Source organism: Sphingomonas phyllosphaerae (assembly GCA_036946405.1).
Taxonomy (GTDB): domain Bacteria; phylum Pseudomonadota; class Alphaproteobacteria; order Sphingomonadales; family Sphingomonadaceae; genus Sphingomonas; species Sphingomonas phyllosphaerae_D.
In genome coordinates this window covers 1,013,428-1,468,966 of record JAQIJC010000001.1, presented here as the reverse complement: position 1 = coordinate 1,468,966, position 455,539 = coordinate 1,013,428, and the positions used below count along the sequence as shown (strand labels likewise).

General features: G+C 67.5%; 447 protein-coding genes, 7 tRNA genes, 2 pseudogenes and 1 riboswitch (2 of these 457 running past the window's edge). Of the genes and pseudogenes, 240 read left to right on the top strand and 216 right to left on the bottom strand.

What is annotated here, in order from left to right; all coding sequences use genetic code 11:
• From PGN12_07055 to PGN12_07025, 7 genes are all read right to left on the bottom strand, one after another.
• A protein-coding gene (locus tag PGN12_07055; GenBank protein ID MEH3103649.1) for a methyl-accepting chemotaxis protein crosses the window boundary here: on the bottom strand, positions 1–1,738 show its 5' portion. It extends 59 nt beyond the left edge of the window; 1,738 of the gene's 1,797 nt are visible here — the first part of the coding sequence; it begins with the start codon at positions 1,736–1,738; its stop codon lies beyond the left edge, outside the window.
• Positions 1,739–1,907: 169 nt separating this feature from the next.
• The gene (locus PGN12_07050; protein ID MEH3103648.1) at positions 1,908–3,821 is read right to left on the bottom strand and encodes a methyl-accepting chemotaxis protein; all 1,914 of its coding nucleotides are present in this window, start codon (positions 3,819–3,821) and stop codon (positions 1,908–1,910) included.
• Positions 3,822–3,857: 36 nt separating this feature from the next.
• On the bottom strand, positions 3,858–4,340 hold the full coding sequence (locus PGN12_07045) for a chemotaxis protein CheW (protein MEH3103647.1): 483 nt from the start codon (positions 4,338–4,340) through the stop codon (positions 3,858–3,860).
• A gap of 19 nt (positions 4,341–4,359) precedes the next feature.
• Complete coding sequence (locus PGN12_07040; GenBank protein ID MEH3103646.1) at positions 4,360–6,321, bottom strand: chemotaxis protein CheA; 1,962 nt, start codon at positions 6,319–6,321, stop codon at positions 4,360–4,362.
• A complete protein-coding gene (locus PGN12_07035) occupies positions 6,318–6,686 on the bottom strand; it encodes a response regulator (GenBank protein MEH3103645.1) in 369 nt (122 codons plus the stop codon). Before PGN12_07035 ends, PGN12_07040 begins: the two co-directional genes overlap by 4 nt.
• On the bottom strand, positions 6,683–6,994 hold the full coding sequence (locus tag PGN12_07030) for an STAS domain-containing protein (protein ID MEH3103644.1): 312 nt from the start codon (positions 6,992–6,994) through the stop codon (positions 6,683–6,685). Before PGN12_07030 ends, PGN12_07035 begins: the two co-directional genes overlap by 4 nt.
• Before the next feature lie 240 nt (positions 6,995–7,234).
• On the bottom strand, positions 7,235–7,888 hold the full coding sequence (locus PGN12_07025) for a hypothetical protein (GenBank protein MEH3103643.1): 654 nt from the start codon (positions 7,886–7,888) through the stop codon (positions 7,235–7,237).
• 31 nt (positions 7,889–7,919) lie between these two features.
• On the opposite strand from PGN12_07025, the gene PGN12_07020 reads away from it, so the two are divergent.
• On the top strand, positions 7,920–8,114 hold the full coding sequence (locus PGN12_07020; protein ID MEH3103642.1) for a hypothetical protein: 195 nt from the start codon (positions 7,920–7,922) through the stop codon (positions 8,112–8,114).
• A gap of 49 nt (positions 8,115–8,163) precedes the next feature.
• Here the strand turns inward: PGN12_07020 and PGN12_07015 are convergent, their stop codons facing one another.
• Entirely contained in the window at positions 8,164–9,012 is an 849-nt protein-coding gene (locus tag PGN12_07015; protein ID MEH3103641.1) for an endonuclease/exonuclease/phosphatase family protein, read from the bottom strand.
• 243 nt (positions 9,013–9,255) lie between these two features.
• Here PGN12_07015 and cysD point away from each other — a divergent pair, with 243 nt between their 5' ends.
• Genes cysD through PGN12_07000 form a run of 3 tightly spaced genes read left to right on the top strand, consistent with a single transcriptional unit; the run spans position 9,256 to position 12,823 of the window.
• A complete protein-coding gene (gene cysD / locus PGN12_07010) occupies positions 9,256–10,176 on the top strand; it encodes a sulfate adenylyltransferase subunit CysD (GenBank protein MEH3103640.1) in 921 nt (306 codons plus the stop codon).
• Complete coding sequence (gene cysN / locus PGN12_07005; protein MEH3103639.1) at positions 10,176–12,086, top strand: sulfate adenylyltransferase subunit CysN; 1,911 nt, start codon at positions 10,176–10,178, stop codon at positions 12,084–12,086. The genes cysD and cysN overlap by 1 nt, the downstream gene beginning before the upstream one ends.
• Positions 12,083–12,823, top strand: a complete 741-nt coding sequence (locus PGN12_07000; protein ID MEH3103638.1) for a 3'(2'),5'-bisphosphate nucleotidase CysQ — start codon at positions 12,083–12,085, stop codon at positions 12,821–12,823. The genes cysN and PGN12_07000 overlap by 4 nt, the downstream gene beginning before the upstream one ends.
• A gap of 70 nt (positions 12,824–12,893) precedes the next feature.
• Here PGN12_07000 and PGN12_06995 read toward each other — a convergent pair whose 3' ends face one another.
• The 4 genes from PGN12_06995 to PGN12_06980 all read right to left on the bottom strand — a co-directional run bounded on the left by PGN12_06995 (position 12,894) and on the right by PGN12_06980 (position 16,310).
• The gene (locus PGN12_06995; protein MEH3103637.1) at positions 12,894–13,631 is read right to left on the bottom strand and encodes a CPBP family intramembrane metalloprotease; all 738 of its coding nucleotides are present in this window, start codon (positions 13,629–13,631) and stop codon (positions 12,894–12,896) included.
• Positions 13,631–14,596: a class II fructose-bisphosphatase gene (gene glpX / locus PGN12_06990; GenBank protein MEH3103636.1), complete on the bottom strand. Its 966-nt coding sequence runs from the start codon at positions 14,594–14,596 to the stop codon at positions 13,631–13,633. The genes PGN12_06995 and glpX overlap by 1 nt, the downstream gene beginning before the upstream one ends.
• Positions 14,597–14,805: 209 nt before the next feature.
• On the bottom strand, positions 14,806–15,648 hold the full coding sequence (dapD, locus tag PGN12_06985; GenBank protein MEH3103635.1) for a 2,3,4,5-tetrahydropyridine-2,6-dicarboxylate N-succinyltransferase: 843 nt from the start codon (positions 15,646–15,648) through the stop codon (positions 14,806–14,808).
• Positions 15,645–16,310 carry a pyrimidine 5'-nucleotidase gene (locus PGN12_06980; protein MEH3103634.1) on the bottom strand — a complete coding sequence of 222 codons (666 nt, stop codon included), beginning with the start codon at positions 16,308–16,310 and terminating at the stop codon, positions 15,645–15,647. The genes dapD and PGN12_06980 overlap by 4 nt, the downstream gene beginning before the upstream one ends.
• Positions 16,311–16,647: 337 nt before the next feature.
• Between PGN12_06980 and PGN12_06975 the strand changes: the two genes are divergently transcribed.
• The 3 genes from PGN12_06975 (at position 16,648) to PGN12_06965 (ending at position 19,421) form a co-directional block, all read left to right on the top strand.
• Positions 16,648–17,646 carry an LLM class flavin-dependent oxidoreductase gene (locus tag PGN12_06975; protein ID MEH3103633.1) on the top strand — a complete coding sequence of 333 codons (999 nt, stop codon included), beginning with the start codon at positions 16,648–16,650 and terminating at the stop codon, positions 17,644–17,646.
• 234 nt (positions 17,647–17,880) lie between these two features.
• On the top strand, positions 17,881–18,357 hold the full coding sequence (purE, locus tag PGN12_06970) for a 5-(carboxyamino)imidazole ribonucleotide mutase (GenBank protein MEH3103632.1): 477 nt from the start codon (positions 17,881–17,883) through the stop codon (positions 18,355–18,357).
• Positions 18,354–19,421 carry a 5-(carboxyamino)imidazole ribonucleotide synthase gene (locus tag PGN12_06965; protein MEH3103631.1) on the top strand — a complete coding sequence of 356 codons (1,068 nt, stop codon included), beginning with the start codon at positions 18,354–18,356 and terminating at the stop codon, positions 19,419–19,421. Before purE ends, PGN12_06965 begins: the two co-directional genes overlap by 4 nt.
• 12 nt (positions 19,422–19,433) lie before the next feature.
• On the opposite strand, the gene PGN12_06960 is transcribed toward PGN12_06965, so the two are convergent.
• Positions 19,434–19,652 carry a hypothetical protein gene (locus PGN12_06960; protein ID MEH3103630.1) on the bottom strand — a complete coding sequence of 73 codons (219 nt, stop codon included), beginning with the start codon at positions 19,650–19,652 and terminating at the stop codon, positions 19,434–19,436.
• A gap of 57 nt (positions 19,653–19,709) precedes the next feature.
• Positions 19,710–20,171, bottom strand: a complete 462-nt coding sequence (locus PGN12_06955; protein ID MEH3103629.1) for a DUF3833 family protein — start codon at positions 20,169–20,171, stop codon at positions 19,710–19,712.
• Positions 20,172–20,285: 114 nt separating this feature from the next.
• Between PGN12_06955 and PGN12_06950 the strand changes: the two genes are divergently transcribed.
• Complete coding sequence (locus PGN12_06950; GenBank protein ID MEH3103628.1) at positions 20,286–22,547, top strand: TonB-dependent siderophore receptor; 2,262 nt, start codon at positions 20,286–20,288, stop codon at positions 22,545–22,547.
• Between the two features lie 158 nt (positions 22,548–22,705).
• Here PGN12_06950 and PGN12_06945 read toward each other — a convergent pair whose 3' ends face one another.
• Positions 22,706–24,121, bottom strand: a complete 1,416-nt coding sequence (locus PGN12_06945) for a carboxylesterase family protein (GenBank protein ID MEH3103627.1) — start codon at positions 24,119–24,121, stop codon at positions 22,706–22,708.
• 259 nt (positions 24,122–24,380) lie between these two features.
• On the opposite strand from PGN12_06945, the gene PGN12_06940 reads away from it, so the two are divergent.
• Complete coding sequence (locus PGN12_06940) at positions 24,381–25,496, top strand: alpha/beta fold hydrolase (GenBank protein ID MEH3103626.1); 1,116 nt, start codon at positions 24,381–24,383, stop codon at positions 25,494–25,496.
• Here the strand turns inward: PGN12_06940 and PGN12_06935 are convergent.
• The 5 genes from PGN12_06935 to PGN12_06915 form a co-directional block, all read right to left on the bottom strand.
• Positions 25,441–25,923 (bottom strand): nuclear transport factor 2 family protein, encoded by a 483-nt coding sequence (locus PGN12_06935; GenBank protein ID MEH3103625.1) that lies wholly within the window; start codon positions 25,921–25,923, stop codon positions 25,441–25,443. The two genes, PGN12_06940 and PGN12_06935, sit on opposite strands and share 56 nt — an antisense overlap.
• Positions 25,924–26,028: 105 nt before the next feature.
• The gene (locus PGN12_06930) at positions 26,029–27,567 is read right to left on the bottom strand and encodes a sulfatase (GenBank protein MEH3103624.1); all 1,539 of its coding nucleotides are present in this window, start codon (positions 27,565–27,567) and stop codon (positions 26,029–26,031) included.
• A gap of 2 nt (positions 27,568–27,569) precedes the next feature.
• A complete protein-coding gene (locus PGN12_06925) occupies positions 27,570–29,891 on the bottom strand; it encodes a TonB-dependent receptor (protein ID MEH3103623.1) in 2,322 nt (773 codons plus the stop codon).
• Positions 29,892–30,397: 506 nt separating this feature from the next.
• A complete protein-coding gene (locus tag PGN12_06920; protein MEH3103622.1) occupies positions 30,398–31,591 on the bottom strand; it encodes an MFS transporter in 1,194 nt (397 codons plus the stop codon).
• Between the two features lie 105 nt (positions 31,592–31,696).
• Entirely contained in the window at positions 31,697–32,767 is a 1,071-nt protein-coding gene (locus tag PGN12_06915) for an LLM class flavin-dependent oxidoreductase (protein MEH3103621.1), read from the bottom strand.
• A gap of 153 nt (positions 32,768–32,920) precedes the next feature.
• Between PGN12_06915 and PGN12_06910 the strand changes: the two genes are divergently transcribed.
• Positions 32,921–34,015 carry a Gfo/Idh/MocA family oxidoreductase gene (locus tag PGN12_06910; protein MEH3103620.1) on the top strand — a complete coding sequence of 365 codons (1,095 nt, stop codon included), beginning with the start codon at positions 32,921–32,923 and terminating at the stop codon, positions 34,013–34,015.
• Between the two features lie 33 nt (positions 34,016–34,048).
• Here PGN12_06910 and PGN12_06905 read toward each other — a convergent pair whose 3' ends face one another.
• Together PGN12_06905 and PGN12_06900 are read right to left on the bottom strand one after the other, a co-directional pair.
• Positions 34,049–34,384 carry a hypothetical protein gene (locus PGN12_06905; protein MEH3103619.1) on the bottom strand — a complete coding sequence of 112 codons (336 nt, stop codon included), beginning with the start codon at positions 34,382–34,384 and terminating at the stop codon, positions 34,049–34,051.
• Between the two features lie 162 nt (positions 34,385–34,546).
• Positions 34,547–35,230, bottom strand: a complete 684-nt coding sequence (locus PGN12_06900; protein ID MEH3103618.1) for a cupin domain-containing protein — start codon at positions 35,228–35,230, stop codon at positions 34,547–34,549.
• On the opposite strand from PGN12_06900, the gene PGN12_06895 reads away from it, so the two are divergent.
• The gene (locus PGN12_06895) at positions 35,223–36,134 is read left to right on the top strand and encodes an alpha/beta hydrolase-fold protein (protein ID MEH3103617.1); all 912 of its coding nucleotides are present in this window, start codon (positions 35,223–35,225) and stop codon (positions 36,132–36,134) included. The two genes, PGN12_06900 and PGN12_06895, sit on opposite strands and share 8 nt — an antisense overlap.
• Here PGN12_06895 and PGN12_06890 read toward each other — a convergent pair.
• Both PGN12_06890 and PGN12_06885 read right to left on the bottom strand, forming a co-directional pair.
• Positions 36,119–37,549, bottom strand: a complete 1,431-nt coding sequence (locus PGN12_06890; GenBank protein MEH3103616.1) for a sensor histidine kinase N-terminal domain-containing protein — start codon at positions 37,547–37,549, stop codon at positions 36,119–36,121. The genes PGN12_06895 and PGN12_06890 overlap by 16 nt on opposite strands.
• Positions 37,539–38,204: a response regulator transcription factor gene (locus tag PGN12_06885; GenBank protein ID MEH3103615.1), complete on the bottom strand. Its 666-nt coding sequence runs from the start codon at positions 38,202–38,204 to the stop codon at positions 37,539–37,541. Before PGN12_06885 ends, PGN12_06890 begins: the two co-directional genes overlap by 11 nt.
• Before the next feature lie 100 nt (positions 38,205–38,304).
• Between PGN12_06885 and PGN12_06880 the strand changes: the two genes are divergently transcribed.
• The 6 genes from PGN12_06880 (at position 38,305) to PGN12_06855 (ending at position 44,604) form a co-directional block, all read left to right on the top strand.
• Positions 38,305–39,384: an ABC transporter substrate-binding protein gene (locus PGN12_06880; GenBank protein ID MEH3103614.1), complete on the top strand. Its 1,080-nt coding sequence runs from the start codon at positions 38,305–38,307 to the stop codon at positions 39,382–39,384.
• Positions 39,381–40,883 (top strand): porin, encoded by a 1,503-nt coding sequence (locus PGN12_06875; protein ID MEH3103613.1) that lies wholly within the window; start codon positions 39,381–39,383, stop codon positions 40,881–40,883. Before PGN12_06880 ends, PGN12_06875 begins: the two co-directional genes overlap by 4 nt.
• Before the next feature lie 33 nt (positions 40,884–40,916).
• A complete protein-coding gene (locus PGN12_06870) occupies positions 40,917–42,218 on the top strand; it encodes a CitMHS family transporter (GenBank protein MEH3103612.1) in 1,302 nt (433 codons plus the stop codon).
• A 39-nt stretch (positions 42,219–42,257) separates the two neighbouring features.
• Positions 42,258–42,914 carry an alpha/beta fold hydrolase gene (locus tag PGN12_06865; GenBank protein ID MEH3103611.1) on the top strand — a complete coding sequence of 219 codons (657 nt, stop codon included), beginning with the start codon at positions 42,258–42,260 and terminating at the stop codon, positions 42,912–42,914.
• A 266-nt stretch (positions 42,915–43,180) separates the two neighbouring features.
• The gene (locus tag PGN12_06860; protein MEH3103610.1) at positions 43,181–43,762 is read left to right on the top strand and encodes an alpha-ketoglutarate-dependent dioxygenase AlkB; all 582 of its coding nucleotides are present in this window, start codon (positions 43,181–43,183) and stop codon (positions 43,760–43,762) included.
• A complete protein-coding gene (locus tag PGN12_06855) occupies positions 43,759–44,604 on the top strand; it encodes an exonuclease domain-containing protein (protein MEH3103609.1) in 846 nt (281 codons plus the stop codon). Before PGN12_06860 ends, PGN12_06855 begins: the two co-directional genes overlap by 4 nt.
• Positions 44,605–44,620: 16 nt before the next feature.
• On the opposite strand, the gene PGN12_06850 is transcribed toward PGN12_06855, so the two are convergent.
• From PGN12_06850 to PGN12_06840, 3 genes are all read right to left on the bottom strand, one after another.
• Positions 44,621–46,960 (bottom strand): GH92 family glycosyl hydrolase, encoded by a 2,340-nt coding sequence (locus PGN12_06850; protein ID MEH3103608.1) that lies wholly within the window; start codon positions 46,958–46,960, stop codon positions 44,621–44,623.
• 11 nt (positions 46,961–46,971) lie between these two features.
• Positions 46,972–48,021 (bottom strand): glycoside hydrolase family 43 protein, encoded by a 1,050-nt coding sequence (locus PGN12_06845; protein ID MEH3103607.1) that lies wholly within the window; start codon positions 48,019–48,021, stop codon positions 46,972–46,974.
• Positions 48,022–48,105: 84 nt separating this feature from the next.
• Entirely contained in the window at positions 48,106–48,267 is a 162-nt protein-coding gene (locus tag PGN12_06840; GenBank protein MEH3103606.1) for a hypothetical protein, read from the bottom strand.
• A 471-nt stretch (positions 48,268–48,738) separates the two neighbouring features.
• On the opposite strand from PGN12_06840, the gene PGN12_06835 reads away from it, so the two are divergent.
• Positions 48,739–49,134, top strand: coding sequence for a DUF4174 domain-containing protein (locus tag PGN12_06835; protein MEH3103605.1), 396 nt, complete (start codon positions 48,739–48,741; stop codon positions 49,132–49,134).
• 136 nt (positions 49,135–49,270) lie between these two features.
• A complete protein-coding gene (locus tag PGN12_06830) occupies positions 49,271–49,867 on the top strand; it encodes a hypothetical protein (GenBank protein MEH3103604.1) in 597 nt (198 codons plus the stop codon).
• A gap of 121 nt (positions 49,868–49,988) precedes the next feature.
• Here PGN12_06830 and PGN12_06825 read toward each other — a convergent pair whose 3' ends face one another.
• Together PGN12_06825 and PGN12_06820 are read right to left on the bottom strand one after the other, a co-directional pair.
• A complete protein-coding gene (locus tag PGN12_06825) occupies positions 49,989–52,874 on the bottom strand; it encodes a TonB-dependent receptor (protein ID MEH3103603.1) in 2,886 nt (961 codons plus the stop codon).
• 250 nt (positions 52,875–53,124) lie between these two features.
• A tRNA-Ser gene (locus PGN12_06820) sits at positions 53,125–53,214 on the bottom strand.
• A 128-nt stretch (positions 53,215–53,342) separates the two neighbouring features.
• Between PGN12_06820 and hspQ the strand changes: the two genes are divergently transcribed.
• The 5 genes from hspQ to PGN12_06795 all read left to right on the top strand — a co-directional run bounded on the left by hspQ (position 53,343) and on the right by PGN12_06795 (position 55,675).
• Complete coding sequence (hspQ, locus tag PGN12_06815) at positions 53,343–53,723, top strand: heat shock protein HspQ (protein ID MEH3103602.1); 381 nt, start codon at positions 53,343–53,345, stop codon at positions 53,721–53,723.
• 160 nt (positions 53,724–53,883) lie between these two features.
• Positions 53,884–54,180 carry a 50S ribosomal protein L21 gene (gene rplU, locus PGN12_06810; protein MEH3103601.1) on the top strand — a complete coding sequence of 99 codons (297 nt, stop codon included), beginning with the start codon at positions 53,884–53,886 and terminating at the stop codon, positions 54,178–54,180.
• Between the two features lie 28 nt (positions 54,181–54,208).
• Positions 54,209–54,478 carry a 50S ribosomal protein L27 gene (gene rpmA, locus PGN12_06805; GenBank protein ID MEH3103600.1) on the top strand — a complete coding sequence of 90 codons (270 nt, stop codon included), beginning with the start codon at positions 54,209–54,211 and terminating at the stop codon, positions 54,476–54,478.
• 183 nt (positions 54,479–54,661) lie between these two features.
• Positions 54,662–55,213: a GNAT family N-acetyltransferase gene (locus PGN12_06800; GenBank protein ID MEH3103599.1), complete on the top strand. Its 552-nt coding sequence runs from the start codon at positions 54,662–54,664 to the stop codon at positions 55,211–55,213.
• Positions 55,214–55,273: 60 nt separating this feature from the next.
• Positions 55,274–55,675, top strand: coding sequence for an OsmC family protein (locus tag PGN12_06795; protein MEH3103598.1), 402 nt, complete (start codon positions 55,274–55,276; stop codon positions 55,673–55,675).
• A gap of 169 nt (positions 55,676–55,844) precedes the next feature.
• Here the strand turns inward: PGN12_06795 and PGN12_06790 are convergent, their stop codons facing one another.
• Positions 55,845–56,420: a hypothetical protein gene (locus PGN12_06790; GenBank protein MEH3103597.1), complete on the bottom strand. Its 576-nt coding sequence runs from the start codon at positions 56,418–56,420 to the stop codon at positions 55,845–55,847.
• A gap of 103 nt (positions 56,421–56,523) precedes the next feature.
• Positions 56,524–57,378 carry a metal-dependent hydrolase gene (locus PGN12_06785; GenBank protein ID MEH3103596.1) on the bottom strand — a complete coding sequence of 285 codons (855 nt, stop codon included), beginning with the start codon at positions 57,376–57,378 and terminating at the stop codon, positions 56,524–56,526.
• A gap of 55 nt (positions 57,379–57,433) precedes the next feature.
• On the opposite strand from PGN12_06785, the gene PGN12_06780 reads away from it, so the two are divergent.
• Both PGN12_06780 and obgE read left to right on the top strand, forming a co-directional pair.
• Positions 57,434–58,033 (top strand): helix-turn-helix domain containing protein, encoded by a 600-nt coding sequence (locus tag PGN12_06780; protein ID MEH3103595.1) that lies wholly within the window; start codon positions 57,434–57,436, stop codon positions 58,031–58,033.
• Between the two features lie 206 nt (positions 58,034–58,239).
• Positions 58,240–59,286, top strand: a complete 1,047-nt coding sequence (obgE, locus tag PGN12_06775; GenBank protein ID MEH3103594.1) for a GTPase ObgE — start codon at positions 58,240–58,242, stop codon at positions 59,284–59,286.
• Positions 59,287–59,293: 7 nt separating this feature from the next.
• Here obgE and PGN12_06770 read toward each other — a convergent pair whose 3' ends face one another.
• Positions 59,294–60,415: a hypothetical protein gene (locus PGN12_06770; protein MEH3103593.1), complete on the bottom strand. Its 1,122-nt coding sequence runs from the start codon at positions 60,413–60,415 to the stop codon at positions 59,294–59,296.
• A 114-nt stretch (positions 60,416–60,529) separates the two neighbouring features.
• On the opposite strand from PGN12_06770, the gene proB reads away from it, so the two are divergent.
• The 7 genes from proB to lptG all read left to right on the top strand — a co-directional run bounded on the left by proB (position 60,530) and on the right by lptG (position 68,466).
• Entirely contained in the window at positions 60,530–61,633 is a 1,104-nt protein-coding gene (proB, locus tag PGN12_06765; protein ID MEH3103592.1) for a glutamate 5-kinase, read from the top strand.
• The gene (locus tag PGN12_06760; protein ID MEH3103591.1) at positions 61,630–62,529 is read left to right on the top strand and encodes an NAD(P)-dependent oxidoreductase; all 900 of its coding nucleotides are present in this window, start codon (positions 61,630–61,632) and stop codon (positions 62,527–62,529) included. Before proB ends, PGN12_06760 begins: the two co-directional genes overlap by 4 nt.
• Before the next feature lie 42 nt (positions 62,530–62,571).
• Positions 62,572–62,814, top strand: a complete 243-nt coding sequence (locus tag PGN12_06755) for an acyl carrier protein (protein ID MEH3103590.1) — start codon at positions 62,572–62,574, stop codon at positions 62,812–62,814.
• 5 nt (positions 62,815–62,819) lie between these two features.
• Positions 62,820–64,088 (top strand): aminotransferase class I/II-fold pyridoxal phosphate-dependent enzyme, encoded by a 1,269-nt coding sequence (locus PGN12_06750; GenBank protein ID MEH3103589.1) that lies wholly within the window; start codon positions 62,820–62,822, stop codon positions 64,086–64,088.
• A gap of 113 nt (positions 64,089–64,201) precedes the next feature.
• Positions 64,202–66,088: an ATP-binding protein gene (locus PGN12_06745; GenBank protein ID MEH3103588.1), complete on the top strand. Its 1,887-nt coding sequence runs from the start codon at positions 64,202–64,204 to the stop codon at positions 66,086–66,088.
• An 87-nt stretch (positions 66,089–66,175) separates the two neighbouring features.
• A complete protein-coding gene (gene lptF / locus PGN12_06740; protein MEH3103587.1) occupies positions 66,176–67,375 on the top strand; it encodes an LPS export ABC transporter permease LptF in 1,200 nt (399 codons plus the stop codon).
• Complete coding sequence (lptG, locus tag PGN12_06735) at positions 67,372–68,466, top strand: LPS export ABC transporter permease LptG (protein ID MEH3103586.1); 1,095 nt, start codon at positions 67,372–67,374, stop codon at positions 68,464–68,466. The genes lptF and lptG overlap by 4 nt, the downstream gene beginning before the upstream one ends.
• Before the next feature lie 546 nt (positions 68,467–69,012).
• On the opposite strand, the gene PGN12_06730 is transcribed toward lptG, so the two are convergent.
• Positions 69,013–70,092 (bottom strand): fatty acid desaturase, encoded by a 1,080-nt coding sequence (locus tag PGN12_06730; protein ID MEH3103585.1) that lies wholly within the window; start codon positions 70,090–70,092, stop codon positions 69,013–69,015.
• Between the two features lie 119 nt (positions 70,093–70,211).
• On the opposite strand from PGN12_06730, the gene PGN12_06725 reads away from it, so the two are divergent.
• A complete protein-coding gene (locus PGN12_06725; GenBank protein MEH3103584.1) occupies positions 70,212–71,363 on the top strand; it encodes an N-acetyltransferase in 1,152 nt (383 codons plus the stop codon).
• A gap of 52 nt (positions 71,364–71,415) precedes the next feature.
• Here PGN12_06725 and PGN12_06720 read toward each other — a convergent pair whose 3' ends face one another.
• The 7 genes from PGN12_06720 to PGN12_06690 all read right to left on the bottom strand — a co-directional run bounded on the left by PGN12_06720 (position 71,416) and on the right by PGN12_06690 (position 78,340).
• Positions 71,416–71,661, bottom strand: coding sequence for a hypothetical protein (locus tag PGN12_06720; GenBank protein ID MEH3103583.1), 246 nt, complete (start codon positions 71,659–71,661; stop codon positions 71,416–71,418).
• 155 nt (positions 71,662–71,816) lie between these two features.
• Positions 71,817–72,545 (bottom strand): transporter, encoded by a 729-nt coding sequence (locus PGN12_06715; protein MEH3103582.1) that lies wholly within the window; start codon positions 72,543–72,545, stop codon positions 71,817–71,819.
• 71 nt (positions 72,546–72,616) lie between these two features.
• The gene (gene xth, locus PGN12_06710; protein MEH3103581.1) at positions 72,617–73,387 is read right to left on the bottom strand and encodes an exodeoxyribonuclease III; all 771 of its coding nucleotides are present in this window, start codon (positions 73,385–73,387) and stop codon (positions 72,617–72,619) included.
• Between the two features lie 37 nt (positions 73,388–73,424).
• Positions 73,425–73,763: an iron-sulfur cluster insertion protein ErpA gene (erpA, locus tag PGN12_06705; GenBank protein ID MEH3103580.1), complete on the bottom strand. Its 339-nt coding sequence runs from the start codon at positions 73,761–73,763 to the stop codon at positions 73,425–73,427.
• Between the two features lie 166 nt (positions 73,764–73,929).
• Entirely contained in the window at positions 73,930–75,066 is a 1,137-nt protein-coding gene (locus PGN12_06700) for a M23 family metallopeptidase (protein ID MEH3103579.1), read from the bottom strand.
• Between the two features lie 203 nt (positions 75,067–75,269).
• A complete protein-coding gene (locus tag PGN12_06695) occupies positions 75,270–75,716 on the bottom strand; it encodes a peroxiredoxin (GenBank protein MEH3103578.1) in 447 nt (148 codons plus the stop codon).
• A complete protein-coding gene (locus PGN12_06690) occupies positions 75,695–78,340 on the bottom strand; it encodes a bifunctional [glutamine synthetase] adenylyltransferase/[glutamine synthetase]-adenylyl-L-tyrosine phosphorylase (GenBank protein ID MEH3103577.1) in 2,646 nt (881 codons plus the stop codon). The genes PGN12_06695 and PGN12_06690 overlap by 22 nt, the downstream gene beginning before the upstream one ends.
• Before the next feature lie 39 nt (positions 78,341–78,379).
• Between PGN12_06690 and PGN12_06685 the strand changes: the two genes are divergently transcribed.
• Positions 78,380–78,559, top strand: a complete 180-nt coding sequence (locus PGN12_06685) for a hypothetical protein (protein MEH3103576.1) — start codon at positions 78,380–78,382, stop codon at positions 78,557–78,559.
• A 39-nt stretch (positions 78,560–78,598) separates the two neighbouring features.
• Here the strand turns inward: PGN12_06685 and PGN12_06680 are convergent, their stop codons facing one another.
• The 3 genes from PGN12_06680 to PGN12_06670 all read right to left on the bottom strand — a co-directional run bounded on the left by PGN12_06680 (position 78,599) and on the right by PGN12_06670 (position 80,369).
• Entirely contained in the window at positions 78,599–79,246 is a 648-nt protein-coding gene (locus tag PGN12_06680; GenBank protein MEH3103575.1) for a sigma-70 family RNA polymerase sigma factor, read from the bottom strand.
• A 103-nt stretch (positions 79,247–79,349) separates the two neighbouring features.
• Positions 79,350–79,487, bottom strand: a complete 138-nt coding sequence (locus tag PGN12_06675; GenBank protein MEH3103574.1) for a hypothetical protein — start codon at positions 79,485–79,487, stop codon at positions 79,350–79,352.
• An 87-nt stretch (positions 79,488–79,574) separates the two neighbouring features.
• Positions 79,575–80,369: a response regulator gene (locus PGN12_06670; protein ID MEH3103573.1), complete on the bottom strand. Its 795-nt coding sequence runs from the start codon at positions 80,367–80,369 to the stop codon at positions 79,575–79,577.
• A 266-nt stretch (positions 80,370–80,635) separates the two neighbouring features.
• Between PGN12_06670 and PGN12_06665 the strand changes: the two genes are divergently transcribed.
• From PGN12_06665 to PGN12_06655, 3 genes are all read left to right on the top strand, one after another.
• Positions 80,636–80,794 carry a NepR family anti-sigma factor gene (locus PGN12_06665; GenBank protein ID MEH3103572.1) on the top strand — a complete coding sequence of 53 codons (159 nt, stop codon included), beginning with the start codon at positions 80,636–80,638 and terminating at the stop codon, positions 80,792–80,794.
• Positions 80,795–80,854: 60 nt separating this feature from the next.
• Positions 80,855–82,393 (top strand): sensor histidine kinase, encoded by a 1,539-nt coding sequence (locus tag PGN12_06660; protein MEH3103571.1) that lies wholly within the window; start codon positions 80,855–80,857, stop codon positions 82,391–82,393.
• Positions 82,394–82,647: 254 nt separating this feature from the next.
• Positions 82,648–82,782, top strand: coding sequence for an entericidin A/B family lipoprotein (locus PGN12_06655; GenBank protein ID MEH3103570.1), 135 nt, complete (start codon positions 82,648–82,650; stop codon positions 82,780–82,782).
• 130 nt (positions 82,783–82,912) lie between these two features.
• On the opposite strand, the gene tatC is transcribed toward PGN12_06655, so the two are convergent.
• The 10 genes from tatC to petA all read right to left on the bottom strand — a co-directional run bounded on the left by tatC (position 82,913) and on the right by petA (position 89,906).
• Positions 82,913–83,692 (bottom strand): twin-arginine translocase subunit TatC, encoded by a 780-nt coding sequence (gene tatC, locus PGN12_06650; GenBank protein MEH3103569.1) that lies wholly within the window; start codon positions 83,690–83,692, stop codon positions 82,913–82,915.
• A complete protein-coding gene (gene tatB / locus PGN12_06645; GenBank protein MEH3103568.1) occupies positions 83,689–84,156 on the bottom strand; it encodes a Sec-independent protein translocase protein TatB in 468 nt (155 codons plus the stop codon). The genes tatC and tatB overlap by 4 nt, the downstream gene beginning before the upstream one ends.
• Before the next feature lie 30 nt (positions 84,157–84,186).
• Complete coding sequence (locus tag PGN12_06640; protein MEH3103567.1) at positions 84,187–84,426, bottom strand: twin-arginine translocase TatA/TatE family subunit; 240 nt, start codon at positions 84,424–84,426, stop codon at positions 84,187–84,189.
• A gap of 28 nt (positions 84,427–84,454) precedes the next feature.
• Positions 84,455–85,024: an SMC-Scp complex subunit ScpB gene (scpB, locus tag PGN12_06635; protein ID MEH3103566.1), complete on the bottom strand. Its 570-nt coding sequence runs from the start codon at positions 85,022–85,024 to the stop codon at positions 84,455–84,457.
• Positions 85,021–85,758, bottom strand: coding sequence for a ScpA family protein (locus PGN12_06630; GenBank protein MEH3103565.1), 738 nt, complete (start codon positions 85,756–85,758; stop codon positions 85,021–85,023). Before PGN12_06630 ends, scpB begins: the two co-directional genes overlap by 4 nt.
• A 75-nt stretch (positions 85,759–85,833) precedes the next feature.
• Entirely contained in the window at positions 85,834–86,382 is a 549-nt protein-coding gene (locus tag PGN12_06625) for a hypothetical protein (protein ID MEH3103564.1), read from the bottom strand.
• An 88-nt stretch (positions 86,383–86,470) separates the two neighbouring features.
• Positions 86,471–87,001: an adenine phosphoribosyltransferase gene (locus tag PGN12_06620; GenBank protein ID MEH3103563.1), complete on the bottom strand. Its 531-nt coding sequence runs from the start codon at positions 86,999–87,001 to the stop codon at positions 86,471–86,473.
• Positions 87,002–87,147: 146 nt separating this feature from the next.
• Entirely contained in the window at positions 87,148–87,990 is an 843-nt protein-coding gene (locus PGN12_06615) for a cytochrome c1 (GenBank protein MEH3103562.1), read from the bottom strand.
• A gap of 30 nt (positions 87,991–88,020) precedes the next feature.
• Positions 88,021–89,307: a cytochrome b N-terminal domain-containing protein gene (locus tag PGN12_06610; GenBank protein MEH3103561.1), complete on the bottom strand. Its 1,287-nt coding sequence runs from the start codon at positions 89,305–89,307 to the stop codon at positions 88,021–88,023.
• A 14-nt stretch (positions 89,308–89,321) separates the two neighbouring features.
• Complete coding sequence (petA, locus tag PGN12_06605) at positions 89,322–89,906, bottom strand: ubiquinol-cytochrome c reductase iron-sulfur subunit (GenBank protein MEH3103560.1); 585 nt, start codon at positions 89,904–89,906, stop codon at positions 89,322–89,324.
• 168 nt (positions 89,907–90,074) lie between these two features.
• On the opposite strand from petA, the gene PGN12_06600 reads away from it, so the two are divergent.
• Positions 90,075–90,527 (top strand): tRNA (cytidine(34)-2'-O)-methyltransferase, encoded by a 453-nt coding sequence (locus PGN12_06600; protein ID MEH3103559.1) that lies wholly within the window; start codon positions 90,075–90,077, stop codon positions 90,525–90,527.
• Here PGN12_06600 and PGN12_06595 read toward each other — a convergent pair.
• On the bottom strand, positions 90,454–91,230 hold the full coding sequence (locus tag PGN12_06595; protein MEH3103558.1) for a hypothetical protein: 777 nt from the start codon (positions 91,228–91,230) through the stop codon (positions 90,454–90,456). The two genes, PGN12_06600 and PGN12_06595, sit on opposite strands and share 74 nt — an antisense overlap.
• 63 nt (positions 91,231–91,293) lie before the next feature.
• On the opposite strand from PGN12_06595, the gene hemF reads away from it, so the two are divergent.
• Positions 91,294–92,136 (top strand): oxygen-dependent coproporphyrinogen oxidase, encoded by an 843-nt coding sequence (hemF, locus tag PGN12_06590; protein MEH3103557.1) that lies wholly within the window; start codon positions 91,294–91,296, stop codon positions 92,134–92,136.
• A gap of 62 nt (positions 92,137–92,198) precedes the next feature.
• Positions 92,199–92,735: a GNAT family N-acetyltransferase gene (locus PGN12_06585; protein ID MEH3103556.1), complete on the top strand. Its 537-nt coding sequence runs from the start codon at positions 92,199–92,201 to the stop codon at positions 92,733–92,735.
• Here the strand turns inward: PGN12_06585 and PGN12_06580 are convergent.
• Complete coding sequence (locus PGN12_06580) at positions 92,705–93,448, bottom strand: hypothetical protein (protein ID MEH3103555.1); 744 nt, start codon at positions 93,446–93,448, stop codon at positions 92,705–92,707. The two genes, PGN12_06585 and PGN12_06580, sit on opposite strands and share 31 nt — an antisense overlap.
• Positions 93,445–94,266, bottom strand: a complete 822-nt coding sequence (locus PGN12_06575; GenBank protein ID MEH3103554.1) for a hypothetical protein — start codon at positions 94,264–94,266, stop codon at positions 93,445–93,447. Before PGN12_06575 ends, PGN12_06580 begins: the two co-directional genes overlap by 4 nt.
• A gap of 123 nt (positions 94,267–94,389) precedes the next feature.
• On the opposite strand from PGN12_06575, the gene lipB reads away from it, so the two are divergent.
• From lipB to PGN12_06560, 3 genes are all read left to right on the top strand, one after another.
• Positions 94,390–95,079: a lipoyl(octanoyl) transferase LipB gene (lipB, locus tag PGN12_06570; protein MEH3103553.1), complete on the top strand. Its 690-nt coding sequence runs from the start codon at positions 94,390–94,392 to the stop codon at positions 95,077–95,079.
• Positions 95,080–95,171: 92 nt separating this feature from the next.
• Entirely contained in the window at positions 95,172–95,432 is a 261-nt protein-coding gene (locus PGN12_06565) for a hypothetical protein (GenBank protein ID MEH3103552.1), read from the top strand.
• Positions 95,433–95,651: 219 nt separating this feature from the next.
• Positions 95,652–96,341 carry a hypothetical protein gene (locus tag PGN12_06560; protein MEH3103551.1) on the top strand — a complete coding sequence of 230 codons (690 nt, stop codon included), beginning with the start codon at positions 95,652–95,654 and terminating at the stop codon, positions 96,339–96,341.
• Between the two features lie 43 nt (positions 96,342–96,384).
• On the opposite strand, the gene queE is transcribed toward PGN12_06560, so the two are convergent.
• From queE to parE, 7 genes are all read right to left on the bottom strand, one after another.
• Positions 96,385–97,017 carry a 7-carboxy-7-deazaguanine synthase gene (queE, locus tag PGN12_06555; protein MEH3103550.1) on the bottom strand — a complete coding sequence of 211 codons (633 nt, stop codon included), beginning with the start codon at positions 97,015–97,017 and terminating at the stop codon, positions 96,385–96,387.
• A 10-nt stretch (positions 97,018–97,027) separates the two neighbouring features.
• Entirely contained in the window at positions 97,028–97,726 is a 699-nt protein-coding gene (gene queC / locus PGN12_06550; protein MEH3103549.1) for a 7-cyano-7-deazaguanine synthase QueC, read from the bottom strand.
• A gap of 297 nt (positions 97,727–98,023) precedes the next feature.
• Complete coding sequence (locus PGN12_06545; protein MEH3103548.1) at positions 98,024–98,938, bottom strand: Hsp33 family molecular chaperone HslO; 915 nt, start codon at positions 98,936–98,938, stop codon at positions 98,024–98,026.
• A 147-nt stretch (positions 98,939–99,085) separates the two neighbouring features.
• Positions 99,086–100,003 (bottom strand): ornithine carbamoyltransferase, encoded by a 918-nt coding sequence (gene argF / locus PGN12_06540; GenBank protein ID MEH3103547.1) that lies wholly within the window; start codon positions 100,001–100,003, stop codon positions 99,086–99,088.
• Positions 100,004–100,054: 51 nt separating this feature from the next.
• On the bottom strand, positions 100,055–101,257 hold the full coding sequence (locus PGN12_06535; GenBank protein MEH3103546.1) for an aspartate aminotransferase family protein: 1,203 nt from the start codon (positions 101,255–101,257) through the stop codon (positions 100,055–100,057).
• Positions 101,258–101,348: 91 nt separating this feature from the next.
• Positions 101,349–101,996: a YoaK family protein gene (locus PGN12_06530; protein ID MEH3103545.1), complete on the bottom strand. Its 648-nt coding sequence runs from the start codon at positions 101,994–101,996 to the stop codon at positions 101,349–101,351.
• A 318-nt stretch (positions 101,997–102,314) separates the two neighbouring features.
• Complete coding sequence (gene parE, locus PGN12_06525; protein MEH3103544.1) at positions 102,315–104,291, bottom strand: DNA topoisomerase IV subunit B; 1,977 nt, start codon at positions 104,289–104,291, stop codon at positions 102,315–102,317.
• A gap of 119 nt (positions 104,292–104,410) precedes the next feature.
• Between parE and PGN12_06520 the strand changes: the two genes are divergently transcribed.
• Positions 104,411–105,271: an outer membrane beta-barrel protein gene (locus tag PGN12_06520; GenBank protein ID MEH3103543.1), complete on the top strand. Its 861-nt coding sequence runs from the start codon at positions 104,411–104,413 to the stop codon at positions 105,269–105,271.
• Between the two features lie 460 nt (positions 105,272–105,731).
• On the opposite strand, the gene PGN12_06515 is transcribed toward PGN12_06520, so the two are convergent.
• Positions 105,732–106,475: a GcrA cell cycle regulator gene (locus PGN12_06515; GenBank protein MEH3103542.1), complete on the bottom strand. Its 744-nt coding sequence runs from the start codon at positions 106,473–106,475 to the stop codon at positions 105,732–105,734.
• A gap of 63 nt (positions 106,476–106,538) precedes the next feature.
• Between PGN12_06515 and PGN12_06510 the strand changes: the two genes are divergently transcribed.
• Together PGN12_06510 and PGN12_06505 are read left to right on the top strand one after the other, a co-directional pair.
• Positions 106,539–107,390, top strand: a complete 852-nt coding sequence (locus tag PGN12_06510; protein ID MEH3103541.1) for an ABC transporter permease — start codon at positions 106,539–106,541, stop codon at positions 107,388–107,390.
• 110 nt (positions 107,391–107,500) lie between these two features.
• Positions 107,501–108,115, top strand: coding sequence for a phosphatase PAP2 family protein (locus PGN12_06505; protein ID MEH3103540.1), 615 nt, complete (start codon positions 107,501–107,503; stop codon positions 108,113–108,115).
• 61 nt (positions 108,116–108,176) lie between these two features.
• Here PGN12_06505 and galE read toward each other — a convergent pair whose 3' ends face one another.
• Complete coding sequence (gene galE / locus PGN12_06500) at positions 108,177–109,178, bottom strand: UDP-glucose 4-epimerase GalE (protein ID MEH3103539.1); 1,002 nt, start codon at positions 109,176–109,178, stop codon at positions 108,177–108,179.
• A gap of 67 nt (positions 109,179–109,245) precedes the next feature.
• On the opposite strand from galE, the gene msrA reads away from it, so the two are divergent.
• The 5 genes from msrA (at position 109,246) to PGN12_06475 (ending at position 115,029) form a co-directional block, all read left to right on the top strand.
• Positions 109,246–109,785: a peptide-methionine (S)-S-oxide reductase MsrA gene (gene msrA, locus PGN12_06495; protein ID MEH3103538.1), complete on the top strand. Its 540-nt coding sequence runs from the start codon at positions 109,246–109,248 to the stop codon at positions 109,783–109,785.
• A gap of 82 nt (positions 109,786–109,867) precedes the next feature.
• Positions 109,868–110,611 carry a trehalose-phosphatase gene (otsB, locus tag PGN12_06490; protein ID MEH3103537.1) on the top strand — a complete coding sequence of 248 codons (744 nt, stop codon included), beginning with the start codon at positions 109,868–109,870 and terminating at the stop codon, positions 110,609–110,611.
• Positions 110,608–112,389 carry a glycoside hydrolase family 15 protein gene (locus PGN12_06485; GenBank protein ID MEH3103536.1) on the top strand — a complete coding sequence of 594 codons (1,782 nt, stop codon included), beginning with the start codon at positions 110,608–110,610 and terminating at the stop codon, positions 112,387–112,389. Before otsB ends, PGN12_06485 begins: the two co-directional genes overlap by 4 nt.
• Complete coding sequence (locus PGN12_06480) at positions 112,386–113,780, top strand: trehalose-6-phosphate synthase (protein MEH3103535.1); 1,395 nt, start codon at positions 112,386–112,388, stop codon at positions 113,778–113,780. The genes PGN12_06485 and PGN12_06480 overlap by 4 nt, the downstream gene beginning before the upstream one ends.
• A gap of 94 nt (positions 113,781–113,874) precedes the next feature.
• Entirely contained in the window at positions 113,875–115,029 is a 1,155-nt protein-coding gene (locus tag PGN12_06475; GenBank protein MEH3103534.1) for a GGDEF domain-containing protein, read from the top strand.
• On the opposite strand, the gene PGN12_06470 is transcribed toward PGN12_06475, so the two are convergent.
• From PGN12_06470 to PGN12_06460, 3 genes are all read right to left on the bottom strand, one after another.
• Positions 115,002–116,087: a mechanosensitive ion channel gene (locus PGN12_06470; GenBank protein MEH3103533.1), complete on the bottom strand. Its 1,086-nt coding sequence runs from the start codon at positions 116,085–116,087 to the stop codon at positions 115,002–115,004. The genes PGN12_06475 and PGN12_06470 overlap by 28 nt on opposite strands.
• A gap of 186 nt (positions 116,088–116,273) precedes the next feature.
• The gene (locus tag PGN12_06465) at positions 116,274–117,902 is read right to left on the bottom strand and encodes a long-chain-fatty-acid--CoA ligase (protein MEH3103532.1); all 1,629 of its coding nucleotides are present in this window, start codon (positions 117,900–117,902) and stop codon (positions 116,274–116,276) included.
• A 108-nt stretch (positions 117,903–118,010) separates the two neighbouring features.
• Positions 118,011–119,810: an oligopeptide:H+ symporter gene (locus PGN12_06460; protein ID MEH3103531.1), complete on the bottom strand. Its 1,800-nt coding sequence runs from the start codon at positions 119,808–119,810 to the stop codon at positions 118,011–118,013.
• Between the two features lie 129 nt (positions 119,811–119,939).
• On the opposite strand from PGN12_06460, the gene PGN12_06455 reads away from it, so the two are divergent.
• From PGN12_06455 to PGN12_06440, 4 genes are all read left to right on the top strand, one after another.
• On the top strand, positions 119,940–120,518 hold the full coding sequence (locus PGN12_06455; GenBank protein ID MEH3103530.1) for a nitroreductase: 579 nt from the start codon (positions 119,940–119,942) through the stop codon (positions 120,516–120,518).
• Between the two features lie 44 nt (positions 120,519–120,562).
• Positions 120,563–120,919 carry a GntR family transcriptional regulator gene (locus PGN12_06450; GenBank protein ID MEH3103529.1) on the top strand — a complete coding sequence of 119 codons (357 nt, stop codon included), beginning with the start codon at positions 120,563–120,565 and terminating at the stop codon, positions 120,917–120,919.
• A 16-nt stretch (positions 120,920–120,935) separates the two neighbouring features.
• Complete coding sequence (locus PGN12_06445) at positions 120,936–121,424, top strand: hypothetical protein (protein MEH3103528.1); 489 nt, start codon at positions 120,936–120,938, stop codon at positions 121,422–121,424.
• A 634-nt stretch (positions 121,425–122,058) separates the two neighbouring features.
• Positions 122,059–122,562 carry a hypothetical protein gene (locus PGN12_06440; protein MEH3103527.1) on the top strand — a complete coding sequence of 168 codons (504 nt, stop codon included), beginning with the start codon at positions 122,059–122,061 and terminating at the stop codon, positions 122,560–122,562.
• Here PGN12_06440 and PGN12_06435 read toward each other — a convergent pair.
• Positions 122,559–123,584 carry an IS1595 family transposase gene (locus tag PGN12_06435; protein ID MEH3103526.1) on the bottom strand — a complete coding sequence of 342 codons (1,026 nt, stop codon included), beginning with the start codon at positions 123,582–123,584 and terminating at the stop codon, positions 122,559–122,561. The genes PGN12_06440 and PGN12_06435 overlap by 4 nt on opposite strands.
• Before the next feature lie 140 nt (positions 123,585–123,724).
• Between PGN12_06435 and PGN12_06430 the strand changes: the two genes are divergently transcribed.
• Positions 123,725–124,054: a DUF6471 domain-containing protein gene (locus tag PGN12_06430; protein MEH3103525.1), complete on the top strand. Its 330-nt coding sequence runs from the start codon at positions 123,725–123,727 to the stop codon at positions 124,052–124,054.
• A 134-nt stretch (positions 124,055–124,188) separates the two neighbouring features.
• On the opposite strand, the gene PGN12_06425 is transcribed toward PGN12_06430, so the two are convergent.
• Positions 124,189–125,859, bottom strand: a complete 1,671-nt coding sequence (locus PGN12_06425; GenBank protein ID MEH3103524.1) for an acyl-CoA dehydrogenase — start codon at positions 125,857–125,859, stop codon at positions 124,189–124,191.
• A 73-nt stretch (positions 125,860–125,932) separates the two neighbouring features.
• Between PGN12_06425 and PGN12_06420 the strand changes: the two genes are divergently transcribed.
• Complete coding sequence (locus PGN12_06420) at positions 125,933–126,823, top strand: L-threonylcarbamoyladenylate synthase (protein MEH3103523.1); 891 nt, start codon at positions 125,933–125,935, stop codon at positions 126,821–126,823.
• 90 nt (positions 126,824–126,913) lie between these two features.
• Here PGN12_06420 and PGN12_06415 read toward each other — a convergent pair whose 3' ends face one another.
• Complete coding sequence (locus PGN12_06415) at positions 126,914–127,975, bottom strand: nitronate monooxygenase (protein ID MEH3103522.1); 1,062 nt, start codon at positions 127,973–127,975, stop codon at positions 126,914–126,916.
• A gap of 159 nt (positions 127,976–128,134) precedes the next feature.
• Here PGN12_06415 and PGN12_06410 point away from each other — a divergent pair, with 159 nt between their 5' ends.
• The 4 genes from PGN12_06410 (at position 128,135) to PGN12_06395 (ending at position 131,057) form a co-directional block, all read left to right on the top strand.
• Positions 128,135–128,269 carry a hypothetical protein gene (locus PGN12_06410; protein MEH3103521.1) on the top strand — a complete coding sequence of 45 codons (135 nt, stop codon included), beginning with the start codon at positions 128,135–128,137 and terminating at the stop codon, positions 128,267–128,269.
• Positions 128,270–128,364: 95 nt separating this feature from the next.
• A complete protein-coding gene (locus PGN12_06405) occupies positions 128,365–129,255 on the top strand; it encodes a UDP-2,3-diacylglucosamine diphosphatase (GenBank protein MEH3103520.1) in 891 nt (296 codons plus the stop codon).
• A 4-nt stretch (positions 129,256–129,259) separates the two neighbouring features.
• On the top strand, positions 129,260–130,282 hold the full coding sequence (locus tag PGN12_06400) for a glycosyltransferase family 1 protein (GenBank protein MEH3103519.1): 1,023 nt from the start codon (positions 129,260–129,262) through the stop codon (positions 130,280–130,282).
• Positions 130,283–130,379: 97 nt separating this feature from the next.
• Positions 130,380–131,057, top strand: coding sequence for a DUF1013 domain-containing protein (locus PGN12_06395; protein MEH3103518.1), 678 nt, complete (start codon positions 130,380–130,382; stop codon positions 131,055–131,057).
• Positions 131,058–131,233: 176 nt separating this feature from the next.
• Here the strand turns inward: PGN12_06395 and PGN12_06390 are convergent, their stop codons facing one another.
• The gene (locus PGN12_06390; GenBank protein MEH3103517.1) at positions 131,234–132,136 is read right to left on the bottom strand and encodes a neutral zinc metallopeptidase; all 903 of its coding nucleotides are present in this window, start codon (positions 132,134–132,136) and stop codon (positions 131,234–131,236) included.
• Positions 132,137–132,262: 126 nt separating this feature from the next.
• On the opposite strand from PGN12_06390, the gene PGN12_06385 reads away from it, so the two are divergent.
• Both PGN12_06385 and PGN12_06380 read left to right on the top strand, forming a co-directional pair.
• Positions 132,263–133,048 (top strand): 3-hydroxybutyrate dehydrogenase, encoded by a 786-nt coding sequence (locus PGN12_06385; GenBank protein MEH3103516.1) that lies wholly within the window; start codon positions 132,263–132,265, stop codon positions 133,046–133,048.
• Positions 133,045–133,680, top strand: a complete 636-nt coding sequence (locus PGN12_06380; protein ID MEH3103515.1) for a DUF4893 domain-containing protein — start codon at positions 133,045–133,047, stop codon at positions 133,678–133,680. The genes PGN12_06385 and PGN12_06380 overlap by 4 nt, the downstream gene beginning before the upstream one ends.
• 3 nt (positions 133,681–133,683) lie before the next feature.
• On the opposite strand, the gene PGN12_06375 is transcribed toward PGN12_06380, so the two are convergent.
• Genes PGN12_06375 through PGN12_06365 form a run of 3 tightly spaced genes read right to left on the bottom strand, consistent with a single transcriptional unit; the run spans position 133,684 to position 135,620 of the window.
• Positions 133,684–134,322: a hypothetical protein gene (locus PGN12_06375; protein MEH3103514.1), complete on the bottom strand. Its 639-nt coding sequence runs from the start codon at positions 134,320–134,322 to the stop codon at positions 133,684–133,686.
• Positions 134,315–135,265 carry an aldo/keto reductase gene (locus PGN12_06370; protein ID MEH3103513.1) on the bottom strand — a complete coding sequence of 317 codons (951 nt, stop codon included), beginning with the start codon at positions 135,263–135,265 and terminating at the stop codon, positions 134,315–134,317. The genes PGN12_06375 and PGN12_06370 overlap by 8 nt, the downstream gene beginning before the upstream one ends.
• 58 nt (positions 135,266–135,323) lie before the next feature.
• A complete protein-coding gene (locus PGN12_06365) occupies positions 135,324–135,620 on the bottom strand; it encodes a hypothetical protein (GenBank protein ID MEH3103512.1) in 297 nt (98 codons plus the stop codon).
• A gap of 127 nt (positions 135,621–135,747) precedes the next feature.
• Between PGN12_06365 and PGN12_06360 the strand changes: the two genes are divergently transcribed.
• The 4 genes from PGN12_06360 (at position 135,748) to metH (ending at position 141,470) form a co-directional block, all read left to right on the top strand.
• Positions 135,748–136,686: a metalloregulator ArsR/SmtB family transcription factor gene (locus tag PGN12_06360; protein ID MEH3103511.1), complete on the top strand. Its 939-nt coding sequence runs from the start codon at positions 135,748–135,750 to the stop codon at positions 136,684–136,686.
• The gene (gene metF / locus PGN12_06355) at positions 136,683–137,624 is read left to right on the top strand and encodes a methylenetetrahydrofolate reductase [NAD(P)H] (protein MEH3103510.1); all 942 of its coding nucleotides are present in this window, start codon (positions 136,683–136,685) and stop codon (positions 137,622–137,624) included. Before PGN12_06360 ends, metF begins: the two co-directional genes overlap by 4 nt.
• A complete protein-coding gene (locus PGN12_06350; protein MEH3103509.1) occupies positions 137,621–138,667 on the top strand; it encodes a homocysteine S-methyltransferase family protein in 1,047 nt (348 codons plus the stop codon). Before metF ends, PGN12_06350 begins: the two co-directional genes overlap by 4 nt.
• A gap of 130 nt (positions 138,668–138,797) precedes the next feature.
• Complete coding sequence (gene metH / locus PGN12_06345; protein MEH3103508.1) at positions 138,798–141,470, top strand: methionine synthase; 2,673 nt, start codon at positions 138,798–138,800, stop codon at positions 141,468–141,470.
• A gap of 153 nt (positions 141,471–141,623) precedes the next feature.
• On the opposite strand, the gene PGN12_06340 is transcribed toward metH, so the two are convergent.
• The 5 genes from PGN12_06340 to PGN12_06320 all read right to left on the bottom strand — a co-directional run bounded on the left by PGN12_06340 (position 141,624) and on the right by PGN12_06320 (position 146,872).
• Positions 141,624–142,655 carry a response regulator gene (locus PGN12_06340; GenBank protein MEH3103507.1) on the bottom strand — a complete coding sequence of 344 codons (1,032 nt, stop codon included), beginning with the start codon at positions 142,653–142,655 and terminating at the stop codon, positions 141,624–141,626.
• The gene (locus PGN12_06335) at positions 142,652–143,104 is read right to left on the bottom strand and encodes a response regulator (protein MEH3103506.1); all 453 of its coding nucleotides are present in this window, start codon (positions 143,102–143,104) and stop codon (positions 142,652–142,654) included. The genes PGN12_06340 and PGN12_06335 overlap by 4 nt, the downstream gene beginning before the upstream one ends.
• Positions 143,101–144,609: an ATP-binding protein gene (locus PGN12_06330; GenBank protein ID MEH3103505.1), complete on the bottom strand. Its 1,509-nt coding sequence runs from the start codon at positions 144,607–144,609 to the stop codon at positions 143,101–143,103. The genes PGN12_06335 and PGN12_06330 overlap by 4 nt, the downstream gene beginning before the upstream one ends.
• A 68-nt stretch (positions 144,610–144,677) precedes the next feature.
• Positions 144,678–145,448: a 3'-5' exonuclease gene (locus tag PGN12_06325; GenBank protein MEH3103504.1), complete on the bottom strand. Its 771-nt coding sequence runs from the start codon at positions 145,446–145,448 to the stop codon at positions 144,678–144,680.
• A 131-nt stretch (positions 145,449–145,579) separates the two neighbouring features.
• Positions 145,580–146,872: a DUF2171 domain-containing protein gene (locus tag PGN12_06320; protein MEH3103503.1), complete on the bottom strand. Its 1,293-nt coding sequence runs from the start codon at positions 146,870–146,872 to the stop codon at positions 145,580–145,582.
• A 242-nt stretch (positions 146,873–147,114) separates the two neighbouring features.
• Here PGN12_06320 and PGN12_06315 point away from each other — a divergent pair.
• From PGN12_06315 to PGN12_06300, 4 genes are all read left to right on the top strand, one after another.
• Positions 147,115–147,190, top strand: a tRNA-Ala gene (locus tag PGN12_06315).
• 10 nt (positions 147,191–147,200) lie between these two features.
• The gene (locus PGN12_06310; GenBank protein MEH3103502.1) at positions 147,201–147,974 is read left to right on the top strand and encodes an NUDIX domain-containing protein; all 774 of its coding nucleotides are present in this window, start codon (positions 147,201–147,203) and stop codon (positions 147,972–147,974) included.
• An 8-nt stretch (positions 147,975–147,982) separates the two neighbouring features.
• Positions 147,983–148,702, top strand: coding sequence for an extensin family protein (locus PGN12_06305; protein MEH3103501.1), 720 nt, complete (start codon positions 147,983–147,985; stop codon positions 148,700–148,702).
• Positions 148,693–148,977, top strand: coding sequence for a barstar family protein (locus PGN12_06300; protein MEH3103500.1), 285 nt, complete (start codon positions 148,693–148,695; stop codon positions 148,975–148,977). Before PGN12_06305 ends, PGN12_06300 begins: the two co-directional genes overlap by 10 nt.
• A gap of 3 nt (positions 148,978–148,980) precedes the next feature.
• On the opposite strand, the gene PGN12_06295 is transcribed toward PGN12_06300, so the two are convergent.
• The 4 genes from PGN12_06295 to PGN12_06280 all read right to left on the bottom strand — a co-directional run bounded on the left by PGN12_06295 (position 148,981) and on the right by PGN12_06280 (position 151,789).
• Positions 148,981–149,529 (bottom strand): hypothetical protein, encoded by a 549-nt coding sequence (locus tag PGN12_06295; GenBank protein MEH3103499.1) that lies wholly within the window; start codon positions 149,527–149,529, stop codon positions 148,981–148,983.
• A gap of 307 nt (positions 149,530–149,836) precedes the next feature.
• Positions 149,837–150,130, bottom strand: coding sequence for a hypothetical protein (locus PGN12_06290; GenBank protein MEH3103498.1), 294 nt, complete (start codon positions 150,128–150,130; stop codon positions 149,837–149,839).
• A 61-nt stretch (positions 150,131–150,191) separates the two neighbouring features.
• Entirely contained in the window at positions 150,192–150,965 is a 774-nt protein-coding gene (locus tag PGN12_06285) for a transglutaminase family protein (protein ID MEH3103497.1), read from the bottom strand.
• Positions 150,966–151,048: 83 nt separating this feature from the next.
• Positions 151,049–151,789, bottom strand: coding sequence for a Bax inhibitor-1/YccA family protein (locus PGN12_06280; protein MEH3103496.1), 741 nt, complete (start codon positions 151,787–151,789; stop codon positions 151,049–151,051).
• A 121-nt stretch (positions 151,790–151,910) separates the two neighbouring features.
• Here PGN12_06280 and thpR point away from each other — a divergent pair, with 121 nt between their 5' ends.
• Both thpR and PGN12_06270 read left to right on the top strand, forming a co-directional pair.
• Positions 151,911–152,453, top strand: a complete 543-nt coding sequence (thpR, locus tag PGN12_06275) for an RNA 2',3'-cyclic phosphodiesterase (protein ID MEH3103495.1) — start codon at positions 151,911–151,913, stop codon at positions 152,451–152,453.
• A 107-nt stretch (positions 152,454–152,560) separates the two neighbouring features.
• Positions 152,561–154,111 (top strand): MFS transporter, encoded by a 1,551-nt coding sequence (locus PGN12_06270; protein MEH3103494.1) that lies wholly within the window; start codon positions 152,561–152,563, stop codon positions 154,109–154,111.
• A 109-nt stretch (positions 154,112–154,220) separates the two neighbouring features.
• Here PGN12_06270 and PGN12_06265 read toward each other — a convergent pair whose 3' ends face one another.
• Both PGN12_06265 and PGN12_06260 read right to left on the bottom strand, forming a co-directional pair.
• Positions 154,221–154,763: a superoxide dismutase family protein gene (locus PGN12_06265; protein MEH3103493.1), complete on the bottom strand. Its 543-nt coding sequence runs from the start codon at positions 154,761–154,763 to the stop codon at positions 154,221–154,223.
• Between the two features lie 64 nt (positions 154,764–154,827).
• Positions 154,828–155,697, bottom strand: a complete 870-nt coding sequence (locus PGN12_06260; GenBank protein ID MEH3103492.1) for a CDP-alcohol phosphatidyltransferase family protein — start codon at positions 155,695–155,697, stop codon at positions 154,828–154,830.
• 132 nt (positions 155,698–155,829) lie between these two features.
• On the opposite strand from PGN12_06260, the gene PGN12_06255 reads away from it, so the two are divergent.
• The 5 genes from PGN12_06255 to PGN12_06235 all read left to right on the top strand — a co-directional run bounded on the left by PGN12_06255 (position 155,830) and on the right by PGN12_06235 (position 159,656).
• Entirely contained in the window at positions 155,830–156,936 is a 1,107-nt protein-coding gene (locus PGN12_06255; protein MEH3103491.1) for an inositol-3-phosphate synthase, read from the top strand.
• A 12-nt stretch (positions 156,937–156,948) separates the two neighbouring features.
• Entirely contained in the window at positions 156,949–157,680 is a 732-nt protein-coding gene (locus tag PGN12_06250) for an NTP transferase domain-containing protein (protein ID MEH3103490.1), read from the top strand.
• 89 nt (positions 157,681–157,769) lie between these two features.
• On the top strand, positions 157,770–157,961 hold the full coding sequence (locus PGN12_06245) for a hypothetical protein (GenBank protein ID MEH3103489.1): 192 nt from the start codon (positions 157,770–157,772) through the stop codon (positions 157,959–157,961).
• Between the two features lie 225 nt (positions 157,962–158,186).
• Entirely contained in the window at positions 158,187–158,501 is a 315-nt protein-coding gene (locus PGN12_06240) for a hypothetical protein (protein MEH3103488.1), read from the top strand.
• A gap of 3 nt (positions 158,502–158,504) precedes the next feature.
• Positions 158,505–159,656 carry a saccharopine dehydrogenase NADP-binding domain-containing protein gene (locus tag PGN12_06235; GenBank protein MEH3103487.1) on the top strand — a complete coding sequence of 384 codons (1,152 nt, stop codon included), beginning with the start codon at positions 158,505–158,507 and terminating at the stop codon, positions 159,654–159,656.
• 311 nt (positions 159,657–159,967) lie between these two features.
• On the opposite strand, the gene PGN12_06230 is transcribed toward PGN12_06235, so the two are convergent.
• Positions 159,968–163,036, bottom strand: a complete 3,069-nt coding sequence (locus tag PGN12_06230) for a PAS domain-containing protein (GenBank protein MEH3103486.1) — start codon at positions 163,034–163,036, stop codon at positions 159,968–159,970.
• 100 nt (positions 163,037–163,136) lie between these two features.
• Positions 163,137–165,014 (bottom strand): PDZ domain-containing protein, encoded by a 1,878-nt coding sequence (locus tag PGN12_06225; GenBank protein MEH3103485.1) that lies wholly within the window; start codon positions 165,012–165,014, stop codon positions 163,137–163,139.
• Positions 165,015–165,184: 170 nt separating this feature from the next.
• Here PGN12_06225 and PGN12_06220 point away from each other — a divergent pair, with 170 nt between their 5' ends.
• From PGN12_06220 to PGN12_06185, 8 genes are all read left to right on the top strand, one after another.
• Positions 165,185–166,192, top strand: a complete 1,008-nt coding sequence (locus PGN12_06220) for an SDR family oxidoreductase (protein MEH3103484.1) — start codon at positions 165,185–165,187, stop codon at positions 166,190–166,192.
• 13 nt (positions 166,193–166,205) lie between these two features.
• Positions 166,206–166,598, top strand: coding sequence for a response regulator (locus tag PGN12_06215; GenBank protein ID MEH3103483.1), 393 nt, complete (start codon positions 166,206–166,208; stop codon positions 166,596–166,598).
• A 166-nt stretch (positions 166,599–166,764) separates the two neighbouring features.
• Positions 166,765–167,010, top strand: a complete 246-nt coding sequence (gene infA, locus PGN12_06210; protein MEH3103482.1) for a translation initiation factor IF-1 — start codon at positions 166,765–166,767, stop codon at positions 167,008–167,010.
• 34 nt (positions 167,011–167,044) lie between these two features.
• The gene (locus tag PGN12_06205) at positions 167,045–167,617 is read left to right on the top strand and encodes a Maf family protein (protein MEH3103481.1); all 573 of its coding nucleotides are present in this window, start codon (positions 167,045–167,047) and stop codon (positions 167,615–167,617) included.
• Positions 167,610–168,533 carry a ribonuclease gene (locus PGN12_06200; GenBank protein MEH3103480.1) on the top strand — a complete coding sequence of 308 codons (924 nt, stop codon included), beginning with the start codon at positions 167,610–167,612 and terminating at the stop codon, positions 168,531–168,533. The genes PGN12_06205 and PGN12_06200 overlap by 8 nt, the downstream gene beginning before the upstream one ends.
• Before the next feature lie 5 nt (positions 168,534–168,538).
• Positions 168,539–168,706 (top strand): DNA gyrase inhibitor YacG, encoded by a 168-nt coding sequence (gene yacG, locus PGN12_06195; protein ID MEH3103479.1) that lies wholly within the window; start codon positions 168,539–168,541, stop codon positions 168,704–168,706.
• Between the two features lie 30 nt (positions 168,707–168,736).
• A tRNA-Phe gene (locus PGN12_06190) sits at positions 168,737–168,812 on the top strand.
• A 362-nt stretch (positions 168,813–169,174) separates the two neighbouring features.
• On the top strand, positions 169,175–169,417 hold the full coding sequence (locus PGN12_06185) for an SWIB/MDM2 domain-containing protein (protein MEH3103478.1): 243 nt from the start codon (positions 169,175–169,177) through the stop codon (positions 169,415–169,417).
• A gap of 45 nt (positions 169,418–169,462) precedes the next feature.
• Here the strand turns inward: PGN12_06185 and PGN12_06180 are convergent.
• The 3 genes from PGN12_06180 to PGN12_06170 all read right to left on the bottom strand — a co-directional run bounded on the left by PGN12_06180 (position 169,463) and on the right by PGN12_06170 (position 172,082).
• Positions 169,463–170,220, bottom strand: a protein-coding gene (locus PGN12_06180; GenBank protein ID MEH3103477.1) for an IS5 family transposase whose coding sequence is annotated in 2 segments (ribosomal slippage) — positions 169,463–169,887 and positions 169,887–170,220 — 759 coding nt in all. Because the reading frame shifts where the segments join, the coding sequence is not laid out codon by codon here.
• Positions 170,221–170,415: 195 nt separating this feature from the next.
• Entirely contained in the window at positions 170,416–171,069 is a 654-nt protein-coding gene (locus tag PGN12_06175; protein MEH3103476.1) for a patatin-like phospholipase family protein, read from the bottom strand.
• A complete protein-coding gene (locus PGN12_06170) occupies positions 171,066–172,082 on the bottom strand; it encodes a S1/P1 nuclease (GenBank protein MEH3103475.1) in 1,017 nt (338 codons plus the stop codon). The genes PGN12_06175 and PGN12_06170 overlap by 4 nt, the downstream gene beginning before the upstream one ends.
• Positions 172,083–172,286: 204 nt before the next feature.
• On the opposite strand from PGN12_06170, the gene PGN12_06165 reads away from it, so the two are divergent.
• Positions 172,287–173,078, top strand: a complete 792-nt coding sequence (locus PGN12_06165) for a hypothetical protein (protein MEH3103474.1) — start codon at positions 172,287–172,289, stop codon at positions 173,076–173,078.
• Positions 173,079–173,523: 445 nt separating this feature from the next.
• Here the strand turns inward: PGN12_06165 and PGN12_06160 are convergent, their stop codons facing one another.
• Positions 173,524–174,087 carry a carboxymuconolactone decarboxylase family protein gene (locus tag PGN12_06160; protein MEH3103473.1) on the bottom strand — a complete coding sequence of 188 codons (564 nt, stop codon included), beginning with the start codon at positions 174,085–174,087 and terminating at the stop codon, positions 173,524–173,526.
• Positions 174,088–174,217: 130 nt separating this feature from the next.
• Here PGN12_06160 and PGN12_06155 point away from each other — a divergent pair, with 130 nt between their 5' ends.
• Entirely contained in the window at positions 174,218–174,523 is a 306-nt protein-coding gene (locus PGN12_06155; GenBank protein MEH3103472.1) for a winged helix-turn-helix transcriptional regulator, read from the top strand.
• Between the two features lie 75 nt (positions 174,524–174,598).
• Here PGN12_06155 and PGN12_06150 read toward each other — a convergent pair whose 3' ends face one another.
• The 11 genes from PGN12_06150 to PGN12_06100 form a co-directional block, all read right to left on the bottom strand.
• Positions 174,599–175,705: a GGDEF domain-containing protein gene (locus PGN12_06150; protein ID MEH3103471.1), complete on the bottom strand. Its 1,107-nt coding sequence runs from the start codon at positions 175,703–175,705 to the stop codon at positions 174,599–174,601.
• Entirely contained in the window at positions 175,702–176,988 is a 1,287-nt protein-coding gene (locus PGN12_06145; protein ID MEH3103470.1) for an HD-GYP domain-containing protein, read from the bottom strand. The genes PGN12_06150 and PGN12_06145 overlap by 4 nt, the downstream gene beginning before the upstream one ends.
• Before the next feature lie 229 nt (positions 176,989–177,217).
• Positions 177,218–177,421 (bottom strand): hypothetical protein, encoded by a 204-nt coding sequence (locus tag PGN12_06140; GenBank protein ID MEH3103469.1) that lies wholly within the window; start codon positions 177,419–177,421, stop codon positions 177,218–177,220.
• Positions 177,422–177,631: 210 nt separating this feature from the next.
• Positions 177,632–177,940 (bottom strand): hypothetical protein, encoded by a 309-nt coding sequence (locus PGN12_06135; protein ID MEH3103468.1) that lies wholly within the window; start codon positions 177,938–177,940, stop codon positions 177,632–177,634.
• Positions 177,941–178,263: 323 nt separating this feature from the next.
• On the bottom strand, positions 178,264–178,485 hold the full coding sequence (locus tag PGN12_06130; protein ID MEH3103467.1) for a hypothetical protein: 222 nt from the start codon (positions 178,483–178,485) through the stop codon (positions 178,264–178,266).
• Positions 178,486–178,624: 139 nt separating this feature from the next.
• Positions 178,625–178,861, bottom strand: a complete 237-nt coding sequence (locus tag PGN12_06125) for an AlpA family transcriptional regulator (GenBank protein ID MEH3103466.1) — start codon at positions 178,859–178,861, stop codon at positions 178,625–178,627.
• Positions 178,858–179,079: a hypothetical protein gene (locus tag PGN12_06120; GenBank protein MEH3103465.1), complete on the bottom strand. Its 222-nt coding sequence runs from the start codon at positions 179,077–179,079 to the stop codon at positions 178,858–178,860. Before PGN12_06120 ends, PGN12_06125 begins: the two co-directional genes overlap by 4 nt.
• Positions 179,079–179,258: a hypothetical protein gene (locus PGN12_06115; protein MEH3103464.1), complete on the bottom strand. Its 180-nt coding sequence runs from the start codon at positions 179,256–179,258 to the stop codon at positions 179,079–179,081. Before PGN12_06115 ends, PGN12_06120 begins: the two co-directional genes overlap by 1 nt.
• Positions 179,255–179,605 carry a hypothetical protein gene (locus PGN12_06110; protein MEH3103463.1) on the bottom strand — a complete coding sequence of 117 codons (351 nt, stop codon included), beginning with the start codon at positions 179,603–179,605 and terminating at the stop codon, positions 179,255–179,257. The genes PGN12_06115 and PGN12_06110 overlap by 4 nt, the downstream gene beginning before the upstream one ends.
• 132 nt (positions 179,606–179,737) lie before the next feature.
• The gene (locus PGN12_06105) at positions 179,738–179,980 is read right to left on the bottom strand and encodes a hypothetical protein (protein ID MEH3103462.1); all 243 of its coding nucleotides are present in this window, start codon (positions 179,978–179,980) and stop codon (positions 179,738–179,740) included.
• A gap of 406 nt (positions 179,981–180,386) precedes the next feature.
• Positions 180,387–180,644: a YdaS family helix-turn-helix protein gene (locus PGN12_06100; protein ID MEH3103461.1), complete on the bottom strand. Its 258-nt coding sequence runs from the start codon at positions 180,642–180,644 to the stop codon at positions 180,387–180,389.
• Positions 180,645–181,142: 498 nt separating this feature from the next.
• Between PGN12_06100 and PGN12_06095 the strand changes: the two genes are divergently transcribed.
• The 4 genes from PGN12_06095 to PGN12_06080 all read left to right on the top strand — a co-directional run bounded on the left by PGN12_06095 (position 181,143) and on the right by PGN12_06080 (position 186,608).
• Positions 181,143–181,550: a DUF6232 family protein gene (locus PGN12_06095; GenBank protein ID MEH3103460.1), complete on the top strand. Its 408-nt coding sequence runs from the start codon at positions 181,143–181,145 to the stop codon at positions 181,548–181,550.
• Positions 181,547–181,855, top strand: a complete 309-nt coding sequence (locus PGN12_06090) for a hypothetical protein (GenBank protein ID MEH3103459.1) — start codon at positions 181,547–181,549, stop codon at positions 181,853–181,855. Before PGN12_06095 ends, PGN12_06090 begins: the two co-directional genes overlap by 4 nt.
• 991 nt (positions 181,856–182,846) lie before the next feature.
• Positions 182,847–184,082: a DNA methyltransferase gene (locus tag PGN12_06085; GenBank protein ID MEH3103458.1), complete on the top strand. Its 1,236-nt coding sequence runs from the start codon at positions 182,847–182,849 to the stop codon at positions 184,080–184,082.
• Positions 184,083–184,094: 12 nt separating this feature from the next.
• Positions 184,095–186,608, top strand: coding sequence for an ATP-binding protein (locus tag PGN12_06080; protein MEH3103457.1), 2,514 nt, complete (start codon positions 184,095–184,097; stop codon positions 186,606–186,608).
• A 46-nt stretch (positions 186,609–186,654) separates the two neighbouring features.
• On the opposite strand, the gene PGN12_06075 is transcribed toward PGN12_06080, so the two are convergent.
• From PGN12_06075 to PGN12_06065, 3 genes are all read right to left on the bottom strand, one after another.
• A protein-coding gene (locus PGN12_06075; protein ID MEH3103456.1) for an IS5 family transposase occupies positions 186,655–187,412 on the bottom strand; the annotation gives its coding sequence in 2 pieces (ribosomal slippage) (positions 186,655–187,079 and positions 187,079–187,412; 759 coding nt in all).
• 202 nt (positions 187,413–187,614) lie between these two features.
• On the bottom strand, positions 187,615–188,289 hold the full coding sequence (locus PGN12_06070) for a methyl-accepting chemotaxis protein (protein ID MEH3103455.1): 675 nt from the start codon (positions 188,287–188,289) through the stop codon (positions 187,615–187,617).
• Positions 188,290–188,465: 176 nt separating this feature from the next.
• Positions 188,466–188,669 (bottom strand): hypothetical protein, encoded by a 204-nt coding sequence (locus PGN12_06065; protein MEH3103454.1) that lies wholly within the window; start codon positions 188,667–188,669, stop codon positions 188,466–188,468.
• A 648-nt stretch (positions 188,670–189,317) separates the two neighbouring features.
• Between PGN12_06065 and PGN12_06060 the strand changes: the two genes are divergently transcribed.
• From PGN12_06060 to PGN12_05905, 32 genes are all read left to right on the top strand, one after another.
• Positions 189,318–189,629, top strand: a complete 312-nt coding sequence (locus PGN12_06060) for a hypothetical protein (GenBank protein MEH3103453.1) — start codon at positions 189,318–189,320, stop codon at positions 189,627–189,629.
• Positions 189,592–190,206 (top strand): hypothetical protein, encoded by a 615-nt coding sequence (locus PGN12_06055; GenBank protein ID MEH3103452.1) that lies wholly within the window; start codon positions 189,592–189,594, stop codon positions 190,204–190,206. Before PGN12_06060 ends, PGN12_06055 begins: the two co-directional genes overlap by 38 nt.
• 141 nt (positions 190,207–190,347) lie before the next feature.
• A complete protein-coding gene (locus tag PGN12_06050) occupies positions 190,348–190,638 on the top strand; it encodes a hypothetical protein (protein MEH3103451.1) in 291 nt (96 codons plus the stop codon).
• Positions 190,638–190,808: a hypothetical protein gene (locus tag PGN12_06045; GenBank protein ID MEH3103450.1), complete on the top strand. Its 171-nt coding sequence runs from the start codon at positions 190,638–190,640 to the stop codon at positions 190,806–190,808. The genes PGN12_06050 and PGN12_06045 overlap by 1 nt, the downstream gene beginning before the upstream one ends.
• Positions 190,805–191,356 carry a host-nuclease inhibitor Gam family protein gene (locus tag PGN12_06040; protein MEH3103449.1) on the top strand — a complete coding sequence of 184 codons (552 nt, stop codon included), beginning with the start codon at positions 190,805–190,807 and terminating at the stop codon, positions 191,354–191,356. Before PGN12_06045 ends, PGN12_06040 begins: the two co-directional genes overlap by 4 nt.
• A 4-nt stretch (positions 191,357–191,360) precedes the next feature.
• The gene (locus PGN12_06035; protein MEH3103448.1) at positions 191,361–191,717 is read left to right on the top strand and encodes an HNH endonuclease signature motif containing protein; all 357 of its coding nucleotides are present in this window, start codon (positions 191,361–191,363) and stop codon (positions 191,715–191,717) included.
• 2 nt (positions 191,718–191,719) lie between these two features.
• Positions 191,720–192,001 (top strand): hypothetical protein, encoded by a 282-nt coding sequence (locus PGN12_06030; protein ID MEH3103447.1) that lies wholly within the window; start codon positions 191,720–191,722, stop codon positions 191,999–192,001.
• A 2-nt stretch (positions 192,002–192,003) separates the two neighbouring features.
• The gene (locus tag PGN12_06025) at positions 192,004–192,192 is read left to right on the top strand and encodes a hypothetical protein (GenBank protein MEH3103446.1); all 189 of its coding nucleotides are present in this window, start codon (positions 192,004–192,006) and stop codon (positions 192,190–192,192) included.
• Positions 192,193–192,490: 298 nt separating this feature from the next.
• On the top strand, positions 192,491–192,892 hold the full coding sequence (locus PGN12_06020) for a hypothetical protein (protein ID MEH3103445.1): 402 nt from the start codon (positions 192,491–192,493) through the stop codon (positions 192,890–192,892).
• Between the two features lies 1 nt (position 192,893).
• A complete protein-coding gene (locus PGN12_06015; protein MEH3103444.1) occupies positions 192,894–194,594 on the top strand; it encodes a terminase large subunit in 1,701 nt (566 codons plus the stop codon).
• 11 nt (positions 194,595–194,605) lie between these two features.
• Complete coding sequence (locus PGN12_06010; protein MEH3103443.1) at positions 194,606–195,889, top strand: phage portal protein; 1,284 nt, start codon at positions 194,606–194,608, stop codon at positions 195,887–195,889.
• Entirely contained in the window at positions 195,886–196,815 is a 930-nt protein-coding gene (locus PGN12_06005; protein MEH3103442.1) for a S49 family peptidase, read from the top strand. The genes PGN12_06010 and PGN12_06005 overlap by 4 nt, the downstream gene beginning before the upstream one ends.
• A gap of 22 nt (positions 196,816–196,837) precedes the next feature.
• Entirely contained in the window at positions 196,838–198,154 is a 1,317-nt protein-coding gene (locus PGN12_06000) for a phage major capsid protein (protein MEH3103441.1), read from the top strand.
• An 84-nt stretch (positions 198,155–198,238) separates the two neighbouring features.
• Positions 198,239–198,394 (top strand): hypothetical protein, encoded by a 156-nt coding sequence (locus tag PGN12_05995; protein ID MEH3103440.1) that lies wholly within the window; start codon positions 198,239–198,241, stop codon positions 198,392–198,394.
• A gap of 1 nt (position 198,395) precedes the next feature.
• Positions 198,396–198,704, top strand: a complete 309-nt coding sequence (locus PGN12_05990; protein ID MEH3103439.1) for a phage gp6-like head-tail connector protein — start codon at positions 198,396–198,398, stop codon at positions 198,702–198,704.
• Entirely contained in the window at positions 198,701–199,051 is a 351-nt protein-coding gene (locus PGN12_05985) for a head-tail adaptor protein (GenBank protein ID MEH3103438.1), read from the top strand. The genes PGN12_05990 and PGN12_05985 overlap by 4 nt, the downstream gene beginning before the upstream one ends.
• Positions 199,051–199,572 (top strand): HK97 gp10 family phage protein, encoded by a 522-nt coding sequence (locus tag PGN12_05980; GenBank protein ID MEH3103437.1) that lies wholly within the window; start codon positions 199,051–199,053, stop codon positions 199,570–199,572. Before PGN12_05985 ends, PGN12_05980 begins: the two co-directional genes overlap by 1 nt.
• Complete coding sequence (locus PGN12_05975) at positions 199,572–199,973, top strand: hypothetical protein (protein MEH3103436.1); 402 nt, start codon at positions 199,572–199,574, stop codon at positions 199,971–199,973. The genes PGN12_05980 and PGN12_05975 overlap by 1 nt, the downstream gene beginning before the upstream one ends.
• A 50-nt stretch (positions 199,974–200,023) precedes the next feature.
• Positions 200,024–200,260 carry a hypothetical protein gene (locus PGN12_05970; GenBank protein MEH3103435.1) on the top strand — a complete coding sequence of 79 codons (237 nt, stop codon included), beginning with the start codon at positions 200,024–200,026 and terminating at the stop codon, positions 200,258–200,260.
• 68 nt (positions 200,261–200,328) lie between these two features.
• Positions 200,329–200,769 (top strand): hypothetical protein, encoded by a 441-nt coding sequence (locus tag PGN12_05965; protein ID MEH3103434.1) that lies wholly within the window; start codon positions 200,329–200,331, stop codon positions 200,767–200,769.
• A 114-nt stretch (positions 200,770–200,883) separates the two neighbouring features.
• Positions 200,884–201,306: a hypothetical protein gene (locus tag PGN12_05960; protein ID MEH3103433.1), complete on the top strand. Its 423-nt coding sequence runs from the start codon at positions 200,884–200,886 to the stop codon at positions 201,304–201,306.
• Positions 201,307–201,323: 17 nt separating this feature from the next.
• Positions 201,324–201,737 (top strand): hypothetical protein, encoded by a 414-nt coding sequence (locus tag PGN12_05955; protein MEH3103432.1) that lies wholly within the window; start codon positions 201,324–201,326, stop codon positions 201,735–201,737.
• A 10-nt stretch (positions 201,738–201,747) separates the two neighbouring features.
• Positions 201,748–206,727, top strand: a complete 4,980-nt coding sequence (locus PGN12_05950) for a phage tail length tape measure family protein (protein MEH3103431.1) — start codon at positions 201,748–201,750, stop codon at positions 206,725–206,727.
• The gene (locus PGN12_05945) at positions 206,724–209,864 is read left to right on the top strand and encodes a hypothetical protein (protein MEH3103430.1); all 3,141 of its coding nucleotides are present in this window, start codon (positions 206,724–206,726) and stop codon (positions 209,862–209,864) included. The genes PGN12_05950 and PGN12_05945 overlap by 4 nt, the downstream gene beginning before the upstream one ends.
• Before the next feature lie 9 nt (positions 209,865–209,873).
• Positions 209,874–210,398 carry a hypothetical protein gene (locus tag PGN12_05940; GenBank protein MEH3103429.1) on the top strand — a complete coding sequence of 175 codons (525 nt, stop codon included), beginning with the start codon at positions 209,874–209,876 and terminating at the stop codon, positions 210,396–210,398.
• Positions 210,379–210,666: a hypothetical protein gene (locus PGN12_05935; protein MEH3103428.1), complete on the top strand. Its 288-nt coding sequence runs from the start codon at positions 210,379–210,381 to the stop codon at positions 210,664–210,666. Before PGN12_05940 ends, PGN12_05935 begins: the two co-directional genes overlap by 20 nt.
• Positions 210,667–210,688: 22 nt before the next feature.
• Entirely contained in the window at positions 210,689–210,970 is a 282-nt protein-coding gene (locus PGN12_05930) for a hypothetical protein (GenBank protein ID MEH3103427.1), read from the top strand.
• A 23-nt stretch (positions 210,971–210,993) separates the two neighbouring features.
• A complete protein-coding gene (locus tag PGN12_05925) occupies positions 210,994–211,764 on the top strand; it encodes a lysozyme (protein ID MEH3103426.1) in 771 nt (256 codons plus the stop codon).
• Positions 211,761–212,207: a hypothetical protein gene (locus PGN12_05920; protein MEH3103425.1), complete on the top strand. Its 447-nt coding sequence runs from the start codon at positions 211,761–211,763 to the stop codon at positions 212,205–212,207. Before PGN12_05925 ends, PGN12_05920 begins: the two co-directional genes overlap by 4 nt.
• Positions 212,185–212,352, top strand: a complete 168-nt coding sequence (locus tag PGN12_05915; GenBank protein MEH3103424.1) for a hypothetical protein — start codon at positions 212,185–212,187, stop codon at positions 212,350–212,352. Before PGN12_05920 ends, PGN12_05915 begins: the two co-directional genes overlap by 23 nt.
• 64 nt (positions 212,353–212,416) lie before the next feature.
• Positions 212,417–215,917: an FAD-dependent oxidoreductase gene (locus PGN12_05910; protein ID MEH3103423.1), complete on the top strand. Its 3,501-nt coding sequence runs from the start codon at positions 212,417–212,419 to the stop codon at positions 215,915–215,917.
• Between the two features lie 628 nt (positions 215,918–216,545).
• Positions 216,546–217,343 (top strand): DNA adenine methylase, encoded by a 798-nt coding sequence (locus PGN12_05905; GenBank protein MEH3103422.1) that lies wholly within the window; start codon positions 216,546–216,548, stop codon positions 217,341–217,343.
• Positions 217,344–218,037: 694 nt separating this feature from the next.
• Here the strand turns inward: PGN12_05905 and PGN12_05900 are convergent.
• Positions 218,038–218,484 carry a hypothetical protein gene (locus tag PGN12_05900; protein ID MEH3103421.1) on the bottom strand — a complete coding sequence of 149 codons (447 nt, stop codon included), beginning with the start codon at positions 218,482–218,484 and terminating at the stop codon, positions 218,038–218,040.
• 33 nt (positions 218,485–218,517) lie between these two features.
• On the opposite strand from PGN12_05900, the gene PGN12_05895 reads away from it, so the two are divergent.
• On the top strand, positions 218,518–219,753 hold the full coding sequence (locus PGN12_05895) for an integrase arm-type DNA-binding domain-containing protein (protein ID MEH3103420.1): 1,236 nt from the start codon (positions 218,518–218,520) through the stop codon (positions 219,751–219,753).
• Between the two features lie 190 nt (positions 219,754–219,943).
• On the opposite strand, the gene PGN12_05890 is transcribed toward PGN12_05895, so the two are convergent.
• From PGN12_05890 to PGN12_05880, 3 genes are all read right to left on the bottom strand, one after another.
• On the bottom strand, positions 219,944–220,696 hold the full coding sequence (locus tag PGN12_05890; protein MEH3103419.1) for a hypothetical protein: 753 nt from the start codon (positions 220,694–220,696) through the stop codon (positions 219,944–219,946).
• A 16-nt stretch (positions 220,697–220,712) separates the two neighbouring features.
• Positions 220,713–221,981 (bottom strand): integrase arm-type DNA-binding domain-containing protein, encoded by a 1,269-nt coding sequence (locus tag PGN12_05885; protein MEH3103418.1) that lies wholly within the window; start codon positions 221,979–221,981, stop codon positions 220,713–220,715.
• A gap of 160 nt (positions 221,982–222,141) precedes the next feature.
• Positions 222,142–222,227 (bottom strand) — tRNA-Tyr (locus PGN12_05880).
• 218 nt (positions 222,228–222,445) lie between these two features.
• Between PGN12_05880 and rlmB the strand changes: the two genes are divergently transcribed.
• Positions 222,446–223,213: a 23S rRNA (guanosine(2251)-2'-O)-methyltransferase RlmB gene (gene rlmB, locus PGN12_05875; GenBank protein ID MEH3103417.1), complete on the top strand. Its 768-nt coding sequence runs from the start codon at positions 222,446–222,448 to the stop codon at positions 223,211–223,213.
• Positions 223,214–223,327: 114 nt separating this feature from the next.
• On the opposite strand, the gene PGN12_05870 is transcribed toward rlmB, so the two are convergent.
• On the bottom strand, positions 223,328–223,645 hold the full coding sequence (locus PGN12_05870) for a 2Fe-2S iron-sulfur cluster-binding protein (GenBank protein MEH3103416.1): 318 nt from the start codon (positions 223,643–223,645) through the stop codon (positions 223,328–223,330).
• Between the two features lie 53 nt (positions 223,646–223,698).
• On the opposite strand from PGN12_05870, the gene PGN12_05865 reads away from it, so the two are divergent.
• Together PGN12_05865 and PGN12_05860 are read left to right on the top strand one after the other, a co-directional pair.
• A complete protein-coding gene (locus PGN12_05865; GenBank protein MEH3103415.1) occupies positions 223,699–224,325 on the top strand; it encodes a DNA-3-methyladenine glycosylase 2 family protein in 627 nt (208 codons plus the stop codon).
• Between the two features lie 75 nt (positions 224,326–224,400).
• Entirely contained in the window at positions 224,401–225,363 is a 963-nt protein-coding gene (locus tag PGN12_05860; GenBank protein MEH3103414.1) for a diguanylate cyclase, read from the top strand.
• A gap of 206 nt (positions 225,364–225,569) precedes the next feature.
• On the opposite strand, the gene PGN12_05855 is transcribed toward PGN12_05860, so the two are convergent.
• Positions 225,570–225,980: a DUF2147 domain-containing protein gene (locus PGN12_05855; GenBank protein ID MEH3103413.1), complete on the bottom strand. Its 411-nt coding sequence runs from the start codon at positions 225,978–225,980 to the stop codon at positions 225,570–225,572.
• A 33-nt stretch (positions 225,981–226,013) separates the two neighbouring features.
• Between PGN12_05855 and PGN12_05850 the strand changes: the two genes are divergently transcribed.
• The 3 genes from PGN12_05850 (at position 226,014) to ychF (ending at position 229,812) form a co-directional block, all read left to right on the top strand.
• On the top strand, positions 226,014–226,895 hold the full coding sequence (locus tag PGN12_05850) for an S-methyl-5'-thioadenosine phosphorylase (GenBank protein MEH3103412.1): 882 nt from the start codon (positions 226,014–226,016) through the stop codon (positions 226,893–226,895).
• A 316-nt stretch (positions 226,896–227,211) separates the two neighbouring features.
• Positions 227,212–228,513 (top strand): Nramp family divalent metal transporter, encoded by a 1,302-nt coding sequence (locus tag PGN12_05845; protein ID MEH3103411.1) that lies wholly within the window; start codon positions 227,212–227,214, stop codon positions 228,511–228,513.
• Between the two features lie 198 nt (positions 228,514–228,711).
• Positions 228,712–229,812, top strand: a complete 1,101-nt coding sequence (gene ychF, locus PGN12_05840; GenBank protein MEH3103410.1) for a redox-regulated ATPase YchF — start codon at positions 228,712–228,714, stop codon at positions 229,810–229,812.
• Between the two features lie 283 nt (positions 229,813–230,095).
• Here the strand turns inward: ychF and PGN12_05835 are convergent, their stop codons facing one another.
• Complete coding sequence (locus PGN12_05835; protein ID MEH3103409.1) at positions 230,096–230,338, bottom strand: hypothetical protein; 243 nt, start codon at positions 230,336–230,338, stop codon at positions 230,096–230,098.
• 96 nt (positions 230,339–230,434) lie between these two features.
• Here PGN12_05835 and PGN12_05830 point away from each other — a divergent pair, with 96 nt between their 5' ends.
• The 7 genes from PGN12_05830 to bfr all read left to right on the top strand — a co-directional run bounded on the left by PGN12_05830 (position 230,435) and on the right by bfr (position 238,325).
• Positions 230,435–231,796 carry an ectonucleotide pyrophosphatase/phosphodiesterase gene (locus PGN12_05830; protein ID MEH3103408.1) on the top strand — a complete coding sequence of 454 codons (1,362 nt, stop codon included), beginning with the start codon at positions 230,435–230,437 and terminating at the stop codon, positions 231,794–231,796.
• Positions 231,796–232,116 (top strand): arsenate reductase (glutaredoxin), encoded by a 321-nt coding sequence (locus PGN12_05825; protein ID MEH3103407.1) that lies wholly within the window; start codon positions 231,796–231,798, stop codon positions 232,114–232,116. The genes PGN12_05830 and PGN12_05825 overlap by 1 nt, the downstream gene beginning before the upstream one ends.
• Complete coding sequence (locus PGN12_05820) at positions 232,113–233,540, top strand: phospholipase D-like domain-containing protein (protein ID MEH3103406.1); 1,428 nt, start codon at positions 232,113–232,115, stop codon at positions 233,538–233,540. The genes PGN12_05825 and PGN12_05820 overlap by 4 nt, the downstream gene beginning before the upstream one ends.
• Before the next feature lie 438 nt (positions 233,541–233,978).
• A complete protein-coding gene (purL, locus tag PGN12_05815) occupies positions 233,979–236,195 on the top strand; it encodes a phosphoribosylformylglycinamidine synthase subunit PurL (GenBank protein MEH3103405.1) in 2,217 nt (738 codons plus the stop codon).
• A 118-nt stretch (positions 236,196–236,313) separates the two neighbouring features.
• On the top strand, positions 236,314–237,495 hold the full coding sequence (locus PGN12_05810; protein MEH3103404.1) for a DUF418 domain-containing protein: 1,182 nt from the start codon (positions 236,314–236,316) through the stop codon (positions 237,493–237,495).
• A gap of 54 nt (positions 237,496–237,549) precedes the next feature.
• Positions 237,550–237,720: a (2Fe-2S)-binding protein gene (locus tag PGN12_05805; GenBank protein MEH3103403.1), complete on the top strand. Its 171-nt coding sequence runs from the start codon at positions 237,550–237,552 to the stop codon at positions 237,718–237,720.
• An 89-nt stretch (positions 237,721–237,809) separates the two neighbouring features.
• Positions 237,810–238,325, top strand: a complete 516-nt coding sequence (gene bfr, locus PGN12_05800; protein MEH3103402.1) for a bacterioferritin — start codon at positions 237,810–237,812, stop codon at positions 238,323–238,325.
• 119 nt (positions 238,326–238,444) lie between these two features.
• Here the strand turns inward: bfr and PGN12_05795 are convergent, their stop codons facing one another.
• The 8 genes from PGN12_05795 to PGN12_05760 all read right to left on the bottom strand — a co-directional run bounded on the left by PGN12_05795 (position 238,445) and on the right by PGN12_05760 (position 245,026).
• The gene (locus tag PGN12_05795) at positions 238,445–238,927 is read right to left on the bottom strand and encodes an Hpt domain-containing protein (GenBank protein ID MEH3103401.1); all 483 of its coding nucleotides are present in this window, start codon (positions 238,925–238,927) and stop codon (positions 238,445–238,447) included.
• Positions 238,928–239,001: 74 nt separating this feature from the next.
• Complete coding sequence (der, locus tag PGN12_05790) at positions 239,002–240,366, bottom strand: ribosome biogenesis GTPase Der (GenBank protein ID MEH3103400.1); 1,365 nt, start codon at positions 240,364–240,366, stop codon at positions 239,002–239,004.
• 180 nt (positions 240,367–240,546) lie between these two features.
• Positions 240,547–241,872, bottom strand: a complete 1,326-nt coding sequence (locus PGN12_05785; GenBank protein ID MEH3103399.1) for a PQQ-binding-like beta-propeller repeat protein — start codon at positions 241,870–241,872, stop codon at positions 240,547–240,549.
• A complete protein-coding gene (locus tag PGN12_05780) occupies positions 241,869–242,606 on the bottom strand; it encodes a tetratricopeptide repeat protein (protein MEH3103398.1) in 738 nt (245 codons plus the stop codon). The genes PGN12_05785 and PGN12_05780 overlap by 4 nt, the downstream gene beginning before the upstream one ends.
• A gap of 69 nt (positions 242,607–242,675) precedes the next feature.
• Positions 242,676–243,554, bottom strand: a complete 879-nt coding sequence (gene panB, locus PGN12_05775) for a 3-methyl-2-oxobutanoate hydroxymethyltransferase (GenBank protein MEH3103397.1) — start codon at positions 243,552–243,554, stop codon at positions 242,676–242,678.
• A gap of 23 nt (positions 243,555–243,577) precedes the next feature.
• Positions 243,578–244,015 carry a hypothetical protein gene (locus PGN12_05770; GenBank protein ID MEH3103396.1) on the bottom strand — a complete coding sequence of 146 codons (438 nt, stop codon included), beginning with the start codon at positions 244,013–244,015 and terminating at the stop codon, positions 243,578–243,580.
• On the bottom strand, positions 244,012–244,764 hold the full coding sequence (locus tag PGN12_05765) for a Crp/Fnr family transcriptional regulator (protein MEH3103395.1): 753 nt from the start codon (positions 244,762–244,764) through the stop codon (positions 244,012–244,014). Before PGN12_05765 ends, PGN12_05770 begins: the two co-directional genes overlap by 4 nt.
• Positions 244,765–244,949: 185 nt before the next feature.
• A tRNA-Pro gene (locus tag PGN12_05760) sits at positions 244,950–245,026 on the bottom strand.
• Between the two features lie 140 nt (positions 245,027–245,166).
• Between PGN12_05760 and yajC the strand changes: the two genes are divergently transcribed.
• The 4 genes from yajC to PGN12_05740 all read left to right on the top strand — a co-directional run bounded on the left by yajC (position 245,167) and on the right by PGN12_05740 (position 248,568).
• Positions 245,167–245,505: a preprotein translocase subunit YajC gene (yajC, locus tag PGN12_05755; protein MEH3103394.1), complete on the top strand. Its 339-nt coding sequence runs from the start codon at positions 245,167–245,169 to the stop codon at positions 245,503–245,505.
• 1 nt (position 245,506) lies between these two features.
• Complete coding sequence (gene secD / locus PGN12_05750; GenBank protein MEH3103393.1) at positions 245,507–247,108, top strand: protein translocase subunit SecD; 1,602 nt, start codon at positions 245,507–245,509, stop codon at positions 247,106–247,108.
• 76 nt (positions 247,109–247,184) lie between these two features.
• Positions 247,185–248,159, top strand: a complete 975-nt coding sequence (gene secF, locus PGN12_05745; GenBank protein ID MEH3103392.1) for a protein translocase subunit SecF — start codon at positions 247,185–247,187, stop codon at positions 248,157–248,159.
• A gap of 22 nt (positions 248,160–248,181) precedes the next feature.
• Positions 248,182–248,568 carry an Mth938-like domain-containing protein gene (locus PGN12_05740; protein ID MEH3103391.1) on the top strand — a complete coding sequence of 129 codons (387 nt, stop codon included), beginning with the start codon at positions 248,182–248,184 and terminating at the stop codon, positions 248,566–248,568.
• A gap of 44 nt (positions 248,569–248,612) precedes the next feature.
• On the opposite strand, the gene PGN12_05735 is transcribed toward PGN12_05740, so the two are convergent.
• The 20 genes from PGN12_05735 to PGN12_05640 all read right to left on the bottom strand — a co-directional run bounded on the left by PGN12_05735 (position 248,613) and on the right by PGN12_05640 (position 267,974).
• On the bottom strand, positions 248,613–249,026 hold the full coding sequence (locus PGN12_05735; GenBank protein ID MEH3103390.1) for a DUF983 domain-containing protein: 414 nt from the start codon (positions 249,024–249,026) through the stop codon (positions 248,613–248,615).
• 44 nt (positions 249,027–249,070) lie between these two features.
• Positions 249,071–249,349, bottom strand: coding sequence for a DUF1467 family protein (locus tag PGN12_05730; protein ID MEH3103389.1), 279 nt, complete (start codon positions 249,347–249,349; stop codon positions 249,071–249,073).
• 28 nt (positions 249,350–249,377) lie between these two features.
• Positions 249,378–251,018: a ribonuclease J gene (locus PGN12_05725; GenBank protein ID MEH3103388.1), complete on the bottom strand. Its 1,641-nt coding sequence runs from the start codon at positions 251,016–251,018 to the stop codon at positions 249,378–249,380.
• A gap of 84 nt (positions 251,019–251,102) precedes the next feature.
• Positions 251,103–251,891 (bottom strand): type III pantothenate kinase, encoded by a 789-nt coding sequence (locus PGN12_05720; GenBank protein MEH3103387.1) that lies wholly within the window; start codon positions 251,889–251,891, stop codon positions 251,103–251,105.
• A gap of 13 nt (positions 251,892–251,904) precedes the next feature.
• The gene (locus PGN12_05715) at positions 251,905–252,609 is read right to left on the bottom strand and encodes a biotin--[acetyl-CoA-carboxylase] ligase (protein ID MEH3103386.1); all 705 of its coding nucleotides are present in this window, start codon (positions 252,607–252,609) and stop codon (positions 251,905–251,907) included.
• Positions 252,610–252,628: 19 nt separating this feature from the next.
• The gene (gene nuoN, locus PGN12_05710) at positions 252,629–254,089 is read right to left on the bottom strand and encodes an NADH-quinone oxidoreductase subunit NuoN (GenBank protein ID MEH3103385.1); all 1,461 of its coding nucleotides are present in this window, start codon (positions 254,087–254,089) and stop codon (positions 252,629–252,631) included.
• Positions 254,089–255,627: an NADH-quinone oxidoreductase subunit M gene (locus PGN12_05705; protein MEH3103384.1), complete on the bottom strand. Its 1,539-nt coding sequence runs from the start codon at positions 255,625–255,627 to the stop codon at positions 254,089–254,091. Before PGN12_05705 ends, nuoN begins: the two co-directional genes overlap by 1 nt.
• Positions 255,628–255,643: 16 nt before the next feature.
• Positions 255,644–257,761 (bottom strand): NADH-quinone oxidoreductase subunit L, encoded by a 2,118-nt coding sequence (gene nuoL / locus PGN12_05700; GenBank protein ID MEH3103383.1) that lies wholly within the window; start codon positions 257,759–257,761, stop codon positions 255,644–255,646.
• A gap of 6 nt (positions 257,762–257,767) precedes the next feature.
• Positions 257,768–258,082 carry an NADH-quinone oxidoreductase subunit NuoK gene (nuoK, locus tag PGN12_05695; GenBank protein MEH3103382.1) on the bottom strand — a complete coding sequence of 105 codons (315 nt, stop codon included), beginning with the start codon at positions 258,080–258,082 and terminating at the stop codon, positions 257,768–257,770.
• Between the two features lie 8 nt (positions 258,083–258,090).
• Positions 258,091–258,702, bottom strand: a complete 612-nt coding sequence (locus tag PGN12_05690) for an NADH-quinone oxidoreductase subunit J (protein ID MEH3103381.1) — start codon at positions 258,700–258,702, stop codon at positions 258,091–258,093.
• 85 nt (positions 258,703–258,787) lie between these two features.
• On the bottom strand, positions 258,788–259,273 hold the full coding sequence (gene nuoI / locus PGN12_05685) for an NADH-quinone oxidoreductase subunit NuoI (protein MEH3103380.1): 486 nt from the start codon (positions 259,271–259,273) through the stop codon (positions 258,788–258,790).
• Position 259,274: 1 nt separating this feature from the next.
• Positions 259,275–260,321 (bottom strand): NADH-quinone oxidoreductase subunit NuoH, encoded by a 1,047-nt coding sequence (nuoH, locus tag PGN12_05680; protein ID MEH3103379.1) that lies wholly within the window; start codon positions 260,319–260,321, stop codon positions 259,275–259,277.
• Positions 260,318–262,336 carry an NADH-quinone oxidoreductase subunit NuoG gene (nuoG, locus tag PGN12_05675; GenBank protein MEH3103378.1) on the bottom strand — a complete coding sequence of 673 codons (2,019 nt, stop codon included), beginning with the start codon at positions 262,334–262,336 and terminating at the stop codon, positions 260,318–260,320. The genes nuoH and nuoG overlap by 4 nt, the downstream gene beginning before the upstream one ends.
• Positions 262,336–263,655 carry an NADH-quinone oxidoreductase subunit NuoF gene (nuoF, locus tag PGN12_05670; GenBank protein MEH3103377.1) on the bottom strand — a complete coding sequence of 440 codons (1,320 nt, stop codon included), beginning with the start codon at positions 263,653–263,655 and terminating at the stop codon, positions 262,336–262,338. Before nuoF ends, nuoG begins: the two co-directional genes overlap by 1 nt.
• Positions 263,652–264,347: an NAD(P)H-dependent oxidoreductase subunit E gene (locus tag PGN12_05665; protein ID MEH3103376.1), complete on the bottom strand. Its 696-nt coding sequence runs from the start codon at positions 264,345–264,347 to the stop codon at positions 263,652–263,654. Before PGN12_05665 ends, nuoF begins: the two co-directional genes overlap by 4 nt.
• Positions 264,347–265,627 (bottom strand): NADH-quinone oxidoreductase subunit D, encoded by a 1,281-nt coding sequence (locus tag PGN12_05660; protein ID MEH3103375.1) that lies wholly within the window; start codon positions 265,625–265,627, stop codon positions 264,347–264,349. The genes PGN12_05665 and PGN12_05660 overlap by 1 nt, the downstream gene beginning before the upstream one ends.
• A complete protein-coding gene (locus tag PGN12_05655) occupies positions 265,624–266,472 on the bottom strand; it encodes an NADH-quinone oxidoreductase subunit C (GenBank protein ID MEH3103374.1) in 849 nt (282 codons plus the stop codon). Before PGN12_05655 ends, PGN12_05660 begins: the two co-directional genes overlap by 4 nt.
• A complete protein-coding gene (locus PGN12_05650; GenBank protein MEH3103373.1) occupies positions 266,469–267,011 on the bottom strand; it encodes an NADH-quinone oxidoreductase subunit B in 543 nt (180 codons plus the stop codon). Before PGN12_05650 ends, PGN12_05655 begins: the two co-directional genes overlap by 4 nt.
• A gap of 17 nt (positions 267,012–267,028) precedes the next feature.
• Complete coding sequence (gene ndhC, locus PGN12_05645; protein ID MEH3103372.1) at positions 267,029–267,403, bottom strand: NADH-quinone oxidoreductase subunit A; 375 nt, start codon at positions 267,401–267,403, stop codon at positions 267,029–267,031.
• 106 nt (positions 267,404–267,509) lie between these two features.
• A complete protein-coding gene (locus PGN12_05640) occupies positions 267,510–267,974 on the bottom strand; it encodes an NUDIX domain-containing protein (GenBank protein ID MEH3103371.1) in 465 nt (154 codons plus the stop codon).
• A gap of 111 nt (positions 267,975–268,085) precedes the next feature.
• Here PGN12_05640 and dcd point away from each other — a divergent pair, with 111 nt between their 5' ends.
• Positions 268,086–268,640 (top strand): dCTP deaminase, encoded by a 555-nt coding sequence (gene dcd, locus PGN12_05635; GenBank protein MEH3103370.1) that lies wholly within the window; start codon positions 268,086–268,088, stop codon positions 268,638–268,640.
• Positions 268,641–269,292: 652 nt separating this feature from the next.
• Here the strand turns inward: dcd and PGN12_05630 are convergent.
• The 5 genes from PGN12_05630 to PGN12_05610 form a co-directional block, all read right to left on the bottom strand.
• A complete protein-coding gene (locus PGN12_05630; protein MEH3103369.1) occupies positions 269,293–269,643 on the bottom strand; it encodes a tetratricopeptide repeat protein in 351 nt (116 codons plus the stop codon).
• A 182-nt stretch (positions 269,644–269,825) separates the two neighbouring features.
• The gene (locus tag PGN12_05625) at positions 269,826–270,254 is read right to left on the bottom strand and encodes a biopolymer transporter ExbD (protein MEH3103368.1); all 429 of its coding nucleotides are present in this window, start codon (positions 270,252–270,254) and stop codon (positions 269,826–269,828) included.
• A 16-nt stretch (positions 270,255–270,270) separates the two neighbouring features.
• Positions 270,271–270,741 carry a biopolymer transporter ExbD gene (locus PGN12_05620; protein ID MEH3103367.1) on the bottom strand — a complete coding sequence of 157 codons (471 nt, stop codon included), beginning with the start codon at positions 270,739–270,741 and terminating at the stop codon, positions 270,271–270,273.
• A 111-nt stretch (positions 270,742–270,852) separates the two neighbouring features.
• A complete protein-coding gene (locus PGN12_05615; protein ID MEH3103366.1) occupies positions 270,853–271,650 on the bottom strand; it encodes a MotA/TolQ/ExbB proton channel family protein in 798 nt (265 codons plus the stop codon).
• A gap of 70 nt (positions 271,651–271,720) precedes the next feature.
• On the bottom strand, positions 271,721–272,395 hold the full coding sequence (locus tag PGN12_05610) for an energy transducer TonB (protein MEH3103365.1): 675 nt from the start codon (positions 272,393–272,395) through the stop codon (positions 271,721–271,723).
• 225 nt (positions 272,396–272,620) lie between these two features.
• Here PGN12_05610 and PGN12_05605 point away from each other — a divergent pair, with 225 nt between their 5' ends.
• Complete coding sequence (locus PGN12_05605) at positions 272,621–273,505, top strand: hypothetical protein (GenBank protein MEH3103364.1); 885 nt, start codon at positions 272,621–272,623, stop codon at positions 273,503–273,505.
• Here PGN12_05605 and PGN12_05600 read toward each other — a convergent pair.
• Together PGN12_05600 and PGN12_05595 are read right to left on the bottom strand one after the other, a co-directional pair.
• Positions 273,480–273,860: a dihydroneopterin aldolase gene (locus tag PGN12_05600; protein ID MEH3103363.1), complete on the bottom strand. Its 381-nt coding sequence runs from the start codon at positions 273,858–273,860 to the stop codon at positions 273,480–273,482. The genes PGN12_05605 and PGN12_05600 overlap by 26 nt on opposite strands.
• A complete protein-coding gene (locus PGN12_05595) occupies positions 273,857–274,489 on the bottom strand; it encodes a glutathione S-transferase family protein (GenBank protein MEH3103362.1) in 633 nt (210 codons plus the stop codon). Before PGN12_05595 ends, PGN12_05600 begins: the two co-directional genes overlap by 4 nt.
• Before the next feature lie 120 nt (positions 274,490–274,609).
• Here PGN12_05595 and PGN12_05590 point away from each other — a divergent pair, with 120 nt between their 5' ends.
• The 4 genes from PGN12_05590 to PGN12_05575 are packed head-to-tail and all read left to right on the top strand — an operon-like array spanning position 274,610 to position 277,482.
• Positions 274,610–275,119 (top strand): N-acetyltransferase, encoded by a 510-nt coding sequence (locus PGN12_05590; GenBank protein ID MEH3103361.1) that lies wholly within the window; start codon positions 274,610–274,612, stop codon positions 275,117–275,119.
• 37 nt (positions 275,120–275,156) lie between these two features.
• Entirely contained in the window at positions 275,157–275,717 is a 561-nt protein-coding gene (locus tag PGN12_05585; GenBank protein ID MEH3103360.1) for a DUF1285 domain-containing protein, read from the top strand.
• Positions 275,714–276,298, top strand: a complete 585-nt coding sequence (locus PGN12_05580) for a CoA pyrophosphatase (GenBank protein MEH3103359.1) — start codon at positions 275,714–275,716, stop codon at positions 276,296–276,298. The genes PGN12_05585 and PGN12_05580 overlap by 4 nt, the downstream gene beginning before the upstream one ends.
• On the top strand, positions 276,286–277,482 hold the full coding sequence (locus tag PGN12_05575) for a CCA tRNA nucleotidyltransferase (protein MEH3103358.1): 1,197 nt from the start codon (positions 276,286–276,288) through the stop codon (positions 277,480–277,482). Before PGN12_05580 ends, PGN12_05575 begins: the two co-directional genes overlap by 13 nt.
• Here the strand turns inward: PGN12_05575 and PGN12_05570 are convergent.
• The 3 genes from PGN12_05570 to gcvA all read right to left on the bottom strand — a co-directional run bounded on the left by PGN12_05570 (position 277,452) and on the right by gcvA (position 282,440).
• Positions 277,452–279,119, bottom strand: coding sequence for an EAL domain-containing protein (locus PGN12_05570; protein ID MEH3103357.1), 1,668 nt, complete (start codon positions 279,117–279,119; stop codon positions 277,452–277,454). The two genes, PGN12_05575 and PGN12_05570, sit on opposite strands and share 31 nt — an antisense overlap.
• 131 nt (positions 279,120–279,250) lie before the next feature.
• A complete protein-coding gene (parC, locus tag PGN12_05565) occupies positions 279,251–281,500 on the bottom strand; it encodes a DNA topoisomerase IV subunit A (protein MEH3103356.1) in 2,250 nt (749 codons plus the stop codon).
• Positions 281,501–281,552: 52 nt separating this feature from the next.
• Positions 281,553–282,440, bottom strand: coding sequence for a transcriptional regulator GcvA (gene gcvA / locus PGN12_05560; GenBank protein MEH3103355.1), 888 nt, complete (start codon positions 282,438–282,440; stop codon positions 281,553–281,555).
• A gap of 102 nt (positions 282,441–282,542) precedes the next feature.
• Between gcvA and PGN12_05555 the strand changes: the two genes are divergently transcribed.
• From PGN12_05555 to purQ, 7 genes are all read left to right on the top strand, one after another.
• Positions 282,543–282,704, top strand: coding sequence for a hypothetical protein (locus PGN12_05555; GenBank protein MEH3103354.1), 162 nt, complete (start codon positions 282,543–282,545; stop codon positions 282,702–282,704).
• 247 nt (positions 282,705–282,951) lie between these two features.
• Positions 282,952–284,109: an OpgC domain-containing protein gene (opgC, locus tag PGN12_05550; GenBank protein ID MEH3103353.1), complete on the top strand. Its 1,158-nt coding sequence runs from the start codon at positions 282,952–282,954 to the stop codon at positions 284,107–284,109.
• 44 nt (positions 284,110–284,153) lie between these two features.
• Entirely contained in the window at positions 284,154–284,996 is an 843-nt protein-coding gene (locus PGN12_05545) for an alpha/beta hydrolase (GenBank protein MEH3103352.1), read from the top strand.
• Positions 284,996–285,820, top strand: coding sequence for a DUF4349 domain-containing protein (locus PGN12_05540; GenBank protein MEH3103351.1), 825 nt, complete (start codon positions 284,996–284,998; stop codon positions 285,818–285,820). Before PGN12_05545 ends, PGN12_05540 begins: the two co-directional genes overlap by 1 nt.
• A gap of 99 nt (positions 285,821–285,919) precedes the next feature.
• Complete coding sequence (locus tag PGN12_05535; protein MEH3103350.1) at positions 285,920–286,699, top strand: phosphoribosylaminoimidazolesuccinocarboxamide synthase; 780 nt, start codon at positions 285,920–285,922, stop codon at positions 286,697–286,699.
• A 46-nt stretch (positions 286,700–286,745) separates the two neighbouring features.
• Positions 286,746–286,976 carry a phosphoribosylformylglycinamidine synthase subunit PurS gene (gene purS, locus PGN12_05530; protein MEH3103349.1) on the top strand — a complete coding sequence of 77 codons (231 nt, stop codon included), beginning with the start codon at positions 286,746–286,748 and terminating at the stop codon, positions 286,974–286,976.
• Positions 286,973–287,641 (top strand): phosphoribosylformylglycinamidine synthase subunit PurQ, encoded by a 669-nt coding sequence (purQ, locus tag PGN12_05525; protein MEH3103348.1) that lies wholly within the window; start codon positions 286,973–286,975, stop codon positions 287,639–287,641. Before purS ends, purQ begins: the two co-directional genes overlap by 4 nt.
• Positions 287,642–287,689: 48 nt before the next feature.
• Here the strand turns inward: purQ and PGN12_05520 are convergent, their stop codons facing one another.
• Positions 287,690–288,433 (bottom strand): queuosine precursor transporter, encoded by a 744-nt coding sequence (locus PGN12_05520; GenBank protein ID MEH3103347.1) that lies wholly within the window; start codon positions 288,431–288,433, stop codon positions 287,690–287,692.
• Between the two features lie 57 nt (positions 288,434–288,490).
• Between PGN12_05520 and PGN12_05515 the strand changes: the two genes are divergently transcribed.
• From PGN12_05515 to PGN12_05465, 11 genes are all read left to right on the top strand, one after another.
• A tRNA-Arg gene (locus tag PGN12_05515) sits at positions 288,491–288,567 on the top strand.
• Between the two features lie 120 nt (positions 288,568–288,687).
• Positions 288,688–289,137 carry a peptide-methionine (R)-S-oxide reductase MsrB gene (gene msrB, locus PGN12_05510; protein MEH3103346.1) on the top strand — a complete coding sequence of 150 codons (450 nt, stop codon included), beginning with the start codon at positions 288,688–288,690 and terminating at the stop codon, positions 289,135–289,137.
• Between the two features lie 54 nt (positions 289,138–289,191).
• On the top strand, positions 289,192–289,596 hold the full coding sequence (locus tag PGN12_05505) for a hypothetical protein (GenBank protein MEH3103345.1): 405 nt from the start codon (positions 289,192–289,194) through the stop codon (positions 289,594–289,596).
• 22 nt (positions 289,597–289,618) lie between these two features.
• Complete coding sequence (gene cobO / locus PGN12_05500) at positions 289,619–290,224, top strand: cob(I)yrinic acid a,c-diamide adenosyltransferase (protein MEH3103344.1); 606 nt, start codon at positions 289,619–289,621, stop codon at positions 290,222–290,224.
• Between the two features lie 168 nt (positions 290,225–290,392).
• A riboswitch (cobalamin riboswitch) is annotated at positions 290,393–290,582 on the top strand.
• Between the two features lie 164 nt (positions 290,583–290,746).
• The gene (locus PGN12_05495; protein ID MEH3103343.1) at positions 290,747–292,690 is read left to right on the top strand and encodes a TonB-dependent receptor; all 1,944 of its coding nucleotides are present in this window, start codon (positions 290,747–290,749) and stop codon (positions 292,688–292,690) included.
• A 239-nt stretch (positions 292,691–292,929) separates the two neighbouring features.
• Positions 292,930–293,340: a DUF1636 domain-containing protein gene (locus PGN12_05490; GenBank protein ID MEH3103342.1), complete on the top strand. Its 411-nt coding sequence runs from the start codon at positions 292,930–292,932 to the stop codon at positions 293,338–293,340.
• On the top strand, positions 293,337–294,347 hold the full coding sequence (cobT, locus tag PGN12_05485; GenBank protein ID MEH3103341.1) for a nicotinate-nucleotide--dimethylbenzimidazole phosphoribosyltransferase: 1,011 nt from the start codon (positions 293,337–293,339) through the stop codon (positions 294,345–294,347). The genes PGN12_05490 and cobT overlap by 4 nt, the downstream gene beginning before the upstream one ends.
• Positions 294,344–294,892, top strand: a complete 549-nt coding sequence (locus PGN12_05480; GenBank protein ID MEH3103340.1) for a histidine phosphatase family protein — start codon at positions 294,344–294,346, stop codon at positions 294,890–294,892. Before cobT ends, PGN12_05480 begins: the two co-directional genes overlap by 4 nt.
• Before the next feature lie 156 nt (positions 294,893–295,048).
• The gene (locus PGN12_05475) at positions 295,049–295,465 is read left to right on the top strand and encodes an NUDIX domain-containing protein (protein MEH3103339.1); all 417 of its coding nucleotides are present in this window, start codon (positions 295,049–295,051) and stop codon (positions 295,463–295,465) included.
• On the top strand, positions 295,462–295,953 hold the full coding sequence (locus tag PGN12_05470) for a DUF523 domain-containing protein (protein MEH3103338.1): 492 nt from the start codon (positions 295,462–295,464) through the stop codon (positions 295,951–295,953). The genes PGN12_05475 and PGN12_05470 overlap by 4 nt, the downstream gene beginning before the upstream one ends.
• A gap of 155 nt (positions 295,954–296,108) precedes the next feature.
• A complete protein-coding gene (locus PGN12_05465; GenBank protein MEH3103337.1) occupies positions 296,109–296,807 on the top strand; it encodes an adenosylcobinamide-GDP ribazoletransferase in 699 nt (232 codons plus the stop codon).
• Here PGN12_05465 and PGN12_05460 read toward each other — a convergent pair.
• The 3 genes from PGN12_05460 to PGN12_05450 are packed head-to-tail and all read right to left on the bottom strand — an operon-like array spanning position 296,793 to position 300,140.
• Positions 296,793–298,247 (bottom strand): cobyric acid synthase, encoded by a 1,455-nt coding sequence (locus PGN12_05460; GenBank protein MEH3103336.1) that lies wholly within the window; start codon positions 298,245–298,247, stop codon positions 296,793–296,795. The genes PGN12_05465 and PGN12_05460 overlap by 15 nt on opposite strands.
• On the bottom strand, positions 298,235–299,158 hold the full coding sequence (gene cbiB / locus PGN12_05455) for an adenosylcobinamide-phosphate synthase CbiB (protein ID MEH3103335.1): 924 nt from the start codon (positions 299,156–299,158) through the stop codon (positions 298,235–298,237). Before cbiB ends, PGN12_05460 begins: the two co-directional genes overlap by 13 nt.
• The gene (locus PGN12_05450) at positions 299,151–300,140 is read right to left on the bottom strand and encodes an aminotransferase class I/II-fold pyridoxal phosphate-dependent enzyme (protein ID MEH3103334.1); all 990 of its coding nucleotides are present in this window, start codon (positions 300,138–300,140) and stop codon (positions 299,151–299,153) included. The genes cbiB and PGN12_05450 overlap by 8 nt, the downstream gene beginning before the upstream one ends.
• 63 nt (positions 300,141–300,203) lie before the next feature.
• Here PGN12_05450 and cobU point away from each other — a divergent pair, with 63 nt between their 5' ends.
• The 5 genes from cobU (at position 300,204) to PGN12_05425 (ending at position 304,288) form a co-directional block, all read left to right on the top strand.
• Positions 300,204–300,719: a bifunctional adenosylcobinamide kinase/adenosylcobinamide-phosphate guanylyltransferase gene (gene cobU, locus PGN12_05445; protein MEH3103333.1), complete on the top strand. Its 516-nt coding sequence runs from the start codon at positions 300,204–300,206 to the stop codon at positions 300,717–300,719.
• Between the two features lie 61 nt (positions 300,720–300,780).
• Positions 300,781–301,872, top strand: coding sequence for a Gfo/Idh/MocA family oxidoreductase (locus tag PGN12_05440; GenBank protein MEH3103332.1), 1,092 nt, complete (start codon positions 300,781–300,783; stop codon positions 301,870–301,872).
• A 169-nt stretch (positions 301,873–302,041) separates the two neighbouring features.
• Complete coding sequence (gene purB / locus PGN12_05435; GenBank protein MEH3103331.1) at positions 302,042–303,355, top strand: adenylosuccinate lyase; 1,314 nt, start codon at positions 302,042–302,044, stop codon at positions 303,353–303,355.
• Positions 303,356–303,522: 167 nt separating this feature from the next.
• Positions 303,523–303,708 carry a hypothetical protein gene (locus PGN12_05430; protein MEH3103330.1) on the top strand — a complete coding sequence of 62 codons (186 nt, stop codon included), beginning with the start codon at positions 303,523–303,525 and terminating at the stop codon, positions 303,706–303,708.
• Between the two features lie 55 nt (positions 303,709–303,763).
• Positions 303,764–304,288: a molybdenum cofactor guanylyltransferase gene (locus tag PGN12_05425; protein MEH3103329.1), complete on the top strand. Its 525-nt coding sequence runs from the start codon at positions 303,764–303,766 to the stop codon at positions 304,286–304,288.
• Positions 304,289–304,566: 278 nt separating this feature from the next.
• On the opposite strand, the gene PGN12_05420 is transcribed toward PGN12_05425, so the two are convergent.
• Positions 304,567–305,163, bottom strand: a complete 597-nt coding sequence (locus PGN12_05420; protein ID MEH3103328.1) for an arylesterase — start codon at positions 305,161–305,163, stop codon at positions 304,567–304,569.
• Between the two features lie 44 nt (positions 305,164–305,207).
• Here PGN12_05420 and PGN12_05415 point away from each other — a divergent pair, with 44 nt between their 5' ends.
• Both PGN12_05415 and PGN12_05410 read left to right on the top strand, forming a co-directional pair.
• Positions 305,208–305,915: an ATP-binding cassette domain-containing protein gene (locus PGN12_05415; protein MEH3103327.1), complete on the top strand. Its 708-nt coding sequence runs from the start codon at positions 305,208–305,210 to the stop codon at positions 305,913–305,915.
• A complete protein-coding gene (locus tag PGN12_05410) occupies positions 305,912–308,401 on the top strand; it encodes an ABC transporter permease (protein ID MEH3103326.1) in 2,490 nt (829 codons plus the stop codon). The genes PGN12_05415 and PGN12_05410 overlap by 4 nt, the downstream gene beginning before the upstream one ends.
• A gap of 20 nt (positions 308,402–308,421) precedes the next feature.
• On the opposite strand, the gene PGN12_05405 is transcribed toward PGN12_05410, so the two are convergent.
• Entirely contained in the window at positions 308,422–309,129 is a 708-nt protein-coding gene (locus tag PGN12_05405) for an FCD domain-containing protein (GenBank protein ID MEH3103325.1), read from the bottom strand.
• Positions 309,130–309,336: 207 nt separating this feature from the next.
• On the opposite strand from PGN12_05405, the gene PGN12_05400 reads away from it, so the two are divergent.
• The 3 genes from PGN12_05400 to PGN12_05390 are packed head-to-tail and all read left to right on the top strand — an operon-like array spanning position 309,337 to position 313,531.
• The gene (locus PGN12_05400; protein ID MEH3103324.1) at positions 309,337–310,500 is read left to right on the top strand and encodes an HlyD family secretion protein; all 1,164 of its coding nucleotides are present in this window, start codon (positions 309,337–309,339) and stop codon (positions 310,498–310,500) included.
• A 2-nt stretch (positions 310,501–310,502) separates the two neighbouring features.
• Complete coding sequence (locus PGN12_05395) at positions 310,503–312,086, top strand: MDR family MFS transporter (protein MEH3103323.1); 1,584 nt, start codon at positions 310,503–310,505, stop codon at positions 312,084–312,086.
• Positions 312,086–313,531, top strand: coding sequence for an efflux transporter outer membrane subunit (locus PGN12_05390; GenBank protein ID MEH3103322.1), 1,446 nt, complete (start codon positions 312,086–312,088; stop codon positions 313,529–313,531). Before PGN12_05395 ends, PGN12_05390 begins: the two co-directional genes overlap by 1 nt.
• Here PGN12_05390 and PGN12_05385 read toward each other — a convergent pair.
• The 11 genes from PGN12_05385 to rph form a co-directional block, all read right to left on the bottom strand.
• Positions 313,517–314,092 (bottom strand): helix-turn-helix domain containing protein, encoded by a 576-nt coding sequence (locus tag PGN12_05385; GenBank protein MEH3103321.1) that lies wholly within the window; start codon positions 314,090–314,092, stop codon positions 313,517–313,519. The genes PGN12_05390 and PGN12_05385 overlap by 15 nt on opposite strands.
• Positions 314,093–314,128: 36 nt before the next feature.
• Complete coding sequence (locus PGN12_05380) at positions 314,129–314,845, bottom strand: Crp/Fnr family transcriptional regulator (GenBank protein MEH3103320.1); 717 nt, start codon at positions 314,843–314,845, stop codon at positions 314,129–314,131.
• Positions 314,842–315,267: a response regulator gene (locus PGN12_05375; protein MEH3103319.1), complete on the bottom strand. Its 426-nt coding sequence runs from the start codon at positions 315,265–315,267 to the stop codon at positions 314,842–314,844. Before PGN12_05375 ends, PGN12_05380 begins: the two co-directional genes overlap by 4 nt.
• Positions 315,222–316,778, bottom strand: a complete 1,557-nt coding sequence (locus tag PGN12_05370; protein MEH3103318.1) for a GAF domain-containing protein — start codon at positions 316,776–316,778, stop codon at positions 315,222–315,224. Before PGN12_05370 ends, PGN12_05375 begins: the two co-directional genes overlap by 46 nt.
• Before the next feature lie 72 nt (positions 316,779–316,850).
• A complete protein-coding gene (locus tag PGN12_05365; protein MEH3103317.1) occupies positions 316,851–317,918 on the bottom strand; it encodes a c-type cytochrome in 1,068 nt (355 codons plus the stop codon).
• Positions 317,915–318,556 (bottom strand): cytochrome c oxidase assembly protein, encoded by a 642-nt coding sequence (locus PGN12_05360; GenBank protein MEH3103316.1) that lies wholly within the window; start codon positions 318,554–318,556, stop codon positions 317,915–317,917. Before PGN12_05360 ends, PGN12_05365 begins: the two co-directional genes overlap by 4 nt.
• Positions 318,553–318,960, bottom strand: coding sequence for a hypothetical protein (locus PGN12_05355; protein ID MEH3103315.1), 408 nt, complete (start codon positions 318,958–318,960; stop codon positions 318,553–318,555). Before PGN12_05355 ends, PGN12_05360 begins: the two co-directional genes overlap by 4 nt.
• Entirely contained in the window at positions 318,957–321,482 is a 2,526-nt protein-coding gene (gene ctaD, locus PGN12_05350; protein ID MEH3103314.1) for a cytochrome c oxidase subunit I, read from the bottom strand. Before ctaD ends, PGN12_05355 begins: the two co-directional genes overlap by 4 nt.
• Positions 321,479–322,393 carry a cytochrome c oxidase subunit II gene (gene coxB / locus PGN12_05345; protein MEH3103313.1) on the bottom strand — a complete coding sequence of 305 codons (915 nt, stop codon included), beginning with the start codon at positions 322,391–322,393 and terminating at the stop codon, positions 321,479–321,481. The genes ctaD and coxB overlap by 4 nt, the downstream gene beginning before the upstream one ends.
• 112 nt (positions 322,394–322,505) lie before the next feature.
• The gene (rdgB, locus tag PGN12_05340; protein ID MEH3103312.1) at positions 322,506–323,132 is read right to left on the bottom strand and encodes an RdgB/HAM1 family non-canonical purine NTP pyrophosphatase; all 627 of its coding nucleotides are present in this window, start codon (positions 323,130–323,132) and stop codon (positions 322,506–322,508) included.
• Positions 323,129–323,842 carry a ribonuclease PH gene (gene rph / locus PGN12_05335; protein MEH3103311.1) on the bottom strand — a complete coding sequence of 238 codons (714 nt, stop codon included), beginning with the start codon at positions 323,840–323,842 and terminating at the stop codon, positions 323,129–323,131. Before rph ends, rdgB begins: the two co-directional genes overlap by 4 nt.
• A gap of 78 nt (positions 323,843–323,920) precedes the next feature.
• Here rph and PGN12_05330 point away from each other — a divergent pair, with 78 nt between their 5' ends.
• The gene (locus PGN12_05330) at positions 323,921–324,418 is read left to right on the top strand and encodes a DUF6438 domain-containing protein (GenBank protein MEH3103310.1); all 498 of its coding nucleotides are present in this window, start codon (positions 323,921–323,923) and stop codon (positions 324,416–324,418) included.
• Between the two features lie 157 nt (positions 324,419–324,575).
• On the opposite strand, the gene PGN12_05325 is transcribed toward PGN12_05330, so the two are convergent.
• The gene (locus PGN12_05325; GenBank protein ID MEH3103309.1) at positions 324,576–324,926 is read right to left on the bottom strand and encodes an STAS/SEC14 domain-containing protein; all 351 of its coding nucleotides are present in this window, start codon (positions 324,924–324,926) and stop codon (positions 324,576–324,578) included.
• Between the two features lie 48 nt (positions 324,927–324,974).
• On the opposite strand from PGN12_05325, the gene hrcA reads away from it, so the two are divergent.
• Together hrcA and grpE are read left to right on the top strand one after the other, a co-directional pair.
• Complete coding sequence (hrcA, locus tag PGN12_05320; GenBank protein MEH3103308.1) at positions 324,975–326,069, top strand: heat-inducible transcriptional repressor HrcA; 1,095 nt, start codon at positions 324,975–324,977, stop codon at positions 326,067–326,069.
• A gap of 35 nt (positions 326,070–326,104) precedes the next feature.
• Positions 326,105–326,656 carry a nucleotide exchange factor GrpE gene (gene grpE, locus PGN12_05315; protein MEH3103307.1) on the top strand — a complete coding sequence of 184 codons (552 nt, stop codon included), beginning with the start codon at positions 326,105–326,107 and terminating at the stop codon, positions 326,654–326,656.
• Positions 326,657–326,932: 276 nt separating this feature from the next.
• On the opposite strand, the gene PGN12_05310 is transcribed toward grpE, so the two are convergent.
• Positions 326,933–328,261 (bottom strand): MFS transporter, encoded by a 1,329-nt coding sequence (locus tag PGN12_05310; protein MEH3103306.1) that lies wholly within the window; start codon positions 328,259–328,261, stop codon positions 326,933–326,935.
• A gap of 115 nt (positions 328,262–328,376) precedes the next feature.
• Between PGN12_05310 and cyoA the strand changes: the two genes are divergently transcribed.
• The 7 genes from cyoA to PGN12_05275 all read left to right on the top strand — a co-directional run bounded on the left by cyoA (position 328,377) and on the right by PGN12_05275 (position 335,455).
• Positions 328,377–329,507, top strand: a complete 1,131-nt coding sequence (cyoA, locus tag PGN12_05305; GenBank protein ID MEH3103305.1) for a ubiquinol oxidase subunit II — start codon at positions 328,377–328,379, stop codon at positions 329,505–329,507.
• A gap of 7 nt (positions 329,508–329,514) precedes the next feature.
• The gene (gene cyoB / locus PGN12_05300; GenBank protein MEH3103304.1) at positions 329,515–331,515 is read left to right on the top strand and encodes a cytochrome o ubiquinol oxidase subunit I; all 2,001 of its coding nucleotides are present in this window, start codon (positions 329,515–329,517) and stop codon (positions 331,513–331,515) included.
• A gap of 5 nt (positions 331,516–331,520) precedes the next feature.
• Positions 331,521–332,153 carry a cytochrome o ubiquinol oxidase subunit III gene (gene cyoC, locus PGN12_05295; GenBank protein MEH3103303.1) on the top strand — a complete coding sequence of 211 codons (633 nt, stop codon included), beginning with the start codon at positions 331,521–331,523 and terminating at the stop codon, positions 332,151–332,153.
• On the top strand, positions 332,153–332,563 hold the full coding sequence (gene cyoD, locus PGN12_05290; GenBank protein ID MEH3103302.1) for a cytochrome o ubiquinol oxidase subunit IV: 411 nt from the start codon (positions 332,153–332,155) through the stop codon (positions 332,561–332,563). Before cyoC ends, cyoD begins: the two co-directional genes overlap by 1 nt.
• A complete protein-coding gene (locus tag PGN12_05285; GenBank protein MEH3103301.1) occupies positions 332,563–333,252 on the top strand; it encodes an SURF1 family protein in 690 nt (229 codons plus the stop codon). Before cyoD ends, PGN12_05285 begins: the two co-directional genes overlap by 1 nt.
• Before the next feature lie 377 nt (positions 333,253–333,629).
• Positions 333,630–334,928, top strand: a complete 1,299-nt coding sequence (locus PGN12_05280) for an ATP-binding protein (GenBank protein ID MEH3103300.1) — start codon at positions 333,630–333,632, stop codon at positions 334,926–334,928.
• Positions 334,925–335,455, top strand: a complete 531-nt coding sequence (locus PGN12_05275; GenBank protein MEH3103299.1) for a response regulator transcription factor — start codon at positions 334,925–334,927, stop codon at positions 335,453–335,455. The genes PGN12_05280 and PGN12_05275 overlap by 4 nt, the downstream gene beginning before the upstream one ends.
• Positions 335,456–335,458: 3 nt before the next feature.
• On the opposite strand, the gene PGN12_05270 is transcribed toward PGN12_05275, so the two are convergent.
• The 4 genes from PGN12_05270 to PGN12_05255 form a co-directional block, all read right to left on the bottom strand.
• Positions 335,459–336,202: a glutaredoxin gene (locus PGN12_05270; protein MEH3103298.1), complete on the bottom strand. Its 744-nt coding sequence runs from the start codon at positions 336,200–336,202 to the stop codon at positions 335,459–335,461.
• 19 nt (positions 336,203–336,221) lie between these two features.
• Positions 336,222–337,226 carry a glycosyltransferase family 4 protein gene (locus tag PGN12_05265; GenBank protein ID MEH3103297.1) on the bottom strand — a complete coding sequence of 335 codons (1,005 nt, stop codon included), beginning with the start codon at positions 337,224–337,226 and terminating at the stop codon, positions 336,222–336,224.
• 59 nt (positions 337,227–337,285) lie between these two features.
• Positions 337,286–338,869: an alpha-amylase family glycosyl hydrolase gene (locus PGN12_05260; GenBank protein ID MEH3103296.1), complete on the bottom strand. Its 1,584-nt coding sequence runs from the start codon at positions 338,867–338,869 to the stop codon at positions 337,286–337,288.
• Positions 338,870–339,423: 554 nt separating this feature from the next.
• Positions 339,424–339,975, bottom strand: coding sequence for a CAP domain-containing protein (locus PGN12_05255; protein MEH3103295.1), 552 nt, complete (start codon positions 339,973–339,975; stop codon positions 339,424–339,426).
• Positions 339,976–340,084: 109 nt separating this feature from the next.
• Here PGN12_05255 and hemW point away from each other — a divergent pair, with 109 nt between their 5' ends.
• Positions 340,085–341,269, top strand: coding sequence for a radical SAM family heme chaperone HemW (hemW, locus tag PGN12_05250; protein ID MEH3103294.1), 1,185 nt, complete (start codon positions 340,085–340,087; stop codon positions 341,267–341,269).
• 83 nt (positions 341,270–341,352) lie between these two features.
• Here hemW and PGN12_05245 read toward each other — a convergent pair whose 3' ends face one another.
• The gene (locus PGN12_05245; protein ID MEH3103293.1) at positions 341,353–342,513 is read right to left on the bottom strand and encodes a Gfo/Idh/MocA family oxidoreductase; all 1,161 of its coding nucleotides are present in this window, start codon (positions 342,511–342,513) and stop codon (positions 341,353–341,355) included.
• 115 nt (positions 342,514–342,628) lie between these two features.
• Here PGN12_05245 and PGN12_05240 point away from each other — a divergent pair, with 115 nt between their 5' ends.
• The 8 genes from PGN12_05240 to PGN12_05205 all read left to right on the top strand — a co-directional run bounded on the left by PGN12_05240 (position 342,629) and on the right by PGN12_05205 (position 350,603).
• Positions 342,629–343,009, top strand: a complete 381-nt coding sequence (locus PGN12_05240; GenBank protein MEH3103292.1) for a c-type cytochrome — start codon at positions 342,629–342,631, stop codon at positions 343,007–343,009.
• Positions 343,010–343,023: 14 nt separating this feature from the next.
• Positions 343,024–344,067: a sugar phosphate isomerase/epimerase gene (locus tag PGN12_05235; GenBank protein ID MEH3103291.1), complete on the top strand. Its 1,044-nt coding sequence runs from the start codon at positions 343,024–343,026 to the stop codon at positions 344,065–344,067.
• A 101-nt stretch (positions 344,068–344,168) separates the two neighbouring features.
• Entirely contained in the window at positions 344,169–345,434 is a 1,266-nt protein-coding gene (locus PGN12_05230) for an MFS transporter (protein ID MEH3103290.1), read from the top strand.
• Positions 345,431–346,339, top strand: a complete 909-nt coding sequence (locus PGN12_05225) for a TIM barrel protein (protein MEH3103289.1) — start codon at positions 345,431–345,433, stop codon at positions 346,337–346,339. Before PGN12_05230 ends, PGN12_05225 begins: the two co-directional genes overlap by 4 nt.
• A gap of 34 nt (positions 346,340–346,373) precedes the next feature.
• A complete protein-coding gene (locus PGN12_05220; protein ID MEH3103288.1) occupies positions 346,374–346,949 on the top strand; it encodes a gluconate 2-dehydrogenase subunit 3 family protein in 576 nt (191 codons plus the stop codon).
• Positions 346,946–347,782: a sugar phosphate isomerase/epimerase gene (locus tag PGN12_05215; GenBank protein MEH3103287.1), complete on the top strand. Its 837-nt coding sequence runs from the start codon at positions 346,946–346,948 to the stop codon at positions 347,780–347,782. Before PGN12_05220 ends, PGN12_05215 begins: the two co-directional genes overlap by 4 nt.
• A 26-nt stretch (positions 347,783–347,808) precedes the next feature.
• Positions 347,809–349,488: a GMC family oxidoreductase gene (locus tag PGN12_05210; protein ID MEH3103286.1), complete on the top strand. Its 1,680-nt coding sequence runs from the start codon at positions 347,809–347,811 to the stop codon at positions 349,486–349,488.
• A gap of 92 nt (positions 349,489–349,580) precedes the next feature.
• A complete protein-coding gene (locus tag PGN12_05205) occupies positions 349,581–350,603 on the top strand; it encodes a LacI family DNA-binding transcriptional regulator (protein ID MEH3103285.1) in 1,023 nt (340 codons plus the stop codon).
• Between the two features lie 37 nt (positions 350,604–350,640).
• Here PGN12_05205 and PGN12_05200 read toward each other — a convergent pair whose 3' ends face one another.
• Positions 350,641–351,138: a hypothetical protein gene (locus PGN12_05200; protein ID MEH3103284.1), complete on the bottom strand. Its 498-nt coding sequence runs from the start codon at positions 351,136–351,138 to the stop codon at positions 350,641–350,643.
• Between the two features lie 56 nt (positions 351,139–351,194).
• Positions 351,195–351,533, bottom strand: coding sequence for a DNA primase (locus PGN12_05195; protein MEH3103283.1), 339 nt, complete (start codon positions 351,531–351,533; stop codon positions 351,195–351,197).
• Positions 351,534–351,653: 120 nt separating this feature from the next.
• Here PGN12_05195 and PGN12_05190 point away from each other — a divergent pair, with 120 nt between their 5' ends.
• Together PGN12_05190 and PGN12_05185 are read left to right on the top strand one after the other, a co-directional pair.
• Entirely contained in the window at positions 351,654–352,622 is a 969-nt protein-coding gene (locus tag PGN12_05190; GenBank protein ID MEH3103282.1) for an isopenicillin N synthase family oxygenase, read from the top strand.
• The gene (locus PGN12_05185; protein MEH3103281.1) at positions 352,619–352,861 is read left to right on the top strand and encodes a polymer-forming cytoskeletal protein; all 243 of its coding nucleotides are present in this window, start codon (positions 352,619–352,621) and stop codon (positions 352,859–352,861) included. Before PGN12_05190 ends, PGN12_05185 begins: the two co-directional genes overlap by 4 nt.
• 249 nt (positions 352,862–353,110) lie before the next feature.
• On the opposite strand, the gene PGN12_05180 is transcribed toward PGN12_05185, so the two are convergent.
• Complete coding sequence (locus PGN12_05180) at positions 353,111–353,629, bottom strand: phosphoribosyltransferase domain-containing protein (protein MEH3103280.1); 519 nt, start codon at positions 353,627–353,629, stop codon at positions 353,111–353,113.
• 47 nt (positions 353,630–353,676) lie between these two features.
• Complete coding sequence (locus PGN12_05175) at positions 353,677–354,879, bottom strand: penicillin-binding protein activator (protein MEH3103279.1); 1,203 nt, start codon at positions 354,877–354,879, stop codon at positions 353,677–353,679.
• Here PGN12_05175 and rsmI point away from each other — a divergent pair.
• The 6 genes from rsmI (at position 354,878) to PGN12_05145 (ending at position 360,780) form a co-directional block, all read left to right on the top strand.
• Positions 354,878–355,732: a 16S rRNA (cytidine(1402)-2'-O)-methyltransferase gene (gene rsmI / locus PGN12_05170; protein MEH3103278.1), complete on the top strand. Its 855-nt coding sequence runs from the start codon at positions 354,878–354,880 to the stop codon at positions 355,730–355,732. The two genes, PGN12_05175 and rsmI, sit on opposite strands and share 2 nt — an antisense overlap.
• Before the next feature lie 176 nt (positions 355,733–355,908).
• Positions 355,909–357,834, top strand: a complete 1,926-nt coding sequence (locus PGN12_05165) for a beta-N-acetylglucosaminidase domain-containing protein (protein ID MEH3103277.1) — start codon at positions 355,909–355,911, stop codon at positions 357,832–357,834.
• Between the two features lie 180 nt (positions 357,835–358,014).
• The gene (locus tag PGN12_05160; protein ID MEH3103276.1) at positions 358,015–358,740 is read left to right on the top strand and encodes a hypothetical protein; all 726 of its coding nucleotides are present in this window, start codon (positions 358,015–358,017) and stop codon (positions 358,738–358,740) included.
• A gap of 42 nt (positions 358,741–358,782) precedes the next feature.
• A complete protein-coding gene (locus PGN12_05155) occupies positions 358,783–359,163 on the top strand; it encodes a YraN family protein (GenBank protein ID MEH3103275.1) in 381 nt (126 codons plus the stop codon).
• A gap of 32 nt (positions 359,164–359,195) precedes the next feature.
• Positions 359,196–360,161, top strand: a complete 966-nt coding sequence (gene gshB, locus PGN12_05150) for a glutathione synthase (GenBank protein MEH3103274.1) — start codon at positions 359,196–359,198, stop codon at positions 360,159–360,161.
• Between the two features lie 19 nt (positions 360,162–360,180).
• Complete coding sequence (locus PGN12_05145; protein MEH3103273.1) at positions 360,181–360,780, top strand: DedA family protein; 600 nt, start codon at positions 360,181–360,183, stop codon at positions 360,778–360,780.
• Between the two features lie 107 nt (positions 360,781–360,887).
• Here PGN12_05145 and PGN12_05140 read toward each other — a convergent pair whose 3' ends face one another.
• Complete coding sequence (locus tag PGN12_05140; protein ID MEH3103272.1) at positions 360,888–361,811, bottom strand: tyrosine recombinase XerC; 924 nt, start codon at positions 361,809–361,811, stop codon at positions 360,888–360,890.
• 50 nt (positions 361,812–361,861) lie between these two features.
• On the opposite strand from PGN12_05140, the gene PGN12_05135 reads away from it, so the two are divergent.
• Positions 361,862–363,286 (top strand): diguanylate cyclase, encoded by a 1,425-nt coding sequence (locus PGN12_05135; GenBank protein ID MEH3103271.1) that lies wholly within the window; start codon positions 361,862–361,864, stop codon positions 363,284–363,286.
• 72 nt (positions 363,287–363,358) lie between these two features.
• Complete coding sequence (locus PGN12_05130; protein MEH3103270.1) at positions 363,359–365,530, top strand: primosomal protein N'; 2,172 nt, start codon at positions 363,359–363,361, stop codon at positions 365,528–365,530.
• A 160-nt stretch (positions 365,531–365,690) separates the two neighbouring features.
• On the opposite strand, the gene PGN12_05125 is transcribed toward PGN12_05130, so the two are convergent.
• The 4 genes from PGN12_05125 to PGN12_05110 form a co-directional block, all read right to left on the bottom strand.
• Positions 365,691–366,515, bottom strand: coding sequence for a protein phosphatase 2C domain-containing protein (locus tag PGN12_05125; protein MEH3103269.1), 825 nt, complete (start codon positions 366,513–366,515; stop codon positions 365,691–365,693).
• Between the two features lie 107 nt (positions 366,516–366,622).
• The gene (locus PGN12_05120; protein ID MEH3103268.1) at positions 366,623–367,957 is read right to left on the bottom strand and encodes a dihydrolipoamide acetyltransferase family protein; all 1,335 of its coding nucleotides are present in this window, start codon (positions 367,955–367,957) and stop codon (positions 366,623–366,625) included.
• Between the two features lie 5 nt (positions 367,958–367,962).
• Positions 367,963–368,967 (bottom strand): alpha-ketoacid dehydrogenase subunit beta, encoded by a 1,005-nt coding sequence (locus PGN12_05115; GenBank protein MEH3103267.1) that lies wholly within the window; start codon positions 368,965–368,967, stop codon positions 367,963–367,965.
• Positions 368,968–369,142: 175 nt separating this feature from the next.
• Complete coding sequence (locus tag PGN12_05110; GenBank protein ID MEH3103266.1) at positions 369,143–370,441, bottom strand: 3-methyl-2-oxobutanoate dehydrogenase (2-methylpropanoyl-transferring) subunit alpha; 1,299 nt, start codon at positions 370,439–370,441, stop codon at positions 369,143–369,145.
• Positions 370,442–370,638: 197 nt separating this feature from the next.
• Here PGN12_05110 and PGN12_05105 point away from each other — a divergent pair, with 197 nt between their 5' ends.
• From PGN12_05105 to PGN12_05085, 5 genes are all read left to right on the top strand, one after another.
• Positions 370,639–371,397, top strand: coding sequence for a protein ImuA (locus tag PGN12_05105; GenBank protein MEH3103265.1), 759 nt, complete (start codon positions 370,639–370,641; stop codon positions 371,395–371,397).
• A gap of 245 nt (positions 371,398–371,642) precedes the next feature.
• On the top strand, positions 371,643–372,341 hold the full coding sequence (locus PGN12_05100) for a protein ImuA (GenBank protein MEH3103264.1): 699 nt from the start codon (positions 371,643–371,645) through the stop codon (positions 372,339–372,341).
• Positions 372,256–374,625: a DNA polymerase Y family protein gene (locus PGN12_05095; GenBank protein ID MEH3103263.1), complete on the top strand. Its 2,370-nt coding sequence runs from the start codon at positions 372,256–372,258 to the stop codon at positions 374,623–374,625. The genes PGN12_05100 and PGN12_05095 overlap by 86 nt, the downstream gene beginning before the upstream one ends.
• 235 nt (positions 374,626–374,860) lie before the next feature.
• Positions 374,861–378,166 carry an error-prone DNA polymerase gene (locus PGN12_05090; GenBank protein ID MEH3103262.1) on the top strand — a complete coding sequence of 1,102 codons (3,306 nt, stop codon included), beginning with the start codon at positions 374,861–374,863 and terminating at the stop codon, positions 378,164–378,166.
• A 64-nt stretch (positions 378,167–378,230) separates the two neighbouring features.
• Entirely contained in the window at positions 378,231–378,680 is a 450-nt protein-coding gene (locus PGN12_05085) for a BLUF domain-containing protein (GenBank protein MEH3103261.1), read from the top strand.
• Positions 378,681–378,684: 4 nt separating this feature from the next.
• Here the strand turns inward: PGN12_05085 and PGN12_05080 are convergent, their stop codons facing one another.
• Positions 378,685–379,686 carry a fumarylacetoacetate hydrolase family protein gene (locus tag PGN12_05080; protein ID MEH3103260.1) on the bottom strand — a complete coding sequence of 334 codons (1,002 nt, stop codon included), beginning with the start codon at positions 379,684–379,686 and terminating at the stop codon, positions 378,685–378,687.
• A 52-nt stretch (positions 379,687–379,738) separates the two neighbouring features.
• Positions 379,739–380,356 (bottom strand): S24 family peptidase, encoded by a 618-nt coding sequence (locus PGN12_05075; protein MEH3103259.1) that lies wholly within the window; start codon positions 380,354–380,356, stop codon positions 379,739–379,741.
• Between the two features lie 84 nt (positions 380,357–380,440).
• On the opposite strand from PGN12_05075, the gene PGN12_05070 reads away from it, so the two are divergent.
• The gene (locus PGN12_05070) at positions 380,441–380,617 is read left to right on the top strand and encodes a hypothetical protein (GenBank protein MEH3103258.1); all 177 of its coding nucleotides are present in this window, start codon (positions 380,441–380,443) and stop codon (positions 380,615–380,617) included.
• 294 nt (positions 380,618–380,911) lie between these two features.
• On the opposite strand, the gene PGN12_05065 is transcribed toward PGN12_05070, so the two are convergent.
• Positions 380,912–381,211, bottom strand: coding sequence for a hypothetical protein (locus tag PGN12_05065; GenBank protein ID MEH3103257.1), 300 nt, complete (start codon positions 381,209–381,211; stop codon positions 380,912–380,914).
• Positions 381,212–381,321: 110 nt separating this feature from the next.
• A complete protein-coding gene (locus PGN12_05060; GenBank protein MEH3103256.1) occupies positions 381,322–381,873 on the bottom strand; it encodes a type 1 glutamine amidotransferase in 552 nt (183 codons plus the stop codon).
• Between the two features lie 126 nt (positions 381,874–381,999).
• Between PGN12_05060 and PGN12_05055 the strand changes: the two genes are divergently transcribed.
• The 7 genes from PGN12_05055 (at position 382,000) to PGN12_05025 (ending at position 388,973) form a co-directional block, all read left to right on the top strand.
• Positions 382,000–383,013 carry a DNA topoisomerase IB gene (locus tag PGN12_05055; protein ID MEH3103255.1) on the top strand — a complete coding sequence of 338 codons (1,014 nt, stop codon included), beginning with the start codon at positions 382,000–382,002 and terminating at the stop codon, positions 383,011–383,013.
• A gap of 1 nt (position 383,014) precedes the next feature.
• The gene (locus tag PGN12_05050; GenBank protein MEH3103254.1) at positions 383,015–384,181 is read left to right on the top strand and encodes a mechanosensitive ion channel family protein; all 1,167 of its coding nucleotides are present in this window, start codon (positions 383,015–383,017) and stop codon (positions 384,179–384,181) included.
• Positions 384,182–384,547: 366 nt separating this feature from the next.
• Positions 384,548–385,819: a dicarboxylate/amino acid:cation symporter gene (locus PGN12_05045; GenBank protein MEH3103253.1), complete on the top strand. Its 1,272-nt coding sequence runs from the start codon at positions 384,548–384,550 to the stop codon at positions 385,817–385,819.
• A 52-nt stretch (positions 385,820–385,871) separates the two neighbouring features.
• A complete protein-coding gene (locus tag PGN12_05040) occupies positions 385,872–386,252 on the top strand; it encodes a glycine zipper 2TM domain-containing protein (protein ID MEH3103252.1) in 381 nt (126 codons plus the stop codon).
• A gap of 174 nt (positions 386,253–386,426) precedes the next feature.
• A complete protein-coding gene (locus PGN12_05035; GenBank protein MEH3103251.1) occupies positions 386,427–386,876 on the top strand; it encodes a MaoC family dehydratase in 450 nt (149 codons plus the stop codon).
• A gap of 23 nt (positions 386,877–386,899) precedes the next feature.
• Complete coding sequence (locus PGN12_05030; protein ID MEH3103250.1) at positions 386,900–388,078, top strand: acetyl-CoA C-acyltransferase; 1,179 nt, start codon at positions 386,900–386,902, stop codon at positions 388,076–388,078.
• 391 nt (positions 388,079–388,469) lie between these two features.
• Positions 388,470–388,973 (top strand): pyridoxamine 5'-phosphate oxidase family protein, encoded by a 504-nt coding sequence (locus tag PGN12_05025; protein MEH3103249.1) that lies wholly within the window; start codon positions 388,470–388,472, stop codon positions 388,971–388,973.
• A gap of 175 nt (positions 388,974–389,148) precedes the next feature.
• On the opposite strand, the gene phaZ is transcribed toward PGN12_05025, so the two are convergent.
• Positions 389,149–390,396 carry a polyhydroxyalkanoate depolymerase gene (gene phaZ / locus PGN12_05020; GenBank protein MEH3103248.1) on the bottom strand — a complete coding sequence of 416 codons (1,248 nt, stop codon included), beginning with the start codon at positions 390,394–390,396 and terminating at the stop codon, positions 389,149–389,151.
• A 154-nt stretch (positions 390,397–390,550) separates the two neighbouring features.
• On the opposite strand from phaZ, the gene PGN12_05015 reads away from it, so the two are divergent.
• Together PGN12_05015 and PGN12_05010 are read left to right on the top strand one after the other, a co-directional pair.
• Positions 390,551–392,326, top strand: a complete 1,776-nt coding sequence (locus PGN12_05015) for an ABC transporter transmembrane domain-containing protein (GenBank protein ID MEH3103247.1) — start codon at positions 390,551–390,553, stop codon at positions 392,324–392,326.
• A 68-nt stretch (positions 392,327–392,394) separates the two neighbouring features.
• Complete coding sequence (locus tag PGN12_05010; GenBank protein ID MEH3103246.1) at positions 392,395–393,930, top strand: hypothetical protein; 1,536 nt, start codon at positions 392,395–392,397, stop codon at positions 393,928–393,930.
• A 224-nt stretch (positions 393,931–394,154) separates the two neighbouring features.
• On the opposite strand, the gene PGN12_05005 is transcribed toward PGN12_05010, so the two are convergent.
• The 5 genes from PGN12_05005 to PGN12_04985 all read right to left on the bottom strand — a co-directional run bounded on the left by PGN12_05005 (position 394,155) and on the right by PGN12_04985 (position 399,250).
• Positions 394,155–394,406: an ATP synthase F1 subunit epsilon gene (locus PGN12_05005; protein ID MEH3103245.1), complete on the bottom strand. Its 252-nt coding sequence runs from the start codon at positions 394,404–394,406 to the stop codon at positions 394,155–394,157.
• Positions 394,407–394,548: 142 nt separating this feature from the next.
• Entirely contained in the window at positions 394,549–396,027 is a 1,479-nt protein-coding gene (gene atpD, locus PGN12_05000; GenBank protein ID MEH3103244.1) for a F0F1 ATP synthase subunit beta, read from the bottom strand.
• Positions 396,028–396,117: 90 nt separating this feature from the next.
• Positions 396,118–396,987: a F0F1 ATP synthase subunit gamma gene (locus tag PGN12_04995; protein ID MEH3103243.1), complete on the bottom strand. Its 870-nt coding sequence runs from the start codon at positions 396,985–396,987 to the stop codon at positions 396,118–396,120.
• A gap of 138 nt (positions 396,988–397,125) precedes the next feature.
• Complete coding sequence (gene atpA / locus PGN12_04990) at positions 397,126–398,655, bottom strand: F0F1 ATP synthase subunit alpha (protein MEH3103242.1); 1,530 nt, start codon at positions 398,653–398,655, stop codon at positions 397,126–397,128.
• A 4-nt stretch (positions 398,656–398,659) separates the two neighbouring features.
• Positions 398,660–399,250: a F0F1 ATP synthase subunit delta gene (locus PGN12_04985; GenBank protein MEH3103241.1), complete on the bottom strand. Its 591-nt coding sequence runs from the start codon at positions 399,248–399,250 to the stop codon at positions 398,660–398,662.
• 184 nt (positions 399,251–399,434) lie between these two features.
• Here PGN12_04985 and PGN12_04980 point away from each other — a divergent pair.
• The 4 genes and pseudogenes from PGN12_04980 to PGN12_04965 all read left to right on the top strand — a co-directional run bounded on the left by PGN12_04980 (position 399,435) and on the right by PGN12_04965 (position 403,505).
• Positions 399,435–400,112, top strand: a pseudogene (locus PGN12_04980) (helix-turn-helix domain-containing protein).
• 207 nt (positions 400,113–400,319) lie between these two features.
• Positions 400,320–401,846, top strand: coding sequence for a CpaF family protein (locus PGN12_04975; protein ID MEH3103240.1), 1,527 nt, complete (start codon positions 400,320–400,322; stop codon positions 401,844–401,846).
• A 163-nt stretch (positions 401,847–402,009) separates the two neighbouring features.
• The gene (locus tag PGN12_04970; GenBank protein ID MEH3103239.1) at positions 402,010–403,191 is read left to right on the top strand and encodes an aspartyl protease family protein; all 1,182 of its coding nucleotides are present in this window, start codon (positions 402,010–402,012) and stop codon (positions 403,189–403,191) included.
• Between the two features lie 74 nt (positions 403,192–403,265).
• Positions 403,266–403,505, top strand: coding sequence for a hypothetical protein (locus PGN12_04965; GenBank protein ID MEH3103238.1), 240 nt, complete (start codon positions 403,266–403,268; stop codon positions 403,503–403,505).
• A 24-nt stretch (positions 403,506–403,529) separates the two neighbouring features.
• Here the strand turns inward: PGN12_04965 and PGN12_04960 are convergent, their stop codons facing one another.
• Both PGN12_04960 and PGN12_04955 read right to left on the bottom strand, forming a co-directional pair.
• Complete coding sequence (locus PGN12_04960; GenBank protein ID MEH3103237.1) at positions 403,530–403,715, bottom strand: hypothetical protein; 186 nt, start codon at positions 403,713–403,715, stop codon at positions 403,530–403,532.
• Positions 403,716–403,878: 163 nt separating this feature from the next.
• Positions 403,879–404,073, bottom strand: coding sequence for a hypothetical protein (locus PGN12_04955; GenBank protein ID MEH3103236.1), 195 nt, complete (start codon positions 404,071–404,073; stop codon positions 403,879–403,881).
• A gap of 47 nt (positions 404,074–404,120) precedes the next feature.
• Between PGN12_04955 and PGN12_04950 the strand changes: the two genes are divergently transcribed.
• Positions 404,121–404,909: a methyltransferase domain-containing protein gene (locus tag PGN12_04950; protein ID MEH3103235.1), complete on the top strand. Its 789-nt coding sequence runs from the start codon at positions 404,121–404,123 to the stop codon at positions 404,907–404,909.
• A gap of 332 nt (positions 404,910–405,241) precedes the next feature.
• Positions 405,242–406,213, top strand: a complete 972-nt coding sequence (locus PGN12_04945; GenBank protein MEH3103234.1) for an IS110 family transposase — start codon at positions 405,242–405,244, stop codon at positions 406,211–406,213.
• A 140-nt stretch (positions 406,214–406,353) separates the two neighbouring features.
• On the opposite strand, the gene phaR is transcribed toward PGN12_04945, so the two are convergent.
• Positions 406,354–406,902, bottom strand: coding sequence for a polyhydroxyalkanoate synthesis repressor PhaR (gene phaR / locus PGN12_04940; GenBank protein MEH3103233.1), 549 nt, complete (start codon positions 406,900–406,902; stop codon positions 406,354–406,356).
• A gap of 14 nt (positions 406,903–406,916) precedes the next feature.
• On the opposite strand from phaR, the gene PGN12_04935 reads away from it, so the two are divergent.
• Positions 406,917–407,996, top strand: coding sequence for an alpha/beta hydrolase (locus tag PGN12_04935; GenBank protein MEH3103232.1), 1,080 nt, complete (start codon positions 406,917–406,919; stop codon positions 407,994–407,996).
• A gap of 166 nt (positions 407,997–408,162) precedes the next feature.
• Here the strand turns inward: PGN12_04935 and alr are convergent, their stop codons facing one another.
• From alr to PGN12_04900, 7 genes are all read right to left on the bottom strand, one after another.
• Entirely contained in the window at positions 408,163–409,209 is a 1,047-nt protein-coding gene (gene alr / locus PGN12_04930; GenBank protein ID MEH3103231.1) for an alanine racemase, read from the bottom strand.
• 351 nt (positions 409,210–409,560) lie between these two features.
• The gene (locus PGN12_04925) at positions 409,561–409,866 is read right to left on the bottom strand and encodes a hypothetical protein (protein ID MEH3103230.1); all 306 of its coding nucleotides are present in this window, start codon (positions 409,864–409,866) and stop codon (positions 409,561–409,563) included.
• A gap of 12 nt (positions 409,867–409,878) precedes the next feature.
• A complete protein-coding gene (locus tag PGN12_04920) occupies positions 409,879–412,233 on the bottom strand; it encodes an RNB domain-containing ribonuclease (GenBank protein ID MEH3103229.1) in 2,355 nt (784 codons plus the stop codon).
• A 133-nt stretch (positions 412,234–412,366) separates the two neighbouring features.
• On the bottom strand, positions 412,367–413,143 hold the full coding sequence (locus tag PGN12_04915) for a metallophosphoesterase (protein MEH3103228.1): 777 nt from the start codon (positions 413,141–413,143) through the stop codon (positions 412,367–412,369).
• Positions 413,144–413,200: 57 nt separating this feature from the next.
• Entirely contained in the window at positions 413,201–413,830 is a 630-nt protein-coding gene (locus PGN12_04910; GenBank protein MEH3103227.1) for a DUF1190 domain-containing protein, read from the bottom strand.
• A 10-nt stretch (positions 413,831–413,840) separates the two neighbouring features.
• Complete coding sequence (locus tag PGN12_04905; GenBank protein MEH3103226.1) at positions 413,841–414,254, bottom strand: DUF350 domain-containing protein; 414 nt, start codon at positions 414,252–414,254, stop codon at positions 413,841–413,843.
• 302 nt (positions 414,255–414,556) lie between these two features.
• Complete coding sequence (locus PGN12_04900) at positions 414,557–415,198, bottom strand: DUF2491 family protein (protein ID MEH3103225.1); 642 nt, start codon at positions 415,196–415,198, stop codon at positions 414,557–414,559.
• An 88-nt stretch (positions 415,199–415,286) separates the two neighbouring features.
• Between PGN12_04900 and PGN12_04895 the strand changes: the two genes are divergently transcribed.
• From PGN12_04895 to PGN12_04885, 3 genes are read left to right on the top strand one after another with little or no spacing between them, the layout of a single operon-like run.
• Complete coding sequence (locus PGN12_04895; GenBank protein ID MEH3103224.1) at positions 415,287–415,712, top strand: YjfI family protein; 426 nt, start codon at positions 415,287–415,289, stop codon at positions 415,710–415,712.
• Positions 415,713–415,726: 14 nt separating this feature from the next.
• Positions 415,727–416,455 (top strand): PspA/IM30 family protein, encoded by a 729-nt coding sequence (locus tag PGN12_04890; protein ID MEH3103223.1) that lies wholly within the window; start codon positions 415,727–415,729, stop codon positions 416,453–416,455.
• A 6-nt stretch (positions 416,456–416,461) separates the two neighbouring features.
• A complete protein-coding gene (locus tag PGN12_04885) occupies positions 416,462–417,628 on the top strand; it encodes a glutathionylspermidine synthase family protein (protein MEH3103222.1) in 1,167 nt (388 codons plus the stop codon).
• Positions 417,629–417,775: 147 nt separating this feature from the next.
• On the opposite strand, the gene PGN12_04880 is transcribed toward PGN12_04885, so the two are convergent.
• The 3 genes from PGN12_04880 to PGN12_04870 form a co-directional block, all read right to left on the bottom strand.
• Positions 417,776–418,198: a VOC family protein gene (locus PGN12_04880; GenBank protein ID MEH3103221.1), complete on the bottom strand. Its 423-nt coding sequence runs from the start codon at positions 418,196–418,198 to the stop codon at positions 417,776–417,778.
• 181 nt (positions 418,199–418,379) lie between these two features.
• A complete protein-coding gene (locus PGN12_04875) occupies positions 418,380–421,700 on the bottom strand; it encodes a glycosyltransferase (GenBank protein ID MEH3103220.1) in 3,321 nt (1,106 codons plus the stop codon).
• 68 nt (positions 421,701–421,768) lie between these two features.
• Positions 421,769–422,449: a Crp/Fnr family transcriptional regulator gene (locus PGN12_04870; protein ID MEH3103219.1), complete on the bottom strand. Its 681-nt coding sequence runs from the start codon at positions 422,447–422,449 to the stop codon at positions 421,769–421,771.
• Positions 422,450–422,708: 259 nt separating this feature from the next.
• Between PGN12_04870 and PGN12_04865 the strand changes: the two genes are divergently transcribed.
• The 3 genes from PGN12_04865 to PGN12_04855 all read left to right on the top strand — a co-directional run bounded on the left by PGN12_04865 (position 422,709) and on the right by PGN12_04855 (position 437,716).
• Positions 422,709–426,083 (top strand): amidohydrolase family protein, encoded by a 3,375-nt coding sequence (locus PGN12_04865; GenBank protein MEH3103218.1) that lies wholly within the window; start codon positions 422,709–422,711, stop codon positions 426,081–426,083.
• A complete protein-coding gene (locus PGN12_04860; GenBank protein ID MEH3103217.1) occupies positions 426,061–426,225 on the top strand; it encodes a hypothetical protein in 165 nt (54 codons plus the stop codon). The genes PGN12_04865 and PGN12_04860 overlap by 23 nt, the downstream gene beginning before the upstream one ends.
• Positions 426,226–426,793: 568 nt before the next feature.
• Positions 426,794–437,716, top strand: coding sequence for an autotransporter-associated beta strand repeat-containing protein (locus PGN12_04855; GenBank protein MEH3103216.1), 10,923 nt, complete (start codon positions 426,794–426,796; stop codon positions 437,714–437,716).
• Positions 437,717–437,731: 15 nt separating this feature from the next.
• Here the strand turns inward: PGN12_04855 and PGN12_04850 are convergent.
• Positions 437,732–437,926: pseudogene (locus tag PGN12_04850) on the bottom strand (DUF4158 domain-containing protein).
• 191 nt (positions 437,927–438,117) lie between these two features.
• Between PGN12_04850 and PGN12_04845 the strand changes: the two are divergent.
• Together PGN12_04845 and PGN12_04840 are read left to right on the top strand one after the other, a co-directional pair.
• Entirely contained in the window at positions 438,118–438,711 is a 594-nt protein-coding gene (locus PGN12_04845) for a recombinase family protein (protein ID MEH3103215.1), read from the top strand.
• Positions 438,708–440,069, top strand: a complete 1,362-nt coding sequence (locus PGN12_04840) for a hypothetical protein (protein MEH3103214.1) — start codon at positions 438,708–438,710, stop codon at positions 440,067–440,069. The genes PGN12_04845 and PGN12_04840 overlap by 4 nt, the downstream gene beginning before the upstream one ends.
• 636 nt (positions 440,070–440,705) lie before the next feature.
• On the opposite strand, the gene PGN12_04835 is transcribed toward PGN12_04840, so the two are convergent.
• The 3 genes from PGN12_04835 to PGN12_04825 form a co-directional block, all read right to left on the bottom strand.
• Complete coding sequence (locus PGN12_04835; GenBank protein ID MEH3103213.1) at positions 440,706–440,834, bottom strand: hypothetical protein; 129 nt, start codon at positions 440,832–440,834, stop codon at positions 440,706–440,708.
• 84 nt (positions 440,835–440,918) lie between these two features.
• The gene (locus PGN12_04830; GenBank protein ID MEH3103212.1) at positions 440,919–441,242 is read right to left on the bottom strand and encodes a nucleotidyltransferase domain-containing protein; all 324 of its coding nucleotides are present in this window, start codon (positions 441,240–441,242) and stop codon (positions 440,919–440,921) included.
• Positions 441,239–441,643 carry a nucleotidyltransferase substrate binding protein gene (locus PGN12_04825; protein ID MEH3103211.1) on the bottom strand — a complete coding sequence of 135 codons (405 nt, stop codon included), beginning with the start codon at positions 441,641–441,643 and terminating at the stop codon, positions 441,239–441,241. The genes PGN12_04830 and PGN12_04825 overlap by 4 nt, the downstream gene beginning before the upstream one ends.
• Positions 441,644–441,710: 67 nt before the next feature.
• Here PGN12_04825 and PGN12_04820 point away from each other — a divergent pair, with 67 nt between their 5' ends.
• Together PGN12_04820 and PGN12_04815 are read left to right on the top strand one after the other, a co-directional pair.
• The gene (locus PGN12_04820; protein ID MEH3103210.1) at positions 441,711–442,286 is read left to right on the top strand and encodes a hypothetical protein; all 576 of its coding nucleotides are present in this window, start codon (positions 441,711–441,713) and stop codon (positions 442,284–442,286) included.
• Positions 442,287–442,418: 132 nt separating this feature from the next.
• Positions 442,419–442,492 (top strand) — tRNA-Gly (locus PGN12_04815).
• A 31-nt stretch (positions 442,493–442,523) separates the two neighbouring features.
• Here PGN12_04815 and PGN12_04810 read toward each other — a convergent pair.
• Together PGN12_04810 and PGN12_04805 are read right to left on the bottom strand one after the other, a co-directional pair.
• Positions 442,524–444,884: a TonB-dependent receptor gene (locus PGN12_04810; protein MEH3103209.1), complete on the bottom strand. Its 2,361-nt coding sequence runs from the start codon at positions 444,882–444,884 to the stop codon at positions 442,524–442,526.
• A gap of 99 nt (positions 444,885–444,983) precedes the next feature.
• Positions 444,984–445,385, bottom strand: a complete 402-nt coding sequence (locus PGN12_04805; GenBank protein ID MEH3103208.1) for a DUF2946 domain-containing protein — start codon at positions 445,383–445,385, stop codon at positions 444,984–444,986.
• A 342-nt stretch (positions 445,386–445,727) separates the two neighbouring features.
• On the opposite strand from PGN12_04805, the gene PGN12_04800 reads away from it, so the two are divergent.
• Together PGN12_04800 and PGN12_04795 are read left to right on the top strand one after the other, a co-directional pair.
• Entirely contained in the window at positions 445,728–447,989 is a 2,262-nt protein-coding gene (locus PGN12_04800) for an alpha-N-acetylglucosaminidase (protein MEH3103207.1), read from the top strand.
• Entirely contained in the window at positions 447,986–449,110 is a 1,125-nt protein-coding gene (locus tag PGN12_04795; protein ID MEH3103206.1) for a heparan-alpha-glucosaminide N-acetyltransferase domain-containing protein, read from the top strand. Before PGN12_04800 ends, PGN12_04795 begins: the two co-directional genes overlap by 4 nt.
• A 69-nt stretch (positions 449,111–449,179) precedes the next feature.
• Here PGN12_04795 and PGN12_04790 read toward each other — a convergent pair whose 3' ends face one another.
• From PGN12_04790 to PGN12_04780, 3 genes are all read right to left on the bottom strand, one after another.
• Positions 449,180–451,582: a TonB-dependent receptor gene (locus PGN12_04790; protein ID MEH3103205.1), complete on the bottom strand. Its 2,403-nt coding sequence runs from the start codon at positions 451,580–451,582 to the stop codon at positions 449,180–449,182.
• Positions 451,583–451,798: 216 nt separating this feature from the next.
• Entirely contained in the window at positions 451,799–453,229 is a 1,431-nt protein-coding gene (locus tag PGN12_04785) for an efflux transporter outer membrane subunit (protein MEH3103204.1), read from the bottom strand.
• On the bottom strand, positions 453,226–455,539 hold the 3' portion of the coding sequence (locus PGN12_04780) for a CusA/CzcA family heavy metal efflux RND transporter (protein MEH3103203.1). It continues 869 nt past the right edge of the window; 2,314 of the gene's 3,183 nt are visible here — the last part of the coding sequence; the start codon falls outside the window, past its right edge — the gene reads right to left on this strand; its stop codon occupies positions 453,226–453,228. Before PGN12_04780 ends, PGN12_04785 begins: the two co-directional genes overlap by 4 nt.

Sequence of the window (455,539 nt, the reverse complement as noted above, 5' to 3'; positions counted from 1 at the left end):
GCGCGAAGCCGCGGGCACGCGCCTGCTGCTCGGCCACCGACACGCCACGCGCGACCGGCTTGCCCTTCTTCGCCGCGACCGCGGTGCTGCGCACGGCGGGACGTGGCGCGTTGCGGGCGGGCTTGCTGCCGTCATCGACGCGGAAGAAGGCGATGCTCTCCTGAAGCTCCTCGGCCTGGCTGGCCAGTTCCTCGGAGGTCGAGGAGATCTGCTCGGAAGCCGAGGCGTTCTGCTGCGTAACCTTGTCGAGCTGCTGGATCGCTTCGTTGATCTGGCTGGCACCGATGTCCTGTTCGCGGCACGCGGCGCTGATCTCGGCGACCAGTTCGGCGGTACGGCGGATGTCGGGCACCAGCCGCGTCAGCATATCGCCCGCCTGCGCCGCCGCCGTCACCGTCTCCGCCGACATGCCGCTGATCTCGCCCGCGGCGGTCTGGCTGCGCTCGGCCAGCTTGCGGACTTCGGCCGCGACCACCGCGAAGCCGCGGCCATGTTCGCCCGCCCGCGCCGCCTCGACCGCGGCGTTGAGCGCCAGCAGATCGGTCTGGCGCGCGATCTCCTGCACGATGCCGATCTTCTCGGCGATCGTGCGCATCGCGCCGACCGCCTTCTCGACCGCCTGACCGCTCAGTTCCGCATCCTGCGACGACTGGCGCGCGATCTTCTCGGTCTGGGTCGCGTTGTCGGCGTTCTGCTTGATGTTGGCGGCCATCTGCTCCATCGACGCCGACGCTTCCTCGGCCGCCGCGGCCTGCTCGGTCGCGCCCTGGCTCACCTGCTCGGACGACGACGACAGCTGCTGGCTCCCCGCCGCGACATTCTGCGCGGCGATCGTCGAGTCACCGACGACGATGCGCAGGCGGTTGACCATCATCACCAACGCCCGGCCCAGCTTGTCCTTCTCCGACAGCGGCTGGTGTTCGACGGTCAGGTCGCCGCCGGCGATCGCATCGGCCAGCGCCGCGCTCTTGCGCAGGTTCGCGGTCATACGATTGACGGTATCGACTAGATCCTTGATCTCGTCGTTGGTGGTCACGACGACCTCCTGATCGAGATCGCCGATCGACACCGCCTCCACCGCCACGCCGATGCGCTTCAGCCCGCGCGATACGACCAGCGAGATCCAGATCGCACCCACCACCGCGATCAGGAAGGCGATGATGCCCGCGGTGATCATGATGTTGCGGCTTTCGGCGTACAGCTGATTGGTCGCCTCGTCAGCTTCCTTCATCGCCGCGCGCTGGAAGTCGCTCAGCTTGCCGATATCGGCATTGAAGCGGACGTTGAGCGGCGCCTGCTGATCGTTCGAGATCTTGGCGGCCTCTTCGTTCCTGTTGGCCAGGCCGAGGTCGCGCACCCGATCGAACACCGGCTTCAGCTCGGTCCAGTCGTGGCCGACCGCTTCCCAGAACGGCTTGCTTTCGGAGCTGGCCGCAGCGGTCCCCTGCCGGATCGTGCGATCGAGCTCGTTCTCACCGGCAACGACCTTGTCGAAATAGGTCTTCATCGTCGCAGCGTCGGTGTTCAGCGCGAGCGACTGCTGGTCGGCGAGCGACTGGCTTTGCAGCGTGTCGACCGACTGCGCGAGCGACAGGCTGCGCGCCGGCCCCGCGATGACGTCGCTGATCGCGCTGTTGAGGATACTCATCTTCGAGACACCAACGCCGATGACGACGGCCAGCAACAATATCAGGACCGCGAAGGTCGCCCCCAGTTTCATCTTGATCGTGGCGCGCATGTTTCTTCTCCAAGCCGTGGTGATGCACGCATCGTCCCCGAACCCCAGGAACATCCGCGCGGTGGGATGCCGATCCGTGCTCGCGCAGGCGAACGGATCGGCGGTCAGCTACTCGACCGCATGACACCGCGGTCGTGGATGGCGGAGCCGCGAAGGCTCCCCCCTCGGATCAGGCCGCCCGTCCGAAATCCTCATCCTCGCCGTCGGGACCGCCGGTGCTCAGGTCGAGTGCGAAGCCCCGCGCCCGCGCCTGCTGGTCGGCGACGCTCGCACCGCTGCGCACCGGCGATCTGACCTTGCGAACGGGCTTGGCCGGGGTGCGAACGGGCTTGCGGACCGTGGCCACCGCGCGCGGCTCGGCGGTGCGGAAGAAGGCGATATTCGCCTCCAGTTCCTCGGCCTGCCCGGCCAGTTCCTCGGACGTCGAGGAAATCTGCGACGATGCCGAGGCGTTGGTCTGCGTCACCTTGTCGAGCTGCTGGATCGCCTCGTTGATCTGGCTGGCACCGATGTCCTGTTCGCGGCACGCCGCGCTGATCTCGGCGACCAGTTCGGCGGTCCGACGAATGTCCGGGACCAGCTTGGTCAGCATCTCGCCCGCCTGCGCCGCCGCCGTCACCGTCTCCGACGACATGCCGCTGATCTCGCCCGCCGCGGTCTGGCTGCGTTCGGCCAGCTTGCGCACCTCGGCGGCGACCACCGCGAAGCCGCGGCCATGCTCGCCCGCGCGCGCCGCCTCGACCGCGGCGTTGAGCGCCAGAAGATCGGTCTGGCGCGCGATCTCCTGCACGATGCCGATCCGTTCCGCGATGGTGCGCATCGCGCTGACCGCCTTCTGCACCGCCTGACCGCTCTGCTCGGCGTCCTGCGACGACTGGCGCGCGATCTTCTCGGTCTGCGCGGCGTTATCGGCGTTCTGCTTAATGTTGGCCGCCATCTGCTCCATCGACGCCGAGGCTTCTTCGGCCGCCGCAGCCTGCTCGGTCGCGCCTTCGCTGACCTGCTCGGCGGTGCTCGACAATTGCTGGCTGCCCGCGGCGACCTGCGCAGAGGCGGCGGCGACGTCGCCCGCGAACTTGGACAGATTGTCGACCAGCGTGTTGATCGCGGCCTTCATCCGGTCGTGATCGCCATCGCAGGCGATCTCGACGCGCTGCGTCAGGTCGCCGCCGCTGACCAGCGCCAGCACGCGATTGCCTTCGGCGATCGGCACCAGGATGGCGTCGAGCATCCCGTTGATCCCGCCGACCACCTTGCCGAAGTCGCCCGGGAAGCGTGCCGTATCGCCGCGTTCGCTGAGCCGTCCGGCGGTCGAGGCGTCGATCAGGCGGCGGATCTCGCCGATGATCTCGCGGAAATTGCCGCGCAATTCCTCGATCGTGTCGTTGATGAACACCTTCTTGCCGGGGAAACGCTCCAGCGGCGCATCGAAATTGCCTTCGCCGAACTGCTTGATGCACGCCATCGCGAGCTTCTTGACTGCGATATGGCCGCTGACCATGTCGTTGATGCCCTGCGCCATCACCGCGAAATCGCCGTGGAACTTGGCGACCGGCACGAAGACGTCGATGTCGCCGCGGTCATGCTCGGCGGACATGTGGTTCATCTCCGCGATCAGTCCCTTCAGGCTGGCGCGCAAACCTTCGACCGTGTCGTTGATGAAGGCCTTCTTGCCGGGGAAGGTTTCCAGCGGCGCGTCGAACCGGCCCTCGCCCAGCGCCTTGACGCAGGCGAGCGCCTTCTTCTTGACGGTGATGTGCGCCCCGACCAGCGCGTTGATGCCGGCCGCCGTCTGCGCCATGTCGCCGCGGAACGCCGCCACCGGCACGACGGTGTCGATATCGCCTGCCTCGTGTTCGGCCGTCATGCGCTCGACCGCGTCGCGCAGCCGCACCGAAGGCGTCAGCGCCTCGTCGAGCAGGTGGTTGACCGCCTCCAGGATCGCGCGGGCCTCGCCACTCGCCTCGTGCAGCTCGGCGCGGCGCGACAGGTCGCCTTCGCCAAGCGCACGGGCAAGCTGCCTGACCTCGGCCACGGCATAATCGGAACGGGCGGTTTTCTTGAACGCAGGAAGCAACGACATGGCAGAACCTCTAGAAAGGCCGGGGCGACATCAGGGTCAGGAGCGCGGCGACAGGACCGACGCGAAGATGGCGGTGAGATCGGGGAGGATGATGAGATCGTCGCGCCAGCGAACGAGCCGGCGGACGTAATCGCGCGGCCAGCGCATCCCGACCGCGGGCGCCTCCTCGCTGGCGCCGGCGGTCAGCGTCGCGACCTCGCGGACGTGGTCGGTGCGCAAACCTACCAGCGTCGGCTCGCCGTCGATCGGCAGTTCGATGACGACGATCCGGCTGTCGGCGGTCGTCTCCGCCGCCTCCATCGCGAAGGCGAGCCGCAGGTCGGCGACCGGCACGATCCGTCCGCGGAAGTTGACGACGTGTCGCACCAGCGCCGGCGCGCCCGGCACCAACGTCTCCGGCAGCAGGTCGAGGATCTCGCGGACCATCGTCGCTTCCAGCGCGAGCGTCTCGCCGCCGACGTCGAAGGTCAGGACTTCCAGCTCGCCGCGCTCGTTCCAGGCGGTGTCCGCCGCGGCCATGGCGGCGTCGGCGCGTTGCTTAGCTTGCGGCACGGAGCATCTCCTCCCGGGGTTGCGCCATCGCGACCAGTTGCGCGACGTCGAGGATCAGCGCGACATTGCCGTCGCCGAGGATCGTCGCGCCGGAGAAGCTGCCGACGCCGCGATGGAAGGCCGACAGCGACTTGATGACGGTCTGGTGGTTGCCGATGATCTGGTCGACGACCAGCCCGACGCGCTCGCGCCCGGTGGCGACCACGACGATCTTCTGGTGCGGATCGGGGCGCGTGCCCGTCTCGAACAGGTCGCGCAGCCGCACGAACGGGACCAGCCGGTCGCGCAGCGTGATGAGGCTGCGCCCGCGCGAGCGCAGATCGTCCTCCAGCGACAGTTCGAGGCATTCCTCGACCGCCGACAGCGGCAGGACGTAGCGGCTCTCGCCGACGCGCACCAACAGCCCCTCGATGATCGCCAGCGTCAGCGGAATGCGCAGCGTGATCGTCGAGCCCTTGCCGGTTTCGCTCGCGACGCTGATCGAGCCGCGCAGGCTCTCGATCGTGCGCTTGACCACGTCCATCCCGACGCCGCGCCCGGACAGGTTGGTGACCTGCGCCGCGGTCGAGAAGCCGGGGTGGAAGATCAGCCCGAGCAGTTCCTCGTCGGCGAGTTGCTGGCCCGGTTCGATCAGCCCGTTCGCCTCGCCCTTGGCGCGGACCCGCTCGCGGTCGATCCCGCGGCCGTCGTCGACGATCGTGATGAGCACCTCGCCGCCCGCCTGATGCGCGCTGAGCTTGACCAGCCCGGTTTCGGACTTGCCCGCCGCGATGCGGTCGGCCGGCGCTTCGAGGCCGTGGTCGCACGAATTGCGGATGATGTGGACCAACGGATCGAACAGCCGCTCGATCACGGTCTTGTCGACCTCGGTGGTTTCGCCCGACGTCTGCAGCTCGATCGCCTTGCCGGTTTCGCGCGCCAGATCGTGGATCAGGCGGCGGAAGCGCCCGAACAGCGATGACACCGGCACCATGCGCAGCACCATCATCGTGTCGCGCAACTCGCCGGACAGCCGCTCGATATCCTCGGTCACCGACCGCAGCAGCAGGTCGTGGCGATTGTTCGCCAGCTGCGACAGCCGGCTCTGCGCGATCACCAGCTCGCCGACGCGGTCCATCAGCGCGTCGAGCCGGTCGGCGGGGACGCGGACGTTCTCGACCGCGGGCTGCGCCGCGGCGGGCGGGCCACCGGCGGCGGCGGCGACCGGGGCGGCCGCCTCGACCGGGGCAGCGGCGGGCGCTTCCTCCACGACGACCGGCTCGGCCGGTGCGACATCGCCCAGCGGCGCGATCTCCAGCGTCATGTCGTCCATGACGAAGATGAACACGTCCTCGATCGCCTCGCGGGTGATGTCACCGCGCAACGTTACGTCCCAGCCGAGATGGCATTCGTTCGGCACCAGCGTGCCGAGCGGCGGCAGCGCGTCGGTGCGCACCCGCACCTCCGCCTCGCCGAGATCGCGAAGTTCGTCGAGCAGCATCAGCGGATTGGTGCCGTTCGCCATCGCATCGGCCGGCAGGCGGAAGAACAGCTTCCAGCCCTGCGTCGCGGCCGGCGCGTCCGCCGTCACGCCGGCGCCGCGCGCCGCCTCGACCGCGGCGGCGAGCCGCGCGAGGATCGCATCGCCCTCGGCCTGCGGCGCGTCGCCGTCGACCAGCGCGGCCATATGGTCGCGCGCGGACAGGATCACCGACACCAGCTCGGCGGTCGCGGGGACCTCGCCCTTGCGGACGCGGTCGAACGCGCTCTCGCAATGGTGGGTGAACGCCGCCAACGCATCGAAGCCGAACATCGCGCCCGAGCCCTTGAGCGTGTGCAGCCCGCGGAACACCGCATTGACCAGCGCCATGTCGCCGAGCCGGTGCCCGAGATCGAGCAGCCCCTGCTCGACCTGCTCGAGCAACTCGCCCGCCTCCACCCGGAAGGTGGCTGTCGGGTCCTCGGTCACTTGCCGAGGACCTTCTGTGCGACGCGGATCAGCTGGTCGGGCTGGAACGGCTTGACCAGCCAGCCGGTCGCCCCCGCCGCCTTGGCCTGCGCCTTCATGTCGGCGTCGGATTCTGTCGACAGGAAGATGATCGGCACGCCCGCCTGCGCCGGCTGCTGACGCAGTGCGCGGATCATCTCCAGACCGTCCATGTTCGGCATGTTGAGATCGGTGACGATCATGTCGAAGCGCGTGCCGGTGGCCTTGGCCAGCCCGTCGGCCCCGTCGACCGCCTCGGTCACGGCATAACCGGCGCCGGTCAGCGCGATGCGGATCGCCATCCGCAGGCTGGCGCTGTCGTCAACGGTAAGGATCGAAGCGGTCATTGCGCGGAGTCTCCGTGGAACCAGAAGGTGGCGTCCTCCTCGGACGCGGGGGTGAAGCCGGCACGCGCCAGCAGCGCGCGGAACGGTGCGCCGACCGGTGCGGTCAGCGCGAAATCGCGACCGTCGTCGCGCGCGGTGCGCCGCGCCGATTCGACCAGTTGCACCACGCTCAGGTCCGGTGCGGCCACTGCCGACAGGTCGAGCCGGACGACATCGCCCGCGGCGAATGCCTGCAGCAGATCGTCGGCCAGCAATCCGATCGACGGCAGGCATAGATCGCCGGCCGCGATCACGGGGGTGATCGACATGAACTTGATGCTCCTTGATCCGGTTCCGCGCCCGCCGAGGCAGATCGCGGCGCCGGACGCCTGTTACGCTGCGGATCGCGCCGACCTGCGCGCCGACTCCCCGTCGACGTCGTGGCCGGGGTCCTCCCCTACAACCGCCGTGCTACCGTGCAGGAGTAAAATGACCATTAACCGGCCCAACAATGACGCCGATGAATGAGACACGTTGATCGATGTAAAGTCAGCTACTTGGCTAATATCTTACGGTCGCGCCGGAGGTGCTCGATGAGAATTTTCCATCTGAACTGCGGAACAGACTGTCCGCTCGACGGTGCATTGTTCGACGGGCGCAGTCTTGGCCCCTTGGGGCGGATCGTCTGTCATTGTCTGTTGATCGAAACCGACGCGCACGGGCTGGTGCTGGTCGACACCGGTTACGGCCTGCGCGACGTCGCGCATCCGCACCACCGCCCCGATCCCCGGATCACCCTGCCATGGCGGATGATGCTCAACATCCGGCTCCACGAACGCGACACGGCGATCCGACAGATCGAGGCGCGCGGCCATCGTGCCGGCGACGTGCGGCACATCATCGCGACGCATCTCGACTTCGATCATGCCGGCGGGCTGGAGGACTTCCCGAACGCCACCGTCCACGTCATGCAGCGCGAATATGACGACGCCACCGGTCCGCGTGCCGGCGTCGTCGCGCGCAACCGTTGGCGGCCGAGGCAGCTCGACGATGTGCAGCGCTGGCAACGCTACGGCGCGCGCGGCGAGCGCTGGTTCGGCTTCGACGCGGTGCGCGATCTGGACGGATTGCCGCCCGAGATCCTGATGGTGCCGCTGCCCGGCCACACCTGGGGACATGCGGGTGTGGCGCTGCGGCAGGACGACGGACGCTGGCTGCTCCACGCCGGCGACGCCTATTTTCTATCGCGGCGAGATGCGGCAGGCGCGGCGGCGCTGCACGCCGGGGCTGCGCGCCTATCAGCGGCTGATGGAGGTCGACGCCACCGCGCGGCTCGACAACCAGCAACGGCTGCGCCGGCTGTCGATCGAGCGCCGCGAGACGGTGACCGTCACCTGCACGCACGATCCGGTCGAGCTGGAGCGGTTGCAGGCGGGAATGTCGTTGTAGGCTTTCGTCGCCCCGGACTTGATCCGGGATGACGGAAATTGGGCGGACGTCATTCCCCCTTCAGATCGGCGACGATCGGGAAATGATCGGACGGATAGCGCGCGCCATCGTGCGTGGTCAGCACCTTGGCCGCGACCGGACGAAAGCCCTTGACGAGGATATAGTCGATCCACTTGCCCGCCTCGGGCGTGCCGGTGAAGTCGTGGAAGGTGCCGCTCGGCGCGTCGGCGGTGCGCGCGAGCCGCGAGGCGTCGGTCAGGAACGCGGTCAGCCGGCGGACCGCCGCGCTGTCCGGCGTGGTGTTCAGATCGCCGGTCAGCACGATCGGCAACCCCGGCGCGATTGCGGGCAGCCGCGCCGCGATCAGCGCGGCGGAGCGGTTACGCGCTTCCTCATCCTCGGCACCGCGATGCGCGAAATGCGTATCGGCCATCAGGAAGCGGCGCTTCGACCTGCCGGTCGTCTCGAACACGCCCCACGTCACCATCCGCGGCAGGTTCGCGCCCCAGCTGATCTTGCCCGGCACCTCGGGCGTCTCGGACAGCCAGAAGTCGCCGCTGCGAATCAGCTTCAGCCGGTCGGTGCGGTAGAAGACGCCCATATGCTCGCCCCTGTGCCCGTCCCCCTGCCCGCCGTCGCGGTCGCGCCCGAACCAGCGATAGCGCGGCAGCGCGCGGACGATGTCGTCGCCCTGCGTCTTGAGCAGTTCCTGCGTGCCGATCACATCGGGGTTCGCCTCGCGCACCGTCCGCATGAACAGGTCGCGGCGCGCCGGCCAGACGTTGGGGCCGTCGCAATCGCAGGCGAAGCGGACGTTGAAGGTCATGACGCGCACGTCCTGCGCGGCGGCGCCGCTCGCGGTCACCAATGCCGCCGCTGCGATCATCAAACGTTTCATCTGCAACCCTTTCTGTCCTGACTTGCTAGCTCAGCGCTGCCGTCATTGCGAGCGGAGCGAAGCAATCCAGGGCGTCCTGGTCCGGCTCTGGATTGCTTCGCTACGCTCGCAATGACCGGTTACGCCAAGAAGCTGCAATTTTGAGACCGCAACCAATTCCACGCCCCGCTGTCGCGCATTTCCGCGCAAGGGATGACAGATGCATGACGACCGGACACGCGCGTCCGGCGTAGAGGGAAGCGAATGTCACGGTTGCTCGATCACCACCGGCTCACCCATCTGCAACGGCTCGAGGCCGAGGCGGTCCACATCATGCGCGAGGTGGTGGCCGAGGCGGACAATCCCGTGATGCTCTATTCGGTCGGCAAGGACAGCGCGGTGATGCTGCATCTCGCGCGCAAGGCGTTCTTCCCCAGCCCCCCGCCCTTCCCGCTGCTGCATGTCGACACCACGTGGAAGTTCCGCGAGATGTACGCGCTACGCGACCGGATGGCGGCGGAGAGCGGGATGACGCTGCTCGTCCACCAGAACCCCGAGGCGATCGAGCGCGGGATCAACCCGTTCGACCACGGCGCGCTGCATACCGACCTGTGGAAGACCGAGGGGCTGAAGCAGGCGCTCGACCAATACGGCTTCGACGCCGCGTTCGGCGGCGCTCGCCGCGACGAGGAGAAGAGCCGCGCCAAGGAGCGGATCTTCAGCTTCCGCACCGCGACGCACGGCTGGGACCCGAAGAACCAGCGCCCGGAGCTGTGGAACCTCTACAACGCCCGCAAGAACAAGGGCGAGAGCATCCGCGTCTTCCCGATCTCGAACTGGACCGAGCTGGACATCTGGCAATATATCCATCTCAACGACGTGCCGATCGTCCCGCTCTATTTCGCCGCCGAGCGCCCGACCGTCGAGCGTGACGGGATGCTGCTGATGGTCGATGACGCTCGCTTCCGGCTGTTGCCCGGCGAAGAGCCGGTGCTGCGCTCGATCCGCTTCCGCACGCTCGGCTGCTATCCGCTGACCGGCGCGGTCGAGAGCCGCGCGACGACGCTGCCACAGGTAATCCAGGAGACGTTGCTCACCACCACCAGCGAGCGGCAGGGGCGCGCGATCGACAAGGATGCCGGCGGCGCAGGCATGGAAGTGAAGAAGCAGCAGGGGTATTTCTGATGAGCACTGCACCTGCTTATGTCGTCGACGATCTGGTCGCGCGCGACATCGATGCGTATCTCGACAGCCATCAGCACAAGACGATGTTGCGCTTCATCACCTGCGGCTCGGTCGATGACGGCAAGTCGACGCTGATCGGAAGACTGCTCTACGATTCGAAGATGATCTTCGAGGATCAGCTCGCCGCGCTGGAAAGCGATTCGCGCAAACAGGGCACGCAAGGTGGCGAGATCGACTTCGCGCTGCTGGTCGACGGGCTCGCCGCCGAGCGCGAGCAGGGGATCACGATCGACGTCGCCTATCGCTTCTTCAATACCGAGAAGCGCAAGTTCATCGTCGCCGACTGCCCCGGCCACGAGCAATATACACGCAACATGGTGACCGGCGCGTCGACCGCCGACCTTGCGGTGATCCTGATCGACGCGCGCAAGGGCGTGCTGACGCAGACGCGGCGGCACAGCTACCTCTGCCACCTGATCGGCATCCGCAACATCGTGCTGGCGGTCAACAAGATGGATCTGGTCGGCTACGATCAGGCGACGTTCGACACGATCGTCGCGGACTATGCCGCCTTTGCGGAGTCGATCGGGATCGCCGGCTTCACCGCGCTGCCGATCTCGGGGTTCAAGGGCGACAATATCACCGCGCGCTCCGCGAACACGCCCTGGTATCACGGGCCGACTTTGGCCGAGCATCTCGAAACCGTCGAGGTGCTCGCCTCGGTCGACGCCGACAAGCCGTTCCGGATGCCGGTGCAATGGGTCAACCGCCCGCACCTCGACTTCCGCGGCTTCTCGGGGCTGATCGCGACCGGGCGCGTCGCGGTCGGCGACAGGGTGCGCGTGCTGCCGTCGGGCAAGACCTCGGCGGTGACGCGGATCGTCACGCTCGACGGTGACCTGCAACAGGCGGTCGCCGGCCAGTCAGTGACCTTGTGCTTCGCCGACGAGATCGACTGTTCGCGCGGCGACGTGATCGCTGCCGCCGAACAGCCGCCCGAAGCCGCCGACCAGTTCGAGGCGACGCTGGTGTGGCTCGACGATGCGAGCTTGCGCGTCGGGCGCGGCTATTGGCTGAAGCTGGGGACGCAGACCGTCTCAGCGACCGTCCAGCAGCCCAAGTACGTCGTCAACGTCAACACGCTCGAACAGCTCGCCGCCAAGACGCTCGACCTCAATGCGATCGGCGTCGCCGAGCTGACCACCGACCGTCCCATCGTGTTCGAGCCTTATGCCGACAATCGCACGCTCGGCGGGTTCATCCTGATCGACAAACTGACCAATGCGACGGTCGCGGCCGGGATGCTGCATTTCAGCCTGCGCCGCGCGCAGAACGTCCATTGGCAGGCGATCGACGTCGGACGCGACGCCCATGCCGCGCTCAAGGAGCAAAAGCCGGCGGTGCTGTGGTTCACCGGCCTGTCCGGCTCGGGCAAGTCGACGATCGCCAATCTGGTCGAGAAACGGCTCCACGCGCTCGGTCGCCACACCTTCCTGCTCGACGGCGACAATGTCCGCCACGGGCTCAACAAGGATCTCGGCTTCACCGAGGCCGACCGGATCGAGAACATCCGCCGCGTCGGCGAGGTCGCGAAGCTGATGACCGACGCCGGGCTGATCGTGCTCACCGCGTTCATCAGCCCGTTCCGTGCCGAGCGCGAGATGGTGCGCGCGATGCTGCCCGCGGGCGAGTTCGTCGAGGTGTTCGTCGACACGCCGTTCGCGGAAGCCGAGCGTCGCGACGTGAAGGGACTTTACAAGAAGGCGCGCGCCGGCTTGCTCAAGAACTTCACCGGCATCGACAGCCCGTACGAGCGGCCGGAGGCCCCCGAGGTGCGGATCGACACCACCGTCACCACCCCCGAACAGGCCGCCGAGCAGATCGTCGACCTGCTGCTGCGCCGCGCATGACCGCGGACGTGAGCGATGCCGCGCTGGCCGCGCATCTCGCCGGGGTGGCGGGCGCGCTGCTGCTGACGGTGCGCGACAGCGCTGCGCTGACCGAGCGGGCGCTGGCCAAGGCCGGGGACGCGATCGCCAACCGCTTCCTCGTCGAGGCGTTGCGCGCGCAGCGTGGCGCGGATGGGTTGCTGTCGGAGGAAGAGAAGGACTGCCCGATCCGCCTCGACCGTTCGCGGGTGTGGATCGTCGACCCGGTCGACGGCACGCGCGAATATGCCGAGCGCCGCGCCGACTGGGCGGTGCATGTCGGGCTCGCTATCGACGGTGTGCCGGCGACCGGCGCGGTCGCCTTGCCTGCGGCGGGCGTCGTGCTGCGCAGCGATGCGCCGGTCGTCGTTCCGCCAGCGCCCGAACGGCTGCGGATGGTGGTCAGCCGCTCGCGCCCGGCGCGCGAGGCGGTGGCGGTCGCCGAGGCGCTGGGCGCGGAGCTGGTGCCGATGGGCAGCGCCGGCGCCAAGGCAATGAGCATCATCCTCGGCCAGTCGGACATCTATCTCCATTCGGGCGGGCAATATGAATGGGACAGCTGCGCCCCCGCCGCGGTGGCGCGCGCGCACGGGCTGCACGTCAGCCGCATCGACGGGTCACCGCTGGTCTACAATTGCGCGGACACGTACATGCCGGACCTGCTGATCTGCCGGCACGAGCATGTCGCGCCGGTGCTGGCGGCGTTGGATTCTGCCTGATCGTCATCCCGGACTTGATCCGGGATCCCGCTTCTTACTCCCAGACGCGGCGAAAAAGCGGGACCCCGGATCAAGTCCGGGGCGACGGGTCTGGATGTGCCAACCGCAACTTCCCCGCCAGCACCGGCCGCAGCACCAGTCCGTTGAGGTCGATCGCAGCATGGACCAGCATCGCCGGCCACAAGCGCCCCGACACCAGATAGACCAGCGCCAGCACCACCCCCGCGATCACCGTCGCGACGACGCCACGCCAGCCCTGATAGCGGTGCGCATAACCGAACGCCGCGGTCGCGCCCGCAAACCCGAGCAACGCCGACCCGCTCACGATCGCGAGCAGCAGCGGCAGCAGCAGCCGGAAGAACAGCTCCTCGGTCACCCCAGCGACGATCGCGAGCAGGACGCCCCAGCCGAGTTCGGCGTGGCGCGTCGGCATGACCGCGCGCAGGTCGCCGATCGTCACCCGGCGTCCGCGGCGTTCGAGCAATGCGGCAATCACCACGCCGCCGAGCGCTCCCGCGGCCAGCGGCGGCCAGCCCGGCTGGCCGATCCACGCCACCGCCACCGCGCTTGCCGGCAGCAACTCGGGCGGAAATTTCGCGATCGCGTCGAGCCGCCCCAGCACTGCCAGCAGCAGCACCGCGACCGCACCGAAATGCACGACCGCGCGCAGCGCCAGCCGCGCGAACCAGCGATGCCGCACCGTCCCCGGCGCGACGCTGGGCGGGCGCGGCCAATAGCCGAAGCGCGCGCCATGCAGCAGCAGCGCGAGGCTGGCCAACGCGAGCGCCAGCGCCGCCCCCGCGGCCATCACAGGTCGAGGCGGTGCTCGCCCTTCACCCAGCGCACCGTGCCCGACGAGGCGCGCATCACGACGCTCTCGGTGGTCATCTTGCCGCCGACGCGCCGCACGCCCTCCAGCAGCGAGCCATCGGTGACCCCGGTCGCCGCGAAGATGCAATCGCCCTTCGCCAGATCCTTGAGATCATATTGGCGGTCGAGATCCTCGATCCCCCATTTGCGCGCCCGCGCCCGCTCGTCGTCGTTGCGGAACAACAGCCGGCCCTTGAACTGCCCTCCGACGCAGCGCAGCGCCGCGCAGGCCAGCACGCCCTCCGGCGCGCCGCCCGAGCCCATATAGACGTCGATCGTCGTGTCGGGGTCGCTGGTCGCGATCACCCCCGCGACGTCGCCGTCGCCGATCAGCACCACGCCGCACCCGATCCCGCGCAATTCGGCGATCAGCGCCTCGTGACGCGGACGGTCGAGCACGCAGGCGATGATATCCCTTGGCTGGACGCCCTTGGCCGCCGCGATCGCCGCGACATTCTCGGTCGGGGTGCGATCGAGGTCGATGACCCCAGCGGGCAGCCCCGGCCCGACCGCCAGCTTGTCCATATAGACGTCGGGCGCGTTGAGCAGCCCGCCCTTTTCCGCGATCGCCAACACCGCGAGGCTGTTCGGCCCCGACTTGGCGCAGATCGTCGTGCCCTCCAGCGGATCGAGCGCGATGTCGATCGCCGGCCCCTGCCCGCTGCCGACCTTTTCGCCGATGAACAGCATCGGCGCCTCGTCGCGCTCGCCCTCACCGATCACCACCGTTCCGTCGATGTCGAGTTCGTTGAGCGCCGCGCGCATCGCCTCGACCGCGGCGGCATCGGCGGCCTTTTCGTCACCGCGCCCGGTCAGCGTCGAGGCAGCGATCGCCGCCGCCTCGGTGACGCGCACCATCTCCAGCACGAGCACGCGGTCGAGAACCTTGCTGGCAGTCGGCATCGGGGTGTCCTTTTCCTCTGATTACCCCCGGATAGGCGCGCCACATGACGGAGTCGAGGCATTTTGTTTTACATGTTATACGCGGCACGTTCATCCGGGGACGGGCTCTCCACCTTCGTTATCCCGGACTTGATCCGGGATCTCGCTTCTTCCCTCCGTGGCAGAAAAGCGGGACCCCGGCTCAAGGCCGGGGCGACAGATGGTCGCACTCAGTCGCGCAGCAGGTCGTTGATGCTGGTCTTGCTGCGGGTCTGCGCGTCGACGCGCTTGACGATCACCGCGCAATAGAGCGCCGGCTTACCATCCCCGCCGCCGATCGAACCGGGGACGACCACCGCATAGGGGGGCACTTCGCCGCGGAACGTCTCGCCGGTTTCACGGTCGATGATCTTGGTCGACGCGCCCAGATAGACGCCCATCGACAGCACCGCGCCCTCACCCACGCGCACACCCTCCGCGACCTCGGCACGCGCGCCGATGAACGCGCCGTCGCCGATGATGACCGGATCGGCCTGCAACGGCTCGAGCACGCCGCCGATCCCGGCGCCGCCCGAGAGGTGGACGTTCTTCCCGATCTGCGCGCAGCTGCCGACGGTCGCCCAGGTGTCGACCATCGTGCCTTCACCGACATAGGCGCCGATGTTGACGAAGCTCGGCATCAGGATCGCGCCCTTGCCGACGAATGCGCCGCGCCGCACCACGCTGCCCGGCACCGCGCGGAAGCCGGCGCTGCGGAACTCCGCCTCGCTCCAGCCCGAAAACTTGCTCGGCACCTTGTCGAACCAGTGCCCCGCGCCCGGACCATTGTCGATCAGCGCATTGTCGTTGAGGCGGAAGCTGAGCAGCACCGCTTTCTTCAGCCACTGGTTGACGCGCCAGCCGCCCCCCTCTTTACCTTGGCTGCCGTCCGGCTCGGCGACGCGCGCCTGCCCGGCGTCGAGCAGCGCCAGCGCCCGGTCGACCGCGACGCGCACCTCGCCCCCGGTGGTCAGCCCCAGCTCGGCGCGGTTCTCCCACGCGGCGTCGATCGTGGCGGAAAGCTCGGCGGTCATTGGTCCTCCAAAACAGACTGGACCCACGCGGTGACGTCGGTCACGCGGTGGTCGACATAGGATCGGTCGGCGTCGTGGTCCTGCTCGGACCCGTTGTCCACCCAGACGGTGGTCATCCCGATCGCCTTGGCGGGTTTCAGGTTGCGCGCCATATCCTCGACGAACAAGGCGCGGGCCGGGTCGATGTCGAACGCGGCGCATAGCCCAGCATAGGCGCTGGCGGCGGGCTTGGGCGTCAGGTCCATCGCGACGATGTCGTGGACCGCCTCGAAACTCTGCCCGAGCCCGAGCCGCTCCAGCACCTTGAGCGCATAGGGCCGGTCGCCGTTGGTGAAGACCAATTTGCGTCCCGGCAGCTTCGCCAGTGCGGCGGCGAGCGGGGCGTTTTCCTCCAGCGCATCCATCTCGATATCGTGGACGTAGGCGAGGAAGGCGTGCGGATCGACGTCATGATACGCCATCAGCCCGGCGAGCGTGGTGCCGTGGCCGAGAAAATATTCCTTCTGGATGCGACGTGCCTCGATGGGGTCGACGTTCAGGAAGTCGGCGATGAACGCGGTCATCCGGCGATCGATATGCGCGAACAGATCGGCGCGCGCCGGGTATAGCGTGTTGTCGAGGTCGAAGATCCACGTATCGACGTGCGCGAAGGCCGGGTGCATGGCGCGGCGTGTAGGGGGTTTGAGGGCGCGCGTCATCCCCGCGCGCCCGTCATCCCGGCGCCCCCCCCCTCCTCGTCATCCTCGCGACTCCCTTCTCGTCATTCCCGCGAAGGCGGGAATCCAGAACCTCTGACGTTTCGCCTCTTGCGAAGACCTGCGCGTCTGGATTCCCGCCTTCGCGGGAATGACTGAAGGGAACGGGAATGACCGAAGGGAACGGAAATAACTGACGGGAGCGGGAATGTCGGGGGGGGATCGAGAGAGGCAAACCCCTGCTATCCTGCCGCCAACCGTAACTCCGCTGGCAGTCTCGCACCATCCTCCCCACCTACCGCCTATGACCCGTTATTCTCTTCTCGACCTCGTCCCCGTCACCGAAGGCGGCTCGGTCGCGCAGTCGCTCGCCAATGCCGCGGACCTCGCGCACCATGCCGAGCAACTCGGCTTCAACCGTTACTGGGTGGCCGAGCATCACGGCATGACCGGGATCGCCTCGGCGGCGACCGCGGTGGTGATCGCGCATGTAGGGCAGGCAACCAGCCGCATCCGCATCGGCGCGGGCGGGATCATGCTCCCCAATTCGGCCCCGCTGCAGATCGCCGAGCAGTTCGGCACGCTCGACGCGCTGTTCCCCGACCGGATCGATCTCGGGCTCGGCCGCGCGCCCGGCTCCGACCAGCGCGTCGCACACGCCTTGCGCCGCAATCTTTCCAGCGACGCCAACGAGTTCCCGCGCGACGTCGTCGAGCTGCAAAGCTATTTCGCCGACGATGGGCGCACCGGCATCACCGCGACGCCGGGCGCGGGCGCGAAGCCGGAGATGTGGATCCTCGGCTCCAGCCTGTTCGGCGCGCAGCTCGCCGCGATGCTCGGGCTGCCCTATGCGTTCGCCTCGCATTTCGCGCCCGACGCGCTCGATCAGGCGCTCGACATCTACCGGCGCGATTTCCGGCCGTCGGCAACGCTCGCCAAGCCCTATGCGATGGCGGGGTTCAACGTCTTCGCCGCCGACACGCATGAGGAAGCCGAGTTGCTCGCCAGTTCGCAGCAGCAGCAGTTCGTTGCGCTGCGCACCGGCAATCCGGGGCGGATGAAGCCGCCGGTGCCGGGCTATCGCGCCTCGCTGCCACCGCAGCATGCCGCGATCCTCGATCATGCGCTGTCGGCGAGCGCGATCGGCACCCGCGACGAGGTCGCGCGCGGGATCGCGGCATTCGTCGCGCGCACCGGGGTCGACGAGCTGATGCTGACCAGTGCGGTCTACGACCATCAAGCGCGCCGCCACTCGATCGCGCTGGCGGCGGCGGCGATGCAGGAACTGCCGCTCGCGGCGTAGCATGCCCGTCGCCCCTGCGCAGGCAGGGGCCCATGTCTGTGAAGTCCGGGTGATCGCCTGACACAAGGCGGTGGTTCGTGTGTCAGACCTGCGCGACGGACTTTACAGACATAGGCCCCTGCCTTCGCAGGTGCGACGGCATCTGAGCAGCGCCATGTTCCTTTATTGCGCAGGGGCGACGGCATGTGAACTTTGCCGATTGCCCTCTCCGCCCTGCCCCGCTAACCGCACGCGATGGCGCAAATTGGCATCATCATGGGTTCCACCTCGGACTGGGAAACGATGCGTCATGCGAGCGAGACGCTCGACGCGCTCGGTATCGCGTATGAGGCGAAGGTCGTCTCCGCGCATCGTACCCCGCAGCGGCTGTACGATTATGCGACCGGCGCGGCAGACCGCGGACTGAAGGTCATCGTCGCCGGCGCGGGCGGCGCGGCGCATCTGCCCGGCATGGCGGCGTCGATGACGCATCTGCCGGTGCTGGGCGTGCCGGTCGAGTCCAAGGCGTTGAAGGGCATGGATAGCCTGCTCTCGATCGTCCAGATGCCCGGCGGCATTCCGGTCGGCACGCTGGCGATCGGCAAGGCCGGCGCGATCAACGCCGCTTTGCTCGCCGCCTCCATCCTCGCGCTGTCCGACGAGGCGCTGTCGCAGCGCGTGCAGGCGTGGCGCGCGAAGCAGACCGACGGCGTGGCGGTCGATCCGGCATGACGGTGATCGCCCCCGGCAGCACGATCGGCATCCTCGGCGGCGGGCAGCTCGGCCGCATGATCGCCAGCGCGGCGGCCGATCTCGGCTATCGCACGCATGTCCTCGCCCCCGATCGCGAGAGCGTCGCGGCGCAGACCGCCTCGTCGCTGACCCGCGCCGATTACCACAACAAGGTCGTGCTCGCCGACTTCGCCGCGCAATGCGACGTCGTCACCTATGAGTTCGAGAATATCGCGGTCGGCCCGGTCGAGTGGCTCGCGGAGCGGGTGCCGGTCTATCCGGGTCCGCGCAGCCTCGCGGTCGCGCAGGACCGCGTCCGCGAGAAGCAGTTCGTCGAGCAGGTCGGCGGCCGCCCCGCCCGCTGGCAGGCGGTCGCATCGCGCGAGGAGCTGGACGCGGCGATCGCGACGATCGGCTGCCCGGCGGTGCTGAAGACGACGCGTTTCGGGTACGACGGCAAGGGGCAGACGCGCCTCCACTCACCCGCCGACGCCGATGCCGCGTGGGAAGCGATCGGCGGGCCGGCGATCCTCGAGGCGTTCGTCGCGTTCAGCCACGAATTCTCGATCGTGCTGGTGCGCGGGCGCGACGGCACGATCACCAGCTATCCGCCGCCGTGGAACGAGCATCGCGACGGCATCCTGCATCGCTCGACGCTCCCCGCGCCCGCCGAGATCGCCGCGCAATGGACCGAGGCGGCGGCGCTGACCGGCCGCATCGCCGATGCACTCGACCATGTCGGCGTGCTGACCTGCGAATTTTTCGCGAGCGCCGAAGGGCCGGTGTTCAACGAAATGGCGCCGCGCGTCCACAATTCGGGGCATTGGACGATCGAGGGCGCGGCGACCTCGCAATTCGCCAACCATGTCCGCGCGATCTGCGGGCTGCCGCTCGGCGATACGGCGCTGGTCGCGCAGGCCGCGGAGATGGAGAATCTGATCGGCGCGGATTGGGAGCGCTGGCCGGAGTACGTCGCCGCACGCGACACGTACCTGCACCTCTACGGCAAGCGCGAGACGCGCGACGGCCGCAAGATGGGGCACGTCACGCGGCTGACCCGCTGATCGTCGCTCCGGCTATCCCCGCCGCGCGCCGGTAATCATCCGCCGTGCGATCTTGCGCACGCCCTCGTCATCCTTGGTCGCATCGGTGGCCGGATCGCCGAGATGGTCGAGGCTGCCCTCCAGAAAGTCGAGCAGCCCCGGATGCCGGCCCTCGACATATTCGATCAGCTTGAACAGCAGATGCTCGGTCGCGATTTCGCGCTGGCGGGTCTGCACATGAAGGTCGGTCATCGCTCGCTCCGGAAGTGATCGTCACGCCAACCGACACGCCGCGGCTGGCGTTCCGCGTCAATCGACCTTGACGATCCGCTCGGTCAGCACCGCCACCCTGATCCCGAAACGCCGTGCCTCCAGCCGGTTGGCGAGCGTGCGTCCATCGGGCTGGAGGGTCAGGGTCTGGCGGATGCGAAACCCACCGTTGCTGGTGAAAGACAGACGCAGCGTCGCGCCCGTTACGGCGCCGACGACCGGGCCGTGCGCATCGCTCAGCGTGCCCACATAATGCCCCGGCGTGGTGCCGCGGAGCACCCAGCGCCGTGGACGCGGCGGCTTGTCCGCCTCCGTGACGATCTGATCGAGCACGAGCGTGCCGTCCGCACGCATCCGACCCGTGCCGCGGACCGTCACCCCCCTCGCGCTGCGCAGGATCACCTTCAGCTGCGCCGTGCCGCTCGTCTGCCCGGTGAAGAAGCGCAAAGGATCGAAAGCGGGGCCGACCGGTGCGGCAGCGAGCGCGATGGCGAGCAACATCGCGCCTCAACGCACGACGACCCCGAACCGCCGCCTTTGTAACAATTTATGCAATTGATAGTGACTATCATAAGCGACCCGGTTAGAGCGCCCCCCATAAATCGGGGAAACGCAATGAAATCTTGGATCTTCCTGCTGTCGGCCGGCGTGCTCGGAATCAGTGCCACCGCCGCTCACGCCCGCGACGCCGACGTCGCGGCACCGAACGCTGCCGAGCAGCAGGAGGGCGAGGTCGTGGTGGTCGGCAAGAGCTACGGGCGCGAGGTCGGCAAGACGGTCACCCCGCTGAAGGACACGCCGAACACGATCACCGTCATCGATCGCGATCAGATCGAGGCGCAGAACCTGTTCACACTGGAGGATGCGCTCACCGCCACCAACGGCATCACGGTCAGCGGGATCGGCAGCGAGGATCCGTCGTTCAATTCGCGCGGCTTTCCGATCAACAATTATCTGGTCGATGGCGTCCCGACGCAGTCGTTCGGCTTTCCCGGCGTCGTGCCCGACCTGTTCTTCTACGACCGGCTGGAAGTGCTGCGCGGCCCAGCCGGCCTCTTCACGGGGGCCGGCAATCCGGCGGGCAGCATCAATCTGATCCGCAAGCGCCCGGTGGAATCGACACGCATCCAGGCGTCGGCCGGCTTTGGCAGCTACGACAATGTCCGTCTCGAGCTGGACGCCTCGACGCGGCTGACCGATGCGATCGGCGTGCGGGCGGGCGCGATGGCGCAGGATCAGGACCAGTTCTTCGATACGGCGCATCGTCGCCGCTGGGGCGCGTTCGCGGTCGGCGAGGTCGCGGTCGGCGAGCGCACGACGCTGACCGGCGGCATTTATTACGACCGCTTCCAGCCGGCGGTGCAGACCGGACTGCCCGGCTATGTCGGCGGCGCGGATGGCAGCGAGGGACGGCTGCTCGACGTACGCCGCTCGACCTATCTCGGCGCCGACTGGAACCGGTTCAACTCGGAGACATGGACCGGCTTCGTCGAGCTGGCGCACCGCGTCAGCGATCGCTGGACGCTGCGCGCGACCGGGATGATCGCCAACGTCGATCGCATCGACAAGTACAGCTATATCGGCAACGCCGCGGTGACGCCCGAGAACAACGGGCTGACCAACCATATCGCCTTCCTCGGCGACAATCGTCAGCGCACGCGCTCGTTCGACATCAACGGCGTCGGCAGCTTCCCCGCGTTCGGGCGCGACCAGACGCTGATCCTCGGCATGGATTATCAGGCGCAGGATTATACGTCCTATTACTCGCGCCTCAGCAATTATGCGCGGATCAACGTCTTCGACCCGGTCTATCCCGCCGAGCCGTTCCTCGATCCCCGCGCCTCGCTGCCGCTCTATCCGGTACAGGGCACGAGCGGCGGGCCGTGCACCGTCGCCTCGACGCGCTGCGTGGAGCACGCCTCCGGGGCGACGCGCACCTATGTCGAGCAATATGGCCTGTACGGGCAGATGCGGCTGTCGCCGGTCGAGCATCTGACGCTGGTCGGCGGCGGGCGCGCCACCTGGTGGTCGAACCATCTCGACACGCTCGCCCGGCTGACCGGGGCGGTCAGCGGGCGCTCGCAATATGGCTATGACGGCCGCTTCACGCCTTATGGCGCGGTGTTGTTCGACGCGACGTCCAACCTGAATCTCTACGCCAGCTATGCCGACAGCTTCACTCCGCAGGCGCCGCCCGCCGGGCGCGCCCGCCCCGACGGGCAGACCATCGAGCCGCTGATCGGCAATCAATATGAGGTGGGCAGCAAGCTGTCGCTGATGAACCAGCGGCTGCTGCTGTCGGTCGCGGCGTACCAGATCACGCAGGACAACCGGCTGGTCAATCCGCCCGAGCTGCCCGACGTGGTGCTGCAGGCCGGCCGGGTTCGCGCGCGCGGCGTCGAGGCGGAGGCGACCGGGCAGATCGTGCCGGGCTGGCGGATCAACGGCGGCTACACCTACACCCATACCGAGTATCTGGCCGATACCGAGCCGCAGTTCGAGGGCATCGCGCTGATGCCGATCATCCCGAAGCACATGGTCAAGTTCTTCAGCAACTACGCCCCGACCGGCGGCGCGCTGGCCGGCGCGAGCATCGGCGGGGGCTTGACGTGGTTTTCCTCCACCTATGGCGGCAACCCGGCGCTCTATGCGGCGAACGGGACGCTGCGGACGCGATCGACGATCGTCCGTCAGGACAGCTATGCGGTGGTCGACCTGCGCGCGGGCTACAAGCTCAGCGAGCAATGGTCATTGTCGCTCAACGTCAACAACTTGCTCGACAAGAGCTATTACGCACGCATCTCGAGCACCGGGCGCGGCAATTTCTATGGCGTGCCGCGCACGGTGTTCGGGACGATCCGCTACACGTTCCAGTAACCGGCGGCGAGGTACGGTGCGGTCTTTGTGGACGCACACGTCAAACCGGACCCGTCATGTCGAGCGCAGCGAAGCAATCCAGCGCGTCCTGATCCGGCTCTGGATTGCGTCGCTGCGCTCGCAATGACGAACGTGGATCGACTCTGTCGTTTCCTGATCTAGCGAGCAGCCGTGGGTGCGGCGTCGATCGCGGTGCCGAGCGGGTCCTTGCCTGCCACCGCCTCGCCCGTCGCGGTGAAATCGAGCAGTTCGTCGGCCCGGCGATCGTAGCGCGGCCAGCGCGGCAGGCCGGCCCCGTTCGGATCGCCGGTCTTCGCGAAATTGACGACATAGCGGCTGATCGTACGCGCCATCCGCCGGTCGCGCGCGGTGGTCGCGTCCCCGTATTTGATCGCCGCGGTGTCGAAGAAGAACGGGATGTCGGTGGCATGGCCGGCGCCTGGTTTGCCCAGGCTCTCCGCGACATAGGAGAAGCGATAGTGATAAGCGGGTGCACCGGCCGCCGCGATCGCTCCGGCGAGTTGCCGCGCCCCCCCGACCATATAGCCGGTCGGGCCGCCGATGTCGTTGTCGGTGGCGCCGATCATGATCGGCACCTTCGGAAACGCGCCATCGCGATAGGCGGCGGCGGCATCGACTGCCACGACCCCATCGGCATAAGGGCTGGCAAAGGTCTTCACACCCGAGGCCGGGGTGAACATCGCGGCAAGGTTGAGCCCGTCGGTCACCGCATCGGCCGACAGCGCGCGCAGCTTGGCGAGCGCAGCGGGGTCGTCGCGCGCGATCCCCTTGCCCGCCGCGAAATCGAGCCCGATCTTCTCGGTGCCCGCGAGTCCGTCGGTGCCGCGGCTGCGTCCATCGCCACCCGACATCACGATCGCGCGCGCGAACAGCCCGCGCGCCAGCGGCGAGGTGACCATCGTGTTCACCGACATGCCGCCCGCGCTCTCGCCGACGATCGTCACGTTCGCCGGGTCTCCCCCGAAAGTGGCGATGTTGCGCTGGATCCACTGGAGCGCGGCGAGCTGATCCATATAGCCGTAATTGCCGAGCCGCCCCTTGTCCGGGTCCTGCGCGGTCAGTTGCGGGTGCGCGAAGGTGCCGAAACGTCCCAGCCGGTAGTTGAAGCTGACGAACATCACGCCCTGCTTCGCGAGATTGGCGCCGGCGTAGGTCGGCGGCGACGCGCCGCCGTTCACGAAGCCGCCACCATAGATCCATACGATCACCGGCAACGCCGCCTTGACGCCCGCCGGCTTCCAGACGTTGACGGTCAGGCAATCCTCGGCCGGGGTTGTGCCGAGCGGGGCGGCATCGCTGGGGAACGGCAATTGCATACAGTCATGGCCATAGTCGGTTGCGGTCCGCACCCCGGTCCAGCGCGCGGCGGGCTGCGGCGCACGCCAGCGCAACGGTCCGACCGGCGGCGCCGCGAACGGAATGCCTTTCCAGCTCGTCACGCCATCGGCGGTGCTGCCCGCGACCTTGCCGGTTTCGGTGGTGACGGTCTGCGCCTGTGCGACTCCCGCCAACAAGGCGGCACCCAGCGCCAGCGCGATCGTTCCTGCCTTCATCGTCACCTCTCCTGCGTACGAAATGCGGCCATCGCGACCACGATCGCATTCGCGATATCCTGCACAAATCCCTGAATGTAAAAGCCTTTGCCTGAGAGGTCACAAGCAGGAGCGCTGCGCCGCACGGTCGCCGCGGGAAAGCGGAGCACAGCCGGACCATGATCGCTCGCCACGCATCTCGTCGATCCTCGCCGTCACCGTCGCTGACGCCGTGCAAGCTTTGCTTGGCATCCACAAAGGGGCCGGGCAAACCGGCGCCATGTTGTCATCGCTCCTTTTCTTCGCGCTTCAGGCGGCGACGCCCGCCGGCCCCGCGGTTCCGCCACTTGCCGCCGCGACGTCACCGGCGGCGCCTGCCCCGCGCTGGCCGGTGCGCGAGGCCGATTTCGTCATCAGGGATTTCCGCTTCGCTTACGGCGAAGCGCTGCCGGCGTTGCGCATCCACTACAGCACGCTCGGTCAGCCGCATCGCAACGCGCGCGGCGAGATCGACAATGCCGTGATGGTGCTGCACGGCACGGGAGGATCGGGCAAGCAGTTCCTCGTTCCCCAATTCGCCGACGAGCTGTACGGCCCCGGGCAGCCGCTCGATATCCGCCGCTACTGGATCATCCTGCCCGATGGTATCGGCCACGGCGGCTCCTCCAAGCCGTCGGACGGATTGCGGATGCGGTTCCCGCGCTACGACTATGCCGACATGGTGGAGGCGCAATATCGTCTGTTGCGCGACGGGCTCGGCATCCGCCGGATGCGACTGATCATGGGCACGTCGATGGGGTGTATGCACAGCCTGATGTGGGGCGAGACGCATCCCGATTTTGCGCGCGCGCTGATGCCACTGGCGTGCGAACCGGTGCCGATCGCCGGGCTCAATCGCATGTGGCGGCAATTGCTGATCGACGGCATCAAGGCGGACCCCGCCTGGGGCGGCGGCGATTATCGCCAACAACCGCTGCAAGGCTTGCGGACCGCGCAGACCGCGCTGTTCATGGCGGGCGCCGCCCCGCTCAACTTGCAGAAACTATACCCCGATCGTGACGCCGCGGCAGCCTTCGCGCAGGAGCGCGTCGCCGCGGCCATCGCACGGCTCGACGCCAACGACCTGATCTATCAGGTTGACGCGTCGCGGACCTATGATCCGTCCACCAGGCTCGCGGCGATCACCGCGCCGCTCGTCTGGATCAACTCGGCGGACGACTTCATCAATCCGCGCAACCTCGACTATCCCGCGCAGGCGGTTCGCCGGATGAAAGATGCCCGCTTTCGGCTGATCCCCGAAACGGCCGATACGCATGGCCACGGCACGCATACATGGGCCGTCAATTGGAAGGCCGATCTGGCCGGTCTGCTGGCGCGGACGGAAGCGGAGCACTGACCGGCTGCGGCGGCCCGCTGGGCACGTCATGCGCGGAGACGTGATTGAGCGTGATGACCCAACGGCCGGCGATCTTGCGGAACAGCCGCGTGTTCACGCCCTCGGCCGCGCGCACCGGGCGTTCGAGATGGTAACGACCAACCAGCATCGCCGCGTCGTCGGCGAGCAGCTCGACCTTCATGTCGTAGAAGTGCAGCGTGCCGCGTGTCTGCGGCGAGGCGCCATAGTCGCGGACATAATGATCCAGCGTTCCCTGCCAGCCGTCCTGAAACCTGCCGCCGGACACGAAGACGACATCGGGATTGCTGAAGCCCGCCATATAGCCACGGAAATCGCCGCGGTTCCACGCTTGCTCCATCGCCGCGACCACCTTCAGGATCGCGGCGCGGTCCTGCGTAGGACCGGCGGCGGCCGGTGTCGCCAGCAGGAGCGCCGCCGCGAGCGGCCAAAGTCGTTTCCGCACCATCGGCGCGAGAGAGCCTGATTACCTCCCCGAGATCAAGCCCGTATGCGCGGTGGGATGGCGCCCCGTCTACCGGGGCCGCTGCAACATCGCCGGGAACGGCGCCTGCGCCGGCCCGGCCGGATCGCGGAGCGCGTTGCGCACCCCCGCGTCGGCACTGAGCGGGATCGCCATCCCGTCGGTCTTCTCCAGCAACGCGAACAATCTGCCGCTCATCCGTTCGGCCAGCTCCTCGTGCCCCGGCCGCGCGATCAGATTGTTCGTCTCGTGCGGGTCGTCGGCAAGGTCGTACAGCTCGTCGATGTCCCAGATGCCGTGGAAGTGCATGTATTTGTAGCGATCCTCCCGCAAGGCATGGACGGTCGGCGTCTGCGGGAAATTGCGCTCCCAGTAATATTCGTAGAGCAACTCTTTCCGCCATGGCGCGTGCGCGTCGCGCGCCAGCGGCAGCGCGTTGCTTCCCGCCATGCCATCCGGCGCGCGCAGCCCCGCCGCCGCCAGCAAGGTCGGCGCGATGTCGATGTTCGCCACCACCTGCTCGACGACGCTACCCGCCGGGAACAGCGCAGGGCAGCGCGCCAGCATCGGGATGCGCATCGACTCCTCATAGGCGGTGCGCTTGTCGATCAGGCCATGCTCGCCGAACATGAAGCCGTTGTCGCCGAGGTACAGGATCAGCGTGTCGTCCAGTTCGCCGCGCTGCTCCAGCAGGTCCATGATCCGCGCCAGCCCTTCGTCGACCGCCAGCAATGTCTCCATGTAGCGCTTGTAGTAATCGCCGATGTCGAGCGTGCCGTGATACGGAAACCCGACCCCGTGCCAGCTGTTGCGCTGGTTCTCGACCCACATCGGCCGCCCCGGCGCGCCGGGCGGCATCGACGCCGGATAGCGGAACGTCTCCTTGTCATACCGGCCCTTGTGGCGCTCGGCCGGAATGAATTCGGAATGCACCGCCTTGTGCGCCAGATGCATCATCCACGGCCGCCCCGCCGGTCGCTTGCCGATCCAGTCGAGCGCGTAATCGGTCAATTCGTCGGTGATATAGCCCTTCTGCGGCACGCGCCGCCCGTCGACGTTCAGCCCGTCGGCGCTGGGCAGATAGCTCCCCTGCCCCCTGAAGCTGACCCAATGGTCGAACCCGGGCTGCGGCGCATCGCCCTCGTCGCCCATATGCCATTTGCCGATGAACGCGGTGTCATAGCCCGCGGCCTGCAGATACTCGGGATAGAAGACCAGCCCCGGCGGAATCGGATGGTTGTTGTCGACCACCTTGTGCTGGTGCGCGTACAGCCCGGTGAAGATCGACGCGCGGCTCGGCGAGCACAAAGCCGTGGTAACGAAGGCGTTGCGGAAATGCGTCCCCTCGCGCGCCAGCCGGTCGAGCGTCGGGGTGTCGCCGAAGTCCTGCGCCTTCATGAACCCCATCGCGTCATAGCGATGGTCGTCGGTCAGCACGACGAGGATGTTGCGCGGCTTCACCCCCGGCAGCTTCGGCAATCGTCGCGAGCGGCGCGGCGCACTCGCCGCCCCCGCCGCCATCGAATAGAGCCCGAACGCCCCGCCGGTCCCGGCCAGCAGCACGCCGCGGCGAGTCGTCTCTTCGCTCATCGTCAGAAATCCTTGCGCAGCAACAGCCCGGCATAGCGCTTGTCGTCGCGCGGCACGAACCGCACCGTGCCTGCGAACGTCCCGTTGGTCAGGAAGCTGGCATAGGGCGTATCGGTGATGTTCTTGACATAGGCGCGCAACTGCCAGCCATCGCCGGGATGGAGCAGCGCGACGCTGGCGTTCCAGATCGCATAGGCCGGCTGGACCGTGTTCGGGGTCTGCGCCAGCGAATATTGCACCTTGCTGCTGAACGTCACGTCGCTTTGCAACTCCAGCGACAGGCTGTCGGTCAGCCCGAAGCGATAGGTCGCGTTCTCGAACAAACGCACCTTCGGCGCATAGGGGAGCGGCTGGCCGTTGATGTTGCAGCTCACCGGCGCACCGACCGGGCAATTGAAGTCGCGCACCGTCGCATCGGTATAGGCCCCCGACAGATCGAAGGTCAGGCCCCTGGTCGGGCGCAACGTCACGTCCGCCTCGACTCCGCGCGACCGCACCGACCCGGCATTGATGAGCCGCGTCACCGGCGCGCCGCCGACCGAGTCGGTGAAGTTTGCCTGATAGCCATCGAAGTCGGTGGTATAGACCGCCACCGCATAGCTGAGCGCGCGGTCGGCGGTGCTGCCCTTGATCCCGCCCTCATAGGAGTTCGACGTCTCCGGGCTCAGCGGCACCTCGTCGAGCAGCGTCGTGGCGTTGAGTGAGCGCATGTTAAAATAGACGTTGTACGCCGGCCCCTTATAGCCGCGCGAATAGGTGAAATACGTCTGCGCATGGTCGCCGAGGTCGAGCTGCAACCCGAGGCGATAGCTGTCGCCGCGCGCATCGGTGCTCCCTTTGGCATTGTGGTAGGCGCGGATACCCGGGCGATCGAGCGACGCCGCCCCGCTGTTGGTCGGGTCGTTGCTCGACGTACGGACATGGGTAAAGTCGAGCGAGTCCCACGTCGATCGATACCCCGCGATCGCGCGGAAATGCTCGGTGAAGTTGACGTTCGCCTCGCCGAACAACGCGTAATTGTGGTTGGTGATGCCGTAATTGGCGACACCGGTGGTCGAGGTCGGCGTCGTCCCCGCCAGCGTCGTCAACGCACGCTGATAGCGCTCGTCGGTCTGCGCGCGCAGATAATAGGCGCCGAGCACATAATCGATCAGCCCGCCGCGCGGCGAGGTCAGCCGCAGCTCCTGCGAGAATTGCCGGCTGTCGACGCTGCCGTTGTCGACGCCCGACGGGAAGGTCGTGGTCAGCTGCGCCAGCCCGTCGTAATCCTGCCGCTGGTGGTTCAGCCATTGCCGCCACGCGCTGATCGAGGTCAGCTGATAATCGCCCAGCGTCAGATCGGCGGTCAGCGAGCCGCCGTAATTCTCGTCGCGGACGTTGGTGTCGACGTCGGTGGCCAGCCGGCGATTGCCCGGCCCGGCGACGATCCCGCGCGCCGTCAGCGCGGCGGCGAGCGGCGCGGAATCGGTGATCGCGCGCGTCGGATAGGCGATCTGCTGCGTCGATTGATAGACGCCCGCCACCGTCTCGCGCGTGTTGAGATAGTCGCCGATCGCGGTCAGCTTCAACGCGTCGAACGGCGTCACCACCAGCTTGCCGCGCGCGCCGTAGCGCCGCGAGCCATTGGCGTCGTGCCCGGTCACGACGTTGCGCAGATTGCCGTCGAAGTCGCTGTAGAGCCCGCCGATCAGCGCCTGCACCTTCCCCGGCACGATCGCGCCCGACACGCCGGCCTTGATGCGATATTCCTGATCGGTGGTCGCGCCCGCCTCGCCGAACGCGTGGAACTCGTCGGTCGGATTGCGCGTGACGATGTTGACCACGCCGGCCGAGGCATTCTTCCCGAACAGTGTCCCCTGTGGTCCGCGCAGCACCTCGATCCGCTCGACCTCGCCCAGATCGAGCGTCGACTGGCCGGGGCGCGTCAGCACCACGCCGTCCAGCACCGTCGACACCGACGGTTCGACACCCGGTGAGGTGGTGATCGTACCGATGCCGCGGATGAACACGGTACGGTCCTTGTTCGACGCCCCGCTGCGGAACCCGACCGACGGGATCGACGCCGCGATCCGCTCGAGATTGTTCAACTGCCGCTCGGCCAGCGACTTGCCGTCGACCGCGGTGATCGCGATCGGCACCTGCTGAAGCGATTCGTTGCGGAAGCGCGCGGTGACGACGACCTCGCCCTCTCCGGCCGGCGGCGTGGCGGGCGTCGCGGTGGATGGCGCGCCCTGCGGCGCGGGCGCGTCCTGTGCGATGGCGGGGGTGGCGAACAGCGAGAGGGCAGTGGTAGCAAGCAGCACAGGCAGGCGTCGATCGATCATCGGGTCCCCTTTCAGATCGCGGCGGACGCTAAAGCCTAGTTCATAGATCGGATATAAAGAAGCACATCGCGCGGACACAGGCCGGCTTTAGGGTGTGATCCCTACCGGCTGAACCATCTCCCGCCGTCACCCCGGACTGGTTCCGGGGTCCACCGTCCCGCAAGAGCAACCGCCCGTGTGCTGGCGGAACGGTGGATGCCGGAACGAGTCCGGTATGGGATGGATCAAACCCTGGCGTCGATTGAGGTCCTGCGGCCCTCGCCCTTGGACAGGGGAGAGGGATAGCGGAGCTTGCCAGCTTGCCAGCTTGCTGGCTAGCGCAGCTTGGGTGAGGGGTCGAGCGAGCCGAAGGCTCGCGCGCTCGCCTGTGCGAGCGCCACCCCTCACCCAGCTCCGACTAAGTCTTTGCTGCGCAAAGACCAAGTCTGCGCAACCCTCTCCCCTCTGCGAGGGGCGAGGGCGGGGAAGGCAACCATAAAGGTCGATCGAAGCGACCGCTGGCCGGTCTACCTATCCGTCTCGACCGGCGTCAGCCGCGGCAACAGCAGCTGGATCCACGCCCACGCCGCCAGATACGCCACGCTGGCGAACAGCAGCAGCGGCAAATACCCAAGCCCCGCCGCCAGCGTCAGCCCCGCGATCTTGGCGATCGCGACCCCACCCATATTGCCGCAGAACGCCCCGAACGCGGTCACGCGCCCGACGCGTTGCTGCGGCACGATGTCGGCGATCATCGCAAAGACGTTGGTCGAGAACGCCTGATGCCCGGCGAGCGCCAGCGCCATCAGCAGCACCGCGACCGGATAGCTGTCCGTTAGCAGCGCGAGCGGGATCGGCGTCACCACCAGCGCCCCGCCCAGCAGCACGCCCTTGCGCACGCGGTTCAGCGATCCGCCACGCCCGAGCAACCGCGTCGGGATCGCGCCGCCCAGCAACGACCCGATCGCCGCGCCGCCATAGGCCAGCGCCAGCGGCACGCCGAGCGCGACCCCCGACAGCCCGAACTGGCGGTGGAAGAAATCGGGCAGCCAGAACAGCAACAGCCACCATGTCGCGTCCGACAGCAATTTGGCGCCCGCGACCGCCCAGGTCCGCCGGTCGCGCAGCATCGGTGCGGAGGGGACCAGCGACGCGGCGTCGGCGACCTTCGGCGCGGCGAAGGCGATCCCGCGCGCCGCGACCAGCCATGCCAGCGCCCACAACAGCCCGGCGACGCCGACCGCGACGAACGTCCCGCGCCATCCCAGCCATAGGCCGAGCAACGGGATCGCAAGCGGGGCGAGGATCGCGCCGAGACTGTTGGCGGCATTGCCGGCGCCGAACCCCGTCGAGCGCCAGCGCGGCGGCAGCACCGCAGTGATCGTCTTGATTCCCGTGGGCGTCCCCATTGACTCGGTCGCGCCCAAGGCGACGCGCACCGTGATGAACTCGGTCATCGAGCGTGCCCAACCGTGCAGCAGCGCCGCGACGCTCCACGCCGCCACGCCGACCGGATTGGCCCAGCGCACGCCGAGCCGGTCCGCGATCCAGCCGCTGAACAGGAAGCCGACCGCCGCCCCGCCCTGGAACCACGCCGCGAGCGTGCCGTAATCGTCGTCGCTCCAGCCGAGATCGATGGCGATCACCGGCTTCAGCACCGCGATCACCTGCCGGTCGACGAGGTTGAGCACGCCCGCGGTAATGACGAGGGCGAACAACAAGCCACGGTGCCGAACGCTCAATTCCGAAACCGTTCTCATGCGATCAGCATGGCCGCGCGGGAAGGACGATCGCGAACAACATTCGCTATCGCGCCGCCAAGCGGCTCACGGCACCAACGGCGCATGATCGATCCGCGGCAAAACGTGACGCGCGAACAGGTCGGCCTCGGCGGCATGCGGATAGCCCGACAGGATGAAGGCATCGATCCCGACGGCGCGATACGCCTGCAACTTGGCGAGCACCTGATCGGGGTCACCGACGATCGCCGCGCCGCAGCCCGAGCGCGCGCGCCCGATCCCGGTCCACAAATTCGCCTCGGCATAGCCGTCGTCCGCACCCTCGCGCAGCTCGGCCTGCCGCCGCACCCCGGCCGATTGCGAATCGAGCGAGCGCGCCCGGATCGCCGCACCGGTCGCGTCGTCCAGTTTGGCCAGCAACCGATCCGCCGCCGCGCGTGCCTCCGCCTCGGTTTCGCGGACGACGACATGCACGCGATAGCCGAAGCGCAGGCTGCGGCCATGCCGCGCGGCGCGCGCGCGCAGATCGGTGACGATCGCCCGCACGCCGTCCATCGTGTCGGGCCACATCAGATAGACGTCCGCGCCCTGCGCCGCCGCCTCGCGCGCCGCCTCGGACAGCCCGCCGAAATAGAAGGACGGACAATGACCCGACACCGTCGTCACGCGCGGTGGATCGAGCTTCAGTTTCCAGAAGTCGCCGTCATGATCGAGCGGCTTGCCGTCCAGCAGCGTGCGCAGGATGTGCATCGCCTCGACGGTGCGCGCATAGCGCGGCGCGCTGTCGAGCGTCTCGCCGGGCAGGTCGCTGGAGATGATGTTGACCGTCAGCCGCCCGCCCAGCATCCGGTCGATCGTCGCGATCTGCCGCGCCAATTGCGGCGGCCAGCTCTCGCCGATCCGCACCGCCATCAACAGCCGCATCCGCCGCAGCAGCGGTGCGATCCCGGCGGCGAAGGCGGTCGTGTCGATCCCCAGCGCATAGCCCGACGGCAACAGGCAATTGTCGTAACCCGCGGTTTCCGCCTGCACCACGATGTCGCGGCAATGCTCCCATGTCGAGCGCAGCGCCGGATCGGGAACGCCCAGAAACTCGTAATCGTCGTCGCACAAGGCGGAGAACCAGCTGATCTCGCACGGTCCCGGGGTCGTCGTCACGGTTTGGCGCTCCATCGCTGTCTGGCGCTGCTCATGACAGCCCGTCGCGGCTGTCGCCAGATGCCCCCGCTTTGGCCCCGTAAAGCTTTGCCCTGTTGTCGAACGCCTGCAATCGGCGGGAAAGCGGCCACCGGCGAAGGACAAGGACCGACGATGACGGCAAAAATCCGGTACGGCGTGGTGGGCACGGGCATGATGGGGGTCGAGCACCTCCGCAACATCGCGCTGCTTCCCGATGCCGAGGTCGTCGCGATCGTCGACCCGGTCGCCACCTCGCTGGGCTGGGCGCGGGACGCGCTGGGCGACCGCGCCGGTGCGGTGGAGAGCTTCGCCGACGTCGCCGCCTTCGCACGCACCGCGCAGGTCGACGCGATCGTCGTCGCCTCTCCCAACCACACGCACCGCGCCGTGCTGGAGCCATTGTTCGGGATGGACGCCGCGATCCTCTGCGAAAAGCCGCTCGCCACCACGCTGGCCGACGCGCGCTGGATCGTCGCGCGCGCCGCCGCGCATCCGCACCCGTTCTGGACCGGGATGGAATATCGCTTCATGCCCCCCGCCGCCGCGTTCATCGAACAGGTCCATGCCGGGCGGGTCGGCACGCTCAGGATGCTTTCGATCCGCGAGCATCGCTTTCCGTTTTTGTCGAAAGTCGGTGACTGGAACCGCTTCTCGCGCAACACCGGGGGGACGATGGTCGAGAAATGCTGCCACTTCTTCGATCTGATGCGCCTTATCATCGGGTCGGAAGCGGTACGCGTCTATTGTTCGGGTGCGACCGACGTGAACCATCGCGACGAACTGTACGATGGGCAGCGCCCCGACATCATCGACAACAGCTTCACCACCGTCGATTTCGCGAACGGCGTCCGCGCGATGCTCGACCTGTCGATGTTCGCGGACGGCGCCGAACACCAGGAAGAAATGTCCGCCACCGGCGATCTGGCGCGGCTCGACGTACTTATTCCGCCCGGAGATCTAATATTTAGCCCCCGTGTCGGGTTCGGTAGCACGAAGCGGGTCGAACGCACCCGGGTCGCCGTCGACCCCGTCGCGCGCGCCGCCGGCAGCCACGAAGGCGCCTCCTTCTACCAGCACCACGCCTTCGCCGCCGCGATCCGCGGCGACGGTGCCGTACAGGTGACCGCCCTCGACGGCCTGCGCGCGGTCGAGATTGGCGTCGCCGCCGAAATCAGCGCGCGCGACCATCGCGTCGTCGAGATCGCGGAGTTGCGCGACCTGCGCTGATCACGAGCGTCGATCGGGAAAAAGTCAGAAATATCAGCGCTGCTTCTTCGCGATCGTGGCGGTAAAGTCCGGGTCCTTCTTCGCCACCCACTCGACGAACTTGCGCACGTTGGGATTGTCCAGCAGCCCGGCGACATCCATGCCATGCCGCTGCAATTCGGAATTGGTGAAATTGGCCGTCAGGGTCTGTTGGCAGATCGCGTGCATCGGCACGACATCGCGCCCGCCACGGCTCTTCGGGACGGGATGATGCCAGACGATCGTCTTGCCGGTCGGTCGGCCACAAAGCCAGCACGGCACCGGCGCGGTCGGAACATCCTCTTCCTGCGGAAGATGATCGTAGGGATCGTATTTCGAACGTCTGGCCATGGCTCGATCCGGATCGGTTGATTGGCCCGGCTGTAGCGAGGCGATGCGCCGCGTCATACGGGAAAGCGGCGCGCTCGCGAAGAAAGCCCGCTCGCGGACGCGCGGAATGACGTCGCTATCTTCCGCTATCCGCTTGCGTCGAAAGCGGAATGCATGATCGCCCTATCGGGAGCCTGGCAGCTTCATACCGAGCAGGACGAGGCGATCGCCGCTGACTCCGAACCAATGCGGTACGGCCGCCGGTATCAGAAGCACGTCACCCGCCCGAAGCGCCCGGGACGTACCGCCCTCGATCCGGTCGCCATCGACCAGCCCTTCCCTGCGGGTGACCGGCGCGATCAGCGTACCGCCCGACAGGAGCGTCCCCGCGCCTTCCAGAACGATGGCGTATTCGGCTTCTGCAGGATGGACCGCCGGTCGCCCCGGCTTTTTCCACACCTCGATCGCCGCGACGCGCGAACCATCGCGGACCAGCGGACGCCATGCAAAGCCTTGATCCGGTTTCATCTCCGCGAGCATCGCGGCGATCTGCGCACGAATGGCAGCGTCGCTCGCAACATCCGTGGATGAACCAGCAGGATGTTCGGCGTCCGCCTGCGCCGTGGCCATTGCGGGAGTTACAAGCTCCGTCCCAAGCGCCAGGAGCAGCGCCATCACGATCCTGCCGCCCGTCATCCGCATCTGCGCCTCGCCCTCCAAAGCCGCACGTTTGCACCAGCGGCTGCTCACGGCAATAGAAGCGCTTGCATTTGCTGGTTTTTCTACGACCATTTTTCTCGGATAGTCGCGGCCGGATCGTGGAGAGAGACATATGCGGGCAGCCCTGATCGCGGCCGCCATGGCCATCGCCGCTTCGCCAGTCGCCGCCGCTGCGCCACCCCGTGCGCAACCAATCGCGTCGCGCGCGTCCACGCGGCTTCACGGCCCGTTCAAATTGCACTCGCGAGTCTATCCCGGCACGGTGCGACGCTATTGGGTGTACGTCCCCGCGGACTACGATCCTGCCCGACCACCGAACCTGCTGGTCTTTCAGGACGGGCAGCGCGCGGTCAATCCGGACGGCACGCTTCGCCTTCCGGCACGGCTGGACGCTCTAATCCGCGAACGCGCCATTCCCTCCACGCTGGGCATCTTCGTAACGCCCGGTCATCGCGCAGCTTCCTACCCACGTGAGCTCGGAATGAGCAATCCCGACCACCGTGTCGAAGAATATGACGCGCTTTCCGACGACTATGCGCGATTGACCCTGGACGAACTGCTGCCGGCCGTCGCGAAGCGCTGGCATTTTACGAGCGACCCGCAACGGCGCGCGATCGGCGGCACCTCCAGCGGCGCGATCGCCGCTTGGACGGTCGCGTGGCGGCATCCCGAGGCGTTCGCAAACGTCCTGAGCTTCATCGGTAGCTACACGTCCATCGGATTAAGGCTCGCCCCGAACGGCAATCCGATCGCTTATGGTGGAGACACTTATCCGGGTCTGATCCGCAAATCGCCGATCAGGCCGCTGCGCATCTATCTCCAGGACGGCCGCAACGACCTCGACAATGAGCACGGCAACTGGTTCCTCGCGAACCAGCAGATGCTGGCGGCGCTCGAATGGGCGAACGCCCATGCTGCGGCGGAAGGAAGCGCCGGGGGTCGGTACGACATCAAGCACGTATGGACCGACGGCACGCATTCCGATGCGGACGCGGGATTGCTGTTACCGGATGCGCTACGCTGGATCTGGCGCGATCAACCTCCGCGGTAGACGGGGGCAGACGCCACGGTGTCTCGTTGACCTTGCGCCGCCCCGAACCGCAAGGTGATGCGCAAACCGGGGCGTGTGTTGACGATCGCCACCGTCGCATCGAGCCGCGACGCGGCCGAGCGGACGATGGCGAGCCCCAGACCGCTTCCCTCGCTGTCGCGCGCGGTTGAAAGGCGGGTGAAACGCTCACCGAGCCGGGCGAGATCGTCCTCGGGCAGACCGGGGCCGTCATCGGCCACCACGATCGTCGCTCCCGTTTCCTCCTCATCGGAAACAGTCAGCATGACATGTCCGCCCGCACGATTATAGCGGATCGCATTGTCGATCAGGTTGGACAGGATCTCGAACAGCAAGGTGCGGTGGCTGGCGATCACGATGTCTTCGGCCCCGTCGAGGTGGATCTCGACGCCCGCCTCGATCGCCTGCGCGATCCGGCGATTGATGACGGCGATCGCCACCTCGCGCAGGTCGACCTGCTCGCGCGGCGGCGCGGAGCCCGCTTCCTCGGCACGCGCCAGCGCCAGCAACTGCTTGACAAGATGCTCGAGCCGATCGGCGGCGTCGGCGATCTCGGCCAGCGCGTCCGGGCTGCCGCGCCGCGCCAGCGCGACCTGAACCTTCAACACCGCCAGTGGCGTCCGCATCTGGTGCGAGGCATCGGCGGTGAAGCGCCGCATCCCCGCCGTTGCGCTGTCCAGCCGCGCGAGAAGATGGTCGAAGGCGTCGGCGAGCGGGCGAAGCTCGACCGGCAGTGGCCCGGTATCGAGTGGCGACAGGTCCGGCGTTGCACGCGTGTCGCGGCGCGCCACCGCGCCACGCAGCCCCGCGAGCGGGCGCAGGCTCCAGGCCAACGCCGGGCGGATCAACAGCATCGCGACGCCAACCAGCAGGATTTCGCCCAGCACCAGCGCGGTCACCAGCCGGCGTTGCAGGGCGTGCCGACCATCGAGCGTTTCGGCCACCTGCACGATCACGGGCGCGTCGATGCGCGGCAGCGATCGCCGGACCTCGGCGACCCGGATCGCTTGATCGCGGTAGCGCGCGAAGCGGAAGCGCGGCTGGTCGAGCGCCAGCTCGCCGATGATCGGCGCGGGCAGGTCGACATAACCCGTCAGCAGCCGCCCGCCAACGGCGATGCGGTAATAGACGTTGTCGCGCTCACTGTTCTCCAGCATCCCGAACGCCGCCGCGGGCAGATCGAGCGTCACCTCGCCGCGTTCGACCTGCACCGTCTCGGCGACCGCCCCCAGCGCACCGCCGAGCACGCGATCGTTGGTCCGCCGGACCACGTCGGCGATCAAGGTGGCACCCGCCAGCCCCAGCAGCACCGCGATCGCGAGCAGCGGCGCCAGCATCGCGACGAAAAGGCGGGTGCGAAGCGCCAGCGCACCGCCGCGCGCGCCCTCAACGGGCATCGAGCATATAGCCGACCCCGCGCACCGTGCGGATCGCCGGGCCGTCGGGGGCCAGCTTTCCGCGCAGCCGCGTGATGTTCACCTCGATCGCATTGGGACCGACCGGCTCGTCATAGCCGAACACCTCGGATTGCAGCGTCTCGCGTGGAACGATCTGACCGGCGCGCGTCGCCAGCGCATCGAGCACCGCCCACTCGCGACGTCGCAGATCGAGCGTCCGCTCCCCGACCCGCGCCACGCCGCCCGAACGATCGAGCACCAGCGCGCCGACGACCAGCTCGGGCGTGGGATCGCCACCGCGCCGTCGCCCTAGCGCGCGGATACGCGCCTCGAGCTCTTCCGGGGCGAACGGCTTGCGCAGATAATCGTCCGCGCCAAGGTCGAGGCCGCGTACCCGGTCGTCCAGCGCATCGCGCGCGGTCAGCATCATCACCGGAACGCGATTGCCGCGCCGCCGGAGCGTCTGGAGGACCGAAAAGCCGTCGACATCGGGCAAGCCGACATCGAGCACCACCAGCGCATAGGCCTCTGCCGCGGCGACCAGCAGCGCATCCTCGCCGGTGGCGACATGATCGACGGCGTGCCCGGCGGCGCGCAACAGCGCGACGATCCCGCGCGCCAGCGCCGCATCGTCCTCGACGATCAGAATTCGCATGGCACGGCGCATCCGTGAAAGGCGGATGACAGCTTGCGGGCATAATCCATGTGATTGAGCTTACCCGAACTCAGAGGCGGGAAGCGAGAGGACCTGAACGATGCGGACGTTAATTCTGTCGATGCTGATGTTGAGCGCCGCTGCGACCGCGCGCGCCGATGCACAGCGTCCGGCAGCCTATCCCCGCTCCTACGACACGCTGGTCGCGGACGCCCGCGCCGAGCGCGGGGTGCGTGTGTACGGTAACGCCGACACCGCCGCGATGCGCCCGCTGATCGCCGCCTTTCACCGTGCCTATCCCGGCGTCGCGGTGCGGTACGAGGATCTGGAGTCGCGCACGATCTACGACCGCGTCGTCGCCGAGACCCGCGCCCACGCCGCTGGCGCCGACCTGATCTGGTCCTCGGCCATGGACCTGCAGGCCAAGCTCATCAACGACGGCTACGCACAAAGCTATCTCAGCCCCGAAAAGCCCGCGCTGCCGGCGGCGGCGGTGTGGAAGAACATGGGCTATGGCGTCACCGCCGAGCCGGTCGGCTTCGTCGTCAACCGTCGCCTCATCCCAGACGCGCAGGTGCCGCGCACGCATGAGGCGTTCGAACGCCTGCTGCGCACCCGTCGCGCGCAGTTGACGGGCAAGGTCGCGACCTATGACCCTGCGCGGTCCAACGTCGGCTACCTCTATCTGACCGAGGATCATGCGATCACCCGCGATACCCGCTCGCTGGTGCAGGCGATCGCCGCGACCCGGCCGCTGCTGTCGCGCACGACCGAGCCGATGCTCGACGCGGTTTCGACGGGGCGCATCGCGATCGCCTACAATGTCGTCGGCCCCTATGCGCTGACCCGGGCGCGGCGCGATCCGAACATCCGGGTGGTGTTCCCGCGCGACTATACGATCGTCGCCTCGCGCGTCGCCTTCATCGCCCGCGATGCGCGCCACCCGGCGGCGGCGCGGCTGTTCCTCGATTTCCTGCTGTCGCGCACCGGACAGACGTTGCTCGCACGGCAATGGCTGTTGCCGGTGCGCAGCGACGTCCGCGCGCCGCGGCTGTCCCCCGAACAACAGCGCCCGATCCGCGTCGGGCCGCAGCTTCTCGTCAATCTCGACACGATCAAGCGCCGCCGCTTCCTGGCCGAATGGCGCGCCACTCTTGCTCAGGAGGCTCCCGACCGATGATCCCGATCCGAACCGCCACCGCGCTCGTCGCGCTGCTCGCCGCCACGCCCGCGCTCGCCCAGACGCCGACCAGCGAGGAACTTGCCGCGCTCGTCCGCCAGCAGGCCGCCGAGATCGCGGCGTTACGGGCACGGCTCGACCGGCTGGAGGGCGCCACGGCCACCGCGAGCCCGACGGCGACCGTCAGCACCGCGCCCGTCCCGACAGCCGCTCCCGCTCCTGCTCCGCAGCTGGCGCAATCCGGGTCGACCGCGCGCGACGTCGTCACCCGCCCCTTCGCGCCGCAGCTCGTCCCGCCCGGGCCGGCCGACCGCGACGTGGTGCAGGCGCAACAGGCCAACGCGGCCGGCGTGACGACCGAATGGGGCGCGGGTCTGCCGGTCTTCCATTCGGCCGACGGCATCTACACCTTCAAGCCGCGCGGGCGCATCCTGACCGACGTCAGCTCCACGTTCGGATCGAAGTATAACGGCCGCAACATCACCACCACCGGCATGCGCGCCTTGCGCCTCGGCCTCGAAGGTGGCGTGGGGACGCACTTCTTCTACCAGTTCGAATCCGACTTCTCGGAGAACGAGGTCGACATCGTCACCGCGTTCATCGGCTGGCGCAACCGCATCCGGCCCGGCCTCGATTACGACGTGCGCGCCGGGCATCTGTTCAACGATCGCGGCTTCGAAGGGTCGACCGGGTCGGATTCGACGCCGTTCATGGAACGTACCGTCGTCTCCACCGCGATCATCCCGCAGCGTGGCTTCTACGGTGTCGGTATCATGCCGCGCGTGTTCTGGAAGTCGGGCCATGCCTCGCTGACGCTGACCGGGGACCGGATCGACGGCAATCAGGCGACCAACGACAGCCGCACGATGCTCGCGCGGGCGCACTGGAACCCCATCAAGTCGGAGCGCTCGGTGCTGCACGTCGGGCTCTGGGGCTTCGACGAAGCGCTGTCTTCGGCGGCGACGACGCTGACCCGCAACACGGTGATCGGCGGCCGCTTCAACGGCGCGCTGCGCGTCTCGACCGGCGCGCTGCTCGGCGGACGCAGCACCACCGGTTACGGTGCCGAACTGGGCGGCTATATCGGCCCGGTCTGGCTGATGGGTGAAGCCGGCGAACGCCGCGCGCGGCTCGATGCCGGACGGCCGGACTTCGTCAGCAAGGCGTGGAGCGTGTCGGGTGGCTGGTTCCTCACCGGCGATCTGCCGCCGTACAATCCGCGCCTCGGCAGCTTCGGCCAGCCGCGCGTCCTGAAGCCGATCTTCGAAGGCGGACCGGGCGCGATCGAGCTGACCGCGCGCTACGAAAACCTCGATTACACCAGCCTGCTTACCGGCGGGCGTGGCTGGGCCGCGACGGTCGGCGCCAACTGGTATCTCAACAGCTTCACCCGTCTCCAGTTCAACTGGGTCCATTGGGACACCGACAATCGCGCCGGCGCCTTCGTCGGCGACGACAGTGGTGAGACGATCGGCACCCGCATCGCCGTCACCTTTTGAACACCCCCTTTCTCCCTCACGGAGCATCCCTCGATGGATCTTGCCCTGCTCGGCTTCCTGATGGTCGCCACCTTCATGACGCTCATCATGACCAAGCGGATGACTCCGTTGGTCGCGCTGATCGTCGTACCGACCGCGTTCGCGCTGCTCGCCGGCTTCGCCTCCGGGCTCGGCGACATGATGATCGACGGCATCAAGAATCTCGCGCCGACCGGCGTGATGCTGTTGTTCGCGATCCTGTTCTTCTCGATCATGACCGATACGGGGCTGTTCGATCCACTGGTCAACCGGTTGCTGCGCATCGTCCATGGCGATCCGCTGGCGATCCTGATCGGCACGGTGGTGCTGTGCGCGATCGTCAGCCTCGATGGTGACGGGTCGACGACCTACATCATCACCATCGCCGCGCTGCTGCCGCTCTACAAGCGGTATGACATGAACCGGCTCTATCTGTGCTGCCTGCTGATGAGCACCAGCGGGATCATGAACCTGACCCCCTGGGGCGGACCGACCGCGCGCGCCGCCAGTGCGCTGAAGCTCGATCCCGCCACGCTGTTCCTGCCGCTGATCCCCGGCATGATCGCCGGGCTGGCCTTCCTCATCGGCCTGGCGATCTGGTTCGGGCGGAAGGAGCGCCGCCGCATCGGTCATGTGAAGGCCAATGAGCCGACCGCCTTCACCGGCATGGCCGTGTCGCAGTTCCCCGAGGCACGCCGTCCGCACCTGCGCTGGTTCAACGGCGCGCTGACGCTCGCGCTGATCGCGGGGCTGGTGTCGGGCATCCTGCCGCTGTCGGTGCTGATGATGCTGGCCTTCGCGGTCGCGATGATCGTCAACTATCCGCAGGTGGCGGAACAGAAGGAGCGGATCGCCGCCCATGCCGGCAATGTCCTGTCGGTCGTCTCGCTGATCTTCGCGGCGGGTATCTTCACCGGCATCCTGTCGGGCACCGGCATGGTCGAGGCGATGAGCAAGGAAGTCGTCGGCTTCATCCCGCCGGTGCTCGGGCCGTACATGGCGCCGATCACCGCGCTGCTCAGCCTGCCGTTCACCTTCTTCATCTCCAATGACGCCTTCTACTTCGGGATGCTGCCGATCCTCGCCGAGGCGGGTGCGCACTATGGCGTCTCGCCGATGGCGATCGCGCGCGCCTCGCTGATGGGGCAACCGGTGCACCTGCTCAGCCCGCTGGTGCCGTCGACCTATCTGCTGGTCAGCCTCGCAGGCATCGACCTCGCCGATCACCAGCGCTTCACGCTGGTGCCCGCCGCGGTCGTGTGCGCCGTGATGACGCTGGTCGGCATGGCCGTGCTCGCCTTTCCGCTGATCGCCTGAGACGGCCGCCGCTCACCCCCTCTCACGGGAGACATCGCCATGACCCGCAACGCACCGCCCCTGATCCTGCTTCCGGCCATGGGGTGTGACGGCCAGCTCTGGGCGCGACAGATCGTCGACCTCAGCGACATTACGCACCCGATGCTGGGCGACCTGAGCGTCGACGATACGCTTGAGGCGATGGCGGCGCGGGTGCTGGCGCATGCGCCGCCGCGTTTCGCGGTCGCGGGGGTCAGCCTCGGCGGCTATGTGGCGCTCGAAATCATCCGTCAGGCGCCTGACCGGGTGCAACAGGTGGCGCTGTTCGGCACCCGCGCCTCGATGCAGATGCGTCCGCGTGCGGTCGCGGATCAGGGATTGCTGGCGACCGCCCCGCACGCCGACCCGACGCTGACCCCGATCGTCAGCGGCCCCGTTCAGGCCATGGCCGAGCGCGTCGGCGCGGCGGTGTTCGAACGGCAGCAGCGTGCCATCCTCGCCCGGCCCGACATCGATCCCGCGATCGCCGCGGTGCGCGTGCCGACGCTGGTGGCGGTGGGCGATCGCGATCGCATCTGCCTCCCCTCCGACGCCCGTGCGCTCTGCGATCGTATTCCCGGCGCCCGCTTTCACGAGATCCGCAGTTGCGGCCATCTGGCCCCGATCGAACGTCCCGGCGAGGTCACGATGCTCCTGCAGGAACTGTTGCAAAGCTGAGGGCGTCGGCATGGCGGCCGTGCTCCCCGCGCATGGCGAAGAGGCTTCAAGGCCTTGAAAAGACGATGCCCGGAACCATCTTACCGTCAACGTCAACAACGGGAAGGAGGTGGTCGAATGTCTCATTGTCACACGCCGGCATCGGCGAAGGGTGAGCGGATGATCGCTTCTGAGGGTCGTGTCCTCGCCTGAACAATCGCCGGCTCCGGCCGACAATGGAAGGGCCGCTCCTGACGGGGCGGCCCTTCGCTTTATGGGCGCGCCGGATGCGTGATCTCTTCGATGCCCCGCTTCTTGCCGGCCTCGCAGCGGCAGACGACGTCGTCACGGCGGCCGAGGAACGCGACCTCGCTGCGGCGATCGATGCGCTGAACCTGTTGCCGTTCCGGTTCCAGGGCTGGGAAGGCAAACGGCTGACCCACAGCTTCGGCATCCACTATGATTTCGACAAGGGCGCGCTCGCCGCGACCGATCCGCTACCCGAATGGCTGGCACAAATCCGTGATCGTGCCGAGCGCTTCGCCGGTCTCGAACCCGGCACCCTGCAACAGGCGCTGCTCATCCGCTACGATCCGGGTGCCGGGATCGGCTGGCATCGCGATCGGCCACACTTCGAGCATGTGGTCGGGATCTCCCTGGGTGCGGCGGCGGCGATGCGGTTTCGTCGCCGTTCGGACACCGGTTTCGCACGCCGCACCTTGCCGCTGCCCGCGCGCGGCATCTATCACCTTCATGGCGAAGCGCGGTACGCGTGGGAGCACAGCATCGCGCCAATGGAGGCGACACGCTGGTCGATCACGCTGCGCAGTCTGTCCGAACGCGGCCGAAAGGCTATGGGACGGCCATGAGCCACATGCCGCACCGGGCGATCGATACGCCGGACTTCGTCGTCATCGACGTCGAGACCGCCTGCTCGCGCGTCAGCAGCATTTGTCAGGTCGGCATCGTCGGCTTCCGCGATGGGCGCGAGCTGTTCGCGTGGGAGACGCTGCTCGATCCCTGTGACGAATTCCATCCGATGAACAGCCGCATTCATGGCATCGCCGCGCATCACGTCATCGGTCAGCCGACCTTCGCGCATGTCCATGCCGTGATCGACCGGCATCTGTCCGGCGCGGTCACGGTGGCGCACTCGATGTTCGACAAGGGCGCGCTGGCGGCGGCGTGCCAAATGCACGGCTGTGCCGAGATCGAGACCATATGGCTGGACAGCGTTCGCGTTGCGAAACGCGCATGGCCCGATCTGCCCAACCACAAGCTCGGCGGCCTCGCCCGCTTCCTGGGCGTCGAACACCGCCATCATGACGCGCTGAGCGATGCGCGTGCCGCGGGATGGGTGATCGTGCGGGCCATCGAACATACGGGCATGTCGCTCGGCGACTGGATGGCACCTCCCCTGCCCGCCGGTCCGGCCCCGCTGGCTGCGTCCTCCGGGCCGTTGATCGGGGAGCGCGTGGTCATCGTCGGCGAACCACGCGACGGCCCGACGGCGCATGCCATCGCCGCCGCGGGCGGGGTCGTCCGAAGCTCGATCGGCCGCACGACCACGTTGGTGGTGATCGGCGGCGATCCGCGCTACGAAGCCTGGCTGCGCACCGATCCGAAAGTGCGGAAGGCCGAACAGGCGATCGCCGCAGGTCAGCCTCTCGCCATCGTCACCGCCCGCTCGCTGTCTGCGCTGCTCGCCTGACCTCCTCCGGATGTCGCTATCGCGTCCGTTTCGCCGTGCTCAGCGAGAACGGCGCCTGCTCTGGCCGGGCACCCCATGCCTTGTTCGGCGTGGCGCCCATCGTGAAGCGCAGCGTGCCGCCGGCCTGCAGCTCCTCGCGCGCCAGCCACGGGCGATCGTGCGAGATGCCGTTCAGCGTCGCCGATTGGATGTAGACGTTGTCGCGACCATTGCCCGGAGCCTCGATCGTCAGGACCTTGCCGCCGAGCATCGTGACGCGCGCGCGTCGGAATAGCGGGCTCCCGATCGCATATTGCCCGACCGTCGGCGTGACCGGATAGAAGCCCAGCGCCGAGAAGACGTACCACGCGGAGGTCTGGCCGTTGTCCTCGTCGCCCGGGTAGCCATCGGGCGCCGACGAGTAGAGCTTGCGCATCACCTCGCGCGCATGGAATTGCGCCTTCCACGGCGCGCCGGCCCAGTCGTACAGATAGATCATGTGCTGGATCGGCTGGTTGCCGTGCGCATATTGGCCCATGTCGACGATCTGCATCTCGCGGATTTCGTGAATGACCTGCCCGTAATAGCTGTCGTCGAAGATCGGCGGCGTCGAAAACACCGCGTCGAGCCGTGCGACGAACTTCTCGCGGCCGCCCATCAGGTCGATCAGTCCCTGTACGTCCTGCATCACCGACCAGCTGTAATGGACCGAATTGCCCTCGGTGAACGCGTCGCCCCATTTGTACGGATTGAACGGCGTCGCCCATGATCCGTCGCGGTTGCGCCCGCGCATCCAGCCGCTCCGGCTATCGAAGAGCTTGCGGTAATTCTGCGCCTGCGCCGCATATTTGCGCGCATCGTCGGTCTTGCCGAGCGCGGCGGCCAGCCGCGAGAGCGAGAAGTCGGCGGTGGCATATTCCAGCGTTCGCGCCGCATTCTCGTTGATACCGACATCGTACGGAACGTAGCCGAGCTGGTTGTACAGTTCGACGCCTTCCCGCCCGACCGCGCTCAGCACCTTGCCCTTGGCGTCGCGCGGGCGACCTTGCGACGTCGTCGCGTTCTTGACCATCGCTTCGTAAAGCGTGTTGACGTCGAAGCCTCGGACGCCGTTCAGCCACGCATCGGCGATCAGGTTGGCCGAGTTCGATCCGATCATCACGCTGCGATGCCCGGGGCTCGCCCATTCCGGCAGCCAGCCCGATTCCTTGTAGGTGTTGACCAGCCCCTGCATGATCTCGCCGTCACGCTCGGGATACATCAGTGCGAAGAAGGGGAACACCGCGCGCCACGTGTCCCAGAAGCCGTTGTCGGTATAAAGCGGCCCGGCGTGCACCTGTCCGTCATAGGGACTGTAATGGACCTGCTGCCCGCGTGCGTCGATCTCATGGAACTGTCGCGGAAACTGCAACATGCGCCAGAACGCCGAGTAGAAGGTCCGGCGATTGTCGATGTCCGGATCGTCGATTTGGATCCGGTCCAGCTCGCGCGTCCAGGCCGCTTTCGCCCTGGCCTGTGTCGCCTCGAACGTCTCGCGCCCGATCTCGCGATCGAGATTGCGCTGCGCCTGTTCCGCGCTGATGAACGACGAGGCGACGCGCACCGCCACCTGCTCGCCCGCCCGCGTCGCGAAGCTGACCACCGCGCCGACGTGATCGCCCTCCGCGCTGCGCGCATTCGTCACCTTGCCCGCACCGTCGAAGGTACGCGTGACCGTGAAGTCGCGGTCGAACTCGGCGACGAACCAGTTGCGGAAATTGGCGGGCACGCCGCCATGATTGTTGCGGACATAGCCGGTGATCCGCCGCCGAGACGGGTCGATCGCCACCATCGACCCGCCCGCATAGCCGTCCAGCAGCACATGCGCCTGCGCGGTCTTCGGAAAGGTAAAGTGGAACTGCGCGGCGCGTTCGGTCGGTGCGACTTCGGCGGTCACGTCATAGTCCGCGAGATACACCTTGTAGCCGTAGGCGGTGCTGACCTCCGCCTTGTGGCTGAACCACGATGCGCGATCGGCTTCCTTCACCTTCAGCGCGCCGGTCATCGGCAGCAGCGCGAAGGCGGCGTAATCGTTCATCCACGGGCTTGGCTGGTGGGTCTGCTTGATGCCGTTGATGCGATGCGCGCTATAGGTATAACCCCAACCATCGCCCATCTTGCCGGTCACCGGCGTCCACGCGTTCATTCCGAACGGCAGCGCGATCGCAGGATAGGTGTTGCCGTACGACAGCTCGTAGCTGGAATCGGTGCCCATCAACGGATTGACCAGATCGATCGCCGCCGCCGGCGCGTCCTGCGCACCGCTCGTCGCCGGGGTCGCGATCATCGCCCCCGCGCACAACGCCGCGATCCCCTTGCGCGTCAGCTTCCTGCTCAAGACTGTTCCTCTCAACGTAGCGGTCGCGGCACGGTGACGCCGGTGGCGGTCAGCTTGACGGGCACGATCGAGCCATCTGCGGCGAAGCGCATCGGCTCGATCGCGATCTGGCGATGCTCACCCTTGTCGTCGTTCAACGGGCGGCGATGGTAGACGATGTACCAGTCGTCGCTGCCCGGCACGTTGACCACCGAATGGTGCCCGGCCCCGCGCGCGACCTGCATGTCCTGCGCGAGGATCGTGCCGCGCTTCGTGAACGGTCCGGTCGGTGAGGCACCGGTCGCATAAGCGACGCGGTAATCCGGACCGGTCCACCCGCCCTCCGACCACATCAGATAATAGACGCCCTTGCGCTTGATGACGAACGATCCCTCGACATAGCCGGGTGGCGTGATTTCCTTGAAGGTCGTGCCATCGGGATGCTTTTCGACCATCGACAGATCGGCGGACAGCCGCACGACGTTGCAGTGTTTCCAGCCGCCGTAATAGAGATAGACCTGCCCGTCGTCGTCGCGGAACACGAAGGGATCGATCGGCTGCGCATCATTGTGGAACGCGCCGATCAGTGGCTTGCCGAGGACATCGCGGAACGGGCCGCCGGGCCGGTCGCTGACGGCGACGCCGATGCCGCCGACTTCGCGATCGCTCTGGATGTCGTTGGCGCTGAAGAACAGATAATAGCGCCCGTTCACCTCGATCGCCGACGGGGCCCAGACCGCATAGGACGCCCAGGCGATATTCTCGACGTCGAGCACACGCCGGTGCTTCGTCCAATGGATCAGATCGGGGGACGAAAACGCGTCGAGGAACGTCTGCTTGGCATAGGACGGCCGCACCATCCGCCGCTTGCGGTCCTCGCGTTGCTGCGCGGAGAAGCGCGAGGGCGTGGCGGGTACGGCGGGATCGTCCGAATAGGTCGGATAGATCCAGTATTTGCCGCCGAACATGCGGATTTCCGGATCGGCATACCAGCCGGGGACGATCGGATTGCTGGCCCAAAGCGCGCTCGCCGAAAGCAGCGCAGCGCCCATCGCCAGCGACGCCTTAACGCAGCGATTCATCGAAGACCTTGCCATCAACGACCCCGTTTCGAAAAAAGTGGGTGGCCACACCGCGGCACCCAGGTGGGGGAAGGATATCGTAAGTCAGAACTTGTACGACACGCCGACATAGGGCCGACGACCGGAATAGACGTTCGAGATGAACCGCGCGTCGGTGTTGTTGCCGAGATGCTGGCGCTGTTCCGACTTGGTGAGGTTGATGACCGAGGCGCGATAGGTCCACGTCTGGTCGGAGTGGGTATTCACAATCGCCTCGCGCGGCGCCAGCGTCGGCGTGATGCTACCTGCGCGGTCGCGACGATGTTGATGCCGGCGGTGGCGAGCAGGAACGTCACCAGGCCGCGCCCGGACCCTCCCGGTCGATAACGAAGATCGGACAGTCGACCTCTCCCTGATGCCGGCCGCGCTTCAGCTTGCAACCGGTTCTCTGCAACGTCGCGGTCGACGTCGCGCTCGTGATCCGGCGCCAGTGTTCGCCCAATGGGGCGCACTCGTCTTGTCGCTGCGACGCGCCTCCTGTGGCAATAACGAAAATAACTTGTCAATTACAAAATCGAAATAAAGACATTTAAACAATCATTTGATGCATGTCAGGATAGCGGTAACGGCCGGTTTGCTGTGGCTGCGTGCACCGGGGCGGCCGATTGGTTGCGAAGTGGATGCGCGTCGCGCCAATTACTGGTGAACCGACACCCACGGTGGTGCGTTGCGCCGTACATGATGATGCCACCCCTGCTGACCACGCTGACCTTGGCAGCGGTGGCATCGACGAGCATCTCGGCATTGCAGTGGGAGCGGCGAGTCCTGATCGTTTCGGCACCGTCCGAACAGGACGCCTCGCTCCGGCAACAGCGTCTCATCATGGCGCGCTGGAGGGCGGCAGCCAAGGATCGCGACCTGCACCTCGTCGAGATCATCGGCAACACGGTGGTCGGCGTCAGCGACACGTCCGCAACGTTGCGGACGCGCTATGATGTGCCGCGTGACCGCTTTGCGGTCGTTTTGATCGGCAAGGATGGCGGGACGAAGCTCCGCCAGACACGGCCCATCGCCGCGGCGACCCTCGAGGAAACGATCGACGCCATGCCGATGCGTCGGCGCGAGGTGCGTTAGATAACGGCTTCCGAAAAACCCTCTCACGCGGCGCAAACGCCAGGCAGCAAAGCACTTTACGGCCAGACTGATCTATGATGCTATCGATGCAGCGGCCGTGAGAGCCGCTGACGGTTGGCAGGCAGGGAGGGGCGACATGAAGTGGCTTTTGGCGGGATCGTTCGCGGCGCTGTCGGCGAGCCTCTCCGTAGCACAGACGACCACCGCTCCGCCGACCGCACCCACGCCAGGCGGGCTGGGCGACAAGATCGTCAACAATCCGCTGGCGCCATGGTCAGCCTATGGACCGAACCAGAAGAGCGTGTTGCTCGATACGGAGGGACCGAAGGGTTATCCGGCCACCCGGGTGACGATCACCAAGAAGGGCGCGAATGCATGGGATGCCGGTGTCGGCATGCCGCTGCCGAAGGCAGTTTCCGCCGGGGACGTCCTCTATGTCGCGATCTACCTGCGCGCGCCCGATCTCAAGGACGGCGAGACCGTGACCCTGCCCTTCTACGGCATCGGCGGACCCGCGCCCGCCTATGCGACGATCGTTACCGACCACGCGGCGATCACCAATCAATGGGCGCAATATTATGCGGTGGGAACCGCCAACGAAGCCTATGCGGCGGGCACCACCCAGGCAACCGTGCACCTCGCCGGCGACAAGCAGGTGATCGATGTCGGCCCGATCCGCGTGTTCAATTTCGGCAAGGGTTTCGATCCATCGCACTTGCCGAGAAACAAATAGGTCATCGAACAGTCGGAAAGCGGCCCGGCTTCCACCAAGAAGCCGGGCCGCCAACAAGTACAAGCAAATCGGACTCGGGTGGGACCTGCCACTTCGCGGCATTCCCAGCCAAATACCGAAACTAGAATTTGGCGCGTACACCGAAGTTATAGCGCGCACCCGTTTCCTGCTGCAGCAGATAGCGCTCCTTGATGACCGACCATTCGTCGATGAACTGGTTGGTCACGTTCACCCCTTGCACATAGACCTGGAAGTTGGGCGTGAGATCGTAGGAGACGTTGAAGTCGAGCTGGCCGTAGGACGAGCGATTGCGCGGGCGCGATTGGCTATCGCGACAATTGCGAAGGTAATCCGAGCGCCAGTTGTACGACACACGCGCCGAAATCCCGTACTTCTCGTAGAAGACACTTCCGTTCGCCGAATGCGGAGACAGGCCATTATAGCCGCACTGGAAATCGGCGAGCGTCTGGTCACGCTCGGCGGTGCTGGCGACGTAGGTATAGTTGCCGGTCAGGCCGAAGCCGCCGACGAACCCGCCGAGCGCATCGAACGAATATTGACCGCCGACCTCGACGCCCTTGATCGTGCCGCTCTGGCCGTTGCGCGTGCGCGTGTCCTGATAGATCCGGCCGAAGCGCTCGACCGGCAGCGTCTGGAGCTCGAGGAAGTCCGACAGATCCTTGTAGAACCCGCCGACGCTGATGTAGCTGACGCGCGACAGATACCATTCCAGCGACAGGTCGTAATTGGTCGACCGGAACGGCAGCAGACTGGGATTGCCGCCCGACGACAGCGGCACCGCGATACGGCCGCCGTAATCGTTGTTGACGCCCAGATCGGTCAGCGTCGGTCGCGTGATCGTCTGCGAAAAGGCGCCGCGCGCGATCAGTTTCTCAGTCAGATTATACTTGATATTGGCCGAAGGCAGCGCGTTGACGTAGCTGCTGCGCACCGCGATCGCGGTCGCCGGGCCATAACTGTATTGCAGCGTGTCGTCGCCCGGCGTGTTGGCGATGCCGGTGACCGGCGTGTCGAAGCCGGAGGACAGCACCTGCGTACGGATCACCCGCACGCCGGCGTTGCCGGTCCAGCGTTCGCCGCCGAACTGCATGCTGATATAGCCTGCGGTCAGCCGCTCCTGCACGTTGACGGTGCCACGCAATTGCTCGCGCACACCGAACGGGCCGCCGGGCAACGCCTGCACCTGCGCCGCGAACGCTGCCTGTTCTGCGGGCGTCCGGCCGTTCGACGGAATGCTCAGCGTCGCCGGGTCGTTCAGATAGGCGAGGAACGCCTCCGGATCGACCTGGAACAACGACGGCGGGATGTTCTGCCCGCCGCCCAGCAGATCGCCCCATTCATACGGCTGGAGCAAACCCGACGCGATCGGCACCTGATAACCGCAATAGGTGCAACTGGTGTCGCTGTTGTTGAACTGGCGATTGATCTTGCGCCGCTCGGTATAGGAACCGCCCAGCGTGACGTTGCGCAGGATCGAGCCGTCTACGGTCCACTTGCTGTCGAAATGATATTCGGACCCACGGTCGCGCGTGCGATTGGCGTCGATCCCCATATAGTGGAGCCGCATCAGGTCCGGGTTGTTGATGATGCTGTTGTCGTAGGAGATCGACGGAATGCCCTTCCCGCCGTCCAGCGAGAATTGATAGCTGTAGGGCAGTAGCGCGCCATAGACGAGATAGGCGTTGGGCGAGGTACGATTGGCTCCGGTCGTCGACGCATCGAAACGCAATTCGACGTTGTCGGTCGGGTTCCATTTGATGTTTCCGCCGATCTGGTAACTGTCCGACCTGCGATTCATCGTGTTGTAGACGTGGTCGACCTTGGCGTTGACGCCGTTGTTGGTCAATCCGGGGTTGTCCGCCAGGAATTGCGGGTTCGCGGCGATGAAATCGCGTCCCAGCATCGTCAGGCCGGTGGCGGTATTGCTGCTGTCGAACGTCGGCTCGAAATAAGGCGCGGCCATGAAGTTATCGAGCCGCCGCGTCACGCCCGAGATGTTGAAGCGTGAGTAGATGCCGTCGACCGTGATTTCCAGCGTGTCGGTGGGCCTGAACTGCACCGCGCCGGAAAGGTTGATGCGCTCGCGTTCTTCTTGCGCACGCTGGTAATAGACGCTCTGCGGCAGGTTGGCGTTGCCGGTCACCGGATAGCGCGGGTCGCTGCCGGTAATCAGCGTCGGCACGCCGCCGATCGTCTGGACGATATCGGGACGTCCGTTGATCCAGCCATCGACCGCGATCTGATCGGTCTGGCTCTGACGCTTGGTATAGGAGCCGGCGAGCAGCACGCCGAACGTCTTGTCCGGGTTGGCGTACGATACGGTCGCTGCAAGATCCGGCGTGATCCGATCGCGCGAGCGGTCGTAGATGCCGCCGATCTGCGCCGCCGCGTGGAACCCGCCGCGCCCTTCCAGCGGGCGTGCGGTGACGATGTTGACCGTCGCCCCGATCCCGCCTTCCTGCAACTCCGGCACCGGCGATTTGAAGACGTCGGTCCGCTGGATCATGTTCGACGACAGCACGTCGAATGAGAATTCACGCCCCGAATTGTCGGTGGCCATCACGCGGCCATTGACCAGCACGGTGTTGAACTCCGGCCCGAGCCCGCGAACGGTGATGAACTGCCCCTCACCGCCCGAGCGGTCGATCGCGACACCGGTGATCCGCTGCAGCGACTCGGCGATGTTGGCGTCGGGGAACTTGCCGACGTCGACGGCGGTGATCGAGTCGACGATCTGGTTGGCGTCGCGCTTGACCTGCGCAGAGGAACTGAGGCTGGCGCGGATCCCGGTGACGACGATGTCCTCGCCGGCGGCCGGAGCCGCGGGGGCTACGGTCGCATTCTCCTCGCCGACCGCGGCGGCCATCGGCGTCTGGTCCTGCGGGACCGTCGCCGGCACCTCTGGCGCGGAGCCTGTCTGCGCCAGTGCAGGCGCGCCTGCCAGAATGCTTCCGAGCAGCAGACATAATTTGAGTGAGGTGCGCATGACCCGTTTCCTCTCCGATGAAACGATGCCGCACGTTGGCGGCGTTCTTTATTATTTCATCGCTATTGAGAAAACGGACCGCTGGATCAAGGCGATGCTGTTACATTCGATATGATGCACATTGCTAATCACTGTACATCGCACCGCGTCCGGTCTGTCTACACGGCTTCTGTTAGCGCTCGCCGGGATGGTCTACGTCGGAAGCAACCGACCCGGAACACGGGCCTGGTATATATCGGCGTCGGGCAAATGGCGGAGAGGGTGGGATTCGAACCCACGGTACCCGTGAGGGCACGCCGCATTTCGAGTGCGGTGCATTCGACCACTCTGCCACCTCTCCGCGAGGTCGCCGGCGGCTTCGAAAAAGCGCCCGGCGGTGGGTCGAGGCGCGGCCCCTAACGGCTTGCGGCACACGACGCAAGCGCATCTCGTGTTGTGCTGCACGATTTCTGCACTAGATACGCTGGTATGACCCGCGACGCGCTGGCTGATACCCGCCTCCCTGACGATCCGATCGCGCCGCCGATCGCCCATGCCCGCTTTTCGATCGGCGAGGTGGTGCGCCACCGGATGCTCGATTTTCGCGGCGTGATCTTCGACGTCGATCCGGTCTTCGCGAACAGCGAGGAATGGTATCAGTCGATCCCGGAGACGCTGCGCCCCGCCAAGGACCAGCCCTTCTATCATCTGCTCGCCGAGAATCTCGAATCGAGCTATGTCGCCTATGTCAGCCAGCAGAACCTCGAGCATGACGACAGCGACGAGCCGATCGAGCATCCCGCGATCGCCGGGCTGTTCGACCGGCTGGACGACGGGCGCTACGGATTGAAGCGGCTGCACCGTCACTAACTCCCCGCCCCGGCGGGGACATTAACCCTGCCACCCGGGCGGGGAATCGGTTGACATCGCGGAAGCGCTATCCTAACCGCCACGCTTCAACCGTGCGGCATGCCCGTCGCGGTCCATGACATTTTGGGAAGCAATTCCCGTTGAAGGAAACATCGTAGCCATGTTCGCAGTCGTGCGCACGGGCGGCAAGCAGTACCGCGTCGCCGCCGGAGACAAGATCGTCGTCGAGAAGATCGAGGGCGAGGCCGGCGCGTCGGTGACGCTGGGTGACGTGCTGCTCGCTGGCGAGGGCGCGGAGCTGAAGGACGTCGCGGGCCTGACCGTCGCCGCCGAGATCATCGCCCAGGCGAAGGGCGAGAAGGTGATCGTTTTCAAGAAGCGTCGCCGTCACAACTATCGTCGCCGCAATGGCCATCGCCAGAACCACACGATCCTGAAGATCGTCTCGGTCGGCTGAGCCCCAAAGCGCGGAAGGAACAGACACAATGGCACATAAGAAAGCAGGCGGTTCGTCGCGTAACGGTCGTGATTCGGCCGGCCGTCGCCTCGGCGTGAAGAAGTTCGGCGGTCAGGAGGCGATCGCGGGCAACATCCTCGTGCGTCAGCGCGGGACCAAGTTCTATCCGGGCCGCAACGTCGGCATCGGCAAGGACCATACCCTGTTTGCGCTCGTCGACGGCCGCGTGGTGTTCCACGACGGCAAGCTCGGCCGCAAATTCTGTTCGGTCGACATGATTGCGGCCGCGGCCGAATAACATCGGGTGACCACACGGGTTGCCCACCAGGGCGACCCGGGGTTCCGCGACGGAACCCAGCCAGACAAGGGAGACGGGTCCGCCCCGGCTCCCTTTTTTCTTGCTGCTCCCTCCCTTTACCGTTCCCGTGTCGCGCGCGCGTCATCGTCGCGTGCCACGGGACCGTCGCAGGAGATGGAGCACATGTTCGCGTTGACGCCCCGTTTGACGTTACGGCCCGGCTGGTTCGAGGATGCGCCCGCGCTGGCGCAGGCGATCGGCCACGAAGCGGTCGTGACGCACCTCGCGCGTGTTCCGTGGCCCTACACGCTGGAAGACGCCGAGACGTTCCTGTCGCTCCCGCGCGGTGCGACGGAGCCCCGCTTCGCGATCATCGAGCGCAGCGGCGCGCACCGGCTGATCGGCACCATCGGGTTGCACCGTGCCGACAACGGCGATCACGAACTCGGCTATTGGCTGACCCCCGACGCATGGGGCCGCGGCTATGCGACAGAAGCCGGCCGCGCGGTGGTCGACATCGCGCGCCACGCACTTCCGCTCACGCGGCTGACCGCCTATCACCATGTCGACAACGCGGCGTCGGGGGGCGTGCTGCGCAAGCTCGGCTTCGTCGAGACCGGGCGGTCGCAGCGCTGGTCGCTCGGCCGTGGCGGAATGGTCGAGTCCGTCGACTTCGCGCTCGAGCTCGACGCGGAAGCAGGGCGCACCGACGCGGCGATGCCGATCGCCGCGTAACGGGCGGACGAGGACGCAGACCTGCCGCCCTCCGTCCCGAAAAGAGGGGAATGAAGACCGATGAGCGATTTCACCGTCGCCTATGAAGCACCGCTCCGATTTCGGGCGACCCACGCCGATTCCGGTGCGGCGCTGGTCATGCACGGTCCGCAGGAACTCGGCGGGACGGGCGAGGGCTTTTCGCCCAGCGACCTGCTCTCCTTGTCGCTCGGCGGCTGCATCCTCGGCATCATGGAGATCGCCGCGCGCGCGATGGACATCGGGGTCGACGGTGCCACGGCAACCGTGTCGAAGGACATGGGCGGCAACCCCCGGCGGATCACGCATCTATCGGTGATCGTGCGCATTCCGGGGACATTCGACGACCGCCAGCGCCGCAAACTCGAGGCGGCAGCCCACGCCTGCCCGGTGCACAACGCGCTCGGCATCGATGCGCCGATCGTCTTCGACTGGGTCGGCTAAGGTGTGATCCATCCCGCTTGAACCATCTCCCGCCGTCACCCCGGACTGGTTCCGGGGTCTACCGTCCCGCAAGAGCAACCACCGGGGTGCTGGCGGAACGGTGGATGCCGGAACGAGTCCGGCATGACGGGGGCGGTTCCACTTCAGCTGTGGTGGATCATGCTCTGGGCTAACGCGCGCGAGCGGGGTCAGCTTGCAGGCAAGTACCTCCATAAGCTGCCTGATATGGCACGCCGAAGCATTGGATAAGCCGATCGATGACAGTCAGGTTGGGAGGCCACTTTTCCGTCGCGGGAAGATCACTCGGTTTTGTGACAGCGGTCAACCGGCGTCGCGCTGCGAGCAGCGCCACACGATCGTTGCGCAGGAAAGCGATTGTGGCATCCACATACGGATTCCAACCGAAATCGTCTTGCGTCGGGGGCTGTCGTGACTTTTCCATCAAGGGAATAGCGGCAGCATAATCGCCGTTTGACGCTCTCAACTGCGCTTCATGCCAGTAGAGCAGATGGATCCGTTCCTGATAATTCAGGCGATAAGCGCGGATCATGTCAGCTGCTGCCTTGCCACAACCGGGCTTGTCCGCCAGCGCGCGCCAACCGCCCTTCATATCCTGATCGAAAGCATCGAAGCCTAGCGCCAGCTTCTCACGATCGTAGCTGCATGTCTCCGCGGCAGGAGTAGCGCGCTGCGAGGACGTCGAGGCGTCGATCGGCAAAGAAAGAAGAAGCGCTAACCAGAACATCGGCAGTCTCCGTTCGGGAGCCCGGCTCGCCGGCGCGGACGGACGCCACGATACGATCGTAACCTGCGGCTGGTCGACTTACCGGCGACCCGCATCGTGCGGCTCACGCCGCGACCGGCGGCAGCACCGCCGCTTCGTAATCGCTCTCGGCCAGCCCGATCAGCGCACGGTCGTCATGCTTCCACGGATGGAAACCGGGCAGGAAATACGCCAGCCACACCCCCGCCACCTTCCGCGCCATCCCCGGATAGCCAAGCGCGTACCACGCCATCCGCGCCCACACCTTCGGCCCGGTCAGTCCGTCCTGCCGCAGCAGCTCGGTCATGCCCCGCGCGCGGCCGTGGACGAACCGCCACGTCGTGATAAGCATGACCAGCGCCTTGACCCGCCAGCGCGTGAAGCGCGGCCAGTCGCGCGTCGCGTGCCGCCACGTGTCATAGGCGACGCCCTTGTGCTCGATTTCTTCGGCGGCGTGCCACAGCCACAAGGCGCGCGCCTGTTCGTCGCCGCCCGCCAGATGCCGCGGGTTGGCGATCAGTTCGTGCGCCAGCATCGCGGTGAAATGTTCGAGCCCGGTGGTCGCGGCAAGGCTGCCGATCGGCGGCCGCCCCTTCGTCAGCGCCAGCGCGGCGTCGACATCGCGATCCAGCAGCGTGGTGTCATAACCCTGATCGGCGACGTGACGGTTGAACGCGACATGCTCGCGGGTATGCAACACCTCCTGCTTGATGAAGGCGTTGATCTCGCGCGCCAGCCGCGGCGGCGTGCCCTCGCGAAACTTCCGCACGCTGTCGACGAAGAACCCCTCGCCCTTCGGAAACGTCACCGACAGCGCGTTGTAGAAGGCGGTGGCATAAGGATCGTCGTTCAGCCACCAGCGACGGATCGCCGCGCCGCGCCCGAAGCGTCGATCGCGCGGGGTGATGGTCAGGTCGGCGGGCGTGGTTGCTTTCGCCACAGAAACCTCCACTAAGGACAGACACGATCTGTTAACTTACACTGGTGTCAGTTAATTGCCTCCTGCCTCGAATGCAACCCCACGCCGGCGGCTGAGCCCCGAGGCGTCGCGCGATGCGGCGCTGGAGGCGGCGCGTGTGCTGCTGGTCGAAAAGGGGCCGCAGGCCGTGACGCTGAAGGCGGTGGCGGGGCGGATCGGGCGGACGCACGCCAATCTTCTCCACCATTTCGGCTCGGCGGACGGGCTGCAATCGGCGTTGATCCAGCGGATGACGGCCCTGGTCGTCGCGCCGATCCGCGACGCCGCGCGCCGCTCGCGCGAACGCAAGGACCCGGCCGAGCTGGTCGACGTGGTGTTCGACGCGTTCGGCGCCAATGGCGCGGGCGCGCTGGCGACGTGGATGATTCTCAACGGCAATCAGGACGCGCTCGACCCGATCCTCACCGCGGTCCACGATCTCGTCGAGGACCTGTCGCACGACGAGAATCGCCCCGACGCTCCGATCAAGGACGAGACGTTGCAACTGGTGCTGGCGGCGCTGGGCGACGCGCTGCTGGGCGCACCGATGGCGCGCGCGCTGGGCCTGCCGAGGGACCGCGCGCGCGCGATCGCGCGGACGATGTTGCTCAGGGATCGTGGCGTGGTGGAGGCGTAACGTCGTCATCCCCGCGCAGGCGGGGATCCAGACGCGCAGGTCGTCGCAAGGGCCGTGACGTCGGAGGTTCTGGGTTCCCGCCTGCGCGGGAATGACGGGAATGTCCCTCCGCGGCGTAGCCGCGTCGTCGGCCGCGGGCGATGCGCGCGCCGGCCGGGCGCGCTCCGATATCGCTTTAGCCGCGCTAAAGCGGTACGGAGCACGCCATGCACTTTCTCGATCAAGCGAAAATCTTCGTCCGCTCCGGCGCGGGCGGTCCAGGCGCCGTCAGCTTCCGGCGTGAAAAATACATCGAATATGGCGGCCCTGACGGCGGCAACGGCGGCAAGGGCGGCGACATCGTCTTCGAGGCGGTCGCCGGGCTGAACACGCTCATCGACTTCCGCTACACCCAGCATTTTCGCGCACCGCGCGGCATGGGCGGCTCGGGCAGCAACCGCACCGGCGGGGGCGGCGACGATCTGGTCATCAAGGTGCCGGTCGGCACGCAGATCCTCGCCGACGACGAGGAGCGTACCCTGCTCGCCGACATGACGCGCGTCGGAGAACGGATTACCTTCCTGCGCGGCGGCGACGGCGGGCGCGGCAACGCCAGCTACAAGACCTCCACCAACCGCGCGCCGCGCCAGCACGGCACCGGCTGGCCGTATGAGGAGGCGTGGGTGTGGCTGCGGCTCAAGCTGCTCGCCGACGCCGGGCTGGTCGGCCTCCCCAACGCCGGCAAGTCGACCTTCATCAACCAGGTGACCAACGCGCAGGCCAAGGTCGGCGCCTATGCCTTCACCACCACCCGCCCGCAGCTCGGCGTCGTGCGCCACAAGCAGCGCGAGTTCGTCGTCGCCGACATCCCCGGGCTGATCGAGGGCGCGGCGGACGGCGCGGGGATCGGCGACCGCTTCCTCGGCCATATCGAGCGCTGCCGCGTGCTGCTCCACCTGATCGACGCCAACGACAAGGACGTGGCGGAAAGCTACCGCATCGTCCGCGACGAGCTGACCGCTTACGGCGGCGGGCTCGACGAGAAACCGGTGGTGGTCGCGCTCAACAAGATCGACACGCTCGACGACGAACTGATCGCCGCGCTCTCGGCCGAGCTGGAGGAAGCGAGCGGCGCGGAGGTGATCCCGATCTCCGGCGCGAGCGGCGTCGGTGTCGATTGGGCGCTCGACCGGCTGCTGGAAGCAATTCCGACCCCCGACCGCCCCGTCGACGACGATGGCGAGGAACAGGAAGTCGAATGGTCGCCGGTGTGACCGCGGCTCACCGCCAGCTGCGCAACGCCGGCACGTAGCGCGCTGGCAGCACGCGCAGCGGCGGCGGCGCACCGAAGGCGGTGCGCGCCCGTTCGAGCGTCGCCGCGTCGTACGGCTGTTGACGATAACCTGGCTGCGCACTGACGAGCATCAGCGAGCCGGGCGGCAGATGGTCGAGATCGCGCCGCCAGACTGCTGCCAACGCATCGTGATCCTTCATGCAAAGCGCCGCGCGTTCGACAAGGTCGCGATTGGGAGGTGGTGCGTACCGCCTACTTTGCGGCTCGGCCGCCTGATCGATCCGCGCCAGCGCCGCAGTTGCCTCGGCGGTCCGGCCCAGCCCGTGCAGCACGCAGGCGCGGACCGAATCGAACTGCGCCGTGGCGCCGGGAACAACCGACATGCGTGCCGCCATCGCCGCGAAGCCGCGCTCGGCACGATCGACCCGTGGCAACGCCTCCGCATATCGCCCGGCGAAGGCCAGCATCGACGCCGCCTGCAGGTCGACGTTGATCGCATAAGGTGATGCACCGAGCCGCGCGACCGTCTGATCGAGCAGCACGACGGCTTCGTCGATCCGGCCGTCTTCCGCCAGCGCGCTGGCCATGGCGTTAGACACGCTCGACCATTCGGCGCGGTCCCAGTCGCTCGTCAACGGATTGGCGTCACGCTCCTGTTGCAAGGCGGTGATCGCCTCCACCCACCGCCCCGCCTCGCGCAACGCGACGGCATATTGGAGCAGCGCGCGCACCCGCGTCCGCACCGCGCCCTGCGAGGGTTGACCCGCCCGCGTTCCGGCGCGTCCTTGCTCCCACGCCGCCCGCGTGCGCGTGACCATCGCCTCGCGCAATGGCACCAGATCGTCGCCCGCCCAACGGCTGATCGGATCGTGCAGGAACGTCAACCGATCGTCCGCCAGCACTGCCAGCACCGGCCCGAGCGTATCGAGCGGCACTTCCACCCACGGCGTCGATCCCGTCAGCGAACGATATCGCAGATTCCCGGCTCCTTCCCCGGTCTTCAGCTCGACCATGCTGTCGACCCCGCCGATCCGCGCGGTGCCACGCACCGTCTCCGCCGCTACCGCCGGCGCGACGATCGCCGCTGCGATCGCAACCGCCGCCCACATGCTTCGCTGCATTTCCACCCTTCCCCGTCTTCGCCGGGATCATGCACGCGGCGCGTGGGCAGGTCGAGAAGATCGTCATGGCACGGCGCCGCGCGTCGCGCTAACGCCGCAGGCATGTCGCTCTTCCCGCCTACCGCCTGCCGGCGATTGATCGTCAAGATCGGCTCGGCGCTGCTCGTCGATCCAGAAGGCGGAGTCCGGCGTGCGTGGCTGGAGGGGATCGCCCGCGACATCGCCGAACGCACCGCCGCCGGGCAGCAGGTCGCGGTCGTCTCGTCGGGCGCGATCGCGCTCGGCGCCCGGCGGCTCGGGCTCGCCAAAGGCGGGCGCGCCAGCCTCGAGGATGCGCAGGCCGCCGCCGCGACCGGGCAGATCGCGCTGGCGGGCGTATGGGCGGACGTGCTCGCCGCACAGGGGCTGACCGCCGCGCAGATGCTGGTGACGCTCGGCGATCTGGAAGAGCGCCGCCGCTACCTCAATGCCGCCGCGACGCTCGGCCGGCTGCTTCAGCTCGGCACCGTCCCGGTCATCAACGAGAACGATTCGGTCGCCACCGAGGAAATCCGCTTCGGCGACAACGACCGGCTCGCGGCGCGGATCGCGCAGGCGGCGGGTGCGCAGGGCGTCGTACTGCTCTCCGACATCGACGGACTGTACGACCGCAATCCCGCGCAGCCCGGCGCGCAGCATATTCCGCGCGTCGAGCGGATCGATGCCGCGATCGAGGCGATGGCCGATCGCGGCTCCGCCTCGGGAATGGGGTCGGGCGGCATGGTCTCGAAGATCGCCGCCGCACGGATCGCCAATGCCGCCGGGGCCGCGCTCGCGATCGCCTCCGGCCGCGTCGAGCGCCCGCTTTCCGCCGCCGCGCGCCACACGCTGTTCGTCGCCGAGCGCGCCGCCCCCGCACGCAAGGCGTGGCTGGCCGGCGGGCTGACCGCGGCGGGAACGATCCATGTCGATGCCGGCGCTGCCCGCGCGCTCACCGAGGGCCGCAGCCTGCTCGCCGCCGGAGTAACGCACGTCGAGGGCAGCTTCGCGCGTGGCGATCTGGTCGCGATCGCCGGCCCCGCAGGACCGGTCGCGCGCGGCCTGTCCGAATATGACGCCGCCGAAGCGACACGGCTGCTCGGCCGGCGCAGCGATGAACATGCCGCGCTGCTCGGCTATGCGCCGCGCGCGGCGCTCGTCCACCGCAACCATATGGCGTTGCTGTGATCCTCGCGCTGACCGGCGGCACCGGCTTCGTCGGCGGCGCACTGATCCAGCAGGCGCTCGCCGCCGGGCATCAGGTGCGCGCGCTCGCCCGCCGCCCGCAGCCGCCGCGTGACGGCGTGACGTGGATCGCGGGCGCACTCGACGACGCGCCGGCGATCTCGACACTCGTCTCGACCGCCGATGCGGTCATCCACGTCGCGGGTGCGGTCAACGCCCCCGATCGCGCCGCTTTCGCCACCGCCAATATCGACGGCACCCGCAACGTAGTCGAGGCCGCGCGGACATGGGACGTGCGCCGTTTCGTCCACGTCTCCTCGCTCGCCGCGCGCGAGCCCGCGCTGTCGAACTACGGCTGGTCGAAGGCCGGGGCCGAAGACGTGGTGACCGACAGCGCGCTCGACTGGACGATCGTCCGCCCGCCCGGCGTCTACGGTCCCGGCGACATGGAGCAGCGCGACCTGTTCCGTGCCGCGCGCCGCACCGGCGTCGTGCCGATCCCGCCGCGCGGGCGATTATCGATCATCCATGTCGCCGATCTCGCCCGCCTGCTGCTCGCGCTCGCCGAAGCGCCCGCCGACCACGCCGTCTACGAACCCAGCGACGCCCACCCGCTCAGCTACGCCGATTTCGCACGCGCGATCGGCGTGGCGGTCGGGCGGCGCGCCCTCCCACTCCCCCTCCCCGCCGCGCTGCTCCGCACCGCCGCACGCGCGGACAAGCTACTGCGCGGCACGAAGGCGAAGCTGACCGCAGACCGCGTCGCCTATATGGTCCATCCCGACTGGACCGCCGAGCCGGCCAAGGCCCCGCCGCCCGCGCTCTGGCACCCGCAAATCGCCGCCGTCGATGGCCTGACCGACACGGCACGATGGTATCGCGCCCACGGCTTGCTATAGCGCGGCCAGACAACCGCCGCATTTCAGGGCCAGAGCATCCGCATGACCGACCGCACCGCCATCCTCGACACGCTGCGCACGCAGATCGAACCCTTCAACAAGAAGGGCGTCGCGATCACCGAAGCGACCAGCTTCCAGGGCGATCTGGAGTGGGACTCGCTGACCGTGATGGACTTCGTCGCCGCGATCGAGGACGAGTTCGACATCATCATCACGATAAACATGCAGGCCGAGATCGAGAATGTCGGCCAGCTCGCCGACGCGGTCGAAAAGCTGAAGGGCTGAGTCGCATGACCGAGACCGGCCTGCAGAGCGAGAAGCTGCCCGCCGAACCCGTCGCCGCGCCGCCGGCGCGCGACCTGTTCGCGAAGTTCGATCCGCTGCTCGCCGAACGCGCGGCGCTGATGGGCTCGGGCGTGCGCGATCCGTTCGGGATCGTCATGGAGCAGGTCACCTCGCCGACCACCGCGGTGATCCGCGGCAAGGAGACGATCCTGCTCGGCACCTACAATTACATGGGCATGACGTTCGACCCCGACGTGATCGCCGCGGGCACCCGCGCGCTCGAACAGTTCGGCAGCGGCACCAACGGCAGCCGGATGCTCAACGGCACCTTCCGCGACCACGTCGAGGCGGAGGACGCGCTCAAGGAATTTTACGGCGCGAGCGGCGCGATCGTCTTCTCGACCGGCTATCAGGCCAATCTCGGCACGATCTCGACGATGGCGGGCCGCGGGGAATACGTCATCCTCGACGCCGACAGCCACGCCTCGATCTACGACGGCTGCAAGATGGGCGATGCCGAGATCGTCCGCTTCCGCCACAATTCGGTCGAGGACCTCGACAAGCGGCTCGGCCGCCTGCCCAGGGAGCCGGGCAAGCTGGTGGTGCTGGAGGGCGTCTATTCGATGCTCGGCGACATCGCCCCGCTGCGCGAGATGGTGCAGGTGTCGAAGAAGCACGGCTGCATGGTGCTGGTCGACGAGGCGCATTCGATGGGCTTCTTCGGCGAGCATGGCCGCGGCGTCTACGAGGCGCAGGGGCTGGTGCTCGGGGAGGACGTCGATCTGGTGATCGGCACCTTCTCCAAGTCGGTCGGCACCGTCGGCGGCTTCTGCATTTCGAACCATCCGAAGTTCGAGGGGCTGCGCTTCTCGTGCCGCCCGTACATCTTCACCGCCTCGCTGCCGCCATCGGTGGTCGCGACCGCCGCCACCTCCGTGCGCAAGCTGATGACCGCGCACGACAAACGCGCGCGGCTGTGGGATAACGCCCGCCGGCTCCACGCCGGGTTGAAGGGGCTGGGCTTCGCGCTCGGCACCGAGACGTGCGATTCGGCGATCGTCGCGGTGATCCTGCAGGATCAGGCGCAGGCGGTGGTGATGTGGCAGGCGCTGCTGGAGGCGGGGCTCTACGTCAACGTCGCGCGTCCGCCCGCCACGCCGTCGGGCACCTTCCTGCTGCGCTGCTCGATCTGCGCCGAACATACGTCGGAACAGATCGACCAGGTCATCACCATGTTCGCTTCGGCGGGGCGCCTTGCGGGCGCGACCGAGTGATGACGCATTTGCTCGTTCTTAACGTTTGTTAACCTAACGTCGCGGACGTGACTGATCGCGACGACATCACCGGACGACTGACCGGCGCCTGGCGCGCCATTACGCTGAGCGTGATGGCGATCGCCGGCGCGGTCGTGCTCGCGCTGCTCGTCATCACATTGGCCGAGGTGAATGGCGAGCGCGATCGTGCGCTCGCCTCGCAACGGCACAGCTATGACGTGATGATCCTCGCCCGCACCGTGCAGGGCACGATCGCCCATGCCGAGGCGTCGCTCGGCCGCTACGTCATCTCGGGCGATCAGCAACTTGGCCAGATCTACTATGAAGACTGGCGGCGCGCGAAGCAGGCGATCGGGCGGTTGGCCAAGCTGGTGCACGACAATGACGTGCAATTGACGCACGTCGCGATCCTGCAGGAGGCGTTCCGCACCCGCGGTGACGAGCTGGCCCTGACCGCGCTCAGCACCAATTACGGCAAGAACAATCAGGCGCTCTCGCGCCTGTATCGGGCGCGGCAGAGCGATGCGCTCACCCGCATCAACGACTCGCTCGACGGGATCATCACCGACGAACGCCTGCTGCTGGAGATGCGCACCGCGCAGGCGCGCGCCTCGGTGCACCGCTCGACGACGATCGCCAAGGTGCTGGCGGTGTTCGGCGTGTTGCTGGTCGGCGGCGGGATCACGATGGGCTGGATAATGGTCGAGGCGCTCGCCGACCGCGCGATCGCGCGTGACGAGGCCGAAAGCGAGCGTCTGCGTGCGGACGAGCTCGCCGAGGCGGTTTCGCGCGCCACCGAGGAATTGCGCGCGCAGGAAGCGCGGCTGCGGCAGGTGCAGAAGATGGAGGCGGTCGGGCAATTGACCGGCGGCATCGCGCACGACTTCAACAACATGCTCGCGGTGGTATTGAGCGGGGTCGAGCTCGCCGCGCGCCATCTGCCGCCGAACGCCGATGAGGCGGCGCGGCATCTGGAGGGCGCGCGCGAGGGTGCGGACCGCGCGGCGGCGCTGACGGCGCGCCTGCTCGCCTTCGCACGCGAAACCGCGATCAACCCCGAACCGATCACCGCCGCGGCGCTGTTCGACGGACTGGGCGACATGCTGACCCGCTCGCTCGGCGACGGCATGACACTGGTGCTGGAGGACGACAGCGCCGGCTGGTGCGCGCGCGCCGATCGCGTCCAGCTCGAGAACACGCTTGTCAACCTCGCGGTCAATGCGCGCGACGCGATGGACGGTCGCGGCACGCTGACGATCCGCGCCACACGCGCGACGCTGCCGGGCGGCGATGGCGCGCGACCGGGCGGCGACTTCCTCGCGCTGGCCGTCACCGACACCGGTTGCGGGATCGCGCCCGAGGTGCTCGATCGCGTCTTCGAGCCGTTCTTCACCACCAAGCCGCTCGGCAAGGGCACCGGCCTCGGGCTCAGCCAGACCTTCTCCTTCGCGCGTCAGATCGGCGGCGAGGTGACGATCGTATCGCAGGTCGGCGCGGGCACCACCGTCACCCTGCTGCTCCCGCGCGACCTGCGTGGCGAGCAAGCCACCCGCCCCGTCGCCGCCCCCGCACCGCTCGTCGCGCCGCACCCTGCCGCGCCGGCCGACGGCAACGGCCATGCGATCCTTGTGGTCGAGGACGACCCGCGCGTCCTCTCCGCGACGATGGAGGCGCTGGCGGACCTCGGCCACCACCCCGTCGCCTGCGACGATGCGACGCAGGTCGGTGCGGTGCTTGACGAGATGACCCACGTCGACCTGATCCTGTCCGACGTGCTGATGCCGTCGCTCACCGGCCCGGAGATGATCGCGACGCTGCCGCTCGCCTTCGCGCACGTTCCCGTGCTGTTCGTCACCGGCTTCGCGGGCGGGGCGAGCGGCGGCGTCGCGCTCGGCGATCGTCCGGTGCTCCGCAAGCCGTTCACGCTCGCCGCGCTCGACCGCGCGGTCACCGCCGCCGTGGCGCGCGGCGGCGATCCGGCACCGCTCGCCGCCGAATGACCCAAATCGACTGCTGACGCGCCCGCCGACCCATCCTATAGCCGGTCGTCCCGTCGTCCTCGCAACAAAGGCAGCGCCGTCCCGCCCATGACCTCGATCGACCGCTACATGGCCCGGCTGATCGCGCTGCCGTTGTTCTCGACGTTGCTGATCTCGGCGATGCTGCTGATCCTCGACCGGATTCGCCGCCTGTTCGACTTCGTCGCGACGCAGGGCGGACCGGTCAGCGTCGTGTGGAAGATGCTCGCCAATTTGCTGCCGGAGTATCTCGGCCTCGGCATTCCGATCGGGCTGATGCTCGGCGTGTTGCTCGCCTTCCGCCGCATCGCCACCTCGAGCGAGCTGGACGTGATGCGCGCCGTCGGGATGAGCTACGGCCGGCTGCTGCGCGTCCCTTATTATTACGCGATCGTGCTGGCGGCGCTCAACATCGCGATCGTCGGCTATATCCAGCCACAGGCGCGCTACGCTTACGAACAGCTGCGCTTCGAACTGCGCACCGGCGCGCTCGGCGCGTCGATCAAGGTCGGCGAGTTCACGCACCTTGGCGACCGCATGACGCTCCGCATCGAGCGAAGCCAGGATCGCGGCCGCAAGCTCTCGGGCATCTTCGTCCACGCCGAATCGCCCAAGGGCGACTGGGTCGGCGTCACCGCCGCGACCGGCCAGTTTCTCGCGACCGACGACCCCAACGTCATCATCTTCCGCCTGACCAACGGCACGCTGATCCACAATCGCCCCGATTTCACCACCCCGCGGACCTTGACCTTCACCGCGCACGATCTGCCGATCAACCTGCCGCGCTTCGAAAGCTTCCGCACGCGCGGCGGCAAGAACCTCGAATATACGCTGCCCGAACTCGCCAGGCTCGGCCACGCCTCGACGCGCAGCGAGGAGCAACGCGATGGCAGCCGCGCCGAATTCCACTTCCGGCTGGTAGAGGTCGCGTCGATGTTCCTGTTGCCGCTGCTCGCGGTCGCGCTGGGCGTGCCGCCGAAACGCTCGACGTCGGCGCTCGGCGTGTTCCTCTCGATCGTGATGGTCGTCACCTATCACAAGATCAACCAATATGCCGCGTCGCTGGGCGAACGCGGCTCGGTCGACCCGGCGATCGCCTTGTGGGTCCCGTTCGTGATCTTCGCCGCCCTGATCCTTTGGATGTATCATACGATCGCCAACGTTCCCGGCGGACAGCCGATCGGCGCGCTGGAGCGCTTCTTCGGCAAGGCATGGGCGATGGTGGCGCGCTACCTGCCCGGTCGCCGCCGCAAGGAGGCCCGCGCATGAGCGCGCTGTTTCCGTCGCGCACCGTCGCGATCTATATGGCGCGGCTGTTCCTGACGCGCACCTTCGGCATCCTGTTCGGGCTGGTGCTGGTGCTCCAGACGCTCGACCTGCTCAGCGAGAGCGGGCGGATCCTCGCCACCACCGGCAACGGCGACGCGGAGGTCTGGCGCTACGTGTCGCTGCGCGCGCCGCAGCTGATCTCGACCTTCCTGCCCTTCTCGGTGCTGCTCGGCACGATCCTGACGCTCATCACCATGAACGCCAACAGCGAGGTGGTCGCGCTCAAGGCCGCCGGTCTGTCGGCGCATCAGGTGCTCGCGCCGCTGGTGATCGCCAGCGTCGGCATCGCGCTCGTCACCTTCGCGTTCAACGACCGTATCGTCAGCCGCGCGACTGCCGAGCTGAGCGCATGGCAAAAGGTCAATTACGGCACGATGCCGATCGATCGCGGCAATCGCAGCAACGTCTGGGTGCGCGCGGGCGACGATCTGATCCAGGCCGACGCGATCGGCGGTCGCGGTGCCGGCGCGCAGCTCGGCGGCGTGACGGTTTACGAGCGCAACCCTGACGGGGGCTTGCGCGGGCTCATCAACGCGCCGCGCGGCGTGCGCGACGGCGATGGCTGGCGGATCTGGCCGACGCGCCGCTTCGATGTCGCCTCGGGCAAGGTGACGCGGCTCGGCGCGACGGTTGTCGGACGCGGTGTCACCCCGGATCAGTTCACGCTCGCCAATGTCGACGGCGACGCCTTGTCGTTCGCCGGCCTGCGCGAGGCGATCGGTGATCTGGAGGAAGCCGGCCGTCCGACCAAGGCGCTGGAGGGCGTGTTGTGGCACAAATTGTCGGGGCCGTTGTCGTCGGTGCTGATGCCGCTGCTCGGCGCGGTCGCGGCGTTCGGGATCGCGCGCTCGGGCGCGCTCTTCGTCCGCGCGGTGATCGGGATGGCGCTGGGCTTCGCCTATTTCGTCGCCGACAGCTTCGCGCTGGCGATGGGCAACCTTGGCGCCTACCCGCCATTCCTCGCCGCCTGGGCGCCGTTCCTGCTGTTCCTGCTGATCGGAGAAGCTGTGCTGCTGCGCACGGAGGAATAAGGACGACCTCCGTTCCTTCCGTCATCTCCGCGATAATCCTTCCGTCATCCCCGCGCAGGCGGGGATCCAGACGCGCAGGTCTTCGCGAGGGTCGAGACGTCAGAGGTTCTGGATCCCCGCCTGCGCGGGAATGACGAACAAGACTTTACGGCGGCCTCACTTCGGCTCGCGCTTCGTCCTGACGGAATTAGGGTGAGCCATCCCACCTGAACCATCTCCTGCCGTCACCCCGGACTGGTTCCGGGGTCTACCGTTCCGCAAGAGCAACCGGCCGTGTGCTGGCGGGAAGGTGGATGCCGGAATGAGTCCGGCATGACGGGTGGTGGCTCGCTTCAGCTTTGATGGATTATGCTCTGGAGTTCGATCCATCCAAGCTGAAGCGTTACCCCGGCGAAAGCCGGGCCAGTTGAGGACGCTGGTGATGGAGGTCGCGCCTCGTTTCGTTGGCCTTCCCAACGGGGCCCCGGCGTTCGCCGGGGTGACGATGGCAGACAAGTCAAGCCGGATGGATCAAACTCTAATCGGCTCAAGCCCGGGACAGGCCCCTCACCGCCCCCGGATCGTCGCCATCGTCAGCTTGCCGACCAGCCCCGGCAGCCCGCGATAATTCGCCTTGTAATAAGGCGAGTCTGGCTCGAGCACACCCGCCAGCCGCTGATGCGCTTCGCCCAGAGCATGATACGGCACGCCCGGCAGCAGGTGGTGCAGCGCATGATAGCGTAGCCCGATCGGCGCCCACAGCACCGGCAGCAGAGCCGGTGGCGGCACGTTGACCGAGTCGAGATATTGCGCGGTGACGGTCATCACCTCGCCTTCGTTCTCCCACAGATGTGCGACGAGCGTCCGCACCTGGTTGATGAGCGCCACGCCCGACCCGACCGCGAGGAAGATCAGAAACGCCTCCAACGGCAGCACGCCGGTGGCAGCCGTCACGATCAGCGCGAGCGCCCAGATCGCCGTCGCGGCCTCCAGCCGGTCCCACCGCGCCTTCTCCTCGCCCTGCGGCATCCGGCGACGGAATTGCGGGTTGATCGACAGCGCCGAATAGCGCGACACCACCGCCGTCCGCAGCTTGGGCGACAGCGCCGACAGCGGTGCCAGCACGCCGAAGCGGATCAGCAATCCGACCGGCGCCAGCGCCGAGACGAGGATGAACACCGGCAAGGTCCACGGCTTCATCAGCGCGAGCGGCAAGTACTCGGGATCCTCCGACGTGCCATAGCGCGTCTTGGCATGGTGCAGATTGTGCACGCCCTCGTACATGAACGACGGGATCATCATCGGCACGCCGATCAGCGCGTTCCACCCGGCACGAAAGCCCGGCAACGCGGCATGCTTCACATGCGTCAGCTCGTGGATCATGCTCATCCCGCGATACAGCGCGAGCACCGCCACCACGCCGGCGACGATCGCCAGCACAGTCGAGGTCGAGATGATCGCCACCGCCAGCGCGCCATAGCCGACCACCGACGAGGCGATCAGATCGGTCCAGTAAATGCCCGGCCGTGGCTTCAGCAGGTCGCGCGTCAGTTCCGCTGCGGCCTTAAGCATCGCCTTGTCGTCGGCGATCGTCGGGCGCGGCGCGCGCGCCGCCGCAGTCGCGCGATCGAGAGTGATGGTATTCATGGGCATATCCATTGTCCGAACATAGTGGCGACAGCATGACCGGAACAGGACGTGGCCCTCGCCATTCTGGATAATTGTTCACTCGCTATGATCGAGTGACCCGTTTACACGCCAGCAACATGGCTGAGCTTTCGATCACCCCCGTCCTGACCAAGAGCGACCGCAAGGCGTTCGTCGACCTGCCGTTCCGCCTCTACAAGGACGATCCTTACTGGGTGCCGCCGCTCAAGGGCGAGGCACTGGGGCTCATCACGCCGGAGAAGAACGGCTGGTTCAGCCACGCGAAGGCGCAGCTCTTCCTCGCCCGCCGCGACGGTCGCGTGGTCGGACGCATTTCCGCGCATATCGACACGCTCGGACTCGAGATGCCGGCCGAGCGCGGCTTCGGGCCGGGCTGCGGGCAATGGGGGCTGATGGATGCCGAGGATGAAGGCATCTTCACGGCATTGCTCGCTACCGCCGAGGGATGGCTCCGCGAACAGGGCATGACCCGTGCGCTCGGCCCGATCAGCATGTCGATCTGGGAAGAGCCTGGCTTGCTGATCCAGGGCTATCATCAGTCGCCGACCGTGATGATGGGTCACCACAAGCCCGAATATCGCGAATGGATCGAACGCGCCGGCTATCGACCGGTCAAGCAGCTCATCACCTACGAGCTGGACATCACGCAGGAATTCCCGCCGCTGGTGAAGCGGATCATCCGATCGGGCGATGCGAACAAGAGCATCGTCGTGCGCGAGGTCGACAAGCGCAAGTTCGAGGAGGAGGCGGCGATCATCCTCGATATCCTCAACGACGCATGGTCGGACAATTGGGGCTTCATTCCGCTCACCCCGCCCGAGATCAAGGATGTGGGGGTCAAGCTGAAGCCGATCGTCTTCAACGATCTGATCCGCATCGCCGAGCTCGATGGCAAGCCGGTCGCGTTCATGATCACGCTTCCCGACCTCAATGAGGCAATCAAGCCCTTGAACGGGAACCTGCTCCCGTTCGGCTGGGCGAAGCTGCTGTGGTGGCTGCGCAAGCCGCGCGTGCGGACGATGCGTGTGCCGTTGATGGGCGTCCGCAAGGAACTGCAAAGCTCGCGGCTTGCCGGGCAATTGGCGTTCATGATGATCGAGGCGATCCGCAAGGCGTCGGTGGCGCGTTACGGCGCGACGCGCGGCGAGATCGGCTGGGTGCTCGACGACAATCAGGGCATGAACTCGATCGCGACCGCGATCGATAGCCGCGTCAACAAGGTCTATCAGGTCTACGAACGGACGTTCTGATCCGCTGCGGCGGGTCGCCGGCCGCTGCCGGTAACCCGCCGCTGACCGGCGATCACAGCTTCTCGGGAACGATGACGCCCACCTGCTTCCACTCGTCGCGGGTCTTGCACACGCGCGAGGTCAGCCGCGAGCCGGTCTGTTCGGTCTTGTAGCAATAACGGGTGCTGGCGTTGCGAACCGGCACAGACTGATCGTTCGCAGCAGTCGCGGGCTCGGTCGTCGGCACCGGCTTGGGCGCGGCATGGGCCGGAGCGACGGCGAAGAGGCTGGCGATGACGGCGGTGGCGATGGTCTTCATGGCGGGTCTCCCTGCCCCGTTGATCGGGGACGCAGGACACTTTGCACCCATCGTGCCAACTCGAAATTTGGCTGTTTTCCGCCGTTTCTTGATCGTGACACGTGTATTACACGAGCAAACCACGCCAATATCCGGCGTGGTTCGCCGAAAACCGGTCAGAAGAGCAAGGCGCCGCCCAGCGCGATCCGTGCGTCGGGTGCATCATGATTGAGGCCGGCGACCGCCAGGATGTCCAGCTGCGTGCGTTTGGTCAGCTTCCACCCCACCGACGCGGCCGCGAGCGTCCGCACGACGTGCTGCGCCGGGTCCTGATCGCGCTCGACCGACAATTCGGCATTGGCGGTGACGCTGTCGGTCAGCGCGTAACCGACCCCGAAGACGCCGGTCGCATCGAAATGCCGCCCGCGCCCGTCCTCATCCACCGCCGCGGCCAATTGGCCGGTGAAGTCGATGCTCCACTTCTTGTTGATACGCCAGAAGACCGGCAACACCGTGCCCGCGGACCAGTCGCCCTCGCCGATCCCGCTTCGCCCGACCGGCAGCGTGACATAAGGCTGCACCGCCGCCGACAGCTTCTTGCCATCCGGATGGCTCAACGCACGACGCCACCCCAGCGTCACGTCGCCCGCCCCGGTCTGCCGCATGACCTCTCCGGTGGCCTTGTCGCGTGACCGGAGCGTGCCGAGCGGCGTCCATGCGACCTGCGCCTCGCTGTTGCGCGTCAGCCCGATCCGCGCCGTCACCTCGCTGCGGATCAGGTCCTCGCGCGTCTCGCCATCGTCATCGCGCTGCCAGTCGACGCCCGACAGTTCGACCTGAACCTGTCCGGGCAAGGTCGTGCACCCGCTCGCCCCGAGTGAGGGTCGATTGGGGCAAAATCGCACATTCGGCGCGTCCTGCGCCGCAGCAGGGGCATAAATCGTGGCCAACAGCGCCACCGCGCCCCATTTTAGCGTCACCGCAGCCGCACCCAGGTCGGCGCATGATCGCTGGCCTTCTCACGCCCGCGATACGCCTTGTCGACGCCGGCCTCCACCAGCCGGTCGGCGACTGACGGGCTCAACAGCAGATGATCGATGCGGAAGCCCGCGTCGCGCTGCCACGCACCTTTTTGATAATCCCAGAAAGTCCAGACACCGCCCTTGGGATGGCGGGTCCGCAGCGCGTCGGTCCAGCCCTTCGCCAGCAACGCGCGATAGCCATGCCGGCTCTCGGGCTGCATCAACGCGTCCGACGCCATCGCCTTGACCGAAAACGTATCGTCGTCGTTGGGGATGACGTTGTAATCGCCCGCCAAAATGACCGGTACTTCCTCGGCGAGCAACGCGCGCGCGCGTTCCTGCAACCGCCCGATCCACCGCACCTTATAGTCGAACTTCGGCCCCGGCACCGGATTTCCATTGGGCAAATAGATAGATGCGACCACCAAGCCGAACACGGAACATTCCAGATAGCGGCTATGCTCGTCCTCCGGCTCGCCCGCCAGCCCGCGTTGCCGCTCGACCGGATCCAGCCCGCGCGCGAGCACCGCGACGCCGTTGAACCCCTTTTGTCCATGCCAGACAGCACCATAGCCCGCCGCACGGATATCGGCTTCGGGAAAGGTATCGTCGCTCGACTTCAGCTCCTGGAGGCAGACCACATCGGGCTGCTCCTCGGCGAGATATTCGAGCAGACGCGGAAGCCGCGCCTTGATGCCGTTGACGTTGTAGGTGACGATCTTCACGCGCGCCGGTCTAACCCTCGTCCGCGCGCTTGTCTAACTACACGGAAAAGCTGGTTCCGCATCCGCAGCCGCTGGCGGCATTGGGGTTCTCGACCTTGAACGACGCCCCGCCCAGCGATTCGACGTAATCGACGCTCGCCCCGCGCACGAGGTCGAGGCTCATGTCATCGACGACCAGCCGTACGCCGTCCGTTTCGGTGACGAGGTCGGCGGGCTCGGGCGCATCAGCGAAGCCGAAGCGATACTGGAACCCCGAACACCCTCCGCCTTCGACCGAAAGCCGCAGGATCGCGGGCTTGTTCTGCCGAGCGGCGATCGCGGCAACGCGCGCCGCAGCGGCAGGGGTCAGGACGATATCGGGTGCGAGCGTGGCCATGTCGCCAAGATAGGCGCGATCGCCTCAATCGGAAAGAGCATCCCTTCTTTGTCATCCCGGACTTGATCCGGGGGTCCCGCTTCTTCGCTCGGTCAGCGGAGCAAAGAGGGGCCCCGCATCAGGTCCGAGGCGACGGTATGAGGGAGTGTGAGGGAGTCGCCCCGCCTCAGTCCTGCGGCGCCGGCCCGGTGGTCGATACCGGGATCTGCCCGACGGCGCGATCCTGCGCGGCCATCAGGTAATCGGCGGTGGTCAGGAACGGCACCGGGTTCACCGCGTGACCGTCGATCCGCACCTCATAATGAAGGTGCGGCCCGGTCGAGCGACCGGTCGAGCCCATCAGCGCGATCAGCTGCCCACGCTTCACGCGCGTGTTGTCGGCAACGATGATTTTGGAAAGATGGCCGTATCGCGTCGCGATGCCCTTGCCATGGTTAATCTCGACCATGTTGCCATAGCCGCCCTGCCGGCCGGCGTGGCTGATGATACCGTCGGCGGTCGCATAGATCGGCGTGCCGGTCGGGCCGGGAATGTCGACCCCGGCGTGCATCGCGGCGGTGCCGCGGAACGGGTCGGACCGGATGCCGAAATTGCTGGTGAACTGCAGCTTCTGCACCGGCTGCACCGACGGGATCGCGATCACGCCCTGCTCGAGCCGGTCCAGCTTCTTCCAGGTCATGAACAGCGAACGGAACTGCTGGTCGGCGGCGAGATCGGCGCGTGCCTCGGTGCTGGTCGCCTCGACCAGCGGCCCCCCCATCGCCGAACCGGCCTTGGCGACGCGGCTCGGCGCGATGCCGCGCTGGCGAAGCTGCTGCGCGGTGGCGGCATAGCGATCGAGCAGCTGCTGCTCGGCGACCTGCGCCAGCGCCACCTGCCGGCGCTCGACCTTCAGGAACGGGCGGATCGTGTCGGCGGCGACGCGCGTTGCCTGCGGATCGACCGCGAGCGTCGCCAGCGCCATCCGCCGCGCATCGCCCTGTCCGGTCAGCGCCGCGGTCAGCAGTTCCTGCCGCTGCTCGATCCGCGCGGCATGTTGCTGGGCGGCGGTGCGGATCGTCGCGACACGCGCCTGCATCCGCTCGACCTTATGCTCCATCGCCTGCATCCGCTGCGCCTGCGCTGCGGCAGCGGGCGTTAGCCCCGCGGCTTCGGCGACCTGCGTCGATGCCTGAAGTGCGCCATAACCGGCGAACCCAAGGAGAAGTGCAGCGCCCCCGCGCAGCAGCGCCGGTCGTCCGGCGATCACGGCGTTCAGGCGAGCAAGCGGCCGCCCGGCCGGCAGAGAAGCGGTGTCGGTCATCGAACCCCAGATCAAGACTGCGACCGGTGCGACACGCCCCGGTCTTCCCCTTTTTCCGTGTCCGCCCGCGATAGAACCGCCGCAACGAACGCAAAGGTTTGTGCCCGGCGAAAGGTTAAACACGCAAGAGCGTCGGCCGCCCTGCGCGCTCAAGTGCCGGAGTCATGCGCCGAGCCGTTGTAAGAAGCGGCAGTTTGCCTGACTTACCGACTCTTTGCCGCGTCCAGTACCGCGGCCGCATGACCCGGCACTTTCACTTTACGCCACGCCTGCACCAGTTGCGCATCGCGATCGAACAGGAACGTCGCGCGCTCGATCCCCATATAGGTCTTGCCGTAAAGCTGCTTCTCGCCCCACACGCCGAACGCCTCGGTCACGCTCCCGTCGAGATCGCTGGCGAGCGGGACGGTCAACGCATGTTTGTCGCGGAACTTCACGTGCTTCGCGACGGTATCGCACGACATGCCGAGCACCGTCACGCCCGCAGCGGCGAAGTCGTCGGCAAGGGAAGAGAAATCCTGCGCCTCGCGCGTGCAGCCCGGCGTATCGTCCTTGGGATAGAAATAGACGACCAACGGACGCGGCAGATCGTGCAGCCGCAACGGCGCGCCATCCGCGCCGGTCGCGGTCACGTCCGGGAGGGTGTCCATGCGATGCTCTCCTGCCAGCTTGCCGCGACGCTCTCGCGCACCGTCGCCAACGTGGCAAGCACCGTCTCCCAATCGGGCAGCATCACCGCCCGCGCGATCAGCGCGCGCGTTGCCGCGGCGGCGGGTTCCTGTGCATCGGGGGCGATCAGCCGGACCGTGACGAGCAAGCGCCCGAGCAGATCATAAGCGGCGCGCAGCTCGGGCGCGAACGCCCCGGTGGCGATCAGCGCGTCGATCGCCGTGCCGAGTTCGGGCGTAAAGGCAACGCGGCGCGTCAGTTGCGCGACATGCACCGCGAATTCCAGGTCGACCAGCCCACCGGGCAACAGCTTGGCGTCGAGCGGCCCTCGCGGCGGCTTGTGCTGCGCCATCTCCGCTCGCATCGTCGCGGCGTCGGCGGCGATATCGTGTGCCGCGCGATCGCCCCCCAGTACCTGCGCGACGATCCCCTCGACCTCGGCCCGCGCCGCCGCGCTGCCATAGATCGCACGGGCGCGGGTCAGCGCCATATGCTCCCACGTCCACGCTTCCTCACGCTGGTATCGGGCAAAGGAGTCGACGCTCACCACCAGCGGCCCCTGCGCGCCCGACGGACGCAACCGCGTATCGACTTGGTAGAGCGGCCCCGCGGCGGTCGGCACCGACAGCGCCGCGGTGACGCGCTGCGCCAGCCGGGTGAAGTACAACGTCGCGCCGAGCGGCTTTGGCCCGTTCGAGTCAGCCGTGAAGTCGCCGGTGAACAGATAGATCAGGTCGAGGTCCGAGGCGTGGGTCAGCGCCGCGCCCCCCAGCCGCCCGAGCGCGAGGATCACCAGTTCGCCGCCCGGTACCCGACCATGCGCCTCCTCGAACGCCGCGACCGTCGCGTCGGTAAGCACCGCGACCGCCGCCTCGGCGACGCGCGCATAGCCCGCCGCGACCTCCAGCGGGTCGGCGCGTCCCGCGACGATCTGCGCCCCTAACGCGAATTGCCGGTCACCGACGGCGCGCCGCACATGATCGAGCACCGCCTGATAATCAGCTCCCTGCTCCGTCGCCTGCATCTGCGCGATCAGCGCGGACACGTCGCCGACCGGATCGAAGGCGCTCGCGTCGATCAACCCGTCAAACAGATCGGGCCGCCGCGCCAGCGCCTCGGCGAGCGTCGGGGCATGGCTGAGGATTTCGCCGAGCAGCGTCGCCAGCGCCGGCCGGGCTTCGAGCAAACGAAAGATGTTGATTGCGCTCGGCAATCGCTCCAGCAACCGGTCGAGGCGGTTAAGCGCGGTCAAGGGCACCGGCGATTGCGCCAGCGCTTCGACCAGACCGGGCAACACCGCCTCCAGCGCGCTTTGTGCCGCGCCGCTGCGCAGCGCCGGGTAGCGCGCCTCGCGCCATGCGACGATCCGCCGCGCCGCATCGTCGGTTTCGGCGAAGCCGGCCTCGGCAAGATAGTCGGTCAGCCGCGCCGTATCGTGCGGGACCGCCGCGACCGGCGTGGGCGCAAGCCGATCGAAGGTCGCCGCGACGCGTTCGACATGCGGTCGCAGCAGATCGAGCAACGCCGCGCCGTCCGCCAGCCCGTGCAGCCGCGCGACCCGATCCAGCCCCTCACCGGTCGGCAGAGCATGAGTCTGTCGATCGTCGATCATCTGCACGCGATGCTCGATCGTGCGCAGCAACGTATAGGCCTCCGACAGGGCATGCGCGTCCGCCGCATCGATCCGCGCGGCTGCCGCGAGCGCGGCCAGCGCATCGCGCGTCGCCGGCGCACGCAGCGCCGGGTCGCGGCCGCCGTGGATCAACTGGTGGATCTGCGCAAAGAACTCGATCTCGCGGATCCCGCCGCGCCCGCGCTTCAGGTCATAGCCCGGGCCGAACGCCTGTCCCTGCGCATGATGGTCGCGGATGCGCCGCGTGATGTCGAGGATCTCGCCGACCGCGCCGAAGTCGAGGCTGCGACGCCAAATGAACGGGCGGATCGTGTCGAGGAACCGCCGCCCCAGCTCGCGGTCGCCCGCTGCCACCCGCGCCCGGATGAACGCGGCACGCTCCCATGGCAACGCCTGCGATTCGTAATAGGCGATCGCCGCGTCGATCGGGATGACGATCGGGGTCGCCTCGGGCGATGGCCGCAGCCGCAAATCGACCCGCAGGACATAGCCGTCCGCGTCGCGCGCCTGCAAAAGCTCCAGCACGCGCCGCCCGATCCGCACCGCGGCATCGGCGACATCCTCGCGCGCGCGATGCGGCAAAGTGCGAGGATCGTAGATCAGGATCGGATCGATATCTGACGAATAATTGAGTTCGCGGCTTCCCTGCTTGCCAAGCGCGATCGCGACGAAGCCGCGCGGCGTTGCATCGGGCGTCCGCTCGCCGATCGCAGCGGCAATCGCCTGATCGAGCGCCGCATCCGCAAAGTCGGTCAGCGCCGCGGTGACCCCGGTCAGGTCGAGCGTCCCCGCCAGATCGCCTTCGGCAACCCGCAACGCCACCTGCCGCCGCTCCAGACGCAGCCGCTTGCCCACCGGCAAATCGCCCGCCGCAAGCGCTGCGGCGGTCACCGCTTCGCGCGCGATCAACCCGTCCAGAAATGGCGCAAAGCGCGCGGCTCGCGTCCGTGCCTCGGCGACAGCATCTGTCATATGCCCGCAACCTTACCGCAAAACCGACGTTGCGACACCATGGTTCACGAAGCCTCTTCGACCGGCATCCCGCCGCACGGCGCCTATGTGGTGCGCGAACCGCACGCCGCGGACGCGCTCGCGACGCCCCTGCGCGCGGCATTCCGCCGGGAGACGAAGCTCCCCGGCGAGATCGAAGCGTGCCTCGATCAACTGCGGCGCGTCCGCTTCCGCGGCTGATCCGCTCTCCTTCGCTGCGCTCGCAATGACGAAGGCGGCCTAAGCGTCGCGATCGCGGCTCAGTTCATCGACCTCGCTCATGATCGAATCGAGCGTCGACCGCTCGCTGTCGACCTCGTGATCGCGCCGCGACGACAGCGTGCTGCCCGCCATCAGCGCCTCGAGCGCAACGCGACCGCGCGCGACGCGGCTCTTGATCGTCCCGACCGCAACACCGCAGATCTCCGCGGCTTCTTCATAAGCGAACCCGCCCGCGCCGACCAGGATCAGCGCCTCGCGCTGCGGTTGCGGCAAATGCAGCAACGCGCGCTGCATATCCGCCAGCTCGACGTGTTTGTCCTGACTGGCCGGCGCGGCAAGGACCCGATCGGCCACCAGATCGTCCCATTCGCCCTTGAAGCGCGCGCGACGCATCTGGCTCAGGAACAGATTGCGCAGGATGATGAAGGTCCACGCACGCATGTTCGTTCCGGCCTGGAAGCGCTTGCGTGCCGCCCAAGCCTTCAGCAACGTCTCCTGGACGAGATCGTCGGCGAGATCGCGATTGCCCGACAGCGACCGCCCGAAGGCGCGCAGGTGCGGGATGACCAGCGCCAGCTGCTTCTTGAACTCCGGATCGGAGAGCGCGACGTGCTCGACCGGTGCCGTCTCCGGCGCGTCGTTTGCGAGCGAATTGGATTGGGTCATGCCGCTCCGTTGTGCTGGATCGGCGCCGATCTGGCGTCCGTCCGAGCCGTCAAGATAGGTAGCGTCTGGCTGGTTGGCCAGTGCGCGGATCAACATCTGCGCGTCAGGACAGAAGGATAGCGGCGAAGATCGCGATGACCAGCAGCAGCGACGCCGCAAGGATGTACCGCGTCATGCCGGGGGTGCTTCCCGCGCGTGCCTCGTCGGTGTCGAGGTGAATGCGTTCGTTTTCGTCTGCCATAGGCGATGTAACCCCCTTAAACCGTTTTGGGTCCGTATCGAGCACGGACCCGCCACTTGGTGCGCGATCGTCAGGCAGCGCCGACGTTTACGCCGGAACCGTGCTCTCGTCGAAGAACAGCGCCTGGCTGATCGCGGCCTTCACCGTCGAGCGTTGGAACGGCTTGGTGATGAGGAAAGTCGGCTCGGGCCGCTCGCCGGTCAGCAACCGCTCCGGGAAGGCGGTAATGAAGATCACCGGCACGTTGAATTCGGCGAGGATGTCCTTGACCGCATCGATCCCCGAACTGTCGTCGGCGAGCTGGATGTCGGCAAGCACCAGGCCCGGGCGATCCTCCATCGCCAGCGCCACCGCCTCGTCACGCGTCACCGCCACGCCGGTCACTTCATGACCGAGATCGCGAACGATCGATTCGATGTCCATCGCGATGATCGGCTCGTCCTCGATGATGAGCACGCGCGCGCGGGTCTGCTTCTCGATTTCGGCCAGCGCTTCGGCGACCAGCGCGTCGACCTCGGCAGGCTCGACCTCGATCAGATAGGCGGCGTCTTCCGGCGTGAACCCCTCCATCGCGGTCAGCAGCAACGCCTGCCGCGACAGCGGCGTCATCCGCGACAGGCGCGCACGGGCCACGGCCTCCTGATCTTCGGCCGGCGTTTCGTCGGCGGTCTCGTCGAAGTTCGCCGAATTCCAGATCGCCTGGAACGTCCGGTACAGCCCCAGCCGCGGATCGACGTCGCGCGGAAATTCTTCGGGCGCGGCCACGATCGCTTCCAGCGTGGCGCGCACGTACCGGTCACCCTGCGCCTGGCTGCCCGTCAGCGCACGGCCATAGCGGCGCAGGAACGGAAGATGCGGCGCGAGTTGTTGTCCGAGCGACATGTGTAGTAAACCCTCCCTGCGGCGCGGCCCAGGCCGCCGCCGCCGATACCCAACTTTACGTGGACGCCACAACAGGTCGCAGATGATACCCCCCGACCGGCGAATTTCGTCGCACCCCCGTGGAACCAACGACGCCGCTTTTGGTTTCATCGGCCATACGTGCATTACGCGCTTGTCCGGTTGGGGCGTTCGTCCGACGAGCGTCCTGCGGTGCTGTGTTGGCCCGTCTGGGGTACCGATGGTCGGACTGTCTTAGGGGGTTTACGTTGACGTCGGATAGGGAAGCGCGGGAAACGCCGAAAAAAGGCACTGCGGCACAATCGAAGAACCGCGACATGGGCTCGGCATTGCGCTCCGTCTATCAAAAGACCGTGGAGGAAGCGGTGCCCGACGATCTGCTCTCGCTGCTCGGCAAGCTAGACTGAGGCGACGTGGCGACCACTCCCGCGGCTGACGCCCCCCGGCCCGCCGCGGGGCGTCTCGATATGATTTCGCGCTGGCCGACCGGGGCCAAACTGTTCCTGATTCTCAGCGTCGCGCTGCTGCCGCTGGCGTTGATCGCGATCTTCGCGACGCTGCGCGTGACCCAGATCGCCGATACCGAATTGCGCTCGCACCTGCGGGTGGCGGCATCGGAGGCGAGCCGGGCGATCGCGATCGAGCTGGTTGGCGACATGACCGCATTGCGCGTCGCGGTCGACGCATTGACCGCCGATCGCGGCGATGCGCCCAGCTGCGCACGCGCGCAGGGCGTGTTCGCGCAACAATCCGCGGCCGGTACCAGCTTCGTCATTCTCGATCGCCGTGGGCGCGCGATCTGCGGCGAGCCGTTTCCCGGCGCGGCCGCTTTCGCCCGTCAGTCCCCGACCGACGCGGTCAGCGCGCGGATCGTCGAGAAGCGTGGCGTGATGCTCCGCTTTGCCGGACGCAGCGACGGGCTTACCGCTGCCGCCTATTTCCCCGCACCCTTCCTTGCGCAGATCAGCCGGCCCAGTGGGTTCGCCCCCGATTATGGCCTGTCGCTGGCGCTCGGCGACGAACGGCTCGAACTCGACCCGCTCACCCGCGAGAGCGCGCTGGAGCGACGCGAGACGATCCGCAGCGATCTCGGTGTCGCCGGGCTGGCGCTGGAAATGCAGGTCCGGAGCGCGCCGATCGGATCACCCTTGCTGATCGCGCTGACCCTGCCGCTGCTGATGTGGGCGGCGGCGGCGGCGATCAGCTGGTTCGTGGTCGATCGCCTCTTGATCGCGCCATTACGCGCCTTGCGCGGCAGCATCGCCGCCTATGCGCCGGGCGACCACCCCGATCCGGCAATGCTGCGCGCGCTGCCGGCGCAGGAAATCCGCGACCTGGGCGACACGTTCCGCGCGCTCAGCCGGACGGTCGCGATTCACGAGGCTGGGTTGGCCGACGGGTTGATGCGGCAAACCAAGCTGACCCGCGAGGTGCATCACCGGGTCAAGAACAACCTGCAGGTGATCTCCAGCCTCATCAACTTTCACGCCCGCGGCGCGCGCAGCGTCGAGGCGACGCAGGCCTATGCCTCGATCCAGCGGCGGGTCGATGCGCTCGCGGTTGTCCATCGCTATCATTACGCCGAAATGGAAGAGAATCGCGGCGTTGGCTTGCGGGCGGTGCTCGGCGAGCTGGCCTCCAGCATCCGCGCGACCGCACCCGAGGGCACCCGCGTCGGAATCGTGCTCGACATCGATCCGTATTTCGTGACGCAGGACGTCGCAGTCGCGGTCGCGTTTCTGGTGACCGAACTGGTCGAGTTGGCGATGACCTGCGTCAGCGAGACGCAGGTGCGGATCACGCTCAAGCCGCTCGACGATCCACAACGCGCGCTGCTGCGGCTCTCGTCGCGCGCACTGGTCGATACCGATCACCTGCGCGAGGGGCTGCAGCATCGCTACGGCCGCGTGATCGAGGGGCTGACGCGGCAGCTGCGCTCGACGCTACAGCACGACCCGCTCACCGGCGCCTACGACATCGCGATCGCGGTCGTCGGTCGGGAATGACGTTGTAAAATAATTCTGCGATTGCAGCGACGGCGCGGAACCCGGCTCGCCCGGCGTCGTTCTCACCTTCGGATAGCGACTATACGCCCCCCCGCTTTCGCTATCCAAGACATGGGCCCGAAAGCATCCACCCTCCCCCCCCCCGGTGATGCTTTCGGGCCTTAATCGTTTCCGCCCCTACATCCGATCGTCACCCTTGTGGAACGAAGCTTCCTGACGCGCATTGTCGGCTGTGAATTTAGGGAGACCGTTCAATGCGTAAGGTTCTGACTGTCGCGGTACTCGCGGGCGCGGTGCTGGTGTCGGCATGCAACACCGTAAGCGGCGTCGGCAAGGACGTCTCATCGGCAGGTGATGCCGTGGCTGGCGCGGCGGACAAGCATAAGTAACCTCCCGCACACCAACAAAATTGGGGCGGTCCGTCAGTGACGGACCGCCCCTTCTGTTTGACCGCTTCCGATAGCAGGTCGAATCGACCTGCCCCACGATGCAGCGTCGCACCTTGGCGGTGCCGCAGCACTATTCAGCGCTGGCAGTAGCAACCTCGTCGCGTGCACGCTTTCGCTCGGTGAACCAGATTCCGATGATCGCGGCTTCGTAGAGGATCACCAGCGGAATGGCGAGCAGTAGCTGCGATCCGACATCTGGCGGCGTCAGCACCGCGGCGATCGCAAACGCCCCGACGATCGCATAGCGCCGCGCGCCGATCAGTTGCTTGCGCGTCACGATGCCCGCGCGCTCAAGGAGCATCAGCAGCACCGGCAGCAGGAACGCCGCACCAAATCCGAACAGGAACTGCATGATGAAGCTCAGATAATAGCCCATCGCCGGCAACGCCTGCTGATGCACCCCGCCCACGGTTCCGGAGAAACCGAGCAAGAAGTGCAGCGCCATCGGAATGGCAACATAATAGGCCATTGATGCGCCGAGCAGGAACAGCAGCGGCGTGGCGAGCAGGAAAGGCAACAGCGCGCGTCGCTCTTTGCGATAGAGCCCCGGCGCGACGAATTGCCACAATTGCATCGCGATGATCGGGAAGGAGATCATCATCGCGGCGAAGAACGCGACCTTCACCTGAACGAAGAATGCCTCGAAGAGCTGCGTGTAGATGAGCGTCTTCTGACCGGCGCTGAGCAGCGGCTGGACGAGGAACGCGAAGATGTCCTCCGCGAAATACCAGCAGACGAAGAACGACAGCAGGACCGCGACGATGCAATACAGCAACCGCCGGCGCAGTTCGAGCAGATGATCGAGCAGCGGCGCGCGCGAGTCTTCCAGTTCGTCGACGATCTCGGTCACGATGCAGCCTTGTCCTGGATCACACGACCATCGGTGCCCTGATGATCGTCCGCGCGATGCTCCGCCTCGAACTGACCTGCGGCGGGCGGTGCCGCCGGTGGGACAGGCTCGGGCACGACGTGCGGTTTTTCGACCATCACCGGCTGTTGAGCATCACCGCCGTCCGGCAATGCGTCGACACTCGATGCGTGGTCGGGCAACGCCGGCGAAGCGGGAGGCGTCGGGACGAACGGATGCTCACGCATGATCCGCTCGTTCTCCGCCTTCCACTTCTTTTCCATCTCTTCCAGCTCGGCCTCGCGCACCATCTCGTCGAAGCCGGCGCGAAACTGGCGCCCGACGGCGCGGGCGCGACCGACCCAATAGCCGAGCACGCGCATCGCCTTGGGCAGGTCCTTGGGGCCGATCACCACCAGCGCCACGAGCGCCACCAGCAGGAATTCAGACGAATCGATGCCGAACATCAGGCGCGCCGGTTTCTTGAGTGCAACGGATCAGCGACGTTCCTCACGCACGGGTTCGGCATCGCGCTCGAAGGCGGGCTCGGCATGGCTCTTCGCCTCGATACGCGGCTTGGGACGCGCATCGTCCTCGTCCTCCTCGGCCATGCCCTTCTTGAAGTTCTTCACGCCCTTGGCGACGTCGCCCATCAAGTTCGAAAACCGCCCGCCGCCCAGCAGCAGGATCGCGACAACCGCGAGGATGAGGATATGCGGAAGGCTGAAACTGCCCATGACGAAATCTCCTAACGTAAAACGGTATCTAGTCTTCCTCGGCGGCGTTTTCCACCGCGAGTTGATCGAACGCCAGATCGACCGGGTCAAGCAGCCCCGCCGCGCGCAGATCGTCGACGCCGGGGAGATCGCGACGGCTCTTGAGCCCGAAATGTGACAGGAATTCGGGGGTCGTCACGAACATCAGCGGACGGCCCGGCACGTCGCGTCGTCCCGCGGGGCGGATCCATCCCGCCTCCATGAGCACGTCGAGCGTCCCGCGCGCGGTCTGGACGCCGCGGATCGCTTCGATCTCGGCGCGCGTGACCGGCTCGTGATAGGCGATGATCGCCAGTGTCTCGATCCCGGCGCGGCTCAGTCGCCGGATCTCGTCGCGCCCACGGCGCAGCAGATGCGCCAGATCGGCGGCGGTTTGAAAATGCCAGCGCCCGCCGCGCTCGACCAGTTCAAAGCCACGCCCACGATACTGCACCGTCAAACGGTCGAGCGCCCCGGCGACATCGCCGTCCCCGGCATGTGCGCGGATGGCGTCGCGGGTCAGCGGCTCGGTCGCCGCAAACAATATCGCCTCGACGGCGCGATCATAGGCGTCACTCACAACGCCGGACGCCGCAGATACAATGGAGCAAATGGGGCTTCCTGACGAAGTTCCGCCCTTCCCTGCCGTGCGAGTTCGAGCGCCGCAAGAAAACTCGACGCCAGCGCCGACCGGCGCATTCGCGCATTGCTCGGCTCGGGCATGAAGCGCTCGATCTCGCACCAGTCGATCGCCGTGCCGAGCAGCCCCGCCAGCCGCGCCAGCGCCGCCTCCAGCGTCACCACTTCGCGATCGCGGACGACGTGCAACGCCGGGCGCGTCCGCGCCCGCACCCTTCCATAAGCGGCCAGCAGGTCGTAATATTCGACCGACCAAAAGGCTTTGCGGACGACGTGCAAGCCCTCGGGCGCACCGCGCCGGAAGACGTCTCGATCGAGGCGGTCACGCGCCATCAGCCGTGCGCCGGCGTCGCGCATGGCGTCGAGCCGTTCCAGCCGCAATTGCAGCCGCAGCGCGAGTTCCTCCACGTCGGGCTCGACTTCCGGGTCGCGCGGCAGGAGCAACGTCGACTTGAGATACGCCAGCCATGCCGCCATCACGAGGTAATCGGCGGCGAGTTCGAGCTGAAGGACGCGCGCCCGCTCGACATAGCCGAGATATTGCTCGACCAGCCGCAGGATCGAAATGTCCCGCAAATCAACCTTTTGCGCCCGCGCGAGCGAGAGCAGCAGGTCGAGTGGCCCTTCGAACCCGTCGAGATCGAGCATCAATTGTTCGGGGGCCGCGTCGCTCATGCCGCCCGGAGATCAGTCACTTCGGCCACGCGTGCCAGACTGGCATAAGCCGGCGCGCGCGGCCAGAGGGGGCGTTCAGCGGCGGTCGCGCGGGCGGAATGCCCCGTCGGGGCGCGGCGTCCGATAGCCTTCGGCACGGTTCTGGCGTCGCAAGTCCCGGTAATCGCGGCGAACATCATTGCGATATTCCCGGCGCGCCTCACGTCGCTCCTGCCGGAACTGGTCGCGGGTTATGCGGCCATCGCGATAGGCTTGCCGGTCGGCACGGATGTCGCCGCGATAATCGCGTCGTTCACGGCGCACGTCGCGGCCAAAATCACGCCAGTTGGCGCGCACGTCGCGGTCGCCATAGCCGGAGCGGCGTTGCGCCCAGTAGCGTTGCTGGCGCTCGTTCCACGGGTAAGCGCGCCGATAGCGATCGTAGACGTAGCCGCCGGTGCCCGGATAATAATAATTGTCGTACCAGCCGTAATAGCCGGTGCCATAACCGCCGGCATAATAAGCGTCATCATAATAACCGGAGCCGAGCCCGACACCGGAATAGCCGTATCCGTCGGTGCAGGCGGCAGTCGATAGCGACAGACCGCCCAGCAATCCGATCAGCAGCACACGGGGCGCAAACATCGCGGAGTCTCCTCACATGGAGCAAGCGGCAGAACGCGCCGCCAATACGGACCAGCGACCCTCCAGCCTGCGTGGTTCCGGACCGGACTCAGTGACCCGGAAACGACACTAGCGCCGACGCGGCGACACCGTCCGCGCGGAGCAGGTCAGCGCCACCGAGATCGGGCAGGTCGACCACGAATTGCGCCTGCGCCACCGACGCGCCGGCCTTACGCAACAGCCGCACCGCGGCTCGCGCCGTCCCGCCGGTCGCGATCAGATCGTCGACGAGCAGGACCCGGGCGCCCGGCGCACAAGCGTCGGCGTGGATCGCGATCCGATCGGTGCCATATTCGAGCGCATAATCCTCGGCGATCGTGGCACCGGGCAGCTTGCCGTCCTTGCGGATCAGCAGCACGCCGGCCCGCAACGGGATCGCCAGCGCGGCGGCGAAGAGGAAGCCGCGCGCCTCGACGCCCGCGACGAGGTCGATCGGTCCATCGACGGCCGCCGCCATCCGCTCGACGCAAGTCGCAAGCCCGTGGGAGGACAGCAACAGCGTGGTGATGTCGCGGAACTGGATGCCCGGCCTGGGAAAGTCGGGGATGGTGCGGATCAGCGCCTTGAGGTCGTCGTTCATGCGCCCCCGCCTACACGAAAACGGCGACCGGGGGAGAGCCCCGGCCGCCGTCGTTCTGGAGTTGTAGCCTCATGCCCTTCGAGACGCCGCCTCGAGTGCGCTCGACGACTCCTCAGGGCGAACGGAGGAACGATCGGGCCGTCCGCTCAATGCTTCACGTTGCGCCACACGTTCTGATAGGCACCCCAGGTCAGATAGACGAAGATCAGCAGGAAGATCACCACCGCGACACCCGCCGCATGGCGCGCCTCGAGATTGGGCTCGGCGGTCCAGGTCAGGAACGCCGCGACGTCGCGCGCCATCTGGTCCTTGGTCGCCTTGGTGCCGTCCGAATAGGTCACCTGCCCGTCGGAGGTGATCGGCGGCGGCATCGCGATGTTGAGGTTCGCGAAATACGGGTTGTAGTGCAGCCCTTCCGGCGTCTTGGCGTCGGGGAACTCGCGCAGCAGCTCGGCCGGCTGGTCGCGATAGCCGGTCAGCAGCGCATGGACGTAGTTCGAGCCGTCCTCGCGCGCCTTGGTCATCAGCGACAGGTCGGGCGGCAGCGCATTGTTGTTCGCCGCGCGGGCCGCGACCTCGTTGGCGAACGGCGACGGGAAGTGATCCGACGGCAGGTTCTTGCGCGTCGCCGCCTCACCGGTCTCCGGATTGACGCTCGGCTGCTCGATCACCCACTGGTTGGCGATCGCCTTCACCTCGGCCTCCGAATAGCCGATCTTCTGCAGGTCGCGGAACGACACATACTTCAGCGAGTGGCAGGCGGCGCAGACTTCCTTGTAGACCTGGAAGCCGCGCTGGACCTGCGCCCGGTCGAACTTCCCGAACAGCCCTGCCGAGGACAAATGGATGTTTTCGGGATGTTCGTGGAACGCATGTTCCGCGGTGTGCGGTGCCGGGTTCTGGATCGCGTCCTTCGCGGTGAAGAAGAGCGCCAGCGCCAGCACGAAGACGAACCCCGCGCCGACCAGCAGTGAAATGAGACGAACCATCTTCTGTCGAATCCCCTCTTCGTCTCTGTCTCAGCTCGCCATCGCGGTTTGCGCGGGGCTGGTGCCGCCGTGCTTCGCCAACACCGCCTCGGTGATCGAGTTGGGCAGCGGGCGCGGACGCTCGGCCGCCGACACCAGCGGCAGGATGATGAGGAAGTGCGCGAAATAATAACCCGCCGCGATCTGGCCCATCATCACGTTGCGCGCAGTCGCCTCCGCGCCGCCGACATAGCCGAGCACCAGCACGTCGAACAGCAGCACCAGCAGGAACCAGCGGTAGGTCGGCCGGTAATTCGCCGAGCGCACCGGCGAGGCATCCAGCCACGGCAGGAAGAACAGCAACAGGATCGAGCCGAACATCGCCAGCACGCCCCACAGCTTCGCCGGCAGGATGAAATCCGCGGTGAAGCTCTTCAGGATCGCGTAGAACGGCAGGAAGTACCATTCCGGCACGATGTGCGCCGGGGTCGAGAGCGGGTTCGCCTCGATGTAATTGTCCGGGTGACCCAGCAGGTTCGGCGAGAAGAACACGAACAGCGCGAAGATCAGGAAGAACACGCCAACGCCGACGCCGTCCTTCGCGGTGTAATAGGGGTGGAACGGCACCGTGTCCTGCTCACCCTTCACGTCGACGCCGGTCGGGTTGTTCGACCCCGGGATGTGCAGCGCCCAGATGTGCAGGATGATGACGCCCGCAATCACGAACGGCAGCAGATAGTGGAGCGAGAAGAAGCGGTTGAGCGCGGCGTTATCGGGCGCGAACCCGCCGAGCAGCCACACGCGGATCGTCTCGCCGACCAGCGGGATCGCCGAGAAGAAGCCGGTAATGACCTGCGCGCCCCAGAAGCTCATCTGCCCCCACGGGAGCACATAGCCCATGAACGCGGTCGCCATCATCAGCAGGAAGATCACCACGCCGAGCAGCCACACCATCTCGCGCGGCGCCTTGTACGACCCGTAATAGAGCCCGCGGCCGATATGGATATAGACCACGGCGAGGAACATCGATGCCCCGTTGGCGTGCGCATAGCGCAGGAACCAGCCGGCGTTGACGTCGCGCATGATGCTCTCGACCGAGCCGAACGCCACGCCGCCATTGGCGGCATAATGCATCGCCAGCACGACGCCGGTGACGATCTGGATGACCAAAGCCGCGCCCGCGAGCACGCCGAAGTTCCAGAAATAGTTCAGGTTGCGCGGCACCGGATAGCCCGCGCCGATCGCGTTATAGACGAGGCGCGGCAGCGGCAGCTTCTCGTCCATCCAGCGCATCAGCGGCGCCTTCGGCTCGTAATGCTTGGCCCAGGGAAAGCTCATATCGGTATCTCCCCTCAGCCGACCGTGACGACGGTGTCGGAATTGAACGTATAGTCGGGCACGTGCAGGTTCTGCGGTGCCGGCCCCTGCCGGATGCGCCCGGCGGTGTCATAGGCCGAGCCGTGGCACGGGCAGAAATAGCCGCCGAACGGCCCCTTGTTCTCGCCCTCGCCAGCGCCCAGCGGCACGCAGCCGAGGTGCGTGCAGACGCCGAGCGTGATCAGCCAGTTCTTCTTGCCCGCCTTGGTCCGCTCTTCCAGCGTCTGCGGATCGCGCAGCGAGGAGACGTCGACCGCATCGGCCTCGCCGATTTCCTTCGGCGTCAGGTTGCGGACGAACAGCGGCTGCTTGCGGAAGCTCGCCTTGATCGCCTGTCCCGGCGCGATCTTGGAAATGTCGATCTCGGTGGTCGACAGCGCCAGCACGTCGGCCGACGGGTTCATCTGGTTGATCAGCGGCAGGACGATCGCGACCGCACCGACACCCGCGAACGACACCGCGGCGATGTTGATGAAATCGCGACGGCGCGGATCGTGCGTCCCTTCATGATAGGGCGCGGGATCTTCGCCGAGGGGGATTTCCTGCTCTGCCATCGCCATTCGCGTCACACCTCTGCCCGTTCCTCTGTCCGGCTGGAGGCTGATGCCGCGTGCGACACTGTTGCTCCCCGCCGGTGGCCTGCCCGTCCCCACGGCGACCTTTGCGGCCTGATAGCCGTGCCCCCGCCGCTTTGCCAACAGCATTTTGCGCGGCTACGAGATGCAGTCATGCGGATCGCGCTCTTCCAGCCGGACATTGCGGGCAACGTCGGCACCCTGTTGCGGCTGGGGGCCTGCCTTGGCGTCGGGGTCGATCTGATCGAGCCGATGGGTTTCCCGTGGAGCGGCCGTGCCTTGGCGCGGGCGGGCATGGACTATGCGGGGATGGTTGAGGTCCGGCGCCACGTCGATTGGCAAGCCTTCCTCGCCACCAGCCGCGGGCGAATCGTGCTGGCGACCACCGCCGGTGCGTTGCCGCTGCCCGACGCACGGTTCGAACCTGACGACATCCTGTTGCTGGGAAGCGAGAGCGCCGGCGTCCCCCCGGCGGTCCACGACCAGGCCGACCTGCGCGTGCGCGTGCCCATGCGCGCCGGGCTGCGCTCGCTCAACGTCGCGGTGACGGGGGCGATCCTGCTGGGCGAGGCGCTGCGTCAGACGGCGGGTTGGCCGAAGACGTAGCGCGCGCCACCGCGCCGAGCACATGCGCGAGCAGGCCCGCGCTGTCGTGGTGCAGATTGTGTCCACCCGGCATCGCGATGATCCTGGCACCCGGCACGCGCAGCTTCGGACAGAGGCTGTCGTCCTCTTCGTCGCCATAGATGCAGGTCAGCGGCGCCCAGGTCAGCGTGTTGCCCGTCTCCACCCCGAAACTGTCGGGCCTGCCGCGGTAGACCCAGCCGGTCGGATCGGCGCGGAAGAACACCGTCTCGCCCGGCAGGATCAGCACGATGCCCGCGACGTGGCGGCGCAGGTCGGCGGGGAGGTGCGCCAGCCCGGTCTGGACGATGTCCGCGCCATAGGATTGGCCCATCACCACCACCCGCTGCTGCCCGGTGCGCGCCAGCGCGGTGCGCACCGCGTCGGCGACGAAGGCGTCCACCTCGGCGGGGGTACGGCGGAAGCGGAACACGACCGGGGACGAAACCCCGAGCGTCGTCACGCGATGTTCGGTCAGCCCGCGCGAGGTCGAGGCACCGAGCAGGAAGCGCAGTCCCATATCGCCGGACACGTTGACGACCGCGATCGGCCGCGCGGGCGGCTGCGCCGGATAGAGGTGATAGGGATCGCGATCGAAATAGCCGCCTGCCGCCACCAGCGCGCAGACGAAGGCGGAGCTGACCGCGGTCACCCGCACCCCGCGCCAGAAGGATTTGGCGTTCATGCACGCCATCTGCCACCGCCGTCGCGCCTTGGCCAGCACGCGACGACACGCTACGGCACGGCCATGATGACGCTGGATACCGAACAGGCCGCGGCGCGCGCCTGGTTCGAGGAGTTGCGCGACCGCATCTGCGCGGAGTTCGAGACGATCGAGCGCGAGGCCGGATCGGATGCCGGGTTCGACTATACACCTTGGGACCGCCACGATCCTGGCGGCCTGCCCGGCGGCGGCGGGGTGCGCGGGGTGATGAAGGGTCGCGTGTTCGAGAAGGTCGGGGTCAACGTGTCGACGGTCGGCGGCACGTTCGAGGGCGAGTTCGGCAAGACCATCCATGGCGCCGGCGACGATCCGCGCTTCTTCGCGACCGGGATCAGCCTCGTCGCGCATATGGCCAACCCGCACGTGCCCGCGGTGCATATGAACACGCGGTTTCTCGTGACCACCAGGCGATGGTTCGGGGGCGGCGCGGACCTCAACCCGCCGCTGCCGATCGCCGAGGATACCGAGGATTTCCACGCCACGCTGGCGCGCGCCTGCGACGCGCACGATCCCGAGCATTATCCGCGGTTCAAGAAGTGGGCCGACGACTATTTCTACATCCCGCATCGTCAGGTGCATCGCGGCGTCGGCGGTATCTTCTACGATCATCTCGAGGGCGATTTCGCGCGCAATTTCGCGTTCACGCAGGATGTCGGGCGCGCGTTCCTAGATGCCTATCCCCGGATCGTGCGGCGGCGGATGGATATGCCGTTCAGCGAAGCGGATATCGCCGAGCAACGCGCATGGCGCGGGCGCTATGCCGAATTCAACCTCGTCTACGATCGCGGCACGCTGTTCGGATTGAAGACCGGCGGCAACATCGACGCGATCCTGATGAGCCTGCCGCCGCTCGCGACCTGGGCGTGACGGTGGCGGGCCTGACCACGCTCCGCGACGATCAGGTCGCCGCGATCGTGACCACATTGGAGATGCGCGAACGGCCGCGTCCGAAACCGCTGCCCGACGCCACGTTGCGGCTGGTCCGCTGGGAGCGGCCGTCGCCCGACAAGTACCGGGCGCTATTCCGCCGGGTCGGCGCGCACTGGTTGTGGTTCTCCCGGCTGGTCATGGACGACGCCGCACTCACCGCGATCGTCCATGATCCGGCGGTCGAGGTCTATGCCGCGATCGACCGCGCCGGAATCGAGGTCGGGATGCTTGAGCTGGATTTCCGCCACGATGCGGCGTGCGAGATCGGCTATTTCGCGCTCGTCCCCGAACTGGCGGGGCGTGGGCTGGGGCGCTGGCTGATGGCGCAGGCGCTCGCACTGGGGTGGCGCGTCGGGATCGAGCGGGTATGGCTGCACACCTGCACGCTCGACCATCCGCGCGCGCTGGGCTTCTACCGCGCGCAGGGGTTCGTCGCGACGAAGCGGACGGTGGAGACGTTCACCGATCCGCGCGTGCTCGGCGTGCTCCCCGCCGACGTCGCGCCTCAGGTGCCCTTGCTGGCGCGGATCCGATAGGCGACGACGCCGAGCAACAGCGTCGCGGTGGCATAGGCCGCGCCGACACCTGCGATCAGCGCATCGACCAGCGCGAGCGCCAGCGGATTGCCCGCGCTGCCGCGCAACGATTCATCGGCGAGCAGCAACGGCGATACCGTCAGCCAGTGCGCGAGGAACAGCGCGACCAGCGCGCCGGTCAGCGCGCGATCGAGCCCCTTGGTCATCTTCCAGCTGAGCCGCAGCGACGCGAGCGGCCTGAGCGCCGGATGTCGCGCCATTGCGGGGATCGCGACGATCAGGCGGGCTTGCAGGTACAATCCCGGCAGCACCAGCATCCACAGCCCCAGCGCGATCGGCACCGCCATCGCGACGGTGGCGATCGTGAACGCCACCAGCCGGACGATCGCCTGCCCCAGCGACTGTCCGATCGTCAGCCGATCCGGCTCGAGCAGGAACAGCGCGATCGCGGCCAGGCCGAACGTACCGACCAGCTCAGCCAGCAGGACCCAGATGGCGTTCCCTTGCCCCCACAAGGCGACGTTGTTGATCCATGCCTGCATCGCCGCCTCGTCGCGGGCGCCCGCGGGCAGTGGCGGGGCCGGGTCGCAGAGCAGCAGCGCCGCGAAGGCGGGCAGGAAGACGAACGCGCCGATGATCGGCAGCATCAACGTCGCGTCGCGCCGGAACAGCCGCCACACGACCGACAGCAATCCTGCGAAACCGATCGTCATGCGAGCGGCGCCATCCGCTGCTCGCGCTCGACCGCGGCGACATAGAAGCGCGCGTAGAACACGCTCTGCACCATCGTCGCCCCTGCCGAGATCAACGCGCGCACCACGGCGACCACGAACGCCACGCTGCCGGGCGCATCGCTTCCCAGCACCAGCCGCGCGATCACGCCGACCACCGACGTGGCGGCGAGCATCGCGACCGTGGTGAGGATGAAATACAGGATGAGCACGCCGATCAGCTTGAGCGTCGACCCCTTGGTCAGGTCGAGGCTGCGGCGCAGCGCGCTGAAGCCGAGGCGTTCGTTGACCACGATTCCAAAAAGCGGCACGATCCGCGCGCTGAGCCACAGCCCCAAAACGATCGCCAGCAGCACCGACAGCCCCGCCCCGATCACATAGCCCGGCGCGGCGTGCGACATATCGGGTGCTCCGCCCATCCCCATCGTAGCACCCGAGATCGCCACCAGCGCGCCGGCGGGGACGAACAACGCGACGGCCGCGAGCACCAACGCGACCAGCACGCCCAGTGCGGGTAGCAGGCGTTGTCCGCCGATTTGCAAGGCCCGTGCGCGATCCACCGCCGGGTCGCTCGCCACGGCGGTCATCGCCAGCACGCCGAGGATCAGCAGCACCAGCACCGCCAGCCGGATCAGCGGCACGACGATCGCCGAGGGCCCGGCCAGAGGGACGATCGTCCCCAGCGCGCCGGAGACGATGCCCGGAAAAAGCAGCGTCATCGCCGCGATGCTCGTCAGGATCGCCGTCCGCCCCCGAAGGACGTCGACCGTCCGGTCCCACACGTCGCCGATCCTGACCATCGTCACCCCATGCCGCCCGTGATTGCCTCTTCCCGGGGCCTAGGGACAGTTATGTCGCGCGGCAATGGGCGTCGTCGGTCGCGCCGCCTTGCCAAGCGTGCGACGGGTCCGCATCTGTGCCGCGTGGATAAGTACACAGAGACGAGCACGACCGGCCCCGACGGGGTCGAATGGCGGCAGACGCCGGGCCTCACCGATTATGCCGCGGCGCTGGCCGAGATGGAAGCGCGCGCAGCGGCAGTCGCGGCGGGCGAGGCACGCGAGCTGGTATGGCTGCTCGAACACCCGCCGGTCTATACCGCGGGCACCAGTGCCGATCCGGCCGAGCTGGTCGATCCACGCTTTCCGGTCGTCCCGGCCGGGCGCGGCGGTCGCTATACCTATCACGGCCCGGGACAGCGCGTCGGCTACCTGGTGCTCGATCTCAACAAGCGCGGACGCGATGTGCGATGCTTCGTCCATGCGGTCGAAGGCTGGGTGATCGCCACTCTGGGGCAGATCGGGATCACCGCATTTCGTGCGCCGGGCCGGATCGGCATCTGGACGCATGATCGCGGCGGACAGGAGGCGAAGATCGGCGCGATCGGTATCCGCGTTCGCCGCTGGGTGACGCTGCATGGCTTCTCGGTCAATCTATCACCCGATCTGCAACACTTTACCGGGATCATCCCGTGCGGCCTGGCCGAATATCCCGTGACCAGTGCGGCAGCGTTGGGGATGTCGTCGGACGCTGCAACCTTCGACGCCGCTCTGGCGTTCACCGCCGAGGCCTTTCTCGATAGCCTGATTTGTGCGGGTGAAAACGAGACTTGAGGGGCCGGTCATCTGTGATTAATGTCCAAGTCGATTTGGAAACAACAAAACGGCCGCAGGGTCGCCAAATCCACAGTCTAGGGAGCAATTTCATGCGTGCAGTCATCACCAAGTTCGTGGCCGGCTCGGCACTCGCGGCGGCCGCTCTCGCGGTTTCGGCGTGCGGTTCGAAGACCGAAGGCACCGAGAACACCATGGTCACCGACATGAATGCCACCGAGGGCATGGACACCATGACCGACAACATGACCGCCGTCGACGGCGCCATGAACGGCGGCATGATGGCCAATGACTCCATGATGAGCAACGACATGATGATGTCGAACATGGGCGGCATGTCGAACGCGATGTAATCTGCCGCATTGGCGATTGTATCCGAAAGGCCGTCCGGGCGACCGGGCGGCCTTGTCTTTTGCTGCAACGAACCGTTACGCGACGCCAACAAGTTCCCGTTTAACAAGCAGTTTGCGATGAACCGAATCCGGGTCGCGATAGTTTACGCTTGGGTCGCCCCCCATAATTATCGTAAAAGGCTCCCAACGGCATGGCCGTGTGCGAGGAGTGTTGGGGTAATGCAAAAGGTGGGGATCGCCGGTGCGGTCGCGGCACTGGCGGCGGGCTTGCTGGTCACGACGCCGGCATCGGCGCAATTCTATATGAAGAGCAAGGATCTGCGTGGCGAACGCGTGCGCGGTGACGAACCGGGCATCGGTCAGTTGCTGCCGGGCGCGACCGCGGACGAGCTGCGCGCGGCGATGGTGTGGAACATGCGCGCGGCGCTGAACGTCGCGGCGCTGCAATGCCAGTTCGAACCCTCGCTGCTGACCGTGCAGAACTACAATGCCATCCTCGCCGATCACAAGCAGGAACTGGCACAGTCCTACACGATGCTCACCAAATATTTCGAGCGAACCGCCAAGACGAAGAAGGAAGGCCAGAACGCGCTCGACCAGTTCGGCACGCGCACCTATTCGGGCTTTGCGACGGTCGCGGCACAATATGGCTTCTGCACCACCACGTCGAGCATCGGGCGCGAGGCGCTTTACGCATCGCGCGGGAGCTTCGGCGACATCGCGCTCGGCCGGATGCGCGAAGTCCGCAACAGCCTGACGCCGTGGGGCGAGCAGCAGTTTCCGCAGATGCTGGTATCGTTGACGCCCGCCTTCCTGCCGCGCTTCGACAAGGCTTGCTGGAAGAAGGACGAATTCGTCACCAAGAAGTGCGGACAGCCGTTCGGCGCCGTCACCTACGCCGCACGGTGACCTGACACCCGGTGCGGCGACGCCGCACCGGGTTGTGGGTGACCTAGCGCAAACCGAGCAGCTTGTGGGTCTGGAGCGACAGCCGCCAGCGCGGCCGCTCCATCACCACCGCCATCGCCGCGGCGACATTCGCTTCCCCCGCCGCGTCGTCGAGGGGTTGCAACAGGAAGTGCTTGAAGTCCCAGCCTTCGATCATGTCGATCGCGGTGCCCGGCTGCGGCCACACCAGCTTCAGTTCGTCGCCATGTCGCTGCACGGTCTCGCTGCCGGCCTTGGGGCTGATGCACACCCAGTCGATACCCGGATGCACCGCCAGCGTGCCATTGCTCTCGATGGCGATCTCGAAGCCGGCGACGTGCAGCGCGTCGACCAGCGCATCATCGACCTGCAGCATCGGCTCGCCGCCGGTCAGCACGACGAAGCGACGCTCCTCCCCCGCCCCCCAAAATCCCGCGACCGCCGCCACCAGCGCCTCCGCGTCGGCGAACTTGCCGCCGCCCAGCCCGTCGGTGCCGACGAAGTCGGTGTCGCAGAAGCGGCAGATCGCGGTCGCACGATCCTGCTCGCGCCCGCTCCACAGGTTGCACCCCGCGAAGCGCACGAACACCGCACGTCGCCCGGCCTGTACGCCCTCGCCCTGAAGCGTCAGGAACATCTCCTTGACGGCGTAGCTCATGCGGTGCGGCTCATGGCGCGGGCGGCGTGACCGCATAGACGGTCGGATCGGCGATACCGGCTTCCTCGAACCCCTTGTGGCGCAGCCGGCAGCTGTCGCACAGCCCGCAATGCCGCGCGCCCGGCGCGGGATCGTAGCACGACCAGCTCATTCCCATGTCGAGCCCGAGCCGCGCGCCCTCGCGGACGATATCGGCCTTGGTCATATGCTGGAGCGGGGCGCGAAAGCGGAACGGCGTTCCCTCGACCCCGCTCTTGGTCGCCAGCTCGGCAAGATGCTCGAAGGCGGCGATGAACTCCGGCCGGCAATCGGGATAGCCCGAGTAGTCGAGCGCGTTGACGCCGAGATAGATGTCACGCGCGCCCGCCGCTTCGGCCCAGCCGAGTGCGAGGCTGAGGAAGATCGTATTGCGTGCCGGAACATAGGTCACCGGGATCGCGTCGCCGACGCCGTCCTTGGGGACGTCGATCGCGCTGTCAGTCAGCGCCGAGCCGCCGAACGCGGACAGGTCGATCGGGAGCACGACATGCCGCACCGCGCCCAGCGCCAGCGCGATGCGGCGCGCGGCAGCGAGTTCGACCTGATGCCGCTGGTTGTAGTCGATCGACAGCGCGAACAACGGGTGCCCGGCCTCGCGCGCGAGCGCCGCGGACACCAGGGAGTCGAGCCCGCCCGAAACGAGCACGACCGCAGGAGTGGAATGGGTCATGATCCGCGCGAGCTAGGCGCACTCCCGCTCCAGTGCAACCACCGGCGCCGCAGGCACAGCTGCAAAAAAGAACGGGTCGCCCGTAGGGCGACCCGAAGGGTGCCCGTGCGACCGGGCGGGGGAGAGAGCATGCCGCCGAAACAGCATGGCATCCTTATGATCGATAAGGGTTAATGAAGAGTTAGGCGGGAGTACTTTTCGTGGCCTCCGGCCATCGCCCCGGACTTGATCCGGAGACCCCGCTTCTTCTTCGACCCGGCGCAAGAAGCGGGGTCCCGGATCAGGTCCGGGATGACGTCATGCCGCCAGATCCTCCGCGCGCAGCGGGAACACGGTCGAGCAGAAGGCGCAGTCGACCGCGATCAGCCCGCGCTCATCCGCCATCTCCAGCCTTTGTTCGAGCGGAAAGCGCTCCAGCACCGAGCGGATGTGCTCGATCGTGCAGCGACAACCGCGCGACACCGGCTGCGCTTCGAGGACGCGCACCTCGCTTTCCTCGTTGAACAGCCGCCACAACAGCGTCTCGAGCGGCAAGTGCGCGTCGACAAGCTCGTCGACCGCGATCGTTTGCCCGAGTGCTTCGACATGCTCCCATTCGGGATGGTCGAGCTTGGTGTGCAGCCGCTCGCGCCCCTCCTCGCCTTCGGGAAGGTGCTGGAGCAGCAACCCGCCGGCAACGCACTTGCCGTCAGCGTCCTTTTGCATCCCCACGCGCACCAGCGTCGGGATCTGCTCCGACTGATAGAAATAACTCTGCGCCGCCGCCGCCAGCGTGTCGCCATCGAGCGGCACGATCCCCTGATAGCGCTCGCCGGTGCTCGCCAGATCGAAGGTGATCGCGAGATAGCCGGGGCCGAACAGCGCGAACAAGGTCGGATCGGCCGGCGCGGCGGCGAGCTTGTCGGCATCATACTGGATGTAGCCGCGCACCTCTCCGCCACGCCAGTCGCAGACCAGCAGCGTGACGATGCCGTTCTCGGTCTGCGTCTGCATCGTCAGTTGACCCGCGGGGTCCTTGAGCGTCGCGCCGATCAACGCGGTCAGCGTCAGCGCCTCGGCGAGCAGCTTCTCGATCGCGGGCGGATAGGCGTGCGCGGACAGGATCGCATCCAGCGTCGGCCCAAGCCGCACCGCACGACCACGCGCATGGCGGTCGGGAATGGTGAAGCCCAGCGCGCGGTCGAGATCGGGTGTCGTGGTCTGATCGGTCATCGTCTCTTTCGCCACCGAACCGTCACCCCGGGCTTGCCCCGGGGTCCCGCTACCTCGTGGCGCAGGAAAAGCGGGACCCCGGGTCAAGCCCGGGGCAACGAATTATGTTCCGGTGAGCCACCTAGATGGTGGCACTCCCGCCCGCGATCAACCGATCTGCCCGAGGCACCAGCGCAGCACCGATTTCTGCGCGTGGAGCCGGTTCTCGGCCTCCTCCCAGATCAGCGATTGCGGGCCGTCGATCACCTCCGGCGTCACTTCCTCGCCGCGATGCGCGGGCAGGCAGTGAAGGAACTTCGCATCGGGCTTTGCCGTCGCCATCAGCGCAGCGTCGACCTGATAGGGCATCATCGCAGCCAGCTTGGTCTCGGCATGCGCCTGCCCCATCGAGATCCACGTATCGGTGACGACCACATCCGCGCCCGCTACCGCCTCGCGCGGGTCGGCGACGACGCGCGCCCGGCCGCCCGCGCGCGCGATCGACGCTTCCTCGGGCTGGAAGCCCTGCGGGCACGCCGCGACGACGTCGAAGTGCATCAGTCCTGCCGCCTCGACGATCGACGCCAAAACATTGTTGCCGTCGCCCAGCCACGCCACCTTCAGCCCGGGCAGCGACTTGCCGCTTTCGATGATCGTCAGCAGGTCGGCCATGATCTGGCACGGATGCGATTCGTCGGTCAGCCCGTTGATCACCGGGACGGAGGCGTGATGCGCCATCTCCTCGATCTTGGCGTGATCGTCGGTACGGATCATGATCGCATCGACGTAGTTCGACAGCACGCGCGCGGTGTCGGCGACCGTCTCGCCGCGGCCGAGCTGCATCTGCCCGGCCTCCATGACGATCGACTGACCGCCGAGCTGGCGCACCGCCATGTCGAACGACACGCGCGTGCGCGTCGAATTCTTCTCGAAGATCATCGCCAGCACATGGCCCGCGAGCGGCGCGTCGGCATCGACGCGCCCCTTGGTCCAGCCGGCGCGCGCCTGCTTGCGCGTCAGGGCATCGTCGAGCATCGCGGCGATCGCGTCCGGCCCGGCATCGGTCAGGTTCAGGAAATGGCGCATCGTCTCTCCCCCGCTCCGCCCCCCGCGTCGAAGGGGGCGGAGATCAGGCTATCAATCGTCGGCGACCGGCACGTAGACCCGTGCCGCTTCGCTCAGCTTCTCCACGCACTCGGCGATGTGACGTTCGTCGATCACCAGCGGCGGCAGGATGCGGACGACATTCTCGCCCGCCGCGACCAGCAACAGGCCGTGGTGGTCGCGGCAATGCGCGACGAAGCGGCGGCTGTCGCTCTTGAGCTTCAAGCCCTGCATCAGCCCGTGGCCGCGCACGGAGTCGAACAGCCCGTCGTGGTTGGGGATCAACTGCTCCAGCGACGAGCGCAACCGCTCGCCCATCTGCGCGACCTGGTCGAGGAAGCCGTCGGCGAGGATCACGTCGAGCACCGCCTCGCCCGCCGCCATCGCCAGCGGGTTGCCGCCATAGGTGGAGCCATGCGTACCGAACACCATCCCCTTCGCCGCCTCGGCGGTGGCGAGGCACGCGCCGAGCGGGAAGCCGCCGCCAATCCCCTTGGCTGCCGCCATGATGTCGGGGGTGATCCCGTACAGCTCGTGCGCGAAGAACTTGCCGGTGCGGCCGTAGCCCGCCTGCACTTCGTCGAGCACCAGCAACAGGCCGTGCTCGTCGCACGCCTTGCGCAGCCCCTGCAGGAACTCCTGCGATGCCGGGCGAATACCACCCTCGCCCTGGATCGGCTCCACCAGGAACCCGGCGGTGTTGCCGTCGATCAGCGCGAGCGCGCCCTCGAGATCGTTGAACTGCGCATATTTGAAGCCCGGCAACAGCGGCTCGAACCCGTCGCGCATCTTCGCCTGATTGGTCGCCGAGATCGTGCCCAGCGTCCGCCCGTGGAAGGCGGTGTCGAAGGTGATGAGATCGTGCCGCTCGGGGTTGCCGTTGGCGAAATGATAGCGGCGCGCGGTCTTGATCGCGCACTCGACCGCCTCGGCGCCCGAATTGGTGAAGAACACGGTGTCGGCGAAGGTATGGTCGACCAGCCGCTGCGCGAAATGCTCGCCCTGCGGGCTGCCGTACAGGTTACTGACGTGCATCAACGTCGCGGCCTGTTCCGCAATCGCCTTGGTCAGCGCCGGATGGCCATGGCCGAGCGCGTTGACCGCGATCCCGCTCGCAAAGTCGAGATACTGGCTGCCGTCCTCGCCGTAGAGGTACACGCCCTCTCCGCGCACCGGTCGCACGCCGCACCGCGGGTAGACGGGCATCAGCGGCGGGATGGATGCGTCAGGCGACACGGGGCCTTCTCCTCGAACGAAAGCGGGCGGCCCGACATGGACCGCCCTCGTCGCGCTTGTAGAGGCAAATATTCGCGCAAACAACACCGCGTCAGCGTTGCGACAGCCCCCTGCCCGCCGCCGCGACCGCCAGCGCGAACGCGAACGACGCCGCGCCCCACAAGGCATCGGTGCCGAGGGCATCATAAGCATAGGTGCCGCCCAGCGCACCGAGCACCAGCCCGCTCCACAGCAGCAGGTAGGGCACCCATCCCGCCGCCGGGGCGATGCCCAGCAGCGCGCCCGCCAGCGCCTGCCCGAGCCGCACCAGCGTGCCCGTGACATAGGTGATCGGGATGCTCATGCTGACCCCGCCGCCGCGCTGGAACACGACGTTCAACGCGCCCATCGCCGCCGCAAGCAGCACAGCACCCGGCCCCTCGACCATCAACAGCGCCGACCAGGCGAGCAGCGCGGTGCAGAACAGGATCATCCCCATCGGCGACCATTTGCCGAGCCGCTCGCCGAGGATCGCGGCGACCATCACCCCGGACAGGAAACCGAGGATCAGCGCCACGATCATCAGCGCCTGCGCGTTGCGATTGACCAGATCGATCCCGAGCAGCGTCGAATTGCCGCTCATGAACGACACGAACAGGCCGCCGATGCGCAGGAACCCCACCGCATCGACAAACCCCGCCAGCACCGCCAGCGCGATCGCGAGCGGCCAGTCGGCGCGCGGCCGCTCCGTTATCGGCATGACGGTTGATCCTTAGGCGTAACGCACCCGTCATTGCGAGCGTAGCGAAGCAATCCAGTGCCGGACCAGGACGCCCTGGATTGCTTCGCTACGCTCGCAATGACGAAGGTGCGTCCGGCAACGACTTCAGAAACAAGCGACGTCGCGAAGGTCATCGCATTCAGTCCCTCAAACTTGCGGTCACCCACCTCCTTCGTCGCCCCGGACTTGATCCGGGGCCCCGCTTCTTCTTGCCGCACGAGGGAAAAAGCGGGATCCCGGATCAAGTCCGGGATGATGAAAGAGCGGAGTTCGATCAGCCCCCGCAACGCAGCCCCCTCACGCGTCGATCGCCTCTTCATCGAGCCGCGCGGCATTTTCCTGAATGAACGCGAAGCGGTGCGCCGGATTGGTGCCCATCAGCCGGTCGACCAGATCCTTGACCCCTGCGCGTTCCTCATATTCGTGCGGCAGCGTGATGCGGATCATGCTGCGCTTCGCCGGGTCCATCGTCGTCTCGCGCAGCTGCTGCGGGTTCATCTCGCCCAGCCCCTTGAAGCGCGCGACCTCGACCTTCTTGCCCTTGAACGCGGTCCGCTCCAGCTCGGCACGGTGCGCGTCGTCGCGCGCATACAGGCTCTTTGTCCCCGCGGTCAGGCGATACAGCGGCGGCTGCGCCAGATAGAGATGCCCCTGCCGCACCAGATCGGGCATTTCCTGAAAGAAGAACGTCATCAGCAAGGTCGCGATATGCGCGCCGTCGACATCGGCGTCGGTCATGATGACGACGCGTTCGTAGCGGAGTTGCTCGGGTCGGCAATCCTTACGCGTGCCGCAGCCGAGTGCCTGGATAAGATCGGCGATCTCCTGATTGGCGAGGATCTTGGCGCTGGTCGCGGAGGCGACGTTGAGGATCTTGCCGCGGATCGGCAGGATCGCCTGCGTCTTGCGGTCGCGCGCCTGCTTCGCCGAGCCGCCCGCCGAATCGCCCTCGACGATGAACAGCTCCGTGCCGTCCGAGGCATCGGCGGCGCAATCGGTCAGCTTGCCGGGCAGCCGCAGCTTGCGCGCCGAGGTCGCGGTCTTGCGCTTGACGTCGCGCTCGGCCTTGCGCCGCAGCCGCTCGTCCATCCGCTCCAGCACATAGCCGAGCAGCGCTTTGCCGCGGTCCATATTGTGCCCGAGCCAATGGTCGAAATGGTCGCGCATCGCTTTCTCGACCAGCCCCGCCGCTTCCGGCGAGGTCAGCCGGTCCTTGGTCTGCGACTGGAATTGCGGGTCGCGGACGAACACCGACAGCATCAGCTCGCTGCCGACCATCACGTCGTCGGCGGTCAGCTCCTTGGCGCGCTTGTTGCCGACCAGATCGCCGAACTGGCGCAGCCCGCGCACCAGCGCCTGCCGAAGCCCTTGTTCGTGCGTCCCGCCATCGGGGGTCGGGATCGTGTTGCAATACCAACTATAGCTGCCCTCGCTCCACAATGGCCACGCCACCGCCCATTCGACCTTGCCCTGGCTGTCGGCGAAATTTTGCTGTCCCGCGAAAAAGTCGGCGGTCGCGCATTCGCGGCCCGCGATCTGTTCCTTCAGGTGATCGGACAGCCCACCGGGAAACTGGAATACCGCCTCGGCCGGCGTTTCATCGGTGATCAGCGACGCGGCGCATTTCCAGCGGATCTCGACCCCGGCGAACAGATACGCCTTCGACCGTGCCAGCTTGTAGAGCCGTGCCGGCTTGAAGTGCAGCTCCGGCCCGAAGATCTCAGTGTCGGGAACGAAGCTGACCGTCGTCCCGCGCCGGTTGGGCGCCGCGCCGACCGTCTCCAGCGGCCCCAGCGTCTGCCCGCGCGAGAAGCGCTGGCGATACAGCTGCCGGTCGCGCGCGACCTCGACCACCGTCTCGCTCGACAGCGCGTTGACCACCGACACGCCGACGCCGTGCAACCCGCCCGAGGTCGCATAGGCTTTCCCCGCGAACTTGCCGCCCGAGTGGAGCGTCGACAGGATCACCTCCAGCGCCGACTTGTCCGGAAACTTCGGGTGCGGGTCGACCGGGATGCCGCGGCCGTTATCGTGAATCGTCAGGCGGTTGCCCGGCTCCAGCGTGATCTCGATCCGCGTCGCATGGCCCGCGACCGCCTCGTCCATCGCATTGTCGAGCACCTCGGCGGCGAGATGGTGGAGCGCTCGCTCATCGGTGCCGCCGACATACATGCCCGGCCGGCGGCGGACCGGTTCCAGCCCCTCCAGCACCTCGATCGACGACGCGTCGTAACTGGCGGGAGCAGCGGTGGCGGACGCGAAGAGATCGGACATAGGGGGTATATACGGAACAGACGCCGTCTGCGCCACCGCGCGGCGACCAGCAACCGTTCGTCACGCAACCTATCTTTACACCCTGCCGTTGCCCGGACGTGTTTTCAGGGAGTTGATGGATGAAGGCGTATCTTCTCGCGGCGGTCGCCGCGCTGGTTTCGGTGCCCGCAGTCGCGCAGGACGGCACTAGCGGCGACCCGGCAGTGACCAGCGGATTCTCGGGCATCTATGTCGGCGCGTCGGGTGGCTATGACGTCCAGCCCAACGACGGTGGCTCAACGATCCTCTTCGACCGCAACCTCGACGGCCGGTTCGGGGACACCGTGCTCACCGGCACCGGCGCCAACGCCTTCGGCCCCGGTTTCTGCGGCGGCCGCGCTGGGGCGGCGACCGGCCCGCAGAACGGCGGCCCGGGCTGCCGCAACGACAAGGACGGCTGGTCGTACAACGCCCGCGTCGGCTTCGATCACCAGTCGGGCCCGATCGTCTACGGGGTGGTCGGCGAGTTCGGGAAGACGCACATCAACGATAGCGTCACCGGCTTCTCCTCGACGCCGGCCAATTACGTGATGACGCGCGAGATCGGCTGGGAAGCCGCGATACGCGCCCGCGCCGGCTTCACGCCGAACGACTCGACGCTGTTCTACGGGACGTTCGGCCCGTCATACGCGCGGATCGACCGCGATTTCTCGTCGAGCCAGAGCACCAACAGCTTCGAGCAGCGCGGCAAGCGCAACCAGTTCGGCTTCCAGGGCGGCGGCGGCATCGAGCAGCGCATCGGCGACCATTTCTCGGTCGGCATGGAATATGTCTACCACCAGTATCAGGACAACGACTTCCGCGTCCGCGCCGCCGGGCCGGCCGGCACGCCGTTCACCAACGCCACCAACGGCGGCACGGTGAGCGGGACCGACTTCCGACGCTCGGACGACAAGTTCAACTGGCACAGCCTGCGCGCGACCGCGGCGTTCCGGTTTTAAGGCGCCGGGTGGCCTGCGCCATACTGGCGCAGGACTCACCCAAGCCCGGCCAGCGTAGCGCCAGCTACGTCTGACGACGCGGCTTTGCCGCGGCGCGGCGCCGGGTGGCCCCGGCCAGCATAGCTGGTCCGGGGACTCACCCAAGCCCGGCCAGCGGGGCAACGCCCCGACTGACGACGCGGCTTTGCCGCGGCGGCCAATTAGAAAGACCTACCCTACACACGTACCCCGGCGAAGGCCGGGGCCCAGTCGGTGGACGCTCGTAACTGGCGCTGCGCGTCGTTACCGCGGCCTTCCCAACTGGGCCCCGGCCTCCGCCGGGGTACGCACATAAGAGAGCGACTGATAGAAGCCCCCGCCGCGGGCAAAGCCCGCGTCGTCGGACGCGGCTGTAGCCGCGCCGGCCGCGCCGATCGCCGGTTGCGCGCTCCAGCCTTGCTGGAGCTTGCGCGATCGGCGATCAGCGCATCCGCGGCCCGCCGAACGGCAACGGCGGCGCACGCCGGTCACGCCGCGGCAGCTGCGCCTGATACGCATGGCCGCAATGCGTCACGCAATACGGGAAGCCCGGATTCACCTTCTCACCGCAAAAGTGGAAGTCCGGCTCGCCGGGGTGCCCCAGCGGCCACTTGCAGATCTTGTCGTTGAGATCGAGCAGCGACGTCTTGTCGGCATATTCCGGCGCGGTGCGCGCGGGCACCAGTCGGCGCGGCGGCGCGGGGGCGATCGGCGGCTGCTGCTCGCCGGGCGCCTGACGGACGAACCCACCCGGTCCGACCGAGCGCAGCACCGGCTGCGGCGCACGCTCCGGCGCGGGCGCGGCCTGCGTCGCCTCCCCGGCGGCGAAGGGCGCGTCGTCCTCATCCTCATCATCTGCCTCGACCACCGGCGCGGGCGGCGGCGGCGCGACCGGCGCGGCGGCGGCCGGCTTGGGACGCGGTTCCGGCTTCGGCTCGGGAGGCGGCGGCGGTGCGGCGGCGACGACCGGTGCCGGCGCGGCGGCAGCGCTGGCCTTTTCGGCGGCGGCGCGCGCCTCTTCCTTGCTCACCACCGGCGACGGGCGCGATTGCAAACCGAGGCGATGTGCCTTGCCGATCACCGCGTTGCGGCTGACGCCGCCCAGCGCTTCGGCGATCTGGCTGGCGGTCTGGCCGCCTTCCCACATCGTCTTGAGCGTATCGATGCGCTCCTCGGTCCAGGACATGATCGTCTTCCTCGTTCGCGTTCCGGTTGCGGGCAGCGGCGGCAGCGGGTACCCGCGTTCGCGATGAGCAGCCAGCCCCCTCTCGGACAAATTCCATCAGGCGTCAGAAACGCCCCCGGCGTCCCGGTCATCCGGAACGTCAACTGGGGCGGCCTGAAGACCCTCTATGTGAAGGAGGTGCGCCGTTTCTTCAAGGTGCAGCTCCAGACGATCTGGGCACCCGCGATCACGACGTTGATGTTCCTCGTGATCTTCACCGTCGCCAACGGCGCGCGCAGCCCGGTGCGCGTCGGCGGCACCGACGTGGCGTTCGCGGACTTCATTGCCCCCGGCCTGATCGTGATGGGGATGCTCAACAACGCCTTCGCCAACGCCAGCTTCTCGCTGCTGGTCGGCAAGATCCAGGGCACGATCGTCGACTATCTCCAGCCGCCGCTGTCGACTGCGGAGCTGCTCGCCGCGCTGACCGGCGGCGCGGTGACGCGCGCCTTCTGCGTCGGCGCGACCGTGTGGCTGGCGATGGCGCTATGGCCCGGCGTCCACGTCACGCCGCAGCATCCGTGGGCGGTGCTGTGGTTCGGGCTGCTCGGCGCGGTGTTCCTGAGCCTCGCCGGGGTGCTGACCTCGATCTGGGCGGAGAAGTTCGACCATGCCGCCGCGGTCACCAATTTCGTGATCGCGCCGCTGACCCTGCTCAGCGGCACCTTCTATTCGGTCGACCACCTCGCGCCCGCCTTCCGCGCCTTCAGCCATGTGAACCCGTTTTTCTACGTGATCTCCGGCTTTCGCTATGGCTTCCTCGGCACCGCCGATTCGCCGGTCGCGACCGGCAGCGTCGTCATTCTCGCGATCGACGTGGCGCTGGGGCTGCTCTGCTACACGCTGCTGCGCCGCGGCTGGAAGCTCAAGAGCTGAGCACGCCCCTCCCCGCCGCACAGCTGCCCGCCGCCGAGCCGCGCAGCACGCCGACCGTCCCGCGGCTGGCGTGGATCGCGCTGGCGATCGCCGGACTGATCGCCGCCGCCTTGCTCGCCTATGAGATCGGCGATGGCGCGCCGCTGGCGTGGGACCGCGCGATCATCCTCGCGCTGCGCACCCCCGGAGACACCGCGCAACCGCTCGGGCCCGCGTGGCTCCACGCCGCGATGGTCGACATCACCGCGCTGGGCAGCGGGACGATCCTCACCTGCGTGGTGGTCGCGGTCACGGGCCTGTTGCTGGTTCAGCGACTGTGGCTGACCGCCGCGCTGGTGCTGGCCGCGACGCTGGGCGGGTCGATCATCGCCGGACAGGCCAAATACTGGGTCGGCCGCCCGCGCCCCGAGCTGGTCGACCATCTGGTGCAGGTGACCGGGCTCAGCTTTCCGAGCGGCCATGCCACCAACAGCGCGATCATCTATCTGACGCTCGCCGGACTGGTCGCGCAGATCACGCCGCATCGTGTGGTGCGGCGCTACGTGTTGCTGTTGGCGGTGGTGCTGGTCGGCGCGATCGGGGTGAGCCGGGTGTACCTCGGTGTCCACTGGCCGTCCGACGTGCTGGCGGGCTGGAGCGCGGGCACCGGCTGGGCGGCGCTCTGGTGGTGGATCGCCGCCACGATGCGCGGGCGGATGGCGTCCGGTCCGTCATTGCGAGCGTAGCGAAGCAATCCAGGGCCGGATCGGGACGCCCTGGATTGCCGCGCTTCGCTCGCAATGACGATCAGCCTTGCCGCTCGGCGAGCTTGCGCTCCCACGCCAGCGCATCGCGGACGATCCCGTCGAGATCGTCGCGTTTCGGCGTCCAGTCGATCGTCTTGAGGATCGCGCTGTTGTCCGCGACCAGCTCGCCCGGGTCGCCCGGCCGCCGTCCCTGCAGCTTGCGCTCGATCGTCAGGTTGGTGACCCGGTCCACGGCATCCAGCACCTCGAGCACCGAGAAACCGCGCCCGTAACCGCAATTGAGCACATGGCTGTCGCCCGGCTGGTCGATCAGCAGCTTGAGCGCCGCGACATGCGCCTCGGCCAGATCGCTGACGTGGATGTAATCGCGCACGCCGGTGCCGTCGCGCGTCTCGAAATCGGTGCCGAACACGCCGACGCTGTCGCGCTTGCCGGTCGCGGCCTCGACCGCGATCTTGATGAGGTGCGTCGCGCCGACCGTCGACTGGCCGCTGCGCCCCTCGGGGTCGGCACCCGCGACGTTGAAATAGCGCAGGCAGCAATGGTTGATCGGATGCGCCGCCGACACGTCGCGCAGCATGAACTCGGTCATCAGCTTCGACATGCCGTACGGGTTGATCGGCGCCTTCGGATCGTTCTCCGAAATCGGCACCCGCTCGGGGGTGCCATAGGTCGCGGCGGTCGAGGAGAAGATGAAGTGCGGCACACCCTCAGCCACCGCGCTCTCGATCAGCGTGCGCGTCGCGGCGGTGTTGTTGCGGTAATATTTGAGCGGGTCGCTGACCGATTCGGGCACCACCACCGAACCGGCAAAGTGCATGATCGCCTTGACGTCATGTTCGCGGATCACGTCGCGCACGCCGGGATCCTCGACCGCGATCTGCACGAAGGCCGCGCGTCCGTCGACCGCCCAGTCGAACCCGGTGACGAGATTGTCGATCACCACGACCTCATAGCCGGCATCGAGCAGCGCCAGCACCGCGTGGCTGCCGATATAGCCCGCGCCACCCGTCACCATCACCTTGCCGTTCAACGCCGTCATGTCAGTCTCCCGATAAGTTGCCGCCGCGTAGCGACTTCCTACATGGGACGCAAAGGAGACGAGTTTCATGACGGAATATGCGACGCTGGCCGGCGGCTGCTTCTGGTGCACCGAGGCCGTGTTCAAGGACGTGATCGGGGTCGAAAGCGTCGAGAGCGGCTATATCGGCGGCCACGTCCCCGATCCGACCTACAAGCAGGTCTGCGGCGGCGACACCGGCCATGCCGAGGCGATCCGCGTCGGGTTTGATCCGGAACAGGTCAGTTATGCCGATCTGCTCGACATCTTCTTCGCGACGCACGATCCCACGCAGCTCAATCGGCAGGGCAACGACGTCGGCACGCAATATCGCTCGGCGATCTTCCCAGAGACGGTGATGCAGGAAGAGCAGGCCAATCAGGCGATCGCGCGCGCGCAGGAAACTGCGTCGGGCAAGATCGTCACCACGATCGAGCCGTTCTCGGATTGGTACACCGCCGAAGGCTATCATCAGGACTATTGGGACGGCGAGGGCCAGCGCAATCCTTATTGCCTCGCGGTGATCCCGCCCAAGTTGCAGAAGCTGCGGAAGAGTTTCGCGGCGCGCAGCAAGGCGGTGACCGCCTGATCCGATCGCCCCTGCCCGCTGGGGCGTCCGGGCGATCGTTGCGCGCTTGCATCGAAATCGCGGCTGCCGGGTTTGAGCGTGCATGACCGATCTCGTGCCGCCACCGCCTTCGCTGTTGACCGACGCAAGCCTGTTCCTCGATTTCGACGGGACGCTGGTCGAGATCGCCGAGACCCCGGACGGCGTAACGGTCGCCGACCAGCTGGCGACGTTGCTCGAACGGCTGGGGACCTGCCTGCCCGGCGGGGTCGCGATCGTCAGCGGGCGGCCGGTGCAGGAGATCAGCGCGCTGATCGCGCCCGCCGCGCTGCCGATCGCGGGCAGCCACGGGCTGGAGGTCGCCGCGCCGGACGGCAGCATCACCGCACCCGACCGCTCCGCCGCGCTCGACGCCGCGCTGGCCGAGGCGCAGGCGTTTGCGGCCGATCATCCGGGCACGCTGATCGAGGACAAGCCATTCGGCGTCGGCCTGCACTTCCGTGGCGCGCCCGCGGCGGGCGCGGCGATGACCGCGCTCGCCGAGCAGCTCGCCACCGTCCACGACCTGCACCTTCAACACGGCAAGATGGTCGTCGAGCTGCGGATGGCCGGGCGCGACAAGGGCGCGGCGGTGGAGCTGTTGATGCGGGAACCGTTACGGCAGCGCACGGTTCCTGTGTTCGTGGGGGATGACGTGACCGACGAGGCCGGCTTCGCCGCGGCCGCCGCACTGGGCGGCGCGGGCGTGCTGGTCGGCCCGGCGCGCGACACCGCCGCCACCTATAGGGTCGAGGGCGTCGCCGACGTGCTCGCTTGGCTCGACGCCGCGTGCAGGGAGAAGACATGACGACGCTGGATCTGTGGCCGATCGGCAATTGCCAGGTAAGTGCGCTGGTCGATCGCGAGGGACGGTTCGTCTGGGGCTGCGTGCCGCGCGTCGACGGCGATCCGCTCTTCTCCGCGCTGCTAGGCGGCGAACAGCCGCAGAGCGGCTATTGGGGGATCTGCCTCGAAGACAGCGTGTCGATCGAGCAGGAATATATCCGCAACACCCCGATCCTCGTCACCACCCACCGCGATTCGCATGGCGGCGCGATCGAGGTGATCGATTTCTGCCCACGCTTCGCGCGTGAAGGGCGCACCTATCGCCCGGTGGCGTTCGCGCGGATCGTGCGACCGGTCGCAGGCAGCCCGCGCGTCCGCGTCGCGCTGCGCCCGACCTGCGGCTGGGGCGGCGGCTGTCGCGAGCAGATCGGCGGATCGAATCACCTGCGGCTGTTGATGGACACGATCGCGCTGCGGCTGACCACCACCGCGCCGATCGCGATGGTCCAGGGCGAGCACGCGTTCCGCGTCGAGCGGCCGTTGCACTTCTTCCTCGGGCCGGACGAAAGCTTCCAGGGCGATCTCGCCAGCACCGTCGACCTGATGCTGTACCGTACGACGCAGGAATGGCAGGGCTGGGTGCGCGGGCTGGCAGTGCCGCTGGAATGGCAGGAAGTGGTGATCCGCTGCGCGATCACGCTGAAGCTGTGCCAGCATGAGGAAACCGGCGCGATCGTCGCCGCGCTGACCACCTCGGTCCCCGAACATGCCGGGTCGCAGCGCAACTGGGACTATCGCTACTGCTGGATCCGCGACGCTTATTACACGGTGCAGGCGCTCAACCGGCTCGGCGCGCTCGACGTGCTGGAGGGCTATCTCGGCTATCTCCGCAACATCGTCGACGGCGCGCGCGGCGGGCATATCCAGCCGCTGTACGGCGTGCTCGGCGAGGCGCAGCTGCCCGAGCGGATCGAGGAGTCGCTGAGCGGCTATCGCGGGATGGGCCCGGTGCGCGTCGGCAATCAGGCCGCCGAGCAGATCCAGCACGATGCTTATGGCCAGATCGTGCTATGCTCGGTCCACGCCTTCTTCGACCACCGGCTGTTCCGCCAGAGCGGGGTCGAGGATTTCGAGGCGCTAGAGCGGGTCGGCGAGCGCGCCTGGGCCTATTACGACCAGCCCGACGCCGGGCTATGGGAGCTGCGCACGCGGCAGAGCGTCCATACCTATTCCAGCGCGATGTGCTGGGCGGCGTGCGACCGCCTCGCCAACGCCGCCGAGCGGCTCAAGCTGCCCGAGCGCGAGGCCTTGTGGTCGGAGCGCGCGCAGGTGATTCGCGAGCGGATCGAGAGCGCGGCGTGGCGCGAGGATACGCGGCGGATGTCGGCGACCTTCGCGGGCGACGATCTCGACGCCAGCGTGTTGCAATTGCTCGACCTGCGCTTCCTCGAGGCGGACGATTCGCGCTTCCTCGACACGCTGGTGGCGATCGAAAAGGGGCTGCGGCGCGGCTCGACGATGCTGCGCTACGACACCGAGGACGATTTCGGACTGCCCGAAACCGCGTTCAACGTCTGCACCTTCTGGCTGATCGAGGCGTTGTTCCTGACCGGACGCAGCGACGAAGCGCGCGTGCTGTTCGAGGAAATGCTGTCGCGCTGCACCGCCGCCGGGCTGCTGTCGGAGGACATCGACCCGCAAAGCGGTGAATTGTGGGGAAATTATCCGCAGACCTATTCGTTGGTCGGGATGATCAATTGCGCCGCCATGCTCAGTAAACCATGGAGTAGTATTCGTTGAATCGCCTGATCGTCATCTCCAACCGCGTCACCGCGCCCAAGGGCTCGACCGCCGGCGCACAGGGAGGACTGGCGGTTGCGCTCGCCGCCGCGCTGCGCGATCGCGGCGGCATGTGGTTCGGCTGGTCGGGGGAGCAGACCGACCAGTTCAACGGCCATATCAATTTCCAGCGCAACCACGGCGTCACCACCGCGACGGTCGATCTCGAAGAGCAGGACGTCCAGGAATATTACGACGGCTACGCCAACCGGACCTTGTGGCCGCTTTTCCATTATCGCATCGATCTGGCCGAATATGAGCGCGATTTCGCGGGCGGCTACAAGCGTACCAACCAGCGCTTCGCCGACACCGTGCGTCCGCTGATCGAGCCGGACGACGTGATCTGGATCCAGGACTATCACATGTTCCCGCTCGGCGCGGAGTTGCGCGCGCGCGGTTGCGGCAACCGGATCGGCTTCTTCCTCCACATCCCGTGGCCGCCGCGCCGGCTGCTGGGCACGCTGCCCAATGCGCGCGAGCTGGTCGAATCGCTGTTCGCGTATGACCTGATCGGTTTCCACACCGAGGAATGGCTCGAATCGTTCTGCGACTTCGCGCGGCACGACATGGGCGCGACGATCGAGAACAATATCGCGACGCTCGGCGACCGGCAGGTCGAGCTGATCGCCTGCCCGATCGGGATCGACGCGGTCGAGTTCGCCGAAATGTCGAAGAGCGTGCCGGCGCGGCTTGCCTATCGCCGGATGCGCGACAGCGCCGACGGGCGCGACATGATCGTGGGTGTCGATCGGCTCGATTATTCCAAGGGGCTGGAGGAGCGCTTCCTCGGCTACGAACGCTTCCTGATCGAGCATCCCGAAGAGCGCAAGGAAGTGTTCCTGCTCCAGATCGCGCCGCCCAGCCGCGTGTCGGTCGAGAGTTACCAACGCATCCGCCAGTCGCTCGAAGGGCTGTCGGGGCGAATCAACGGCGCCTATGCCGATGTCGACTGGGTGCCGATCCGCTACGTCAACCAAGGCTATCCGCGCGACCATCTCGCCGGCATTTATCGCGCCGCCAAGATCGGGCTGGTGACGCCGCTGCGTGACGGGATGAACCTCGTCGCCAAGGAATATGTCGCGGCGCAGGACCCGGAAGATCCCGGCGTGCTGGTGCTGTCGCGCTTCGCCGGAGCCGCGGAGCAGATGGGCGACGCGCTGCTGGTCAATCCGTACAGCGCCGAGGAAGTGTCCGATGCGATCTACCAGGCGCTGCGGATGTCGCGCGACGAACGCGTGCACCGTTGGGAGAAGTTGATGGCCGGGGTGCAGGAACATGACGTGACGTGGTGGGCGAAGACCTTCCTGACCGCGCTGGAGAAGAGCAGAATACCCGCGGATGTCGCGGGTTGACGTAAAATAAATCGGCGGCACGGTTGATGTTCGGGTTGCTGCCGCCGCATCTTCGTCGCACGGGCTGCTAATCGAGAATCATAGTGGTACGTGCGTGAGCGGTGCGGTTTATGCGTTGATCGTGAATGCCTGTGTCGCGATGCTGTTCGCGGCCACGTTCGCGGTCCTGCGCGCCTCCTATCCGCGGCATCGTGCGATCGGATGGTTCTGTGCCACCTATGCGATCGGCTTGCTCTCGCCGCTGAGCGAATTGGGGGTGCGGTTCGCGGCGACGCCGACGCTGTTCAACGCCACTGGCTATGTGGCGCTGGTTCTCTCCATGCTCTGCTTCACCTTTGGCGTAGCGCGGCTGGGCGGATATCGGCCGCCACGCGCGGCGGCGGCGATCGCGATCGTCGCGCTGATCGGACGGGTGATGCTCGACGATGGCGCGCGCAATACGATCGGCTACGGCTTCGTCTATCAGTTTCCGTTCTATTCGCTGCTGTTGCTGTGCACGACGATGGCGATCCGTGCGGTGCGGCAACGACGCGATCCGTGGTGGGCGGCGCTGGGCGTCGTCTTTGCGATCACCGCCAGTCACTTCGTCATCAAGCCGTTCTTCGCTGCCGTCTTCGGTTCGGGGAAGACGATGCGCGACTATGCGGCGAGCAACTACGCCTTGTTCTCGCAGGCGTTGGGCGGGTTGCTGACGATCGCCAGCGCGCTGGCGGTGCTGTTGATGATCGTGCGCGCGGTGCTGCGCTCGACACGCGCCGAATCCGAGACCGATATGTTGACCAGCGTCGCCAACCGTCGCGGGTTCGAGCGGCGCGCGAACGCCCTGATTGCGGCGTCGCGCCGCGACGGGCGCGAGCTGGCGGCGATCATGCTCGATCTCGATCACTTCAAACAGATCAACGACCGGTTCGGTCATGCGACCGGCGACGCGGTGTTGCAGGCGGTCGGTCAGGTGCTGATCGATACCACGCCGCGCGACGCACTGGTGGCGCGGCTGGGCGGCGAGGAATTCGTCGCGCTGCTGGGCTGCGCCGATCTGTGGGATGCGGCGCGGGTCGCGAACGACATCCGGATCGCGGTGACGCGTCTCGGCACCGGGCTGCCGCAGGTGACGGTGAGCGGCGGGATCGCCAAGCTGCGCCCGCACGATACGCTGGTGACGTTGCTCGATCGCGCCGACCGCGAGGCCTATGAAGCCAAGCAGGCCGGGCGCGACCGCATCTATCCGGCGTTCTCCAGCGCGACATAGGCGCGGCGGCGCAGCAACGCGCCGGGCTGTTCGGCGCGGATGTGCGCCAGCAACGCCTCGCGCACGTCGCAGCGCAGGTCGAACGCGGTCGAGGCGTCCTTGGCGGTCATCAGCCCGCGCAGCTCGACCGAGCCGTCGGGCTTCACGTCGGTGACCTGCAGGTTCCAGAAGCGCCCATCCCAGCGCGGGTTGGCGGTGACGATCTCGCCGAGCTTCGCGCGCAGCGCCTCGACATCGGTGGCGGCGTCGACATACCAGAAGACGCTGCCCAGCAACGCGCTCGACTGGCGGGTCCAGTTCTGGAAGCTCTGTTCGAGGAACTTGGAGACCGGGACGACCAGCCGCCGCTCGTCCCAGATCTTTACGACGACATAGGTCAGCCGGATCTCCTCGATGCGGCCCCATTCGTTGTCGATGATGACGACGTCGTCGATGCGGATCGGCTCGGTGAAGATCATCTGGAACCCGGCGATCAGGTTCTTGAGCGCGGGCTGCGCCGCGGCGCCGACCGCGAGGCCGGCGAGGCCGGCGGAGGCCGCGAGCGTCACGCCGAGGCTGCGGACGCTAGGGATCGTCATCAGCATCGTGCAGATCGTCACCAGCATGATGACCGACACGAAGATCCGCTGGAAGATGCCGAGCCGGGTGCGGCGGCGGCGCGCGCGCAGGTTGTCCGCGACGCTGATGTCGGCATGGCGGATCATCACGTCGGTGACGGTCCCGACCGCGACGATCGCGCACCAGCCCATCAGGCCGGGGACCAGCAAGGCGGCGATCCGCCCCCATAACGTCGCCTGACCGCGCGTCAGGTCGAGCGCCGGCTGCACCGCCGCCAGCGCGATCGCGAGCATCAGCCAGCGCAGCAGCTTGCGGATCCGCGCGACGAACAAGGCGCTGGCGCTGTCCGGGCGCGCGGCGGTGGCGCGGCGCGCGACCCAGATGACGACGCGGTGCAGCACCAGCGCGAGCACAAGCGCCGCCGCCACGTAGAAGATATCGGACAGCCAGCCGGGCAGATCGTGCAGCCAGCCGCGCGCGGTCCTGATCCAGTCCGCCATCGCCCCTCTCAATTCATCGGTGGTCGGGGGCGTAACGAGGTGGCGGGCGCGGGTGTTCCGACGCTGTCCATCCGTTCGCCCTGAGGAGCCGTTGAGCCTGTCGAAACGGCGTCTCGAAGGGGGGCGCTTCGAGACGAGGCTTCGCCGGGCTCAGCCTCTCCTCAGCACGAACGGTAAGCGGGCAGATTATTCCGGCAAGCGATAGTCGGCGAATTGCCGGCGCAGCAGCTTCTTGTCGATCTTGCCGGTCGCGCCGAGCGGGATCGCATCGACCACCAGCACATCGTCGGGCATCCACCAGCGCGCGATCTTGCCGTCGAGATACGCGAGCAGGTCCGCCTTGTCGGGCACCTGCCCCGGCACGGGCTGGACCAGCAGGATCGGGCGCTCGTCCCATTTCGGATGCTTGACCCCGATCACCGCCGCGATCGCCACCGCCGGGTGGCCGCTGGCGATGTTCTCGATCTCGATCGAGCTGATCCACTCGCCGCCCGACTTGACGATGTCCTTGGCGCGGTCGGTGATGTGCATGTAGCCGGCCGGGTCGATCGTCGCGACGTCGCCGGTGTCGAAGAAGCCGTCGGCGTCGAGCACGGGCGTGTCGTCGCGGAAATAGCCGCTGGTGATCGTCGCCCCGCGGATCAGCAAGCGCCCGGCAGTCTGGCCGTCGTGCGGCAGCGGCGCGCCCGCGTCGTCGACCAGCCGGAAGTCGAGCCCGACCTGCAAGCGCCCCTGCATCGCCTTGCGCCGCACCTGTTCGTCATAGGGCTGCGCCAGCACCTCGGCGGTGGGGGAGGAAAGCGTGGCGAGCGGCGACGTCTCGGTCATCCCCCAGCCCTGCACGACCTCGACGCCGTAATCGTCCTGAAAGGCGCGGATCAGCGCCTGTGGCGGCGCGGCACCGCCGATCACGACGCGGTGCAGCGTCGAGAAGCCGCGCCCGGTGCCGCGCAGATAGTGCAGCAGCCCCTGCCAGACGGTCGGCACCGCGGCGGAGAAGGTCACGCCTTCCTGCTCGATCAGCTCGTAGAGCGACTCCCCGTCCATCCGCGCGCCGGGCAGCACCAGCTTCGCGCCCGCGGCGGGGGCGGCATAGACGACCCCCCAGGCGTTGGCGTGGTACATCGGCACGACCAGCAGCACCGTGTCGCGCTGCGTCAGCGCCAGCGCATCGGCCTGCAACGCCATCATCGTGTGCAGGGTATTGGAACGATGCGAATAGAGCACGCCCTTGGGATCGCCTGTCGTGCCCGAAGTATAGCAGAGCCCGCACGCCAGCCGTTCGTCGAACCCGCCCCAGGCCGCGCTGCCAGAATGCGGCGCGATCCAGTCGTCGAACGCGACCGCGGGATAGTCGGTCGCGGGAAGCGCGGCGCGATCGCACAGGAACACGACCTGTTCGATCGACGGCACGTCGCGCACCAGCCGCGCGGCGAGCGCGGCGCAGGCCGGGTCGGCGAGCAGCAGCCGGTCGCCGGCATGCGCCGCGATCCATGCGATCTGTTCCGGGAACAGCCGCGGGTTGAGCGTGTGGAGCACCGCGCCGACGTTGGTGGTGCCATACCACGCCGCCATGTGGCGCGCGCCGTTCCAGCCGAGCGTCGCGACCCGGTCGCCACGCGCGATGCCGGCGGCGAGCAGCGCGTCGGACACCTGCTTTGCCATATGGCGAAGCCGGCGATAGTCGGTGCGGGTGATGCTGCCGTCCGCTTCGCGCGAGACGATCTCGCGCTCGCCGTGCCAGGTCGCGCCATGATCCAGGAAGCGATCGACGGTGAGCGGCGTCTCCTGCATCAATCCGAACAATTCCGGCATCCGCACTCCTCGTTGATACGCCTACGAAAAAGGCGGCGCCCGGTTGCCGGGTCGCCGCCTCATTGCTGCCAGAAGGCCGCTCGCTTGTCGCGTATCGATTGATGTCGATTACTGGACGCCGTGCATCCACTTCCTGATGACCGGCGACAGCGCGATCAGCAGCAGCCCGATTGCGGTGGCGGCGAGGCCGATCGTCCAGAACACGCCGTTATAGGTGTCGAGACTGACCTTGAGGTTGGTGACCTGTCCGCCGACCGTCTCGACGCTGGCGACCTGCGCGACGATCCCGGCGACATATTGCGCCACCGACACCGACAGGAACCACACGCCCATCATCAGCCCGACGACGCGCGCGATCGACAATTTGGTGATCATCGACAGCCCGACCGGCGAGATGCACAATTCCGCGACCGAGTGGATCAGGTACAGCCCGGCGAGCCACCAGATCGCGACCTTGAAGTCCGCGCCCGCGAAGCGTCCGCCGAAGACGAGGAACAGGAAGCCGAACCCGACCAGCATCAGCGCGATGCCGAACTTGACCGGGATCGACGGCTCGCGCCCCGCCGCCGCCAGCTTCGTCCACATCGCCGCCATGATCGGCGCGAAGACGACGATGAAGAAGGCGTTGAAGAACTGCGTCTGCCCTGCCGACAGCGAAAACAGCCCGAACACCGACAGGTCGGTGTTGCGATCGGCGTAGAGCGTCAGGCTTGACCCGGCCTGCTCGAACAGCGTCCAGAACACGACGTTGAAGACGATCAGCACCATCGCCGCCAGCATCATCTGGAACTCGGCGCGCGAGCCATTGCTGAACGACCAGATCAGGATGCCGGGCACCGCGATCAGGAAGGTGCCGAACAGCAATTTGCCCATCAGCGGCAGCGCGATGATGTAGCCGATCATGCCAGCGCCCGCGACCGGTTCGGGCGCGTTCATCAAATTGGTGAACAGCAGGTAGAAGATCGGCACGCCGATCAAGGCGGCGGCATAGATGCCGAGCGCCCGATCACGCTGGCCGGGCTGGACCGGCGATTCGCCGTAGCCGTTGAGCCGCCCGCCATCGAACTGGATCAGCGACCACGACGCCAGCATCCCGATCGCCGCCAGCCCGAAGCCGGCCCACCAGCCGACTATCGTCGCGAGCAACGGGCACAGCAATTGCGAGAGCGTCGAACCGATGTTGATCCCCATGTAGAAGATCGTGAACCCGGTATCGCGACGGCGATCGCCGACCGGATACAGCTCGCCGACCATCGTCGAGATGTTCGGCTTGAAGAAGCCGTTGCCGACCGACACGAGACACAGCGCAAGCAGCATCACCGTCACGTAGAACGGGCTGCGCTCGCCATCCGACTGGAATGCACCCTTGGCGATCACGCGCTCGGGCTGGCCATCGGTGCCGAGCAACGCGACGCTGCCGTCGTCATTGCCCTTGATCGCCAGCCGCTTGGCGCCATCGAGCACGTAGCGGGTCTCGACGCCCTCGGCGTTTTTCTCGATCGCGACCTCGTAGCGCTGGCCATCGACGGTCGCGAACGGCTTCGCGGTCTCGCCGCCGAAGCAGAGCGTGAAATAGCCGATCGCCATCAACACCGCGCCGAACTTCACCGCGCGCTTCGAGCCCAGATACTGGTCGGCGAGATAGCCGCCGATCAGCGGGGTGAGGTACACCAGCGCGGTATAGCCGCCGTACAGCCCGGTCGCCTGCCGGTCGCCGAACAGGAAATGCTGCGTCAAATACAGCGTGAGCAGCGCACGCATACCGTAGAAGCCGAACCGCTCCCACATCTCGGTCGTGAACAGCCGCGCGAGCTGGCGGGGGTGGCCGAACCATGTCGCTTCCTCGGCCGGATTGACGTGGCTGATGTCCGGCTCGCGCGGGCTGTCCGCGGTTGGGGTGTCCACCATGAGGGGCAAGCTCTCCAGAATTCGGGTCATCGCCCGCGGCCACGCGCGGGGGAACAAGGTTGCGCCCGAGACTAACGGTTAAGCCGGCGCTGTAAATATCCTGTCACATCGCCTATCCACCCTCGTGTGATGTTCAACGACCTTTCCTCGCCGCTTTCGCTGTTGTCCACGCGCCGTTCGGGCAAGCCGCGCGACCTGATCGCGCCGGGGCCGGACCATGCGCAACTGGTTGAAATGATCCGCATCGCCGGGCGGACTCCCGATCATGGCAAGCTGGCGCCGTGGCGGTTCGTGATCGTCGGCGACGACCGCCGCGACGCGCTTGCCGCGCTGCTGGTGGAGGCCTATCGCGCCGAGCGTCCCGCGGCGGGACGCGCCGAGATCGAGGCGATGGAGCAATTCGCGCGACAGGCGCCGGCGCTGGTCGTCGCCTTGTCGAGCCCGCGAACGGAAAGTCATATTCCGTTGTGGGAGCAGGAATTGTCGGCTGGGGCGGCGTGCATGAACCTGCTCCATGCGGTCCATGCTTCCGGGTTTGCGGGCGGATGGCTGACCGGCTGGCCGGCGTTCTCGGATCGGGTGCGCGATGCGTTCGGGCAAGCGCCGGAGCGGATCGCCGGGTTCATGTTCATCGGCACGCCCGGCCGCCCGCTCGACGAGCGTCCGCGCCCGGACGAGGCGCGCTTGTGGAGCGATTGGCAGGGCTGAGCGCGCGCCTCGACAGCCAGGGACCTGTGCTGTATTAAGGCAGCATGGCAGCGCTCAGCAACGACGACTCGCCCGTCTATCTCCGCCTGCGCGGCACGATCGCGGCGGCGATCCTGCGCGGCGAGTTCGGCGCGGGCGACCAGCTTCCCTCGGTCCGGGCGCTCGCTGCCGAACATGGCGCGAATCCGTTGACGGTGGCGAAGGCCTATCAGAGCTTTCAGGACGACGGTTATGTCGAGGTGCGGCGCGGGGTTGGCATGTTCGTGCTGGCCGGCGCGGCGGAGCGGTTGCGGACGGCGGAGCGCGAGGATTTCGTCGCGCAGCAATGGCCGCGCATCCGTGAGCGGATCGCGCTGCTCGGGCTGGATGCGGCCGAGTTGCTGGAACGTGCACCGGCGTGACGCTTTGACCCGGGTGATGCGTGCCTTTCTTCTTCCGCTGACGCTGGGTGTCGTGCTGGCCGGGTGCCAGCGTGAGCCTGCCGCGCCCACGCCGACCTCCAGCGCGGCCGCACCGTCCCCGACGCCGAGCGCGGCGGAGTCGCCGGCCGCCGATCTGTCGGGCTATGTCGGCGAATATCCGACCGAGCCGAAGGGCGCCGCACCCAGCTTCCTGCGCCAGCCGCAGGTGCGGGAGGCGGTGGCGGCGGTAGTGCCCGACAAGCAGGTGCGGGCGCTGGTGCTCGGCAGCGACGTGACCGCAACGCCGATCGCGCTGGTCGAGGGCAAGCTGGTCGCGTTCGGGTGCGAGCCGCACAATTGCGGGCCGCACAACTGGGCGGTCGCGATCCGGCCGGACGGGACCGACGCGGCGGTATGCCTCTACGATCAGGATCGCCGCGTGGCGCGCTGGTATCCGGAGAACGCCGGGCCGGCGCCCGTCAATGGATGCCCGTCGGGGGAGTGAGCGGCGTCGTCTTCAGAGCGTGATCTATCAAAGCTGAACCGGAGCCAAGACCGTCATGCCGGACTCGTTCCGGCATCCACCGTTCCGCCAGCACACAGGCGGTTGCTCTTGCGGGACGGTAGACGCCGGAACACGTCCGGGGTGACGACGGGAAATGGTTCAAGCGGGATGGATCACACCTAGCTAGGGCCGATCGACATTGACGGTGGTGTCCTGCTGCCCTCGCCCCTGGGCAGGGGAGAGGGATAGCGGAGCTTGCCAGCTTGCTGGCTAGCGCAGCTTGGGTGAGGGGTCGAGCGAGCCGAAGGCTCGCGCGCTCGCTTGCGCGAGCGCCACCCCTCACCCAGCTCCGACTAGGGCGTTACCGGAGCAGGTTGGATCATCGGCACGGAGGCGATTTTGGTGTGGTGCAAGGCGTGAGGAGGGAGCGATGCAAAAGCATCGTGACCGACGAGCAACGCGGCATCACGCCGAAAGCGCCCCGCCGCGCAGCGGTCGCCCGCAGGGCGATGACGGTGGTTCAACCTGGTCCGGTAACGCCCTAAGACCGACCTTATGGCGCAAAGAAACCTGCTCTCTAGGCGGATAGAAGGCGCTTCCACGAATCAAGATCGGTCGTCTATCCGGTTTCAGGATGGGATATTCGAACCTTCGGGAGTCGCTGCTGTTCGCCTACCGGAGGTGGCTCGGCGAGAGAAAGCTGCTCCAGGACCAGATCGCCAAGATCGAGGCTGCGCAGCTGACGCTAGAGGAGAAGCGTCACCGTGTGGCTGAGTGTGACAAGCTGATCGCCAGTGCCGACACCATCATGAAAGAGATATGGGACACCTGGGATCCGGAGAAGATCACGCCGGCCCAGAAGCATGGGAATACGCTTCCCTTCGAGCACGGCGAGGTGACGCGGCTTACCCTCGACATCATGCGTCGATCTCCGGTCCCGATGCGATCCCTTCACATGACCAAGCAGCTGGTGGCCGAGCAAGGCATGGACGTGAACGACAAGGCGTTCGTCCGGGACGTTGGCAAGACCGTGGACGGCGCCCTCAGGTCCATGCTGAGGCGGAACCACATCGAGAAGACAGATGACTACCCAGTCCGCTGGCGCATCGTCGACCTGAAGGACGACACGCAGTCCTAGCTGGCGATCGCCGCGAGCAGATCGTTGTCGTTATCACCACGCTTGCGCCAGTAGCCGCGGAACGTGCCTGAAGGTTTGGCGCGGCCGGCGGCGCCGATGATCATGGCGAACTGCTCACCATTGGGCTTGCGCCGGTACTGCTCCCGCCAAGCGAGCTCCCAGGCGTAGCGGGGCATGTGCGCACCCGAGATGTGGAGGTGCACACCCCGTTCGGCGGCCCGCATTCGGCTGAAGAAGCTCTCGGCTTGGTTGGTGCAAGCGACGCCGTCCGAGAAGCTCTTCGAGTGGTCGATGCGCTTGGTGTCGAAGTGGAGATGCAGCGCCTCCCATTGCGTGCTGCGATCGGCATGGATGATCGAGCCGGGAAGGACCATTCGCCTGGCGATCTCGATCGCGTCGCCTTCCTTGGGCAGCAGGAAGGTGCGAACCTTGCCGGGCACGGTAGGATCATCCCCTTGCCGCTCACGCATCACGACGATCAGCTTGCGCTTCTTCCGGGCTGCCGCCTTGTTCTTCTTCTTGAACTCGTCCCAGAGTTCCTTCTTGTTCGGCAGGCGAGGCAGGCTGCCGCCGAAGATGGCGCCGTCCATCTCGACCACGCCGCTCATCGCCGACGTGGCGTCGTCTTGGCCCATAGCCTCGCGGATCTTGTGCAGCAACACGAAGGCGGCCTTGTAGGAGATGCACAGGTCGCGTGACATGCGGCAAGCCGATACGCCTAGGACCCCGTTGGCGAACAGCGCCACGACGCCGAGCAGCTTTCGGAAAGGCAGTTTTCGGCTGGCGAGGATCGTCCGACTGGTGGCGGTGAACTGCAGGCCGCAAGCCTGGCACTTCCACTTCCGGCCCTCGGCCAGCGTCCAGTGCTCGAGTCCGCCACACTCCGGGCACACCGGTGCGCCGTCGGTGTCCGGCCAGCGCAGCTGCGTGAACTTCGCGCGCGCGGCTTCCTCGTCCATGCCGAGCACGGCGTCCAGGCTGAGCGTGCGCGCCCTGGATGAAAGGAGGAAATGCTGTGCCACCGAATATGATGCTCTGCGTCATCATATGTGGTGATGTAGCCAAGGCGTCTAGCTCCTACGTCATCATTTTTGATGACACGCCTCATCGTTGCCGGTGACGGCGTGCTTGGCGGCACCTGCAATCCGGCTATAACCATGGGATGGACGAAGAAGATTCCCACCCACCAGTAGGCCCGGCCGACGAGAAGGCTTGGGAGGAGATGGTCAAGAACATGCTCCGCGGGCAGATGATGCACCACGGCGTGTCCTACGCCACGCTGGCGGAGCGCCTGGCGGCCTTCGGGATCACCGAGAACGAGCTCAACCTGCGCAACAAGGTGAGCCGGGGGCGCTTTACCGCTGTTTTCTTCATGCAGTGCATGAAGGCCCTCAATGTGGATTGGCTGAACGTCCCCGCCTCCGTTGTGGAAGCGGCTCAGAAAGGCGCCGCACAGGTGCTGGCTCGTGGAGTTAGGAACCCGGGCGGCTAGGCAGGCACCAATGCTTGGTTCCTTTGCGCCATAAGGTCGCCTAAGACTTTGCTGCGCAAAGCCTAAGTCTGCGCAACCCTCTCCCCTCTGCGAGGGGCGAGGGCAGGCAAGGCAACCATGAAGGTAGATCCATCCTAGAACGCCTCCGCCGGCAGCGCGTAGAGCACCGATGCATCGGCGTTCGCCGCCGCCTCCAGCCCCAGCGCCTCAGGAACGATCTGCGCCAGATAGAAGGCCGCCGCGACCTTCTTGACCTGATCCGCGCCCTCGACGCGCGCCTGTCGCTCCATCAGCCAGCCGCACGACGCGACCGACAGCATCGTCAGGAACGGATAGCTCGCCGCATGGCGATCGTCGGCATTCGCGCCCTGCAAGCGCCGACCGATCGCCTCGCAGGCGTCGATCAGCCGCACCAATGCCGGGGCCTGCGCCTCGCCGCGCAGGTCGGCGATCAGGTCCGCGAACGCGCCGCCGTTCGACAGCGCCAGCTTGCGCCCGACCAGATCGGCGGCCTGGATGCCATTGGTGCCTTCGTAGATCGGGGTGATCCGCGCATCGCGGAAGAATTGCGCCGCGCCGGTCTCCTCGACGTACCCCATGCCGCCGTGGATCTGGATGCCGAGGCTCGCGACCTCGTTGCCGATGTCGGTAGCATGCGCCTTGGCGAGCGGGGTCATCACCTCCAGCCGCTCCTTCGCGCGCGCGTCGCCGAGCGTCGCGCGATCGACCTGCCCGCAGGCGTAATAGACGAGCGCGCGCGCCGCCATCGTCTGCGCCTTCATCCGCAGCAGCATTCGGCGGACGTCGGCATGTTCGACGATCGCCGCCGCCTTGCCGTCGCGCGCGCCCTGCACGCGGTCGCGCGCATAGGCGACCGCGGCCTGCGTCGCCGCCTCCGCCGACTGGACGCCCTGCAAGCCGACGTTGAGCCGGGCGTTGTTCATCATCGTGAACATCGCGCGCATCCCGCCGAATTCGGGGCCGATCAGCTCGCCGAGGCAATCGTCGTGATCGCCGAACGACAGCACGCAGGTCGGCGAGGCGTGGAGGCCCATCTTGTGCTCGATCGACACGACGCGCACGTCGTTGGGGGTGCCGTCGAGGCGCACCTTGGGCACGAGGAACAGCGAGATGCCGCGCGTGCCGGCGGGCGCGTCGGGGGTGCGCGCCAGCACGAGGTGGACGATATTCTCCGCCAGATCGTGGTCGCCGAAGCTGATGAAGATCTTGGTGCCCTTGATCGCGAAGCTGCCGTCGCCGCGAGGCGTGGCCGTCGTGCGGAGCGCGCCGACGTCGCTGCCGGCCTGCGGCTCGGTGAGGTTCATCGTGCCGGTCCATTCGCCGGTCGCGAGTTTGGGGAGGTAGGTCGCCTGCTGTCCAGGCGAGCCGTGATGCGCCAGCGCCTCGATCGCGCCGACCGTCAGCGTCGGGCAGAGCGCGAACGCCATGTTGGCGGTGCCGAGCGTTTCCAGCACCGCGGCCTGCACGACGAACGGCAAGCCCTGTCCGCCCCATCGCTCGTCGACACCGATCGTGCCCCAACCGCCCTCGACGTACGCGCGATACGCTTCGGCAAACCCGGCGGGCATTTTCACGCCCTCGGGGGTCCATTTCGCACCGATCGTGTCACCCGCGCGCAAGAGTGGGGCCCATTCTCCGGCCGCAAACTGCGCCACGCCGTCCAGAACCGCTTCGATCACGTCGGGCGAGGCGGCGGCGAAGCGGTCGGCGGCGGCGATCTCGTCCAGCCGGACGACGTGGTCGAGCACGAAGCGCTGTTCGGCGGTGGCGGCGGCGAAGGGCATTTCTCTCTCTCCTGTCCAGCCGCTATAGCCGAGCGCGATGCGTGCTCAAGACCCTGTCATTCGACGTTACGGCATGGCGGCCGTGGAGGAAGCCGCTGGCGTTATTCGTGCCGGCGGTATCGTCGCGGTGCCGACCGAGACGGTCTATGGACTCGCCGCCGACGCGCGCGATTCGGCGGCGGTGGCGCGTATCTATGCGGCCAAGGGGCGGCCGAGCTTCAATCCCTTGATCGTCCACGTCCCCGATCTGGCGGCGGCGGAGCGGATCGCGCTGTTCGACGCCGACGCGCGCGCGCTGGCGACGCAATTCTGGCCGGGGCCGCTGACGCTGGTGCTGCCGGCCCGCGCGGACGCGGGGATCGCGTCGCTGGTGACCGCGGGGCTCGACACGATCGCGATCCGCGTGCCAGCACACCGGGCGATGCAGGCGCTGCTGACGGCGAGCGGCGCGCCACTGGCCGCGCCCTCCGCCAATGCGAGCAACGCGATCAGCCCGACCCGCGCCGCGCATGTCGCGGCGAGCCTCGGCGGCGCGGTGCCGTTGATCCTCGACGACGGTGCGACCGCGGCAGGGGTCGAGTCGACGATCGTCGCCGGACGGACGATCCTGCGGCCCGGGCCGGTAACGGCGGAGATGTTGCGCGAGGTGTTGCCGGTCGCGGCGGGCACGACCGCGCATGTCAGCGCGCCCGGGCAGCTCGCGACGCATTATGCGCCGCGCAAACCGTTGCGGTTGTCGGCGGTGGCGCGGGAGACGGGGGAGTGGCTGATCGGCTTTGGTGCGGTCGCAGGAGACGATACGCTCTCGGCGACCGGCGATCTGGACGAGGCGGCGGCGCGATTGTTCGATACGCTCCACCGCGCGGACGCGAGCGAGCGCGGGAGCATCGCGGTCGCGCCAGTGCCGGAGACGGGCGTCGGAGTCGCGATCAACGACCGGCTCCGCCGCGCCGCTCATCGGTAAGCCAACCCTTCACCTCCGCAAAGGCAAGGATCGCGACACGCGGCGTCGGAGGATCGGCTTCCTGCCTATGCGCAGATGGCGGCCAAGGTCCTATCCTGCCCGCTTTGCGAACGCCTGCGCCGCTTCGGCCATCAGCGTCGCGATGATATCGGCGATCGGCTCTTCCTTCGTGACCATCCCGACCGACTGCCCCGCCATCACGCTGCCATGCTCGACATCGCCGTCGATCACCGCGCGACGCAGCGCGCCGGCCCAATAATGCTCGATCTGCAATTGCGCCTCGGCCATCGCGACGCTGCCCTCGTCGAGCGCCTGCGCCACTTCACGCTGCCGCACCGTGAACAATTCGCCACCGGCATTCTTCAGCGCACGCACCGGGATGACCGGCAGTCGCGGATCGAGCTGCACGCTCGCCACCGCATCGCGCGCCGAGGCGCGGATGAACGCCTTCTTGAAGTTCGGATGCGCGATGCTCTCGCTGGCGCAGACGAAGCGCGTGCCGAGCTGCACCCCCGCCGCGCCCATGTCGAGATAGCCCGCGATCGCCTCGCCGCGCCCGATCCCGCCCGCGACGAACACCGGCACCACGTCCGCCAGTTCCGGCAGCATCTCCTGCGCCAGCACGCTGGTCGACACCGGGCCGATATGCCCGCCGGCCTCCATCCCCTCGATCACCAGCGCGTCCACGCCCGACCGCACCAGCTTCTTGGCCAGCGCGAGTGTCGGCGCGAAGCAGATCGCCTTCGCCCCGCTCGCCTTGATCGCCTCCAGCGCGCCCTTCGGCGGCAGCCCGCCGGCCAACACGACATGCCCGACCGTGTGGCGCGCGCACACCTCGATCAGCGCGGTCAGATCGGGGTGCATCGTGATCAGGTTCACCCCGAACGGCTTGTCGGTCAGCGCCTTGGTCGCGGCGATCTCCGCGTCGAGCAAGGCGGGCGTCATCGCGCCACATGCGATCACCCCGAACCCGCCAGCGTTCGACATCGCCGAGACGAGATGCCGTTCCGACACCCACGACATCGCGCCGGCCATGATCGCCACCTCGCTGCCGAGGAAGCGTGCGCCGCGCTCCATGCGCGCGGCTAGCCGCTTTTCTCCATTGGTGGCGTCGGAAGCGGTCGGCGTTGCGGCAGTCAGGGTGTCGGTCATCGACACTGACTAAGCGGCGGGTCGACGTGTGGCAACACAGCCGCTCGATTACCGACGATGCAATCGTTGTCAGTAATCGAATTTTTGCGTGGAGAACGGCAGCAATCCGTACTTTTCGCCGCCGGGACGACGTGTCACCTTACAGTCATAAGAATGAGGATGAGGATCCTGAAGATGGTTGCGGGTTACAACTTCTCCACGCGTCGGCGCTTTGCCGTGCTGGCCAGCCTGGCGTTGGCAAGCTGGGTCGTCATCGGCGGCGCGATCGACGCGATGGTGCACCTGGTCCGCTGACGCGAAATCGTCACCGATCGGCCATATCGCCGTCACCGCGGCGAGATAGGCGCGTCACATGAATGGGGCATAGCGGCGGCGAGGGAGAGCCGCTCATGCCGCCGATCGCCGACACGCTCGCGCCCGTCTCCGGGCACATCGCAGACGTCACCGACCTCTTCGATTTCGTGCATTCGCGTCCGCATCGTCCGGAAGATCCGGTCGGTGAGCGCCGTCGCTACCGGACGGTGTGGATCAGCGACGTGCATCTCGGCACGCGCGGCTGCAACGCGGACATGCTGATCGACTTCCTCGACCATGTCGACAGCGACACCATGTATCTGGTCGGCGACATTGTCGATGGCTGGCAGCTCAAGAAGCGCTTCTACTGGCCGGCGGCGCACAACGACGTGATCTGGCGGCTGATGAAGCGCGCACGGCGCGGCACGCGGATGATCTACATTCCGGGCAATCATGACGAGATGTTCCGCCAGTTCGCGGGGCTCGATTTCGGCGGGATCAGGATCCGGCGCAAGGCGGTCCACGAAACCGCCGATGGTCGTCGCCTGCTGGTGCTCCACGGCGACGAGTTCGACGCGATCACGCTCTCGCATCGCTGGCTCGCGCATGTCGGCGACGCCGCCTATACCGCGCTGATGACGCTCAACCGCGCGGTCAGCGCGGTGCGGCGCAAGTTCGGGATGCCCTATTGGTCGCTCAGCAAGCACGCCAAGGCCAAGGTCAAGAATGCGGTCGCGTTCATCTCCCGCTTCGAGGAGATCGTCGCCGAGGCCGCAGGCAGCCGCGGGGTCGACGGCGTGGTGTGCGGTCACATCCACACCGCCGAGATGCGTGACATCGCAGGGATCGCTTATTACAACGACGGCGATTGGGTGGAAGGGTGCAACGCCCTGGTCGAGCATTTCGACGGCACGATGGAGATCCTCAACTGGGGCGACGAGATCGCGCGTCGCGACGCCGGCCCCGTTACGGCGCTCGCCGCCTGACGCGATGCGGATCGCGATCGTCACCGATGCCTGGACGCCGCAGGTTAACGGCGTGGTCCGCACGCTGGAGAATGTGATCGCCGAATTGCGCAACGGCGGGCATGAGGTGCTGATCGTCTCGCCCGCCGACGCCCCGTCGATCCCCTGCCCCACCTATCCCGAGATCCGGCTGGCGTTCATGCCGCCGGCGACGGTCGGACGGCGGATTACCCGCTTCGGCGCGGAGGCGGTGCATATCGCCACCGAGGGTCCGCTGGGGGTGGCCGCGCGGCGCTGGTGCCTGTCCCGCCGGCTGCCGTTCACCACCGCCTATCACACGCAATTCCCCGATTATGTCGCGGCGCGCACCGGCGCGAACCCGGCGTGGATCTGGCGCTACGTCCGCTGGTTCCACGCGCCCGCCGCGGCGGTGCTCGCCTCGACCCCGACGATCGAGCGTGCGCTGAACGCGCATGGCCTGACCCGCATCCGCCGCTGGGGTCGCGGCGTCGCGCCGCTGTTTAGCGCCGATGGCGAGCGAAACGCCGCGATGGCCGCGCTGCCCGGCCCGGTATTGCTTCACGTCGGGCGGGTCGCGGTCGAAAAGAACATCGCCGCCTTCCTTGCCGCCGAGGTGCCCGGCACGAAGGTCGTGGTCGGCGACGGTCCGGCGCGCGCGGCGCTCGCGCGTCAATATCCCGACGCGATCTTCCTCGGCCCGCTGTTCGGCGCAGCGCTGGCCGCCGCCTATCGCGCCGCCGATGTGCTGGTCTTCCCCAGCCGCACCGACACGTTCGGTTTGGTGATGATCGAGGCGCTGGCGTGCGGCACCCCGGTCGCGGCGTTTCCGGTCGCGGGGCCGGTCGATGTGCTGACCCCGGAGACGGGCGCGATGGACGACGCTTTGCCGGTCGCGATCGCACGCGCGCTGACGCTCGACCGCGCGGCCTGTGCCGCGGCGGGGGCGCGTTTCACCTGGCCGGCGAGCGCGCGACAGTTCCTCGACGCGCTGCAACCCTTTGGCCCTGCCCTCGCCGCGGCGGCGTGAGCGCGCTTGCCCTAACGCGCGCCACGCACTAAGTCCCTGGGTAACAGGCGGCCGCTCCGGGAAGGGGCGGCCCTTTGCATTTATGGAGACTGTCCGCATGGCCCAGCCGCTCATGCCCCACGCGACCGCCTCGTGGCTCGTCGACAATACCGCGCTGTCCTTCGAGCAGATCGCCGATTTTTGCGGGCTGCACATCCTCGAGGTGCAGGCGATCGCCGACGACACCGCCGCGACCAAGCTGACCGGTCGCGATCCGGTCCGCGCGCACGAGCTGACGCAGGACGAGATCGACAAGGCGCAGGCCAACCCGAACTATCGCATGACGATGACCAAGGGGCCGGATCAGGTGCGCCGCACCAAGGGGCCGCGCTACACGCCGGTCAGCAAGCGACAGGACAAGCCCGACGGCATCGCCTGGATCATCCGCAACCATCCGGAGATTTCGGACGGCGCGATCAGCAACCTGATCGGCACCACCCGCACGACGATCGCGGCGATCCGCGACCGCAGCCACTGGAACATCGGCAACATCACGCCGAAGGATCCGGTGACGCTGGGCCTGACCACGCAGCGCGAGCTGGACGCGGCGGTCAACAAGGCGGCGAAGGCGGCCGGCATCGAGCAGGCACCGACCGACACAAGGCTGGACGGCGACCGCGAAGCGCTGATCGCCTCGCTGCGTGCGCAGCGCGAACAGGCCGCACGCGATTCCGAGAATGGCGTCGAGAGCGACACCCCGGCACGCCCGGCGTTCGAAGACCCGTTCCGCCGCTGATCGCGGCGATGGGCACTATTTGATGGTCGTCCCGGACTTGATCCGGGGCGCCGGCCTTATCCGTCATTGCGAGCGTAGCGAAGCAATCCAGGGCCGGACCAAGACGCCCTGGGATTGCTGCGCTACGCTCGCAATGACAGCGGCGGAATTGAGCGTTCGCGGCTTCCCGCCCCCGGTCAGATCGTTCCCGAGAAGGTATCGCAGACCCCCGGGTTGCCGTTGCTCTCAATCCCCCGCCGCAGCCACGCCTGCCGTTGCGCCGAGGTGCCGTGGGTGAAGCTGTCCGGCACCACACGCCCTTGCGCCTCGCGCTGCAACGTGTCGTCGCCGATCGCCTGCGCCGCGCGCATCCCTTCCTCGACATCGCCCGGATCGAGCCGGTCGCGGTTCAGCGACGCCCAGACACCGGCGTAGCAATCCGCCTGCAGCTCCAGCCGCACCGACAGCGCATTGCCCTCCGCCTCGCTCGCGCGCCGCTGCGCCTGCTGCACTTCGGTCGAGGTGCCGAGCAGGTTCTGAATGTGGTGGCCGAATTCATGCGCGATCACATAATATTGCGCGAAGTCGCCGCCCGCCTTGTACTTGTTGGCCAGCTCGTCGAAGAAGCTGGTATCGAGATAAATGCCGCGGTCGGTCGGGCAATAGAACGGTCCCATTGCCGACATCGCCGCACCGCAGCCCGATTGACCGCTGCCGCTGAAGAATTGCAGCTTGGGCGGACTGAATTGCTGATTCTGGCTCGCGAAGATCTTTTCCCACGTGTTCTGCGCATTGCTGAACGCGCGACACGTATCGCGGCGCGCCGTCGAGACGTCGCAGACCTGTTGCACCGTCTCGCGCGACGGCGCATTCACCTGTGGTGCCGAGCCGCTACCGCCGCCGAGCAGACCGCCGAGGTTGCCGAGCCCGCCGAACACCGCGAGCAACAACAAGACCACGACGATCCCGCCGCACCCGAAGCGGCTGCCGATCATCGGCAACAGTCCGAGCAAAAGGCCGCCGCCGCCGCCGCCACCGAGCCCACCACCGCCGCGCGCCTCGCCGACGTTGATATCATTGTCATAATCGTCGAGCCGCATGCACGCCTCCCCTGCAAAGGCTGGTCGTTACCGTCGCGGTATGAATGTTCGCACCCCCATACGGGTTGCAACCGCCGCTCGGCTCACCGATGGAAAGCGGACACACGTCAGCGGAAAGGCCCGACCATGTTCCTGAACGGCAAGAGCGCGATCGTCACCGGGTCGACCTCGGGCATCGGACTGGCGGTGGCGCGCGCGCTGGCGGAGGCCGGCGCACATGTCATGCTCAACGGTTTTGGTGACGCCGACGCGATCGAGCAGGCACGTGCCGGCGTCACCGCACTCGGCTCCGGCGAAGCGCTGTACGATGGCGCGGACATGACCGATCCGGCGGCGATCGCCGCGATGGTGGCTCGCGCGCATGACGCGTGGGGCGGGCCGGACATCGTCGTCAACAATGCCGGCATCCAGCACGTCTGCGGCATCGCCGAGTTCCCGGTCGAAAAATGGGATGCGATCCTCGCGATCAATCTGTCAAGCGCCTTCCACATGATGCGCGCCGCGGTGCCGCACATGCGCGCGCGCGGCTGGGGGCGGATCGTCTCGACCGCCTCGGCGCACAGCCTGGTCGCCAGCCCCAACAAGTCCGCCTATGTCGCCGCGAAACACGGTCTGGTCGGGCTGACCAAGACCGTCGCGCTGGAAACCGCGCCGCAGGGGATCACGGTCAATTGCATCTCGCCCGGCTACGTCTGGACGCCGCTGGTCGAACAGCAGATCCCGGACACGATGAAGGCGCGCGGGCTGACGCGGGAGCAGGTGATCGACGACGTGCTGCTCGCCGCGCAGCCGACCAAGGAGTTCGTGACCCCCGAACAAGTCGCGGCACTCGCCTTGTTCCTGTGCCGCGACGAGGCGAAGGCGATCACCGGCGCGAACCTGTCGGTCGACGGCGGCTGGACGGCGGCGTGAGGCGCATCGCCGCCGCGCTGCTGCTCTGTCTCTCCGGATGCGGCGCACGGCCCTTCGTCAGCGCCGCGGCGACTCCGCCGCCCCCGGCCGCTGCCGGAGTCGACTGGCGGAGGCTCGCCACTCCCGCCGATCGCGACCGCCTGCGTCGCTGGTACGAGGCATGGACGCAGGCACTGGCCCAGGCGCGTCCGGTCGCCGCCGCCGATCTCGCCGCCCAGGGGGCGCTTTTCACGATCGACGCTGCGCTTGCCGATCCGGTGCCGCCGGTCGGCGTCTATCGCTGCCGGACGTTCAAGCTCGGGCGCAAGGGCACGATCGGCACCGGCTTCACCGCCTATGGATGGTTCGACTGCCGGATCACGGTCGCGGCCGGCGGCGCGGCGCAGCTCGTCAAGCTGACCGGTTCGCAGCGGCAGGTCGGCCTCCTCTATGCGGCCGATCCGACGCGGGCGGTGTTTATCGGCACGTTGATGCTCGGCGATGAATCGCGCGCCTACGGCTATGGCGCTGACGCGAGCCGCGACGTGGCCGGCTGGATGGAGCGGGTCGGCCCCCGCCGCTGGCGGCTGGCGATGCCCTATCCGGCGTTCGAATCCACGCTCGACGTGCTGGAACTGGTGCCGGGCGACTGACCGTTAGTTCCGCTTCCCGGGCATGGTTCCCGGCGTACTGACCGGCGCATCGATCGGCACCACGCCATCGATCGGCGGCAGCGTCGCGAGATATTCTTTCCCGGTCTGCTCGATGACCGTCACCGCCTGCGGTTGTGCGGCGATGACCGCACGCAGATAGCCGCTCGGCTTCTTCATCAGCTTCGGGAAATCGACGATCGTCAGCCCCGAGCGCCGCGCCGCCTCGCGGACGAAGGTCACGCAATTGCGCTTGTTGAGATTGTATGTCGCATCCCCGGTCCGCTCGTCCCATTCGCGGATCAGCGCGACGATCGCACCATATTGCGCGTCGGTGAGCGTGCGCGAGAAGCGGACGTGGCTGCTTGCCATGTAACCGGGCTTGGGCCGTTCGACCCGCCCCGCGACATTGCCGAACAGGATCGCCGGCGTCAGCGACCGCGCGGTAAAGCCATAGGCCGCATCGACCGGCGCCCCGCCCGCATCGGGCGTGCCACGCAGCATGAAGAAGGCGTGGGGAAAGGTGTTGCCGAAATCGCGACTCCAGAAGGTGATTGTCACCGCCGCCTGCGCCGGCCATGCCGCGAACGCGACCAGCAGCAGCGTCAGCCGCCCCAGCCAGCGTCGCGACTGCCGGTCAGGCACCCGCGGTGGTCAGCCGTTCGAGCTGGTCGTCGCTCAGCCGGATCGCCGTCGCGCCGAGCAATTCCTCGACCTGCACCGCCGCGGTCGCGCTCGCGATCGGTGCGGTGACCCCCGGTTGCGCGATCAGCCACGCGAGCGCGATCTGCGCCAGCGTCGCGCCGCTCTCCGCCGCAACGGCGTCCATCGCGTCGAGCACGGCGGCGCCCTTGCCGTCGAGCAGGTCGCCCATGCGCGCGCCGCGCACGCTCTTCGAAAGATCGTCGCGGGTCCGGTACTTGCCGGTCAAGAAACCCGACGCCAGCCCATAATAGGGCACGACACCGACATTCTCGGTGACGCAATAATCCTGCAGCTCGCCCTCGAACTTGTGGCGGCTGACCAGATTATATTCCGGCTGAAGCACCTGATAATGCGGCAACGCCGCCGCGCGCGCGGTTTCGATCGCCGACTTCAGCCGCGCGGCGTGGAAGTTCGACGCACCGAGCACGCGGACCTTGCCGGCCTGCACCAGCCGGGCGAACGCCTCCGCCACCGCCGCCTGCGATTGATCCTGATCGTCCTGATGCGCGAAATAAAGGTCGATCCGGTCGGTGCCGAGCCGCCGCAGCGACGCCTCGCACGCCGCGACGATCCGCGCCGGCGCCAGCTTCTCGCCACCCTCACCCGGCAGCATCCCGACCTTGGTGGCGATCAGCACCCGGTCGCGCACGCCGCGATCGCGCAACCATTCGCCGATCATCGTCTCCGACTTGCCGCCGCCATGGCCTTCGACCCAGGCGGAATAGACGTCGGCGGTGTCGATCATCGTCCCGCCGCCCGCGACGAAGGCGTCGAGCACCGCGAAGGACGCGTCGCGGTCGGCGGTCCAGCCGAAGACGTTACCGCCCAATATCAGCGGCGTGATCCGCAATTCGGAGGCACCGAGGCGCCGCTTGTCGGTCATGATGATCTTCCGGCCGGAACGACCGCCGCGACGATAATGGGCCGCGGCGGCATTCGCATCAGTTCTTGTCGCGCAGGTCCTCGCCTGCCCGCACCATCGCGTTACCGGTCGCATCCGCGGCGCGATCACCGCTGTTCTTCAGCGCATCGCCGGCACGATCGAGGCTGTTCTCGGCCTTGTCGAGCGCGCGGTCGGTCGCCGCATCGACATCGTTGACGGCGTTGGAGGTCGTCGCGGCGGTGTCGGAAGCGATCGCGTTACCCGCCTCGGCGGTCTCGTTCTGCGCGCGCTCGCTGCATGCGGCGAGGCCCAGCGCGGTTGCGGCGATCAGGCCGGTGGTGAAAAGACGCTTCATCGGGTTTCTCCCTGTTTTGTTACGCCGGCAAAATAGCCGCAGCGGCAAGGCGAACGAAAGATGCAGGCAAAAGGTTCATCCCGCCTCCCGCGTTGACCCATATAAAGATATCTTTATATGTGGTCACATGAAGCTTGCCCTCGATATCTTCCGTGCGCTGGCCGACGAGTCCCGCCTGCGGATCGTCGCGCTGCTCGGCGCGATGGAATTGTCGGTCGGCGAGCTGGCACAGGTGCTCGGGCAAAGCCAGCCGCGCGTGTCGCGCCACGTCAAGATCCTGTGCGACGCCGGCCTTGCCGAGCGCCGCAAGGAAGGCAGCTGGGTGTTCGTTGCGCTCGGCGAGCGCGCGCGCGTCACGCCGGTGCTGGCGGCGCTGGACGCTTATGGTGTCGCGGGCGAGGTCGAGGCCGATATCGCGCGGCTGTCAGCGGTGCGCGCCGATCGGGCGGCGGCGGCGGCGGCGTGGTTCGAGGCACATGCCGGCGAATGGGACGCGATCCGCTCGCTGCATGTCGCGGAGGATCAGGTGGAGGCCGCGATGCGCGCGCTGCTCGGCCCCGCGCCGCTCGGGCGGTTGATCGATATCGGCACCGGCACCGGGCGGATGATCGAGCTGTTCGCGCCTGCCGCGACCCACGTGCTTGGCATCGACAAGAGCAGCGAGATGCTGCGGCTGGCGCGCGCGCGGGTCGGCGAACAGGCCGAATTGCGACAAGCCGATCTTTACGCCTTGCCGGTCGCGGACGGCGGCGTCGATGTCGCGATCCTCCATCACGTCCTGCATTTCGCGCAGCAGCCCGGCGCGGCGATCGCGGAGGCGGCGCGCGTCCTGGATGACTATGGCCGGCTGTTGATCGCCGATTTCGCCAGCCACGACCGCGAGGAATTGCGCGCACGTGACGCGCATACGCGGCTCGGCTTCGCGGATGCGCAGATCGCGGGCTGGTTCGAGAAGGCGGGGCTGGCGCTGGAGCGCGCCGAGACGCTCGAGGGCGGCGAACTGACGGTGAAATTGTGGCTCGGGCGCAAGCAAGGCGTGCCGGTGCGGGAGGTGAAGGCGGCATGACGTTCTCGGTCAATCAGCTCGAAGAGGCACGGCGCGCGCTGGAGGCTCCACTCTACGCCGACGTCGGCGGCGACGTGGAAGTCAGCTTCGAATTCTCGCCGCCCAAGACCGACAAGGCCGAGGAGAACCTTTGGCAGTCGATCGAGACGCTTTGCCCGCTTGGCCCGCGCTTCCTGTCGGTCACCTATGGCGCGGGCGGGTCGACGCGCGACCGCACCCACGCCACCGTCGCGCGGATCGCGCGCGAAACCAACGTGCCGGCCGCCGCGCATCTCACCTGCGTCGAGGCGACGCGCGAGGAGATCGACGCGGTCGCGCAGGAATATTGGGCGGCCGGCGTCCGCCACATCGTCGCGCTGCGCGGCGATCCGCCGGCCGGTGCCGCCGATTACGCGCCGCACCCTGGCGGTTACGAGAATGCCGCCGCGCTGGTCGAGGGATTGCGCCGGCTGCACCCGTTCGAGATTTCGGTCGCCGCCTATCCGGAAATGCACCCGAACTCGGCCGACCTCGCCGCCGATCTCAACAATCTCAAGCGCAAGCTCGACGCGGGCGCCAACCGCGCGATCACGCAATTCTTCTTCGAGCCCGAAACCTTCTTCCGGTACCGCGACGCCGCCGCTGCCGCGGGGATCACGGCCGAGATCGTCCCGGGCATCATGCCGATCGGCAGCTTCGCCGGGGTCACGCGCATGGCGACGATGTGCAACACCGACGTGCCGGGCTGGCTGGTGCGGCTATTCGACGGGCTCGACGACCATCCCGCCGCGCGCCAGCTGGTCGCCGCGACGGTCGCCGCCGAACTCTGCCGCAAGCTCTATGCCGGCGGGGTCAAGCAGCTCCACTTCTACACGATGAACAAGGCGGAGCTGAGCTTCGCCATCTGTCACCTGCTGGGCGTCCGCACCCGCCCGGCACAGGAAAGGGCGGCGGCATGACCATTCGCGACACCTTCAACGCCGAGGCGGCCAAGCGCATCCTCATCACCGACGGCGCATTCGGCACCGAGATCCAGAACTGGAAGCTGTCGGAGGCCGATTATGCCGGCACGCTGACGCTCGGCCACGACCAGAAGGGCAACAACGATATTCTCGCGCTGACCAAGCCCGAGGTGCCCGAGGCGATCCACCGCGCCTATTTCGAGGCCGGGGCGGACATCGCCGAGACCAACACCTTCTCCGCCAATCGCATCAGCCAGGCCGATTACGGCGCCGAAGGGCTGGTCCGCGAGATCAACGTCGAGAGCGCGAAGCTCGCGCGCCGCATCGCCGACGAATATCAGGCGAAGGACGGCCGCCCGCGCTTCGTCGCCGGGGCGATCGGGCCGACCAACAAGACGTTGTCGCTGTCGCCGGACGTCAACGATCCCGGCTATCGCGAGATCGACTTCGATTACCTCAAGGACGTCTACCGCGAGCAGATCGACGCACTGGTCGAGGGCGGCGCGGACTTCGTGCTGATCGAGACGGTGTTCGACACGCTCAATGCGAAGGCCGGGATCATGGCCGCGATCGAGGCGGGCGAAGCGCTGGGCCGTGACCTGCCGATCATGCTCTCGATGACGCTCACCGATCTGTCCGGCCGCAACCTGTCGGGGCATACCGTCGAGGCGTTCTGGCACGCGGTGCGCCATGCCAGGCCACTGACGATCGGGCTGAACTGCTCGTTCGGTGCCGAGCAATTGCGCCCGCATGTGAAGACGCTGAGCGAACTTTGCGATACGCTCATCATGGTCTATCCGAACGCCGGACTGCCCAACGAGCTGGGTGCCTATGACGAAGCGCCGGAGACGACCGCCGGGCTGGTCGGCGAATGGGCGTTCGCGGGGCAGGTCAACGTGCTGGGCGGCTGCTGCGGCTCGACGCCCGCGCATATCAAGGCGATCGCCGACCACGTCCGCGGCATGGCCCCGCGCCAAGTCGCGGTGCCGGCGGTGCGGACGCGGCTGGCCGGGCTGGAGCCGTTCACGATGGCGGCGTGAGCGCCGTCAAGCCCTCTCCCCTCCGGGGAGAGGGTTGGGTGAGGGGCCGCCACAGGCGCTTCGCTCGGTGAGACACAGCCCCTCTCCCAAACCCTCTCCCCGGAGGGGAGAGGGCTAAGAAGAGATTTAGATGACCACCTCCTCCACCCAATTCGTCAACATCGGCGAGCGCACCAACGTCACCGGCTCGGCGGCGTTCAAGAAGATGATCCTCGCCGGCGACTATACCCGCGCGGTCGAGGTCGCGCGCCAGCAGGTGGAGAATGGCGCGCAGGTGGTCGACGTCAACATGGACGAGGGGCTGCTCGACGCGCACCACGCCATGACGACCTTCCTCAAGCTGATCGCCGCCGAGCCCGATATCGCGCGCGTGCCGGTAATGATCGACTCCTCGAAGTGGGACGTGATCGAGGCCGGGCTGAAATGCGTCTCGGGCAAGCCGATCGTCAATTCGATCAGCATGAAGGAAGGCGAGGAGGCGTTCCTTGCCCATGCGCGCAAGTGCATGAATTACGGCGCGGCGGTCGTGGTGATGGCGTTCGACGAGGTCGGACAGGCCGACACGCAGGCGCGTAAGGTCGAGATCTGCGAGCGGGCCTACACGCTGCTCACCGGGATCGGCTTCCCGCCCGAGGACATCATCTTCGACCCCAATGTCTTCGCGGTCGCGACCGGGATCGAGGAACACAACAATTACGGCGTCGACTTCATCGAGGCGTGCCGCGAGATCAAGGCGCGCTGCCCGCACGTCCATATCTCCGGCGGTCTGTCGAACCTGTCGTTCAGCTTCCGCGGCAACGAGCCGGTGCGCCGCGCGATGCACTCGGTGTTCCTCTATCACGCCATCCCTGCGGGCATGGACATGGGGATCGTCAACGCCGGGCAGCTCGACGTCTATGACGCGATCGACCCCGAGCTGCGCCAGGCGTGCGAGGACGTCATCCTCAATCGCGATCCCGAGGCGGGCGACCGGCTGGTCGCGCTCGCCGAGAAGTTCCGCGGCACCGATGCGGCGGCCGAGAAGCAGGCGGCCGAATGGCGCTCGCTGGAGGTCACCAAGCGGCTCGAATATGCGCTGGTCAAGGGCATCGACGCGCATGTCGTCGACGACACCGAGGAATGCCGCCAGATGTTCGCGCGCCCGATCGAGGTGATCGAGGGACCGCTGATGGACGGGATGAACGTCGTCGGCGATCTGTTCGGCTCGGGCAAGATGTTCCTGCCGCAGGTGGTGAAGTCGGCGCGGGTCATGAAGAAGGCGGTCGCGCACCTGATGCCGTTCATCGAGGCCGCCAAGGAACCCGGCGCCAAGGGCAAGGGCAAGGTCGTGATGGCGACCGTCAAGGGCGACGTCCACGACATCGGCAAGAACATCGTCGGCGTCGTGCTCCAGTGCAACGGCTTCGAGGTGATCGACCTCGGCGTGATGGTGCCGTGGTCGAAGATCCTCGACGCCGCGAACGAGAATGACGCCGACATGATCGGCCTGTCCGGCCTCATCACCCCGTCGCTCGACGAAATGGTGACGGTCGCCGAGGAGATGCAGCGCGCGCAGATGCAGATGCCGCTGCTGATCGGCGGCGCGACCACCTCGAAGGTCCACACCGCTTTGCGCATCGCCCCGGCCTATACCGGCCCGGTCGTCCATGTGCTCGACGCCAGCCGCGCGGTCGGCGTGGCGACCACGCTCGTCTCCGACACGATCCGCGACGATTATGTCGCCGGCGTCGCCAAGGATTATCAGGCGGTGCGCGACGCGCGTGAGGGCAAGGGGCAGAACAAGCTGCTGCCGCTCGACGAAGCGCGCAAGCGCAGCTTCGCGGCCGACATTGCGCTCAAGGCCCCCGCCCCCGCGCAGCCGGGCGTGCATGTCTTCGACGACTGGGATCTGGCGCATTTGCGCGAGTTCATCGACTGGACGCCGTTCTTCCGCGCCTGGGAACTGGCGGGCAATTACCCCGCGATCCTCACCGACGAGGTGGTCGGCGAAAGCGCATCGTCGCTCTTCGCCGATGCGCAGGCGATGCTCGACCGGATCGTTTCGGAGAAGTGGCTGACTGCGCGCGGCGTCGCCGGGCTGTGGCCGTGCCACCGCCACGACGACGACGTCTGGGTCCACGACCGCCACACCGCCGACCATCGCTCGCCCGATGGCGGCAGCGTGCCCGAAGGCTTCAACGTCCCCGACCTCGACCGCCGCAACGAACATTCGACGCGGCTGCCGTTCCTGCGCCAGCAGATCGCCAAGCGCGAGGGGCGCGCGAACATGTGCCTTGCCGACTTCATCGACCCGGCGGGCGACTGGATGGGCGGCTTTGCGGTCGGTATCCACGGCATTGATGCGCACCTCGCGCGCTACAAGGCCGACAACGACGATTACAACGACATCCTGCTGAAGGCGCTCGCCGACCGTCTCGCCGAAGCGTTCGCGGAGGCGCTGCACCAGCATGTCCGCCAGACGCTGTGGGGCTATGCGCCGGACGAGCAACTGACCAACGACGCGCTGATCCGCGAGCAATATCGCGGCATCCGCCCCGCGCCGGGCTACCCCGCCTGCCCGGAACATTCGCTCAAGGTGCGGCTGTTCGAGATGCTGGAGGCGGAGAAGAACGCCGGGCTGGAGCTGACCGAAAGCTTCGCGATGCTGCCGACCGCGGCGGTCAGCGGCTTCTATTTCGGCCACGCGCAAGCCGAATATTTCGGCGTCGCGCGGATCGGCGAGGACCAGCTCGCGGACTATGCGCAGCGGCTGGGGGTGGACATGGAGCGCGCCACGCGGCTGCTGCGGCCGAACTTGGATTGATTGACGTCGCCCCTGCGCAGGCAGGGGCCCATGACTGTCGAGTAGGTCGAGCCATCTGACACAACAGCCGAAGCGATTGTGTCAACTGACCCGCGAGACGGCACAGAAATAGGCCCCTGCCTCCGCAGGGGCGACGGCCGCATTGAGGGAGAGCTATCCCACCGCCGCCGCGACGATCGCGCGCGTGCCGCTGTGGGTACGATCATATTCCACGATCGAATCAAGGCTCTGCGCCATCGCGCGGATCAGCCGCGTCCCGACGCCGGTCCCCTTGGGCGGTTCGTCCCCCAGCCCGATCCCGTCATCCTCCACCGTCAGCCGGAACCGCTCGTCGCCGTCCCGCGACAGCCGCACGCGCACTTCGCCCGGCCCGCCCGGATACGCGTACTTACAGGCATTGCTCACCAGCTCGGTGACGATCACCCCCAGCGACACCGCGCGATCGGTCGGCAATCGCAGCGGCTCGGCATGGAGCACCAAAGCGCGCGGGCAATCGTCGGTCGACCAGGTCTGCGTCAGCTCGTCGATCAGCTGCGTGAGGTAATCGAGCATGTCGACGCTCTCGACGTCATCGCCGGTGTAGAGCCGCCGGTGGACCTGTGCGATCGCACTGATCCGGCGCTGCGTATCCTCCAGCGCGGCGCGCGCCGCCTCGTCGGTCAGCGCGCTCGACTGCATCCGCACCATCGCCGACACCAGCTGCAGCGAATTGGCGACGCGGTGATTGACCTCCGCCAGCAACGCCTCCAGCCGCGCGTTGCTGGCGCGCAGATCGTCCTCGGCACGTGCCTTGGCGCGGGCGAGCTGCGCGCGCTCGATTACCTGCCGGAAGGTCGCGTCGAGCAGGTCGAAGAAGTCGTCGCCCGGCGTCTTGACGATATAGTCCGCTGCGCCGCCACGCAGCGCGGCCAGCGCGACCTGCGTCTCTTCGGAGCCGCTGACATAGACCATCGGCGGCGCCTCGGGCAGCGTCGACAGCCGCGTCATCGTCTCCAGCCCGTCGATCCCCGGCATATAATGGTCGACAGCAACGACATCGAACGGTTCGGCCGCGGCCAGCGCGACTCCCGCCTCGCCACCATCGGCGACCGTCACCTTATACCCGCGCCGCTCCAGCGCGCGCGTCACCAGCCGGCGGATGCCCGCATCATCGTCGATATAGAGGATGCGCGGCGTCTCGATCATCCGTGCGCGTCACCCAGATCGGGGACCTGGATCACCGACAGGAACAGCCCCAGCTGCCGGATCGCCTGCGCGAAGCTCTCGTAATTCACCGGCTTGGTGATGTAGACGTTGGCGCCGAGATCGTAGCAACGCTGGATCTCGCGGCTGTCGTCGGTGGTGGTCAGCACCACGACGGGGGTGCGCTTCACCGGGCCGTCACTGGTCTTGATCTTGGCGAGGATGTCGGTTCCGCTCATGTCGGGCAGGTTGAGGTCGAGCAGCACCAGCGCCGGGCCGTTCAGCTGCGGCCCGCTGGTATCGTTGAAGATATAGTCGAGCGCGCTAGTGCCATCGGTGAAGTGACGGATCGGGTTCATGATCCCGGCGCGCCGGATGTTCTTCTCGATCAACCGCGCATGACCTTCGTCATCCTCGATCATCACGATATTGACGGATTGCGGCGCGTTCATGGGTTGAGTTCCTGTTTGGCGATGACGAGCGGCAGCGACACGGTGAACGCCGCCCCCTGCCCGAGTTCGGAGGCGACGTCGATGCTGCCGCCCAGTCGGAAGACGAGCGCACGGACGGTGGCGAGGCCGATCCCCTCGCCGGGCCGGTCCTGCGCGCCGGAGCGGCGGAACAGGTCGAACACACGCTGATGATCGCGCGGGTCGATCCCGCGGCCATTGTCGCGGATCGTGTAGAAGACCCGGTCGCGCCCGCGCCGGCCGGTAGCGGTGATCCGGCCGGGCACGCCAGGACGCAGATATTTCACCGCATTCTCGATCAGGTTCGAAAAGATCTGGTCGAGCGCGAGCCGGTCGCTGACCACCTCGGGCAGCACGCCGTCGACGGTCAGCTCAGTGTCGGTTTCGGAGAGCCGATGCGACAGCGTGTCGCCGATCTGGCGGATCAGCGCGGCGACGTCGATCTTCTCGGGCGCCAGCGCGCGCCGTCCCTGACGTGACAATTGCAGGATTGCGTTGATGAGCCGGTCCATCTTCTGCGTCGAGGTGCGGATGAACCCGATCGCCTCGGGCAGGTCCTCGGTCGCCGCGAGCCGCGCCTCCTCGCTCGCCACTGCGGGCGCCTCCGCGTCGACGCGCTCGACCAGCGCGCGCAGCGACGCCGCGGCAGTTTCCAGCTCGGCGGTGAAGCCCATCACATTGACTAGCGGCGAGCGCAGGTCATGGCTGACGATATAGGCGAAGCGCTGGATCTCCTCGTTGGCACGCGTCAGGTCCTCGGTGCGCGCCGCGACCATATCCTCCAGCCCGGCATTGAGTTCGCGCAGCGCCTCGTCCGATCGCGCCAGATCGCGCGTGTAGGACAGGATCGTCAGCGTCGAGATCACCGCCACCACCGCCAGCACCACCCCGCCCAGCGCGATCAGCGTGTAGAAGGCACCCTGACTGGCGCGCAGTTCGGCATCGCGACGGGCCATCAGCCGCTGCTCGATCTGCGCCATGCGATCGAGCACGTTGCGGATCGTCACGATGTCGCGCACCTCGGAATCGTCGGCGTACGCGGCGATCGCGCCGCGCTGGTCGCCCTCTCCCAGCAATGCGAGCGTCCGGTCCTGTCGCGCCAGCAGACTGCGCAACTGCAACTGCAATCCCTGAAGGTAGCGGCGCTGCGCCGGATTGTCGCGCGTCAGTTCCTCGATCCACTCCAGCGCGGGGGCGATCTGCTGACGCGCCCGCATGAAGTTGGCACGCGTCGTGCCGCGCTCGGGGATCAGCATCAACCCGCGCCGCGCCGCCTCGCTTTCCTCGACCAGCCGACGGACGTTCAACACCGCGCGCTGCACCTGATAGGTATGCTCGACCAACCCGGTATGCAGCTCGTTGCGCTGCATCACCCGCACCGCCGCATAGCCGACCAACAGCAGCGCGATGAAGCCGAGCGCCATCAACGCGGTCATGCGGCGCGCGAGCGTGCGATTGATCGGAGCAGCGGCAGGCAAGTCGGCCATTACGCTTGCGTTATCGCTTGCCGACGCCCTGCGCCAGCCGAAGATGCAGCCTTACTGACCTAGGTTCATCAAAGCAGCAATTCCTGCGCGGTCATCCGGCCGACATGCCCGCCGCCACGCCGCCGCGCCATCTCGGTTTCGGCGGTGAAGCGCACGTCGGGATCGCGATCGGTCAGGAACTTGACGAGGCTTTCCTCCTCAATCTCGCGCCACTCCTTGCCGCGATCCGGGCCGTAGCGGACGCGCGGCAACAGCCCCGGCTCGCTCGACCACTGGATCAACTGCGCCGCCGACGCCTCGTTCAGCTGGTCGCGTAGATGATGCGCGGTGACATAAGCGTCGGGGAAGGCGCGATGCGCGGGCAGCCCACGTTCATGGTCCAGCCCGTGCGGCTTGCGCCAGTAGCGCAGCACCTGATTGGAATAACTGGGTGAATCCGGCCACAGCCGCAGCGCGCATTTCCATGTGCAGATCCAGTCGGCCCCATGCGTCAGCGCCGGGGTACAGAATTGCTCCTCGAACGCCGCGCGGTGCGCCGCCAGCGCGATGCGGCGCGGGTAGGGATCGAGCACCTGTCGCGCGACATCGTGCCACCACGGCGCATCAACGACATCCTCGTCGCGGATATGGTGGATCGCCTGCGTGATCGCGGGCATCGGGCGGCCCGGGTTGACGAGGATATTGCCGCCCTCGCCATACAGTTCCCAGCGTCCGTCCGCGCCCAGCGCGACATCCTGCCAGCCGACCTCGCACACCGCATGGGCGGGCGGCGCGGCACCGGTGGTCTCGAGATCGATGACGCGGATGATCTGCGATTGCGTGCGACGGGGATACATCATGCCGAACCGATGTGGGGCCTTTCACCGCGAAATGCCACCTTTGCCGCCATGCACGAAAAAGCCCCGGACCATCCGGTCCGGGGCCTTCCGTCACAGCCGCGCCGCCCTCCGGCGGCGCGTACCGCACCGACTCAATAGGTGCCGGAGAAGCTGCTGTTCAGATTGGTGTCCTTCTGATCGGTCATGCCGGTCGTCGTGGAGCCGGTGGTCGCAGCGCCCACCGTGGTTCCGGTCATCGTCGCGCCACTGCCAGTCGACGACATCGACGAACCCTGCGTGCGGTCGCGATTGCCGGAGCGATCGTCATGGCCGAACATCGCCTGGTTCTGCTCTTCGTTGCGCCAGTGCTGCTTGGCCTCGTCGGCGGTCTTGGACAGCGTCACCTTCTTGTCCTCGACCGATTTGATCCAGCGCGACGGGATCGAATGATGCTGGCCGCCGGCATCGACGTCGTTCTTGGTCAGGATGATGCGATCACCACGGACCTTGTCGACGGTGCCCACATGGCTGCCGTCGGAACCCAGCACCTCGAAATGCTCCTGCACCTTGTCGAGCGCGGCGCGCTGCGTCTGCCGCTCGCTGCGGAAGGTCGAGAATTCGTTCTCGAAGCGCGAACGGTTTTCCTGACGATATTCGTCATAGTCGCGGTCGAGCGCCGCAATCTGGCCCGAGCGCCAGTTGTGATAGTCGCCATCCCGGTCCGAGCGACCCTGCTGCTGGTAGTAACGCTCGTCATAGCGGCTGTCGGCCTCGCGACGACGCTCGGCATCCTCGTCGCCGAACCAGCTACGCACCTCGTCGCCGGCGCGCGCGAAGAATCCGCGATCGTCGTAGTCATAGCCCTGTGGCTGGCGGCCGTAGTTCGCGCCGCGGTCGCGGTGACGGCTCTGCGCGCCACCCCGGTAATTGTCGTCGTCGTCATGACGATGCGTGCCGACGTCGTTGAAGCGGCGTCCGTCGGAGCCGTAGCTGCCGTGATTCTCGCCGCTTTGGCCATAGCCCGACGACTGGCCATAGCGCTGCTGGCCATAGCCGCCGCCGGAGCGCTCGCTGTAACGGGAGCGATAGTCGCTGCGCTGGCCGCTTGAATAGCCACGATCTTCACGGTCGCGGTCATAGCTGCCGAAGCCACCCTGCTGGCGGCCATAGCCCTCACGCTGGCTGTAATCGTTGCGGCCATAGCCGCCCTGCGCATAGCTGTCGCGTCCGTAGCCGCGCTGTCCGTAATCGTCGCGTCGCCCGTAGCTGCCGCGGCCGCTGCGATCGTCGTCGCGATCGAACGATCCCGCTGCCTGATAGTCGCGCGCGCTCGAATAGCTGCCGGAGCGGCCAGAGCCATAGTCACGACCATAATCCTGCGTTTCGCTGCGCCCGTAATAATCGCCCTTGGGGTCGGTACCGCGCGGATAGCGTTCGTAGCCCATCTTGATTCTCCTGCGTCAGACACGGGTCGCGCACCGCGTTGCGGCGTCGCGCCAGTATCGGGGAGAAAGCTGATCTGCGGCAGTTCGTTCCTGTCGTTACACGCGCACAACATTGTTTTCGTCGCGCATCGGGACCGGCTGACCGTCCGGCATTTTCGGGATTTCGGTGGTTTGGGCTGTTGCGTCGCCCGCGGATCGCGTCTAAGGGCGTCGCTCCCGGCCATGGCCGGGCATCGGCGGGCGGGGCTGTAGCTCAGATGGGAGAGCGCTGCAATCGCACTGCAGAGGTCAGGGGTTCGATTCCCCTCAGCTCCACCACCCGCCGCCGATGACCAAAACCTCCCCGAACCCGCCCGACGCGATGCCCGCCGCCACGCTCGTGGTGATGCGGGACCATACCGATGGTCCTCCCGACATCCTGATGGTCGAACGCGCGGGCATCATGGCCTTTGCGCCCGGCGCGATGGTCTTTCCCGGCGGGCGGGTCGATCCCGGCGATCGTGACCTCGCCCGCGCGCTCGGGCTGGCACATGGCGAGGAAGGCGCCGCGCGCATCGCGGCGATCCGCGAGACGATCGAGGAGGCTGCGTTACCGGTCGGCTTCGTCGCCACCCCCGACGTGGCGATAATCGCGACCATCCGTACGGCGCTCGGCATGGGGGCGCCCTTCGGCGAGGCGTTGGCTGCGGTGGGTGCCGCGCTCGATCTCGACGCGCTGGTGCCGTTCGCGCGCTGGCGCCCCGACTACAGCCCGGTGCGACGCTACGACACGCGCTTCTACCTCGCCGCGCTGCCCCCCGACGCGCCCGCGCCGCAGGTCGACGGCACCGAGAACGTCCGGCTGTGCTGGTCGAGTGCGCAGGCGGTGCTCGACGACGCCGATGCTGGCCGTCTGTCGCTGATCTTTCCGACCCGCCGCAACCTCGAGCGGCTTGCCCTGTTCCCCTCCCATGCCGCGGCGGTCGCGCAGGCCCGCGCCTTTCCCGTTCGGGTCGTGGTGCCGTGGTCCGAACTTCGCGATGGGGAGGAATATCTCTGCATTCCCGACGATCTCGGCTATCCCGTCACCGCCGAGCGCCGCGACCACGTGCGGCGCGGCTAGCACGCGCGATCCGGCACATCGCCGGCTGGAGCGTTGCGCTGGCGCTGCTCGCCACGCTCGCGCTCGTCGCGTGGGGGGTGCTGCGCGGACGACCGCAGGACCTGCCCTGGCCCCCGCTCGACCTAGGCCAGCCGGTCGGGCTGTTCACCGGGCGCAAGCTGGCGGGACTGACCGGCGATGCCGCCTCGTGCCGCAGCCTGCTGACGCAAGCCGGCGTGCGCTTCACCGCGCTGCCCGCGCGCCGCGATGGCCAGTGCGGCTATGACGATGCGGTCCGTCTGACGGGCGGCGGCGCGCGCAGCATCGCTTTGTCGCCGGCCGACCTCGGCACCGCCTGCCCGGTCGCCGCCGCGCTGACGATGTGGGAGTGGAACGTGCTGCTACCCGCCGCCCGCCGCCATTTCGATGCGCGTGTCACCCGCATCGATCATTTCGGCAGCTATTCGTGCCGCCGCCTCTATGGTCGCGACGCCGGGGCGTGGAGCGAACATGCGACCGCCGACGCGATCGACATCGCGGGCTTCCGCCTGTCGGACGGCACCCGGATCAGCGTCGCGCGCGACTGGAAAGGGGACGGGCGGAAGGCGGCGTTCCTGCGTGAGGTTCGCGATGGTGCCTGTGGACTGTTCGCGACCGTGCTGTCGCCGGACTATAATGCCGCACACCGCGACCACTTCCACCTCGACCAGGCGGCGCGCGGCGAGAAGGGCTGGCGCGCATGTCGCTGATCCGGCTCGACGCGCGCGGGTGGCAGCGGCGCGAGGATTTCTGGGCGGCGCTGCTCCCGGCGCTGGGCGCGCCCGACTGGCACGGCCCCAATCTCGACGCGCTCTATGACGGCCTGGTGGCGGGGGAGAACCGGGTTCGCCCGCCGCTCACCGTCGAGATCGCGATCGGCACGCCCCTCCCCGCGCCGTTGCTCGCCTATCTCGACCGGGTGCGCGGCGTGTTCGACGACGCCGCGCGCGACACGCGGCTGCCGATCGCGCTGCGCTTCACCTGACGATCAGTGCGGCAGCGCGGCGGTATCGACCTTCTCGACCCAGTGCGGGAAGAACGCCGGCTGGCGCGACGACCAGCCGGACGCCGTCGCCGCCGCCTCGCTGATCGACTGGAGCAGCTGGCGCCGCAGTTCCGGGTGCAGGTGCGGCATCGCCGCCGCCGAGCAGAAGGCGGAGGGCAGCCACGGCCGCACTTTCGCGCCGACCAGCCGTTCGAACAGGAACCGGAACGCTGAGAAGGAGGTGATCCGCCCCTGCCCCAGATCGAATGCCGCCAGCGTGATGAGCGGTGCGAGCACCTGTTCCGCGGCATCCAGCCCGCTGTCGTCAGGGACCAGCGCACGGATGCCGGCAAGGCGGCGATAATGCTGCGCCTGCGCCCGGATACTCGCCGCCTCGACGATGTCGCGCGACCAGCGCGCCAGCGCATCGTCACGATCGAGACCGACGTCGAGGCTGCGGCGGATGTACCGCTGCGTCGCGGCCGGGAAGGTTGCGAACTCCTTCATTTCGGCCAGCGTCATCGCCCCTTCGGCCGCTTTCATTCTACCCATCGTCACACCCCGCCGTGCATGATCCAATGCCCGGAAGAATGCGCCAAAGTGGTTAACGTTTGGCTTAACGGCGCCGTCTTCCGACTGTCATAAGTCAGCATGGCTCGTGCCGCACCGCAACATGGATGCGACGAACGGAGTTTCGGCGTGAGACCTGAAGGCCAAGCGTAGCAACAAACGCACCTATCAGGGGGTCGGCCGCCGCAGGCCCAAGCCCGTCGCCCTGGACTTGATCCGGGGCCCCGCTCCTCCATGCCGCCGCGGAACAGCGGGATCCCGGATCAAGTCCGGGATGACGAAATCATGCTCACGCGTCGCGCTGCCGCTCCGCTTCCTCGGCGGCATCGAACCCGGACGACGGCGCGGGTTCGCCACGCCCCGGCTGCGTGATCGATACTGGATCCGAGGCGTCCATCGTCTCGTCGAGCCCTTCGTCGAGGCGCGCATCGTCACTGGCGGGATGCTTGGCCAGCCGCTTTTCGATCGAGCGATCCTGTCCGGCATCCTGGCGCGCATTGCGCGACGCACCGGCCTTTTCGTCAGCGGGCGCCACCGACAGGCTGTCGAGCGCGCGGTCGTCGATCGGGCTCGCTTCGGTCATCATACCCTCCTCATCCGGACATATTGGTTCACATCTCAACGCCGGTCGCGCGCCCGCGTTCCTAGGCGAGCCGGGTGACCCGCACCCGCTGCTCCCACAGGCTGGCGGTGCCGAAGATCGTCATGAACGCGATGTCGGTCGCATCGCGTCCGACACCGACCCGCGCGATTTCGTCGGCGCGCGCCATGCCGGTGGCATCGAGCAGATGCCATGCGCCATCGAGCCACAATTCGGCGACCGCATGAAAGTCGGGCGGGTCGACGCCGGGCGCATAGGCCGAGACGCACCGCGCCGGGATCTCCGCCGCGCGCGCCAGCGCGACCAGCAGATGCGCATAGTCGCGGCAGACGCCACGCCGCTCGGCAAAGGTATGCAGCGCACCGCCACCGGGCGCGACCGGGGCGTAGTCGAGATTGTCGCGCACCCAGTCGGCGAGCGCCACCGCCAGCGCGCCGCCACTCAGCCCGGCGAAGGTACGCCGCACGAAATGGTCGAAACGGTGGGCCTCGCAATAGCGGCTCGGCAACAGATACGGGATCGTCGCCGCGGGCAACCGCGCGGCCGGGGTGGCGGGCAATGTCTCGAGCCGTACCTGCGGCCGATCGATCGCGACGATCGCGCTGTATCGCGCCACCAACCGGTGCTCGGCGCGCGCCCAGCAGCGTTGCCCGATCCCGTCCTCGCCCGCGACCGCGCGGATCGGCTGATCCGATTCGATCACCAGCGACTGCGTCTCCAGCATCTGGTCGGGCAATGCCGCGACCTCGACTTGCAGCAAGACGTCGGCGGGGGCGGGAAAGCCGTAATCCAGCACCGCCTCGATCGACAGGCGCATCCTCGCCCCTTCCTTTCGCACAAGAGAAAGGGCCCGGCGATCACCCGCCGAGCCCCTGACGTTCGATCACTCAATCCCGCGGATCAGTCGCGGTTCCCGCCGAACAGGCGCAGGATGAACAGGAACATGTTGATGAAGTCGAGATACAGGCTCAGCGCCGACATCACGACCGCCTTGCCCACCATTTCCGGGCCATAGCCCGCGACCTGAAAGTACAGGCTCTTGGTACGCTGCGTGTCGTAGGCGGTCAGCCCCGCGAACAGCAGCACGCCGACCAGCGAGATCAGCAGGCCGAGCGGCCCCGAGTTAACGAACAGATTGATGAGGCTCGCGACGATAAGCCCGACGAGGCCGATGATGAGGAAAGTCCCGAACGCCGACAGATCACGCTTGGTCGTATAGCCGTACAGGCTCAGCGCCGCGAAGCCGGCCGCCGTGGCCGCGAACGCCTGCGCGATCGCGATCGGCGAATAGACGAAGAAGATCGACGACAGCGACAGACCCATCGCGACCGCGAAGCCCCAGAACATCGCCTTGAGCGTCGACGTCGAGAACTTGCCCTGTCCGAAGCTCATCGCGAACACGAACGCCAGCGGCGCCAGCGCCACGACCCAGCGCAGCGGCGTGCCGAACACCGCCTGTGCATAGCCCGACAACGCAAAGCCGAGCGCGACGATGCCGGTCAGCAGCACGCCCGAGGCCATGTAATTGTAGACGGACAGCATGTACGACCGCAGGCCGGCGTCACGCGCCTCCGTGCGGGTGCCCGAAGCGGCCCCGCCAAACGGGGCAGCGGAGGGCCGGGGATCGGACCAATTGGCCATTGTCTCTTTGCTCCTTCATCCGAACGAATGGGTCGGATACGGAGAATATCGCGCGTCGGTTCCCGCTTTTCAAGCGAGGCACGATGGCGCATCCGATCCAGCAAAGGTTCGTTACAGCCCCATGCACCGCCTCTTCGTCGCGCTGCGCCCGCCCCCTGCGATCCGCACCCTGTTGCTGGACGCGATGGAGGGCCTGCCCGGCGCGCGCTGGCAGGACGACGAGCAACTGCACGTCACGCTACGCTTCATCGGCGAGGTCGACCGGCGACAGGCCGAGGACGTCGCCACTGCGCTGTCGCGGATCGTCGCCCCTGCGCCGACCGTCCGGCTGGATGGCGCGGGCACCTTCGACAAGCGCGGCCGGATCGACACGCTCTGGGCGCGCGTCGTCCCCGCCGAGCCGCTTGCCGCGCTCCACCGCAAGGTCGATCAGGCGCTCGCCCGTGCCGGCGTCGCACCCGACCCGCGCCGCTATCTGCCCCACGTCACGCTCGCGCGCTTCTCCCGCACCGCGGGCGACCCGGCACTAATCGACCGCTGGATCGCCGCCCACGCCGCACTCGCGTCGCCCGACTTCACGATGCCGCACCTGATATTGTACGAGAGCATCCTCGGCCACGAAGGCGCGCGTTACGAGGCGGTGGCAAGGTGGCCTTTGGACTAGGATCGCCGAGCTTCGATCCAGGTAAGCCCCTCCCCTTCAGGGGAGGGGAGCAGCCCCTTCCCTCACCCCATTACTCTGATACGCTACTGGAAAAATCGGGAGGATGCATGGCCGGAGAGCAGGACGGCCGCGCAAGCGGCTATGCATGGTATGTGCTGGGGCTGCTGTTCCTGGTATATGTCCTCAACTTCGTCGATCGACAGGTGATCTCGATCCTCGCCGAAGACATCAAGCGCGACCTGAACCTGCGCGACGAGGATCTCGGCTTCCTCTACGGCACCGCTTTCGGGGTTTTTTACGCGCTGTTCGGCATCCCGCTCGGCCGGCTGGCCGACAATTGGCACCGCGTCCGGCTGATGACCGCCGGACTGACGCTCTGGTCGGCGATGACCGCATTGTCGGGGCTGTCGGCCAATGGCGCACAGCTCGCCGCCGCGCGGGTCGGTGTCGGCGTCGGCGAGGCGACCGCCTCCCCCTCGGCCTATTCGCTGATCTCCGATTATTTCCCCAAGCGGCTGCGCGCCACCGCGCTGTCGATCTATTCGGCGGGCCTGTATGTCGGCGGCGGCTGCTCGTTGTTCATCGGCGGACTGATCGTCCAGAACTGGAACCGCGCCTACCCCGGCGGCGGGCCGCTCGGGCTCGCCGGCTGGCAGGCGGCGTTTCTCGCGGTCGGCGTGCCAGGGCTGGTGCTCGCGCTGGTCGTGGCGACCTTGCGCGAGCCGGTACGCGGCGCGGTCGAGGGGCTGCCGACGCCGCCATCGCACCCGGCACCGTTCCGCGCCTTCTTTGACGAGCTGATAACGATCCTCCCGCCGCTCACGCTGATCGGTGCGGCACGGCTCGGGCGCCGCGCGCTGCTCGTCAACCTCGCCGGGCTGGCGGTCACCGTCGCGCTCGTCGTCCTGCTCCACACGCTCGGCGAGCCGCTGCCGCAGTGGATCGCGGTCGGCGTCGGCTTCTATGCGGTCTTCTCCTGGGGCTGCGCGCTGCGGCATCGCGACCCGCCGACCTTCGCGCTGATCCTCGGCACGCCCGCCTTTCTCTGCACCGTGGTGGCCTACGGGCTCAACGCCTTCATGGCCTATGCGTCGAGCTTCTGGGCCGCCCCCTATGCGATCCGCGTGCTCGGCGTCGCCCCCGCACAGGCCGGGCTGTTCATCGGCGGCGCGGGCGCGGCGGCGGGGTTCATCGGCGTCACCACCGGCGGACTGCTCGCCGACCGGCTGCGGCGCAGCAACCCGGCCGGGCGGCTGGTGCCGGTGCTGGCCAGCGCAGTACTGCCGGTGCCGTTCATGATCGCGGGCTACACCACCGCGACGCCGATCGTGCTCTATGTCTGTGTGTTCTGCGCGCAGGTGTTCGCGGCCTGGGGGCTGGGCGCCGCCGCCGCCGCGACGCAGGATCTGGTGCTGCCGCGGATGCGCGGCACCGCAACCGCGACCTTCTTCATCGGCACGACGCTGATCGGGCTCGCGCTTGGCCCGTACCTCGCCGGCCGGATCTCGACGCTGAGCGGCAGCCTGTCGACGGGCATGTTGTCGTTGCTGCTCAGCGTGCCGATCACGCTCGCGGCCGGGCTGGTCGCCTACCGCCGCTTTCCCGCCGCCGAACGCACCCGCGAAGCACGCGCGCGGACGGCGGGGGAGCCGGTTTGACAAGGGCCGACCGGTCGATTCCGTTCGCCCTGAGCTTGTCGAAGGGCGTGCCCCGACCCCGTGCTTCGACAGGCTCAGCACGAACGGCCGTTAGCCTGCCCTCACAACGTCACGACGCCTGGAACACCCCGCACGCAATCCGCCCGCCCGAATTGCCGCTCGGGTCGGTCATCAGGTCGTCCGGCCCGGCATGGATCACCATCGCCGCACCATCGGCATCGAGCAGCCCCGCAAGCGTCGCGCCCGGGATCACCGCGCCGATCGTCCCGCGCCCGTCGCTGCCGATCACCAGGTTCGGCAAATCGCCCTGATGCGGTCCCTGCGGGTTCATCGTCCCGTGCTTCTTCTGCGTCGGGTTCCAGTGTCCGCCCGCGCTCGTAAAGTCCGGCGCGTCGCAGCGCCCGACCATATGGACGTGCGCGCCATGCGTGCCCGCCGGCATTCCCTTCGCGTCGATCGTGAAGCGCACGCCCCCCGCCACGTCGGTCGCGCTGGCGCGGCCGGCGGGCGCGCCGGTCGCGGTCGCCAGCATCGCCACCGCGCGCGCGCCGCCCGCGACCGGCGTGCCGGTGTCCATTTTGCCCTCGTCGTTGCACGCCGCCAGCGACAGCGCCGCCAGCCCGACCCCCGTCAACGTCAGAACCCGTCGCATCGTCGTTCCTCCCTATGATTGATGTCGCGCCAACCCGCCGCCGCACGGACGGGTTCCGGCAAGCTTATTGGTGCCCGTCGGCGATCAGCCCCGCGATCCGCCGTCCGAGATAGGCCGCCTGCATGATCGCCAGCACCAGCCCGACGTTGAGCACCACGATCTCGATCAGGAAGAACCACAAGGGCGTCCCCGCAATCATGCTCAGCCCCAACAGGATCGTGCGCGGATTGGCGCCAAGCGCCGCCAGCAGCGGCAGCGCGCGCGATCCGATCGTCCGCGCGATCCCGGCGATCCGCCGCCGCTCGGGCGGATCGGCCTCGGCGCTCGCCACCAAAGCGTTCACGCGCTGCGTCGGACGCGACAGCGCGTGCCACACGCTCAGGTAAAGATTGGACAGCGCCACCCCGATCCCGCGCCCGTCCGACTTCGCGTTCTGCAGCCAGGGCGTATTATACGCCCACCATTGATAGGTCCGCCGCTGGCTCTCGGCGAACACCGATTGCACCGCGCGGCTCAGCCCCGCGGCGATCGCGATCGGCCACGCGATCCAGCCCACGGTGTCGTCCAGCGCTCCCGCCAGCAACAGATACAGCACCCCGTGCCCGGCATAGTCGCACAGCCCGTCGACGATCTCGCCCGACGGCGAGGCGCGCCCCGACATCCGCGCCAAGGCACCGTCCGCGCCGTCGACGACGTGCCAGCCGCAATGCAGCGCGAAGCCGATCGCGATCGCCACCGGGGTCGCGACCCAGGCGTAGAGCACCGCGGTCACCATCACCATTCCCGCGCCGGCGCTCGACACCATGTTCGGCGTCACCGGAGTCGGCACCAGCGCCTTCGCCAGCCGGTGCGCCAGCGGGTGATACAATACCCTGTTCAGAAAACCCTGCAGCTCGCGCGGCTTTCCCGCCACAGCCGTTTCAGATTCGTTCACGCGGTCCCTCGCGAGATTGCCCCGCTGCGCCTATACAGCGCATCGGCTCGCTTGACAGATGCCACGTATCTGTCACGAAGCGGCAACGTAAAATGGCTTTTCGTCCGACTAAGCGTCGGCAAGTGGGGTAGAATGGCGACGATCAAGGTTGCGGTTATCGGTGTCGGCAACTGCGCAAGCAGCCTTATTCAAGGGAAATATCACTATGCCGGCAGCAACACCGCCGCGGGCCTGATCCACGAGGACATCGGTGGATACAAGGTCGGCGATCTGGAGTTCGTCGCGGCATTTGACGTCGACTCGCGCAAGGTCGGCCTTGATCTGGGTGAAGCGATTTTCGCCAAGCCCAATTGCACCAAGGTCTTCCACGCCGACGTGCCCAAGACCGGCACCATCGTGAAGATGGGCGCGAAGCTGGACGGCGTCGCGCCGCACATGCTGACCGCGGCCAACGATCGCGGGTTCGAGATCAACGAAACCCGGGACGCCGAGAAGGCGGAGATCATCGCCGAGCTGAAGAACTCGGGCGCCGAGATCCTCGTCAACTTCCTGCCGGTCGGCAGCCAGGACGCGACCGAATTCTACATGGAGTGCGCGCTCGAGGCCGGTCTCGGCGTCGTCAACTGCATGCCCGTGTTCATCGCCTCGCGCCCGGAGTGGGAGAAGAAGTTCGCCGACGCCGGCCTGCCGATCATCGGCGACGACGTGAAGGCGCAGGTCGGCGCGACGATCGTCCACCGCGTGCTGTCGAACCTGTTCGGCCAGCGCGGCGTGACGATCGATCACACCTATCAGCTCAACACCGGCGGCAACACCGACTTCATGAACATGCTCGACCGCAACCGGCTGGCGAGCAAGAAGGAGTCGAAGACCGAGGCGGTGCAGGCGGTGATCGCCGAGCGGCTGGCGGACGAGAACATCCACGTCGGTCCGTCGGACTACATTCCGTGGCTGGGCGACAACAAGCTGTGCTTCCTGCGGCTTGAGGGCGACCTGTTCGGTGGCGTGCCGATGAACCTCGAATTGCGCCTGTCGGTCGAGGATTCGCCGAATTCGGCGGCGGTCGTGGTCGACGCGATCCGCTGCGTAAAGCTCGGGTTGGAGCGTGGCATCGGCGGCGCGCTGGAAGGCCCGTCGGCGTTCTTCTGCAAGCACCCGCCGCAGCAGGTGACCGACGACGTGGCGGCCGCGATGACCAACGAGTTCATCCACGCCGACGCGCGCCTCGCCGCCGAATAAGGCCTCTCGACCTTGCACGCGCTGATCGTCGCGGCCGGCTATGGCAGCCGGCTGCGCGAGGTGTCACCCTCGAAACCGCTGACGCTGGTCCACGGCGTTCCGCTGATCGAGCGCGTGCTGCGCGCCGCCCGCGCGGGCGGCGTCGCCGATGTCACGGTCGTCACCGGCCATGAAGCGGAGCGGCTCGAACGCCATCTGGCGCTCGCTGCCGCGACGCTCGACCTGCCGGTACGCTGCGTGCGCACCCCGGACTGGTCGCTGTCGAACGGCCATTCGGTGCTGACCGGCGCCGAGGTAATCGGCGCGCGGCGGCATTTGCTGATGATGGCCGATCATCTCGTCGATCCGGCGCTGATCGCGCGCGTCGCCACCGCCCCTGACGCGGCGCTGACGCTCGGCGTCGATCGCCGGCTCGACAATCCGCTTGTCGACATGGACGACGTCACGCGCGTCCGCGCGGAGGGCGACCGGATCGTCGCGATCGGCAAACACCTTCCCGACTATAATTGCTTCGACACCGGCGTCTTCGCGGTCGATGCCCGCTTCCACGACGCGCTGCGCGCCTCGATCGCCGCCGGCGGCCCCGGTTCGATCTCGGCCGGCGTCGAGGCGCTGGCCCGGACCGGCGAGGCGCGGGTGATCGACATCGGCGATGCCTGGTGGCTCGATGTCGACGATGCGCGCGCGCTGGCGCAGGCGGAGGCCGCGATGGCCGACCGCGACGCGCATCAGCACGCCGCCTGACAGCAACAAAATCTCACCGGCCAGCCCGGAACACGCCCGCAACACAGGTTATTACATCCGACGATTGTTTCGACCGCCGGAGAATTGCCATGTCGCACGACCATCGCCCGATCGGCCAGCGCAGCAGCGCCGGCTGGCCCGCCCTGCTCGCGATCTGCGTGCTGATCGCAGGCGTGCTGTATCTGACGCTCGGCCGCAACGAACCCGCGGCGCGCGTCAAACCCGCGACCGGCACGGCACAGGCGATGGCGCTGGCGGCAGAGCAGGGCGCGCGGCGGTGATGTTCTCGTCGCCCCGGACTTGATCGAAACCTTCGCGAAACGCGCCGGTCATGCCGGACGTGTTCCGGCATCCACCGTTCCGCGGACCTATCAGTCGTTTGTTTATCGGAACGGTGGACCCCGGAACACGTCCGGGGTGACGGAAGTGGTGGACGGGAGAAGCAGAGCCTCCAACCACGCGCTTATCCGCACGGATCATCACCCCGCGCCGCGCGTTGCCGCACCATGACCGACCCCGTCGACCCGCAGCATCGCCGCCGGACCGCCTTCGACAAGGACACCGGCAAATTCGGCCAGGGCTATACGCTCGACGAGGAGCGCAAGCTTGCCGAGGACATGCCGGCCGGCTCCGTCGCGCCGAAACGCTCGGTGCTCGGCCCGTCGGCGGGCGACGCCGGCCGCCGTGCGTCGTTCGACCCCGCGACCGGCGCGGTACGGGGCAGCGGCGCCGGCGCTGGTGGCGGCCATGACGGCGAGGATCCCGGCGACGATCGCGCTGGTGGCTCCGGAACCCCGCTGACCGGTGTCGGCACCGACTGAAACATGGCTGCCGAATTCGATATCGTCCTGTTCGGCGCGACCGGCTTCACCGGCAAGCTCGTCGCCGAATATCTTGCTCAACGAGAGCCCGACGGGCTGCGCTGGGCGATCGCCGGTCGTTCCGCCGACAAGCTGGCCGTGGTGCGCGACGATCTGGCGACCGACGTCGCGACAATCATCGCCGACAGCGACGATGCCGCCACGCTGGAGGCGATGTGCCGCCGCGCCACGGTCGTCATCAGCACCGTCGGCCCGTATCAACTCCACGGCAGCACGTTGATCGCCGCCTGCGCCGCCACCGGCACCGCTTATGTCGACCTGTGCGGCGAGCCGGCATGGATGCGCCAGATGATCGATGCGCATCACGACGAGGCGCAGCGCAGCGGCGCGCGGATCGTCTTCTCGCGCGGGTTCGACTCGATCCCGTTCGATCTTGGCGTGATGACGTTGCAGGAAGCGACGCTCGCGCGGTTCGGCACGCCGGTGCCGCGTATCAAGGCGCGCGTCCGGCGCATGAAGGGCGGCTTCTCCGGCGGCACCGCCGCCAGCCTCAAGGCCACGCTCGCCGCCGCCGCGCGCCAACCGTCGTTGTTCGGCCTGCTCAGCGATCCGTTCGCGCTCACCCCCGGCCATGCCGGCCCCCACCAGCCGAGCGGGCTGCTCCCCGAGTATGACGCGACGCTCCAGTCGTGGGTCGCGCCGTTCATCATGGCGCCGATCAACACCAAGAACGTTCACCGCACCAACTTCCTGCTCGGACAGCGCTGGGGCGATCTGGTCTATGACGAGATGGTGGTCACCGGGCTCGGCGATCTCGGCAAGGCCGCGGCCGAGGCGCTGGCCAAGCTCAATCCATTCGCCGGCGACAAGGCGCCCAAGTCGGGCGAAGGTCCGTCGAAGGCCGAGCGCGACGCCGGCCATTTCGACATCCTCTTTGCCGGTCTGATGCCTGATGGCACCCGCATCGACGCGGTCGTGACCGGTGACAGCGACCCCGGCTATGGCTGCACGTCGAAGATGCTCGCCGAAAGCGCGTTGTGCCTGCTCCGCGACGTCGAGGCCCCGGGCGGCATCTGGACCCCCGGCGCGATCATGGGCGCACCGCTCCGCGACCGCCTCATCGCCCGCGCTGGGATGACGTTCACGGCGGGTTGACGATCAGAAAGCCTCTCCCCTTCAGGGGAGGGGTTGGGGTGGGGAAGTTCCGCGAATCTTAGAGCGTTACCGGACCAAGTTGGATCATCGGCACGGAGGAGATTTTGGTGTGGTGCGAGGCGTGAGGAGGGAGCGATGCAAAAGCATCGTGACCGACGAGCAACGCGGCATCACACCGAAAGCGCCCCGCCGCGCAGCGGTCGCCCGCAGGGCGATGACGGTGGTTCAACTTGGTCCGGTAACGCTCTAGGGTCGAGGACATGCCCCACCCCCGGCCCCTCCCCCGAAGGGGAGGGGTGAAGAAGCAGAGCTTACCCCTCCCCCTCGCGCGCCCGCTCGCGCGCCACTTGCTCCCCCAGCAACGCCAGCAACTCGCGCGCGCTATACGGCTTGGCGAGCAGGTGCATGTTCGGCTCCTCCGCCGTCACCGCGCCGATATCGCCGCTCGCCACCACGATGCGGATGCCCGGGTGCAATTCTGCGGCGCGACCGGCCAGCTCCAGACCCGACGTTCCCGGAAGATGCACATCGGTCACCAATGCGTCGATCGGCGCGGTCTGCAACGCCGCCATCGCTTCCTCCGCGCTGGCCGCATCGACCACCACATGCCCCGCCTCCTGCAACACCTCGGCGGTCGCGCTGCGGATCAGCATATCGTCCTCGACCAGCAGGATCGTCCGCCGCGCCGCCATCGTCTCGGCGAGCGGCGGCGTCACGGGCGGCCGCGGCGCGACGCTCTCGCGGCGCTGCGCCTGTTGCGCGAGGACGTGCCGGATCTTCCGCGCCAGCGCCTCGCGCGTATACGGCTTCGACAGCAGCTCGACGCCCGCATCCAGCCGCCCGCCGTGGACGATCGAATTCTCGGTATAGCCGCTGGTGAACAGCACCGCGAGATCGGGCAGCCGCTCGCGCGCCTTGCGTGCCATCTCCGGGCTCTTGAGCGTCCCCGGCATCACCACGTCGGTGAATAGCAGGTCGATCGGGATCCCGCTCTCGACGACGCTCAGCGCGCTCTGTGCATCGACCGCCTTGAGCACGCGATAGCCGAGGTCGCCCAGCATCTCGACCACGGTGGCGCGGACCTCGTCATCGTCCTCGACCACCAGCACCGTCTCGGTTCCGCCCGCGATCGGCCCGGAGTCGAGCACCACCTCGACGTCCTCACGCTCCATCGCGCGCGGCAGGTACAGGCGGATCGTCGAGCCGTGCCCCGGCTCGGAATAGATGTTCACATGCCCGCCGGACTGTTTGACGAAGCCGTAGACCATCGACAGCCCCAGCCCCGAGCCCTTGCCCTCCGCCTTGGTGGAGAAGAACGGCTCGAACACCTTCGCGACGACCTCGTCGGACATGCCGCAACCGGTGTCGGTCACCGCCAGCATCACATATTGCCCCGGCTCGACCTCGTCGTGGCGGCGCGCATAATCGTCGTCGAGGTGTGCGTTGGCGAGTTCGATCGTCAGCTTGCCCTGCCCGTCCATCGCATCGCGCGCGTTGATCGCGAGGTTCAGCAGCGCATTCTCGATCTGGCCCGGATCGATGAAGGTGTTCCACAGCCCGCCGCCGAAGATCGTCTCGACCTCGATCCCCTCGCCGATCGCGCGGCGCAGCATGTCGTCCATCCCGCGCACGAAGCGCGTGACGTTGACGACCTTCGGCTCCAGCGCCTGCCGCCGCCCGAACGCCAGCAATTGCGCCGCCAGCCGCGACCCGCGCGATACCCCCGCCAGCGCGTTGGCGACGCGCGTCTCGGCGCGGTCATTGCCCGCGATGTCCTTTTGCAAGAGCTGGAGATTGCCCGAGACGACCTGCAGCAGATTGTTGAAGTCGTGTGCGACGCCCCCGGTCAGCTTGCCGACCGTCTCCATCTTCTGCGCCTGCGCCAGCTTGCGCTCGGCGGCGTGGCGCGACGCGATCTCCTCGATCACGCGCGTCTCCAGCGTCTCGTTGAGCTGGCGGAGCTGCTCCTCGGCGCGTTCGCGGTGGCGCACCTGCCGCTCGAGCTGTTCGGCATGGTCGCGCAGCGCGGCCTCGGCGGCGCGCTGGTGCGTGATATCGGTGTGGACCCCGACCCACTCCGCCACCTCGCCCCGCGCGTCGATCCGCGGCACGGCGCGCACCGCGAAGGTCCGCCACGTCCCGCAATGACGGCGAACGCGATGCTCGAACACGAAGGTCGATTTCGATTCGACCGCCTTGCGCCACGCCGTCACCGATGCCTGCGCATCGTCGGGATGCACCGCATCGGCCCAGCCATAGCCCTGATATTGCTCGGGCGTCTGCCCGGTCAGCATCGCCCAGCCGATCTGCTCGCCGACCATCCGCCCCTCGGCGTCGTTGGTCCACAGCACGCCGTGCATCGCCTCCATCGCGGCGCGGAAGCGCGCGTTGCTGGCGTTGAGTGCTTCCTCGCGCCGCACCCGCTCCTCGACGTCGAGCACGATCACCTGAAAGCCGAGCACTTCGCCCCGCTCGTCGATCCGCGGCAGGTAGCGGATGTCGGCACGCCGCCACGATCCGTCGCCATGCTGGATCAGCGAATCCTCGACAATCGTTTCGCCGGCCAGCGCGCGCTCCATGAACGGGCGGCGGCGCTCGAAATTCTCCGCGCCGATCACGTCGCGGGTGTGGCGCCCGATGACGTCGTCGGGACCGATCCCGAACCATTCGTAATAATGCTGGTTGGCGTAGCGATACACCAGATCGCGGTCGATGAACGAGACCAGCAACGGCAGCGCGTCGGTGACCATCCGCAGCTCGCCTTCGCTGGCGGCCAGTCGCCGCTCCAGCAGCAGCCGGGCGGTATTGTCGATCACGGTGCACAGCACCCCGCCGGGCTTGCCGTCGCTTTCGATCACCGGCGTGTAGAACAGGTCGAAGAACAACTCGGTCGGCCCGGACTCGCGAATCAGCGTCAGCGGCTGATCGCGATAGCTGACGACCTCGCCGGCAAGGCCGCGATCGATGATCGCCCGGTTCCAGTCGGCGATCTCGGGGAACACTGCCGCGGCGGTCTCGCCCATACCGCCGGGGTGGCGCGCGCCGAGGATCTCGCGATAGGCGTCATTGTAGAGCAGCACGCCGTCGCCCCCCCACATCAGCACCTTGGGCACCGGCGAGTTGACGACGTTTGCCACCGTCACGCGCAAGGCGGGCGACCAGCGCTCGACCGGCCCCAAAGCGTGGCGCGTCCAGTCGGCGCTGCGGATCAACGCCCCGCATTCGCCGCCGCCGACCGGCCAGATACCCGGCGTCTCCCGCGGCGACGGGCCATCGCGCAGCAGCTTCAGGGCGGTTCGCACCACCTCGCTGGCGTTGCCATAGTCGCCGGTCGCCAGACTGTCGGTGACGAAGGTTTCCAGCTCTGGCGTGAGCGACACGTTACGCGCTAGACGTTGGGCCATCATGCGACTGTCCGCCTCGCCACCGCCTGTGTCAATCAGTGACACAGGCGGTTATGACCTAGATTGAGAAGGTTAATTATCCGTTGATCCATTGGGCGCGGAACGCGCGCTGTCTGGCGCTCAGCTTGCCGCCGATGGTCTCGACCCGCACGATCTCCAGCCGGGGATCGGCCAGCGCGCGCAGGCTGCGTTGTTGCTCGACACCCGTCCGTGCGAAGCGGACCGTCACCGTCGCGCCGGGCGTCATCCGCTCCAGCGCGGCGTTCCATCCGGCCGCATCGACGATCGGCGCACCATCGATCGCGACGATCCGGTCGCCGGCATCCAGCCCGGCACCGTCCAGCGGCGAGCCCGCCACGGGCGCCGCCAGCAACGCTACGCCGGCGGGAGTCTCCGTGACGGCACCGGCACCGATATAGCCATGTCGCGGCGCGGCCGGACGCAACACCAGTCCGGCCTGTGCGAGCAGCGGAACGAAGTCGGGCAACGCGCTTCCGTTCACCGAGGCGGAGAAGAAAGCGTCGGCGAACGCGGCATCGCCGGTCACCGTTGCAAGTCCGCGCCGAAGGTCGTCGGGCGAATAGGGCCGCTCGGGCTTGCCGTAGGTCTGCCACAGGTAGCGCATGACATCGTCCAGCGTCCGCTTCGGAAATCGCTGCCGGATCGACAGATCCAGCGCCAGCGCGACGATCTGTCCATAAGGATAATAGGACAGATAGACGTCGGGTGCGACCGGATCGATCGAGGTCGCGGCATCGGCGAACGGCGCGCGCAGGCTCATTTCCTGCGGGCCGCCGTTGCGGCGGGCCGGGGAAAACAACACGGTGTTGAGCGTCGCCGCGGTGGCCCGTGCCCAGCCGTCGACATCGGTCAACCCGGCGCGACGCAGCATCAACGGTCCGTAATAGTTCGTGAACCCCTCCGCGAACCACAATGACGGAGTCGGATTGGCCCGCGTGAAGTCGAACGGCTCCAGCGCACGCGGGCGCAATCGCTCGACGTTCCACGCATGGAAGAATTCGTGCGAGATCGTCGAGAGCTGCACGGCATTGGTGCCGTCGAGCGCGGTCGGTGTCGTCACGACCGTCGAATTGCGATGCTCCATGCCGTCGCCGGAAATCTGCGGCGTGTAGTCGGCGAGGAACGTGTAGCTGCCGTAATCGAAATGCGGCCATTCGCCGAACAGCTTGCGATGCTGCGGGATCAACTGCTGCACCTGTGCCGCAAGCCGGTCGACCTCGGCGGCGGTTCCGTCATGATGCACCGCCAGCCGGATCGTATAGCGTTGCCTGCCCTCGCCGACCGGCCACGCGCGGATCTCCTGCCGCGCGACCTCGATCGGGCTGTCCATCAGATATTGCAGGTCCGGCGCGGCAAAGGTGTTCGGCTGCCCCGCCACCGCCGGCAATTGCGTCGCGATCGTCCAGCCCGGATCGGGGGACGTGATCCTGACCCGCACCGGCGCGGCATCGAAGCCGCTTGCCCACATCAACGCCGCGGGAGGGTTGAGGTGCGCGTGGCGCGTATCGACCTGCACGTAGGTGCCGTCACCGCGATTGCCGAACAAGGTGTAGCGGATCACCACGGTGCCGTCGTGCCCGGCGACGCTCCAGCCGTAAGGGTCGGTGCGCGTCAGCGGCAACGGCCGCCCCGCGCCATCCTGCGCGGTCACCGCGAAGACGTTCTTGGCGAATTCGTGGAGCGCGTAGCGCCCCGGCGAGGAACGCGCCATCTGCACGCGCAGCGGCCCGGCGGGCACGCCGCGCCATGTCGCGACGATCTGCGCGCGATGATGCGCCGCGTCGGGGAACGACAGATCGTAGTGGACCTCGCGCGCCGATTGCGCCTGCACCGCGGTCGCCGATACCAGCGCCCCCACCATCACCATCCCGGCCATCATCATCCCCGCCGTCCGCACGCCCGTCTCCTTCGCCGCCTGCCGTTCCTTGAGCACGCACGGCGCAGGTCGGCAATCGTCCTGGCGCGCGCGAATCTTCCGCGAAGATGAACCGATGGCGACACGGCGGGTTACAAAGGCAAGGTTCGCACTACAATGGAACGACTTCCGATGCCCGATCCGCGCCTTGCGCCGCCGCGTCCTACGTCCATGACGGGGAACGGTCGATGACCCCGACGCTCAAGCCGCTCGCCGATCAGGTCATGCTCATCACCGGTGCCAGCTCCGGTATCGGGCTGGTCACCGCGCGCCTCGCCGCCGCGCGCGGCGCACGCGTCGTGCTGGTGTCGCGCGATGGCGACGCGCTGGTGCGGATCGTCCGGGAGATTGCCGATGCGGGCGGACAGGCCGACTTCGCGATCGCCGATGTCGGCGACCTGCGCGACGTGCAACGCGCGGCGGCGAAGGCGGTCGAGCGGTTCGGCCGTATCGACACCTGGGTCAACGACGCCGGCGTCGCCATCTACGGCAAGCTGGTCGATACGCCGATGGACGAGCATGAACGCTTGCTGCGCACCAATTATTTCGGTGCGGTCCACGGCTGCCTCACCGCGGTCGAGCATCTGCAACGCGCGGGCGGTGCGCTGATTACGGTCGGGTCGATCGTCTCCGACATTCCCAGCCCCGGCATGGGGGCGTATGCCGCGAGCAAACATGCCGTGAAAGGCTATGTCGACTCGCTGCGGATCGAGATCAACGCCGACCGTCTGCCGATCTCGGTGACGCTCATCAAGCCGGCCGGGATCGACACGCCAATCGCCGATCATGCCGCCAATCATCTGGATGGCGCGGCGCTGCTCCCGCCACCGGTCTATGATCCGGCGCTGGTGGCGGAGGCGATCCTCGACGCCGCCCAGCATCGCCGCCGCGACGTGACGGTGGGCGGCACCGGGCGGTTGCAGGTGCTGACCGCGCAGCATTTCCCCGGGCTGCTCGATCGCTTCGGCGGCGCGCTGCTACCGTGGCTGCGCGATCCGAAGCGTACGCCGAGCCGCCACGAAAATCTTGCCGCCCCCGTCGCCAACGGCGTGGAGCGCTCGCACGATCAACACGGCCGCCGGCTCAGCGCCTATGAAACCGCCGGCCGCCATCCCCTCGCCACCGCCACTGCCGCCGGGGCGGCGATGGGCCTTGCCGCGCTGGCGCTGCTGCGCGCACGACACAGCGACCGCTAGGCGGAGCGACGCCATGTCCGGATCGATCGCGCGGGAAAGAACCCGCTCCGCCACGGTGTTGATCGTCGAGGACGAAGTGTTCGTCCGCATGATCGGTGCCGACGCGCTGGAAGAGGCCGGCTATTCGGTCATCGAGGCAGCATGTGCCGACGAAGCGCTCGCGGTGCTCGAGGGTGCGGACGATGTCGAGGTATTGTTCACCGACATCCGGATGCCGGGCTCGATGGACGGTCTGAAGCTGGCGGAGGTCGTCCACAAGCGCTGGCCGGCGATCCGCATCCTGCTCACCTCGGGCGATATGCGCCCCACGGGTGCCGACATCCCGGACGAAGGGCGCTTCCTCGCCAAGCCGTATCGGTTCGAAAGCCTGTCACGCGAACTGACGACGCTGCTCGAACATCATTGACCACCGTCGCGTGCCGCCCCGGTCGCCGGCGTACCTTGCGCCTTCGCAGCCGGACACCTATGTCTCCGGCAACGCGGGCGCCTTTGCGGCGCCCTCCTTCGCGCGCCTTTCCTTTTTTCGTCTTCTCGGCTAAGGCCGCGCGCACTCAACGCGAAAGAGACCCCGTTTGGCGAAAGAAGAACTCCTCGAGATGCGCGGGCAGGTGGTGGAGCTGCTCCCCAATGCGATGTTCCGCGTCCGGCTCGAGAACGATCACGAAATCCTCGGCCATACCGCCGGCAAGATGCGCAAGAACCGCATTCGCGTGCTGGTCGGCGACGAAGTTCTGGTGGAACTGACCCCCTATGATCTGACCAAGGGGCGGATCACTTACCGCTTCATGCCGGGTCGCGGTGGGCCCGGCCCGTCCTAAGTCCCCACTCGCGCCCGCGACCGGGCGTGCGACCATGACCCGCCTCGTCCTCGCCTCCTCCTCGCCGCGCCGTCGCGACCTGCTCGCGCGGATCGGGGTCGTGCCCGACCGGATCGTCGCGCCCGACATCGACGAGACGCCGCAGCCGCGCGAACTGCCGCGCGCCTATGCGCTGCGGCTCGCGGTCGAAAAGGCGCGCGCGGTCGTGCGCGCGCCGGATGAGGCGGTGCTGGCCGGCGACACGACGATCGCGCTCGGCCGCCGCATCCTTCCCCCCGCCACCGACGAGGCGATCCAGCGCGAGTTGCTCGGGCTGCTCTCCGGACGGCGCCATCACGCGCTGTCGGCGGTCTGCGCGATCGCGCCCGACGGCACCGAGCGCGTCCGGCTCGCCGACACGATCGTCGCCTTCAAGCCGCTCTCCCCTGCCGAGATCCATGCTTATGTCGCGTGCGGTGAGGGGCTCGGCAAGGCCGGCGGCTATGCGATCCAGGGCCGCGCCGAGGCGTTCGTGCGCTTCCTTCACGGCAGCCACTCCGGCGTGATCGGACTACCGCTCTTCGAAACCCGCGCCCTGCTCGCGGCGAGCGGCGTCGCTCTTGGCTGAATGGCTCTATGAGGACGGGATCGGCGAGGCGCGCGCCGCGCTGGTCGCCGGTGACCGCATCCTTGCCGCGCGCATCGAACTTCCCGACACCTTGCGCGTCGGCACCGTCGCGCGCGCACGCCTGACCGAGAAGCTGGTCGCCACGCTCGACGACGGGCAGGAGGTGCTGCTCGACCGCGCCCCGCCCCGCGTGACGCTCGGCGCCACGACCACGATCGAGGTGACCCGCGAGGCAATCCCCGAGCCCGGCCGCGCCAAGCGCCCGCGCGCGCGCGTCACCGACGCCGCCCCCGCGCCCGGCCCCGACCTGTTCGCGCGCCTCACCGCCTCGCCGCACCCGGTCCGCACGCTCCGCGCGCACCAACCCGACGCACTCGAGGCGGCGGGCTGGTCGGAGGTGATCGAGGAAGCGCAGAGCGGCGAGATCGCCTTCGCGGGCGGCGCGCTGCGCATGACCCCGACCCCGGCGATGACGCTGTTCGACGTCGACGGCGATGGCCCGCTCGACCAGCTCGCGGTGCGCGCCGCCACCGCCGTCGCGCTGGCGATCCGCCGCCACGCGATCGGCGGATCGATCGGCATCGACTTCCCGAGCATCGCCGGCAAGGCGCTCCGCCAGCAGGTCGCCGCGGCGCTCGACGCCGCGCTGCCGCCGCCGTTCGAGCGTACCGCGGTCAATGGTTTCGGCTTCCTCCAGATCGTCCGCCCGCGCCCGCGCGCCTCGCTGCCTGAGCGGGTCCGCGACGATCCGGTCGGTGCCGCCGCCCGCGCCGCGCTTCGCCAGCTCGAACGGATTCCGCTCGACGCGCCGAACGCGATCCGTTTGCGTCCCGCGGTGCGCGAGCGGCTCGAATCCCGTCCCGAATGGATCGAAACACTGGTACGCCGCACCGGTCGCACCCCCTATTTCGATTGATGAACATGTCCCGCTGCCCGATCTGCACCGCCCCGACGATGCCCGACCACGCGCCCTTCTGCAGCCGCGGCTGCAAGGATCGCGACCTGTTGCAATGGCTTGGCGAGGGCTATCGCCTGCCAGGTGAAAGAATCGACACGGAATCGCTGGACACCCACCCCCACACCGACTAGGGGACGCGCCTCGCCGCTGAAAAGCGGTGCGCCCAAGTAGCTCAGTTGGTAGAGCATGCGACTGAAAATCGCAGTGTCGGTGGTTCGAATCCGCCCTTGGGCACCATTTCCCAGCTAAGCGTTTAATCCTGCAGGCTAACAGACGTGATGTGCACGCTCACGCGGTTGCCTCACACGCTTAGCCGCTACCAAAGCGTCGAAAAGGGTCGTTTGGCAGCATCGTTGCGCACCTGCGTCGGTCCTGACGTTTCGGAAAAGCAAGGTGTGATTCGACGCGCTGTCCGCCTCGATGCAGGCTAGCGGGAACCAGGTCTTAGTTTGTCCGTCTGCTTTCCGACGCCAATGAAGCGCTCAGACAGGGAGACAGATATGGCACGGACAGCCCAGGCAAGAGGCAAGGCAGAAACCAAGGCCGCTGAGAAGAAGGTCGAGAAGACCGGCAAGCCTGCCGGTGGGGCTCGGGGCGGCATTACCGCTCCAGTGACGCCATCGCCTGACCTCGCCGAGATCGTCGGCGACAAGGACCTTCCTCGTAGCGAGGTCGTCAGTAAGGTCTGGGACTACATCAAGAAGCACGACCTGCAGGACGCCAAGGACCGCCGGCAGATCAACGCCGACGACAAGCTGGAGAAGATCTTCGGCAAAAGATCCGCAAGCATGTTCGAGATGAACAAGTTCCTCAGCGAGCACCTGACTGCCAAGAAGGCTTGAAAGTCGCCGGGCGCGGCGGGCATCGCTAGGGTCAGGACTCGTTGATCACAGCCAGAAGATAACAGTGGCAGCGAGAGCGACGGCGGAAAAGAAGGCCGTGGGGCAGCGATCGTAACGGGTGGCGACGCGTCCCCAGTCTTTGAGACGGCCGAACATGATCTCGATACTGCTGCGGCGCCGGTAGCGGCGCTTGTAGTACCTGACCGGCTCGTTGCGTGATCGCCGGCCCGGGATGCAGGGCTGGATGCCCTTGGCCTGAAGAGCGTCGCGGAACCAATCAGCATCATAGCCGCGGTCGCCGAGCAGCCATTGTGCGTTTGGCAGGTCGTCCAGCAGGGCTGCCGCGCCGATATAGTCGCTGACCTGGCCGGCGGTCAGGAAGAAGCTCAACGGTCGGCCGTTCGCATCGGCAACGGCATGGAGCTTGGTGTTCATGCCGCCTTTGGTGCGGCCGATCAGGCGGCCGAGATCCCCTTTTCAACCCGCAGGCTTGATGCCGTGCGGTGCGCCTTCAGGTACGTCGCGTCGATCATCACGGTCTTCGGCTCGGCTTCGCCCGCGGCCAGCCCCTCCATCATGCGCATGAACACGCCACGATCGCCCCAGCGCTTCCACCGGTTGTACAGCGTCTTGTGAGGACCGTAGGCGCTGGGCGCATCTCGCCAGCGCGGCCCGTTGCGGTTGACGAACACGATGCCGCTCAACACCCGCCGATCATCCACCTGAGGCTTGCCGTGGCTCTTGGGAAAGAACGGCCGCAGCCGCTCGATCTGCTCGTCCGTCAGCCAAAAAAGGTCGCTCATCCCGGTCTCCTCGCGGAGCCTGAATCAGATCGCGACGCTCACAACAATGGGTCCTGACCCTAGGCACGACTTGCATCGTGAGAAGTCTCGCGTGATGATGATGCTCACGGGGAGTTCGCACGGCACCAATGGACAAGGGCTTTTTGCCTCTGCGCATGCGGCGGATCGGGGGAGAAGCTGATGTCGAAGCGTGAACTATTCATGCGACTGCTTGCGGCAGGCACTGAAGGCGAGGTTCAGGGCATCCTCGACGCCGAGGGGCTGGGCGGCGACGCCACCAAGTGGACGCCCTATGGTGCGAACGAACCCTCCTGCAATCACGGCGCCCAGCGTCGCCGCCAGCCCGGTGGCGAGTACGCTCGGCTGCGCGAGCCACGCCGTGCCTCCCGCCACCGACGCACCGGCGAGCGCCGGAAGCGCCGCGTTCGACAGACCGCGTCGGAGCAGCGGCCCGACGCCACCGCTCGCCATCGCGGCCTTCACGCTCTGGACTGCAGGCTCGAGGTCCGGTGTCGGCTGGAACAGCGAGAGGAGCCGCTCGGGCAGCTCGTCGCAATAGTTCTTGAGGACGAGAAAGGCCTCCGGCCTCCCCGTCTGCCGGCCGTATTCGGCGGCCGCCGCGAAAGCGGCAGCGATCGCGCCGGCCGAGGTGCCGCCCAGGGACCGCAAGCGGAACTTGGTGGCGATCTGGAGGATCGCGTAGGGGTAGACGATCCCGGAGGTGACGCCGCCCTTCATGACCATGTCGCATTCGGGAGGATCGGTGAGGTCGAACTGCGCGGCTTCGAAATCAGGTAGCGCCTGAGGACCTTCGCCCGTTGCACCAAATCCCTCGCTCTCGACGCTCATTCGGGCTGGCTCCGGTCGCGCGACGGCCCCATGTACGCGGGATCGAGTGCAGAGTTGACCAGGTGGGCCAGACGATAGCCTGCGCGCCTGATCCTTTCCTCAGCGACGGGGGCGTAGAGCATGAGATACTGCTGCGTGATCGGCTGCAGCCGCTGCGGTGCGGAACGGGTCAGCTCGCGCTGGCTGTCCGAATAGGCGCAGCCTCCAGCCGACCGGACGCAGTACAGGACGCCAGGCTCGAGCGTGACGGCATACGACTCCTGCGCCCACGCCCTAGGCTTCCCCTGGGCGACGATCGCCTGCTCCGTCGCCAGATCGGTATTGGCCTGCAGCGTGTCGACGGCGCGGTATGTGATCGTATTCCGGCTCCAGCTCCGCCGGAAGTCCTGACGCTGCCGCACGCGCTCGAATAGGCCCGCCTCCAGTAGGCAGTTGTCCCACACGGCATGGAGATTGTCCGGCTTGCCTGCCGCGGTCCCGCAGCGCCCCTGGAGCTTCGCCTCGATCCCGTTGCTTCCGCGGTCGTCGGCGAAGGAGATGTGGAGCGGCTGATGGATGTCGCCTACCCAGTGGCCCAGCGCCATGAGCGCGAAGACGCGCTCCTCGCGCGGCCGCGACGTGTCCCTGAGGATTGCCAGGTCGCGAGCGATGCCGGCGAGGATGCATTCTCCGGCCTCGGGACAGGAACCGTCCTCGATCGCGGTCACGCTTCGCGCGACGTTGATGAAGTGGTCCTCCCGATGGCGCCGCGGCAATTCGTCCTCTTCCAGGCAACCCAAGTTGAAGGAGGTGTACCAGCGATCCGGCAGCCTTCCGCGACCCTTCACCTTGATGCCGCCATGGTCCGTGGCGAGCAGGTCCTTGACGGCAGCCCGGGTCGTGGGAGTGAAGTTGCGATAGGCGAGTTCGCAGACGGTGAGGTGGCCGAACTTACCCCATGCTCTCGCTGGCGAGGCACCCGCGAGCAACGTGATGGCTAGCGAGACGGCGAACAACGCGAGCTTGTGGCGCATGCATCTTCCCCCCGGAGTGCCTGAGCATACTCCATTTCTCGCGCTGAGAGAATTCGTCATGCGGAAGATCTCGTACGCGTTCCCGCAATGCTCGGTGCGCTCAAGCTGCAACGAGGGGGTCGGCGGAATGACGCCGGCTGTCCCTGGCGTTGCACTTGCCCGACGCCAATGCATACTAGGCCGGGGACGGGGGAGATGGGATCGATGCAGCACGTATCTCGGCCGAAGGAAGCGCCGGGAATCCTCAACTCCGCGGAGGCGAAGCGATCCCGTCAGCTGATGCTCGACTTCATGTCGCTCGAGAAGGGACGGCGTTCGCAGACCAGCGTGGCGCACTTCGGCATCGACGCCGCGGAGCCGGCGCTGGTGCAGGCACTGGCCGCGTTCACCAATGGCCGCTGCGCCTTCTGCGAGAGCGTCGTCGATCTCTCGGCGCATAGATTCAGACCGGCCGGAAACGCACTGCCGGCCGCCAGCCGCAAGGACGCGCACCTGTTCTACGTCTGGCTCGCGGACGCCTGGCAGAACCCCCTGCCCATCTGCGACGAGTGCAGACCGGCCGAACCGCTTTTTCCCGTCGAAGGCTCGCGATGCAGCCTGCCGAGCCCACAGCAGGTAAGAAGCTACGTCGAACGCGGTTCGGGACTGTGGCCGAACTACCCGCCGAACGAGCGCAATATGCTCATCGACCCGAGCCGCGAGACCGGATACGATCGCCACTTCACGCCGAAGCTGGACGGGACCCTCGTCTCGCTGAGCCCGCGAGCGGCGATAACCTTCGAGACGTTCAGGCTGAACCGCGATGTCCTAGCCCGCCGCAGAGCGGCAGTCTTCGAGGACAGGCTGCAGGATCTGCGGAAACTGCTGTCGAGCGGTGCGGGACGTGGCGAACGCGGACAACGTTCTTGCACACGAAGGCGGCCGCCTACGTTTTTGATGTGCGACGGCCGCTTCCTGCTAGGCTACGTCCTCACGGGAAGCCGGTACCAGGACTAGCGTTTTTCCTGATTTGGACACTGCTTTGGCCGACCATCGCTGGTCGGCTTTTTTTTGGCAATCGAGGGCAACAACTTCGTTAGCGTTTCTTCGCTGCGAAATCGATTTTGTTAGCGTGTACGACGCAACGTGCGTGAGCGTGTTGCTCTCGTGAGAGAAGCACTTTGTTAGGGTGCGGGATTAGCGTTGGAAGCTTTTCGAACAGCCCCAAAACCTGTCGCTTACCCCCCGAACCCGGTACGAACTTGGGTACGGAATGGTCTATGACCGAGAGGCTTGACTGGGTCCGTGAAGAGACGAGCGGACCGCGTCGCTCCCGACCTGAGCGCTCACGTGGTGGATGGCCGGAAAGAGGAACCGCTAACGCTCGACGACGAGGTCCTGTGGCTACCGCCCACCCCCGAAAAGCGCTTCCATCGCCGCCACCCCTTTTCTCTCCCCATGCTCACGCCCCGCAAGGTTTCGAATTCTTCTCGAAACGAGCACCAAATTCTTCGAGCGGAAGGTCGAAAGTGCCCACCAGATAGCCGATGGTCCGATAGTATCCACAGAGCTGGATGATCTCGATGATCTGTTCTTCGCTGAAATGTACCTTCAGCTCGGCGACCTCGAGTGCGTTCAGCTTGCCTCTGGCGACCAGCGCGTCGGCCGCCGCGACGAGAAGGCTTTCGGCGGGGGTCCAGCAGGGGGCGCTTGCTTCGCCATAAACGGTCGCTGCGATCTCGGCGCTTTGCAGGCCCGCGGCCCCCGCGAAGAGCGCCACATGAACACCCCACTCATATTCGCATCCGATCAGCGCGCAGGTACGATCGATCACGATCTCGCGCTGCCGCAAGGTCAACGGGCCGGGGTCCAGCAAGCTGCCCCCTACCAGCTTGCTCCATGCACGCGCACTTTTCGCCATCACGCGGAAGAGCAACAGGGGCTCTGCGCCAGGGGGCGTCACCGCATCGAAGCGACGCTGCACCTCCGCGCTGTAGCGCGGAACAAGAGGATCGATCGTTGCCACAGCCGCTTCCATGCTACACCAAATGTAACGTAGCGTTGCTACATCTTTTGTAGCGGAAGGCAATATGGTAACCGATAGATCGCCCGCCTCGGATCGCAGCGTCCGCGGATCGCAAACGGGTAAGCCGATCATGGCTCTGCTCGATCTTGTCGGCCGCCGGTGGACGTTGCGAATTCTATGGGAGCTTCGGGAAACCGCGCTAACGGCGCGCGCTCTGCGCGAGCGCTGCGATTGCGCGCCACCCAGCAGCCTCAACGCCCGTCTCCACGAATTGCGCCACGCGGGTTTGGTCGCGATGCAAAAGGGGCATGGGTATTACCTCACCGCGGAGGGTGCCGAATTCGTTCGCCTGATCCTTCCCTTGTACGGCTTCGCGGAACGTTGGGCGGAGCGCGGCGGGGGGACAGCCATGCCATTGATCGCCCGACCATCTTGATCGAATCCGCTGCCAGACGGCATCTCCATTCTCTCTTCAGACCGGATCACCCTTTCACAGGATCGCCGCCCCTTATCACGCATCGGCCCGCGCGATCTGGTTCTTGCCGCGGTTCTTCGCCGCGTAGAGCGCGCGGTCGGCGGCGGTCAGCGCGTCTTCGTCGGTGACCTTCGAAATACCTGCCGAGAAGGTGATGTGCCCGATCGACGCGCCGGTTTCCTGATGCACCAGCGAGCGCTGCGACAGTCGCTCACGCACCTTTTCGAGCGCCGCGGCCGCCTGATCGAGCGACATGCCCGTGAACAGCAATGCAAATTCCTCGCCGCCGTAGCGTGCCAGCAGCACGTCGCGCGGCAAGGCGGCGCGAACGAAGGCTGCGACGAACTTGAGCACGCGGTCGCCCGCGGGATGACCGAACCGGTCGTTGACCTGCTTGAAGTCGTCGATGTCGATCAACGCGACCACCGCCTTGCCGCCCTCCGCGCCGCCGATCGTCGCGCGCAGCCGCTGTTCGAAACTGCGGCGGTTGGGCAAGCCGGTCAGGTGATCGTGCTCGGCGGCCTGGCGCGCCCGGTGCAGCTCGTTGCGCAGCGCATCGGCCTCCTGCCGCGCATTGTGGAGTTGCGCCTCGACCAGTCGTGCCGCCTCGACCGCAGCCTCGGTCAGCCCGATGATCCGCGCGATCGTCGCTTGCGGATCGCTGCTCAATCGACCGGCCTCGACATGCAGCGCGTTGCCGAACGTCTCCGCGGAGCCGCGCGACTCGCCGACCGCGGCAAGGCAGTCTCCGATCCGCGCCTCCAGCGCATCGGCGATCCGGCTGAGCGCACCGGCCTGCGCCGCATCGTTGCGCGCCGCGATCCTCGCGATGCTTGCGTCGCTCAGGCCCTGTCCGCTGCGCAATTGCTCGGCGACCGCCTCCCCCGTCGCTGGATCCTCACCGGAGACATAGGCATGGAGCACGCTATAAGCGCAGGGCGATGGCGTCAGCGCATGCGAGAAGAGTAGCGTGCCGATATCGTCGAACAGCCGGCGCAGCATGGTGGTGCGCTGTTGCGAGACGCTGCCTGCCGGCGGCGGGGGTGGCGGCGGCGTGGCGGGCGCGGGATCGTCGCTACCGAACCAGCCCAGCATTCCGCGACGGCGCCGCGACGCGACGGGGATCGAAGACGAGGCGTTCACGACAGGGCTCCCTTCGACGTCGCAAGGCTGATGGCGGACGAACGGCCGTCCAGTATCTCGATCTCGAGCGCGTCCCAGCGCTCCCCGAACCAGCGCTGCCCACATTCGGCGCGATGGATCGGATCGGCCGCGATCGTCGCGGTCAGGTCATAGGGCGCGATGAAGCGCTGCGCCGGGATATCGTAGAAGACGCGGACGCGCGGCTGGGTCGGCTCCTGATCGTTGCCCGCGATCACGATTGCCAGCCGGCTCGATTCGAGCCGCACCAGACCGCCGACCGGGTGGATGCCGATGCTCTCGATGAAGCGATCGAGCAGTTCGGCGTCGAAATGCCCGCTCCACGAGCGCATCCGCGACAGCGCCTCACTCGGCGACCATGGCCGCTTGTACGGACGTTGCGAGGTGACCGCGTCATAGACGTCGCAGATCGAACTCATTCGTGCCGCCAGCGACAATTGATCGCCGCGCAGTCCCTTGGGATAGCCGCGGCCATCGCATCGCTCGTGATGGTGGAGGCACACGTCCAGCACCACTTCGGGCAGCGCGCGTCCGGCGCTCAACAGCGCATGGCCCTTTTCGGGATGGTGGCGCAGCACCGCCATTTCGGGCGGCTCCAGCTTGCCGGGCTTGTCGAGCAGCGCCTTGGGCACCGCCATCTTGCCGATATCGTGGAGCAGCCCGGCGAGCCCGAGCGCGCTGACCTCTGCTTCGGGCAGTTTCAGCGTCTGCGCGAAATGGACCAGTAGCGCGGCGACGGCGATCGAATGGACGTAGGTATATTCGTCCTTGGACTTGAGCCGCGTGACGTTCAGCATCGCCGCGGCGTCGCGCGTCACCGATTCGACGATCCGGTCGGCGATCGGTGCCAGCGCGTCAACATCGAGCGCGCGGCCGAGCCGAACGTCATCGAACATCGCCTTCACCACGACCTTCGATGCGTCGACCATCGCCTGTGCGCGTTGCTCGGGTGACATCGGCAAGCGGCGGCGGCGGGCGCGGAGATGCGGTTCTTCGGGACAGGGCGGAGCGGGCTGGGATTGCGATGGCCTGGCGTCCACCCCGACCGGGTCCGGCGCAGCGACCTGCGGGGCCGCCATCGGGCCGATGCCCTTCGACAGGTCGATCACGATCTCCGCGATCCCGCCCTCGCGGAGCTTCTTCAGGTCGGCGGCCTTGTCGAGCACGAACTGCCGGCGCCAGAACGGGCTGGCCATCCACCCGCCCGCGACGGCGTGAACGAACATGCCGAGCCGCGCATCCTCCGTCTTGATCGTTACCAGCACCGCTATTCAAGCCCCCCTTGATGGAAGGGCTTTGCAGCAAATGTGATTAAGGACCGGTGTGGAAGATCAAGAATTCAGGTCAATATCGCACAAGCGCCTGACGATGGGCCGACTTGGCGGGGTTCCCGATCAGCGCCTTCTGGTCGTGAACCTCGCCCGCCCCGCAGGCGGCGCAGGTCAGGCTGATCGATCCAACGAGCGTATTGGGCGTTCCGGCCACATCCGCGCATCACGCGAGCGCCGGCAAGGGCAATTGCTCGCCGCGCACCAGCAGCACCGCGCGCGCCTGCATCGCGGCGTCGACCGCCTGGCGATAGTGGACCGTCGCGCAGCGCTCGGCCTCGTCGAAGCCGGTCGGCGACCAGTCGTCGCTTGGATAGCAGGTGTCGTAGATCGCGCGCGCGGCCGCACGCAGCAGGAGGTCGTGCTCCATGCCAGGGCTCCTTCGATGTCGATGCGCCGGCGATCGGCGATGCGGCACGCTACGCCGATCCCAGCATGATTCGCAAGAACATTGCAGGAACATGGGTTTGATTGACAACTGCACCGCAAGGCTCGCACCGGCGCGAACGCGCGTCGACGCGAGCCCCCCAGATGTGACGTTTACGATCGAATCATACGAGCGCCCGAGGCTCTGTTGTCCTCACATCGGCTCGACCGAGATCGTGCCGCAGGGAACGCGGAAGCACTGATACGGTCCGTTGGTGGGTTGAAAGCAGATCCAGCAATATCGGCCGCCGGCGACGTCGAACGACGTCACGTTGTACGACTTCAACTCTTTTCCGCCGGCATCCCGCACGATCGGAGCGGATTTGCCGTCGACGTTCTCGACGGAGATCGTGTTGCCACTCGAGAGACGGTGCGGCGATCCGCCGGCCGCGAGATCGACCTTGGAAAGATCGTCGGTATCGACGAACACAGCTTTCGAGAGATCGAGATGAAGCTCACTCATATCCAGCTCCTGTTTTTGCGATTGCAACATCAAGGCGGCTTATCGCGCAGGCTTGTAACAAGAAGGACGCGACCGGTATGCATCGGTCGATCAGCCGCAATCTTCAAGCAACGACTCGTTGCGGCCACTCTCTTAGACTAAGTTACTGCAAAAATGGAGTCATCTTACCGAATGCCAGAAGGGATGTTTTGTACAATTCTTCAAAAGATGACAAAACTGGATGATCGGCAAATGATCGACAGTAAATTTGCGCTCTCTACTCGGCGTTCGAGGCACTGGTGCTCCGCCGGCAAGTGCCCGCGCTGCTGAGCGGTGGCGTCACATCAGCGGAATTGCCGCTTGCGGTAGATCGCGGGCCGGATACCGCCCTTCTCGAGCTGTAGCTCCATCCACTGCGTGATGCCCTGGACGTAGCGGTAGCCGGGCGCCGAGATCGGGAGCGGGCCGATCGTCGGAAAAACGTCGTTGACGAAGCTGTTGAGCACGATGGCCGCGCCGTGCGCTGACCAGCCCGCCTGCTGGCTGGCATGCCCGTCGCGCGCCACCTTCTCGAAGGTGCTCCCGACACGGAACGAAGGGTTGGTGGAAGGGACTGCTGCCGGATCATGCTTATCAAACCCTTAAAAACCGTCATTTTCTTTTGATCTTGCGTAATCGGTGCCCCCTGCGGTGCCCCCAAGATTGTCACGCTGAGGCAGCGGAAAGGCGTTCATCCAGCCACTTCGACACGTCGGCTTCCCACCAGCCGACCGATCGAGCGGTGAGCTGGATCGGCTTCGGAAAGTCCCCTGCCCCGACCATTCGGTAGATCGAAGTGCGGCTGAGCCCGACCGTCGCGATGACGTCCTTGATCCGCAGGAAGCGGCCGTGCGCGGCTGGGCTTCCATCACGCTTTGCCTGAGCAAGCGTCCGGGCGCTCACAGACCACCGAACATCACGGCGACGCTTGGCCAGCCGAACAGGAGATTGCCGAGCTGGATGAAGGGCAGCGGGCCGATCAGGCCAGCGATGATCTGCAGCGACACAGCGTTAAGCGGACTCATACGCGGCTCGTACGACGTGGCCTGCACCTGGAACGTCGGAGCAGCGGCGCGCGCGCGATCGTGGCGGCGTGGTGCGGGGGCAATGACGTGAGGCATCAGCGGTCTCCTGGGAAGATCAGCTCGCGCAGAACGGCGAGCATGACGGCGAAGGCGAGGATCACGACGGCGAGCGCGATACGCGGCGCATCGACGAAGAAGAGCAGCAGCAGTGCGGTGCCGAGCAGCACGCCAACGATCGCAAGCGGTAGAGCGAGCTGGTCGCGGCGCGGCGTCATGCGACCGCTCGCAGCTTCAGCCGCGCAAGCATGATGGTGATGCCAGCGATCGCCCGGTTGAGATCATGCAGCGCGACGCCGCCCGGGCCGTGAAGGCTAGGCGCGTCGAGGATCACCAGTTCGAGCACGCCGCGTTGCACCAGTAGGTCATCGAGGATTGCAGTGACGACCCGCGCGCGCCCGTTGATGGGGAACTCGCGCAGCGCCAACCCGGGGCGACTGAGCGCCGCGACCGCGCCGGCGAGATCCGCAATCGCGTCTATGAAGTCGGCGGTATTTGCCACTGTCAGCTCGCCGCGCAGGACGTTCAAGCAGGACCTGGTCATATCGAGATCGTCGAGGGTCACGGGCGAAGCTTTCAGGCAGCAAAAAGCCGTCCCCGAAAGCGCGAGGCAAACGGGTCCGGCTGTCGGGGCGGAGAGTGAATGCGTTGGGAAGCGATTAGCCGATGTCGGGCGGCGCCCTGGCGCAGGACGCCCTCACAGCATCACCGCCATGCGTGCGATCATGCTGGCATGCGACGCCTTGCTTGCCGCGATCGCCATCACCGCGGGCACCTCGTCTGGTGTCACGATTCCATCGGAAAGGATCTCGGCCATCTTAGCGGTGTTGCCGCACATGGCCGCGACGATCTCACCTGGGCGAGGCGCAGCATGGGGCGCGTGATCGAAAGCTCCCTGCCGCGCGATCGCCAGCCACAGGCTTGTGAAATTCGCGCCCAAGACAGCGGCGATCGACAGGAGGCGATCGAAAGCGATAGGACGCCAATGCTCCGAGCCTACCTCACAGAGTGCACACTCGATCGACTTCGGCGGTATGCCAGCCTCCTCCGCTAACCGCACCGTTGTCCAGGCGCATCCCGGGCCAACGTACCGCTTCAAGGCCGCGCGAATGGCGCAGTGCGCGTCCCTGCGGGGAACGCGCGGGATAATACCTGCTGATCCCTGCCGGCGGGTCATGCGACCGCCGCCGGCAGAGACGACACCGACAGCGCTGGGCGATCGGTGCCTTGGTGACGGACCAACAGGAATGAGCAGACTGCTTCACCGCGACAGGGATTTAGGGGGATGTGCGGTGACCGGCCGGTCTGCGAGCGGCCGATGGGGGAAAGAGCTACGCCAGCGATCATTACGCGGACGCGGGATCAGCGAAGCTGGGATCGTTATTGCCAGTCTCGCGTGGGTAGAGGTCGGAGCGGAGGTCGTGACGGCTGATGCCAGTCGCAGCTTCAACCTTCAACACGTGCTCGGCTGGAAGAGACTTTTGAAGCCGAACCCATTTCCAGACAGCCGGCTGGGTCACTCCACAAAGTGCAGCAAGCGCGGCCTGAGAGCCGAGCGCTTCAAGCGCCCGAATCAATGCGTGGTGCTGGCCGATCTGCGTCATAACTCTAGCTATGACAATTCTACGGTTATCGTCAATAGCACTCTACGCTTTCCCCTAATTACCAAAGTAATAATGCGGTGCCGGTGAGCTTGGTGGGTTCTCGGTTGGCTGAGCGCCTCGACGCTGCGTCGTTGACGCAGACCGAGCTCGCTCGTCGCATAGGCGTCACGCAGGGGACGATCGCGCACCTTATTCGGGGGCGATCGACTGGTTCGTCACACCTGCATCGCATTGCTCGCGAGCTTCACACCACACCGGACTATCTAGAGGGTAAGACGGCCGACCCGGATGAAGGAGCGGACCTGGGACAGCGACTATCGAGCGAGGAATTGGATTGGCTCGAAATCTACGCTGGCCTCACTGATGCACAGCGGAAGATGGCCCGAGGGTTGTTGGGCGACTTGGCTCGCGGCAATCCTCCAATAGATAGAATTGATGAAAGACGCCGGGATATAGGTACTTCTGATCAGGGGTGATCGGCGGACAGGGGGGGGCGACATGAACGTTACCGTGGACAATGATTTCGCGCGTTTTGGGTCGAAGAGCTACGCGATCAACAAGATCAACAGCGTCGAGGTTAGAGAGCGACAACCATATGGCCAAGGTGGCGCGGTTCTATGTGGAATTGTCGCATTGCTCTGCGCTGGCGGCGGCTATGAGGCCGTGAAAAGCGGCGGTGAGCCCGCTGTGCCAGCAATATTGGCGGTGGCTTTCGGGATCGGGGCTTATCGCCTTTGGCAGAAATCTAAGATCCGCGAGTTTTTGCTGTTTCTGATGACATCCTCTTCGGAAACCCAAGCTTTCGTTACTCGCAGCGAGGGCGAAGTGGCGGCGCTTCGAGACGAGATCGAAGCGGCAATGCTTCACCATTCACGGCTAGGGTACGGAGCTCCGAGGCAAGCATGAGCGCCGACGAGGATCCCAAGGCGCCCGCAAAATTTCTCGGCGAGCTCCTAACCACGATGACGCACGAAGTGGCTCTTCTTACTGGAGAAATAGCCGGAGCTTTGTCGGATGTGGCGTTGTTCGGTGACGCCCTTGCTGCCGGCGAAGCGGGCGAAAGATTGAAAGCAGCGTCGAACACGCTGCGAGATCGCGCCGACAGCATGCAGCGCCAGCTGCTGACTACGATGATCAAGCTGAGTAAGGTGGGCGGCAGCGACGGCGTGAACATCATCCCGTTTCCTAAGAAGCCGGGAAAGGATGTTTGATGGACGACGAGGCAGCATCATGCGGGTACCAGCTGGGTAGCACCGCCCTTTAGCACATCCAGACGGCAGCACTCCGGCGGGTTTGTAGCGACCGAGGCGGAGAATCTCTCCGCCTCGGTCAACTGGATCATCGACTACAACGGTATGCACTCTAGAGCCGAAGGATAGATGACACGAGGCGTGTCGCCGCTACCCTCGTTAGCTCTGTCTCTCACAGCCTGCATCGCATCCCGGGCCGCCTCGCATCTTGTCACTGACGGGTAGAGGCGTCGGGTGCTTCCCGCGCCAACAAGCTCGTAGGCCATGCTTTCCTGAGCTGGTGCAGGAGGTGGTTGTCGCTCAGCCGTCTTTCTCTCCGCCTGCCGGATTTCAGCAACGATCTGCTGCTGCCCCTGCTCAAGGACGCGGACACGCATTCGCAGATCATCAAGCGCAGCCTCCTCGGATTGGCTGGAACGCTGACATGCAGCGAGCAGCAGGATGGCGGGAACGACGAAGCGAGCAAATCTCATGACGTAGATCCCCTTTTGGCCCCACCGTACTCGCACAGCCTTACAGGCTATAGGAGACGCGCGCACATGGGTACTAGCCGGGTACAATCGGCCGCTGTTTACTCATCGCGCAGGGGCGATCGCTACCGGAGCGGAGGACGCCTCCGCCGCGGTCCTTGATCATCAAAGCCGTCCTTAAATCCAGTACGGTGTCATTTATGCCGCCCCCCTCTGATCAGTTGTGCCCGACGTCGCACGCCGTTAGCACCGTCACCGGGTAGATGAGGGGAATCGAGCATGGATGGAGCGTTGTGAAGCCTGGAAGTAGGCCGCTCCCTAGCGGCAAACCGGATGACACGTCTCCGCTGGATCGGCTGAGCCCGACGCGACCCCCCTCGCTAGCTCGGGGTTCCGGCACTCAGACGACAAACTTCGCCGACCGATACGCTGCAGCTCGTCCTCTCGAGTTCGAGGGGGCGTCCCCAAAGCTTAACCATGGCGTGTTCCGCTACCCTGCTAAGTTCCACCCACCCATCGCTCGGAAGCTGATCGACCTCGTTTCCTCTCCGGGCGAGACGGTGTTAGATCCATTTTGTGGTAGCGGGACCCTACTGGTAGAGGCGGTTGCGGCGGGACGCAGCGCCATCGGAACTGACGTTGACCCTCTCGCAGTGTTTGTAAGTCGTGCCAAGACCACAATCGTCGACGGCGTGGCGATCGCGTCCGCCGCTGAGCGGTGCGTTCAATGGCTAGAGCGCTCGAGATCAGAGGATCATGCCCGAAACGGCGACTTCACGCTTGAAATAGATCAGGCCAACTATGAATCGCAGCGGGCCGAATTTTCTATCTGGATTCCCGACCTACCCAACATCACACACTGGTTTCGTCGGAGAGCAACGCTCCAGCTTGCTCAGATCCGGCGATATTTCTGTGAGACATGCGAAGGTGACGCACGGCGCTTCTTGGAGCTGTGCTTTGCTTCAATCATCCGCAATTCGTCGAACGCCGATCCCGTCCCAGTATCCGGCTTGGAAGTCACCAGCCACATGCTGGCTAAAGAAGCGCTTGGGCGTGCAATTGACCCGTGGCGCTTGATGGCGCGCGCCATTGGAAGGTCGCTTCCAGCTATGACCGCTTTTATCGACACCCGGGCACCTGGCGCAAGCTCGAGGATTGTTCAAGCAGACGCGAGGGAGCTTGACCCGGACATAGTCGGCAAGGTCAACGCGATCGTCACGTCGCCTCCCTATCTTACGGCCGTAGATTACTACCGCCGACACACCCTTGAGATGTACTGGCTGGGCCTGACGAACCAACGGGCGGAGCGCCTAGCGCTCATGGGGCGCTACATCGGTCGTGATCGCGTGGGCGAAAATCACTTTTCAGCTGAAGAGGCTACCGCGACAAAGGTGGCAGACAGGTGGATCGCTCGCTTTCCTGGTATTAGGCGTGAGAGGGAGCGGGCGTTCCGGCACTACTGTGACGGCATGGCTAGATCGCTCGCGAAGATGCTGGAGATCGTTATGCCAGGAGGACCGATTGTGATCGTCGCAGGCGACGTTCGCTTCTGCGGTGTCCCGGTCTCGATGCTGGAATTGATGAAAGATCTTGCGGGCGATCGTCTCGGGATCTCGGATCACTTGTGGTACCCGATCATGAACCGCTACATGTCATATTCGCGACGAAACGAGGCGAACATCGCAGCGGATCACGTACTTGTTTTTCGCGGCGCGTAGTAGGATCATCAAATGGAACTTGCCGACCGTCTGCCTGACATCGGGCACGAAAAGGGAAAGCTGCAAGTTCGGCTTTCAAATCAGATTATTCACCTGCTTTCCGAGCAGATGTATAGCTCTCCTTTGAAAGCCATCGAAGAGTTGGTGGTCAACGCTTTCGACGCCGATGCAACGGAGTGTAGGATCGGCATCCCAGTCGAGCCAGGCAACGATCGCTCTATCGTCGTCTACGACGATGGCAGCGGGATGGACTTTGCCGGCCTTGAGCAACTTTGGCACGTAGGCGAAAGTCCAAAGCGGAACAAAGAACTAAGCGATAAGCGACACCGCAAATTGATTGGTAAATTCGGCATAGGCAAGCTCGCGACATACGCGATTGCCGATCGGATTACCTATTTAAGCCGCCGAGATGGTAGGATTCTCCACGTCACCTGCGATTATAGATCATTCAAGTCTGATCCAAACGGGGCCGCCGACGCAGTACCCCTTCTTGTCAACGAGGTCGACGATCCGAAAGTATTCCGCTCGGAGGCACTCTTTAGGAACGTGTGCGACGCTGTTGATCTTGATGCTGACCATTTGACAAACGGCATGTCAACTTGGACCCTTTGCGTTCTGGAAAGCCTGAAGCCAAAATCGGCGGAGTTAAAGATCGGCCGATTGAAGTGGGTCCTTAGAACGGCCATGCCACTTAAATCTGACTTTGCCATTCAGGTGAACGACGAAAAACTCGAGAGTAGCAAATCGAGCTTCACCTCAATCGTATCGTTCGACGTCAAGGACTTGTCCGCCCACCGAATCAAGGTGCTGAATGATCAACAGCATGATCCATCGTGGCACTGGACGCGCACCAGCTCAGGACTTTCGTCTAAAATTTTCGAGGCCGGCGTCACAGGATCAGTCATCGTGACCGATCGCTCGTTAGTGCAGGGAAAGAGCGCGGATATTGACCGCAGTCACGGATTTTTCGTCAAGGTCCGTGGCAGGCTAGTCAATCAGAAAGACGAGCTTTTTGGCCTTCACGCCCTGACGCACGCCACCATAAACTTTTTTCGAGCCGATATTGAAGCTGACGACCTTAACTCGGAAGTCACCGCACCACGCGAAGGGCTTGAGTCGGGTCCGAAGACAGCAGCCATCCAGCGGCTCCTGCTTGAGCTTTTCAATGAGGCGCGCTCCAAACAGGTAGCGGCCGAAAAAGCCAGCTCTGATGCGGAAAAGCGGAAGCGCGAGGGCGAACGCAGCTACGTACCGCCTCGGTTGGTGGAGCGACCCATCGCGGACACACTTTCGATGTTTGGTCCAAGCAACGCTGGCTCGGACGCCGACGAGAATTACTTCTTCATGACGCCGCAAGCGCCGGAGGTTGTCAATCAGGTTGTTGAACAACTCTATACTGAGCGCAAAAAATTCAAGTTCGAATATGTTGCGCTCGGCCGCACCGATCGCATTGTAAAATTTGATCCGTCAAGTGCTACGTTTTCAATGAATGACGACCATGAACTCGTAACAGCTTACGCTGACGACCCTCGCGCTCAGTCGCTGCTCGAGGATGTGGCCACTTCCGAGGTAATGCTAGAAATTTACATGCGGGAAGCGGGCATTGACCCGTTCCGCATAGGAGAGGTCCTTGAACGCCGTGACTTACTACTTCGCAGCCTTTCCCAAGATCGCGTCTATTCACTTGATAGCATCGCAAGGCAGCTTCGAGACAACGTAAACGACGAGTATAATCTGGAAGTTGCCCTTGTGGCGGCGGCCCGCGCGCTTGGCTTTAACGCGAAGCACATTAGCAAGCGGGGAGAGCCCGACGGGATCGCACGATTTATGGATTACAAGTTGGGCGAGACAAAGCTGACGTTGGAAGCCAAATCTAGCGAAGGAGAACCCGGACTTGGCAGTTTAGACTTTGCTGGGCTAGCTGAACACGCCGCGAGGCATGACGCGCAAGGCTGCCTTTTGATTGCGCCGAGCTACGTCGGCGAGAAGCTGAAAAGGAAGGGCGAAGACGGCGCGGCAATCGACTCAGCCGTCGAACATCGCGCCACGTCTAACAAGGTATCGTGCTGGACGATCGAAGATCTAGCGAGGATTGTTGAGGCTGCGGAGAGCCACCAAATCACCGCTTCGCAGATTAGCGACATTGTACGAAACACGTTCAAACCAGCCGAGGTACATGCGGCAGTTGAGTTGCTACTCAATCGGACGAACATGCAGGAGACGTACAGAGAGATCCTTGCGGCCCTCCGCAGCCTCGGACAACCAAATCGCCTTCGCGGTACAACGCGAACAGTGCAGCATGTCGCGGGGGTACTTGCTATAAACTCGAGCTCTTTAAATGACGATGAAGTTCGATCAGCACTTAACGACATGTCCAACGCCAGTCGCGGCATGCTCCGTCTAAATGAAAATTCCATTATCCTGAACGGCGACCTCGACGAAATTGAACGGCGGGTAGCTTCACTTACCGGTGATCCAGGCCCGCCACGGACCTTAGGAACCTTTCGCGAAGGCGAGCAGCAGTAAACGGTCGGCGAATCCGATGCCGAGTCTTAGGGTCAGGACTCGTTGATCACAGCCAGAAGATGACGGTGGCAGCGAGGGCGACGGCGGAAAAGAAGGCGGTGGGGCAGCGATCGTAGCGTGTGGCAACGCGCCGCCAGTCCTTGAGGCGGCCGAACATGATCTCGATGCGGCTTCGACGCCGGTAACGGCGCTTGTCGTATCTGACCGGCTCGTTGCGCGATCGTCGGCCCGGGATGCATGGCTGGATGCCTTTGGCCTGGAGAGCGTCCCTGAACCAATCGGCGTCGTAGCCGCGGTCGCCGAGCAGCCACTGCGCTTTTGGCAGGTCGTCCAGCAGGGCTGCCGCACCGGTGTAGTCGCTAACCTGCCCGGCGGTCATGAAGAAGCTCAAGGGGCGGCCGTTCGCATCGGCGACGGCATGAAGCTTGGTGTTCATGCCGCCTTTCGTGCGTCCGATCAGGCGGCCGAGATCCCCCTTTTAACCCGCAGGCTCGATGCCGTGCGGTGCGCCTTCAGGTATGTCGCGTCTATCATAACGGTCTTCGGCTCTGCATCGCCCGCAGCCAGCCCCTCCATCATGCGCGTGAACACGCCTCGCTCGCCCCAGCGCTTCCATCGATTGTACAGCGTCTTGTGAGGACCATAGGCGCTGGGCGCATCTCGCCAGCGCAGCCCATTGCGGTTGACGAAGACGATGCCGCTCAACACCCGCCGGTCATCCACCCGAGGCCTACCGTGGCTCTTGGGAAAAAACGGCCGCAGCCGCTCAATCTGCTCGTCCGTCAGCCAAAAAAGGTCGCTCATCCCGGTCTCCTCGCGGAGCCTGAATCAGATCGCGACGCTCACATCAATGGGTCCTGACCCTAGCCGCTAGCTAAAAGGGGGCGGGTATTCGACCGGTACTTCCACCTCCGATCAGCCACTCCCGGAGAGAAGATTGACACTGCGGTTGAGGGTTCCTCCGCCACCCTCACCGCAATTATCGATCAATGATTGGTCGTCGAGGCTATCCCGCTCCGTCTTGGCGGTGGCGGTCCAACATCAACTCTGCCTTCTCAGTCGCTGACCTGGTGTCACTGGATAGCTTTTTCACCTCCGCGGCTACCACCGCGAACCCCCTACCCGCATCACCTGCACGTGCGGCCTCGATGCCGGCGTTCAGCGCGAGTAGACGCGTCTGATCTGCAATCGATGTGATCTGGGTCACGATCTCGCCGAGCTCCGACATCGTAGCCTGCATGTCCACCTGCTTCGCTTGCAACACGCGTTCGAGGTCGATCTGTCGTGTGATGTCGACGGCGATCTTGAGGAAACGACGCACCGTTCCATCGTCGTCGAAGATCGGATTATAGCTAGCTTGAAGCCAGATCTCAGATCCGTCTGCTCGACAACGCCTGAACTCGCCCTGCTCGAATCCTCCGCTTACCAACATCGCCCAAAACCGTGCGTATTCGGGCGACTGAGCGTATTCCGCGTCACACAGGACGCGATGATGCCGGCCGATCAGCTGAGAAAGGCTATATCCCATCAACGAAAGAAAGCGCTCGTTGGCCCACGTTATGGTGCCCGACACATCGAACTCGATCACAGCTTGGGATCTGCATACCGCGATCCAAGCGGCACGGCAGTAGCGGTCGCTTGGTTGATCACCTGAAATCTGGGTAGGCAGGATGCTCGACATGAGCCGCCCCTATTGCGCTGAAGAGCCGGGTTCTAGCCCGATAATTAGACGATATCGATGGTTTCATCCCTCGGGTAATTCAAGGGTACAATCGGGAGCGTTCACCCTCGTTCCAGAGGGTAAGAACGCAATGAGGCGGAGGGCTCCTCCGGCTCAGCACCTGAGATATCTAGATCTCAGCCGTAGCTGGTGTAGTTCACCCCGACGAAGATCCCCATACAAATGGACACGGTCAGCAGTGCCAAGGCCATCAAGCAGCGCCGCGCCCATCCGACGTTTGCGAGCATTCCAACAGCAATAGGCAGGCCAATCATCCAGACGGCGTTGGCGGGCGAGCGGAAGTCAAGCGCATCGGTCGCGAGTACACCGACGATCGTCACCAGTGCTACCAAGCACGTTTGAAGCGAGTAGCTAAACCAGGCCGGCGCATGCCTATCCGCAGTCGTAGTGCTCGCTGCCGCAGAAGATTGGTTCGAACTGTCTTGAGCCGCACGGCGGTTTACCAGCCAGCGAGCGCCGAGCCCGACAGGGGTGGCTACGAGGAGTGTGGGCAATACGGCCGCGAGCCAAATGCTTGGACGGCAATCTACGTCCGGCATGCAGTCGCCCAAGCTGGCAGCTAAGAAAGTGACAGCGAAAACTGGACAGCCTACAAGCGCGGCTATTCCGCAGCCCCATCGACCCCCGCGGGTTCCTGTGCCCTTGTAGCGGCTCTCGTTCATAGGACCAGATTACACAGTCCAACGACGTTCGTCAGCGGCCGAGATCGGACGAGCGCGCTCGGGTATCAGACGGGTATAATCGGCACCGATTGTCGTTTTGCCCGAGGAGAGAAGGCGATTGAGGCGGAGGGCCTCTCCGCCTCGGTCCGCCCCGCGTCACTTTCATTTCATCGTAAATCCCGCTATGTTCCGCCGATGGGCGTACCGTTAGCGTTGACAATTGAGAACGCTCGCCCGGCGAGCCGGCGGGATGAGGCCTACGACTTCATCAGATCGTACATCGTGCGGCACGGACACAGCCCCTCGATGGAGGACGTGCGCATCGCGCTCGGCGTAAGCAAGACGCGGGCGAAGGCGCTGGTCCACCAGCTCGCCACGGCCAAGATGATCGAGCGCGTGCCCGGCGCACAGCGCGGCATCAGCATCCCCGGCCTCTTCCGTCAGCTGGTGCTCGATGAGCTGCGGCGCGACGGGTATGTCGTCGACTCAGACGTCGTTTCGGGCGGGCCGTGTACTCAAGGTCATCTGCCCCTGGTCGCGATCCTGGAGCATATCCCTAGCCTCGTAGCCGGGGACCATCATGACCAATCAGAACACGGCGGCGCTGCCCGCCTTTAGCGCCGCCGAGCGCGAACAGCAGCGCATCACTCACCTCGTGCTCGGCGCGCCGCGCCCGCGCCGGAAGATCACCAGCAAGCGTAAGAAGACGAAGGCACCCGTCGTGCTGCTCGCTCCGGGCATCGAGGAGCGCGTCCAGCTGCGCGAGGCATGGTCGCACAAGCAGGGCACGCCCGAAACGCACGCCTATGCCGCGGCGATCGCCAAGCTGGACGGATCGCTGGGGCGCCTTCAGCGCGCCGGTGCGATCGATGCGCACCAGGCGGCGGCGGCCGAGCTGATCGTCGCAGCGCACGAACGCATCACGGCCGACGTGGCGGTGCGGACGGCCAAGCTCGAGCCGCGCAGCTCCGGAGGCGGCGCGAACGCCGCGTCCGCCGAGCGGCTCGCCGCGGTGATCCTCGAGCGGCGCTACACCGAATGGCGCGAGCGCGTCGGTCCGTTCGCCGCCATGATGCTCGCGATCATCGTCGACAACATGACGCTCAGCGCCGCGGCGCGGCGGTGGCGCATGTCCGATCGGCGCGCCCGCGCGCTCCTCGTGGACGCGCTCGATCAGTGGGGCCGCGCCCGCTGACGTAGGGGTGACCTTGTGGGCAGTGTCCCCAAGGTCACGGTGCGAAACGGTCGTGAGACCGGCACAAACGACCCCGCCATAGTTGCGCCCTTGAGCCCGTCTGCTCCCCGGAGCGGCGGGCTTTTGCGTGGAGGTGTCCAGATGCCCCTTCCCCCGGCTCCCGACCACTCTGCGAGCGGACTTCGGCACCGTCGCGTCATCAACGCGGCGACCCAGCCGCGCCCGAACGTAGCAGACCAGCTCGAACGCCTTACCCCGCGCTTCGACGAGCTGGCCTACCGGGCGCGGTTGGCCAAAACCCAAGCCGATGTCGACGATATCGACGAGCTGGTCCTGAATTTCTGTCGGGATCTGCGCGCGGTCGTGCGGTCGCCGGCGCCCAAAGCGGCGCCGCTCTACGTCTCACCCGACGGAACCGGAGCGATGTTCTGATGAAGACCGAACCGACCCGCCTGCGCGACATTCTCGCCGCCGGCCACCCCGACAACGCGCTCGTCGGCGTGACGATCGGCATGCTGAAGGGCTGGGTCGCGCTCAACCCGGCCGCGGCCGACCTGGCTGCCACGCCCTACGTCGCCACCGTCCAGAGCGCCGCCGCATGAGCAGCGCACCTGCCGCCAACCGGTTCGCGCTGCGCGACAACGCCACGCTCGAGAAGGCGACGCCGCTGCTCGAGCGCTTCGCCCAGCTCGGCTACGAGATCGCTGCGGCCGAGACGGCCCGCAACAAGCAGATCGCCGAGACCAACGCCGTCGCGGACGCGATCGTCGCCCCGCTGGTGCAGGAGCGTGAGCGCCTGCGCGCCTCGATCGAGCCGTGGTGGCGCCGCACCGGCTTCGGCATGCTGCCGGGCAAGCGCAAGACCATGGAGCTGCTCGGCTGCATCATCGGGAGCAAGTCGGGGCGCAGCAAGCTCATGATCCCGGGCGACGACGAGGCAGCCGTGAAGGCCCTCAAGGCGTATCGCTGGGGCAAGGACTTCATCCGCGTCACCGAGGCTGTCGACAAGGCGGCGGTGGGCGCCGCGCTCAAGGGGAAGAACGGCGATCGCCTGCGCGCGATGGGCTTCTATACGTCGACCCCCGGCGAAGAGTTCGTGCTGGAAGCCGGCGAGCAGCAGGGCACCGCCGGCAACGCCGCGGCCGCCTGATCAGGTGGGCAAGCTCAAGGCGATCGGCAGCAACCTCTCGAAGCTCAAGCCAACGCTCGGCAGCCTGCCACCCGTCGAGCGCACCGCCAGCGCCGAGCGCCAGCTCTTCTCGCCATGGCGTACCTGGTACAAGTCGGCACGCTGGCGCGCCCTGCGCCTGCTCGTGTTCGCTCGGGACCTATACACCTGCCAGTGGCGCGGGTGCGGCTTCACCACCGCCAACACGTCGCTGCTAGTGGCCGACCACCGCAAGCCGCACCGCGGCGACGAGGGTCTGTTCTGGGACTTCGACAACCTTCAGACGCTCTGCAAGCCGTGCCACGATCGGCATAAGCAGCGGGTCGAGCGCGCAGGGAGCTGAGCATGAAGACCGTCATCGAGCTTGAGACCGAGAGCGGCACCATGCTCTACATCAATCCCGATCACGTTGCCTCTGTGCTGGGCTTGGCCGGCGACGGCGAGCCCATCAGCGTGATCGACGCCGGTGCGATCTGGCGAGTGAAGGGCAATGCGCTCGACCTGGCAGCTCATATCTTCTCGATGCCTTTTGAGCATGGCCGTCGCACCGCCTTCGCGCGGCCTGGTCACGCTGTTCGTGTGAAGCGGGTCGGCGTCTCTGTCCCCCTTGAGGAGCTGCTGGGCTGACGATGGCGCACGATCCTTGGACGATCCTCGGCTGGCTGATCGTGGGCATCGTCGCTCTGTCGCTCGTCGCGTTGCCGATCGCCCTCTTCGCTGCCCTGCAGGCCCGGCGTGCCGCTCTCGAGCGGTTCGCTACGCACGACCGCGAGCTGCAGCGCAGCCTTCGGGATCCGTCGAGGCGCTTCCGCCCCTGATCTCAACCCCGGGGGGGTGGGTCCGATCTCTAGGGGCGCCGCCCCCCGGGACCGGTCTCCGAGTCACGCAGAGAATTTTTCCTCGTGGGCGCATTCAGAGTGCGCACTTTGGGGTCGGGGAGCTTGTTGAATGGCTTCCCGGAAAACTGCTGCTGAATGGTCGCGGATACAAAGCGAATACTTGTCGAGCGAGGACTCGATCCGCGAAATAGCTGATCGGCACGAGATTTCCGAAGCAGCTATTCGGAAGAAAGCAAAGGCCGAGGGGTGGGACCGGCCGGTTCGCACCCGCAAACCGGTGCGCACTTTGCTGCCGGTACCGCGGCCGGAGCCGACGGTGGTCGAGCCGCGCGCGCCGGCCGAGCCAATCGAAGCCGGTGCGATCGCCGACCATGGCCGGCAGCTGGTCGCCCGCATGTTCGACGAGCTCGACGCGATGACGAGCTATCAGGGCGAGCTCGAGGAGATGATCGAGGTCGCGACCGCGAACGACGAGGACGATCGCCGCCGCGAGGCGATGATGAAGGCGGTTTCGCTGCCCGCGCGCTCGCAGATCGCAAAGAACCTCGCGACGACGCTCAAGACGATCAACGAGGCGGCCGCGCCGGCGAAGGGAAAGAAGGCGCAGCAGCAGGAGCGGGCGACCGCCGTCGGGCGCAAGTTCGGCGCGATCGGCGCGCCGACCAGGACGATCAACTGACATGGCCGCCTGGTCGACCGCCTGCCCCGATTGGAAGGATCGGATCCGCGATCGCCGGCCGCTGATCCCGTTCTCGCCGCTCTTCCCGGCGTCGGCCGAGGCGAAGATGGCGGTCTTTACCGCGCTACGCATTGCCGACCTGGGCGTGAACCCGGCGACCGACGAGACCTGGACGATCGGGGAATCGGCCGACGCTTGGCTGCTCGACTTCGCCGCCGCGATCTTCGGCGCGTACAACGCCGAAACTGGCGAGCAGATGATCCGCCAGGGCATGCTGCTCGTTTCGAAGAAGAACACGAAGTCGACGATCGCCGCCGGCATCATGCTCACCGAGCTGATCTGCGGATGGCGGCCGTCGGACGAGAACCTGATCCTGGCGCCGACGATCGAGGTCGCCGGCAACAGCTTCAAGCCGGCCTGCGATATGATCCGCGCCGACGAGGAGCTGAGCGACCTGCTCCACATCCAGGAGCACTACCGGCTCATCACGAACCGCGAGACGAAGGCGACGCTGAAGGTGGTCGCGGCCGACGCGGCGACGGTTTCGGGCAAGAAGGCCAGCCGGGTGCTCGTCGACGAGCTGTGGCTGTTCGGCAAGAAGGCCAACGCGGACTCGATGCTCCGGGAAGCGACCGGCGGCCAGGTCTCGCGGCCGGAAGGATACACGCTCTACCTGACGACGCAGTCGGACGAACCGCCCGCCGGCGTCTTCAAGGAGAAGCTCGCTTACGCCCGCGACGTGCGCGACGGCATCGTCGTCAACGATCAGTTCCTGCCGGTCCTCTACGAGTTCCCGCCTGAGATGCTCGAAGCCGACGAGCACCTAGTGCCGGCCAACTTCTATATCACCAACCCGAACCTCGGCCGATCGGTCAGCCAGAAGTGGCTCGAGAGCGAGTTCGCCGAGGTCGCCAACGCCGAGGACGGCACCAAGCAGGTCTTCTACGCCAAGCACCTCAACGTCGAGATCGGCGTCGGGCTGCGGCACGATGCCTGGATCGGCGCGACCTATTGGGCGCAGGCGAAAGCGGCGGTGGAGATCTGGGACGGCTCGCTCGAGCAGTTCCTCGAGCTGGTCGAAGTCGCGGTCGCCGGCATCGATGGCGGCGGGCTCGACGATCTGTTCGGCCTGGCGCTGCTCGGCCGCCTCCGCGCGGATCCGCGCACCTGGTTGATGTGGAATCATGCCTGGGCGCACCTGGACGTGTTCGAGCGGCGCAAGGACATCGTCAGCCGGCTCAACGACTTCGTCGCCGAGAAGACGCTGATCCGCTGCGAGGATCCGACGCAGGATCTGATCGAGGTTGCCGACGTGCTCGAGCGGGTGCGCGATGCGGGGCTGTTCCCGTCGAAAGCGGCGATCGGGCTGGATCCGCAGGGCGTCGCCGCGCTGGTCGACGAGGTCATCGGGCGCGGCTTCACGGCCGAGCAGCTGGTCGCGGTGCCGCAGGGCTTCCGCCTGACCGGCGCGATCAAGGGCACCGAGCGCAAGCTCAAGGACGGCACCCTGCTCCACGCAGGTCAGGGGCTGATGAATTGGTGCGTCGGCAACGCGAAGGTGGAGCCGCGCGGCAGCGCGATCCTCATCACCAAGCAGGTCTCCGGCACGGCGAAGATCGACCCGCTCCTCGCGGGCTTCAACGCTGTCGTGCTGATGACCCTCAACCCGCAATCCGACAGCTTCGAATATACGGGGATCTGAGCATGGGAATGATGGACCGTGCTCGAGCAGCTGTTCGCGCCTGGCGCGATACGAGCAGCTCCGACGCGATCGTCGCCGGCGCCGACGGCCTCGACGACACCGGCGGCATGACGGTGCTTAACCTGCTGGGCGCCGGCGGCCGCGGCGCGCCGATGGGCGAGCACGAGGCGCTGAGCGTGCCGGCGGTGCTGCGCGCGTTGGAGGTCCTGTGCGGCCTCTTCGCCATGACGCCGTTCCACTATTACAAGCTGACCGACCAGGGGAAGGTGCGCGTCGACGATGCGCCCCAGGCGCTGCTGTTCTCGACCAGCGCCAACGCGGTGCAGCCGGCGTTCCTGCTGAAAGAGCTGATGCTGGGCGACCTGCTGATGTGCGGGCGCTTCGGCAGCTACATCCACCGCGATCCGCTCTACCGGCCGATGGCGCTGTCGCGGCTGCTGCCGCACGCGATCCAGCCGGTCCAGCATTGGGACAAGGCCGACGGGCTCGAGGTCTTCTACGACGCGAGCCTTCCCGACGGCTCACGCGAGCGGCTGACGCGCAACGACTTGTGGTTCGTGCCGGGCTTCAGCCGTGACGGCCTGCTCGGGCTCGACCGGCTCAAGCTGCTCTCCAACACCTTCGAGAACGCGGCGTCGACCAACGAGTTTGCGACCCGCTTCTGGAACAACAACGCCCAGCCCTCGACCGTGCTGACCACCAAGGCGAAGGTCGGCGCCGACGAGAAGAAGCAGATCCGCGCCGATTGGCAGCAGCGCTTCGCCGGCCCGCGCAACGCCGGCGCGACCGCGGTCCTTGACCAGGAGATGAAGGCCGAGTTTCTCTCGCACAACAACAAGGAGGCGCAGTTCATCGAATCGCGCAGCTTCGCGGTTGTCGAGGTGGCGCGGGCGTTCGGCGTGCCGCCGCATGTGCTCTTCGAGCTGGCGCGCGCGACCTTCTCCAACATCGAGCAGCAGAGCCTCGAGCTCTACCTCTACACCATGCTCGGCCATTTCGGCCGCGCGCAGGCGCACATGACGCATCAGTTCGCCGAGCCGGGGCACTTCTTCGAGGCCAACCCGGATGCGCTGCTGAAGGGCGACATCAAGAGCCGGTACGAGGCCTATTCGATCGCGATCGACAAGGGGATCCTCAACCCGGACGAGGTCCGCAACCTCGAGAACCGCAACAAGCGGCCCGGCGGCGACGAGTACCGCGTCGGCTCCGGCTCGACGCTCGAGAGCCAGCAGCCCTCCAAGCCGGTCGACCATCGCCCGCCGGCGCCCGCCCAGCCCCAAGAGGACGACGAATGAAGCACCACGTGCTCGCTGCGATCCGGTCGCAGCCCTGGGCGATCATGCCTGGCTATCTCGAGGCGATCGAGGCGATCGCGCTGCGCGTCCTCGACGATCCGGCGGTGATGGCGCTCAAGGGCGACGGTCATCAGGAGCGGCAGGTCTCGGCAGTCGCCTCGATGGGCGCCCGCGCGCCGGCGACGCGCACCTCGATGCTGCGCGATGGCGTCGGCATGCTCCCGCTGCTCGGCCCGATCTTTCCGCGCGCCAACATCATGACGGAATATTCCGGCGCGACATCGCTCGACGTTGCGGCTGCCGATCTGCGCGCGCTGCAGGCCTCGCCTGACGTGCGCCACATCCTGGCAGTGATCGACAGCCCGGGCGGCGCGGTTGCGCAGGTGAACGACTTCGCGCGCCTCGTCGCGGCATCGCCGAAGCCTGTCTCGGTTCACGTCACCGGCCTGTGCTGCTCGGCGGCCTATTGGATCGGGAGCTCGGCCGCCGGCGGCATGAGCCTCGACCCGACCGGCGTCGTCGGCTCGATCGGCGTGCTGATTTCCACGTCCTACCAGGTCGAGCCCGATGCCAACGGCCGGCGCGACCTCGACATTGCCAGCTCCAACGCGCCGAACAAGCGGCCCGACCTCTCGAGTGAGGAAGGCCAGGCGCAGATCCGCCAGATGCTGGACGCGATCGAGGACGTTTTCATCGCGAACGTGGCGAAAGGCCGCGGCGTGAGCGAGGCCGTCGTTCGCAACGAGTTCGGCAAGGGCGGCACCCTGACCGGAAAGGCGGCCAAGGCGGCCGGCATGGTCGACCGCATCGAGCCCGACGGCCTCGATGGGGCGATCCGCCGGCTCGCCAAGTCCGGCCCGGCAACGCCACGGCGGGCGGCCGCGGCGAACCACCTGGCTCTCGCGCAGATCCGCGCGGCGAGCTGAAACCCACCAAGGAGACGTGTCCATGCGCATCACCGCGCTCAAGACCAGCCTGGCGGCCGTCGTTGCATCGATGGACGGCATTCTGGCGACTGCTGCCAACGACGACAATCGCGACCTCACCGCCGAGGAGCAGACCGAGTTCGATGCCAAGGCGGAGGAGGCCAAGGGCCTGCAGGCGAAGATCGCCCGCGAGGAGAACCTGCTCGCGCTGAAGTCGAGCGCCGCGGCGCCCGTCACGGTCCCCGGCGCGACCAACGCGCCTGGCGGCCAGCCCGGGCGCGTGCCCGCGGCCGTGGCCGAGAAGCCGGAGCCCGGCGCGATGGTCGGCCGTGTGGCGCTCGCGATCGCGGCGACGGGTGGCGAGGACCAGCGCCGCATGGCCGACTATTCGCAGCAGGTCTGGGGTGACGAGACCGGCCAGATCGTCGCGAACATGGAGCAGGCGACCAACACGAAGGGCGGCTACCTGGTCGACACCGCGTACAGCCGCGACTTCATCGTCCTGCTGCGCCCGCGTGTCGTGATCCGCGCCGCCGGCGCGCGCTCGGTCCCGATGCCGGACGGCAACCTGACGATGCGCAAGCAGACCGGCAATACGAGCGCGGGTTATGTCGGCGAGCGCTCGCCGGCGCCGACGACCGACCTGACCGTCGGCACGCTCAGCATGTCGGCCAAGACGCTGCGCGCGCTGGTTCCGATCACGAACCAGCTGATCCGCCGCGCCTCGTTCGGCGTCGACGCCATGGTGCGCGACGATCTGATCACCTCGGCCGCGATCAAGGAAGATCAGCAGTTCCTCCGCGGTGCCGGCTCGGCGCTCGCACCGACCGGCCTGCGCTCGCTGATCGTCGCCGGGAACGTCCTGACGATGACGGCCAACCCGACGCTGGTGACGGTACGCTCGGACATGGCGCGCCTGAAGCTCAAGGTGGTCAACGCCAACGTGCCGCTGTCGAAGTGCGCGTACATCATGTCGCCGACCGTCCAGTCGTTCCTCGAGAACATCACCGACGGCAACGGCAACAAGGCGTTCCCGGAAGTCGCGGAGGGTCGCTTCGGCACCTACCCGATCTTTGTCACCACGTCGGTGCCGGACAACCTCGGCGCGGGCACGAACGAGTCGGAGGTCTACTTCGGCGACTTCGAGCAGTTCCTGATCGGCGACACCCAGCAGGTGACGCTAGCCGCTTCGGACAGCGCTGCCTACGACGACAACGGGACGATGCGCTCGGCGTTCTCCAACGACGAGACGGTGATCCGCCTCATCGAGGAGCACGACACCCAGCTGCGCTACGACGCCGCTTTCGCGGTGCTCACCGGCGTCACCTGGAAGCCGTAAGCGCTTCGCCGCCACCCACCATCACCACCCTCGAAGGGCGTCCGTAACCGGGCGCCCTTCGCGTTTCTGGATTGGAGAGCCGTCATGGCCGTCAAGTTCCTCAAGCCCTGCCAGCAGGGCTCGCTCTACAACGAAGGCGAGATCGCCGGTTTCGACAAGGAGACCGAGAAGCGCCTGATCGAGCAGAAGTTCGCGGAGGCGTACAAGGCGCCGGCGAGCAAGCCCGAGCCGGCCGCGTAAGATGGCCGACGTGGTGGGGAGCGATGGCACCGTGCTGACGCTCGCCGCTGCGCGCGCGCACCTTCGCACCGGCAGCCAGCCGCTCGACGCTGGCCTGATCGCCGCGGCCGAGGGACGCATTGAAGCGTTTCTCGGCCGCGAGCTGGTCGGCGCTACCGGCTGGGCGACCGCCGAGGAGGTCCCGGCGCTGGTGATCCACTGCGTCAAGCTGGCGCTGTCGGATCTGTTCGTAAACCGCGAAGCCCCCGAGCTTACCGATGACCAGCTGCGCCCGATGATCGGCCGGCACATGGTGATCACGCTCGGATGATCGTCGTGCGACCCAGCGAGCTGGACACGCCGGCGCGGCTCGAGCGGCCGATCGCCGACGGTAGCTTCACAGGCGCCGGCTCCGGAGCGTGGGCGCTGGTCGACGAGATCTGGATCGGGATCCGCGACCTGCTGCCCAGCCGGGGCGAGCAGACCGCCAATGGCGCTACCGTTGCCACGCGCCGTTCGCGCGTGCGCATGTATTTCCGCGACGACGTGACGCCAGACATGCGCCTGGTGACCGCCGATCGCACGATGCAGCTGGTATCCGAGCCGGCGATGCTCGGCCGGCGCTCCGGCCTCGAGCTTATGGTCGAGGATTACCGCCCGGCCGGGAACGCCGCCTGATGACCGTGACCGTGAAGGGCCTGGACCAGGTCCAACGCTATATCCGCAACGCACCGACGCGGATCGCGCGCGTCCTCAACGGCGCCGGCCGGATCGCGGGCAAGGTCGTTGCCGAGGAGGCTCAAGACCGCGCGCCCTCCGACGAGGTCGAGGTGATCGTCGTCGCCAAGGGGACCGACGGCCGCATCCGCGTCCGCATCGACGTCAAGAAAGGCTGGGGCCGATCGCTGGCGATCTGGGCCGAGTACGGCACGATCGGCCACTACATCAGCGTCGACATGGAGCGGTCGGGCGGCCGCACGGCGCGGCGGGTCAACACGCTCGCCAAAGACGGCGTGCTGGTGATCAACGGCAAGCCGGTCGGCAAGACCGTCTGGCACCCGGGCGCGAAGCAGGAACCCTTCATGCGGCCGGCGCTGGACGTGAAGCGCACCGAGGCGATCCGCGCGGGACAGGCCTACATCGACGAGCAGGTCCGCAAGGGCGCCTTGGCTGGTCGGCCGATCGACGAGGTGGACTGATGACCAGCGTCGAGATCATCGGTGCGCTGCTGCGGGCTCACGAGCCGCTGACGGACGTGGTGCCGATCGCGCGCATCAAGGCTGGCCGGCTGCCGGAAGGCGCTGCCTTGCCATCGCTGCTGGTCCGCGAGGTCAGCATCATCGACCGGGTTACGCTCAAGCGCGCCGGCTGGTCGCGCTCGATCGCGCGCGTGTCGGTGATGGTGCGCGCCGCCTCCTACGCCGACCAGCTCGCGGTGATGAAGCTGGTCCGCGGGATCCCGATCGGCGCGATCGGCGCGGTTGGCGATGCCGGCAGCGTGGTGGTGCAGCTCGCCGGCGGTGGCCCCGACGTGATCGGCCCGGCCGACACCTTCGAGAAGACGCAAGATTTCAGGGTGGGATTCGACACCCTGGACTGACCTCCCGCCCGGCTCCTCCCGCCGTGCGGCTATTCCCCTGGAGAAACCGCATGAACAAGAAGCATTACGCCGCGCGCGATTTCAGCGACGCGGGCACGCAGCGCAATTTCACCGCCGGCGAGCACGTCGACGTGAGCGAGGCCGAGCTGGCCAACTATCGCGCCGCCGGCCTGGTCAACACCGACGGGCCGCAGGAGCCTGAGGCTGCTGTCGCCGAGGTCGCCACCACCACCGCGGCGCCGGCGAAGCCGAAGCGCACGCGCAAGTCGAGCAAGACGCTCAACTGACCCGCCTTGCCCGCGTCCGCGGGTGACTGCAGCCGGCAGTTCCGGCTCGCCCACAGGGAGAAAACACCATGGGTTCCACCACCGCGGCGGGCACGGCGCTCGCCATTTCCGCGGGCACCCCGTCCGCACAGACCGGCGCCGCCTTTGCTGCACTCGCCTTCACCGAGATCGGTGGCATCGACAAGATCGGCGCGATCGGCGCGAGCTTCGGCAAGACCGAGTTCCAGCCGCTCAAAGGGCCGAAGGACAAGCTGAAGGGGGCGGTCGATTACGGCCAGCTCTCGCCGTCGGCCGCCTATGACGAGGCCGACGCCGGTCAGACCCTGTTGCACACCGCTGCCGAGGACGAGACCAACAAGCTCTACGCCTTCAAGGTCACGTATCCGACCGGCGCGGTCCGCTATTGCCAGGGTCGCGTGTTCGGCGCGCCCGAGAGCGTCGAAGGCGCCGAAGCCGTGCTGATGATCAACGCCGACATCGGCATCTGCACCAAGCCCATCAAGGCCTGATCCCACCCCCATTCCGGCCCCAAGCCGGATCATGAGCATCGGCCCGCCCTGCGCTTCGCGGGACGGGGCGGGTCGGTGCATCCCGCGAAACTTCCCGCGAAGGAACCATCTGCCATGAAGATTGCCACGCTCGCTGTCGCTATGACCGCTTTCCTCCATCTCAAGGGTCCCGACGGGGTCCCGCTCTTCGACGCCGGCGAGAAGGTCGGCATCGACCTCTTCGGCCCGGGCTCGGCCGAGCACGGCCAGATCGAGGAGCGTCAGTCGGCGCGCGTCGTGAAGCGCATGGCCGACAACGAGAACAAGATCGCGCACGTGCCGCTCGCCATCCGCCGCGTCGAGGCGGCCGAGGATCTCGCCACGCTGACCGCAGGCTTCCGCCACATCGAACACGATGCCCCCGACGGCAGCCCGCTTTCGGGCGCGGCGCTCTACCATGCGGTCTATTCCGACCCGGCGCTCGGCTGGATCAAGGAGCAGGTCGTCAAGTTCGTTGGTGACTGGGGAAAGTTCACGCCCGGCTCGCCGACGAGCTGACCCTCTGGGTGCGGCAGATGGCGTGGCTCAATGCCACGCCGAAGCCGCACGCCGGGTCCAGGCGAGCGGATCCGGAGCGCCAGGCCGGCCGCCTGACGCGGATCGACCAGCTGAAGAAAGACAAGCTGCCGATCCCGATGCCACCGAACCCGGCGCCGCACATCACTGGCTGGCTCATCGCCATGGGCATCGTCCAGCCGACCGGCATGGGCATCGCGGCGCTGGGGTGGGCGGAGATCGCCGGCTGGCAGCAGTCGATGTGCATCCGCCTGTCGCCCTGGGAGGCCAATCTGCTCCGCACGCTGTCCTCGGCCTACGTGGCCGAGAGCCGCCGGGCAGAGAGTGAAACGTGCTCCGCCCCGCATCAGGTCCCGGTCACGCAACGCGAAATCGACGTCGAAGTAGCGCGGCTCGAGAAGCTGCTGGGATGAGGAGGTCCGGATGGACGAAGACGGCTCCCCCGGCTTTGGCGTCGGTTTTGATATCGACTTCGGCGACAGCTTCGGCGGGCTCAAGACGCTCGATGATCTGATCGGCTCGACGGCCGCGAACGCGGTGCGCGAATTTCAGCGCATCCAGGGCGCGGTGATGAGCGGCACCGACCTCAAGCGCGCGGCCGATGAGTTCCGCTCGCTCGGCCGCGAGACACGCAGCGCCGCGCAGGACTTCGCCCGGGTCGAGCGTGAGGCCGAGAGCCTGGTGCGCCAGCTCGAGCGGCAAAACGCCACCTTCGGCATGTCGCGCCAGGAGCTGCAGTCGCTCAAGATTGCGACCGCTGCCAAGGCGGCCGAAGACCGCGGCATGGTCGAGCTGGTCGGCCGCCTGCGCACCGAGGAGGCGCTTCTCAACGATCAGCGCGCCAAGGCCGCCGCGGCAACCGCGGCCGAGGCGCAGGCGACGCGCGAAGCAGCGCAGGCCTATCACATGTTTGAGACAGCCGCCCGGAAGGGCGCCGAGGCGATGCGCGAAGCGGCCGCGGCCGAGAAGGCGATGGAAGCCGAGCGTCACGCGCAGGAGATCCGCTCCGCCGCTTTCGCCTTCCAGCAGTTCGAGACGCGCGCCCGAGAAGGCGCTCGCGCTATGCGCGAGGCCGATGCTGCGGCGCGCGCGCTGGCACTCGAGCAGACCGCCCAGGAGGCGCGCAGCGCTGCGCTCGGCTTCCAGCTCTTCGAGACGCACGCCCGCCAGATGGCGCAGGCCGCGCGCGATGCCGCCCAGGCGGAGGCCACGCTCGCGCGCGAGGCAGCCGCGGTCCGCGCGTCGCTCGACCCGATGTTCGCCGCGCAGCGCCGTTTCGACGACGAGATGGACCGCGCCGATCGGCTGCTGGCCGCTGGCGCGATCAGGCAGCACGAATATGCCGCCGAGACAAACCGTGCCCGAGAGGCGCTGGCTGCGCACGCGCGCCAGGTCGCCGGCACGGGCGACGTCGTTGCGACCGGCTCGAAGAAGTTCGCCGCCAGCGTCGACGAGGTTGAGAAGTCGGTCCGCCGGCAGGGCTTCGCGGTCCAGCAGCTCGCACTACAGTCGCCCGACATCATCCAGGGCCTGCTCACCGGGCAGAAGCCGCTGACGGTCCTGATCCAGCAGGGCGGGCAGCTCGTCCAGGTCGCGATGATGGCACAGGGCGGGATTCGCGGCTTTGCCGCCGAGATCGGCATGTTCGCGCTGCGCTTCGCGCCGCTGATCGGCCTAGTTGGCGCGGCGACCGCTGGTTTTGCGCTGTTCAACCGCTGGATCAACCAGGGCGTCACCAACGACGATCTGACCCGCGACCTCGGCAAGATCACCGGCGGCGCGAACGCGACCAAGGCCGAGCTGTTCAAGTTGAAGGACGAGACGGTCACCTGGGCGGACACGTCCAAGGCCATGTTCGAGGTGGTCGGCAAGGACGTGATGGCCGTCTTTGTCAGCGACGTAAAGTCGATGGGCAAGGACGTAAAGACGCTGCTCGACGATCTCACCTCCTACGGGCGGCAGGCATTGGCAGGCCTGTACGCGGGTGTTGCCGGCATGAAGTCATATCTCGGCGAGTTGGAAAAGGGAGGCTTCACCGGTCTCGCTAAGACGCTGGTCGGACAGGGCGATCCGAAGCTGTTGGAGAAGACGTTCGGTGCGTCCTATGACGCTGCCGACAAATATCTGACGAAGCTGGGCGGCCGGATCCGTAAGGCGGCCGTCGACAATGCTCGTGACCGGCTCGCCGACAAGATCGGCTTCAATGCTCCAACGCCGCCGAAGGTAGACCGCCATGCCGAGCAGCTCGCGCGCCAAGCTGCGGCCGAAGAGGCGCAGATCGCCGGCCAGTACAAGATTGCGGCTGCGTACCGGGTATCGGGTGCCGCAGCGCTGATCGCCGAGGCCGAGGTGAAGGCTGAGACCGCGGCAATCCTCAAGCGCGGCGAGGCCGAGGCGTTCATCTCGCGCCAGATCCGGCTTGCGGTCGCGCAGCGCGTTTCGGACTCGGCGCGAACCTCGGCCGCGATGCGGGAGCAGGCCGCGCAGCAGCAGCTGGTCAACGACGACGTTGCTGCCGGCGTCATCCCGGCCGAGCGCGCCGCGGAGCTGCTGAAGGACCGCATGGCGGATCTGCCGCTGCTCGCTGCGCTCGAGGCCGCGCGCACCATCAAGGGCAAGGAAGGCACGCGTGCCGTCGAGGAGGCCAATAAGGCGCTCGCCGACTCCCGCGCGGCGCGCGACGCGCTCACCGATGCCGAGCGTCGTGCCGCACTGCAGGCCGCGCAGGGCGGTGCCAACGATCGGCTCGAGCAGCTCCAGGAAGAGATCCGCCTGATCGGTGCGACCGACACAGCGCGTGCGCGGTCAATGGCGATCCTCACCGCGACCCAAGAGGCCGCACGCCGGCAGTGGACCGGGCCCGACGCGGCGAAATATATCGAGACGCAGGCCAAGATCGCCGAGGGCGAGGTGCAGCGCCAGCTGCTCACCGACGCGCTCAACAATAGCCTCAATCATCAGTCCGAGCTGCTCGACGGCATCGCCACCAACGTCACCAACGCTGCGCGCGGCATGGCCGACGCGTTCGGCGACGTGGGTCGCGCGATCGGCGACACCGCGGCGATCTTCGCGCAATTCCGTGCCGACCAGCAGCGCCTGACCGACGTCTATCGCCAGCAGCTCAAGATCGCGAACCAGCTGCCCGCCGGCGAGGCGAAGACGGCTGCGCTACGCCGCGCCAACGCGCAGTATGAGGTGCGCACCGCGACCGCGCAGATCGGACTTTACGGCGACATGACGTCGGCCGCGAAGGGGCTCTTCGACGAGAAGAGCCGCGGCTATGCCGCGCTCATGGCGGCCGAGAAGGTCTATCGCGCCTTCGAGTTCGCCATGTCGGTCCGCGCGATGGTGCAGGACGTCAGCGAGACGATCTCGTCGGTCGCGAACAGCGGCGCCCGCGCTGCGGCGAACGGTGCCGAGGGCGTGTCGGCGCAGGCCAAGCTGCCTTTCCCCTTCAACATGGCCGCCATGGCAGCGACCGCAGCCGCGCTGGTTGCCGCCGGCGTCACGATCTTCTCGTCGCGCAGCAGCGGCGCGAGCGCGCCGGTGACCAACACCGGCACCGGAACCGTGCTTGGCGATCCGGCCAAGCAGTCGGAGAGCCTGAAGCGCTCGGTCGACAACCTGGCCGGCATAGAATCCGCCACCAGCGTCTACACGCGCGAGATGCTGGCCTCGCTTCGCTCGATCGAGGGCGCGATCGGCGGGGTCGCCGCGCAGATTGTGCGCGCCGGGAATGTCGACGCATCGGCCGGCGTGACCGAGGGCTTCCAGAAGAACCTGATCGGCTCGGTGCTGAGCAAGATCCCGCTGATCGGCGGCATCCTAGGCGGACTGTTCGGCAGCAAGACCGAGGTCACCGGCAGCGGCTTGTATGCCAAGGATCAGACCCTCGAGAGCATCCTTTCGCGCGGGTTCGATGCGTCCTACTATTCGGACGTCAAGAAAACCTCGAGCTTCCTCGGCATCAAGACGGGGTCGAAGACCTCGACGCAATACACCGGCGCGAGCGGCGAGCTCGAGGGGCAGTTCACCCTCATTCTGCGCCAGTTCAACGACGCGATCGCGTCGGCCGCCGGACCACTCGGCCAGTCGACCGACGAGATCCAGCGCCGGCTCAACGGCTTCGTGCTCAATCTCGGCAAGGTCGATCTTAAAGGCCTGACGGGCGAGCAGATCGAGGAGAAGCTCAACGCCGTATTCGGCGCCGCGGCCGACAACATGGCCGCGGCCGCGTTCCCGGGCCTGTCGCGCTTCCAGAAGGCCGGCGAGGGCGCTTTCGAGACGCTGACCCGCGTCGCCTCGACCGTCGAGGCCGTCACCACCGCGCTCGACCTCCTGGGCGGCAGTAGCCGCGTTCTGGGGATCGATATGAAGGTGGCGCTTGCCGATCAGTTCGACAGCGTCAGCGACTTCACCGGGGCGGTGCAGGCCTATGCCGACGCCTATTACACCCAGGAGGAAAAGCAGGCGGCGCAGGCAGCGCAGATGAACCGCGTGTTTGCGAGCCTGGGCCTCACGGTACCGCAGACGCTGGCCGGCTTCCGCCAGCTCGTCGAGGCGCAGGATCTCACCACCGCGGCCGGCCGATCGACTTATGCCGCGCTGCTCAACCTGGCGCCGGCGTTCGCGGATCTGAAGACCGCCATGGACGGCGCCAAGAGCGCGGCCGACGTGCTCGCCGAGCGGCAGGATCTCGAACGCCAGCTGCTCGAGCTGTCGGGCAACACCGCGGCGATCCGCGCGCTCGATCTCGCCAAGCTCGATGCCAGCAACCGCGCGCTGCAAGAGCAGATCTGGTCGGTCAAGGACGCTCAGGACGCAGCCAAGGCGGCGAAGGAGCTGCGTGACGCATGGAAGTCGGTCGGCGACACCATCATGGACGAGGTCAACCGGATCCGCGGCTTGAACGAGGCCGACACCGCCGGCGGGTTCGCGGCGATCATGAGCCGCTTCAACATCGCCTCGGATGCCGCGCGCGGCGGTGACCAGGACGCCGCCAAGACCCTGCCGCAGATTTCGCAGGCGCTGCTCGCGGCGGCCGCGAACGCTGCGACCAGCAAGCAGGAACTCGACCGGGTGAAGGTGCAGACGGCGGCGTCGCTCGAGGCGACCTATGCGGCAATTAGCATCTTCGCGGCGAGCGCCGGCGGGCCTGGCACGGCCGCAAACGATCAGCTGAGTGCCAGCTCAGCGGCCAGCGAGGCGGCGAGCGCATCGCAGCTCTCGGAAGACACGCTGGCCGAGACGCTGGCGCAGCTGCTCGAGGAGACCGTCGGCATGCGTCGCGACAACAACACCGGCCATGCCGCCACTGCCAGCAACACCGGCCGCATCGCCAAGACGTTGGATGCCGTAACTCAGGCCGGCGACGCGATCAGCATCACGCAGGCAGCAGCGTGAGGGTCGTTCTCGATAGCGGCGAGTCGATCGAGCTCGGCACGGTCGAGACCGCGCCGACGATCACGATCACCGACTACAGCCGCCGCGTGACCGATGACTTCGGCGTGACGACGGTAGTGGAGCGTGGCTTCTCGCGCCGCATGTCTGTCAAGCTGAAGCTGCCGTTCACCGACGTCGACGTGCTTCAGCGCAGGCTTGCGAGCCTTCGCGCGACGCCGGCGAAGTGGATCGCGGACGAGCAGATCGCCTGGCTGTCCGCCCGCGGGTTCTTCAAGGACTTCGATCTCGACCTAAACCTTCCGCCGGTCAGCTATTGTACGCTGAGCGTCGAGGGGTTCACGCAGACCGAGATCGCCGCGGATCCCGGCATCAATCCTACCCTCGGCGGTGGCACTCCAACCCTGCGCCTGCTGCAGCCGGTGGCGCTGGGTGAGGCAATGCTGGCGCAGAGCAGCGTTGCGGAGACCGACGCCGCATCGTGGGCCGCCGGCTCCACCTATGCCGCCGGCGTGCGCGTCATGCGGGCGCATGTCGTCTACGAGAGCCTCGTCGCCGGCAACAAGGGGCGCGATCCCATCACGGATCCCGCGGCCTGGCTCACCGTCGGGCCGACGAACCGCTGGGCCATGTTCGACCAGGCGCTCGGCACCGCGACCAGCGCCAACGGCTCGATCGTGGTCGGCCTCGAGGCAGGCTCGGTCAACGCCGTCGCGCTGCTCGACGTCGCCGGCAGCACGGTGCGGGTGCAGGCGACCGGCTACGATCGCACGATCGCCGTCGACGCTGGCGCGATCACCTTCCTCGACCTTCCGACGACCAGCGGGCGCGTCACCGTCACGATCGCCGGCAGCGGGCAGGTCTCCGTTGGCACGCTCCTGGTCGGCACGGTCGTGGGGCTTGGCACGACCGAGCAATCGCCGAGCGCCGGCATCACCGATTACAGCCGCAAGGAGGTCGACGACTTCGGCGGCGTGACGGTGGTACAGCGGTCGTGGGCAAAGCGCATGTCGGTCCGTGGCATGCTGCGCACCGATGCGGTCGACGCGGTCGCCAACCGGATCGCCGCCGTTCGGGCGCGCCCCTCGCTCTGGATCGGCGACGCCGGAACCGACAGCCTGACGGTCTACGGTTTCTTCAAAGAGTTCTCGATCGAAGTCGGCGAACGCTTCAGCAAACTTTCGCTCTCGGTGGAGGGGTTGAGTGACGCAGCGCCGACCGGCCCGCTCACGATCCCGTGGGAGAACATCTCTGATCCGAAGGGCACGCGGCCAACCAACAATGCGGATGTGACCGGGCAGAACACGTCCAAGGACACGAACGCGGTCGGCGGCAAGCCTGCAGCCGATGTGCTGAAGGAGATCGCGGCAACTACGGCGCAGCAGAAGCAGCTGACGGACGTCACCATCCCGGCCGTCAACAAGGCGGTAGCAGATGCCGGCGATCGGATCACGGCCGCAAAGCAGCGCGCTGACGATGCTTTTCAGAACGCCGACAGCGTCAATCGTCGCGTCGACGAGCTTGTCGCTGGCGGAAACGAGGGGATCGACACCGAAGCGCGCGCCGAAATCCAGCGCGTCGACGAGGCGGCTATCAGCCGCGATGCCGCTGCGGCGCGGGAAAGCGTCGCGATCGAGGCGCGCATGAGCGAGCGCGTCAGTGCCAGCGCCCGTGACGTCACCACCGCCTACACCGAAGCCGATCGGGCGCTCGGCAGCCGCGCCAGCACGTTGGAAGTTTCGGCGCTTTCGCCGCGCACCACGACCTTGAACGCGAACCCCGATTTCTCTTTCTGGCCGGATGCGAACGGCAACACGGCGCCGGGCTGGGTATGGTGGGCGAACGTTGTCGGCGCTGCGATGCGCATCGCGGCGGAAGGTCGCCGCGGCGGCTATGCCTATCGCCATGACATGCCGGCCGGGATCGATATGGGTTGGCAGCAAACCCCGATCCTGATCGACGCCGGCTGGTGGGTCATGGAGGCGGACACGATCCTTCGTGCCGGTTCCTACCTCGGCACGGGTATGACAGTCGATGGCGTCTATAGCTTCGACTTCGCGCGGGAAGCCGATACAAACGGCACCGTTAGTTCGGGTGGTATCGATAAGCGTCGGCGCTGGTCGAAGCTCGTGAAGATCAACGAGCCTCGTAACAACTGGCACCTGATGCAGAATTGGGGCGGCTTCGCTCCAATGGAAGCTAAGCAGATCGACTGGTATTACTGCGGCATCCGCCCGGCAACTGATGCCGAGATTGCCGCTCGAAAGGCGATCGACGTCACGATCCCTGCGGTCACCGCTCGCGTGAAGGCGTCTGAGGATACCCTCGCTGACCTGCCGGATCTCTATGCCGCCGCTTCGCGCGCCGCGGCGTTGGAGGCGCAGGTCAATCTCGCAACCGACAGTGGCCTGAAGCGGGCGCTGTCGGCGCAGATCGAGGACCGCGCGACGGCGATCGCCGATGCGAAGGCTGGAGCTGTAGCGCAATCCCTTGAGACCGTGCGCTCGAGCCTCAACGACCGCGTAGGACAAGTCGAGGTACAGGCCGGGGCAATTTCCGGCATCGATCAGCGGACGTCGGTTTACTGGCGCGTGGTCGGCACGACGCCCGACGGGCAGGCGATGATCAGCCTGTCGAAGTCGGATGGCAGTTCGCCGCTCTTCTACGTCGGCGCCAACATGCTGGTTCGCGGCGACCTGATCGTCGACGGTGCCGTCACCCTTCGCACGCTCAACCGCGCAACGATGACCGCCACGACGCAGGCAAGCCGCACTGGCCCGTTTGCTGCCAACTACAACACTGGCGTCGTACCCGTCGACGGCATCGCCGGCGATATGCCGATCGGCGATGGCGGCTCGCTGTATTTCACTGTTTCTGCAGCACAGATCAGCTCCACGAACGGCGCAGTCGCGGCTGCCTATCCTTCAGTCCAGCTGCTCGACACCGCCAACAATGTGCTTGGCGATTACAAGATACCGCTTGCCGATAGTCGGATCGGTGGCCTCGCCAATTACGTGGTTCGCGCGATCAATATGTGGGGAGCGCGGACTATCCGCTGGCGGCTCGTAAATCGCGGTACCGATCAGGCGTACACGCACATGAACGACCCGTCCGCCTCCCTCTACTGGACCGCTCTCTGAGGTGCTGTCATGGAATACTGGATCTTCTTCGACCTCGCGTCCGGAGCCGAGCTGTGGCGCGGGAGTGGCTCCCCGGGCACCGCAGCGCTTCAGCTGGTGCCCGAAGGCGTTGGGATGGCGGTTGTGCCGCAAGGCGTGATCAGCGGCCCGACGGTCAACCTGCCGCTGCTGCGCGCGGCGGTCTGCTCCGACATCGACACCGCCGCCGAGCGGATGCGTGGCCTCTTCCTGACGCCCGGTGCCGGGCAGGCGATGACCTACACCCGCAAGGAGAGCGAAGCGCGCGCGTGGGTGGCCGACAACAACGCGGCAGCCCCGTTCCTCGCCGCCGAGGCGTCAGCTCGAGGAATGTCCATTGCGGAGCTCGCCGCCGAGGTGATCGCGCAGGCCGATGCCTGGGTGACGATCGGCGCGGCGATCGAGGCGAAGCGCATGGCGGCCAAGGGCAACGTTGCCGCGGCCGATACCGTCGGTGGCATCATCACCGCGCAGACCATCGATTGGAGCGCGATCGGTGCTGCGGCGGGCGCTTGAGGTCGCGCGGCAGCTGCTGGTCTCGATCGACCAGCTCGCGCAGGTCCTCGCCGTCGGGCTATTCTACATCGCGGGATTGACTGCGGTCTGCCCATCCGCCGACGAAACGATCAGCAGCTACGTCGGCCGTGGCCAGCTCCGCGGTGCCTGGTGGGCGCGGATCCTCGCGCCAGCAATTGATCGCCTGTTCATCCTCCTCGGCGAAGAGCCCGGCCACTGCCGGCGCAACGTCGAGACGGCCTTCCTGGGCAACGCGCCCACCCCATAGCGCCGCCGGCGCGGAGATCCTCATGACCGACACCCCCACCGCCACGGCTGTCGTCGTGGCGCCGACCGCACGCGCGTCTTGGAAGGACCTGATCCCGGTCCTCGCCCTCCTGATCACCGTGGTCGGCCTGCTGGTGGGCGGCGGCAAGATGCTGGGCAAGGTCGAGGACAACACGCGCCGCATCGAGAAGCTCGAGGGCCGCGCCGACACGCGCGACGTCGAGCAGAGCGACATGAAGGCCAACCTCGCGGCGATCAACGCCAAGCTCGACCTGCTCATCCGCCGCACCCCCGAGCGGCCCTGACCTCACCTCCGAAAGGAACACCTATGTCGCTCATTCTCGAGCGGGCGCGCGCTGCGGCGCACGCCTGGTCCGTCCGCGTGGCCGCCATCGGCGCGATGATCTCCGCTGCGCTGGTCGCGATCGATCCCGCCACACTGCAGGCCGCATGGCTCAGCATGCCGGCCGACGTGCGCACGCTCTTCCCCGAGCACCTGCAGGCGTGGATCGGCCTGCTGCTGTTCGTCGGCGTGGCGATCGCGCGCGTGGTGCCGCAGCCGGCCGCCGCTCATCGGCTCGGCCTGATCAGCTCGCCGACGCCGGCGCTGATCGTCGGGCCCGTGGCGATCGCCCTGCTCCACCACTTCGAGCGCTGCCGCCTGACCGCATACCGCTGCCGGGCCGCCAAATGGACGATCGGCTGGGGGATGACCTATTACCCCGACGGCCGGCGGGTGAAGGCGGGCGACCGGATCACCCAGGAGCAGGCCGACGCGATGTTCGCGCAGCTGCTCGCGCGCGACTTCGCCGCGCCGGTTATGGCGGCGATCGGCCGAACGCCGGTCACCGCGGCACAGTTCGGTGCGATGGTCGCGCTGGCGTACAACATCGGCATGGGCGCCTTCCGCAAGTCGTCCGTGCTGCGCTTTCACCGCTTGGCGCAGGTCGACGCGGCCGCGCGTGCCTTCGCGCTCTTCAACAAAATCGACGGCGAGGTCTCGTCCGGCCTGGTCCGCCGGCGTGCGGCGGAAGCAGCGCTCTACCTGAGCAACTTCGCTGAGCTGAAGGCGCAGACCTTCGGCGAGGTGACCGCGTGAGCCTCGGCCCGGCGCTCGCGCTGCTGCGCCGCTTCTGGCCCGTGCTGCCGATCGGCGCGCTGGCGATCGCCGTCATCGTCCTGCGCGCCCAGCTCGTCGACGCTCGCCACGACCTGGAACGCGAGCGCAGCGCGGCGAAGCTCGAGAGCGAGACAGCCTCGCGCAAGCGCGCCGAGCTCGTCGCCGCGAACGCGCAGCAAGAGGCAAAAGCGACGTCGACTTTCGCCGACCGGCTCGCCGCGCGATCGCCGCTCATCATCCGCTCAACCGACACCGTGAGGGAATATGCCCAGACTGATGCTGGCCGGGCTCTGTGCCTTGGCCCTGACCGCGTGCGCGCCATCGATGCGCTCGATGCCGCCCGTCCCGGTGCGAGTGAGGCCGCCGGCGGCAGCCCTCGAGCCGTGCAGCCTCTCGCCGGTGACCCGGCAGCCCGACGGTAGCGCCACCTCGGCCGACGCCGAGAGCACGATCCGCAACCGCGGCTTCGATCTTTGGAGCTGCGACGACAAGCGCCAGCTCCTCATCGACGCCTGGCCTGACACCAGCCTGCCGCAGACCGTCCGCGAGCTGCTCCAGGCGAAGTGATCGCCGGCCTCCAACCACCAGAACAATCGCCGGGCGATCCGGCTCTCTCATCGGGAGACCCTTCATGACCTCGACCACCGCCGCCGGTACCGCCATCGCAATCTCTGCTGGCACTCTTACCAGCTTCGACGCTGCCGGCTTCGCTGCGCTGACCTACACCGATGTCGGTGGCGTCGATAAGATCGGCCCGATCGGCGCGACCTTCGGGAAGGTCGAGTTCCAGCCGCTCAAAGGTCCGAAGGACAAGCAGAAGTCGACCCCGGACTACGGCGCCTTGTCCTTGTCGATGGCCTATGACGAGCTCGACGCCGGGCAGTCGCTGCTGCGCGCTGCGGGCGATGACGACACCCAACGCCTCTACCCGGTTCGGGTGACCTACCCGACGGGCGCCATCCGGTATTTCCGCACGCGCGTTTTCGGCACACCCGAAAGCGTCGACGGGGCGGAGTCGGTTCTCATGACCAATGCGGTGGTCGAGATCTGCTCGAAGCCGGTGAAGGTGGCAGGATCGGGCACTCCGGCGCCAACCCCGACGCCGACTCCGTCAGTCACGCTGGTAGATCTCGGCCTGTCCAGCTTGGCCTTCCAACGCGGGGTTGCCAAGTCGGTGGACATCACCAACGCATCGGCGGCCGGCGTGCTTACGGGCAGCACGCTGCCGACCGGGTTCACGGTCGCCAGCAGCGCCCGCAAGCTCGCGTATGACGGGTCGGGCAGCGGTGCCAGCACCCTCGCGCTGGCGATCGCCGAGACGAACGCGAACGCGGCTGGTTCGCGGACGACCACCTTTTCACTCACCATGGCAGCTGCTGCTGCCACGCCGACCTTCGGCGCGCTCTCTCTCTCCGATGCCAACTTTCAGCGCGGCGTCGCGAAGACGGTCGACATCCTCGGTGCGACGGCCGGCAGCACGATTGTCGTCAACAATCTGCCGACCAGCTTCACGCTCAACAGCGCGGCGCGCACGTTGTCCTATAACGGCGCTGGCAGCGGCGCTACGAGCGTCACCTTGTCGGTCGATGAATCTGGCAGCGGCTATACGACCCGCAACTCGCAGCTCACCATCACCTTGGCGGCAGCGAGCGGGGGCCTCCCCGCGTTCACGACGCAGTCCGAGACGACCACGGCAGTGTCCAATTTCACGACGCCTGCAACAGTGGGGCAGGTCCGCGCTATGGATAAGGCGATCAGGCTGTTCAAGAAGGAGGGCATCTGGTCGAAGATCAAGGTGTTCGGCACCGTCGGGGCGGACGCGCAGCAGACCGCGATCAACTGGAAGACCGGCGCGGCGCTCGCGACAACGGGTCCGCTGGTCGTCACGACGCCCTTCGAGGCTATCACTCCTGGCACCGCCGCCCTCATTAGGTCCGGCGTCCTGATGAGCGATCTCGACCCGACCAATGCGACGATCGGTTCGTACAGCAAGCAGACCACGTCGATGGTAGCGAACATCGGCGCGAAGAACGCGGACGGGAACATGTTCTCTGTCTCGCCGAAGGTTGCGACCGATGGTGTCGGCAAGGGCGGCATCGGGTCGCCCGAAACGCTGTTCACCGGCGCGCTTACCGAATATGACGGGGCAGGCTGGCAGGCGGTTACGCGGCTGCCGGCGGACGGCAACAACATGCGCGCCTATCGCTTCGGTGCGCCGAAGGGTGTCCTCGCGTCCGCTCCTGCAGCGGCCGCGTCGTTGGGCGCGACCGAGCTGTACATCGGCGGGTACAACAACAATGGCACGGCGGTATCATCCGGCCGCCGCATCTTCGCGTGGCTGATCGCCGAGGGCCTGACCGACAAGCAAATGGTCGCGCTGGGCTACATCGTCGAAGGCCTCTCGGACTCGCTCAGGTACGGCGAGTACAACGAGATCCCCGCTGGCATGGGCGCAACCACCGTTTCGTCGGATGCGGTCTTCTACGGCGTCACGCCGATGAGCATGGTCGGTGCTTGGGAGGCAAAGCGCCAAGGCCTCAATCCGATCATCGTTGGCGGCTGGCGAGAGCGCCGTCCCGGCGGCATGTCATCGGGCGGGCTCGGCTTCACGGACTTCCTCACGCAGTCCGCGCTCCAAGGTCTGCCGCGGTGGATGCTGGCACAGCTTCAGACCATGGATGGTCAGGGAACGAACGTTTTCCAGTTCAACCCCAAGACCTTCGACAAGCTGACGCGGTCGATGTTCGATCCGCGCTTCTCGTTCGGCTATGACATTCCCATCTACTATTCGGACGGGATCGCGGCTGGCGGCGTCACGAAGACCGGCACTCGCGTGACGAAGATCGTGACCCGCGACGGCCGCACGATCAACTGCACCGGCTATGTCGCAGATGGCTCGTATGAGGGTGATCTTGCGCGGCAGACGCCCGGCGTCACGACGGTGTACGGACGCGAGGCGGCAACCGGCACGTCGGCCGAACTCAAGAACGGCGAGCGGGGCCTTTTGCAGGACGCCGGCGGCAACGGCCACCAGTTCCGCAACAAGGCCGACAACTCATTCGTGAAGGTCGATCCGTGGGTTGTGCCGGGCGACACCACGTCAGGGCTGCTGCCGAACGTCAACCGCATCTATGTCGCTGGCAACCCGGCGAACGGCGCGGCGGATAACAAGGTTCAGGCGTTCAACTTCCGCTCCACCTTCACTAGCGGTGACCTGTACCGACGTCCGTTCCCGTTCAGCGCTGGCAATCCGCCAACCGGCTATAACAAGCAGTTCTATGAAGCGCTCGGACGGTTCCTCGCCATTTCGCCCACCTCGGTTCTTGCCGATCTGATGAAGAATGACCCACTGCCGGGCGTCGGCGGTGTCTCCGACATCAACGCGAAGAACGGTTTCTCGACCGACTTCTTTGCGAAGAACTGGGGTTATCTGGAGGGAACGAACGCCCAGCGAGAGGCGATCTGGAAGGACATCTGGAACAAGACGATGGGCTTCTGGTACTATCTCCAGTACGAGAATGACCCGCGCATCTCGACCGCGATCCGGACGGAAGCCCTCAAGTGGGGCCTGTCAATGATCCACTACACCGACCCGCATCCCAACGACGACTATGGCTATATCCCGCAGCTGTATGTTCGCGAGGGCTTCCGCCTTGTCGGTGACCTCATCGTCACCGGTGATGATGCGCAGCGCACCGATGGCACCACGCCGACTTCAATCAAGACGGTGGCCGTCGCGAGCTATGACGTCGACAGCCACCATGTCGAAACGGTGGCGGAGAATGTCGGCGGGACTTGGGGGATGTGGAACACGGGCAACGTGCAGGCCAGCCAGGGCGGCGCCGACGGTGTGCAACCGATCCCCTATGAGGCGATCGTCCCGAAGGCTTCGGAGTGCACGAACATGTTCTGCCTGTTTGGCATCTCGGCGACGCACATCGGCATCTCGTCATACCGCATGGAGTTCACCGGCATGTTGGCGGGGCAGAGCGCCGCACACGCCATGAAGGTGGCGAAGGCTGCTAGCGCTCAGGATGTGCAGAGCGTCGATTATTCGACCCTGCGAAGCTCCATCCTCAACGCTATGACGCTGACGGGTGAAACCGCTCAGCTGCTTCCGCAGGTAAACTGACCCGAGAGCATACTCAGGTATCCTGCAGGCTGAAAAGCCGAGCCCACCCACAACTCGCATGAGTTTAGTGGGTGGGTTCGGGAGCGGCCTCAGTCCGTCGCAATGCTGGTATCTTGAGTCGAAGCTTTGTGCCGAGCTACCCGCTCTTCTTGCATGTGCCCCAACTTTCGATCCGAGACTCGCCTTGCCTGTTCCTAGTCAGGTAAGCTCCAAGCCAGATACCTGGCTTCTCTATGAAACGATAGGCGGCGAGCGCGGCTTGCATTGTAAAAAATACCTGTGCCGTCACTGGCAAGCAGACGACAAGGACGGCATACTGACCGACGCCTGTCCGATCGTAGCCGTGAGGATTGGCCCGCGCGCGCGGATACCAAGGGTCACCGGTTTGCCGGGTGGCCCGCTAATACAAGACCCATCAGGGGAATACGCGGGGCGTAGCTCCCTTGGTCTGCGCGGCTAACCACCCGGTTCGGGTCGGTTGGCCGCGCAGATTCACCTCTCCATTTTTCGCGGCCGCGAGCCGCTGCACCGATCCTGACGCCGACCTGGCGCAGGCCCGTCGATCGATCCTGATCGGCGCGATCACGCGCGCGTAGCCGAGCGCTTCCTCCCACAAGAGAAAGCACCCATGAGCACCATCACCGCCCGGCCGATCGCGCCGTACCTCGGCGGCAAGCGCAACCTGGCCAAGCGCCTGTGCGCCATCATCGATGCCACGCCCCATCGAACCTATGTCGAACCATTCGTCGGCATGGGCGGCATCTTCCTGCGGCGTCCGCACGCGGCGCCGGCCGAGGTGATCAACGATATTTCGCGCGACGTATCGAACCTGTTCCGGGTTGTGCGCCGCCACTACGAGCCGCTTGTCGCCGAGCTGGATCTGCTGCTCGCCAGCCGTGAGGAATTCGATCGCCAGCGCCGGATAGATCCGGAGACGTTGACCGACATCGAGCGCGCGGCGCGCTTCCTCTATCTGCAGAAGCTCGCCTTCGGCGGTAAGGTGGTTGGCCGCAATTTCGGCGTCGACCGGGCGTCGAAGGCCGGTTTCAACTACGCTAAGCTGCGCGCCGACATTCGCGCGCTGGGCGAGCGGCTGGCGCCGGTGACGATCGAGCGGCTGCCCTATGCCGAGCTGATCCGGCGCTACGATCATGCCGACACGCTGTTCTACCTCGACCCGCCCTATTGGGGCTGCGAGGATGATTACGGTCAGGATGTTTTCTCGCGCGGGGACTTCGAGCAGCTGGCCGACCAGCTCGCCGGCATCGCCGGCAAGTTCGTGCTGTCGATTAACGCCACCGAAGGGTCGCGCGCTGTATTCAGCCGGTTCCGCGTCGTGGACGTCGAGGTAGCCTGGTCGATTGCGACCAAGGCGACGGGCACGGCAAAGCGTGTGACAGAGCTGGTCGTCAGCAACTTCGGCTGAGGATCGCGGGGTATTGGCCGGGGTATCGACCCCGGCCGAGCCTTCAAAAAACAACGCAATTCTGCGGAGCCGGTTAAGACCAAGGCGGAGGACCCCTCCGCCTCGCTTACCTACACGTAGTCTACGATTGAGAGTGACACCATGAACGTTCGCTCTTGCCCGCCGATGTGATCAATGACCGAGCAGTCTGCGGTTCTAGAGGCATCTTGAGATGGGCTTTCGAGCATCATCTTGATGGCCGAGCGAATAACCGCATCTCTGGCAATTTCGATCGATGCATATTCCTCCCGAAAGCAGGAGGTAGCACCATCGATAATTGCTACATCGAAGATTGGCATACTTGCAAACTACCACGCCCCCGTTTTCGAGTCCGGAAAAAGCCTCCTGATCTTAGGCAGTGAAGTAGTTAAATTATGAGTTGGACTTCGACCGATTTCGCGAGAACAACAGATTTTAGTGACACCCGTGAATGTCGGATTGGCTTGGTGATCGTGACTCGGGTGACCGGCACAACGAAGCGCATAACCGAGCTGAGCGCCACCAGCTTCGGCTGAGGATTGCGGGGTATCAGCCGGGGCATCGACCCCGGCCAGACCTTCAGAGAACAACGCATTTCTGCGGAGCCAGTCTACACAGGGGCGGAGGGTACCTCCGCCTCGGTCAGCCTATTTTCCGCCCGAAAGCACGATGTCGGTCAAGCGCCAGCACCGACGTCGACCACCACGACGGCGTTAACAGCCTCGGGTTGCCGCACGCCAATCTGCCAGCGCGTGAAGGCCGGCTCGCCCGACCTTCTATACTCAACGACTTCACCACTCAGAAACACGTACACTGACAACCTACGAGTCTCGCTTGGCAAGGTATAGACTGCCGGACCACCTTTAGTAATCAGCAGAGCGCCAGCAGGCGCTTCAGCATCATAGCCGATCGCACTTGCCGGATCGATGCTGACTAGCGGGTCTTCGATTACGAGCACGCGCTGAACCGCGGGCAACTGGATAACGCCGCCTGTCGCGACATCGAAGAAGTATCGGTCGAGTTCTTCGCCGCAAGCAATCCCGATCTTGTCGCCGACGAAGAACATGTCTCCCTTTTTCAAGCTGCTCACGAGTGTGGTCCGCACTGCGTCGAGACGAATCATCGCCCAATCCCCTTACTAGGACATGAGGTCCTCATGCTCACCAACGCTGCCGTCAAGGCGGCGCGCGCGCGCGCGTCCGCGTACAAGATCGCCGACGAGCGCGGCCTACATCTGTTCGTCGCGCCAACCGGCCGCAAGTCGTTCCGGTGGCGCTTCCGCTTCGCGGGACAGGAGCAGCTGCTGACGATCGGCCAATGGCCGGAGATCTCGCTCGATGCCGCCCGGGCCCGGGCTGAGGCCGCGCGCGAGCAGCTCGGCCGCGGCGTGGATCCGCGCACCGCGCCGGCGGTGATGACCTTCGAGCGCGCGGCGCGCACCTGGCACGCCCAGCAGCTCGCCGGTTGGACGGCGGTGCATGCGGCCGACGTCCTCGCCAGCCTCGAGGCAGACGTGTTCCCGGCGATCGGCGCCGACGAGCTTGATGCCATCGACGCGCCGGCGGTGCTCCGGATCGTGCGATCGATCGAGCAGCGCGGCGCGATCCAGACGGCGCGCCGCGTCCGCCAGCGGATCTCCGACGTTTTCGCGCTGGCTGTCAGCGAGGGCTGGGCCCAGGCGGACCCGGCGGCGATCGTCGGCCGCGCGTTGGCGCGCGCGCCGGCCGCGCGGCATCACCCGGCTCTGACGACGATCGAGGAGGCGCGCGCGCTGCTCGCCGCGGCCGAGCTGGTCGACGCCGGCGCCCCGGTGAAGCTCGCGTCCCGCTTTCTCGCGCTCACCGCGGTGCGCCTGGCGGCGGTGCGCGGCGCGCGGTGGTGCGAGATCGAGAATCTGGACGGCGACGCGCCTGTCTGGCGCATCCCCGCGGCGCGGATGAAGCTGGCCGCGACGAAGAAGCTCGATGCCGACAACGATCACCTGGTGCCGCTCGCGCCGGCGGCTGTGGCGGTGCTGCGCGCCGCGCGCGCGCCGAATATGCATCTGAAGGATGCATATGTGCACCAGGAGCATGCAAATTTGCACGGCAATGGCCTGATCTTCCCCGGTCGCGACGGCCGATCGCCGATCGGCGAGGGCACGATCAACGCTCTGTACGGGCGGACGCATTTCGCGGGGCGGCACGTCGTGCACGGCTGGCGCGCCACATTCTCGACGGTGATGAACGAGCAGCGACCGGCGGATCGGCAGGTGATCGACCAGGCGCTCGGCCATGTGCTGAAGCACGACGATGGCACAACCGCGAAGGTGGAGGGCGCCTACAACCGAGCTAAGCACCTCGCGCCGCGTCGGCGTCTGTTTGAGGAATGGGCCGAGATCCTGATTAATTGACCGCGCCGCGAGCGCCGCGGTCGGGGGCGGGTGGCACGGTCTGTGCTCATCCCCCCCCAGGCAGCCCGGGGCGGCGCAAGCCGCCACGCTCGACAGCCGGGTCTTGGCGATCGAGTGGAAGGGGTGGGTCCTATCGGCGTGGGGGGATTACAAATTCATGCATGGGATCGCCTTAGCGATCCCATTCCTTTTATCTTTCAACCCCTGAGAGGGGATACTGACCGCATGGTGGACTCGCGTTCACTCCTTCATCGCGGCGTGCGATCCCGGCCTTGATCCGGGCGAGCGTGTCGCGCAGATCCGGGCATGCCGGCTCGGCTGCCGCTACCGGCGACGTCGCAGGGGCAGTTCCTGTTCGTTGAAGCCGCTTTCGGGCGAGCAGGTCGCGCAGGCGCTGGGCGACCCGTGCGGGCAGCGCCTCGGGCGTGAAGAAGTACGCGTTCGACACCTGCCGGCGCTGGGGGCCGAACAGCCCATCCCTGCCCGTCTTCTCGGTCCGGCGGATCCAGTCGAGGATCTTCAGGCTCTTCAGCCGCTCCAGCGCGCGCACCACCGTGGTCTTTGACACGCCCGCTGCGCTCGCGATCGTGTCTAACGCTGGATCGATCCGGCCGCTCTTGAAGTCGATTGCGATTTTGCCGTGCCGGCCGAGCAGCGCCTCGAGCACGCGCAGGCCGTGCAGTCCGAGCGGCCGAGCGCCGCCCTTGGCGCGCAGCTGGTTGTCCAGCTCACCCACCACCTTCAACACGCAGTCAATCCAGCCCATCGCGCCGGCCGTTGTGCCGTCGCCGATCGGCCGCGACACGCGGGCGCGCCGGTCCTCAACGTCGATGCTGTTGCGGCGGACCTTGCGGTCGGCACCGCGCTCGGCCTTGCCCGTCAGGCGGGCCGTGAAGCCCTTGGTGAGCTGGCGCGTCTGGCGCCCCATCGAGGCCGCGGTCACGCGCGGCCTCCGATCATCAGGCGTGCTGTCGCTTGCCCTCGAGCAGCGTAGCCGGCGGCGCGAGCCCCTTCGTCAGCATGTCCGCCCACTCCTGCGCCAGCTCGCGCCGGCGCGGCATGTACGCGGCGCGATTGTAGTCGCCCTCGACCCCCGCCGGGATATGGGCGAGCATGAGGTCGATCACGGCGCGGTCGTCGCCCCTGCCCTGCTCCTTCACCAGCTCGTTCATCACCGTTGAGAAGGTGGCGCGCCACCCGTGCGGAACATGGACGCCCGAGAAGCCCGCTTCCCGGTATGCCTTGCTCAGCGTGCTGTCGCTGATCGGTCGTCGCGCATTGCGCACGCTGCGGAAGATCAGCCCGGTCGCATCCCTCCCCGAGAAGCCGATCGCGACCTTCACCGTCTCGACAGCCTGGCGCGACAGCGGGACGATGAACTCGAAGGCGTCGTCCTGTTTGCGCTCCACTCCAAGCTTCATCTTGGCCGCGGGGACGCGCCATATCGGCGCCTTGCCGTCGAGATCCTCGAACTCGCGCACCTCGGCGTTGCGCAGCGTCGCCGATCGCACCGCGGTCAGCGCCAGCAGGCGCGACGCCAGCTTCGTCAGCGGCTGCCCGGGCTGCTTCTCCGATTCCTCGAGCACGGCCTGGGCGAGCTTGATGGTTCGCGCAGCCGGGAACTTGCCCTTCGCCTTCCGGCCGAGCGCCCGCTTCGTGACCGCGGCAGGGTCGGCCGAGGCAATCCCCGCGCCGATCGCGCGCGCAAAAACCTCCGAGATCCGCTGACGTACGCGGTGCGCCGTTTCCAGTGCGCCGCGCGCCTCGATCGGCCTCAGCACCTCCAGCACTAGCGGCGTCGTGACGGCCGTGATCGGCAGCGTGCCGATACGCGGGAAGACGTCGTTCACGAAGCTGTTGAGGACGATCGCCGCGTAGCGCGGCGACCAGCCCGCCTTCTGGCTCACGTGCCACTCCCGGGCAACCCTCTCGAAGGTGCTCCCGACCAGCGCCGTCTGCTCGGCTGCTCGCTGCCGCTTGCTCACCGCAGGATCCGCCCCGTCGCGCAGCACGCGCGCCGCGTCCTCGCGCAGCTGCCGAGCCTTCACCAGCGTGATCGTCGGATAGGGTCCGAAGACCAGCCGCTTTTCCTTGCCGCCGATGCGGTATTTCCAGCGCCACGACTTGAAGCCGCTCGGCAGAACGTAGAGGTAGAGCCCGTGTGCGTCGGCCAGCTTGTACGGCTTGTCCTTCGCCGGCGCCTTTCGGCAGGCAACGTCCGTCAGCATCCGGTGCCCCCAGCTCGTTCAGGCTGTGCCCCCAAAATGCCCCCAGAATCGCCGCGCTCCATGGGTTCCATCTGGGACCATATGGGACAACGCACAAGCCTTTCCACGAGGGGAAAGGGGGCACTGGTGGGCTGTTTGGGAACCCCTTGGAACAAAGGGTTGGTGGAAGGGACTGGATTCGAACCAGTGTACACTTGCGTGGGCAGATTTACAGTCTGCTGCCTTTAACCACTCGGCCACCCTTCCACGAGCGGCGCTGTCAAAGCGAGGGCGCGCAATGCCCGCGCATCGGCGGCCTGTCAACGCCTGTGTCGCGACGCCGCAACAATTTGCACCGCGGTTGCGCCACGCCGCCGCCGCGCATAGCGTCCGCCTCCGACTTTCCTCCATCGAACAACACGGACCCGACCCGTCATGCGTTTCTTGCCCACTGCCTCCGCCCCCCCCGCCCGGGGCCGCCGCTGATGGCACGGCGCGGTCATCGCCCGAGCCAGCCGCAGGGTAATCGTCCCCGGCTGTGGGGTCGTCACGCGGTCACCGCCGCGCTCGCCAATCCGGAACGGGTGGTGCGCAAGATCTGGGGCACGCGCGAGGCGCTGGCGGCGCTCAACCTGCCGCCGGTGCTACCGGTGGTGTTCGCCGACGCCGCCGATCTCGGGCGGCTGGTTCCCGGCGATGCGCCGCACCAGGGGATGGTCGCGGAGGTCGATCCGCTCGAGGACGTGTGGCTGGGCGATCTGCTCGAACAAGGCAGCACCGACGATCCGGAGCGCCCGCGCCCGCTGGTGGTGCTCGACCAGGTGACCGATCCGCACAATGTCGGCGCAATCCTGCGTTCGGCCGCGGCGTTCGACGCGCTCGGCATCGTCACGCAGGACCGACACGCGCCGCCCGAATCGGGTGCGCTGGCGCGCGCGGCGAGCGGCGCGCTGGAGACGGTGCCATGGGTGCGGGTCGTCAATCTGGCGCGCGCGCTGGAGGAGATGGCCGAGGCGGGCTGCTGGCGAATCGGGCTGACCGGTCATGCGACGCAGACCCTTCAGCAATCGGTCGCCGACATCGGCACGAGCCGCCGGATCGCGATCGTGCTCGGCGCCGAGGGCGAAGGGATGCGCCAGAACACCGAGACGCATTGCGACGAGCTGGCGAAGCTCCCGATCTCGGGCAAGGTCGAGAGCCTCAACGTCTCGAACGCCGCCGCGATCGCGCTCTACGCGGTCACGGCGCGCTGACGGAACGTCAACCGTCAGCCCGCGCAGGCGGAGATCCAGAACCTCTGACGTCTGCGCTTCTATCGAAAGACCGCGCGTCGGGATCCCTGCCCACGCGGGGATGACGGCGGTCGTTCAATCCTCCGCGGCGATCCGGACCCGCAGGCCGTCCAGCGCCGGACCGAATTCGATCTGGCACGACAGCCGCGAGGTCGCGTCGCGGTCCAGCGAGGAATCGAGCAGGTCGTTCTCGTCCTCGCTCATCGGCGGCAGCTTGTCGGCAAAGGCCGGATCGACGTGGACGTGACAGGTCGCGCAGCTGCAACAGCCGCCGCACAGCGCGAGAACCTCGTCGATCCCGCCATCGCGGATGACCTCCATGACCGAAAAACCCGCCTGCCCTTCGAGTTCGCGTTCTTCCCCGTTGCGGGTCTCGACGATAAGCTTGGCCATATGAACTCCACCGATATTCGCCCCGCCCATGGCGGCAAGCCGAAGCCCGCGCAATGGGGCTGAGCGCCGCCGACCTGCAGGCCGGGCTCGACGCGCTGGCCGCGCGCGAGCCCGCCTTCGCCGCCGCGCTGGAGCGGGTCGGCTATCCCGCCCCGCGCATCCGCGCGCGCGGCTATGCCACGCTGCTGCGCACGATCGTCGGCCAGCAGGTGAGCGTGAAGGCCGCCGATGCGGTGTGGCGCAAGCTGGAGGTGCTCGGCGACCCCACCGATCCGGCGATCGTCGCCGCGCTCGACGACGATTCGCTGCGCGCGTGCGGTTTTTCGCGCCAGAAGACCGGCTATGCGCGCAGTCTGGCCGACGAGGTGCTGAGCGGGCGGCTCGATCTCGGCAACCTGCCTGCGGATGACGAGGAGGCGATCGCGCAGCTGGTACGCGTGAAGGGCATCGGGCGCTGGTCGGCCGAAGTCTATCTGCTGTTCGCGGAGGGGCGGCCCGATATCTGGCCGGCAGGCGACCTGGCGGTGCAGATCGAGACCGGGCGCATCCTCGGCCACCCCGAACGCCCCGGCGAGAAGCTGACGCGCGACCTCGCCGAACCGTGGCGACCCTATCGCGGCGCGGCGGCGATCTTCACCTGGCACCATTATGGTGCCGGCGCGGATGCCGCCCCGGTGTAAGCCGCGCGCCGTTTACGCACCCTTAAGGTGTCGCGCCGCATACCCAGGCGACGCATGGGAGCGGAAGAAGGGGCGATGAGAACACCGTTCGACCGTGCGCGCGGCGCAATCAACTTCCTCGAACTGCATCAGCTCGACCCTTCGCCATCGCATTACGAATTCGCGCTCGCGGTGATCAGCGCGCCGGGGTCGAAGCTGTCGGAAGCGGTCGCCGAACAGACCGACGGCGGGCTGCGCCTCTCCGCCGCCACCGTCCAGTCGCTGGTCGAGGACTTTCTCTCCCCGCCGCGCGAGCAGACGCTCGACCGGCGCGAGCGCACCGTGATGCGACAGGCACAGGAACTCGGCACGCTCACCAGCGACGCACAGCATCTGACCGAGGCGCTCGGCCGCGACGTCGGCGCCTTCGTCGACGCGGCGAACGGCGCGCCGATCGCCACCCTGCCCGCCGCCGCGACCGATTTCGTCGATCGCCTGTCCGATGCCGAGCGCGAACTGGCCGCGCTACGCTCCGAGGTGGTCCGGCTGCGCGACAATATCGTACCCGGCGTGCCGCCAGCGGACGCCGATCGTGACGATCTGACCCAGGCCCTCAACCGCAGCGGCGCACGCCAGGTGATCGCGCGCGCCGATGCGGGCGGCGAGGCGCATGTCGTGGTCGCCTTCAGCGTCGATGCGCTGGACACGATCAACGATCGGTTCGGTCGCGCGGTTGGGGACAATGTTCTCAACGCCTTCTCTGCGACACTGCACCAGACGTTCCCCGACGAGGAACTGATCCGCTGGAGCGGCAACGAATTCGTCTTCATCACCCGCGGCGTTCCGGTCAGCGCCGCCCGCCTGTTGACCGAGCGCGCCTTGTCGGCATTCGCCGCCCGCCGCCTGCGGCTGCGCGGCACCGGCGAACCGATCGGCAGCGTCACCGCCTCGGCGGGCATCGCGACCGGCGCGGCAGGCGGGCAGGAAAGCTCGCTGATCGCCGCCCGCGCCAACGCCGCACTGGCGGCGAGCCACGGCGGCAATCAGATCGAGGGGTGAAGCGAAGCACGCCCCTCCCCTTCAGGGGTTCGTTGCGAAAGTCGCCTTCTTGTACCCCGGCGAAGGCCGGGGCCCAGTCGGGAGGCGATTGTAGCTGGCGGAAAGACCATTCCAATTGGACCCCGGCCTCCGCCGGGATACGGCTTGAAAAGTGGCGCGGCGCCGATCTTTTGCAACGATCCTCTTTAGGGGAAGGGTGATAAAGCCTACTTCGCCGGACGCCACGTCTGCGTCTGGCAGAAGAAGGCGATGCAGCCCTTTACCGCCAGCGTGCCGTCGGCGTTCTTCGCCACGATCGACTTGTAGGTCTTGCCGTTGCGCGGATCGTAGATCTTGCCGCGCCAGTCCTTGCCCGCGTCCTTGAACTCCGACAGGATCGGCATTCCCAGAACGGGACGGGTACGCAGGCTCGCGTCGCTGTTGTTGACGTCGGTGTCGGCGGCGCCGGGGCGCTTCTTGAGGATCGTCGTCAGCTTGCCGCAGGTCACGTTGCCGCACGGCGCGACCGTGATGACGCCCGCACCGTCCTCGGTGACGTAGCGTCCGGCGATCGGGGTGGCGGCGAAGGCGGTCGCGGGGACGGCGGCGGTGAGCAGCGCAAGCGCGGCTGGGAGCATGATACGCATGGCCGAAACTATCGGAGATCAATGATGAACACGCAATGGACCATCGGGATCATCGGCGGCTCCGGCCTCTACGCGATCGATGGGCTGGAGGACGCCGAATGGCGCACGGTCGAGACGCCATGGGGCATGCCCAGCGACCAGATCCTGTTCGGACGGGTCGCCGACGTTTCGATCCGCTTCCTGCCGCGGCACGGCCGTGGGCACGTCCATCTGCCCGGCGACATTCCGGTGCGCGCCAATATCGACGCGCTCAAGCGCGCGGGCTGCACCGATCTGCTCGCGATCTCCTCGGTCGGGTCGCTGCGTGAGGAGCTGCCGCCGGGCACGTTCGCGCTCGTCGACCAGTTCGTCGACCGCACCGTCCAGCGGGCGGCGTCGTTCTTCGGCAGCGGACTGGTGGCGCATGTCTCGCTCGCCGATCCGACCTGCGAGCGGCTGGGCGCGTTCGCGGCGGCGGCGATCACCGCGGCGGGCGGACGGATCGCAGAAGGCTCGACCTATTTGGCGATGGAAGGCCCGCAATTCTCGACCCGCGCCGAAAGCCGCCTCTATCGCGACTGGGGCTGCGACGTGATCGGGATGACCGCGATGCCCGAGGCGCGGCTCGCACGCGAGGCGGAGCTGCCCTATGCGCTAGTCGGGATGGTCACCGATTACGATTGCTGGCGCGACGATCATGCTGCGGTCGACGTCGCCGAGATCGTCGCGCAGATGGCCGCCAACGGCCGGATCGCGCGCGCGGCGGTGGCGCACCTGCTGCGCCATCTGCCGCCTGAGCGCACGCCCTCGCCGATCGACACCGCACTGGACGGCGCCATCATGACCGCACCGGCGCAGCGCGACGCGGCGCTGGTCGCGCGGAATGCGGCGGTGGTGGCGCGCGTGCTGGGGATGGCCCAAGGGTGAGAGAGTGACGCGCCGGGCTCGAACCCTCGCTCGTCATTGCGAGCGGAGCGAAGCAATCCAGCGCCGGATCAAGCCGCCCTGGATTGCTTCGCTACGCTCGCAATGACGAACCTGGGTAAGGTCATCGCACCGATCGAACAATCCGCTCCCATGCCGTCATCCCGGACTTGATCCGGGATCTCGCTTCTTCTCCCCCGATCGTCGGCAAGAAGCGGGGCCCCGGATCAAGTCCGGGGCGACGAGAGGGGGCGAGTTGACGAATGTCGATCGGTCTTAAGTTGAAACCGACGCGCTTCTCCCGCATTCCTCCCCGCGCATGACGCTCACCACCCGTTCGCTCGGCGACAGTTTCGCCTCCGTGCCCGTGCCGAAGGGCGCGGGCTTCTGGCGCAAGCTGCTGGCGTTCGTCGGTCCCGGCTGGCTGGTCGCGGTCGGCTATATGGACCCGGGCAATTGGGCGACCGACATCGCCGGCGGCTCGGCGTTCGGCTATACGTTGCTCAGCGTCGTGCTGCTGTCGAACCTGATGGCGATCGTGCTGCAATCCTTGTCGGCGCGGCTGGGTGTCGGCGCGGGGCTCGATCTGGCGCAGGCGTGCCGGCGGCAATCGTCGCGGCCGGTGTCGTGGCTGCTGTGGGCGCTCGCCGAGATCGCGATCATCGCCTGCGACCTCGCCGAGGTGCTCGGCACCGCGATCGCGCTCAAGCTGCTGTTCGGGATGCCGTTGATCTACGGCGTGCTGGTCACCGCGCTCGACGTGTTCCTGATCCTCGCGCTCCAGCGCTATGGCTTCCGCCGGCTGGAGGCGTTCATCGCCGCGCTGCTGATCGTGATCGCGGCGTGCTTCGCGTTCGAGCTGTTCTGGGCGCGGCCGGACTGGGGCGCGGCGGCGGCGGGGCTGGTCCCATCACCCGAGATCGTCCGCAACCCGGCCATGCTCTATATCGCGATCGGCATCCTCGGCGCGACGGTGATGCCGCACAATCTCTACCTGCATTCGTCGATCGTCCAGACCCGCGCCTATGGCAGCGACGAGCGCGACCGGCACGAGGCGCTGAAGCTCGCGACGATCGATTCGACCGTCGCGCTCGGGCTGGCCTTCTTCATCAACGCCGCGATCCTGATGCTCGCGGCGGCGGCGTTCCACAGCGCGGGGCGCTTTGAGGTCGCCGAGATCGAGGATGCGCACCGGCTGCTCGCGCCGATGCTGGGGGTCGGCGCGGCGAGCGTCCTGTTCGCGGTCGCCTTGCTCGCCAGCGGGCAGAACTCCACCGTCACCGGCACGCTCGCCGGGCAGATCGTGATGGAGGGCTTCCTCGACATCCGGCTCGCGCCGTGGCTGCGACGGCTGATCACGCGCGCGATCGCGATCGTGCCGGCGGTGGTGGTGGTCGCCTCGACGGGCGATCGCGGCGCGACCGACCTGCTGGTGCTCAGCCAGGTGGTGCTCAGCCTGCAACTGCCGTTCGCGGTGATCCCGCTGGTGCTCTACACGTCGAACCGCCGGCTGATGGGCAGTTTCGCCGCGCCGCGCTGGCTGGCCGCATTGGCATGGGTGATCGCGGCGGTGATCGTGGTGCTCAACGGCTATCTGCTGTGGGGCATGGCGGTGGGGTAAGTCGCCTTCCCCCGTTCGTGCTGAGCCTGTCGAAGCACGGGCCCCGGAACTCGCCCCCTTCGGCTGCCTGCCAAGGCAGGCGCTCAGGACAGGCTTCGACAAGCTCAGGACGAACGGTTGTGTAAGCCGCGCTCCCCCTAGCCACGGCCCGCGCGCTGGCCTATCTGGCGCGCTTTCCTCATCACACAGGTTTTCCCCATGGGTTTCCGCTGCGGCATCGTGGGCCTGCCCAACGTCGGCAAGTCCACCCTCTTCAACGCGCTGACCGAGACGGCCGCGGCGCAGGCGGCGAACTATCCGTTCTGCACGATCGAGCCGAACGTCGGCAACGTCGGCGTCCCCGACCCGCGGCTGGCGAAGCTGGCGGCGATTTCGGGCTCGGCCAAGATCATCGAGACGCAGCTCGGCTTCGTCGACATCGCCGGGCTGGTGCGCGGCGCGAGCAAGGGCGAAGGGCTCGGCAACCAGTTCCTCGGCAACATCCGCGAGGTCGACGCGATCGTCCACGTGCTGCGCTGCTTCGAGAATGACGACATCCAGCATGTCGACAACCGCGTCGACCCGATCGCCGATGCCGAGACGGTCGAGACCGAGCTGATGCTCTCCGATCTCGAAAGCCTAGAGAAGCGCGTCCCCAACCTCGCCAAGAAGGGCCAGCAGGGCGACAAGGAAGCCAAGCTCGGCGCATTGGTGCTGGGCCGCGCGCTCGACCTGCTCCGCGACGGCAAGCCCGCGCGGCTGACCGAAACCAACGACCCGGACGAGCAGCGCGTGCTCGATCAGGCGCAGCTGCTCACCGCCAAGCCGGTCCTCTACGTCTGCAACGTCAACGAGGAGGATGCCGCGAAAGGCAATGCCTTGTCGCAGAAGGTGTTCGACAAGGCCGCCGCCGAGGGTGCGCAGGCGGTCGTCGTCTCCGCCGCGATCGAGGCCGAGATCGCGACGATGCCGCACGAGGATCGCGGCGAGTTCCTCGCCGAGCTGGGGCTGGAGGAAACCGGGCTCGCGCGCGTGATCCGCGCCGGCTACGAATTGCTCCACCTGCTGACCTTCTTCACCGTCGGCCCCAAGGAAGCGCGCGCCTGGACCGTCGAGGCCGGGTCGAAGGCCCCGCAGGCGGCGGGCGCGATCCACTCCGATTTCGAACGCGGCTTCATCCGCGCCGAGACGATCGCGTTCGACGATTACGTCGCGTTCAACGGCGAGGCCGGCGCGCGCGAGGCGGGCAAGCTGCGGCAGGAAGGCAAGGAGTACGTCGTCCACGACGGCGACGTGCTGCTGTTCCGCTTCAACGTGTAAATCTTCTTGGCGTCATCCCGGACTTGATCCGGGACCCCGCTTTCTTCCGACCGGAAAGTAGAAGCGGGATCCCGGATCAAGTCCGGGATGACGAAGAAAGGGCGTTTCGGCGACGAATTGCGCCCTATAGCTGAATGTTGATCGGACCTGACACCGTTCGTGCTGAGCTTGTCGAAGCACGTGCCCGGAACACGCCCCCTTCGACTGCCTGCCAAGGCAGGCGCTCAGGACAGGCTTCGACAAGCTCAGGGCGAACGGTGCGTAGTTACCGAACTTTTCAGCCTCAGCGACCGCCCTCCACCACCGGCCGGTCGAGCGTGCCGCCGTAAGGCGCCCGCAGCGCCGCACCCTCGTGCGGTCGCGGCTTGAGCCACGCCGGCGTCGCACCCGACGCGGGGGTGATCTGCATCACCGGGGTGCGCGGCGCAGGCGCAGTGGCGGTCGGGACCGGCGCGGGCGGTGGCGCCTTTTCCTCGTCGCTTTTGCCGCAGGCCGCGACCGAGAGGCACAACAGGGGCAACAGCACGCGGAGCATAGGGTCAGAAACCGCGAACCGGCGCGCGCGTTCCGCCGCGATGCGACAGGTCTTTGTTCTGCAAGATCGCGCGCGTAAGAGCCTGATATGTTGTCCCGCGTCCCCCTGCTCGCCGCGCTGGCCGCCGTGTCCGCGTGCGCCTATCGCTACGATCCGCCCGCGCTGCCGCCGGTCACCCGCCCTGTCCCGCCGGCGAGCCAGACCGCCGCCCCGGCCGTCACCGCCGCCAGCGAACAACGCGCGCCGGTCACGATCCTGATCTCGATCGACGGGTTCCGCCCCGACTATCTGACCCGCGGCGTCACGCCCAACCTGTCGCATCTCGCCGCCACCGGCGTCAGCGCCGCGATGCGCCCGTCCTTCCCGTCGAAGACCGCGCCGAATCACTGGACGCTCGTCACCGGGCTCGTTCCCGATCATCACGGCGTCACCGCCAACAACGTCGAGGATCCGGCACGTCCCGGCGAAACCTTCACCATGGCGAGCGAGGACCCGTTCTGGTGGAACGGCGGCGAGCCGATCTGGGTGACAGCCGAGCGCGCCGGCATCCGCACCGCGACGATGCTGTGGCCCGGCTCCGCCGTCGCATGGGGCGGCACCCGCGCGAAGGAGTGGCCGAACGACACGACCGGCGGCACGCGCCCACACGACTGGCAGGCGTTCAGCATGGCGATCGACAACCGCCAGCGCGTCGACGGGGTCGTCGACTGGCTGCGTCGCCCCGCCGCGACGCGCCCGCGCTTCGTGACGCTCTATTTCGACGCGGTCGATACCGCCGGGCATCTTTACGGCCCCGCCGACCCGCGCGCGTTGCAGGCGGTCGCGGGGGTCGATGATGCAATCGGGAAGCTGATCGGCGATCTCGACGCGCTCGGCCAGCCCGCCAATCTCGTGATCGTGTCGGATCACGGCATGGCCCCGGCCGACACCAGCCGCGTCGTCGCGCTCGACACGATCGTCGCCGCCAGCGACGCGCGCGTGATCGAAACCGGCTCCTTCGCGACCCTCGAACCTTTGCCGGGCCGAGACGCCGCGGTCGCCGCCGCGCTGCTGCGCCCGCACGCGCACCTGCAATGCTGGCGCAAGGGCACGATTCCGGCGCGCTTCCGCTATGGCAGCAATCCGCGCATTCCGCCCTATTTCTGTCTCGCCGAGGATGGCTCCGCCGGCGCGTGGACGATCCTGAAGAGCGCGCCGACGAAGCCTGTTTCGCTCGGCGCGCACGGCTATGACAATGACGCCGCCGACATGCGCGCGCTGTTCATCGCCAACGGCCCGGCGTTCCGCGCCGGCAAGCGGCTGCCGACCTTCGACAATGTCGACGTCGCCCCATTGTTGCGCGATCTGCTCGGGCTGCCTGCGGGTCACGGGCTCGACGGCAGCGACCGGCCGTTCCGCAGCGTGCTGATCGCTGGACCGCAGCGCCGCACCCTGCCACACGGGGATTGATGAACGCGACGATCCTCCACAATCCGCGCTGCTCGAAATCGCGCGCGGCGCTGGCGCTCCTGACCGAGGCCGGTGCCGAGGTGACGGTCGTCGAGTATCTCAAGACCTCGCCGTCGCGCGACGAACTGGCGCGGTTGTGCGCTCGCGCCGGGATCGCACCACGCGCCGCGCTGCGTCCCGATGCGCCCACGGTCGCCGACGATAACGCCGCACTCGACCTGATGGCGCGCGACCCCGCCACGATCGAGCGGCCGTTCGTGGAGACCGCAAAGGGCGCGCTGATCGCCCGCCCGCCCGAGCGCGTGCGCGACCTGCTGTGAAGCTGCCCACCGATACCCGCTGGCGCGTCGCCCGCGCGACCCGCGCCGCCGCCGTCGTCGATGCCGACAATTACTTTCGCGCTGCTCGACAGGCGATGCTCAAGGCGAAGCAGCAGATCCTGCTGGTCGGCTGGGACTTCGACGCGCGCATCCGGCTGGCGTGGGACGACGACCATCCCGAGGCGCCCGCCGATGTCGGCGCGTTCATCACCTGGCTCGTGAAGCGCACCCCCGGGTTGCAGGTCCATATCCTGCGCTGGGACACCGGCGCGATGAAGACGCTCGGGCGCGGCAAGACGCTGTGGACCTTGCTCAACTGGCGATGGCGTCAGCCGCGCATCCACCTGAAGCTCGACGGCCACCATCCGGTTGCCGCGTCGCAGCACCAGAAGATCGTCGTCATCGACGACTGCCTCGCCTTTTGCGGCGGGATCGACATGACCGACGAGCGCTGGGACACGCGCGCGCACCGCGACGACGACCCGCACCGCCGCTCCCCCAACGGCTTCCGCTACAAGCCGTGGCACGACGTCACCACCGCGCTTCAGGGGCCGGTGGCGAAGGCACTCGGCGACCTGTGCCGCACCCGCTGGGAGATCGCAGGCGGCGCGCCGATCACGCCGCCGTCGCCCGCCTCCGGCAGCGATTGCTGGCCCGAGAGCCTGCCGGCGCAATTCACCGACGTCGACGTCGCGATCTCGCGCAGCCAGCCCGAGCATGACGGGCAGGAGGAAGTGCTCGAGATCGAGCGCCTCTATCTCGCGCTGATCGCGGGCGCGAAGAAGCGCATCTACGCCGAAAGCCAGTATTTCGCCTCGCGCCGGATCGCCGAGGCGATCGCGAAACGGCTGGCCGAGGACGACCCGCCCGAGATCGTCATCATCAATCCCGTTACCGCGCAGGGTTGGCTGGAGCCGATCGCGATGGACACCGCGCGCGCGCGGCTGGTTGCCGAGCTGCGCAAGCGCGACCGTCACGGCCGCTTCCGGATCTACCATCCGGTCACCGAGGGCGGCGAGGCGATCTATTGCCACGCCAAGGTGACGGTGATCGACGAAGTGGCGATCCGCATCGGCTCGTCGAACTTCAACAACCGCTCGCTGCGGCTCGACACCGAATGCGACGTGACGATCACCGAAGAACCGGAGACGATCGCCGCGATCCGCGCCGACCTGCTCGCCGAACACCTCGGCGCCAACATCGACGAGGTTTCCGCAAGGATCGAGCGCGACGGGCTGATCGCGACGATCGAGGCGCTGCGCGGCTCCGGGCGGACGTTGGTGCCCTACGAGATCGACGACCTGAACGGCGTCGAGAAATGGCTTGCGGACAACGAGGTGCTCGACCCCGAAGGACCGGGCGAGATGTTCGAAAGCTTCGAGAAACGCGGCCTGCTCCGGCGCTTGCGGCGGCGAAAGCGCTAATATCGTCATTCCCGAGAAGGCGGGAATCCAGAACCTGTGACGTCGCGACCCTTGCGAGAACCTGCGCGTCTGGATCCCCGCCTCCGCGGGGATGACGAGAAGGGGACTTGGCCCTTCACCCTCCCCGGTCGCCCCTGCGCAGGCAGGGGCCCATGTCTGCATCGTCCGTCAAATCGGCATGACACACGCCCGACGCGAATGTGTCAGCCCGTCCACCACCACGACACAGCCATAGGCCCCTGCTTTCGCAGGGGCGACGGCGTACGGAACCGCCGCTGTCCTACACCTTCCAACTTCTGCTATTCTCGAGCCTCGCCGACACCCCGCCCTGAGCGAATGAACCACGCGCACACCCCGTTCTGCACAAACATCGCCAACATACACCCGCCGCCACGCCGCATCTGGCATCCGCGCCCCCGTCCCGCTATGCGCGCGGGCATGACCGTCATCACGCCCCAGATCGTCGCCGACCACGGCCTGTCCCCCGAGGAATATGACCGCGTGCTGGGCGCGCTCGGCCGCGCACCCAATCTGGTCGAACTCGGCATCTTCTCGGTGATGTGGTCGGAGCATTGCAGCTACAAGTCGAGCCGCATCCACCTGAAAAAGCTACCGACCGAGGGCCCGCAGGTCATCTGTGGTCCGGGCGAGAATGCCGGCGTGGTCGATATCGGCGATGGGCAGGCGGCGATCTTCAAGATGGAAAGCCACAACCACCCCTCGTACATCGAACCCTATCAGGGCGCGGCGACCGGGGTCGGCGGGATCCTGCGCGACGTGTTCACGATGGGCGCGCGCCCGGTCGCGAATCTCAATGCCTTGCGCTTCGGTCGCCCCGACCATCCGAAGATGCGCCACCTGATCTCGGGTGTCGTCCACGGCATCGGCGGCTATGGCAATTGCGTCGGCGTCCCCACGGTCGGCGGCGAGGTCAATTTCCACCCGGCCTATGACGGCAACATCCTCGTCAACGCGATGACGGTCGGCGTCGCCGAGACCGACAAGATCTTCTATTCGGCCGCTTCCGGCATCGGCAACCCGATCGTCTATGTGGGCTCGAAGACCGGGCGCGATGGCATCCACGGCGCGACCATGGCCTCGGCGGACTTCGGTGAGGACGCCGACGCCAAGCGCCCGACCGTGCAGGTCGGCGACCCGTTCACCGAGAAGCTGCTCATCGAGGCGTGCCTCGAACTGATGGCCTCCGACGCGATCGTCGCGATCCAGGACATGGGCGCGGCCGGGCTCACTTCCTCGTCGGTCGAGATGGCGTCGAAGGGCGGCGTCGGGATCGAGCTGGTCATGGACGACGTGCCGCAGCGCGAAGAGGGCATGACCCCCTATGAGATGATGCTGAGCGAGTCGCAGGAGCGGATGCTCATGGTGCTGAAGCCGGGCCGCGAGGATTTCGCGCGCGCGATCTTCGAGAAGTGGGAGCTGGACTTCGCGGTGATCGGGCATGTCACCGACACCGGGCGCATGGTCCTGAAGTTCAAGGGCGAGACGGTCTGCGACATCCCGCTCGGGCCGCTCGCCGACGACGCCCCGCTCTACGACCGACCGCACGTCCCGACCCCCGCGGCCAAGGCGCTGGTCGACGTGCCCGAGAGCAAGGACCCCGCCGCCGACCTGCTGGCGCTGATGGGTTCCCCCGACATCGCCAGCCGCCGCTGGATCTGGGAGCAATACGATCACATGGTCGGCGCCGACACCGTGCAGCGCCCCGGCGGCGACAGCGCGGTGGTGCGCGTCCACGGGACCGACAAGGCGCTGGCGATGACCACCGACTGTACCCCGCGCTATTGCTTCGCCGATCCGGTCGAGGGCGGCAAGCAGGCGGTCGCCGAGGCGTGGCGCAACCTGACCGCGGTCGGCGCGACGCCGCTCGCGATCACCAACTGCCTCAACTTCGCCAATCCGCAGCGCCCGGAGATCATGGGCCAGATCGTCGGCTGCCTCGACGGCATGGCACAGGCGTGCCGCGCGCTCGACTTCCCAATCGTGTCGGGCAACGTCAGCCTGTATAACGAGTCGAAGGCGACCGGCGGCGGCTCGGCGATCCTGCCGACCCCGGCGATCGGCGGCGTCGGACTGCTCAAGGACTGGCAGAAGAACGCGACGATCGCCTTCAAGCAGACCGGCGACATCATCGTCGTGGTCGGCACGCGCTCGGGCCACCTCGGCCAGTCGCTGTGGCTGCGCGAGCTGCACGGGCGCGAGGAAGGCCCGCCGCCGCGCGTCGACCTCGATCTGGAGCGCCGCACCGGCGATTTCGTCCGCGACCAGATCGCCGCCGGGCATCTCGGCGCGGTCCATGACGTGTCCGACGGCGGGATCGCGGTGACGATCGCGGAGATGGCGCTGGCCGGCGGGATCGGCGCGATGATCGACCGCGCGCTCCCCTACGACACCGCCGCCTCGCTGTTCGCCGAGGATCAGGGCGTGTACGTCGTGACCGTCCACGATCACGCCTTGCTCGACTTCCTTCAGGCCGCGCTCGATGCCGGCGTCGAGGCCGAGCCGCTCGGCCGCACGATTGGGACGCGGATCATCTTCGAGCTGGCGGGCGGCGACTTCTGCGTCCCGCTCGACGATCTGCGCGCCGCGCACGAGGGGTTCTTCCCCAAGCTGATGAGCAGCGAGGCCGCGGTATAGGCACCGCCTCGTCATTCCCGCGCAGGCGGGAATCCAGAACCTCTGACGAATCGGCAGAAGCACGAACGGCAGCGCATCTGGATCCCCGCCTCCGCGGGGATGACGGATGGATGACAACGTGAGTGATTCCCCCGCCCACCGCATCGTCGCGCTGGACCATCTGCGCGGCGCGGCGGTGCTCGGCATCCTGATCGCCAACCTGCCCGGCTTCGCGCTGCCGGTCGCCGCCTATTTCTCCCCCGCGGCGTGGGGCGGGACGACGCCGGTCGACATCACCGCCTGGGCGCTCACCTACATCTTCGTCGAGGGCAAGATGCGCGGGCTGTTCGCCGCGCTGTTCGGCGCATCCATGCTGCTCGTCATCGATCGCGCCGACTCGCGTGGTGGCAATGGCGCGGCGCTCCACCTGCGCCGTATGGCGACGCTCTTCGTGGTTGGCTGCGCGCACCTCTACTTCGTCTGGAGTGGCGACATTCTCAGCCTCTACGCGCTGGTCGGCTGCATCGCGTTGCTGTTCAGCGCCGCACCGCTGCGGTTGCTGCTGATCGCCGCCGCCGCCTGCCTGCTGCTCGCGCTCGCCAACGGGCTGGCGATCGCCGGGCTCGGCGCGGTCGTCGAGCGCGTGTTCGGCCGCTCGATCCCCGCCGATCTGACCCGCGAAATCGCCGCCATGCGCGCCGGCTGGCGCGCGAACGTCGCGTGGCGGTGGCGCGAGGAAGCCGGCCCGTTCACCGCCTTGCTCGCCAACGGCCCCGAAACGCTCGCCTATATGCTGCTCGGCATGGCGGGTTTGCGCAGCGGCTTCCTGACCGGCGCATGGCCGCGTCGACGCTATGCCATGGTCGCTGCGGTGGCGCTGCTCACCACGCTTCCGATCTTCGCGATGCTCGCCGCACACACGATCGTGCGCGACTTCGATGCGCATACCGTCGTCCTCGCCAGCTTCGTCGTGGCGCCCGTGCTCCGTCCCGTGACGGTCGCGGGCTATGCCGCGCTCCTGCTGCTGACGGTCCGCAACGGTCGCTTCGCGGCCGCGGGTCGCGTCGCGCTCAGCAATTATCTGGCGTGCAGCATCGCGTTCACCGCGCTCTTCTACGGCTGGGGTGGCGGTCAGTTCGCCCGCTGGGACCGTGCGGCGCTGTACCTCCTGCTCGCGCCAGCCTGGGCCGCGATGCTGCTTTGGCCGCGCTGGTGGCTGGCGCGCTTCACGCACGGCCCCGCCGAATGGCTATGGCGCTGCGCAGCCCGTGGCACATGGATACCGCTTCGTCGCAGTTTTTGCGAACGCGACGCAAATTAGCTTGCGATCCATTCGCATTATCTCTAACGCGGCAATGTCGGTTAGGGAGCGGTTATGGTCGTTTGCGTTTGCAATGCGATTCGTGAGTGCCAGGTGCGCGCGGCGGCCCGCGCCGGCGCGACCACAGCGTCTCAGGCCTATCGTTGCTACGGCCGCCAAGCGAAATGCGGGCAGTGCGTCGCGTTCGCACGTGAGATCATCAATGACGAGCGTGCAGCTGCGTAGCGCTCTCATCTTCTAGCGGCGGAGTTTTCAGGCTTCCGTCCAAGCACTCACGCATGTATTCCGCCTCCATTCCTTTGGAGGCAGAGACGATGAAGGGTGACCCGAAAGTCATCGAGTTTTTGAACGAGTCGCTTCGTAACGAACTGACGGCAATCAACCAATATTGGTTGCATTACCGCCTCTTCGATCACTGGGGTGTCTACAAACTCGCTGAATTCGAGCGCCACGAATCGATCGACGAGATGAAGCACGCCGACTGGCTGGCGGAGCGCATCCTGTTCCTCGACGGCCTGCCCAACTTTCAGTTGCTCGGTCGGTTGCGGATCGGCGAGACGGTCGAGGAGATCCTCAAGGCCGACCTTGCGATGGAAATCGAGGCGGTCGCGCAGCTCAAGGCCGCCGTCGCCTATTGCGAGGAAGTGAAGGACTTCGTCAGCCGCGAGCTGTTCGCGCGCATCCTCGCCAGCGAGGAAGAGCATGTCGACACGCTGGAGCGGCAGTTCGAGATGATCGAGCGGATGGGGATTCAGAACTACATCCAGCTCAACTCGATCAGCGAACACGACAAGCCGGCGAGTGGCGCTGCACCCTATCAGAAGGGCTGATCCGGGACAGCGGCGGCGTCACCTCGATAATGTCGCCGCCGCTCGATCGCGTTGCGTCGGCCTGAGGACGAACGTGTCGTCCGCAGGCACGAGTCAGACTTCCGACGCGGCGTCTTTTCTCAGCCGATCTTGCGCCCGAATCCTCCCGGTGTCCGCGGACGCCCCGCAAGCGGCGGGGGCACGAACGCCGGGGCAACCGACGGCGGCGTCACGGCGACCGGCGTCGCCGCCACGGTCACCCCTGCCTCACGCTCGAGCAGCGCCAGCGTCTGCAACAACAACGGCCGCAGCGCCACCACATCCTCGATCGCGCGATCGGGCGCGTCGTGATGCTCGATGCACAGCCGCGCATAGGTCTCGATCTTTTCCGCGAGCGCGGCCAGCGCCAGCGCACCGAACTGCTGCGCCTCGCCCTTCAACGTATGCGCCGGAATGACCATCGCGACGGCATTGGACTTGCGAACGGCTTCCTCAAGCGTGGTCAGCGACTTGATGCCGTCCTCGCGGAAATAGCCGAGGATGCGGGCGAAGCCGGTCCCCAGCTCGGCACGTGCGCGCGCCAGCGCCAGATCATCGACCAGTTTGCTCGTTTCCACCGACACCAACGTCTCCCGCTGCCCACCGGACACCTGACCAGAAAAATAGCCGCGACTGGTAAACGGCGGGTAAGCGAGGGTTACTTCCCGAAAGGATTCTTCGGCGCGCGCAGCATCAGCCGCACCGGCACCGCGCCAAACCCGAGATCGCGACGGATGCCGTTGACGAGGTATCGCTGATAACTGGTCGGCAGTTCGTCGACGCGCGTGCCGAACAGCACGAAGCCCGGCGGGCGCGTCTTGGCCTGCGTCAGATAGCGCAGCTTGATCCGCTTGCCGCCCGGCGCGGGGGGCGGATTGGCCTCGATCGCGCGCTCGAACCAACGGTTCAGCTCGCCGGTGCCGACGCGCCGCGACCATGCCTCGCGCGTCTCGAATGCCGCGGCGATCAACTGATCGATGCCCTTGCCGGTCGCCGCCGACACCGCGAGCAGCGGCACGCCCTTGACCTGCGCCAGCCCCTCGTCGAGCGCCTTCTTAACGCCGTTGAACAGACTGGAGGCATTCTCCGCCACGTCCCATTTGTTGAGCGCGATCACCAGCGCGCGCCCCTCTTCCAGCACGCGGTCGGCAATCCGTAAATCCTGCGACTCGAGCCCGAGCGTCGCGTCGAGCAGCAGCACCACTACTTCGGCGAAGTCGACCGCGTGCAGCGCGTCGGCGACCGACAGCTTTTCCAGCTTGTCCTGCACCTTGGCACGCTTGCGCATCCCGGCGGTGTCGATCAGCCGCACCTGCCGCGGCCCGTCCGGCCCCTCCCACGTCCAGTCGATCGCGATCGAATCGCGCGTGATCCCGGCCTCCGGGCCGGTGATCATCCGATCCTCGCCGAGCATCCTGTTGACGAGTGTCGACTTGCCCGCATTCGGCCGTCCGACGATCGCCAGTTTGAGCGGCGCGTCGGGGCTCTCGATATCGATCGGCGCCTCGGGTTCGGGCTGGAGCGGGTCGAGGTGCGGCAGCAACGCCTCGAACAGCTCGACAATCCCCTCGCCATGCTCGGCGGAGAAGGCGACCGGATCACCGAAACCGAGCGCCATCGCCTCGTAGAAACCGCCGTCGCCGGCGCGCCCCTCGGCCTTGTTGGCCATCAGCACGATCGGCGTATCCGAGCCGCGCAGCCAGCGCGCGATTTCCTCGTCGAGCGGAACGACCCCCGCGCGCGAATCGATCACGAACAATGCGACGTCGGCGGCATCGACCGCCGCCTGCGTCTGCTGGCGCATCCGGCCCGGCAAGCTGTTGGGATCCTCGTCCTCGTACCCCGCGGTGTCGATGACGCGGAAGTCGAGCCCGAGCAGATGCGCGTCGCCCTCGCGCCGGTCGCGCGTCACGCCGGGGCGGTCGTCGACCAGCGCGAGCTTCTTGCCGACGAGGCGATTGAACAGCGTCGACTTGCCGACATTGGGGCGGCCGACGATCGCGACGGTAGGAAGGCGGGACATGCGGATGACCTAAAGATTTATCGGCGCGGGGGATAGGGGCGGGTGGCGTGGGGCGCCGAAGGCCTCACACTTACAGGTCGCCCCGGGCCTGACCCGGGACCCCGCTTCTTGACTGCCCGAAGCAGAAAGCGGGGCCCCGGATCAAGTCCGGGGCGACGAAGTTCAATTGAGTTCGCCGCCTCACCGCCAGGCGGTGATCACACCCTTTTCGTCCAGCGTATAGAGCGTCTGGTTGGCGACGATCGGCGCCATCGAAAACTGCTCGCCGGCTTCGATCGTCGTCTGGACGCTGCCGTCGGTCACCGAGGCGCCGATCAGGTCACCGCGCGAGCTGGTCAGCCAGAGCTTGTCGCCCGCCAGTACCGGGCCGAACCAGTTATAGGGATCGTTGCGCTTTTCCTCGTTCTTGAACGCGCGCAACTGGCTTACCCAACGCAGCTTGCCGTTGGCGCGCGACAGGCAGACCAGCCGCGCGTCGTCGGTGACGAGGAAGATCCAGTCGCCGACCACCCATGGCGTCGAGATGCCCGCGAGATTCTGCTCCCACGTCCGCTGCCCGGTCGCGATCTCCAGCGCGACCATCCGGCCGCCCTCGCCGATCGAATAGACGCGGCCGTCGTCGATCACCGGATCGGCGTCGATATCGGCAAGGCTCGACACCGAGGTGGTGATCGAGGTGCGCGACAGCGCGTCCTGCCACAGGGTACGGCCGTTCTCGTAGCGATAGGCGTTCAGCTCGCCGCTGGAGAAGCCGGCGATGACCGTGCCCGAGCTGGCGGCCGGCGCAGCGACGCCGAACACGCCCTGCGTCTCAAGGCTCGCCGACTGCGTCCAGACCACCTTGCCATCGCCCTGATCGAGCGCGAAGATCTGGTTGTCCTGGCTGAGCACATAGACCTGGCCGTTGGCGACGGTCGGCGCGCCGCGCAGCGGGCCGCCCGGCTTGGCGCGCCACAGCACCGCGCCATCGGCGACGTTGACAGCGACGACGTCGCCCAGCCCGTCGGTGGCGTAGAGCTTGCCCTCGTCATAGCTGACGCCGCCGCCGAAGCGCGCGTTCTTGTTCTCTTCGTTGTCGGGCAGCACGCGCGTCCACAGCTTCGCGCCGGTATCCGCGGTGAAGGCGTGCAACGTCGCGTCGACATCGACCACGAACAGCTTGTTCTCGGCGACGACCGGACCGGCAGCGAGGCGCGCGCGGTTGGTGCCGCCGTTGATCTGCGCGGTCCAGGCCTTCGCGGGGGTCGCGGACGCGAGCAGCAGATTGCCCATCGACTTTGCGGCGTTGCCGCCCGGCTGCGTCCAGGCATCGTTGGCGACGCCGACCGGCAGCGTGACCGGCACGCTCTCCAGCCCCTTGTCGACGGTCGCCTGGTTTTCCGACATCAGGATCGGAACGCGCTGCCCCACGGTCGGGGTCTTCTTCGGCCCGCCCTTGAAGATGCCGCAGCCGCTCAGCCCCACCAGCGCGGCGAGCGCCAGGCCGGTCGCCACCCGTGTCGTCATCGCGTCGTGTTACCTTCGTTCTTGGCCGGCGCAGCGGCACCGGCGGCCGTCGGCGACGCAGGCGCCGCCTTCTCATCCAATACGCCCGCCATCTGAACCGCACGTTGACGCAACGACGACGGCACCTGCGTGTCGGCGGCGATGCGCGCGAACACCTGCCCGGCGAGATCGCGGCGGCCCTGTTGCAGATAGGCGGCGGCCATCAGCTCACCCGCGCTGCCGAGCCACGGGTTGCCCGCGACCGCCAGCGGCCGCATCCGCTCCGCGATTACCTCGGGCTTGAGCGTGTCGAACTCGGCACTGGTCTGGCGGATCAGCGCCAGATCGCGGAACGGCTGCGCCACCGACGTATCCTGCGCGACGCTGGCGAACTTGGCCGCCGCGCCCTTCAGGTCGTTCTTCTGCAGCAGCACATCGGCCTGCGTGAACGTCGCCAGCACGCGGTAACCGTCGCGCTTCGATTGCGTCAGCGTCGCCAGCGTGTCGCTCGCCGACTTGGTGTCGTTCGCGGCGAGTGCGTCATAGGCGGTCTGCAACTGCTCGCCCTCGCGCCCGGCGGCCTGCTCCTGGCGATGCTGCCAGAACAGGTACGCACCGAATGCCGCCAGCGCGATCACGACGGCGGCGATCAGCGCGACGCCATAGCGACGCCAGACGTGCAACGCCTGATCGCGACGCAGCTCGTCGTCGACCTCGCGCAGGAACGCTTCATTGTTTTGCGGCGTCAGGGCCACCGAATACTCCGGGCTTCACGGAAAAACGCCCGGCGTGTAGCGGTTCGCCGGGATAAACGAAAGGCCCGCCTAGTCCTTGGGCGGATACAGTTGCTCCGGACCGGGAAAGGCGCGCGAGCGGACCTCGGCGGCATATTGCCCGGCGCGGTCGGCGACGAACGCCGCCATATCGCCGTACCGCTTCACGAAGCGCGGCGTGCGCTCGAACAGTCCCAGCATGTCCTCGGCGACCAGCACCTGCCCGTCGCACGCCGCCGACGCGCCGATACCGATCGTCGGAATGTCGATCGTGCGCGTGATCTCGACCGCGATCGGCTCGACGACGCCTTCGATCACCAGCGCGAACGCCCCCGCCTCGGCGACCGCGCGCGCATCCGCGACGATCTTGCGCGCCTCCGCCGGGCTGCGTCCGCGCGCGCCGTAACCACCCAGCGCGTTCACCGCCTGCGGCGTAAGGCCGATATGGCCGACGACCGGGATGCCGCGCTCCGACAGGAACTGCACCGTCGACGCCATCGCGAGCCCGCCCTCCAGCTTCACCGCCGCCGCGCCGGTCTGCTTCATCAGCAACGCCGCGCTCTCGAACGCTTGCGCGGGCGACGCCTCGTAGCTCCCGAACGGCATGTCGATCACCACCGTCGCTTGGTGGCTGCCGCGGACCACTGCCGCGCCGTGCGCCGCCATCATCTCCAGCGTGACCGGCACCGTCGAGGGCAGGCCGTAGATCACCTGCCCCAGGCTGTCGCCGACCAGCAGCATGTCGCAATGCGGGTCCATCAGCTGCGCCATGCGCACGGTATAGGCGGTCAGCATGACCAGCGGTTCGCCCTTGCCCGCCGCGATCGCCGCCTTGCGCGCGCGGATCGCCGGAACGGTCAGCCGCTTCATCGGTGCGGCGACCGGGGTCGCGCGACTGGTCGCGGTGTCGATGGTGAAGGTCGTGGACATCGCGCCTTGCTACGCCACGCGCGTCAAACGATCCAGCCGCGTCGGCGCGCGACATGGCCCAATTGCAGCGCCAGCGCGCCGACGCCGAGGATCAGCAACGGGAAGTAGAGCACATACGGCCCCTTGACCGCGATGATGTCGGTCATCGCGAACATCCACCCGAACTGGATCATCACCGCCACCAGCGACACGGTCAGCAGCGCGACCGCGTGACGCGATCGTGCCAGCAACGCCACCGCCCCCGCCAGCATCGTGCCGGTGCCGATCGCATAATCGGCCAGATACCAGAGCGGCAGTCCGGCGAACAACGCGCGATCATAGTCGCTCGCCATCGGCATCGCGTCCGCCCCGTGCGTCAGCTGGCCGATGCACGCCCACACCCCCATCGCACCCCAGAGCACCAGCGCGACCGCCGCGAGGCGGAACCACCACGGCGCCCGCGTCCTTCTTCCGTCCGTCATGGCTCAGCCGTAGCGGCCGGTCGCCCGGGCGGCGATGGATAATCCGCCATCTGCGCGAGTTTCGCAGGCAGCAGCAGGGTCAGCTCGCGCCCCTCCAGTTCGATCAGTTGCTGCTGTCGCATCATCTGCAGCGTGCGGTTTACATGGACGCTGGTCAGGCCGAGCGTGTCGGCGAGCATCTCCTGCGTCAACGGCATCCGGAAGTGCGTGTCGCTCGCCAGCCCGACGTTCCTGAGGCGATCGCGCAATTCGAGCAGCAGATGCGCGAAGCGCTCGATCGCCACCTGCCGTCCAAGTCGCGCGGTCGCGTCGAGCAGGTGATGCACGGTCGTCAGCGTATGCCGCCGCAACGCCCCGTCGAGCAGCGCGGGGTCCGACAGCCACGGACCGTCGACGTCGACCATCGTCACCGGGGTCAGCGCGACGATGGTCGCGGGATAGGTCGCGTCGCGTTCGAGCGGCAGCGGGTCGCCGGGCAGCAGCAAATGCTCGATCTGGCGGCGGCCATCCGCAAAGTGGCGCACCAGCGCCGCCCAGCCCGCGCGCATGATCCAGATGCCGGACACCGCCTCCCCTTCATGCACGATCTCGCGGCGCGAACGGACGACGCGTGGCGAAAAGCGCCGGCTGTGCAATCCGATCGCCACCGCCAGCCCGGGTGCGAGCTGTTCGAGCCGGCGATGCACGGGATCGCTGCGGTCGATCGTGATGCGCGGTGGTGGTGGGGTCGGGCCGGGCGTGTTGCTCATGGCGAGGCACGCGGTCGATCCGCGCAACAGGCGAGAACGGCTTCCGCAGCTGCCACCATCTGACCTCCCCCGCGCCGAAGGCACGCGAGCCGGTCTTGAGGAGCCGGAGTCGCGCCAATCGGTGCGGCACGGATCATACCAGCCGCGCTGCCGAGAAGGAACGGGAAATCAGTGATTTAAGTGCTTGGTCGGGGCGACAGGATTCGAACCTGCGACCCCCACACCCCCAGTGTGATGCGCTACCAGGCTGCGCTACGCCCCGACCGAGGGGGCGCCTCTACGCTTGGTCGCAGCACGATGCAAGCGGGTTGGCCGCATGTTGCGCGCGACGCGCCGCAATGATAGCGGCAGCCTCTTCGCGCGGCCGTCTCCCGGCCGCCCAACGGTCATGCACGGAAACCGATGCTCATCTCTCCCGCTTATGCGCAGACCGCCAGCGGCGCCGCCCAGGGCGGCGGCCTCGCCGGCTTCATCAGCCTCGCGCCGCTGCTCCTCGTCTTCGTCGTCTTCTACTTCCTGATGATCCGTCCGCAACAGCGCCGCATGAAAGCGCTCCAGACCGCGGTCGCCGGTGTCAAGAAGGGCGACTCGGTCGTCACCGCCGGTGGACTGGTCGGTAAGGTGACCAAGGTCGAGGATGCCTTCGTCGAGGTCGAGATCGCGCCCAACACCCGCGTGCGCATCGTCAAGGCGACGCTCGCCGAGGTCACGCCGCTCGGCGGCAAGCCGGCGAACGACTGACATGCTGGACTTTCCCCGCTGGAAGGTCGCCGGCATCTGGCTGCTGCTCGCGGCCTTGGTGTCGCTGTCGATCCCGACCTTCATCCCCGAAAGCGTGACGCAGGCGTGGGGGATCAACCTTCCGCGCGTCAACAAGGGGCTGGATCTGGCTGGCGGCAGCTATCTGCTGCTCGAGGCCGACACCAACGACGTCGCCGCGACTCGCGTCGAGGCGATGCGCGAGCAGGTGCAGACCGAAATGCGCCGCCAGAATCCGCGGATCGAGATCGGCGAAATTTCCAGCCGCGGCGGGCAGCTCTCCTTCCTTCTGCGCGACCCGACTCAGGTCGATGCCGCGCGCGAGCGATTGCTCCAGATCACCGGCACCGGCGCCGGCATGACCGGACAGCGCCAGTGGGACATTCAGGTCGTCGACACCAGCCGCTTCGTGTTGACGCCGACCGCCGAGGGGCTGAAGCAGGCGGTCGAAACCGCGATGGGCGACGCGACCGAGGTCGTGCGCCGCCGTATCGACGAAATGGGCACGCGCGAGCCGACGATCATCCGGCAGGGCAGCAACCGCATCGTCGTGCAGGTGCCGGGGCTTCAGGACCCGCAGGCGCTCAAGGACCTGCTCGGCAAGACCGCCAAGCTCGAGTTCAAGCTGGTCGACGTCAACGCCGATCCGCAGGCGCTCGCCAAGGGTCAGGCACCGGCCGGCGACCAGATCCTCCCCTATCCGAACAATCCTTCGGGCATCCCGCTGATCGCGGTGAAGCGCCAGGCGATCATCACCGGCGACATGCTGAGCGATGCGCGGCAGGAATTCGAGCCGCAGACCAACGCGCCGCAGGTGTCGATGACCTTCGACAGCCAGGGCGGTCGCCGCTTCGCGCGCACCACGCAGGAGAATGTCGGCAAGCCGTTCGCGATCATCGTCGACAACACCGTGATTTCCGCGCCGAACATCAACGAACCGATCATCGGTGGCCGCGCCTCGATCAACGGTGGGTTCACGGTCGAAAGCGCCAACCAGCTCGCGATCGCGCTGCGTTCGGGCAAACTGCCGGTCGACCTCAAGATCGTCGAGGAATCGACGGTCGGGCCGGACCTCGGCGCCGATTCGATCCGCGCCGGCATCCTCGCCTCGGCGGTTGCGGTCGCGCTGGTCGTGGCGTTCATGCTGGTGACCTATGGCCGCTTCGGCCTCTATGCGAACCTCGCGGTGGTCATCAACGTGTTCGTCATTCTCGGCGTGATGGCGCTGCTCAAGGGCACGCTGACGCTGCCGGGCATCGCCGGCTTCGTGCTGACGATCGGCACCGCGGTCGACGCCAACGTGCTCATCAACGAGCGCATCCGCGAGGAACGCCACCGCGGGCGCAACGTGGTGCAGGCGGTCGAGCTGGGTTACAAGGAAGCCAGCCGCACGATCTTCGAGGCGAACGTGACGCACGCGATCTCGGGCATCATCATGTTCGTGCTGGGCTCCGGCCCGGTGAAGGGTTTTGCGGTCGTGCTGCTGATCGGCATCGCCACCAGCGTGTTCACCGCCGTCACCTTCACCCGCATGCTGGTCGCCGGCTGGCTGCGCCGCGCCAAGCCGAAGACGATCAACATATGATCGCCTCGCCCCCTCTCTCCCCTGCCCTTCTCTCCCCTAACCGGACCCCGGCCGCGGCCGGGGCGGCGAGGCCGTCATGAAACTGCTCAAGCTCGTCCCCGACGACACCAATATCGATTTCGTCCGCTTGCGCGGGCTGGCCTTCGGCCTGACGCTGCTGCTCAGCGTGCTCGCGGTCGGGATCACCTTCTACAAGGGGCTGAACTTCGGCGTCGACTTCGAAGGCGGTCTGATGATCGAGGAACGGTTCGCTCAAGAACCCGATCTCGGCCGCGTGCGCGCGGTCGTCGACTCGCTCGGCGTCGGTGAGGCCGCGCTCCAGCCGTTCGGCGACAAGCGCAACATCACGATCCGCCTGCCCGTTCAGCAGGGCGGCGACGAAGGCGCCACCAACACCGCCGTGCGCAAGGTCGAGGCGGCATTGGCCAAGGCGTTTCCGGGCACGGAGTTCCGCCGCTATTCGACCGTCTCGGGCAAGGTGTCGGGCGAGTTGATCCGCAACGGCGTGCTCGCGGTGGTGCTCGCGATCCTCGGCATCGGCCTGTTCGCGATCTTCCGCTTCGAATGGCAGTTCGGCGTCTCGACGATCGTCGCGATCGTCCACGATCTGTTGATGACGCTCGGCTTCTTCGCTCTGACCCAGTTCGAGTTCGACCTGAACATCGTCGCGGCGGTGCTGACGATCATCGGCTATTCGATCAACGACAAGATCGTCATCGACGACCGCATCCGCGAGAACATGCGCCGCTATCGCAAGATGGAGATGCGCGAGATCATCAACCTGTCGGTCAACGAAACCCTCCCCCGGACGGTCATGACCTCGGTGACGATCCTGCTCGCGCTGCTCGCGCTGCTGTTCCTCGGCGGGCATGTGCTGCGCGGCTTCACCGCAGCGATGACGCTCGGCATCATCGTCGGCACCTATTCGTCGATCTACGTCTCGTCCTCGCTGCTCATCTCGCTCGGTCTGCGCGCGCAGCCGGAGAACGAGAAGCCGGTGCGCGGCGGCAGCGTCGCCGACAATGCGGAGCGCGTCGGGCCGCGCGCCTGACCCGCGCCGGGGAGCCCGCACGATGAGGATGGACCGCGAGCGCGATGCCCCCGGCCCGCTGGTACGCGGCTTCGGCCCGGCCGGGTTCAAGGTCGATGCGCCGGACGGGACGATGGGCGTCTATCCGGCGCTGTTGCTGACGGCGACGCGTGCGGACGGCTGGACCCCGCCGCCGTTCGAGTTGCTCGACGCGGCAGCGCTGGCGCCGTTACTGGGCGATTCAATCGAGTTCGTGCTGCTCGGCACCGGTGCCGATCTCCGCCGCCCGCCACGGGCGCTGGTGGCGGCGCTGGAGAAGCGCGGGATCGGCATCGAGGCGATGGACAGCCGCGCCGCCGCGCGCGCCTGGGGTGTGCTGCGCGCCGAGGAACGCCGCATCGCCGCGGCGCTCTACCCGCTGGAAGCCTGAGCGGCGCGGCCAATATCGCCCTGCCGCTGCGGCCGGGACCGACTTCAGTCTTCCTTCACCAGCCGCCCTTCGCGCGCCTTGAAGTAGAATTGGCTCGCCACCAGCCAGCCCTTGATCGGCCGCAGCGGCAGCACGGTGCTGACCAGCAGCACCGGCAGGCTGACCAGCACATGCATCCACCACGGCGGGTCGGCGAGGATCTGGAGCATGAGTGTGAAGATCACGCCGGGCAGGCACGCGAACAATTGCACGAACACCGCCGGCCCGTCGGCCGGATCGGCATAGGAATAATCGAGCCCGCACACCGGGCAGCGCTCGCGGATCGAGAGAAAACCGCGGAACAGCGGACCCTTGCCGCAGCGCGGGCAGCAACCGCGCACGCCGGTCGTCAGCGGCGACAGCCGCGGCCATATGTGGCCATCGTCGTCGACAAGGCGCGGATCGCTGGCGTTGGTCATCATCACCCCATGCGCCGCCCCGCGACGCGCCGCCACAACCCGCGTCAGTCGATCGCGTTCGCCACATCCATGACGTCGAGCGACTGCGCGGTCACCCATCCGAATTCATAGTTCGCGACGAACAGCGCGAACAACACCGTGGCGACGATCGTCGTTCGCACGATGACCCGCTTCAGCGAGAATTCGTGCGGCGCGCTCTCGGCGGTGCCGGGCATGTGCGCCTCCCCCGCCTCGGCGGAGGTGCGCACCCCGAACGGCAGCACCAGAAACACCGAAAACGCCCAGAAGAGGACGTAGATCGCCAACAACGATGTCCAGCGCATCTCGCGTCCTCCTGCCGGGCCTGCCGGATCAGACCTGCACGATCACGACGTCGACGATCGGCTTCTTGCCGGTCCAACGCGTCGCCACCTTGCGCACCGCCAGTCGCACGTCCTCGCGCAACCGCTCGCGATCGCGCGGCCGCCCGGCCATCGCCTCGGCCGCCGCCTCGACGGCATCGGCAAGGAACGGCTCGCGCTCCTCCTCCACGGGCACGCCCTGCACGCGCACCTCGGGGGTGCCGCCGGCGCGACCATTGCGATCGACCGCGATCCCGACCGAAATCTGGCCATTGACCGCGACGCGCCGCCGCTCGTTGATCGTGCTGCCGTCCGCCGGCAGGATCACGTCGCCGTCCAGCACCAGCCGTCCGATCGGCACGTTGCCGATCTTCTTCGGCGCGCCCGGCGCGAGCCGCACCATGTCGCCGTTCGTCTGCACCACGGTGTTGGCGATGCCCTGCGACAGCCCGTAGCGCGCATGCTCCATCAGGTGGCGCATCTCACCGTGCACCGGCACGAGCGACGTCGGACGCAACCAGCCGTACATCTTCGCCAGCTCCGGCCGTCCCGGATGCCCCGAGACGTGCACGTGCGCCTGCTTTTCGGTCACCATCTCGACCCCCTTGGCCGCAAGCTGGTTCTGGATGCGACCGATCGCGACCTCGTTGCCGGGAATCTGCTTCGACGAGAAGATAACCATGTCGCCCATGTCGAGCGCGACCGGGTGGCTGCCCGCCGCGATCCGCGCCAGCGCCGCCCGTTCCTCGCCCTGCCCGCCCGTCGCGACGATCAGCACGCGGTTCTTGGGCAGCCGCATCGCCGCATCGACATCGATCGTCTGCGGGAAGTTCTTGAGATAGCCGGTCGCTTTGGCGACGCGGATGATCCGGTCGAGCGAGCGCCCCGTCACGCACAGCTTGCGCCCGGTCTCCTCCGCGACCTGCCCGAGCGTGTGGAGCCGCGCGGCGTTCGACGCGAAGGTCGTCACCACCACGCGACCGCGGGCGCGGGCGACGCTCTTGGCGAGCCCTTCACGGACGCTTGCCTCGCTCGGCGAAGCTTCGGCGTTGAAGACATTGGTCGAATCGCAGACGAGCACGTCGATGCCCTCCGCGCCGATCTCGGCGAGTTCCTCGGGCGTCGCCGGCTGGCCGATCACCGGGGTCGGGTCGAGCTTCCAGTCGCCGGTGTGGAACACCTTGCCCGCCGGGGTGCCGATCACCAGCGCATTGGCCTCGGGAATCGAGTGCGACAGCGGCACCACCTCCACCTCGAACGGACCGACCTTGAAGGACTTGCGCGCCTCGACCAGCCGGATCTTCACCCGATCCTCGATCCGCTCCTCTTCCAGCTTGCCGCGGACCAGCCCGGCGGTGAACGGCGTGGCGTAGATCGGCACGCCAAGATCCTCGGCCAGATAGGGCAGCGCGCCGATATGGTCCTCGTGCCCGTGGGTCAGCACGATCCCGACCAGATCGTCGATCCGCTCCTCGATGAAGCGCAGATCGGGCAGGATCACGTCGATCCCGGGATAATGCGCGTCGGCGAACGTCACGCCGCAGTCGACCATCAGCCATTTGCCGGCGTGGCCATACAGGATCACGTTCATGCCGATTTCGCCGGACCCGCCCAGCGCGCAGAAAAGAAGCTCGTTATTCTTCGGTGTCATTACATTCCTTTGAGTGCCGGCACCGCGGCCCGTCCGCATCATCGCGGCAGGCGGAAAAGACGGACGATCGCGCCGGCAAAGCGGTCATGCGTCGATATGGGCGCGCGCGTACATGATCGCCAGACCCTGGATCGTCAGGTCGGGTTCGATCGCGTCGAACGCGTTGGTATGTTGTTCGAACAGCGTGGCGAGCCCGCCGGTGGCGATCACCTTCACGGGCCGCGCGATCTCGCGCTTCATGCGCGCGACCAGTCCCTCGATCATCGCGATATAGCCCCAGTAAATGCCGATGTTCATCTGATCGACCGTGTTGCGGCCGATCACGCTTTCGGTAGCGGGTGCCTCGATCGCGATCCGCGGCAGCTTGGCGGCGGCCATCACCAGCGCGTCGAGCGACAAGTTGATCCCCGGCGCGATGATCCCGCCCTTGTAGGCCCCGTCGAAGTCGGAATGGTCGAAGGTCGTCGCGGTCCCGAAATCGATCACGATCAGATCGCCGGCATGAAGCGCATGCGCCGCAATCGTATTGACCGCGCGATCGGCGCCGAGGCTGCGCGGCTCGTCGACGTCGACCGACAGCTGCCACTCGACCGGCGCACGCCCGGCGATCAGCGCGACGGTGCCGAAATATTTGCTCGCGAGCACCTCGAGATTGTGGAGCGCGCGCGGGACGACGGTGGAGATGATGACCGCGGTCACATCCTCGCGGGTATAGCCCTCCAGCTGGAGCAACTGGCTGAGCCACACCGCATATTCATCGGCGGTGCGCCGGGGATCGGTGGCGATCCGCCAGCGCGCACGGATTTCCCGCGTCGCCGGCTGGACGAGCGCGAAGACGATATTGGTGTTGCCGGCATCGACCGCGAGCAGCATCGCCTTCCTCTCCCTAGACCACGAACACGTCGCCGGCATGGATGACATGCCGCGTACCGTCCGCCAAGCCGAGCAGCAACGCGCCGCTCGCGTCGAGCCCGAGGAACCGCCCTTCAAGCGTGGTTTGATCGGGCAACCGCACCGACAGCAGCGTGCCGACCGGATGCGCCCGCTCGCTCCAGCGTGCGGCGACCGGCGCCATTCCCTGTTCGCGCCAGACCGCCAGCCATGCAGTGAAGCGGTCGGCAAGCTCCCCGAGCAGCGTCCCCGCGTCGATCGTCGCCCCTGCCGCGCGAAGGCTGGTGGTGGCGCGATCGGCGAGTTCAGGATGATGCGCGACGTTAACCCCGATCCCGACCACCACATGCGCAGCGCCCCGCTCGAGCAGGATCCCCGACAGCTTCGCGCCGCCGAGCAACAGGTCGTTGGGCCATTTGAGCGTCAGCGCGCGTGCGTCGGGAAGCGCGCCACGCACCGTCTCCTCCAGCGCGACCGCGGCAACCAGCGCCAGTCCCGCCGCCGCAGGATCGTCAGGGCGGATCGCGACCAGCGTGCTCGCATAGAGGTTGCCGGCGGGCGAGTCCCAGATCCGCCCCTGCCGCCCGCGCCCGGCGGTCTGCTGCTCGGCACGTAGCCACGTCCCCTCATCGACCGCCCGGTCGTTGGCGAGCGCCAGCAGGTCGGCGTTGGTCGACCCCGTCGCCGGTACCGTCAGGATCCGGGGCAGCGCCGCTGCCTTAGAACAGGCTGTTGGCTGCAGCGAGCGTCCAGGCCGACAGCGCCGGGATGGCGAGATAGCCGAGCGGCGAGACGAACACCGCCGCGACCGCGATTAACCCGCCCTCCAGCTTGTCGCCCTCGCCGAACGACCCGGCCGGCTCGTCGAAGTACATCGTCTTGACGAGGCGCAGGTAATAATAGGCACCGATCACGCTGAACACGACGCCGACCACCGCCAGCGGGAACAGCCCAGCCTGCACCGCGGCGTAGAAGACCGCGAACTTGGCGTAGAAGCCGAACAGCGGCGGGATGCCGGCGAGCGAGAACATGAAGATCGCCAGCGCCGCCGCCAGCCCCGGCCGCGTCCGCGACAGGCCGGCGAGGCTTGCGATCGTCTCGACCGGCTGCCCGTCTGCGTCGCGCATCTGCAGCACGACGAGGAAGCTGCCCAGCGTCATCGCAAGATAGATCGTCATATAGGTCATCACCGAGGCGACGCCTTCGGGCGTCCCCGCGGCGAGCCCGATCAGCGCGAAGCCGACGTTGTTGATCGACGAATAAGCGAGCAGGCGCTTGACGTTCTGCTGCCCGATCGCCGCAACCGCGCCGAGCAGGATCGAGGCGAGCGACGCGAAGATCACGATCTGCCGCCACTGCACCTCGGCCGGCCCCATCGCCTCGACCGCGACACGAACCGCGAGCGCGATCGCCGCGACCTTGGGCGCGGAGGCGAAGAACGCCGTCACCGGGGTCGGCGCGCCTTCGTAGACGTCGGGGGTCCACATGTGGAACGGTACCGCCGAGATCTTGAAGGCCAGCCCGGCGAACACGAAGACCAGCCCGAACAGCAGGCCCAGCGAACGCCCGCTACCCGTCAGCGGCGCGGCGGCATAGGCACCCGCGATCTCGTTGAACAAGGTCGAGCCGGTGAAACCGTAGACGAGGCTTATCCCGTACAGCAGAATGCCGCTCGCCAGCGCGCCGAGCACGAAATACTTCAGCCCCGCTTCCGCCGAACGCGTATCCTGCCGCATGAAGCTCGCCAGCACATAGGCGGCGAGGCTCTGCAGCTCGAGCCCGACATAGAGCGTCAGCAGGTCGCCCGCCGACACCATCATCCCCATCCCGCACGCCGACAGCAGGATCAGCACCGGATATTCCGGACGCAGGTCCGCGCCGGCGGTGCGCCGGAAGAAGTCGGGCGCCATCAGGATCGCGACCGCCGCGCCGACGTAGATCAGCACCTTGGCGAAGGCGGCGAACGCATCCGCACGGTACAGGCCGTAGAAGGCGTCACCGCCGGATGAGGCCGGGCCGGTCAGCGCGATCAACGCCCCGCCCAGCACCGCGACCGACACCCACGACACCGCTTTGGTCGAAGCCGGACCGCCCCAGGCGGCGACCAGCATCAATGCGATCGCCCCGACCGCGAGCACCAGCTCGGGCAGCGTCATCGCCAGATTGGCGGCGTAATCCATCAGTGCGCGCTCCCATGCGCAGAAGTTTCGGCATGTGCGGCCGGGACGATCCCGGTGCCCTTGGTGGGCAGCGAGTCACCGGCCGGCTTGGCGCGGTCGATCCGCGCCAGCAGGATCTGCGTATCCTTGCGCATCGGCGCGAGGAAGCTCTCCGGATAGACGCCCATCCACAGCACCGCCGCCGCGATCGGCACCAGCAGCCACAGCTCGCGCGGGGTCAGGTCCGACATCTGCCGCACCTCGTCCGACTTGATCTCGCCGAAGACCACGCGACGGTACAGGTACAGCATATAGGCCGCGCCGAGGATGATCCCCGTGGTGCACAGCAGCGCGATCGTGGTCGACACCTGATAGGTGCCCATCAGGCTCAGCAATTCGCCGACGAAGTTGCTCGTGCCCGGCAGGCCGATCGACGCCATGGTGAACAGCAGGAACAGGATCGCGTAGCGCGGCATGTTGATCGCCAGCCCGCCATAACGGCTGATCTCGCGCGTGTGCAGCCGGTCGTAGATCACGCCGACGCACAGGAACAGCGCGCCCGACACCAGGCCATGGCCCAGCATCACCATCATCGCGCCCTCGATCCCCTGTGCGTTGAACGCGAACAGGCCGATCGTCACGATCGCCATGTGCGCGACCGACGAATAGGCGATCAGCTTCTTCATGTCCGACTGCACCAGCGCGACGAGGCTGGTGTAGATCACCGCCACCGCGCTCAGCCCGAACACCAGCCACACGAGGCTCGCCGAGGCTTCGGGGAACATCGGCAGGCTGAAGCGCAGGAAGCCATAGCCGCCGAGCTTGAGCAGCACGCCCGCCAGGATCACCGACCCCGCGGTCGGCGCCTGGACGTGCGCGTCGGGCAACCAGGTATGCACCGGCCACATCGGCATCTTGACCGCGAACGACGCGAAGAACGCCAGCCAGAGCCATGTCTGCACGCTCGCCGGGAAGTCGTAGTTGAGCAGCACCGGGATGCTGGTCGTCCCCGCGGTGATGCTCATGTAGAGCATCGCGATGAACATCAGCAGCGAGCCGAGCAGCGTGTACAGGAAGAACTTGTACGACGCGTAGATGCGGTTCGCGCCGCCCCAGATGCCGATGATCAGGAACATCGGGATCAGGCCGGCTTCGAAGAAGATGTAGAACAGGAACAGGTCCTGCGCCGCGAAGGTGCCGATCATCAGCACCTCCGTGAATAGGAACGCCGCCATATATTCCGGTACGCGCTTCTCGATCGCCTGCCAGCTGGCGCCGATGCAGATCGGCATCAGGAACACCGACAGCACGATCAGCAGCAGCGCATAGCCGTCGATGCCGAGCGCCCAACCGAAGCGGCCGAACAGCGGCGCATATTCGACGAACTGCCATTGCGCGCCGCCGACGTCGAACGACGTCCACAGCACCACGCCGAGCGCGAGGTCGATCAGCGTCGCGGCGAGCGCGGTGACGCGCGCCGCGGGGGCGGAGAGGAACAGGCACGCGATGGCGGCGACCGCGGGGACCGCCAGCATCAGCGAGAGGATCGGGAACGACATCTTCCTTCTCCCCCGCTCAGCCCGCGATCGCCCAGGTGATCGCGGCGGTAAGCCCGATCAGCATGACGAAAGCATAAGTATAGACATATCCGGTCTGGAGACGAACCGCCGCGCGGCTTCCCACCTGCACCAGCCACGCCGAGCCGTTTGGCCCGAAGCGGTCGATCGTCCCCTCGTCGCCACGGTGCCACAGCAGGCGACCGATCGCGAACGCCGGGCGCACGAACAGGAAGTGGTAGAGCTGGTCGAAATACCATTTGTTGAGCAGGAAGCGGTACAGTGGCTGGAACGTGTCCGCGAACCTCGCGGGCGCGTCCGGCGAGCGGATGTAGGTCAGGTACGCGATCAGCAGCCCCGACAGCATCACGATCGTCGCCGCCAGCTGCACCAGCAGCGGGACCTGATGCATTTCGTGCATCAGATGCTCGTTGAAGAACAACGCGCCCTTCCAGAATTCGCCTGCGCTCTCCGGATCGATGAACCAGCGATGGAACACGAACCCGGCCGCGACCGCACCGACCGACAGGACGATCAGCGGGATCAGCATCGGAAGCGGGCTCTCGTGCGGGTGATAGCCGCCGGTGCCCTTGGGAATCTCGTTGAACCCGCGCGATTCGACGTGCGGCGCATGGCCGGCGTCTTCACCCGCAGGATCGGGATGATGCGCGTCGTCATGGCCGTGCGCGTGCGCATCGCCATGATCATGCGCGAGCTCGTCGTGCCCGTGTCCGTGCGCGTCGTGAAGCGCGTGCTGGATATGCTCCGACGCCGCCCAGCGCGGTTCCCCCCAAAAGGTGAGGAACATCAGCCGCCACGAATAGAAGCTCGTCAGCAGCGCCGCGAACACGCCGACCATCGACGCGACCGGCGATCCCGCGGCCCAGGCCACCTCGATGATCGCATCCTTCGAGTGATAGCCCGCGAACCCGCCGATACCGTAGATGCCGACGCCGGTGATCGCGAGCGTCCCCAGCAGCATCGCCCAGAAGGTGACCGGGATCGCCTTCCGCAAGCCGCCATAGAAGCGCATGTCCTGCTCGTGGTGCATCGCATGGATCACCGAGCCCGCGCCGAGGAACAGCAGCGCCTTGAAGAAGGCGTGCGTGAACAGGTGGAACATCGCCGCGCCATAGGCGCCGACGCCGGCCGCGAAGAACATATAGCCGAGCTGCGAACAGGTCGAATAAGCGATGACGCGCTTGATGTCGGTCTGCGTCGTGCCGATCGTCGCCGCGAACAGGCAGGTCGCAGCGCCGATGAAGGTCACGAAGCCCATCGCGGTCGGCGAGGTCTCGAACATCGGCGACAGGCGGCACACCATGAACACGCCCGCGGTCACCATCGTCGCGGCGTGGATCAGCGCCGACACCGGGGTCGGGCCTTCCATCGCGTCGGGCAGCCAGGTGTGGAGCCCGAGCTGCGCCGACTTGCCCATCGCGCCGACGAACAGCAGCAGGCACAGCACCGTCATCGTGTCGGCGCGGAACCACAGGAAGCCGATCGTTGATCCGGCCATCGACGGCGCGGCGGCGAGGATCGCCGGAATCGAGACGGTGTTGAAGACCAGATAGGTCCCGAAGATCCCGAGCATGAAGCCGAGGTCGCCGACGCGGTTGACGACGAACGCCTTGATCGCCGCGGCATTGGCGCTCGGCTTGCGGAACCAGAACCCGATCAGCAGATAGCTGGCGAGGCCGACGCCTTCCCAGCCGAAGAACATCTGGATCAGGTTGTCGGCGGTCACCAGCATCAGCATCGCGAAGGTGAACAGCGACAGATAGGCGAAGAAGCGCGGCTGGTCCGGATCCTCGCTCATATAGCCCCAGCTATAGAGGTGGACGAGCGCCGAGACGCTGGTGATCACCACCAGCATCACCGCGGTCAGCGCGTCGACGCGCAGCGCCCAGGACACGTCGAACGTGCCCGAGGTCATGAAGTGCAGCACCGGCGTCACCGACGCCTCGCTGCTGCCCATCAGGAAGCCGATGAACACCGGCCACGACAAAGCGCACGACAGGAACAGCCCGCCGGTCGTGATCGCCTTGGGCAGCGTCGCGCCGAACGACTTGTTCGCGAACCCGGCGACGATCGCCGCGACGAGCGGGACGAAGACGATGAAGAGGATCGAATGCACCGGAATTTACCCCTTCATCCGGCTGGGATCGTCGACCGAGATCGAGCCGCGGCCGCGGAAGAAGATGACGAGAATGGCGAGCCCGATCGCCGCCTCACCAGCAGCGACGGTCAGCACGAACATCGCGAACACCTGCCCGACGAGATCCTGCAACGCCGCCGAGAAGGCGACGAGGTTGATGTTCACCGCCAGCAGGATCAGCTCGATCGCCATCAGGATGACGATGATGTTCTTGCGGTTGAGGAAGATTCCCAGCACGCCCATCGTGAACAGGATCGCCGCGACGACGAGATAGTGGACGAGGCCGACGCCTCCCGACATGGCCGCGTTCACAGCTGCACCCCCTGCCCGATCTCCGGCCGCACGTTGCGCGTCGCGTCCTGCGGACGGCGCGCGTTCTGCCGCGCGATATTCTGGTAACGCGACCCCGACCGCTCGCGATGGGTCAGCACGATCGCGCCGATCATCGCGACCAGCAGCACCAGCCCCGCGCCCTCGAAGATGAAGAGATAGCGCGTGTAGAGCAGGTTGCCGATCTGGACGATGTTCGGGACGACATGATCGGTCGGCGCGGCGCGCCGCGCGAGGTCGATCCCGCCCGCGCTCCATGCGCCGACGCCGATCAGGATCTCGGCGACCAGCGCCACCGCGAGCACCAGCCCGATCCCGAAATAGCGGACGAACCCGGCGCGCAGCTCGGCGAAGTCGATGTCGAGCATCATGACCACGAACAGGAACAGCACCGCGACCGCGCCGACATAGACGATCACGAGCAGCATTGCGATGAACTCGGCGCCGACCAGCACCATCAGGCCGGCGGCGTTGAAGAATGCGAGGATCAGCCACAGCACCGAATGCACCGGATTGCGCGACGAAATCGTCATCGCACCGGACACCAGCACGACGAGCGCGAACAGATAGAAGGCGATGGCCTGGATCATAGCGCCTTCCCCGCGTCCGCACGCCCGCGGCGCGCACTGAATGAAACCGTCAAAATCATCTCGACCCCTGATGTCACGCGAGCGCCTACCGGTACGGCGCGTCGGCGGCAAGGTTCGCGGCGATCGCGCGTTCCCACCGGTCGCCGTTGTCGAGCAGCTTGGCCTTGTCGTAGATCAGTTCCTCGCGCGTCTCGGTCGAGAAATCGAGGTTCGGCCCCTCGACGATCGCATCGACCGGGCACGCTTCCTGACACAGGCCGCAATAGATGCACTTGGTCATGTCGATGTCGTAGCGCGTCGTGCGGCGGCTGCCGTCGTCGCGCGGCTCGGCCTCGATCGTGATCGCCTGCGCCGGGCACACCGCCTCGCACAGCTTGCACGCGATGCAGCGCTCTTCCCCGTTGGGATAGCGGCGCAGCGCATGTTCGCCGCGGAAGCGTGGGCTCAGCGGGTTCTTTTCGTACGGATAGTTGATCGTCGCCTTCGGCTTGAAGAAATACTTCAGCGTCAGCGCATGCGCCTTCACGAACTCGTAGAGCGTGAACGCCTTGATCGTCTGCGCGATACCCATCTTACACTCCCACGCGCATGAACATCAGCACGCCCGACACCAGGAACACCCAGAACAGCGACAGCGGCAGGAACACCTTCCAGCCCAGCCGCATCAGCTGGTCGTACCGGTAGCGCGGCACCGTCGCCTTGATCCACGAGAAGACGAAGAAGAAGAACAGGATCTTGGCGAACAGCCAGATGATCCCCGGCACGATATACAGCGGTGCCCAGTCGAACGGCGGCAGATAGCCACCCCAGAACAAGGTCGCGTTGAGCGTGCACATCAGCAACACGTTCGCATATTCGCCGAGCCAGTAGAGCGCGAACGCCATCGACGAATATTCCGTCTGGTATCCCGCGACCAGCTCGCTCTCCGCCTCGGTCAGGTCGAAAGGCGCGCGCTGCGTCTCCGCCAGCGACGAGATCAGGAACACGACGCTCATCGGGAACAGCAAGGGATTGAACCCGAAGCCGTTGATGAAGCCGTACAGCCCCTTCTGCGCCTCGACGATCGTCGTCAGGTTGAACGACCCCGCCCACATCACCACCGAGATCAGCACGAAGCCGATCGCAACCTCATAGCTGACCATCTGTGCCGCGGCGCGGATCGCCGAGAAGAACGGGTATTTGGAGTTCGACGACCAGCCGGCGAGAATGATCCCGTACACGCCCAGCGACGATGCCGCGAGCACGTAGAGCAACCCGACGTTGATGTTCGCCAGCACCACGCCCGGCTGGAACGGCACCACCGCCCAGACGATCAGCGCGACCGTGAAGGTGATGATCGGCGCGAGCAGGAACAGCCCGCGGTTCGCCGCCGACGGGACGATCGTCTCCTGAAGGAAGACCTTCAGCCCGTCCGCGAACGACTGCAACAGCCCGAACGGGCCGACGACGTTCGGACCGCGGCGCAACGCCATCGCCGCCCAGATCTTGCGATCGGCATAGATGATCATCGCCACCGACAGCATCAGCGGCAGCGCGATCGCCAGAATGCCGACGATCGTCGCGAGGAACCACGCCCAGCCATAAGGAAGGCCGATCGTATGATTGAAGAAGTCGGTCACTCCGCCGCCTCCGCGAAGCTCTCGCCATGCACCAGTTCCGCCGAGCAGCGCTGCATCGTCGGCGACGCCCGGCAAATGGCGTTGGTCAGATAGAAGTCCTTGATCGGATAGCCCTCGAGCACGCCCTCCGCGGCCGTGCCGAGCGCCGGTGCGTGCCATGCGAAGGTCTTGAGCCCCGGCGTCGCCAGCTCCGGACAGTCGAGCGCCATCGCCGCGCGCAGCTCGTCGAGCGTGTCGAACGGCAGCGTCTGGCCGAGCCGCTCGCTCAGCGCGCGGAAGATCGTCCAGTCCTCGCGCGCGTCGCCCGGCGGGAACACCGCGCGCTCGCCGCGCTGGACACGCCCCTCGAGATTGACGAACGTCCCCGACTTCTCGGCATAGCTCGCGCCCGGCAGGATCACGTCGGCATGATGCGCGCCACGATCGCCGTGATGGCCGACATAGACCTTGAAGCCGGTGAAGCGCGCATGATCGCATTCGTCGGCGCCGAGGAAGAAGGTCAGCTTCGCATCGTACAGCGCGGAAATACCGGCCTTTTGCGCATAGCCGAGCATCAGCCCGCCCATCCGCGACGCCGCCATGTGCACGACGTTGAAGCCGTTCCAGCCCTGTCCCGAGCCTGTCGAGGCGGCATCCTTGACCAGCCCAAGCGTCTCGACCAGCCCGAGCGCCGCGCCATGCGCGCCCTTCAGCGCCGCGCCGCCGACGATCACCATCGGCTTGCTCGCCTTGCCGAACGCCTCGGTCACGCGCTCCGGCAGCTTGCCGAGCACCGACAGGTCGGTGCCGAGCCAGTCGACCTTGTAGGTCAGCTCGGTTTCCGGCCCGATCGCAAAGACCTTCGCACCCTTCTTGATCGCCTTGCGGATGCGCGTGTTCACCAGCGGCGCTTCCCAGCGCAGGTTGCTGCCGACCAGCAGGATCGCGTCCGCCTCTTCGGTGCCCGCGATCGTGGTATTGAAGTTCACCGCGGCGAGGCTTGACGTGTCATAGTCCATGCCGGTCTGCCGCCCTTCGAGCAGCGAGGAGCCGAGCCCCTTGAGCAGCGCCTTGGCCGCGAACATCGTCTCGCAATCGACCAGATCGCCCGCGACCGCCGCGACCGCGCCGCCGTGGTCCACCGCCGCGATCGCCGCGAACGCCTCGTCCCACGTCACCGCATGCAGCTTGCCGTCGCGGCGCACATACGGCCGGTCGAGCCGCTTGCGCACCAGCCCGTCGACCGCGTGGCGGGTCTTGTCGCTCGCCCATTCCTCGTTGACGTCGTCGTTGACGCGCGGCACCGCGCGCAGCACCTGCCGCCCGCGGCTGTCGAGCCGGATGTTGGTGCCGACCGCGTCCATCACGTCGATGGTCAGCGTCTTGCGCAGCTCCCACGGACGCGCCTCGAACGCATAGGGCTTGCTGGTCAGCGCGCCGACCGGGCAGAGGTCGACGACGTTGCCCGACAGTTCGGACGTGACCGCTTCCTCCAGATAGGAGGTGATCTGCATGTTCTCGCCGCGATAGATCGCGCCGATCTCCTCGACGCCCGCGACTTCCTCGGCGAAGCGGATGCAGCGCGTGCACTGGATGCAGCGGGTCATGACCGTCTTGACGATCGGCCCCATGTATTTCTCGGTGACCGCGCGCTTGTTCTCGTCGAAGCGCGAATGCCCGCGGCCATAAGCGATCGACTGGTCCTGCAGGTCGCACTCGCCGCCCTGATCGCAGATTGGGCAATCGAGCGGATGGTTGATGAGCAGGAATTCCATGATGCCCTCGCGGGCATGCTTCACCATCGGCGTGTTGGTGAAGATCTCCTGGTTCTCCGCGGCCGGCAGCGCGCAGCTCGCCTGCGGCTTGGGCGGCCCCGGCTTCACCTCGACCAGACACATCCGGCAATTGCCGGCGATCGACAGCCGTTCGTGATAGCAGAAGCGCGGGATCTCCTTGCCGGCCAGCTCGCACGCCTGCAGCACGGTGGCGCCCTGCGGCACCTCGATCTCGACTCCGTCGACTTTGACCTTGGGCATTATTCAGCAGCTTCCTGCATCGGGGCGACGTTGCCGCCACGCTCGTTGATGCGGCGTTCCAGCTCGGGGCGGAAGTGGCGGATCAGGCCCTGGATCGGCCACGCCGCCGCGTCGCCCAGCGCGCAGATCGAATGGCCCTCGACCTGCTTCGTCACCTGCTGGAGCATGTCGATCTCACCGATCTCGGCGTCGCCGGTGCGCAGCCGCTCCATCACGCGCCACATCCAGCCGGTACCTTCACGGCACGGCGTGCACTGGCCGCAGCTCTCGTGCTTGTAGAAGTAGGACAGCCGCGCGATCGCACGGACCACGTCGGTCGACTTGTCCATGACGATCACCGCCGCGGTGCCGAGCCCGGAGCCGACCGCCTTCAGGCCGTCGAAGTCCATCGGTGCGTCGATGATGTCCTTCGCGGGCACCAGCGGCACCGACGACCCGCCCGGGATCACCGCGAGCAGATTGTCCCAGCCACCGCGGATCCCGCCGCAATGCTTCTCGATCAGTTCGCGGAACGGGATGCTCATCGCCTCTTCGACGACGCACGGCGTGTTCACATGGCCCGAGATCTGGAAGAGCTTGGTGCCCTTGTTGTTCTCCGCGCCGAAGCTGGAGAACCACGAAGCGCCGCGCCGCAGGATCGTCGGCGCGACCGCGATCGACTCGACGTTGTTGACCGTCGTCGGGCAGCCATACAGCCCCGCGCCGGCCGGGAACGGCGGCTTGAGCCGCGGCTGGCCCTTCTTGCCTTCGAGGCTTTCGAGCATCGCGGTCTCTTCGCCGCAGATGTACGCGCCCGCGCCGCGGTGGACGAAGACGTCGAAGTCATAGCCCGACCCGCAGGCGTTCTTGCCGACGAGGCCCTTGTCGTACGCTTCGGCGACCGCCGCGAACAACACCTCGGCCTCGCGGATATATTCGCCGCGGATGTAGATGTACGCCGCGCGCGCGCGCATCGCGAAGCCCGCCACCAGCGCGCCCTCGATCAGCTTGTGCGGATCGTGGCGGATGATCTCACGGTCCTTGCACGAGCCCGGCTCGGATTCATCGGCATTGATGACGAGGAAGTTCGGCCGGTCCGGCTTCGGCTCCTTGGGCATGAACGACCATTTGGTCCCGGTCGGGAACCCGGCCCCGCCGCGCCCGCGCAGCCCCGACGCCTTGATGACGTCGATGATCTTGTCCTGGCCAAGCTCCAGCAGCGCCTTGGTGTTGTCCCAGTCGCCGCGCGCCATCGCCGCGTCCAGCCGCCACGACTGATAGCCGTAGAGGTTGGTGAAGATGCGGTCCCGATCTTCGAGGGTTTTTCCGAGCAGGCTCATGCGTCCGCTCCCTGCGCCGCGACGTTCCATTCGTCGCGGTAATCGTGGTTTTCGGTCACCATCGCCGTCAGCGAGGTCGGTCCACCCTTCGGCTCGACCGTATGGCGACCCGGCTCTTGCGTGCCCGGCTTCGGGGTGCCGCCGTTCGCCAGCGTCTCGAGGATCGCGATCGTGCGATCGTAGTCGAGGTCTTCGTAATTGTCGTCGTTGATCTGCACCATCGGCGCCGACGCGCAATTGCCCATACACTCGACCTCGGTCAGCGTGAACAGGCCGTCCGGCGTGGTCTTGCCCTTGATGAGGCCCTTGTTCTTGCACGCCGCCAGCACGTCGTCCGACCCGCGCAACATGCACGGCGTCGTCCCGCATACCTGCACGTGGAAGCGGCCGACCGGCGCGAGGTTGAACATCGTGTAGAAGGTCGCAACCTCGTACACGCGCATATAGGGCACGCCGATCTCGCGCGCGACGAACTCGATCACCGGAACGGGCAGCCATCCTTGCGTCTGCGTCTCCGCGCCGACCTGGCGCTGTGCCAGATCGAGCAACGGGATCGAGGCCGATTGCTCGCGCCCGGCCGGGTAGCGCGACAGGATCGCGTCACGCTTCGCCTTGCTGTCGTCGTTCCACTGGAACGCGCCCCAGCGCGCGCGGACCTCGGCCTCGTCGGGAATGATAGGTGCGTCAGCCATCAGCGGTCACATTCGCCAAAAACGATATCCATCGCGCCCAGGATGGCGGTGGTGTCCGCCAGCATGTGCCCGCGGCTCATGAAGTCCATCGCCTGCAGGTGCGAGAAAGCGGTCGGACGGATCTTGCAGCGATACGGCTTGTTGGTACCGTCGCTGACCAGATACACGCCGAACTCGCCCTTCGGGCTTTCGGTCGCGACATACACTTCGCCCGCGGGAACGTGATAGCCCTCGGTGTACAGCTTGAAGTGGTGGATCAGCGCTTCCATCGAGCGCTTCATCTCGGCGCGCTTTGGCGGCACCACCTTTCGGTCGAGCGAGGCGATCGGCCCTTCCGGCATCTCGGCGAGGCATTGCTTCATGATCCGCGCCGACTGGCGGACTTCCTCGACGCGCACCATGAAGCGGTCGTAGCAATCGCCGCGCGTGCCGACCGGCACGTCGAAGTCCATCTTCGCATAGACGTCGTACGGCTGCGACTTGCGCAAATCCCACGGAATGCCGGCAGCACGGATCATCGGGCCGGAGAAGCCCCATTTGATCGCGTCCTCACGGCTCACCGTCGCGATATCGACGTTGCGCTGCTTGAAGATGCGGTTGTCGGCGACGAGGCTGATCGCATCCTCGAACAGCCGCGGCAGCCGCGTGTCGAGCCAGTCGGCGATATCGGTCAGCAGCTTGAGCGGCACATCCTGGTGAACCCCGCCGGGGCGGAAGTAATTGTGGTGCATCCGCGCGCCGGTCGCGCGCTCGAGGAAGCCGTAACAATCCTCGCGAATTTCGAATAGCCACAGGTTCGGCGTCATCGCGCCGACGTCCATGACGTGCGACCCGAGGTTGAGCATGTGGTTCGAGATGCGCGTCAGCTCGGCGAAGAACACGCGGAGGTACTGCGCGCGGATCGGCACCTCGAGATCGAGCAATTTCTCGATCGCGAGCACGAAGGTATGCTCCATGCACGCCGGCGAGCAATAATCGAGGCGATCGAAATACGGGATCGCCTGCGCATAGGTCTTGTACTCGATCAGCTTCTCGGTGCCGCGATGCAGCAGCCCGACGTGCGGATCGATCCGCTCGATGATCTCGCCGTTCAACTCCATCACGAGCCGCAGCACGCCGTGCGCCGCGGGATGCTGCGGACCGAAGTTGATCGTGTAATTCTGGATCGCCACGTCGCCCTCGGTCGGGTGCGCGGCGTCGGTCGCGTGCAGGATCTTCTCGATCGCGGGATCGACCTCGCGATCGACCGCCTGCTCCTTCTGGACGTACGTGTCGGTCATTGGTTCTGCCCTCCGCCCTTCGACGGCACGACATCGGGGTCGGCCGGCTTCGGCTCGGCATCGCTTTCGGCACGCCCCGCGCCGGTTTCGGCGGTGCTGGTCGTGTCCTTCTTGGCATAAGGCTGGCTCGGTGCCGGGGCGTCCTGCTTCGGCGTCTCGACCGCGCCGGCCTTCTGCACCTCGGTCGCGGTCGCCGGGGTCGGCGCGCCCTTCGCCTCGGGCAGCTTCGCCTTTTCGTCACCCGGCAGCACGTATTCCGCGCCTTCCCACGGGCTGGTGAAGTCGAAGGTGCGGAAATCCTGCGCCAGCTTCACCGGCTCATAGACGACGCGCTTCTGCTCTTCCGAATAGCGCAGCTCGACGAACCCGGTCAGCGGGAAGTCCTTGCGGAACGGGTGCCCGCGGAAGCCATAGTCGGTCAGGATGCGGCGCAGGTCGCGGTTGCCCGAGAACAGCACGCCGTACATGTCGTATACCTCGCGCTCCAGCCAGCCAGCGACCGGCCAGATGTCGGTCACCGACGGCACCGGCGTGTCCTCGGTCGCGCCGACATGGACGTGCAGCCGGTGGTTGCGCGTCAGCGACAACAGGCAATAGACGACCTCGAACCGCTCGGCGCGCTCCGGATAGTCGACCCCCGCGATCTCCATCAGCTGCTGATATTCGAGCCCGGGCGTGTCGCGCAGCGCGGTCAGCGCCGCGACCAGCCCGTCGCGCGTGACGTGCAACTGCACCTCGCCCGCGATCTCGACCGCATCGAGCAACGCGCCACCGATCGCGGCACGCGCCGCGTCGATCGTCGCATCGTTGAGCTGCGCCGCATAGGCAGGAGCCGGCGCCCTCACCGTTCGATGCTCCCGGCACGGCGGATCTTCCGCTGCAACTGCATCACGCCGTACAGCAACGCCTCGGCGGTCGGCGGACAGCCGGGGACGTAGATGTCGACCGGCACCACGCGATCGCAGCCGCGCACGACGCTGTAGCTATAGTGATAATAGCCGCCGCCATTGGCGCACGAGCCCATCGAGATGACGTATTTCGGCTCCGACATCTGATCGTAGACCTTGCGGAGCGCCGGCGCCATCTTGTTGCAGAGCGTACCGGCGACGATCATCACGTCCGACTGGCGCGGCGACGCGCGCGGCGCGGCCCCGAACCGCTCCATGTCGTAGCGCGGCATGTTGACGTGGATCATCTCGACCGCGCAGCATGCGAGCCCGAACGTCATCCACCACAGCGAGCCGGTGCGCGCCCATTGGAACAGTTCCTCGGTCGAGGTGACGAGGAAACCCTTGTCGTTCAGCTCGCCGTTCAGACCATCGAAAAAGCCCTGGTCGGGCGCGATCACCCCACGACCCGGCTCGGGATTGTTGACGAGCCCGATCGGCCCGGAGTGTGCTTCTACTCCCACTCCAGCGCTCCCTTCTTCCACGCGTAGACAAGGCCGAGCGCGAGTTCGGCGATAAAGATCATCATCGAGATCCATGCGGTCCAGCCAAGCGAGAAAACGCTGACTGCCCAAGGATATAGGAACGCCGCTTCGAGATCGAAGATGATGAACAGGATGGCGACCAGATAGAAACGCACGTCGAATTGCGAGCGGCTGTCCTCGAACGCGGGGAAGCCGCATTCATATTCGGCCAGCTTTTCGGGCGTGGGTTTGGCCGCGCCGGTCAGCTTGGCGACCGCCATCGGCAGGAACACGAACGCGCTCGACAAGGCGAGCGCCACTCCCAGGAACAGGAGGATCGGTAGGTATTGCGACAGATCGACCACTATGTCTCTCTCGCCTCTCTCGCAGGTGCGAACGGAACCGGCACGCTCTAGACCCCCGCCCCCGGAGGGGCAAGGCCGCGGGGCAGTGAGAATGAATCGCAAGGACCTACCAGTCGTTACCCCGCACGCGGTGGCCCCGCCATTCGTCGATCCGCCGCTGCGTCGCCGGGGACAGGGTGGCAGGCAGCGCATCGAGCGGATGGAATCCGGCTTCGGCCAGTTCGCGCCCGTCGACCACCGGCGTATCGTCGCTGCTCGCGACGAAAAGGTGAACCGTGTCGCGCCGCCCCTCCGTGCGTGATTCATATCGGGCGAAGAGCGCCAGCTCCTGCGCGATACACCCGGTTTCCTCACGCAGTTCGCGGGCCGCCGCCACGGCCGGCGGCTCGCGGCGCGCGATCCCGCCACCGGGGAGCATGTGCAGATCGCTGCGGCCGTAGCGATGCCGGACCAGCAGCACCCGGCCGGCGCGATCGAAGACCAGCAACTTGACCCCGTGCGTGCGCCAGCCGACCAGCGCCATCGCGCGGCGGCGCAGCCAGTACGCCAGCGGCAAAAACAGCTTCACCATATCGGGTGACGCTAGCGGGCAACGCGACGTGCGGCCAGCGGAGGATGACTGCGGGGTTGCACCGCGCGCGCTCAGCAGCGAAAGCGCAGCGCAGCCAGGGGGAAGTTCATCATGTCCGTCATGTCCGATCGCTGGATTCGCGAGCGCGCGCTTGCTGACGGCATGATCGAACCGTTCGTCGAGTCGCAACGCCGCGACGGCTGCATCAGCTATGGCCTGTCGAGCTACGGCTACGACGCCCGCGTCGCCGACGAGTTCAAGATCTTCACCAACGTCGACAATGCGCTGGTCGATCCGAAGGATTTCGCCGCAAACAGCTTCGTCGATCGCAAGACCGACGTCTGCATCATCCCGCCCAACAGCTTCGCGCTGGCGCGGACGGTCGAGTATTTTCGCGTACCCCGCGACGTTCTGGTGATCTGCCTCGGCAAATCGACCTATGCGCGCTGCGGGATCATCGTCAACGTCACCCCGCTCGAACCCGGCTGGGAGGGGCATGTGACGCTCGAATTCTCGAACACCACGCCGCTACCCGCCAAGATCTACGCCCATGAGGGCGCGTGCCAGTTCCTCTTCCTGCACGGGAACGAGCCATGCGAGACGAGCTATGCCGACCGCGCCGGCAAATATATGGGACAACGCGGAGTGACCCTGCCGCGGCTATGACGACGATGGCTGGCGTTGCAGGACGACCGGTTTCCATCGGCGTAATCGACGCCGCTGTGGCTTGACGCTTGAACGGAGCCGCCCGCACGGGATCCTCCAACCCCGACCGGTCCGGAGGCTCACGGGATCACGCACGTGCGTTGGTTCGTCATCCGGCAAGACCATTCGCTTCCGCCCGCCCTCGCGACGAGCGTGGAGCAGAACATCATGACGTGAGGTCGAACATGCCGTTCGTCATGGCGAGCGAAGCGACTCCGTCCGGGGTACTGTGATTCGCCTCTGAACCGCCGAAGACGCCTACCGCGACGTTGGACGATCGACGCTCATCATCGGCGCGCTGGCAATCAGGTCAAGGCAGCGCAAGACAAGCGGGCGGACGGATCAACAGCTATCGAAAAAAACCACCAGTCCCCGCGAGATCAGCCATCGAAGCTCGCCTGTGATCCACTTCGAGACGCGAACACGCGCGCGTCGATCCCGCCATGCCGCAAACTGGAGAACGCAAACTCTTTGAAAATCGCCTGCGAAGGCAGTTCGGGAAAGTCGGATCAAGTGCGCCAAACTCACTCCCGAACTGCCCGCCCCGTAACCACCTCCCGGCCGCAAGCGCGCCTTCTTTGCAACACTCGTTGCCAAAAAGGCACGCCTAACTTCAGCGTGTCGCCATGGCCGTGGTGAGCCGCATCATCCCGGTCCGCGCCAGGTCATGCGAGGTGCGGACGCTGCCATCCGCCATATCCAGCGCCACCGATTCGCGGTCAAGGACATCGCCGTATAGTGCCCGCGCTTGTGCCTCGCGGCCGGTACGCGCGTACACGGCGGCGAGATTGAGCATCAATTCAGGGCGGTCGGGGAAAATCGCGCGCTCCGCGTCGATCGTCTGCTCGGCCTTGGCGAGACTTCCCGCGGCGATCGCCTGATAGCCGACCCGGTCTTTCGCGGTCGCCGGCGCCGTTGCCAGTGTCACTATCGTCAGCGCTGCGAGCGTCAGCTTGCCGTACATGTCACCCTCCTGTCTGCACCCGCGAAGACAATCGCGTTACGCTTTTATGACATCAAGGTGTCACTTATTTGACATTCTGGCAAGAGGGGCACTTGCGGTATCCCCGGTCCGACCCGCACGAACGAAAAAGGGCGGCCCCGCGGGACCGCCCTTCAAACCGGAGCATCCAATCGCCGGAGCGATCAGAAATCCTTGTAATATTGTTCGTTGCCGACGAAGCCGAGCTTCGTCACGTTCGAGCGCTTGATATCGGCCAGCGCCTGGTCGACGACGTCGTACCGCGTGGCCGGATCGGGCTGGAACTGCAGTTCCGGCTCGGGGCTCATCGCTGCCGACTGGTCGAGGTACTGACGCAGCACCGTCGAATTGACCGGGGTGCCGTTCCAGGTGATCCCGCCCGCCGCGTCGATCGCGATCTTGTTCTTGATCGGATCGACCGGCGGCTTCTGTGCCTTCGGATCGTTGACCGGAAGGTCGACCTTCACCGCGTGCGTCGGGACCGGAAGGGTGATGATGAACATGATGAGGAGCACGAGCATGACGTCGATCAACGGCGTCGTGTTCATCTCCATCATCGGCTCGCCGTCATCGCGGCCTGCACTCATTGCCATGTCAGCTACTCCTCGCTCAGGCGCCGCCGCCCTTGGGCTGCGAAATGAACCCGACCTTGGCGAAGCCGGCCATCTGCATGTTGTAGATCGTGCCCGCGACGCACCGCCACGGCGTGTTGACGTCGGCGCGCACGTGCGCTTCGGGAAGCTCGAGGTCCGGGTTGCCGGGGCCACCCTGACGATCGATCTCGGTCTTCAGCTTGGCGACGGCACGGTCCAGCAGCTCCTGGTGGGTCACCGGCGTGATGCCCCAATAGACCTGGCAGGCGCCGTTGTTGCCGGCCACCGACAGCGACACGTTCTCGGGCTTGGTCGTGGTGGGATCGAAGACGACGCTGGGCAGCTTGATGCCCTTCACCGTCTGGATGGCGACCGGCACCGCGATCAGGAAGATGATGAGGAGCACCAGCATGACGTCCACGAGGGGTGTCGTGTTGATGTCCGACATCGGGGATTCAGCGGAATCTCCGCCAACGCTCATCGCCATCAGGCTATCCTATTCTCTCGTTCCGCCGCTCCGGGCCGCCACGCGGCGCCGACACGACGGCAGGTGATCGACGGGGCCGCCGGAAGCGACGACCCCGCTTATCCCTTCGCCTTACGGGCGGGTCTGCACGCCACCGGCCTGGCCGGCAGTCGTGGTCGCCGCGGCCGGCTTGACCGGCGCCTTGGCGGTGGCGGTCGTCGCGCCGATCGACGGGCGAACCGCACCGTTCGAGGCGAGGAAGCCCAGCACGTCGTTCGAGAAGGCCGACAGGTCTTCCGCGATCGACTTGTTGCGACGCTGCAGCCAGTTGTACGCCAGCACCGCCGGAACCGCGACGACGAGGCCGAGCGCGGTCATGATGAGCGCCTCACCGACCGGACCCGCGACCTTGTCGATCGACGGATCGCCCGACGCGCCGATCTTGATCAGCGCGCGATAGATGCCGACGACGGTCCCGAACAGACCGATGAACGGCGAGGTCGCACCGACCGTCGCGAGGAACGCCAGACCACCGCCCAGCTTCGAGTTGATCGCGGCTTCCGACCGCGCCAGCGAGCCGTGCAGCCAGTCGTGCGCCTCGACCGGATCGGTCAGCTTCGAGTGCTGCTCCTGCGCGGCCAGGCCGTCATCGACCAGCTGCTTGTAGGCCGAATTCTTCTCGAGCTTCGCCGAGCCTTCGCGCAGCGAGGTGCTGTTCCAGAAGTTCGACCGGACGCGCTTGGCCTGGTTGATGATCTTCTGCTGCTCGAACAGCTTCGAGAAGAGGATGTAGAAGGACACAACCGACATCACCACCAGGATGGTGAAAACCGACTGCGAGATGATGCCGCCTTCCTTCAGCGCCTGCTGCAGGCCGAACTGGTTCTCGGCTGCCGCGGTCCCACCCGCGGCGAGGATGTTGATGATCATTCGGTTTCTTCCTTAAGCCAGATAAGTTGTCGGCCGGCGATTTTGGTCCGCGCGGCCAGGGTCACGCGGATCAGTTTTGTGGCAGCACCCATCGCACCGGCAGCGTATAGCTGGAGACGATCGGGTTCCCGGTCGCATCCTGTGCCGGCGAGAACCGCACGCGGCTCTTGGCGATACGGCAGGTCGCCTGGTCGAGCGCCGAGGAGTTGCTCGACGTGGTGACCACGCAGTCGGTGACGCGCCCGTCGGTGCCCACCGTCAGCTTCGCGACGACACGTCCCTGCTCTTCGGCACGGATGGCCGAGGGCGGGTAGTTGTCGGCACCGAAGAACTGGCCGGGATTACCCTTCAGACCGGCAGCCTTGCTGACTGCAGGGGGTGCCGGCGGCGCCGGCGGCGCGGGCGGGGCGGGCGGCGCGACCGTCGGCGTAGGCACGTAGACCGGCGGCGGGGTCGGCACCGTCGCGACCGTCACGGGCGGCGGATTCGGGTTCTGCACGATCGGCGGCGGCGACACCACCGGCGGCGGCGTCATCGGCGTATCGGGCGGCGGGGGCGGCGGCTCTTCCGGCGGCGGGGGCGGTGGCTCCTCGACGTCGAACGTGTTCAGCTTCTCGACCTGCTTCTTGACGAAATTCGTCGCGAGGCCGGTTATGAAGGCATAGCCAAGGGCAACGTGGATCAACGCGACGATTACCAGCGCGCCAACCTTGCCCCCGCTCATCTTCTGGTCAGAATAGGCCATTCAGCAACGAAACTCCCTCATCCTGCGGCCCGTGGCGTGACCGGATCGAAATCCGGCCGGGTTGTTAACCTTTCCGTAGCGCCCAATAGGCTACCTACAGACACACAAGTCCTATCGCGCGCCTTTTGGGAGCGCAAACGCTTTGTCGGACGCAACAAACGTACAGCCGGACTGCGACGTTTTTATTTCTGTATCGTTTGCGCGCCCGCGTCTATCCCAAGCAGCATGACCAAGCGCATTTTTTTCCTATCGTCCGCCGCCGCGCTACTGGCTCCCGCGATCGCGCCGCTGTCCGTCCGCGCCCAGCAAGCGCCTGTCGCCGCACCGGTTGCACCAGCGCTGGGCTACGCCGATCTCACCGATCTGGTGATCGCCAGCCCCCTGGTGATCGACGCGACGATTCGCTCCGCCTCGCGAATCAAGGGCGCGGAGGCGGCCGGGCTCCCCGCCGGCAAGACGCGTTTCTATGTCGAAGCGGATGTAACCACACTGGTGCGCGGGGCGACCGCCATCCCGGCGCGGGTCGGCTGGGTGGTCGATGTCGGACCCGATTGGCGTGGTCGCGTGCCGTCACTCAAGAAGCGGCGAGTGCTCGCCTTCGCACGTCCCGTAGCGGGACAAGCGGGTCAAATTCAGTTGGTTGAGCCCGGCGCGCAGCACGATTGGAGCGCCGTGCTCGCGCAGCGCGTTCGCGCGATCGCCTCCGAGATCGCGGCCCCCGATGCGCCGCCCGTCATCACCGACGTCGGCAATGCCTTCCACGTCCCCGGCGCGCTCCCCGGCGAGGGCGAGACGCAGATTTTCCTGCGCACCCGCGACAATCGCCCGGCCGCCTTGTCGATCCTGCGTCGCCCGGGCGAGCAGCCGCGCTGGTCGATCGCGCTCAGCGAGATCATCGACGACTCGGCCCCGACCCCGAAGCGCGACACCTTGCTCTGGTATCGGCTCGCCTGTGCCCTCCCCCCGACGCTCCCGGAACGCAGCACCGCGTCGCTCTCGCCCGACGATGCCACGCAGGCGCAGGCCGATTACGCCTTCGTCATCGAGCAGCTCGGGCCGTGCCGCGCCGCGCCGGCGTCGGCGGTCAGCGGCGGTGCCGGACCAATGTGATGCCGATCGCCTCGCCGGCTTCGGCGATGGCGAGCTTGACGATCTTCACCTTCACGCGCCGGACACGCTGGTCCTGGAGGAACAGCGTTTCCGCAATGTGATCCGCCACCGCCTCGATCAGCGTGAAATGCCCGGCGGTCGACAGCGCGTCGGTCGCGGCGTGCTTGAGGTCGAGATAATTCTTCGAGGCCGACAGCGGCGTATCGGGGGCGTAATGCGCGGGCGCGTCGAGCAGCACCGTCAACGAGAGGCGCAGCGGCTGCGGCAGATGCGTCTCTTCGGAATAGATGCCGGTCAGCACCTGCACCTCGAGGTCATGCACCTCGAGTTCGAGCGTATCGGGGGCGTAGGTCATGCGGTGGCACTCGGACGGGCGGTGGCGGCGGCGTGCCAGCGGCGCAGATGCGGCACCCCATCGGGCAGCGCCAGCCGCGCCATCGCGGCGAAATCGACCGTCACCAGCGCGGTGATGTCGGCATAGGAATAACGATCGCCCGCGACCCATTCGTTGTCGGCAAGCCGTTGGTCGAGCGTCGCGACGAACGCTTCCCACATGCGTGCGCCGCGCGCGGCGAGGTCGGGAAGCTGCGGCAGCGCCGGCCAGATGCCCGGCTCGGCGCGATTCGCGAAGCGCGGCGCGGCGTTGCGCAGCGCATAGACGCAGGCGGCATAGCCTTCCGCCTCGACGCGCCGCGTCCACGCGGTAACGCGCGCAATCTCCACCGGACGCGCGCCGAACAGGGGCGGATCGGGATGCAGCGCCTCGAAGAACCGGCAGATCGCGGTCGAGTCGCCGATCACCTCGCCATCGTCGAGCCGCAAGGCGGGCACCGTGCCGCGCGGATTGATCGCCAGAAAGTCGGGATGCAGATGCGCCCCGCCCGCCAGATCGACGGACACGCGCTCGACGGAAATCGCCTTTTCGGCCAGATAGATCCGCACGCGCCGCGGGCTGGGCGCGCGCTCGGCGTCGTAGAGCTTCATTCGATCGTTCCGGTTGCCATCCCCGCCGCCCGCACGTGTCCGTTGCCGCGCGGCGGAGCTCGCCCTAAAGCGCCCGCGCCCGGGCGTCCACCTCGATCGCGGGCAGGAGGAAGCGCGCGCGTGATCCAGATGGTGCCGATCGACACGATCGCCGACGACGCGATTGAGCAATTGCTCGACCGGGCGTTCGGCCGCGACCGGCATCTGCGCACCGCCTATCGCCTGCGCGCCGGGACGCGGCCGATCCCCGGACTGAGCTTCGCGCTGGTCGAGGGCGATGCGTTGCTCGGTTCGATCCAGTGCTGGCCGGTGCAGGTCGACGGCGACGATGGATCGGTCTGGCCGCTGGTGCTGGTCGGCCCGGTCGCGATCGTGCCCGAGCGGCAGCAGGAGGGGCTCGGCCGGCGGCTGATGGAGGCGGCGCTGGCCGCAGCGGCGGGTGGCCCACCGCTGACGCTGATCGGCGATCCGGAATATTACGGCCGCTTCTTCGGCTTCGACGCCGCCGCCACCGCCCTGTGGCGGCTGCCCGGCCCGGTCGAGCGCCGCCGGCTGCTCGCGCGCGGCGCCAACGTGCCTGCCTTGCCCGGCGTGCTCGGGCCACGCCGCCACGCCAGCGCCGCGGCCTGACCTTTACCGTAAGCCACCCGCACCCTAGGTGAGCGCGATGCCGATGGCACCGCCTCCAGATTTCGACACCCTGACCGTCGCCGACATCGCGCGACTCGCCGACAGCGACCGGCTGCCCCCGGTCGAGCGCTGGAACCCGACGCATTGCGGCGACAGCGAGATGCGGATCGCGCGTGACGGCAGCTGGTTTCATCAGGGCGCGCCGATCACCCGCCCGGCGATGGTGCGCGCGTTCAGCCGCATCCTGCGTCGCGAGCCCGATGGCGGCTATGTGCTGGTCACGCCGGTCGAAAAGCTCGACATCGCGGTCGAGGATGCGCCGTTCGTCGCGCTGGAGATGAAGGCCGAGGGCAGCGGTCGCGACACGACGCTGGCGTTCCGCCTCAACACCGGCGAGCTGGTGACCGCCTCCGCCGCGCATCCGCTGCGCTTCGAGGAGCGTGCCGACGGGCCGCACCCCTATCTCCATGTCCGCGGCGGCCTCGAGGCGCTGATCGCGCGCCCCGTCTATTACGAACTCGCCGAGCGCGCGCTGGCCGGCGACGATGCGCCTTCGGGGGTGTGGAGCGCCGGCACCTTCTTCGCGCTGCAATCGTGACGCTCGCCGAGCGGCTCGCCGCCGCGCTGACCATGGACGCGTCCCCCGCGCTGGCGGGGGACGATCACGACCACGCCGGCGATGTGGTGCTAACGCCCGCGGCGGTGCTGGTCGCGATCACCGACCGCCCTGCACCCGGCATCTTGCTGACCCAGCGTACCGAAACCTTGCGCCGCCACGCCGGACAGGTCGCCTTTCCCGGCGGTCGCCTCGATCCGGGCGAGGATGCGGTCACCGCCGCGCTGCGCGAGGCCGAGGAGGAGATCGCGCTGCCCCGCCGGGAGGTCGACGTGATCGGCACCTCCGATCCCTATCGCACCGGCACCGGCTTCACGATCACGCCGGTCGTCGGCGTCGTGCCGCCCGATCTGCCGCTGGTTGCGAGCGAGGCGGAGGTCGCGGCGGTGTTCGAGGTGCCGCTCGCCTTTCTGCTCGACCCCGCGAACCAGCGCGCGGCGACGGCGATCTATCAGGGGCGGGAGCGCCGCTACGTGGAGATGATGTGGAACGAACGGCGGATCTGGGGCGCGACGGCGGGGATGATCGTCAATCTCTCGCGGCGGCTGCGATGGCCGGCGTGACGCTGCCCGCCGCCGAATGGCGCATGCGCCCGGGCCTTGCCGAACTGATCGCCGCGCTGGACGGCGACGCGGGCATGGCGCGCTGGGTCGGCGGCGCGGTGCGTGACTCGCTGCTGGGGCTGCCGGTCGCCGATCTCGATCTCGCGACGCGCTTCACGCCCGACGCGGTCGTGCGGCGGCTGGAGGCGGCCGGGATCAAGGCGGTGCCGACCGGGATCGCGCACGGCACCGTCACCGCGGTCAGCGCCGGAACGGTCATCGAGGTCACGACGCTGCGCCGCGACGTCGCCACCGACGGGCGTCACGCCACGGTCGCCTTCTCCGACGACTGGCGCGACGATGCCGCACGGCGCGACTTCACGATGAACGCGCTCTACGCCGATCCGCTGACCGGCACGCTGTTCGACTGGTTCGGCGGGCTCGACGATCTGGCGGCGCGGCGCGTGCGGTTCATCGGCGATCCCTATCGCCGCATCGCCGAGGATCATCTGCGCATCCTGCGCTTCTTCCGCTTCCACGCGCGCTTCGGCGATGCGATCGATGCCGGAGGACTGGCGGCGTGCGTCGCGCGCGCCAACGACCTGATGGCGCTCAGCCGCGAGCGGATCGCCGCCGAACTGCTCAAGCTGCTGGTCGCACCCGGCGCGGTGCCGGTGGTGACGCTGATGGAAGAACACGGCATCTTCCGGCCGGTGCTGCCCGAGATCGATGCCGCGGGCGTCGCCCGGCTGGTCGCGCTGGCGGAAGCCGAGTCGGCAGCCGGGATCGCTCCCGACGCGATCCGGCGCCTCGCCGCCTTGGTCGCATCCGGCGCGGCCGAGGCGGTCGGGGCACGGCTCAAGCTATCGAACAACGATCGCAAGCGGCTGGTCCAGGCGAGCGCCGGTCCCGGCGACGAAGGCGCACGCGCGCTCGGCTATCGCGTGGGGGTGGAAAGCGCGATCGACCGGCTGCTGCTTGCCGGTGCCGATCCGCGCGCGCTCGTCGACTGGTCGCGCCCGTCATTGCCGATCGGTGGCGGTGCACTGGTCGCGCGCGGACTGGCGAAGGGGCCGGATGTCGCGCGTGCGTTACGCGCGGTCGAGGACCGCTGGATCGCGGAACACTTCCCCGATGCGGAGCGGGTGGCGGCGATCGCCGACGACGAAGTCGCTCAGGCGTTGCGCTCGCGCAGGAACGCATAGGCGGCATCGGGCTCCAGCGGCCGAGCATAGGCATAGCCCTGCCCGAAGGTGCAGCCGAGCGCGGCCAGCGTCTGTCCGACGTCGATCGCCTCGATCCCCTCGGCGACGGTCGCCATGCCCAGCGCCTGCGACAGCCCGAGGATCGCGCGGACGATCGCCACCTTGTCGCGATCGGTCAGCAGGCCGGTGACGAAGCTGCGGTCGATCTTGAGCACGTCGATCGGCAGCTTCTGCAACGAGGCGAGGTTCGAGAAGCCGGTGCCGAAATCGTCCATCGCGATCGTCACGCCGGTTTCCTTGAGCCCGGTCAGCACGCGCGCGATGCGGTCGGGATCGTTGATCAGCGCGCTCTCGGTGATCTCCAGCTTCAGCCGCGCGCCCGCCAGCCCGGTGTCGTTGAGCGTGCGCCGCACGACTCCGGCGATCGAGTCGCGCTGCAACTGGATCGGTGACAGATTGACCGCCACCGTCGCCCCGCAGTCGCCGCCGGCACGCCGGTCCCAGCTTGCCAGCGTGCGCAACGCGCTGTCGAGCGCCCAGCGCCCGAGCGGCACGATCAACCCCGATTCCTCCGCCACCGGGATGAACCGGCCGGGCTCGTGCCGAATGCCATGTTCGTCGGTCCAGCGCGCCAGTGCCTCGAACCCGCTGACGCGCCCGGTCTGCAGATTGCAGATCGGCTGATAGAGGAGATTGAGCTGCTCGCTTTCGATCGCGCGGCGCAGCGACGTCTCCATCGCGAATTCCGCGCGCGCCGAATCGAGGGCGCGCGTCTGGTACGATTCGGCGTTCTTGGTCGATTTCGACTTCTTCATCGCCACCTGCGCGTGGCGGATCACGTCCTCGGCATCGCTGACGGCGGCGTCGCCGAACGCGATACCGATCGCGCATGACACGCGCAGTTCGTATTCGCTGAGCCGAAACGGGGTCGCCAGCGCGTCGCGGATGCGCCGTGCGACCTGCTCGGCCTCGTCGCGGCTGGCATCGATCGACAACAGCACGCCGAATTCGTCGCCCCCGGTGCGCGCCAGCGTATCGCTATGGCGCAGCGCCCCCTTGATGCGGCGGGCGACGGTAATCAGCAATTCGTCGCCGGTCAGCGACCCCAGACAGGCGTTGAAGCGGCTGAAGCGATCGAGGTCGATCATCAGCACCGCCCAGGACGCATTGCCCTGCGCGATGCTCGCTTCCAGCGCGTCGGTGAAGCCGCCGCGGTTCGGCAACCCGGTCAGGCTGTCGGTCGCCATCTCGCGGCGCAGCGTTTCCTCGGTTCGCACTTCCGCGGTCTGGTCGACGAACGACGCGATACAGGCCTGGTCGGCGCGTTGCGGCAACCGCGACAACGTCAGGCGATAGTGCCGCCGTTCGACCGCTGCGCCGGTCTGCCAGTCGCGCTCCTCGCTCTGCGTGTCGGAGGCGAGAAAGGCCTGGAGGATCGGCGTCAGGTTCGGCTCGTCGATCAACCGCGCCCGGGTGAACGCGCGGTTGAAGACCTCGACGCGCGTCTGCCCCTCGTGGAGCGCGATCAGCGCCAGCGGGATCGGGACGAGTTCCAGCGATCCCTGATGCGCGGTCAGGCCAGGCGACTCGGGCGGAGTCGCCAGTTGCCGGGTCAGCCATGTCGCACGCGTTGCCATCACCGTTTCGGATAGCGACGAAGGGTTAAGGCGGACTTTAAGACCGACGTTTTCGCCCGGCCTTCTTCGATACGGTTCCGGTACGATCCTATGGCGCGACGGTGACCGGATGGTTAACGCCGCGGTGGCGATCAGAAGCGATTGTCGCGCGGAAATCCGTTGGGCGGCATCCGCCCCGCCGCGCCGCGCGCGGTACGCCATTGCGACAGGTCCGTCTCGGTTCGGGTCCGCCCGCTGTCGCCCCCCATCGCCCAGCTCAACCCGTCCGCGAAGACGAGGGTTCGCGCATCCGCCAGCCCGCCATCGCGATAGCGTTGCAATTGCACTCCTTGTCCGCGCGTCATCTCGGGCAGGTCGGCGATCGGGAACAGCGCCAGCTTGCGATTGTCGCCGATCACCGCGACGTAATCGTCGGCGGGCGCGACCGGGCGCACCACCGCCAGCGTGGCACCGGCTCGTGGCGCGACCACCGTCTTGCCCTTGCGCGTCTCCGCGATCACGTCGGCGACCGGCACGATGAAGCCGCGTCCGTCGCTGGCCACCACCAGCAGCCGCGCCGCGCGCGCCGCGCTCAGGAACGCGACGATCGGCACGCTGCCGTCGAGGTCGATCGACGCGCGCACCGGCTCGCCGAAGCCGCGCCCGCCCGGCAACTTGTCCGCCGCCAGCGTGAAGAACCGCCCGTTCGCCGCCGCCAGCAGCAATTTGTCGGTGGTCTGCGCATGGAAGGCGAAGGCTGGGCCGTCGCCCTCCTTGAACTTTAACGTCTCGGGCGCGGACAGGTCGACGTGCCCCTTCATCGCGCGGATCCAGCCGCGCGCCGACAGGATCACGCTGATCGGCTCGCGCTCGATCATCGCCTCCAGCGGGATGTCGCGTGCCACCGCCTGTTCGCGCAGCTCGGTCCGCCGCTTGCCGAGCGCGGTTTCGGGGCCATAACGGTCGCGCACCTTACGGAAATCGGCCTTCAGCCGCGTGCGCTGCTTCGCCTCGGAGCCGAGCAGCGCGGTCAGCGTCGCCTGCTCCTTCTCCAATGCCGCCTGCTCGCGCTTCAGCTCCATTTCCTCCAGCCGCCGCAAGCTGCGCAGCCGCATGTTGAGGATCGCCTCGGCCTGTCGGTCGGTCAGCGCGAACTCGGCGATCATCACCGCCTCGGGCTCGTCCTCGGTGCGGATGATCTCGATCACGCGGTCGAGGTTGAGGAACGCGACGATATAGCCGCCGACCAGCTCCAGCCGATCGGCGATCTTGCCCAGCCGATGCTCGGTGCGGCGTTGCAGCACCACGAACTGATGTTCGACCCACGCGGCCAGCGCGGCGCGCAGCGACATGACCCGCGGCGTCCGTTCCTTGTCGAGCACGTTGAGGTTGAGCGGAACGCGCGTTTCCAGATCGGACAGCCGGAACAGCCCGTCCATCAACACCTGCGCGTCGACGGTGCGGCTGCGCGGCTCCAGCACGATCCGCACCTGCTCGTCCGATTCGTCGCGGACGTCGGCGAGGATCGGCAGCTTCTTGTCCTCGATCAGCGCCGCGAGCTGCTCGATCAATTTGCCCTTGGCGACGCCGTACGGGATTTCCGACACGACAAGATGCCAGCCGCCGCCCTTTTCGGCGATCTTCTCGATCCGCGCGCGCACCCGGAACGCGCCGCGCCCGGTCGCATAGGCCTCGGCGATGATTGCGGGCGCGTCGACCAGCAACCCGCCGGTCGGGAAATCCGGTCCCTTCACATGCTCGAGGATCGCGGCATCGTCGGCGTCGGGCCGGTCGACCAGCAGGATCGCGGCGTCCATCAGCTCGGCGGCATTATGCGGCGGCACGCTCGTCGCCATGCCGACCGCGATCCCGCTCGCGCCATTCGCGAGCAGATTGGGAAACGCGCCGGGGAACAGCTCGGGCTCCTGCTCCTCGCCGTTATAGGTCGGTCGGAACTCGGTCGCATCCTCGTCCAGCCCGTCCATCAGGTCGATCGCGACCTGCGTCAGCCGCGCCTCGGTGTAACGGTAGGCGGCGGCATTATCGCCGTCGATGTTGCCGAAGTTTCCCTGCCCGTCGACCAGCGGATAGCGGAGCGCGAAATCCTGCGCCAACCGCACCATCGCGTCATAGACCGACTGGTCGCCATGCGGGTGGTATTTGCCGATCACGTCGCCGACGACGCGCGCACACTTCTTGTAGCCCGAGGCCGGATCGAGCTTGAGCAGCCGCATCGCCCAAAGAAGACGCCTGTGAACAGGCTTAAGACCGTCCCGCACGTCGGGCAGCGACCGCGCGGTGATCGTCGACAGCGCATAGACGAGATACCGCTCGCTCAGCGCACTGTCGAACGGCGCGTCGAGGATGCCGATCGGGGGATTGTCGGAGAGGTCGGTGGCCATGTCGGCGCGAGTGGTAGCAGCGCGAGGCGACGTTCCACAACCGTTCCGCGCGTCAGCCGCCCGAATTGACGAGGGTGGCGAGCAGCCATTCGCGGAAGCGCTTGATCTTGACCACCTTCGCCCGCGCCTCCGGATAGACCAGCCAATAGGCCTCGCCATCGCTCCCGACATGCGGGAAAAGCTGCAGCAGTCGCCCGGCGGCCAGATCGTTCTGCCAGAACAACGGCGTCAGCATCGCTACCCCCTGCCCGGCGATCGCCGCGCGTCCCTCGTGCGCCTGCGAATCGAGCCGGATGCCGGTATGCCGCGCCGAGACCACATCGAGCCCGGCATCGCCCAGCCACGTCGCCCACCACGGATCGTGCGCGCTGATCAGCGGCAGCTGGAGCAGGTCGGCGGGCACGATCCTTCCCCCATGATCGGCGAGGAAGGACGGCGAGCACATCGGCGTGAAGTCGAGCGTCATCAAACGGTGCGCGGCAAGTCCCCGCCATGTGCCCGCGCCCGATCGGATCGCGACATCGACCTCGTCGGTGGTAAAATCGGCCAGCCGGTTGTCGGTCAGCATCCGCACCGCGGTATCGGGATGCGCAAGCTGGAAGCCGCCGAGTCGCCACGCCAGCCACAGGTTGGCGAAGGTGTTGGTGGTCGACACGGTCAGCACCGCCTCGTCCTCGGCGCGCAGTCCGGCGAAGGCCGCATCGATCGAGTCGAATGCCGCAGTAAGCTGCGATGCGGCGCGGCGTCCCGCCTCGGTCAGCATCACCCGCCGCCGCTCGCGCCGGAACAGCGGCACGCCAAGCCGTTCTTCGAGCAGCCGGATCTGATAACTGACCGCCGCCTGCGTCATCCCCAGCTCGCTCGCGGCGGCAGTGAAATTCTCGTGCCGCGCGGCCGCCTCGAACACACGGACGGCGGCGAGCGGCGGCAGGTGGCGCATTCCTCGACGATAAGGTGCACTTATCACCTCCGTCCATCGCTTTGTTGGCGCGGATCGGTGCTGCGACGCATCATCCACCCGGTCTATCGAAGGAGCACGGACATGAACGCCGAGTTCGAAAGCCAGGTCTACGTCGCCCATCACCGCCAACTCGCCCGCAGCATCAACCGCTTCGTCCAGCGTACGCTGGCAGGCATGGCGCGGCTCCAGCGCCGGCAATTCGCCGCGCCGTGGCAGAGCCCGCCGCGCGCCTGCCACGATTAGCCGCCCTTCCTTCCACGTCGCCCCGGACTTGATCCGGGGCCCCGCTTCTTCTTCGTCGCCCCGCGCAAAAGCGGGATCCCGGATCAAGTCCGGGATGACGGCGGTGAACCGGGACGCGACGGCGCGAAAAAGCGGCAGCCCGTGTGGGACGGGTTCGCACCGGCAGCGCGGGCCGCTATCACCGCCATGCTGCACTGCACCTCAGCCCCGCCCGCCCGCCACCTGAAACCGCCACGGAGCCCGCCGCTTGCCACGTTACGGATTGATCGACGGGCTGCGCGGTTTCTTCCTCGTCTTCATGCTCATCAACCACCTCGTCTTCACGGGCGGGTATTGGATGCAGAACGTCAACCACAACAAGCTGGCGTTCGTCGAGGATGCGCAGGGCTTCGTGTTCCTGTCCGGGCTGATGATCGGGCTGGTCTATGGCCGCAAGATGCTCAGGCTCGGCTATGACGAGGGCCGCGCGCAGGTCTGGCGGCGCGCGTTCCAGCTGTATCGCTATGCGATGGGGATCGTCGTCGCGGTGCTGATCGCGCGCGCGCTGCTGCCCGGTGCGCCGCAGGCGTGGGGCAATTGGCTCGGCCATACCAGCCTGACCGGCGATCCGCTGCGGCTCGCGGCGATCGCGACCTTCCTGTTCCAGCCGACCGTCATGGACATCCTGCCGCAATACGTCCTGTACATGCTGGTCGCGCCGCCGCTGCTGCGGTGGTGCCTCGACGCCCGCGTCGTGCCGGTCGCGGCCGCGTCGGTCATCCTGTGGATCGCCGGCCAGCTCGCGATGCAGCGCTTCGTCACCGATCCGGTCGCGCAGTGGGTCACCGCCAGCGATGGACAGGGTCTGCGCGCCAGCTTCAACCTGCTCGGCTGGCAGCTGGTGTTCTTTTCGGGGATGATCGCGGGCGCGCTGACCGCCGCCGGACGGGTCGAGTGGCCGCGCGTGTTCCGCGCCGACCATCCCGCCCCGGCGACGGTCGCGCTCGCGATCTGCCTGTTCTTCGCGCCGCTGCGGCTGCTCAGCGCCTATGGGATGCTGCCGCAATGGCTGATCGAGAAGATCGACCTGCTCGGCATCCGCGGCGACTTCGGGCCGATCTATCTCATCAACTTCGTCGCCGCGACCGTCGGACTGACGTGGCTGCTGATCGCCGGGAAGGATCACCCCCGCCCCGCCGTCCGACGCATCGCCGAAGTGACGCGCACGCTGTTCTCGCAGGCGTTCCTGCGGCTGCTCGGGCGACATTCGCTCCACGTCTATGTCTGGCACGTCGCGATCGTCTATGCGGTCTATTATGTCGACCAGACCCACGGACCGTTCGCGACATGGCTGAAGACCGCCATCGCCCTCGCCGGCATCGCCTTGCTCGCGCTGCCCGCCGTTTGGCGCGAGCGCCGCGGCTGATCGCGCTTGCCGCGGCGTCACTCGCCACGGCATGTACGACCGCGATGCCGCCGACGCCGCTCACCTGGGCCGATCTGAGCGCCCGCCCGCGCGCCACGCCCGATGCGACGATCGCCTATGGTAGCGATGCGCTGCAGAAGGTCGATGTCTGGCTGCCCGCCGGGCCGGGGCCGCATCGCACCGTGCTGATGGTGCACGGCGGCTGTTGGCAGACCGAAATCGCCGACCGCCGGCTGATGGACTGGGTCGCCGACGACCTGCGCCGCAGCGGCTATGCAGTGTGGAACATCGACTATCGCGGCATCGACCGCAGCGGCGGCGGCTATCCCGGCACCTTCGCCGATGCCGCGGCGGCGGCCGACGCGCTGCGCACCCATGCCGCGCGCTTCGGGCTCGACCCGTCGCGGGTCGTCGCGCTCGGCCATTCGGCGGGCGGACACCTCGCATTGTGGCTCGCCGCGCGCCCGCGCCTTCCCGCCACCAGCCCGCTCGCCACCCCCGACCCGCTCAAGATCGCACACGTCATCAGCCTCGGCGGGCTCCCCGATCTCGAAGCCACCGCCACCAGCCCCGACAACGGCTGCGGCACCGCGGTGGTTGCGAAGCTGGTCGGCACCGATCGCGCCGACCCGTACGCCGACACCTCGGTCCCGCGGCTCTTCCCGCTCGGCGTGCCGCAGGACCTCGTCAACGGCCGCGCCGACCGCATCATCCCGTTCCGCATGGCGACCGACTTTGTCGCGCGCGCCCGCGCCGCCGGCGACGCGGCGACGCTGCATGAAGTGCCGGACACTGGCCATGTCGAACTGGTCACGCCCGACACCGCCGCATGGGCGGAGACGAAGCGATTGATCGCGAAGGCATTCACAGCGGGAGAGCGGCGATGATGAAGCGGTGGCTGCTTGGCGTCGCGCTCCTTCTGGCAAGCTGCGGCAGCCCGACGACCAGCAACAAGCTCAGCACCTTCGACGTCGAGGAACCAACCGCCGCGCCAAAGAACGAGGGCGGCCCGCAGATCGCCTACAGCTACGATCTCGCCTACCGCCTCGACCCCGGCACCCTCGACACTGTGCACCGCGCGCACCTCGACCTGTGCCGCAAGCTGACACGCGAGCACTGCATCGTCATGGAGGATGCGGTCACGCACACTCCGCGCGGCGACGACGCCGGCAATATGCGGCTGCTGGTCGACGCGCGGCTGGCGGGCACGTTCGGGCAGCAACTCGACGCACGCGTCACTGCCGCCGGCGGCGCCTTGCAGACGCGCCGCGTCACCGCCGAGGACGTGACCAAGCAGGTCGTCGATGTCGAGGCGCGGCTGCGCGCCAAGCAGGCGCTCGCCGACCGATTGTTCAGGCTGATCCAGAACGGCGGCGGCAGCGTCGGCGATCTGGTCGCCGCCGAGAAAGCCTATGCCGAGGTGCAACAGGACCTCGACGCCGCCCGCTCGCTGCGCGCCGAGTTGCAGCGCCGCGTCGCGATGTCGGAACTGACGATCGGCTATGCCGTCACCCCGGCGGGCGGCGTATGGGCGCCGGTCCGCACCGCCTTCGGGCAGGGCGGCGACTCGTTCGCGGTCAGCGCCGCGGCGGCGATCACCTTCGTCATCGCCGCGACCCCGTGGCTGGTGATCGTCGGTCCTGCGATCTGGTTGCTGATCCTCGGCTGGCGGCGCTTCCGCCGCTGGCGCGCGAGCCGGGTGCGCGCCTGATTTGCAGCCACCGCCCCCATCGCCTATAGCCGCGCCTGATTCCCCGCCCCGGCCGTCCGCAAACCCGCGCCGCCGGGGCGCTTCTTTTCGAGGGCAAGCATGGCACGCAGGCGGCAGATCTACGAAGGCAAGGCCAAGATCCTCTACGAGGGTCCCGAGCCCGGCACGCTGATCCAGTATTTCAAGGACGACGCCACCGCCTTCAACGCCCAGAAAAAGGGCACGATCAACGGCAAGGGCGTGCTCAACAACCGCATTTCCGAGCATATCTTCACCCTGCTCGATCATATCGGCGTGCCGACGCACTTCATCCGCCGCCTCAACATGCGCGAGCAACTGATCCGGCAGGTCGAGATCGTGCCGATCGAGGTCGTCGTCCGCAACGTCGCCGCCGGCTCGATCAGCAAGCGGCTCGGGATCGAGGAAGGCGTCAAGCTGCCGCGCACGATCCTCGAATATTATTACAAGGACGACGCGCTTGGCGATCCGATGATCTCCGACGAGCATATCGCGGCGTTCGGCTGGGCCAGCCAGGAGGAGATGCACGACATCGCCGATCTGGCGATTCGCGTGAACGACTTCCTGTCGGGGCTGTTCGCGGGCGTCGGGATCCGGCTGGTCGACTTCAAGCTCGAATTCGGCCGCATCTGGGACAATGACTATGGCCGGATCATCCTCGCCGACGAGATCAGCCCGGATGGCTGCCGGCTGTGGGACATGGCCTCCAACGAGAAGCTCGACAAGGACCGCTTCCGCCGCGACATGGGCGGCGAGGTCGAGGCCTATCAGGAAGTCGCGCGCCGGCTCGGCCTGCTGCCCGAGGGTGGCGACACCGCGGTGCTCGACCTCGAAGAGCATCGCAAGAGCCGCGGCAAGTAACCGCCACGCTTGCCCCGGCGCGCGCGCCGGGGCATAGCGCGCGGCCATGAAACTTCGCATCTACGTGACGCTCAAGCCCGGCGTGCTCGACCCGCAGGGCAAGGCGATCGAACACGCCCTTTCGGGGCTCGGCTTCTCGGGCGTCGACAGCGCGCGGGTCGGCAAGCTGATCGAGCTGGAGGTCGCCGAGGACACCGCCGATGCGGACGTCGACGCGATGTGCCGGCAATTGCTCGCCAACACCGTCATCGAAAATTACCGGATCGAGCGCGCGTGAAGACCGCGGTCATCGTCTTCCCCGGCTCCAACTGCGACCGCGACATCGCGGTGGCGCTGGAGCAGGCGACCGGCACCGCGCCGCACATGGTGTGGCATCGCGACACCGAACTGCCCGCCGGGATCGGCGTGGTGGCGGTGCCCGGCGGCTTCTCCTACGGCGACTATCTGCGCTCCGGCGCGCTGGCCGCGCGCTCGCCGATCATGACCGCGGTGCGCGAGCAGGCGGCGCGCGGGCTGAAGGTGCTCGGCGTCTGCAACGGCTTTCAAGTGCTGACCGAGGCCGGGCTGCTGCCGGGGGCGCTGATGCGCAACGCCGGGCTCAACTTCGTCTGCCGTGACGTGGCGCTGACCGTCGAGAACGCCGGCACCGTCTTCACGCACGGCTATCAGGCGGGCGAACAGGTCCGCTTCCCCGTCGCGCATCATGACGGCAATTACGTCGCCGACCCGGAGACGCTCGACCGTCTGGAAGGCGAAGGCCAGGTCGCGTTCCGCTATGCCGAGCCGGTCAACGGCAGCGCGCGCGACATCGCGGGGATCGTCAGCGCGGACGGCAACGTGCTCGGCATGATGCCGCACCCCGAGCGCCGCATCGAACCCGCCCACGGCGGCGACGACGGCAAGCGGATGTTTACCGGGCTGCTGGAGGCGGTGGGGGCGTAAACCTCGCGGTCGTCGCCCCGGACCTGATCCGGGGCGGCGCTTCTTCGTCTAGACCCGCGCCCGGAACGGCGTGAAGTCCGTCCCCCGGTCATACACATCCAGCCCCTCGGCGCGCTTCAACGCCCCGACCACCCAATAGGTCAGCGGCGTCAGCAGCACCTCCCAGCCGACCTTCAGCGCCCATTGGGTAAACAGCACGACCACCACCAGATGCGGCGTCCAGCCCTCCGCGCCCCAGAAGGCGAGCGGATAGAAGATTAAGCTATCGACCGCCTGCCCCGCCACCGTCGACCCGATCGTCCGCATCCACAAGTGCCGCCCCGCGGTCAGCACCTTCATCCGCGCCAGCACGTACGAATTGACGAACTCGCCCGCCCAGAAGGCGCACATGCTGGCGAAGACGATCCGCGGCACCTGCCCGAACACCGTCTCATACGCCGCCTGGTTGCGCCAGTCGGGCGCGGGCGGCAGCGCGACCACCACCCATGCCATCCCCGCCATGAACAGGGTCGCGGCGAAGCCGACCCAGATCACCCGCCGTGCGCGGGCATAGCCATAGACCTCGGTCAGCACGTCGCCGATGATATAGCTGATCGGAAAGAACAGGATCCCCGCCCCGAACGGCCAGTCGCCGACGCCCGGCAGCCGCACCTGCGCGACCTTGCCGGCCCCCAGCACGTTGGAAAGCAACAGGATCGCGACGAACGCCGCCATCACGACGTCGTAATAACGCAGCCGCCCGGCCTCGACCCGATCGGCCGCGATCGCGGTTATGCGCGTCTCTTCGGTCATGCCGCGATCATGCCCCCCATTCCTTCGCACGACAATCGTTGCTAGGCGAACCGGCGAGCGCCCGTAGCTCAGTTGGATAGAGCAAGGAGCTTCTACCTCCTTGGTCGGGGGTTCGAATCCCTCCGGGCGCGCCACCTGCCTTGCACGAACGGCCCGCGATCGCTGCCGGCCGTGCTCCGGTCAAAGGTGTATCTGCCCACCGTGATTCCTATTTTACATCGCAGATCGATTAGTCGACACGAGGGATCTGCAGCATGACCGACTACACCAAGACCGAAGAGGCGCTGGCCAAGCTGACGCCGGAGCAATTCTACGTGACCCAGCAGAGCGGCACCGAGCGCCCGGGCACCGGTGAATATCTCGGCAACAAGCGCGCCGGCATCTACGTCGACATCGTCTCCGGCGAGCCGCTGTTCGCCTCGGCGGACAAGTACGAGTCGCATTGCGGCTGGCCCAGCTTCACGCGCCCGATCGACGCCGCGCGCGTCACCGAGCTGCACGACGCCACGCACGGCATGGTCCGCACCGAGGTGCGCTCGGCGGGCGCCGACAGCCATCTCGGCCACGTGTTCGAGGATGGCCCGCGCGATCGCGGCGGGTTGCGCTATTGCATCAATTCCGCCGCGCTCCGCTTCGTGCCGCGCGAGGAGATGGAGGCGCAGGGTTATGGCGCGTACCTCGATCAGTTCGAGGACGTGCGCTGACTTGACCTGATCGGCGCGCGGCGCTTTGACGCCGCGCTTTCGATGAGGGCCGGGATGAACGATTGGGAAGAGCGCGCGGCACGCCGCGCCGAGGAGCGCGAGCGGCGCGCGCAGGAGCGCGTCGCCAGCGCGCTCGCCCGCACCGAACAGCGCGCGGTCGACCGCGAGGCGGCGTCACGGCTGCGCGAGGAAGCGCGCACCGCCCGCCGCGTCGAGGAGGAACAGCGCCGCGCCACGCTCGCCGAGGAACGCGGGGCGCGCCCGCGTCGCCGCCAGAGCACCGGCGCGCTCGCCCGCACCGGCGAACAGCGCGTCGAGCGCGACACCCGCCATTATGCCACCGACAAGGACCCGTCGCGCATCCGCACGCTCGCGGCGCGCGGCGCGAAGCCCGAGGCGCTGGCGGCGGTGTTCGGCGTGTCGGTCGCCGAGATCGCGGCGGTGCTGGCCGGCGACTGAGCGCCCCGCTATGCCCTTGTCGATGACCGACGATCGCGACGAACGCCACAACGAAAAGATGCGCCGCGTGCAGGCCGCGCGGCGCGTGATGATGGAAGGCAAGACCGTCGAGAAGGGCCTGCTGATCGTCCACACCGGCGCGGGCAAGGGCAAGTCGACCGCCGCCTTTGGCATGGCGGTGCGTGCGATGGGACACGGGATGAAGGTCGGCGTCGTCCAGTTCGTCAAGGGTGCGATGACCACCGGCGAGAAGGCGATCTTCGACGCTTTCCCCGAGCTGATCGAAGTCCGCACGATGGGCGATGGCTTCACCTGGGACACGCAGGACCGCGCTGCCGACGTGGCGAGTGCCCGTGCGGCGTGGGACGAGGTGCAGCGGATGCTCGCCGACCCGGACATCGCGATGGTGATCGCCGACGAGCTGAACATCGTCTTGCGCTACGATTACCTGCCGGTCGACGAGGTGGTGGCGGCGGCGACCGCGCGCGCGCCGATGAAGCATTTCGTCATCACCGGCCGCAACGCCCCCGACGCGCTCATTGAGGTTGCCGATCTGGTCACCGAGATGACGCAGGTCAAACACCCGTTCCGCGCCGGCGTGAAGGCGCAGGCGGGCGTGGAATTCTGACGCCGCTCGCTGACGTCATCCCCGCCCCCCCCCACCGTCATTCCCGCGAAGGCGGGAATCCAGAACCTCTGACCTCGCGCCTCTGTCGACGGAGCTGCGCGTCTGGATTCCCGCCTTCGCGGGAATGACGAGCCCACCACGCGATTGACCCAAGCCCCGCCCCCGGCTAGGGCGCGCGCCGCGACAGGTTCCCCCTGACCGGGGATCAAAAGGGAACGGGTAAACCCCGGCTGCCCCTGCAACTGTAAGCGGCGAGCCCGCGCGCCACACGCCATTGGCCCCTCAACGGGCTGAGAAGGCGGCGCGCATCGGCGATGACCCGTGAGCCAGGAGACCTGCCTGTTCGCGATCGTCCTTCGCTCGGCCAGGGTGCGCCGAACGGACGGGAAGGCCGCACGGCGCAACGCCGGCGGACGGACCCAGCGTGACGATAGCCAACCGCCGCGGGCGGTCGACGCCGCGAGGAAGCTCGCGCGCGGCGACACGCCTCCGGCTTCACGTCGTCACAAGGGGTTACCAATCGTGTTCCATCGTCTCGCCGCCCTTCCGCTGCTCCTCTGCTCCACCGCCGCGCTCGCGCAGGAAGCCCCGCGCCCCGACGCCGCCGCCACCGACACCGGTGCGGACATCGTCGTCGCCGCCAACCGCGCGCCGGTCGACGCCGATCGCGTCACCGCCTCCGTCACCGTGCTCGACAAGGCCGCGATCGACCGCGCGCAGGACCTGTCGGTCGCCGACCTGCTGCTGCGCACCCCCGGCGTCTCGCTGTCGCGCAACGGCGGCTATGGCACCAGCACCTCGCTGCGCATTCGCGGTGCCGAGTCGGACCAGACCGTCGTCGTCATCGACGGGGTCAAGATCAACGACCCGTCCTCGCCGGGCGGTGGCTATAATTTCGCCAACCTGCTGATCGGCGATGCGTCGCGGATCGAGGTGCTGCGCGGGCCGCAGTCGATCCTGTGGGGCAGCCAGGCGATCGGCGGCGTCGTCAACATCGTCACCCCGCTGCCGACCGCAGCGCTCGAAGGCAGCATCGACCTCGAGGGCGGCTCACGCGAGACGGTCAGCGCGCGCGCCGCGCTCGGCGGCACCACCGGCCCGCTCGCCTGGCGCGTCGGCGCGCAGACCTTCACCACCGACGGCATCTCCGCGCTCAAGGCCGGGACCGAGCGTGACGGCTACACCAACCAGAACGTGCAGGCGCGCGCGGTCCTGACGATCGCGCCCGGCATCAGCGCCGACCTGCGCGGATCGTACGCCAACGGCCGCAACGACTTCGACGGCTTCAGCGGCGACACCCCCGAATATGGCCTGACCCGTGAGTTCGTCGGCTATGCCGGCCTCAACATCGACCTGTTCGACGCGCGGCTCCGCAACCGCTTCGGTTATGGCTATACCGACACCGACCGCGACAATTACAACCCCGATCAGGTCGAACAGACGCAGACCTTCGCCGCGGTCGGCCGCAACCATCGCCTCGAATATCAGGGCACGCTTGCCGTCGCCAAGGGCGTCGACGCGGTGTTCGGCGTCGAGAACGAGGTCAGCCGCTTCAGCACCGCCTCGTCGGACTTCGTCGCCCCGTACGCGCTCGGCACCCCGGCGCGCGGCCGCGCCGAGCTGACCAGCGTCTATGGCCAGCTCAACCTTTCGCCACTCGACGGGTTGACCCTGAACGGCGGCGTGCGCCACGACGATCACAGCCGCTTCGGCACGCAGACGCTGTTCGCGGGCGGTGCGAACTGGGTGCTGCCGACCGGCACCGTGCTGCGCGCCAGCTACAGCGAGGGCTTCAAGGCGCCGACCTTGTACCAGCTCTTCTCGGAATACGGCAATCAGGCGCTCAACGCCGAGCGCGCCAAGGGCTGGGAAGCCGGCGCCGAGCAGCGCTTCATGGACGGGCGTTTCGCGCTCGGCGGCACCTATTTCGAACGCCGCAGCCGCGACCAGATCGTCTACACCGGCTGCAACCCCGGCACCACCGACCCGCTGTGCTTCGTGCCGGGTTCGACCACCGAGCAGCGCTTCGGCTATTACCAGAACGTCGCGCGCGCCGTCGCCCGCGGGGTCGAGGCGATCGCGCGCGCGCAGGTCGGTGAACACCTCAGCCTCGACGGCAATTACAGCTGGGTGCTGTCGGAGGATCGCTCGCCGGGCCGCACCTTCGGCAACTGGTTGCCGCGCCGCCCGCGCGACACCGCCAATGTGTCCGCGACCTACACCTTCGCCGAGTCCGGCTCGTTCGGTGTCGCGGCGCGCTTCGCGGGCAAGTCCTTCGACAATGCCAGCAACGCCACCCGGCTGGACGGCTACACGCTGGTCGACCTGCGCGGCGAGCTGCCGCTGTCGGGCAATGTCCGGCTGTTCGCGCGCGTCGAGAATCTGTTCGACGAACGCTACGAGACGATCGCCCGCTACGGCACGCTCGGCCGCAGCGTCTACGCCGGGCTGCGCGGGCGTTTCTGAGCGCGCATGACGGTCTCCTCCCATCGTCGCCCCGGACTTGATCCGGGGCCCCGCTTCTTCTTTGCCGCGGCAGTAGAAAGCGGGATCCCGGATCAAGTCCGGGATGACCGGGGGAGTAGCTGTCCGTCATTGCGAGCGCAGCGAAGCAATCCAGGGCGTCCTGGTCCGTCACTGGATTGCTTCGCTCTGCTCGCAATGAAGGCACCCCACCGGAGCCACGCCACTCAAAGGCCGCTGCCATGACCCTCATCCCCGTCGAGGACGGCCCCGCCGTCGTGGCCTGCAACAGCTGCCGCCATTCGGCGACCGCCCGCGACGGCGCGGACGGGCGACGCGGCGGCGCAGCGCTCGCCGCCGCGCTCCGCACGGTACAGGCGAGCGACCCACTGTTCGCCGGTATCGCCGTGCAGGAGATGCCGTGCCTGTTCGCCTGCGACCGGCATTGCACGATCCACCTGCGCGCGCCCGGCAAGATCGGCTACGTGCTCGGCGGCTTCACCGCCGATGAGGCCGCCGCGACCGGGATCATGACTTTCATGCGCCACTATGTCGAAAGCGCCACCGGACAGGTGCCTTATGCCCGCTGGCCCGAGGCGGTGAAGGGCCATTTCATCGTCCGCGTCCCGCCCGCCGGGCAGGTGGTGGCATGATGCGCTTCGACAGCGTCGCCGCGTTCGACGCCGCGCTCGCCGAGCTGCCCGCGCCCGATGCCGCGATGCGCGCGGCGGCGGCGGCGCGACAGGCGCGGCTGACCAAGCCCGCCGGATCGCTCGGCCGGCTCGAAGAGATCGCTTTGTTCATGGCGGCATGGCAGCGCGACCCCCGCCCGCGGCTCGACGATGGCCGCGTGGTGATCTTCGCGGGCAATCACGGCGTCGCCGCGCGCGGGGTCAGCGCCTTTCCCCCCGCCGTCACCGCGCAGATGGTCGCCAACTTCCGCGAGGGCGGCGCGGCGATCAACGCGCTCGCCGCCGCCGCCGGCCTGTCGCTGACCGTCGTGCCGCTCGCGCTCGACCAGCCGACCGGCGACATCACGAACGAACCCGCGATGAGCGAAGCCGAATGCCTCGACGCGCTCGATGCCGGCGCGGCGGCGGTGCGGCCCGGCACCGACCTGCTGATCCCCGGCGACATGGGGATCGGCAACACCACCCCCGCCGCCGCTTTGTGCGCCGCCAGCTTCGGCGGCCGCGCGGCGGACTGGGTCGGTCCCGGCACCGGCGTTCACGGCGCCGCGCTCGCCGCCAAGATCGCCGCGGTCGACGCCACGCTCGCCTGCCACGCCGACGCGACCACCCCCTTTGAGCGCCTCCGCCGGCTGGGCGGGCGCGAGATCGCCGCGATCGCGGGCGCGATCCTCGCCGCCCGCCACGCGCGCATCCCGGTGCTGCTCGACGGCTTCATCGTCGGCGCCGCGCTCGCCCCGCTCGCCGCTGCGCGTCCGCGGATCGTCGATCACTGCCTCGCCGGCCACGTCTCCGCCGAGCCAGGCCATGCGCGGCTGCTCGACCGGCTCGGCCTCGCGCCGCTGCTCCGGCTCGACATGCGGCTCGGCGAGGCGAGCGGCGCGGCGGTCGCCGCCGGCCTCGTCCGCGCCGCGCTCGCCGCGCACGACCAGATGGCGACCTTCGATCAGGCGGGGGTGGCGAAGGCGTGAGCGCCGCGCGCACCGTCCACCTGCTGCGCCACGGCGTGACGGTGCGACCGGGGCTGTTGCTCGGACACGTCGACGTCGCGGTGACGCCGCAGGGCATCGCCGATTGCGTCCGCAATGCCGCCGGCGCGACGTTCACGCAGGTGGTCAGCTCCGACCTGTCGCGCGCCGCCGCCTGCGCCGCCGCGCTGGGCGCACCGGTCCAGCACGACCCACGCTGGCGCGAACTCGATTTCGGCGCGTGGGACGGGTGTGACCCGGCCACGCTCCCCGCCGAGACACTGGCGGCCTTCTGGCGTGATCCCGACGCCAACCCGCCACCGCAGGGCGAACGCTGGTCGGCACTGGTCGCGCGCGTGACCGCCGCGCTCGCCGACCTCCCCGACGCGACAGTGGTCGTCACCCACGGCGGCCCGATCCGCGCCGCGCTCGCCAGCGCCTGCGGCTTCGACGCACGACAGGTCTGGGCGTTCGACCTGCCCTGCGCCGCCTTGCTGACGCTGCGGCTCTGGCCCGACACAGCGCAGATCGTCGCGTTGCGGACGTGAGCGATGGCTCGGGCCGATTTACCCCGCTGATCCGGCTGTAAGTGGCAAACCGACCGGCTGGCGGCCTGCATTTCACTGCCCCGTAAACGATGAAGACAAGGCAATCTCAGCGTGCTCGCGCTTGCCGTTTGGGTCCGCCAGCGCAATGAATGGTCCATGCCCGACACCAGGACCATCCGAATAGCTGCTGCCCTGATCGATGACGGTGAGGGACGAACGCTCTTGGTCCGCAAGGCTGGCACGAAATGGTTCATGCAGGCAGGCGGAAAGATCGAGGCGGGCGAAAGTCCGGTCGACGCCCTCTGCCGCGAATTGCATGAGGAAATTGGCTTCTCCGTTGATCGTGCGACGACGCGGCATCTAGGCTGCTTCACCGCTCCGGCCGCAAACGAGCCGGGGCGATCGGTTCAGGCAGAGCTATTCCATATCCGTATCGCACATGATCCGACACCGAGCCTTGAGATAGAGGGGGCCGTTTGGGCAGACCGGGCAACCGCTGAGGCGATGCCGCTTGCGCCGCTGACGAGGGACCATGTGCTGCCCCTGCTTTCTGCTCTTGCGGCGAACGCATGATGCCGGCCAAAGTGCTGGTCAGCGCGTGCCTTCTTGGCAGGCCGGTGCGCTACAACGGTTCGGCAAAGACTCTTGAAGACGCGCTGCTGGACCGCTGGATCAGCGAAGGCCGTGTTGTCTCGGTCTGCCCCGAGGTGATGGCGGGATTACCGACACCCCGGCCAGCGGCGGAGATTGCACATGGGGCGAGCGGAGCAGCCGTAATTGAGCAGGACGGTCGCATCGTCGAGGCGGACGGCACCGACGTGACCGAAGCCTATCTCACTGGCGCGCGAATTGCCCTTGAACATGCTTCCCGGCACGATTGCAGATACGCGCTCCTGACGGATGGAAGCCCATCGTGTGGAGGCAGCTTTATCTATGACGGCAGCTTCCAAGGTCGCCGGATTGATGGCGAGGGCGTGACTGCCGCCCTGCTCCGACAGCATGGCATTGCCGTATTTTCGCAAGCGGAAATTTCGTCTCTCGCAGCAGCGCTCGACGGGTGAGGTAAGCGCTCGCGCTTCCCCGATTGGGAATCAGCAGTAAGAAATACGGCCGTCTCCCCGCGCCAGCGTTAGAACGCCAACATCAAACGGGCTGCGATCCGAATTCCACGGCGCAACCCACGTCTCTCGCGACGAAAGCCGACCGAACCAAACCCATGACCCGCCTCTGGCTCGCCTTTGCCTTCCTCACCCGCCTGCCCGTGCCGCGCACGCACGGCACGCAGCAGGATTTCGCCGCCGCGATCCGCTGCTACCCGCTGGTCGGCGCGGTGATCGGCGCGCTGGTCGCGGGCGCGGCGTGGCTCGGCGCGCGGCACGATCCGTGGACTGGCGCACTCGCCGGGCTGGTCGTGTGGGTCGCGGTGACCGGCGCCCTCCACCTCGACGGGCTCGGCGATGTCGCGGACGGCGTCGGCGCGGCGCATGGCGACCGCACCCGGCTGCTCGCGGTGATGCGCGACCCGCATGTCGGCAGCTTCGCGGTCGTGGCGATCGCGCTCCAGTTGATCGCCAAGCTCGTCCTGCTCCACGCGCTCGTCGGCGACGGGCGGATCGCGCTGATCCCCTTCGCCGCCCGCATCGGCCCGCTCGCCTGGGCGCGCTGGCTCCCGCCACTCGGCAGCGGCCTCGGCGCGCAGGTGGCGGGCGCGGTTCGCGTGCGCGACCTGACCGGCTGGCTTGCGCTGCTTGCGCTGGCGATGGTCGCCGCCCCGCCGCTGCTCGCCGCACCGCTGGTCGTAGCGGCCTATGGCTTGTGGTGCCGCCACCGGCTCGGCGGCATCAACGGCGACGCGCATGGCGCGGGGATCGAACTCGTCGAAAGCGCCTTGCTCGCCGCCTTACTCTGCGGCTGACCCACGCGCGACCGCCAGCAAGGCATCCAGATCGAGATGTCGCTCCAGTGCCGCGGCGATCGCGTCCAGCGCGGCATCGACCGACGGGGCATGGTCCGGTCCGTCGCCCGCCGCCGCCAGCCACGCGCGCCGCTGCGCCGCCAGCCCGAACAGCCCGTGGACGTAGGTCCCCGCGACCAGCCCGTCGGCGCTCGTCGCGCCATCATGTCCCCCGCCGTCATATCGTGCCACCGGCCGCGCCGTATCCGCGCCGGTCGTGGTTCCGAGGTGCATTTCATAGCCATATATTGGCGCCCCGCGTGCAACCCCGCGCACTTCGCGCAGCACCTTGCTGCCCCCCAGCACGGTATCGACCTCAAGCAGGCCTAGCCCCGCCGCGCTCCCCGCCGGCCCCTCCAGCCCGAGCGGATCGGCGACCGTCCGCCCCAGCATTTGATACCCGCCGCACAGCCCCAGCACCGCCCCGCCCCTGCGCCGGTGCGCGATCAGGTCGACGTCCCACCCCTGTTCGCGGATGAAGGCGAGGTCGGCGATCGTCGCCTTCGATCCCGGCAGCACCACCAGCGCCGCCTCCGCAGGTATCGGAAATCCCGGCGGAATCATCGTCACCTCGATCGCGGGATCGAGCCGCAGCGGATCGAGATCGTCGAAATTGGCGATGTGCCGCGTCACCGGACACGCCACCAGCACCCGCCCGCCCGGTCGCGCGCGCGACCGTTCCAGCACCACCGCATCCTCGCTCGGCAGCCGCGCCGCCGCCGCCAGCCACGGCACCACCCCGAACCCGCGCCACCCGCTGCGCTGTTCGATCGCGCGATAGCCATCTTCGAACAGCGCCGGATCACCCCGGAAGCGATTGATAATGAACCCCCGCACCATCGCCGCGTCATCCGCGTCGAGCACTGCGCGCGTGCCCACCAGTGACGCGATCACCCCGCCGCGATCGATATCACCGACCAGCACCACCGGGACATCGGCGGCGCGCGCGAACCCCATGTTCGCGATGTCGCCGGCGCGCAAATTGATCTCGGCCGGCGATCCGGCGCCCTCGACCAGCACCAGATCGGCCTGCCTTTCCAGCGTGTTGAAGCTCTCCAGCACTTCGCCGAGCAACCCCTCCCGCCCTTCGCGCCACCGCGCCGCCGCGAGCGTTCCGCGCATCCGCCCGCGCACGATCAGCTGCGAGGTGCGGTCGCCCTGCGGCTTGAGCAGCACCGGGTTCATGTCGACATGCGGCGCGACCCGCGCGGCGACCGCCTGGGTCGCCTGTGCGCGCCCGATCTCGCCGCCCTCGGCGGTAACTGCCGCGTTGGTCGACATATTCTGCGGCTTGAACGGCCGCACCGTCAGTCCGCGATTGGCATAGGCCCGGCACAATCCCGCGACCAGCACCGACTTGCCGACGTCGGAGCCGGTCCCCTGCAGCATCAGCTTGCCCATGCCGCGATCCCCGCCAGAATCCACAACAATCCGCAGGCGCGGCCGTACACCGAAAGTGCCCGCCGCACATCGTCGGCGCACGCCGCCACCCGCCCGTTTCCGATCCAGAATTTGTCCGCGATCACACCGTCATAGGCAATCGGCCCCGCCAGCCGCACGCCGAGCACCCCCGCCATCGCCGCCTCGGTCCAGCCGGCATTGGGCGAGGCATGGTTGCGTGCGTCGCGCCACATCACCCGCCAGCCACCGGCGCCCGCCACACAGATCAGCACCGCCCCGATCCGTGCCGGGATCCAGTTGGCGAAGTCATCCAGCCGCGCCGCCGCCCAGCCGAAATCCCGCCATTTTTCCTCGCGATGCCCGATCAAACTGTCGGCGGTGTTGATCGCCTTATGCGCCCACAATCCCGGCAACCCTCCGACAAGTAACCAGAATAACGGCGCGCTAATGCCGTCGCAAAAGCTCTCCGCCAGACTTTCGATCGCCGCGCGCGCGACTCCCGCGTCATCCAGTGTCGCGGTGTCGCGCCCGACGATCATCGCCACCGCCCGCCGCGCCGCGAGCAGATCGCCGCGCGCCAGCCCCACCGCGACCGGTTGGACGTGTGCGTAGAGGCTCCGCTGCGCCAGCCCCGGCCACGCCAGCACCGCCACCCCGACCCAGCCGAGCCCGAGCGCCCGCACGCTCCGCTCGGCAAAAACCGCGACGACAACGGTCAGCGCCACCACGATCGCGATCGTCGCGACGCCGAGCAGTCGACGCGGCAACCCCCGGCGGTTCCACCGCTTTTCCAGCGCCCCGATCACCCGCGCGATCCCGCCGACCGGATGCCCGACCCGTGCATAAAGCCACGCCGGCCACCCGACCGCGACGTCGATCGCCAGCGCAGCGAGCGCGACCGGCTCAGCCATCGGCCACCAAGGCGGCTGCCAGTCGGTCGAACCCCGCGCCCGGCAAACCGAACCGCAGCCAGTCCGGCCGCGCCTCGAACGGTCGCGTCAGGATACCGGCGGCGGCGAGCCGCTCGAACACCGCGCCCGCACCTTCGCACTCGACCAGCCGGAACAACGGACATTTCCCACGCGCCACCAGCCCGCGGTCGGCCAGCAAGGCATTGAGATTGACCGCCTCCGCCACCAGTCGCAATCGCATCCGCTCCGCCCATGCCACGTCGCGATACGCCGCAGCGCCATAGACCAGCGCGGTCGCCGACACCGGCCAGTCCCCCAACAGCGCCGCGATCCGCCCCACTATCGATGGTTCGCCGCCCACGAAGCCGAGCCGCACCCCCGCCAGTCCGTAGAACTTTCCGACCGACCGCAGCACCACCACCGGATCATCCGCGCGCAGCAACGGCAACACGCTCACCCCCGCCAGCGCATCCGCAAATGCCTCGTCGACGATCAGCATTCCGCCGCGCGCGCCGAGAACCCGTGCAATCTCCAGCAGCACGTCGGGCGCGATCAGCCGCCCGTCGGGATTATTCGGGTTGGCGAGCAGCACCGTCCCACCGCCCACCGCCACCTCGCCGATCCGCTCCGCCGCAATCGCCTCCGCCCCCGGCAAAGCGTCGCGATGCGTACGATAACAGGGCGTCACCACATGCCACGGCCGCGGCAGATCGAGCGTCGCCAGCAATCGCAGCGCCAGCTCGCTCCCCGGCACCGCCGCCAGCGCCCCAGCAAAGCCGAACGCCGCCCCCGCCGCCGCCAGCAACGCCGCCAGCGCCTCCCCCGACGGCAGCCGCTGCTGATCGACCGCCAGCCCCGCCAGCGGCGTCCATGCATAAGGGTTGATCCCGGTCGACAGGTCCAGCCACGGGCGCGGCGCATCGGGGTACAGCCGGGCCGCGGCCTCGATACGGCCGCCGTGGAAGGTCAGATCGCGCGACATAGGCCCCGAATTGCGGCAAGGCCGCCTCCATCGGCAATCGCGTATCGACAGGCAAGGACCAAGATGACCGACGATCCCTGGCGTATCCGGCTGGTGCTGGGCGGCGCGCGATCGGGCAAGAGCCGCCATGCGCAGGCGCTGGCCGAGGCGTGCGCCGCGCCGTGGCGGTTCGTCGCCACCGCGCAGGCATTCGATGAAGAAATGACCGAGCGGATCGCGCACCACCGCGCCGACCGCAGCACCGCCTGGGCGACGATCGAAGCCCCGCTCGCGCTCGCCGAGACGATCGCAACGGTCGACGACGGCGTGCTGCTCGTCGATTGCCTGACGCTCTGGACCTCGAACCTGCTGCTCGCCGACGCCGACACGGAAGCCGCGACCGACGCGCTGATCGCTGCGCTGACCGGGTCGCGAGCGAAGATCGTGCTGGTGTCGAACGAAGTCGGCTGGGGGATCGTCCCCGACAATGCGCTCGCACGCCGCTTCCGCGACGTGGCAGGCCGCGTCAACCAACGCGTCGCCACCGTCGCCGATCGTGTCGACCTGCTGGTGGCGGGCTTACCTATGTCATTGAAATAGAACGCGTTGACATTGCAGGTCCCGTTCCCCAGCCTGGCCGCGATAATTCAGGGAGGTGAGGATGGAGATCGGACGCCGCACGCTCATCGCGGCCGCGCCGTTGCTGGTGGCAGGCAGCGCCTGCGCGCAACCGTCGCAACGCAAGCTCGGCTATGCGATCGTCGGGCTCGGCGGCTACGGCCTCGGCCGGATCATCCCCGAGTTCAAGAATTGTACGCACAGCCGGCTGGCAGCGGTGGTCAGCGGTGATCCGGCGAAGGCAAAGAAGGTCGCCGCCGAATATGGCCTGTCGGACAAGGCGATCTATTCCTACGCCAATTTCGACAGCATCCGCGACAATCCGGACGTTGACATCGTCTATGTCTGCCTCCCCAATTCGATGCATGCCGAGTACACGATCCGCGCTGCCAAGGCCGGAAAGCACGTGATGTGCGAGAAGCCGATGGCCGTGTCGGTCGCCGAGTGCGAGGCGATGATCGCGGCGTGCAAAGCCGCCAATCGCAAGCTGATGATCGGTTATCGCTGCCATTTCGAGGCCACGAACATCGCCGCGATGCGGCTCGCCAAACAGCCCGACACCGGCAAGATCCGCTACGTCCGCTCCGAACATGGCTTCACCGCCGGCAATCCGGATGCGTGGCGTTTGAAGAAGGCGCTGGCGGGCGGCGGGTCGCTGATGGACATGGGCGTCTACAGCCTGCAGGCGGCGCGCTACATGACCGGCGAGGAGCCGATCGCGGTCACCGCGCGCGAATCGACCGACCGCACCGATCCGCGCTTCCGCGAGGTCGAGGATATGATCGAGTGGACGCTCGAATTCCCGTCCGGCGCGATCGCGGGTTGCCAGTCGATGTATTCGGCGAACCAGAACCGCATCCTGTTGATGGGCAGCAAGGGCCGCGTCGAGCTGGAGCCCGCCACCCGCTACGATGGCAATCGCCTGTGGACCGGCCGCGACGGGCGCGAACAGGAGATCACGCCCCCGCCCGGCCCCGGCAAGACGCAATTCGCCGGGCAGCTCGACCACCTCTCGCAATGCGTGGTCGACGGGCGCGAACCGATCGTCTCGGGCGAGGAAGGCCTGCGCGACATGCGGATCGTCGAGGCGATCTACCGCTCCGCACGCGAGGGCCGGACGATCCGGTTGACGTAGGAGCGCGCACCCCTCCGTTCGTGCTGAGCTTGTCGAAGCACGTGCCCGGAACACGCCCTTCGACACGCTCAGGGCGAACGGCTGATGCGTGGCACACAGGTATATTTGCCCCCCCGCCCCCACGCTGCTACCCGCGCGCCGACTCCCTTATCCTTGAAGGACCGCGCGCATGATCCCCCGCTACTCCCGCCCCGACATGGCCGCGATCTGGGAGCCGGAGGCGCGCTATCGCATCTGGTTCGAGATCGAGGCGCACGCCACCGATGCGCTGGCCGAGCTGGGCGTGGTCCCGAAGAGTGCCGCCGAGGCGCTGTGGAAATGGTGGGCAACCAACCCGCGGATCGACGTCGCGGCGATCGATGCGATCGAGGCGGTCACCAAGCATGATGTCATCGCCTTCCTGACATGGGTCGCGGAGCAGGTCGGCGACGAAGCGCGCTTCATGCATCAGGGGATGACCTCCTCCGACGTGCTCGACACCACTTTGTCGGTGCAGCTCGCGCGTGCTTCCGACATCCTGCTCGCCGATATCGACCGGCTGCTCGAGGTGCTGGAGCGGCGCGCCAAGGAGCACAAGCTGACCCCGACGATCGGACGCAGCCACGGCATCCATGCCGAGCCGGTCACCTTCGGGCTCAAGCTGGTGCAGGCGCATGCCGAATTCCGCCGCAACCGCGCGCGGCTGGCGATGGCGCGCGAGGATATCGCGACCGCCGCGATCTCGGGCGCGGTCGGCACCTTCGCCAACGTCGATCCGCGCGTCGAAGCGCATGTCGCCGCCAAGCTCGGGCTCGCGATCGAGCCCGTCTCGACGCAGGTCATCCCGCGCGACCGCCACGCGATGTATTTCGCGACGCTGGGCGTGATCGCCAGCTCGATCGAGCGCCTCGCGACCGAAGTGCGTCATTTGCAGCGTACCGAGGTGCTCGAAGCCGAGGAATATTTCTCCCCGGGCCAGAAGGGTTCGTCGGCGATGCCGCACAAGCGCAACCCGGTGCTGACCGAAAACCTGACCGGCCTCGCCCGGATGGTGCGCGGTTACGTCACCCCGGCGCTCGAGAACGTCGCCTTGTGGCACGAACGCGACATTTCGCATTCCTCGGTCGAACGCTACATCGGCCCCGACGCGACGATCACGCTCGATTTCGCGCTCGCGCGGCTCACCGGCGTGGTGGACAAGCTGCTCGTTTACCCTGAGCGGATGCAGAAGAACCTCGATCGGATGGGCGGGCTGGTCCATTCGCAGCGCGTGCTGCTCGCGCTGACGCAGGCTGGGGTCAGCCGCGAGGACGCCTATCGTCTCGTCCAGCGTAACGCGATGAAAGTATGGGAATCCGACGGTCAGCTGTCGTTGCAGGAGCTGCTTAAGGCCGACCCGGAAGTCACCGCGGCGCTGTCCACCGCCGAAATCGACGAGAAGTTCGACCTCGGCTACCATTACCGCCATGTCGACACGATCTTCGACCGCGTCTTCGGCGCCTGACATTTGCGTCCCCCGTCATCCCGGACTTGATCCGGGATCCCGCTTTTGTCGCCACCTCGGAGGAAAAGCGGGGTCCCGGATCGAGTCCGGGGCAACGAAGAGAGGATCAGCGCCTAACCGGTCGCACGAGACGATAGTTAAGTTTCAGTCACTTAGACCGATGCAAATTGTGCAAGCGCGAATGCGTTGTTCGATTATTGCGCAATGGAGCAATAAACGCCATTTGCCCGTTCGCCGGCATGACCCGGCAAACGGAGACCAACCCCATGCGTATGTTCGAAACCGCGGCCAGCACCGTGCTGGTTCTGGCGGCTCAGGCGCTGGTGGTCGGCGTCGTGTTCACCACGCTCTGACCCATCGGCATACCGCCCCTCTGACGGGGGGCGGATCGCCGCTCTTCTCCGCCTCATGAAAATACTGGGCGCCGTTCTCGCCGGTGGTCACGCCACCCGCTTCGGCAGCGACAAGGCGCTGGCAGCGCTCGGCAGGCGCGCACTGATCGACCACGCGATCGCCAGCCTCGACCCGCATTGCGACGCGATCGTCGTCGTCGGACGTACCACCGCCGCGGTGACCTGCATTCCCGACCTGCCGCTCTCCGATCTCGGCCCGCTCGGCGGCATCGCGGGGGCACTTGGCTTTGCCGCCGATCACGACTTCGACACGGTACTGACGACCGCCTGCGACACACCCTTTCTGCCTCGTGAGGTCATCACGGCGCTGCGGGACGCGGCGCCGGCTTATGTGGCGGGAGCGCCGACGGTTGGTCTGTGGCCGACCGATCTCGCGGCCCCGCTGCTCGCGCACCTGCTCGCCGACAAGCCGCGCGCGATCCGCCGCTGGGCGGAGACGATCGGCGCATCAGCGGTGCTGCCGGGCGTGGAGCTGGCCAACATCAACACCCCGGACGACCTCGCCAAACTCGAATACTGAACGATCGGCACCACGCCGGCATTCCCGCGAAGGCGGAAATCCAGATACGCAACGGTTCGGTTCTCTTCGCAACGTCGGCGTGTCTGGATTTCCGCCTTCGCGGGAACGACGAATAACCTTACTGATGCCCGCCCTCTTCCTCACGTTCCTCGGCGGCTTCCTCCTGCGCCTCTTCCATCGCCTGCGCCTGATCGTCGTCGTCGCGCGTCTCGGGATCGGTCATCATGGTCGCATCTCCTTGTCCGCCACCAACCGACTGCGCGCCCAAGCGATCCCCGCTACTTCAGTGCGCGCCGCACCGCCGGTGCGATCCGCCGGACGATGATCGCGACGCCGCGCGAATCGGGATGCAGCCCGTCCGCCTGAAAGAGCGCGCGCCTCCCCGCGACGCCATCGAGGAAGAACGGGTACAGCGCCACGCGATGCTTCTTCGCCAACGCCGGATACATGCCCTCGAACGCGCGCGCATAATCGCCGCCCATGTTCGGCGCGGCACGCATTCCGGCGAGCAGCACCGGAATGTTCCGCGCCTTCAACTCGGTCAGGATGCGGTCGAGGTTCGCCTCCGCCTGTGCGACCGGCAGCCCGCGCAGCATGTCGTTCGCACCCAGCTCGACGATCACCAGATCGGGCTTCACCTTCAACCCGCGCAGCCCCCAGCGCAGCCGCGCGCGCCCCTGTGCGGCGGTGTCGCCGGCCACCCCGCCGTTGCGCACCGTCGCCGCGACACCCTGCCGCCGCAACTCGGCCTGCAATTGCGCGGGAAAGCCCTGCGCGGGCGGCAGGCCATAGCCCGCCGTCAAACTGTCGCCGAACGCCCATATCAACGGCGCGTGCGCGTCGGCCGACGCGGGCGCGGCGAGCAACAGCAGCAGGATCGGATGGACAAGCCACCACCACCCTCCGTATCGACGTGATCGTGACCGGCCTTCCATCCGCTTCAGATAGCGTACCGATCCGCGCGCGCAACGTCCGCCTCGCGCTCGGCAAGCCGCCCGCGCGGGTCGAGATCCTGCACGGCATCGACCTGACGGTGGAAACCGGCGAGACCGTCGCGCTGCTCGGCGCGTCCGGATCGGGCAAATCGTCGCTGATGGCGGTGCTCGCCGGGCTGGAAAGGCCGAGCGCGGGCGAGGTCGAGGTCGCCGGGCTCGACTTCACAAAACTCGATGAGGACGCGCTGGCGGTCGCGCGACGCGGGCGGATCGGGATCGTCCTGCAAGCCTTCCATCTGCTTCCGACGATGGCCGCGCTCGAGAATGTCGCAGTCCCGCTGGAGCTTGCCGGCGCGCCCGACGCGTTCGACCGTGCCCGCGCCGAACTGGCGGCGGTCGGGCTGGCGGCACGCACCGGCCATTACCCCGCGCAACTCTCCGGTGGCGAGCAACAGCGCGTCGCGATCGCGCGCGCGCTGGTCGGACGCCCCGCCCTCCTCTTCGCCGACGAGCCGACCGGCAATCTCGACACCACCACCGGCGCGGCGATCATGGACCTGCTGTTCGCGCGCGCCGCCGAGGCGGGCACGACGATGTTGGTCATCACTCACGATCCCGCGCTCGCGGCGCGCTGCGCGCGCGTCGTCGAGCTGGCCGATGGCCGCATCGTCGCCGACGCCGTCCGCGCGTGAGCATCGCCGCCACCCTCGCCTTCCGCGACCTGCGCCGCGGCGGGCGCGGGTTGCTGTTGCTCGCGATGTGCCTGTTCCTCGGCACCGCCGCGCTCGCCGGGATCGGCAGCCTGTCCGCCGCGATGCTCGCCGCGCTCGATGCACAGGGCCGCGCGATGCTCGGCGGCGACGTCGAGCTGGTCGTCTCGCAACGCCGCGCTACCCCGGCGGAGTTGGCCGCCTTCACCGCCGCCGGTCCTGTCGCGGAGGTCGTGTCGCTGCGCGCGATGGCGCACAAGGGCGATCAGGATGCGTTGCTCGAGCTGCGCGGCGTCGACAATCGCTGGCCTTTAGTCGGGCGGTTCCGCCTCGCCCCCGGCGCACTGGCGGCACGCCCACACGGCGCGCAGGTCGCGATCGCCCCCGCGCTCGCCGATCGGCTCGGCGCGCGCGTCGGTGACACGATCCGGCTCGGCACTCAGCCGTTCCGCGTCATCGGGCTCATCGCGGAAGAGCCCGACCGGCTCGGCGCCGGCTTTTCGCTCGGCAGCCCGGCTTTGGTCGACATGGCCGGGCTCGACGCCAGCGCCCTGCTCCAGCCCGGCAGCCTGTATCGCAGCGCCTATCGCATCGCGCTCCCCGACCCAGCCCGCGCCGAGGCGACCGGCAAGCGGCTAGCCGCGCGCTTCCCCGATGCCGGCTGGACCCCGCGCACGACCGAGAACGCCGGGCGCGGGCTGCGCGGCGGGATCGCGACGCTCGGGCAGTTCCTGCTGCTCGTGGGCCTAGCCGCGCTCGCGATCGCGGGGGTGGGGGTCGGCAGCGGCGTCACCGCCTATCTCGCCGCGCGCACGAAGATGGTCGCGACGCTCAAGGTGCTCGGCGCGCGCTCGACGTTGATCGCGCGGCTGTTCCTGATTGAGCTGGCGTTGGTCGGCGCGGCCGGGATGCTGCCCGGGCTTGCGCTGGGCGCGGCGGTGCCGTGGATCGTCGCGCGGGTCGCGGGCGACGCGCTGCCGATCATTCCGCGGCTGGCGCTCTACCCACTCCCGCTCATCACTGCCGCCGTGCTCGGTACTTTGGTGGCGCTGCTGTTTGCGCTCCCGGCGCTCGCGCAGGCGCGGCGCGTGGCCGCCGCGACCCTGTTGCGCGATGCGCTCGCCGACACCGGCCGACCGTCGTGGCGCGTGCTGGCGGCGATGGCCGCGCTGCTCGGCGCGCTGGTGGCGCTGGCGGTCTGGTCGGCCGCCGACCATTTGCTGGCCGCCGGCTTCGTCGCCGCGATTGCCGGGCTCGTGCTGCTGCTATGGCTGGTCGGTATCGCGCTCCGCCGCCTGCTCGCGCGACTGCCGCGCCCCCGCGCGCCCTTGCCGCGGCTGGCGCTCGCCAATCTCCACCGCCCCGGCGCGGCGACCGACCGGCTGGTCGTCGCGCTCGGGCTCGGCTTCTCGCTGTTCGTCGCGCTCGCGGTGATCGACGCGAGCCTCTCCGCCGAGCTTGCCGGCAGTGCCCCGGCCCGCGCACCGCGCTTCTTCGCCGCCGACGTGCCCGCCGAGGAAGCCGCCACCTTCCGCACCGCCGTCCTTAGCGCCGCCCCCAACGCGCGGATCGAGGCGGTGCCGTCGCTGCGCGGCGCGATCGTCGCGATCAAGGGCGTGCCGACGACGCGGCTCAAGACGCTCCCCGCCGACGCCTGGGTGCTGCGCGGCGATCGCACGCTCACCTGGTCCGCGACCGTGCCGCCGCGCAATCAGGTCGTCGCTGGCCGCTGGTGGCCCGCCGACTACCGCGGCTCGCCGCTCGTCTCGATCGAGGATCGCGCCGCGCAGGCGCTCGGGCTCAGGATCGGCGATACGATCACCGTCTCCGTGCTCGGCGTCGATGTACCGGCGCGGATCGCTGCGCTGCGCAAGATCGACTGGAAGGGACTTGGCCTCAACTTCGCGATCGTCTTCTCGCCCGGCTATATCGAGGAAGCGCCACACAGCCTGCTCGCGAGCGTCTACGCCCCGCCCGCGCGCGACGGCGCGATCGCGCGCGGCGTCGCACGCGCGATGCCCGCGGTGACGCTGATCCGCACCGGCGACGTGATCGGGCAGGTATCGGCGCTGCTGGGGCAGATCGCCACCGCGGTGCGCGTCGCTGCCGCGGCGACGGTACTCGCCGGGCTGGCGGTGCTGGTCGGCGCGGTTGCTGCGTCCGGACGCGCTCGCCGCTACGATGCGGTCGTGCTCAAGCTGCTGGGCGGGAGCATGCGGCAGGTGCTGACGGCGCAGGCGATTGAATACGCGCTGCTCGCCGCGCTGTTGTCGGCGGTGGCGCTGATCGCAGGCGGCGCGGCGGGCTGGTACGTCGTGACGCACGTCTTCGACATGGGCTTCGCCCCGGACTGGCGGCGCGTTGCCGCGACGCTGGGGCTGGCGAGCGCGGTCACGGTCGGGATTGGCATTGTGGGCAGCATCCCGGCGCTCCGCGCGCGCCCGGCGCAGATGCTGCGGACCTTGTGACCCGCTGACGCATCAAGCACCTACCCGCCCGCAGGCGTCTCGATCAGCGTCAGCACGTTGACGATCAATCCGCGCATCGCCGCGTGCGCCCCGGCAGCGTCCCCGGCGAGGATCGCGTCGCGCACCGCGGTATGCTCCGCGATATTCGCGCTGCGCCCCGCGATCTGGTTGGTGAAGCGGATCGACGTGCGCAACGCGGTGCTTACCATCTCGCGGAACTGCAGGAAGAACGGATTGTTCGACGCGCGCAGCACCGCGACGTGGAAGGCGATGTCAGCATCCAGCGTATCGTCCTCGCCGCGCTCGGCCGCCACCATCCGCGCGAGCCCGGCCGCGATCGCCGCCTGCTGCTCCTCGGTCGCGCCCTTCGCCGCCAGCGCCGCCGCCTCCGGCTCGACCCCGACCCGCAGTTCGTTGAAGTGGCGCAACAGGTCGATCGATGCCTCGCGCTCGAGCAACCAGCGCAGCACATCGGGGTCGAGCAGGTTCCACGATTCCTCGGGCAGGACGAACGTCCCCTGCTTTGGCCGGGCACCGAGCAGCCCCTTGGCAGCCAGCATCTTCACCGCCTCGCGCGTCACCGAGCGGCTGACGCCATGCTCGCGCACGATATCGGCCTCGTTGGGGAATGGCTTGTCGGCATAATCGCCGACGACGATGGCCCGGCCCAGCATCTCGTGAAGGCCATAGGTCAGGTTACGACCGAACGCATGCTGCACCGACGACATTCTCCCCTTGCCGACGGCGTCATCGCGCCGCGTCGACGCAACGTATCGCGGCGAGCCGTGCACGCCCAGCATAATCGGCAATTATCTCATCATTGGCGTGTGCAGTGCAGCATTCCCGCTTGCGATGCGCCCTTAAGCGGACATATTGTCCGCTTATGTGACGCGAGCCGCGCAGCGGCATGAGTCGGCAGTAGCGGATTTGATGAAATGGCAGAAGCGGCCGCCCCCTCGAACGAACCCGCCGACACCCCGTCGGACGACCAGCCGAAGCGGCGCAAGCTGAGCGGCCGCGCCAGGACGATCCTGATCGTCGTCGCGCTGGCCGTGCTCGTCTCGGGGACGATCTGGTATCTGCGCTATCAGGCGACCGGGCAATATATGCAGGACACCAACGACGCGCAGGTGCGCGCGGACATGGTCGTCGTCGCGCCGCGTGTCGCCGGCTATGTCGCGGAGGTGTTCGTCACCGACAATCAGGACGTTCGCGCCGGGCAGCCGCTGGTCCGCATCGATCCGCGCAACTCGCAGGCGCAGGCCGCGCAGGCCGAGGCACAGATCGCCGTCGCCGACGCACAGGCCGACAGCGCCCGCGCGCAGGTCCGCGAACAATATGCCGCGATCGACCAGGCGCGCGCGCAGCTCGCCTCGGCGCGCGAGAAGGCCGCGCACGACGCCGCCGAGGTCGCGCGCTATCGCCCGCTCGCCGCCTCGGGAGCGGAGACGCGCCAGCAACTCGCGCAATTGCAGCTGACCGCGCAGCAATCCGCGCAGGCGGTACGTGCGCAGGAAGCGGCGGTCGCGATGCAGCAGCGCCGCGTCGCCACCTTCGAGACGCAGATCAAGCAGGGCCTCGCACAGGGAAAGGCCGCGCGCGCGCAGCAGAGCGCAGCGAGCGTCGACCTGAACGCCACGCTGATCCGCGCAGCGATCGACGGGCGCGTCGGCGACAAGACCGTCAATGTCGGCCAATATGCCGGCACCGGCACGCGGCTGATGTCGCTGGTTCCGCTCGACAAGCTCTACATCACCGCCAATTTCAAGGAGACGCAGCTCGCGCTGATGCGGCCCGGCCAGCCGGCCGAGATCAAGGTCGACGCGCTCGACGGGATCACGCTGAAGGGCCGCGTCGCCAGCTTCTCGCCCGGCACCGGCGCGCAATTCTCGCTGCTGCCGCCGCAGAACGCGACCGGCAACTTCACCAAGATCACGCAACGCGTGCCGGTGCGGATCGCACTGGAGGCGACGCCGCAGACCCGCCGGCTGCTCGTCCCCGGCCTGTCGGTCGAGGTCACCGTCGACACCCGCTCGGCCAAGGACGAGATTGAGCGGCTGCGCGACGAACAACGCAAGGCCAACCGGCAGGAGCGCTGACGATGGCCAGCGCCGCCCCCGGCGCTTCGGTCGCGAAGCGCAACGACCTGCCCGCGGGCGGGGCGGAACGCGCCGACCTCGCCGCGTGGCTGGCGGTCGCGGCGGGGACGCTCGGCGCATTCATGGCGACGCTCGACATCTCGATCGTCAACTCGGCGCTGCCCACGATCCAGGGCGAGATCGGCGCGAGCGGCACCGAGGGGACGTGGATCGCCACCGCCTATCTGGTCGCCGAGATCGTCATCATCCCGATGGCGGCATGGCTGGAGCGGCTGCTGGGCCTACGCACCTTCCTGCTGATCGCCGCCATCCTGTTCACGATCTTCTCGGTCATTTGCGGCGCAGCCGACACGCTGCCGCAGATGATCGTCGGGCGCATCGGTCAGGGCTTCACCGGCGGCGCGATGATCCCGACCGCGCAGACGATCATCGCGCAGCGCCTGCCGCGTTCACAGCAACCGATTGGCATCGCCGCCTTCGGCATGACCGCGATCATGGGCCCGGTGCTAGGGCCCCTGATCGGCGGCTGGCTGACCGAGAACATCAGCTGGCATTACGCCTTCTTCCTCAACGTGCCGATTTGCGGCGTCCTCGTGCTGCTGCTGCTGATCGGGCTGCGCCACGAACCATCGCGGCTGCACCTGATCGGCGAGGCCGACTGGCTGGGAATTGCCGGACTGGCGCTCGGCCTCGGCGGGCTGACCGTCTTCCTTGAGGAAGGGCAGCGCGAGCAATGGTTCTCGTCCGAGCTGATCCGGTGGATGTTCGCGGTGACGGTGTTGGGGTTCGGGCTGTTGCTTGCCGGGCAAGTCCTCGCGCGCCAACCGGTCATCAAGCTGCGGCTGTTGCTCGATCGCCAATTCGGCTCGGTGGCGATCATGGGGCTGGTGCTCGGCGTCGTGCTCTACGGCACCTCCTATGCGATCCCGCAATTCCTCGCCGCGATCGCCAACTACAACGCGCTGCAATCGGGCAAGGTCGTGCTGCTCGCTGGCATTCCCAGCCTGTTTATGATGGCGATCGTCCCGATCCTGCTGGTGCGCGTCGACATTCGGCTGGCGGTCGGCGCGGGGCTGCTCATCATGGGCGCGTCGGCGTTACTCGACGCCAATCTGACCATCGATTCGGTCGGCAGCGACTTTACCGAGTCACAGTTGCTGCGCGGCGTGGGACAGATCCTCGCGATGCTGTTCCTCAGCCAGGCCGCGATCCGCTCGGTGCCGCCGTCCGAGGCCGGCGACGCGTCCGGGCTGTTCAGCGCGATGCGCAACCTCGGCGGCAGCTTCGCGCTCGCCGGGATCGCGATCCTGCAGGACCAGCGTTCGTGGTTCCACGCGCGGCGGATCGAGGAATCGCTCAACGCCAATTCGGTGCGCGTGCAGGACTATATGGCCGCGACCGCCGGCTCGCTCGGCGGGCCGCAGACCGCGATCCGCGCGCTCGGTCAGCAGATTCAGGGGCAGGCGCTGGTCATGACCTACAACGACATTTTCTGGATCATGGGCATGGGGACACTGGTCGTCCTCCCACTGGTCTTCTTCCTCCGTCCGCTTCCCAAGGGCGCCGCACCGGCGGCGATGCACTGATGCGCCACGCTCTCCCGCTCCTCGCGCTTGCGCTGCTCGGCGCCTGCACCGTCGGCCCGGACTATAAGGGACCGCCCGCGGTCGCCTCCGACGCGGTGACCCGCGGCACGTTCGTCCGCGCCGCCGATCCGGCGCTGACTCCCGCGCCGGGGCTCGCGCGCTGGTGGGAGACGCTTGCCGACCCGACGCTCGACGCGCTGGTCGACGATGCGCTGGCGCACAGCCCGACGATCGACGCCGCACAGGCGAATCTTCGTGCCGCGCAGGAGCAATATCGCCAGCAACGCGCCGCGCGCCTGCCGTCGGTCAGCGCCAGCGCCGTCTACCTCAACGCGCGACTGCCCGGCACCAATCTCGGTGGCGGACAGCAGAGTGGCGGCAACAGCGACACCACGCTCGACTTCTACAATCTCGGCGCGATGGCATCGTGGGAGCCCGATCTGTTCGGCGGCGGCCGCCGCACGCTCGAACAGCAGCGCGCCACCGAGGGACAGCGCTTCGCGCAACTCGCCGATGCACAGGTGACGCTCTCGGCACAGGTCGCGCAAGCCTATGTCGCGCTCCGCGACGCGCAGGCACGCGCGCGCCTCAACGCGCAATCGAGCGCGCTGCAACGCCGCCAGCTCACGCTGGTCGAGCAACGCTACGCCGCCGGCACCGCCTCGCAGCTTCAGGTCGAGCGGCTGCGCAACCAGCTCAACAGCACCGACGCGCAAACCATTCCGCTCGCCGCGCAGATCGACGAATACAAGGGCCAGCTAGCCGTGCTCACCGGCCGGGCTCCCGGCGCGCTTGACGCGACGCTCGCGTCCGTCGTCGCGGTGCCGCTGCCACCCGCACAGGTCCCGATCGGCGACCCTGCCGCGCTGATCCAGCACCGCCCCGACATCCGCGCCGCCGAGCGCGCGCTGGCGGCGGGCAACGCGCAGATCGGCGTCGCCACCGCGCGCAAATTCCCGTCGCTCAATTTGCTCGGCATCATCGGGCTCGGCGGCACCGGGGTCAGCGACGTGCTCGATCCGTCGAAGCTGGCGACGGTCGCCGCGCCGATGCTCAACTGGTCGTTCCTAGACTTCGGCCGGAACCGCGCCGCAGTCCGTCAGGCCGAGGCGCAACGCGACGCCGCCGACGCGCAATATCGCCAGACGGTGCTGGAGGCGTTGCAGGATGCCGAAACCAGCCTGTCGCGGTTTGGCAATGCGCGCCAGCAACTCGCGCAATTGCTGCTCGCCGAGCAATCCGCCACCCGCGCTGCGACGCTCAACGCGCAGCGCGTCGACGCCGGCACCAGCACCTTGGTCGATCAACTCGATATCGAGCGGCAGCGCCTGTCCGCCACGATTGGCGCGGAACAAGGCCGCGCGCAGCTCACCAACAATTACATCGCGGTACAGAAGAGTCTCGGGCTCGGCTGGACCGACCCAAGCTTGTCAACGCGGCCGTAATCCCGCCATCATCAGCGCCAGTGCCTCTTCCAGCAGAGTCTGACGACGCTCGACCGGTGCGGGATTGACCAGCGCGCCGAGCATCCGCATCGCAATCGCGAGTTCGTGCGCGCCCATATTTGGCGATAACGTTCCGTCGCGATGTCCACGCGCGGCAAGCGGTATCAGCAACCGCTCCAACCGCGCTTTCAGGTCGTCGAACGCCTGACGATTCTCGCCGTCCAACGGCATGTCGATCGCCAGCCGCGCGAACAACGCGGTCGTCTCCCGGCCCTCGGTGACCAATTTGGCCAGCGCGCGGTCGAGCGGCAGTGTCGGGTCGATCAACGGCGCCATCCGGTCGATCTCGCGCTCGAACACCGCCAGCGCCAGCGCCATGCGATCCTTGAAATTGCGATAGAAGGTACCGCGCCCCACGCCCGCGGCATCGGCCACCTCCTCCAGCGGCACGAAATAGCCCGAGCGCGCGAAGCAGCCGCGCGCCGCCTCGATCAGCGCGCCGCGCCGCGCCAGCGCATCACGCCGCATCGCGCGAGGGCCGCCGGTCGGGTCATCCGTCATCGGTCGAGCAAATCGATTAGCGCACCGCTTGCACGATCATTGCGCCGTGACGCGCACTGCCACATGCCCGATCTTGCGCGCCAGCCCGGCCGGGTCGGTCAGCTTCACGTGCCCGACGCGCCATTGCAGGTCGCCTTCGCGCCGCGCCTGCTGCAACATGCGATTGACGTGGACCGAGGTGAGCCCCAGCGCGTCGGCGAGCGTCTCCTGCGTCAGCGGCAGGTCGAAGCCATTGCCCGTCGCGCTGCCGTTCAGCGTCAGCCGCTCGTGCAGTTCCAGCAACAGGTCGCTGATCCGCTCCTGCGCGTTGAGCCGCCCGAGCCGCGTGATCTGCGCGAGCAGATGCCCCTCGTCCATCGCACGGCTGATCGCATAGGCGATGTGCAGCGGCGATCCCGGTCGCGCTTCCGGCAACGGGCACACCTGCACGTCGGACATCGCCACGACCGTCGACACCGCCAGCGCGTTCGGATGGTCGCACGCGCCGATCAGGTCACCGGGCAGCAGGAAGCTCAGGAACTGCCGCCGCCCATCGGGCAGCAGTCGCACCCGCGCCGCCCAGCCGGACAGCAGAAGTTGCGCCTGCACGATCTCGCGGCCCTCGGTGATGATGTCGCGGCGCGTCCGTACCGCGCGACTGTCCTCCATCGCCCGCTCCAGCACAGCCACCGACTCCGCATCGAGCGGCGCGAGCGCCATCAGGCGCGTCATCGCCATGCCGGGCGCGTCGCTGCGCGGCTGTGCTCGGATCATGATACTCTCTCCAGTTCACACAAGGCGCACACCGCGGCGATCACCGCTGCGCCGTCGAAGGGTTTGATGAGCAGCGGCACGTCACGCAGCCACTCGGGCAGCGTCCAGCCGTCATAGCCGGTGAGGAACAGGAACGGCACGCCGCGTGCCTTCAACTGCTCGGCGATCGGGTAGCACATTGCGGTGCCGAGATTGACGTCCAGCGTCGCGACGTCGATCGCCTCGCGCTCGATCAGGGCCAGCGCGTCCGCCACACGCCCCACCGGTCCGACCACCACCATGCCCTGCGCCTCGAGCGCACGCTTCAGATCGGAGGCGATGAAATATTCGTCCTCGACGATCAGGAGGCGTCGGCCGGTCAGGATCGTGGCATCGGTCAGAATGGTCGTCCTTCCTCTTGCAGCGGCAGGGCGATCTCGCATCGCACCCCGCCTCCCACAAACATCAGCTGCGTTTCCGCACCATATTGATAAGGCAACGCCTCACAGATCAATTCCGTCCCAAAGCCCTGACGGCAAGGGGAAATCGACAAGGCCGGCACGCCCTTCTCGGTCCAGGTCAGCCGAACGCCCCTTGTATCATCCTCCTCGACATAGGTCGACCATGCGACGTGCAGCATCGCACCCGCACGCTTCAGCGCCCCGTATTTGACCGAATTGATCGCCAGCTCGTGGACGGCCAGCCCGATCGCCTCGGCCGCGCGCGGCGGCAACGTGACGTCCGGTCCCGCGATCGTCACCGCCTCGCCATCGGCCACGCCGACGCTCAGCAATTCATCGCGGATCAGGTTCTGCAGATCGACCTGCCCGCTCGCGGTCTGGGTCACGATCGCCTGGGTCCGCGCCAGCGCGTCGAGCCGGCCGCGGAAATGGTCCGCCACGTCGTCCAGCGACCCGCCCGCCTCGACCGTCCGCGAAAAGACCGAGCGGACGACGGTCAGGATGTTGCGAACGCGATGCTGCAATTCGGCGACCAGCCGCCGCTGCCGCTGCTCCATCAGGTGCATTTCGTGGACGTCGGTCGCCGCCCCGAACCAGTGCGTGACCGCCGACGCCGCCGCGCGCCGCGGCACCTGTCGCATCAGGAACCAGCGATAGTCTCCGTTGCGATCGCGGAGCCGCAATTGCTGTTCGAGCGACTCGTCATGGGTATAGGAGCGGCGGAACGCCGCCTCGGTCGTCGCGCGATCCTCGGGATGCACTGCGGCGAGCCATCCCCAATCGGCCGCCTCCTCCTCATCCTGCCCGGTTAGATCGGCCCATTGGCTTTCGCTCATCTTGTTGTTGCCGCTCCGGTCGGTGCGCCACAGCATCGCGGGGACCAGTTCCATGCTCACCCGGCGCATGTCCTCGCTCTCGCGCAGCGCCAGCTCGGCGCGCTTCCCCGTCAACGCCTGCACGATCGCCGGCGCCAATTCCTCCGCCGCCTCGCGATCGATATCGCGGAACCCACCGGCGCGATTGCCCAGCCCGATCATGCCGATCAACCGGCCCTGCCGACGCAACGGCACGCCCAGGAACGACTCGAGCGGTGGATGACCGTGCGGCGTGCCGATCGAATCGGGATGCGCGGCGGCATCGTTGGCGATCAGGCTGGCATCGTCGTGAATGACGCGTCCATACAGGCCATGCAGATCGAGATGCGTCGGAAGCATGTTCTCGGCACCGTCCGGCCAGACCCGTCGGAAGACCTTCCACGCGCGGTCGCTGATCGCCAGATCGTGCAACCGGTCGCGTGCCGGGGTCAGCTCCGCCATGAAGCTGAACGACGCGCCGGTCAGGTCTTCCGCGACGGCGAGGCACAATCTCCCCAGCGCCTCGTCGGTGGTCGCACCCAATGCCTCGTGGAAGATGCGGTTGATCGCGTGCAGCACCGCATTCTTGCGCGCGAGCGTCTCGAGCAGGTCGGCCTCGTCGTGTATCTCGGCCCTCACCGCCGCCTCCCTGCCGGTTGCCGTTCGCATGGCCGGTTCTGGACCAAAGCGCGCCGCTTAGCGACCCGGAAATCAGCGCGCCTCGCCCGCCAGATAGCGCGCCAACGGGTCGATCAGCTCCTCGGGGATGCGCCGCGCGATCACCGGCATCACGTTCTGTGGCAGGCGCGCGTCGATCTCCTTGCCGTCGCCCTTCCAGTAACGCAGCCGTGCGGCGATATAGTCGGCGCGCTGCCCGACCAGCAGCGGCTGCGGCTTGCCCGCGCCGTGGCAGCTCGCGCAGGCGGGGAGTTGGCGTTCGGGCAGCCCGCGCTCGACGATCATCCGCGCGCGTGGGTCGCCGCGCGGCACGGCGTCGGCGCGCAGGCCCGGCAGTGCGGCGAAATGTGCCGCCAGCTCCCGCCGCTCGTCGTCGGTCAGGATCGCGGCGGCATTCGCCATCACCGCGCTTGGGCGTCGTCCGTCGGCATAGGCGGCCAGCGCCGACGCCAGATAGCGCGGATGCTGCCCGCCCAGGATAGGGATGTCGGGCTGCCCGCGCCCGCGTCCGTCCGCACCGTGGCAGGCGACGCACCCGGCGAGCACGTTGTCGCCCAGCGCGCGGACGTCGGCGATCCCCGCGCCCTGCGCCTGCCCGCTCAGCGCGCGATACTGCGCCGGCGTCATCCCAGGCAGGCGACGCACGAACGCAACCATCCGCCGGATCTCGTCGTCACGCTTCGGCGCGGCCCACGCCGGCATCCCCGAATATTTCACGCCGTGCCGCAGGATGTAGAACAGCTGCCCGTCGGTCCATTGCCGCGCATTCACCGACAGATCGGGCGCGGGCGGCATCGCCTTCTGCATCACCGGCGACGGCCGCTGCCCCGGTGCACCATGGCAGCTGGCGCAGGCAGCGGCGAAATGCCCGGCGGCGCTGACCAGCCCGCCATCGGTCGCGATCGGATCCTTGGGCGAGTCGAAGAAGCTGTGCGTCTTGACCGAATTGCGCATCGTCCAGTGCAGGAACCACTCGGTCACCGCCCAATGTCCCGACGAGGCGGCGATGTTGAACACCCCCGACCAGGCGAACAGCAGCCCCGCCAGCACGATCCCCAGCAGCCCGGCGATCACGCGCTTCCATGTCAGCCGGATCGTCATGCCGCCGCGCGCTCCCTCAACATCGTGCCGAGCAGCGCGAGCCCGCCCAGACAATAAGCCGCCCCGCCGACTACCAGCATCACCACCCCGCCGAGTTGCTGATCCGCCAGCGCATCCAGCCCCGGCGCGGGATGCATCGCCATCATCGCATACAGCGGCCGCGGTGCGAGCCCGATCAGCGCACCCAGCAGCGTCATGTGCATCGACGTCAGCAGCAACGCCGCAACCCCGCCCGCCGGATGCGCGAACGCGGCGCGCCACAGCCCAATGCCGACGCCGAGGAACATGGCCTGCTCCACAAGCGCGACCACCGGATGCATGTCTGCCAGCCAGCGCAGGGCGGGCGCGTGCCACGCCCAGACCACGACGAACTCCACCGTCGCCCACGCCAGCGGCCCACCCGCTCCGCTCTCCCCGTCATTCCCACGAAGGCGGGAATCCAGACGCGCAGGTCCGTCGATGGACGCGCGGAGGCCCGAGGTTCTAGATTCCCGCCTCCGCGGGAATGACGAAAGGGCCAGCACCGGCGCCGCCACCGCCACCGCGCCCATATGCGCCGCCATATGCCCGGTCATCCCGAGCCCGGCGAACCCCAGCGCCGTCGACGCCAACGCCAGCAAGACCCCCACCGCGATCACCGGCAATCCGTCAGCATCAGCGCCGGGACCGCGGTGAAGATCACCGCCACGAAACTGAGCCCGGCCAGCAACAGCGTCGACACCGCCAGGAAGCGCAGCCGGTCGATATCGGTCCCCTGATCGTGCGGCGCGGGATCGCCGGGGGTATGGGTCTGCACCCACGCGATCCACCCGGAGGCGAGGATGATCGCCTCCGCCACCGCCGTCCCGATCACGAACGCCGTGGTGAAGCGCGGAAACGCCCCCAGCTTCGCGCAACTCACCGCCACCCACAGGTAACAGAACAGGAAATGCACCGCCCACACGCTCGGCGGGACGATCAGCGTCCACAAGGTGACGCGCAGCTCGCGCAGCCGGTGCCGGAAGCCGCGCCGCTCGGGGCCATGGGGCGCTTCGTTCTTCATGCCGCCCCCGGGAACAGGCCGATCGTGGCGTAGGTCACTACCGCGGTCAGCGCCATGAAGTGCTGGTAGACGGTGATGTTGCGCACATCGGCATCGTATTTCGGCGTCATCTTCCCGGCCACGCTGCGCGCCAGCGTGTAGAGCTGCATGATCGCCCCCACGCCGGCGTGCGCGGTGGTCCAGATCACCAGGGTCCAGACGATCGCCGGATAGACGTGCAGCTTCGGCGCGAGCCCCGACAGCCACGGCCCCGCCAGCCCCGCGCCGATCGCCGCCAGCGACGCGACCGCGCCCAGCGCCAGCAACGCGCGTGCCGCACCGACCATGCCGCGCCGGTTGGTCTCGCGCGCGCCGATCGTCATCAGCCACCCGGCCAGCGATACCGCCAGCGCGACCATCGGCCAGAACGCCCCCGGCCCGTCGAGCCCCGCGCCACTCGGCGGGAAGTCCTCATGCCGCGTCCAGAAGAAATAATAACCGAACACCAGCCCCGAGAACGCCGTCGCATCCGCCATCATCGTGATGAACATCGCCCACCACCCGCTCGCCGACGCGCCCGAGATGTAGAGCGGCAGCTCGATCCCGTGCCCGATCGGCTTGCAGTCCTTCTCCGGGATTTCCGCGGTGCCGGTCCACAACCACAGCAGGATCATCCCGAGCGTCACCACCGCGCCCACCAGCGCTGCCCAGTAGAGGTGATAGGTGGTAAGAATGAACACGCTGCCCAGCGCGATCGCGGTCAGCATCGGCTTGATGCTCGGCCCGCCCAGCCGCACCACCTGCACCGGGCGCGCGTCGAGCACGCTGGTGACGATCGTCTCGCGCCGACCTTCCTCGGCGTCGGGCAGGAAGAAGCGACCCTCGTCGACCTTCTTCACGAAGTCCTTTTGGTCCCAAATCGGATAGCGGCTCTCGATCAGCGGCACCGAGCGGATGCCCCAATCCTCGTCATCGGGATGCGCGAGCCATTCGAGCGTCCCCGCCTCCCACGGATTGCGCGGGCTCTTCTCGCGTCGCGGGCTGAGCGCCAGATCGACGCACACGATCGCCACGCCTGCCGCGAACACCCACGACCCGATCGTCGAGGCGAGATTGAGCCCGCCGATCCCCAGCTCCGCCGGATAGGTGAACACCCGCCGCGGCATCCCCAACAGTCCGGAGAAATGCATCGGGAAGAACGTCAGGTTCGCGCCCGCGAACAGGAACCAGAAAGCGGTGCGCCCCAGCCGGTCGGACAGTTTCTTGCCGGTAATCAGCGGCCAGTAATAATAGAGCCCGCCGAACAACGGGATCAACGTCCCGCCGATCAGCACGTAATGCAGGTGCGCGACGATGAAATAGGTGTCGTGCGCCTGCCAGTCGAACGGCGCGATCGCCACCATCACGCCGGTCAGCCCGCCGATCACGAAGATCGCGAGCGAGCCCGTCACGTACAGTAGCGGCGTTGACCACACGACGCGCCCCGCCCACAAGGTCGCGATGAACGCGAAGATCTGGATGCCGGTCGGGATCGCCACCGCCTCCGACGCGGCGGAGAAGAAGGCGAGGCTGATCTTGGGCAGCCCGGTCGTGAACATATGGTGGACCCACAGCCCGAACGACAGGAACGCCGTCCCGACCGCCGCCAGCACGATCCACGGATAGCCGAGCAGATGCCGCCGCGCGAAGGTCGGCACGATCATCGCGAACAGCGCGATCGACGGCAGGAAGACGATATAGACTTCGGGGTGGCCAAAGATCCAGAACAGGTGCTGCCACAGGATCGGGTCGCCGCCCTTGGCCTGATCGAAGAATGGCCAGCCGAGCAGCCGCTCCATCTCGAACAGCACGTCGCCCGCGATCAGCGGCGGGAAGGCGAACAGGATCATCACCGCCACGACCAGGATGTACCAGGCATAGAGCGGCATCAGGTTCAGCCGCATCCCCGGCGGGCGGCATTTCAGCACCCCGACGATCAGCTCGACCGCTGCCGCCACCGACGACACCTCGATGAAGCTGAGCCCGAGCATCCAGATGTCCGCCCCCAGCCCCGACAGATCGGTACGGGTAGTGAACGGCGGGTACATGAACCAGCCGCCATCGGGCGCGACGTTGAAGAAGATCGAGCCCGAGACGAACACCCCGCCGATCAGGAAGCTCCAGTAGCCGAACGCCGACAGCCGCGGGAACGGCAGGTCGCGCGCGCCCAGCAATTGCGGCAGCAGGATGATCGAGACCGCCTCGAACATCGGCACCGCGAACAGGAACATCATCATCGACCCGTGCAGCGTAAACAGCTGGTTGAAGGTCGCAGGGCTGACGAGGTCGTTTTCGGGAACGGCGAGCTGCGCGCGCATGATCATCGCCAGCACGCCCGCGAACAGCATGAAGCCGAACGCGGTCAGCGTGTACCAGACGCCGACCTGGTTGTTGTTGGTATCGGTCCAGCGGAAGAACCAGCCGGTCGGCGGCTTCCACACTTCGCGAAGCCGTTCTTCCTGCGCGGCGCGGAGGGCAGGATCGTCCTGCGCGTGGAGGCTCATTGCGATTGCTCCAGCCAGCGCGCGATCGTCGCCGCATCCTCGTTGCTCAGCTGCGGATAGGCAGGCATCCGCGCGCCCGGCTTCACCGTCGGTGCCTCCTTGACGAAGCGCACCAGATTGGCGTGGGTCCGCTTCTGCATCCCCGCGCCCAGCGACGCGCGGCTTCCGAGGTGCGTCAGGTCCGGCCCGATCACAGCGTCGGACAGACCCGCAACGCTATGGCAGCCACCACAGCCATTGGCCGCGAACAGCCGCGCGCCCTCGCCGTCGATGGGTGAAGCAGTCCGCCGCGCCGCCAGCCATGCATCGAAGGCCGCCGGCTCCATCGCCACCACGTCGAACGCCATCAGCGCGTGGCTCAACCCGCAGAACTCCGCGCATTGCCCGCGGAACCGCCCGGCGCGCGTGGCATGGACGACCAGCTTGTTCCTCCGCCCCGGCACCATGTCGAGCTTGCCCGCCAGCCCCGGCACCCAGAAGCTGTGCAACACGTCCCCCGCTTCGAGCAACAGCTCGACATTGCGCCCGACCGGCACGCGCAGTTCGTTCGCATCGCCGACCGCCGCCTGCCCGGCCGGCTGATAGCGGACCCGCCACCAGAATTGCTCGCCGGTGACGGTGATCCGGAGGTCGTCGGGCTTGACCGCGATCGGGCGCATCGCGGGCAGCGTCGAGATCAGCAACGCCAGCAGCACGACGGTCGGCACCACGCCGCCCGCCCACAGCACCAGCCGCATCCCTTGCTGATGCGTGATCGCGCCGTCGCGGCTGCGCTGCGCCACGAACATCAGCGCGCCGACCGCCACCGCGATGACGACCGCGCCCAGCACCATCCAGCCGGTCAGCCCGGCCAGCCATGCGGCTTCCGTCCCGAATGTCGTGAATGCGGATTGCCGCCCCGAACCGAAAATTTCTGCCCCCTGCCCTTATCGGGGAAGAAGGTCCGGCACGGTCGCTTTGTTCCTTTGTGACGGTAACGTTATGTTGCTCGTCACTCCATCGTTCCGGCGGGCGGCGCGCCGGTCAGAAGACCGCCGCGACCAGTTGCCGGAACGCGTCGCCGCGGTGGCTGATCTCGTTCTTGGCGGGCTCGTCCATCTCGCCGAACGTAATGTCATGCCCGACCGGCTGGAACACCGGGTCGTAGCCATGCCCCTTGTCACCACGCGGCGGCCAGACGAGCGTGCCGTCGACGCGACCCTCGAACCATTCGACGTGCCCGTCGGGCCACGCCAGCGCCAGCGCGCAGACGAAATGCGCATCGCGCGGGGCGTCGGGCGTTTCGGCGAGCTTGTCCTCCACCAGCCGCATCGCGTGCCCGAAGTCCTTCTCCGGCCCACCCCAGCGCGCCGAAAAGATGCCGGGATCGCCGCCCAGCGCATCGACGCACAGCCCGCTGTCGTCGGCGAGCGCGGGCAGCCCCGACAGATCCGCCGCCGCCCGCGCCTTCAGCTCGGCGTTCATCACGAAGGTGGTGCCGGTCTCCTCGGGCTCGGGCAGGTCGAGCGCCCCCGCCGAGACGACGTCCAGCCCGCGGCCCTCCAGCAGCGCGGCGATCTCGCGCACCTTGCCGGCGTTGTGGCTGGCGATCACCAGCTTGCCCGGCTGGAGCTTGCGGATCGCCTGCGGCTCCTTGCCCTCGCCGCTCATGCGACCGCGCGCGCCTGCGCCGCGAAGATCTCGTTGCAGCCGATCCGCGCGAGGCGCAGCAGGCGCAGCAGCGCCTCCTCGTCATAGGTGGCGTGCTCGGCGGTCGCCTGTGCCTCGGCGATGTGACCGTTTTCGAGCAGCACGAAATTGGCGTCGGCGTCGGCGTTCGAATCTTCGTCGTAATCGAGATCGAGCACCGGGTTGCCCTGATAGATGCCGCACGACACCGCCGCGATCTTCTGCTTGATCGGATCGGCGCTCAGCTTGCCCGCGGCGAGCAGCCCGTCGACCGCCAGCCGCAGCGCGACCCACGCGCCCGAGATAGATGCGGTGCGCGTGCCGCCATCGGCCTGGATCACGTCGCAATCGAGCGTGATCTGCCGCTCGCCAAGCAGCGTCAGGTCGGTGACCGCGCGCAAGGATCGCCCGATCAGCCGCTGGATTTCCTGCGTGCGGCCCGACTGCTTGCCCTTGGCGGCCTCGCGGCTGCCACGCGTGTGCGTGGCACGCGGCAGCATCCCGTATTCGGCGGTCACCCAGCCTTGGCCCTTGCCGCGCAGGAACGGTGGCACGCGCTCCTCGACGGAGGCCGTGACCAGCACCTTGGTATCGCCGAAGCCGATCAGCACCGAACCTTCGGCGTGGCGGGTGAAGCGCGGCTCGATCGTGATCGGGCGCATCTGGTCTGGGGTGCGGCCGCTGGGACGCATTCAACTCTCCTCAAGGTCGGATCGCCCACGCCCTAGCGGGGTTGGTGCGGCGGCGCCAGCGGCTAACGGGAGGATGCGATGCGAGGAATGATGGCGATGGTGCTGGTGCTGGCGGCAGGGTGTACGCCGGTCGAACTGCGCTCACCAGCGGCGGGCGCGCCGGTCGCGATCGAGGGCGAGTCGATCAGCTATGCGACGGGGCCGTGTTACGGGACGTGCCCGGTGTACAAGGTGACGGTCCGCTCCGACGGCACCGGCACGTTCGAGGGCGAACGCTTCACCGCGGTGACGGGCAGCCACGCGTTTCGTGTGACGCCGGACGCGTATCGCCGCTTCGCCAAGGCGCTCGAGCCCTACCGTCCCGACGGCGAACGGCGCGTGGAAATGGGCTCGCCCGACTGCGGCCCCGCGCCGACCGACATGCCGGGCGTCGACGTGAATTGGGCACTTGCAAGCGGCGGCGCCGGGCATCTGCACTTCTATTATGGCTGCCGGGCCGGCAACGCGGCGATGGCGAGGGCGCTGCAGGACGCGCCGACGCTGCTGCCGATCGCGGACTTGATCGGCAAGCGGTGACACATACCCGTCGCCCCTGCGCAGGCAGGGGCCCATGTCTGTGTCGTGTCGCGAGCGGCCCGTCACGGCGGAGTCGGCAACTGTGTCGGACCAGCCCCCCGGACGACACAGACATAGGCCCCTGCCTGCGCAGGGGCGACGGCCTATCGGATGGCGGTCAGCTTACCACCCAATTCCGCGCCGCCGCCGCGTCGTCGAACAACTGCAGGTACGGCTGCGTCATCACCCGCCGCACCTGCGCGCGCAGCACCGCACCGACCGCGACGATCGCGATCCGGCTGGCCTTCGGGAATGGTCCCATATGCTGCGCCAGCGCAACGAGCGTCTCCTGCGATTGCGGGCCGCACGCACTCATATCGATCAGCAGCCGGTACCCGGGGCGGAAATGCGCGGCGAGGAATTGGCGCATGACGTCGCGGGTGTAGGCGACCACCTCGTCCGGCGTGAAGATCCGGTGCCAGCGGATCGCCAGCAATTGCGCGCCATGGTCGAATGAGACGTCGTACATCGTTGATCTTCCCCGATCTTCATCTTGCCCGCCGCAGGTTGCGGAAAGATGAAGGACGCAGCGGTTGAGCCGCGTGACGCGGGCGCATACATCGGTGGCGTGAGTGGTTCGCTGCCCATCGCCGAACTGACCGATCGCGCCCGCGATATCTTCCGGCGCGTCGTCGACGGCTATCTGGAGAGCGGGCAGCCGGTCGGATCGCGGACGCTGGCGCAGGCCGGGCTCAACCTGTCGCCCGCCTCGATCCGCGGCGTGCTCGCGCAGCTGGAGATGGCCGGGCTGCTGACCGCGCCGCATACCTCGGCGGGGCGGATGCCGACCGAGCGAGGACTGAGGCTGTTCGTCGACGGCATGATGCAGGCGCACGAGCCGAGCGACGAGGAACGCCAGCAGATCGAGGCGCGCGCCGGCACCGGCGGGCCGGTCGAGGAAGCGCTGGCCGCCACGACCGCGGCGCTCTCCGGCCTGTCGGCGTGCGCCGGGCTGGTGATGGTGCCCAAGCGTGAGGCGGTGCTGCGCTCGATCGGCTTCGTGCCGCTTGGGGCCACGCAGGCGCTGGCGGTGCTGGTCGGCGAGGACGGCGCGGTCGAGAACCGCGTGATCGACCTGCCCGCCGGGATTGCGCCGGGCGCACTGGTCGAGGCCGGCAATTTCATGACCGCGACGCTCGCCGGGCTGACGCTGGGCGAGGCGCGCGCGCGATTGGAGCGCGAGCTGTCGCAGGGACGGTCGGCGCTCGATACCGCAGCGCGTGCGCTGGTCGAGCGCGGGCTGGCGGTGTGGAGCGAGGATGGTGCGCGCCGGCCGGTGCTGATCGTGCGCGGTCACGGGCGGCTGCTCGATGATGCCGCGACCGCCGATCTGGAGCGGGTACGCGCGCTGCTCGACGATCTCGATGGCAAGCAGGAGGTCGCCGCGCTGCTCGACTCGGCGCGCGCCGGCGACGCGACGCGCATCTTCATCGGCGCGGAGAACAAATTGTTCACGCTCAGCGGCTCGTCGGTGATCGCGAAACCGTTCCGCGGCCGCGACGGACGCGTGGTCGGGGTGGTGGGCGTGATCGGACCCACCCGGTTGAACTACGCCCGCGTCGTGCCCATGGTGGATTTCACGGCCGCGACGCTCACCCGGTTGCTCGGGTGAGGCGCGGTTTTCCGACGTAGAAGAACAGGACGGACATGACCGACAACGCAACCCCCGCCGACGACCTTCGCGAAGAGACCGCCGAGGCCGCCCCCGAGGTCGCGGAGCACGACGCGGCCGCGACGCGTATCGCCGAGCTGGAAGAGCAGCTGGCCGCTGCGCGGCAGGAGACGCTCTACGCGCAGGCCGACATCCAGAACGTCCGCCGCCGCGCCGAGAAGGACGCCGCCGACGCACGCGCCTATGCCGCGACCGGCTTCGCGCGCGACGTGCTGTCGGTGGCCGACAATCTCGAGCGTGCGCTGGCCGCGATCCCCGCCAGCCTGCGCGAGGACGAGAAGTTCAAGGGGCTGGTGACCGGGCTCGAAGCGACCGGCCGCGAGCTGGCGAGTGTGTTCGGCCGCCACGGGCTGACGCGGATCGAGGCGATGGGCCAGCCGCTCGACCCGAACCGGCATCAGGCGATGGTGGAAATGCCGAGCGATGCCGAGCCGGGCACGATCGTGCAGGAAATGCAGTCGGGCTGGATGATCAAGGACCGGCTGCTGCGCCCGGCGCTGGTCGGCGTGGCGAAGAAGCCGGACTGATTGGATATATCACGTCATCCCGGGCTCGACCCGGGATCCCGCTTCTTCCTTCTGTCGACGCGGGAGAAGAAGCGGGATCCCGGATCGAGCCCCGGGGCGACGAAATCAATAGGCCGTCATTCCCGCGAAGGCGGGGATCCAGAATCTCTGATGTCGCGACTCCATCGACAGACCCGCGCGTCTGGATTCCCGCCTCCGCGGGGATGACGAATAAAGAAAGGGCGGGCCGCGATCCTCTCGCGCCCGCCCTCTTCCTTGGCCGAAAACCACCGCGCCTCAGTCGAGTCGGCGCGCCAGTTCCACGTTCAGCCCCAGCGCGATCAGCGTGCCGAGCGCGCCCGACAGCAGGTAACCACCCGCCGCGACCAGCCCGAACGCCTGCGTCAGCGCCAGCGCGGCGAGCGGCGCGAAGCCCGCACCGAACAGCCACGCCAGGTCCGAGGTCAGCGCCGCGCCGGTGTAGCGCGCGCGCTTCGGGAAGTTGCTGGTCACCGCGCCCGACGACTGGCCGAACGAAATCCCGAGCAGCAGGAAGCCCATCACCATGAACAGGATCTCGCCCGCGCGTCCGCCGCCGAGCAGCTGCGGCGCGAAGCCGCTGAACGCCGCGATCCCGGCGGCGGTATAGCCGAGCACGCTGCGTCGCCCGATCCGGTCGGCGAGTAGCCCGGACAGCACGATCGCGCCTAAACCGACGACGCCGCCCAGCACCTCGATCATCAGGAAGGTCGAGATATCCTCGCGGGTGTAGAGCGCGACCCACGACAGCGGGAACACCGTGACCATGTGGAACAGCGCGAAGCTCGCCAGTGGCGCGAACGCCCCGATGATGATGTTGCGCCACTGCGCCTTGACGGTCGCGGTCACGCGCGACGGGGTCAGTTCGCGGGTGTGGAACAGCTCGCTATATTCCGGCGTGACGACGATGCGCAGCCGCGCGAACAGCGCGACGACGTTAAGCGCGAAGGCGACGAAGAACGGATAGCGCCAGCCCCACGAAATGAAGTCCTCGGCCGGCAGCACCGACAGGAAGAAGGCGAACAAGGCGCTCGCCACGATCAGTCCGAGCGGCGCGCCGAGCTGCGGCACCATCGCCCACCAGCCGCGCTTCTTCTCCGGCGCGTTGAGCGCGAGCAGCGACGGCAGCCCGTCCCATGCGCCGCCCAGCGCGATCCCCTGACCGACCCGGAACAGCGCCAGCAGCCCTGCCGACCAGCTGCCGATCGTCGCGTAACCCGGCAGGAACGCGACCAGCACCGTCGAGGTGCCGAGCAGGAACAGCGCGATCGTCAGCTTGGTGCCGCGGCCGTAGCGGCGGTCGAGCTTCATGAAGATCTGCGTGCCGATCGGCCGCGCGATGAACGCCAGCGGGAACAGCGCGAACGACCACAGGGTCGCCGCGATCGGCTGCATGTACGGGAAGACCACCGCCGGGAAGACGATCACCGAGGCGATGGCATAGACGAAGAAGTCGAAGAATTCCGACGTTCGCCCGATGATGACGCCGATCGCGATTTCACCGGGGCGCACATCGTGATCCCCTTTGCTATGAAGGGCGCGAGCATCCTGCTCTAGCGATGTGGACGAAGCGGTGGCCATATTCATTCCCGATCGATCGGACGGACGGTTTCCGGCGGAGCCCTACCCTAAACCATTCGCGGCGTGGATGGGACAAAATGTCCTATTCCGCTGCGCCGCAGCAAAGCCTAGCTCGCGCCGCATGACCCGTCGTCCCGCCCGACGTGCGCCCGTCCGCACGCCCTTCGTTCGTCACCTCGCCGCCGCGGCCGTGCTGGCCGCGCTCGGCGGGTGCAACACCGTCGTGATGCGCCCCGCCGGCGATGTTGCGGTGCAGGAATCCAGCCTGATCGTGTGGTCGGTCGTGCTGATGCTGCTCATCATCGTGCCGGTGATGGCGTTGGTGGTGGTGTTCGCGTGGCGCTATCGCGAGTCGAACACCGAGGCGAGCTACGAGCCCGACTGGGATCACTCGACCGGGCTGGAGCTGGTGATCTGGTCCGCGCCGCTGCTCATCATCATCGCGCTCGGCGCGCTGACCTGGGTCGGCACGCACACGCTCGACCCCTACCGCCCGCTGGCGCGCACCGCGCCGGGCAAACCGGTCGCGGCGAACGTGAAGCCGCTGGAGGTGCAGGTCGTCTCGCTCGACTGGAAGTGGCTGTTCATCTACCCCGAACAGGGCGTGGCGACGGTCAACGAGCTGGTCGTGCCGGTCGATCGCCCGGTCAAGTTCACGATGACCTCGTCGAGCGTCATGAACGCTCTGTGGGTGCCGGCGATGGCGGGCATGATCTACACGATGCCGGGCATGGAGACGGTGCTGCACGGCGTGCTGAACCGCACCGGCAAGTTCGAGGGCCGCTCCGGCAATTATTCCGGCGCCGGCTTCTCGCACATGACCTTCTGGACGCATTCGGTCACCCCGGCGCGCTTCGACCAATGGGTCGCGGGCGTGAAGCGTAACCGCTGGCGGCTCGACAACGCCACCTATCTGAAGCTCGCCAAGCCGAGCGAGAAGGTGCGCCCGATCGGCTTCTCCGCCGTCGATCCGGCCCTGTTCAAGCGCGTCGTCGCGATGTGCACGAAGCCGGGCACCAGCTGCATGGAGAATATGTCACACGCCGGGCCGGCGGTGAACGACCGCCCGCAGCGTGCCGACGAGCCGGAAGGCGCATTGACCCGCGATCCTTCGCAGAAGGGCGACAGCCCGCACTCGACCGCGCCGCAGGGCAAGGCGCCGGGCGCGACCGATCCGGGCGCGGGCAACCGCGACATGACCATGCTCGATATTCCCGCGCTGTCGCGCGCCAACGCCTCCAAGGAGGCTTGAGGACTTTATGTCGGACGACCTCATCAAGACGATTTTCGGGCGGCTGACGCTCGAGAGCTTTCCGATCCACGAGCCGATCCTCGTCGGGACCTTCATCATGGTCGCGATCGGCGGGGCCGCGGTGCTGGGCGCGCTCACCTATTTCAAGCTGTGGGGCTATCTCTGGAAGGAGTGGTTCACGAGCGTCGATCACAAGAAGATCGGCATCATGTACATCGTGCTGGCGCTGGTCATGTTCCTGCGCGGCTTCGCCGACGCGCTGATGATGCGCGCGCAACAGGCGATGGCGTTCAACGGCAGCGACGGCTTCCTGCCTGCGCACCATTATGACCAAGTGTTCACCGCGCACGGCGTCATCATGATCTTCTTCGTGGCGATGCCGTTCGTCACGGGCCTCATGAACTATGTCGTCCCGCTCCAGATCGGCGCGCGCGACGTCAGCTTCCCGTTCCTGAACAATTTCAGCTTCTGGATGACGGTCAGCGGCGCGGTCACGGTGATGATGAGCCTGTTCGTCGGCGAGTTCGCGCGGACCGGCTGGCTGGCGATGGCGCCGCTGTCGGGGCTCGACTACTCGCCCGATGTCGGCGTCGATTATTATATCTGGGCGTTGCAGATCGCGGGCGTCGGAACGCTCTTGTCGGGCGTCAACCTGCTCGCGACGATCATCAAGATGCGCGCGCCGGGCATGAGCCTGATGCAGATGCCGATCTTCACCTGGTCGGCGCTGGTGACCAACGTCCTGATCGTCGCGGCCTTCCCGGTGCTGACCGCGGTGCTCGCGATGCTCAGCCTCGACCGCTACGTCGGCACCAACTTCTTCACGAACACCGGCGGGGGCAACCCGATGATGTACGTGAACATGATCTGGATCTGGGGTCACCCGGAGGTGTACATCCTGATCCTGCCCGCGTTCGGCGTCTTCTCGGAGGTCGTCTCGACCTTCTCGGGCAAGCGGCTGTTCGGTTATACGTCGATGGTCTACGCGCTGATCGTCATCTGCATCCTGTCGTATCTGGTGTGGCTGCACCACTTCTTCACGATGGGCTCGGGCGCCAGCGTCAACAGCTTCTTCGGCATTACGACGATGATCATCTCGATCCCGACGGGCGCGAAGATCTTTAACTGGCTGTTCACGATGTACCGCGGGCGGATCCGCTTCGAGCTGCCGATGATGTGGGCGGTCGCGTTCATGCTGACCTTCGTGATCGGCGGGATGACCGGGGTGATGCTGGCGGTGCCGCCGGCCGACTTCCAGTTCCACAACTCGCTGTTCCTGATCGCGCATTTCCACAACGTCATCATCGGCGGCGTGCTGTTCGGGATGTTCGCGGGCGTCAATTACTGGTGGCCGAAGGCGTTCGGGTTCAAGCTCGACAAATTCTGGGGCACGATCAGCTTCTGGTGCTGGGTCGTCGGCTTCTGGGTCGCGTTCACCCCGCTCTACGTGCTGGGGCTGATGGGCGTCACGCGTCGCCTGCGCGCCTTCGAGGATCCGTCGCTGCAGATCTGGTTCGTGATCGCCGCGATCGGCGCGCTCATCATCGCCGCCGGGATCGGCGCCATGCTGATGCAATTCTACGTCAGCATCCGCGACCGCGAGAAGCTGCGCGACGTCACGGGCGATCCGTGGAACGGGCGCACGCTGGAATGGGCGACCTCGTCGCCGCCGCCGGCCTATAACTTCGCCTTCTCGCCGGTCGTGCACGACCTCGATGCCTGGCACGACATGAAGTCGAAGAAGGCCGAGCGTCCGACCACTGGCTTCCGCGCCATCCACATGCCGAAGAACACCGGCGCCGGGGTGATCCTCGCCGGGCTGTCGACGGTCTTCGGCGTGGCGATGATCTGGTACATCTGGTGGCTGGCGGCGGTGGCGTTCGTCGCGCTGATCGCGACCGCGATCGGGCACACCTTCAACTATGACCGCGACTTCCACATTCCCGCCGAGGATGTCGTCAACAGCGAGGATGCGCGCACCCGCGCGCTCCAGCAGGCGGGGGTGTGAGCGAGATGAGCACGACGACGCAGACGGCCCCGGGCACCGCGGCCCCGTCCTATTACGATCTGGACGAGCACGAGCATCCGCCCGGCGCCAGCACGATGCTGGGGTTCTGGCTGTACCTGATGAGCGACTGCCTCATCTTCGCGATGCTGTTCGCGGCGTATGGCGTGTACGGCGGCAGCTATGCCGGCGGACCGGGGCCCAAGGAGCTGTTCGAGCTGCCTTTGGTCGCGGTGAACACGACCGCGCTGCTGCTGTCGTCGATTACTTATGGCTTCGCGATGATCAACGCCGACGAGCAGAACAAGGCCGCGACCTTGCGCTGGCTCGCGATCACCGGCGTGTTCGGCGCGGCGTTCCTGTCGATCGAGCTGTATGAGTTCGGCAACCTGATCCACGAGGGCGCCGGTCCGTGGCGCTCGGCGTTCCTGTCGTCGTTCTTCACTTTGGTCGGCACGCACGGGCTGCACGTCACCTTCGGCATCATCTGGCTGGTGACGCTGATGGTGCAGGTCGCGCGGCGCGGGCTGGAGCCGGCCAATCTGCGCCGCCTGCAATGCCTGTCGCTGTTCTGGCACTTCCTCGACGTCATCTGGATCGGCGTCTTCACCTTCGTCTATCTGCTGGGAGTGCTCCGCTGATGAGCGCCGATACGCACGGCCACGGCCAGATCCATGATCAAGGCCACCACGACGCGCACGACCATCACGGCGGCGCCGCGCACGGCTCGCGCCGCGAATATTGGATCGGCTTCATCCTCTCGGTGCTGCTGACCGCGCCGGCCTTCGGGCTGGTGATGACGGGCGTCATCTCCGATCCGCGCGTCACTGCCGGGATCGTGATGGCGCTGGCGATGGTGCAGATCGTGGTGCACATGATCTACTTCCTGCACATGAACACCAAGTCCGAGAACGGCTGGACGATGCTGGCGCTGATCTTCACCGCGATCATCGTGCTGATCGTGATCGCCGGTTCGTTGTGGGTCATGTACCACATGAACCTCAATATGATGCCAGGGATGGGCGGAGAGATGTCGAGCGGCGGCATGTGATGCGCGCGCGCTGGGCCCTTGCCGGCGTCGCGCTGCTGTTGGCGGCGGTGCTGGCGGGACTCGGCGTGTGGCAGATCGAGCGGCGCGCGTGGAAGCTCGCGCTGATCGACCGCGTCGAGGCGCGGCTCGCCGCCCCTGCCCAGATCGCGCCGCCGCGCGCGCGCTGGACGACGATCACCGACGACGACGCCTACGCCCGCGTGACCGCCACCGGCACGTGGCGCGCGGCCCCGCCGGTGTTCACGCAAGCGGTGACCGATTTCGGCGCAGGCTATTGGACACTCTCCCCGCTAGACACCAGCGAGGGCACCATCCTCGTCAACCGCGGCTTCGTGCCTAGCGATGCGCGCAAGACGATCGCCACGCCGCACGGTCCGGCGCGCGTTACCGGCCTGCTGCGCGTTACCGAGCCCGACGGTGGCTTCCTGCGCGACAACGACCCCGCTGACGACCGCTGGTATTCGCGCGACACCGCCGCGATCGCGCGCGCGCGCCGGCTCGGCCCGGTCGCGCCCTATTTCATCGACGCCGAGGCGGTGCCGGGCGTGCAATGGCCGCGCGGCGGACTGACGGTGGTGCGGTTCCGCAACAATCACCTCGTCTACGCGCTGACATGGTTCGGGCTGGCGGCAATGATGGCCTACTTCGCGTGGCGTATCGCGCGCGGGCGGGGCGAGCCGGCGGGCTAGCGAGGCCATGCGCCGGAAAGGGGGCGCAGGGCCGGACGCCGGATTTCCGCTAGGATGGCCTTCCTGCCCTCGCCCCTCGCAGAGGGGAGAGGGTTGCGCAGACTTAGGCTTTGCGCAGCAAAGTCTTAGTCGGAGCTAGGTGAGGGGTGAGCGCTCGCGGATGCGAGCGCGCGAGCCCGTCGGGCTCGCTCGACCCCTCACCCTAGCTACGCTAGCCAGCGGGCTGGCAAGCTCCGCTATCCCTCTCCCCTGTCCAGGGGCGAGGGCAGCGGGACACCACCATGACGGTCGATCCGCCCTAGGCTTACACGCGCCCTGCCGCGCCGACATGATCTCCAGGATGGCGCATCCGCCCCGATCCGCCGTAAGGAGCGGCAATGCCCGCCTCTGACATCATCGCCGGAACGGGGCTGCGCGAGGACGCCGGGCGGCGCAACGTGCGGCTGTTGTCGATCCTGCGCTGGCTCGCGGTCGGCGGGCAGCTCGCGACGATCCTGTTCGTCCATTTCGTCGTCGGCGTGCACCTGCCGCTGGTGCCGATGCTCGGCGCGGTCGCGGTGCTGGTCGCGCTCAACCTCGCGATCGCGCAGATCGTCGGACGGCGGCCGATCACCTACGGCGCATTGTTCGCGACACTGCTGGTCGATGTCGCCTGCCTCACCACACAGCTGTATCTCAGCGGCGGGGTCGGCAATCCGTTCGTCACGCTGTATCTGCTCCAGGTGGTGATCGCAGCGCTGCTGCTGCGCGATCATGCGAGCTGGGCGATGGTCGCGCTCAGCAGCGCGTTGTTCGCGTGGCTGGCGCACGCCGCGCCGCCCTTCGCGCTGCCGCGCGGCTGGGCCTCGACGCTGTCGACGCCGTATATCGCGGGAAGCTGGTTCAATTTCACGCTCACCGCGACGTTGCTGGCACTGTTCGTCACCCGCATCGTCCGCAACGTCTCCGAACATGACGCGCGGCTCGCCGCGCTCCGCCAGCGCGCCGCCGAGGAGGAGCATATCGTCCGCATGGGGCTGCTCGCCAGCGGCGCGGCGCACGAACTCGGCACGCCGCTGTCGTCGATCGCGGTGATGCTGGGCGACTGGCGGCGCGAGCCCGCGATCGCCGGCTCGCCCGCGCTGCTCGCCGATCTCGACGACATGCGCACCGAGGTGACGCGCTGCAAGGACATCCTCAGCCAGGTGCTGCTCGCCTCGGGCGAGGTGCGCGGGATGGGGCCGGTGCGCACCACGCTCAGGACCTTCCTGTCGGGGATCGTCGGTGACTGGCGCGGCAAGACGCAGGTCGCCGCCGGCTACGAACATCTGATGACCGGCGATCCCCGGATCGTCGCCGACAAGGCGCTGGCGCAGACGATCACCAATCTGCTCGACAATGCGCTGGAGGCCGGCGGCCGCACGATCGCGCTGTGCGCGTGGTGGGACGGCGACCGGCTGGTGCTGTCGGTGCGCGACGACGGACGCGGCTTCGCGCCGGCGATCCTCGACGGGCTCGGCAAGCCCTATATGAGCACCAAGACGCGGCGTGGCGCGGGGCTGGGGCTGTTCCTCGCGGTCAACGTCTTGCGGACGCTGGGCGGCACCGTATCGGCGCGCAACCGCGAGGGCGGCGGGGGCGAGGTGACGCTGACGCTGCCGATCGCGGCGATCTCGATCCCGGAGGAAGGCGCATGAGCGAGCGGCGGCTGCTGATCGTCGAGGATGACGAGGTGTTCGCGCGCACGCTGGCACGTTCGTTCGAGCGGCGCGGCTATCAGGTGCGCGCGATCACCGATCCCGACGACCTCGACGCGGCGGTCGACGCGCTGAAGCCGGATCATGCGGTGGTCGACCTGCGGCTCGGCAATGCCTCCGGGCTGGCGTGCGTCGCGCGGCTCCATGCGCGCGACGCGCAGATGCGGATCGTGGTGCTGACCGGCTTCGCCAGCATCGCCACCGCGGTCGAGGCGGTGAAGCTGGGCGCGACCAACTATCTGTCCAAGCCCGCCAATTCCGACGATATCGAGGCGGCGTTCCAGGCCGGCGGCGAAGGCGACGCCAGCGTCGAGCTGGCCGCCCCGCCGACCTCGCTGCGCACGCTCGAATGGGAGCATATCCACCAGACGCTGGCGGATTGCGGGTTCAACGTCTCGGAGGCGGCACGACGGCTCGGCATGCACCGTCGCACGCTGGCCCGAAAGCTCGGCAAGCGCCATCTGTGACGGTTACGAGAGGGCCATCCACGCCGCCATCGCGATCATCATGACGTTCTCGGTCAGCGACACGAACCCCAGCGGCACCCGCGTCGCACCGCCGACGCAGGCGCATTTCAGCTCGCGCTTGTCGACATAGACCGCCTTGAACACCGACACCGCCCCGATCGTCCCAATCACCAGTGCGACCGGCACCGACAGCCAGCCCGCCACCCGCGCCGTCATCAGCACCCCCGCCAGCCCCTCGGCGAACGGATAGACATAGCCGTAGCGCACCCAGCGTTTCGCCAGCAGGTCGTAGTTGAGGAACATCGTCGAGAAGCTCTCGACATCCTGCAGCTTGAGCAGCGCCAGCACGCACATGCTGAACGAAACGAACCATTCCCCCGCGCGCATCGTCAGCGGCGTGCCGAACGCCGCGGTGCTCGCCGCCAGCGCCATCAGCGCGGTCATCGCGAACACCGCCAGCACCGGGCGATAGCTCGTTTCGCCGGGCGCGGGCACGTGCAGGCCGAAGAAACGGCGCAGATCGTCATAGCCGCCGACCCGCTCGGCACCGATGAACGTCTGCGGCGTCGTCTTCACGCCCTGTTCGGCCTTGAAGGCGTCGGTTTCCGCGCGGGTGCGCAGCCAATGGTCGTCGACCGTATAGCCGCGCCGCTGCAACAGGTCCTTCGCCTTCAGGCCATACGGGCAGGTGTGCGTCGGCATCACCATCCGGTACAGCGTGGCGCGCTTCTCGGTCGTGTCGGTCATGGCCTGAAGATAGGCGCGATCAGCCAAGAATGCGCCGGTAGAGCGCGATATATTCGTCCGCCATCCGCGCGACGCTGAACCGCTCGGCGACCGCGCGGCGACACGTGGCGCGGTCGATCTCCCCCGCGCGCTCGATCGCGGCGACCGCCTCCTCCGGCGTGTCGACCAGAAAGCCGGTGACGCCGTCCTCGATCAGCTCGGGCATCGAGCCGCGCCGGGTGGCGATCACCGGGGTCCCGCACGCCATCGCCTCGATCACCGACAGCCCGAACGGCTCGTCGAAGTTGATGAGGTGGAGCAAGGCGCGCGCCTTCCCCAGCGCCGCCACCCGCGCCTCCCCACCGACCGCCCCGTGATAGCGGATGCGATCATCCAGCGCCGGGGCGACCGCGCGGTCGTGATACCCCTGATCCTGCACGATCCCGTAGAGGTTCAGCGCGCGCCCCGCCGCACGCGCCGCCGCGATCGCCTCCGCCGCGCCCTTGTCGGGATGGAGCCGCCCGAAGAACAACAGATCGTCGCTGCCCGCGGCATCGAAGCGGAAGTCGTCGAGCGGGATGCCGTGGTGGATCGTCGCGGCATAGCGCAGCGCGGGGTGGCGGTCGGCGTCGCTGATCGCGACATAATGCACACGGTCCTGAAACGGCGCGTACATCGGCAGGATGCGATCCGACGAGAAGCCGTGGATCGTCGTCACGAGCGGCGTATCGACCAGCGGCGCGAACGCATGCGCCGGGAAGTCGGCCTGATTGTGGATCAGGTCGAACCGATCGGCCTGTGCGAACAGATGGGCGAGGTGGCGATACTCCCACACCTTCGCGTCGATGGCGGGATCCTCGGAATAAGGCGCGGGCACCACGCCATCCAGCGTCGCGCTGGTCAGGCTGTCGAGCGTCGCGAACAAGGTGACGTTGACGCCGCGCTCGACCAACGCCTCGGTCAGCAGATGCGTGACCAGCTCCCACGGCCCATAATGCCGCGGCGGCGTTCGCCACGCGATCGGGGCGAGCATGGCGATCTTCATGAATAATGGTCCTCGTTGCTTCCGCCTCGCTTGTCACCCGACGTTCGCCGGGGCGGCGGCTATGGTTTGAAGATCAAGCCTTCGTTGGCGTAGAGCATGCCGGGTGCGGGTGCGCCATCCAGTGTCGAGGCGAGCACGTCGCCGACCCAGTCGAAGGTGATGGCGCGCTCCGTCAGGTTGAGCGCCACCCGCAGCACCTCGCCGCCGTGCTGCCGCTCATAGGCCAGCACCCCGTCCGCCGCGTCGAGCAACCGGAAATCCCCCACCGCCAGCGCCGGCCGCGCTCGGCGCAGCGCCAGCAGGTGCCGGTACAGCATCAGCATCGATCCGGGATCGGCCTCCTGCGCCGCGACGTTGCGCGTCTGCCAGTCCGGATTGAGCGGCAGCCACGGCTCGACCGTCGAAAAGCCTGCGAAGGCCGACGCATCCCACGGCATCGGCGTCCGCGATCGGTCGCGCCCGATCCCGATCCCCGGCTGGCGCAACTCCTGCGGATCGCGCACGCGATCGGCCGGAATATCGACCCGTCCGATCCCCAATTCATCGCCCTGATACAAGGTCGGCGTCCCGCGCAACGTCAGCAACAGCATCGCCGCGACCCGCGCCTGCGGCTCGCCGACGCGTGCGGCGATCCGCGGCGCATCATGGCTGCCGATCACCCAGTTCGGCCAGCCGTGCGCCGGCAGGCTGGCCTCATAGGCGGCAATCATCGTGCGCAGCGTCGCGGCGTCCCACGCATTCTCGATCAACTGGAAATTGAACGGCAGATGCACCTGCGGCCGCTCGGGCGTGCCATACCAGCGCGCGTGGCGATCGTTGGGCAGGAAGATCTCGCCGATCAACACGCGCTCCTGCCCGTCGGCGCCATAATCATCGGCCAGCGCCCGCATCTCGGCGGCGATCGCATGCGCCTCGGGCTGGTCGGTGGAATGTTGCTGGATCAACCGGTCACGCTCGGTGACGCCGGGCCGCCAATAGGGGTTCACCGGATTGTCGGGAAAGCCCTTCGCCTTGACGATATGCCACAGCACGTCGATCCGGAAGCCGTCCACGCCGCGATCGAACCAGAAGCGCATCGCCTCCAGCATCGCCGCCTTCAACGCGGGGTTCCGCCAGTTGAGGTCGGGTTGCTGCTTCAGAAAGGCGTGCAGGTAATATTGCCCGCTCGCCGCGTCATATTCCCACGCCGGGCCGCCGAAATCGCTGATCCAGTTGTTGGGCGGCCCGCCATCGGGCGCGGAATCGCGCCAGATATACCAGTCGCGTCTGGGACTGTCCCGGCCGGACCGGCTCTCCACGAACCACGGATGCTGGTCCGAACTGTGGTTGGGCACGAAATCGAGCAGCAGCTTCAGCCCGCGCGCATGGACCGCCGCCAGCAACCGGTCGAACGCGGCGAGATCGCCGAACAGCGGCGCAATCCCGCAATAATCGGCGACGTCATAGCCGAAATCCGCCATCGGTGACGGGAAGACGGGAGACAGCCAGATCGCATCGACCCCCAGCGTCGCGACATGATCGAGTCGCCGCTCGATCCCGGCCAGATCACCGACGCCGTCATCGTCGCTGTCCTGAAAGGAACGCGGGTAGATCTGATAGACGGTGCCGCTTTCCCACCACGGGTGATCGTTACGCTGGGTCATCGCGGGCGATAACTGCGCGGGCGGCATTGCGATCCAGACAGGTCGCTCGCGCCCCGCTTCCTCACGGCCTCACAAACCGTTTTCCATCGTCACCCCGGACTGGTTCCGGGGTCCACTGTCCCGCCAAGGCGCCGGCCCGCATTTCTGCGGCACGGTGGATGCCGGAACCAGTTCGGCATGACGGAAAAGGACGTGAAGAGATCACGCTCCAGCCGAGCATTCAGCAACGCCCGATCCTTCCCTTCTTGTATCCCGGCGAAGGCCGGGGCCCAGTTGGGAGACGATGGAAACTATGAGGGATCCCATTAACGGTTGCCTCCCCCGCCCTCGCCCCGCGCAGAGGGGAGAGGGATGCGCAGACTTGGGCTTTGCGCAGCAAAGTCTTAGTCGAAGCTGGGTGAGGGGTAGCGCTCGCGCAAGCGAGCGCGCGAGCCAGCGGCTCGCTCAACTCCTCACCCAAGCTGCGCTAGCCAGCACGCTGGCAAGCTCCGCTATCCCTCTCCCCTGTCCAGGGGCGAGGGCGAAAGGACACCACCATGCCTATCTACCGGCCCCTAATAGGGTCGGTGCCCTTCGACGTCCCCGCCGGGATTGTAGCGACAGACGAGGAAATCCTCGGTCTCCCCGCTCTCCAGCGCGCATCCGAGTTCCGTGGTGTCACGCCACACGATCTGGGCGTAATGCGCCGCGTCCTGCCAGCGACCGGTGCGGCTGAACCGCGGGCTGGGACGATTGCGGAAGTTGCGGCGCTCCTCGATCCAATAGCGGACCATATCGCCATAGCCGTAATTACCGCGCGTGCCCGCGAAGAGGTTCTCGCCCTGCCACGCATCTCCTGCCGCGCGCTCGGCGTGGAACAGGCGACCCGCGCGCGCCAGCACCTGCGCATGCTGATCTGCCGCCGCCGCCAGTGTCGGGCTCCACGACAACGGAGGAAGCCCCACTTGCCGGCGCGCGCGATTGTGGGCGTCGAGCATCTCGCGCTGGAGCAACGATCCGTCACGCACCGGCGCGGCACGCCGCAAGCGCCACTCGACTCCCGCACCGAAACCCGGCGCGGCGAGGCTGAGCGCAAACAGCAGCGTGACGAACGAGCGGACAAGCATTGCGCGCCGGATGGCAAAGACCGGCATAAACGGCAACATAGATTAGCGACCCGAAATGGCGGCGGTGGCCTTTGCCGGGACGATCCGCCATAGGCGCGCGACCATGGACATGATCGACCTCGTCTCGCGCGATGCCGCTGCTCGGGATCGCGCCGCGCGCGCGGCCGCGCCGCTCGCGCTGTACATCCACTGGCCGTTCTGCGTCTCCAAATGCCCCTATTGCGACTTCAACAGCCATGTCCGCGCGACCGTCGACGAGGCCGAATGGCATCGAGCCCTGCTCGCCGACCTTGCGCACGAAGCGGCCTTGCTGCCCGGCCGGCGGCTGGGATCGATCTTTTTCGGCGGCGGCACCCCCTCGCTGATGCCGCCCGCCACCGTCGCCGCTTTGATCGAGGCGGCGACCCGCGCATGGGCCCCGGTCGGCGACCTCGAGGTCACGCTCGAGGCAAATCCGTCGTCGGTGGAGGCGGCGCGCTTCGCCGATCTCGCGCGCGCGGGGGTCAACCGCGTCTCGCTCGGGCTACAGGCGCTCGACGACGCAGCGCTGCGGTTCCTCGGCCGCGCGCATGGTGTCGAAGAGGGGCTGGATGCGCTCGCCGTGGCGCAACGCCATTTCGCGCGCGTCAGCTTCGACCTGATCTACGCCCGCCCCGGTCAGGCGCTCGACGCATGGGATGCCGAGCTGACGCGCGCGCTGTCGTTCGGCACCGAGCATCTGTCGCTCTATCAGCTGACGATCGAGCCCGGCACCCGCTTCGCGACCGAGGCGGCGGCGGGGCGACTGACGATCCCCGATGGCGACAGCGCCGCCGATCTCTTCGAGCTGACCCGCGCGCGCACCGCGGCGGCGGGGCTGCCGGCCTATGAGATCTCCAATCACGCCCGACCCGGCGCGGAGAGTCGCCACAATCTCGCTTACTGGCGCTACCGCGACTATGCGGGGATCGGCCCCGGCGCGCATGGCCGGCGCGACCATCTGGCGACCTTCCGCCGCAAGAAGCCCGAGAACTGGCTCGCCGCAGTGGCACGCAACGGCCACGGGCTGGAGAGCGAGGAACCGCTCGACGCCGCGACCCGCGTCAGCGAGGCGTTGCTGATGGGGCTGCGGTTGCGCGAGGGCGTCGACGTGGCCGCGATCGCGGCGGCGGGCGGGATGCGCGTCGCCGACATCGTCGACCTCCCGGCGATCGCCGCGCTGCCCGAGCTGATCGTGCGCGACGGCGAGCGCTTGCGCGTCACTGAGGCGGGCATGATCCTGCTCGACGCGATTTTGCCGAAAGTGGTGCGCTGATCGTCATTGCGAGCGCAGCGAAGCAATTCAGGGCGTCCTGATCCAACCCCTGGATTGCTTCGCTGCGCTCGCAATGACGGAACTTATCCCGCCAGCCCGCTCCACTTCTGGTCCGACCCGGCATTGGCGACCACCGCCTCGACGAACGCCATCGTCCGCACGCCGTCGCCCGTCCCCGGGAACCACGCCGCCGCGCCGCGCTCGGCGACGGTATCGCCGCCACGGATCGTCGCCGCGACCGCGCGATAGAGGTTCGCGAACGCCTCAATATAGCCCTCCGGATGCCCCGCCGGGGTGCGAATGCGGCCCAACGTCGTCTCGGCCAGCCCCGGCCCGCCGGTGCGCACCACTTCGCCCGGCCGGTCGAGCCAGCGCAGCGTCAGCGTATTGGGCTCCATCTGCGCCCAGTCGAGCCCGCCCTTCTCGCCGTGGATGCGCAGTCGCAGCCCGTTCTCGTCCCCGGCCGCGACCTGCGTCGCCTTCAGCACGCCGCGCGCGCCGCCCGCGAATCGCAGCAGCACGCTGACGTCGTCGTCGAGCCGCCGTCCCGGCACGTGCGTCGTCAGGTCCGCGCACAGCGACTCGACCTGCAACCCGCTGACATGCTCGGCGAGCTGGAACGCGTGCGTCCCGATATCGCCGAGGCAGCCGCCCAGCCCGGCGCGCGCCGGGTCGGTGCGCCACTCGGCCTGCCGGTTGCCCTCGCGGTCCAGCGCACTGCTCAGCCAGCCTTGCGAATATTCGACCTGCACCAGCCGGATCGCGCCGAAGTCGCCGCGCGCCACCCGCGCGCGTGCCTCCTCGACCAGCGGATAGCCGCTGTAGGTGAAGGCCAGCGCATAATGCCGCCCGCTCCGCTCCGCCGCGGCGGCGATCGCTTGCGCCTCCTCGAGGTTCAGCGACATCGGCTTTTCGCAGATGACGTGGAAGCCCGCGTCGAGCGCCGCGATCGACATCGGCGCATGCAGGTGATTCGGTGTCACGATCGCCACCGCGTCGATCCGTTCGCCCTCGGGCAGCGCCCGCTCGGACGAAAGCAGCTCATCAATCGAGCCGTAAACGCGTCCCGCATCCATACCGAGCAACTCACCGGTGCGCGTATTGCGTCCCGTGTCGGTACTGAACGCGCCCGCGACCAGCCGCCAGTCGCCGTCGACGCCCGCCGCCATCCGGTGGACCGCGCCGATGAACGCGCCCTCGCCGCCGCCGATCATCCCGAGCTTAAGTGGTTCTACCCGCGCCATTCATCCTCCCGTCATCCGCATACCGGCATTACGAAGACCGTAACGTCAGCCGCCTTGCTATCGCCCGGTTTAGCGGTAAACTGGCGGCAATCAATTCGGGTTTGGAGAGTATGCGATGAAGTTGATCGCCGGTCTGGCCACCGCGCCGGTCGCCGCCATTGTCGCGCTGGTCGTTTCGGCGCCCGCGCCGGCGCAGCAGAACGGGCAGCAGGCATTTGCCGCGTGCAAGGCGTGCCACACGCTCCACAAGGGCGAGCGCAACGGCATCGGCCCGAATCTCGCCGGCCTGTTCACGCGCGCCCCCGCCTCTGCGCCGGGCTTCAACTATTCGGCCGCTTTCAAGAAGGCGCAGCTGAAGTGGAACGACGCGACTCTCAACGACTATCTCGCTGCGCCGCAGAAGAAGGTGCCGGGGACGCGGATGCCGATCGCGACTCCCGATCCCGCCAAGCGCGCCGCGATCATCGCCTATCTGAAGTCCGAGACCGCCAAGTGAGCAGCGGCGGCACCATGCGCGGCCCGGGCGTGTTCCTCGCGCAGTTCATGGGGGACGCCGCGCCGTTCGACACGCTCGACAATGCCGCGCGCTGGATGGCCGAGGCGGGTTACGAAGGCGTGCAGATCCCGACCCGCGACGAGCGGTGCATGGACCTGAAGCTCGCCGCCGAGAGCCAGGATTATGCCGACGAGCTGGTCGGGCGCTGCCGCGAGGCGGGCGTCGCGATCACCGAATTGTCGACGCACCTGCAAGGCCAGCTCGTCGCCGTCCACCCCGCCTATGACACTGCCTTCGACGTGTTCGCGCCGGAGGAATTGCGCGGCAAGCCCGCCGAGCGGCAGGCATGGGCGGTCGACCAGCTCAAGCTCGCCGCCAGGGCGAGCCGCCGTCTCGGGCTCGACGCGCACGCCACCTTCTCGGGCGCGTTCGCCTGGCCGTTCGTCTATCCGTGGCCACAGCGCCCGGCCGGCATGGTCGAGGACGCCTTCGCCGAACTCGGCAAGCGCTGGACCCCGATCCTCGACGCGTTCGAGAACGAGGGCGTCGATCTGTGCTTCGAGCTGCACCCCGGCGAGGACCTGCACGACGGCACCACCTTCGAGCGGTTCCTGGACGCGGTCGGCGGGCACAAGCGCGCCAACATCCTCTACGATCCCAGCCACTTCGTGTTGCAGGCGATGGACTATCTCCAGTTCATCGACTTCTACCACGACCGCATCCGCATGTTCCACGTCAAGGACGCGGAGTTCAACCCGACCGGCAAGGCCGGCGTGTACGGCAGCTATTCGGACTGGGTCGACCGGCCCGGCCGCTTCCGTTCGCTCGGCGACGGACAGGTCGACTTCGGCGGCATCTTCTCGAAGCTGACGCAATATGGCTATGCCGGCTGGGCGGTGCTCGAATGGGAATGCTGCCTGAAGCACCCCGAGGACGGCGCGCGCGAGGGCGCACCGTTCATCGCCGCGCACATGATCCGTCGCCCCGAACGCGCCTTCGATGATTTCGCGGGCGGGTCCGATCCGGCTGCGAACCGGCGCTTGCTCGGGCTCGACTGATCGGTCAGACTGTAAAAATCAGATAAAAGAATCGCGCGAGCATAAAGGGGTTGAGGGTGCAGACAGAGGCAGCGGCGTTTACGGGAAAGCATCGGTCCCGCTTGTTCTGGCTGAGCGTGCTGGCGCTGACCACCGCGGCGGTCAGCGCGTCGCTGCGCGCGGCGATCGCCAGCAGCCTCAAGGCGCAGTGGATCGATCCGATCGCCCCGGTCGAGGCCGGCGAATTGATCGGCGCGGCGCTCGGCTCCGCGTTCCTCGGCTTTGCGATCACGCTGTTCGTCGCCAGCGCGCTGCTCGACAAGATCGGCGCCAAGCGGATCGTGATCGGTTCGGGCGTGTGCTTCATCCTCGGCACCGCGCTGATCGTCGGCGCGGGCGCGATCGCGACAGGCATGACGATCTATTCGCTGGTGTGGCTGGGCATGATGCTCAGCGGGATCGGCTGGGGTCTGGCCGAATCGTCGATCAACCCGCTGACCGCGCGCCTCTATCCCGAAGAAACCACGCACCGGCTGAACGTGCTCCACGCCTGGTATCCGGGCGGGCTGATCATCGGCGGGCTGGCGGGCGTGTTCCTCGCCAACGTGCTGCCGTGGCAGGCGATCATGGGGCTGGTGTTCCTGCCCGCGATCGGCGTCGTCATCATCGGTGCGACCACCACCTTCCCCCCTGCCCCCGCTGCGGTCGAGGGCGAGAGCTTCGGGACGATGATCGGCGAGGTGTTCCGCCGCCCGAGCTTCTTCGTATGGTTCGGCGCGATGTTCCTCACCGCCTCGTCGGAGCTGGCGCCGGGCCAGTGGCTCGACGTCGCGCTCACCAACCGCGTCGGGATGCGCGGCATCCTGCTGCTCGTGTACGTCAGCGCGCTGATGTTCGTGTTCCGCCACTTCGCTGGCCGGCTGGCGGGCAAGCTGTCCAACCCGGGCCTGCTGTGGATCTCCAGCCTGCTCGCTGCGATCGGGCTCTTCCTGCTGTCGCGCGCGCAATCGCCGGTCGCGGCGCTGGTCGCCTCGACCGTCTGGGGTCTCGGCGTCTGCGCGATGTGGCCGACGATGCTCGCGTCGGTCGCCGAACGCTATCCGCGCGGCGGGGCGTGGGCGCTCGGGCTGGTCGGCTCGGCCGGCGCGCTCGCCAGCTTCTTCGTGCTCCCGGCGCTCGGCGGGATGTTCGACGAAGCCAAGGTGCGGCTCGCGGGCGGGCCGGAGGCGTTCAAGCAGCTGACCGGTGAGGCGCTACGCCAGGTCGAGGACGCCGCCGCATCGCAGTCGTTCGCGAAGCTCGCGCTGGTCCCGGTCGTGCTGCTGTTCGTGTTCGGCGCGATCTGGCTGTCCGAGCGTCGCCGCCGCGCGACGGTCGCCGCGGCATGAACCCGTCGCGCCGCACGGTTCTGGCAGGGGCCGCTGCCGCGGCGCTGTCGTCGTCGGCGCAAGGACAGGCCCGCGTGAGCAACGCCGCGACCTTCTCGCTCAACTATGCGCCGCACGAAGGCAGCTTCGCGAGCCGCGGCGACCGGATCGAGCAGATCGCCTTCGCCGCCGATCAGGGCTTTCGCGCCTGGGAGGACAATGAGGCGCGCAGCCGCAGCATCGCCGAGCAGGACGCGATGGCCAAGGCGCTGCAACAGCGCGGGATGACGATGGGCGTGTTCGTCGCGTCGATGCCGAAATGGTCGGCGTTCCGCCCGGTCTTCGGCAGCGACGACGGCGCGGAGCGCGAGGCGTTCCTCGCCGACGTCCGCGCCTCGGTCGAGGTCGCCAAGCGGCTGAACGCGAAGCACATGACCGTCGTCACCGGCTTCGTCGACCATAAGGTGCCGATCGAGATCCAGACCGGCCGCGTGATCGACCTGATGCGCCGCGCCGGCGACATCCTCGCGCCGCACGGTCTGGCGCTGGTCATGGAGCCGCTCAACACGCGCACCGATCATCCCAATGTCTACATGCGCTCGTTCGCGGCCGGTTATGCGGTGGCGCGCGGTGCGAACAGCCCGGCGGTCAAGGTGCTCGCCGATTGCTATCACGAGCAGATACAGTCCGGGAATCTGATCCGCTCGCTCGGCATGATCTGGGACGAGGTCGGCTATATCCAGTTCGGCGACAATCCCGGGCGCAAGGAGCCCGGCACTGGCGAAGTCAATTACGGCAACATCGTGCGCTTCCTGCGCGAGCGTCGCTATCGCGGCGTGATCGGCATGGAACATGGCACATCGCAGGCGGGACGCGCGGGCGAGGAGCGGCTGATCGCCGCTTACCGCGCGATCGACGCGGCATGAGCCGGCGCAGCATCAGCATTACGGGAGAGGGTGAGTGATCGACAGACGACAAGCCTTGGGCGGCATCGCCGCCATGTTCGGGGCGTCCTTGTACGCGCCGCTGGCACGCGCGGCGGCGGCCGCCTCGGTGAAGGGCGGCGGCATCCCCGTCATCAGCGAGGGGCCGCCGAGCGTACAGGTGTTCACCCCGGCGCAGCGCGCGTTGATGAGCGCGCTCAGCGACCGGGTGATCCCGGCCACCGACACGCCGGGCGCGATCGCCGCGGGGGTGCCGGAATATATCGAGAAGCTGCTCGCCGACTGGTCGTCGCCCGAGGATCGCGTACCGATCATCGCCGGGCTCGACGCGATCGCGGCCCGCGCGCAGGCCGATTACAAGAAGACCGCCAACCAGCTCGCGCCCGCCCAGCACGACGCGCTGCTGACGCTGGCGATGGACGACAAATTCCCCGGCGGCGCGGCCTTCTTCGGCCCGTTCCGCCAGATGGTGATCGCCGGTTACTATACCTCGGAGATCGGCATCACGCAGGAGCGCGAATATCTGCCGGTGCCCGGCAGCTATGACGGCGCCTTCCCCTATTCCAACGTCAACAAGGTCTATTCCTCATGATCGCCAACCGTCGCAACGTCCTCGCCGGTGCCGGCGGCCTCGCCGCGCTCGGCCTGTTCGGGATCCCGGCGCAGGCCGCACAGCTCGGCGCGATCGGGCTCCAGCTCTACACGATCCGCGAGCTGTTCGGGCCGGACCCGATGGGCACGCTCGAGAAGGTCGCCAAGATCGGCTATCGCGAAGTCGAATATGGCGGTGGCGGCTATGACAAGATGGATCATGCCGCGCTGCGTCGCACGCAGGACCGGCTCGGGCTGAAGGCGCCGTCGGTCCACGTCCCCTATGAGTGGCTGCTCGCCGACTTCAACGGCGTGGTGAAGATGGCCAAGACGCTGGGGGCCGATACGGTCATCCTGCCGTACATGACCGACCAGCATCGCAACGAAGCCAGCTGGAACACCGCGCTGAAGGACTTCAACCGCTTCGCGCGCGATCTGAAGAAGGCCGGGCTGGCGTTCGCCTATCACAACCACGATTTCGAGTTCACCGTGAAGCCGGGCGGCGTGTCGCTCTACGATCGCCTGCTCAAGGAGACCGATCCGGCGCTGGTGAAGCTGGAGATCGACCTGTTCTGGGCGATCACCGCGGGGCAGGATTCGGCAGCGCTGATCCGGCAGCACGCCGGGCGCATCTACGCCTATCACGTCAAGGACAAGCGCGCCGACGGCAGCATGTGCGCGGTGGGCGAAGGCAAGATCGACTTCGGCGCGATCTTCAAGCTGAACCGCGTGGCAGGCGTGAAGCACTTCTACGTCGAGAACGACGAGTGCCCGGCACCCTACCTGCCTGACATCACCACCAGCTTCAACACGTTGCGCAAGCTGACGTTCTGATCGCGCCGACGGAGAGGATTTTACACATGGCAGCGACCGATACTTTCGACGCGATCGTCATCGGCTCCGGCGTGAGCGGCGGTTTCGCCGCGAAGGAGCTGACCGAAAAGGGCCTGCGCGTCCTGATGCTCGACCGCGGCATCATGGTCGAACATGGCGAGGGCTACCCTTATGACGGCAAGCCCGCCTATGAGGTACCCGCGCGCAACTCGATGCCGCCCGCGGTGATGGAGAGCGATTACTTCATCACCAAGCACGGCTATGTCACGCCCAGCAACCGCAAGTTCTACAACGACGACCGGCTGAACCCCTATGCCTATGACGAGGGCAGCAAGTTCTACTGGATCCGTCCGGCGGCGGTCGGCGGCAAGTCGCTGATCTGGGGCCGCTGGACGTTCCGCTGGGCGCCCGAGGACTTCGAGGCCAACAAGCGCGACAATGTCGGGATCGACTGGCCGATCCGCTACGAGGACGTTGAGCCCTGGTACAAATATGTCGAGAATTACATCGGCGTGTCGGGGTCGCGTGAGAACCTGCCGCAGTTGCCCGACAGCGACTTCCAGCCGCCGATGCAGATGAATATCGCGGAGAAGTGGGTGAAGCCGCGGCTCGAGTCCGAGTTCCCGGGCCGCAAGCTCATCAACACGCGCCTCACCAACATGACCGAGGACAAGCCCGACCAGAATCGGACGAAGTGCCAGTATCGCAACCAGTGTGGTAACGGCTGCTCGTTCGGCGCGTATTTCTCGACGCAGGCGGTGACGCTGCCCGCGGCGCGCGCGACCGGCCGGCTGACGCTGCGCTCCGACGCGGTGGTCACCAACCTCGAATATGATGCCGCCAAGAAGCGCGTCACCGGCGTCCGTTACGTCGATGCAAAGACCGGGCAGGCCCAGGTCGTCAAGGCGCGGATGGTGTTCCTGTGCGCCTCGGCGCTCGCCTCGGTGCAGATCATGATGAACTCGAAGCGTCCGGACGGGCGCAGCTGGTTCGACAGCAGCGGCACGCTCGGCAAATATGTGATGGATCACATCTTCCGCGTCAGCATCGGCGGCAACATCCCGGGCATGACCGAATATATCGAATATGGTCGCCGTCCGGGTGGCGTCTACATCCCGCGCTTCCGCAACGTCGGCGGCGACGAGGGCGTCGGGTTCAAGCGCGGCTATGGCTATCAGGGCTCGGCCTATCGCTCACCCGCCGGTCCGGTCGGCTTCGGCAAGTCGATGAAGGAGGGAATGCGCAAGTATAACGGCTGGCAGTTCGGGATGACCGCGTTCGGCGAGTGTCTGCCGTACGAGGACAATCGCGTCTCGCTCCACCCGACCAAGGTCGATCGCTTCGGCGTGCCGCTGATGGTGTTCAACGTCACCTTCCGCGACAACGAGCTGAAGATGATGGCCGACGCGCGTGAACAGGGTGAGGCGATGCTGCGCGGCGCCGGGCTGACCGACGTGCAGAGCCGTGAGGGCGAGCACGTCCCCGGCGACGCGATCCACGAGATGGGCGGCGCGCGCATGGGTGCCGACCCGCGCACCTCGGTGCTCAACAAGTGGAACCAGGCACATGACGCGCCGAACCTGTTCGTCACCGACGGTGCGCAGATGGCGTCGGTGGCGTGCGTCAACCCGTCGCTGACCTTCATGGCGATGACCGCGCGCGCCTGTGACAATGCGGTCAAGCTGATGAAGGCCGGCACCATCTAAGGCCGGGCCTTGCTGCCGCCGTCATCGCGCTGCACACGGGTGGCGCACGCCCGCCCCGCGCGGCGCGATGACGGACGGCACCGGGCGTCTGCATGAGCGAGCGCCGCCGACAGGGCGTCACGATCCGGGCAGTCGCCGAGCGTGCGGGCGTCTCGGCGATGACCGTCTCGAACGTGATCAATCGCGCCGGCCGCGCCAGCCCGGCGACGGTCGCCGCGGTCCATGCCGCGGTCGCCGAGCTGGGTTATGTCCCCAATGTCGTCGCGCGCCGGCTCGCGCGGGCGCGCGCCACGACGGTCGGCCTGCTCTACAGTGGCGCGCGCGCGCCGTTCCTTGATGCGATTCTCGTCGGCGCACTGCGCGCCACCAACGCGCGCGGATTGCAATTGCTGCTCCACGAGGAAGCGCCCGGCACCCCCGAAGCCGCCGAAGCGGCGGTACGCTCGCTCGCTCGTGGTGGTGCGGACGCGCTGTTGCTGGTCCCACCGTTCGCCGAATTGCTGCGCGACTCGCCGGTGCTGCGGGACCTCGCGCTCCCGGTCGCGGCGATCGCGATCGGCCATGTCATGCCCGGCATCGCCACGGTGCGGATCGACAACCGCGCGGCGATGGCGGAACTGACCACCCTGCTAATTGCGCGCAATTATCGCCGGATCGCGCTGATCGCGGGCAACCCGCGCCATTCCGACAGTGCGCCGCGCGAGCAGGGCTATTATGATGCGCTCGCCGCGCACGACATCGCCGCAGACCCGGCGCTGGTGATCGAGGGCCGCTTCGACCGCAGCTCGGGCGAAGAGGCGGCGAAGGCGCTGTTGTCCGGCGCGACGCGGCCCGATGCGATCATGTGCAGCAACGACGACATGGCCGCCGGCGTGATCGCCGAAGCGCACCGGCACGGGCTGGTGCTCCCGCGCGACCTTGCCGTTACGGGGTTCGACGACACCACGTTGGCGGCACGCATCTGGCCCCCGCTCACCACCGTCCGCCAGCCCGCCGAGGAGATGGCGTTCCGCGCCGCCGAGCGACTGATCGGCACCGGCGATGGCGACGAAGCGGCCAGCGACATGGTCATCCCGCATGCGATCATCGAGCGCGAGTCGACACCGATGCGGTAAGGTTTGGCGCGACCCGCGCGGCTCCGACTCAGCCGACTTACGGATGCACGCGCCCGGCCAACACCGGCTCGTCGAGATCGATCGTCTCGCGAGGTGCCTTCGCCGGCTTATGCTTGCCGATCCGGCCAATCCCGGCAGCAACGTCACGCCCCAATTGGTAGTGATCGAGCGCTTCTCGCGATCGTTCGCAACAACTCTCCGGCGCAACCAGCTTCTGCACCCCGCGCACCAACGCCGTTCCCATGCCGAGAAGGTTCAAAGGCGCGCCACAGCCCCAGATCGTTGCCGAACAAGGATCGGCCTCCGACCGCAAAGCCGCTATACCCGTCAAGTCGCGGTTGACCGGTCGCGGCCCAGAAGCGACCGCCTCGTCGGGCAAGGGTAGCGCTTGCGACGGCAACAGATCAGCGCACACCACGACTTCGTCTTTATCGGACTTTCGCACGCACGGTTGAGCGGCCACCGGAACCAGCACCGAGTGCTTTTCCGGCACCAACGGCGCCGCTGTCTGCAGCAGGATGGCAAGGATCAGCATCGCCCGCATCCTGCGTCGCGTTCAGGGCACGGTCAATCGACCGGCCCCGTTTCGGGTCAGGGCCTCAGCGCCGTGTCGTCACGATCGTCGAGTTCGTCGTCCTCGACGCTGCCGTCGTCGAACTCGGCCTGCACTTCGTCCTCGGCGACGTCGCTGTCGTCGGCATCGACGTCGCCGTCCTGCCGCGCGACCTCGCCATCGGTCATCACCAGCTCGTCTTCATCCTCGTCGTCATCGTCCATGCCGATGTCGGGGTCGAGATCGACGATGATCGTGCCGTCGCCCGGCCCATCGCGGGTGGCTTCCAGTATCTCGGCACGCTGGCTTTCGTCATAGCCGTCCTCGTCATAGCCGTCGTCGCCAGAGCCCTGACCTTGCACCTGATGCCCGCCCATCACGCATCTCCTCCATTGTCCAAGTGTAACGAACGGCAGATGCGCCCGCCCGGTTCCGACGGCTGGCGCCACGATGCGCGAGCGCCTACCTAGGGGGTTCAGAATCATGGACGATCAAACATGCTCGACATTCCCGCCGCCCCCGGCATCGCCGACGTTCCGACGCTCAGCCTTTCCGATCAGGCGCGCGACCCCGATGCGTTTGCCGCCGCGCTCGGTGGATCGTTCGAGCGCTTCGGCTTCGCGATCGTCGCCGATCACGGCGTGCCGCAGCCGTTGATCGACCGCGCCTGGGCGGAAACCGCCGAGCTGTTCGCGCTGCCCGAGGAAGAGAAGCGCCGCTATCATACGCCCGGCGGCGGCGGGGCGCGCGGCTATACGCCGTTCAGGACCGAGATCGCCAAGGATGCGCGCCACGTCGACCTCAAGGAATTCTGGCACGTCGGGCGCGAGCTGCCCGAGGGGCATCGCTACGCCGCGGAGATGGCGCCGAACATCTGGCCCGAGCGACCGGTAGGCTTTCGCGATACGTTCGTCGAATTGTTCGGCGCGTTCGACCGCGCGGGCGACCGCTTGCTGTCGGCGATCGCGCGGCATCTCGGCCTCGCGCCCGACTGGTTCGATCCGGCGGTCAAGGACGGCAATTCGGTGCTGCGCCTGCTCCACTATCCGCCGATCCCCGCCGACGCCGAGGGCGTGCGCGCCGGCGCGCATGAGGACATCAATCTCATTACGCTGCTGCTCGGTGCGGAGGAGGCCGGGCTCGAACTGCTCGACCGAGCGACGGGCCAGTGGCTGGCGGTCAAGCCGCCGGAGGGCGCGATGGTCGTCAACGTCGGCGATATGTTGCAACGGCTGACCAATCACGTCCTGCCCTCGACCACGCACCGCGTCGTCAACCCGCCGCCCGAGCGGCGCGGCCATTCGCGCTATTCGATGCCGTTCTTCCTGCACCCCGCGCCCGACTTCCTGATCGAGACGCTGCCGCAGACGATCACCGCCGCGAACCCCAATCGCTATCCCGAGCCGATCACCGCGCATGGCTATCTGCACCAGCGTCTGGTCGAGATCGGGCTCATCAAGCCATGAGAGACCTGTCGGGGATCGTCAGCGGCGCGATCCGACTCGACCGCGACGCCGACGTGTCGGGGATCGTCAGCGGCGACATCACGATCGCGGCAGGCTGCCGCGTCACGATCTCGGGCATGGTCCGCGGCGACATCACCGCCGAGCCCGGCGCGGAGGTGACGATCACCGGCATCGTCAACGGCGCGGTCCATGCCGAGGGCGCGACCGTGCATGTGACGGGGATCGTGACTTTGCCGTAATCCGGTAGAGTTGACGGCCTTTCCAACAATTCCCGGCACCTCACCGTTCGCGCTGAGCCTGTCGAAGCACGTGCCCGGTCACACGCCTTCGACAAGCTCAGGGCGAACGGGGAGGTATGCTACGCTTCTGAGAAGCCGATGGGCGATCGGCCATCCATCATTCCGTCATCCCGGACCTGATCCGGGATCCCGCTTCTTCCTTCTCTCGACAGGAAACGGGGCCCCGGATCAAGTCCGGGGCGACGGGAATTACGCCGTCCGCTCCGGCACTGCTTCCGCATCCGCCGCGATCGAGGTCGCCGGTGCCAGCGCTTCCCACGGGAACACGAACCAGTCCTTGGTTACCGCCCGATCGATCGTCCGCGCCGCAAGGTCGACCTTCGCTGCCGAGCCGCGATTGTCGATCAGCGTCGCGAAGCGCATCGCCGCTGCGGTTGCACCCGCTTGCTCGAGCAAGCCGCGCAGCTGTGCGATCGTGCGCCCTGAATCGTTGATGTCGTCGACGAACAGCAACTTGCGCCCCTCGCGGGTCAGTGTCGCCAGCCGTTCGATCGCGGGCGCAGCACGCGTGTCGTCCTGCGCGGAATAATCGACCGACTGCATCGGCAGTCCGGCCGCGTGGCTCAGATACACCGCCGGAACCAGCCCGCCGCGTCCGATCCCCACCAGCAGGTCGGGGCGCCAGGCGGTATCCCGCGCAATCTTCGCGGCGAGCGTCCGGACATCGGCAATCAAATCGGCATGGGTGACGGCGGTAAGGATCGGCATCACGATCCTCTACACGACCGCCACCGCCATGCCATAGCCCACGCTGGCTATTTTCCGTCGAAACCCGACGGCGCGGGCGATACCGTCATCGCCTCGCCACCACGAATCTCCTGCACCTCCAGCGCGCGCTCGGCGACGTTGTCGCGTCCGAAGCGGAAGGCGCCGTCGATCCCGGCGAAGCCATCGGCGTCGCGCAACCGGCTTTCGGGGAACGGCGATCCCGGTCGCCACTCGCGCGCGATCCGCACGACCAACAGCACCGAATCATAGCCGAGGCTCGACAACCGGTACGGTGCGGCGTTGAAGCGGGCGCGATAGTTGCGCGCATATTGGCGATACAATGTGTTCGGCACGCTCGCGAACCACGCCCCGTTCAGCACCGCTGCCGAGCGCGCTGCACCGTCCGAGTTCCACAGCTCGGTGCCCAGGATCTGCGTCGACGGGCTATTGCGCCGGATCAGCGGCACCGCCGCGGTTGCGGTCGCCGCGCTGTCCGCGATCAGCACCGCCCCGAACGGAGCGTCCTTGGCCATCCGCTGCACCGCGCTGCCCAGCGCCCCGCTGCCGCGATCATAGGTCTGGAGCGACACGACCCGCCCGCCCGCCTGCTCGACCGCGCGCAGGAACGCGGTCGACGCGCGGCTGCCGTACAAGGCGTTGGGGACGATCCCGCCGAAATTGTCGATCCCGCGCCCGCGCGCATAGGCGACGACGCGCTCGATCGCCTGCGCCGGGGCGTAGCCGAGCACGTAAGCGCCGTTCCCCGCCACGCCGGTATCGTTCGAGAACGACAGCACCGGCACCTTCGCCGCGCGCGCGATCGGTGCGACCGCGCGCACGTCCTCGGCCAGCAACGGCCCGAGGATCAGTTGCGCGCCCTCGCGGATCGCGCGGCTCGCCGCCGCCGCCGCGCCGGTCGCCGTATCATAGCTGGTGATCCGCACCTGCTGGTTGCGCGTGTCGAGCAGCGCCAGCTGCGTGGCATTGGCGAGGCTGCGCCCGACCCCGGCGTTGCTGCCGGTCAGCGGCACCAGCAGCGCGACGCGGTTACGCGCGGCATCCTGTGGCAGCCCGGTGACCACTTCGGGCGCGGTTTCGCGCGGCGGCGGTGCCGGTTGAGCGGTCGGCGCCTGCTGCACCGGCCCGCGCGGCACCACCGTCGAACAGGCCGCGAGCAACAGCGCCCCGGCGACCGTGATGACGCGCGACATTGCGCTCGACCATTGCGAACGCCCGATCGCCTCTGCCATGACTACTCCCGTGAACCCGTTGACCCCCGGCCTGTACATCGTCGCCACCCCGATCGGCAATCTCGGCGATCTCTCCCCCCGCGCGGCCGAGGTGCTCGCGGGCGCGGACGTGATCGCCGTGGAGGATACGCGCGTGACCGCCGGATTGCTCCGCCACATCGGCATCAAACGCCCGATGACCCCCTATCACGACCATAATGCCGAACATGTCCGCCCGCAGTTGATCGCGCGAATGGCCAGCGAGGTGGTGGCATTGGTATCGGACGCCGGCACGCCGCTGATCTCCGACCCCGGCTACAAACTGGTGCGCGACGCGCGCGCCGCAGGGCATCAGGTCGTCACCATCCCCGGCCCGTGCGCGGCGATCGCCGCGCTGACGCTCGCCGGGCTGCCGACCGACCGCTTCTTTTTCCTCGGCTTCCTGCCATCGAAGGAACAGGCGCGCGCCACCGCGATCGCCGAGGTCGCCGCAATCCGCGCGACGCTGGTCATTTACGAATCCGGCCCGCGGCTGTCCGCGTGCCTGTCTGCGCTCGCCGAGGGACTCGGCGACCGTGAGGCGGCGGTGACGCGCGAGATCACCAAGAAGTTCGAGGAGGCGGTCACCGGCACGCTCTCGACGCTCGCCGCGAGCTACGCCGAGGCGCCGCCGAAGGGGGAGATCGTCGTCGTCGTCGCGCCGCCCGAGCCCCCCGCACCCGCCGCGATCGAGGATGCCGATGCGGCGCTCGCGGAGGCGCTCACCCGCCTCCCCGCCTCCAAGGCCGCGGGCGAGGTCGCCAAGGCATTCGGTGTCGACCGCAAGGCGCTCTACGCCCGCGCGCTGGAGATGAAGGGCGAGACGGATGCCTAATCGCTTGTCGCCCCGGACTTGATCCGGGGCCCCGCTTCTATTGGACGGTAAAGGCAAGAAGCGGGATCCCGGATCAAGTCCGGGATGACGGCAGCGGCGAACGATCAGCGGAGTTGCCCCGGCAACGGCAACACCCTACGACAATGCTTAATACCAATATCATACCGGAGAACGACATGACCCGCCGCATCGGCCTGCCCCTGCTGGCCGCCACGCTCCTGTCGTCTACGCCGCTTGCCGCGCAAGTCGCGACCCGCCCGGCGATCTTCCCCGCACCGACCGAGCTGATGCTCGGCACCGACACGATGACGCTGGGCCGCCGGGTCACGCTGGTCGCCGCGCGCGGCACAGATGCCGCCACCGTCGCGCTCGCCAGCCAGATCCTTCGCGCCGCCGGCGTGGAGACGATCGCCACCGCGCGCGGCCTCGACCGCGCGACAACGCAACCGCAGATCGTCCTTGGCCTCGCCGATACCGCGCTGGTCCGCACCGCGCTGACAGGCACTATGCCCGACACCGCGCGCGAAGGCTATACGCTCACGATCGCCCCCGCGACCAACACGATCACGCTCGCCGGTCATGACGCCGACGGCCTTTTCCATGCCGTCCAGACGCTCCGCCAGCTCGTCCAGCGCCCCACGCTCCCCGCGCTGGTGATCCGCGACCATCCCGCGATGCCGGTGCGCGGCACGATCGAAGGCTTCTACGGCAAGCCGTGGACGATGGCCGAGCGCACCCGCCACCTCGACTTCCTCGCGACCGTCAAGGCCAATACCTACGTCTACAGCCCCAAGGACGATCCCTATGCGCGCGATCGCTGGCGCGAGGCGTACCCCGCCGGCACATTGACCCAGCTCGGCACGCTGGCGCAGGCGGCGGCGCGCAACCATGTCGATTTCGTCTATGCCATCTCGCCGGGGCCCAGCATCTGCTTCTCCGCGCCCGCCGATCTTCAGGCGCTGCGCACCAAGTTCGACGCCTTGCGCGCGATCGGCATCCACCGCTTCTACGTCGCGCTCGACGACATCGAGTACAAGAAGTGGAATTGCGACGCCGACCAAAGCGCGTTCGGCCCCTCGGGCGCAGCAGCGGCGGGCAAGGCGCAGGCGCAATTGCTCAACGCGGTTCAGGCCGATCTGACGCGTCGCGATCCGAAGGCGCCGCCGCTCATCATGGTGCCGACCGAATATTACGATGCAAAGGACTCGCCGTACAAGGCGGCGCTGCGCGACAATCTCGATCCGAAGGTGGTGGTGCAATGGACGGGCACAGATGTCGTCCCGCCCGCGATCTCGATCCCCGATGCCAAGGCCGCGACCAAGGCGTTCGGGCGCAAGACGCTGTTGTGGGACAATTACCCCGTCAACGATTATGCGCAGACCACCGGCCGGCTGCTGATGGCACCCTATACCCGCCGCGAGCCCGGGCTGTCGGGCGAGTTGACCGGCATCCTGTCCAACCCGATGAATCAGGAAGCACCCAGCCGCGTCGCGGTCACCGGCGTGCTGGCGTTCGCATGGAACGACAAGGATTATGACGCCGAGCGCACCTGGCATTGGTCGGCGCGCGAACTGGCCGGCGGTGATGCGCGCGCGACCGACGCGCTGCTGACCTTCTTCGACACGCAGCATATGGCACCGACCTTCGGCAGCCAGCCGTGGCAGGAACAGGCGCCGCGGCTCCACGCGCTGCTCACCCGCGTCCGCGAAGCGTTGGCAGACGGCGATGCCGAGGCGCGGGCGCAGGGCATCGCCGACCTCACCCGCGCCGCCGACGACCTGACCGCCGCCCCCGACACGATCCGCGCCGGCGTGGCCGACGCCTCCTTCACTGAACAGAGCCGCCCGTGGCTCGACGCGCTCGCGCTCTGGGGCCGCGCGCTGCAACAGACCGCCGCCGGCCTCGCCGCCGCCGACGCGAACAGCCCCGCGGCTCCCCGCTATTTCACCGATGCGCAGCAGCTCGCGAGCGAGGCGGCGGCGGTGAAGACCATCCCCGGCGCAACCCGCTTCGACGGCACGATCCGCATCGCCGACGGCGTGCTCGACCGGTTCGTCGCGGAAGCGCCGGGGTTGATCGCGAGGGCGGCAGCAACTCGCTGATCGTTGAGCAATACGCGACGAACCACGAAACAAATCATCGCTTTAAACAAACAATAACAACGACCTTCAGGAAATGCCTTCTCGCACCACTTGCGCCGGCCTCAGTAAACGTTGCACGGAGAGGCCATCGCCCGCAAGATCAATGGACCCGGTGATCTTACCGGTGATGAAGGCATTGCAATGACGATCTTATCCGCTTCTCTTGCGCGAGTCGCGATCCTCTCGGCCGTCCTGCTGGGCTGCGGGTCGCACACCGCACGCGCCCAACGCATTGCCCCGCCCACCATTGCGCCTGCCATGCGCGTGGATCCGGTACGACTTCTCCATGAGGCGTCGGGCAAGCTTCATGGTCCCAAGACCTTCGTCATCGGCGAACCGGCGGACGGGCAGCCATTCAGCCAGCGCGATGACGGCACGATCACGGTGGACCGCCGCATGGTTGCGCAGATAGAAACGCCGGAAGAGGCGCTTGCGCTTGCTGCCATCGTGCAAACCTACGCCGGCAACACTCCGCCGGCACTGCGGACCCGTGACAGCGTCAGTGCCGGTGAGGTCGTTGCCGGGCTCCTTGCCGGCGGCGTCGGCTCGACACTCGAGAGGCGCGACTCCCGTATCCGTTATCTCTCGGCCAGCGAACGGCAAGCGTACGACAAGCAACACGCGCTCGGCTGGGCACCGCGCGCGTCGGAAACGACGACCACGCGACAGGTGCAGGCGACACGGACGCTGACCCTGCTCGACCGGGCGGGCGGCTGCTCGGGCGCCTTGGAAGCGATCCTTACCCGTATCGCAGGCAATCCGCACAGCACGCAGACAACCAGCCCGGGTTTCTTCGCACGATCGGTTCTTCACGATCTCGGAGCCTCCATCCGGCCGCCAGAAACCTCCTGCATTCGTCGCCGATAGGCCGCTTGCCCCAGCCACCCATCGCCGCCATCCTCCCCTGCGATGCGCCCGCCCCGCCCCCGCTCCACCGCCACCCGTCGCGTTGCGGAGGAAGCCGGGCGGCGCGGCGAGCGGTTGGCGGCGTGGTGGCTGCGGCTCAAGGGCTGGCAGATCCTCGATCGCCGCGTCCGCACGCCCGCCGGTGAGGTCGATCTCATCGCCAGACGCGGCGCGCTGATCGCGTTCGTCGAGGTCAAGGCCCGCCGCAGCCCCGCCGAACTCGATCACGCGATCGACCAGCGCCGGCTCGCGCGCGTTGCCGCCGCCGCGGAGGTGTTGATGCCGCGCTACGCCACCGCGGGCGAGGACATTCGGGTCGACGTGATCCTGCTCGCTCCCGGCACCCGCCCGCGGCATATCGAGAATGCGTGGATCGGCTACTGACAGCCGCCGCCACCCGCCCTACATCCGCGCACATGACCCAGCCGCTCACCGTCGCCGTCCAGATGGACCCGCTCGATCAGATCAACATCGCCGGCGACAGCACCTTTGCGCTGATGCTCTCGGCACAGGCGCGCGGGCACCGGCTGTTCCACTATACCGCCGATGCGCTCAACTATCGCGACGGGCGCGTCTGGGCGAAGGCGCATCCGGTGACGGTGCAGCGTGTCGCGGGCGATCACTTCGCGTTCGGCGAGCCGGTGGCGCTCGACCTCGGCGAACAGGCCGATGTCGTCCTGATGCGGCAGGACCCGCCGTTTGACCTCGGCTATATCACCGCGACGCACCTGCTGGAGCGGATCGCCGACCGCACGCTGATCGTCAACGATCCGGTCAGCGTCCGCAACGCACCCGAAAAGGTGTTCGTGCTCGACTATGCGCGCTTCATGCCGCCGACGCTGGTGACACGTTCGCTCGACGAGGCGCGCGCCTTCCTCGCCGAACATGGCGAGATCGTCGTCAAGCCACTCCACGGCAACGGCGGCAAGGCGATCTTCCACGTCCGCGCAGGCGGCGAGAACCTGTCGGCGCTGATCGAGGTGTTCAACCAGACGTGGCGAGAGCCGCATATGGTGCAGGCGTTCCTCCCGGCGGTGGCGAAGGGCGACAAGCGCATCGTGCTGGTCGACGGCGAGGTCGCGGGTGCGATCAACCGCCTGCCCGGCGAAGGCGAGATCCGCTCGAACCTTGCGGTCGGCGGCTCGGCGCAGAAGACCGAGCTGACCCCGCGCGAGCGGGAGATCTGCGACGCGCTCGGCCCGGAGCTGAAGAAGCGCGGGCTGATCTTCGTCGGGATCGACGTGATCGGCGGCGAATGGCTCACCGAGATCAACGTCACCTCGCCGACCGGGATCGTCGCAATCGAGAAATTCGACGGCACCGATGTCGCCGGACTGATCTGGGAGGCGGTGGATCGCCGGCTGAAGGAACGCGCACGCTGACGGAGCCGTTGGCGGCGGCGTGACCGATTTCATCATCCACTGGATCGTCGCGGGCGGCTATCTCGGCATCTTCGTGCTGATGGCGCTGGAGAATATTGTCCCGCCGATCCCGTCCGAGGTCATCATGGGGCTTGGCGGGATCGCGGTCGCGCGTGGCCAGATGGACATCGTTCCGCTGCTGCTGTGGGGCACCGCGGGGACGACCGCCGGCAACGTCTTCTGGTATGCGATCGGGCGACGGCTCGGCTACGCGCGCTTCCGCCCGTTCGTCGAGCGGCACGGCCGCTGGCTGACGATGGAGTGGAGCGACGTCGAACGCGTGCGCGGCTTCCTCCACGATCACGGCGGCTGGGTGATCTTCGTCTTCCGCTTCATGCCGACCTTCCGCACGATGATCTCGCTGCCCGCCGGCATGGCGGCGATGCCGATGCCGCGCTTTCTGATGATGACCTTTGCGGGCAGCATCATCTGGAACGGCGTACTGGCAGGGGCGGGCTTCTATCTCGGCAGTCGCTTCGCCGAACTGGATCGCTACGTCGGCCCGATCGGGATCGCGCTGACGGTGGTGGCGCTCGGCTGGTACGCGTGGCGCGTGGCGACGTGGAAACCTCGCGGCTGACCCCACTCCGTCATTTCCGCGAAGGCGGGCATCCAGAACCTCTGATGTGGCGGCACTTACGATGGCCCGCGCGTCTGGATCCCCGCCTTCGCGGGGATGACGGTACGCTACCCCCGCGGATGCGCCGCCCGGTAAACGTCGAGCAGATGCGCCGCATCCACGCCGGTATAAACTTGCGTCGAACTCAGGCTCGCGTGGCCCAGCAGCTCCTGCAACGCGCGCAGATCCGCGCCGCGCCCCAGCAGGTGCGTCGCGAAACTATGCCGCAGCGCGTGCGGCGTCGTCCGCTCCGACAGCCCCAGCCGTGCGCGCGCCGCGCGCACCCGGGTGCGGACGATCCCCCCGTCCAGCGCCCCACCGCGCACGCCGCGAAACAAGGGCGCGTCGCGCGTCATCGGCCACGGCACGCGCGCCGCATAGTCCTCGATCGCCGCGCGTACCGGCGGCAACAGCGGCACGATCCGCGTCCGGTCGCGCTTGCCGGTCACGCGCAACGTCTCACCCAGCGGCAGCACCGCACCGGTCAGCGCCAGCGCCTCGCCGATCCGCAGCCCCGCGCCGTACAGCAGCAGCAGCACCGCCCAGTCGCGCGCCGCCACCCACGGCTCGTCACTCTCTTCCATGACGTCGGTCGCCAGCGCGACCGCCTCATCAGGTGAGATCGGACGCGGGACGCCCTTCTTGACGCGCGGCCCCTTCATTCGCGGTGCCGCGCCGACCCCGCCCGCCCAGTCGAGGAACCCGCGCACCGCCGACAGCTCGCGCGCCGCCGAGGCGTTCGACAACCCGTTGCCCCGCCGATGCGCCAGATAGGCCCGCAGGTCGCCTGCGCTTACCCGCGACAGTGCCGCGCGGTCGATTGCCCCGCCCCAATGCTCACCCAGAAACACCAGCAGCCGCTCGGCGGTCGCACGATAGGCGCGCACGGTATGTTCGGAACGGCGACGATCACGCGCCAGATGGATCGACCATTGGACCGGCAGCGGCAATTGGGCGGGAGGATCGCTCACCCTGACGCGTGTTCCGTGCATGAAGGAAAATGGCAAACCAAAATTAACTTCACCTCTGCTAAGGGAGCGCGATGATCCCGGCCACTTCCTGCTACGACAGCTCTGCCGAGGCGGCGCGTGCCGCGGCGTTGCAGGCGCTCGCGCTGCTGGGCACCGCATCCGAACGGGAGTTCGATGCGCTTGTCGCACTCGCGGCGGAGCTGCTCGGTTGCTCCACCGCCTTGCTCAACCTCGTCGACAACGACCGCCTGTTCGTCAAGGCGCGCACCACCCCGGGCCCGATGGCCTTCGCGCGCGACACGGCCTTCTGCGACCGCACCGTCGCCGACGATCGCCTGACCGTGATCGACGACACGCTGGCCGACGAACGCTTCCGCGACAGTCCGCTGGTCACCGATGCCGGGGTGCGCTTCTACGCCGGCGCGCCGCTGCGCGTCGCCGATCCGGACGGGGTGCGCCGCGCGGTGGGCACGCTCTGCGTCGTCGACATGGTCCCGCGCACGGCCGAGCCGCGCGAATTGGCGGCGCTGGCGCATCTCGCCACACTGGCAGAGGCGTTGCTGGAGGCGCGCCGTACCGCGCTGAAGGCGATCCATATCGCCACCACCGGCGAGGAACTGGTGACGCGGCTGGCGCGTCAGGACAAGATCTTCCGCCAGGCCGAACAGATCGCCGAAATCGGATCGTGGCGGCTGTCGGTCGAACACGAAGCGCTCGACTGGTCGGACAATGTCTACCGGATCTACGGGCTGCCGGTCGGCGAGAAGCCGCTGCTCGGCGATGCGCTGCGCTTCTATCCCGAACACAGCCGCGCGATCGTCCAGAGATCGCTCGACGAGGCGATCGCACACGGTCGATCGTTCTCGATCGAAACCGATTTCATCACGGCGGACGGTCGGCTGCGCCGCGTCCGCGCAATGGCCGATCCGGAGATCGTCGACGAACGCGTCGTCGCGATGGTCGGGGTGTTCCAGGACGTGACCGACCGCCACGCGCTCGAACAACGACTTCGGCGTTCCGCCGATACCGACGCACTGACCGGCATCCCCAATCGCGCCGCCTTCGATCGCGAACTGCAGGCGGCGATGACCCGCGCGCGACGGCACGGCACGGCGCTGCTGCTCGCACTGATCGATCTCGATGGATTCAAGGCGATCAACGACACGCTCGGCCATGACGCCGGCGACGATGTGCTGCGTCTGACCGGCCGGGCCTTGTCCGAGCCGTGGCTGATGGGCAGCGTCGCCGCACGGATCGGGGGCGATGAATTCGCGGTGATCGTCGAGCATCCGTCGCTCGTTGGCGACGGTGCCGACCTGCGCGAACGGCTTCAGGACGCTCTGCGCGTGCCCGTCGAGTTCGACGGCGTGACGATGACCAGCGCGGGTTCGGTGGGGATCGCCTCCTTCGATCCCGACTGCCACTCGCTGCGCGACTTCGCACGCCGCGCCGACGCGGAATTGTACGTCGCCAAGCGCGCGCGCGTCGGGTCGTGAATCACGGCTAAGGTCGAGGACGCGGCATGCCGCCGCTTCCCTCCGACTCGTCGCGCCCCCATATGGCCGGCAATGTCCTCCCGCGCGCGCGTCATCGTCCTGAACTCCGCCCTCGGCCCGCTCGATTACCGCGTGCCGCACGGCATGACGGTCGAGCCGGGGTCGGTGGTGGTCGCGCCGCTCGGCCCGCGCCAGTTGCTCGGCGTCGCATGGGAAGCGGAGCGGATGCCGTCCGATGCGGAGGTCGGCGACAATCGCCTCCGCAACCTGCTCGCGGTCGCCGACGTACCGCCGCTACGCGCAGCCCTGCGGCGGCTGATCGAATGGACCGCCGATTACTACCTCGCCCCGCCCGCCGCGGTCGTGCGAATGGCCTTGTCCTCGACCGCCGCGCTGGAGGGCGGGCGCAGCGTCGTCGAATATCGCGCGACCGGCCATGTGCCCGAGCGGCTGACCACCCAGCGCGAACAGGCGCTCGAGCGGATCGGCGACCGCCAGGGGCTGATCCGTGAGCTGGCGACGATCGCCGACGTCAGCGATGCGGTGATCCGCGGGCTGGTCAAGGTCGGTGCGCTCGAAGGGGTCCCGGTCGATATCGACAGCCCCTATCCGGTCCCCGATCCCGATCACGCGCCACCGACGCTGTCCGACGACCAACGCGCCGCCGCCGCGACGCTGGTCGATGGCGTCACCGCCGCCGCCTTCCGCCCGACGCTGCTCGACGGCGTGACCGGTTCGGGCAAGACCGAGGTCTATTTCGAGGCCGTGGCCGCGGCGATCCGCGCCGGCAAGCAGGTGCTGGTGCTGCTTCCCGAAATCGCGTTGACCGAGCCGTTCCTCAGGCGCTTTCACGACCGCTTCGGCTGCGAGCCGGTGGCGTGGCACAGCGGGCTGCGCGCGACGCAGCGCCGCCGCGCGTGGCGTGCGATCGCCAGCGGCGAGGCGCGGGTGACGGTCGGTGCGCGCTCGGCCTTGTTCCTCCCGTATGCCGATCTCGGGCTGATCGTCGTCGACGAGGCGCACGAAACCAGCTTCAAGCAGGAAGACGGCGTCCATTATCACGCGCGCGACGTCGCGGTGATGCGCGGGCTGTTCGAGGCGTGCCCGGTGATCCTCGCCAGCGCCACCCCGGCGATCGAAACGCGGCACCAGGTCGCGCTCGGCAAATATGCCGAGGTGAAGCTGCCGGGACGCTTCGGCGTCGCGCAGCTGCCGACGATCGAGGCGATCGACCTGATCGCCGAACCGCCCGAACGCGGACGCTGGATCAGCCCAAGGCTGGTCAAGGCGATGGCGGAAGCGCTCGAGCGCCACGAACAGTCGCTGCTCTTCCTCAACCGCCGCGGCTATGCGCCGCTGACCCTGTGCCGGACGTGCGGGCATCGCTTCCAATGCCCCAATTGCACCGCGTGGATGGTCGAGCATCGCCTGACCCGCCGGCTCGCCTGCCATCATTGCGGGCATATCGAGCCGGTGCCGCGGCTGTGCCCCGAGTGCCAGAACGAGGATACGTTGGTCGCGTGCGGCCCCGGCGTCGAGCGGATCGCCGACGAGGTCGCGGCGCTGTTCCCCGAGGCGCGCACCGCGGTCGTCACCTCCGACACGATCTGGAGCCCCGCCAAGGCCGCCGAGTTCGTCGCGCGGATGGAAGCGGGCGACATCGACATCGTCGTCGGCACGCAATTGGTGACCAAGGGCTATCACTTCCCCAATCTGACGCTGGTCGGGGTGATCGACGCCGACCTTGGGCTCGACGGCGGCGACCTGCGCGCGGCGGAGCGGACCTTTCAGCAGATCCGGCAGGTATCGGGGCGCGCCGGGCGCGGCGCAAAACCCGGCCGTGTCTATATCCAGACGCACAGCCCCAAGGCGCAGGTAATGCAGGCGTTGATCACCGGCGACGCCGACGCCTTCTATGCGGCGGAAAACGAGGCGCGCGAAGACGCCGGCGCGCCGCCGTTCGGCCGCTACGCCGCGATCATCGTGTCGAGCGAGGATCAGGGCGCGGCGCACGACACCGCGCGCGCGATCGGCCGCGCCGCGCCGCGTGCCGAGGGGATGGAAGTCTACGGCCCCGCCCCCGCCCCGCTGGCGATGCTGCGCGGGCGGCATCGCTTTCGGCTACTGGTTCACGCCCGCCGCGCGCTCGACGTACAGGACGTGATCCGCGACTGGCTCGGCGCGCTGGATTGGCCCGCCAAGGTTCGCGTCGCGGTCGACGTCGATCCGTACAGCTTTCTTTGACGTCGTGCCGGTTCCGCCAATCTTGTCGCCCCGGACTTGATCCGGGGCCCCGCTTCTTTCTCGCCGCTAGAAGAAGAAGCGGGAACCCGGATCAGGTCCGGGATGACGACATAGGGAAGCGACTGCGTTAGATCACGCACGGCCGCCGCTCGCCCTGGCGTTATTCCCCCACCCGCACCCACAAGGCGGTCGCATCGTCGCTCGCCTTGAAGCGCGGATAGCGTGTGCAGGCGGCATCCTCGTGCTCGATCGCGCGCAGCTCTTCCCCCAGCGCCGCCAACCCGCGCGACCGCAACGCCGCAACCAGCCCGGCCGCATCATACACCGCATAGGAATCGATCAGCGCCGCCATGCCGTCGCTCATCAGCAGCAGATCGTCGCCCGGCGTCACCGCGACCCGCGTCAGCTCCATCGCACGCGCGCTTTCCGCCGCGTCGATGCTCATCGCGCGCTGCCCCGGCTGCGCACGCGCGGCGCGCCGGTCGGCCAGCACCGCCGGCGTGCGCAGCTTCGTCGCGCCGATCCCCGGCCCCAGCGCCGCCGCCCGCGCGCTTTCGGGCGACCGGTCCGGCGCAGGCGTACACCACGCCACCGCCTCGCCCGACGCGTGCAGCACCGCGCAATCCGCCGCCCACGCGACCTCGAGCATGTCGCCGATCAGTTGCACCGCCGCGAAGGCGGCGCGTGGCCATTCCCATGCCCCCTCCGGCGCGCGCCGCCGTTGGGCGGCATAACGCGCCTCCACGGTCGCGAACACGTGCGCGCACGTCTCGCGCAGCGTTTCGGTCGCAGCCGTCGCGAATGCCGCATCGGCGGTCGCCGCCAGCCACGCCGCGCCGCCCTGCGCCCCCAGCAACCCGGGCGGCGACAGATCGGTCGCGCCATCGATCACCCATGCGCGATCGACGCCGCACCCGGCACGATCGTCATTGGGCGTGGCGACGTCGCCGCACAGGCTGAGCGACTGGATCAGGTCGAAATGCATAGGCCGCGGCCTAGAGGATTTCTCATGACGGTTCGATGACCATCCGACCCGGAAAGGCGGATGGTCGCTGCTCACCTCATTTCTCGGCGGATCACCTCATATCGTCGTCAATCCGCGAACAGCAGCACCGGCGTCTCGAGATACGTTTTCAGCGCCTGCACATAGCTTGCCGCGTCCCAGCCATCGACGACGCGGTGATCGCAGCTGATCGACAGGTTCATCAGCTTGGCGCGCACGATGTCATCGCCCCGGAAGACCGGGCGCTCGACGATCTTGTTGGGCCCGATGATCGCCACCTCGGGCCGGTTGATGACCGGCGTCGTCGCGATCCCGCCAAGCGGTCCGAGCGAGGTGACGGTGATCGTTCCACCGCCCAGTTCCTGCGGTGTCAGCTTGTTGGCGCGCGCCGCCGCCGCCAGCCGCGCGATCTCGGTCGCGAGCTGCCAGACGTTGCGGTCCTGCGCGTCGCGGATCACGGGCACGGTCAGCCCGGCATCGGTCTGCGTCGCCATCCCGACATGCACGCGCCCGGCACGCGTCACCACCCCCGCCTCGTCGTCGTACCGCGCATTGAGCATCGGGAAGTCGGGCAAGGTCCGGCACATCGCGACGATCAGCAGCGGCAGCAGCGTCAGCTTGGGCCGCTCGCCGCGATGCGCGTTGAGGTCGGCGCGCATGTCCTCCAGCGCGGTGACGTCGATCTCGTCGACATAGGTGAAGTGCGGGATGTGGCGCTTCGCCGCCGCCATGTTCTCGGCGATGCGCCGCCGCATCCCGATGACGCGCACCTGCTCGTCGTCGCGCGCGCGCGGGGCGTGCGGCGCGTGATAGCCCTGCCCGGCGTTGTAGCGGAGATAGGCATCGAGATCGGCGTGCCGGATACGCTCGCCCTCGGGCACGCGGATCGCGGACAGATCGACGTTCAGGTCCTTGGCGCGGGCGCGGACCGCCGGGGAGGCGAGGACGGGCGTCTGGGCGGTGTCCGATGGGCTGGGTGCAACAGACTCCCTCTCCCCCTTGGGGAGAGGGTCGGGGTGAGGGGCCGGGGTCTCACCGAGACCGACATCTCTGCGAGGCTCCTGCCCCTCACCCAACCCTCTCCCCGAAGGGGAGAGGGCTTGCGGTTGCGCTTCCTCAACACCGGGATTCTCCGCCTCCAGCGTCTCCGGCTCCGCGGCGGGAGAAGCGACCTCTCCCTCGCCCTCGGTCTCGATCACCACCAGCGGCGCGCCGATCGACACCTGATCGCCGACCGCCCCCGCGATCTCGACCACCACGCCCGCCACCGGTGACTCCATCTCGACCGTCGCCTTGTCGGTCATCATGTCGGCGAGGCTCTGGTCTTCCTCGACCCGGTCGCCGACCGCAACGTGCCACGCGACGATCTCCGCCTCGGAAATGCCCTCGCCGATGTCCGGCAGCTTGAAGGTGAAACGCGCCATCTGCCTTAGTCCTTCAGGATTTTCTTGAGCGCCTGCCCGATCCGCACCGGTCCGGGGAAATAGGCCCATTCCAGGCTGTGCGGATACGGCGTGTCGAAGCCGGTGACGCGCTCGACCGGCGCCTCGAGGTGGTAGAAGCACCGCTCCTGCACCAACGCCGCCAGCTCCGCACCGAAGCCGCTGGTGCGCGTCGCCTCATGGACGATCATGCAGCGCCCGGTCTTTCGCACGCTCGCCTCGATCGTCGCGATGTCGAGCGGAACGAGCGTGCGCAGGTCGACGATCTCGGCATCGACGCCGGTGTCGGCCACCACCTGCGCGCAGACGTGCACCATCGTGCCATAAGCGAGCATCGTCACCGCCTCGCCCGCGCGCACCACGTTCGCCTTGCCGAGCGGGATCTTGTAGTACCCGGTCGGCACCTCCCCGCCGGGATGCTTCGACCAATTCTCCGCCGGGCGATCCCAGTGGCCGTTGAACGGGCCGTTGTAGATGCGCTTCGGCTCGAAGAAGATCACCGGATCATTGTCCTCGATCGCCGCGATCAACAGCCCCTTGGCGTCGTAGGGCGTCGACGGAATGACCGTCTTCACCCCCGAGACGTGCGTGAAAATTCCCTCAGGCGACTGCGAATGCGTCTGCCCGCCGAAGATCCCGCCGCCGAACGGCGAGCGCACCGTCAACGGCGCGGTGAACTCGCCGCCCGAGCGATAGCGCAGCCGTGCCGCCTCACTGACCAATTGGTCGAGCGCGGGATAGATGTAATCGGCGAACTGGATTTCCGGCACCGGGCGCAGGCCATAGGCGCTCATCCCGACCGCGACGCCGATGATGCCGCATTCGGTGATCGGCGTGTCGAAGACGCGGGTCTTGCCGTATTTCTTCTGCAGCCCCGCGGTCGCACGGAACACGCCGCCGAAATAGCCGACATCCTCGCCCATGACGACGATCGCCGGATCGCGCGCCATCGTCACGTCCATCGCGGAATTGATCGCCTGGATCATGTTCATGCGGGTGGTGGTGTCTGCATCGACGGCCACCGGTTGTTCGAGCGCGTCACTCACCACACCAACTCCGTCATTCCCGCGCAGGCGGGAATCCAGACCCGCTGCCGTTTCGATTCCTGCAGAGACCTGCGCGTCTGGATCCCCGCCTCCGCGGGGATGACGGCAATAAGGGCCACCCTCACTTGCGGTCCCATGGCCGCCCGCTCGCGGTTTCCTCGTCGATCATCATCTGGCGCTGCTCGCGCAGGTGCCACGGCATCTCCTCGAACACGCCGTCGAACAGCGAGTCGAGCGGCTGGCGCAAGCCATGCCCGAGCACGCCATTCTTCTCGGCCTCCTTCTGCGCCGCCTTCACCTCCTCGGCGACCTCACGGTCCATGTCGGCCTGCCGCGCCTCGTCCCACTCGCCGATCACGACCAGATGATCCTTCAACCGCCGGATCGGATCGCCGAGCGGCCACGCATTGGGCTCGCCGGCCGAGCGATATTGCGTCGGATCGTCGGAGGTCGAATGACCCTCGGTGCGATAGGTGAAATGCTCGATCAGCGTCGGCCCGCCATTGGTGCGCGCGCGCTCCGCGGCCCAGGCGGTCGCGGCATAGACCGCCAGCGCGTCATTGCCGTCGACGCGCAGGCCGGCGATCCCATAGCCGACCGCGCGCGCAGCGAAGGTCGTTGCCTCCGCGCCGGCGAAGCCCGAGAAGCTGCTGATCGCCCATTGATTGTTGACGACGTTGAAGATCACCGGCGCGCGATAGACGGTCGCGAAGGTCAGCGCGGAATGGAAGTCGCCCTCCGCGGTCGAGCCCTCCCCGCACCAGGTCGCCGCGATGCGCGTATCGCTCTTCGACGCCGAGGCCATCGCCCAGCCGACCGCCTGTGGATATTGCGTCGTCAGATTGCCCGAGATCGAGAAGAAGCCGAAGCGCTTCTCCGAATACATGATCGGCAACTGCTTGCCCTGCAGCTTGTCGCCGGTGTTCGAATAGATCTGGTTCATCATGTCGACCATCGGGCAGCCGCGCGCGATCAACAGCCCCTGCTGGCGATAGGAGGGGAAGCACATGTCCTCGGCATCCAGCGCGTGCGCCGCGGCGACCGCCACCGCCTCCTCGCCAAGCGATTTCATGTAGAAGCTGGTCTTGCCCTGCCGCTGCGCGCGGAACATCCGCTCGTCGAACGCGCGGACCGTCGCCATGTGGCGCAGCATCCGCCGCAGCGTGTCGGGCGAGAGCCGCGGATTCCACGCGCCGACCGCCTGATGATTCTCGTCGAGGACGCGCACCATCGAATAAGCGAGATCGGTGAAATCGCGTGCGGCGTCGGCGGTATCGGGGCGGCGGGCGGCGCCGGCGGGCGGGATCGCGACATCGGCGAAGTCGACCGCATCGCCGGGCCGGAATTTGGGTTCGGGGACATGCAGCGACAGCGGCGGCAGATTGCCGCGCGGGTGCACGATGCCGGGTTCTTCGCCCACGTTTCACTCTCCGTCATGCGCTGCTTGACGCGCAGCACGATTTCAGCCGCTTGTAATATTGTTTCAACGTCAGCGAAAGCCCTTTTGGACAAAACGCCGTCTCGATCAGTTAGTCCCGCATCGTGACAGGCCATTGACTCGGTCCATCATTATGGAACAAATTGCGAACGACAATCCGCTGCGGAGTCCTGCTTGTCGTGCCCGAGTCGAGCGTCCTTTCCTCCCTGCGCGAGACGCTGCGCGCCTTGCCGGGCGACGGGCACAGCCGGCGGCGGGTGATGCCGTTCGGGGTGCCGGATATCGATTCGCGGCTGACCGACGGCGGGCTGCGGCTCGATGCGTTGCACGAGCTCGCGGCGGCGACGCCGTCGCTGCGCGACGATGCGGCGGCGACCTTGTTCGTCGCGGGCATCGCGGCGCGGGCATGGGGACCGATCCTGTGGGTGGTGCGACGCCGCGACCTGTTCGCCCCGGCGCTAGCACAATCCGGCTTGCTGTCGAAGCGCGTGATTCATGCCGAGGCCGATGACGATGCCGGCGTGCTGGCGATGATGGAGGAAGGCCTGCGCCATCCCGCGCTCGGCGCGGTGATCGGCGAGGTCCGCCGCGCCGCGCCGGCCGCGACGAAGCGCGTGCATGTGGCCGCGACGCGCGGACGCACCATCGCGCTGCTGCTCAAGCGCCCGGCCCGCGAAGGCGGCGATCCGTTCGCGGTGTCGTCTTTGGCGGCGACGCGCTGGCGGATCGGGTCCGTGCCGATGGTCGGCACGGCGCGCCCGCGCTGGGAAGTGACGCTCGCCCGGCAAAACGACGGCGCACCGTTCGCGGCGACCGCGATCGCGTGCGACGACACCGGGCGCCTCGCGCCGGTGGTCACGCGCCGCGAGCAGCGACGGGCGGTGAGCGAAATCTTGCGGGTGACGCCCTCGGCGGAGGAACAGGCGGAGGCGGCCTAGGCACCTCTCCTTTGTGTCGTCGCCCCGGACGTGATCCGGGGCCACGCTTCTTCTCGGCGGACGGAAGAAGCGGGATCCCGGATCACGTCCGGGATGACGGATCGGCTGCACAGCCACATTCCTAGTTCCCCCAAAGCCTTGACGACGCAACACATACAGGAACAAATAGAGAACATATTGATTGCGAGTCGCCTGTGTCCGGTCCCGTTCCCACCCTAGCCGCGCTCCGCGAGAGCTTGCAGGCCATCACCGGCGAGGCGCGCGACCGGCCCGTGCTGCCGTTCGGAATCGCCGCGCTCGACACGCGTCTCGCCGACCACGGCCTGCGGACCGACGCGCTCCACGAAGTATCGTCGCGCGGCGCTGGCTGGGGCGACGATGCCGCCGCGGTGCTGTTCGCCGCCGGGATCGCCGCGCGCACGCACGGTGAGGTCCTGTGGGTCGTCCGCTCGCGCGACCTGTTCGCGCCGGGGCTGTTCCAGGCCGGGCTCGCGCCGTCGCGCGTCGTCTATGCCGAGGCGCGCGACGACGCCGAATTGCTCGCGCTGGTCGAGGAAGGACTGCGCCACCGCGGGCTCGGCGCGGTGGTCGGCGAGGCGAAGCGCGTCCAGATGGCGCAGGCACGCCGGCTGCAACTCGCCGCAGAGGGGGGCGGCACCCCCGCGCTGCTGCTGCGCCGCCCGACCCGCGACGGCACCGATCCGATCACCGCGCCATCCGCGGCGGTGACGCGCTGGCGTGTCGCGCACGCGCCGTCGTCGCAGGTGCCGTGGGGCGGGCTGGGCCGCGCGTGCTGGCACGTCGAATGCGTGCGCCAGCGCGGCGGCGATCCGTTCGAACTCTTGGTGGAGGGCTCCGATGAGACGGGTCGCCTCGCTCTACCTGCCCAGTTGGTCGATCGACCGGCTGCGGCGGATCGAGCACCGCGCCGCGCGGTCGGCTGAGGCCGACGGCCGCGCCGCCTTCGACGCGCTGGGCGGCGACGCCGCCGCCGAGCGCGCGCAGCAATGCTCCGTACCGCGTGGCGGCGGCTGGCGTCCCGGCGCGCGCTGGGCGCGCACCGACCCCGGCAGCGGGCTCGCCGACACGCGCGACCAGGTCGAGAGCGCGGTCGCCAGCCTGCCCGCGCACCGCCGCCCCGCGCAGCGCGAACTCGGCCGCACCAGCGAGGCCGCCGCCACCCCGTTCCGCGAACTGTCGCGCCGCACCGAGGCCGCCGAGCCGCTGTTCCGCCCCGGCACGCGCGGCTGGCGCAACGAGGACCTGCAAGCCGCGGTCGAGGCGCTGCCCGCGCATCGCCGCCCGTCGCTGCAGGAATTGTCGCGCAAGACCGAGCTGGTCGACCACCCGTTCCGCCCGCTGCCGCCCGACGAAGCGGGCGCGCTGCACCGCATGGGCCGGATGCCCCCGGTGCTCGGCCCCGGCGAAGATGTCGTCGTCCGCCGCGCCATGAAGGCGCCGCGCCGCAGCGCGCGCGACGGGCATGGCGGCGAGGCCGGGCATGTCGCCCCGCCCAATCTCGCCCAAAGTCTCAAACAGCTGGCCGCGATGCCCGCGGTGCACTTCCCCGGCGAGGGGCCACACCCCGACAATCACGGCAAGAGCGTACCGACCGCGCCCAGCTACGGCCACGGCCGCTTCTTCCAGACCGGCCGCACGCTGGCGACGATGGTCGCACGCGTCTGCGACGACGAAGAAGCGGGTCCCCTGCCCGCACCCGTCGACGAACCGCCGCTGGTAACGGTGCAGCGCAGCGGCGCGCGCGTCGAGATCGCCGCCGCCAATGAAGCGGCGCGCGCGCTCGGCATCGGCCCCGGCACCGCGCTGACCATGGCACGCGCGCAGGTGCCGGGACTCGACGTGCGCGAGGCCGAGCCCGCGCGCGACGCCGCCGATCTCGCCGCGCTCGCCACCTTGCTCGCGCGCCGCTGGGCACCGACCGTCGCGGTGTCGGACTCCGACGGGCTGTTCGTCGACCTGACCGGGGTCGCGCATCTCCATGGCGGCGAGGCGCGCTTCTGCCGCCGGCTGCTGCGGCTGCTCGCGCGCTACGGCATCGCGGCGCGCGTCGCGGTCGCCGACACGCCGGGCGCGGCCTGGGCGCAGGCGCGGTTCGGCGCACGCGACGCCGTGCAGATCGTTCCACCCGCTGGGCAAAGCGCCGCGCTGGCACAGCTGCCGGTCGCGGCGCTGCGGCTCGACGCGCCCGCGCTGGAACTGCTCGCGCGGCTCGGGATCGAGGCGATCGGCCAGCTCACCGCCCTACCCCGCGCGCCGCTCGTCCGCCGCTTCGGTCGTGCGATCGCCGACCGCATCGATCAGGCGCTCGGCCAGCTGCCCGAACCGTTCGAGCCGATCGTCCCGCCGACGCGCATCGCGGTCGAGCAGCGTTTCGTCGAGCCGATCGCCACCCCCGACGCGATCGAACATTGGCTGCGCGAACTGATGCAGCGGCTCGCGGTCGCACTGGCCAAGGCCGGTCAGGGCGCGCGCGCGGTCGAGATGATCGCCGCGCGCGTCGACGGCGTGCCGCAGATCCTGCGGCTCGGTTTCGCGCGCCCGACCCGCGACGCCGCGCACATGCTGCGGCTGACGCTGCGCCGCATCGAGGAGATCGAACCCGGTTACGGCATCGACGGCATCGCGCTGATCGTGCGCCGCGCCGACCCGCTTGGTGCGGAGACGCTCGCCCCCGCGCTCGCCGACGATGCCGCGCCCGATCTCGCGCCGCTGATCGACGCGCTCATCAACCGCATCGGCGCGGGCCGGCTATGGCGCGTCGCCCCGGTCGAGAGCGACGTCCCCGAACGCTCGTGGATGCGCACCGCGCCGCTCGATCCGCCACACCGCGAGACACAGAAACTGCGCCCCGACGACGTCCGCCACCTCGACGCGCGCAGCCCCGACCATCCGTGGCACCCGCGCTGGCCACGCCCGGTGCTGCTGCTGCGCCGCCCGGAGCGGATCGACCACGTCCTCGCCGAACTCCCCGACCAGCCGCCGAAGCGCTTCACGTGGCGCGGCGCCACGCACCGCATCGTCCATGCCGAAGGCCCGGAGCGCGTCGCGGGCGAATGGTGGCGGCGCGCGCCCGAGCGGATGGCGGTCCGCGACTATTACCGTGTCGAGGACGAGACCGGGCAACGCTTCTGGCTGTTCCGCCGCGGCGACGGACTGCGCAACGAAACCGGTGACCTCAGCTGGTTCCTGCATGGGTTCGGCAGTTGAGGATACGGGTCAACGCGCGCCGTCGCGCCTCCGGCTTGCGCGCGACCTCTGTGCAGCGCCAAACATCGCCCCGGCCACATCGTCACCCCGGACTGGTTCCGGGGTCCACGGCTCGGCAAGAGCAACGGCTCGGGCATTTGCGGCACGGTGGATGCCGGAACAAGTCCGGCATGACGGGAGCGGTGTCCGCAGCGGCTCGACCTGCACCGACACACAATGACGAACGGAAGCGGTCATGACCTATTCCGAACTTCAGGTCGCGACGCACTTCTGCTTTCTGCGCGGCGTGTCGTCGTGCGAGGAATTGTTCACCACCGCCTCGGAAATGCGCCTCCCCGCGCTCGGCATCACCGATCGCAATTCGGTCGCCGGGATCGTCCGCGCCTTGGTCGCCGCCGAACAGACCTCGTCGCAGGGCAATCCCGTGCGGATGGTCGCCGGCTGTCGGCTCGATCTCGTCACCGGCGCGTCACTGCTCGTCTGGCCGCAGGACCTCGCCGCCTGGAGCCGCCTCACCCGCTTGCTGACGATCGGCAAGGCGCGCGCCCGCCCGCAGCATGGCGAGAAAGGCCGCTGCTTCCTGCACTGGGAGGATGTCGCCGCGCACGCCGCCGGGCTGGTCGCCGCGCTCGTCCCTGGCGCGGACGGGGCCGAGGAGGGCGAATTGCGCTGGATGGCCGATCTGTTCGGCGCCGGCTCGGGCGACGCGCGCGGCCATGTCTGCCTGACGCAGCAGCGCCGCCCCGACGATGCGCGCCGCCTGTACGAGGCCGCCGTCGCCGCACGCCGCTACGGCCTCGCCCCGCTCGCGACCGGCGACGTGCTCTACCACCATCCCGACAAGCGCATGATCCAGGACGTCGTCACCGCGATCCGCGAGAAGACCACGATCGACGCGCTCGGGCTGCGCCGCGAACGCTCCGCCGACCGCTGCCTCCACCCGCCGCACGAGATGGAACGCCGCTTCGTGCGCTTCCCCGACGCGCTCGCCGCGGTGGAGGCCCTCGTCGAGCGCTGCACCTTCTCACCCCGCGACCTGCGCGACCAGTATCTCTATCCCGAAGAGAAAGTGATGAGCGGGCAGACCCCGCAACAGGCGCTGGAAAAGCTCGCCACCCGCGCGCTCGACCGGCGCTTCGACGGCGCGGTCCCGCAGGACTATCGCGACCTGCTCGCCAAGGAACTCGGGCTCGTCGCGAAACTCAACTACGCCGCCTATTTCCTCACCGTCCATTCGATCGTCGAATATGCGCGCAGCCAGGACATCTTGTGTCAGGGGCGCGGGTCGGCGGCCAATTCGGTGATCTGCTTCGTGCTCGGCATCACCTCGATCGACCCGATCGTCCACCAGTTATTGTTCGAGCGTTTCCTGTCCGAGAACCGCGCCGAGCCGCCCGATATCGACATCGATTTCGAGCACGAACGCCGCGAGGAAGTGATCCAGTGGATCTACGACACCTACGGCCATGACCATGCCGCGCTGACCGCGGTGGTCAGCCGCTTCCGCGCGCGCGGTGCGGTGCGCGAGGTCGGCAAGGTGCTCGGCCTGCCCGAGGACATGACCGCCGCGCTCGCCGGGCAGGTGTGGGGCTGGTCGGAGGAAGGCGTTGCCGACCGCCATGTCGATGCGCTCAACCTCGATCGCGGCGACCCGCGGCTCGCGCTCACGCTCGAACTGGCGCGCGAACTGATCGGCACCCCGCGCCACTTGTCGCAGCATCCCGGCGGCTTCGTGCTCACCCGCGACCGGCTCGACGCGCTCGTCCCGATCGAGCCCGCCGCGATGGCCGATCGTCGCGTGATCGAATGGGAAAAGGAGGATGTCGAGGAAGCCGGCATGATGAAGGTCGACATCCTCGGGCTCGGGATGCTCGGCTGTATGCGCCGCGCCTTCGACCTGCTCGCGCGCCACAAGAATGTAAATCTGACGCTCGACCATCCCGATCTTCAGACCGACGACCCCGCGACATTCAAGATGATCCAGAAGGCCGATACGCTCGGCGTCTTCCAGATCGAGAGCCGCGCGCAGATGGCGATGCTGCCGCGGATGCTGCCGGTCAATTTCTACGACATCGCCATCCAGGTTGCGATCGTCCGCCCCGGCCCGATCCAGGGTGACATGGTCCACCCCTATCTGAAGCGCCGCGAACAGAAACGCCGCAACCCCGCGATCGAGTTCGACTATCCGTCACCTGAACTGAAGGCGGTGTTGGGCAAGACGTACGGCGTCCCGCTATTCCAGGAACAGGCGATGAAAGTCGCGATCGAGGGTGCGGGCTTCACGCCCGCGCGCGCCGACGAATTGCGCAAGGCGATGGCGACCTTCAAATACACGCAGGGCGTCGGGCAGTTCAAAACCGAGCTGATCGAGGGCATGGCGAAGAAGGGCATCGGCCCCGATTTCGCCGAGCGGCTGGTCAAGCAGATCGAGGGGTTCGGCTCCTACGGCTTCCCCGAAAGCCACGCCGCCTCCTTCGCCAAGATCGCCTATGCGTCGAGCTGGATGAAATGCCATCACCCGGACGTGTTCTGCTGCGCGCTGCTCAATGCGCAGCCGATGGGCTTCTACGCCCCCGCGCAGATCGTCCGCGACGCGCGCGAACATGGCGTAGTGATCCGCCCGGTGTGCGTCGTTGACAGCGACTGGGACACGCGGCTGGTCGACGAGGGCGACACCGCGAGGCTGCCGCTGCGATTGGGGATGAAGATCGTCCACGGCGTGTCGATGATCGACGTGGCGCGGATCATCGCCGCGCGCGCCGAGGCACCGTTCCGCTCGGTCGAGGATCTGTGGCGCCGCTCGGGCGTGCCGCTCGCGACGCTGGAGAAGCTCGCCAAGGCCGATGGCTTCCACGCGCTCGGGCTCGACCGGCGACAGGCGTTATGGGCGATCCGCGGGCTGGGCGAGACGCCGCTGCCGCTGCTGGAGGCGGCCGAGCGCCGCGAACCGCCGGTCAGTCTGGTGCCGCTCACCGCCGGGCGCGAGGTGGTCGAGGATTATCGCGCCACCCAGCTCACCCTGCGCGAACATCCGCTGTTCTTCCTGCGCGACCGGCTTGCCGACCAGCGCGTGATCCCGTGCGCGCAGCTTCGGGAAACGCGCGACGGCCGGCGCGTGGAGGTGGCGGGGATCATCCTCGTCCGCCAGAAGCCGGGCTCGGCGAAGGGCGTGCTGTTCATCACCATCGAGGATGAAACCGGGGTCGCCAATATCATTTTGTGGCCCGACCGGTTCGAGGCGCAGCGCACCGTCGTGATGTCCTCAGCGATGATCAGCGTCACCGGCGTCGTCCAGCGCGAAGGCGAGGTGATCCACGTCATCGCCGATCGCATCCACGATCGCACCGCGATGCTGCGCACGGTCGGCGATATCGACCTGCCGCGCCTCACCAGCCGCGGCGATGGCGCGACGCACCCTGGGTCACCCGATCGCGGCGACCCCGGCTGGAAGACGCGCGTGCGCAGCGACTATCACCCGCCATTCCGTAACGGCTGCGATCCCGAAGACGTGATCCCGATCCGCAGCCACGATTTTCATTAGCTAAGTCAGTGACCTGTAATGAATCGCACTAACAATTCGACGGCATTTCGGCCATATTTCGGGCATGGCTGATCCCGTTTACCAGCTGGTGTATATCAGCCGCGCTACCCGACCACTCGACGATCCCCACCTGACGCGGCTGGCGACGAGCGCGGCACGTTTCAACGGCAGCCATGCGATCACCGGGCTCTTGCTCCACGATGGCGGTCGCTTCATCCAGGCGCTCGAAGGAGCGCAGCCGCAGGTCGAGGCACTCATGACCCGGATCACGCGCGACCCGCGCCACGATGCCATCGCCTATGTTGAGCGGCGCGCGGTAGCCGAGCGACAGTTCGGCGGCTGGGCGATGGACGCGCGCCGTGTCCGCGATGCGAGCGGCGCGAAGCTGTTCCTCCACGATCTCAAGCAAATGCTGGCCGCGGTCGACGACCACCGGCTGGTCGCCGCCTTCATCGGTTTCGCGATGCTCGGCCGCCCCGAGCTTCGCGCCCAGCGCACCTCGCCCGAGGCGTAGCGGCTCAGCCGACCGTCTGTTCGATCGTGCCGAAGATCGGATGGTGCCGATCGTCCTCCATCCAGATCTTGACCGTGTCGCCCCTGCGCAGGAACGGCGTCTTCGCCGCACCATCCTTGATCGCCTCGACCGTGCGCAGCTCGGCGAGGCACGAATAGCCCACGCCACCCTCCGCGATCGGCCGCCCCGGCCCGCCATCGGCATCGCGGTTGGAGACGGTGCCCGATCCGACGATCGTCCCCGCGCCCAGCGCGCGCGTCTTGGCGGCGTGCGCGATCAGCGTGCCGAAGTCGAAGGTCATGTCCTCGCCCGCCTCGGCCCGGCCGAACGGCGCGCCGTTCACCTCGACCTGCAACCGGCGGCGCAGCTTGCCGTCCCGCCACCAGTCGCCGAGCGCCTCCGGCGTGACGAACACCGGTGAGAAGGCCGACGCCGGCTTGGACTGCACGAACCCGAACCCCTTGGCGAGTTCGGCGGGGATCAGGTTGCGCAGCGACACGTCGTTCGTCAGCCCGACCAGCCGGATCGCATCCAGCGCCTGTTCGCGCGTCGCGCCCAGCGGCACGTCGCCAGTGACGACCACCACCTCGCCTTCCAGATCGCAGCCCCACGCCTCGTCGGCGAGCGGGATCGCATCGCGCGCGCCGAGGAAGCCGTCCGACCCGCCCTGATACATCAGCGGATCGTGCCAGAAGCTGTCGGGCAGGTCCGCCCCGCGCGCCTGCCGCACCAGCGCAACATGGTTCACATAGGCCGAGCCATCGAGCCACTGATAGGCGCGCGGCAGCGGCGCGGCGGCGTCATGTTCGTGGAAGCGTTCCCGCGGGATCGCCTCGTTGCGCAGATCGACCGCCAGCAGCTCCAGCGCGGGCGCGACCTGCGTCCAGTCGTCGAGCGCGGCCTGCAGCGTCGCGCAGATATGACCGGCATCGGCATACCAGGCCAGATCGTCCGAAACGACGACCAGGCGACCGTCGCGCCCCTGCTTCAGACTGGCGAGTTTCATGCGCTACCTCTCCTTGTTCTCGGGCGAGTGTAACGAGCCCGCGCGCGCGCCGCTACAGCCGCCGCAGCAGCAACGTCGCGCGCCCGATCACCTCGATCTCGGCGAGCGGCACGCGCTCGACCGGCCACAACGGATTGTCGCTGCGGATCTCGACCGTTTCGCCGTGCGGCACCAGCCGCTTGACCACCACCGCCTCGCCGCGCCGCACGACATAGATGCCGCCCCGCCCCGCGATCCGCCGCGTCGCGCGGTCGACCAGCAGCCGGTCACCATCCTTGAGCGTCGGCGCCATCGAATCACCGCTGACCGCGATCACCGACGCCGCCTCCGGCGTCACCCCCGCGCCGCGCAGCACCGCGCGCGGCAGTCGCTCGTGGCGGAGCGTTCGCTCGTCGGCCAACTGCCCCGCCCCCGCCGCCGCCTGCACCGCCAGCCAAGGGACGCCCACGTCCTCGTTCACCGGCGGCGGCGCACCGAGCACCGCCTCGTCGATCGCGAGGAAATCGGCGAGCATCCGCCGCTCGCGCTCGGGCAGCACCCGCGGCGAGCCGCGATTTACGAACTGCCCCAGATACGCCTGGTTGCGCCCCAGCATCCGCGACAGCGCCGACAGCGCCACCCCACGCGTGCGCGCGGCGGCCGCAAGTGCCTGTTGTGGGGTGTCGTTCATCACGCAACCCTACACAGAGGATTTTTCCTCGACAAGAAGAACAAAGTGGAACATATGCAGAACGCAGAGTCGGAGTGAGAGTCCATGTGCCTGTTGAACGATATCGACATCTATTTGCGGCGGACCGGCGTCGCCGAAACCACCTTCGGGCGGCGCGCGGTCAACGATCCGCGGCTGGTCCGCGATCTGCGCCGCGGGCGCGTGCCCGGGCCGGCGCTGTGTGCGCGGGTAGAGGCGATCCTCGCGGCGCGCGCGTCGTGACGGGTACGCGGTTCGAACGCGCGGTGGCGCGCGATGCGGCGCGTGCCGGCGTGTTGCTGGCAATCGAACATCGGTGTGCGGTCGCGTGGCACAGCGCCACCTTCTCGGGCGCGCGCCACCAACTGGTCGTCAGCGCCTTGGCGAACGATGCGCTCGACGGCTGGCTTTCCCGGCTGGCCAGTTTCGATCCGGTCCTTCCCGGCCAGATCGTCGCCGACCTCCATGTCGCCGCCCGCGAGCCTTATGGCGATCGCGTCATGCTGCGGCTGGAGGGCGTGACGGTCGCGTCCGACCTCAGCGTGCCGGAATGCGGTGCAGCGTCCGTTCGAGGAGGAGTGGATCGACGAATGCCGCCGCCGACACCGGCGTGCTCCGGCGCAGCGCACCCGGGTCGAACGCGCTGAGCTTGAGGTTCAGGTCGCGCGGCAGCGCGCGCTCGGGCGGCGGTGCCATCCACGCGCACGGCGCCTGTCCCCCCGCGGCGGTGACGCGTTCGGCACGTCGCCGCCCGAGCCGCGTGACCGCGGCCAGCATCGTATCGAGCACGCCATGGCTGCGCGCGAAGGGCGAGTGGAGCAGGGTGTCGTCGAACATGCCGCTTGATACCGCGGCAATGGTAAGCCGATGGTAAACGCGGCGGTAGCCATCTTTGGATATCCTCTACGGCGCGCCGGCGGGTCCGCGCCGGCGCGGCACACAGTCGATCAGTCCGCCAGTTCCTCGGTCAGCGCGTCGATGATCGCCTTGTTGAACGCCGGAATATCGTCGGGCTTGCGGCTGGTGATCAAATTGTCGTCGATCACCACTTCCTCATCCTCCACCTCGGCGCCGGCGTTCGCCAGATCGGTGCGGATCGAGACGAACCCGGTCACGCGCCGCCCGTCGATCACGTCGGCCTCGGCGAGCAGCCACGGCGCGTGGCAGATCGCGGCGACGATCTTGTCCTCGTCCATGAATTGCTGGACGATCTCGACCGCCAGATCCTCGACGCGCAGCTTGTCGGGATTGGCGACCCCGCCCGGCAGCACCAGCGCGTCGTAATCGTCGACCTCGACCTCTTCCAACGTCAGGTCGGGGGTGGCGGTTTCCGCCTTGTTGATGTCGCCCTTCATTCCCTGGATCGGATCGCGCTTGATCGAGGCGAGCTTCACCGTCGCCCCGGCTTGCTCCAGCGCCTTGCGCGGTTCGAACAATTCCACGGTTTCGAAGCCGTCGGCGGCGATCATCAGCACGCGGGCTTGCGACAAATCGGCCATGTCATTCTCCTGCTGGACACGGATAGTCCCGCGCCCCAACCCCCCGCGCCGCGCGCCCGTTCCGGGAACGATGCGCCGGCCTTGCGCATTTCGAAGGCCGGGTCACAGCACCGCGGAAGGGCACAGGTGGCAGGCAATATCGTTTTCTTTGAGGATGATACGCCCGGTATCACGCGCAAGCGCACGCGCCACGATGCCTGGGCCTATTACGATGCGAGCGGCAAGCGGATCACCGATCGCGACGAAATCGACCGGCTGAACGCGATCGGCCTGCCCCCGGCCTATACCGATGCGTGGTTCTGCCCCGATGGCGACGGCCATATCCAGGCGGTCGGCTGGGACGAAAAGGGCCGCAAGCAATATCGCTATCACCTCGGCTTCCGCGCGCAGCAGGAGGCGGCGAAATACGATCTCTGCGCGCCGTTCGGCCGCGCGCTGACCAAGCTGCGCGCGCGTGTCGAGGCCGACCTCGAACGCCGCCGCCATACCAAGGAACGCACCGTCGCCGCGGTGGTCAAGCTGCTCGACGTCGCCGCGCTGCGCATCGGCAACGAGACCTATGCCAAGACGAACAAGAGCTTCGGGCTGACCACCCTGCGCGATCGCCATGCGCAGATCAGCGGCAGCACGCTCAAGCTGGAATACAAGGCAAAATCGGGCAAGATCCGCAAGCTCAAGATCACCGACGGCAGCCTCGCGCGCTTCGTCAAGAAATGCCAGGACCTGCCCGGCCAGAAGCTGTTCCAGTATGTCGGTGACGACGGCGAGCCGCACGCGGTCACCTCGTCCGACGTCAACGCCTATCTCCGCGCCTCGATGGGCGACGATTTCACCGCCAAGCATTTCCGCACCTGGGGCGCGAGCGTCGTCGCGTTCGAGACGCTGATCGAGGCGGAGGCGCCGATCGGGCTCAAGGCGATGCTCGAACCGGTCGTCGCGCATCTCGGCAATACCCCCGCCATCGCGCGCAAATCCTACGTCCACCCGGCGTTGATCGAACTCGGCAAGGACAAGGCCGCGCAGGCCGCGTTCCGCCAGACGCTGCGGCTGCCGCGATCGACGCACTATCTCACGCGTACCGAGCGCGGGCTGATCGCCTTCCTCGAAGCCTGCGGTGCCTGTGAGCTGAAAGCCGCCTGACATGAGCAATACCAATGCCGCCGCCGCGCAGAAGGCGGCGTTCGACACCGATCGCGTCGGTCAGCAGGCCGGCGCGCTGCTCCACTCCAGCCTGATCTGGTTGCAGCAGCATTGGCTGCAAATCCTGATCGCGGTCGGCATCGGCGTCGCGATCGCGCTGCTGCTGTTCTGGGTCCGCGCGTTCGGGCCACGGCTGGCGCATCGCAGCGCGTCGGGCAAGGGCTGGGCCGCGGTGCTCGGCCGCGCGATCGAGCGCACCAACGCCTTCTTTATCATCATGCTCTCCGCCAAGCTGGTCGACGGCTATGCCGCCACTCCGGCCGACGTCGACAAGACGATCACCTTCCTGTTCACCGTCGCCGCGGTTTTTCAGGCCGCGATCTGGGCGCGCGAGCTGATCCTCGGCGCGATCGAGCACCGCACCCGCGACGAACATTATTCGGGCGAGGCGCTGATGAGCGCGATGGGGCTGATCCGCCTGTTGGTCAGCTTCGCGGTGTTCGCGATCGCGCTGGTCGTCGTGCTCAGCAATCTCGGCGTCAACGTAACCGGCCTCGTCGCGGGGCTCGGGGTCGGCGGCATCGCGATCGGTCTGGCCGCGCAGGGCATTTTCGCCGACCTGTTCGCCGCGCTGGCGATCATCTTCGACCGCCCGTTCCGCCGCGGCGACAAGGTCAGCTACGGCACCACCAGCGGCGTGATCGAGGCGATCGGCCTCAAATCGACCCGGATACGCGCCTTCACCGGCGAGCTACGGATCATCTCCAACCGCAATCTGCTCGACAAGGAGATCCAGAACACGTCGCAGCGCGATCACGTCCGCGTGTCGTACACGATCGGCGTCGCCTATGAGACGCCGCCCGGGACGCTGGAGCGTATCCCCGCGATCCTCACCGAGCTGGTCGAGGCGGAAGGCGCCAAGGTCGCGCGCGCCGGCTTCGAGTCGTTCGGTGCGTCGAGCCTCGACTTCGCGTTGCAGGTCGACACGCCCGGCGACGACTGGGCGACCGCGCACAATGTCCGCAACCGCCTGCTGGTCGCGATCATCCGCCGCTTCGCGCAGGAGGGGATCACGATCCCCTACCCGACCCAGACCACCTACACCGCCGCACCGGACGGGACGCTGGTGATGCCATACGCGGAGCCGGTTCAGTCAGCGAAGGACTGAGCCCACAATCGCCGTCGCCCCTGCGCAGGCAGGGACCCATGTCTGTCGCGTGCGTCAGAAACATCTGTCACACGGCAGCCGCCCATGTGTCAGATCTTACAAAAGGACGACACAGAGATAGGCCCCTGCCTCCGCAGGGGCGACGGCGTGTTTGGTAAGCGTCCGCCATACCCAGACCCGTCATTCCCGCGAAGGCGGGAATCCAGAACCTCTGACGTGGCGGCCCCTGCCCTAACCTGCGCGTCTGGATTCCCGCCTTCGCGGGAATGACGGGTCTGGATGCCTCCCCACCCCCAAAAGCCCCGCTCCCCACCCACAAACGCAAAGTTGCTGGCACAAACCTCAGCGCCCTCTCACCTCGGCAACATGCAGAAACCTTCCTTCACGGTGCAGGTGTTCGCCGGCATGGCGATCGGGGTCGCGCTCGGCTTCGTGGCGCGCACCGCGCCCGATGGTGCGCTTGCCGAAACGCTGCGCCTCATCGGCGAGAGCTTCGTCAAATTGCTCAAGGCGCTAGTCGTTCCGCTCGTCTTCACCGCGCTGGTCGCCTCGGTCGCGGCGTTGCGCGACCTCGGCAATGCCGCGCGACTGGTCGGTCAGACATTGCTGTGGTTCGCGATCACCGCGCTGATCGCGGTCGCGATCGGCCTGACCCTCGGAACCGTCCTTCAGCCCGGCGCCCACGCGGGTGTCGCTGCCACCAGTGCCGTCGCACCCGGCACCACCGGTTCGTGGCTCGATTTCCTGCGCGGGCTGATCCCCGGCAATGTCCTCGGGCTGGAGGCATCGACCAAGCTCAAGGACGGCGCCGCCACCACCGGCATCTCGTTCAACGTCCTGCAATTGATCGTCGTCGCAATCGCGGTCGGCGCGGCGGCGGTGAAGGTCGGCGCGGCCGGTGAAGCGTTCCTCTCCGTCAACGCCTCGCTGCTGACGATCTTCCGCCAGCTGCTGCGCTGGGTGGTCCGGCTCACGCCGCTCGGCACCGCCGGGCTGATCGGCACCGCGATCGTCCGCTACGGCTGGTCGTCACTCGCCGCGCTCGGCAGCTTCGCGGGCGCGGTCTATCTCGGGCTCGCGCTGGTGCTGTTCGGGGTCTATCCCGCGCTGCTCGCTGCCAACCGCCTGTCACCGCGCCACTTCTTCGCAACCGCCTGGCCGGCGATCCAGCTCGGCTTCGTCTCGCGCTCGTCGATCGCGACCTTGCCGGTCACCGAGGACGTCGCCGAGAAGGCCGGCGTCCCGCGCGACTATGCCGCCTTCGCGGTGCCGTTCGCCGCGACGACCAAGATGGATGGTTGTGCCGCGATCTACCCCGCGGTGTCGGCGCTGTTCGTCGCGCAATATTACGGCATCGCGCTTCATGCCCCCGATTACGTGCTGATCGCGCTCGTCTCGGTGATCGGCTCGGCGGCGACCGCCGGGCTGACCGGCGCGCTGGTGATGCTGACGCTCACGCTCACCACACTCGGCCTCCCGCTCGAGGGTGCCGGACTATTGCTCGCGATCGATCCCATTCTCGACATGGGGCGCACCGCGGTGAACGTCGCGGGGCAAATTGTGGTCCCGCTGATCGTTACACGGCGTGAAAAGCTGCTCGTTCCCGATCCCGGACAGGCCGTAACGCAACCCGCATGAACCCTTCCGTGCCTGCAACGTTCGTGCAGGCACTGGAAGGAGTATGATCGAGATGAAGAAGGCTCTGCTGACGGCGCTGGCGATCGCCACCGTCTCCGCCCCGATCGTCGCCGCTCCGGCGGCGGACGCCCAGCGTCGCGACCGGGATTATCAATGGCATGGCGACCGCGATGACTGGGATGCGGCGCGCGACTATCGCCGCGGCAACTATCGCGAGCGTCGCCTGAGCCGCGAGGATCAGGTCTATCGCGGGCGTGACGGCCGCTCCTATTGCCGCCGCAACGACGGCACCACCGGTCTGGTGGTCGGCGGCGCTGGCGGCGCGTTGCTCGGCAACCTCGTCGGCGGCGGGCTGCTTGGCACGCTGGCCGGCGGTGGCGCAGGCGCGCTGCTCGGTCGCGAGATCGACCGCGGCAAGGTGCGCTGCCGTTGAGGCGGCCGGTCCGCGCCGGAGCGTATCACCGGCGCGGACGATCCGTTTTTAGAAGGTCGGGTCCGGCGCCCGTTCTCCGAATATAACACGAATTTCTTGTTTTCGGTTCGCGCCGGCTTGCGAGCGGCTTGTCGATGCGCCTACACAACCGCCAGAGGTTGGGAGAGAGGCGCCGTGACGCTCGACGAAGTGGAGGCCGCGATCGGACGTACCAGCGTCTCGGCGTGGATCACGGTGACGCAGGCGATGATCGACGCCTTCGCCGAGGCCACGGGCGATCGCCAATTCATCCACATCGATCCCGTCCGCGCTGCCGCGACGCCGTTCGGCACCACGATCGCGCACGGCTTTCTCACCTTGTCGCTCCTGCCCCTGCTGATGGCCGAAACGCCCGACCTGCCGACGGTCAGCGGCGCGACGATTCACGTCAATTATGGCGGCAACCGCGTCCGCTTCCTTGCCCCCGTTCCGTCCGGCGCGCGCATCCGCGCCCATTCACGCCTGCTGTCGTTCGAGCAGAAGCGCCCCGGCCAATATCAATCGACTTCCGAGGTCACGATCGAGATCGACGGGCAGGAGAAGCCCGCGATGCTCGCCGAATGGATCACTCATATTTTCGTCTAGGCTGCACCGAAAGGCCCTGTCCCATGCGCTCCGCCGTTATCGTCTCCACCGCCCGCACGCCGATCGGCCGCGCCTATCGCGGCGCGTTCAACAACCTGCCCTCCCCGACGCTCGCCAGCCACGCGATCAGGGCCGCAGTCGAACGTGCCGGCGTCGATGGCGCGGAGGTCGACGACGTCGTGCTCGGCGCCGCGCTGCAACAGGGGCATCAATCGCCGAACATCGCGCGCACCAGCCTGTTGCGCGCCGGGTTGCCGACAAGCGTGTCCGGCATGTCGCTCGACCGGCAATGCGCCTCCGGGCTGATGGCGATCGCCACCGCCGCCAAGCAGATCGTGCATGACGGGATGCAGATCGCGATCGGCGGCGGGGTCGAGAGCATCAGCATGGTGCAGACCCCGGAGATGCGCGTCGCCCCCGACCCCGAGCTGCTGGCGATGCATAAGGATATCTACATGCCGATGCTCCAGACGGCGGAGATCGTCGCCAAGCGCTATGGCATCTCGCGCGAGGCGCAGGACGAATATGGCTATCGCTCGCAGATGCGCACCGCCGAGGCACAGGCCGCCGGGCGCTTCGATGCCGAGATCGTCCCCGTCACCGCCACCAAGGCGAACGTCGACAAGGAGACGAAGGAGGTTTCGCACGAGCAGGTCACGCTCACCAAGGACGAGGGCAATCGCGCCGACACCACGCTGGAGGGGCTGCGCGGGCTGAAGCCGGTGCTGGGGCCGGACCTCAACATCACCGCCGGCAATGCCTCGCAGCTGTCGGACGGTGCGTCGGCCAGCGTGCTGATGGAGGAAAAACTCGCCGAGCAGCGCGGGCTGACCCCGCTCGGCCGCTATGTCGGCATGGCGGTGGCCGGCACCGCGCCCGACGAGATGGGCATCGGCCCGGTCTTCGCGATTCCCAAGCTGCTCAAGCGCAACGGCCTGACGATGGACGACATCGGCTTGTGGGAGCTGAACGAGGCGTTCGCGGTGCAGGTGCTCTATTGCCGCGACAAGCTCGGCATCCCCGACGACTTGCTCAACGTCAACGGCGGCGCGATCTCGATCGGCCATCCCTATGGCATGTCCGGCGCGCGGATGGTCGGCCACGCGCTGATCGAGGGCAAGCGCCGCGGCGCGAAACACGTCGTCGTCACGATGTGCGTCGGCGGCGGCATGGGCGCGGCCGGGCTGTTCGAGGTGCTGTGACGTTGAACCGTTAAGACCGATGCGCTATGTATCGCATCGGCGATGACATAGCGCCTTTTCGGGAGCCTCGATCGTGCCAGCGGTCGAGGCTCTTGGCGTTTGGGGTCCGGCTGCCAGACCGAACCCCGCCCGGCCCTAGTTCTTTCGGGCGACCTCAACGACCTTCAGCACAAGCGTGCCAAAGGCGATCAAGAGCCCCAGGATCGAGGACAGTTCGGTGAGTGACATAGTTCACCTTTCCGGTTTTGCAGCGTGATTGCTGCGGGTCCGTTTATGTCGCTGGCCGTCGTTAACGACAACCAAGCGGGGCGGTAGAATGCCGTTTCCACCGCCCCGGCAACCAACGCCCCCGCCTCTCGTTCTCCCGTCGAACCCGAACAGGAGATGCGACATGGCCGATGCCAACACCGACCCGAAGAAGCTGAAGCAGGATCTCTGGAAGAAGATGGCCGACAGCCCGTTCGTGATGGTCGGCCCGGCGGATGGCCATGCGCATCACGAGCCGCTGACCGCGCAGCTCGACGAGGATCAGGTCGACACGCTGTTCTTTTTTATCGGCAAGACCAACCGGCTTGCCGATGGCGGGCGCGTCATGGCGCAATATGTGTCGAAGGGGCACGATTTCTTCGCCTGCCTCGACGGCACCGCGCGGATCGACAACGATCAGGCGCAGATCGACAAGCTCTGGAATAAGCAGGCCGAGGCGTGGTTCCCGGAAGGCCGCAATGACCCGAACCTCGCGCTGCTGCGCGTCGACATCGGCTCCGCGGAACTGTGGGAAACCGACATGTCGCTGTCGGGCCGGGTGAAGATGCTGTTCGGCGGCACGATCAAGGCCGGCGAGGAAGGCAGCCACGCCAAGGTCGAGACGACGGCGGAAAACAGCGCAGCATAACCGTCGCCCCTGCGCAGGCAGGAGCCCATGTCTGTGGCTTGTCGCGAATCGTCTGACACATGGTCCGAACCTCATGTGTCAGACCGAGCCGAAGAACGAAGCAGCCATGGATCCCTGCCTTCGCAGGGATGACGAAAAACGGGCCGGTCGCTACGCAGCGACCGGCCCTTTCGTATCAGCTGTTCGCCGCCATCCATTCCTCGACCACCGGTGCGATGCGGTTGCGCCATTTCGAGCCGTTGAAGATCCCGTAGTGGCCGACCCCCTCGGCCATGTAATAGCGCTTCTTCTCGTCCGGCAGCACGCTTGCGATCGTCAGCGCTGCCTTGGTCTGCCCCAGCCCGCTGATGTCGTCGCGCTCGCCCTCGATCGCCAGCAGCCCGACGTCGGTGATCGCGCCGGTATCGACGCGCCGTCCGCGATGCATCATCTCGCCCTTGGGCAGGCTGTGCGACTGGAAGACGGTGTCGATCGTCTGGAGATAGAATTCCGCGGTCATGTCGCACACCGAGCGATATTCATCATAGAAGCGCTTGGTCGCCTCGGCGCTGTCGTCGTCGCCGGTGACGAGATGCTTGAACAGCTCGTAATGGCTCATCATGTGATTGCCGAGGTTCATGGTCATGAACCCGGACAGTTGCAGGAAGCCCGGATAGACCTTCCGCCCCGCGCCCGGGTACAGCAGCGGCACCGTCGCGATCACGTTCTGCTCGAACCACGCGAACGGCCGCTCGGTCGCCAGCGTGTTGACCGCGGTCGGCGCCTGACGCGTGTCGATCGGACCGCCCATCATCGTCAGCGTGCGCGGGCGGCACGGGTTACGGTCGGCACTCATCAGCGCTGTCGCGGCGAGGCACGGTACCGACGGCTGGCACACCGCCAGCATATGTGCGCCGTGCGCCCCGTCCGCCGCGCCGTCCTGATCCGCGCCGATCGCCTCCAGGAACGCGATCAGATAATCGATATAATCGTCGAGATCGAACCGCCCTTCGCGCGTCGGCACCAGCTTCGCGTCGCGCCAGTCGGTGATATAAACGTCGGCGACCGGCAGCATCCGCTCGACCGTACCACGCAGCAAGGTCGCGAAGTGGCCCGACATCGGCGCGGCGATCAACAGCCGCGGCCCGCCCTCCACGCCTTCGCGGCGGAAGCGCTTGAGTTGTCCGAACGGGCGTTGCAGCACGATCTCCTCGACCACCGCCACGTCGCGCCCATCGACGATCGTCTTCTCGAAGCCGAACGCCGGCTTGCCGCGCGACGCCGAAGCATGCGCGAACACCTCCAGCGCCGATGCCATCACCGGGCCGCCACCCAGATAGGCGAACGGATTCGACGGGTTGTTCAGCCAGTTGGCGCCCACCGTCGCCATCGCACTGGCCGAAGCCAGCCACGAGCGCTGGAATTCATAGGCGTCGTACAACATTCGCGTCTTCCTTCCCCGGCCCCGCCGGTGCGGCGCCTATAGCAACTTCGCCGGTCGCAACGCGACTGCAACGATTGCAGCCGGCTTTGGTCCCCGGTTCGTCACCCTTCGCGACACGTTGAGCGGATCGGCACGCGCTGCTAGGCCGCCCGCCATGGCCAGCGCTTCCGACGTCGCTCCTTCCCGCCGCCTCGGCAACCTGGCGATGGTCTTTCGACACGCCCGCAAATACCCGCTCCAGATTACCGCGGCGTTTAGCGCGCTGGCGGTCACCTCGGGCGCGACGATCGCGATCCCCTACAGCTTCAAGCGCGTGATCGATCGCGGCTTCGCCGGCAACGGCGCATCCGCCGAGTCCGTGGCATCGTCGTTCCATTACATGCTGATGATCGTCGTGGTGCTCGCGCTCGGCACCGCAGTGCGCTTCTATTTCGTCGCCTGGCTGGGCGAGCGCGTCGTCGCCGACATCCGCACCGAGGTGCAGCGGCATCTGATGACGCTCAGCCCGTCCTTCTACGAAACCAACCGCCCGTCCGAAATCGCCTCGCGGCTCACCGCCGATACCGGCCAGATCGAGACGGTGGTCGGTAGCACGGTGTCGATCGCGCTGCGCAACTCGTTTACCGCGATCGGCGGGCTGATCTACCTGTTCGCGATCTCGCCCAAGCTCGCGGCGATGCTGCTCGCGGGCATCCCGCTCATCATCGCGCCGATCGCCCTGCTCGGGCGGCGCGTCCGCAACCTGTCGCGCACTTCGCAAGACCGGATCGCGGATGTCGGATCGATCGTCGTCGAAACGCTGGGCGCGATGAAGATCGTCCAGGCGTTCGGCCAGGAGGCGCGTGAAAGTGCGCGCTTCACCGATGCGGTCGAGGCGACGATGGCGGCGGCGCGCAAGCGGGTGGCGCTGCGCGCGATCATGACCGCAATCGTCATCGGGCTGATCTTCGGCGCGATCACGTTGGTGTTATGGGAAGGCGCGGAGGATGTCGCCGCCGGGCGTCTGTCGGGCGGCGCGATCGCCGCCTTCGTGCTGACCGGCGGGATCGTCGCGGGCGCGTTCGGCGCGCTGACCGAAGTCTATGGCGATCTGCTGCGCGGTGCCGGCGCGGCGGGGCGCTTGAGCGAATTGCTCGCCGAGCATCCCGAGATCGCGCCGCCCGCGCATCCGGTGGCGCTGCCGCAGCCGCCGCAGGGCCGCGTGGCGTTTCGCAACGTCGAGTTCCGCTACCCCAGTCGCCCCGATGTCGCCGCGCTCCACGACTTCACGCTGGAGGTCGCCCCCGGCGAAACGCTGGCGGTGGTCGGCCCGTCCGGCGCCGGCAAGTCGACCCTGTTCCAATTGCTTCAGCATTTCTACCAGCCCGCGCGCGGCGAAGTGCTGGTCGACGGGGTCGACCTCACCCGCGCCGACCCGTCCGAGGTTCGTGCGCGGATCGCGATGGTGCCGCAGGAAACGGTGATCTTCGGCACCAGCGCGCGCGACAATCTCCGCTACGGCCGCTGGGACGCCGATGACGCGCAGGTCTGGGCGGCGGCGGAGGCGGCCAACGCCGCCGACTTCCTCCGCGCCTTGCCAGAGGGTCTCGACACCTTCCTCGGCGAAGGTGGCGCACGGTTGTCGGGCGGGCAGCGCCAACGCGTCGCGATCGCGCGCGCGCTGCTCCGCGACGCGCCGATCCTGTTGCTTGACGAGGCGACCAGCGCACTCGACGCCGAAAGCGAGCGGCTGGTGCAGGACGCGCTCGAGCGGCTGATGGCGTCGCGCACCACGCTCGTCATTGCGCATCGCCTCGCCACCGTTCGCGCCGCGTCGCGGATCGTCGTCATGGACGGTGGCCGGATCGTCGAGGAAGGCGATCACGCCGCTCTGATCGGCGCGGGTGGCCTCTACGCACGGCTGGCGAGCCTGCAATTCCACGACGCTTGATCCGCGTCGCTTGACGCTCCGCGCCCGGCTCGTACGCTACGCGCGGGGAAGACGGACGGGGGTGGATGATGCGCAGGATGTGGGCAGCGCTGGCGCTGGCCCTGGGGGTCGCCACGCCGGCGACCGCGACGTGGCAGCAGGCGTCGTCGCGCCATTTCATCGTCTATTCGGAAGATGAACCCGACAAGGTGACCGAGTTCGCGACGCGGCTCGAGCGGTTCGACAAGGCGATGCGCGTGATGCGCGGCATGGACGATCCGGCGTTCAGCCCGACGCAACGCGTGCACGTCTTCGTGGTCAAGGACATCGCGGCCTTGCAGAAGCTGCTCGGCGCCCGCGACATGGCTGGCGTCTATATGCCGCGGCTGTCCGGTCCGGTCGCGTTCGTGCCGCGCAAGACCAACGACACGGGGAAGCTCGCGCTGACGCCGCAGGCGGTGCTGCTCCACGAATATGCGCACCATTTCATGTTCTCGTCGTGGGGCGACCGCGCGTTCCCGGCGTGGTTCGTCGAAGGCTTTGCCGAGTTCAACGCAACGATGGTCTTCGAGTCCGATCGGCTGCTGATCGGCGCGCCACCGCTCTATCGTGCCTATGGGCTGATCGACGACCAGATGCTGCCGATGCGCGATTTGCTGACGATGTCGCCCAGCGACAAGCGGCTCGACCCGAATCAGCGGCAGGTCTTCTACGGCCGCTCGTGGCTGCTCACCCATTACATGCTGCTCAACGCCGAACGCCGCACGCAACTCGCCGCCTATCTGAAGGCGCTGGAGAGCGGCGGCGATCCGAAGAGCCAGATGGCCCTGCTCGGCGATCCACGCAAGCTCGACAACGCCCTCAACAACTATGCGCGAAAGGCGCTACCGATGCTGGGGCTTAAGATCGAGACGCTGCCGATCGGGCCGGTGACGACGCGCGCGCTGTCGCCGGGTGAGGAAGCGATCATGCCGGTGGTGCTCCGCTCGACGCGCGGCGTGAACACCAAGACCGCGCCCGCCGTCGCGGTCGCCGCGCGAAAGGTCGCCGCGGACTGGCCGAACGATCCCGCGGTGCAGGTCGCGCTCGCCGAGGCCGAATACGATGCCGGGGCCTATGCGGCCGCCGATGCCGCCGCGGCGCGCGCGCTCGCCGTCGATCCGAAATCACGCAAGGCGTTGATCTATCGCGGCATGGCGCAGGCCGGGCTGGCCGAGAAGGAGCATGTCACCGATGCGGCGCGGTGGAAGGCGGTGCGGCAATGGTTCATCACCGCCAACCATCTCGACGCCGAGGATCCATGGCCGCTCGTCGCGCACTATCAGGCGTTGCGCAGTTCGGGCGGACCGATGAGCCCCAATGCCGAGAAGGGCCTCGACTACGCCTTCTCGCTCGCGCCGTTCGACACCGGGCTGGCGATGCAGGTCGCGGCGATGCACATCCGCAAGAAGGAATATGGCGCCGCGGTCCCGGCGCTGCGCCGCGTCGCCTACGATCCGCATGGCGGCGCGCTGGCGACGATGGCCGGCGCCGTGCTCACCGCGGTCGAGAGCAAGGACAGCACGGCAATCGACACGATCGCGGCGGCGATGGAGGACAAGAAGGACGACGACGGCGAGAAGTAAGGACGACACCGCTTCGCCGTCGTCCCGGGCTCGACCCGGAACCCCGCTTCTTCGCCTTGCCGTCGTTCAGGCTCGCCGGTCCACCCAACCGTCATTGCGAGCGCAGCGAAGCAATCAAAGGCCGGATCACGACGCCCTGGATTGCTTCGCTACGCTCGCAATGACGAAAGTACAGGGCTTCGAGGATCAACCCCGAAGCGACATTCGGGGAAGCGTCGAACCGCTTACCCCGCGTGCTCGGCCAGCACGGTCAGCCCGCGCGCATTGACCTCGGCGAAGCCACCGCGGATCGCGATCGCTTCCGGCTGGCCACCGGGCGTCTTCTGCACCAGCACCGCGCCGTCGCGGATCGTCGACATGAACGGCGCATGGCCTTCCAGCACCGCGAAATCGCCGTCGGTGCCGGGCACGGTCACCATGTGAACGTCCTCGGAAATGAGCAGACGGGCCGGCGTGACGAGTTCGAAATGCAGCATATTATAACCTCGGCTCCCTCTCCCCGGTGGGTAGAGGGCTGGGGTGAGGGGTAGTGGCGGAGGGGTGCGACAGCTACTGGCGGTAGCTTTGGTGGCTGCCCCTCACCCAACCCTCTCCCCGTCGGGGAGAGGGCTTATAGCGTCACGCCTCCTTGGCCATCTTCTCGGCCTTGGCGATCGCCTCGTCGATGCCGCCGACCATGTAGAAGGCCGCTTCCGGCAGGTGATCGTACTCGCCGTTCACCACCGCCTTGAAGCTGCGGATCGTGTCTTCGAGCTGGACGAACTTGCCGGGGATGTTGGTGAACACCTCGGCGACGTGGAACGGCTGGCTGAGGAAGCGCTGGATCTTGCGCGCGCGGCTGACGGTCAGCTTGTCCTCTTCGGACAGCTCGTCCATCCCGAGGATCGCAATGATGTCCTGCAGCGACTTGTACTTCTGCAGCGTCGCCTGCACCGCACGCGCGGTCTCGTAGTGATCCTGACCGACGGTGCGCGGCTCCAGCACGCGGCTGGTCGAATCGAGCGGATCGACCGCCGGATAGATGCCCAGCTCCGAGATCGCGCGATTGAGCACGGTCGTCGCGTCAAGGTGCGCGAACGAGGTCGCCGGCGCCGGGTCGGTCAGATCGTCCGCGGGGACATAGACGGCCTGCACCGAGGTGATCGAGCCCTTGTTGGTCGAGGTGATCCGCTCCTGCAGCGCACCCATGTCGGTCGACAGCGTCGGCTGATAGCCCACCGCCGACGGGATACGACCCAGCAGCGCCGACACTTCCGCGCCCGCCTGCGTGAAGCGGAAGATGTTGTCGACGAAGAACAGCACGTCCTGCCCTTCCTGGTCGCGGAAATATTCCGCGATCGCCAGACCCGACAGCGCGACACGCGCACGCGCGCCCGGCGGCTCGTTCATCTGGCCATAGACCAGCGCGACCTTCGAACCCTCGCTGACCGCATTGCCCTCGGCATCCTTGGCGATAACGCCCGCGTCGAGGAATTCGTGGTACAGGTCGTTGCCCTCGCGGGTCCGCTCGCCGACGCCCGCGAACACCGAGGTGCCGCCATGGCCCTTCGCGATGTTGTTGATCAGCTCCTGGATCAGCACGGTCTTGCCGACGCCCGCGCCGCCGAACAGGCCGATCTTGCCGCCCTTCGCGTACGGCGCGAGCAGGTCGATGACCTTGATACCCGTCACCAGGATCGCGCTTTCGGTCGACTGGTCGACGAAGTCCGGCGCCTTGGCGTGGATCGGCGCGCGCAGGTCGGTCGCGATCGGACCGCGCTCGTCGATCGGCTCGCCGACGACGTTCATGATGCGGCCGAGCGTCGCCGGGCCGACCGGCATCAGGATCTGCGCGCCGGTGTCGGTGACGGTCTGGCCGCGGGTCAGCCCCTCGGTCGAGTCCATCGCGATCGTGCGGACGGTGTTCTCGCCGAGATGCTGCGCGACCTCGAGCACCAGCCGGACGCCGTTGTTCTCGGTCTCCAGCGCCGACAGGATCGCCGGCAGCTGCTGGTCGAACTGCACGTCGACCACCGCGCCGATCACCTGGCTGATGCGGCCGGTGTTGTTGGTCTGGCCCGTAAGGTGAGTCGGGCGATCCTCTAGGACGGTGGCCATTGTCTTACCTCTTCGTCGCCCCGGCAACGGCGGGGGTTTCTGTCTGCTTTAACATACGGCATCCCTCGTGAAGAGGGACGGTGACGTAACTTACAGTGCCTCGGCGCCCGAGATGATCTCGACCAGCTCGGTCGTGATCGCCGCCTGACGCGCGCGGTTGTACTGGATGCTCAGCCGCTTGATCATGTCGCCGGCGTTGCGGGTCGCATTGTCCATCGCGGTCATGCGGCTGCCCTGCTCCGAGGCGGCATTTTCCAGCAACGCGCGGAAGATCTGGATCGCGACGTTGCGCGGCAGCAGATCGTCGAGGATCGCCTCCTCGCTCGGCTCATACTCCACCGTCGCGTCCGACGCCTTGGCGTCCTTTACTTGCGGGATCGCGACCGGGATGATCTGCGCGCCGATCGGCTCCTGCACCAGCGCCGACTGGAAGCGCGCGTAGAACAAATGCGCGACGTCGAATTCGCCGGCCTTGAAGCGCGCGATCAGATCGTCAGCGATCTCCTTGGCGGCGTCGAAGCTCGCGGTCTTCATCTCCGACAGGTCATGGTCGGCGACGATCCCGGTCGGGTAGAAGCGCTTCATCACGCGCCCCTTCTTGCCGGCGATGTAGAAGCGCACGGTCTTGCCCGCGGCCTCCAGCTCCTCGGCCTTGCGGCGCGCGGCGCGGACGATGTTGGTGTTGAACGCGCCCGCGAGACCGCGCTCAGAGGTCGCGACGACCAGCAGATGCACCTGGTCCTTGCCGGTGCCCGCCAGCAGCGGCGACGCGCCGACGCCGACCGTCCGCGCGAGGCTGGCGACGACGCCCTCCAGCCGCTCGGCATAGGGACGCCCCGCGACCGCCGCCTCCTGCGCACGGCGCAGCTTGGCGGCGGCGACCATCTTCATCGCCTTGGTGATCTTCTGCGTCGACTTCACCGAGCCGATGCGGATCTTGAGGGCCTTCAAACTTGCCATTTGGGTCCTTCTTCTCCCTCTCCCCTTCTGGGGAGAGGGTCGGGGTGAGGGGCCGAGGCCTCGCAGAGAGGGCCGCCTCGGTGAGACACCGACCCCTCACCCAACCCTCTCCCCACAGGGGAGAGGGCTAAATGCCTTTTACGCGAACGTCTTCGCGAACTGCCCGAGCGCTTCCTTCAGCTTGGCCTCGGTGTCCTTGCCCAGCTCGCGGCTGTCGCGGATCGCGGTCAGCACGTCGGCGTGATCGGCGCGCATGTAGCTCAGCATCGCCGCTTCGTAGCGGTTGACGTCCGCCACCGGCACGTTGTCGATGAAGCCGTTGGTGCCCGCGTAGATCGAGACGGTCTGCTCCTCGAACGGCATCGGGCTGAACTGCGGCTGCTTGAGCAGCTCGGTCAGCCGCGCGCCGCGGTTGAGCAGCTTCTGCGTCGAGGCGTCGAGGTCCGAGCCGAACTGCGCGAACGCCGCCATCTCCCGATACTGCGCCAGCTCGAGCTTGATCGAGCCCGACACCTTCTTCATCGCCTTGGTCTGCGCGGCGCCGCCGACGCGGCTGACCGACAGGCCGACGTTGATCGCCGGACGGATGCCCGCGAAGAACAGATCGGTCTCGAGGAAGATCTGACCGTCGGTGATCGAGATCACGTTGGTCGGGATATAGGCCGACACGTCGCCCGCCTGCGTCTCGATGATCGGCAGCGCGGTCAGCGAACCCGAGCCGTTCGCCTCGTTCATCTTCGCCGCGCGCTCCAGCAGGCGCGAGTGGAGATAGAAGACGTCGCCCGGATAGGCTTCGCGGCCCGGCGGACGGCGCAGCAGCAGCGACATCTGACGATAGGCGACCGCCTGCTTCGACAGATCGTCGAACACGATCACCGCATGCATCCCGTTGTCACGGAAATATTCGCCCATCGCGGTGCCGGTGTAGGGCGCGAGGAACTGCAGCGGCGCGGGGTCCGACGCGGTCGCGGCGACGACGATGGAATATTCCATCGCGCCATTCTCTTCGAGCGTCCGGACGAGCTGCGCGACCGTCGAACGCTTCTGGCCGACCGCGACATAGACGCAGTACAGCTTCTTCGATTCGTCGGTGCCGGCGTTCGCCTGCTTCTGGTTGATGAAGGTGTCGATCGCGATCGCCGACTTGCCGGTCTGGCGGTCGCCGATGATCAGCTCGCGCTGGCCACGGCCGACCGGCACCAGCGCGTCGATCGCCTTCAGCCCGGTCTGCACCGGCTCGTGCACCGACTTGCGCGGGATGATGCCCGGCGCCTTGACCTCGACGCGGCTGCGCTGGTCGGACACGATCGGGCCCTTGCCGTCGATCGGATTGCCGAGCCCGTCGACCACGCGACCGAGCAGCCCCTTGCCGACCGGCACGTCCACGATCGTGCCGGTACGCTTGACGGTGTCGCCCTCGCGGATCTCGGCGTCCGAGCCGAAGATCACGACGCCGACGTTATCGGCCTCAAGGTTGAGCGCCATGCCCTGCACGCCATTGGCGAACTCGACCATCTCGCCCGCCTGGACGTTGTCGAGCCCGTAGATGCGCGCGATGCCGTCACCGACGCTGAGCACCTGCCCGGTTTCCGAGACCTGTGCCTCGGTGCCGAAGTTGGCGATCTGGTCCTTGATGACGCGGGAGATTTCTGCGGCGCGAATGTCCATCAACTCAGCCTTTCATCGCGCTGGCAAGCGCATTCAAACGGGTGCGGATCGACGAATCGATCATCTGGGAACCGATGCGGACGACCAGGCCGCCCAGGATTTGCGGGTCGACCGCCAGGTCGACCGACACCTCGCGGCCGACGCGGCGGCGCAGCTGCTGCTTCAGCTCGTCGACCTGCTCGGCGGTCAGCGGGTGCGCGCTGGTGACCTCGGCGGTGGTCTCGCCGCGATGCTGCGCGGCCATCACGCGGAAGGCGCGAATGATCTTCGGCAGCGCCGACAGGCGGCGATTCTCCGCCAGCACGCCCAGGAAGCTGCGCGTCGTCGCATCGACCCCGAGCTGGTCGGCGGCGGCAAGCACCGCCTTGACCGCCTCGCCGCGCGCGATGACCGGCGACGCGGTCAGCGTCCTGAAATCGTCCGACGCGGCCAGCGCGTCGCGCACCGCCGTCAGGCTTTGTTCGACGCGATCGACCGCACGGGCCTCCACCGCCAGATCGAACAGCGCGCTCGCATACCGGCCGCCGAGGCCGGCCTGAATGCTGCTGCCCTGATTACCGCTGGAACTCTCCACGCGATCCACTTTCCTCGTCATGACCCAAGGGTGCCCACCCATGCGAACGGATGGCGCACATCGGGTGCGCCTCGCTTGGGTACGGCGCGCGTAGCAAAGGGTCCGCCGCGATGCAACCGGAGTGAAACCTTTGCGATGTCAGTACAGCGGCTTTGAACGCAAGCCACGGGATGCGTCCCGTACCGCATGGGCGTAGAGCGGCATCATGAGCGCGACGATCGACCCCGATACCGCATGGGACGCCTTCGCCCGGCGGGATCGCGCCTTCGACGGGCGCTTCGTGGTCGCGGTCCACAGCACGCATATCTATTGCAAGCCGAGCTGCGCCGCACGGCGCCCGCGCCGCGAAAACGTCACCTTCCTCCCCGACGCCGCGACGGCGCGGGCGGCCGGCTATCGCGCCTGCCGCCGCTGCCTGCCCGATTCGGTGGCGCGCGATCGACAGGCGGTCGTCGCCGCCGCCGCGCTGCTCGGCGGCGACGCCACGCCGTCACTGGCCGTCCTGGCCGCGTCGGTCGGTTACGCCCCGCATCATTTCCACCGGCTCTTCCATCGGCTGACCGGCGTCACCCCCGCCGCCTTCGCGCGCACGATCCGCGCCGACCGCATCCTCGCGGCGCTGTGCGGCAGCGACGGTGTGACCGCCGCGATTTACGCCGCGGGCTATGCGGCGCCGAGCCGCTTCTACGCCGATGCCGCGCGACTCGGCATGACGCCACAGGCGGCGGCGGCGGGCGGTGCGGGCGAGACGATCCGCTGGACGCTTGCTTCGAGCCCGCTCGGGTCGCTGCTGCTCGCCGCCACCGCGCGCGGCTGGTGCCGGTTCGCGTTCGACGAGTCCGAGGCCGGGCTTCGCAGCGCCTTTCCGGCCGCCACGCTGATCGCGAACGATCTGACGCTGCGCGCCCGCGCCGACGCGCTCGTCCTGCAAGCGGCCGCGACCGCCAGCGACGCCGCGCTGCCGCGCGCGCTCCGCCGCACCGCGTTCCGCACCCTCCTCCATTCCCATGCAACACCGATTGGTTAGCCAATTCGAAAGGCTTGCGCGGTAGCGATCGTCATTGAGACACTTCGAGGACGATCAGGGTCGATGAACGCGTTCGGACGCCGCAACGGCGGCATGGGTAGCGGCGGCAACAGCGGCGGGGTCCGGGGCGGTTTCGGCGTCGCGCGCCCGATGCACGTCCAGCCCGGTCAGGCTGCGCGCGACGAGCAGGCCGAAGAGATCGCCGCGCCGCTCGACGCGCTCGCCGCGCTCGATCCGCTGACCCCGCAGAGCCAGGTCGATGCGATGCAGCGGCTCTCGGATCGGCAGAACGCCACCGGCGAGCCGGGCGCGAGCCGCATGGAAGGATTCGAGGCGTCGATCCACAAGATCAAGGAGCAGGTGCTGCCGCGCCTACTGGAGCGCGTCGACCCGGAGGCCGCCGCGACGCTCGGCAAGGACGAGCTAGCCGAGGAATTCCGCCCGATCATCGGCGAGGTGCTCGCCGAGCTGAAGCTGACGCTCAACCGCCGCGAACAGTTCGCGCTCGAAAAGGTGCTGGTCGACGAATTGCTCGGGCTTGGCCCTCTCGAAGAGCTGCTTGCCGACGCCGAGATCAGCGACATCATGGTCAACGGTCCCGACCAGACCTTCGTCGAGCGCAAGGGCAAGCTGGAGATGGCGCAGATCCAGTTCCGCGACGAGGAGCATCTGTTCCAGATCGCGCAGCGCATCTGCAACTCGGTCGGCCGCCGCGTCGACCAGACCACCCCGCTCGCCGACGCGCGCCTGAAGGACGGCAGCCGCGTCAACGTCATCGTCCCCCCGCTTTCGCTGCGCGGCACCGCGATCTCGATCCGCAAATTCTCCGCCAAGCCGATCACGCTCGACATGATGGCCGGCTTCGGCAGCATGAGCACGAAGATGGCAACCGCGCTGAAGGTCGCGGGCGCGTCGCGGTTCAACATCGTCATCTCGGGCGGCACCGGCTCGGGCAAGACGACGATGCTCAATGCGCTGTCGAAGATGATCGACCCCGGCGAGCGCGTGCTGACGATCGAGGACGCCGCCGAGTTGCGCCTGCAACAGCCGCACTGGCTGCCGCTCGAAACCCGCCCCGCCAATCTCGAGGGTCAGGGCGAGATCAGCATCCGCGATCTCGTCAAGAACGCGCTGCGTATGCGCCCGGATCGCATCATCCTCGGCGAAATCCGTGGCAGCGAGTGTTTCGACATGCTCGCGGCGATGAACACCGGCCACGACGGCTCGATGTGCACGCTCCACTCCAACTCCCCGCGCGAGGCGCTGGCGCGGATGGAGAACATGGTGATGATGTCGGACATCAAGGTGCCCAAGGAAGCGATCAGCCGCCAGATCGCCGACAGCGTCGACATGATCATCCAGGTCAAGCGCCTGCGCGACGGCAGCCGCCGCGTCACCAACGTCACCGAGGTGATCGGGATGGAAGGGCCGGTGATCGTCACGCAGGAACTATTCAAGTTCGAATATCTCGACGAGAGCGCCGACGGAAAGATCATCGGCGAATATCGCTCGATGGGCCTGCGCCCGTACACGATCGACAAGGCCAAGCAGTTCGGCTTCGATCAGGCGTATCTGGAGGCGTGTCTCTAGCGTCTCCCCCCCCCCCCCGTCATTCCCGCGAAGGCGGGAATCCAGAACCTCTGACCTTGCCCCGCTATCGATAGCGTCGCGCGTCTGGATCCCCGCCTCCGCGGGGATGACGGTTGCGCGCACCCCGACGTGACACGCCCGCGCGATTCGCTACACCGTCCGCGTGCCGATCCTGTCGCTCCTGCCGCTCGCACTCGCCGCCGCGCCGTTGCCCGAGCCCCGCGCCGCGTGGGTCGGTCGCTCGACGCTCGCCGCCGATGCCGAGGGCCGCTGGATCCCCTTCGACCTCACCCCCGGCAACCAGATCCGCTTCACCATGGCGGTCGACGGCCGCCCCGTCACCGCGATCCTCGATACCGGGGTCAGCTATTCGGTCCTCGCGCGCCGCTTCGCCGAGGCCTATCGCCTCCCGGTCCGCGCCGAGGGCCGCGCGACCGTGATCGGCGGCAGCGTCGCGATCGGCCGGGTCGAGACGCGCGCGGTCGCGATCGGCGCGGTGACACGGCGCGGCGGCAGCCTCGCGGTCGCCGACCTCCCCGCCGCCGCGACCGGCAGCGCGCTGGCGGTCGACCTGCTCGTCGGGCGTGACCTCACCGCCCCCTATGCGCTCGACATCGACTATCAGGCGCGCCGCTTCCGCCTGCTGCGCAGCGGCACGCGACCGTTCGCCGGCGTCACCGCGCCGCTGTCGATCGCGCCCGAGCGGATGGTCTATGTCAGCGCGATCGGTGCGGCGGGCGCGACGCTGGCGCCGATGGTGGTCGACACCGGCGACGGTTCGGCGATCACGCTCGGCCCGGCGGCTTGGGCGACCGCGCGCGCTGCCGCCGGTCCGGTGACCACCACCGTCTCGTTCGGGCTGGCCGGTGCGGTGGTCAGCGACATGGCGATCGTCCCCGCGCTGCGCATCGGCGACGCGATCGCGCGCGATGTCGAGGTGCGCGTCGAGCCCGCCGGCGGCTTCTCCGACACGATCGGCGTCGCGGGCCGGATCGGCTCGGGCTTCCTCCAGCGTTACCGCGTGCTGCTCGACCCTACCGCCGGGCGGATGCTGCTCGGCACCACCCCGCAGACCGACGCCCCGACCGTGCGCTCGACCAGCGGCCTCCTGCTCGCATTGACCGGCGAACGGCTGCGCGTCCTGCATGTGATGCGCGGCAGTCCCGCCGCCGGCGATGGCTGGCAGGCGGGCGATACGATCTGCGCGGTCGATGGCACGCGCGTCGACGCCAGCTACGCCCGCAGCCCGCTGGCGGGCTGGCCGGCCGCCGCTGCCGGGCGCGTCGTTACGCTCGACGATTGCGCCGGCCGCCGTCGCACGCTGACCCTGCGACGTTTCTATTGACCCGGATCGTATAGAAGGCGGTATCGACCCGCGGTTCCGATCGTTAGCGTCCCAGCACGAGCAAAAGGGTCGCGATGCCGAGTTTCACCATCATCTTCGCCGGGCGCGAATCCGAGCGCGTCACGATCGAGTGTGCAGACCTGCCCGCGGCCCGCAACCACGCCGTCCAGCAGCTTGGCCGCTACCTCGCCGACCATCCGCATTACGCCGAGGAAGGACATTGGCGGGTGACGATCGAGGACGACATGGGCCGCGCCGCCGCGACCGTGATCGTCGCGACCGTCACGCCGCGACACAGCGCCTTGCCCGACTGACGCGTCGACGCCCGCCCGCCGATATCAGCGCAGCCGCCCGCCCTCGTCGGCGCGCGGCTCGCTCATCCGCTGCTGTCCCCGCGCGCGCGCGGCGCTGCGCACCAGTTCCTCGCTCAGCCGCATCGCCGCCTCGGCCGTCAGATTGTAGCTCGCGCCGCACCGCGACAGCACCGTGACCACGCCGTCATCGGCACTGACGTTCGGCGCCATCGTACAAATATCTGGCTTCATGCTTGCACCTGTCGTGACGGGTGAAGGCTGCCGAACCGATCTGGTGACGCGAACCTGAGCCAGGGCAAAGGAAATACGTCGCGACATGCGCCTTCGATCCCGAGAAAAACCCGGTGTGGCAAAGGTGGTTCCCGTTTCTCTTTCAACCCTTTAGCAGAACCCAGCCCGCAATCGCCGCCACGATCAGCGCGATCACCTGCACCAGCGTCCAGTCGACCCAGCCGATCGCATCGGGATTCGCACGCCCGCGACGACGATGATCGCGCCAGCCGGCAAGCACCGCGACGCAGAGCGCCGCGACCGCAACGACATACAGCAGGTCTTGCGCATCGCTCATCGCCGCGTCAGCCTCCGGCGCATCCATTCGCGGAGAGGTTTACGTCCATGCATCGTCTCGCTCCCGTCCTGCTGCTCGCCTTACCCGCCATGGCGGCCGCCGCGCCGCGCGTGCCCGCGCCGATCGCCGCCGCGGTCGCCGCACCGACGCGCACGCCGGCCAATATCGTGCGCGACCGGTATCGCCATCCCGCCGAAACGCTCGCCTTCCTCGGGGTGAAGCCGACCGACACCGTGGTCGAGGTCTGGCCGGGCGCCGGCTGGTACACCGAAATCCTCGCCCCGCTCACCGCGGCACGCGGACGTTACTATGTCGCCGGGCCGTGGGAGAAGGGGCTGAACGGTGTCCGCGGGCTCCAGAGCAAGGACGCCACCACGTATGGCAAGGTGCAGCTCGCCGCGCTTCCCGCACAGGCAGGTCAGCCGACCGTGCCCGATGGCAGCGCCGATGTCGTGCTCACCTTCCGCAACGTCCACAACTGGCGGTTCGGCGGCGAGGATCAGGCGCGGCAGATGTTCGCGGCGATGTACCGGATGCTCAAGCCCGGCGGCACGCTCGGCGTCGTCGAGCATCGCCTTCCCGAAGCGCGCGATTCCGCAGCGGAGGAAAAGAGCGGCTATATGAAGCCGAGCAGCGTGATCGGCTTCGCGACCGCCGCCGGCTTCAAGCTGGCGGGCAAGTCGGAGGTCAACGCCAACCCGAAGGACACCGCCGACTGGTCTGGCGGGGTCTGGACGCTCCCGCCCAGCTATGCGCTCAAGGATGTCGACCGCGCGAAATATGCCGCGATCGGCGAAAGCGACCGCATGACGCTCAAGTTCGTCAAGCCGAAGTAAGCGTCGTCGCCCCGGACTTGATTCAGGGCGCCTCTGTCATTGCGAGCGTAGCGAAGCAATCCAGGGCGTCCTGATCCGGCTCTGGATTGCTTCGCTACGCTCGCAATTGTCTGTTGGAGATGACGTAGGGGGGTGGTGTCCTGCATGAGCGGGATGCCCGGCATCAGGTGGCCACCTGATGCCGGGCGCGGGCAACCGGGCCGTCTCGCAATAGGGCTTTTCGCCCGTCGTCATCCCGGTCGGTTGCCCGCTTCCCGTCACGCCTGGTGAGTTGCAGGGGCCGCTCGACGACGCCCGCAGACAATCGCAGGCTATCGCCGAGGATAACCGTCATGACCCGCTCCGCCAACCCCGCCACTGACGCCGCCGCCACCACGCCGACCGGGTTCGTCGGCTGCGACGTCGGCAAGGCCGGCATCGCCGTCTTCGACAGCGTCACCGGCCGCGCCACCACCATCGCCAACACGCCGCTTGCGCTCGACGCCTTTGCCGCCGCGCTGCCGCCCGGGCGCCTGCTGGTCTGCGAGGCGACCGGCGGCTACGAGGCCGCGCTGCTCGCGGCGGCGTCACGCGCCGGCCATGCCATCCACCGTGCCGATGCCCGCCGCGTCAAGGCGTTCATCCGCTCGCTGGGAACGCTGGCCAAGACCGATGCGCTCGATGCCCGTGCGCTCGCGCGCTACGGGCAGGAGCGCCACGAGCGCCTCGACCGCTGGCACCCGCGCGATGAACACCGCCAGGAGCTCGCGACGCTGGTCAACACCCGCAGCGATCTCGTCCGTGCCCGCACCGCGTGCACCAACCGCCTCAAGGCCCCCGGCGCCGGCCCGGTCGCCGCCGAGCTGCGCGCGCTGGTCGCCGCGCACGACCAGGCCATCGCCGCGCTCGAGGCCCGGATCGAGGCGCTGCTCGCCGGCTGCGCATCACTCGCCCGCACCGCCAGCGTCCTGCGCACCATCCCCGGCATCGGCGCGACCACCGCCGCGGCGCTCATCGCCCTCCTGCCCGAACTCGGCACGCTCGGACGGCGCCAGATCGCCAGCCTCGCCGGCCTTGCACCCCATCCCCGCCAAAGCGGCACCGTCGATGGCTATCGCCGCACCCGCGGCGGCCGCCCGGAGGTCAGGCGCGTCACCTTCATGGCTGCCCTCTCCGCCGTCCGCTTCGCGCCCGACATCAAGGCCTTCTACCAGCGCCTCCGTGACAGCGGCAAAAAACCCATCGTCGCCCTAACCGCCGCCATGCGAAAACTCATCACCATCGCCAACGCTAAAATCCGCGATGATGCCGCGCAACTGAGTTGATGACGGATGAGAAATTTCAACGGATGTAGTCTGCCCACCCCCACCGTTCGTGCTGAGCCTGTCGAAGCACGGGCCCCGTGAACGCCCTTCGACAAGCTAAGGGCGAACGATGCGGGCAAGATGGAAGCGACCGCCCCCGCTCAATCCCCCAGCTTGTCGACCTTGTCGCGCAACTGCGCCAGTTCCGCCTTGAGCGCCGCGATCTCGCCGTCCTTGCCGCTCGCCGCCACCGGGGCCGGCGCGACCGGCGGCTTGAACGCCTGCGCCGCGGCTTCGAACATCTCGAGGTTGCGCTTGGCGATCTCCGCAAACGGCGACCCCGCGAACGCTCCCTCGACCGCGGTCTTGAACTGCGCCTGGTTGCGGCGGAAGCTGTCCATCGACGCGTCCAGATAGTCCGGCACCATCGCCTGCATCGAGTCGCCGTACAGCGCGATCAACTGGCGCAGGAAGTTGACCGGCAGCATCGTCTGGCCGCGGCTCTCCGCCTCCATGATGATCTGCGTCAGGACGTTGTGCGTGATATCCTCGTCGGTCTTGGCGTCCACGACCTTGAATTCACGACCTTCGCGCGTCATCGCCGCGAGATGTTCCAGCGTGATATAAGAGGAGCTTTCGGTATTGTAGAGCCGGCGATTGGCGTATTTCTTGATGACGACGACGCCGTCGGTACCATGCTGCTTCTTCATCCCGCGAGATCCCCGTGACCGAACCCGTTCGTGGTATTGCACATAATGTCGCGCTGCAACACGCTGGATACGGTCCGCGACCGCTCCCGCTGTTCCTCGACATGCTGCGCCGCGAAACCGCAACATCGCCGCAACGTGCCGCCGCGGCGCTCGCCGGCCTGCGCCGCTATCAGGAAGCCCGGCGCAAGCCGCGGCGGATGCGGCCGGTCCGGTATCGCAGCGGCGCCGCCCGGCTGCGCGACGGTGCGCGCGGCAGCGATGGCGTGCCGGTGGTGCTGGTGCCGTCGCTCATCAACCCGCCATGGGTCCTCGATCTCGCGCCCGGCCGCTCGCTCGTCGCGCATCTCGCCGCGGCTGGCTTCCACCCATGGCTGGTCGACTGGGGCACACCCCGCGCGCAGGACGCCGCGCTCGACCTCGCCGGCCATGTGACGCGGCGATTGCTGCCGTTGCTGGGGCGGCTCGACAGACCGGCGCTGCTGGTCGGCTATTGCCTCGGCGGCACGCTCGCGCTCGCCGCCGCTGCCGCCGCCGCGCCGGGGCGCGTCGCCGGGGTCGCGACGATCGCCGCCCCATGGCGGTTCGCCGGCTATGGCGACGCGGCACGCGCGTCGCTCGCCGCGCTCTGGGCACAGGTCGCGCCGGGCGCGCGCGCGCTTGGCGTGCTGCCGATGGAGGTACTCCAAACCGCCTTCTGGCAGCTCGATCCCGCGCGGACGATCGCCAAATACGCCGCCTTTGCGACGATGGCCGCAGACCGCGCCGCCGACTTCGTCCAGCTCGAGGATTGGGCGAACGGCGGCGCGCCGCTCACCTATGCCGCCGGCGCCGACCTGTTCGAGACATTGCTCGCCGAGGATCGTCCGGGGCGCGGCGATTGGCACGTCGGCGGTCGCGCGATCGACCCGCACGCGCTGCCCTGCCCCGCCACCGAATTCGTCTCGCTCACCGACCGCATCACCCCCGCCGCCACCGCGATCGGGCTCGCCGCGCGCCGCGACCTCGCGGCCGGGCATGTCGGGATGATGGTCGGCGGCCGCGCGCGGACGTTGCTCTACGATCCGCTCACCGACTGGCTGCGGACGGCGGCGTGAAGGATCCGCAATCCCATAAGGCAGACCGTCACCCCGGCGAAGGCCGGGGCCCAGTTGGGAAGGCCGACGTGACGAAGCGGAACGTGCGTCATCTGCGTCCCTGAACCAGACCCCGGCCTTCGCCGCGATGACGACGGGAGATGCAGGGAGGTCAGCGGATCAACCGCTACGACCACACCCGCTCGAACCGGTCCGCCAGCCCGGTCAGCAGCTCGTACTGGCTGACCCCGCTCGCGGCGGCGACATGGACCAGATCGTCGTCGAACCGCACCCAGTCGCCTTCGCGCACCGCCGCGGCACTGGCGTCGAGTGCCAGCAGATCCATCGACACGCGCCCGATCACCGGCAGCGGCACATCGCCCGCGAACGCGCACCCGCGGCTCGACAGCGCGCGGCGATAGCCGTCGGCATAGCCGAGATTGACCACGGCCACCGCCACGTCGCGCTCCGCCCGCCACGTCGCATTATAGCCGACCGTCTCGCCCGCGCGCACCGTCCGGCATTGCAGCACCTCCGCCGCGATCGTCGCCACCGGGCAGATCGCCCCCGCCAGCCCCGCGACCGGCACTCCGCCGTACAGCGCCAGCCCCGGCCGCGTCAGGTCGAAATGATAGCCGTCACCCAGCGCGATCCCCGCCGAATTGGCGAGGCTCATCCGCCGCGCCGCTGTCCGTCCTGCCAGCGCCGCGAACCGCGCGCGCTGCGTTTCGTTGAGCGCATGGCCCGGCTCGTCGGCGCAGGCGAGATGGCTCATCAGCGTGTCGATCGCCAGCCCGTCGAGCAGCCCGCCCGCGACCTCGGCCCCCGCGATGCCGAGCCGGTTCATGCCGGTATCGACCATCACGTCGCACGGCTGCCCGGGCGCGACCAGCCGCCAGCGCGCGATCTGCGCGGCGGTGCTCAGCACCGGGCGTACGCCGGGCAGATCGGGCAGCGGCAGGTCCGCCTCGCGCAACCCGTGCAGCACCGCAATCGTCGTGTCGCGCCCGGCGATCAGATCGGCGATCGCCGCCGCCTCCGCCCAAGTCGCGACGAACAGGTCGCGACACCCGGCATGGAGCAGCCGCGGCACCACGTCGCGCGCGCCGAGCCCATAGCCATCGGCCTTCACCGCCGCCCCGCACGCCGCCGCCCCGCTCAGCCGCGCCAGCGCACGCCAGTTGGCGACCAGCGCGTCGGAGGAAAGATACAGGCGGTTGGGACGATGCGACATGCCCGCCCGGTTAGCGCCTGCACGCGCCGCGCGCCACCGTCGTGCGGGTCATCCGCCTGTGGATAAGTCGGGGGATAATGGGTCGGCAGACGGTGGGCAGCCCGCTTGCTGACCTGTGGACAAGCTGTGGAAAGAGTGTGGAGAGCACGCGCGAAGACATTGTGCGGGCCGCTCGTCCGGCGGCCAGCACAACCGTGACTGCCAAACCTCAATGATGCAGGACGCCCGCAACCAAGCGCGTCATTGCGAGCGCAGCGAAGCAATCCAGAGTCGGATCAGGGCGCCCTGGATTGCTTCGCTCCGCTCACAATGACGGATCAAGCGTGAGAATGTCTCGGTAAGGGCAGCCGCCTACCCGCCGATCGCCATCGCCCCCGCCGCCGCGAACCCGGCAATCGCGAGGATCCCCAGCACTCGCGCCAGCGACTCCTTGCGATAATCCGACAGCCGCGCCTCGTTGAGCCAGTACAGCCCCTCGGGCGTCTTCTCGATCGCGCCGAACGCCACCATCCGCTCGAACACGCGCCGGTCGAGCCGCGACTTGGGGGTTGGGAACTTCGTCGCGGTCTCCTTCGCCGTCGCGCCCGCCGAGGTGAAATGCCAGGTGACGCGGTTGCGCGCCTTGGCGATCAGCGCCGCCATGATCGTACCGGACATGCGAACTCCTTCTTACTTCTTGCGATTCTGATGGCGCAAATTGCCGGGCCGCCCGCGCCGCTTGAGCACGCGCGGCGGCTTGATGCCCTTCGCGGGCGCACGCTCCGTCCGTGCCCCGCCGTAACGCCCCTCGGGCAGCTCGAAGCGCAGCGCGCCCGACACCGGATTGGCCTCGGCGAGCCGCAGCTCCAGCCGCTGCCCCTGCGCATATTCCTCGCCGCTCTGCTCGCCGACCAGCCGCCGCGCCGCCTCGTCGAAGCGGAAATACTCGCCGCCCAAATCGCGCACCGGCATCAACCCGTCGCCGCCGATCCCGTCGACGGTCGCGAAGAACCCGAAATTGGTCACCCCGGTGATCCGCACCTCGACCAGTTCGCCGACGCGCTCCGACAGGAAGGCGGCGACATAGCGGTCGATCGTCTCGCGCTCGGCCTCCATCGCGCGGCGCTCCAGCTTGCTGATCGTCGTCCCCGCCAGCTCGAAATCCTCGTCGCCGTTCAGCCCGCCCGGCCCCAGCGCGTACGCCGACACCAAAGCGCGATGCACCATCAGGTCGGCATAGCGGCGGATCGGCGAGGTGAAATGGGCATAGCTGCCCAGCGACAGCCCGAAATGCCCGTGATTGGCGGGCGCATAATAGGCCTGCGTCTGCGAGCGGAGGATCTGCTCCATGATCTCGGGCCGGAACGGCACGTCGCCGACCCGCTCGAGGATGCGGTTGAAGGTCGCCGGCTTGACGACCTGCCCCAGCGCGAACGGCACCTCGAACGTCTCGAGATAATCCTTGAGCGCGACCAGCTTCTCGCGCGCCGGCGCTTCGTGGACGCGGTACATCACCGGCGCCTTCTTCGCCTCCAGCGCCTTGGCGGCGGCGACGTTGGCGGCGATCATGAAGTCCTCGATCAGCCGGTGCGCGTCGAGCCGCTCGCGCGCCGCCACCGACATGATCCGCCCCTTTTCGTCGAGCACCACGCGCCGCTCGGGCAGATCGAGGTCGAGCGGCTCACGCTTGTCGCGCGCCGCCGCCAGCGCGCGCCAGCAGTCCCAGAGGGGTAGGAGTGCGGGCAATAGCCCTCTCCCCGTTGGGGAGAGGGTGGGGTGAGGGGCCGAGGTCTCACCGAGACCATCGCCCGTGGCAGCCCCTCCCCCAACCCCCTCCCCGGAGGGGCGGGGGCTTAGTGCATTATCAATCCACGCCTGCGCGTCCTCGTAAGCGATATTCGCCGCCAGCCGCACCACCGCCCGCGTAAACCGCCAGCTCTTCAGCGCCCCCGCCTTCGTCACCTGCAAGTGACACGCCAGCGCCGCGCGATCCTCGCCCGCCTTCAGCGAGCAGACGTCCGCCGACAGCACCTCGGGCAGCATCGGCACGACGCGATCCGGAAAGTAAACCGAATTCCCCCGCGCGCGCGCCTCGCGGTCGATCGCGCTGCCCGGCCGCACATAGAAGCTGACATCGGCGATCGCGACGATCGCCTTCCACCCACCATGGTTGGCGGGATCGTCATCGGGGATGGCCCACACCGCATCGTCATGGTCGCGCGCGTCGGCAGGATCGATCGCGACGATCGGCAAATGCGTCAGGTCCTCGCGCCCGTCCCCCAGCGGCTGCCGCGCCGCCTTCTCCGCCGCATCGAGCGCATCCTGCGCGAAGACATCCGGGATTTTATGCTTGTGGATCGCGATCAGCGAGAAACTGCGCGGTGCGTACGGATCGCCGAGCCGCGCCACCACCTTCGCCATCACCCGCGGCGGCCGCCCCGCGATCTCGGCGCTGACCAGATCGCCCGCCTCGGCGCCGCCGGCATCCGACACCGGATATTCGCGCCGCTCCTTCTTCTCGACGCCCTGCAACCACAGCCGCTCGCCCTCGCGCCGCAGCACCCCGATCACCTGTTCGGCGGCCGGCGCGAGCACCTTCATCGGATGCGCAGTCCAGCCGCCGCCGGTTTCCTCGGTCCGCGCAAGGATCCGCTCGCCCACGCCCAGCGCGCCGCGCTTGCGGTCGCGCACGCGGATGCGCGGGGTGGGCACGTCGGCCTCCCAGCGCTCGGGCACGCCCCAGACGTTGCCGCCCTGATCGACGTCGACGATCCGCAGCACCGTCACCTTGGGCAGCCCGCCCATCTTGTGGGAGGCGCGACCGGGCGCGGAGTCGATCAGCCCCTCGTCGCCCATGTCCTTGAGCAGCGCCTTGAGCGCGATCTTCTGCTGCGCGGTCAGCCCGAAGGCGCGCGCGATCTCGCGCTTGCCCGCGGGCGTCGCGGCGGAAGTGATGAAATCGAGGATCTGCTCGCGCGTCGGCAGGCCGGGGCTGGGTTTCTTGGGCACGGACGGGAGATAGGGGGTGTGGCGCGCGAAAGCCATCGAGTTAAGCCTTCTCCCCCTTTGGGGAGAGGGTTTGGGTGAGGGGCAGGTGTCTCACGGAGAGGCCGGTCTCGGTGAGACCCGAACCCCTCACCCAACCCCTCTCCCCGGAGGGGAGAGGGCTACCTCGTCCCTACCGCCCCGCCGCGCTCATCTCGCTGATCGGATACACCGGCTGTGCCGACATCGTCCGCACCAACGTCTCGAAGCGATCCCCCTCGACCCGTATCTCATTGAACGCCGGCGGCGAATTCCGCGTCCGCTTCGACAGCGTCCCCGCGCCGATCATCCGCAGCCGCCAGCCGTTGCGCTCATACGGCATGTCGAACGGATCATGGACATGCCCCGACAACACCGCATGGACCCCGGCATCCGCCAGCGCCGCCAGCGCCTCGTCGCCACGCTTGGTCTTCGCCGTCCCCTGGCTCCCGCCGTCGATCAGCGGATGATGCCCGGCGACGAAGATCAGATTGCCGCGCGGCGCCGCCTCGACCAGCGCCAGCGCCCGACGCAGCGAGCCATGGCTCACCCGTCCCTTCGACCAGTTCCACCGCCATTGCGCGCGCGCCGTGGTCTTGAGCGGGACGATCGTGATCCCATGGATCTCCAGCGGCCGCTCGATCATCTTCTCGACCGCGGCATAGCGCGAGTAAGGCGCGAACAGCCGCCGCAGCGGGTCCCAATAATAGGGAATGTCGTGGTTGCCGACTTCCAGCGTCACCGGCACGCCGAGGCTCTTCAGCCACGCGCCGCCGTCGTCGAACTCACGCTTGGTCGCGCGCATCGTCAGGTCGCCGGTCATGATGACCGCATCCGGCTTTTCTTCCGCCACCACGTCGCGGAACCACGCGACCGCGTCCGGGTCCTCCGCGCCGAAATGAACGTCGCTGACGTGGAAAAGCCGGGTCATCCCTGTCCTTTGTTCGTTTGACCTCAGCGCGAACGCATCACGCGCCGATCGGCTGCGTCACCCGCCGAACGAGCGCCCGCCGCTCCAGCCGCCGCTCGACCGCGCCGAGACGCGCCCGCCGAACCCGCCCCGCGAGACGACCGAGCTGCGCGTCTGGATGCGCTGCGTGGTGATCGGCGCGGTCACCGCGCGCGACCCGACCTGATAATTATACCCGCGCCCGCCATAGCCGCCGCCGTACAGCCACGCGCCCGACGGCGTGTACCAGCTGCCGTCGCGACGGTTCTGGTACAGGCCATTGTAGCGATAGCCCGATCCGTCGAGCAGCCGCCCGATCATGAACCCGGTCAGCAGCGGCACGAAGAAGCTCTGCCCGCCCTCGTTGCGCGCCAGACATTGCCCGGACCCGAACTGGTCCTCGCACAGGTCCTTGGCCTCGAAGCGCGGCGCAGCCATGCTGTCGGTGCCCGCGGCTTGCTTGGCGGCATCCTCGCACGTCACCTTGGCGAACGCACCGCTCGCGACACATTCGTCGACGGTCTTGAACGCCGACACCTCGGTCGGCGGGCCGAATTGCTGTTGCTGGTCGGGGGTGCCGTCGCAGCCGGACAGCATCGCCAGCGCGCCGGCGGCGGTCAGCCCGGCGGCGGCGGAACGCTTGCGGCGGGTAGGAAGGGAATCGGTCATCGCGGCGCTTTCAATAGCTCATGCAGGCGGCGTTGAGCAGCCCGACCGCGATCGACGTCGCCGCCATATAGACCGCGCTCGCGACATTGCCGGTTTCGATCCGCGCCACCAGGTCGCGGATCACGATACGCCGCACCACCAGCGACGCCACCACCTGGATCACCCCCGCCAGCACGCCCCACGCCACGAACTCCAGCGGGTTGGCGGTCACCTCCAGCGCCGAGGCGAGCGGTAGCGCGAACCCGACGATCGCGCCGCCGAAGGTGATCGCGGCGGCCATATTGCCCTCCGCGACCAGCCGCCGTTCGTCATAGGGCGTCGAGACCTGATACAGCCATTTGAAGATCGCGAGGAACAGGCACGCGATCGCGAAGGCGATCAGGAAATGCCCGGCCCCGAACAGAAAGGCGGTCGTATCGAACATGCGTGCTCCCCTTTTTACGCGATCGATGATCCTTCTTCCGTCATCCCGGACTTGATCCGGGATCCCGCTTCTTCTTGCCACGCTCGCGAAGAAGAAGCGGGGCCCCGGATCAAGTCCGGGGCGACGAGGGAAGGAGGCGTCCGTCGCTGAAACGCCGACCTTTGATCGACCCTAGCGGATAAGCTCCTCACTCCAAAATCGTCATTGCGAGCGTAGCGAAGCAATCCAGGGCGTCCTGGTCCGGCACTGGATTGCTTCGCTACGCTCGCAATGACGGCTGAAAGCAAGCGCCGTCCCACCCGCTACGCACTGAACTCCGCCGGCGACAACGGCAGCCCGATCATGATGTCATGCGTCGTCTCGCCCCCCTCCGGCCGCGCCGACAGCGCGAGCAGCAGCTCCTGCCCCTCCGGCGCCAGATCGCGGACGTAGAGCATACATTGCTGACGGATCTGCTTCACCGGTTCGCCATCCCGCTCATAGTAAAGCGCTTCCCACAATTGCACCGGTGGCTGCACCCGCTCGTCGCCGTCATACCAGAAGCGGCGGAAGGGCGGCAGCCCGGCCTCGTTCCACACCGGCTGGCTCAGCCGGTCGCGGAACGCCGCATCGTCCCAGCCGCCGGTCGCATAGGTCGAGGACCATGGGCGGAACAACGTGAAGTCGTCGGCGTCCGATCCGTCGGGCTGCTGGCTGACCGCCTGCAGCATCAATTCGTCGTCGGTGTAGAAACGGTGGACGTACCCGCCGCCGTCGTCGAGCTTGATGATCCCCTGCGCGGTGATCTCCAGCGTGTCGCGGTCGAGCGTGAAGGTGCCGCCCGCCAGCCGCCGCCACGCCAGCGCGTCGAGCCGCACCATCCGTCCGATCGTCACGTCGCGCACCACCGCCACCGCGCTGCGCGCCGCGTCGCGTCCGCCGCCGAACAGGCTGCCGAAGATCATGTCGCGCGCGTTCCCGTCAGCCCATTCACCTTGCCAAAGGCTGCGGGCTTATGCTTGGAGTGTCAAGCATAGCGATAGGACGAAGAGCGTGGACGACACGGCACGGGTGTGGACGATCGGGCGGCTCGCCGAGGCGCTGGGCGCGGACGAGCACGGCGCGGAATTGAGCGTCGAGCGCGTCGGCGACGTGCTGCGCGTCACGATGCACGAACATGGCGATCTCGCGGTGTTCCTGAGCGTCGCGGGCGAGCAGATCGTCGTCTCCAGCCTGTTGTGGCCGGTCGCCGAGATGGACGATGCCGCCGCCTTCAACCACTTCCTGCTCAAGGCGCAGAAGCTGGTCCCGCTGTCCAATTTCGCGATCACCGAGGTCGACGGGCGTGAATATTACGAGCTGATCGGCGAGCTTTCGATCGAATCGACGCTCCGCACGATCGTGATCGAGCTGCGCGTGCTGGCGCACAATGCGCTGGATGCCGCGGCCGATCTGCGCCACGCCTTCGCTGCTGCCTGAGGAACACTGATACCATGTCGATGTGGAAGCAATTCGTCACGCTGATCCGCGGCACCGCGCACGAGGCGGGCCAGTCGGTGGTCGACGCGCGCGCGCTGACGATCCTCGACCAGCAGCTGCGCGACGCCGGCACCGCGCAGGCCAAGGCGCGCGACGATCTCGCCACCGTCACCGCCAAGCGCCGGCTGATCGAAAAGGACATCGAGCAGCTCTCGGCGCAGCGCGACAAATACGAAGCCTCGGCGCGCGCCGCGATGGGGCGCGGCGACATGGACCTCGCGCGGGAGGTGGCGGAGCGGCTGGCGCAGATCGAGCGCGAGCTGAACGCCAAGAATCCGCAGGTCGCCGACATGCGCGGCGCCGAGGACCGGATGCGCGGGATCATCAAACAGGGCGACGGCAAGATCGAGGCGCTGCGCCGCGAGGTCGACGTCGTCCGCGCCAACGAGAGCGTCCAGCAGGCGCAGGCGCAGATCGCCAGCAACACGCACGGCGCACAGTCGCAACTGGGCTCCGCCGCCGACAGCCTCGCACGGCTCAAGGAACGGCAGGCGGTGCGCGAGGAGAAGTTCCGCGCCTCGGCCGAACTGGAGGACATGCGCACCGGCGCCGATCTCGACGCCAAGCTGGAGCGTGCCGGTCTGTTGCCGGGCGCGTCGAGCGCCGACGACATCCTCGCCCGCCTCTCCGCCCCGCGCGACGGCGGCGAAGCGAAACGCCTCGACGACAAATCCGGCGGCTGACGCGCGGTGGAACGCATCGTCACCGGGGAGCGCGCCGGGTGGGAAGAGACCGCTCGCGCGATGGGTTTCACCTTCCATCATATGGACGGCCAGCGTTACTGGGACGAACGCGCCTATTACCGCTTCTCACTCGACGAAATCGAAGCCGGGATCGAGACGCCGAGCGCAGAGCTGCATTATTTTTGCCTCGATCTGGTCACTGAGGTGGTGAAAAGTGACACCCTGATGCGCCGGCTCGCGATCCCCGAGCCGATGCGCGACGTGGTCGCGGCGTCGTGGAAAGCCAACGCCCCCTCGCTATACGGCCGCTTCGATTTCGCCTATGACGGCACCGGCCCGGCCAAGCTGCTGGAATATAACGCCGATACCCCGACGAGCATCTACGAGACCGCGCTGTTCCAATGGCAATGGCTCGAAGACCGCATTGCCGACGGCGCGCTTCCGGCGGACGCCGACCAGTACAACCGCCTCCACGACGCCCTCGTCGCGCGCTTCGGCGCACTGCTAACGCACGGAAGTCTGCTGCATTTTTCGAGCGTCGCCGATCATGAGGAAGACCGGCAGACCGTCCGCTACCTCGAAGATACCGCGCGTCAGGCCGGGCTCGACCCCGCGTTCGTTCCAATCGACCGGATCGGCGTCGACGGCGACGGCCAGTTCGTTGATGAAGAAAGCGTTCTGATCGCAGCGCTTTTCAAGCTCTACCCATGGGAGGACATGCTGCGCGAGCCCTATGCCGCACACCTGCCCGCGACCAAGACCATGTTCCTCGAACCGGCATGGAAGGCGATCCTGTCGAACAAGGGCATGCTCCCGCTGCTCTGGGAACGCCACCGCGGCCACCCCAACCTCCTCCCCGCCGCCTTCGCCGATGATGCCGATGGTGTGGCAGCGATCGGCGCGCGCTACGTCCGCAAGCCGCTGTTTTCACGCGAGGGCTGGGACATCGAACTCCATGACGGCACCGCGGAGGATCGCGGTCCCGAGGGCGGCTATGGAGAGGAAGGCCATATCGTCCAGGCGCTCAGCCCGCTGCCGGTGTTCGACGGCCAACATGCGGTGATCGGCTCATGGATCGTCGGCGACGAGCCGGTCGCGCTGTCGATCCGCGAGGACGACGGCCCGATCACCCGCGACCTCGCCCGCTTCGTCCCGCACGCGATCGTCGGCTGACATATCCCTTTAGCCGTCACCCCGGCGAAGGCCGGGGCCCAGTTGGGAAGGCCTTGGTAACAGGGCGTTGCGCGTCATTACGATCGTCCCGAAGCTAGACCCCGGCCTTCGCCGGGGTGACGCAGGTAGAGGGGCAACCGATAAGCGTTACTTCGCCGCCACCCCACGGCTGTCGCTGACCTCCAGCCAATAGCCGTCCGGGTCCTGCGTATAGATCTGCCGCACGCCGTCGAAGCGCGTCTGCATCGTGCGCGGCTTGCCCGCCAGATCGGTCCACGGCCGCTTGTGCGCGTCGAGCCACGCGGTCACGCTCGCCAGATCGTCGACATGGATCGCAACATGCTCGTTGATGTTCGACGGCTTGGGCGCGGTCCGGCCATCAAGGATGTGCATCGCAAAGCCGTTGCCGAGATCGATCCAGCGCCGGTTCGGCAGCGGCTGCTTGATGAGCTGGAGCCCGAACGCCTCGTGGTAGAAGGTCGCGCTGCGATCGATGTCGGAGGCCTGGATCGCGACATGCTCGCCCTGCGCGGCGGCGGCGAGGACGAACAGGGCAGATAACAACGACATAGACGGCACGCTCCGACAGGGATCAGGTCAGCCACGCTACCGCATTTTGCCGCCCGCGCCACCCCGGCGAAGGTCTGTCCTACACCGTCCCACATCCGGCATCACGCCCTTATGATGCCGCCGTCCATCCTCAACATTCACCCCGCCAGCGTCTCAACATTCGCAACATTCGCGGGTATGGTCACGCCGCCGCGCGCAGCGGTTCCGGCGTCGCCGTGCCCGCGTCGTTCACCGCGACGCTGCCGGTCCGCTCCAGCTTGCCCCAGCCGACCTTCGGCCCGGTCGCGGCGACGTACAGCGCGCGCAGCACCACCGCGTAGAGCAACTGGCGATAGCCGAACCGCTGCATCAACAGGCGGACAGCCGGGAAGCGCGCCTCACGCCCGTCGAGCCGGTAGGCGATCCACCCGCACGCCAGATCGACCGCCGCGAACGCCGCCCAAAACGCCACAACGGTCAGCGCATCGCCACCCGCCGCATCCCAGCCGCGGTCATGAACTCGCCACGCCGTCCCGCCGACTCCGAGCAGCAACGCGATGTCGATCAGCGGCGCGGCGAGCGTGAACAGGAACTGGAAGACCAGCGCCTGCGGCAACCCCACGCGTCCCAGTCCACCGTGCTGCCCGAGCGCGCCGCGATGCTTCCACAGGCATTGCAGCGTACCGAACGCCCAGCGGAAGCGTTGCTTGAACAGCGCACGCACCGTCTCCGGCGCCTCGGTCCAGGCGATCGCGTCATTGTCGCACGTGACCTGCCATCCGGCGCGCTGCACCGCGATCGTCAGATCCTGGTCCTCGGCCAGCGTGTCCTCGGGATACCCGCCGACCGCGTCGAGCGCAGTGCGCCGCCACGCCCCGACGGCGCCGGGCACGACCGTCACCGCGCCGAGCGACAGCAGCGCACGCCGCTCGAGATTCTGCGCGGTGACATATTCCAGCGCCTGCCAGCGCGTGATGACGTTGGTACGGTTGCCGACCTTGGCGTTCCCCGCCACCGCACCGATCCGCGGATCGGCGAACCAGCGCGTCAGCTTGGCGATCGTGTCGGCCTCGAACTGCGTATCGGCGTCGAGCGCGATCACCACGTCGCCGCGTGCTCGGGCCAGCGCGGTGTTGAGCGCGCGCGCCTTGCCGCCATTCGTCAGCGTCAGCAGCCGGACGCGCGGGTCGATCCCGAACGCCGCCTGCACGATTGCGCTGGTGCCGTCGGTCGAGCCGTCGTCGATCACGATCACCTCGATCCGCGGCCCGGTGCTGGCGAGAATGCGCCGCACCGATGCCTCGATCACGCGCGCCTCGTTGAACGCGGGGATCAGCACCGAGACGAAGGTCGGCACCAGATGCGGTGCATTGTCCGGCACCGCCTCGCGACGCCGCCGCCTCAGCGCCAGCCCGGTCAGCGCTACCGCCCGCGCCATGCCGATCGCGATCACCACCGCGAACAGCACCGCGCCCGCATCGCGCAGCCACGCCAGTCCGTCGAACAGCCCGCGCGTCCCTGCCGCATCGGCCGCGGCATGACCCTGCAACCGCGGCATGACCGTGGTGCGCGGCAAGCCGGCAAGCGTCGAGACCGGGACGAAGTCATAGCCCCGCGCCCGCAGCCCGCGAATGATGAGCGGCAACGCCTTGATCGTCTCGGTGCGGTCGCCGCCCGAATCGTGGAGCAGCACGATCTGCGCCGGCCGCTCGGCAGTCCCGGCCGCGACCTGCGCGATCACGCGCCGCGCAATCACCTCCGCCCTCGGCCCCTGCCAGTCGAGCGGATCGACGTTGAGGCCGACCGTCAGATAGCCGAGCCGCGCCGCGACGCGCGTAGCGTGCAATTCGTCGCGACGATCGGGATCGGCGTCACCGAGGAATGGCGGGCGGAACAGCGTCATCGCGCGCCCGGTATACGCCTCGACGATCCGCCCGGTCGCCTTCAGCTCCAGCGCGATCGCCGCCTCGGACCGGCGCGACAGATCGGCGTGCGAGGTCGAGTGGTTGCCCAGCTCGCCGCCCTGCGCGACGATCCGACGCAGCAGCGCGCCCTGCCCCAGCGCATTGGCGCCGGTGACGAAAAAGGTCGCGGGGGCGTGCTCGCGCGCCAGGACGTCGAGGATCGGCGGCGTCCAAACCGGATCGGGGCCATCGTCGAAGGTCAATGCGATCTGCCGTCGATGCGCGCCGGTGCGCTCGACGGTATCAGCCTGCGGCAATCGTACGAAGCGCGCCGCACGGATCAGCCCGTCGCGCCACGTCACCTTGCGCACGCCCGGCGTCGCCTCGGCGGACATCCGCATGATCTCGCCCTGCCCGCGCACCGCCACCCCGGCCGGGGCGGGCAAATTGCGCAGATCGGGTCGCGCGGTGCCGGACAGCGCGCGCCACACCGCCGGATCCTCGCTGCCCAGTCGCCACAGCGCCACCCCGGCGGCACCGGTGCGCCGCACCACCGCCATCTCGTTGGCGGCACTTGGCGCGTCGAGCATCCAGACGTCATGGTGCCGGCCATCGCGCTCATAGCCGAAATGGCTGTTGCCGCTGGCGGCGTCGAACACCGGCGTCACATCCGCCTGCGCGGCCAGTGCCAGCGCGTCGGCGATCGCGAGCGGCTCGGTGGTGCGGCCCTGCCAGTCATAGGCATAGCTGCCGATCGCGACGATCGCCTTGTTCGCCCCGGCCTGCGCCACCGCCTGCGCGACAACGCGCGCGAACCACGGCTGCGACGCGATCGGCCCCGCCGCCCCGCCCATCCAATGCTCGTCATACGCCATCAGCACCAGCCGATCGGCCACTGCGGCATAGGCGCGCAGGTCCCAGTCCGGATCGGCGACCGGCGTCGCCAACGCCACCGTCCAGCCGCGCGGCGCGAAGCGCGCGCGAAGCTCGCCAAGGAAGATGCGGTAATCGCGATGGGCGCTCACCGGCAGGCTTTCGAGATCGAGCATCACCCCCGCGCCACGCTGGCGCGTCACCAACGCGACGATCTGCTTCGCCAGCCGCGTCCGCGCACCGCGATCGGCGAGCAAGGCAGCGGTGCCCGCACCGTCCCAGCTCCCGTCCGCCGCCGCATTCTGCACCATCGGCAACACGCGCGGACGATGCGCGGCGCGCGCCAGCACCTGCCGCATGAACCGATCATCCTCAGCGATGAAGCGGTGGTCCGCGCCGGTGACGGTAGCGAGCCCGGGGACCAGCCATTCCAGCTCGTCGACATGCGCCGCGAGCGACTGCCGCGACGGCGCGTCCCACGGCATGTAAAAGCCCATCGTCCCGCCCGTCAGCGCCGCACCGCTCCCGGCGGGCAACCACGCGCCGGACGACATGTCGTGCGCCGGTGTCGCCGTAGCGGCCTGCGGCGCGTCGGGCATGGCGAAGCGCGGCGCGACGGCTGCGACCGGGCGCAGCACGGCCCCGATCAGCAGCGTGGCGAGCAGCAATGGCACGCACACCGCGATGCCCAGCGCCACACGCACCCGCCGGGCACGCCGCCCGCTGGCATCGTAGAAAATCGCCACGCCTGTGCCCGTCCCATCGTTCCGATCGAGGACAGCCCGTTAGACGGCGTTGACGAACAAGCGGTTAACTACGGCGCGTCCAGCACCTCGCCGTTCAGCAACCATGCGACGTCACTCGTCATCACCCGCTGCTGCCGCGCGGACATCGCGCGCAGCCGCGGCGCGTCGATCAGCACGACGCGGTGTCGATCGCGCGAAACCAGCTTGTTCTCGGCCATTTGGCGGAACACGCGGTTCACGTGCACCGCGGTCAAGCCGAGATGATCGCCGATCTGCTCCTGCGTCAGCGGCATGTCGAAGCCATCCTCGCTCGCCACACCCAGGGCGCGCAAACGTTCCTCGACATCGAGCAGCAGCGCCGCGACGCGTGCGATTGCCGGGGTCCGCCCAATGGCGGCGAGCCGGTCCATCAACGCTACCCGCTCACGCTGCACGCTCAGGAACATCGCGGCTGCGAAACGCGGCGAGGAAGTGAACAGCGCCCCGAACGCCGCCAGCGGCACGCGTCGGATCGTCACCGCCGTCAGCGCCGTCAGTGTGTCCGCCGCTTGTTCGAGGCACATGCTCGGCGTGCCCAGCATGTCGCCGGGCAGGTGGAACTTGACGATCTGCCGCTCGCCGCCGGGCAGCAACACCGACGCCCCCACCCAGCCGTTGACCAGGATATAGACATAGCGCGGCGCCTCGCCCTCGCGGCGCAACACGGCATGGCGTGGCAACGACACCGGCGCTTCGCCAAGCGACCGCACGCGTGCCTGATCCTCTTGGGACAGTTGAACGAATTCTTCGAAGCGATGAAAGGGTAAACGTTCCGGCACACGATCTTCCCGAGAAATCTTCACGCACCCTAGACATGATCGTGCGGACCTAGCGCTGATCCATTTTATGCCGACGATCACTTTCGCATCATCAAGGCCGGCGCTGCGATTTGGCACGTGACGCGCCGCACGGATCACGGCACGATGGCGGCGCAATCAGGGGAAATCTCTTAACGTGACCTTTCGCGCCATGACCGCCGTCGCCTTGTGCCTGTCCGCCGCGCCGCTCGCCGCACAGGACAAGCCCGTCGAACAGACCCAGGTGCCCGAGAACGAGGCGACCGCGCCGACCCCGGATCCGGTCGGAACGCTGCCACCGCCTGCCCCGGCGAGCACGGCGGCAGGCACGAAGGAGGCCAAACCCGCCAAGTGGGACGTCAACGCGCCGCGCGGGCTGCGCACGAAACAGGTGCGGATCGCGACCGACGAAGGCAGCTGGATGAACGTCGACGTGTCGCCGGACGGTCGGACGATCGCCTTCGACCTGCTCGGCGACATCTACACGATGCCGATCGCGGGCGGCACGCCGACGCGCATCGCCGAGGGGCTGGCGTTCGAGCATCAGCCGCGTTTCTCGCCCGATGGTCGCCGGATCGCCTTCACCTCCGATCGTGGCGGCGGCGACAACATCTGGGTGATGAACCTCGACGGCAGCGACAAGCGGCAGGTGACCAAGGAGGACTTCCGCCTGCTCAACCAGCCGACGTGGAGCCCGGACGGGCGCTTCATCGCCGCCAAGAAGCATTTCACGACCGGCCGCTCGCTCGGCACCGGCGAGGTGTGGCTCTACCATGTCTCGGGCGGCGGCGGGGTGCAGCTCGTCAAGCGCGCCAGCGAGGTGCTGCAAAAGGAACTGGGCGAGCCGATCTACGCGCCGGATGGCAAGAGCATCTATTACACGCGCAACGTCTCGTCGGGGCCGATCTTCGAATATGCGCAGAACTCGCGCACCGACCTGTTCGACATCGAACGCTATGACATCGACACCGGCGAGGTGACGACCGCGGTCAGCGGCGTCGGCGGCTCGGTGCGCCCGACCCCGTCGCGTAACGGCAAGATGATCGCCTTCGTCCGCCGCGACGACAATGTCACCAAATTGTGGGTGAAGGACTTTACGAGCGGCGTCGAGCGGATCGTCTACGGCCCGCTCGACCGCGACGTACAGGAAACCTGGGCGGTAACCGGCGTCTATCCGAACATGAGCTGGACGCCCGACGACAAGGCGATCGTCTTCTGGTCGGGGGGCAAGCTGCGCCGCGTCGGGATCGACGGCGGTGCCGCCAGCGTGATCCCGTTCGGCGTCGATGACACGCGCGTCATCGCCGAGGCGACGCACCCGCAGGTCGAGGTCGCGCCCGCACGCTTCATGACCAAAGCGACGCGCTGGGCGACCGTCTCGCCGGACGGAAGACAGGTGGTGTTCGAGACGCTCGGCAAGCTGTGGATCAAGCCGCTGGCGGGCGGCGCGCCCAAGCGACTGACCCGCGCCACCGACGAGCTGGAGCTGTGGCCGAGCTGGTCGCGCGACGGGCGCACGATCGTCTTCACCGGCTGGACCGACGCCGGGCTCGGCCAGATCCGCACCGTCGCGGCGAGCGGCGGCGCGGCGACGGCGGTGACGAATGTCGCCGGCCATTATCGCCGCCCGCGCTTCTCGCCCGATGGCAAGACGATCGTCTTCGAACAGGGCGAGGGCGGCGAGCTGACTGCGGCGCGCGGCAACTCCGGCACCGGCGTCTACCGCGTCGCCGCGACCGGCGGCGCGCCGGTGCGCGTCGCGAAGGACGCCGCCGCGCCGCAATTCGGCACCGCCAGCGACCGCGTGTTCCTGATCGTCAACGAGGGCAACAAGCGCCAGTTGGTCAGCACCGATCTATCGGGCGAGAACCGCCGCGTCCATGCCGCCAGCGAGCTGGTCAACGACTTCCAGATCTCGCCGGCCGGCGATTACGTCGCCTTCCGTCAGAATTACGAAGCGTTTGTCATGCCGCTGATGCCCGGCACGCAGGCGGTCGAGGTCGACACCAAGTCGGGCGCGCTGCCGGTGACGCGGGTCAGCGCGGACGGCGCCGACTTCATCAACTGGTCCGACAACGGCAAGCGCCTTCACTGGAGCGCCGGCCCGACGCTCTATTCCGCTGACACCGCCGCCTTGTTCCGCGCCGCGCCGGCCGACGAGGACGCGGCCAAATTCGCCGCGCCGCGCAGCGGCGTGTCGCTGTCGATGGACGTCGCCGCCGCCAAGCCGACCGGCACCGTCGCGCTGACCGGCGCGCGCGTCGTCACGATGGCCGGTGCCGATGGCGGGATCGTCGATGACGCCACGGTGCTGATCCGCGGCGACCGGATCGTCGCGGTGGGACCGCGCGCGTCGGTGCAGATCCCGGCAGGCGCGGCCACCGTCGACGTCACCGGCAAGACGATCGTCCCCGGCTTCGTCGACGCGCACGCGCACGGGCCGCAGGGCGACGACGAGCTGGTCCCGCAGCAGAACTGGTCGGCGATGGCCAATCTCGCGCTCGGCACCACTACCGTCCACGATCCGTCGTCGCGCTCGGCGGAGATCTTCCCCGCCGCCGAAATGCAACAGGCGGGTCTCGTGCTTGCGCCGCGCACCTTCTCGACCGGCGAGGTGATCTATGGCGCGAGGAGTCCCGATGTCTACGCGCAGATCGACAGCTATGACGATGCGCTGTCGATCGTCCGCCGGCTGAAGGCGCAGGGTGCGCACAGTGTCAAGAACTACAACCAGCCGCGCCGCGAACAGCGCCAGATGGTCGTCGCCGCCGCGCAGGCCGAGGGGATGGAGGTCGTGCCCGAGGGCGGGTCGCTCTACACGCTCGACATGACATTGGTGTCGGACGGCAATTCGACGCTCGAGCACAATGTCCCGCTCGAACATTTCTACAATGACGTGCTCAGCCTGTGGGCGCAGACCACGGTCGGCTACACCCCGACTTTGGTCGTCGCTTATGGCGGGCTGGCCGGCGATCCGTACTGGCGTGCGCACAGCGATGTGTGGCGGCACCCGTTGCTCACCCGCCACGCTCCGCCCGCGCTGCTCGCCGCGCAGAACGCCCGCCGCCCGATCGCGCCCGAGGAGGATTATGTCGACGGCGCCACCGCGCGCGAGGCCAAGAAGCTCGCCGACAAGGGCATCCATGTCGCGATCGGCGCGCACGGCCAGCAACCGGGGCTAGGCGCGCATTGGGAACTGTGGAGCTTCGTGCGCGGCGGAATGACCCCGATCGAGGCGCTGCGCGCCGGCACGATCGCCGCGGCGACCTCGCTCGGCTATCAGAAGGATGTCGGCTCGCTCGAACCGGGCAAGCTCGCCGATCTGGTGGTGCTCGACGCCGATCCCACCGCCGACATCCGCAACAGCGACAGGATCAGCCGCGTGATGCTCGGCGGCCGGATCTACGACGCCGCGACACTCAACGAAGTGGCGACCGGCAACCGCAAGCGCCTGCCCTATTGGTGGGAAACTTCCGGCGCTCCGGGTGCCGACAGTGGCGCGAAGGTGACGGTCGGCCACGGCCATGGCAACAGCGACCAGGATTGACGATGCGCCTCCAGCGGCCTTCCTCGCAGCGCTCGAGAATTGGCCGCCGGGCTATGGCGAGGGCGTGTACGATGCCCGCCGCTGGGGCGTCACGCTGACCGAGAGTCGCGATCGACGGCGCGTCTGGCTGTACGGCGAGTAACTCGGCGGCGTGACCCGCGTGAGCTTCAACCTCTATCGGCTTGCTGGCGGACGCGTCGCGCTGCGGCCGTGCGAGATGCCGGCGGCAACCGCGATCGCCTTCGTGCTCGGCTATCGCGCCGGATCGCGTTGCCGCCACCAGCGTCCCAGCCATCGGAAGCGGCACGCGAGTGTAGCTCGATGGCAGAACAATATCTTCCCAGGCTCACGTTCCAGCGGCTTTTTCGCAGTCGTGACATGAACCATTCCAGATCTTCGATCGAAAATGGTGAAAAATCTCTGCGACGGGCTGTTGAAGGGCAGCCCTTCGACGGAATGGCAAGCTGTTCGATGTCGATCGGATGGTAAAGGCGACGCCTGCATTACCAATGCATTGGTACTAAACAACTTTATTTAAACTGGATCAATATGATCATTTCAGGTAGGTCAAATCCTCTGCGCGTTACTTGATCGGGGGGTCACCGTGCAGCGCTGGGAGGGCAAGTATGACGGTGTTCGACGGCACGAGGGGAGCCATCGATTGCTGCCATCGCTCGGCCAGCCGGCGTATGCGACATCGAAGGTGGCTCGTGACGACGACGCTAACCGCCGCGCACCTCGTAGTCTTGCCGGCCTCCGCGCAGACGGTTTCTGTCGCAAACGGCACCACGCGCAGTAGCAGCGGCGCGACAGCGGGCGTGGCGCTCAACGCACCCGGCGCGGTGCTCGACAACAGCGGCACGGTCACCACCGCGACCTCGACCGAAGCGGTCGCCGTGACATCCGGGGCGACGACCGCCACGATCAATAACAAGCCTGGCGGCACGCTGAGCGGCACGGGCAGCAGCGTCGCCGTCATCACCATCCAGTCGGCATCCAGCACGCTGACGCTGAACAACGACGCCGGCGCTACGATCACCGGCGTCGGCAAGGCAGGCAAGTTCTACGGCAGCGCCAGCATTGCCAACGCCGGCACGATCAACGCCGCGCAAGGCATGGATTTCATCGGCGTCGGCGGATCGATCGTCAATCAGGCCGGCGCGACCATCTCGGCGAGCAATGCGGGCAACAGCGCCATCTATGCCAGCAGCGTCGCCAATGGCCTGTCGGTGACGAACAGCGGCACCATCTCGGTCGCCGGCCGCTACGGGATCGAGATGGTCGGCACGGGCAACGGCGCGGCGACGATCGTCAACAGCGGAACGATCTCGGGTGGCGTGCTGGCGATGAGCCTGGGCGGCGGCAACGATACGGTGACGCTGAACAGCGGATCGACCACCAACGGCGCCCTGCTGGGCGATGGCGACGATACGCTGACCATCGTCGCCGGCGCGGCGATCGCCGGCGATCTCGATGGCGCGGGCGGCACCGACACGCTGGCGCTGCAGGGAACGAGCGGCACCACCAACATCACGACCCGGGTAAGCAATTTCGAGAGCATCACCAAGACCGGGGCGAGCAGCTTCCGGCTGGGCAATCTCGCCGCGACCGCCGCCACCATCGACGTGAGCGGCGGCACGCTGACGCTGGCGGGCAATCCGGCCAACTGGACGGGCGCGACGACGATCGCGTCGGGCGCGACCTTGGCCTATGAGGCGACCACCACCGCGACCACGACCGCCACGATCACCGGGGCGGGCAATTTCACCAAGCTGGGCAACGCGACGCTGACGCTCGGATCCGGCGCGCGCTGGACCGGCCTCACCACAATCTCCGCCGGAACGCTGAGCGGGACGACCGAGACGCTGATCGGGTCCGGCATCGTGGACAATGCGACGCTGGCCTATGTCCAGACGACGAGCGGATCGGTCGGGCGCGAGATCAGCGGCACGGGGTTGGTGACGGTCGGCGGGCTGGGCACGGGCGCCACCGTCAGCTTCGACGCCGCGGTCACCGCCGCGCAGGGTATCCGGGGCGAAACCGACGGCCACATCGCGATCGGCAGCGGCGGATCGGTCGACACCGGCGGCGCCTATTCCGCCATCACGCTCTCTGGGGCCGGCGCCGATTTGACCAACGCCGGCAGCCTGACGACGACGTCGAGCGCCGCGACCGCCACCGTGCGCGCCGCGGTGGCGACAACGATCACCAATTCCGGTTTGATCAAACTGGCGGGCGATGGCGGCGGCCGCACCATCGACGGCGGCACGGTGCTGACCGTCGTCAACGACACGAATGGCCGGATCGTCAACGACAGCACCAACGTCGATCCCGAGGATCCCAGCGGCGTCTTCACATCCGGACAGCTATATCTGACCAACCGCGGAGCGATCACCGCGACCGGCAACGGCGTCGTGGTCTATCGCAGCGACAGCTTCCTCGGTGGGACGGAGCTTGCGGGAACGATCGCGAACAGCGGTTCGATCACCGGAGGCAATGCGGGCATCCTGATCCGGGCGATCGCCGACGTCGGCAATCAGGGAACGATCACCGGCGTCAATTACGGCATCAACCTGAACCTGGAAATGCAGATGGGCGGCGTCGTCAACAACGGCGACGCCGCCCATGCCGGAGCGACCATCGACGCCACCGACACCTATGGTCTGGGCATATATTCCGCCGGCGCGCTGACGGTCGACAATTACGGAACGATCCGCGGCGGCTGGACCGGCCTCCAGTTCAGCGGCGGCGGTACGTTGACGAACCGGGCGGGTGCCACCGTCGAGGGCACCAACGGCAGCGGCGTCTACAGCGATTATATCGCGCTGGACGTGCAGAACAGCGGCGATATCCACGGCGCCGGCCATGCCCTGGCCTATTTCGCGGGCGGGACACTGACCAACAGCGGCACCATCACCAGCACGGGTGGCGATGGGGTCCGGTTCGAGAACACGGCGATCACCCTGACCAGCAGCGGGACGATCAGCGGTGCTCTGACCGGGGTCCACGCGGTGACCGGCGGCATTCTGACCAACGACGCCGGCGGACGGATCGAGAATACCGACGCCGCGGGCAGCCTGGGTGCGATCCATCTCGATCGCAGCGCAGGCGCGTTGACGTTGACCAATGCGGCGGGGGCGACGATCGCCGGCGCTGCAAAGGCGGCGCTGTTCTACGATCAGGCGGACGTGGACAACAGCGGCACGATCACCAGCCAGCAGGGTATCGATTTCTTCGATGTCCAGGGTTCGGTCGTCAACCGTTGGGGGGGCGTGATCGAATCGCTCAATGCCGCCAACAGCAGCGTCTTCGGGTATAATCTGGCGAACGGCCTGTCGGTCGCAAACGCAGGAACCATTCGCAGCGCGAACGTCGCGATCGAAACCAACGCCGACAGCGGCAGCGCGAACATCGTCAACAGCGGCACGCTGACCGGCGGACGCGGCACCGCGATACAGCTCGGCAATGCCGCCGACACGGTCACGCTCAACGACGGCGCGATCGTCACCGGCGCGATCGTGCTGGGCGGCGGCAGCGACGGCCTGACGATCACGACGGGCGCCGGCAACGCGCCCGTCGGCATCGCCTTGACGGGCGCGCTGGACGGTGGGGCGGGTACGGGCGACACGCTGACCTTTGCCGGCGACGCAGGCATCATCGCGCTCGACGGCGACCTCGCCGGGTTTGAGACGATCACGAAATCGGGTGCGAACACGCTGCGGCTGACCGGCGGCGCGCTCGGCAGCACCACGATCACCGCCAACGGCGGGACGATCGCGTTCCTGAACACCAGCGGCAGCAACCGGATCGACGTCGATGGCGCAACGCTGAGCGCCGGATCCGCAGGGGCGTTCGGCAGCGGCGGCCTGCATCTGGTGGACGGCACGCTGCACTATGCCGCAACCGGCAGCTACGCCAATGCGCTGTTCCTCGACACGGCCGGCGGCACGGCGACGCTGGCGGCCGATAGCGGCATCACCGCCACCCTGTCCGGCCCCGTAACCCGCAGCGCCGGCGCGGCGGCGCAAGGCGTCACGATCGGCGGCGCCGGGACCATCCTGCTGACCGGCACCGGCAACGGCTGGCGCGGCACGACGACGATCGCCGCAGGCGCGACGTTGCGCGGGGCAAGCGCCGCGATATCCGGCGGCAGCATCGCGAACAGCGGGACGCTGGTCTTCGATCAGGCCGCCGACGCCGGCTTCACCATCCCTGTGGGCGGCAGCGGCGCTGTCACGAAGCTTGGCGCCGGCACCCTGTCGCTCGGCGGCGTGGGAAGCTGGACCGGACGCACCACGGTGTCGGCGGGCACGCTGGCCGGCACCACCACCAGCCTGTCCACCGCCTCGCCCATCACCGTCAACGCCACGCTCGCCTATGTTCAGAGCGGCGGCGGCACCGTGTCGAACACGATCGACGGAACCGGTGTGGTACGGGTGTCGGGCCTGTCCAGCGGCGAGGTGGTGAGCTTCGGCGGCACGGTGACGGTGGCGGGCGGGATCGTCGGCGGCACCGACGGCCGGATCGCGATCGCCAGCGGGGGCAGCGTCTCCACCACCGCCAATGCGGCCATCCTGCTGGGCGGCGGCGGCGCATCGTTGACGAATGGCGGCACCATCGGCAGCACGACGACCGAAGCCGTCCGCATCACCGCAGCGGGCGGCAGCGTCCTCAACACCGCCGGACATCGTATCGCCAGTTCCGGCAGCGTCGGGGTGTTCGCGCTTGCCGCCGATGCCGATGTCGACAACAGCGGCACCGTCACCGGCGCGACGAACAGCTACGGCGTCCAGTATTATCAGGGCGGTACCGTCACCAATCGGGCTGGCGGAACGATCACCGGCGGTGTGGCGATCGGTGGCTATGCCGGTATGACGATCATCAATGCGGGCACGCTGACCGCGACCAATGCCGGGCCGTACAATGGTGCGATCAGCATCAGGGGCGGGGCCGACACCGTCACGCTGGCGGCCGGATCGACCACGACCGGTTTCGTCGAAATGTGGGACGGCGACGATGCGTTGACGCTGACCGGCGGCGCTGGCGGGGCGGCGATGACGACGGTGACCGGCTATGTCAGCGGTGGTGATGGGGCGGACACCCTGACCTTCGACGGCAGCGGAACCGGGACGCTGGCCGGCAACGTCGTCGGGTTCGAAGCGATCGGCAAGTCCGGCGCCGGCGTCTGGACGATCCGCGGCGCAAGCGACATTTCCGCGACGGTCGGCATCACCGGCGGCACGCTCGCGCTCGATTCGACGCAGGGCCTGACCAATGCGTTCCTCCTCGATGGCGGCACGTTACGGGCGGTGACGGCCGACGCGCTGGGGACCGGAGTGATCCACGCCATCGCCGGCACGATCGCCTTCGGCCAGACCGGCAGCTATGCCAACGCGATCGCGCTGGAGGCCACCGGGTCGGCGGGACGGGTCACGCTCGCCGCCGACGGCGGAACGATGGCCACGCTCGGCGGGCAGATTTCCCGCGCCGCCGGGGCCATCGCGCAGGACGTGACGATCGGCGGTGGCCATGTCCTGCTGTCCCATACCGGCAATAGCTGGACTGGCCGCACGACCATCGTGGCGGGGGCCACCCTGGCGGGATCGGGTACGACGATCTCGGGCGGCTCGATCGTCGACGAGGGCACTTTGGTCTTGGCGGAAGTCGGCGACGGCACGCTGTCGATCCCGATTTCCGGCTCCGGCGCGCTCACCAAGGACGGGGCCGGCGCGCTGACCCTGTCCGGGGCGGGCAGCTGGACCGGGGTCACGACGATCGCCGGGGGATCGCTGATCGGCAGCACGGCGAGCATCAGCGGCGGCTCCATCGTCAACGATGCGGCGCTGACCTTCGACCAGGGCGTTGATGGCACGAGCAATCAGGCGATCTCGGGAAACGGTTCGCTGACCAAGGCCGGCACGGGCAATCTGACGCTTGCCGGCGCAGGAAGCTGGACCGGCGCGGTGACGATCCTCGACGGCACGCTGACCGGATCGAGCGCGTCGATCGCGGGGTCGAGCATCCTGAATGCGGCGGCGCTGGTCTACGATCAGGCGACGGACGGCACCGTCACCCAGGCGATCACCGGCGGGGGAACCCTGACCAAGGCGGGTGCGGGGGCGCTGACCCTGGACGGTGGCTCCACGTCCACGGGCGACACCCGCGTGACCGGCGGCGCGCTGCGCCTGGGCAGCGCCGACCTGCTGTCGGATACGGCCGCGGTCACCGTCATCGGCGCGACGCTGGACATGCAGGCTTACGACGACACGATCGGCAGCCTGTCGCTGGCTGGGACGCTCGCCGGCACCGGCCGGCTGACGGCATCGACTTATACGCTGGACGATGCGACCATCGGGGCGCACCTTGGCGCCGGTACGCTGGTTCAGGCAAGCGGAACCTCGGTGTTGGCCGGCTATTCGCTGTCGGAGGTGGTGGAGGTCACCGGCGGCACGCTGCGCCTGGGCGCATCCGACGTGCTGTCGGATACCGCGACACTGATCGTCAGGGCCGGCGCGACGCTCGATCTACAGAACTTCAGCGACGCCGTGGGTGCCTTCACCATCCTCGGCAGTCTGACGGGCACCGGCACGCTGACCGCCAACGCCTATCACCTTGGCGGCGGCTCCTCGGATCTCGCGCTTGGCGCGGGGCGGATGTATGTGGATGGCGGGATCAACCAGCTGAACGCGACCGCCGCGGCGACGACCGTCGCGATCGGCGACGCGACGCTGAGACTGGGGGCGGACGACCGGCTGAACGACCATGCCGACGTGAGCGTCGCCGCCACGGGCACGCTCGACCTCCAAGGCTATAGCGATAGCGTTCGCAGCTTGAGCGTAAGCGGCGTCGTCACCGGTACGGGCACGCTGACCGCAGAAACCTACGCCTTGCAGAACGCGACGGTGGCCGCCGATCTCGGTGTAGGCTCACTGAGGCAGCAGGGCGGCGAATCGACCTTGACGGGCACCAGCGCGGCCGAGCGCGTCTCGATCGCCGCGGGCACGCTCACGCTGGGCGGCAACGATCGGCTGGCGAGCGGCGCAGCCCTTTCGGTGGCAGGCGGCGCGACGCTCGATCTCGGTGCCTATCGCCAGACCACGTCCGGCAGGGTCGACAACGCCGGGACGATCCGATCGGGAACGCTGGCGCTGGCTGGCGGGACGTTGATCACCCGCGCCGGAGCATCCACGGCAATTGTATCCAGTACCGGCACGAGCAGCATCGCAACGGCGGCCGGAGGAACGATCGGAACGGTGACCGTCACCGGCGGCCATGCGATCGTGGACAATTACGGCGCCTTGATCGCGATCGGTGCGACGGGCGGGAACGTCGACCTGCGGCTCTACGCCGGCTCGACCACCGGCGCGGTCACGCTGGGCAGCGGCGACGACACGCTGGCCCTCTATACGGACGTTGCCGCCGCCACGTTGGTGACCAGTGGCGCCGCTCCGCTGCGCGGGGTGGGCAGCTACGCCGCGGCGCAGGTCGGCGCGATCGATCTGGGTCGCGGGGTCAACAGCCTCGACCTGCGCGGAAACGGAAGCGGCACGCTGGCATCGGGCGCGGCGGGGATCACGACGCTGACCAAGCGGGACAAGGGCAATTGGTCGATCGCCGATCTGATCGCCACGACCGTCAACGCCGGCACCGGTACGGTCGCGGGCGGCACACTGACGTTGACGGGCACAGGCACGATCGACACCATCCGCGTCGATGGCGCGACGCTGACGCTCGCAAGCACGACCGCGGCCGGTGCCGCGACGCTGCGCATGATCGACCCGACCGTCAATTTCGCGGCGACCGGCACCTACGCGAACGCCATCGATCTGGCGGTTGCGACACCCGATCTGGCGACCGATCCCAGCATCTTCGCCAATCTGAGCGGAGGGGCGATCGCCCTTTCGGGCGCGATCACGGAATCGGTCCCGGGGCAGAACGTGCGCTTCACCGGCGCCGGCTCCACCACCCTGTCGGGCAGCAACGGCTGGAGCGGCACGACGACGATCGACACGGGCACCACCCTGATCGGCACGACCGGCAGCATCGGCGGCTCGGCCATCGTCGATAGCGGCACCCTTACCTACGATCAGGCGACGGACGGAACCGTCGGGCAACGGATCAGCGGCACGGGTTCGCTGACCAAGAGCGGCGCGGGAACGGTGACCCTGTCCGCGGTCAACGGCTTCACCGGCGGCGCGCGCATCGGCGGGGGCGGCCTGCGACTGACGAACGCGGCCGCATTGGCGAGCGCGGCGCGCGTGACGCTGAGCGGCGCGGGCGCGACACTGATCGCGGATGCCGGCACGCAGATATTGGTGCACGATCTATCCGGCGACGCCGGCACGGACATCCGGATCGCCAGTGGTGGCCTGTCGGTCGTCAACGGCAGCGATCTTACCATTGCCGGCATCCTGTCCGGTGCCGGCACGGGCGGATTGGACAAGGGGGGTGCCGGCCGCCTGACGCTGAGCGGCGCGAACACGCTGACGACCGGTGTCAGCGTCAGCGCCGGAACGCTGGCCCTGTCCGGCGACGGCAGCCTGTCGAGCGCGAGCGGCATTTCGCTGACGGCGCGTGGTGCCGCGTTCGACATCTCCGCGGTCACGCCCGCCACCGCGACCATTCAGGGCCTGACCGGCGTCGACGGATCGGCCGTGACGATCGGTAACAGGACGCTCGCGATCGGCAGCGGCATCTTCGCCGGCAGCATTTCCGGCGGCGGCGGACTGATCAAGGTCGGCAGCGGGACGCTGACGCTGACGGGGGCGAATACCTACGCCGGCCCGACGCAGGTGGCCGGCGGGACGCTGGCCCTGACCACCTCGGGCGTCCTGCCGGTGGCGACGGATCTGACGGTCGGCGGAGCAGGCACGCTGGCACTCGGCAGCAACGACCTGACCGTCGGCACCCTGGTATCCGCCGGCGCGGTCGACGGTGCGGCAACGCTGGTCGCGATGTCGGTGACGGCGGACGGCGCCAATTATACGCTGCAGGGCGGCACGGTGTCCGCCGGTCTCGGCGCCGGCATCCTCCGTGTCGAACGGGGCAGCACGCTTCTGTCAGGGCGCAGCGATGCCGCGACGGTGACCATCGCCTCGGGCACCCTGCGGCTCGGGAAGGCGGATCGCCTTTCCGATGCCGCGGCAATCACCGTCGCCCGCGGCGCGACGCTGGACGTGCAGGAATATGGCGACACGATTGCGACCCTCGCGCTGGCGGGCACGCTCGCGGGCACCGGCACGCTGACCGCGGGCGATTACACGCTGGACGGCGCGACCGTCGCCGCACAGCTCGGCGCGGGCACGATGGTTCAACGGTCCGGTCTGTCCACCCTCGCCGGGACGAGCGCCGCCGCGACGATCATCGTGGCCAGCGGCACGCTGGCGCTCGATGCGAAGGATCGGTTGTCCGATGCGGCAGTGCTGACGATCGGCAGCGGGGCGGTGTTCGACCTCAAAGGCTTCGACGAAACGGTCGGGATGGTGGCGATCGGCGGCGCGCTGTCGGGCTCCGGTATGTTGACGGCGGGGCGATATTCGCTGGCCGGTGCGACGATCCGGGCGAACCTGGGCGCCGGTACGCTGGTCCAGGCGGAAGGCACATCGACGCTGATCGGGTCGGTGGCGGCGCGCCGGGTGGCCGTTCTGGGAGGCGCACTGACGCTGGGCGCCGACGAGCGGCTGGCGGACGGAGCGATCGTCTCTCTCGACACCGCCGGAACGCTCGACGCAAGCGACCGGACGGAGAGCATCGCCGCCTTGATCGACGGGCCGGGTGGCGGCGGCACGGTCGCGACGGGAAGGCGCGGTCGCCTGGTGCTGGGCGGATCGGGCGATGATTTTACCTATAGCGGGCGGTTCGACGGCACCGGCGACGTCGACAAGGTCGGCGGTGGCACCTTTGCCTACGCACCCGTGCTCGCCGCGACGACGGCACGCCTCAATGCTCTGGGCGGCACGATCCAACTTGCCGGACAGACCGCGGGCGCGATGCGTGTAGCCGGCGGCGCGCTGACCGGGGCGGGCGGCATCGGCGGCGGCCTGACGCTGGAATCGGGTACGCTCTCGCCTGGGACCGCCGCGCAGCCCCTGGGCGTGTTCCAGGCGAGCAACCTGACCATCACCGGCGGCAGCCTGATGGTAGACCTCGCCGGAGCGATCGGCGGCTATGCGTCCGACCTCATCCGCGTGGCCGGCGCGGCGACGCTCGGCGGCGGGCAGGTGACCGTGCGGTCGATCGCCACGAGCGCCGGTGACCGCGTCGCGCGCTTCTACACGATCTTGCAAGCGGGCCGTCTGACCGGCAGCTTCGCGAACGGCGGCAGGCTGGCTGCGGTGTCGAACGACCCGGCGTCGCAATGGCGACTGCGATACGATCTCGTGCCCGACAGCGTCCTGGTCGAGGTTCGCAAGCAGGTCGATTTCACCGCGCTCCTGCCCGCCGATCGTACCGGAAACCAGCAGGCGGTCGCCGCCGCGCTGGGCGGCGCCGGCTTTACTGCGTCGGACCTATATGCCGACGCGCTCAACCGCATCGCCAGCGGCACCTCGGCCGAACGGCGCGCGACGTTCGATTCCCTCTCCGGTGAGGCGATCGGCAGCGTATCGACCGGCAGCGCAACCGCGGCGATGCAATTCGCCGGCTTCCTGCAGCGGCGCATCGCAAGCCACGGCGGCTTCGGCGCGACCGGTGCAGCGATCGGTCATGCCGACGGCAGACGTCCCAACGCGCTTGAGCGGCTCTGGTCAGCCGGTTCGACGAACGGTATCGCCAGCGGCATCGACGACAGCGCGGGGCTGGCAGTCTGGCTCGTCGGCTATGGCGCCGACGCCCGCATCGCCGGACGCGGCGGCGCGGTATCGGTCCAGCAGTTCGACACCGGTCAAGCCATGGGCGCGGAACGACGATCCGGATCGCTGACCTTCGGCTTGGCCGGAGCGCTCAATCAGACCGAATCGAAGGCTCGGGCGCTGCTGTCGCACAGCGAAGGCAGGTTGTATCAGTTCGGCGCCTATGCCGGGTATGACGACGGCACATCCTACGCGAGCGTGACGGCCGGCTATTTCGACGGGGATGTCCGATCGCAGCGCAGCGTCTACGTAAACGGCACCCACTTCGGTCGGGCGACCGGCGACGCTCGCACCCATGGTTACATGCTGGGCGGCAGTGTCGGGCGGCGCATCGCATTCGGTCACGGCTTCGCACTGACGCCGGAAATTGCGGGCGGCTTGACCAGCGTCCACCGCAACGCCTTCACCGAAAGCGGCGCCGGCGTCCTGTCGCTGGCCGTCGAGGGCGAGCGGCGCGACCTGTACCAGGCTGGCGGCCAGATCCGGCTGTCGCATCGAGGCATCGGCGGTCGTGGCTGGATCGAGCCCTTCGTCACGACCGGTATCCGCCACAATGGCGGCGGGCGCGATACCGAGAGTGCGATGCGCTTCACAGGCGCGCCGGTGGGGGCTGGCCGCTTCTCTGTCCGGGGCGCCGCACTGCCCGCCAACGTCGGTCTGCTCGGCGGCGGTCTGGAGGCGCGTGTGGAACGCTGGGCGAAAATCGGCGTGAGCGTGGAGCGCAGCCTTAGCCGAATACAGGCTGAAGGGCGCATCAACATGAACCTTCGCATCGATTTCTAGGGCCGATCCCGCCATCCGCTCGACGACGCTGATGCCGGGAATGACGATGCGCTCCGAGCGCATCTTCTCCAGCAGCCGATCGAAGAGATAGCATCCGTCGGTGAGTGGCATTGCGGTTTGTCCGAGCCAGGTCATCAGATCGGCTCGGACCGGGCGGCTGAGGTCTTGAAACCCGAAACGTGCCTTGATCGTGGCGAGCTGGTCGAGCATGATCACCGGCAGCAATTCGCCCGCGCGAAGGTGGCGCCCGGTCATCGGAATGCGTCCGGGCATGTTCCATCCTCCAGAAACAGGTTGCCTTTCGGATGCTTGGTGAAAGAGGATTGTGAAAGGCGGATGCCGGCGTGTATCCGTCGCGGCCCATCCGGCCTCCGAATACGGCCGTTCGGGAGAGAGAATAGTTGGGCAACGCCCCTTACCTGATCGGCTATGCCCGGGTGCCGAAGGGCGAGGACCAGTCCAACGCGGCGCAGGCGCGCGCCCTTGCTGCGGCGGGGTGTCGGCGCGTGTTCGAGGAAACTGCCAGCGGCGGGCGGTGGGATCGGCCGAAGCTTCACGAAATGATCGGGCAGCTGCGCGAGGGCAACGTGGTCGTCGTCTGGAATCTCGACCGGCTGTCGCGCAGCCTGCAGGACCTGCTCCACATCATGGACCGGATCGAGGCAGCGGGTGCGGGCTTTCGCTCGCTCACCGAGGTGATCGACACCACTACCCCCGCGGGCCGGATGATGATGCAGATGGTCGGCAGCTTCGCCGAGTTCGAACGCGCGATGATCCGCGAGCGCACTTCCGCCGGCCTGGCGCAGGCCCGCGCCGAAGGCCGGATCGGCGGACGTCGCCGCAAGCTGGCCGACAAACAGCGCCGCGAGATCGCCGAATCCGTCACCTCGGGCCGCAAGTCGGGCGCCGAGATGGCCCGGCTCTACGGCGTCAGCGAACCCACCGTCTCGCGGATCGTCGCGGCGTATCGGCAGCAACAGGGAGAAACGGTATGAAGCGTGGCCACCACCTGTCCGATCTCATGAAGTTCGCCACCTCGCCGGCTTGGGCCGATCATCTCGGCGAGGCGCTCGGCGATCATCTCGAGCTGGCGATGGACGAGTTCGACTTCGCCTATGATGATCTTGCCGATATCATCGGCGATCACTGGGCCAGCGTGCTGTGGGGCTGCGCGTTCGAAGACCTGCTGACGCGCGACCTCGGACCCGATGGCCGCAACATCGTCGACGACTATATCAAACGCCGGGGCTGGAACGAGAGCGGCCCCGCCAAGGCCTATATGCGCGCGCTGCGATCCTCGGTAATGAGCCTGTACGAAGTCAGCGAGGTCGAACCCGGCCAGGGCTTCCTCGTGCGCGACTTGATCCGGGGCGGCGAGCCGGTGCGCGTCAGCGAGCGCGGCGCCTCGCAGACGCTCAAGCAATGGGACCGGATCGGGGCCCGCGTCGTCGAGGTCGGTGGCAGGCATCTCCTGTCGGGCGGGCTGCTGTCGTTCCCGATGGAGGCGGCCGACGATCTTGTGCGGGACCTCCGCCGGGCGGAAGGAAAGCGCAGTCCGCACACGCCGCTTGTGCTCGACGATGACAAGCTGCGCGCACTGCCCGTCTTGATCACTGCTGCCTGGCTGTTCGACATCGTTCCCCGCATCCTGGAACCGGAGGGTATCCCGGTCCTGCACAACAGTGACGGCGAGGAAGTGGTGTTCCACCACGTGCGCTTCCCCTTCGCGCGCGGTGCCACCCAAGCCCTGATCGGGGAGCGGCTCGACACGCTGCCCGCGCTTCAGCGTGAAACCAGCCACTTCTGGAACTGGCTGGGCGACAAGCCCGGCAAGACCACGAGCGCCACGGGCAAGATGAGCTGGGGCGTCACAATGGAAGACGGCACCCCGGTGCTCGGCAATGTCGAAGTCAAGGGCCGCGCGCTGATCCTTACCGTCACCTCCGCCGAGCGTGCCGGGCGCGGCACCGCTCTCGTCGCCGATGCACTGGCCGGACTGGTCGGCGCCCCGCTCACCACCATCGAAACCGTCGAGCAGGCCATGGCGGCGCGAATGGAGGGGCTGACCGCACCCGAACCCGCGCCCGACATATCCCCTGAAATCACGACTCCGCTCATTCACGATATGCTCGATCGCCAGTACCGCGCCACACTTGACGAACCGGTCGGGATGCTGGGCGATATCACCCCGCGTATGGCCGCCACGACCGCCGCGGGCCGCGATCGTCTTGCTACCTGGCTCAAGCACCTCGAAAACTGCAGCGGTGCCAAGCCTGATCCGAGCGACCCGATGGCGACCTACGACTTCACATGGATGTGGCGCGAACTCGGTGTCGAAAACCTGCGCAAATAGGTCGCCCGATGACGCGGACGCCTACCGTGAATCTACGCCCCTAAAATGTACAGGGGCCGTGATCGGCTAACCGACCGTTTTTCGAAGGCATGATGTGGATCGCGCGAACGGGTGCGCAAGTGACGGCATCTGCCGGAGGAATATGGCAGAACAGCGTGTTCCGCCGCTACCTGTCACTGGGTGACCACGGGTGTCGAAGAGCGGAACGCACGCCCTGCTGTTGCCACAGCCGCACGTGCGGGGCAAGCTTCCGCCTCGCTCCGGGCGAGATCATCCATCTCGGTTTCGAGCCTCTGCATATCGAGGAAGGTGTGGCCCGCGCCGACGCGTGCCTGCGTCGGTTGGTCGAGCGCGGCGAATGCCACAAGATGCGGGCCATGCATGTTGACGACGGACCGGGGCTCGTGGCATTGGCTGCCTCGCCCACTGTACACCGGGATCGAAAGCCGGTGCCGTGCGGAGGGCTTTTTCAGCGCCAAGCCGCTGGAATGCGGGTGTAGCTCAATGGTAGAGCAGAAGCTTCCCAAGCTACGGGAAATGGCAGAAAACTGCCGTTTCTGCTGTAAACCGGCTTAAATCGGCCATTGTGAAATCAATAGCTTAGCGGGACCCCTGTAAACCGCCCAAAGCCCGTTTTCACCTCTCAGATCGGCACGCGCCACCAAATTCGGCCCGCGTACGGGAATGGCGGGACAGGTGGTTGAGGGGATCCTTCGGATAGGCCTCGGGATGGTCGGCGCGGATGCGCTGCTTGTAGTCGGCCATCAGCACCCGCATCCCTCGATTGGCACCAGCATGTCCTCCGCCGTGCGCGACGCCGCAGACCGATGGCAGGCTTCGCGCGCGCCCTCACGCCGACAGCCGCCCCGGCACCAGCACCCGCAAGTCGGGCGCGATGATGGCGCGGAATCGTTCACTTGTCGTCGCCCAGTCGATAAGATCGACTTTCCACGGCAGGTCGCTTTCATCGAACGCTTCCGCCAGATCGGCCATGATCGCCGACGGGATCGGATCCTGTGCGCAAAGCGCCAGATCGAGATCAGACATCCGCCGTGCCCGACCCTTGGCCCGGCTGCCATAGACATACACGGTCGTGTCGACCGGAAGATGCTTCAGGAGCGTTTCCCGCACGATCGCCGCCTGCCGGGCATCGATAGCGAGCGGCGAACTCATTCCGCCCGCTGCGTCATCGTGGCGTGCAGGAAGTGCACCTCTTCTATGAAAGCGGGTATGCCGGCGACGACCCTGATCGCCTTGGCTTCGTCATACGTGTGCGACGTGATGTTCCGATCGTCGCGATACCCCTTCCACCGGGGCCATTCGTTCAGCAGCAGACCGCGCTCGCTTGCGGTGCGGATGAGCGTGGGAAAGCTCATCTGCGCAACAGCGTCCGGGTTAGCGTCGCCCATCGCCAGATAGCGGCGCAACATCTTGTGGGCGAGATCATAGGTAAATTCAAAACGCTGGATCAGACCGTCTCGGATCTGTGCGTCCGACGTGTCGACCAGATAGCGCGCATGACCTTCTTCGAGCCGGGTGATCGCGCTGGTGAGTGGCGTCAGGTCGATCGGCACGACGGACTTCCCGGGCTGGCGTGGTCCTGCAAAGGCATAGCGGTTTCTTTCTCACATCCAGCACCACGTGCAAAGTTTTCGCGATTCCCGTCACACATCGACGCGCTCGTTGGGTACAATCGCGCGGGCAACCGGGCTGCGACGGGAGGATCTTGCCCGGGTCACTTGGTCGGCCGTCGGCGAGTACGCCATCGTCAAGGAGGCGGCCAAGATCAGTCGGGGTCGGCGCCATATCGCTGCCATCCCGCGGATCCCTCAGCTGGACGACGTGCTGGATCTGCTAGAGAGACGTTACCGAGCCCCAGGTGTCGATACGGTGCTGGTCAATTCCAATGGTGAGCCGTGGAACCTCGACACGCTGAGCAAGGAAGTGACGCGTATCGCCAAGCTCGCCGGCATCGTACACGTCGATTCCGGCGGAAAAGGTGGCACCCGGCGCAAACGAGGCAAGCACCTCCACGACGTCCGCGGCAGGTTCGTCACATATCTTATGACTGAAACCGACCTCTCTGATGCCGAGATCGCTGGCATTATGGCTTGGTCTGTCGAGGAGGTGACGCGGATTCGACGCATCTATGTCGACGACACCGCCCGCCAGATTGCGCTCGGCAAGCGCATCGCCCGCGGTCTGGCCAAGCAATGAATGCCACGACAAGCGGGCGATGCGTGTTGACGGCGGGATAGGGCTCGTGGCATTGCCTGCCCCGCCCGCTGTAAACCGGAATTGTAAACCGGCGCCAAACAGAGGGTGTTTTCAGCGCTAAGCCGTTGAAATGCGGGTGTAGCTCAATGGTAGAGCAGAAGCTTCCCAAGCTTACGACGAGGGTTCGATTCCCTTCACCCGCTCCACGCTTTTCCGGCAACCTCCGACCACCGCCCATCAGAACCGCCTCCGGATGCCGGCGTAGATCGTGCGGGGCTGACCGGCATAGAGGGAGCCGGTCACACTCCGCAGCGCCGTTGCGGGTCTGAGCGCGCCAGTCGCGGTCAGGCTGTTGGCGATGATCGACGCTGAACCGACATAGGTCTTGTCCGTCAGATTCTCGACCGCGGCATAGAAGGACAGGCGCGACCACCATCCCATAGCGGCGGGCGGGTCATAATGCAGGTTGAGGTTGATCAGCGCATAGCCCGGCACACGCAGCGAGTTGGCGTTGTCGATATAATAGGACGAGCGTCGGGTCAGCTCGGCAAATCCGCCCAGCCCGGAAAGAACCCCCGCCGGCAGGTCGAGGCCCGTCCGCAGGTTGGCGAACGACGGGATCACTCCCGGAATCCTGTTGCCGTCGCGGTCGAAAACAGCCGATACCGTCCCCGTCGTCAGCCGCTCGTCGTACCGCGTATAACGCTGATCGTTGTAGCTGTAGTTCGCGCGAACATAGCCGCCTGCGATAGCGTCCGGCCGCCATTCGATCGCCAACTCGATACCGCGGTGGATCGAACGCGGCGCGTTGGTCGTGAACGAAAGGAGGTTCACACCGGCCGATTGCGTGACCTGCTCGTTGCGGAACCACTCGCGGTAACCCGTCACCTCGGCGGTGAGCGTGCGACCGATCGTCAGCTCGGCACCGAGATCGATGCCGGTGTTCCGCTGGGTCTTCAGGCTCGTATTGTCGCCCGGCACGCCCGCCGGGGTGACGAACAGCTGCCCGGCTTGCGGAATGCCGTACGCGGTGCCGAGCCGGGCATGAATCCGCAACGCGGGGTCGGCCTGCCAAAGCAGCGATGCTTCGGGTGCGAGATTGTTGAACCGGCGCAGCACCGGGACGAGCGTCAGCGCCGGACTGGCACCGATAGGATAAGTGAACGCGGTCTGACGCACGTCGATGATCGATCGCTCGGCGCCGATCCCGGCAACGAGTTGCAGCGTCGAGGTCAGTCGCACCTCCTCCCGTATCCGGATGCCGAGATTGCGCACGTCGCCGACGACCGCCTGGGTCAATGCGCCGATCCCGTCGCGGCCCGCGGGCGTCTTGTTGAGCGAGAAGCTCTGGTTTTCGAGATAGCCGTACGACAAACCAACGAAGCTGACCGCGTCCATGCCGAAAAGACGGCCGCGATTGGTAATGTCCGAAGCGACCGCGTAACTATCGAGCGTGCCCTTGAAGGGGGTGGCGCTGGTCGGTTGGTTGACGACGCGACTGTCGAACAGCGCCTGCGTGCGCCATGTGGTCGCGGGCGAAAAATCGTGTTCCCAGCGCGTTCCCACGATCGTCCGGCGATCGTTACGCGCGAGATCGCCCTGGGCGGCGGTCTGTGCGACGCGCGCGCCGTTCACCCCGTTCGCCAATACCGAAATCATGCCGCATCCGGCCGCTGCGGACGCGGCCCGCTCACATCCCTGCTGATAGGGGTTGGCGGCGAACTGGTCGAAGGACAAGCGTGTCGAAAGCCGAAACTCGCCCTCGTTGTAGATGACCTTCCCGGTCAGTCGATCGCGGTTTGAGAGCGCGAACGTCGCGAGTGCGTTGATCGTGCCCGTCTCGTAGCCGGTGTGCCCGGTCGCACCATCAGCACGCACGAAGCTGCCGAACAACGCATAGTCATGGTGGCGACCGCCGTTGCCGATCGTCGCATAGAGGTTGCGATACCCGAAGCCGCCGGCGTCCAGACCCAGCTCGACGCCGTCGATGTCCCGGCCGCGCCGCGTGCGGAAGTTGATCGCTCCCTCGATGGCGTAATTGCCGTAGCGGGCCGAGGATGGCCCTCGCACCACGTCCACCGCGCCATAGGCATGCGGATCGGTGAGATCGAATCGCGCCAGACCGTCCGGCTGGGTGACGGGGAAGTCGTCCTCGAACACTTGAATGTTGCGCGCGCCGAAGCTGTTGCGCGCGTTGGAGCCACGGATCGACACACCGACGTCACGCGGACCGTTGCCACCGATCACCGTCACACCGGGTGAGAGCTTCACGACATCCGCGATGGTCCGTGCCGGCGTGTTGCGGAAATCCCGGTCGACGATCGTCGTGTCGGTCTGGCCCGTTACCTTCGTAGTCAGCGGGAGCGCCCTTCCCGTCACGACGATATCGCTGTCGGCATAAGGCTTGTCGGTCGGGACCGGAGCCGACGGTGCTGGTGGAGCGCCCTGTGCTGGCGTGTCGAGCGCCAGCAGCGCGGCATCGATCGCCTCGCGCTGGCGCAACAGCTCGCGGCGACGCGTGTCAACGGATTGAGCGGAAGCCGACGAGGCGGCGAGAGCGACCAACGAGGTCGCGACAAGAAGATGGAAAGAAGGCACGATGATCCCCTGAAAGCGTCAGGCGCCGCGCCCTGCGACGGGCGTCCGGCAGCCGAAACCGCGCGCGATCGGGCGACCGCACGCGGCGAATGGAAGCAATCAGCGGTGAGCGGGTGGCGCGCGCAATGGAGGCCGAAGTCGGGGATGCCGCCGCGACGCACGGAGGACGACCGTCCGGAAAACCGTGGCGATGATGAAGGCGAGGAACAGTTCCAGGAGCAGCGGATCGGCCCCGCCGGTCACCGGGGCGTTCAGCCCGGCATAGATACAGGGTTGGCCCGCCTTGCCGTGATCCTGCTTGTCGCCGTCGTGCGACATGCCGTTCATCGGCATGGTCATGCCGGTCGGACCGTAGCCCGAGCATATCTCGATGGTCATGCCGCCCGTCGAGGCAGCCAACATGTACCCGCCCGGCACTACGACCTTCATGAGCAACGTCAACGCGAGCAGCCAGACAGCCAACCAGCGATGGCACAGGACATGATCGCGGAGCGTGCTCACCGCACCGCTTTACGGTGCGGGAAGCCGCCCGTCATCCTTGCAGGTGAATCGCGGTGCGAATTGTGTCAGGTTGCTGCAGGCATAGCTCCGCCTGATGCCCACCGGGCTTCGTGGTCAAACTGGAAGCCGGAAAGCGCCATCGTCCGGCCGCCGATTGACATCACGTCGAGGTGCGTGCGAGCAATAGTACCAGAACATTACAAATTGCTCTTCAGAAAAGACCAATTTGTGCCACGATGCCGCTCGACAATGATGTCGTCGTAAGATGCATACGTATATCCGACAGGGAGGAACCGAACTTTGGCGATCTCAATGCAAGACGCCACATGGGGGCGTGGTGTGATGGTCCGGCGTGTGGCTGCGCTGCTGGCCGCGCTGCTGCTTTCGACCCCGGTGTCGGCGCAGACGGCTGCCGACGCGCGCGCGGCGCTCGTACGGCTCGGCATCCCTGCCCCGCGCGTCTCCGTGACGCTGACGTCCGCTCCCGACGCACGCTTTCGTGTGCGGACCGTGCGCGATCACGTCACCGTGACCGCTTCTTCGCCCGTCGCGGCAATACGGGGCGTCACGGCGGCGCTTGCCGGACAGGGGCGCTTCCATGCGTCGTGGGAAGGCCACCGGGTCGGTGCGCTGTCGGGGTTGAGCGCGCAGGACAGCGGATGGGTGACCTCCCCCTTCGGCTTCCGCGCCTATCTCAATACCTGCACCTACGGCTATACGACGCCGTGGTGGAACTGGGCCCGCTGGGAACGCGAGATCGACCTGATGGCGGTGCACGGCGTCGACATGCCGCTCGCCATGGAAGGACAGGAATATATCTGGCGCGCCTTGTGGCGGGAACAGGGGCTGAGTGACGAGCAGGTCGGGCAATTGTTCGCTGGCGCTCCGTTTCTGCCGTGGGAGCGGATGGGGAATATGGCGGGCTATCGTGCACCGCTGTCGACCAACTGGATCGAGAAGAAACGGGTGCTCCAGAAACGCATCCTTGCACGGTTGCGCGGTCTGGGCATGACTCCGATCCTCCCGGCCTTCGCGGGATACGTGCCGGAGGCCTTCGCCAAGGCGCATCCCGAAGCGCGCATCTATCGCATGCGCGAATGGGAAGGCTTTCCGGGCACCTACTGGCTCGATCCCTCCGATCCGCTGTTCGCCAGGCTCTCGGCGCGCTTCCTAAAGCTCTACACCGCCGAATATGGCGCCGGCCGTTATTATCTCGCCGACGCCTTCAACGAGATGGTGCCGCCGATCGCCGACGATGGCAGCGACACCGCGCACGCCAGCTACGGCGACAGCACCGCGAACACCCCCGCCACGCGCGCCGCTGCGCTGCCGCGCGCGGTTCGCGATGCGCGGCTGGCCGCTTACGGCAAGCGTTTGTACGCCTCGATTGCCGACGCCCAGCCGGGCGCGACCTGGGTGATGCAGGGCTGGCTGTTCGGCGCCGACAAGGAGTTCTGGACGCGCGACGCGATCGCTGCCTTCCTTCGCGACGTTCCCGACCGGCGCATGCTGATCCTCGATATCGGCAACGATCGCTATCCGGGCATCTGGAAGCAGACCGACGGGTTCGATGGCAAAAACTGGATCTACGGTTACGTCCACAATTACGGCGGCAGCAATCCCGTCTATGGCGCGGCCGACTTCTACCGGCGCGACATCGCCGCACTGCTCGCCGATCCGGCGCGGGGGCGTGTGCGCGGCTTCGGAATGTTCCCGGAAGGATTGCACAACAACAGCCTCGCCTATGATTACGCCTTCGATGCTGCGTGGCCGACCGGCGACTTGGCGCTGGCCCCATGGCTCGCACGCTACACCCGCGCGCGATACGGGCAGAGCGATGCGGCGCTGGTCGCGGCGTGGCAGGACGTCGCGACCGGCGTCTATGACGTGCGCTACTGGACGCCGCGCTGGTGGAACCAGCGCGCGGGGGCGTATCTGTTCTTCAAGCGCCCCGCCGCCGACGCGCCGACCTTTCCCGCCGCGCCCGGTGACCGCGCAAAGGCGCGCGCCGGGATCGAGGCACTGCTGGGACTGGCCGCGCAACACGGCAGCAGCGCGCTGTTCCGCTACGATCTGGTCGACCTTGTCCGTCACGAAGCGAGCCTCGCGCTCGACGATCACCTCAAGGCGGCAGTGTCGGCCTATCAGCGGGGCGACATTGCGATCGGGGATCGCGAAACCGCGCGCATCACGAACATCGCGCGAGCGATCGACCGGCTGATCGGCGGACAGCAGGAGACGCTCGCAAGCTGGATCGACGACGCGCGCGCCTATGGCGACACACCCGCGGAACGCCGCCGCTTCGAGGAAGACGCCAAGGCGCAAGTCACGATATGGGGCGGCGCGGGGCACCTGGGCGACTACGCGTCAAAGGCGTGGGCGGGACTCTACGCCGACTTCTACCTGCCGCGTTGGACGATGTACCTCGCCGACGCACGCGCCGCCGCGCTGGCGAAACATCCGGTCGACGATGCCGCCTTCCTCAAACGTCTTCATTCGTGGGAAGATCGATGGGTCAGCGACGGCCGCAGCTATAGCGCCGTCGCACCTGCCGATACGGTCGGTGCCGCGCGCGCGCTGATGACGCAGGCGGCAAGGCCGTGACGGGCGCGGCACGGACCGAGCGTTTCGCCTCGCTCGACATGTTCCGCGGCGCGACGATCTTCCTGATGATCGTCGTCAACACCGCCGGTGCGGGACAGCCGTTCACGCAATTGGTTCACGCGCCGTGGATCGGCTTCACGCTAGCCGATCTCGTCTATCCGTCGTTCCTGTTCGCGGTCGGCAATGCGATGAGCTTCGCGCTGACCCGCCCGATGACGGATAGTGTGTTCCTGCGGCGCATCGTCAAGCGCGCGGCGCTCATCTTCCTGCTCGGCTTCCTGATGTATTGGTATCCGTTCGTCACCCATGCGGCGGACGGTAGTTGGACGATCAAGCCATTCGCGGAGACGCGGGTCACCGGCGTGCTGCAACGCATCGCGCTTTGCTATCTGCTCGCCGGGCTGCTCGCCCGCTATCTATCCGCGCGGTGGCTGCTCGCTGCCGCGATCGCACTGATTGCAGCGCATTGGGCGATCCTCGTCGGGTTCAGCGCCCCGGGCGAAGCGTTCGGGCGCTACCGCAACGCCGGCACGTTGCTCGACCTGTGGTTGATCGGTCCCGAGCATCTGTATCGCAGGGATCATGGCTTCGATCCCGAGGGATTACTGGGTACGCTATCCGCCACCGCCAATGTCATCGCCGGTTATCTCGTCGGACTGGCGATCCAGCGCTGGGGCAAGCAGGCCGCGACCGTGATGCGATTGATGCTGATCGGCATGGGACTGGTCCTGGTCGCGCTGCTGCTCGCGCCGGTCCTGCCGATCGCGAAGAAATTGTGGACCGGCTCGTTCGTGCTGCTGACCGTCGGGCTCGACATGATCCTGCTGGGTGCCGCGATCGGGGCGGTCGAGGTGAGGGGCGTGCGCCTCGGGCGCGACTTCCTCCAGATGCTCGGGCGCAATCCGCTAGCGATCTATCTGTTCTCCGAGTTGCTCGTGATCACGATGGAGATGATCCAGATCCGGCCCGACGTCGGGTTGTACCAATGGATCGGCGAGAGCTGGTTTCAGGCGCTCGCGCCGGGACCGGTCGGATCGTTGCTGTGCGCCCTCGCTTATACGTTGCTGTGCTGCTGGTTCGGCCGCGCGCTCGATCGCCGGGGGATCATCCTCAAGGTCTGAGGAACCGAACGGACGACGCCCGCCCCGGTCGAAACCGGGGCGGGCGCCGCAGGAGCATCACGTCGCGCGTCAGAACTTGACTGCACCTTCCAGCCCGATCGTGCGCGGCGGGTTGAAGTTGGCGTAATCGCCGAGCGTCTTGGCGTTGGCGGCCGAGCGGCGATAGATGTGCGTTTCGTTGAACAGGTTGCGCGTCCACAGCGACAGCGTCACCTTCGTCCCCGCCTCGTTGAGCGGCAGATCGGCCAGCGCCAGCCGCCCGTTGACGATGAAGCTCTGATCGGTCTTCGTCGCCTCATTCTGGAAGCTGTACATTGCGTCCGAATAGTTGGCGTCGAGGTGGAAGCGCGCCTTCGCCTCGCCGATCGCGACCGGAAGCTCATAGTCCAGCGAAGCCGAAGCGGCGTTGCGCGGGGTGAAGACCACGAACACCTTGGTCGGCACGTTGCCCAGGAACGGGTTCGCGGTCGCCGGCACGTCGGTGTAGGTATAGGCATACGACCCGCCGAGCGTCAGCCCGTCGACCGGATTGATGGTCAGATCGGCCTCGACGCCGCGGATCTTCGACTTGCCCGGCGCATTGCGCGTTTCCTCGGTGTGGAGGTTGAACGTCGGGCTGGTGGTGACGGTATCGACGTTGTCGAAGTCGATCTGCGTGCCCGTACGATCCATGATGTAGCCGGCGAGGTTCAAGCGCACGCGGCGGTCGAACAGGTCCATCTTCGACCCGACCTCGTACGACTTCACCACTTCCGGCCCGAACGACGCGAAGGTCTGCGAACGATCGTTGGCACCGCCCGCACGATAGCCGGTCGCGTATTTGGCGTAGACGTGCACGGTGTCGGTCGCATCGAACGCGGCGGTGACCATCGGATCGAAGCGGCTGCGATCGAAGAGGAATTTGAAGTTGGTCGGCTTGTTCACGACCGTGAACAACGTGCCGTCGCGCTTGTCCTTGGTGTAACGCCCGCCGACGGTCAGGTGGAACGCCTCGAACGCTTCCGGGGTGAACGTTGCCTGCGCGAAGGCGGCGTAGCTGTGCGCGGTCGCCTTGCTGGCGCGTTGCAGGAAGCGCGATCCGACCGCCCAGCCCTGATTGTCGCTGGTGATCGTGCCGCTGACGAGCGGAGGCAGGATCGTATAGGCGGTGCCGTCGGCGTTCCACTGGTTGGTGCTCGGGGTCGCCGCCGATTCCTCGGCATGTTCCTGGAAGTAGTACAGGCCCGCGGTGTAATCGAGCTGCGGGATGCTGCCGACCGCCTGGAATTCCTGGCTGAACTGGCGCTGGGTCATCCACGACAGACTGTAGCGGCTGAACTTGCCGTTCGGCGAGAAGACCGTGCGGTGCGCGCCGCCCGAATTGTCCCACTGATCGGTGTCGACGCCGCGCCACGCGGTGATCGAGCGGAGCTCGATCGAGGGGGCGACCTCCCACTTGATCGTCGAGGACACGCCATGCGTGCGATCGGTGCTGAGCTGCTGCGGCACGCCGATGTCGGCGCGCGTCATGCGGCGATCACCCGCGACCACGACGAGCGACGGCAGCGGTGCGATCGTGCCCGACGGCGCCTTGCCCTTGTTGTTGGCAAGCTGCGTCAGCGTCGCGACCTGCAGCTTGGCCGACTTGTCCGGATTGTAATTGACCAGCTGGCTGTAGAACGGCGTATTCTCGTCCTTCGCCTGATCGTAGGCGACGGTTACCGACAGGCCGGGCGCGGGCTTCCAGAGCGCGGTCGCGCGGCCGCCGACGCGGTTGTAATAGTTCCAGCCGTAGCTGCCCGGCAGCGGATTGCTGACGGTCGCGTCCTGATGCTGGGCAACGCCGTCGAACTTCAGCGAAATGTTCGCGAACTCGGGCAGGTTGACGTGGAACTGGCCGGTGTAGGCGCCGTAATTGCCATAGCCGGCGGTCAGCGTACCGCCGAACTTGCCGGTTGGCGCGGCGGTGACGATCGACAGCGCGCCGCCTTCGGTGTTGCGGCCGAACAGCGTGCCCTGCGGTCCGCGCAACACCTCGATCCGGGCCACGTCGAACAGTGCGGCGTTCAGCCCCTGCGAGCGACCGAGATACACGCCGTCGACATAGACGCCCACGCCGGTGTCGCGCGCGGTCTGATTCTGGTCGAACGGCACGATGCCGCGGATGCCGATCGTCAGCGCCGACTGGCGGGCCTCGAAGGTGGCGACGCGCAGCGACGGGATCGCGCCGTCACCCAGATCGAGCAGGCTCTGGACGTGGCGGTCCTTAATGATGACGGGATCGATCACCGAGATGGCGATCGGGGTCTTCTGAAGGTTCGTCTCGCGGCGGGTTGCGGTGACGACGACCTCGGTAAGTCCCTGCGTATCAGTGTTTTCGGTCGTGGGATCCGCGGTGGTCGCGGCCGGCGTCTCGGCGTGCGCCGCCAGAGGAAGCGCCAGTGCGGCGATACCGGAGAGCAGACGCAGGCGCGTCCGCGAAGCATTCGACATGATGAATTATCCCCTTTCGGCCATTTGGCCAGACGGGGCGCGTCTAGTTCGATTCGGCGGCAAGCTCGTGACGAACAGATGACAAGCAATTCCGACGGAATTTCATATTCGTTTCATGCAAAGAGCAGAGCAATCATGTCGCCGCGGGCACGAAAAAGCAACCCGACGCCTTTGCACTGCCCCGGATCGCATTCCTCTATTCATTGATAAGCCGAACTATTCTGGTGCCGCGATCCGTCCGCCCACCGCCGCGAATAGCGCAACCGTGTCGGTCAGCCGCGCCGCGCGCGCCTGAACGAGTTGCGCGCGGGCCTGTGCATCGGCGGCGCTGGCATTGAGCAACGCCAGTGTGTCGATGTCGCCTAGTGCAAGGCGACGGCGGGCGAAGGTGAGCGCCTGGTTCGAGGCGTTGGCGGCCCGCGTCGCGGCATCGAGCGCGACCGCGTCGGTCGACAGGCCGGTGAGCGCGTCGGCGACGTCACCGAACGCGGTCAGCACCGCGGTGCGATAGCTGGCCTTGGCGCCGTCCAGCGCCGCCTCCGCCGCGCGTTGCTGGTGACGAAGCTGTCCGGCATGGAACAACGGTTGGGTGATCCCGCCCAGTAACGTCCAGAAAGGATTGCCGTTCTTGAACATGTCGCCGAAGCGCTGCGCCGCGCCGCCGGCATTGGCGCTGAGCGTGATCGACGGCAGGCGCGCGGCGATCGCGGTCTGGACGTCGGCGGCCGCGCCTTCGAGTTGCGCGCGGGCGGCCTGGACGTCGGGGCGCTGTGCGACGAGGTCGGACGGGAGCACCGCGGGCAGTTTCGTTGGCAATATCAGCTGCGCGAGCGTCGGTAGATCGGGCAATGCTTCGCCAGCCGCGCGGCCGAGAAGCGTCGCAATCACAACGCGTTGATGCGCCTCCTGCCGGACGAGCGCGGGCAGCGCACCCTCCGCGGCGGCGAGTGCGGTTTGTTGCGTGACGACGTCCGCCGCACCGACCGCGCCCAATTTCTGGCGGAGTTGCAGGCGGTTGAGGATGTCACGGTTGACGGTAACCGCCGTACGCGCGGCATCGAGCTGGTCGGCGAGCGCCGCGCGCTGGATCACCGCCTGCACCAAGTTACTGACAACAGTCGTCTTTGCTGCGTCCAACCGGCTGCGCTGGACAGCGGCCTGGGCGCGGGCGGAGCGGAGGCGGGCGCGGGTGCCGCCGAAGGCGTCGAGGGTGTAGCTGACGTTCACCTGCGCGGTGTGGAGCGTGTAGAGTTGCTGGTTCGGGTCGGCGATCACCGGGGAGATCGCGTTCGAAACCCTCGTCCTTTCCGCCTGATAGCTGGCGTCGGCCTGTGGCAGCAGCGCGCCGCCCGCCGCGCGCGCCAGTTCCGCGGCCTGACGCAGCGAGGCGTCGGCGGTGGCGATGTCGTTGTTGTGGCGGAGCGCTTCGGTGACAAGAATATCGAGTTGCGGGCTCTCAAATGCGGCCCACCAAGCCGCCGGGGACGCCGACGCCCCCGAAAATACCTGCCCCGGTGCACTTTCCGGGGTGATCGGCGCGGGCACGGTCGCCGCCGGGAGCGCGATATGCGCGTTTAAATCACGTGGGCCGACGGAACACGCCGCCAGCGCGGTGCAGCCGAGCAGCAGGGCGAGCGAGCGGGTCATGCGATCACCTCCGATCCGTCGCGATGGTGGCCGACGTCGCGGCCATGCGCGCCGCGATCGGCGGGCGCGACGCGGCGGGAGAAGCGGTCGATCAGCACCGGCAGGATCAGCAGGATCAGCACCGGCGCGAGCGTCATGCCACCGACCACCACCAGCGCGAGCGGCTTCTGCACCTGACTGCCGATGCCGTGCGACATCGCCGCGGGCAGCAGACCGATCGCGGCGACCAGACAGGTCATCACCACCGGGCGCAGCGAATGGCGCACCGTCGTCGCGATCGCACGGGCACGGTCGAGTCCTTCGTCGATCGCATTGTTGAAGGTGGTGACGACGAGGATACCGTCCATCACCGCGATCCCGAACAGCGCGACGAAGCCGATCGCCGCCGAGATGCTGAACGCGGTGCCGGTCAGCGCCAGCGCCAGCACCCCGCCGACCACCGCGAGCGGGATCGCGGCGAAGGCGAGCAGGCTGTCGCGGATCGACCCGAAATTGGCGTAGAGCAGCAGCAGCATCAGCAGCAGGCTGATCGGCACGACGATCTCCAGCCGCGCGATCGCGTTGTTGAGATTGTCGAGCTCGCCCGCCCATTCGAGATGATAGCCGGCGGGCAGATGCACCTCGCGCTGGATCCGTGCGCGCGCTTCCTCGACCGCGCCGCCGAGATCGCGCCCGCGCACCGAGAATTTGATCGGGATGTAGCGTTCCTGATGCTCGCGATAGATGAACGACGCGCCCGAGGTCAGGCGGACGTTCGCCACCTCCGACAGCGGCACCTGGATCGTCTGTGCGCTGCCGTCGAGCGCGGGCGCGCCGATCGTGATCCGGCGCAGCGCCTCCAGCGAGTCGCGCTGTTCGGGCTTGAGCCGCACGACGATCGGGAAGTGACGGTCGGTGCCGGCTTCGTAGAGATCGGCGGCGGTGCTGCCGCCGATCGCCGCCGCGACCACGCCGTTCACGTCGTCGGGCGTCAGCCCGTAGCGCGCGGCGCGCGCCCGATCGACGTCGATGCGGACGGTCGGCTGGCCGAGCGACTGGAAGACGCCGAGATCCTCGATCCCGCGCACCTTGCCCATCTGCGCCTTGATCTGATTGGCGTATCTTTCGAGCGTCGGCAGATCGGGGCCGAACAGCTTGATCGAATTCGCGCCCTTCACCCCCGAGGCGGCTTCCTCGACGTTATCCTCGATGATCTGCGAGAAGGAGAAATCGACGCCGGGATATCTGGCGCTGAGTTTCTTCGACAATTCGTCGATCAATTTCTCCTTGGTCATGCCCGACGGCCATTCGTCGGCGGGCTTGAGCGGCACGAAGAATTCGGCGTTGAAGAAGCCAGTGGCGTCGGTGCCGTCATCGGGGCGGCCGTGCGCGGAGAGCACCGCGGTCGCTTCCGGATATTGCGCGATGATCCGGCGGATGCCGTTGACGGTCGGGTCGCCCGCCTCGAGGCTGATCGACGCCGGGAGCGTGGCGCGGATGTACATATTGCCTTCCTCCAGATGCGGGAGGAATTCGATACCGAGCGAGCGCACCCCGACCATCGCGACGAGCAGCAACAGCACGCCACCGCCGAGCGCGAGCACGCGATTGCCGAGCGCGAAGGCGGCGGCGGGTTCGTAGACGCGGCGCAAGCGGCCGACGATGAACGTCTCGACCTCCGACAATTTGTCGGGGAGCAGCAGGGTCGCGAGCACCGGCGCGACCGTGAAGGTCGCGATCAGCCCGCCGGTGATCGCATAGGCATAGGTCTTCGCCATCGGGCCGAAGATGTGCCCTTCGACCCCGGTGAGCGTGAACAACGGCAGGAAACTGGCGATGATGATCGCGGCGGCGAAGAAGATGCCGCGGCTGACCTCGCTCGACGCGCCGAGCACCGCCGAGAAGCGGCTGGCGAGCGAATAATGCCCCTTACCGCTTTCGACGTTGGCGGATCGTTCGACCATGTGTCGGAAGATGTTCTCGACCATGATGACGCAGGCGTCGACCACCAGCCCGAAATCGAGCGCACCGACCGACAACAGGTTCGCGCTTTCGCCCTGCAGCACGAGGATCAGGATCGCGAAGGCGAGCGCGAACGGGATCGTCGCCGCGACGATGATCGCGCTGCGCAGATTGCCGAGGAACAGCCATTGCAGCGCGAAGATCAGCAGGATGCCGACCACCATGTTTTCGAGCACGGTGTGGATCGTCAGCTTGATGAGATCAGAGCGGTCGTAGATGCGCTCCAGATGGACGCCGGGCGGCAGGACGCCGGAATCGTTGATCTCGGCGACTTCCTTCTGAACGCGCTCGATCGTCGGCATCGACTGC

Excerpts from the sequence above, each read along its gene's own strand:
- PGN12_07050 (MEH3103648.1), bottom strand. The coding sequence starts at position 3,821 with ATGTCGTTGCTTCCTGCGTTCAAGAAAACCGCCCGTTCCGATTATGCC.
- PGN12_07045 (MEH3103647.1), bottom strand. The coding sequence starts at position 4,340 with ATGGCCGCGGCGGACACCGCCTGGAACGAGCGCGGCGAGCTGGAAGTC.
- PGN12_07035 (MEH3103645.1), bottom strand. The coding sequence starts at position 6,686 with ATGACCGCTTCGATCCTTACCGTTGACGACAGCGCCAGCCTGCGGATG.
- PGN12_07030 (MEH3103644.1), bottom strand. The coding sequence starts at position 6,994 with ATGTCGATCACCCCCGTGATCGCGGCCGGCGATCTATGCCTGCCGTCG.
- PGN12_07020 (MEH3103642.1), top strand. The coding sequence starts at position 7,920 with ATGCGGCAGGCGCGGCGGCGCTGCACGCCGGGGCTGCGCGCCTATCAG.
- PGN12_07015 (MEH3103641.1), bottom strand. The coding sequence starts at position 9,012 with ATGAAACGTTTGATGATCGCAGCGGCGGCATTGGTGACCGCGAGCGGC.
- cysD (MEH3103640.1), top strand. The coding sequence starts at position 9,256 with ATGTCACGGTTGCTCGATCACCACCGGCTCACCCATCTGCAACGGCTC.
- cysN (MEH3103639.1), top strand. The coding sequence starts at position 10,176 with ATGAGCACTGCACCTGCTTATGTCGTCGACGATCTGGTCGCGCGCGAC.
- PGN12_07000 (MEH3103638.1), top strand. The coding sequence starts at position 12,083 with ATGACCGCGGACGTGAGCGATGCCGCGCTGGCCGCGCATCTCGCCGGG.
- PGN12_06995 (MEH3103637.1), bottom strand. The coding sequence starts at position 13,631 with ATGGCCGCGGGGGCGGCGCTGGCGCTCGCGTTGGCCAGCCTCGCGCTG.
- glpX (MEH3103636.1), bottom strand. The coding sequence starts at position 14,596 with ATGCCGACTGCCAGCAAGGTTCTCGACCGCGTGCTCGTGCTGGAGATG.
- dapD (MEH3103635.1), bottom strand. The coding sequence starts at position 15,648 with ATGACCGCCGAGCTTTCCGCCACGATCGACGCCGCGTGGGAGAACCGC.
- PGN12_06980 (MEH3103634.1), bottom strand. The coding sequence starts at position 16,310 with ATGCACCCGGCCTTCGCGCACGTCGATACGTGGATCTTCGACCTCGAC.
- PGN12_06975 (MEH3103633.1), top strand. The coding sequence starts at position 16,648 with ATGACCCGTTATTCTCTTCTCGACCTCGTCCCCGTCACCGAAGGCGGC.
- purE (MEH3103632.1), top strand. The coding sequence starts at position 17,881 with ATGGCGCAAATTGGCATCATCATGGGTTCCACCTCGGACTGGGAAACG.
- PGN12_06965 (MEH3103631.1), top strand. The coding sequence starts at position 18,354 with ATGACGGTGATCGCCCCCGGCAGCACGATCGGCATCCTCGGCGGCGGG.
- PGN12_06960 (MEH3103630.1), bottom strand. The coding sequence starts at position 19,652 with ATGACCGACCTTCATGTGCAGACCCGCCAGCGCGAAATCGCGACCGAG.
- PGN12_06955 (MEH3103629.1), bottom strand. The coding sequence starts at position 20,171 with ATGTTGCTCGCCATCGCGCTCGCTGCCGCACCGGTCGGCCCCGCTTTC.
- PGN12_06950 (MEH3103628.1), top strand. The coding sequence starts at position 20,286 with ATGAAATCTTGGATCTTCCTGCTGTCGGCCGGCGTGCTCGGAATCAGT.
- PGN12_06945 (MEH3103627.1), bottom strand. The coding sequence starts at position 24,121 with ATGAAGGCAGGAACGATCGCGCTGGCGCTGGGTGCCGCCTTGTTGGCG.
- PGN12_06940 (MEH3103626.1), top strand. The coding sequence starts at position 24,381 with ATGTTGTCATCGCTCCTTTTCTTCGCGCTTCAGGCGGCGACGCCCGCC.
- PGN12_06930 (MEH3103624.1), bottom strand. The coding sequence starts at position 27,567 with ATGAGCGAAGAGACGACTCGCCGCGGCGTGCTGCTGGCCGGGACCGGC.
- PGN12_06925 (MEH3103623.1), bottom strand. The coding sequence starts at position 29,891 with ATGATCGATCGACGCCTGCCTGTGCTGCTTGCTACCACTGCCCTCTCG.
- PGN12_06910 (MEH3103620.1), top strand. The coding sequence starts at position 32,921 with ATGACGGCAAAAATCCGGTACGGCGTGGTGGGCACGGGCATGATGGGG.
- PGN12_06905 (MEH3103619.1), bottom strand. The coding sequence starts at position 34,384 with ATGGCCAGACGTTCGAAATACGATCCCTACGATCATCTTCCGCAGGAA.
- PGN12_06895 (MEH3103617.1), top strand. The coding sequence starts at position 35,223 with ATGGCCATCGCCGCTTCGCCAGTCGCCGCCGCTGCGCCACCCCGTGCG.
- PGN12_06900 (MEH3103618.1), bottom strand. The coding sequence starts at position 35,230 with ATGGCCATGGCGGCCGCGATCAGGGCTGCCCGCATATGTCTCTCTCCA.
- PGN12_06890 (MEH3103616.1), bottom strand. The coding sequence starts at position 37,549 with ATGCCCGTTGAGGGCGCGCGCGGCGGTGCGCTGGCGCTTCGCACCCGC.
- PGN12_06885 (MEH3103615.1), bottom strand. The coding sequence starts at position 38,204 with ATGCGAATTCTGATCGTCGAGGACGATGCGGCGCTGGCGCGCGGGATC.
- PGN12_06880 (MEH3103614.1), top strand. The coding sequence starts at position 38,305 with ATGCGGACGTTAATTCTGTCGATGCTGATGTTGAGCGCCGCTGCGACC.
- PGN12_06875 (MEH3103613.1), top strand. The coding sequence starts at position 39,381 with ATGATCCCGATCCGAACCGCCACCGCGCTCGTCGCGCTGCTCGCCGCC.
- PGN12_06870 (MEH3103612.1), top strand. The coding sequence starts at position 40,917 with ATGGATCTTGCCCTGCTCGGCTTCCTGATGGTCGCCACCTTCATGACG.
- PGN12_06865 (MEH3103611.1), top strand. The coding sequence starts at position 42,258 with ATGACCCGCAACGCACCGCCCCTGATCCTGCTTCCGGCCATGGGGTGT.
- PGN12_06860 (MEH3103610.1), top strand. The coding sequence starts at position 43,181 with ATGCGTGATCTCTTCGATGCCCCGCTTCTTGCCGGCCTCGCAGCGGCA.
- PGN12_06855 (MEH3103609.1), top strand. The coding sequence starts at position 43,759 with ATGAGCCACATGCCGCACCGGGCGATCGATACGCCGGACTTCGTCGTC.
- PGN12_06845 (MEH3103607.1), bottom strand. The coding sequence starts at position 48,021 with ATGAATCGCTGCGTTAAGGCGTCGCTGGCGATGGGCGCTGCGCTGCTT.
- PGN12_06835 (MEH3103605.1), top strand. The coding sequence starts at position 48,739 with ATGATGATGCCACCCCTGCTGACCACGCTGACCTTGGCAGCGGTGGCA.
- PGN12_06830 (MEH3103604.1), top strand. The coding sequence starts at position 49,271 with ATGAAGTGGCTTTTGGCGGGATCGTTCGCGGCGCTGTCGGCGAGCCTC.
- PGN12_06825 (MEH3103603.1), bottom strand. The coding sequence starts at position 52,874 with ATGCGCACCTCACTCAAATTATGTCTGCTGCTCGGAAGCATTCTGGCA.
- hspQ (MEH3103602.1), top strand. The coding sequence starts at position 53,343 with ATGACCCGCGACGCGCTGGCTGATACCCGCCTCCCTGACGATCCGATC.
- rplU (MEH3103601.1), top strand. The coding sequence starts at position 53,884 with ATGTTCGCAGTCGTGCGCACGGGCGGCAAGCAGTACCGCGTCGCCGCC.
- rpmA (MEH3103600.1), top strand. The coding sequence starts at position 54,209 with ATGGCACATAAGAAAGCAGGCGGTTCGTCGCGTAACGGTCGTGATTCG.
- PGN12_06800 (MEH3103599.1), top strand. The coding sequence starts at position 54,662 with ATGTTCGCGTTGACGCCCCGTTTGACGTTACGGCCCGGCTGGTTCGAG.
- PGN12_06795 (MEH3103598.1), top strand. The coding sequence starts at position 55,274 with ATGAGCGATTTCACCGTCGCCTATGAAGCACCGCTCCGATTTCGGGCG.
- PGN12_06790 (MEH3103597.1), bottom strand. The coding sequence starts at position 56,420 with ATGTTCTGGTTAGCGCTTCTTCTTTCTTTGCCGATCGACGCCTCGACG.
- obgE (MEH3103594.1), top strand. The coding sequence starts at position 58,240 with ATGCACTTTCTCGATCAAGCGAAAATCTTCGTCCGCTCCGGCGCGGGC.
- PGN12_06770 (MEH3103593.1), bottom strand. The coding sequence starts at position 60,415 with ATGTGGGCGGCGGTTGCGATCGCAGCGGCGATCGTCGCGCCGGCGGTA.
- proB (MEH3103592.1), top strand. The coding sequence starts at position 60,530 with ATGTCGCTCTTCCCGCCTACCGCCTGCCGGCGATTGATCGTCAAGATC.
- PGN12_06755 (MEH3103590.1), top strand. The coding sequence starts at position 62,572 with ATGACCGACCGCACCGCCATCCTCGACACGCTGCGCACGCAGATCGAA.
- PGN12_06750 (MEH3103589.1), top strand. The coding sequence starts at position 62,820 with ATGACCGAGACCGGCCTGCAGAGCGAGAAGCTGCCCGCCGAACCCGTC.
- PGN12_06745 (MEH3103588.1), top strand. The coding sequence starts at position 64,202 with ATGGCGATCGCCGGCGCGGTCGTGCTCGCGCTGCTCGTCATCACATTG.
- lptF (MEH3103587.1), top strand. The coding sequence starts at position 66,176 with ATGACCTCGATCGACCGCTACATGGCCCGGCTGATCGCGCTGCCGTTG.
- lptG (MEH3103586.1), top strand. The coding sequence starts at position 67,372 with ATGAGCGCGCTGTTTCCGTCGCGCACCGTCGCGATCTATATGGCGCGG.
- PGN12_06730 (MEH3103585.1), bottom strand. The coding sequence starts at position 70,092 with ATGAATACCATCACTCTCGATCGCGCGACTGCGGCGGCGCGCGCGCCG.
- PGN12_06725 (MEH3103584.1), top strand. The coding sequence starts at position 70,212 with ATGGCTGAGCTTTCGATCACCCCCGTCCTGACCAAGAGCGACCGCAAG.
- PGN12_06720 (MEH3103583.1), bottom strand. The coding sequence starts at position 71,661 with ATGAAGACCATCGCCACCGCCGTCATCGCCAGCCTCTTCGCCGTCGCT.
- erpA (MEH3103580.1), bottom strand. The coding sequence starts at position 73,763 with ATGGCCACGCTCGCACCCGATATCGTCCTGACCCCTGCCGCTGCGGCG.
- PGN12_06700 (MEH3103579.1), bottom strand. The coding sequence starts at position 75,066 with ATGACCGACACCGCTTCTCTGCCGGCCGGGCGGCCGCTTGCTCGCCTG.
- PGN12_06695 (MEH3103578.1), bottom strand. The coding sequence starts at position 75,716 with ATGGACACCCTCCCGGACGTGACCGCGACCGGCGCGGATGGCGCGCCG.
- PGN12_06690 (MEH3103577.1), bottom strand. The coding sequence starts at position 78,340 with ATGACAGATGCTGTCGCCGAGGCACGGACGCGAGCCGCGCGCTTTGCG.
- PGN12_06685 (MEH3103576.1), top strand. The coding sequence starts at position 78,380 with ATGGTTCACGAAGCCTCTTCGACCGGCATCCCGCCGCACGGCGCCTAT.
- PGN12_06680 (MEH3103575.1), bottom strand. The coding sequence starts at position 79,246 with ATGACCCAATCCAATTCGCTCGCAAACGACGCGCCGGAGACGGCACCG.
- PGN12_06675 (MEH3103574.1), bottom strand. The coding sequence starts at position 79,487 with ATGGCAGACGAAAACGAACGCATTCACCTCGACACCGACGAGGCACGC.
- PGN12_06670 (MEH3103573.1), bottom strand. The coding sequence starts at position 80,369 with ATGTCGCTCGGACAACAACTCGCGCCGCATCTTCCGTTCCTGCGCCGC.
- PGN12_06660 (MEH3103571.1), top strand. The coding sequence starts at position 80,855 with ATGATTTCGCGCTGGCCGACCGGGGCCAAACTGTTCCTGATTCTCAGC.
- PGN12_06655 (MEH3103570.1), top strand. The coding sequence starts at position 82,648 with ATGCGTAAGGTTCTGACTGTCGCGGTACTCGCGGGCGCGGTGCTGGTG.
- tatB (MEH3103568.1), bottom strand. The coding sequence starts at position 84,156 with ATGTTCGGCATCGATTCGTCTGAATTCCTGCTGGTGGCGCTCGTGGCG.
- PGN12_06640 (MEH3103567.1), bottom strand. The coding sequence starts at position 84,426 with ATGGGCAGTTTCAGCCTTCCGCATATCCTCATCCTCGCGGTTGTCGCG.
- PGN12_06630 (MEH3103565.1), bottom strand. The coding sequence starts at position 85,758 with ATGAGCGACGCGGCCCCCGAACAATTGATGCTCGATCTCGACGGGTTC.
- PGN12_06625 (MEH3103564.1), bottom strand. The coding sequence starts at position 86,382 with ATGTTTGCGCCCCGTGTGCTGCTGATCGGATTGCTGGGCGGTCTGTCG.
- PGN12_06620 (MEH3103563.1), bottom strand. The coding sequence starts at position 87,001 with ATGAACGACGACCTCAAGGCGCTGATCCGCACCATCCCCGACTTTCCC.
- PGN12_06615 (MEH3103562.1), bottom strand. The coding sequence starts at position 87,990 with ATGGTTCGTCTCATTTCACTGCTGGTCGGCGCGGGGTTCGTCTTCGTG.
- PGN12_06610 (MEH3103561.1), bottom strand. The coding sequence starts at position 89,307 with ATGAGCTTTCCCTGGGCCAAGCATTACGAGCCGAAGGCGCCGCTGATG.
- petA (MEH3103560.1), bottom strand. The coding sequence starts at position 89,906 with ATGGCGATGGCAGAGCAGGAAATCCCCCTCGGCGAAGATCCCGCGCCC.
- PGN12_06600 (MEH3103559.1), top strand. The coding sequence starts at position 90,075 with ATGCGGATCGCGCTCTTCCAGCCGGACATTGCGGGCAACGTCGGCACC.
- PGN12_06595 (MEH3103558.1), bottom strand. The coding sequence starts at position 91,230 with ATGAACGCCAAATCCTTCTGGCGCGGGGTGCGGGTGACCGCGGTCAGC.
- hemF (MEH3103557.1), top strand. The coding sequence starts at position 91,294 with ATGATGACGCTGGATACCGAACAGGCCGCGGCGCGCGCCTGGTTCGAG.
- PGN12_06585 (MEH3103556.1), top strand. The coding sequence starts at position 92,199 with ATGCGCGAACGGCCGCGTCCGAAACCGCTGCCCGACGCCACGTTGCGG.
- PGN12_06580 (MEH3103555.1), bottom strand. The coding sequence starts at position 93,448 with ATGACGATCGGTTTCGCAGGATTGCTGTCGGTCGTGTGGCGGCTGTTC.
- PGN12_06575 (MEH3103554.1), bottom strand. The coding sequence starts at position 94,266 with ATGGTCAGGATCGGCGACGTGTGGGACCGGACGGTCGACGTCCTTCGG.
- PGN12_06565 (MEH3103552.1), top strand. The coding sequence starts at position 95,172 with ATGCGTGCAGTCATCACCAAGTTCGTGGCCGGCTCGGCACTCGCGGCG.
- PGN12_06560 (MEH3103551.1), top strand. The coding sequence starts at position 95,652 with ATGCAAAAGGTGGGGATCGCCGGTGCGGTCGCGGCACTGGCGGCGGGC.
- queE (MEH3103550.1), bottom strand. The coding sequence starts at position 97,017 with ATGAGCTACGCCGTCAAGGAGATGTTCCTGACGCTTCAGGGCGAGGGC.
- queC (MEH3103549.1), bottom strand. The coding sequence starts at position 97,726 with ATGACCCATTCCACTCCTGCGGTCGTGCTCGTTTCGGGCGGGCTCGAC.
- PGN12_06545 (MEH3103548.1), bottom strand. The coding sequence starts at position 98,938 with ATGACCGATCAGACCACGACACCCGATCTCGACCGCGCGCTGGGCTTC.
- argF (MEH3103547.1), bottom strand. The coding sequence starts at position 100,003 with ATGCGCCATTTCCTGAACCTGACCGATGCCGGGCCGGACGCGATCGCC.
- PGN12_06530 (MEH3103545.1), bottom strand. The coding sequence starts at position 101,996 with ATGCCGATAACGGAGCGGCCGCGCGCCGACTGGCCGCTCGCGATCGCG.
- parE (MEH3103544.1), bottom strand. The coding sequence starts at position 104,291 with ATGTCCGATCTCTTCGCGTCCGCCACCGCTGCTCCCGCCAGTTACGAC.
- PGN12_06520 (MEH3103543.1), top strand. The coding sequence starts at position 104,411 with ATGAAGGCGTATCTTCTCGCGGCGGTCGCCGCGCTGGTTTCGGTGCCC.
- PGN12_06515 (MEH3103542.1), bottom strand. The coding sequence starts at position 106,475 with ATGTCCTGGACCGAGGAGCGCATCGATACGCTCAAGACGATGTGGGAA.
- PGN12_06510 (MEH3103541.1), top strand. The coding sequence starts at position 106,539 with ATGAGCAGCCAGCCCCCTCTCGGACAAATTCCATCAGGCGTCAGAAAC.
- galE (MEH3103539.1), bottom strand. The coding sequence starts at position 109,178 with ATGACGGCGTTGAACGGCAAGGTGATGGTGACGGGTGGCGCGGGCTAT.
- msrA (MEH3103538.1), top strand. The coding sequence starts at position 109,246 with ATGACGGAATATGCGACGCTGGCCGGCGGCTGCTTCTGGTGCACCGAG.
- otsB (MEH3103537.1), top strand. The coding sequence starts at position 109,868 with ATGACCGATCTCGTGCCGCCACCGCCTTCGCTGTTGACCGACGCAAGC.
- PGN12_06485 (MEH3103536.1), top strand. The coding sequence starts at position 110,608 with ATGACGACGCTGGATCTGTGGCCGATCGGCAATTGCCAGGTAAGTGCG.
- PGN12_06470 (MEH3103533.1), bottom strand. The coding sequence starts at position 116,087 with ATGGCGGACTGGATCAGGACCGCGCGCGGCTGGCTGCACGATCTGCCC.
- PGN12_06465 (MEH3103532.1), bottom strand. The coding sequence starts at position 117,902 with ATGCCGGAATTGTTCGGATTGATGCAGGAGACGCCGCTCACCGTCGAT.
- PGN12_06460 (MEH3103531.1), bottom strand. The coding sequence starts at position 119,810 with ATGGTGGACACCCCAACCGCGGACAGCCCGCGCGAGCCGGACATCAGC.
- PGN12_06455 (MEH3103530.1), top strand. The coding sequence starts at position 119,940 with ATGTTCAACGACCTTTCCTCGCCGCTTTCGCTGTTGTCCACGCGCCGT.
- PGN12_06450 (MEH3103529.1), top strand. The coding sequence starts at position 120,563 with ATGGCAGCGCTCAGCAACGACGACTCGCCCGTCTATCTCCGCCTGCGC.
- PGN12_06445 (MEH3103528.1), top strand. The coding sequence starts at position 120,936 with ATGCGTGCCTTTCTTCTTCCGCTGACGCTGGGTGTCGTGCTGGCCGGG.
- PGN12_06440 (MEH3103527.1), top strand. The coding sequence starts at position 122,059 with ATGGGATATTCGAACCTTCGGGAGTCGCTGCTGTTCGCCTACCGGAGG.
- PGN12_06430 (MEH3103525.1), top strand. The coding sequence starts at position 123,725 with ATGGACGAAGAAGATTCCCACCCACCAGTAGGCCCGGCCGACGAGAAG.
- PGN12_06425 (MEH3103524.1), bottom strand. The coding sequence starts at position 125,859 with ATGCCCTTCGCCGCCGCCACCGCCGAACAGCGCTTCGTGCTCGACCAC.
- PGN12_06420 (MEH3103523.1), top strand. The coding sequence starts at position 125,933 with ATGGCGGCCGTGGAGGAAGCCGCTGGCGTTATTCGTGCCGGCGGTATC.
- PGN12_06415 (MEH3103522.1), bottom strand. The coding sequence starts at position 127,975 with ATGACCGACACCCTGACTGCCGCAACGCCGACCGCTTCCGACGCCACC.
- PGN12_06410 (MEH3103521.1), top strand. The coding sequence starts at position 128,135 with ATGAGGATCCTGAAGATGGTTGCGGGTTACAACTTCTCCACGCGTCGG.
- PGN12_06405 (MEH3103520.1), top strand. The coding sequence starts at position 128,365 with ATGCCGCCGATCGCCGACACGCTCGCGCCCGTCTCCGGGCACATCGCA.
- PGN12_06400 (MEH3103519.1), top strand. The coding sequence starts at position 129,260 with ATGCGGATCGCGATCGTCACCGATGCCTGGACGCCGCAGGTTAACGGC.
- PGN12_06395 (MEH3103518.1), top strand. The coding sequence starts at position 130,380 with ATGGCCCAGCCGCTCATGCCCCACGCGACCGCCTCGTGGCTCGTCGAC.
- PGN12_06390 (MEH3103517.1), bottom strand. The coding sequence starts at position 132,136 with ATGCGGCTCGACGATTATGACAATGATATCAACGTCGGCGAGGCGCGC.
- PGN12_06385 (MEH3103516.1), top strand. The coding sequence starts at position 132,263 with ATGTTCCTGAACGGCAAGAGCGCGATCGTCACCGGGTCGACCTCGGGC.
- PGN12_06370 (MEH3103513.1), bottom strand. The coding sequence starts at position 135,265 with ATGACCGACAAGCGGCGCCTCGGTGCCTCCGAATTGCGGATCACGCCG.
- PGN12_06365 (MEH3103512.1), bottom strand. The coding sequence starts at position 135,620 with ATGAAGCGTCTTTTCACCACCGGCCTGATCGCCGCAACCGCGCTGGGC.
- PGN12_06360 (MEH3103511.1), top strand. The coding sequence starts at position 135,748 with ATGAAGCTTGCCCTCGATATCTTCCGTGCGCTGGCCGACGAGTCCCGC.
- metF (MEH3103510.1), top strand. The coding sequence starts at position 136,683 with ATGACGTTCTCGGTCAATCAGCTCGAAGAGGCACGGCGCGCGCTGGAG.
- PGN12_06350 (MEH3103509.1), top strand. The coding sequence starts at position 137,621 with ATGACCATTCGCGACACCTTCAACGCCGAGGCGGCCAAGCGCATCCTC.
- metH (MEH3103508.1), top strand. The coding sequence starts at position 138,798 with ATGACCACCTCCTCCACCCAATTCGTCAACATCGGCGAGCGCACCAAC.
- PGN12_06340 (MEH3103507.1), bottom strand. The coding sequence starts at position 142,655 with ATGATCGAGACGCCGCGCATCCTCTATATCGACGATGATGCGGGCATC.
- PGN12_06335 (MEH3103506.1), bottom strand. The coding sequence starts at position 143,104 with ATGAACGCGCCGCAATCCGTCAATATCGTGATGATCGAGGATGACGAA.
- PGN12_06330 (MEH3103505.1), bottom strand. The coding sequence starts at position 144,609 with ATGGCCGACTTGCCTGCCGCTGCTCCGATCAATCGCACGCTCGCGCGC.
- PGN12_06325 (MEH3103504.1), bottom strand. The coding sequence starts at position 145,448 with ATGATGTATCCCCGTCGCACGCAATCGCAGATCATCCGCGTCATCGAT.
- PGN12_06320 (MEH3103503.1), bottom strand. The coding sequence starts at position 146,872 with ATGGGCTACGAACGCTATCCGCGCGGTACCGACCCCAAGGGCGATTAT.
- PGN12_06310 (MEH3103502.1), top strand. The coding sequence starts at position 147,201 with ATGACCAAAACCTCCCCGAACCCGCCCGACGCGATGCCCGCCGCCACG.
- PGN12_06300 (MEH3103500.1), top strand. The coding sequence starts at position 148,693 with ATGTCGCTGATCCGGCTCGACGCGCGCGGGTGGCAGCGGCGCGAGGAT.
- PGN12_06295 (MEH3103499.1), bottom strand. The coding sequence starts at position 149,529 with ATGGGTAGAATGAAAGCGGCCGAAGGGGCGATGACGCTGGCCGAAATG.
- PGN12_06290 (MEH3103498.1), bottom strand. The coding sequence starts at position 150,130 with ATGACCGAAGCGAGCCCGATCGACGACCGCGCGCTCGACAGCCTGTCG.
- PGN12_06285 (MEH3103497.1), bottom strand. The coding sequence starts at position 150,965 with ATGCGCCTGTCGATCGAGGCGGTGCTGGATTACGGCTTTCCCGCCCCC.
- PGN12_06280 (MEH3103496.1), bottom strand. The coding sequence starts at position 151,789 with ATGGCCAATTGGTCCGATCCCCGGCCCTCCGCTGCCCCGTTTGGCGGG.
- thpR (MEH3103495.1), top strand. The coding sequence starts at position 151,911 with ATGCACCGCCTCTTCGTCGCGCTGCGCCCGCCCCCTGCGATCCGCACC.
- PGN12_06270 (MEH3103494.1), top strand. The coding sequence starts at position 152,561 with ATGGCCGGAGAGCAGGACGGCCGCGCAAGCGGCTATGCATGGTATGTG.
- PGN12_06265 (MEH3103493.1), bottom strand. The coding sequence starts at position 154,763 with ATGCGACGGGTTCTGACGTTGACGGGGGTCGGGCTGGCGGCGCTGTCG.
- PGN12_06255 (MEH3103491.1), top strand. The coding sequence starts at position 155,830 with ATGGCGACGATCAAGGTTGCGGTTATCGGTGTCGGCAACTGCGCAAGC.
- PGN12_06245 (MEH3103489.1), top strand. The coding sequence starts at position 157,770 with ATGTCGCACGACCATCGCCCGATCGGCCAGCGCAGCAGCGCCGGCTGG.
- PGN12_06240 (MEH3103488.1), top strand. The coding sequence starts at position 158,187 with ATGACCGACCCCGTCGACCCGCAGCATCGCCGCCGGACCGCCTTCGAC.
- PGN12_06235 (MEH3103487.1), top strand. The coding sequence starts at position 158,505 with ATGGCTGCCGAATTCGATATCGTCCTGTTCGGCGCGACCGGCTTCACC.
- PGN12_06220 (MEH3103484.1), top strand. The coding sequence starts at position 165,185 with ATGACCCCGACGCTCAAGCCGCTCGCCGATCAGGTCATGCTCATCACC.
- PGN12_06215 (MEH3103483.1), top strand. The coding sequence starts at position 166,206 with ATGTCCGGATCGATCGCGCGGGAAAGAACCCGCTCCGCCACGGTGTTG.
- PGN12_06205 (MEH3103481.1), top strand. The coding sequence starts at position 167,045 with ATGACCCGCCTCGTCCTCGCCTCCTCCTCGCCGCGCCGTCGCGACCTG.
- yacG (MEH3103479.1), top strand. The coding sequence starts at position 168,539 with ATGTCCCGCTGCCCGATCTGCACCGCCCCGACGATGCCCGACCACGCG.
- PGN12_06175 (MEH3103476.1), bottom strand. The coding sequence starts at position 171,069 with ATGAGCGTCGAGAGCGAGGGATTTGGTGCAACGGGCGAAGGTCCTCAG.
- PGN12_06170 (MEH3103475.1), bottom strand. The coding sequence starts at position 172,082 with ATGCGCCACAAGCTCGCGTTGTTCGCCGTCTCGCTAGCCATCACGTTG.
- PGN12_06165 (MEH3103474.1), top strand. The coding sequence starts at position 172,287 with ATGCAGCACGTATCTCGGCCGAAGGAAGCGCCGGGAATCCTCAACTCC.
- PGN12_06155 (MEH3103472.1), top strand. The coding sequence starts at position 174,218 with ATGGCTCTGCTCGATCTTGTCGGCCGCCGGTGGACGTTGCGAATTCTA.
- PGN12_06140 (MEH3103469.1), bottom strand. The coding sequence starts at position 177,421 with ATGGAGCACGACCTCCTGCTGCGTGCGGCCGCGCGCGCGATCTACGAC.
- PGN12_06135 (MEH3103468.1), bottom strand. The coding sequence starts at position 177,940 with ATGAGTGAGCTTCATCTCGATCTCTCGAAAGCTGTGTTCGTCGATACC.
- PGN12_06120 (MEH3103465.1), bottom strand. The coding sequence starts at position 179,079 with ATGCCTCACGTCATTGCCCCCGCACCACGCCGCCACGATCGCGCGCGC.
- PGN12_06115 (MEH3103464.1), bottom strand. The coding sequence starts at position 179,258 with ATGACGCCGCGCCGCGACCAGCTCGCTCTACCGCTTGCGATCGTTGGC.
- PGN12_06100 (MEH3103461.1), bottom strand. The coding sequence starts at position 180,644 with ATGACGCAGATCGGCCAGCACCACGCATTGATTCGGGCGCTTGAAGCG.
- PGN12_06095 (MEH3103460.1), top strand. The coding sequence starts at position 181,143 with ATGAACGTTACCGTGGACAATGATTTCGCGCGTTTTGGGTCGAAGAGC.
- PGN12_06090 (MEH3103459.1), top strand. The coding sequence starts at position 181,547 with ATGAGCGCCGACGAGGATCCCAAGGCGCCCGCAAAATTTCTCGGCGAG.
- PGN12_06080 (MEH3103457.1), top strand. The coding sequence starts at position 184,095 with ATGGAACTTGCCGACCGTCTGCCTGACATCGGGCACGAAAAGGGAAAG.
- PGN12_06070 (MEH3103455.1), bottom strand. The coding sequence starts at position 188,289 with ATGTCGAGCATCCTGCCTACCCAGATTTCAGGTGATCAACCAAGCGAC.
- PGN12_06060 (MEH3103453.1), top strand. The coding sequence starts at position 189,318 with ATGGAGGACGTGCGCATCGCGCTCGGCGTAAGCAAGACGCGGGCGAAG.
- PGN12_06055 (MEH3103452.1), top strand. The coding sequence starts at position 189,592 with ATGACCAATCAGAACACGGCGGCGCTGCCCGCCTTTAGCGCCGCCGAG.
- PGN12_06050 (MEH3103451.1), top strand. The coding sequence starts at position 190,348 with ATGCCCCTTCCCCCGGCTCCCGACCACTCTGCGAGCGGACTTCGGCAC.
- PGN12_06045 (MEH3103450.1), top strand. The coding sequence starts at position 190,638 with ATGAAGACCGAACCGACCCGCCTGCGCGACATTCTCGCCGCCGGCCAC.
- PGN12_06040 (MEH3103449.1), top strand. The coding sequence starts at position 190,805 with ATGAGCAGCGCACCTGCCGCCAACCGGTTCGCGCTGCGCGACAACGCC.
- PGN12_06030 (MEH3103447.1), top strand. The coding sequence starts at position 191,720 with ATGAAGACCGTCATCGAGCTTGAGACCGAGAGCGGCACCATGCTCTAC.
- PGN12_06025 (MEH3103446.1), top strand. The coding sequence starts at position 192,004 with ATGGCGCACGATCCTTGGACGATCCTCGGCTGGCTGATCGTGGGCATC.
- PGN12_06015 (MEH3103444.1), top strand. The coding sequence starts at position 192,894 with ATGGCCGCCTGGTCGACCGCCTGCCCCGATTGGAAGGATCGGATCCGC.
- PGN12_06010 (MEH3103443.1), top strand. The coding sequence starts at position 194,606 with ATGGACCGTGCTCGAGCAGCTGTTCGCGCCTGGCGCGATACGAGCAGC.
- PGN12_06005 (MEH3103442.1), top strand. The coding sequence starts at position 195,886 with ATGAAGCACCACGTGCTCGCTGCGATCCGGTCGCAGCCCTGGGCGATC.
- PGN12_06000 (MEH3103441.1), top strand. The coding sequence starts at position 196,838 with ATGCGCATCACCGCGCTCAAGACCAGCCTGGCGGCCGTCGTTGCATCG.
- PGN12_05995 (MEH3103440.1), top strand. The coding sequence starts at position 198,239 with ATGGCCGTCAAGTTCCTCAAGCCCTGCCAGCAGGGCTCGCTCTACAAC.
- PGN12_05990 (MEH3103439.1), top strand. The coding sequence starts at position 198,396 with ATGGCCGACGTGGTGGGGAGCGATGGCACCGTGCTGACGCTCGCCGCT.
- PGN12_05985 (MEH3103438.1), top strand. The coding sequence starts at position 198,701 with ATGATCGTCGTGCGACCCAGCGAGCTGGACACGCCGGCGCGGCTCGAG.
- PGN12_05980 (MEH3103437.1), top strand. The coding sequence starts at position 199,051 with ATGACCGTGACCGTGAAGGGCCTGGACCAGGTCCAACGCTATATCCGC.
- PGN12_05975 (MEH3103436.1), top strand. The coding sequence starts at position 199,572 with ATGACCAGCGTCGAGATCATCGGTGCGCTGCTGCGGGCTCACGAGCCG.
- PGN12_05970 (MEH3103435.1), top strand. The coding sequence starts at position 200,024 with ATGAACAAGAAGCATTACGCCGCGCGCGATTTCAGCGACGCGGGCACG.
- PGN12_05965 (MEH3103434.1), top strand. The coding sequence starts at position 200,329 with ATGGGTTCCACCACCGCGGCGGGCACGGCGCTCGCCATTTCCGCGGGC.
- PGN12_05960 (MEH3103433.1), top strand. The coding sequence starts at position 200,884 with ATGAAGATTGCCACGCTCGCTGTCGCTATGACCGCTTTCCTCCATCTC.
- PGN12_05955 (MEH3103432.1), top strand. The coding sequence starts at position 201,324 with ATGGCGTGGCTCAATGCCACGCCGAAGCCGCACGCCGGGTCCAGGCGA.
- PGN12_05950 (MEH3103431.1), top strand. The coding sequence starts at position 201,748 with ATGGACGAAGACGGCTCCCCCGGCTTTGGCGTCGGTTTTGATATCGAC.
- PGN12_05940 (MEH3103429.1), top strand. The coding sequence starts at position 209,874 with ATGGAATACTGGATCTTCTTCGACCTCGCGTCCGGAGCCGAGCTGTGG.
- PGN12_05930 (MEH3103427.1), top strand. The coding sequence starts at position 210,689 with ATGACCGACACCCCCACCGCCACGGCTGTCGTCGTGGCGCCGACCGCA.
- PGN12_05925 (MEH3103426.1), top strand. The coding sequence starts at position 210,994 with ATGTCGCTCATTCTCGAGCGGGCGCGCGCTGCGGCGCACGCCTGGTCC.
- PGN12_05910 (MEH3103423.1), top strand. The coding sequence starts at position 212,417 with ATGACCTCGACCACCGCCGCCGGTACCGCCATCGCAATCTCTGCTGGC.
- PGN12_05905 (MEH3103422.1), top strand. The coding sequence starts at position 216,546 with ATGAGCACCATCACCGCCCGGCCGATCGCGCCGTACCTCGGCGGCAAG.
- PGN12_05900 (MEH3103421.1), bottom strand. The coding sequence starts at position 218,484 with ATGATTCGTCTCGACGCAGTGCGGACCACACTCGTGAGCAGCTTGAAA.
- PGN12_05895 (MEH3103420.1), top strand. The coding sequence starts at position 218,518 with ATGCTCACCAACGCTGCCGTCAAGGCGGCGCGCGCGCGCGCGTCCGCG.
- PGN12_05885 (MEH3103418.1), bottom strand. The coding sequence starts at position 221,981 with ATGCTGACGGACGTTGCCTGCCGAAAGGCGCCGGCGAAGGACAAGCCG.
- rlmB (MEH3103417.1), top strand. The coding sequence starts at position 222,446 with ATGGCACGGCGCGGTCATCGCCCGAGCCAGCCGCAGGGTAATCGTCCC.
- PGN12_05870 (MEH3103416.1), bottom strand. The coding sequence starts at position 223,645 with ATGGCCAAGCTTATCGTCGAGACCCGCAACGGGGAAGAACGCGAACTC.
- PGN12_05865 (MEH3103415.1), top strand. The coding sequence starts at position 223,699 with ATGGGGCTGAGCGCCGCCGACCTGCAGGCCGGGCTCGACGCGCTGGCC.
- PGN12_05860 (MEH3103414.1), top strand. The coding sequence starts at position 224,401 with ATGAGAACACCGTTCGACCGTGCGCGCGGCGCAATCAACTTCCTCGAA.
- PGN12_05855 (MEH3103413.1), bottom strand. The coding sequence starts at position 225,980 with ATGCTCCCAGCCGCGCTTGCGCTGCTCACCGCCGCCGTCCCCGCGACC.
- PGN12_05850 (MEH3103412.1), top strand. The coding sequence starts at position 226,014 with ATGAACACGCAATGGACCATCGGGATCATCGGCGGCTCCGGCCTCTAC.
- PGN12_05845 (MEH3103411.1), top strand. The coding sequence starts at position 227,212 with ATGACGCTCACCACCCGTTCGCTCGGCGACAGTTTCGCCTCCGTGCCC.
- ychF (MEH3103410.1), top strand. The coding sequence starts at position 228,712 with ATGGGTTTCCGCTGCGGCATCGTGGGCCTGCCCAACGTCGGCAAGTCC.
- PGN12_05830 (MEH3103408.1), top strand. The coding sequence starts at position 230,435 with ATGTTGTCCCGCGTCCCCCTGCTCGCCGCGCTGGCCGCCGTGTCCGCG.
- PGN12_05825 (MEH3103407.1), top strand. The coding sequence starts at position 231,796 with ATGAACGCGACGATCCTCCACAATCCGCGCTGCTCGAAATCGCGCGCG.
- purL (MEH3103405.1), top strand. The coding sequence starts at position 233,979 with ATGACCGTCATCACGCCCCAGATCGTCGCCGACCACGGCCTGTCCCCC.
- PGN12_05805 (MEH3103403.1), top strand. The coding sequence starts at position 237,550 with ATGGTCGTTTGCGTTTGCAATGCGATTCGTGAGTGCCAGGTGCGCGCG.
- bfr (MEH3103402.1), top strand. The coding sequence starts at position 237,810 with ATGAAGGGTGACCCGAAAGTCATCGAGTTTTTGAACGAGTCGCTTCGT.
- der (MEH3103400.1), bottom strand. The coding sequence starts at position 240,366 with ATGTCCCGCCTTCCTACCGTCGCGATCGTCGGCCGCCCCAATGTCGGC.
- PGN12_05785 (MEH3103399.1), bottom strand. The coding sequence starts at position 241,872 with ATGACGACACGGGTGGCGACCGGCCTGGCGCTCGCCGCGCTGGTGGGG.
- panB (MEH3103397.1), bottom strand. The coding sequence starts at position 243,554 with ATGTCCACGACCTTCACCATCGACACCGCGACCAGTCGCGCGACCCCG.
- PGN12_05770 (MEH3103396.1), bottom strand. The coding sequence starts at position 244,015 with ATGACGGACGGAAGAAGGACGCGGGCGCCGTGGTGGTTCCGCCTCGCG.
- PGN12_05765 (MEH3103395.1), bottom strand. The coding sequence starts at position 244,764 with ATGAGCAACACGCCCGGCCCGACCCCACCACCACCGCGCATCACGATC.
- yajC (MEH3103394.1), top strand. The coding sequence starts at position 245,167 with ATGCTCATCTCTCCCGCTTATGCGCAGACCGCCAGCGGCGCCGCCCAG.
- secD (MEH3103393.1), top strand. The coding sequence starts at position 245,507 with ATGCTGGACTTTCCCCGCTGGAAGGTCGCCGGCATCTGGCTGCTGCTC.
- secF (MEH3103392.1), top strand. The coding sequence starts at position 247,185 with ATGAAACTGCTCAAGCTCGTCCCCGACGACACCAATATCGATTTCGTC.
- PGN12_05740 (MEH3103391.1), top strand. The coding sequence starts at position 248,182 with ATGAGGATGGACCGCGAGCGCGATGCCCCCGGCCCGCTGGTACGCGGC.
- PGN12_05735 (MEH3103390.1), bottom strand. The coding sequence starts at position 249,026 with ATGACCAACGCCAGCGATCCGCGCCTTGTCGACGACGATGGCCACATA.
- PGN12_05730 (MEH3103389.1), bottom strand. The coding sequence starts at position 249,349 with ATGCGCTGGACATCGTTGTTGGCGATCTACGTCCTCTTCTGGGCGTTT.
- PGN12_05725 (MEH3103388.1), bottom strand. The coding sequence starts at position 251,018 with ATGACACCGAAGAATAACGAGCTTCTTTTCTGCGCGCTGGGCGGGTCC.
- PGN12_05720 (MEH3103387.1), bottom strand. The coding sequence starts at position 251,891 with ATGCTGCTCGCGGTCGATGCCGGCAACACCAATATCGTCTTCGCGCTC.
- nuoN (MEH3103385.1), bottom strand. The coding sequence starts at position 254,089 with ATGGATTACGCCGCCAATCTGGCGATGACGCTGCCCGAGCTGGTGCTC.
- PGN12_05705 (MEH3103384.1), bottom strand. The coding sequence starts at position 255,627 with ATGTCGTTCCCGATCCTCTCGCTGATGCTGGCGGTCCCCGCGGTCGCC.
- nuoK (MEH3103382.1), bottom strand. The coding sequence starts at position 258,082 with ATGTCGGGAGGCGTCGGCCTCGTCCACTATCTCGTCGTCGCGGCGATC.
- PGN12_05690 (MEH3103381.1), bottom strand. The coding sequence starts at position 258,702 with ATGATCCAGGCCATCGCCTTCTATCTGTTCGCGCTCGTCGTGCTGGTG.
- nuoI (MEH3103380.1), bottom strand. The coding sequence starts at position 259,273 with ATGGGTATCGCGCAGACGATCAAGGCGTTCACGCTCTACGAGTTCGTG.
- nuoG (MEH3103378.1), bottom strand. The coding sequence starts at position 262,336 with ATGCCCAAGGTCAAAGTCGACGGAGTCGAGATCGAGGTGCCGCAGGGC.
- nuoF (MEH3103377.1), bottom strand. The coding sequence starts at position 263,655 with ATGAGCCTGCTCGGAAAAACCCTCGAAGATCGGGACCGCATCTTCACC.
- PGN12_05665 (MEH3103376.1), bottom strand. The coding sequence starts at position 264,347 with ATGGCTGACGCACCTATCATTCCCGACGAGGCCGAGGTCCGCGCGCGC.
- PGN12_05660 (MEH3103375.1), bottom strand. The coding sequence starts at position 265,627 with ATGACCGACACGTACGTCCAGAAGGAGCAGGCGGTCGATCGCGAGGTC.
- PGN12_05640 (MEH3103371.1), bottom strand. The coding sequence starts at position 267,974 with ATGGTGAAGCTGTTTTTGCCGCTGGCGTACTGGCTGCGCCGCCGCGCG.
- dcd (MEH3103370.1), top strand. The coding sequence starts at position 268,086 with ATGTCCGTCATGTCCGATCGCTGGATTCGCGAGCGCGCGCTTGCTGAC.
- PGN12_05630 (MEH3103369.1), bottom strand. The coding sequence starts at position 269,643 with ATGTACGGCAAGCTGACGCTCGCAGCGCTGACGATAGTGACACTGGCA.
- PGN12_05625 (MEH3103368.1), bottom strand. The coding sequence starts at position 270,254 with ATGGCAATGAGTGCAGGCCGCGATGACGGCGAGCCGATGATGGAGATG.
- PGN12_05620 (MEH3103367.1), bottom strand. The coding sequence starts at position 270,741 with ATGGCGATGAGCGTTGGCGGAGATTCCGCTGAATCCCCGATGTCGGAC.
- PGN12_05615 (MEH3103366.1), bottom strand. The coding sequence starts at position 271,650 with ATGATCATCAACATCCTCGCCGCGGGTGGGACCGCGGCAGCCGAGAAC.
- PGN12_05610 (MEH3103365.1), bottom strand. The coding sequence starts at position 272,395 with ATGGCCTATTCTGACCAGAAGATGAGCGGGGGCAAGGTTGGCGCGCTG.
- PGN12_05605 (MEH3103364.1), top strand. The coding sequence starts at position 272,621 with ATGACCAAGCGCATTTTTTTCCTATCGTCCGCCGCCGCGCTACTGGCT.
- PGN12_05600 (MEH3103363.1), bottom strand. The coding sequence starts at position 273,860 with ATGACCTACGCCCCCGATACGCTCGAACTCGAGGTGCATGACCTCGAG.
- PGN12_05595 (MEH3103362.1), bottom strand. The coding sequence starts at position 274,489 with ATGAAGCTCTACGACGCCGAGCGCGCGCCCAGCCCGCGGCGCGTGCGG.
- PGN12_05585 (MEH3103360.1), top strand. The coding sequence starts at position 275,157 with ATGCCGATGGCACCGCCTCCAGATTTCGACACCCTGACCGTCGCCGAC.
- PGN12_05575 (MEH3103358.1), top strand. The coding sequence starts at position 276,286 with ATGGCCGGCGTGACGCTGCCCGCCGCCGAATGGCGCATGCGCCCGGGC.
- PGN12_05570 (MEH3103357.1), bottom strand. The coding sequence starts at position 279,119 with ATGGCAACGCGTGCGACATGGCTGACCCGGCAACTGGCGACTCCGCCC.
- parC (MEH3103356.1), bottom strand. The coding sequence starts at position 281,500 with ATGGCCACCGACCTCTCCGACAATCCCCCGATCGGCATCCTCGACGCG.
- gcvA (MEH3103355.1), bottom strand. The coding sequence starts at position 282,440 with ATGCGCCACCTGCCGCCGCTCGCCGCCGTCCGTGTGTTCGAGGCGGCC.
- PGN12_05555 (MEH3103354.1), top strand. The coding sequence starts at position 282,543 with ATGAACGCCGAGTTCGAAAGCCAGGTCTACGTCGCCCATCACCGCCAA.
- PGN12_05545 (MEH3103352.1), top strand. The coding sequence starts at position 284,154 with ATGCCGCCGACGCCGCTCACCTGGGCCGATCTGAGCGCCCGCCCGCGC.
- PGN12_05540 (MEH3103351.1), top strand. The coding sequence starts at position 284,996 with ATGAAGCGGTGGCTGCTTGGCGTCGCGCTCCTTCTGGCAAGCTGCGGC.
- PGN12_05535 (MEH3103350.1), top strand. The coding sequence starts at position 285,920 with ATGGCACGCAGGCGGCAGATCTACGAAGGCAAGGCCAAGATCCTCTAC.
- purS (MEH3103349.1), top strand. The coding sequence starts at position 286,746 with ATGAAACTTCGCATCTACGTGACGCTCAAGCCCGGCGTGCTCGACCCG.
- PGN12_05520 (MEH3103347.1), bottom strand. The coding sequence starts at position 288,433 with ATGACCGAAGAGACGCGCATAACCGCGATCGCGGCCGATCGGGTCGAG.
- msrB (MEH3103346.1), top strand. The coding sequence starts at position 288,688 with ATGACCGACTACACCAAGACCGAAGAGGCGCTGGCCAAGCTGACGCCG.
- PGN12_05505 (MEH3103345.1), top strand. The coding sequence starts at position 289,192 with ATGAACGATTGGGAAGAGCGCGCGGCACGCCGCGCCGAGGAGCGCGAG.
- cobO (MEH3103344.1), top strand. The coding sequence starts at position 289,619 with ATGACCGACGATCGCGACGAACGCCACAACGAAAAGATGCGCCGCGTG.
- PGN12_05490 (MEH3103342.1), top strand. The coding sequence starts at position 292,930 with ATGACCCTCATCCCCGTCGAGGACGGCCCCGCCGTCGTGGCCTGCAAC.
- cobT (MEH3103341.1), top strand. The coding sequence starts at position 293,337 with ATGATGCGCTTCGACAGCGTCGCCGCGTTCGACGCCGCGCTCGCCGAG.
- PGN12_05475 (MEH3103339.1), top strand. The coding sequence starts at position 295,049 with ATGCCCGACACCAGGACCATCCGAATAGCTGCTGCCCTGATCGATGAC.
- PGN12_05470 (MEH3103338.1), top strand. The coding sequence starts at position 295,462 with ATGATGCCGGCCAAAGTGCTGGTCAGCGCGTGCCTTCTTGGCAGGCCG.
- PGN12_05465 (MEH3103337.1), top strand. The coding sequence starts at position 296,109 with ATGACCCGCCTCTGGCTCGCCTTTGCCTTCCTCACCCGCCTGCCCGTG.
- PGN12_05460 (MEH3103336.1), bottom strand. The coding sequence starts at position 298,247 with ATGGGCAAGCTGATGCTGCAGGGGACCGGCTCCGACGTCGGCAAGTCG.
- cbiB (MEH3103335.1), bottom strand. The coding sequence starts at position 299,158 with ATGGCTGAGCCGGTCGCGCTCGCTGCGCTGGCGATCGACGTCGCGGTC.
- PGN12_05450 (MEH3103334.1), bottom strand. The coding sequence starts at position 300,140 with ATGTCGCGCGATCTGACCTTCCACGGCGGCCGTATCGAGGCCGCGGCC.
- cobU (MEH3103333.1), top strand. The coding sequence starts at position 300,204 with ATGACCGACGATCCCTGGCGTATCCGGCTGGTGCTGGGCGGCGCGCGA.
- PGN12_05440 (MEH3103332.1), top strand. The coding sequence starts at position 300,781 with ATGGAGATCGGACGCCGCACGCTCATCGCGGCCGCGCCGTTGCTGGTG.
- purB (MEH3103331.1), top strand. The coding sequence starts at position 302,042 with ATGATCCCCCGCTACTCCCGCCCCGACATGGCCGCGATCTGGGAGCCG.
- PGN12_05425 (MEH3103329.1), top strand. The coding sequence starts at position 303,764 with ATGAAAATACTGGGCGCCGTTCTCGCCGGTGGTCACGCCACCCGCTTC.
- PGN12_05405 (MEH3103325.1), bottom strand. The coding sequence starts at position 309,129 with ATGTCGTCGGTGCAGCATGCGTTCGGTCGTAACCTGACCTATGGCCTT.
- PGN12_05400 (MEH3103324.1), top strand. The coding sequence starts at position 309,337 with ATGGCAGAAGCGGCCGCCCCCTCGAACGAACCCGCCGACACCCCGTCG.
- PGN12_05395 (MEH3103323.1), top strand. The coding sequence starts at position 310,503 with ATGGCCAGCGCCGCCCCCGGCGCTTCGGTCGCGAAGCGCAACGACCTG.
- PGN12_05390 (MEH3103322.1), top strand. The coding sequence starts at position 312,086 with ATGCGCCACGCTCTCCCGCTCCTCGCGCTTGCGCTGCTCGGCGCCTGC.
- PGN12_05385 (MEH3103321.1), bottom strand. The coding sequence starts at position 314,092 with ATGACGGATGACCCGACCGGCGGCCCTCGCGCGATGCGGCGTGATGCG.
- PGN12_05380 (MEH3103320.1), bottom strand. The coding sequence starts at position 314,845 with ATGATCCGAGCACAGCCGCGCAGCGACGCGCCCGGCATGGCGATGACG.
- PGN12_05375 (MEH3103319.1), bottom strand. The coding sequence starts at position 315,267 with ATGCGAGATCGCCCTGCCGCTGCAAGAGGAAGGACGACCATTCTGACC.
- PGN12_05365 (MEH3103317.1), bottom strand. The coding sequence starts at position 317,918 with ATGACGATCCGGCTGACATGGAAGCGCGTGATCGCCGGGCTGCTGGGG.
- PGN12_05355 (MEH3103315.1), bottom strand. The coding sequence starts at position 318,960 with ATGAAGAACGAAGCGCCCCATGGCCCCGAGCGGCGCGGCTTCCGGCAC.
- ctaD (MEH3103314.1), bottom strand. The coding sequence starts at position 321,482 with ATGAGCCTCCACGCGCAGGACGATCCTGCCCTCCGCGCCGCGCAGGAA.
- rdgB (MEH3103312.1), bottom strand. The coding sequence starts at position 323,132 with ATGAGCGGCGAGGGCAAGGAGCCGCAGGCGATCCGCAAGCTCCAGCCG.
- rph (MEH3103311.1), bottom strand. The coding sequence starts at position 323,842 with ATGCGTCCCAGCGGCCGCACCCCAGACCAGATGCGCCCGATCACGATC.
- PGN12_05330 (MEH3103310.1), top strand. The coding sequence starts at position 323,921 with ATGCGAGGAATGATGGCGATGGTGCTGGTGCTGGCGGCAGGGTGTACG.
- PGN12_05325 (MEH3103309.1), bottom strand. The coding sequence starts at position 324,926 with ATGTACGACGTCTCATTCGACCATGGCGCGCAATTGCTGGCGATCCGC.
- hrcA (MEH3103308.1), top strand. The coding sequence starts at position 324,975 with ATGAAGGACGCAGCGGTTGAGCCGCGTGACGCGGGCGCATACATCGGT.
- grpE (MEH3103307.1), top strand. The coding sequence starts at position 326,105 with ATGACCGACAACGCAACCCCCGCCGACGACCTTCGCGAAGAGACCGCC.
- PGN12_05310 (MEH3103306.1), bottom strand. The coding sequence starts at position 328,261 with ATGAATATGGCCACCGCTTCGTCCACATCGCTAGAGCAGGATGCTCGC.
- cyoA (MEH3103305.1), top strand. The coding sequence starts at position 328,377 with ATGACCCGTCGTCCCGCCCGACGTGCGCCCGTCCGCACGCCCTTCGTT.
- cyoB (MEH3103304.1), top strand. The coding sequence starts at position 329,515 with ATGTCGGACGACCTCATCAAGACGATTTTCGGGCGGCTGACGCTCGAG.
- cyoC (MEH3103303.1), top strand. The coding sequence starts at position 331,521 with ATGAGCACGACGACGCAGACGGCCCCGGGCACCGCGGCCCCGTCCTAT.
- cyoD (MEH3103302.1), top strand. The coding sequence starts at position 332,153 with ATGAGCGCCGATACGCACGGCCACGGCCAGATCCATGATCAAGGCCAC.
- PGN12_05285 (MEH3103301.1), top strand. The coding sequence starts at position 332,563 with ATGCGCGCGCGCTGGGCCCTTGCCGGCGTCGCGCTGCTGTTGGCGGCG.
- PGN12_05280 (MEH3103300.1), top strand. The coding sequence starts at position 333,630 with ATGCCCGCCTCTGACATCATCGCCGGAACGGGGCTGCGCGAGGACGCC.
- PGN12_05275 (MEH3103299.1), top strand. The coding sequence starts at position 334,925 with ATGAGCGAGCGGCGGCTGCTGATCGTCGAGGATGACGAGGTGTTCGCG.
- PGN12_05270 (MEH3103298.1), bottom strand. The coding sequence starts at position 336,202 with ATGACCGACACGACCGAGAAGCGCGCCACGCTGTACCGGATGGTGATG.
- PGN12_05265 (MEH3103297.1), bottom strand. The coding sequence starts at position 337,226 with ATGAAGATCGCCATGCTCGCCCCGATCGCGTGGCGAACGCCGCCGCGG.
- PGN12_05260 (MEH3103296.1), bottom strand. The coding sequence starts at position 338,869 with ATGACCCAGCGTAACGATCACCCGTGGTGGGAAAGCGGCACCGTCTAT.
- PGN12_05255 (MEH3103295.1), bottom strand. The coding sequence starts at position 339,975 with ATGCTTGTCCGCTCGTTCGTCACGCTGCTGTTTGCGCTCAGCCTCGCC.
- hemW (MEH3103294.1), top strand. The coding sequence starts at position 340,085 with ATGATCGACCTCGTCTCGCGCGATGCCGCTGCTCGGGATCGCGCCGCG.
- PGN12_05245 (MEH3103293.1), bottom strand. The coding sequence starts at position 342,513 with ATGGCGCGGGTAGAACCACTTAAGCTCGGGATGATCGGCGGCGGCGAG.
- PGN12_05240 (MEH3103292.1), top strand. The coding sequence starts at position 342,629 with ATGAAGTTGATCGCCGGTCTGGCCACCGCGCCGGTCGCCGCCATTGTC.
- PGN12_05235 (MEH3103291.1), top strand. The coding sequence starts at position 343,024 with ATGCGCGGCCCGGGCGTGTTCCTCGCGCAGTTCATGGGGGACGCCGCG.
- PGN12_05225 (MEH3103289.1), top strand. The coding sequence starts at position 345,431 with ATGAACCCGTCGCGCCGCACGGTTCTGGCAGGGGCCGCTGCCGCGGCG.
- PGN12_05215 (MEH3103287.1), top strand. The coding sequence starts at position 346,946 with ATGATCGCCAACCGTCGCAACGTCCTCGCCGGTGCCGGCGGCCTCGCC.
- PGN12_05210 (MEH3103286.1), top strand. The coding sequence starts at position 347,809 with ATGGCAGCGACCGATACTTTCGACGCGATCGTCATCGGCTCCGGCGTG.
- PGN12_05205 (MEH3103285.1), top strand. The coding sequence starts at position 349,581 with ATGAGCGAGCGCCGCCGACAGGGCGTCACGATCCGGGCAGTCGCCGAG.
- PGN12_05200 (MEH3103284.1), bottom strand. The coding sequence starts at position 351,138 with ATGCTGATCCTTGCCATCCTGCTGCAGACAGCGGCGCCGTTGGTGCCG.
- PGN12_05195 (MEH3103283.1), bottom strand. The coding sequence starts at position 351,533 with ATGGGCGGGCATCAGGTGCAAGGTCAGGGCTCTGGCGACGACGGCTAT.
- PGN12_05190 (MEH3103282.1), top strand. The coding sequence starts at position 351,654 with ATGCTCGACATTCCCGCCGCCCCCGGCATCGCCGACGTTCCGACGCTC.
- PGN12_05185 (MEH3103281.1), top strand. The coding sequence starts at position 352,619 with ATGAGAGACCTGTCGGGGATCGTCAGCGGCGCGATCCGACTCGACCGC.
- PGN12_05180 (MEH3103280.1), bottom strand. The coding sequence starts at position 353,629 with ATGCCGATCCTTACCGCCGTCACCCATGCCGATTTGATTGCCGATGTC.
- rsmI (MEH3103278.1), top strand. The coding sequence starts at position 354,878 with ATGACTACTCCCGTGAACCCGTTGACCCCCGGCCTGTACATCGTCGCC.
- PGN12_05175 (MEH3103279.1), bottom strand. The coding sequence starts at position 354,879 with ATGGCAGAGGCGATCGGGCGTTCGCAATGGTCGAGCGCAATGTCGCGC.
- PGN12_05165 (MEH3103277.1), top strand. The coding sequence starts at position 355,909 with ATGACCCGCCGCATCGGCCTGCCCCTGCTGGCCGCCACGCTCCTGTCG.
- PGN12_05160 (MEH3103276.1), top strand. The coding sequence starts at position 358,015 with ATGACGATCTTATCCGCTTCTCTTGCGCGAGTCGCGATCCTCTCGGCC.
- PGN12_05155 (MEH3103275.1), top strand. The coding sequence starts at position 358,783 with ATGCGCCCGCCCCGCCCCCGCTCCACCGCCACCCGTCGCGTTGCGGAG.
- gshB (MEH3103274.1), top strand. The coding sequence starts at position 359,196 with ATGACCCAGCCGCTCACCGTCGCCGTCCAGATGGACCCGCTCGATCAG.
- PGN12_05140 (MEH3103272.1), bottom strand. The coding sequence starts at position 361,811 with ATGCACGGAACACGCGTCAGGGTGAGCGATCCTCCCGCCCAATTGCCG.
- PGN12_05135 (MEH3103271.1), top strand. The coding sequence starts at position 361,862 with ATGATCCCGGCCACTTCCTGCTACGACAGCTCTGCCGAGGCGGCGCGT.
- PGN12_05130 (MEH3103270.1), top strand. The coding sequence starts at position 363,359 with ATGTCCTCCCGCGCGCGCGTCATCGTCCTGAACTCCGCCCTCGGCCCG.
- PGN12_05125 (MEH3103269.1), bottom strand. The coding sequence starts at position 366,515 with ATGCATTTCGACCTGATCCAGTCGCTCAGCCTGTGCGGCGACGTCGCC.
- PGN12_05120 (MEH3103268.1), bottom strand. The coding sequence starts at position 367,957 with ATGGCGCGTTTCACCTTCAAGCTGCCGGACATCGGCGAGGGCATTTCC.
- PGN12_05115 (MEH3103267.1), bottom strand. The coding sequence starts at position 368,967 with ATGAACATGATCCAGGCGATCAATTCCGCGATGGACGTGACGATGGCG.
- PGN12_05095 (MEH3103263.1), top strand. The coding sequence starts at position 372,256 with ATGAGACGGGTCGCCTCGCTCTACCTGCCCAGTTGGTCGATCGACCGG.
- PGN12_05090 (MEH3103262.1), top strand. The coding sequence starts at position 374,861 with ATGACCTATTCCGAACTTCAGGTCGCGACGCACTTCTGCTTTCTGCGC.
- PGN12_05085 (MEH3103261.1), top strand. The coding sequence starts at position 378,231 with ATGGCTGATCCCGTTTACCAGCTGGTGTATATCAGCCGCGCTACCCGA.
- PGN12_05080 (MEH3103260.1), bottom strand. The coding sequence starts at position 379,686 with ATGAAACTCGCCAGTCTGAAGCAGGGGCGCGACGGTCGCCTGGTCGTC.
- PGN12_05075 (MEH3103259.1), bottom strand. The coding sequence starts at position 380,356 with ATGAACGACACCCCACAACAGGCACTTGCGGCCGCCGCGCGCACGCGT.
- PGN12_05070 (MEH3103258.1), top strand. The coding sequence starts at position 380,441 with ATGTGCCTGTTGAACGATATCGACATCTATTTGCGGCGGACCGGCGTC.
- PGN12_05065 (MEH3103257.1), bottom strand. The coding sequence starts at position 381,211 with ATGTTCGACGACACCCTGCTCCACTCGCCCTTCGCGCGCAGCCATGGC.
- PGN12_05060 (MEH3103256.1), bottom strand. The coding sequence starts at position 381,873 with ATGGCCGATTTGTCGCAAGCCCGCGTGCTGATGATCGCCGCCGACGGC.
- PGN12_05050 (MEH3103254.1), top strand. The coding sequence starts at position 383,015 with ATGAGCAATACCAATGCCGCCGCCGCGCAGAAGGCGGCGTTCGACACC.
- PGN12_05045 (MEH3103253.1), top strand. The coding sequence starts at position 384,548 with ATGCAGAAACCTTCCTTCACGGTGCAGGTGTTCGCCGGCATGGCGATC.
- PGN12_05040 (MEH3103252.1), top strand. The coding sequence starts at position 385,872 with ATGAAGAAGGCTCTGCTGACGGCGCTGGCGATCGCCACCGTCTCCGCC.
- PGN12_05030 (MEH3103250.1), top strand. The coding sequence starts at position 386,900 with ATGCGCTCCGCCGTTATCGTCTCCACCGCCCGCACGCCGATCGGCCGC.
- PGN12_05025 (MEH3103249.1), top strand. The coding sequence starts at position 388,470 with ATGGCCGATGCCAACACCGACCCGAAGAAGCTGAAGCAGGATCTCTGG.
- phaZ (MEH3103248.1), bottom strand. The coding sequence starts at position 390,396 with ATGTTGTACGACGCCTATGAATTCCAGCGCTCGTGGCTGGCTTCGGCC.
- PGN12_05015 (MEH3103247.1), top strand. The coding sequence starts at position 390,551 with ATGGCCAGCGCTTCCGACGTCGCTCCTTCCCGCCGCCTCGGCAACCTG.
- PGN12_05010 (MEH3103246.1), top strand. The coding sequence starts at position 392,395 with ATGCGCAGGATGTGGGCAGCGCTGGCGCTGGCCCTGGGGGTCGCCACG.
- PGN12_05005 (MEH3103245.1), bottom strand. The coding sequence starts at position 394,406 with ATGCTGCATTTCGAACTCGTCACGCCGGCCCGTCTGCTCATTTCCGAG.
- atpD (MEH3103244.1), bottom strand. The coding sequence starts at position 396,027 with ATGGCCACCGTCCTAGAGGATCGCCCGACTCACCTTACGGGCCAGACC.
- PGN12_04995 (MEH3103243.1), bottom strand. The coding sequence starts at position 396,987 with ATGGCAAGTTTGAAGGCCCTCAAGATCCGCATCGGCTCGGTGAAGTCG.
- atpA (MEH3103242.1), bottom strand. The coding sequence starts at position 398,655 with ATGGACATTCGCGCCGCAGAAATCTCCCGCGTCATCAAGGACCAGATC.
- PGN12_04985 (MEH3103241.1), bottom strand. The coding sequence starts at position 399,250 with ATGACGAGGAAAGTGGATCGCGTGGAGAGTTCCAGCGGTAATCAGGGC.
- PGN12_04975 (MEH3103240.1), top strand. The coding sequence starts at position 400,320 with ATGAACGCGTTCGGACGCCGCAACGGCGGCATGGGTAGCGGCGGCAAC.
- PGN12_04965 (MEH3103238.1), top strand. The coding sequence starts at position 403,266 with ATGCCGAGTTTCACCATCATCTTCGCCGGGCGCGAATCCGAGCGCGTC.
- PGN12_04960 (MEH3103237.1), bottom strand. The coding sequence starts at position 403,715 with ATGGCGCCGAACGTCAGTGCCGATGACGGCGTGGTCACGGTGCTGTCG.
- PGN12_04955 (MEH3103236.1), bottom strand. The coding sequence starts at position 404,073 with ATGAGCGATGCGCAAGACCTGCTGTATGTCGTTGCGGTCGCGGCGCTC.
- PGN12_04950 (MEH3103235.1), top strand. The coding sequence starts at position 404,121 with ATGCATCGTCTCGCTCCCGTCCTGCTGCTCGCCTTACCCGCCATGGCG.
- PGN12_04945 (MEH3103234.1), top strand. The coding sequence starts at position 405,242 with ATGACCCGCTCCGCCAACCCCGCCACTGACGCCGCCGCCACCACGCCG.
- phaR (MEH3103233.1), bottom strand. The coding sequence starts at position 406,902 with ATGAAGAAGCAGCATGGTACCGACGGCGTCGTCGTCATCAAGAAATAC.
- alr (MEH3103231.1), bottom strand. The coding sequence starts at position 409,209 with ATGTCGCATCGTCCCAACCGCCTGTATCTTTCCTCCGACGCGCTGGTC.
- PGN12_04925 (MEH3103230.1), bottom strand. The coding sequence starts at position 409,866 with ATGTCCGGTACGATCATGGCGGCGCTGATCGCCAAGGCGCGCAACCGC.
- PGN12_04920 (MEH3103229.1), bottom strand. The coding sequence starts at position 412,233 with ATGGCTTTCGCGCGCCACACCCCCTATCTCCCGTCCGTGCCCAAGAAA.
- PGN12_04915 (MEH3103228.1), bottom strand. The coding sequence starts at position 413,143 with ATGACCCGGCTTTTCCACGTCAGCGACGTTCATTTCGGCGCGGAGGAC.
- PGN12_04910 (MEH3103227.1), bottom strand. The coding sequence starts at position 413,830 with ATGACCGATTCCCTTCCTACCCGCCGCAAGCGTTCCGCCGCCGCCGGG.
- PGN12_04905 (MEH3103226.1), bottom strand. The coding sequence starts at position 414,254 with ATGTTCGATACGACCGCCTTTCTGTTCGGGGCCGGGCATTTCCTGATC.
- PGN12_04900 (MEH3103225.1), bottom strand. The coding sequence starts at position 415,198 with ATGATCTTCGGCAGCCTGTTCGGCGGCGGACGCGACGCGGCGCGCAGC.
- PGN12_04890 (MEH3103223.1), top strand. The coding sequence starts at position 415,727 with ATGTCGATGTGGAAGCAATTCGTCACGCTGATCCGCGGCACCGCGCAC.
- PGN12_04880 (MEH3103221.1), bottom strand. The coding sequence starts at position 418,198 with ATGTCGTTGTTATCTGCCCTGTTCGTCCTCGCCGCCGCCGCGCAGGGC.
- PGN12_04865 (MEH3103218.1), top strand. The coding sequence starts at position 422,709 with ATGACCGCCGTCGCCTTGTGCCTGTCCGCCGCGCCGCTCGCCGCACAG.
- PGN12_04860 (MEH3103217.1), top strand. The coding sequence starts at position 426,061 with ATGGCAACAGCGACCAGGATTGACGATGCGCCTCCAGCGGCCTTCCTC.
- PGN12_04840 (MEH3103214.1), top strand. The coding sequence starts at position 438,708 with ATGAAGCGTGGCCACCACCTGTCCGATCTCATGAAGTTCGCCACCTCG.
- PGN12_04835 (MEH3103213.1), bottom strand. The coding sequence starts at position 440,834 with ATGGCCGACTACAAGCAGCGCATCCGCGCCGACCATCCCGAGGCCTAT.
- PGN12_04830 (MEH3103212.1), bottom strand. The coding sequence starts at position 441,242 with ATGAGTTCGCCGCTCGCTATCGATGCCCGGCAGGCGGCGATCGTGCGG.
- PGN12_04800 (MEH3103207.1), top strand. The coding sequence starts at position 445,728 with ATGGTCCGGCGTGTGGCTGCGCTGCTGGCCGCGCTGCTGCTTTCGACC.
- PGN12_04790 (MEH3103205.1), bottom strand. The coding sequence starts at position 451,582 with ATGTCGAATGCTTCGCGGACGCGCCTGCGTCTGCTCTCCGGTATCGCC.
- PGN12_04785 (MEH3103204.1), bottom strand. The coding sequence starts at position 453,229 with ATGACCCGCTCGCTCGCCCTGCTGCTCGGCTGCACCGCGCTGGCGGCG.